Annotated in this window: 436 protein-coding genes, 8 tRNA genes and 18 pseudogenes (1 of these 462 cut by a window edge); 218 read left to right on the forward strand and 244 right to left on the reverse strand. The window is 68.9% G+C overall.

The window, feature by feature from the left end:
• Nucleotides 1–29 precede the first annotated feature (29 nt).
• Nucleotides 30–443: a hypothetical protein gene (locus WDJ58_RS00005; protein ID WP_338915611.1), complete on the forward strand. Its 414-nt coding sequence runs from the start codon at nt 30–32 to the stop codon at nt 441–443.
• A 33-nt stretch (nt 444–476) separates the two neighbouring features.
• Here the strand turns inward: WDJ58_RS00005 and WDJ58_RS00010 are convergent, their stop codons facing one another.
• Nucleotides 477–1145 (reverse strand): PIG-L deacetylase family protein, encoded by a 669-nt coding sequence (locus WDJ58_RS00010; protein WP_338915559.1) that lies wholly within the window; start codon nt 1143–1145, stop codon nt 477–479.
• The gene (gene neuB / locus WDJ58_RS00015) at nt 1145–2257 is read right to left on the reverse strand and encodes an N-acetylneuraminate synthase (RefSeq protein WP_338915560.1); all 1113 of its coding nucleotides are present in this window, start codon (nt 2255–2257) and stop codon (nt 1145–1147) included. The genes WDJ58_RS00010 and neuB overlap by 1 nt, the downstream gene beginning before the upstream one ends.
• 156 nt (nt 2258–2413) lie before the next feature.
• Between neuB and WDJ58_RS00020 the strand changes: the two genes are divergently transcribed.
• The 5 genes from WDJ58_RS00020 to WDJ58_RS00040 all read left to right on the forward strand — a co-directional run bounded on the left by WDJ58_RS00020 (nt 2414) and on the right by WDJ58_RS00040 (nt 8168).
• Nucleotides 2414–3100 carry an acylneuraminate cytidylyltransferase family protein gene (locus WDJ58_RS00020; RefSeq protein WP_338915561.1) on the forward strand — a complete coding sequence of 229 codons (687 nt, stop codon included), beginning with the start codon at nt 2414–2416 and terminating at the stop codon, nt 3098–3100.
• 156 nt (nt 3101–3256) lie between these two features.
• Entirely contained in the window at nt 3257–5038 is a 1782-nt protein-coding gene (locus tag WDJ58_RS00025; protein WP_338915612.1) for an ABC transporter ATP-binding protein, read from the forward strand.
• Between the two features lie 54 nt (nt 5039–5092).
• Nucleotides 5093–6040, forward strand: a complete 948-nt coding sequence (locus WDJ58_RS00030) for a glycosyltransferase family 10 domain-containing protein (protein WP_338915613.1) — start codon at nt 5093–5095, stop codon at nt 6038–6040.
• 664 nt (nt 6041–6704) lie between these two features.
• A complete protein-coding gene (locus WDJ58_RS00035) occupies nt 6705–7121 on the forward strand; it encodes a hypothetical protein (protein WP_338915614.1) in 417 nt (138 codons plus the stop codon).
• 90 nt (nt 7122–7211) lie between these two features.
• Nucleotides 7212–8168 (forward strand): glycosyltransferase family 2 protein, encoded by a 957-nt coding sequence (locus WDJ58_RS00040; protein WP_338915615.1) that lies wholly within the window; start codon nt 7212–7214, stop codon nt 8166–8168.
• Between the two features lie 46 nt (nt 8169–8214).
• Here WDJ58_RS00040 and WDJ58_RS00045 read toward each other — a convergent pair whose 3' ends face one another.
• From WDJ58_RS00045 to WDJ58_RS00065, 5 genes and pseudogenes are all read right to left on the reverse strand, one after another.
• Complete coding sequence (locus WDJ58_RS00045; RefSeq protein WP_338915566.1) at nt 8215–9531, reverse strand: alkaline phosphatase family protein; 1317 nt, start codon at nt 9529–9531, stop codon at nt 8215–8217.
• Nucleotides 9528–10064: an NAD-dependent epimerase/dehydratase family protein gene (locus WDJ58_RS00050; RefSeq protein ID WP_338915616.1), complete on the reverse strand. Its 537-nt coding sequence runs from the start codon at nt 10062–10064 to the stop codon at nt 9528–9530. The genes WDJ58_RS00045 and WDJ58_RS00050 overlap by 4 nt, the downstream gene beginning before the upstream one ends.
• A 101-nt stretch (nt 10065–10165) precedes the next feature.
• Nucleotides 10166–10549: pseudogene (locus tag WDJ58_RS00055) on the reverse strand (NAD-dependent epimerase/dehydratase family protein); the annotation flags it as partial.
• Nucleotides 10546–11607, reverse strand: coding sequence for a GDP-mannose 4,6-dehydratase (locus WDJ58_RS00060; protein ID WP_338915568.1), 1062 nt, complete (start codon nt 11605–11607; stop codon nt 10546–10548). The gene WDJ58_RS00060 and the pseudogene WDJ58_RS00055, both read right to left, overlap by 4 nt.
• Before the next feature lie 177 nt (nt 11608–11784).
• Nucleotides 11785–12945, reverse strand: a complete 1161-nt coding sequence (locus WDJ58_RS00065; protein ID WP_338915569.1) for a molybdopterin-dependent oxidoreductase — start codon at nt 12943–12945, stop codon at nt 11785–11787.
• A gap of 207 nt (nt 12946–13152) precedes the next feature.
• Here WDJ58_RS00065 and WDJ58_RS00070 point away from each other — a divergent pair.
• Nucleotides 13153–13431, forward strand: a pseudogene (locus WDJ58_RS00070) (CBS domain-containing protein); the annotation flags it as partial.
• Between the two features lie 86 nt (nt 13432–13517).
• Nucleotides 13518–14096 (forward strand): MaoC family dehydratase, encoded by a 579-nt coding sequence (locus WDJ58_RS00075; protein WP_338915617.1) that lies wholly within the window; start codon nt 13518–13520, stop codon nt 14094–14096.
• A gap of 23 nt (nt 14097–14119) precedes the next feature.
• Here WDJ58_RS00075 and WDJ58_RS00080 read toward each other — a convergent pair whose 3' ends face one another.
• Both WDJ58_RS00080 and thiL read right to left on the reverse strand, forming a co-directional pair.
• Nucleotides 14120–14407, reverse strand: a complete 288-nt coding sequence (locus WDJ58_RS00080; protein ID WP_338915571.1) for a hypothetical protein — start codon at nt 14405–14407, stop codon at nt 14120–14122.
• A 386-nt stretch (nt 14408–14793) separates the two neighbouring features.
• On the reverse strand, nt 14794–15675 hold the full coding sequence (gene thiL, locus WDJ58_RS00085; protein ID WP_338915572.1) for a thiamine-phosphate kinase: 882 nt from the start codon (nt 15673–15675) through the stop codon (nt 14794–14796).
• A gap of 211 nt (nt 15676–15886) precedes the next feature.
• On the opposite strand from thiL, the gene WDJ58_RS00090 reads away from it, so the two are divergent.
• The 7 genes and pseudogenes from WDJ58_RS00090 (at nt 15887) to WDJ58_RS00120 (ending at nt 22701) form a co-directional block, all read left to right on the forward strand.
• A complete protein-coding gene (locus tag WDJ58_RS00090) occupies nt 15887–16939 on the forward strand; it encodes a lysylphosphatidylglycerol synthase transmembrane domain-containing protein (RefSeq protein ID WP_338915573.1) in 1053 nt (350 codons plus the stop codon).
• A gap of 196 nt (nt 16940–17135) precedes the next feature.
• Nucleotides 17136–17587, forward strand: a pseudogene (locus WDJ58_RS00095) (30S ribosomal protein S19e).
• A gap of 62 nt (nt 17588–17649) precedes the next feature.
• On the forward strand, nt 17650–18006 hold the full coding sequence (locus WDJ58_RS00100; protein WP_338915575.1) for a DNA-binding protein: 357 nt from the start codon (nt 17650–17652) through the stop codon (nt 18004–18006).
• A gap of 10 nt (nt 18007–18016) precedes the next feature.
• On the forward strand, nt 18017–18649 hold the full coding sequence (locus WDJ58_RS00105) for a DUF7411 family protein (RefSeq protein ID WP_338915576.1): 633 nt from the start codon (nt 18017–18019) through the stop codon (nt 18647–18649).
• Nucleotides 18650–18707: 58 nt separating this feature from the next.
• Complete coding sequence (locus WDJ58_RS00110) at nt 18708–20330, forward strand: GTPBP1 family GTP-binding protein (RefSeq protein WP_338915577.1); 1623 nt, start codon at nt 18708–18710, stop codon at nt 20328–20330.
• A gap of 92 nt (nt 20331–20422) precedes the next feature.
• Nucleotides 20423–21403: a M48 family metallopeptidase gene (locus tag WDJ58_RS00115; protein WP_338915578.1), complete on the forward strand. Its 981-nt coding sequence runs from the start codon at nt 20423–20425 to the stop codon at nt 21401–21403.
• A gap of 326 nt (nt 21404–21729) precedes the next feature.
• The gene (locus WDJ58_RS00120; RefSeq protein ID WP_338915618.1) at nt 21730–22701 is read left to right on the forward strand and encodes a DUF7351 domain-containing protein; all 972 of its coding nucleotides are present in this window, start codon (nt 21730–21732) and stop codon (nt 22699–22701) included.
• Here WDJ58_RS00120 and WDJ58_RS00125 read toward each other — a convergent pair whose 3' ends face one another.
• The 6 genes and pseudogenes from WDJ58_RS00125 to WDJ58_RS00150 all read right to left on the reverse strand — a co-directional run bounded on the left by WDJ58_RS00125 (nt 22702) and on the right by WDJ58_RS00150 (nt 28050).
• Nucleotides 22702–23445 carry an HAD family hydrolase gene (locus WDJ58_RS00125; RefSeq protein ID WP_338915580.1) on the reverse strand — a complete coding sequence of 248 codons (744 nt, stop codon included), beginning with the start codon at nt 23443–23445 and terminating at the stop codon, nt 22702–22704. It lies immediately after the preceding gene.
• Entirely contained in the window at nt 23442–23924 is a 483-nt protein-coding gene (locus WDJ58_RS00130) for a hypothetical protein (protein WP_338915619.1), read from the reverse strand. The genes WDJ58_RS00125 and WDJ58_RS00130 overlap by 4 nt, the downstream gene beginning before the upstream one ends.
• Nucleotides 23925–23934: 10 nt before the next feature.
• Complete coding sequence (mch, locus tag WDJ58_RS00135; RefSeq protein ID WP_338915581.1) at nt 23935–24867, reverse strand: methenyltetrahydromethanopterin cyclohydrolase; 933 nt, start codon at nt 24865–24867, stop codon at nt 23935–23937.
• A gap of 210 nt (nt 24868–25077) precedes the next feature.
• Complete coding sequence (locus WDJ58_RS00140) at nt 25078–25968, reverse strand: dihydrodipicolinate synthase family protein (protein WP_338915582.1); 891 nt, start codon at nt 25966–25968, stop codon at nt 25078–25080.
• Nucleotides 25969–26236: 268 nt separating this feature from the next.
• Nucleotides 26237–26917 carry a potassium channel family protein gene (locus WDJ58_RS00145; RefSeq protein WP_338915583.1) on the reverse strand — a complete coding sequence of 227 codons (681 nt, stop codon included), beginning with the start codon at nt 26915–26917 and terminating at the stop codon, nt 26237–26239.
• A 162-nt stretch (nt 26918–27079) separates the two neighbouring features.
• A pseudogene (locus tag WDJ58_RS00150) lies at nt 27080–28050 on the reverse strand (transcriptional regulator).
• Between the two features lie 146 nt (nt 28051–28196).
• On the opposite strand from WDJ58_RS00150, the gene WDJ58_RS00155 reads away from it, so the two are divergent.
• The 4 genes and pseudogenes from WDJ58_RS00155 (at nt 28197) to WDJ58_RS00170 (ending at nt 32494) form a co-directional block, all read left to right on the forward strand.
• A complete protein-coding gene (locus tag WDJ58_RS00155) occupies nt 28197–29480 on the forward strand; it encodes a tRNA(Ile)(2)-agmatinylcytidine synthase (protein WP_338915585.1) in 1284 nt (427 codons plus the stop codon).
• A 101-nt stretch (nt 29481–29581) separates the two neighbouring features.
• Entirely contained in the window at nt 29582–30151 is a 570-nt protein-coding gene (gene pyrE / locus WDJ58_RS00160) for an orotate phosphoribosyltransferase (protein WP_338915620.1), read from the forward strand.
• Between the two features lie 102 nt (nt 30152–30253).
• Nucleotides 30254–30967, forward strand: coding sequence for a phosphoribosyltransferase family protein (locus tag WDJ58_RS00165; protein ID WP_338915586.1), 714 nt, complete (start codon nt 30254–30256; stop codon nt 30965–30967).
• A 112-nt stretch (nt 30968–31079) separates the two neighbouring features.
• A pseudogene (locus WDJ58_RS00170) lies at nt 31080–32494 on the forward strand (NCS2 family permease).
• Nucleotides 32495–32548: 54 nt separating this feature from the next.
• Here the strand turns inward: WDJ58_RS00170 and WDJ58_RS00175 are convergent.
• Nucleotides 32549–32986 carry a universal stress protein gene (locus WDJ58_RS00175; protein ID WP_338915588.1) on the reverse strand — a complete coding sequence of 146 codons (438 nt, stop codon included), beginning with the start codon at nt 32984–32986 and terminating at the stop codon, nt 32549–32551.
• A 133-nt stretch (nt 32987–33119) separates the two neighbouring features.
• Here WDJ58_RS00175 and WDJ58_RS00180 point away from each other — a divergent pair, with 133 nt between their 5' ends.
• The 4 genes from WDJ58_RS00180 to WDJ58_RS00195 all read left to right on the forward strand — a co-directional run bounded on the left by WDJ58_RS00180 (nt 33120) and on the right by WDJ58_RS00195 (nt 38401).
• On the forward strand, nt 33120–34442 hold the full coding sequence (locus tag WDJ58_RS00180) for an O-acetylhomoserine aminocarboxypropyltransferase/cysteine synthase family protein (RefSeq protein WP_338915589.1): 1323 nt from the start codon (nt 33120–33122) through the stop codon (nt 34440–34442).
• A complete protein-coding gene (gene metX / locus WDJ58_RS00185; RefSeq protein ID WP_338915590.1) occupies nt 34439–35653 on the forward strand; it encodes a homoserine O-acetyltransferase MetX in 1215 nt (404 codons plus the stop codon). Before WDJ58_RS00180 ends, metX begins: the two co-directional genes overlap by 4 nt.
• A 195-nt stretch (nt 35654–35848) precedes the next feature.
• Nucleotides 35849–37012 (forward strand): MFS transporter, encoded by a 1164-nt coding sequence (locus tag WDJ58_RS00190; protein ID WP_338915591.1) that lies wholly within the window; start codon nt 35849–35851, stop codon nt 37010–37012.
• A 96-nt stretch (nt 37013–37108) separates the two neighbouring features.
• Nucleotides 37109–38401: an O-acetylhomoserine aminocarboxypropyltransferase/cysteine synthase family protein gene (locus WDJ58_RS00195; protein ID WP_338915592.1), complete on the forward strand. Its 1293-nt coding sequence runs from the start codon at nt 37109–37111 to the stop codon at nt 38399–38401.
• 411 nt (nt 38402–38812) lie between these two features.
• On the opposite strand, the gene WDJ58_RS00200 is transcribed toward WDJ58_RS00195, so the two are convergent.
• Both WDJ58_RS00200 and serB read right to left on the reverse strand, forming a co-directional pair.
• Entirely contained in the window at nt 38813–39076 is a 264-nt protein-coding gene (locus WDJ58_RS00200; RefSeq protein WP_338915593.1) for a hypothetical protein, read from the reverse strand.
• Between the two features lie 69 nt (nt 39077–39145).
• Nucleotides 39146–39778, reverse strand: coding sequence for a phosphoserine phosphatase SerB (gene serB / locus WDJ58_RS00205; RefSeq protein ID WP_338915594.1), 633 nt, complete (start codon nt 39776–39778; stop codon nt 39146–39148).
• 107 nt (nt 39779–39885) lie between these two features.
• Between serB and WDJ58_RS00210 the strand changes: the two genes are divergently transcribed.
• From WDJ58_RS00210 to WDJ58_RS00245, 8 genes and pseudogenes are all read left to right on the forward strand, one after another.
• Complete coding sequence (locus WDJ58_RS00210; protein WP_380659948.1) at nt 39886–40296, forward strand: Rid family detoxifying hydrolase; 411 nt, start codon at nt 39886–39888, stop codon at nt 40294–40296.
• 54 nt (nt 40297–40350) lie between these two features.
• A complete protein-coding gene (locus WDJ58_RS00215) occupies nt 40351–40731 on the forward strand; it encodes a Rid family detoxifying hydrolase (RefSeq protein ID WP_338915596.1) in 381 nt (126 codons plus the stop codon).
• Between the two features lie 78 nt (nt 40732–40809).
• Nucleotides 40810–41016, forward strand: coding sequence for a hypothetical protein (locus WDJ58_RS00220; protein ID WP_338915621.1), 207 nt, complete (start codon nt 40810–40812; stop codon nt 41014–41016).
• 27 nt (nt 41017–41043) lie between these two features.
• Nucleotides 41044–41124: transfer RNA gene (locus WDJ58_RS00225), tRNA-Ser, on the forward strand.
• Between the two features lie 369 nt (nt 41125–41493).
• Entirely contained in the window at nt 41494–41895 is a 402-nt protein-coding gene (locus WDJ58_RS00230; RefSeq protein ID WP_338915597.1) for a DUF7383 domain-containing protein, read from the forward strand.
• 179 nt (nt 41896–42074) lie between these two features.
• Nucleotides 42075–43756, forward strand: a pseudogene (thsB, locus tag WDJ58_RS00235) (thermosome subunit beta).
• Nucleotides 43757–44025: 269 nt separating this feature from the next.
• The gene (locus WDJ58_RS00240) at nt 44026–44301 is read left to right on the forward strand and encodes a YgaP family membrane protein (RefSeq protein WP_338915598.1); all 276 of its coding nucleotides are present in this window, start codon (nt 44026–44028) and stop codon (nt 44299–44301) included.
• A gap of 89 nt (nt 44302–44390) precedes the next feature.
• Nucleotides 44391–44933, forward strand: a complete 543-nt coding sequence (locus tag WDJ58_RS00245; RefSeq protein ID WP_338915599.1) for a CDP-2,3-bis-(O-geranylgeranyl)-sn-glycerol synthase — start codon at nt 44391–44393, stop codon at nt 44931–44933.
• Between the two features lies 1 nt (nt 44934).
• On the opposite strand, the gene WDJ58_RS00250 is transcribed toward WDJ58_RS00245, so the two are convergent.
• Nucleotides 44935–46005 carry a pyridoxal-phosphate dependent enzyme gene (locus tag WDJ58_RS00250; RefSeq protein WP_338915600.1) on the reverse strand — a complete coding sequence of 357 codons (1071 nt, stop codon included), beginning with the start codon at nt 46003–46005 and terminating at the stop codon, nt 44935–44937.
• Nucleotides 46006–46148: 143 nt separating this feature from the next.
• Between WDJ58_RS00250 and WDJ58_RS00255 the strand changes: the two genes are divergently transcribed.
• Nucleotides 46149–47516 carry a TIGR00341 family protein gene (locus tag WDJ58_RS00255; protein WP_338915601.1) on the forward strand — a complete coding sequence of 456 codons (1368 nt, stop codon included), beginning with the start codon at nt 46149–46151 and terminating at the stop codon, nt 47514–47516.
• A 1138-nt stretch (nt 47517–48654) separates the two neighbouring features.
• Here the strand turns inward: WDJ58_RS00255 and WDJ58_RS00260 are convergent.
• Nucleotides 48655–49613, reverse strand: a pseudogene (locus WDJ58_RS00260) (succinylglutamate desuccinylase/aspartoacylase family protein).
• Between the two features lie 119 nt (nt 49614–49732).
• On the opposite strand from WDJ58_RS00260, the gene WDJ58_RS00265 reads away from it, so the two are divergent.
• On the forward strand, nt 49733–50053 hold the full coding sequence (locus tag WDJ58_RS00265) for a DUF7536 family protein (protein WP_338915603.1): 321 nt from the start codon (nt 49733–49735) through the stop codon (nt 50051–50053).
• Nucleotides 50054–50059: 6 nt separating this feature from the next.
• On the opposite strand, the gene WDJ58_RS00270 is transcribed toward WDJ58_RS00265, so the two are convergent.
• The gene (locus WDJ58_RS00270) at nt 50060–51274 is read right to left on the reverse strand and encodes a potassium channel family protein (protein ID WP_338915622.1); all 1215 of its coding nucleotides are present in this window, start codon (nt 51272–51274) and stop codon (nt 50060–50062) included.
• Between the two features lie 152 nt (nt 51275–51426).
• Between WDJ58_RS00270 and citZ the strand changes: the two genes are divergently transcribed.
• Entirely contained in the window at nt 51427–52587 is a 1161-nt protein-coding gene (gene citZ, locus WDJ58_RS00275; RefSeq protein WP_338915604.1) for a citrate synthase, read from the forward strand.
• 80 nt (nt 52588–52667) lie between these two features.
• Nucleotides 52668–53069 (forward strand): gamma-glutamylcyclotransferase family protein, encoded by a 402-nt coding sequence (locus tag WDJ58_RS00280; RefSeq protein WP_338915605.1) that lies wholly within the window; start codon nt 52668–52670, stop codon nt 53067–53069.
• Between the two features lie 110 nt (nt 53070–53179).
• Here the strand turns inward: WDJ58_RS00280 and WDJ58_RS00285 are convergent.
• Both WDJ58_RS00285 and WDJ58_RS00290 read right to left on the reverse strand, forming a co-directional pair.
• Nucleotides 53180–55115, reverse strand: a pseudogene (locus tag WDJ58_RS00285) (ABC transporter ATP-binding protein).
• Between the two features lie 107 nt (nt 55116–55222).
• Complete coding sequence (locus tag WDJ58_RS00290; protein WP_338915623.1) at nt 55223–55816, reverse strand: DUF192 domain-containing protein; 594 nt, start codon at nt 55814–55816, stop codon at nt 55223–55225.
• Between the two features lie 255 nt (nt 55817–56071).
• Here WDJ58_RS00290 and WDJ58_RS00295 point away from each other — a divergent pair, with 255 nt between their 5' ends.
• Together WDJ58_RS00295 and WDJ58_RS00300 are read left to right on the forward strand one after the other, a co-directional pair.
• Complete coding sequence (locus WDJ58_RS00295; RefSeq protein WP_338915624.1) at nt 56072–57322, forward strand: twin-arginine translocation signal domain-containing protein; 1251 nt, start codon at nt 56072–56074, stop codon at nt 57320–57322.
• Nucleotides 57323–57426: 104 nt separating this feature from the next.
• Complete coding sequence (locus WDJ58_RS00300) at nt 57427–58164, forward strand: hypothetical protein (RefSeq protein WP_338915625.1); 738 nt, start codon at nt 57427–57429, stop codon at nt 58162–58164.
• Nucleotides 58165–58469: 305 nt separating this feature from the next.
• Here WDJ58_RS00300 and WDJ58_RS00305 read toward each other — a convergent pair whose 3' ends face one another.
• Nucleotides 58470–59579, reverse strand: coding sequence for a tyrosine-type recombinase/integrase (locus WDJ58_RS00305; RefSeq protein ID WP_338915627.1), 1110 nt, complete (start codon nt 59577–59579; stop codon nt 58470–58472).
• A gap of 1186 nt (nt 59580–60765) precedes the next feature.
• Here WDJ58_RS00305 and WDJ58_RS00310 point away from each other — a divergent pair.
• On the forward strand, nt 60766–62475 hold the full coding sequence (locus WDJ58_RS00310) for a DUF2254 family protein (protein WP_338915628.1): 1710 nt from the start codon (nt 60766–60768) through the stop codon (nt 62473–62475).
• A gap of 126 nt (nt 62476–62601) precedes the next feature.
• Here the strand turns inward: WDJ58_RS00310 and WDJ58_RS00315 are convergent, their stop codons facing one another.
• The 6 genes from WDJ58_RS00315 to WDJ58_RS00340 all read right to left on the reverse strand — a co-directional run bounded on the left by WDJ58_RS00315 (nt 62602) and on the right by WDJ58_RS00340 (nt 72418).
• Nucleotides 62602–63252, reverse strand: a complete 651-nt coding sequence (locus tag WDJ58_RS00315) for a recombinase family protein (RefSeq protein WP_338915629.1) — start codon at nt 63250–63252, stop codon at nt 62602–62604.
• Between the two features lie 243 nt (nt 63253–63495).
• The gene (locus WDJ58_RS00320) at nt 63496–64623 is read right to left on the reverse strand and encodes a hypothetical protein (RefSeq protein WP_338915630.1); all 1128 of its coding nucleotides are present in this window, start codon (nt 64621–64623) and stop codon (nt 63496–63498) included.
• Nucleotides 64624–64727: 104 nt separating this feature from the next.
• Entirely contained in the window at nt 64728–68108 is a 3381-nt protein-coding gene (locus WDJ58_RS00325) for a hypothetical protein (protein WP_338915631.1), read from the reverse strand.
• 183 nt (nt 68109–68291) lie between these two features.
• Nucleotides 68292–68364 (reverse strand) — tRNA-Pro (locus WDJ58_RS00330).
• 53 nt (nt 68365–68417) lie between these two features.
• Nucleotides 68418–70223, reverse strand: a complete 1806-nt coding sequence (locus WDJ58_RS00335; protein WP_338917896.1) for an SLC13 family permease — start codon at nt 70221–70223, stop codon at nt 68418–68420.
• A gap of 113 nt (nt 70224–70336) precedes the next feature.
• On the reverse strand, nt 70337–72418 hold the full coding sequence (locus WDJ58_RS00340) for a DEAD/DEAH box helicase (RefSeq protein WP_338915632.1): 2082 nt from the start codon (nt 72416–72418) through the stop codon (nt 70337–70339).
• A gap of 120 nt (nt 72419–72538) precedes the next feature.
• Here WDJ58_RS00340 and WDJ58_RS00345 point away from each other — a divergent pair, with 120 nt between their 5' ends.
• From WDJ58_RS00345 to WDJ58_RS00360, 4 genes are all read left to right on the forward strand, one after another.
• The gene (locus WDJ58_RS00345; protein WP_338915633.1) at nt 72539–72976 is read left to right on the forward strand and encodes a cupin domain-containing protein; all 438 of its coding nucleotides are present in this window, start codon (nt 72539–72541) and stop codon (nt 72974–72976) included.
• 123 nt (nt 72977–73099) lie between these two features.
• A complete protein-coding gene (locus tag WDJ58_RS00350) occupies nt 73100–73291 on the forward strand; it encodes a DUF5786 family protein (RefSeq protein WP_338915634.1) in 192 nt (63 codons plus the stop codon).
• Nucleotides 73292–73301: 10 nt separating this feature from the next.
• Complete coding sequence (locus tag WDJ58_RS00355; RefSeq protein ID WP_338915635.1) at nt 73302–73943, forward strand: DUF99 family protein; 642 nt, start codon at nt 73302–73304, stop codon at nt 73941–73943.
• Nucleotides 73944–73966: 23 nt separating this feature from the next.
• Nucleotides 73967–74584, forward strand: a complete 618-nt coding sequence (locus WDJ58_RS00360; RefSeq protein ID WP_338915637.1) for a uracil-DNA glycosylase — start codon at nt 73967–73969, stop codon at nt 74582–74584.
• 48 nt (nt 74585–74632) lie between these two features.
• On the opposite strand, the gene WDJ58_RS00365 is transcribed toward WDJ58_RS00360, so the two are convergent.
• Both WDJ58_RS00365 and WDJ58_RS00370 read right to left on the reverse strand, forming a co-directional pair.
• Nucleotides 74633–75487: a DUF6920 family protein gene (locus WDJ58_RS00365; protein ID WP_338915638.1), complete on the reverse strand. Its 855-nt coding sequence runs from the start codon at nt 75485–75487 to the stop codon at nt 74633–74635.
• A gap of 255 nt (nt 75488–75742) precedes the next feature.
• The gene (locus WDJ58_RS00370; protein WP_338915639.1) at nt 75743–77965 is read right to left on the reverse strand and encodes a CDC48 family AAA ATPase; all 2223 of its coding nucleotides are present in this window, start codon (nt 77963–77965) and stop codon (nt 75743–75745) included.
• A 129-nt stretch (nt 77966–78094) separates the two neighbouring features.
• Between WDJ58_RS00370 and larC the strand changes: the two are divergent.
• The 4 genes and pseudogenes from larC to WDJ58_RS00390 form a co-directional block, all read left to right on the forward strand.
• Nucleotides 78095–79462 (forward strand): annotated as a pseudogene (gene larC / locus WDJ58_RS00375) (nickel pincer cofactor biosynthesis protein LarC); the annotation flags it as partial.
• 24 nt (nt 79463–79486) lie between these two features.
• Nucleotides 79487–79798: a DUF952 domain-containing protein gene (locus tag WDJ58_RS00380; RefSeq protein ID WP_338917897.1), complete on the forward strand. Its 312-nt coding sequence runs from the start codon at nt 79487–79489 to the stop codon at nt 79796–79798.
• 88 nt (nt 79799–79886) lie between these two features.
• On the forward strand, nt 79887–80345 hold the full coding sequence (locus WDJ58_RS00385) for a DUF4112 domain-containing protein (RefSeq protein ID WP_338915640.1): 459 nt from the start codon (nt 79887–79889) through the stop codon (nt 80343–80345).
• Between the two features lie 85 nt (nt 80346–80430).
• The gene (locus tag WDJ58_RS00390) at nt 80431–81153 is read left to right on the forward strand and encodes a helix-turn-helix domain-containing protein (protein WP_338915641.1); all 723 of its coding nucleotides are present in this window, start codon (nt 80431–80433) and stop codon (nt 81151–81153) included.
• Between the two features lie 55 nt (nt 81154–81208).
• Here the strand turns inward: WDJ58_RS00390 and WDJ58_RS00395 are convergent, their stop codons facing one another.
• The 3 genes from WDJ58_RS00395 to WDJ58_RS00405 form a co-directional block, all read right to left on the reverse strand.
• Complete coding sequence (locus WDJ58_RS00395; protein WP_338915642.1) at nt 81209–82111, reverse strand: alpha/beta fold hydrolase; 903 nt, start codon at nt 82109–82111, stop codon at nt 81209–81211.
• 181 nt (nt 82112–82292) lie between these two features.
• Nucleotides 82293–83027 carry a hypothetical protein gene (locus WDJ58_RS00400; RefSeq protein ID WP_338915643.1) on the reverse strand — a complete coding sequence of 245 codons (735 nt, stop codon included), beginning with the start codon at nt 83025–83027 and terminating at the stop codon, nt 82293–82295.
• A 121-nt stretch (nt 83028–83148) separates the two neighbouring features.
• Nucleotides 83149–83529 carry a DUF4429 domain-containing protein gene (locus WDJ58_RS00405; protein WP_338915644.1) on the reverse strand — a complete coding sequence of 127 codons (381 nt, stop codon included), beginning with the start codon at nt 83527–83529 and terminating at the stop codon, nt 83149–83151.
• 109 nt (nt 83530–83638) lie between these two features.
• On the opposite strand from WDJ58_RS00405, the gene radB reads away from it, so the two are divergent.
• Nucleotides 83639–84343 (forward strand): DNA repair and recombination protein RadB, encoded by a 705-nt coding sequence (gene radB, locus WDJ58_RS00410; RefSeq protein WP_338915645.1) that lies wholly within the window; start codon nt 83639–83641, stop codon nt 84341–84343.
• A 97-nt stretch (nt 84344–84440) separates the two neighbouring features.
• On the opposite strand, the gene WDJ58_RS00415 is transcribed toward radB, so the two are convergent.
• On the reverse strand, nt 84441–85583 hold the full coding sequence (locus WDJ58_RS00415; protein WP_338915646.1) for a CBS domain-containing protein: 1143 nt from the start codon (nt 85581–85583) through the stop codon (nt 84441–84443).
• A 616-nt stretch (nt 85584–86199) separates the two neighbouring features.
• Between WDJ58_RS00415 and WDJ58_RS00420 the strand changes: the two genes are divergently transcribed.
• A complete protein-coding gene (locus tag WDJ58_RS00420) occupies nt 86200–88014 on the forward strand; it encodes an asparagine synthase (protein ID WP_338917898.1) in 1815 nt (604 codons plus the stop codon).
• A gap of 632 nt (nt 88015–88646) precedes the next feature.
• Here the strand turns inward: WDJ58_RS00420 and WDJ58_RS00425 are convergent.
• Both WDJ58_RS00425 and WDJ58_RS00430 read right to left on the reverse strand, forming a co-directional pair.
• Entirely contained in the window at nt 88647–88814 is a 168-nt protein-coding gene (locus tag WDJ58_RS00425; RefSeq protein WP_338915647.1) for a hypothetical protein, read from the reverse strand.
• A 255-nt stretch (nt 88815–89069) separates the two neighbouring features.
• Entirely contained in the window at nt 89070–89729 is a 660-nt protein-coding gene (locus WDJ58_RS00430; RefSeq protein WP_338915648.1) for a ribbon-helix-helix protein, CopG family, read from the reverse strand.
• 483 nt (nt 89730–90212) lie between these two features.
• Here WDJ58_RS00430 and WDJ58_RS00435 point away from each other — a divergent pair, with 483 nt between their 5' ends.
• Nucleotides 90213–91928: a pentapeptide repeat-containing protein gene (locus WDJ58_RS00435; RefSeq protein ID WP_338915650.1), complete on the forward strand. Its 1716-nt coding sequence runs from the start codon at nt 90213–90215 to the stop codon at nt 91926–91928.
• 90 nt (nt 91929–92018) lie between these two features.
• On the opposite strand, the gene WDJ58_RS00440 is transcribed toward WDJ58_RS00435, so the two are convergent.
• From WDJ58_RS00440 to WDJ58_RS00455, 3 genes and pseudogenes are all read right to left on the reverse strand, one after another.
• Complete coding sequence (locus WDJ58_RS00440) at nt 92019–92861, reverse strand: hypothetical protein (RefSeq protein ID WP_338915651.1); 843 nt, start codon at nt 92859–92861, stop codon at nt 92019–92021.
• Nucleotides 92862–92986: 125 nt separating this feature from the next.
• A pseudogene (locus WDJ58_RS26290) lies at nt 92987–93632 on the reverse strand (tyrosine-type recombinase/integrase).
• A 444-nt stretch (nt 93633–94076) separates the two neighbouring features.
• Nucleotides 94077–94151 (reverse strand) — tRNA-Val (locus WDJ58_RS00455).
• Nucleotides 94152–94292: 141 nt separating this feature from the next.
• On the opposite strand from WDJ58_RS00455, the gene trpD reads away from it, so the two are divergent.
• The 4 genes from trpD to trpG are packed head-to-tail and all read left to right on the forward strand — an operon-like array spanning nt 94293 to nt 98219.
• Entirely contained in the window at nt 94293–95291 is a 999-nt protein-coding gene (trpD, locus tag WDJ58_RS00460; protein WP_338915654.1) for an anthranilate phosphoribosyltransferase, read from the forward strand.
• Nucleotides 95288–95965 carry a phosphoribosylanthranilate isomerase gene (locus WDJ58_RS00465; protein ID WP_338915655.1) on the forward strand — a complete coding sequence of 226 codons (678 nt, stop codon included), beginning with the start codon at nt 95288–95290 and terminating at the stop codon, nt 95963–95965. The genes trpD and WDJ58_RS00465 overlap by 4 nt, the downstream gene beginning before the upstream one ends.
• On the forward strand, nt 95962–97614 hold the full coding sequence (gene trpE / locus WDJ58_RS00470; RefSeq protein WP_338915656.1) for an anthranilate synthase component I: 1653 nt from the start codon (nt 95962–95964) through the stop codon (nt 97612–97614). Before WDJ58_RS00465 ends, trpE begins: the two co-directional genes overlap by 4 nt.
• Nucleotides 97611–98219, forward strand: a complete 609-nt coding sequence (gene trpG, locus WDJ58_RS00475; RefSeq protein WP_338915657.1) for an anthranilate synthase component II — start codon at nt 97611–97613, stop codon at nt 98217–98219. Before trpE ends, trpG begins: the two co-directional genes overlap by 4 nt.
• 247 nt (nt 98220–98466) lie before the next feature.
• Here trpG and pan2 read toward each other — a convergent pair whose 3' ends face one another.
• Together pan2 and pepF are read right to left on the reverse strand one after the other, a co-directional pair.
• Nucleotides 98467–99690 (reverse strand): proteasome-activating nucleotidase Pan2, encoded by a 1224-nt coding sequence (gene pan2, locus WDJ58_RS00480; protein WP_338915658.1) that lies wholly within the window; start codon nt 99688–99690, stop codon nt 98467–98469.
• Nucleotides 99691–99779: 89 nt separating this feature from the next.
• Nucleotides 99780–101576 carry an oligoendopeptidase F gene (gene pepF, locus WDJ58_RS00485; protein ID WP_338915659.1) on the reverse strand — a complete coding sequence of 599 codons (1797 nt, stop codon included), beginning with the start codon at nt 101574–101576 and terminating at the stop codon, nt 99780–99782.
• 122 nt (nt 101577–101698) lie between these two features.
• Between pepF and WDJ58_RS00490 the strand changes: the two genes are divergently transcribed.
• Nucleotides 101699–103063: a M28 family metallopeptidase gene (locus tag WDJ58_RS00490; protein WP_338915660.1), complete on the forward strand. Its 1365-nt coding sequence runs from the start codon at nt 101699–101701 to the stop codon at nt 103061–103063.
• 12 nt (nt 103064–103075) lie between these two features.
• Here the strand turns inward: WDJ58_RS00490 and truA are convergent, their stop codons facing one another.
• From truA to hisS, 3 genes and pseudogenes are all read right to left on the reverse strand, one after another.
• On the reverse strand, nt 103076–103873 hold the full coding sequence (gene truA / locus WDJ58_RS00495; RefSeq protein ID WP_338915661.1) for a tRNA pseudouridine(38-40) synthase TruA: 798 nt from the start codon (nt 103871–103873) through the stop codon (nt 103076–103078).
• A gap of 52 nt (nt 103874–103925) precedes the next feature.
• On the reverse strand, nt 103926–104549 hold the full coding sequence (locus WDJ58_RS00500) for a hypothetical protein (RefSeq protein ID WP_338915662.1): 624 nt from the start codon (nt 104547–104549) through the stop codon (nt 103926–103928).
• 76 nt (nt 104550–104625) lie between these two features.
• Nucleotides 104626–105946 (reverse strand): annotated as a pseudogene (hisS, locus tag WDJ58_RS00505) (histidine--tRNA ligase).
• A 384-nt stretch (nt 105947–106330) separates the two neighbouring features.
• On the opposite strand from hisS, the gene WDJ58_RS00510 reads away from it, so the two are divergent.
• Both WDJ58_RS00510 and larE read left to right on the forward strand, forming a co-directional pair.
• Complete coding sequence (locus WDJ58_RS00510) at nt 106331–106615, forward strand: hypothetical protein (RefSeq protein ID WP_338915663.1); 285 nt, start codon at nt 106331–106333, stop codon at nt 106613–106615.
• Nucleotides 106616–106825: 210 nt separating this feature from the next.
• On the forward strand, nt 106826–107746 hold the full coding sequence (gene larE, locus WDJ58_RS00515; RefSeq protein WP_338915664.1) for an ATP-dependent sacrificial sulfur transferase LarE: 921 nt from the start codon (nt 106826–106828) through the stop codon (nt 107744–107746).
• A 37-nt stretch (nt 107747–107783) separates the two neighbouring features.
• Here larE and WDJ58_RS00520 read toward each other — a convergent pair whose 3' ends face one another.
• Both WDJ58_RS00520 and WDJ58_RS00525 read right to left on the reverse strand, forming a co-directional pair.
• Nucleotides 107784–108422, reverse strand: a complete 639-nt coding sequence (locus WDJ58_RS00520) for a histidine phosphatase family protein (protein ID WP_338915665.1) — start codon at nt 108420–108422, stop codon at nt 107784–107786.
• Between the two features lie 85 nt (nt 108423–108507).
• On the reverse strand, nt 108508–110073 hold the full coding sequence (locus tag WDJ58_RS00525) for a twin-arginine translocase subunit TatC (protein WP_338915666.1): 1566 nt from the start codon (nt 110071–110073) through the stop codon (nt 108508–108510).
• Between the two features lie 182 nt (nt 110074–110255).
• Between WDJ58_RS00525 and tatC the strand changes: the two genes are divergently transcribed.
• The 6 genes from tatC to WDJ58_RS00555 all read left to right on the forward strand — a co-directional run bounded on the left by tatC (nt 110256) and on the right by WDJ58_RS00555 (nt 116632).
• Nucleotides 110256–113075, forward strand: coding sequence for a twin-arginine translocase subunit TatC (tatC, locus tag WDJ58_RS00530; RefSeq protein ID WP_338915667.1), 2820 nt, complete (start codon nt 110256–110258; stop codon nt 113073–113075).
• 385 nt (nt 113076–113460) lie between these two features.
• Nucleotides 113461–113637: a hypothetical protein gene (locus WDJ58_RS00535; protein ID WP_338915668.1), complete on the forward strand. Its 177-nt coding sequence runs from the start codon at nt 113461–113463 to the stop codon at nt 113635–113637.
• Between the two features lie 241 nt (nt 113638–113878).
• The gene (locus WDJ58_RS00540; RefSeq protein ID WP_338915669.1) at nt 113879–114064 is read left to right on the forward strand and encodes a ribbon-helix-helix domain-containing protein; all 186 of its coding nucleotides are present in this window, start codon (nt 113879–113881) and stop codon (nt 114062–114064) included.
• Entirely contained in the window at nt 114061–114774 is a 714-nt protein-coding gene (locus tag WDJ58_RS00545) for a queuosine precursor transporter (protein WP_338915670.1), read from the forward strand. The genes WDJ58_RS00540 and WDJ58_RS00545 overlap by 4 nt, the downstream gene beginning before the upstream one ends.
• A gap of 83 nt (nt 114775–114857) precedes the next feature.
• The gene (locus tag WDJ58_RS00550; RefSeq protein ID WP_338915671.1) at nt 114858–115613 is read left to right on the forward strand and encodes a class I SAM-dependent methyltransferase; all 756 of its coding nucleotides are present in this window, start codon (nt 114858–114860) and stop codon (nt 115611–115613) included.
• The gene (locus WDJ58_RS00555; protein WP_338915672.1) at nt 115610–116632 is read left to right on the forward strand and encodes a hypothetical protein; all 1023 of its coding nucleotides are present in this window, start codon (nt 115610–115612) and stop codon (nt 116630–116632) included. Before WDJ58_RS00550 ends, WDJ58_RS00555 begins: the two co-directional genes overlap by 4 nt.
• A gap of 156 nt (nt 116633–116788) precedes the next feature.
• Here the strand turns inward: WDJ58_RS00555 and WDJ58_RS00560 are convergent, their stop codons facing one another.
• The 5 genes from WDJ58_RS00560 to WDJ58_RS00580 all read right to left on the reverse strand — a co-directional run bounded on the left by WDJ58_RS00560 (nt 116789) and on the right by WDJ58_RS00580 (nt 120432).
• The gene (locus tag WDJ58_RS00560) at nt 116789–116926 is read right to left on the reverse strand and encodes a hypothetical protein (RefSeq protein ID WP_338915673.1); all 138 of its coding nucleotides are present in this window, start codon (nt 116924–116926) and stop codon (nt 116789–116791) included.
• A gap of 140 nt (nt 116927–117066) precedes the next feature.
• Nucleotides 117067–117831: an RlmE family RNA methyltransferase gene (locus WDJ58_RS00565; protein WP_338915674.1), complete on the reverse strand. Its 765-nt coding sequence runs from the start codon at nt 117829–117831 to the stop codon at nt 117067–117069.
• A gap of 171 nt (nt 117832–118002) precedes the next feature.
• Nucleotides 118003–118776: a nucleoside phosphorylase gene (locus tag WDJ58_RS00570; protein ID WP_338915676.1), complete on the reverse strand. Its 774-nt coding sequence runs from the start codon at nt 118774–118776 to the stop codon at nt 118003–118005.
• A 93-nt stretch (nt 118777–118869) separates the two neighbouring features.
• Entirely contained in the window at nt 118870–119484 is a 615-nt protein-coding gene (locus WDJ58_RS00575) for a hypothetical protein (RefSeq protein WP_338915677.1), read from the reverse strand.
• An 81-nt stretch (nt 119485–119565) separates the two neighbouring features.
• Entirely contained in the window at nt 119566–120432 is an 867-nt protein-coding gene (locus tag WDJ58_RS00580) for a class I SAM-dependent methyltransferase (protein ID WP_338915678.1), read from the reverse strand.
• A gap of 184 nt (nt 120433–120616) precedes the next feature.
• Here WDJ58_RS00580 and WDJ58_RS00585 point away from each other — a divergent pair, with 184 nt between their 5' ends.
• Nucleotides 120617–121129, forward strand: a complete 513-nt coding sequence (locus tag WDJ58_RS00585) for an HTH domain-containing protein (RefSeq protein WP_338915679.1) — start codon at nt 120617–120619, stop codon at nt 121127–121129.
• A gap of 95 nt (nt 121130–121224) precedes the next feature.
• Here the strand turns inward: WDJ58_RS00585 and WDJ58_RS00590 are convergent, their stop codons facing one another.
• Nucleotides 121225–122076, reverse strand: a complete 852-nt coding sequence (locus WDJ58_RS00590; RefSeq protein ID WP_338915680.1) for a carbohydrate kinase family protein — start codon at nt 122074–122076, stop codon at nt 121225–121227.
• Between the two features lie 205 nt (nt 122077–122281).
• Here WDJ58_RS00590 and WDJ58_RS00595 point away from each other — a divergent pair, with 205 nt between their 5' ends.
• Nucleotides 122282–124960, forward strand: a complete 2679-nt coding sequence (locus WDJ58_RS00595; RefSeq protein ID WP_338915681.1) for a PKD domain-containing protein — start codon at nt 122282–122284, stop codon at nt 124958–124960.
• 75 nt (nt 124961–125035) lie between these two features.
• Here WDJ58_RS00595 and WDJ58_RS00600 read toward each other — a convergent pair whose 3' ends face one another.
• From WDJ58_RS00600 to WDJ58_RS00620, 5 genes are all read right to left on the reverse strand, one after another.
• The gene (locus tag WDJ58_RS00600; RefSeq protein ID WP_338915682.1) at nt 125036–125260 is read right to left on the reverse strand and encodes a hypothetical protein; all 225 of its coding nucleotides are present in this window, start codon (nt 125258–125260) and stop codon (nt 125036–125038) included.
• A 393-nt stretch (nt 125261–125653) separates the two neighbouring features.
• Complete coding sequence (locus WDJ58_RS00605; RefSeq protein ID WP_338915683.1) at nt 125654–125971, reverse strand: HalOD1 output domain-containing protein; 318 nt, start codon at nt 125969–125971, stop codon at nt 125654–125656.
• Between the two features lie 230 nt (nt 125972–126201).
• On the reverse strand, nt 126202–126402 hold the full coding sequence (locus WDJ58_RS00610; protein ID WP_338915684.1) for a hypothetical protein: 201 nt from the start codon (nt 126400–126402) through the stop codon (nt 126202–126204).
• A gap of 113 nt (nt 126403–126515) precedes the next feature.
• A complete protein-coding gene (locus tag WDJ58_RS00615) occupies nt 126516–127295 on the reverse strand; it encodes a helix-turn-helix domain-containing protein (RefSeq protein WP_338915685.1) in 780 nt (259 codons plus the stop codon).
• Between the two features lie 680 nt (nt 127296–127975).
• Nucleotides 127976–128815 (reverse strand): DUF63 family protein, encoded by an 840-nt coding sequence (locus WDJ58_RS00620; RefSeq protein WP_338915686.1) that lies wholly within the window; start codon nt 128813–128815, stop codon nt 127976–127978.
• Nucleotides 128816–128926: 111 nt separating this feature from the next.
• Between WDJ58_RS00620 and WDJ58_RS00625 the strand changes: the two genes are divergently transcribed.
• Nucleotides 128927–129406 (forward strand): hypothetical protein, encoded by a 480-nt coding sequence (locus tag WDJ58_RS00625; protein ID WP_338915687.1) that lies wholly within the window; start codon nt 128927–128929, stop codon nt 129404–129406.
• Between the two features lie 34 nt (nt 129407–129440).
• On the opposite strand, the gene WDJ58_RS00630 is transcribed toward WDJ58_RS00625, so the two are convergent.
• The 4 genes from WDJ58_RS00630 to WDJ58_RS00645 all read right to left on the reverse strand — a co-directional run bounded on the left by WDJ58_RS00630 (nt 129441) and on the right by WDJ58_RS00645 (nt 132121).
• On the reverse strand, nt 129441–130037 hold the full coding sequence (locus tag WDJ58_RS00630; protein ID WP_338915688.1) for an NUDIX hydrolase: 597 nt from the start codon (nt 130035–130037) through the stop codon (nt 129441–129443).
• A gap of 57 nt (nt 130038–130094) precedes the next feature.
• Nucleotides 130095–130808, reverse strand: coding sequence for a DUF502 domain-containing protein (locus WDJ58_RS00635; RefSeq protein WP_338915689.1), 714 nt, complete (start codon nt 130806–130808; stop codon nt 130095–130097).
• A gap of 288 nt (nt 130809–131096) precedes the next feature.
• Entirely contained in the window at nt 131097–131264 is a 168-nt protein-coding gene (locus WDJ58_RS00640) for a hypothetical protein (protein WP_338915691.1), read from the reverse strand.
• A 134-nt stretch (nt 131265–131398) separates the two neighbouring features.
• Nucleotides 131399–132121, reverse strand: coding sequence for a hypothetical protein (locus WDJ58_RS00645; protein WP_338915692.1), 723 nt, complete (start codon nt 132119–132121; stop codon nt 131399–131401).
• Nucleotides 132122–132289: 168 nt separating this feature from the next.
• Between WDJ58_RS00645 and WDJ58_RS00650 the strand changes: the two genes are divergently transcribed.
• On the forward strand, nt 132290–132484 hold the full coding sequence (locus WDJ58_RS00650; protein WP_338915693.1) for a hypothetical protein: 195 nt from the start codon (nt 132290–132292) through the stop codon (nt 132482–132484).
• Between the two features lie 238 nt (nt 132485–132722).
• Here WDJ58_RS00650 and WDJ58_RS00655 read toward each other — a convergent pair.
• Nucleotides 132723–132795, reverse strand: a tRNA-Pro gene (locus tag WDJ58_RS00655).
• A gap of 48 nt (nt 132796–132843) precedes the next feature.
• A complete protein-coding gene (locus tag WDJ58_RS00660) occupies nt 132844–133314 on the reverse strand; it encodes a hypothetical protein (RefSeq protein ID WP_338915694.1) in 471 nt (156 codons plus the stop codon).
• A gap of 193 nt (nt 133315–133507) precedes the next feature.
• Here WDJ58_RS00660 and WDJ58_RS00665 point away from each other — a divergent pair, with 193 nt between their 5' ends.
• Nucleotides 133508–134167, forward strand: a complete 660-nt coding sequence (locus WDJ58_RS00665; RefSeq protein WP_338915695.1) for a hypothetical protein — start codon at nt 133508–133510, stop codon at nt 134165–134167.
• A gap of 72 nt (nt 134168–134239) precedes the next feature.
• Here WDJ58_RS00665 and trmY read toward each other — a convergent pair whose 3' ends face one another.
• The gene (gene trmY, locus WDJ58_RS00670; protein ID WP_338915696.1) at nt 134240–134827 is read right to left on the reverse strand and encodes a tRNA (pseudouridine(54)-N(1))-methyltransferase TrmY; all 588 of its coding nucleotides are present in this window, start codon (nt 134825–134827) and stop codon (nt 134240–134242) included.
• A gap of 190 nt (nt 134828–135017) precedes the next feature.
• Here trmY and WDJ58_RS00675 point away from each other — a divergent pair, with 190 nt between their 5' ends.
• The gene (locus WDJ58_RS00675; protein WP_338915697.1) at nt 135018–136493 is read left to right on the forward strand and encodes a sugar transferase; all 1476 of its coding nucleotides are present in this window, start codon (nt 135018–135020) and stop codon (nt 136491–136493) included.
• Here WDJ58_RS00675 and WDJ58_RS00680 read toward each other — a convergent pair.
• Together WDJ58_RS00680 and WDJ58_RS00685 are read right to left on the reverse strand one after the other, a co-directional pair.
• A complete protein-coding gene (locus WDJ58_RS00680; RefSeq protein ID WP_338915698.1) occupies nt 136457–137575 on the reverse strand; it encodes a glycosyltransferase in 1119 nt (372 codons plus the stop codon). The genes WDJ58_RS00675 and WDJ58_RS00680 overlap by 37 nt on opposite strands.
• 122 nt (nt 137576–137697) lie before the next feature.
• Nucleotides 137698–138654: an NAD-dependent epimerase/dehydratase family protein gene (locus WDJ58_RS00685; protein WP_338915699.1), complete on the reverse strand. Its 957-nt coding sequence runs from the start codon at nt 138652–138654 to the stop codon at nt 137698–137700.
• 359 nt (nt 138655–139013) lie between these two features.
• On the opposite strand from WDJ58_RS00685, the gene WDJ58_RS00690 reads away from it, so the two are divergent.
• The 3 genes from WDJ58_RS00690 to nucS all read left to right on the forward strand — a co-directional run bounded on the left by WDJ58_RS00690 (nt 139014) and on the right by nucS (nt 140864).
• A complete protein-coding gene (locus tag WDJ58_RS00690; protein WP_338915700.1) occupies nt 139014–139322 on the forward strand; it encodes a translation initiation factor in 309 nt (102 codons plus the stop codon).
• A 210-nt stretch (nt 139323–139532) separates the two neighbouring features.
• A complete protein-coding gene (locus WDJ58_RS00695) occupies nt 139533–140009 on the forward strand; it encodes a DUF6735 family protein (protein WP_338915701.1) in 477 nt (158 codons plus the stop codon).
• Between the two features lie 138 nt (nt 140010–140147).
• Nucleotides 140148–140864, forward strand: coding sequence for an endonuclease NucS (gene nucS / locus WDJ58_RS00700; protein ID WP_338917899.1), 717 nt, complete (start codon nt 140148–140150; stop codon nt 140862–140864).
• 19 nt (nt 140865–140883) lie between these two features.
• Here the strand turns inward: nucS and mutS are convergent, their stop codons facing one another.
• Nucleotides 140884–143619, reverse strand: coding sequence for a DNA mismatch repair protein MutS (gene mutS, locus WDJ58_RS00705; protein ID WP_338915702.1), 2736 nt, complete (start codon nt 143617–143619; stop codon nt 140884–140886).
• Between the two features lie 297 nt (nt 143620–143916).
• On the opposite strand from mutS, the gene ppk1 reads away from it, so the two are divergent.
• The 4 genes from ppk1 (at nt 143917) to WDJ58_RS00725 (ending at nt 149213) form a co-directional block, all read left to right on the forward strand.
• A complete protein-coding gene (gene ppk1 / locus WDJ58_RS00710) occupies nt 143917–146475 on the forward strand; it encodes a polyphosphate kinase 1 (protein WP_338915703.1) in 2559 nt (852 codons plus the stop codon).
• Nucleotides 146476–146560: 85 nt separating this feature from the next.
• Nucleotides 146561–146872: a hypothetical protein gene (locus tag WDJ58_RS00715; protein ID WP_338915704.1), complete on the forward strand. Its 312-nt coding sequence runs from the start codon at nt 146561–146563 to the stop codon at nt 146870–146872.
• Between the two features lie 72 nt (nt 146873–146944).
• Nucleotides 146945–147760 carry an ABC transporter ATP-binding protein gene (locus tag WDJ58_RS00720; RefSeq protein WP_338915705.1) on the forward strand — a complete coding sequence of 272 codons (816 nt, stop codon included), beginning with the start codon at nt 146945–146947 and terminating at the stop codon, nt 147758–147760.
• Between the two features lie 4 nt (nt 147761–147764).
• Entirely contained in the window at nt 147765–149213 is a 1449-nt protein-coding gene (locus WDJ58_RS00725; RefSeq protein ID WP_338915706.1) for a hypothetical protein, read from the forward strand.
• Between the two features lie 337 nt (nt 149214–149550).
• Here the strand turns inward: WDJ58_RS00725 and WDJ58_RS00730 are convergent, their stop codons facing one another.
• The 4 genes from WDJ58_RS00730 to WDJ58_RS00745 all read right to left on the reverse strand — a co-directional run bounded on the left by WDJ58_RS00730 (nt 149551) and on the right by WDJ58_RS00745 (nt 153533).
• A complete protein-coding gene (locus WDJ58_RS00730; protein ID WP_338915707.1) occupies nt 149551–150909 on the reverse strand; it encodes a PQQ-dependent sugar dehydrogenase in 1359 nt (452 codons plus the stop codon).
• Between the two features lie 176 nt (nt 150910–151085).
• On the reverse strand, nt 151086–151961 hold the full coding sequence (locus WDJ58_RS00735; protein WP_338915708.1) for an ABC transporter permease: 876 nt from the start codon (nt 151959–151961) through the stop codon (nt 151086–151088).
• Nucleotides 151958–153064, reverse strand: coding sequence for an ATP-binding cassette domain-containing protein (locus WDJ58_RS00740; RefSeq protein WP_338915709.1), 1107 nt, complete (start codon nt 153062–153064; stop codon nt 151958–151960). The genes WDJ58_RS00735 and WDJ58_RS00740 overlap by 4 nt, the downstream gene beginning before the upstream one ends.
• Nucleotides 153065–153101: 37 nt before the next feature.
• Entirely contained in the window at nt 153102–153533 is a 432-nt protein-coding gene (locus tag WDJ58_RS00745) for a winged helix-turn-helix transcriptional regulator (RefSeq protein WP_338915710.1), read from the reverse strand.
• Between the two features lie 129 nt (nt 153534–153662).
• On the opposite strand from WDJ58_RS00745, the gene WDJ58_RS00750 reads away from it, so the two are divergent.
• Genes WDJ58_RS00750 through WDJ58_RS00760 form a run of 3 tightly spaced genes read left to right on the forward strand, consistent with a single transcriptional unit; the run spans nt 153663 to nt 156521 of the window.
• A complete protein-coding gene (locus tag WDJ58_RS00750; protein ID WP_338915712.1) occupies nt 153663–154292 on the forward strand; it encodes an NAD(P)-dependent oxidoreductase in 630 nt (209 codons plus the stop codon).
• A complete protein-coding gene (locus tag WDJ58_RS00755; protein ID WP_338915713.1) occupies nt 154289–155206 on the forward strand; it encodes an NmrA/HSCARG family protein in 918 nt (305 codons plus the stop codon). Before WDJ58_RS00750 ends, WDJ58_RS00755 begins: the two co-directional genes overlap by 4 nt.
• Nucleotides 155199–156521: a nitroreductase/quinone reductase family protein gene (locus WDJ58_RS00760; protein ID WP_338915714.1), complete on the forward strand. Its 1323-nt coding sequence runs from the start codon at nt 155199–155201 to the stop codon at nt 156519–156521. The genes WDJ58_RS00755 and WDJ58_RS00760 overlap by 8 nt, the downstream gene beginning before the upstream one ends.
• Nucleotides 156522–156686: 165 nt before the next feature.
• Here WDJ58_RS00760 and WDJ58_RS00765 read toward each other — a convergent pair whose 3' ends face one another.
• The 4 genes from WDJ58_RS00765 to WDJ58_RS00780 form a co-directional block, all read right to left on the reverse strand.
• Complete coding sequence (locus tag WDJ58_RS00765; RefSeq protein ID WP_338915715.1) at nt 156687–157256, reverse strand: hypothetical protein; 570 nt, start codon at nt 157254–157256, stop codon at nt 156687–156689.
• Nucleotides 157257–157472: 216 nt separating this feature from the next.
• Nucleotides 157473–158123 (reverse strand): 30S ribosomal protein S7, encoded by a 651-nt coding sequence (locus WDJ58_RS00770; protein WP_338915716.1) that lies wholly within the window; start codon nt 158121–158123, stop codon nt 157473–157475.
• Nucleotides 158120–158548: a 30S ribosomal protein S12 gene (locus WDJ58_RS00775; protein WP_178289723.1), complete on the reverse strand. Its 429-nt coding sequence runs from the start codon at nt 158546–158548 to the stop codon at nt 158120–158122. Before WDJ58_RS00775 ends, WDJ58_RS00770 begins: the two co-directional genes overlap by 4 nt.
• Nucleotides 158549–159009: 461 nt before the next feature.
• Nucleotides 159010–159627 carry an HNH endonuclease gene (locus tag WDJ58_RS00780; RefSeq protein ID WP_338915717.1) on the reverse strand — a complete coding sequence of 206 codons (618 nt, stop codon included), beginning with the start codon at nt 159625–159627 and terminating at the stop codon, nt 159010–159012.
• Nucleotides 159628–159954: 327 nt separating this feature from the next.
• Between WDJ58_RS00780 and WDJ58_RS00785 the strand changes: the two genes are divergently transcribed.
• Nucleotides 159955–160194, forward strand: coding sequence for a hypothetical protein (locus WDJ58_RS00785; RefSeq protein WP_338915718.1), 240 nt, complete (start codon nt 159955–159957; stop codon nt 160192–160194).
• A 90-nt stretch (nt 160195–160284) separates the two neighbouring features.
• Here WDJ58_RS00785 and WDJ58_RS00790 read toward each other — a convergent pair whose 3' ends face one another.
• From WDJ58_RS00790 to WDJ58_RS00820, 7 genes are all read right to left on the reverse strand, one after another.
• Nucleotides 160285–160710: a NusA-like transcription termination signal-binding factor gene (locus WDJ58_RS00790; protein ID WP_338915719.1), complete on the reverse strand. Its 426-nt coding sequence runs from the start codon at nt 160708–160710 to the stop codon at nt 160285–160287.
• A gap of 25 nt (nt 160711–160735) precedes the next feature.
• Nucleotides 160736–161995, reverse strand: a complete 1260-nt coding sequence (gene rpoA2, locus WDJ58_RS00795; protein WP_338915720.1) for a DNA-directed RNA polymerase subunit A'' — start codon at nt 161993–161995, stop codon at nt 160736–160738.
• Nucleotides 161988–164975, reverse strand: a complete 2988-nt coding sequence (locus WDJ58_RS00800; RefSeq protein ID WP_338915721.1) for a DNA-directed RNA polymerase subunit A' — start codon at nt 164973–164975, stop codon at nt 161988–161990. The genes rpoA2 and WDJ58_RS00800 overlap by 8 nt, the downstream gene beginning before the upstream one ends.
• A gap of 2 nt (nt 164976–164977) precedes the next feature.
• Complete coding sequence (rpoB, locus tag WDJ58_RS00805) at nt 164978–166810, reverse strand: DNA-directed RNA polymerase subunit B (RefSeq protein WP_338915722.1); 1833 nt, start codon at nt 166808–166810, stop codon at nt 164978–164980.
• Between the two features lies 1 nt (nt 166811).
• Entirely contained in the window at nt 166812–168374 is a 1563-nt protein-coding gene (locus tag WDJ58_RS00810; RefSeq protein ID WP_338915723.1) for a DNA-directed RNA polymerase subunit B'', read from the reverse strand.
• Entirely contained in the window at nt 168374–168601 is a 228-nt protein-coding gene (locus tag WDJ58_RS00815; RefSeq protein WP_338915724.1) for a DNA-directed RNA polymerase subunit H, read from the reverse strand. The genes WDJ58_RS00810 and WDJ58_RS00815 overlap by 1 nt, the downstream gene beginning before the upstream one ends.
• Nucleotides 168602–168781: 180 nt before the next feature.
• Nucleotides 168782–169930 (reverse strand): DUF3179 domain-containing protein, encoded by a 1149-nt coding sequence (locus WDJ58_RS00820; RefSeq protein ID WP_338915725.1) that lies wholly within the window; start codon nt 169928–169930, stop codon nt 168782–168784.
• 121 nt (nt 169931–170051) lie between these two features.
• On the opposite strand from WDJ58_RS00820, the gene WDJ58_RS00825 reads away from it, so the two are divergent.
• From WDJ58_RS00825 to tcuA, 3 genes are all read left to right on the forward strand, one after another.
• Nucleotides 170052–170124, forward strand: a tRNA-Asp gene (locus WDJ58_RS00825).
• 292 nt (nt 170125–170416) lie between these two features.
• The gene (locus WDJ58_RS00830; RefSeq protein ID WP_338915726.1) at nt 170417–171715 is read left to right on the forward strand and encodes a glycosyltransferase; all 1299 of its coding nucleotides are present in this window, start codon (nt 170417–170419) and stop codon (nt 171713–171715) included.
• Nucleotides 171716–172028: 313 nt separating this feature from the next.
• Nucleotides 172029–173444, forward strand: a complete 1416-nt coding sequence (gene tcuA, locus WDJ58_RS00835) for an FAD-dependent tricarballylate dehydrogenase TcuA (protein ID WP_338915727.1) — start codon at nt 172029–172031, stop codon at nt 173442–173444.
• 80 nt (nt 173445–173524) lie between these two features.
• Here the strand turns inward: tcuA and WDJ58_RS00840 are convergent, their stop codons facing one another.
• A complete protein-coding gene (locus WDJ58_RS00840) occupies nt 173525–174340 on the reverse strand; it encodes a polysaccharide deacetylase family protein (RefSeq protein WP_338915728.1) in 816 nt (271 codons plus the stop codon).
• Between the two features lie 179 nt (nt 174341–174519).
• Between WDJ58_RS00840 and WDJ58_RS00845 the strand changes: the two genes are divergently transcribed.
• A complete protein-coding gene (locus tag WDJ58_RS00845; protein ID WP_338915729.1) occupies nt 174520–174678 on the forward strand; it encodes a hypothetical protein in 159 nt (52 codons plus the stop codon).
• Between the two features lie 90 nt (nt 174679–174768).
• Nucleotides 174769–175596: a hypothetical protein gene (locus tag WDJ58_RS00850; RefSeq protein WP_338915730.1), complete on the forward strand. Its 828-nt coding sequence runs from the start codon at nt 174769–174771 to the stop codon at nt 175594–175596.
• 249 nt (nt 175597–175845) lie between these two features.
• On the opposite strand, the gene WDJ58_RS00855 is transcribed toward WDJ58_RS00850, so the two are convergent.
• The 5 genes from WDJ58_RS00855 to WDJ58_RS00875 form a co-directional block, all read right to left on the reverse strand.
• On the reverse strand, nt 175846–176814 hold the full coding sequence (locus WDJ58_RS00855; RefSeq protein ID WP_338915731.1) for a DUF4097 family beta strand repeat-containing protein: 969 nt from the start codon (nt 176812–176814) through the stop codon (nt 175846–175848).
• 22 nt (nt 176815–176836) lie between these two features.
• Nucleotides 176837–177526 carry a sensor domain-containing protein gene (locus tag WDJ58_RS00860; protein WP_338915732.1) on the reverse strand — a complete coding sequence of 230 codons (690 nt, stop codon included), beginning with the start codon at nt 177524–177526 and terminating at the stop codon, nt 176837–176839.
• A gap of 77 nt (nt 177527–177603) precedes the next feature.
• On the reverse strand, nt 177604–177891 hold the full coding sequence (locus tag WDJ58_RS00865; RefSeq protein ID WP_338915734.1) for a DUF7521 family protein: 288 nt from the start codon (nt 177889–177891) through the stop codon (nt 177604–177606).
• Entirely contained in the window at nt 177888–178244 is a 357-nt protein-coding gene (locus WDJ58_RS00870; protein WP_338915735.1) for a hypothetical protein, read from the reverse strand. Before WDJ58_RS00870 ends, WDJ58_RS00865 begins: the two co-directional genes overlap by 4 nt.
• The gene (locus WDJ58_RS00875) at nt 178241–178600 is read right to left on the reverse strand and encodes a helix-turn-helix domain-containing protein (RefSeq protein ID WP_338915736.1); all 360 of its coding nucleotides are present in this window, start codon (nt 178598–178600) and stop codon (nt 178241–178243) included. Before WDJ58_RS00875 ends, WDJ58_RS00870 begins: the two co-directional genes overlap by 4 nt.
• 97 nt (nt 178601–178697) lie before the next feature.
• Between WDJ58_RS00875 and WDJ58_RS00880 the strand changes: the two genes are divergently transcribed.
• A complete protein-coding gene (locus WDJ58_RS00880; RefSeq protein WP_338915737.1) occupies nt 178698–179459 on the forward strand; it encodes a sensor domain-containing protein in 762 nt (253 codons plus the stop codon).
• A gap of 44 nt (nt 179460–179503) precedes the next feature.
• Here WDJ58_RS00880 and WDJ58_RS00885 read toward each other — a convergent pair whose 3' ends face one another.
• On the reverse strand, nt 179504–181099 hold the full coding sequence (locus tag WDJ58_RS00885; protein WP_338915738.1) for a HAMP domain-containing sensor histidine kinase: 1596 nt from the start codon (nt 181097–181099) through the stop codon (nt 179504–179506).
• A 187-nt stretch (nt 181100–181286) separates the two neighbouring features.
• Here WDJ58_RS00885 and WDJ58_RS00890 point away from each other — a divergent pair, with 187 nt between their 5' ends.
• Nucleotides 181287–181832 carry a hypothetical protein gene (locus WDJ58_RS00890; protein WP_338915739.1) on the forward strand — a complete coding sequence of 182 codons (546 nt, stop codon included), beginning with the start codon at nt 181287–181289 and terminating at the stop codon, nt 181830–181832.
• Between the two features lie 54 nt (nt 181833–181886).
• Here the strand turns inward: WDJ58_RS00890 and WDJ58_RS00895 are convergent, their stop codons facing one another.
• The 3 genes from WDJ58_RS00895 to WDJ58_RS00905 all read right to left on the reverse strand — a co-directional run bounded on the left by WDJ58_RS00895 (nt 181887) and on the right by WDJ58_RS00905 (nt 185389).
• Nucleotides 181887–182321 (reverse strand): rhodanese-like domain-containing protein, encoded by a 435-nt coding sequence (locus tag WDJ58_RS00895; protein WP_338915741.1) that lies wholly within the window; start codon nt 182319–182321, stop codon nt 181887–181889.
• Nucleotides 182322–182382: 61 nt separating this feature from the next.
• Complete coding sequence (locus tag WDJ58_RS00900; protein WP_338915742.1) at nt 182383–184059, reverse strand: amidohydrolase; 1677 nt, start codon at nt 184057–184059, stop codon at nt 182383–182385.
• A gap of 181 nt (nt 184060–184240) precedes the next feature.
• A complete protein-coding gene (locus WDJ58_RS00905; RefSeq protein ID WP_338915743.1) occupies nt 184241–185389 on the reverse strand; it encodes an NAD(P)/FAD-dependent oxidoreductase in 1149 nt (382 codons plus the stop codon).
• A 166-nt stretch (nt 185390–185555) separates the two neighbouring features.
• Between WDJ58_RS00905 and WDJ58_RS00910 the strand changes: the two genes are divergently transcribed.
• Nucleotides 185556–186659: a mandelate racemase/muconate lactonizing enzyme family protein gene (locus WDJ58_RS00910; RefSeq protein ID WP_338915744.1), complete on the forward strand. Its 1104-nt coding sequence runs from the start codon at nt 185556–185558 to the stop codon at nt 186657–186659.
• 145 nt (nt 186660–186804) lie between these two features.
• The gene (locus WDJ58_RS00915) at nt 186805–187863 is read left to right on the forward strand and encodes a proline racemase family protein (protein WP_338915745.1); all 1059 of its coding nucleotides are present in this window, start codon (nt 186805–186807) and stop codon (nt 187861–187863) included.
• Nucleotides 187864–188001: 138 nt separating this feature from the next.
• Here the strand turns inward: WDJ58_RS00915 and WDJ58_RS00920 are convergent, their stop codons facing one another.
• Nucleotides 188002–189243 (reverse strand): MFS transporter, encoded by a 1242-nt coding sequence (locus WDJ58_RS00920; protein WP_338915746.1) that lies wholly within the window; start codon nt 189241–189243, stop codon nt 188002–188004.
• A 136-nt stretch (nt 189244–189379) separates the two neighbouring features.
• Here WDJ58_RS00920 and WDJ58_RS00925 point away from each other — a divergent pair, with 136 nt between their 5' ends.
• The 3 genes from WDJ58_RS00925 (at nt 189380) to WDJ58_RS00935 (ending at nt 191464) form a co-directional block, all read left to right on the forward strand.
• Complete coding sequence (locus WDJ58_RS00925) at nt 189380–190501, forward strand: NAD(P)/FAD-dependent oxidoreductase (RefSeq protein ID WP_338915747.1); 1122 nt, start codon at nt 189380–189382, stop codon at nt 190499–190501.
• A 111-nt stretch (nt 190502–190612) separates the two neighbouring features.
• Nucleotides 190613–190843, forward strand: a complete 231-nt coding sequence (locus WDJ58_RS00930) for a hypothetical protein (RefSeq protein ID WP_338915748.1) — start codon at nt 190613–190615, stop codon at nt 190841–190843.
• 75 nt (nt 190844–190918) lie between these two features.
• A complete protein-coding gene (locus WDJ58_RS00935; protein WP_338915749.1) occupies nt 190919–191464 on the forward strand; it encodes a GIDE domain-containing protein in 546 nt (181 codons plus the stop codon).
• 34 nt (nt 191465–191498) lie between these two features.
• On the opposite strand, the gene WDJ58_RS00940 is transcribed toward WDJ58_RS00935, so the two are convergent.
• Nucleotides 191499–192281: an enoyl-CoA hydratase/isomerase family protein gene (locus WDJ58_RS00940; RefSeq protein WP_338915750.1), complete on the reverse strand. Its 783-nt coding sequence runs from the start codon at nt 192279–192281 to the stop codon at nt 191499–191501.
• A 99-nt stretch (nt 192282–192380) separates the two neighbouring features.
• Here WDJ58_RS00940 and WDJ58_RS00945 point away from each other — a divergent pair, with 99 nt between their 5' ends.
• The 5 genes from WDJ58_RS00945 to WDJ58_RS00965 all read left to right on the forward strand — a co-directional run bounded on the left by WDJ58_RS00945 (nt 192381) and on the right by WDJ58_RS00965 (nt 195646).
• Nucleotides 192381–193355: a C-terminal binding protein gene (locus WDJ58_RS00945; RefSeq protein WP_338915751.1), complete on the forward strand. Its 975-nt coding sequence runs from the start codon at nt 192381–192383 to the stop codon at nt 193353–193355.
• A 55-nt stretch (nt 193356–193410) separates the two neighbouring features.
• Complete coding sequence (locus tag WDJ58_RS00950; protein WP_338915752.1) at nt 193411–193782, forward strand: cyclophilin-like fold protein; 372 nt, start codon at nt 193411–193413, stop codon at nt 193780–193782.
• Nucleotides 193783–193880: 98 nt separating this feature from the next.
• Nucleotides 193881–194720: an aldo/keto reductase gene (locus WDJ58_RS00955; protein ID WP_338915753.1), complete on the forward strand. Its 840-nt coding sequence runs from the start codon at nt 193881–193883 to the stop codon at nt 194718–194720.
• Between the two features lie 158 nt (nt 194721–194878).
• Entirely contained in the window at nt 194879–195256 is a 378-nt protein-coding gene (locus tag WDJ58_RS00960) for a MarR family transcriptional regulator (RefSeq protein ID WP_338915754.1), read from the forward strand.
• Nucleotides 195257–195259: 3 nt separating this feature from the next.
• On the forward strand, nt 195260–195646 hold the full coding sequence (locus tag WDJ58_RS00965) for a PIN domain-containing protein (RefSeq protein ID WP_338915755.1): 387 nt from the start codon (nt 195260–195262) through the stop codon (nt 195644–195646).
• Nucleotides 195647–195673: 27 nt separating this feature from the next.
• Here WDJ58_RS00965 and WDJ58_RS00970 read toward each other — a convergent pair whose 3' ends face one another.
• Both WDJ58_RS00970 and WDJ58_RS00975 read right to left on the reverse strand, forming a co-directional pair.
• Nucleotides 195674–196354 (reverse strand): SOS response-associated peptidase, encoded by a 681-nt coding sequence (locus tag WDJ58_RS00970; RefSeq protein ID WP_338915757.1) that lies wholly within the window; start codon nt 196352–196354, stop codon nt 195674–195676.
• 105 nt (nt 196355–196459) lie between these two features.
• A complete protein-coding gene (locus WDJ58_RS00975) occupies nt 196460–196666 on the reverse strand; it encodes a hypothetical protein (protein ID WP_380660003.1) in 207 nt (68 codons plus the stop codon).
• A gap of 195 nt (nt 196667–196861) precedes the next feature.
• Between WDJ58_RS00975 and WDJ58_RS00980 the strand changes: the two genes are divergently transcribed.
• Complete coding sequence (locus tag WDJ58_RS00980) at nt 196862–197767, forward strand: transcription initiation factor IIB (RefSeq protein WP_338917900.1); 906 nt, start codon at nt 196862–196864, stop codon at nt 197765–197767.
• 95 nt (nt 197768–197862) lie between these two features.
• On the opposite strand, the gene WDJ58_RS00985 is transcribed toward WDJ58_RS00980, so the two are convergent.
• Together WDJ58_RS00985 and WDJ58_RS00990 are read right to left on the reverse strand one after the other, a co-directional pair.
• A complete protein-coding gene (locus WDJ58_RS00985) occupies nt 197863–198693 on the reverse strand; it encodes a hypothetical protein (protein ID WP_338915759.1) in 831 nt (276 codons plus the stop codon).
• On the reverse strand, nt 198690–199034 hold the full coding sequence (locus WDJ58_RS00990) for a hypothetical protein (protein ID WP_338915760.1): 345 nt from the start codon (nt 199032–199034) through the stop codon (nt 198690–198692). Before WDJ58_RS00990 ends, WDJ58_RS00985 begins: the two co-directional genes overlap by 4 nt.
• Nucleotides 199035–199213: 179 nt before the next feature.
• On the opposite strand from WDJ58_RS00990, the gene WDJ58_RS00995 reads away from it, so the two are divergent.
• The 3 genes and pseudogenes from WDJ58_RS00995 (at nt 199214) to WDJ58_RS26295 (ending at nt 202929) form a co-directional block, all read left to right on the forward strand.
• Nucleotides 199214–200185, forward strand: a complete 972-nt coding sequence (locus WDJ58_RS00995; protein WP_338915761.1) for a phosphoglycerate dehydrogenase — start codon at nt 199214–199216, stop codon at nt 200183–200185.
• A 47-nt stretch (nt 200186–200232) separates the two neighbouring features.
• Entirely contained in the window at nt 200233–201627 is a 1395-nt protein-coding gene (locus WDJ58_RS01000) for an MmgE/PrpD family protein (RefSeq protein ID WP_338915762.1), read from the forward strand.
• A gap of 78 nt (nt 201628–201705) precedes the next feature.
• Nucleotides 201706–202929 (forward strand): annotated as a pseudogene (locus WDJ58_RS26295) (acyl-CoA dehydrogenase family protein).
• Nucleotides 202930–202994: 65 nt separating this feature from the next.
• On the opposite strand, the gene WDJ58_RS01015 reads toward WDJ58_RS26295, so the two are convergent.
• Nucleotides 202995–203423: a cyclic nucleotide-binding/CBS domain-containing protein gene (locus WDJ58_RS01015; protein ID WP_338915765.1), complete on the reverse strand. Its 429-nt coding sequence runs from the start codon at nt 203421–203423 to the stop codon at nt 202995–202997.
• Nucleotides 203424–203614: 191 nt separating this feature from the next.
• On the reverse strand, nt 203615–204412 hold the full coding sequence (locus WDJ58_RS01020) for an SDR family NAD(P)-dependent oxidoreductase (protein ID WP_338915766.1): 798 nt from the start codon (nt 204410–204412) through the stop codon (nt 203615–203617).
• A gap of 91 nt (nt 204413–204503) precedes the next feature.
• Here WDJ58_RS01020 and WDJ58_RS01025 point away from each other — a divergent pair, with 91 nt between their 5' ends.
• Both WDJ58_RS01025 and WDJ58_RS01030 read left to right on the forward strand, forming a co-directional pair.
• Nucleotides 204504–205577: a glucose-1-phosphate thymidylyltransferase gene (locus tag WDJ58_RS01025; protein ID WP_338915767.1), complete on the forward strand. Its 1074-nt coding sequence runs from the start codon at nt 204504–204506 to the stop codon at nt 205575–205577.
• The gene (locus tag WDJ58_RS01030) at nt 205574–205753 is read left to right on the forward strand and encodes a hypothetical protein (RefSeq protein ID WP_338915768.1); all 180 of its coding nucleotides are present in this window, start codon (nt 205574–205576) and stop codon (nt 205751–205753) included. The genes WDJ58_RS01025 and WDJ58_RS01030 overlap by 4 nt, the downstream gene beginning before the upstream one ends.
• A gap of 100 nt (nt 205754–205853) precedes the next feature.
• On the opposite strand, the gene WDJ58_RS01035 is transcribed toward WDJ58_RS01030, so the two are convergent.
• The 5 genes from WDJ58_RS01035 to WDJ58_RS01055 form a co-directional block, all read right to left on the reverse strand.
• Nucleotides 205854–206921 (reverse strand): NAD-dependent epimerase/dehydratase family protein, encoded by a 1068-nt coding sequence (locus WDJ58_RS01035; RefSeq protein ID WP_338915769.1) that lies wholly within the window; start codon nt 206919–206921, stop codon nt 205854–205856.
• Complete coding sequence (locus WDJ58_RS01040) at nt 206914–208281, reverse strand: nucleotide sugar dehydrogenase (RefSeq protein WP_338915770.1); 1368 nt, start codon at nt 208279–208281, stop codon at nt 206914–206916. The genes WDJ58_RS01035 and WDJ58_RS01040 overlap by 8 nt, the downstream gene beginning before the upstream one ends.
• A gap of 333 nt (nt 208282–208614) precedes the next feature.
• Nucleotides 208615–209085 carry a dTDP-4-dehydrorhamnose 3,5-epimerase family protein gene (locus tag WDJ58_RS01045; RefSeq protein WP_338915771.1) on the reverse strand — a complete coding sequence of 157 codons (471 nt, stop codon included), beginning with the start codon at nt 209083–209085 and terminating at the stop codon, nt 208615–208617.
• Between the two features lie 149 nt (nt 209086–209234).
• A complete protein-coding gene (locus WDJ58_RS01050) occupies nt 209235–209387 on the reverse strand; it encodes a hypothetical protein (protein WP_338915772.1) in 153 nt (50 codons plus the stop codon).
• Between the two features lie 163 nt (nt 209388–209550).
• The gene (locus WDJ58_RS01055; protein WP_338915773.1) at nt 209551–210006 is read right to left on the reverse strand and encodes an NUDIX domain-containing protein; all 456 of its coding nucleotides are present in this window, start codon (nt 210004–210006) and stop codon (nt 209551–209553) included.
• A 208-nt stretch (nt 210007–210214) separates the two neighbouring features.
• Between WDJ58_RS01055 and WDJ58_RS01060 the strand changes: the two genes are divergently transcribed.
• The 7 genes from WDJ58_RS01060 to WDJ58_RS01090 all read left to right on the forward strand — a co-directional run bounded on the left by WDJ58_RS01060 (nt 210215) and on the right by WDJ58_RS01090 (nt 227823).
• Nucleotides 210215–211411, forward strand: coding sequence for a pyridoxal-phosphate-dependent aminotransferase family protein (locus WDJ58_RS01060; protein ID WP_338915774.1), 1197 nt, complete (start codon nt 210215–210217; stop codon nt 211409–211411).
• 342 nt (nt 211412–211753) lie between these two features.
• Nucleotides 211754–212944 carry a sugar phosphate nucleotidyltransferase gene (locus WDJ58_RS01065; protein ID WP_338915775.1) on the forward strand — a complete coding sequence of 397 codons (1191 nt, stop codon included), beginning with the start codon at nt 211754–211756 and terminating at the stop codon, nt 212942–212944.
• Nucleotides 212944–214743: a glutamine--fructose-6-phosphate transaminase (isomerizing) gene (gene glmS, locus WDJ58_RS01070; RefSeq protein ID WP_338915776.1), complete on the forward strand. Its 1800-nt coding sequence runs from the start codon at nt 212944–212946 to the stop codon at nt 214741–214743. Before WDJ58_RS01065 ends, glmS begins: the two co-directional genes overlap by 1 nt.
• A 136-nt stretch (nt 214744–214879) precedes the next feature.
• Nucleotides 214880–215014 carry a hypothetical protein gene (locus WDJ58_RS01075; protein WP_338915777.1) on the forward strand — a complete coding sequence of 45 codons (135 nt, stop codon included), beginning with the start codon at nt 214880–214882 and terminating at the stop codon, nt 215012–215014.
• Nucleotides 215015–215245: 231 nt separating this feature from the next.
• The gene (locus WDJ58_RS01080; RefSeq protein WP_338915778.1) at nt 215246–216424 is read left to right on the forward strand and encodes an NAD-dependent epimerase/dehydratase family protein; all 1179 of its coding nucleotides are present in this window, start codon (nt 215246–215248) and stop codon (nt 216422–216424) included.
• Between the two features lie 104 nt (nt 216425–216528).
• Nucleotides 216529–217488: an NAD-dependent epimerase/dehydratase family protein gene (locus WDJ58_RS01085; RefSeq protein ID WP_338915779.1), complete on the forward strand. Its 960-nt coding sequence runs from the start codon at nt 216529–216531 to the stop codon at nt 217486–217488.
• Nucleotides 217489–217719: 231 nt separating this feature from the next.
• On the forward strand, nt 217720–227823 hold the full coding sequence (locus WDJ58_RS01090; RefSeq protein ID WP_338915780.1) for a PKD domain-containing protein: 10104 nt from the start codon (nt 217720–217722) through the stop codon (nt 227821–227823).
• 315 nt (nt 227824–228138) lie between these two features.
• Here the strand turns inward: WDJ58_RS01090 and WDJ58_RS01095 are convergent, their stop codons facing one another.
• Nucleotides 228139–229071 carry a UDP-glucuronic acid decarboxylase family protein gene (locus WDJ58_RS01095; RefSeq protein ID WP_338915781.1) on the reverse strand — a complete coding sequence of 311 codons (933 nt, stop codon included), beginning with the start codon at nt 229069–229071 and terminating at the stop codon, nt 228139–228141.
• Nucleotides 229064–229933, reverse strand: coding sequence for a UTP--glucose-1-phosphate uridylyltransferase GalU (gene galU, locus WDJ58_RS01100; RefSeq protein WP_338915782.1), 870 nt, complete (start codon nt 229931–229933; stop codon nt 229064–229066). The genes WDJ58_RS01095 and galU overlap by 8 nt, the downstream gene beginning before the upstream one ends.
• Nucleotides 229934–230681: 748 nt before the next feature.
• Between galU and WDJ58_RS01105 the strand changes: the two genes are divergently transcribed.
• A complete protein-coding gene (locus WDJ58_RS01105; RefSeq protein WP_338915783.1) occupies nt 230682–231650 on the forward strand; it encodes a glycosyltransferase family 2 protein in 969 nt (322 codons plus the stop codon).
• A 189-nt stretch (nt 231651–231839) separates the two neighbouring features.
• Here WDJ58_RS01105 and WDJ58_RS01110 read toward each other — a convergent pair whose 3' ends face one another.
• On the reverse strand, nt 231840–232493 hold the full coding sequence (locus tag WDJ58_RS01110; protein WP_338915784.1) for a potassium channel family protein: 654 nt from the start codon (nt 232491–232493) through the stop codon (nt 231840–231842).
• Between the two features lie 4 nt (nt 232494–232497).
• Nucleotides 232498–233922 (reverse strand): APC family permease, encoded by a 1425-nt coding sequence (locus tag WDJ58_RS01115; protein WP_380661543.1) that lies wholly within the window; start codon nt 233920–233922, stop codon nt 232498–232500.
• A gap of 357 nt (nt 233923–234279) precedes the next feature.
• On the opposite strand from WDJ58_RS01115, the gene WDJ58_RS01120 reads away from it, so the two are divergent.
• Nucleotides 234280–234726 (forward strand): hypothetical protein, encoded by a 447-nt coding sequence (locus tag WDJ58_RS01120; protein WP_338915785.1) that lies wholly within the window; start codon nt 234280–234282, stop codon nt 234724–234726.
• Between the two features lie 137 nt (nt 234727–234863).
• Here WDJ58_RS01120 and WDJ58_RS01125 read toward each other — a convergent pair whose 3' ends face one another.
• Nucleotides 234864–235454: a 50S ribosomal protein L15e gene (locus WDJ58_RS01125; RefSeq protein ID WP_338915786.1), complete on the reverse strand. Its 591-nt coding sequence runs from the start codon at nt 235452–235454 to the stop codon at nt 234864–234866.
• Nucleotides 235455–235798: 344 nt separating this feature from the next.
• Here WDJ58_RS01125 and WDJ58_RS01130 point away from each other — a divergent pair, with 344 nt between their 5' ends.
• Nucleotides 235799–236050 (forward strand): hypothetical protein, encoded by a 252-nt coding sequence (locus tag WDJ58_RS01130; RefSeq protein WP_338915787.1) that lies wholly within the window; start codon nt 235799–235801, stop codon nt 236048–236050.
• Nucleotides 236051–236190: 140 nt separating this feature from the next.
• On the opposite strand, the pseudogene WDJ58_RS01135 reads toward WDJ58_RS01130, so the two are convergent.
• The 3 genes and pseudogenes from WDJ58_RS01135 to WDJ58_RS01140 all read right to left on the reverse strand — a co-directional run.
• Nucleotides 236191–237129 (reverse strand): annotated as a pseudogene (locus tag WDJ58_RS01135) (sulfatase); the annotation flags it as partial.
• A gap of 190 nt (nt 237130–237319) precedes the next feature.
• Nucleotides 237320–237589 (reverse strand): annotated as a pseudogene (locus tag WDJ58_RS26300) (sulfatase-like hydrolase/transferase); the annotation flags it as partial.
• Nucleotides 237590–237827: 238 nt separating this feature from the next.
• A complete protein-coding gene (locus WDJ58_RS01140; protein WP_338915788.1) occupies nt 237828–238325 on the reverse strand; it encodes an Lrp/AsnC family transcriptional regulator in 498 nt (165 codons plus the stop codon).
• A gap of 231 nt (nt 238326–238556) precedes the next feature.
• On the opposite strand from WDJ58_RS01140, the gene WDJ58_RS01145 reads away from it, so the two are divergent.
• Both WDJ58_RS01145 and WDJ58_RS01150 read left to right on the forward strand, forming a co-directional pair.
• A complete protein-coding gene (locus WDJ58_RS01145; protein WP_338915789.1) occupies nt 238557–238979 on the forward strand; it encodes a potassium channel family protein in 423 nt (140 codons plus the stop codon).
• On the forward strand, nt 238976–241153 hold the full coding sequence (locus WDJ58_RS01150; RefSeq protein WP_338915790.1) for an amino acid permease: 2178 nt from the start codon (nt 238976–238978) through the stop codon (nt 241151–241153). The genes WDJ58_RS01145 and WDJ58_RS01150 overlap by 4 nt, the downstream gene beginning before the upstream one ends.
• A 232-nt stretch (nt 241154–241385) precedes the next feature.
• Here WDJ58_RS01150 and WDJ58_RS01155 read toward each other — a convergent pair whose 3' ends face one another.
• The 3 genes and pseudogenes from WDJ58_RS01155 to WDJ58_RS26305 all read right to left on the reverse strand — a co-directional run.
• On the reverse strand, nt 241386–242294 hold the full coding sequence (locus tag WDJ58_RS01155; protein ID WP_338915791.1) for a serine/threonine-protein kinase RIO2: 909 nt from the start codon (nt 242292–242294) through the stop codon (nt 241386–241388).
• Between the two features lie 336 nt (nt 242295–242630).
• Nucleotides 242631–242867: a helix-turn-helix domain-containing protein gene (locus WDJ58_RS01160; protein WP_338915792.1), complete on the reverse strand. Its 237-nt coding sequence runs from the start codon at nt 242865–242867 to the stop codon at nt 242631–242633.
• Between the two features lie 29 nt (nt 242868–242896).
• Nucleotides 242897–243304: pseudogene (locus WDJ58_RS26305) on the reverse strand (bacterio-opsin activator domain-containing protein); the annotation flags it as partial.
• A gap of 251 nt (nt 243305–243555) precedes the next feature.
• Here WDJ58_RS26305 and WDJ58_RS01165 point away from each other — a divergent pair.
• Nucleotides 243556–244254 carry an SOUL family heme-binding protein gene (locus WDJ58_RS01165; RefSeq protein WP_338915793.1) on the forward strand — a complete coding sequence of 233 codons (699 nt, stop codon included), beginning with the start codon at nt 243556–243558 and terminating at the stop codon, nt 244252–244254.
• 23 nt (nt 244255–244277) lie between these two features.
• Here the strand turns inward: WDJ58_RS01165 and WDJ58_RS01170 are convergent, their stop codons facing one another.
• Nucleotides 244278–245261 (reverse strand): alpha/beta hydrolase, encoded by a 984-nt coding sequence (locus WDJ58_RS01170; protein WP_338915794.1) that lies wholly within the window; start codon nt 245259–245261, stop codon nt 244278–244280.
• A gap of 96 nt (nt 245262–245357) precedes the next feature.
• Between WDJ58_RS01170 and kynU the strand changes: the two genes are divergently transcribed.
• Nucleotides 245358–246647 (forward strand): kynureninase, encoded by a 1290-nt coding sequence (gene kynU / locus WDJ58_RS01175; protein WP_338915795.1) that lies wholly within the window; start codon nt 245358–245360, stop codon nt 246645–246647.
• 116 nt (nt 246648–246763) lie between these two features.
• On the opposite strand, the gene sugE is transcribed toward kynU, so the two are convergent.
• Nucleotides 246764–247087 carry a quaternary ammonium compound efflux SMR transporter SugE gene (gene sugE, locus WDJ58_RS01180; protein ID WP_338915796.1) on the reverse strand — a complete coding sequence of 108 codons (324 nt, stop codon included), beginning with the start codon at nt 247085–247087 and terminating at the stop codon, nt 246764–246766.
• A 228-nt stretch (nt 247088–247315) separates the two neighbouring features.
• On the opposite strand from sugE, the gene WDJ58_RS01185 reads away from it, so the two are divergent.
• The 4 genes from WDJ58_RS01185 (at nt 247316) to WDJ58_RS01200 (ending at nt 251558) form a co-directional block, all read left to right on the forward strand.
• Entirely contained in the window at nt 247316–248191 is an 876-nt protein-coding gene (locus WDJ58_RS01185; RefSeq protein WP_338915797.1) for a response regulator, read from the forward strand.
• Nucleotides 248188–249822 (forward strand): PAS domain S-box protein, encoded by a 1635-nt coding sequence (locus WDJ58_RS01190; protein WP_338915798.1) that lies wholly within the window; start codon nt 248188–248190, stop codon nt 249820–249822. Before WDJ58_RS01185 ends, WDJ58_RS01190 begins: the two co-directional genes overlap by 4 nt.
• Nucleotides 249823–250110: 288 nt before the next feature.
• Nucleotides 250111–250701, forward strand: a complete 591-nt coding sequence (locus tag WDJ58_RS01195) for a DJ-1/PfpI family protein (RefSeq protein WP_338915799.1) — start codon at nt 250111–250113, stop codon at nt 250699–250701.
• A 116-nt stretch (nt 250702–250817) separates the two neighbouring features.
• Complete coding sequence (locus tag WDJ58_RS01200; protein ID WP_338915800.1) at nt 250818–251558, forward strand: ribonuclease H-like domain-containing protein; 741 nt, start codon at nt 250818–250820, stop codon at nt 251556–251558.
• Nucleotides 251559–251565: 7 nt separating this feature from the next.
• Here WDJ58_RS01200 and WDJ58_RS01205 read toward each other — a convergent pair whose 3' ends face one another.
• Nucleotides 251566–252123 carry an ArsR/SmtB family transcription factor gene (locus WDJ58_RS01205; protein WP_338915801.1) on the reverse strand — a complete coding sequence of 186 codons (558 nt, stop codon included), beginning with the start codon at nt 252121–252123 and terminating at the stop codon, nt 251566–251568.
• Between the two features lie 116 nt (nt 252124–252239).
• Here WDJ58_RS01205 and WDJ58_RS01210 point away from each other — a divergent pair, with 116 nt between their 5' ends.
• A complete protein-coding gene (locus tag WDJ58_RS01210; RefSeq protein WP_338915802.1) occupies nt 252240–253058 on the forward strand; it encodes a lipoate--protein ligase family protein in 819 nt (272 codons plus the stop codon).
• A 70-nt stretch (nt 253059–253128) separates the two neighbouring features.
• On the opposite strand, the gene WDJ58_RS01215 is transcribed toward WDJ58_RS01210, so the two are convergent.
• On the reverse strand, nt 253129–254013 hold the full coding sequence (locus tag WDJ58_RS01215) for a DMT family transporter (RefSeq protein ID WP_338915803.1): 885 nt from the start codon (nt 254011–254013) through the stop codon (nt 253129–253131).
• 106 nt (nt 254014–254119) lie between these two features.
• Here WDJ58_RS01215 and WDJ58_RS01220 point away from each other — a divergent pair, with 106 nt between their 5' ends.
• Together WDJ58_RS01220 and WDJ58_RS01225 are read left to right on the forward strand one after the other, a co-directional pair.
• A complete protein-coding gene (locus WDJ58_RS01220) occupies nt 254120–254965 on the forward strand; it encodes a deoxyribonuclease IV (RefSeq protein ID WP_338915804.1) in 846 nt (281 codons plus the stop codon).
• Between the two features lie 197 nt (nt 254966–255162).
• The gene (locus tag WDJ58_RS01225; protein ID WP_338915805.1) at nt 255163–255954 is read left to right on the forward strand and encodes a class I SAM-dependent methyltransferase; all 792 of its coding nucleotides are present in this window, start codon (nt 255163–255165) and stop codon (nt 255952–255954) included.
• A gap of 67 nt (nt 255955–256021) precedes the next feature.
• On the opposite strand, the gene WDJ58_RS01230 is transcribed toward WDJ58_RS01225, so the two are convergent.
• Nucleotides 256022–256306, reverse strand: a complete 285-nt coding sequence (locus WDJ58_RS01230) for a hypothetical protein (protein ID WP_338915806.1) — start codon at nt 256304–256306, stop codon at nt 256022–256024.
• Between the two features lie 84 nt (nt 256307–256390).
• Nucleotides 256391–257053 (reverse strand): DUF7095 family protein, encoded by a 663-nt coding sequence (locus WDJ58_RS01235; RefSeq protein ID WP_338915807.1) that lies wholly within the window; start codon nt 257051–257053, stop codon nt 256391–256393.
• A 182-nt stretch (nt 257054–257235) separates the two neighbouring features.
• Here WDJ58_RS01235 and WDJ58_RS01240 point away from each other — a divergent pair, with 182 nt between their 5' ends.
• Together WDJ58_RS01240 and ncsA are read left to right on the forward strand one after the other, a co-directional pair.
• Nucleotides 257236–258159: an FkbM family methyltransferase gene (locus tag WDJ58_RS01240; RefSeq protein WP_338915808.1), complete on the forward strand. Its 924-nt coding sequence runs from the start codon at nt 257236–257238 to the stop codon at nt 258157–258159.
• A gap of 69 nt (nt 258160–258228) precedes the next feature.
• Nucleotides 258229–259299, forward strand: a complete 1071-nt coding sequence (ncsA, locus tag WDJ58_RS01245) for a tRNA 2-thiolation protein NcsA (protein ID WP_338915809.1) — start codon at nt 258229–258231, stop codon at nt 259297–259299.
• 312 nt (nt 259300–259611) lie between these two features.
• On the opposite strand, the gene ftsZ is transcribed toward ncsA, so the two are convergent.
• From ftsZ to WDJ58_RS01260, 3 genes are all read right to left on the reverse strand, one after another.
• Nucleotides 259612–260817, reverse strand: a complete 1206-nt coding sequence (gene ftsZ, locus WDJ58_RS01250; protein ID WP_338915810.1) for a cell division protein FtsZ — start codon at nt 260815–260817, stop codon at nt 259612–259614.
• Nucleotides 260818–260820: 3 nt separating this feature from the next.
• Entirely contained in the window at nt 260821–260997 is a 177-nt protein-coding gene (locus tag WDJ58_RS01255; RefSeq protein WP_338915811.1) for a ribbon-helix-helix domain-containing protein, read from the reverse strand.
• 369 nt (nt 260998–261366) lie between these two features.
• Nucleotides 261367–261918, reverse strand: a complete 552-nt coding sequence (locus WDJ58_RS01260; RefSeq protein WP_338915812.1) for a double zinc ribbon domain-containing protein — start codon at nt 261916–261918, stop codon at nt 261367–261369.
• Nucleotides 261919–262046: 128 nt separating this feature from the next.
• Here WDJ58_RS01260 and WDJ58_RS01265 point away from each other — a divergent pair.
• Nucleotides 262047–262120 (forward strand) — tRNA-Tyr (locus tag WDJ58_RS01265).
• 570 nt (nt 262121–262690) lie between these two features.
• Complete coding sequence (locus WDJ58_RS01270) at nt 262691–262996, forward strand: hypothetical protein (RefSeq protein WP_338915813.1); 306 nt, start codon at nt 262691–262693, stop codon at nt 262994–262996.
• Between the two features lie 101 nt (nt 262997–263097).
• Here the strand turns inward: WDJ58_RS01270 and WDJ58_RS01275 are convergent, their stop codons facing one another.
• The 3 genes from WDJ58_RS01275 to ilvD form a co-directional block, all read right to left on the reverse strand.
• The gene (locus WDJ58_RS01275; protein WP_338915814.1) at nt 263098–263649 is read right to left on the reverse strand and encodes a carboxymuconolactone decarboxylase family protein; all 552 of its coding nucleotides are present in this window, start codon (nt 263647–263649) and stop codon (nt 263098–263100) included.
• Between the two features lie 64 nt (nt 263650–263713).
• Nucleotides 263714–264460: an SDR family NAD(P)-dependent oxidoreductase gene (locus WDJ58_RS01280; RefSeq protein ID WP_338915815.1), complete on the reverse strand. Its 747-nt coding sequence runs from the start codon at nt 264458–264460 to the stop codon at nt 263714–263716.
• Between the two features lie 79 nt (nt 264461–264539).
• Nucleotides 264540–266303, reverse strand: a complete 1764-nt coding sequence (ilvD, locus tag WDJ58_RS01285) for a dihydroxy-acid dehydratase (protein WP_338915816.1) — start codon at nt 266301–266303, stop codon at nt 264540–264542.
• A 116-nt stretch (nt 266304–266419) separates the two neighbouring features.
• Between ilvD and WDJ58_RS01290 the strand changes: the two genes are divergently transcribed.
• Nucleotides 266420–267472 carry a beta-ribofuranosylaminobenzene 5'-phosphate synthase family protein gene (locus WDJ58_RS01290; protein ID WP_338915817.1) on the forward strand — a complete coding sequence of 351 codons (1053 nt, stop codon included), beginning with the start codon at nt 266420–266422 and terminating at the stop codon, nt 267470–267472.
• A gap of 50 nt (nt 267473–267522) precedes the next feature.
• Here the strand turns inward: WDJ58_RS01290 and WDJ58_RS01295 are convergent, their stop codons facing one another.
• Nucleotides 267523–267960 carry a rhodanese-like domain-containing protein gene (locus WDJ58_RS01295; RefSeq protein WP_338915818.1) on the reverse strand — a complete coding sequence of 146 codons (438 nt, stop codon included), beginning with the start codon at nt 267958–267960 and terminating at the stop codon, nt 267523–267525.
• Nucleotides 267961–268064: 104 nt separating this feature from the next.
• Here WDJ58_RS01295 and WDJ58_RS01300 point away from each other — a divergent pair, with 104 nt between their 5' ends.
• The 3 genes from WDJ58_RS01300 (at nt 268065) to WDJ58_RS01310 (ending at nt 274157) form a co-directional block, all read left to right on the forward strand.
• Nucleotides 268065–268418, forward strand: a complete 354-nt coding sequence (locus tag WDJ58_RS01300; protein WP_338915819.1) for a CHY zinc finger protein — start codon at nt 268065–268067, stop codon at nt 268416–268418.
• 127 nt (nt 268419–268545) lie between these two features.
• The gene (locus WDJ58_RS01305) at nt 268546–272019 is read left to right on the forward strand and encodes a PAS domain S-box protein (protein ID WP_338915820.1); all 3474 of its coding nucleotides are present in this window, start codon (nt 268546–268548) and stop codon (nt 272017–272019) included.
• Nucleotides 272020–272495: 476 nt separating this feature from the next.
• A complete protein-coding gene (locus WDJ58_RS01310) occupies nt 272496–274157 on the forward strand; it encodes an alpha-amylase family glycosyl hydrolase (RefSeq protein ID WP_338915821.1) in 1662 nt (553 codons plus the stop codon).
• A 17-nt stretch (nt 274158–274174) separates the two neighbouring features.
• Here the strand turns inward: WDJ58_RS01310 and WDJ58_RS01315 are convergent, their stop codons facing one another.
• The 28 genes and pseudogenes from WDJ58_RS01315 to WDJ58_RS01450 all read right to left on the reverse strand — a co-directional run bounded on the left by WDJ58_RS01315 (nt 274175) and on the right by WDJ58_RS01450 (nt 292472).
• Nucleotides 274175–275314 carry a site-2 protease family protein gene (locus tag WDJ58_RS01315; RefSeq protein ID WP_338915822.1) on the reverse strand — a complete coding sequence of 380 codons (1140 nt, stop codon included), beginning with the start codon at nt 275312–275314 and terminating at the stop codon, nt 274175–274177.
• A gap of 164 nt (nt 275315–275478) precedes the next feature.
• A complete protein-coding gene (locus tag WDJ58_RS01320) occupies nt 275479–276045 on the reverse strand; it encodes a hypothetical protein (RefSeq protein ID WP_338915823.1) in 567 nt (188 codons plus the stop codon).
• Between the two features lie 259 nt (nt 276046–276304).
• Nucleotides 276305–277354, reverse strand: coding sequence for a two-component system sensor histidine kinase NtrB (locus WDJ58_RS01325; RefSeq protein WP_338915824.1), 1050 nt, complete (start codon nt 277352–277354; stop codon nt 276305–276307).
• Between the two features lie 417 nt (nt 277355–277771).
• The gene (gene secY / locus WDJ58_RS01330) at nt 277772–279256 is read right to left on the reverse strand and encodes a preprotein translocase subunit SecY (RefSeq protein WP_338915825.1); all 1485 of its coding nucleotides are present in this window, start codon (nt 279254–279256) and stop codon (nt 277772–277774) included.
• Nucleotide 279257: 1 nt separating this feature from the next.
• Nucleotides 279258–279752 carry an uL15m family ribosomal protein gene (locus tag WDJ58_RS01335; RefSeq protein WP_338915826.1) on the reverse strand — a complete coding sequence of 165 codons (495 nt, stop codon included), beginning with the start codon at nt 279750–279752 and terminating at the stop codon, nt 279258–279260.
• Nucleotides 279749–280213 carry a 50S ribosomal protein L30 gene (locus WDJ58_RS01340; RefSeq protein ID WP_338917902.1) on the reverse strand — a complete coding sequence of 155 codons (465 nt, stop codon included), beginning with the start codon at nt 280211–280213 and terminating at the stop codon, nt 279749–279751. Before WDJ58_RS01340 ends, WDJ58_RS01335 begins: the two co-directional genes overlap by 4 nt.
• Nucleotides 280213–280854 carry a 30S ribosomal protein S5 gene (locus WDJ58_RS01345; RefSeq protein WP_338915827.1) on the reverse strand — a complete coding sequence of 214 codons (642 nt, stop codon included), beginning with the start codon at nt 280852–280854 and terminating at the stop codon, nt 280213–280215. Before WDJ58_RS01345 ends, WDJ58_RS01340 begins: the two co-directional genes overlap by 1 nt.
• A 1-nt stretch (nt 280855) precedes the next feature.
• Nucleotides 280856–281407, reverse strand: coding sequence for a 50S ribosomal protein L18 (locus tag WDJ58_RS01350; protein WP_338915828.1), 552 nt, complete (start codon nt 281405–281407; stop codon nt 280856–280858).
• Complete coding sequence (locus WDJ58_RS01355) at nt 281407–281865, reverse strand: 50S ribosomal protein L19e (RefSeq protein WP_338915829.1); 459 nt, start codon at nt 281863–281865, stop codon at nt 281407–281409. Before WDJ58_RS01355 ends, WDJ58_RS01350 begins: the two co-directional genes overlap by 1 nt.
• Nucleotides 281862–282695, reverse strand: a complete 834-nt coding sequence (locus tag WDJ58_RS01360) for a 50S ribosomal protein L32e (RefSeq protein WP_338915830.1) — start codon at nt 282693–282695, stop codon at nt 281862–281864. The genes WDJ58_RS01355 and WDJ58_RS01360 overlap by 4 nt, the downstream gene beginning before the upstream one ends.
• A complete protein-coding gene (locus WDJ58_RS01365) occupies nt 282695–283231 on the reverse strand; it encodes a 50S ribosomal protein L6 (protein ID WP_338915831.1) in 537 nt (178 codons plus the stop codon). Before WDJ58_RS01365 ends, WDJ58_RS01360 begins: the two co-directional genes overlap by 1 nt.
• Nucleotides 283231–283623 (reverse strand): 30S ribosomal protein S8, encoded by a 393-nt coding sequence (locus tag WDJ58_RS01370; RefSeq protein ID WP_338915832.1) that lies wholly within the window; start codon nt 283621–283623, stop codon nt 283231–283233. The genes WDJ58_RS01365 and WDJ58_RS01370 overlap by 1 nt, the downstream gene beginning before the upstream one ends.
• Nucleotides 283624–283625: 2 nt before the next feature.
• Nucleotides 283626–283802 carry a 30S ribosomal protein S14 gene (locus WDJ58_RS01375; RefSeq protein ID WP_338915833.1) on the reverse strand — a complete coding sequence of 59 codons (177 nt, stop codon included), beginning with the start codon at nt 283800–283802 and terminating at the stop codon, nt 283626–283628.
• Nucleotides 283802–284332, reverse strand: a complete 531-nt coding sequence (locus tag WDJ58_RS01380) for a 50S ribosomal protein L5 (protein ID WP_338915834.1) — start codon at nt 284330–284332, stop codon at nt 283802–283804. Before WDJ58_RS01380 ends, WDJ58_RS01375 begins: the two co-directional genes overlap by 1 nt.
• Before the next feature lie 206 nt (nt 284333–284538).
• A pseudogene (locus WDJ58_RS01385) lies at nt 284539–285234 on the reverse strand (30S ribosomal protein S4e); the annotation flags it as partial.
• A complete protein-coding gene (gene rplX / locus WDJ58_RS01390) occupies nt 285231–285596 on the reverse strand; it encodes a 50S ribosomal protein L24 (protein ID WP_338915836.1) in 366 nt (121 codons plus the stop codon). The pseudogene WDJ58_RS01385 and the gene rplX, both read right to left, overlap by 4 nt.
• Nucleotides 285593–285991, reverse strand: coding sequence for a 50S ribosomal protein L14 (locus WDJ58_RS01395; protein ID WP_338915837.1), 399 nt, complete (start codon nt 285989–285991; stop codon nt 285593–285595). Before WDJ58_RS01395 ends, rplX begins: the two co-directional genes overlap by 4 nt.
• Nucleotides 285991–286335, reverse strand: a complete 345-nt coding sequence (locus WDJ58_RS01400) for a 30S ribosomal protein S17 (RefSeq protein WP_338915838.1) — start codon at nt 286333–286335, stop codon at nt 285991–285993. The genes WDJ58_RS01395 and WDJ58_RS01400 overlap by 1 nt, the downstream gene beginning before the upstream one ends.
• Entirely contained in the window at nt 286326–286625 is a 300-nt protein-coding gene (locus tag WDJ58_RS01405) for a ribonuclease P protein component 1 (RefSeq protein ID WP_338915839.1), read from the reverse strand. Before WDJ58_RS01405 ends, WDJ58_RS01400 begins: the two co-directional genes overlap by 10 nt.
• A 1-nt stretch (nt 286626) precedes the next feature.
• A complete protein-coding gene (gene rpmC / locus WDJ58_RS01410) occupies nt 286627–286848 on the reverse strand; it encodes a 50S ribosomal protein L29 (RefSeq protein WP_338915840.1) in 222 nt (73 codons plus the stop codon).
• Entirely contained in the window at nt 286845–287900 is a 1056-nt protein-coding gene (locus WDJ58_RS01415) for a 30S ribosomal protein S3 (RefSeq protein ID WP_338915841.1), read from the reverse strand. The genes rpmC and WDJ58_RS01415 overlap by 4 nt, the downstream gene beginning before the upstream one ends.
• The gene (locus WDJ58_RS01420) at nt 287900–288367 is read right to left on the reverse strand and encodes a 50S ribosomal protein L22 (protein ID WP_338915842.1); all 468 of its coding nucleotides are present in this window, start codon (nt 288365–288367) and stop codon (nt 287900–287902) included. The genes WDJ58_RS01415 and WDJ58_RS01420 overlap by 1 nt, the downstream gene beginning before the upstream one ends.
• A 2-nt stretch (nt 288368–288369) precedes the next feature.
• Nucleotides 288370–288798, reverse strand: a complete 429-nt coding sequence (locus WDJ58_RS01425; protein ID WP_338915843.1) for a 30S ribosomal protein S19 — start codon at nt 288796–288798, stop codon at nt 288370–288372.
• Complete coding sequence (locus WDJ58_RS01430; RefSeq protein WP_338915844.1) at nt 288795–289547, reverse strand: 50S ribosomal protein L2; 753 nt, start codon at nt 289545–289547, stop codon at nt 288795–288797. Before WDJ58_RS01430 ends, WDJ58_RS01425 begins: the two co-directional genes overlap by 4 nt.
• A gap of 2 nt (nt 289548–289549) precedes the next feature.
• Nucleotides 289550–289807 carry a 50S ribosomal protein L23 gene (locus WDJ58_RS01435; protein WP_338915845.1) on the reverse strand — a complete coding sequence of 86 codons (258 nt, stop codon included), beginning with the start codon at nt 289805–289807 and terminating at the stop codon, nt 289550–289552.
• Nucleotides 289804–290556 (reverse strand): 50S ribosomal protein L4, encoded by a 753-nt coding sequence (gene rpl4p / locus WDJ58_RS01440; protein WP_338915846.1) that lies wholly within the window; start codon nt 290554–290556, stop codon nt 289804–289806. The genes WDJ58_RS01435 and rpl4p overlap by 4 nt, the downstream gene beginning before the upstream one ends.
• Nucleotides 290553–291563, reverse strand: a complete 1011-nt coding sequence (locus WDJ58_RS01445; protein WP_338915847.1) for a 50S ribosomal protein L3 — start codon at nt 291561–291563, stop codon at nt 290553–290555. The genes rpl4p and WDJ58_RS01445 overlap by 4 nt, the downstream gene beginning before the upstream one ends.
• A 3-nt stretch (nt 291564–291566) precedes the next feature.
• The gene (locus WDJ58_RS01450; protein WP_338915848.1) at nt 291567–292472 is read right to left on the reverse strand and encodes an RNA methyltransferase; all 906 of its coding nucleotides are present in this window, start codon (nt 292470–292472) and stop codon (nt 291567–291569) included.
• A gap of 65 nt (nt 292473–292537) precedes the next feature.
• On the opposite strand from WDJ58_RS01450, the gene WDJ58_RS01455 reads away from it, so the two are divergent.
• The 3 genes from WDJ58_RS01455 (at nt 292538) to WDJ58_RS01465 (ending at nt 294023) form a co-directional block, all read left to right on the forward strand.
• Nucleotides 292538–292726: a hypothetical protein gene (locus tag WDJ58_RS01455; RefSeq protein WP_338915849.1), complete on the forward strand. Its 189-nt coding sequence runs from the start codon at nt 292538–292540 to the stop codon at nt 292724–292726.
• 60 nt (nt 292727–292786) lie between these two features.
• Nucleotides 292787–293503 (forward strand): SDR family NAD(P)-dependent oxidoreductase, encoded by a 717-nt coding sequence (locus WDJ58_RS01460; RefSeq protein ID WP_338915850.1) that lies wholly within the window; start codon nt 292787–292789, stop codon nt 293501–293503.
• 124 nt (nt 293504–293627) lie between these two features.
• Nucleotides 293628–294023, forward strand: coding sequence for a RidA family protein (locus WDJ58_RS01465; protein WP_338915851.1), 396 nt, complete (start codon nt 293628–293630; stop codon nt 294021–294023).
• 143 nt (nt 294024–294166) lie between these two features.
• Here WDJ58_RS01465 and WDJ58_RS01470 read toward each other — a convergent pair whose 3' ends face one another.
• Nucleotides 294167–294478 carry an MTH1187 family thiamine-binding protein gene (locus WDJ58_RS01470; protein ID WP_338915852.1) on the reverse strand — a complete coding sequence of 104 codons (312 nt, stop codon included), beginning with the start codon at nt 294476–294478 and terminating at the stop codon, nt 294167–294169.
• 51 nt (nt 294479–294529) lie between these two features.
• Between WDJ58_RS01470 and WDJ58_RS01475 the strand changes: the two genes are divergently transcribed.
• Nucleotides 294530–295432: an alpha/beta fold hydrolase gene (locus tag WDJ58_RS01475; protein ID WP_338915853.1), complete on the forward strand. Its 903-nt coding sequence runs from the start codon at nt 294530–294532 to the stop codon at nt 295430–295432.
• 142 nt (nt 295433–295574) lie between these two features.
• Nucleotides 295575–296618 (forward strand): YihY/virulence factor BrkB family protein, encoded by a 1044-nt coding sequence (locus WDJ58_RS01480; RefSeq protein ID WP_338915854.1) that lies wholly within the window; start codon nt 295575–295577, stop codon nt 296616–296618.
• Nucleotides 296619–296788: 170 nt separating this feature from the next.
• Here the strand turns inward: WDJ58_RS01480 and WDJ58_RS01485 are convergent, their stop codons facing one another.
• The 4 genes from WDJ58_RS01485 to WDJ58_RS01500 all read right to left on the reverse strand — a co-directional run bounded on the left by WDJ58_RS01485 (nt 296789) and on the right by WDJ58_RS01500 (nt 298898).
• Complete coding sequence (locus tag WDJ58_RS01485) at nt 296789–296962, reverse strand: hypothetical protein (RefSeq protein ID WP_338915855.1); 174 nt, start codon at nt 296960–296962, stop codon at nt 296789–296791.
• Nucleotides 296963–297063: 101 nt separating this feature from the next.
• A complete protein-coding gene (locus WDJ58_RS01490) occupies nt 297064–297537 on the reverse strand; it encodes an MOSC domain-containing protein (protein WP_338915856.1) in 474 nt (157 codons plus the stop codon).
• Nucleotides 297538–298031: 494 nt separating this feature from the next.
• Nucleotides 298032–298102, reverse strand: a tRNA-Gly gene (locus WDJ58_RS01495).
• A gap of 79 nt (nt 298103–298181) precedes the next feature.
• Nucleotides 298182–298898: a TOBE domain-containing protein gene (locus WDJ58_RS01500; protein ID WP_338915857.1), complete on the reverse strand. Its 717-nt coding sequence runs from the start codon at nt 298896–298898 to the stop codon at nt 298182–298184.
• A 64-nt stretch (nt 298899–298962) separates the two neighbouring features.
• Here WDJ58_RS01500 and WDJ58_RS01505 point away from each other — a divergent pair, with 64 nt between their 5' ends.
• The 8 genes from WDJ58_RS01505 to WDJ58_RS01540 all read left to right on the forward strand — a co-directional run bounded on the left by WDJ58_RS01505 (nt 298963) and on the right by WDJ58_RS01540 (nt 305840).
• Nucleotides 298963–300072, forward strand: coding sequence for a substrate-binding domain-containing protein (locus WDJ58_RS01505; protein ID WP_338915858.1), 1110 nt, complete (start codon nt 298963–298965; stop codon nt 300070–300072).
• Nucleotides 300073–300095: 23 nt separating this feature from the next.
• Complete coding sequence (locus WDJ58_RS01510; protein WP_338915859.1) at nt 300096–300839, forward strand: ABC transporter permease; 744 nt, start codon at nt 300096–300098, stop codon at nt 300837–300839.
• Nucleotides 300836–301597, forward strand: coding sequence for a phosphate ABC transporter ATP-binding protein (locus WDJ58_RS01515; protein ID WP_338915860.1), 762 nt, complete (start codon nt 300836–300838; stop codon nt 301595–301597). Before WDJ58_RS01510 ends, WDJ58_RS01515 begins: the two co-directional genes overlap by 4 nt.
• A 346-nt stretch (nt 301598–301943) precedes the next feature.
• Nucleotides 301944–302924 carry an ABC transporter permease gene (locus tag WDJ58_RS01520; RefSeq protein WP_338915861.1) on the forward strand — a complete coding sequence of 327 codons (981 nt, stop codon included), beginning with the start codon at nt 301944–301946 and terminating at the stop codon, nt 302922–302924.
• On the forward strand, nt 302921–303898 hold the full coding sequence (locus WDJ58_RS01525) for an ABC transporter ATP-binding protein (protein ID WP_338915862.1): 978 nt from the start codon (nt 302921–302923) through the stop codon (nt 303896–303898). The genes WDJ58_RS01520 and WDJ58_RS01525 overlap by 4 nt, the downstream gene beginning before the upstream one ends.
• 140 nt (nt 303899–304038) lie before the next feature.
• Nucleotides 304039–305130 carry a putative sulfate/molybdate transporter gene (locus WDJ58_RS01530; RefSeq protein WP_338915863.1) on the forward strand — a complete coding sequence of 364 codons (1092 nt, stop codon included), beginning with the start codon at nt 304039–304041 and terminating at the stop codon, nt 305128–305130.
• A 49-nt stretch (nt 305131–305179) separates the two neighbouring features.
• The gene (locus tag WDJ58_RS01535; RefSeq protein WP_338915864.1) at nt 305180–305356 is read left to right on the forward strand and encodes a hypothetical protein; all 177 of its coding nucleotides are present in this window, start codon (nt 305180–305182) and stop codon (nt 305354–305356) included.
• On the forward strand, nt 305349–305840 hold the full coding sequence (locus tag WDJ58_RS01540) for a DUF7384 family protein (protein WP_338915865.1): 492 nt from the start codon (nt 305349–305351) through the stop codon (nt 305838–305840). The genes WDJ58_RS01535 and WDJ58_RS01540 overlap by 8 nt, the downstream gene beginning before the upstream one ends.
• Here WDJ58_RS01540 and WDJ58_RS01545 read toward each other — a convergent pair.
• From WDJ58_RS01545 to WDJ58_RS01585, 9 genes are all read right to left on the reverse strand, one after another.
• A complete protein-coding gene (locus tag WDJ58_RS01545; RefSeq protein ID WP_338915866.1) occupies nt 305837–306319 on the reverse strand; it encodes a GNAT family N-acetyltransferase in 483 nt (160 codons plus the stop codon). The two genes, WDJ58_RS01540 and WDJ58_RS01545, sit on opposite strands and share 4 nt — an antisense overlap.
• A 421-nt stretch (nt 306320–306740) precedes the next feature.
• On the reverse strand, nt 306741–307394 hold the full coding sequence (locus WDJ58_RS01550) for a non-canonical purine NTP pyrophosphatase (protein WP_338915867.1): 654 nt from the start codon (nt 307392–307394) through the stop codon (nt 306741–306743).
• A 45-nt stretch (nt 307395–307439) separates the two neighbouring features.
• A complete protein-coding gene (locus WDJ58_RS01555; protein ID WP_338915868.1) occupies nt 307440–307718 on the reverse strand; it encodes a DUF5808 domain-containing protein in 279 nt (92 codons plus the stop codon).
• 151 nt (nt 307719–307869) lie between these two features.
• Nucleotides 307870–309522 carry a bifunctional N(6)-L-threonylcarbamoyladenine synthase/serine/threonine protein kinase gene (locus WDJ58_RS01560; protein WP_338915869.1) on the reverse strand — a complete coding sequence of 551 codons (1653 nt, stop codon included), beginning with the start codon at nt 309520–309522 and terminating at the stop codon, nt 307870–307872.
• Between the two features lie 8 nt (nt 309523–309530).
• The gene (locus WDJ58_RS01565; RefSeq protein ID WP_338915870.1) at nt 309531–309677 is read right to left on the reverse strand and encodes a 30S ribosomal protein S27ae; all 147 of its coding nucleotides are present in this window, start codon (nt 309675–309677) and stop codon (nt 309531–309533) included.
• Nucleotides 309677–309991: a 30S ribosomal protein S24e gene (locus tag WDJ58_RS01570; RefSeq protein ID WP_338915871.1), complete on the reverse strand. Its 315-nt coding sequence runs from the start codon at nt 309989–309991 to the stop codon at nt 309677–309679. The genes WDJ58_RS01565 and WDJ58_RS01570 overlap by 1 nt, the downstream gene beginning before the upstream one ends.
• Nucleotides 309992–310132: 141 nt before the next feature.
• Nucleotides 310133–310822, reverse strand: a complete 690-nt coding sequence (locus WDJ58_RS01575) for a haloacid dehalogenase type II (RefSeq protein ID WP_338915872.1) — start codon at nt 310820–310822, stop codon at nt 310133–310135.
• 87 nt (nt 310823–310909) lie between these two features.
• Complete coding sequence (locus WDJ58_RS01580) at nt 310910–311212, reverse strand: hypothetical protein (RefSeq protein ID WP_338915873.1); 303 nt, start codon at nt 311210–311212, stop codon at nt 310910–310912.
• Nucleotides 311212–312240 carry a winged helix-turn-helix domain-containing protein gene (locus tag WDJ58_RS01585; RefSeq protein WP_338915874.1) on the reverse strand — a complete coding sequence of 343 codons (1029 nt, stop codon included), beginning with the start codon at nt 312238–312240 and terminating at the stop codon, nt 311212–311214. Before WDJ58_RS01585 ends, WDJ58_RS01580 begins: the two co-directional genes overlap by 1 nt.
• Nucleotides 312241–312544: 304 nt before the next feature.
• On the opposite strand from WDJ58_RS01585, the gene WDJ58_RS01590 reads away from it, so the two are divergent.
• The 8 genes from WDJ58_RS01590 (at nt 312545) to WDJ58_RS01625 (ending at nt 318789) form a co-directional block, all read left to right on the forward strand.
• Nucleotides 312545–313768: a translation initiation factor IF-2 subunit gamma gene (locus WDJ58_RS01590; protein WP_338915875.1), complete on the forward strand. Its 1224-nt coding sequence runs from the start codon at nt 312545–312547 to the stop codon at nt 313766–313768.
• 6 nt (nt 313769–313774) lie between these two features.
• Nucleotides 313775–314161 carry a twitching motility protein PilT gene (locus tag WDJ58_RS01595; RefSeq protein WP_338915876.1) on the forward strand — a complete coding sequence of 129 codons (387 nt, stop codon included), beginning with the start codon at nt 313775–313777 and terminating at the stop codon, nt 314159–314161.
• Nucleotides 314161–314730 carry a DNA-directed RNA polymerase gene (locus tag WDJ58_RS01600; protein ID WP_338915877.1) on the forward strand — a complete coding sequence of 190 codons (570 nt, stop codon included), beginning with the start codon at nt 314161–314163 and terminating at the stop codon, nt 314728–314730. Before WDJ58_RS01595 ends, WDJ58_RS01600 begins: the two co-directional genes overlap by 1 nt.
• Nucleotides 314731–314928 (forward strand): transcription elongation factor subunit Spt4, encoded by a 198-nt coding sequence (gene spt4, locus WDJ58_RS01605; protein ID WP_338915878.1) that lies wholly within the window; start codon nt 314731–314733, stop codon nt 314926–314928.
• 94 nt (nt 314929–315022) lie between these two features.
• A complete protein-coding gene (locus WDJ58_RS01610) occupies nt 315023–315589 on the forward strand; it encodes a GTP-dependent dephospho-CoA kinase family protein (protein ID WP_338917903.1) in 567 nt (188 codons plus the stop codon).
• Between the two features lie 97 nt (nt 315590–315686).
• The gene (locus tag WDJ58_RS01615; RefSeq protein ID WP_338915879.1) at nt 315687–316664 is read left to right on the forward strand and encodes a DUF5787 family protein; all 978 of its coding nucleotides are present in this window, start codon (nt 315687–315689) and stop codon (nt 316662–316664) included.
• A 58-nt stretch (nt 316665–316722) separates the two neighbouring features.
• Complete coding sequence (locus WDJ58_RS01620) at nt 316723–317310, forward strand: hypothetical protein (protein WP_338915880.1); 588 nt, start codon at nt 316723–316725, stop codon at nt 317308–317310.
• Between the two features lie 36 nt (nt 317311–317346).
• Nucleotides 317347–318789, forward strand: a complete 1443-nt coding sequence (locus tag WDJ58_RS01625) for a hypothetical protein (protein WP_338915881.1) — start codon at nt 317347–317349, stop codon at nt 318787–318789.
• A 26-nt stretch (nt 318790–318815) separates the two neighbouring features.
• Here the strand turns inward: WDJ58_RS01625 and WDJ58_RS01630 are convergent, their stop codons facing one another.
• The 3 genes from WDJ58_RS01630 to WDJ58_RS01640 all read right to left on the reverse strand — a co-directional run bounded on the left by WDJ58_RS01630 (nt 318816) and on the right by WDJ58_RS01640 (nt 321830).
• Nucleotides 318816–319640: an MBL fold metallo-hydrolase gene (locus WDJ58_RS01630; protein ID WP_338915882.1), complete on the reverse strand. Its 825-nt coding sequence runs from the start codon at nt 319638–319640 to the stop codon at nt 318816–318818.
• Between the two features lie 54 nt (nt 319641–319694).
• Complete coding sequence (locus WDJ58_RS01635) at nt 319695–320465, reverse strand: MOSC domain-containing protein (protein WP_338915883.1); 771 nt, start codon at nt 320463–320465, stop codon at nt 319695–319697.
• Nucleotides 320466–320816: 351 nt separating this feature from the next.
• Nucleotides 320817–321830: a 2-hydroxyacid dehydrogenase gene (locus WDJ58_RS01640; protein WP_338915884.1), complete on the reverse strand. Its 1014-nt coding sequence runs from the start codon at nt 321828–321830 to the stop codon at nt 320817–320819.
• A gap of 485 nt (nt 321831–322315) precedes the next feature.
• Here WDJ58_RS01640 and WDJ58_RS01645 point away from each other — a divergent pair, with 485 nt between their 5' ends.
• The 3 genes from WDJ58_RS01645 to WDJ58_RS01655 all read left to right on the forward strand — a co-directional run bounded on the left by WDJ58_RS01645 (nt 322316) and on the right by WDJ58_RS01655 (nt 325776).
• Complete coding sequence (locus WDJ58_RS01645) at nt 322316–323761, forward strand: dockerin type I domain-containing protein (RefSeq protein ID WP_338915885.1); 1446 nt, start codon at nt 322316–322318, stop codon at nt 323759–323761.
• A gap of 282 nt (nt 323762–324043) precedes the next feature.
• On the forward strand, nt 324044–324181 hold the full coding sequence (locus WDJ58_RS01650; RefSeq protein WP_338915886.1) for a hypothetical protein: 138 nt from the start codon (nt 324044–324046) through the stop codon (nt 324179–324181).
• A gap of 362 nt (nt 324182–324543) precedes the next feature.
• On the forward strand, nt 324544–325776 hold the full coding sequence (locus WDJ58_RS01655) for a hydroxyacid-oxoacid transhydrogenase (protein WP_338915887.1): 1233 nt from the start codon (nt 324544–324546) through the stop codon (nt 325774–325776).
• Between the two features lie 113 nt (nt 325777–325889).
• On the opposite strand, the gene WDJ58_RS01660 is transcribed toward WDJ58_RS01655, so the two are convergent.
• The 3 genes from WDJ58_RS01660 to WDJ58_RS01670 form a co-directional block, all read right to left on the reverse strand.
• Nucleotides 325890–327266: an ATP-binding protein gene (locus WDJ58_RS01660; RefSeq protein ID WP_338915888.1), complete on the reverse strand. Its 1377-nt coding sequence runs from the start codon at nt 327264–327266 to the stop codon at nt 325890–325892.
• 407 nt (nt 327267–327673) lie between these two features.
• The gene (locus WDJ58_RS01665; RefSeq protein WP_338915889.1) at nt 327674–328036 is read right to left on the reverse strand and encodes a helix-turn-helix transcriptional regulator; all 363 of its coding nucleotides are present in this window, start codon (nt 328034–328036) and stop codon (nt 327674–327676) included.
• 94 nt (nt 328037–328130) lie between these two features.
• The gene (locus tag WDJ58_RS01670) at nt 328131–328880 is read right to left on the reverse strand and encodes an NRDE family protein (protein WP_338915890.1); all 750 of its coding nucleotides are present in this window, start codon (nt 328878–328880) and stop codon (nt 328131–328133) included.
• A gap of 128 nt (nt 328881–329008) precedes the next feature.
• Between WDJ58_RS01670 and WDJ58_RS01675 the strand changes: the two genes are divergently transcribed.
• Nucleotides 329009–329932 carry a ketopantoate reductase family protein gene (locus WDJ58_RS01675; protein WP_338915891.1) on the forward strand — a complete coding sequence of 308 codons (924 nt, stop codon included), beginning with the start codon at nt 329009–329011 and terminating at the stop codon, nt 329930–329932.
• 181 nt (nt 329933–330113) lie between these two features.
• On the opposite strand, the pseudogene engB reads toward WDJ58_RS01675, so the two are convergent.
• Nucleotides 330114–330732: pseudogene (gene engB / locus WDJ58_RS01680) on the reverse strand (GTP-binding protein EngB).
• A gap of 135 nt (nt 330733–330867) precedes the next feature.
• On the opposite strand from engB, the gene WDJ58_RS01685 reads away from it, so the two are divergent.
• Entirely contained in the window at nt 330868–332238 is a 1371-nt protein-coding gene (locus tag WDJ58_RS01685; protein ID WP_338915892.1) for a TIGR00341 family protein, read from the forward strand.
• Nucleotides 332239–332279: 41 nt separating this feature from the next.
• Entirely contained in the window at nt 332280–333023 is a 744-nt protein-coding gene (locus WDJ58_RS01690; protein WP_338915893.1) for an SIMPL domain-containing protein, read from the forward strand.
• 43 nt (nt 333024–333066) lie between these two features.
• On the opposite strand, the gene epsC is transcribed toward WDJ58_RS01690, so the two are convergent.
• Together epsC and WDJ58_RS01700 are read right to left on the reverse strand one after the other, a co-directional pair.
• Entirely contained in the window at nt 333067–333933 is an 867-nt protein-coding gene (epsC, locus tag WDJ58_RS01695; RefSeq protein ID WP_338915894.1) for a serine O-acetyltransferase EpsC, read from the reverse strand.
• A 143-nt stretch (nt 333934–334076) separates the two neighbouring features.
• The gene (locus tag WDJ58_RS01700) at nt 334077–335054 is read right to left on the reverse strand and encodes an NOG1 family protein (protein ID WP_338915895.1); all 978 of its coding nucleotides are present in this window, start codon (nt 335052–335054) and stop codon (nt 334077–334079) included.
• Between the two features lie 171 nt (nt 335055–335225).
• On the opposite strand from WDJ58_RS01700, the gene WDJ58_RS01705 reads away from it, so the two are divergent.
• Together WDJ58_RS01705 and WDJ58_RS01710 are read left to right on the forward strand one after the other, a co-directional pair.
• A complete protein-coding gene (locus WDJ58_RS01705; protein WP_338915896.1) occupies nt 335226–335597 on the forward strand; it encodes a DUF5518 domain-containing protein in 372 nt (123 codons plus the stop codon).
• A gap of 199 nt (nt 335598–335796) precedes the next feature.
• Entirely contained in the window at nt 335797–336120 is a 324-nt protein-coding gene (locus tag WDJ58_RS01710; RefSeq protein WP_338915897.1) for an ASCH domain-containing protein, read from the forward strand.
• A gap of 24 nt (nt 336121–336144) precedes the next feature.
• On the opposite strand, the gene hisE is transcribed toward WDJ58_RS01710, so the two are convergent.
• From hisE to WDJ58_RS01730, 4 genes are all read right to left on the reverse strand, one after another.
• A complete protein-coding gene (gene hisE, locus WDJ58_RS01715) occupies nt 336145–336477 on the reverse strand; it encodes a phosphoribosyl-ATP diphosphatase (RefSeq protein ID WP_338915898.1) in 333 nt (110 codons plus the stop codon).
• Nucleotides 336474–336917: a bifunctional nuclease family protein gene (locus WDJ58_RS01720; RefSeq protein WP_338915899.1), complete on the reverse strand. Its 444-nt coding sequence runs from the start codon at nt 336915–336917 to the stop codon at nt 336474–336476. The genes hisE and WDJ58_RS01720 overlap by 4 nt, the downstream gene beginning before the upstream one ends.
• Before the next feature lie 105 nt (nt 336918–337022).
• The gene (pdxT, locus tag WDJ58_RS01725) at nt 337023–337628 is read right to left on the reverse strand and encodes a pyridoxal 5'-phosphate synthase glutaminase subunit PdxT (protein ID WP_338915900.1); all 606 of its coding nucleotides are present in this window, start codon (nt 337626–337628) and stop codon (nt 337023–337025) included.
• A 284-nt stretch (nt 337629–337912) separates the two neighbouring features.
• Nucleotides 337913–338071, reverse strand: a complete 159-nt coding sequence (locus tag WDJ58_RS01730) for a preprotein translocase subunit Sec61beta (protein WP_338915901.1) — start codon at nt 338069–338071, stop codon at nt 337913–337915.
• Nucleotides 338072–338207: 136 nt separating this feature from the next.
• Here WDJ58_RS01730 and WDJ58_RS01735 point away from each other — a divergent pair, with 136 nt between their 5' ends.
• Nucleotides 338208–338486, forward strand: a complete 279-nt coding sequence (locus WDJ58_RS01735) for a thioredoxin family protein (RefSeq protein ID WP_338915902.1) — start codon at nt 338208–338210, stop codon at nt 338484–338486.
• 239 nt (nt 338487–338725) lie between these two features.
• On the opposite strand, the gene npdG is transcribed toward WDJ58_RS01735, so the two are convergent.
• Genes npdG through WDJ58_RS01760 form a run of 5 tightly spaced genes read right to left on the reverse strand, consistent with a single transcriptional unit; the run spans nt 338726 to nt 341675 of the window.
• Complete coding sequence (gene npdG / locus WDJ58_RS01740) at nt 338726–339391, reverse strand: NADPH-dependent F420 reductase (protein ID WP_338915903.1); 666 nt, start codon at nt 339389–339391, stop codon at nt 338726–338728.
• Between the two features lie 25 nt (nt 339392–339416).
• Nucleotides 339417–339803 (reverse strand): DUF7534 family protein, encoded by a 387-nt coding sequence (locus WDJ58_RS01745; RefSeq protein WP_338915904.1) that lies wholly within the window; start codon nt 339801–339803, stop codon nt 339417–339419.
• A gap of 30 nt (nt 339804–339833) precedes the next feature.
• A complete protein-coding gene (locus tag WDJ58_RS01750) occupies nt 339834–340280 on the reverse strand; it encodes a hypothetical protein (protein WP_338915905.1) in 447 nt (148 codons plus the stop codon).
• A 40-nt stretch (nt 340281–340320) separates the two neighbouring features.
• Nucleotides 340321–341223, reverse strand: coding sequence for a TIGR01548 family HAD-type hydrolase (locus WDJ58_RS01755; RefSeq protein WP_338915906.1), 903 nt, complete (start codon nt 341221–341223; stop codon nt 340321–340323).
• Entirely contained in the window at nt 341220–341675 is a 456-nt protein-coding gene (locus WDJ58_RS01760) for a UPF0146 family protein (RefSeq protein WP_380661546.1), read from the reverse strand. The genes WDJ58_RS01755 and WDJ58_RS01760 overlap by 4 nt, the downstream gene beginning before the upstream one ends.
• Before the next feature lie 42 nt (nt 341676–341717).
• Here WDJ58_RS01760 and WDJ58_RS01765 point away from each other — a divergent pair, with 42 nt between their 5' ends.
• Nucleotides 341718–342239, forward strand: a complete 522-nt coding sequence (locus tag WDJ58_RS01765) for an archaemetzincin family Zn-dependent metalloprotease (protein WP_338915907.1) — start codon at nt 341718–341720, stop codon at nt 342237–342239.
• 94 nt (nt 342240–342333) lie between these two features.
• Here the strand turns inward: WDJ58_RS01765 and WDJ58_RS01770 are convergent, their stop codons facing one another.
• Nucleotides 342334–343098 carry a DUF3179 domain-containing (seleno)protein gene (locus WDJ58_RS01770; protein ID WP_338915908.1) on the reverse strand — a complete coding sequence of 255 codons (765 nt, stop codon included), beginning with the start codon at nt 343096–343098 and terminating at the stop codon, nt 342334–342336.
• 228 nt (nt 343099–343326) lie between these two features.
• Here WDJ58_RS01770 and WDJ58_RS01775 point away from each other — a divergent pair, with 228 nt between their 5' ends.
• Nucleotides 343327–344172 (forward strand): class I SAM-dependent methyltransferase, encoded by an 846-nt coding sequence (locus WDJ58_RS01775; RefSeq protein ID WP_338915909.1) that lies wholly within the window; start codon nt 343327–343329, stop codon nt 344170–344172.
• Between the two features lie 247 nt (nt 344173–344419).
• Here WDJ58_RS01775 and WDJ58_RS01780 read toward each other — a convergent pair whose 3' ends face one another.
• Entirely contained in the window at nt 344420–345877 is a 1458-nt protein-coding gene (locus WDJ58_RS01780; protein WP_338915910.1) for an NUDIX domain-containing protein, read from the reverse strand.
• A gap of 55 nt (nt 345878–345932) precedes the next feature.
• Here WDJ58_RS01780 and WDJ58_RS01785 point away from each other — a divergent pair, with 55 nt between their 5' ends.
• The 9 genes from WDJ58_RS01785 (at nt 345933) to ftsY (ending at nt 353333) form a co-directional block, all read left to right on the forward strand.
• A complete protein-coding gene (locus WDJ58_RS01785) occupies nt 345933–346424 on the forward strand; it encodes a metallophosphoesterase family protein (RefSeq protein ID WP_338915911.1) in 492 nt (163 codons plus the stop codon).
• Nucleotides 346425–346535: 111 nt separating this feature from the next.
• Nucleotides 346536–348512 (forward strand): aconitate hydratase, encoded by a 1977-nt coding sequence (locus tag WDJ58_RS01790; protein WP_338915912.1) that lies wholly within the window; start codon nt 346536–346538, stop codon nt 348510–348512.
• A gap of 386 nt (nt 348513–348898) precedes the next feature.
• Nucleotides 348899–349369, forward strand: coding sequence for a ribosomal protein S18-alanine N-acetyltransferase (rimI, locus tag WDJ58_RS01795; protein ID WP_338915913.1), 471 nt, complete (start codon nt 348899–348901; stop codon nt 349367–349369).
• Nucleotides 349370–349476: 107 nt separating this feature from the next.
• Nucleotides 349477–349752, forward strand: a complete 276-nt coding sequence (locus WDJ58_RS01800) for a helix-turn-helix domain-containing protein (protein ID WP_338915914.1) — start codon at nt 349477–349479, stop codon at nt 349750–349752.
• Between the two features lie 183 nt (nt 349753–349935).
• Nucleotides 349936–350008, forward strand: a tRNA-Val gene (locus WDJ58_RS01805).
• 601 nt (nt 350009–350609) lie between these two features.
• Nucleotides 350610–351353, forward strand: coding sequence for an MBL fold metallo-hydrolase (locus tag WDJ58_RS01810; RefSeq protein WP_338915915.1), 744 nt, complete (start codon nt 350610–350612; stop codon nt 351351–351353).
• Between the two features lie 202 nt (nt 351354–351555).
• Nucleotides 351556–351741, forward strand: a complete 186-nt coding sequence (gene rpl18a, locus WDJ58_RS01815; protein ID WP_338915916.1) for a 50S ribosomal protein L18Ae — start codon at nt 351556–351558, stop codon at nt 351739–351741.
• Complete coding sequence (gene pfdA, locus WDJ58_RS01820) at nt 351738–352208, forward strand: prefoldin subunit alpha (RefSeq protein ID WP_338915917.1); 471 nt, start codon at nt 351738–351740, stop codon at nt 352206–352208. The genes rpl18a and pfdA overlap by 4 nt, the downstream gene beginning before the upstream one ends.
• 12 nt (nt 352209–352220) lie before the next feature.
• Nucleotides 352221–353333, forward strand: a complete 1113-nt coding sequence (gene ftsY, locus WDJ58_RS01825) for a signal recognition particle-docking protein FtsY (RefSeq protein WP_338915918.1) — start codon at nt 352221–352223, stop codon at nt 353331–353333.
• Between the two features lie 59 nt (nt 353334–353392).
• On the opposite strand, the gene WDJ58_RS01830 is transcribed toward ftsY, so the two are convergent.
• The 14 genes from WDJ58_RS01830 to WDJ58_RS01895 form a co-directional block, all read right to left on the reverse strand.
• Nucleotides 353393–355009 (reverse strand): cobyric acid synthase, encoded by a 1617-nt coding sequence (locus tag WDJ58_RS01830; protein WP_338915919.1) that lies wholly within the window; start codon nt 355007–355009, stop codon nt 353393–353395.
• A 55-nt stretch (nt 355010–355064) separates the two neighbouring features.
• Nucleotides 355065–356366, reverse strand: coding sequence for a cobyrinic acid a,c-diamide synthase (locus tag WDJ58_RS01835; RefSeq protein WP_338915920.1), 1302 nt, complete (start codon nt 356364–356366; stop codon nt 355065–355067).
• 136 nt (nt 356367–356502) lie between these two features.
• Entirely contained in the window at nt 356503–357225 is a 723-nt protein-coding gene (locus WDJ58_RS01840) for an adenosylcobinamide amidohydrolase (protein WP_338915921.1), read from the reverse strand.
• A complete protein-coding gene (locus tag WDJ58_RS01845; RefSeq protein WP_338915922.1) occupies nt 357215–358234 on the reverse strand; it encodes an aminotransferase class I/II-fold pyridoxal phosphate-dependent enzyme in 1020 nt (339 codons plus the stop codon). Before WDJ58_RS01845 ends, WDJ58_RS01840 begins: the two co-directional genes overlap by 11 nt.
• Nucleotides 358224–359234, reverse strand: a complete 1011-nt coding sequence (gene cobT / locus WDJ58_RS01850; RefSeq protein ID WP_338915923.1) for a nicotinate mononucleotide-dependent phosphoribosyltransferase CobT — start codon at nt 359232–359234, stop codon at nt 358224–358226. The genes WDJ58_RS01845 and cobT overlap by 11 nt, the downstream gene beginning before the upstream one ends.
• The gene (locus WDJ58_RS01855; RefSeq protein WP_338917905.1) at nt 359231–359773 is read right to left on the reverse strand and encodes an NTP transferase domain-containing protein; all 543 of its coding nucleotides are present in this window, start codon (nt 359771–359773) and stop codon (nt 359231–359233) included. Before WDJ58_RS01855 ends, cobT begins: the two co-directional genes overlap by 4 nt.
• Before the next feature lie 22 nt (nt 359774–359795).
• On the reverse strand, nt 359796–360578 hold the full coding sequence (locus WDJ58_RS01860) for an SDR family NAD(P)-dependent oxidoreductase (RefSeq protein ID WP_338915924.1): 783 nt from the start codon (nt 360576–360578) through the stop codon (nt 359796–359798).
• A 179-nt stretch (nt 360579–360757) separates the two neighbouring features.
• Nucleotides 360758–361132, reverse strand: coding sequence for a VOC family protein (locus WDJ58_RS01865; RefSeq protein ID WP_338915925.1), 375 nt, complete (start codon nt 361130–361132; stop codon nt 360758–360760).
• Nucleotides 361133–361207: 75 nt separating this feature from the next.
• Nucleotides 361208–361534, reverse strand: coding sequence for a cupin domain-containing protein (locus WDJ58_RS01870; protein WP_338915926.1), 327 nt, complete (start codon nt 361532–361534; stop codon nt 361208–361210).
• A gap of 162 nt (nt 361535–361696) precedes the next feature.
• Nucleotides 361697–362464 carry a glutaredoxin family protein gene (locus WDJ58_RS01875; RefSeq protein WP_338915927.1) on the reverse strand — a complete coding sequence of 256 codons (768 nt, stop codon included), beginning with the start codon at nt 362462–362464 and terminating at the stop codon, nt 361697–361699.
• Between the two features lie 71 nt (nt 362465–362535).
• Complete coding sequence (gene cobS, locus WDJ58_RS01880) at nt 362536–363276, reverse strand: adenosylcobinamide-GDP ribazoletransferase (protein ID WP_338915928.1); 741 nt, start codon at nt 363274–363276, stop codon at nt 362536–362538.
• Nucleotides 363267–364193 (reverse strand): adenosylcobinamide-phosphate synthase CbiB, encoded by a 927-nt coding sequence (gene cbiB, locus WDJ58_RS01885; protein ID WP_338915929.1) that lies wholly within the window; start codon nt 364191–364193, stop codon nt 363267–363269. The genes cobS and cbiB overlap by 10 nt, the downstream gene beginning before the upstream one ends.
• Nucleotides 364190–364798: an HAD family hydrolase gene (locus tag WDJ58_RS01890; RefSeq protein ID WP_338915930.1), complete on the reverse strand. Its 609-nt coding sequence runs from the start codon at nt 364796–364798 to the stop codon at nt 364190–364192. Before WDJ58_RS01890 ends, cbiB begins: the two co-directional genes overlap by 4 nt.
• 93 nt (nt 364799–364891) lie before the next feature.
• The gene (locus tag WDJ58_RS01895; protein WP_338915931.1) at nt 364892–365359 is read right to left on the reverse strand and encodes a hypothetical protein; all 468 of its coding nucleotides are present in this window, start codon (nt 365357–365359) and stop codon (nt 364892–364894) included.
• A gap of 154 nt (nt 365360–365513) precedes the next feature.
• On the opposite strand from WDJ58_RS01895, the gene WDJ58_RS01900 reads away from it, so the two are divergent.
• From WDJ58_RS01900 to WDJ58_RS01925, 6 genes are all read left to right on the forward strand, one after another.
• The gene (locus WDJ58_RS01900; RefSeq protein WP_338915932.1) at nt 365514–365915 is read left to right on the forward strand and encodes a CBS domain-containing protein; all 402 of its coding nucleotides are present in this window, start codon (nt 365514–365516) and stop codon (nt 365913–365915) included.
• A gap of 61 nt (nt 365916–365976) precedes the next feature.
• Complete coding sequence (locus WDJ58_RS01905; protein WP_338915933.1) at nt 365977–366423, forward strand: universal stress protein; 447 nt, start codon at nt 365977–365979, stop codon at nt 366421–366423.
• A 79-nt stretch (nt 366424–366502) separates the two neighbouring features.
• Nucleotides 366503–367414 carry an NAD(P)-dependent oxidoreductase gene (locus tag WDJ58_RS01910; protein ID WP_338915934.1) on the forward strand — a complete coding sequence of 304 codons (912 nt, stop codon included), beginning with the start codon at nt 366503–366505 and terminating at the stop codon, nt 367412–367414.
• Between the two features lie 229 nt (nt 367415–367643).
• On the forward strand, nt 367644–368372 hold the full coding sequence (locus WDJ58_RS01915; protein ID WP_338915935.1) for an SDR family oxidoreductase: 729 nt from the start codon (nt 367644–367646) through the stop codon (nt 368370–368372).
• 143 nt (nt 368373–368515) lie between these two features.
• A complete protein-coding gene (locus WDJ58_RS01920; RefSeq protein WP_338915936.1) occupies nt 368516–368794 on the forward strand; it encodes a hypothetical protein in 279 nt (92 codons plus the stop codon).
• 99 nt (nt 368795–368893) lie between these two features.
• A complete protein-coding gene (locus WDJ58_RS01925; protein ID WP_338915937.1) occupies nt 368894–369946 on the forward strand; it encodes a phosphotransferase family protein in 1053 nt (350 codons plus the stop codon).
• Between the two features lie 115 nt (nt 369947–370061).
• On the opposite strand, the gene WDJ58_RS01930 is transcribed toward WDJ58_RS01925, so the two are convergent.
• Nucleotides 370062–370454, reverse strand: coding sequence for a RidA family protein (locus tag WDJ58_RS01930; RefSeq protein ID WP_338915938.1), 393 nt, complete (start codon nt 370452–370454; stop codon nt 370062–370064).
• 83 nt (nt 370455–370537) lie between these two features.
• Nucleotides 370538–371227: a YqjF family protein gene (locus WDJ58_RS01935; protein ID WP_338915939.1), complete on the reverse strand. Its 690-nt coding sequence runs from the start codon at nt 371225–371227 to the stop codon at nt 370538–370540.
• Between the two features lie 221 nt (nt 371228–371448).
• Between WDJ58_RS01935 and WDJ58_RS01940 the strand changes: the two genes are divergently transcribed.
• The gene (locus WDJ58_RS01940; protein ID WP_338915940.1) at nt 371449–373425 is read left to right on the forward strand and encodes a 3-hydroxyacyl-CoA dehydrogenase/enoyl-CoA hydratase family protein; all 1977 of its coding nucleotides are present in this window, start codon (nt 371449–371451) and stop codon (nt 373423–373425) included.
• A 165-nt stretch (nt 373426–373590) separates the two neighbouring features.
• Here WDJ58_RS01940 and WDJ58_RS01945 read toward each other — a convergent pair whose 3' ends face one another.
• Nucleotides 373591–374550, reverse strand: a complete 960-nt coding sequence (locus WDJ58_RS01945) for a winged helix-turn-helix domain-containing protein (RefSeq protein WP_338915941.1) — start codon at nt 374548–374550, stop codon at nt 373591–373593.
• A 267-nt stretch (nt 374551–374817) separates the two neighbouring features.
• Between WDJ58_RS01945 and WDJ58_RS01950 the strand changes: the two genes are divergently transcribed.
• A complete protein-coding gene (locus WDJ58_RS01950) occupies nt 374818–375873 on the forward strand; it encodes a hypothetical protein (protein ID WP_338915942.1) in 1056 nt (351 codons plus the stop codon).
• Nucleotides 375874–375933: 60 nt separating this feature from the next.
• On the opposite strand, the gene WDJ58_RS01955 is transcribed toward WDJ58_RS01950, so the two are convergent.
• Together WDJ58_RS01955 and WDJ58_RS01960 are read right to left on the reverse strand one after the other, a co-directional pair.
• Nucleotides 375934–376968, reverse strand: a complete 1035-nt coding sequence (locus WDJ58_RS01955; protein WP_338915943.1) for an alpha-ketoacid dehydrogenase subunit beta — start codon at nt 376966–376968, stop codon at nt 375934–375936.
• Complete coding sequence (locus tag WDJ58_RS01960) at nt 376965–378089, reverse strand: thiamine pyrophosphate-dependent enzyme (protein ID WP_338915944.1); 1125 nt, start codon at nt 378087–378089, stop codon at nt 376965–376967. The genes WDJ58_RS01955 and WDJ58_RS01960 overlap by 4 nt, the downstream gene beginning before the upstream one ends.
• 277 nt (nt 378090–378366) lie before the next feature.
• Between WDJ58_RS01960 and WDJ58_RS01965 the strand changes: the two genes are divergently transcribed.
• Nucleotides 378367–379329, forward strand: a complete 963-nt coding sequence (locus WDJ58_RS01965) for an AEC family transporter (RefSeq protein ID WP_338915945.1) — start codon at nt 378367–378369, stop codon at nt 379327–379329.
• An 84-nt stretch (nt 379330–379413) separates the two neighbouring features.
• Complete coding sequence (locus WDJ58_RS01970) at nt 379414–380163, forward strand: SDR family oxidoreductase (RefSeq protein ID WP_338915946.1); 750 nt, start codon at nt 379414–379416, stop codon at nt 380161–380163.
• A gap of 61 nt (nt 380164–380224) precedes the next feature.
• Here WDJ58_RS01970 and WDJ58_RS01975 read toward each other — a convergent pair whose 3' ends face one another.
• The 3 genes from WDJ58_RS01975 to WDJ58_RS01985 are packed head-to-tail and all read right to left on the reverse strand — an operon-like array spanning nt 380225 to nt 383755.
• Entirely contained in the window at nt 380225–381622 is a 1398-nt protein-coding gene (locus WDJ58_RS01975) for a dihydrolipoamide acetyltransferase family protein (protein ID WP_338915947.1), read from the reverse strand.
• Complete coding sequence (locus WDJ58_RS01980) at nt 381612–382622, reverse strand: alpha-ketoacid dehydrogenase subunit beta (protein WP_338915948.1); 1011 nt, start codon at nt 382620–382622, stop codon at nt 381612–381614. Before WDJ58_RS01980 ends, WDJ58_RS01975 begins: the two co-directional genes overlap by 11 nt.
• On the reverse strand, nt 382619–383755 hold the full coding sequence (locus WDJ58_RS01985) for a thiamine pyrophosphate-dependent dehydrogenase E1 component subunit alpha (protein ID WP_338915949.1): 1137 nt from the start codon (nt 383753–383755) through the stop codon (nt 382619–382621). The genes WDJ58_RS01980 and WDJ58_RS01985 overlap by 4 nt, the downstream gene beginning before the upstream one ends.
• 333 nt (nt 383756–384088) lie before the next feature.
• Here WDJ58_RS01985 and WDJ58_RS01990 point away from each other — a divergent pair, with 333 nt between their 5' ends.
• From WDJ58_RS01990 to WDJ58_RS02005, 4 genes are all read left to right on the forward strand, one after another.
• Nucleotides 384089–384646 (forward strand): LUD domain-containing protein, encoded by a 558-nt coding sequence (locus WDJ58_RS01990; protein ID WP_338915950.1) that lies wholly within the window; start codon nt 384089–384091, stop codon nt 384644–384646.
• A complete protein-coding gene (locus WDJ58_RS01995; RefSeq protein ID WP_338915951.1) occupies nt 384643–386862 on the forward strand; it encodes an LUD domain-containing protein in 2220 nt (739 codons plus the stop codon). Before WDJ58_RS01990 ends, WDJ58_RS01995 begins: the two co-directional genes overlap by 4 nt.
• A gap of 117 nt (nt 386863–386979) precedes the next feature.
• Nucleotides 386980–387741, forward strand: coding sequence for an SDR family NAD(P)-dependent oxidoreductase (locus tag WDJ58_RS02000; protein WP_338915952.1), 762 nt, complete (start codon nt 386980–386982; stop codon nt 387739–387741).
• Between the two features lie 229 nt (nt 387742–387970).
• Nucleotides 387971–389302 carry a hemolysin family protein gene (locus WDJ58_RS02005; RefSeq protein WP_338915953.1) on the forward strand — a complete coding sequence of 444 codons (1332 nt, stop codon included), beginning with the start codon at nt 387971–387973 and terminating at the stop codon, nt 389300–389302.
• A 292-nt stretch (nt 389303–389594) separates the two neighbouring features.
• On the opposite strand, the gene WDJ58_RS02010 is transcribed toward WDJ58_RS02005, so the two are convergent.
• Nucleotides 389595–390116 (reverse strand): DUF6653 family protein, encoded by a 522-nt coding sequence (locus WDJ58_RS02010; RefSeq protein WP_338915954.1) that lies wholly within the window; start codon nt 390114–390116, stop codon nt 389595–389597.
• A gap of 212 nt (nt 390117–390328) precedes the next feature.
• On the opposite strand from WDJ58_RS02010, the gene WDJ58_RS02015 reads away from it, so the two are divergent.
• The 3 genes from WDJ58_RS02015 to WDJ58_RS02025 all read left to right on the forward strand — a co-directional run bounded on the left by WDJ58_RS02015 (nt 390329) and on the right by WDJ58_RS02025 (nt 393279).
• Nucleotides 390329–391009 (forward strand): zinc ribbon domain-containing protein, encoded by a 681-nt coding sequence (locus WDJ58_RS02015; RefSeq protein ID WP_338915955.1) that lies wholly within the window; start codon nt 390329–390331, stop codon nt 391007–391009.
• 125 nt (nt 391010–391134) lie between these two features.
• Nucleotides 391135–391923 carry an SDR family NAD(P)-dependent oxidoreductase gene (locus tag WDJ58_RS02020; RefSeq protein WP_338915956.1) on the forward strand — a complete coding sequence of 263 codons (789 nt, stop codon included), beginning with the start codon at nt 391135–391137 and terminating at the stop codon, nt 391921–391923.
• Between the two features lie 120 nt (nt 391924–392043).
• Complete coding sequence (locus WDJ58_RS02025) at nt 392044–393279, forward strand: Zn-dependent hydrolase (protein ID WP_338915957.1); 1236 nt, start codon at nt 392044–392046, stop codon at nt 393277–393279.
• A gap of 25 nt (nt 393280–393304) precedes the next feature.
• Here the strand turns inward: WDJ58_RS02025 and WDJ58_RS02030 are convergent, their stop codons facing one another.
• The gene (locus WDJ58_RS02030) at nt 393305–394381 is read right to left on the reverse strand and encodes a DUF1616 domain-containing protein (RefSeq protein ID WP_338915958.1); all 1077 of its coding nucleotides are present in this window, start codon (nt 394379–394381) and stop codon (nt 393305–393307) included.
• A 42-nt stretch (nt 394382–394423) separates the two neighbouring features.
• Nucleotides 394424–396601 (reverse strand): hypothetical protein, encoded by a 2178-nt coding sequence (locus WDJ58_RS02035; protein ID WP_338915959.1) that lies wholly within the window; start codon nt 396599–396601, stop codon nt 394424–394426.
• Nucleotides 396602–396692: 91 nt separating this feature from the next.
• Between WDJ58_RS02035 and WDJ58_RS02040 the strand changes: the two genes are divergently transcribed.
• From WDJ58_RS02040 to WDJ58_RS02050, 3 genes are read left to right on the forward strand one after another with little or no spacing between them, the layout of a single operon-like run.
• Complete coding sequence (locus WDJ58_RS02040) at nt 396693–398183, forward strand: DUF58 domain-containing protein (RefSeq protein ID WP_338915960.1); 1491 nt, start codon at nt 396693–396695, stop codon at nt 398181–398183.
• Nucleotides 398180–398554 (forward strand): hypothetical protein, encoded by a 375-nt coding sequence (locus WDJ58_RS02045; RefSeq protein ID WP_338915961.1) that lies wholly within the window; start codon nt 398180–398182, stop codon nt 398552–398554. The genes WDJ58_RS02040 and WDJ58_RS02045 overlap by 4 nt, the downstream gene beginning before the upstream one ends.
• Nucleotides 398551–399417, forward strand: a complete 867-nt coding sequence (locus tag WDJ58_RS02050; protein WP_338915962.1) for a hypothetical protein — start codon at nt 398551–398553, stop codon at nt 399415–399417. Before WDJ58_RS02045 ends, WDJ58_RS02050 begins: the two co-directional genes overlap by 4 nt.
• 19 nt (nt 399418–399436) lie before the next feature.
• Here the strand turns inward: WDJ58_RS02050 and WDJ58_RS02055 are convergent, their stop codons facing one another.
• Genes WDJ58_RS02055 through WDJ58_RS02065 form a run of 3 tightly spaced genes read right to left on the reverse strand, consistent with a single transcriptional unit; the run spans nt 399437 to nt 401839 of the window.
• Nucleotides 399437–400450: an AAA family ATPase gene (locus WDJ58_RS02055; protein ID WP_338915963.1), complete on the reverse strand. Its 1014-nt coding sequence runs from the start codon at nt 400448–400450 to the stop codon at nt 399437–399439.
• Nucleotides 400443–401567 carry a DUF4350 domain-containing protein gene (locus WDJ58_RS02060; RefSeq protein WP_338915964.1) on the reverse strand — a complete coding sequence of 375 codons (1125 nt, stop codon included), beginning with the start codon at nt 401565–401567 and terminating at the stop codon, nt 400443–400445. The genes WDJ58_RS02055 and WDJ58_RS02060 overlap by 8 nt, the downstream gene beginning before the upstream one ends.
• Complete coding sequence (locus WDJ58_RS02065; RefSeq protein ID WP_338915965.1) at nt 401564–401839, reverse strand: hypothetical protein; 276 nt, start codon at nt 401837–401839, stop codon at nt 401564–401566. The genes WDJ58_RS02060 and WDJ58_RS02065 overlap by 4 nt, the downstream gene beginning before the upstream one ends.
• 99 nt (nt 401840–401938) lie before the next feature.
• On the opposite strand from WDJ58_RS02065, the gene WDJ58_RS02070 reads away from it, so the two are divergent.
• A complete protein-coding gene (locus WDJ58_RS02070) occupies nt 401939–402511 on the forward strand; it encodes a metal-dependent hydrolase (RefSeq protein ID WP_338915966.1) in 573 nt (190 codons plus the stop codon).
• Between the two features lie 9 nt (nt 402512–402520).
• Here the strand turns inward: WDJ58_RS02070 and WDJ58_RS02075 are convergent, their stop codons facing one another.
• Complete coding sequence (locus WDJ58_RS02075; RefSeq protein ID WP_338915967.1) at nt 402521–403246, reverse strand: ABC transporter ATP-binding protein; 726 nt, start codon at nt 403244–403246, stop codon at nt 402521–402523.
• A gap of 212 nt (nt 403247–403458) precedes the next feature.
• On the opposite strand from WDJ58_RS02075, the gene WDJ58_RS02080 reads away from it, so the two are divergent.
• Nucleotides 403459–404295, forward strand: a complete 837-nt coding sequence (locus WDJ58_RS02080) for an extracellular solute-binding protein (RefSeq protein WP_338915968.1) — start codon at nt 403459–403461, stop codon at nt 404293–404295.
• A 114-nt stretch (nt 404296–404409) separates the two neighbouring features.
• Here WDJ58_RS02080 and WDJ58_RS02085 read toward each other — a convergent pair whose 3' ends face one another.
• Together WDJ58_RS02085 and WDJ58_RS02090 are read right to left on the reverse strand one after the other, a co-directional pair.
• Nucleotides 404410–404571, reverse strand: coding sequence for a rubrerythrin-like domain-containing protein (locus WDJ58_RS02085; RefSeq protein ID WP_338915969.1), 162 nt, complete (start codon nt 404569–404571; stop codon nt 404410–404412).
• Nucleotides 404572–404621: 50 nt separating this feature from the next.
• Nucleotides 404622–405713 carry a THUMP domain-containing class I SAM-dependent RNA methyltransferase gene (locus tag WDJ58_RS02090; RefSeq protein WP_338915970.1) on the reverse strand — a complete coding sequence of 364 codons (1092 nt, stop codon included), beginning with the start codon at nt 405711–405713 and terminating at the stop codon, nt 404622–404624.
• A gap of 100 nt (nt 405714–405813) precedes the next feature.
• Between WDJ58_RS02090 and WDJ58_RS02095 the strand changes: the two genes are divergently transcribed.
• Together WDJ58_RS02095 and WDJ58_RS02100 are read left to right on the forward strand one after the other, a co-directional pair.
• Nucleotides 405814–406167: a DUF7577 domain-containing protein gene (locus tag WDJ58_RS02095; protein ID WP_338915971.1), complete on the forward strand. Its 354-nt coding sequence runs from the start codon at nt 405814–405816 to the stop codon at nt 406165–406167.
• Nucleotides 406168–406327: 160 nt separating this feature from the next.
• The gene (locus WDJ58_RS02100; RefSeq protein ID WP_338915972.1) at nt 406328–406621 is read left to right on the forward strand and encodes a hypothetical protein; all 294 of its coding nucleotides are present in this window, start codon (nt 406328–406330) and stop codon (nt 406619–406621) included.
• 355 nt (nt 406622–406976) lie between these two features.
• Here WDJ58_RS02100 and upp read toward each other — a convergent pair whose 3' ends face one another.
• Both upp and WDJ58_RS02110 read right to left on the reverse strand, forming a co-directional pair.
• The gene (gene upp / locus WDJ58_RS02105) at nt 406977–407651 is read right to left on the reverse strand and encodes a uracil phosphoribosyltransferase (RefSeq protein WP_338915973.1); all 675 of its coding nucleotides are present in this window, start codon (nt 407649–407651) and stop codon (nt 406977–406979) included.
• A 76-nt stretch (nt 407652–407727) separates the two neighbouring features.
• Nucleotides 407728–408420: a type 1 glutamine amidotransferase domain-containing protein gene (locus WDJ58_RS02110; protein WP_338915974.1), complete on the reverse strand. Its 693-nt coding sequence runs from the start codon at nt 408418–408420 to the stop codon at nt 407728–407730.
• Between the two features lie 221 nt (nt 408421–408641).
• Here WDJ58_RS02110 and WDJ58_RS02115 point away from each other — a divergent pair, with 221 nt between their 5' ends.
• The gene (locus tag WDJ58_RS02115) at nt 408642–410300 is read left to right on the forward strand and encodes a potassium channel family protein (RefSeq protein ID WP_338915975.1); all 1659 of its coding nucleotides are present in this window, start codon (nt 408642–408644) and stop codon (nt 410298–410300) included.
• A 194-nt stretch (nt 410301–410494) separates the two neighbouring features.
• Here the strand turns inward: WDJ58_RS02115 and WDJ58_RS02120 are convergent, their stop codons facing one another.
• The 3 genes from WDJ58_RS02120 to WDJ58_RS02130 all read right to left on the reverse strand — a co-directional run bounded on the left by WDJ58_RS02120 (nt 410495) and on the right by WDJ58_RS02130 (nt 413018).
• Nucleotides 410495–410677, reverse strand: a complete 183-nt coding sequence (locus WDJ58_RS02120) for a hypothetical protein (protein WP_338915976.1) — start codon at nt 410675–410677, stop codon at nt 410495–410497.
• 161 nt (nt 410678–410838) lie between these two features.
• Nucleotides 410839–412686: a ribosome biogenesis/translation initiation ATPase RLI gene (locus tag WDJ58_RS02125; protein WP_338915977.1), complete on the reverse strand. Its 1848-nt coding sequence runs from the start codon at nt 412684–412686 to the stop codon at nt 410839–410841.
• Nucleotides 412686–413018, reverse strand: a complete 333-nt coding sequence (locus WDJ58_RS02130) for a hypothetical protein (RefSeq protein WP_338915978.1) — start codon at nt 413016–413018, stop codon at nt 412686–412688. Before WDJ58_RS02130 ends, WDJ58_RS02125 begins: the two co-directional genes overlap by 1 nt.
• 312 nt (nt 413019–413330) lie before the next feature.
• Here WDJ58_RS02130 and WDJ58_RS02135 point away from each other — a divergent pair, with 312 nt between their 5' ends.
• From WDJ58_RS02135 to WDJ58_RS02145, 3 genes are all read left to right on the forward strand, one after another.
• Nucleotides 413331–414269, forward strand: coding sequence for a mechanosensitive ion channel family protein (locus WDJ58_RS02135; RefSeq protein WP_338915979.1), 939 nt, complete (start codon nt 413331–413333; stop codon nt 414267–414269).
• A gap of 73 nt (nt 414270–414342) precedes the next feature.
• Nucleotides 414343–414921, forward strand: coding sequence for a cysteine hydrolase family protein (locus tag WDJ58_RS02140; RefSeq protein ID WP_338915980.1), 579 nt, complete (start codon nt 414343–414345; stop codon nt 414919–414921).
• On the forward strand, nt 414918–415412 hold the full coding sequence (locus WDJ58_RS02145; RefSeq protein WP_338915981.1) for a GNAT family N-acetyltransferase: 495 nt from the start codon (nt 414918–414920) through the stop codon (nt 415410–415412). The genes WDJ58_RS02140 and WDJ58_RS02145 overlap by 4 nt, the downstream gene beginning before the upstream one ends.
• Nucleotides 415413–415416: 4 nt before the next feature.
• On the opposite strand, the gene WDJ58_RS02150 is transcribed toward WDJ58_RS02145, so the two are convergent.
• The 5 genes from WDJ58_RS02150 to WDJ58_RS02170 form a co-directional block, all read right to left on the reverse strand.
• A complete protein-coding gene (locus tag WDJ58_RS02150; protein ID WP_338915982.1) occupies nt 415417–415917 on the reverse strand; it encodes a PaaI family thioesterase in 501 nt (166 codons plus the stop codon).
• A 72-nt stretch (nt 415918–415989) separates the two neighbouring features.
• Nucleotides 415990–417426 carry a DUF402 domain-containing protein gene (locus WDJ58_RS02155; protein ID WP_338915983.1) on the reverse strand — a complete coding sequence of 479 codons (1437 nt, stop codon included), beginning with the start codon at nt 417424–417426 and terminating at the stop codon, nt 415990–415992.
• A complete protein-coding gene (locus tag WDJ58_RS02160; RefSeq protein ID WP_338915984.1) occupies nt 417423–417797 on the reverse strand; it encodes a DUF7532 family protein in 375 nt (124 codons plus the stop codon). Before WDJ58_RS02160 ends, WDJ58_RS02155 begins: the two co-directional genes overlap by 4 nt.
• Before the next feature lie 59 nt (nt 417798–417856).
• Complete coding sequence (locus WDJ58_RS02165; protein ID WP_338915985.1) at nt 417857–418474, reverse strand: NUDIX hydrolase; 618 nt, start codon at nt 418472–418474, stop codon at nt 417857–417859.
• A gap of 52 nt (nt 418475–418526) precedes the next feature.
• Nucleotides 418527–419285: an alpha/beta fold hydrolase gene (locus tag WDJ58_RS02170; protein ID WP_338915986.1), complete on the reverse strand. Its 759-nt coding sequence runs from the start codon at nt 419283–419285 to the stop codon at nt 418527–418529.
• A gap of 327 nt (nt 419286–419612) precedes the next feature.
• Between WDJ58_RS02170 and WDJ58_RS02175 the strand changes: the two genes are divergently transcribed.
• Nucleotides 419613–421607 carry a DUF460 domain-containing protein gene (locus tag WDJ58_RS02175; protein WP_338915987.1) on the forward strand — a complete coding sequence of 665 codons (1995 nt, stop codon included), beginning with the start codon at nt 419613–419615 and terminating at the stop codon, nt 421605–421607.
• Between the two features lie 19 nt (nt 421608–421626).
• Here the strand turns inward: WDJ58_RS02175 and WDJ58_RS02180 are convergent, their stop codons facing one another.
• Nucleotides 421627–421830 carry a DUF7470 family protein gene (locus WDJ58_RS02180; RefSeq protein ID WP_338915988.1) on the reverse strand — a complete coding sequence of 68 codons (204 nt, stop codon included), beginning with the start codon at nt 421828–421830 and terminating at the stop codon, nt 421627–421629.
• Between the two features lie 144 nt (nt 421831–421974).
• Here WDJ58_RS02180 and eif1A point away from each other — a divergent pair, with 144 nt between their 5' ends.
• Nucleotides 421975–422271: a translation initiation factor eIF-1A gene (eif1A, locus tag WDJ58_RS02185; protein WP_338915989.1), complete on the forward strand. Its 297-nt coding sequence runs from the start codon at nt 421975–421977 to the stop codon at nt 422269–422271.
• A 13-nt stretch (nt 422272–422284) separates the two neighbouring features.
• Entirely contained in the window at nt 422285–423172 is an 888-nt protein-coding gene (gene rio1 / locus WDJ58_RS02190; protein ID WP_338915990.1) for a serine/threonine-protein kinase Rio1, read from the forward strand.
• A gap of 30 nt (nt 423173–423202) precedes the next feature.
• On the opposite strand, the pseudogene WDJ58_RS02195 reads toward rio1, so the two are convergent.
• Together WDJ58_RS02195 and WDJ58_RS02200 are read right to left on the reverse strand one after the other, a co-directional pair.
• A pseudogene (locus WDJ58_RS02195) lies at nt 423203–424081 on the reverse strand (alpha/beta fold hydrolase).
• Between the two features lie 95 nt (nt 424082–424176).
• Nucleotides 424177–424449 (reverse strand): hypothetical protein, encoded by a 273-nt coding sequence (locus WDJ58_RS02200; RefSeq protein ID WP_338915991.1) that lies wholly within the window; start codon nt 424447–424449, stop codon nt 424177–424179.
• Between the two features lie 38 nt (nt 424450–424487).
• On the opposite strand from WDJ58_RS02200, the gene WDJ58_RS02205 reads away from it, so the two are divergent.
• From WDJ58_RS02205 to WDJ58_RS02225, 5 genes are all read left to right on the forward strand, one after another.
• The gene (locus WDJ58_RS02205) at nt 424488–425084 is read left to right on the forward strand and encodes a DUF7351 domain-containing protein (RefSeq protein ID WP_338915992.1); all 597 of its coding nucleotides are present in this window, start codon (nt 424488–424490) and stop codon (nt 425082–425084) included.
• Nucleotides 425085–425248: 164 nt separating this feature from the next.
• Entirely contained in the window at nt 425249–425734 is a 486-nt protein-coding gene (locus tag WDJ58_RS02210; RefSeq protein ID WP_338915993.1) for a GNAT family N-acetyltransferase, read from the forward strand.
• 57 nt (nt 425735–425791) lie between these two features.
• Complete coding sequence (locus tag WDJ58_RS02215; protein ID WP_338915994.1) at nt 425792–426373, forward strand: KH domain-containing protein; 582 nt, start codon at nt 425792–425794, stop codon at nt 426371–426373.
• A gap of 186 nt (nt 426374–426559) precedes the next feature.
• The gene (gene thsA, locus WDJ58_RS02220) at nt 426560–428248 is read left to right on the forward strand and encodes a thermosome subunit alpha (protein ID WP_338917906.1); all 1689 of its coding nucleotides are present in this window, start codon (nt 426560–426562) and stop codon (nt 428246–428248) included.
• A gap of 133 nt (nt 428249–428381) precedes the next feature.
• Nucleotides 428382–429332 carry a calcium/sodium antiporter gene (locus tag WDJ58_RS02225; protein WP_338915995.1) on the forward strand — a complete coding sequence of 317 codons (951 nt, stop codon included), beginning with the start codon at nt 428382–428384 and terminating at the stop codon, nt 429330–429332.
• Here WDJ58_RS02225 and WDJ58_RS02230 read toward each other — a convergent pair whose 3' ends face one another.
• Entirely contained in the window at nt 429333–430706 is a 1374-nt protein-coding gene (locus WDJ58_RS02230; RefSeq protein ID WP_338915996.1) for a hemolysin family protein, read from the reverse strand. It abuts the gene before it with no gap.
• Between the two features lie 441 nt (nt 430707–431147).
• Between WDJ58_RS02230 and WDJ58_RS02235 the strand changes: the two genes are divergently transcribed.
• Nucleotides 431148–431987 (forward strand): DUF6414 family protein, encoded by an 840-nt coding sequence (locus WDJ58_RS02235; protein WP_338915997.1) that lies wholly within the window; start codon nt 431148–431150, stop codon nt 431985–431987.
• 700 nt (nt 431988–432687) lie between these two features.
• Here WDJ58_RS02235 and lrp read toward each other — a convergent pair.
• Nucleotides 432688–433143 (reverse strand): HTH-type transcriptional regulator Lrp, encoded by a 456-nt coding sequence (lrp, locus tag WDJ58_RS02240; RefSeq protein ID WP_338915998.1) that lies wholly within the window; start codon nt 433141–433143, stop codon nt 432688–432690.
• 248 nt (nt 433144–433391) lie between these two features.
• On the opposite strand from lrp, the gene glnA reads away from it, so the two are divergent.
• Nucleotides 433392–434765, forward strand: coding sequence for a type I glutamate--ammonia ligase (glnA, locus tag WDJ58_RS02245; protein WP_338915999.1), 1374 nt, complete (start codon nt 433392–433394; stop codon nt 434763–434765).
• A gap of 517 nt (nt 434766–435282) precedes the next feature.
• On the opposite strand, the gene WDJ58_RS02250 is transcribed toward glnA, so the two are convergent.
• Nucleotides 435283–436638, reverse strand: coding sequence for a YihY/virulence factor BrkB family protein (locus WDJ58_RS02250; RefSeq protein ID WP_338916000.1), 1356 nt, complete (start codon nt 436636–436638; stop codon nt 435283–435285).
• A 149-nt stretch (nt 436639–436787) separates the two neighbouring features.
• Here WDJ58_RS02250 and WDJ58_RS02255 point away from each other — a divergent pair, with 149 nt between their 5' ends.
• Both WDJ58_RS02255 and WDJ58_RS02260 read left to right on the forward strand, forming a co-directional pair.
• Complete coding sequence (locus tag WDJ58_RS02255) at nt 436788–437015, forward strand: hypothetical protein (protein WP_338916001.1); 228 nt, start codon at nt 436788–436790, stop codon at nt 437013–437015.
• A gap of 72 nt (nt 437016–437087) precedes the next feature.
• Nucleotides 437088–437948 (forward strand): enoyl-CoA hydratase/isomerase family protein, encoded by an 861-nt coding sequence (locus WDJ58_RS02260; protein ID WP_338916002.1) that lies wholly within the window; start codon nt 437088–437090, stop codon nt 437946–437948.
• Nucleotides 437949–437977: 29 nt separating this feature from the next.
• Here the strand turns inward: WDJ58_RS02260 and WDJ58_RS02265 are convergent, their stop codons facing one another.
• On the reverse strand, nt 437978–438121 hold the full coding sequence (locus tag WDJ58_RS02265; protein ID WP_338916003.1) for a hypothetical protein: 144 nt from the start codon (nt 438119–438121) through the stop codon (nt 437978–437980).
• A gap of 139 nt (nt 438122–438260) precedes the next feature.
• On the opposite strand from WDJ58_RS02265, the gene WDJ58_RS02270 reads away from it, so the two are divergent.
• Nucleotides 438261–439184, forward strand: coding sequence for an ArsR/SmtB family transcription factor (locus WDJ58_RS02270; RefSeq protein ID WP_338916004.1), 924 nt, complete (start codon nt 438261–438263; stop codon nt 439182–439184).
• Nucleotides 439185–439295: 111 nt separating this feature from the next.
• Here the strand turns inward: WDJ58_RS02270 and WDJ58_RS02275 are convergent, their stop codons facing one another.
• Nucleotides 439296–439829, reverse strand: a complete 534-nt coding sequence (locus WDJ58_RS02275) for a metallophosphoesterase (RefSeq protein WP_338916005.1) — start codon at nt 439827–439829, stop codon at nt 439296–439298.
• 97 nt (nt 439830–439926) lie between these two features.
• Between WDJ58_RS02275 and WDJ58_RS02280 the strand changes: the two genes are divergently transcribed.
• From WDJ58_RS02280 to serA, 5 genes are all read left to right on the forward strand, one after another.
• Nucleotides 439927–440868, forward strand: coding sequence for a cation diffusion facilitator family transporter (locus WDJ58_RS02280; RefSeq protein ID WP_338916006.1), 942 nt, complete (start codon nt 439927–439929; stop codon nt 440866–440868).
• Nucleotides 440869–441068: 200 nt separating this feature from the next.
• The gene (locus tag WDJ58_RS02285) at nt 441069–443273 is read left to right on the forward strand and encodes an ATP-dependent DNA helicase (RefSeq protein WP_338916007.1); all 2205 of its coding nucleotides are present in this window, start codon (nt 441069–441071) and stop codon (nt 443271–443273) included.
• A gap of 97 nt (nt 443274–443370) precedes the next feature.
• Entirely contained in the window at nt 443371–443604 is a 234-nt protein-coding gene (locus WDJ58_RS02290; RefSeq protein WP_338916008.1) for a PRC-barrel domain containing protein, read from the forward strand.
• Nucleotides 443601–443876, forward strand: a complete 276-nt coding sequence (locus tag WDJ58_RS02295; protein WP_338916009.1) for a hypothetical protein — start codon at nt 443601–443603, stop codon at nt 443874–443876. The genes WDJ58_RS02290 and WDJ58_RS02295 overlap by 4 nt, the downstream gene beginning before the upstream one ends.
• Before the next feature lie 144 nt (nt 443877–444020).
• A complete protein-coding gene (gene serA / locus WDJ58_RS02300; protein ID WP_338916010.1) occupies nt 444021–445643 on the forward strand; it encodes a phosphoglycerate dehydrogenase in 1623 nt (540 codons plus the stop codon).
• Nucleotides 445644–445701: 58 nt separating this feature from the next.
• On the opposite strand, the gene WDJ58_RS02305 is transcribed toward serA, so the two are convergent.
• Nucleotides 445702–446091 (reverse strand): hypothetical protein, encoded by a 390-nt coding sequence (locus tag WDJ58_RS02305; protein ID WP_338916011.1) that lies wholly within the window; start codon nt 446089–446091, stop codon nt 445702–445704.
• A gap of 98 nt (nt 446092–446189) precedes the next feature.
• Nucleotides 446190–447421, reverse strand: partial view of a threonine synthase gene (gene thrC, locus WDJ58_RS02310; RefSeq protein ID WP_338916012.1) — the 3' portion only. The gene runs 73 nt beyond the window's last position; only the last 1232 of its 1305 coding nucleotides appear in the window; its start codon lies off the right edge, out of view; the stop codon is at nt 446190–446192.

A 447421-nucleotide genomic window follows, 5' to 3' on the forward strand; every position in this document is an offset into this window, starting at 1 on the left:
ATCGTCGAGGGCTCCCGGCGGGGGCGACGATGCACTACATGGACCCGGGTGTCGACACGGGTGAGATCATCGCGCGCCGGCGGGTGGAGACGACGTTCGCCGACACGGGTCGGTCGCTCTACCGGCGCATCGAACGGGCCTCCGTCGAGCTGTTTCGTGAGTCGTGGCCCGACATCGAGGCCGGCGAGGTCGAGACGACCGAGCAGACCGAGGCGGAGGCGACCTACCACTACAAATCCGACTTCCGGGAACTCTGCCGGATCGACCCCGAGGAACGCTACGAGACGAAGGAGCTCCTCGACGTCCTGCGCGCGCTTACCTTCCCGCCGTTCGACAACGCCTTCCTGGAGGTCGACGGCGAGCGGTACTACGTGGAGGTGGAGGTGACGCCGGCCGACGAGGCCGAGGACGTCGACCGGGTCGGGACGCTCTCGTCGTACTGACGGGACGCCGAACGGGGAGCGGGAGTAGCCGAATCAGCGGTACGCACGGAGGACGTCGAACGCCTCGGCGGCGTGCGCCCCGCAGGCGGCCCCGCGGGCCTTCGCGACCGCGCGCAGGGACTCCGCCGAGCGCGGGTGGGGGTACTCCCGCACCTCGGTCTCGTAGGCCTCGAACGCCTCGACCTTCGCGTCGAGGTGGCTCCCGATATCGACGAACAGGTCGGGTTCGAACCCCTCCATCCGGGGCGACCACTCGGTCGAGGAGGGCGTCTCGTAGGCCAGGACGGTCGCGACGCCCGATCCCGGTCGGGTGGCGACGAGCGTCGAGTCGTGGACCGCGACGTGGTCGCGGTTCACCTCCCGGCGGGAGTGGGTGTAGACGACGTCGGGGCTCACCTCGTCGACGACCGCCTCGATCACGGCGTTGACCTCGACGTGGGCCACGTCGTCGAGCCGCATGTCCGGCAGGTCGCCGAAGTGAACGTCGGTGACGCCGAGCCGGTCGGCGCACGCCCGTGCGTCCCGGCGCTTCTCCTCGATCAGGTCCTCGTCGTCGTACTGCTGTGTCGTCCCCTCGGTGACGACGAGGGTGTGGACCTCCTCGCCCGCGGCGGCGTGTCTCGCCATCGTCCCCCCCGCGCCGAGCACCTCGTCGTCGGGGTGCGCGCCGACCACGAGGACCGTGTCGTCGCCGTCGAACATCACTCGTCGGTCCCCTCATCCCGGTCGGTTACGTCCTCGACACCCTCGTCGACCCCGTCGGCGTCCAGGTCGACCGTCACGCTATCCCGCGTTATCGGGTCGCCGGCGGCGAGGTCGCGGGTCGTCCGCGCGCCGATGACGGCGTCGTGGTATCGCGGGGAGAGCCCCTCGACCGGCCGGAGGACGGCGAGATGACGGGCCTCGATGGTCGTCCCTCCCGCTACGTCCGTCGCGGCGTGGAGGCTCTTCCGGATGGTCGGGGCGTTCTCGCGTTCGACGGCGGTCGGGCGCTTCTCGGGGCGCCCGCGGGTCCGCGCGGCCGCCCGGGCGAGTTCGACCGCCCGGGCGAGTTCGTCCGGTTCGAGCGACGCCTCGTGGTCCGGCCCGGGGAGCGTCGAGTCGAGCGTGAAGTGTTTCTCGACGACGCACGCGCCCGCGGCGACGGCGAACCCCGGCGTCTCGGGGAGCGTCGTGTGGTCGGAGTAGCCCACCGGCTCGTCGAGCTCGGCCATCATGGTCCCCATCGCGCGGAGGTTCACGTCGTCGAGCGAGCAGGGGTACGCCGACGTGCAGTGGAGGAAGGCGGCTTCCGCATCCGGATCGACGCCGCGGATGGCCTCGCGGGCGGCGTGGACCTCCGCCATCGTTCCCATCCCCGTACTCACGACCATCGGGAGCCCGAACCCGGCGACGTGTTCGAGCAGCGGATGGTTGTCGAGTTCGCCCGAGCCGATCTTGATCGCCGGGAGCCCGAGGTCGGCGAGCGTGTCGGCGCTCTCGGGGTCGAACGGCGTCGAGAGGAACGTGATCCCGCGCTCGGCACAGCGGTCGATCAGCCGCTCGTGATCCGCCCGGTCGAGCTCGTACCGCTTCAGCATCTCGTACTGCGAGCCCTCGCCGGTGGTCTCGGTCTGGTACTCGGCCTTCGACGCCTCGCGCGTGACGAGCCGGTCGGCGCTGAACGTCTGGAACTTCACCGCGTCCGCCCCGGCGTCGGCCGCGGCGTCGACCAGCCGCTCGGCCATCCCCATGTCGCCGTTGTGGTTGACGCCCGCCTCGGCGATGAAGTACGGCGGGTCGTCCGGCCCGATCGGAGTGCCGTCGATGTGCACGGTCACACCTGCGGTGCCGGGGGCATAAGTGTGGACGCCGGCACGGACGGGGCGGCGTTCGAGGGACCTCCCTGGAACCGTCGTCGAATTCCGTCGCTGACACGCGGCGCCGGGCGAACCCTAACGTATTTTGCCGTCACGTCGTCGAGAGGGACCATGGCCCGGCTCGTCGCCCTCGTCCCGATGAAGGGACACAGCGAGCGCGTCCCGAACAAGAACCTCCGGTCGTTCAACGGCCGGCCGCTGTGTCACTGGGTCCTCAACACGCTGAACGCGGTGTCGGCGGTCGACGAGGTGGTCGTGAACACGGATTCGGCGGAGATCGCCGACGAGGCCCGGGAGCTCGGAGCGTCGGTGCTCGAACGACCCGAGCGGCTCCGGGGCGACCACGTCGAGATGAACGAGATCATCCTCCACGACGTCCGCCGGACGGAGGCCGACCGCTACCTCCAGACCCACTGTACGAACCCGCTGTTGCGCCCGGAGACGGTCGCGGACGCGGTCGCGGCGTTCGAGGAGCGCGACTGTGACTCGCTGTTCTCCGTGACGCCGCTCCAGACCCGGCTGTGGGACGCCGACGGCGAGCCCATCAACCACCGGCGCGACGAGCTCAAGCGCACTCAGGACCTCCCGCCGGTCTACGAGGAGAACTCCAACCTCTACCTGTTCACCGAGGCGTCGGTCGAGCGCCGGGAGAACCGCATCGGCGACGACCCGGAGATGTTCCCGATGGAGCCCTGGGAGGCGATCGACATCGACGAGACGGTCGACTTCCGTATCGCCGAGATGCTCCACCGGGACCGCTACGGCGAGGAGCCGACGCCGGAGGCGGTGGTGGAGTGATCCCGGGGGGAACCGCCGTCCCGATTCCGGGTCGGAAACCGACGGTTCCGAACTATTGATGAGCGGCGGTGTCGAATCCGCGGAAGAAGCACGGTCGTGAGTCCACAGCGTGAGAGACACCGAGTTCGATTCGACACGGAAGACGGGTGAGGACGGATGAGCAGCGAGAGCCGCCGTGCCCTCTGGAACATCGTGGGGTTCGCCCCGAAGCGGTCGGCCACGATACTGGCCCTGAGCGTGGTCGCCGCGGGGCTGGAGGGCCTGGGCCTGGGGTTCATCCTCCCCATCGTCGAACTCGCCCGGCCGGGCGGGACTCTCCCGGAGGAGGCGACGGGCCTGCTCGGCGCGTTCGTCCGGGTCTACGAGACCATCGGCCTCCCGTTCGTCCTCGAGTACGTGATCGTGGGGGTCGTCATCGCGATGGGTATGCGGTACCTGACGAGCTTCGCGGTGGCGTGGCTCCGGGTCGACCTCCAGACCGACTACACCCGCGCGCTGAAGACCGAGGCCTTCGACGCGGCGCTCGACGCACGGGTCAGGTACTTCGATCGTGAGGGGTCAGACGAGATACTGAACGCGATCATCACGCAGGCGACGTTCGCCGGTCGAACCATCACGCGTGCGGTCCAGCTCCTGGAGACCGCGATGATCGCCGCGATCTACCTCGCGGTCGCGCTCTACCTCGCCCCGCTCCTGACGGGGCTCACGCTGATTCTGCTCGGGGCGATCACCTACGTCGTCCGGTTCGTCATCGAGCCGGGCTACGTCGTCGGTGACAGGGTGGCCGAGGCGAACGAACGGGTCCAGGCCGCCGTCCAGGCCGGCACCCAGGGGATACGCGACGTGAAGGTGTTCGGCGTCGACGGGGAGCTGTTCGAGGACTTCCAGCGCTCCATCGACCAGCTGGTCAGGTCCACGGTCACGGTGAAGCGCAATCAGGCGGGGATCAACAACTTCTACCAGTTCACGAGCGCGGTCACGGTGTTCGTGCTGATCTACTTCGCGCTCACGGCCACGCCGCTCTCGTTCGGCGAACTCGGCGTCTTCCTGTTCGCGATGTTCCGGCTCGCCCCCCGGGTCAGCACGCTGAACGACCTCTACTACGCCCTCGAGAGCGACCTCCCCCATCTCACCCGGAACCAGCGGTTCGTCGACCGGCTCGCGCGAAACACGGAGCCCGAATCGGGCTCGGAGCCGGTTCCGGAGACGGTCGACCGCATCGAGTTCGACGGGGTGACGTTCGCCTACGAGGACGAACCGGTCCTGCACGACGTCTCACTCGAGGTGGAGCGGGGCGAGTTCGTCGCGTTCGTGGGCCAGTCCGGGGCGGGCAAGTCGACCGTCGTTTCGCTCATCCCCCGGCTGTACGAGCCCGACGAGGGGCGAATACTCGCCGACGGCCGACCCATCGACGGGTTCGACCTCGACGAGTGGCGCGAGCACGTCTCGGTGGTCCGACAGAGCCCGTTCATATTCAACGACACGCTGCGGTACAACGTGGGGCTCGCGGACCGGAACGCCTCCGAGGAGGAGATCGAGCGGGTCTGTGAGATCGCTCGCGTCACCGAGTTCCTCGACGAACTGCCGAACGGGTACGACACAATGCTCGGGGACGACGGGGTCCGGCTCTCGGGCGGCCAGCAGCAGCGCGTCGCACTCGCCCGAGCCCTCCTGAAGGACGCGGATATCCTCCTGCTCGACGAGGCGACGAGCGACCTCGACAGCAACATCGAGCGCGAGGTGCAGGCGGCCATCGAGTCGATGGAGCGGGACTACGCGCTGATAACCATCGCACACCGGCTCTCGACGGTGAAGAACGCGGACCGCATCTACACGGTCGAGGACGGACGGATCACGGACGTCGGCGGGCACGACGAACTCCTCGAGGACGACGGACTGTACGCGGAGCTGTACGCGACACAGCGTAGCGAGGCGTAGCGAGGTCGGGCGGGACGGGAAACCGTTAACACCGGCGTCGTCATCGGCCCGGACATGGCGTCAGTCCGTTTCGTCTGGGACCTCGGCCCCCCGGAGGAGCTGTACGAGCGGCTGCTCGAACGGACTCCCGGGGATTCGGGCACCTGGGAGACGACGACGCTCACGACGGACCCCGACGACGCGGACTACACGGCGATAATCAACCAGCCGCCGGAGGAGGCCCTCGCGGTCCCGCCCGAGGAGCGGCTCCTCTTCTGTCGCGAACCACCCCTGTTCGGGCGCTGTGACTGGTCGGACGTGGCGGCCGCACACAGGGAGTCGCCCGCCACGGGCCACCCGCTGGTCCAGGAGTGGTGGGTCGAGCGGTCCTACGACGAACTGACCGACATCGGCCCGGAGGACGTTCCCAAGACGGGATCGCTCTCGTGGGTCGTCACGGACAAGGGGCGGATCGGCAACCCGCTCGTGAACGTCGCCCGGCGGGCGATGCTGAGCGCCGGCATCCTGAAACACCGACCGAAGCCCGCGGGGATGCTGAAACCCCACGTCACGGACGGTCACATCCTCCGGATGGACTTCCTCGATAGGCTCGTCGAGCGGGGGGCATCACAGCTCGACCTGTACGGGAGGGGTGAGTTCTCCGGGAGCCACTACCGGGGCGAGATCGACGACAAGTGGGACGGTCTCGCGGAGTACCGGTACAGCCTCGCTATCGAGAACTACAAGGGACCACACTACTTCAGCGAGAAGGTCGTCGACCCGTTACTGGCGTGGTGTCTCCCGATCTACTGGGGGTGTACGAACCTGGACGACTACCTCCCCGAGGACTCGTACGTCCGGATAGACATCGAGGACCCCGACGCGCCGTCGCGGGTGCTGGAGATCGTCGAGAGCGATCTCAGGGAACGGAACCTCGACGCCATCGCCGAGGCGCGGCGTCGCATCCTCGAGGAGTACCAGTACCTCCCTCGTGCCCACCGCGCCATCCAGGGTCTGACGTGATCCGCCTCGGGAGGTCCGGGTCGACGGACCGGATCGGCCACGAGACTCGTCCCGGGGACCCGACGCCGACGGCCGGCACGCCAGGGTGTCGTTCCCGGAGCGATGACCGGCTTTATTATCGCACGTCCGAATACCCGCGCGAGAGGCCGATCGGAGGACCACGAGCACTGTGACATGAGACGGTATCTGCAAGCCGCTGTCGAGCTCGCGATGACGGACCCGGGGCTGGCCGCGAAGAAGGGCCTCCTGGAACTGAACTACGTCGGACGCCGGGCGAACCAGTTCGTCCACGGGCGCGGGACGAGACGGGAGGGCTACCGGCTGATGGAACGGGACTGGGACACCGCCATCGTCCTCGACGCCTGTCGGTACGACACGTTCCGCTCCGAGTACGACCTCGGCCTCGGGAACCTCTCGAAGGAGATCGCGCCGGGAAGCGAGAGCCGCGAGTTCTTCCGGCGGACGTTCGGGGGACGGAAGCACCACGACACGGTCTACGTGACGGGCAACCCCTACGTCACGACGCTGCCGTCGGACACCTTCCACGCCGTCTCCCTCGACGACGCCTGGAACGAGTCGGGGACCGAGGCCCCGCCGGAACGGATCACCGAGGCCGCCCTCGAGGCCCACGGAGTACCCCGAAAAGCGGATCGTGGTCCACTACATGACCCCACACCGACCGTTCATCGCCCCGGAGATGCGGCACGTCGAGGGGGAACTCGGTCACTGGCGGGGGATGATCTGGCCGGGGGAGACCACGGCCGAGGAGATCAGGCGTGCGTACGAGCGCAACCTCCAGCTGGTGCTGGAGGACGTGGCCGAGCTGCTCGAACACGTCGAGGGGCGGGTGATCGTGACCGCGGACCACGGTGAGCTCCTGGGCGAACGGCTCCGCCCGGTCCCGGTCCGGTGCTACGGTCACTTCCCCTCGCTGTACGTCCCCGAACTGGTCGAGGTGCCGTGGGTGGAGGTGCCGTCGGACGAGCGACGTCGGATCGTCTCCGAGCTACCCGCCGAGGAGTTCTCGGTGGACGAGGCGGAACGGACCGAGCGACTCCGTGCGCTCGGGTACGTCGGATGAGCGCGATCGTGTCGTCGCCGGGACCACCCCGACCCCGTTCGACCCGTCGGGGGTCGATCGGGGACGACGGCAGCGACGGGGACGGCGACCATGTCTGAGGAACGACCGACCGCGACGGTCGGCATCGTGACGTACGGGCGGCCGCAGTACATGGCGCGGCTCCTGGAGAGCCTCCTGGACCAGACGTACTTCCCGGACGAGATCGTGGTCGTCGACGACAGTCACGCGGGCCCGACGCGCGAGGCGGTCGAGGACCGGGCCTCGGCGTTCGAGCGGCGGGGGACCACCCTCCGATACCTCCCCCGGAGCGGTCCGGCCAGCATGCCCGGGGCGAGGAACACCGTGATCGACTGTTCGGAGTCGGACATCGTCTGCTTCCTCGACGACGACGTGGTCTGCGAACCGGAGTGGTTCGAGAGCATCCTCCAGGGGTTCGAGGAGAACCCCGGGATGGCGGCCGTCGGCGGTCCGGCGATCAGCGTCGACGAGGACCTCGAACCGCTCCGGGAGATCGTTCATCACCCCGAGAACCAGAACCACGTCGACGGCTACGGCGGGACGACCAGCCGAGTGAAGGACTGGATCCCCCCCGCTCCCGTCGAGACGGATCGACTCGGCGGGGCGAACATGGCGTTCAGGCGCGAGACCCTGGTGTCGATCGGGGGGTTCGATCTCGCGTACGATCGGGGACCGGCGAAGTTCGAGGAGACCGACGTGATGGCGCGTCTGACCCGTGAGGGACACCGACTCCTCTACCACCCCGGTGCGCTCGTCCACCACTTCGAGGCGCGGGCGGGTGGCTCGCGGACGGGGATGACCCGTGCGGATCTCGAGGGAGAGTACTGGTTCGCCCGGAACTACGTGCTCTTCCGCCGGAAGAACGCTATCGTCCCGTTCTGGCTGTCCGTCGTTCGTCTGATCGTCCTGGGGTTTTCCCCGGGACAGGTGTGCCACCTCGTCGGGGCGCTGCTCGACCGCGATCCGGGGCCGCTCTACCGGCTCCGCGGCTACGTCGACGGCATCGTGCTCGACTCGCTGCTCCGGTAGGCCCGTCCGGCGTCCGCCGTGGTCGACCGACCGGACCGGGATCGGGTCAGTCCTCGTCGACCATCTCGGCGTAGCCGAGGTTGTGGAGGCGCTCGGAGACGACCTCGCTGTCCTCGACCCGCGTGTCGCGCCGCACGTCGAGCGGTCGCTCCTCGATACGGGGAGTCGGGACCGCGTCCACGGCGGTCCCGACGTAGGTCGCCGGGACGGGTTCGTCGAGGAGCGACAGTATCGTCGGCGGGAGGTCCTCGAAGTCGACGCTCGACGGCTGACCGGCCCGGACGTCCGGGCCGGCGAGCGCCCAGACCGCCGGGTTCGAGTGCGTCCCCGTCGTCGACTCGACGGAGACGCCGTCCGCACCCGCCTCGATCGGCGAGCGCAGCACGGCGTCGTACGCGCGCTTGGCCGCGAGCGGGAGCGGGACCCGCTCGGAGACGGCCCGCGCCAGCCGGTGGACCCCCTCGGGCGGGTCGCCCTGTCGCGGGCCGAAGCCGTGGTCGGAGAAGACGAGCAGGTCCGCGTCGGTCTCCGCCCGGATCCACCCCACGAGGTCGTCGACCCGCCGGTAGGACTCGAGGATCGCGTCGCCGTAGGTGGGGTCGTCGGCGACCATGTGCGCCCAGAAGCAGTGCTGGACGACGTCGATCGACTTGAGCAGGCTGTAGAGGTAGTCGAGGTCGTGTTCGCGCACCGCGTGCTTCGTGAACCGGATGCGTGCGTCGAGCACGTCGAACATGTCCTCGTGGAGGGTCTCGAGGGTGACCTCCCCGAAGAGGTCGTCGTCGACGAACCCGTAGGGGCGGTCGCCGTAGCGGACGTCGATACGGTAGCCGAGTTCGTCGAGTTCCCCGGCCAGTTCGGGGGGGTACACCCGCCGATCGGTCGCCGGAGGGGTGAGCATCCCGGAGACACAGAAGCCGCCGTCGAGTTCCAGCGGCGGCCACAGCGGGAGCGGGTTGATCAGCCCGACCCGGACCCCGGACTCGGCGAGCAGTTCGGGGTAGGTCTTCACCCGGATGTCGGAGACGTTGATCAGTTCGCGGGCGTCGGGTGCGGGCTCGCCCGCCCGCCGCTTCCGGTCCCCCTTCAGGAACCCGGTGACGCCGTGGGTCTCCGGGGTGACGCCCGTGAAGTGGGTCGTCCACTGGTTGGCCGAGGAGAGCGACGAACAGTGGGCGGTCCCGTACGCGCCGTCCTCGCGGAGCGACCGGAGTTCGGGGAGTTCGCCGGCGTCGATCCACCGGTCGAGTAACGAGGGTTCCATCCCGTCGACCGCGAGCGCGACGACGCGCGGGCCGTCTCGTTCGTCGTGGTCGCCGCGGACGTCGCGTTCGGTCCGATCACCGGGGTCGGAGCCGGTCACGGCTCGGGCGTCGATCCCGACCCGACGATGCGCTCGCGGTTCGCCTCGTACCAGTCGATGGTCTCGCGAAGCCCCTCCTCGAACTCCGTCGAGGCCCCCCAGTCGAAGCGCTCCCTCGCGCGGGCGGTGTCGAGCCGTCGGCGGGGCTGGCCGTCGGGTTTGGAGGTGTCCCACTCGACCTCGCCCTCGAACCCCGTCAGATCCGCGATCAGCTCCACGAGGTCGCGGATGGAGATCTCCATCCCGCTCCCGAGGTTGACGGGCTCGGGCCCGTCGTAGCGCTCGGTCGCGTCGAGGATTCCCTCGGCGGCGTCCTTCACGTAGAGGAACTCCCGGGTGGGCTCGCCGGTCCCCCAGGCGGTGATCGAGTCGTCGCCGCGCTCGCGGGCCTCGACGCACTTCCGGACGATGGCAGGGATGACGTGGGAGGTCTCCAGGTCGAAGTCGTCGCGCGGGCCGTAGAGGTTGACGGGCATGAGGTAGATCCCATTAAAGCCGTACTGGTCGCGGTAGGCCTGCGACTGGGTGAGCAACGCCTTCTTCGCGATGCCGTAGGGGCGTTCGTCTCCTCGGGATACCCCTCGTAGAGGTCCTCCTCGCTGAACGGCACGGGGGTGTGCTTGGGGTACGAGCAGATCGTCCCGATGGTGGTGAACTTCTCGACGCCGACCCGGCGGGCGGCCTCGATGAGTTCGATGCCCATGATCGCGTTCTCGTAGAAGTAGGTCCCCGGATTGTCGCGGTTGGCACCGATGCCGCCGACCGTCGCCGCCAGGTGGATCACGACGTCGGCCGCCGAGTCCTCGAGCGCCCGGTCGATGTCGGAACGGTCGCGCAGGTCGTACTCGTCGCTCCGGGGGACGAACACGTCCACCCCGGGAGCGCGCGACCGGAGGTCCTCGACGAGGTGGCTCCCCAGAAAGCCCGATCCGCCGGTGACCATCACCGTGCGGCCGTCCCAGTAGTCGTGTCCGCACTCGCCGTCGTCACCGGCCTCGGTGGTGCTCTCGCCCGTCATCGCCAGTCGACCCGTCCGTACCACGCCTCGCGGTTCTGTGCGTACCAGTCGATGGTGCGGCGGATGCCCTCGCGCCAGTCGACGCGGGGCTCCCAGCCGGTCTCGGCGTTGAGCTTCTCGTAACCCACCAGGAGCTCCTCGACGTCCGAGTCGCCGGGGCGGAAGCGGTCCTCGTCCTGGATGATCTCGGGGTGCTCCCAGTGACCGTGTTCGGCACCCACCTCGAGGATGGTGTCAGCCCAGTCGCGCATCGAGATGTTCTTGCCGTGGCCGTAGACGTACTGCTCGCCGGGGGAGCCGCCGAGCGCGACGTGGAGGTGACCGCGGACCCCGTCGGAGACGTAACACATGTCCCGCTTGGACTGGAGGTTGCCCAGTTCGACGACGTCCCGCTCCAGAGCCTGGGTGATGATGGTCCCCGTGATGTAGCGCGGGTTCTGGCGCGGGCCATAGTTGTTGAACATCCGCGTGGTCACCGCGGGGAGCCCGTAGGCGTCGTGGTAGTTCATCGTGAGGAAGTCGGCGGCGAGTTTGGAGGTGGCGTAGACGCTCTTGGGGTTGACCGGCGAGCGCTCGGAGAGCAGGACCCGGCCGTCGTCCTCGAAGTCGTGGGCGTCCATCATCTCCTCCTTGACGTTACCGTACTCCTCACTCGTCCCGGCGGTGTCGAACTTCGCGACGTCCAGATCGAGGTCGACGACGGCCTGGAGGAGGTTGAGCGTCCCGAGGACGTTCGTGTCGACCGTATCGTAGGGCCGGGACCAGGACTCCCCGACGTGGGCCTGTGCCGCGAGGTGGAAGAGGAGGGTGTCGTCGTACGGCTGGAGCGCCGAGAGGGCGCGCCGAACGGAGTGAGGGTCGCGGAGGTCCCCGCGGTGGACCGTGACCTCCCCGGAGCGGTGGACGATGTTGTTCAGCTCGCCGCTGGAGGTCGCCCGGACGAACGCGTGGACGTCCGCGCCGTGGTCGACCAGCCAGTCGACGAGGTGCGAGCCGACGAACCCGTCCGCCCCGGTGACGAAGACGGGTCGTTCGGCGACCTGGTCCTCGATGTCCATGTCTGTCCGGACCCATCCCCCGCCCGGTCTTTACACTTTCCCACGCAGCAGTACCCGTAGTAACGAAGTGGCTCGACGCCGACCGCGATCGGCGTGGTCGGGTGTCCGTCGAACCGCCGCGTCCGGCCGATTGCACGGTCCCGGGGATCCGCCGCGTCCGCTCGGGGGATCCGTGTCTCACTCCTCGACGCCGGAGACGAAGACGGCCAGCCACTCGCTGCGGTCGCGCCGGCGGGTCACTCGAACCTCCTCGACCCACTTCACCCACTGGAAGCCGCGACGGCCGGGGGCGACGAGTCGGAGCGGGAACCCGTGACCGTGTGCGAGTCGGTCGCCGTCGACGTGGGTGGCGAGCGTCGCGTCGCGGGCCTCCGCCAGCGGGAGCGACCACCGGTAGCCGGTCACCGACCGGAACTGCACCCACGCGGCGTCCTCGTGGACGCCCACGGCGTCGAGCAGGTCACCCACACGGAGCCCCTGCCAGTCGTGTTCCGAGTACCACCCCGAGGTGCAGTCGAGGAGCGCGCGGTCCTCGTGGACCGCGAAGGAAGCGCGGTCCGTACGGACCGCGAGCGCGCGGTCCTCGTGAGCGGGCGAGACGGCGGCGTACGCCAGATCGGCCGGCGACCCGACCAGCCCTCGAACGGAGAGCGTCCAGTCGGATACCGAGACTGGGTCGGGATCGTCGGCCACCCACGCGGTGACCGGAAACGCGTTTCCGTCACCCGAGCCGGTCTCGCGAGAGCCGGTGAACCGCCGGGTCGCCCCGGCGGTGTCGAGCAGCCGGTTGGCCGACCCCTGGAGCCGCCAGGCGAGCGCGCCCGCGCCGACGAGGGCCGTGTACTGGAGCGCGGTGCGTCGGCCCTCGAAGTCGGTAGACGAGAGGGGACGGAACCGCCGGGTGAGGTGGTAGGCGAGCAGCGGGACGACGAGGAGGCCGAGCCCGACGTGGAGGTTCAACAGCCCCCACGGCCCGAGGTCGAGCGTCCCGCCGAACACCCACCAGACGCCGGTGGCGAGCGCGCCGACCGTGGCGAGGACCATGAGCACCGAGAGCGCCCGCGTGACCGTCAGCTCCGCGAGCCGGCCGCGGACCCGGCGGAGCTTGAAGTAGAGGAAGGCGACGAGCGAGATGCCGGCGACGCCGTGGGTGGCGAACACCCACGCCTCGTCGGGGCGTCCCGAGAGGAACCCGAGGACGCCGGTGAGGAGGACGACGAGGAGGAGGGCGAACAGCGACCAGTCGACGAGCCGCGGGTGTGGCGAGAGCAGCGTCCGAAGGCGGGCGAGCGCGGTCCGGACGCGTCCGCTCGTCCCCCGGTCGCCGGGAGTTCCCATACCTCCCCCAGGGTCCCGAGCGGTATAGGCCCCGCGGGAGCCGTGGGGAGGCCACGTGGGGAGATGCCTACACCGTCGGACAGAGGCTTCGATAGATTCCACCGGGGAAGCCCCCGACGGTTCCTATCAACCGTTCTGTCCGACGGTATATGTGCCCGGGCGGCCTCCGTCCACTCGATGCTCGTTTCGCTCCCCGTCAGGGACGTGATGACCGAGACGGTCGAGACTATCGGGACCGACGCGACCGCCGCGGAGGTGGCCGAACGGATCGCCGCGTCCGAACACACGTCGGTCGTGATCTGTGACGGCCGCCAGCCAGCGGGGATCGTCACCGAGTCGGACGTGGTTCGACTGTACGCCGAGGACACCCCCCGCGACACGCCGGTCACCGCGTTCATGTCCGCCGACCTGGTGGTGATCGGTCCGGACGAACCGATCGAACGTGCGGCAGAGGTGCTCGGCGAGCGCGACGTCCGGCGGCTCCCGGTCGTCGAGGACGGACGGATCGTCGGCATCGTCACGGTCTCGGACGTCGCGTACTACCTCCCGCACGTCCTCCGCGACCGGCGGGCGTGGGCCGAACGCACCAGGAGACGGGCGGCGGGCGGCAGCACCGCATACGAGGAGGAGGGTGGGAGTTCGAGTCACACGGGACCGACGACGGCCTCGACGTCGGCGACGTCGTCCGGTTCACGAAGACCGTCTCGGAGGCGGACGTCGAGGCGTTCGCGGACGCGACCGGCGACACGAACCGCCTCCACCTCGAAGAGGCGTTCGCCGCCCGGTCCCGGTTCGGCGAACGCATCGCCCACGGCGTCCTCGGATCGGGGGTCATCTCCGCGGCGCTCGCGCGCATCCCCGGGCTCACCATCTTCCTCTCCCAGGAGCTCTCCTACCTCGCGCCGGTCGAACTCGGTGAGACGGTCACGGCCGTCTGCGAGGTGGTCGAGGACCTGGGGAACCGAAGATACCGGCTCTCGACGGAGCTGTTCGACGGCGAGGGCGAGTGTGTCATCGACGGCGAGGCGGTCGTCCTGCTCGACGACCTCCCCGACGAGGCCGAGGGGGACGACGCGGACGGCGAGACCGAGGAAGAAGAAGGGGGAAAAGAGGAGGAGGACGCGCTGTCCGCCGACGCGACCTCACGATAGAAGCGGGTGACGAGCGCGTGCTCTCAGCGGGCGTCGGGGAGCGCGGCGTTCGCCTCGTCGATGCAGTTGTGGAGCCGTCGGGTACAGGTAGGATCGAACGCGAGCGGTGCGGCCGCCGAGGTGCGCTCGGAGGCGTCGGCGGTCGAGTCGGCCCAGCGGTCGGGGTGGCCCGTCCCGGTAGCGAGTCGGGGCGAACGGGGCGTACCGTGACGGGCGGTCCCGCCGGTCGCCGCGGTGTCCGAGCGGTCGGCGAGGTCCGCCCCCGGCCCGGTTCCGGTCCCGTCCTCGTCGGGAGGTGTGGTGGTGCTCATCTCAGTCGCCTCCGGCGGTAGTGGTTCGCTCCGTCCGAGTTCGGGTCGCTCCTCCCGTTCGGGGCGTCCGGGGGTCGGAGGACCTCCGGGGCCGGGCGTCCGGTTCGGGCGGTTTCGGTGGCGTTCGAAGCGTCTCGGGATTGGCGGTCGGTCGGCCGTGTCGGTGGTCGATGGGCATCTGGTGAGTGTGTCGAGGGGCAGTCGGAGGTCGTCGCTACGGTCGGCGGAGAAGGGTTCAGTGTACGCGTACGACGACGGGCATGTACGCCACCCTTCCGACCGATTGATCATAAACGTTCCTGTTGAATCCGCGCGGTCGCTCCACGTACCGGGGACCCTCCGAGTTCCGAGGGGATACTGTCGGGTGACGGTGGATTTCGCCGGTCTCACCCCGCGTCGCCGTGCGTCCATCCCTCGTCCGCGAGTGGCTCGCCGTCGAGGCGGACGTCGCCGTCGGTCGCCACGCCGAGACGAGTGAGATCGACCGGGCACGCCTCGCGCGCGACCGCCAAGCGGTCGGCGGGGACCGTACAGACCAGCTCGAAGTCCTCGCCGAACGTCGTCGCCAGCCGGAGCGCCTCGCGCTCGTCGTCGGCGACATCGCGTACGGCGGGGTCGACGGGGAGCGCCGAGGCGTCGACGTCGAACCCGCAGTCCGAGGCCTCGGCGAGCTGGTGGAGCGATCGGGCGAGGCCGTCGCTCGAGTCCATCATCGCCGTCGCCTCCGGGGCGAGCGCGACCCCGGCGGCCACGCGGGGCGTGAACCGGAACAGCTCGTTCGCCCGCTCGGTCTCGTCACTCCGAAAGAGTTCGAGGGCGGCCGCCGACCGCCCGAGCGTCCCCGTCACGCAGACGGTGTCACCCGGCTCGGCCCCCGAGCGCAGCACGGGGCTCCCGGTCTCGCCGAGCGCCGTCGTGGCGACGGTGAACTCCTCGTGACCGTCGAGGTCCCCCCCGACGTACTCCGCACCGACCACCTCGCACACCTCGCTCGTACCGTCGACGAACGCCCCGAGCTCGTCGGGGTCGAACGAGGGCGCGGCGTAGACGGCCACCGCGGCCGTCGCGCGGGCACCCATCGCCGCCACGTCCGAGAGGGAGGCACCGACCGACCGCCAGCCGGCGGTGTACCGGGTAGTGCCGTCGGGGAAGTCGGTCGTCTCGTGGAGCATGTCGGTCGTCACGACGGTCCCGTCGACGACCGCCGCGTCGTCGCCGGCCCGGTCGAGCCGGTCACCCAGCAGGCGGAGGGCGGCCCGTTCGTCCATGCCGGGTGGTGGGGAGGCGACCACTTCAACCGTCCGTGACGACCCGTGACGACCGGGTGAGCGCCGACGCCGTCCGAGGCCGCCCGCGGCGCTACCCCGCCGGTCGGACGCCGGGTGCGTGCCCCGGGTTCCGGTGGCACCCCACGATCCCGTCCCGTTCAGTCGGGGTGGGTTCGGAGGCTTCAAGCGGCGGCCCGCGCTCTTGCGGGACATGGACGTCGACTGGCGGACGACGCTCGTCGGGTTCGCCGCCGCGCTCGTCGTCCTCGGCCTCCTCGTCGGACTCGTCGGCGTCGGCCGCGTCGTCGACGCGCTCTCGAGGGCCGATCCGGTCGTCCTCGTCGGCGTCCTCGCGGTCGCCACCGTCTGGATGACCGCGTGGGGGCTCTCGCTCCGGACGGTGCTCGGCATACTCGGTTCGGCGATACCCGCCCGGGTCGCGGTCCTGGTGTTCACGGCGGCGACGTTCGCCAACAACGTCACGCCGTTCGGCCAGGCCGGCGGCGAGCCCGTCACGGCGCTGTTCATCTCGCGGACCGCCGACACGGAGTACGAGACCGGCCTGGCGGCCATCGCCAGCGTCGACTCGCTCAACTTCGTGCCCTCGATACTGCTCGCGCTCGTGGGCATCGGCTACTTCTCGGCGACGGTGGCGTTCGGCCGCCGCCTCCAGTACGCGGCCGTCGCCGTCGCCGGGCTCGCGGTCGGTATCCCGCTCGTCGGGATCTACGCCTGGAACAACCGCTATCGGGTCGAGGCGACGGTCGTCCGCCTGCTCACCCCGATCATCCGCTGGTTCGGCCGGGTGCTCCCGCGCCGGGACCCGCCCGACGTCCACGTCATCGAGGCGCGCATCGAGCGGTTCTTCCACGCCATCGAACGGGTGACCGGCGACCGCCGGCGGCTGGCGATGGCGCTCGGGTTCTCCGCGCTCGGGTGGCTCTGCCTCTCGGGGTCGCTCTGGCTCTCGCTCTACGCGCTGGGCTACCCCACCCCGTTCGCCGCGATGCTCGTCGTCGTCCCGATCGGGGCGATCGCGGGGATAACCCCGCTCCCCGGTGGTCTCGGCGGCGTCGAGGCGGTCCTCGTCGCCCTGCTCGTCCCGACGACGGGGGTGACCGTCGCCGCGGCCACCGCCGCCGTCGTCATCCACCGGACGGCCACCTACTGGCTCCCGGTGCTCGTCGGCGGCGGGACCGCCGCCGCCATCGGGGCCGGCGGGATACTGTCGACGCCGGACCGGAAGACCCGCGAGAACGACTGATAGGTGCCCGCCCTGACGACCGGGGACGACTGACGGGGGTCCCCGCCCCGACGACCGGGGGCGACCAAGGGTGTTCCCCCAGTGACGATCAGGGGTCGATCAGCCGGCATTCACGGGACGCCGGACGGGAACAGCCCCCACGCGCCCGACTGCGTACCAACAGCGTTAAACGCGGTCCGAGGGTACGCTGCGGGTAATGACGACGCTCTTCGACGTCCCCGCGGACGACCTCATCGAGGCCGTCGCGGCGGAGATCGGCGACGAGATCGAGGAACCGGAGTGGGCCGCCTACACCAAGACCGGCGTCGGGAGGGAACTCCCGCCCGAACAGGAGGACTTCTGGTCGATCCGTGCGGCCAGCCTCCTCCGGAAGGTCGCCGTCGACGGCCCCATCGGAGTCGGGCGACTGCGCGAGGCGTACGGCGACTCGAAGCAGGGGTCGACCCGCTACCGGACCCGCCCCGACGTGAAGAGCGAGGCCTCCGGGAAGGTCATCCGGACGATCCTCCAGCAGCTTGAGGAGGCCGGCTACGTCGTGAACCAGAGCGGCGGCCGCTCGCTCTCCGGCGAGGGCGCGCGCTGCTCGACCGCGTCGCGGGCGAGGTCATGGAGGAGCTCGACCGACCCGACCTGGAGCGCTACGCGTAACGAGCCCCGCTGGCCCAGCGATACCCGTAACCGTTTTCGACGGGGCGCCACAAGGGAGGGCCATGAGCGGAAACGAGGAAGACATCGAGGAACTGCGACAGAAGAAGATGGAGCAGCTCCAGGAGCAGGCCCAGGGGGGCGGCCAGGGCCAGGTCGACGAGGAGGAGATGCAGCGCCAGCAGGAGCAGGCCGAGGCGCAGAAACAGGCCGTTCTCCGCCAGAACCTCACCGACGGGGCGCGCAAGCGGCTCAACACGGTGAAGATGTCCAAGCCGGAGTTCGGCGAGCAAGTCGAACAGCAGGTCGTCGCGCTCGCCCAGTCCGGTCGGCTCGGCGACCGCATCGACGAGGAGCAGATGAAGTCGCTGCTGAAGGAGCTCCAGCCCGACGACGACGGGTACAACATCCGGCGACGGTAGCGTCGGAGCGGTGACGACCGTCCCGAGGGTGGCGGTGCTGTTCAGCGGTGGGAAGGACTCCGCGCTCGCGGCCGTCCTCCTCGAACCGTTCTACGAGGTCACGCTCGTCACCTGCGGGTTCGGCGTGACCGACGCGCCGGTGCACGCCCGCGAGGCCGCCCACGCCGTCGGGTTCGACCACGAGACCGTCGACCTGCCGCGCGATGTGGCCGAGTCGGCCGTCGACCGCCTGCTCTCCGACGGCTACCCCAACGAGGCCATCCAGTCGGTCCACGAGGCGGCCGTCGAACGGGTCGCTTCGGGGACGTGGGACGCCGTCGCCGACGGGACGCGGCGCGACGACCGGACGCCCGCGGTCTCGGCCTCCTTCGCCCAGTCCGTCGAGGATCGTCACAGCGTCGACCACCTCGCGCCGCTCGCGGGGCTCGGCCGCCGGGCGGTCGACGCGCTCGTCGAGCGCCACCTCCGCGTCGAGTCGGGGCCGAGCGACGAGGTGGCGAAGGGCGACTACGAGACGGCGCTCCGGGCGCTCCTCCGGGAGCGCGCGGGCGAGGGGGCCGTCGCCGCGGTGTTCCCCGAGCACGTCCAGTCGCGGGTGGTCGGGCGTCGGAACCGCGACGACGCGCCCCGCCGCCTCCCGTGACAAACGTTCGCTTTCGCGGGAACGCTTTTACCCGACCGATTGTTAGTCACACCCGTACATGAGTTCCGACCGGGCCGCCCTCGACCGCGCCATCGAGCGCGGGGAGGAGGAGGGCGGCAGCGTCGAGTTCAAGGAGCGGCTCACCAAGGACGTCCACCTCGCCGACGGTCGGCTGGAATCGCTCGCCGCACAGCTGCGTCACCGGGTGCTGTCGGGCGACGGCGAGGCGACGTACGTGGTGGGAGTCACCGACGACGGGGGGATCGCGGGGATCGGCCCCGAGGCGTTCACGGAGACGATGGACGTCCTCTCGCTGCTGTCGGAGGAGGCCGGCGCGCACATCGACGACGTCCAGACCTGGGCGGTGTCGCCCGGCGACGACGGGGCCGACCGGGGCGTGGTCGGCGTCGCCACCGTCCGGGAGGGGACCGTTCTGGACACGGACGACGAGCACATCGTGGTCGGGACGGCGGGCCACGTCGACCACGGGAAGTCGACGCTGGTGGGGTCGCTCGTCACCGGGCACGCCGACGACGGCCAGGGTGGCACCCGCGCGTTCCTCGACGTCCAGCCCCACGAGGTCGAGCGCGGCCTCTCGGCCGACCTCTCCTACGGCGTCTACGGGTTCGATGCCGGCGGGAGGCCAGTGAGAATGGACAACCCCGACCGGAAGTCCGACCGGGCGGAGGTCGTCCGCGAGTCCGACCGGCTGGTCTCGTTCGTCGACACGGTGGGTCACGAGCCGTGGCTCCGGACCACCATCCGCGGGCTGGTGGGTCAGAAGCTCGACTACGGCCTGCTCGTGGTCGCCGCCGACGACGGCCCGACCAAGACCACCCGCGAGCACCTCGGCATCCTCCTCGCCACCGAACTCCCGACCATCGTGGCCGTCACGAAGTGTGACGCGGTGGGAGACGAGCGGGTTCAGGAGGTCGAACGCGAGGTCGAACGGCTGCTCCGGGGAGCCGAGCGGACCCCGCTGTCGGTGGCGCGTCACGGCGTCGAGGCGGCCATCGAGGAGATCGACCGGACCGTCGTCCCGATGGTGCGGACGAGCGCGGTGACGATGGAGGGACTTCCCGTCCTCGACCGGCTGTTCGAGCGCCTCCCGAAGACCGGCGGCGACGACGGCGAGTTCGCCATGTACGTCGATAGAACGTACAACGTCACCGGCGTCGGGGCGGTCGCCTCCGGGACCGTCAAGTCAGGTACTGTGGAGGCCGGCGACGAGCTCCTGCTCGGCCCGATGAGCGACGGCTCGTTCCGCGAGGTCGAGGTCCGCTCGATCGAGATGCACTACCATCGCGTCGACGAGGCCCGCGCGGGTCGCATCGTCGGCATCGCGCTCAAGGGGGTGCGAGAAGCCGACGTCCGCCGGGGGATGGCGCTGCTCCCGCGGGACGCGGAGCCGCGGGCGGTCCGGGAGTTCGAGGCGGAGGTGATGGTGCTGAACCACCCGACCCGGATCGGCGACGGCTACGAGCCGGTCGTCCACCTGGAGACGGTGAGCGAGGCCGCCACGTTCCACCCCGAGGGCGGACAGCTCCTCCCCGGTGACACCGGACGGACCCGCGTCCGATTCAAGTTCCACCCCTACCTCGTCGAGGAGGGCCAGCGGTTCGTCTTCCGCGAGGGCCGCTCGAAGGGCGTCGGGACGGTGACGAGCATCGAACCCGAGTGACCGGGAGCGAACGTCCGTTCTCGACGGCCCGGGTCGCCTCGGAGACGTCGGCGATCGGAACCCGCTTGCGGCCGAGCGGCGTACCGACACGTATGGACCGGCCCGGTCCCGCTCCCCAGCCCGGTATCGGAGCACGCCTCCTGATGGTGGTCGTCGGCGTGACGCTGTTCGTCGTCTACGCGGCACTCGCGGCGGCGAGCTACCTCCTCATCGCGTCGTTCCTGCGGGGGCTCACCCGGACCGAGATCCTGACGACCGCCGTCCTCGTCGTGGGGCTGACGCTCGCCCTCGGCTACCTCTCCTACCAGTTCGGGACGGCGAGGCTGCTCGCCGGGCTCGACGCCCGGACGCTCACCCCCGAGCGGGCCCCCGCCCTCTACGACCGGCTCGAGACGCTCGCGGGGCGCGTCGGCGTGGAGACGCCCCGGATCGCCGTCGCGCGCATGGAGATGCCGAACGCGCTCGCGCTCGGCGGCGGGCGCGACGGGGTCGTCGTGCTCGACGGTCGGCTGTTCCGTCTGCTCGACGCCCGCGAACTGGAGGGGATCCTCGCCCACGAGCTGGCCCACATCGAGAGCCGCGACAGTCTCGTCCAGACGCTGGCCTACAGCCTCGTCCGCACCCTCGTGAGCGTGCTGACCGTCCCGCTGTTGCCGGTGGCGCTGTTGCTCGGTGGCCTCTCGCGATCGCTCGCGTGGACCCGGGGACGACCGGGGCAGGGGACGCCGGGGATCGATCTCCTGCGGGCGGCCGTGGGCCGTCTGGTGCTGTCGGTACTCGTCGTCCTCACGATAGTCGTCCGGGCGCACTCGCGACGGCGCGAGTTCGCCGCCGACGAGCGTGCCGCCCAGGTGACCGGACGACCGCTCGCGCTCGCTCGCGCCCTCCGGACCATCGAGCGGGCCTCACACCCGGCGGGTGGCCTCCTCGCTACCCTCTACATCCACGCCGAGGAGTCGGACCCGCTGAGCCGGATGCTCTCGACACACCCGTCGATGGACGAGCGCGTCGAGCGGCTGGTCGAGCTGTCCGGGCGACGGACGGAGCCCGGTGTCCGGATCCCGATCCGGTGAGGGGACCGGTCCGACCGCTTCGCTCGGGGTCGGTGGATCACGAGGAGTCGAGCGCCGTACTGTGAGTCGCGGTGCGTCGTAGAAAGCCAGACGAGGAGAACAGGTGTCAGAGGCTGTCTTCTCCCCCATCTCCGGCCTATAGCGGGACACGGATAGACTGGCAACCCCGGCAAGGGCGAGCCGTGCTCAGGCCGTGTCCACTACCGATCACTACGTCCAGGGATAAATCGGTTCGGAGCAGTCGGATTCACTACGACATCTGACACGACGCACACCCTGCACCCGACGACCCGACCATTTACACGGGGCGGGAGACATGAACACACGTGACTGGGGGAGGCGAGCTGACGTCGGCGTTCTCGCTACTGGGGAACGAGACACGGCTGCGGATCGTCCTCGAGCTCGGCGACGCAAGCGGGCCGGGAGGGGTGGATTCCATCGGGTTCTCCGATCTCCAGTCGCGGGTGGGGATCGGGGACAACGGGAACTTCAACTACCACCTCCGCCGGCTCACGGGGACGTTCGTCGAACGGGGGGACGACGGCTACCGGCTCATGCTCCCAGGCGTGTACGTCTACCGCGCGCTGAAGACGGGGCCGCTGGGTGAGAGGATCGACCGCGACCGCCTGGAGACGGACGTCCCCTGTCCGGGCTGTGAGGGTTCACAGGAGGTCGGAGTCGAGGACGGCAGGGGGGTCCTCGGCTGTCGGGACTGCGGGATACTCACCTACCGGTACCCCCTGCCCGCTGGCGGGCTCACACGGACGGACGGGACGGGGCTCGCCCGCGCGTTGCGGGAACGAGCCGTCAACGACACGGGCGCGATGCTACGGGGGTTCTGCCCCTACTGTTCGGGGACGGTCGACGCCGACGTCGGCGGGGACGTGGCGTCGCTCCCCGCGAGTAACGGGCGCGGGAGAGTCGGGGAGCGCGACGCGTTCGCGGTGTCGTTCGCCTGCGAGCACTGCCGCTGGTTCGTTCGAGTGAACACCGCGGGGATGCTCGACAGCCACCCACGGGTGAGCGCCTTCCTCTACGAACAGGGTATCGACAGCTACCGCCGGGACCCCTGGCGCGAGGCGGCGTTCACCGTCGACGTCCGCTCCGAGGACCCCTGGACGGCCCACGTCCACGTGGCAGCCGGAGGTGAGACGCTGTCGATCGAACTGGACGAACGCCTCGACGCACGCGAGCTCGAACGGGAGCTCACCCCGATGGCCGTCCGTAACCACGGAGAGGGTGGTGAGGAGGCGAACGGCGGCGGACCGGGTGTCACCGGACGTGGGTGGGGGATCTGATCACGCCCACCACGGCGGATCGAGGAGGTCGCCCATCGACGCCAGCGTGTACGTCGGAGCGGATGTGGTGTCGATCCCGGCACCCGCCGTCCGTTCGTCGGCGAGCCACGCCGCCCTGACGCCCGCGGCGTGAGCGCCGGCCACGTCCGACCCGATCGAGTTTCCGACGTGGACCGCCCGTTCGGGCCGGACCGAGAGCGAACGGAGCGCCCGACCGAACGGCTCGGGGTCGGGCTTGGGGGCCGAGTCGTAGCCGGCGAAGACGACGGCGTCGAACGCGTCGGCGAGCCCGAGCCCCTCGAGCTTGCGTCGCTGCATCGACGGCGCGCCGTTGGTGACGACGCCGAGCCGGTGGTCCCCGTCCAGCCGCTCGACGGCACAGAGTGCCCCGTCGAGCGGCCGGACGTCCCGGTGGTCGCGCTCGTCGGCGAACGCGGCCGCGACGCGCCGGCCGAGTGCGGGGTCCCGACCCCGCTCCTCGGCGAGGGCGGCGAAACACGCCCGCCGGAGCGAGTCGACGTCGTCGGTCGTCGCCGCAAACTCCGGGTAGCGCTCGTGGTAGTCCTCGACGCCGAAGAACGGGTCGACACCGACGAGGTCGAACGCGAGCGAGAGCAGCTCGGCACCGGATCGCCGGTAGCGACAGAGCGTGTCGTCGACGTCGAACAGCACGGCGTCGACGGGCGCGTCGGGGGGCGGGAGCGCCGGATCGGACGCCGACGGATGGGTAGGCGAGGACGTCATCGCCGGACGTACCTCGCTCCCTCTCGGTCGGCGAGGCCGAACAGGACCGCCCAGTCGAGGATCCGTTCGACTCGCTCACCCCACACCTGCTGCCAGTCGGCGTGACGCTGTCGCTCCCAGTCGGGGACCGAGTCGGCGAACCGCTCGAAGGCCTCGCCGGCGGAGATGGTTTGCTCAGTATCGAGGACCGAGAGCAGGTCCGCCGCCCCGTATACGCGCTCGCGGAACGCCCGCGCGAGCCGGTCGCGGCCCGCGGATTCGCGTGTGCGGTGGTAGCCGCGTTCGGCCTCGGAGACGAGCCCCAGCGCGCGCATGAACGTCAGCCACTCCTTGGCCTCGTCGCGGGCGGGGACGCCCACCCGGTCCATCACGCGGGCACAGCAGTCGTCCTCGCTCCGGGGGACGAGCGGGACCGCCCGGCGGGCCGCTTCGAGGGCGTCGAGCGAGTCGGGTGCCGGTGGGACGACCTTGTACTGCACCGTCCGCACCTCAGAGCCCGAACGACTCGGCGACCAGCGCCTCGTCGAGTTCGCCGACGACGCGCGTCTCCCCGCCGACGACGTCGAGGGTGACCTTCGCGGGGGCGAACACCCCGCGTGGGACCTCGGCGAAGTCCCAGTCGGCCTCCTCGAACACCTCGGCGAACGGGCGACCGTACTCCTCGCGGGCGGTCGAGGCGACCTCCTCGAATCGGTCGAACGGCTCGGCCAGCGTGAGATGGACCTCCGAACCGTAGGCGAGCGCGTCGTTCGTCCGGGCCATCGCCGCCTCCTCGTCGGCGGCGACGGGCGCGACGGGCGCGCGGCCGGTCACCGAGAGGAGGTCGAGCGGGTCGTAGCCGAGTTCGGCCAGCCGGAACGCCGCGAGTTCGGCCGCACGGGCCGCGAGCGTGACGCTCCCGGTGATCGATCCGGTGGCGAAGACGGGGAGGAACGTCGCCGCGGGGTCGACCCCGGCCATCCCCGCGACGTGCTCGGCGACCTTCGCGACCGGCAGGGTGTCCGTCTCGACGGCGAGGACGGCGAAGTCGGCCTCGTCGGCGAAGCCCGTCCGGGTGAACTCCTCCTCCTCGGCGACGAGCGCCCTCGCGGGGCCGGAGCCGAGGCCCTCGAACCCGTCCACCGAGAGTTCCCAGCCCGCCTTCTGCGCACAGAGCAGGCCGAGCGCCGGGTGGTCGGTCTGGAGTTCGACGTGGGTGAGCGGCGCGCCGGCGACCGAGTCCATCGCCGTCTGGACGGTGGCGAGCCCGCCGGTCTGTATCTCGGCGAGCAGTAGCCCCGCCTCGACACCACCGACGGTCTCGACGCCGAAGTCCACGACCGTCGCGCCGTTGTCCAGTTCCCAGACGTCGACCGCGAGCTCGTCAGCGAAGTCGATGGCCTCGTCGATCAGCTCGACGGCCATCACGTTGGGGCTCTCCATACCCCCGGTCGGACGGGCGCGACTAAACCTCCTCGTCTCCACACCGGACCCGTCGGTTCCGTCGCTGGTAGTCGTGGGGGGTCCAGGTCGTCGTGCCCCGTGCCGTCACGTGCACGGCGGAGCGTGCCGGAGCGCACGAGCGAAGATCGGAGGGATCCGATCGCCGTGCCGTGGCGGGCGGGAACGAGAACGGGCGGGAGACGGAGGGAGCTACGGCGTGGCTTCGAGGGGCATCAGCGCCTCCTCGACCATCTCGGCGAGTTCCTCGGCCACGTCGTCGTCGACGGGCCGGTGGGGACGGCGGAGTTCGCCCGCGGGAGCCCCGCGCGACTTCATCGCGGCCTTCAGCCCGGGGATGCTGTGGGTCGCCGTCACCGCGAAGTTCAGATCGCGTCCGGCGTCGTTGAGCGCGTGGGCACCCTCGCGGTCGCCGGAAGTGTGGCGCTCGTAGATGGCGCTCGCGAGGTCCGGCGCGACGTTCGCCAGCGCGAGTATCCCACCGGAAGCCCCGGCGTCGAGCGCCGGCGCGTACACGCCGCCCGAGCCGACGAACAGATCGAAGTCGGCGTCGCCGACGCGGTCGAGCGTCCGGTAGAACCGGTCGACGTTCCCCGAGGAGTCCTTCATCCCCCGGATGTTGGGGTGCTCGGCGAGTCGGCCGACGACCTCGGGGTCGATGGGCTTGTGCGTGTACGCCGGGACGCTGTAGAGGTAGATCGGGATCGAGGCCTCGTCGGCGAGGTCGCGGTAGTAGGCCTCGAGCGCCTCCTGGTCGTGGTCGTAGTAGAACGGGGTGACCACGAGCGCGCCCTCCGCTCCCGCGTCGGCGGCCCGCCCGGTCAGGTCGAGCGTGGGGCCGTAGCCGGGGGTTCCCGTCCCGGCCATCACGGGGATCGAGGCGGCCTCACAGACCGTCTCGACGACCGCGGCGTGCTCGTCGGTGCTCAGCATGGGTGCCTCGCTGTTCGAGCCCGCCGGGACGATGAAGTCGATACCCCGCGTCTCGACCCAGCTCACGAGGTCGGCGAGGCCGTCGTGGTCGACGTCGCCGTCGTCGTCGAACGGCGTCACGAGCGGGAGTCCGGTGCCGGTGATCGACATACCGGGCCTTCGGGACCGGTTCACCTATACGTTCTGAACGATCGCCGTTCCCGCGATGGCCGTCGAACGGGGAGCCGACGGCGCGTACGGCCGTCACGCGGGCGTCTGACGCGGATTTATGCCACCCCATGCCGCAGGCATCGGTGGGCGCGCGCAGGCGACCTCGACTAACCCCATCCTCCCGACGCGCGCCCGGCCCCTTTCCTTTCGAACGAGCACCGTACCGGTCCGCGACCGGGGGTCACACACCGGCGGCGTTCGACCGCGCTCAGGCCGCGCCCGCCTCCTCGGCGTCGGCACCGGTGAGCATCGCCTTGACCTCCGCGAGCGTGTCCTGTTCCGCCACGACGGCCACGCTGTCGCCGTCCTCGATCTCCGTCTGCGGGAGCGGGATCGTCATCGGCTCGTTCGCCCGTCCGTGCGCGTAGACCCGGGCGTTACCCGGGAGTTCGAGCGAGACGACCCGCCGGCCGACGTGTGGGGACTCCGCGGGGATGCGGACGCTCGCGGCCGTGAGCGTCTCCGTCAGGTCCGCGAGGACGTTCAGGTCGCCTCCGAGGAGGGCGGTCTTCGCGCCGGCGGCCCCGAGGCGCTCGGGGTAGACTACCTCGTCGACGTTCGCGGCGTACCCCTCGTAGATCTCCTCGCGGTAGTCCTCGTCGATGCGTATCACCGTCCGGCAGTCGTGGCTGCCGGCGATGGTGCAGGCGGCGTAGTTGACGTTCAGGTTCCCCGTCAGCCCGCCGACGGCGTCCGCGGTCTCGAGGCCGGCCTCCAGCAGGACCGACTCGTCGTCACCGCTCCCCACGACCACGTCGAACCCGTCGGCCTCGGCCATACTCGCCTTCTCCCCGTCCACCTCGACGATGGTGACGTTGTGGCCCTCCGACCGGAGTATCTCGGCCGTCCGCTTGCCGACGCGACCGTAGCCGACGATGAGGAACTGCATGTGACGCGGTACACCACGACACGGTAAAAAGGTGTACCCCCGCGGCGCACCGGAAGAACACAGCCGGGCAGGCCGTTTCGGACGCGTCGCTCCCGCCGTCGGCTCGGAGCCGGAGAGAGGGGATTCGACGGGAGGTGTGCGGCTGGAGGTTCGGATACGGCGTCAGGCCGACTCGGCGGCCCCGTCGCTCCGGTCCATGATGAGGTCACGCAGGTCGTCGGCGTCGCTGATGCGCGCTATCTCGTCGCGCTCGACCAGCGCGGTCCCGTCGACGTTGTCACGGGTGGCCCTGTCGACGACGTAGAGCGACCGGGTCCGCGTGACCTCGCCGACCGAGGACATGATCCGGGCGCGCTTCTCGGCGGTGCGGTTGAACTCCGAGTGGCCGGTCAGCACGGCGTCCTCGGTCCGGTCGCCGTCCTCGCTGACCGCTTTGAACGGCGCGCGGGACGTAGGGTGGACGTCGAAGCCGACGCGGGTGAGCGCGAAGATGACCGGTTCGTCGTCGGGATCCGCGTCGGGGTCCTCGGGGGTGGGCTCGCCCTCGTGGACGTCCTCGGCCCCTTCGAGCACCTCGACTGGGGAGGTGAGCGGCTTTTCGAACACCTCCTCGAGCCGGGCGGCCACCTCGACGCTCGCGTTCATCCCGTCCTCGTACTTCGAGACGGTCCGCCTGGAGACGCCGAGTTCGCTTGCGAGGCGGCCGAGTGACCAGTCGCGCTCCTCGCGGGCGTCCGCGAGGATGTCGGCGTCGATGTTGACGTACAGTCCCCCGGGGGCGGCGTAGATCAGCGGCGGGACCTCCTCGATGAAGAGGTCCATCGCGGTGTCCGGGGCGATCGCCGGTACGCCGTGGCGGAAGTAGACCACGCCCGGGTTGAGGTCCTCGTCGCGGGTCCGCAGGCCGATCACCATCGGCGTCGCGCCGAGGTAGGTACCGAGCCGGCGCATCTCGGCACCGGTCGCCCCGTCGAACGCGTCGACGTTGGCGAGTATCTTCAGCAGCAGGACGTCCTTCCTCGGCGGGCGGCGACGTCGAAGCTCTTCGGACGAATGGCACACCGGTCGCTGACCGAGAACCCCGCGTCCTCCAGCATCGCGGTCACGTTGCCGACCAGTGCCGACCGGGACATAGGGGTACATAGTACCTTCCTGATGTATATGTGTTTCCCTCGGTTGGGACGCCGCCCTCCGGCGGTTCCGTTTCCGATCGACGATACGTTGATATAGGAGAACCCGGACCGCAACGGGGTTAGGCGGGGACCTCGAACCCGGCGGCGTGACCGTCGTCGGCCTCGACGACACGGACTCGCGAGAGCGGGGGATGTGTACGACGTACGTGGCCGCGCGCCTCGCCGAGCGGCTGCGACACGAGGGGATCGTCGAGCGGCTCTGTCTCGTCAGGCTGAACCCCGCGGTGCCGTACAAGACACGCGGTAACGCCGCACTCGCGGTCCACACCGACGTCGCGCCCGACGAGGCGTTCGCCCTCGCCGCCGAGGCGGTCGGGGACGCCGCCGAGACGGCCGACCCCGACACGAACCCCGGCGTCGTGATCGCACCGGGGTCGCCCGACACGGTGCCGGCTCCGGTGGCCGAGTTCTCCCGTCGGGCGGTTCGCGAGGAGGTCGACCCTGCCGAGGCCCGCTCGCTGGCGGACACGTACGAGTACCGCCACGAGGGCTGGAAGCTCGGTCGGGGCGTCGTCGGCGCGCTCGCGGCCGTCGGCGCGTGGCGAGCGTGGGACGAGGACGGGACGTTCGACGGGCCGACCTACGAGGTCATCGCCTATCGGGAGTCGGACCGGTGGGGAACCCCCCGCGAGGTCGACCGCGACTCGGTCTTCGCGGCCGCCGAGGTCGAGTACCCGACCGTCTGGGACACCGTCGACCGGGTGGAGGGCGAAGCGGTCTGCGTGCCACACACGCCGGGACCGGTACTCCACGGGATCCGGGGTGACGACCCCTCGGCCTGCCGGCGGGTGAGCGAGGCTATCGAGGGCGAACCGGTCGAGCGCCGCGAGACCTTCGTCACCAACCAGGGGACCGACGCACACCTCCGGCCCGGCGAAGTGGCGGGAGTCGAGGAAGCCCGCGCGTACCGGCTCGACGGGACGGTCGCGTCGGGCCCCGAAACCCGTCGCGGCGGGCACGTCTTCTTCGACCTCGAGGACGCGGGAACGGACCTGCGGTGTGCGGCGTTCGAGCCCACCAAACGGTTCCGCGACCGGGTCCGCGCGCTCCGGATCGGCGACCGGCTCACCGTCTGCGGGGAGGTGAGCGAGGGGACGCTGAAACTGGAGAAGTTCGCCGTCCGCGAGCTCGTGACTACCGAGTCTGTGAACCCGACGTGCCCGGAGTGCGACCGGCGGATGTCCTCTGCGGGACGCGGGCAGGGTTACCGGTGTCGGGACTGCGGGACGAGTTCCGCGGGGAAGACCGAGCGACCGGTCGATCGAGACCTCGAAGTCGGGTGGTACGAGGTCCCGCCGGTCGCCCGTCGGCACGTCGCCGAGCCGCTCGTCCGGGGGGGGTTCGACGCGCCGACTCACCCCGAGCGGTAGGTTCGCCCGGCGAGTGCTCCGGGATACGCCCGGGAGGGGCGTGGACGGAGCGACGGATCGGTTCCACACCACTTACGACCGGTCCCCGCTCACCCGCGGGTATGACCGCCGGGAAGGAGGACGGCGAGGGCGGAGCGGACGAGGAACTGATCGGGGCGCTCCGGGAGGCGGAGGCCGTGAAGTTCGGCGAGTTCGAACTCTCCTCGGGGGGCACCTCGAACTACTACGTGGACAAGTACCTGTTCGAGACGGACCCGCGGTGTCTGCGGCTGATCGCCGAGCGGTTCGCCGAGCGGGTCGGCGACGCCAGGCTCGCGGGGGTCGCGCTCGGAGCGGTGCCCCTGGTCGCGGCGACGAGTTTGGTGGGTGAAAACGAGTACGTGATCGTCCGCAAGTCGGCCAAGGAGTACGGCACGGGCAACCGGATCGAGGGCCGGTTCGAGGAGGGAGAGGAGGTCGTCGTCCTGGAGGACATCGCGACCACGGGGGGGTCGGCCATCGACGCGGTCGAGGCGCTCCGCGAGGCGGGCGCGGTCGTCGAGCGGGTCCTCGTGGTGGTGGACCGCGAGGAGGGGGCCCGCGAGAACCTCGCCGAGGCGGGGGTGGAGATGGAGGCGCTGCTGACCGCCTCCGAACTGCTGGCCGACGCCGGTGTCGACCCCGGGGAGTGATCCCGTCCCCGCCTCGGGGGCCGCGGAGACCGCACGCTCGTGTATAGGTACCGTCGTCCGAACATCGAAATATACATTTCCGTGCAGGCACCCACGCTCGCCATGAACCGCGCGGAGAAGGCGGCCCTCCAGCTACGCGCCGTCCGGGTGCTGCGGACACGAAAGCGGACCCGGACGTACGACCAGCTGGCCGCAGAGACCGGCCTCCCGGCGGGCGACCTCAACAGGTACGTGAACGGGCACGTCCTCCCGGGGGTCGAGCGGGCGCGAGCGGTGGTGGCAGACGTCGGGCGGACGCTCCTGGAGGAGGAGCTGGCGGCCCGCATCGAGACCGACGAGGAGGGGTACGTCGACAACACGCGCGTGGTGTTCGACCAGGCACTCCTGGAGCTCGTTCCGCCGGTGGCGGCCGAGGTGTTCGGCTTCGAGCGACCCGACGTGGTGCTGACGGCGGCGACCGACGGCATCACGCTGGCGACGGCGATGGCGAGCCACTTCGACGCGGCCGTCGCGTACGCGAAGAAGACCCGCGAAACCGCCGTCGAGGAGTTCATCGAGTCCCGAAAGCGGCTCCAGTCGGGCATCGAACTCACCTACTACCTCCCCGCACACGCGGTGGGCCCCGGCGACTCGGCGCTCGTGGTCGACGACCTCATCAGGTCGGGCGAGACCCAGGAGCTCCTGCTCGACATCGCCGAGCGGGCCGGTGCCGACGTGACGGGCGTGTTCGCGCTCATCCGCGTCGGCGAGGACGGGATGGAACGGGCACGCGAGCGGGTGGACGCACCGGTGGAAGCGCTGACCGCCCTCGGCTGACTCGCGCGGCCGAAGGTGACTATAGTTGAGATGCCCACATACGTGTATAGAAATCCCCCACCGAGAGGAAAATACTTAAGTCTCGACTGGCCGCCGTGCTCGAACGTGCATCATGGCTGCAACTGACTCGCTGTCGGACTACTTCGGGTTCGACCGGCACGGCACGGACCTCCGGACGGAGGTGCTGGCCGGGCTGACCACGTTCCTGACGATGAGCTACATCGTCGTGGTCAACCCGAGCATCCTGGTGGGGATCGAGGGGGAGAAGCCGGGGATCATCGTCCCGGGGCTGTCGTACGGGGAGACGGTACAGGCGGTGGCCGTCGTCACCATCATCGCGGCGTTCGTGGCGACCGTGATCATGGCGCTCTATGCCAACCGGCCGTTCGCACAGGCGCCGGGACTCGGCCTGAACGCCTTCTTCGCGTTCACCGTCGTCGGCGCCCAGGCGTCGCGTGGCAGACGGCGCTCGCGGCCGTCGTCGTCGAGGGGGTCATCTTCATCCTCCTCACGGTCGCCGGCGCCCGGCGGTACATCATCGAGGCGTTCCCCGAACCGGTGAAGTTCGCCGTCGGGGCCGGCATCGGCGCGTTCCTCGCCATCATCGGTCTCGAGGAGATGCGTGTCGTCGTCGCGGACCCGGCGACGTATGTGACGCTCGGAGCCGTTGCCTCCGACCCGGTCGCCATCCTCTCCGTGGTGGGGCTGTTCTTCACGTTCGCCCTCTACGCCCGCGGGATTCGGGGGAGCATCCTCCTCGGCGTCCTCGCGACGACGGTCGCGGGCTACGCCGTCGCGGCGAGCGGTCTCGTGGGACCGGAGGCCGCGGAGGCGCTCCGAGGGAACCTCGGCGCGGGCGCGAACTACGACATCACGCCGCTGGCGGGGGCGTTCCTCGGTGGGCTCGGCTCCATCGAGGCGTTCTCGTTCGCGCTCGTCGTGTTCACGTTCTTCTTCGTCGACTTCTTCGACACCGCGGGAACGCTCACCGGCGTCTCGCAGGCGGGAGGTTTCCTCGACGAGAACGGCGACCTCCCGGAGATCGAGAAGCCGCTGATGGCCGACGCCGTCGGCACCACGGTAGGTGGAATCCTCGGCACCTCGACGGTGACGACGTACATCGAGTCCGCGACCGGCGTCGAGGAGGGCGGCCGGACCGGGATGACCGCGCTCGTGGTGGCGCTCCTGTTCCTCGCCGCGCTCGCGCTCGTCCCCCTCGCCGCCGCGATCCCCCTGTACGCCTCGCACATCGCGCTGGTGGTCGTCGCGGTCATCATGCTCCGAAACCTCGTCGATGTCGACTGGGACGACGTCACCCACGCCATCCCGGCGGGGATGACGGTCCTCATCATGCCGTTCACGTTCAACATCGGCTACGGCATCGCCGCGGGCATCATCTCCTACCCCATCGTGAAGGCCGCGACGGGCGAGGGGCGCGACGTCTCGATGGCCCAGTGGGGCCTCGCGCTCGCGTTCGTCGTCTACTTCGTCGTCCGCACGGGCGGGTTCCTCTCGGGCAACGTCTGAACCGTCGCGTCCGGGGGGGTTCGGGGACGCGGCTCCCCGCCCGACCACCCGCTCTCACTTGGTGACCGTCACCGGGACGGTCGCCTTGTCGACGACGCTCTTGGCGACGCTACCGACGGACGGTTCGCGCTCCTCGGAGAGGCCCCGGTGACCGACGTAGATTGCGTCGGCACCGACCTCCCGTGCGTACTCGACGATCGCATCGGCGGGCGACCCGGTCAACAGCTTCGTCTCGACGACGAGGTCGTCGTCGTGCCCGTCGGCGGCGTCGGCCGCGATCCGTCGTGCACCGCGAAGGGTTCGCTCGCCGAGTTCGAGAGCCTTCTCCCCGCCAGCCAGCACGATCTCGCCGTCGACCAGCCTCGTCTCGGGCGTCAGGACGTGCGCGAGTTCGAGGGTCGCCCCGAACGCACTCGCCTGCGTCGACGCGTGACGGACGGCCGCGTCGGCCTCCTCCGACCCGTCCGTGGCCACGATGTATCTGTATCGCATACCGACCCGTTCGATCGAACTGGAGAAGAATCCCTCAGTAGGTTCTCGGGCGCCGGGATTTGCGACCCACTCGCCCGGCAGGTATTGCCGTAACTCGTGGTTATAGGAACGTTCGAATATATGCACGAGACACATGAACGACGACGGGAAGCGGTGGCCGAGCCGCGGGTTCGGCACGCGCTGCGTCCACGCCGGCCGGGAACGTGACCCGGGCACCGGCGCGGCGGCCACGCCCATCCACCAGACCACCTCCTACGAGTTCGAGGACGCCGACACGGCGGCGGGCCTCTACGCGCTCGACGAGCTCGACCACGTCTACTCGCGCATCTCCAACCCGACGGTACGAGTACTCGAGAGGCGGCTCGCCGCGCTCCACGGCGCGCCGGACGCTCTCGCCACGAACTCGGGGATGGGCGCGTTCGATGCCGCGACGACCGTCCTCACCGAATCGGGCGACAACGTCGTCTCAGCCTCGTCGATTTACGGTGGCACCCACTCGTACCTCTCGAAGACGGCGAACCGCCGGGGGATCGAGGCCCGGTTCGTCGACACGCTCGACCCCGACGCCTACGAGGAGGCCATCGACGAGGACACGGCGTACGTCCACTGCGAGACGCTGGCGAACCCCTCGCTTGTCACGCCACCGCTCGCCGAGATCGCCGACGTCGCCCACGACCACGGCGTCCCCCTCCTGGTCGACAACACGTTCGCCACGCCCGCGCTCTGTCGACCCTTCGAGCACGGCGTCGACCTCGTCTGGGAATCCACCACGAAGTGGATACACGGCTCGGGGACCACCGTCGGCGGGGTGCTCCTCGAATCGGGAGCGTTCCCCTGGACCGACTACCCCGAGAAGTACCCCGAGGTCGGCGGGCCGAACCCGGCGTTCCACGGCGTGAACTTCGCCGAGCGCTTCGGCGAACGGGCGTTCACGCTCGCCGCCAGACACCGCGCGGCACGGGTGCTCGGCGACGGACAGAGCCCGTTCGACGCGTGGGCCACGATGCAAGGTACCGAAACGCTCCACCTCCGAATGGAGCGCCACTGCGAGAACGCCCACGCGGTGGCCGAGTTCCTCGCCGACCACCCCGACGTGGCGTGGGTCACCTACCCCGGGCTGGCCGACCACGAGACCCACGACGCGGCGAGCGAGTACCTCGACCGGTTCGGGGGGATGGTCGCGTTCGGGCTCGAAGGCGGATACGAGGCCTGCAAGCGGCTCTGCGAGGCGGTCGACCTGGCGTCGTTCCTCGCCAACATCGGCGACGCCCGGACCCTGATCATCCACCCCGCCTCGACGACGCACGCGCAGTTGGACGAGGCCGAACAGCGCGCCTCGGGGGTCTCGCCCGACCTGCTCCGCCTCTCGGTCGGCATCGAGGACGTCGACGACGTGATCGCCGACCTCGACTCGGCCATCGAGCGCGTGACAGGGGAGACGAGGGAGGGGGCATGACGGTCCCGCACGACCGCGCGACCGCCTCCCTCGGGGAGTTCCAGTTCGAGTGCGGGGAGTCGATCCCCGACCTGGAGATCGCCTACGAGACCTACGGGGAGTTCACCGGCGACAACGCCGTTCTCGTCTGTCACGCCCTCACCGGGAGCGCACACGTCGCCGGTCGGCGCCGGGGCGGGAACACCGCCGGCCAGGCCCGCGCCTGGTGGGAGGACATCGTCGGGCCGGGCAAGGCCATCGACACGACCGAGTACCACGTCGTCTGTGCGAACGTTCCCGGGTCCTGCTACGGCTCCTCGGGCCCCCCCACCGAGAACCCGGAGACGGGCGAGCCGTGGGGGACCGAGTTCCCCCCGGTCACGGTGGGGGACTGGACGGAGTCACAGCGCCGGCTGCTCGATCACCTGGGGATACCGCACCTCCACGCGGTCGTCGGGGGGAGCGTCGGCGGCATGAACGTGATCGACTGGGCCCGACGCCACCCCGATCACGTCGACCGGGTGGTGCCCATCGCGTGTGCGGGGCGGCTCGACCCGCAGTGTCTCGCGCTCGACGCCATCGCCAGGCGGTGTATCACCACGGATCCCAACTGGCAGGGCGGTGACTACTACGGCGAACCGACGGGCCCGACGAACGGGCTGGCGCTCGCCCGGCAGATCGGCCACGTGATGTACCTCTCGAAGGCCTCGATGGAGAAGAAGTTCGGCCGGCGCGCCGCGGGCCGCGAGGCCACCCGTGACACGTTCCCCGTCGACTCGGCGGGGGACTTCTTCCCCTACCGCGACGTGGAATCGTACCTCGACTACAACGGCGAACAGTTCGCCGAGCGGTTCGACGCGAACTCGTACCTCTACCTCACGCGGGCGATGGACAACTACGATCTGTCCTCCGGTTACGAGTCCGACGCGGCGGCGCTCGCGGCGTTCGACGGACAGGCACTCGTCCTCTCCTTCACCGGCGACTGGCACTTCACCGTCGAGGGGAACGAGGCGCTCGCCGAGGCGTTCCGGGAGGCCGGCACGCGGACGGCCCACCACGTCGTCGAGAGCGACCACGGCCACGACGCGTTCCTCGTCGAACCCGACCGGGTAGGTCCGCCCGTCGCGGACTTCCTCGCGGAGGGCGTGAGCGGGACAGCCGTCACGGACACCCGAGAGGACGACGGCGAGTCGGAGTTCGCGCCCGTCCACACCTCGCTGTTTTCGGACTAGGTGGGTCGCGTCCGGAATCCGGCCGGCCGCGGAGACTGCTCGAAAGACACTCCTCGTTCGACGGCCGCGACTCGCTCGCCGGACGAGCGACGCCTTTCAGTCCCATTCACCCGATTCCCTCGTCGTCGGTCGCTCGTCCGAACACCATCGAGACGTACCGTGAGGCATTTCTCTCCGGTCGCAGTCGACCCACCAGTGTCCTCCCAGGCGCACCCGCGTCCGTGGCTCGTCCTCGCCGGGTGCTTCCTCGTCTCGACCGGCTTCAACGCCTACCTGTTCGCGCCCGCGCCCCTGGTCCCGCTTCTGGTGGGCGAGTTCGGGATCGACAAGCCGGCCGCGGGGCTGGCGATCAGCGCCGTCTTCCTCGCCTGGGTGCTCCTCCAGCTCCCCGGCGGGCTCCTCATGGACCGCTACGACAACCGGCTGCTCGTCTGGGCCGGGGCGGCCCTGCTGTTCGTCGCGGCCGCGCTGGGCACCGTCGCGCCGAGCTACGGGACGTTCCTGCTCACCCGCTTTCTCGCCGGCGGCTCCGCGCTGTTCCTCTGGACGACGGGCGCGAACGTCGTCGACCGGTCGTTCCCGGCTTCGAGCCGGGCGATCGGCACGGGGATATTCATCGCGAGCGCCCCCGCCGGGGTCACCCTCGCGCAGTTCGCCGGCCCCCTGATCGCCGCGGCGTTCGGCTGGCGGGCCACCCTCGTCGCGTACCCCGCCGTGACCGCGGTCGGACTCCCCCTCCTCTACGTCCTCCTGCGCGAGCCGGTCCGGAACGAGAGCCGTCTCGGGCTCTCGACGTTCGCCGCGGCGCTCCGGGACCGGACGATCCTGCTGGTCTCGGTCAGTAGCTTCTGTGCGTACTCGCTGTTCGTCTTCTTCAACTCCTGGATGCCCACCTACGGGAAGGACGTCGTCTCGCTCGACCTCGCGACCGCCGGGGCGATGACGGCGCTCGTGCCGGCGATGGGCCTGCTCGCGCGCCCCGGCGGCGGCTGGCTCTCGGACCGGATCGGCGGGCGTCGTCGACCGGTCCTCGTCGCCACGTTCGTGCTCGTCCTGCCCGCGCTCGTCGGGGTCACGCTGGTTTCCTCGACGCTCGGGTTCGCCGCCGCGCTCGTCCTGGCCGGCGTAGGGTCACAGCTCGGTACCGGTGTCTTCTACGTCTACGTCGGCGAGCTCAGCGCCGAGGAGACCCGCGGGACGGGGCTGGCGGTGCTGACGACCCTCTCGATCTCGGGTGCGCTGACCGCACCGGTCCTCACGGGCTGGCTCATCGAGCGGTTCTCGTGGGACGCCGCCTTCGGCTTCGGCGGTCTCCTCGCGGTCGTGGGCGTCGTCGCCGTCGCGCTGGTCTCGGAGTAGTGCCCGTTCGCGGGGAGCTCCCGATGGGCGTCACAGACACGGGCAGCCCTTACCGCGGGTGGGAACGTTGAAACCTCCCGCGCGCGACGGCGGGGTATGGCAGACGATAGCGAACGGAGCTTCGAGACGAACGCGCTCCACGCCGGCCAGGAACCCGACCCGACGACGGGCGCACGCGCCCCGCCCATCTACCAGACCACGTCGTACGTCTTCGACGACGCCGACCACGCCGCGCGGCTGTTCGCCCTGGAGGAGGCGGGGAACATCTACTCGCGGCTGATGAACCCGACGAACGCGGTTCTCGAAGGGCGCATGGCGACCCTCGAAGGAGGGGTCGGTGCGCTCGCCACCGCGTCGGGGATGGCCGCGCTGAACCTGGCGACGTTCATGCTCGCCGAGGCCGGCGACAACGTCGTCACCGCGTCGTCGCTCTACGGCGGCACCTACACGTTCTACACGCACACCGCGCCGCGGCGTGGCGTCGAGGCGAAGTTCGTCGACACGCTCGACTACGAGGCCTACGAGGAGGCCATCGACGAGGACACGGCGTACGTCCACTGCGAGACCATCGGCAACCCCGCTCTGGACACGCCGGACTTCGAGCGGCTCGCGGACATCGCCCACGAGAACGGCGTTCCCCTCCTCGTGGACAACACGTTCGCCACGCCCGCACTCTGCTCGCCCATCGAGCACGGCGCGGACCTCACCTGGAGTTCGACCACGAAGTGGATACACGGCCACGGGACGACCATCGGCGGGATCCTCGTCGACGGCGGCTCGTTCCCCTGGGAGGACCACGCCGAGAAGTTCCCCGAGATCGCGAAGGAGAACCCCGCCTACCACGGGGTGAACTTCCGCGAGCGCTTCGGCGAGGCGGCGTTCACCTTCGCCGCGCTGGCACGCGGCCTGCGTGACCTCGGCAACCAGCAGGCCCCCTTCGACGCCTGGCAGACCGTCCAGGGACTGGAGTCGCTCCCGATGCGGATGGAACGCCACTGCGAGAACGCGATGGCCGTCGCCGAACATCTCGACGACCACCCCGACGTCTCGTGGGTCATCTACCCCGGCCTTTCGGACCACGAGACCCACGACAACGCGAGCAAGTACCTCGACGGCGGCTACGGCGGGATGATCGCCTTCGGGCTCGAGGCGGGCTACGACGCCGCCCGGAAGACCGTCGAGAGCACGGAGGTCGCGAGCCTGCTCGCGAACGTCGGCGACGCGAAGACGCTCGTCATCCACCCCGCATCGACGACCCACCAGCAGCTCACCGAGGAGGAGCAGCTGGCCGCGGGCGTCAGACCCGACATGGTCCGGCTCTCCGTCGGCACGGAGGGCGTCGAGGACATCAAGGCGGACCTGGATCAGGCCATCGAGAAGTCGTCCTGAAGGGAACGCACACCGGAGGGCGGGCCAGCCGCGCGGGTCCTCGTTCCCGGCCCCCGGGAGCCAGGATCCCGCGTTATCGCCGGGGGAGGACGACCGCTAGACGATCACCATGACCGAAACTCACCGACCCACTGTGGAGACACACGTCGGACTCTGGATGCTCGGACTCCTCGGTCTCCTCGCGTTCATTGGCTTCCAGGCGTTCGAGCGTCACGACCCGCTTTCCTGTTCTGGTTCGCGTTCGCCGGGTTCTTCTCGTTCCTCGGCTACCGGTGGGAGCGGCTGAAGTACCTGGGACTCCTCGGGGTTCTGGGCCTGCTCGTCGCGATCCTGGGCGTGTTCGGAGCCTTCCCGGTCTGATCCGGACACGGCCGACAGGGATCGGACGGGAGCGGGCGGGGCACCGTGTCCCTACCGCCGGAACAGCAGCGCGCTCACGCCCACGACGACCGCAGCGGGGTAGGCGGGGTGCTGGAGCGAGAACGCCACGAACCGGTCGACCATCGCCGGAGGGAGGTCGACCCCTCCCGCGCCGACCGTGACGCCGAGCGAGGAGAGGACGACGCTCGCCGCGAGGAGCGCGGCGATACCCCCGGCCGTCCGGAGCGGGTGGTCCGCGGCCCACCGGAGCACCGGACCGGCGAGGAGGAACAGCGCGCGAGCGACCAGTCCCATGGACGAAACGTGTCTCTCAGAGCACAAAAGCTTGCGCACGACATCCGTCCGACGGAAGAGGGGCCGGAATCAGAGCAGGCCGCGCGACTCGAGGAGGTCCCGGAGTTCGGCCATCGATTCGACGACGACCTCACAGTGGGGCTCGACCGCGGGCTTGGGCTCGTAGCCGACGGCGAGGCCCGCCACCTCCAGCATCGGGAGGTCGTTCGCGCCGTCGCCGACCGCGACCGTGTCGGCCATGTCGACCCCCAGGTCCTCGGCGAGGTCTTCGAGAGCAGTGTCTTTCGTCCCCTCCACCAGCGGCCCCTCGACCCGGCCGGTGAGGTGGCCCTTCCGGGAGACGAGGTGGTTGGCGACGATCGTATCGACCTGGACGCCGGTGGCGGAGAGGGCGGCCTCGACGCCGCGGTCGAACCCGCCGGTGAAGATGGCCACGTGGTGGCCGGCCTCCCTGAGCGCCGCGATCACGTCGGCCGCGCCGGGACGGAGTTCGACGCGCCCGAACGCCTCCTCCGCGGCCCCCTCGTCCAGCCGGAAGAGGAGGTCGGCCCGCTCGCGGAGGCTCTCGGCGTAGGAGAGCTCGTCGTTCATCGCCCGCTCGGTGATCTCGGCGATCTCGTCGGCGACCCCCTGCTCCTCGCCGAGCAGCACCATCATCTCCGAGTCCGAGAGCGTCCCGTCGAAGTCGAACGCAACGAGCATGACGGGCGTTCCCGGCCACGGGGCTTGAATGGTGCCGTTCGAGCGGTCGGCGTCCGGGATCGAGGACCGACCCGTGGCCGAGGCCGACCGGCGAACCCGCCGAACTTATGCCCGCGGGGGAGCCAGCCCGGGTCGTGAAGGAGATCGTCAGCACGAACGCGGCACCGGAAGCGGTCGGCGCGTACAGCCAAGCGACGACGAACGGCGAGCTGGTGTTCACCGCCGGACAGATACCTCTCACCCCCGATGGGGAGATGCTCGACGACGCCCCGATCGCCGAGCAGACCGAACAGGCGCTCGACAACGTCACCGCGGTCCTCGCGCAGGCCGGCGCGTCGATGGACAGCGTGCTGAAGGTGACCGTCTATCTCGACGACATCGAGGACTTCGAGGAGATGAACGAGACCTACGCCACCTACTTCGAGACCGAGCCGCCCGCCCGGTCGGCGATCGAGGTCGGCGCGCTCCCGAAGGGCGTCGGCGTGGAGGTCGAGGCGGTCGCCGTCGTCGAGGAGTGAACGCACGGGCGATCACCCCCTGCACTTATCCTCTCGGCGTCGTCCCATCGGGATATGAGGGAGATCGTCAACACGAACGCGGCACCGGCGGCCATCGGCGCGTACAGCCAGGGAACGACGAACGGCGAGCTGGTGTTCACCGCCGGACAGGGGCCGCTCGATCCCGACGGGGAGGTGCTGGAGGACGCCTCGATCGCCGAGCAGACCGAGCGGGTGCTGGACAACGTCGCCGCGATCCTCGAGGAGGCGGGGGCGTCGATGGACGACGTGATGAAAACGACGGTGTTCCTCGACGACATCGAGGACTTCGAGGAGATGAACGAGACCTACGCCACCTACTTCGAGACCGAGCCGCCCGCCCGGTCAGCGGTCGAAGTGGGTGCGCTCCCGCTCGGTATCGGCGTGGAGATCGAGGCGATCGCCCTGGTGGAGTGAGACGGTCGTGCGTGACGATTTACCGTCGATCACCCGGCCGAGGTCGGTCATCGCCGGTAGAGGACTACGCACGACCGTATGAAGCCGCGAACGAAGGCGAGCCTGCTGTGGGGTCTCATCGGCGCGCTCGTCTTCCTCGTCGGCCTGCAGGCCTTCCGGCTGGTGACCGGGGAGGGAGCCACGTTCGGCGTGACCGCCGGGGTGGCGCTGCTGGTCGGCGTCGTCGCGAGCGTGGCCGCGTACGTCGTCGAAGACCGGGCCCTCGGGGAAAAGGAACAGTCTTAAGCGGCGGAGCGGGCTAGCCTCGCCCGAGCCGGGATGGCCGAGTGGTAAGGCGCACGCCTGGAAAGCGTGTTCCCTCTGGGATCCAGGGTTCAAATCCCTGTCCCGGCGTGCTCTGACGCGAACTTCGGCGAGCACCGCGTGGCGTGTGTTCACCATTCGTGAGCGGCGACACGACCACGACAGGATTTGAGTACCGGTCGCAGCGTCCGAACGGAGTGAGGGCGACCGTCCGGTTTCGATTCAAATCCCCGTCCCGGCGTGTTCTCGGGCGAGCGATCAGGTGAGCCGTACGCCCCCCGTCGATGCGAGCGCGTGTCTCGTCCACGACAGGATCCGAACCCGGCCCTCTGGTTCGGATCCCCGGCCCGATGCTTCCGTAACGAGCGGCACGGTCGGAGCGATAGCGGCGGCCCCGGCTGGTCGGAGCCGTAGACCGCTAACGCCGGGTCTATACACCCACCCATCGATATCCCGCGCATGACCGACCGCCGGGCCAACTACGCGCTGGTGACGTTCATGGAGCACCTCGGGGAGATGGAGTCGCAGCTCGACGTCGAGTGGGCGGAGTTCGTCGGGGACCGGACCACGGAGCTGACGTTCGAGGTGTCGACCGACGATCCGAGCGACGCCTACCTCCAGCTGCAGGCCTACGACGTGGGGACGTACGGGCACGACGTCCTGCTCAACGGGCAGTCGCTCTCGGGGTTCGACATCCCCCCATCGCAGGGCTGGCAGTCCTGGATGGACGCGATCACCGGAGCCGCCCTCCAGGGTGGGGAGAACACGCTCCAGTTCGTCCGCGAGACGGACTCGAACGACTCGTTCGTCGTCGGGAACGTCGTCGTCAACTGGAGGGAACCGACGGGGAGTGGCGTATAAACCCCGCTCGAAACGGCCCGGACCCGGATAGCGTATCATGCGTGAACACGTCGCATAGACACCGGGTACTGGGTCGTAGTACCGCGATCCTGTCGGTTTATCGTCGTGCCGACCGATCGACCCGGTGAGCGCGAAACACGAAATTTTATATAGAACCGTGGACAACGAATCGTCTGAACATGTCTCAGCGAATGCAGGGTCAGCCGATGATCATTCTCGGCGAGGACTCCCAGCGAATGAAGGATCAGGACGCGCAGAGCCACAACATCAGCGCGGCTCGCGCGGTCGCGGAGTCCGTACGCACGACGCTCGGCCCGAAAGGGATGGACAAGATGCTCGTCTCCTCGATGGGCGACGTCACCATCACGAACGACGGCGTCACCATCCTCCAGGAGATGGACATCGACAACCCGACGGCCGAGATGATCGTCGAGGTCGCCGAGACACAGGAGGACGAGGCGGGCGACGGGACCACGACCGCCGTCGCGATCGCCGGCGAACTCCTCAAGAACGCCGAGGACCTCCTCGAACAGGACATCCACCCGACGGCGATCATCAAGGGGTTCCACCTGGCCTCCGCGAAGGCCCGCGAGGAGATCGACGACATCGCCGTCGACGTCGACACCGACGACGAGGAGGTCCTCCGGAAGGTCGCCGAGACCTCCATGACCGGCAAGGGCGCGGAGCTCAACAAGGAGCTCCTCGGTCAGCTCATCGTCGACGCCGTCCGGGCCGTGACCGTCGAGGCCGACGACGGCTCGAACGTGGTCGACCTCGACTACGTGAACATCGAGACCCAGACCGGCCGCTCGTCCGGCGAGAGTGAACTCCTCCGCGGTGCGGTCATCGACAAGGACCCCGTCCACCCGGACATGCCGGACACGTTCGAGGAGGCGAAGGCGCTCCTCATCGACGAGCCGATCGAGATCGAGGAGACCGACGTCGAAGCCGAACTCCAGGTCGACAGCCCCGACCAGCTCCAGCAGTTCCTCGACAGCGAGGAGCAGCAGCTCCGCCAGAAGGTCGAGCAGATCAAGGACGTCGGCGCGGACGTCGTCTTCTGCCAGAAGGGTATCGACGACCTCGCCCAGCACTTCCTCGCCAAGGAGGGCATCCTCGCCCTGCGGCGCGTGAAGAAGTCCGACATGAAATTCCTGCGGGAGGTACTCGGCGCGAGCATCGTCAGCGACCTCGACGCCGCCCAGCCCACGGATCTCGGGACGGCCTCGATCCGGCGCGACGAGGCCGACGAGCTGTTCTACGTCGAGAACGCCGACGACGACGTCGAACAGCACGGCGTCACGCTCCTGCTGCGGGGCTCGACCGAGCACGTCGTCGACGAGCTCAAGCGCGGCATCGGTGACGCGCTCGACGTCGTCTCCCAGACCGTCGCCGACGGGCGCGTGCTCGCGGGCGGCGGAGCCGTCGAGGTCGAACTCGCCCGCCGCGTGCGCGACTACGCCGACTCCGTCAGCGGCCGCGAGCAGATGGCCGTCGAGGCGTTCGCCGACGCGCTCGAACTCGTCCCGCGCGTGCTCGCCGAGAACTCCGGGCTCGACGCCATCGACACGCTGGTCGACCTCCGCGCGGCCCACGCCGACGACGACCCGCGCGCCGGGCTCGACGTCTTCACCGGCGACGTCGTCGACACCTACGAGGCCGGCGTTGTCGAACCCGCCCACGCCAAGGAACAGGCCCTCTCCTCGGCTACCGAGGCCGCGAACCTCGTCCTCAAGATCGACGACATCATCGCCGCGGGCGACCTCTCGACCTCCGGCGGCGAGGAGGAGGAGGTGCACCCGGCGGCGGCATGGGTGGCGGCATGGGCGGTATGGGCGGTGGCATGGGCGGCATGATGTAGGAGCCTCGGGCACACCCAACACACCAGCCCGCCGAACCGCCGTTCGACCGATTTTCTCCTGCGACGACTCGCGCAAGACCCGCACTCCCGACAGCCCACACGGCGGTCGACGGGCGCCGCTGTGAGTTCCGATACCGACCCGTTCAACGCCCACGGTGCGATAGGGGCCACCCGGTGGACACACCCGATCGGACCCACGTTCTCACCGGACGGGAAGCAGAGAGTAGTTTATAATAGTGCGGATAGTACACAACCATGGTGTACTCGACATGGAGAAGAACGTCGGTGGATACGACCGGATAGCGCGGTTCGTGGTCGGCCCGATCCTCGTGGTCGTCGGGTTCGCGGCGTTCGGTGGCCTGCTCACGCTCGCCGCCGGAACGGTCGGGCTCGCCCTCGCGGCGGTGGCCCTGCTCGTCGGTATCGTCTTCGTGACGACGGCGACGATCCAGAAGTGCCCGCTCAACGCCGCACTCGGGCTGAACACGTACCGTGAGAGAGAGGAGACCGAGTCGATCGACCCGGAGACGGGGCGCGCTGCCTGAGCCGATCGTCGACCACGATCCGGTCCGGATGCACCGTTCTCCCGGTCCGAAATCCGCGGAACTAAGCCCGGGGACGTGGACGCTTCCCCATGGTACTGGAGGCGGTCGGCGTCGCGTTCTGGACGATGCTCCCCGCGTACGTCCCGAACAACGCGGCGGTGCTGTTCGGCGGCGGCCCGCCTATCGACGGCGGGCGGACCCTCGGCGGCAGGCGGCTCCTCGGCGACGGGAAGACCTGGCGAGGGACGTTCGTCGGCACGGGAGCGGGAGCGCTGCTCGCGCTCGCCCTCGACATCCTCCAGCCGACGGTCGTCACCACCTCGGGACTCGCGCTCCCGACGTTTCCGCCGCTCGTCGCCCTCTCGCTCTCGGCCGGGGCGATGCTCGGCGACATCGCCGCGTCGTTCGCCAAGCGCCGAACCGGCCGCGAGCGCGGGGCCGCCTTCCCCGTCGTCGACCAGCTCGACTTCGTGGCCGGGGCGCTCGTCCTCACGCTGCTCGTCCGGCCGGGCTGGTTCCTCGAGACGTTCACGCCGGTCGTCCTGGCGGTCGTGGTCGTGATGACCCCGCTGCTCCACGTCGGGACGAACGCGGGCGCGTATCTGCTCGGACTGAAGGACGAGCCCTACTGAGTCAGGTCTTGAGCCCCGATCCCGAGAGGGCGACGACGACATCCGCGTCCGGGCCGAGGTCGCCACGATCACGGTACTCGCGGAGCGCCGCGGGCGCGACCCCACAGGTCGGCTCGGTGTAGAACCCCGCGGCGTGGAGGTGATCGAGTTCGCGCTCGGTCGTCTCCCGTCCGACCGCGATGGCGTCGCCGTCGGTGGCCTGGATGGCCTCGCGTATCTCCGCCATCCGGACCGGCTCGCGTATCTGTATGCCGTCGGCGAGATCGTTCTCCTCGTCCGAGGGACCGTGGAGCGCCTCGGCGATCGGGGCGTAGCCAGCCGCCTGCGCGCCGAGCAGCCGCGGGACGCGCTCGGTCCACCCCACGTCGCGGAGCGCGGTGAACCCCCGGTAGGCCCCGAGGAACATCGTCCCGTGGCCGAGCGGGAGGACGACGGCGTCGGGGACGGACCAGTCCCGCTGTGCGGCGATCTCGTAGGCCATCGTCGCCGTCCCGGCGAAGAACGCGGGGTTCCACGCGTGGCTGGCGTACCATCCCTCGCCCGCTTCCACCGCGGCCACACACGCCTCGGTGACGGCCTCCCGTTCGCCCTCGACCCGTTCGACCGCCGCACCGGTGCGCTCGATGGCCCGGAGCTTCGAGGCCTTCACCGAGGCGGGCACGTAGATCCGCGCGTCGATCCCCGCCCGGGCGGCGTAGGTGGCGACGGCCGCGCCCGCGTTGCCGGAGGAGTCCTCGATCACCCGATCGACGCCCAGTTCGGCCGCCCGCGAGAGCATCGTCGCCGCGCCGCGGTCCTTGAACGAGCCCGTCGGGAACGTGTAGTCGAGCTTGAACCCGCAGTCCCACCCGGGCGCGTCGACGAGCGGCGTCCACCCCTCGCCGAGCGTCACGAGGGGGTCGACTGGCAGGAACGGCTCGAACGCCCAGAGACCGTGGCGAGCGTCGGGCACCTCGGGCGGGGGCCCGTCGGGGAGCGGCCGCTCGGCGAATTCGAGGGGCTCGCCGCACTCGCACCGCCAGCGGTCGGGATAGGTGTTCCCGCAGGCGGGACAGCGGAGATCGGCTGGCATGGTTCGTGGTGTGTACGGACGGGTCGTGTAGGTGTCGATGGGGCCGGCGGGCGATCCGGGACCGATCGGCGCACGGGGGGCGGTTTCGGGCGCGGGGAGAGGGTCGACGGAACCACTTTCCGGATCCGGACGGTACCGGTCACGTGCGACTCATCCAGATCTCCGTCCCCGACGCTCAGCGGGAGACGGTCGTGGAGGTCCTCCGCGAACAGGGCGTCGGGTTCACGGAGGCCTCGGCCACCGGGGAGACGACCGATCACACGCTCGTCAACATCGCGGTCCCCGCGGACGCGGTCGAGCACGTTCTCAACGAGCTCTACGACGCCGGGGTGGACGAGCGGACGTACACGGTGTCGCTGGAGACGGAGTTCGCGATATTCGAGGGGATGGACGAACTCCAGGAGAAGTGGGCGAACACGCCGAACAGCATCGCGCCGCGAACGCTCCGCGCGAAGGCGAAGGGCCTCCAGCTGAACAACCGCTCGTACCTCTGGATGATGTTCCTCAGTACCGTGGTGGCGACCGCCGGGCTACTGCTGAACTCGCCAGCCATCGTGGTCGGCTCGATGGTGCTCGCGCCCCTCGTGAGCCCGATCCTGACGGCGAGCGTCGGCGGGGTCCGGAACGACCGGGAGATGGTTATCTCCAGCATCTTCCTCCAGGCGCTCGGGCTCGGGGTGGCGGTGGTCGGAGCGATCCTGCTGGCCGCGAGCATCCGCTACCTCGGAGTCGTTCCCGGGTCGTTCGGGATCCGAAACGTCGCGACGATCGGCGGTCGGATCGCCCCGAGCATCCTGGCCGCGGCGGTCGCCCTCGCCTCCGGGGCGGCGGCCGCGTTCGGCCTCGCCTCGAAGGGGGACGTGAGCATCGTCGGGGTCATGATCGCGGCCGCGCTCATCCCGAGCGCGGCTACGGCGGGTATCGGCATCGCGTGGGGCGAGTTCGTCGTGGGCGCGGGCGCGCTCCTCCTCCTGGCGCTCAACGTCGTCCTCGTCAACGTCAGCGGGTTCGCGACGCTCTGGTACCTCGGTTACCGACCCGACGACATCGACACCAGCGTCTTCGACGTCGGTACGCGCGAGGAGATGGTGACGGTCGGCACGACCGTCCTGGTCGTGGGACTCGTCGTCGTCGGTGTCGGCGTCGGGTTCGCCTTCCAGAGCTCGTTCGAACACACCGTCAACGGGGTCGTCGCCGAGACGCTGGCCGGCGAGGACTACCCCGGACTCGCGGTCGAAGGGACCACCGTGGAGTACACGGCCCCGGGGCCGCTCGAGGACGGGCCGGTCATGGTCACGCTCCAGGTCGCCCGGACCGCAGACCGGTCATACCCCGACCTCCCGAACGTGCTCGACCGGCGCATCTCGGAGCGGACCGGCCGGGAGGTGACCGTCGAGATAACCTACGTCGACTACCACCGGTCCGACGAGCGGCTGACTCGTACGCATGGGTACTCGACGCGCTCCCGATCGCTCGGCGAGTCACTCCCGGTGGGCCGGTCTCCGGCGTGATCCGCATCCACTACTGGTCGGGCGAGGAGAGCCGACCCCGAGTGAGCCGCGTCGGGTACGACGCGGCTCAGGACCGGACAGACTCCGGAAGTGCATCTGTCGACCCGGGGCACGACCGCGATGACCTCGTCGAAAGGGCACTCGCGTTCTGGCGGTCGCGGCGAGTTCGACTGCGTTTCTCTGATCCCCCACTCTGGAGTCTAATGCTCTCCAGAGAAGGATCCACAGAACACGGGACCGACAGACCTCGTTTAAGCCTTATCAGCGGATACGAACCGCCTGCTGAATAGAGGGTGTATATGCAGCACGACAGCACTGTTTGTTCGAAGAAATCCGACTAGACAGACGATGATGAATCAGCGGGCAGCACCGGAACCATCGCGTAGATCTCAATCGGCGCTACCGGGTTGAAGCACCCCTCTGCTCTGGGTGGTCAAAGCTGGCCCATCACGACGAGAATTGATCGTCGCCCCACACTCGGGACACTCGTAGTCAAGATGGTCGGTGTGCACTTCGATGATCCAGTCTCCATTGATTCGACTTGCGTGATTACAACTGGTACAGTAGAGTGTCGCCTTGTGAGATGACTGGCGCTCAGAGGCCGTATCGGAGGAAACCATTCTCCCATCTATTTTCCGACTGGTGATAAGGATATGCTTCACCTCAGTGCGTAGTTGGTACTAAATAGAGAGACTAGCAACTCCTCGATCGGAACAGAGGGAGAGGCCGATCAAACGGAGGATGGAGGTCTCAAACCGGAGATGGAGTCGATCTTAACAGGGTCGAGTGCAAGATACGCGATGTATTCAGCACGGCCGCTGAAACGGGTCACTTTCGGACTATTTCGACAGCGCCAACCGATCTGATACTGTCGGCATCCGCGCCGAGCGAAGCGAGGCGCGGTTCACCCGCTCCGAGCGGCGAAGCCGCGAGGAGCGCAGTTTTTCCCCACGTTTTTGCGAGCCGAGCGGGACGGCTCCGCCGTCCCGCTGGCCGTGCGAACGGGCGGCTTCGCCGCCCGTGAGCAGAGAGTGGTTCGCGAGCGGAGTCGTTCGAGAGAGCGAAGCTCTCTCGTGATGACGAAAGGCGCAGAGCGCCTTTCGAACCACGAGCGAACCCGACGAGTAAAAAGTGGGTTCTAGTAGTCGTCTACGTCCGTCCCGACGGAACAGACGTACTCGCCGGCGGCGACCTGCGGGAGCCGCCGTGCGCGCCAGAACACCCCCCGAGGAGTCGGCGGTGACCGTCGACTTGACGTTGCCGAACGCGTCGGTCACCTCGAAGAGGTCGTCGCCACGCGAGACCTCCTCGCCGAGGTCACGAAGCAGGGTGACGAGCCCCCCCGGCCGGCGAGCCGTACTGGTCGAAGCCGGTCGCCCGGACCTGCGGCTCGGCCGCGACGGTGCCGTCGAGGAAGCCGTAGTGGGTGAGGACGTTCATCACGCCGCGGACGCCGATCCGGATCGACTCCTCGTCCCAGCCGACGCTCCCGCCGAGTTCGGGGTCGATCGTGGGAATACCCTCGTCGGGGGCCGCTCGCGCGAGCTGGCCGTCGGGGCCCTTCTGGTCGAGGATGTAGCCGGTGCCGAACACCTTGGCGAGGTCGAGACAGTCGCGGTGGAGCCGATGTCGGGGGCCACACCGCACCCGCGCCTCGTTGATCATCCGCGAGGTCGAACCCTGGTGGAGGTCGAGGACGAGGTCGGCGCGGGTCGCTGCCTCGAAGGTGGCGTGGGAGATGCGCTCGCTGGCGGTGCCGTTCGCGTCGCCGGGATACGTTCGATTGAGCTTCGTGTCGTCGATGGGGTTGCGGTGTTCGGCGATCTGGAACCCGTAGTGGTTGACGATGCCGACGACGAGGACGGTCCCGGAGAGTTCGGCGGGATCGACCCGGGGGACGAACCGCTGGACGACGCCGAGGCCGTTGAGTTCGTCGCCGTCGGAGACCGCCTGGACGTAGAGGGTCTTGCCGTCCCGAGCGCCATTGATAACGCAGACCGGGAGGGCGACCTCGGAGCCGTCACGGGCCTCGCCGACCGGCAGGCGACCCACGGACACCTCGCCGGGGGATGCGTTCGCCGTGCCGAGGGTGGTCATTACTACTCCAGCGTAGGGCGATATCCTTAGACCGTTCGGTATCGGCACATGGCTCCACAGCAGAGGCGAGCGGGGCCGATGCCCGACAGTATATCCGTCCGGCTCCCCTCCGTCGACGTGTGAGCGATGCGAGGCCCCGGCCGGGGACCGATGCCACCGACGACCAGCCGGGACGACCGGGGACCGCCGCCTTCCTGGCGGCGCTGCGGGTGCGGCGGAACGCGAAGGTGGGGTTCGCCCTCGGGACCGTCCTCGCGCTGGCGCTCCTCACGCTCGTCGTGCGGGGAGCCGCGGCCGCACAGTATCCGGTCTACCTCTACGCGGCGCTGGCGTTCGTCCTCGCGGTCGGCGTCGGGCTCCTCCTGACCGCCGCTCTCACCGTCGGGGTGGCGGTCAGGCGAGCCCGCGAGATGGACGGGGAGACCGGACGTCCGGACTGACGGCGGCTACGCCCCGACGCCGGCCAGCGTCGACAGCCGCTCGGCACCGGCTCGCGTCCCCTTGGCGACGAAGACGTCGCCGGCGTGGAGTTCGGTGCCCGACCCGGGCGAGACCACCCAGTCGCCGAGACGGGTGGCCCCGGCCTGCCGGCCGCGCCGGACCGCGATGACGCGCATCCCCGTCTCCGTCTTGACCATCGCCTCGCCGAGCGTGGCCCCGTCGAGACGTGATCCGGGAGCCACTTCGAGGCGGACGATCACCTCGTCGGATTCGCGGACGGCCTCGGCGATGACGGGGTGGGTCCCGAGCCCCCGAAGGACGCCCTCGCTGATCTCGAGGGCGGCGTCGCTGATGACCTCCGTCGCGCCGGCGATGTGCATCAGTCCCCGTAGCTGGACCGGATCGTCCATCCCGGCGGCGGCCCGGAGTATCCACGCCTCGAAGCGGTCCTCGAGGGCGTCGACCTCCGCCTCGAGTTCGAGCACCTCCTCGGCGATCCCGTCCGAATCGAAGAGGACCGCGCCGTAGGCGAGGTCGACCGCGAGTTCGGACATGTTCTTCATCAGTACGACGCTGTCGACGGCGCGTTCGAGGTCCTCGACGGTGGGCTCGGGCGCCTCCGGCGGCTCGTAGGCGTCCCCGGAGAGGGACTCGTACACCTCGGAGACGCCCTCCTCGGGCCCCCTGAGGAGCGCGACGTCCCCCGCCCGGAGGACCGTCTCGTGATCCGGGTTGGTGAGCCAGTCGCCACCTCGACGGACGGCGATGACCCGTACTCCCGTACTCGTCTCGAGGTTCGCCTCGCCGAGCGAGCGCCCGACGAGCGGCGAGTCGGGCGTCACATCCACTCTGACGAGCGTCTCGACGGCCTCCGGGAGGGCGTTCCGCATCGCCTCGGGGAGGCCCACGTCCTCGAGGACGACCTTGGCGATGTCGCCGGCGGCGTCGCTGATCTTCTCGGCCGCGCCCACAACCCCGAGGACGGGCGCGAGTGCCTCCGCGTCCTCGGGGTTGCGGGCGGCCATGAGCAGGCTCATCCGGGCCTGCATCTGGAGGACGTCCATCCGCTCTTCGAGTTCGAGCACCTCCCCCGCCACCGCGTCGCTACCGAGCAGCACCGCCGAGTACGAGAGGTCGATGAGGAGTTCGGCGGTGTCCTTCATCTCCGCCAGCACCGCCTTCACCGAGACGGGCTCGTACTCGACGTCGTCGACGGCCATGCCCGTCGGTTCCGCGCGGTCGGGCAAAAGCGTTCCCGGTGCCGGTCGGGGACGCCGTTCGACGCCCACCTCCCCCCGTCAGGGCGAAGGAGTGCCGTGGGCATGTGGTCGCAACGACAACCCTTTTGCCACAAGCATAGGTAGCCTCCGGCATGGCCGACGAGGAACTAAGGAAGGGTCTCGAGGGCGTGCTGGTGGCCGAATCCGAGCTCTCGTATATCGACGGGGACGAGGGACGGCTGGTCTATCGGGGGTACGACATCGAGGACCTGGCTCGGGGGGCCAGCTACGAGGAGGTCGTCTACCTGCTCTGGCACGGCGAGCTCCCGACGCGGGAGGAGCTCGACTCGTTCACCGAGTCGATGACCGACGAGCAGTCGGTCGACCAGGAGGTCATCGAGGTGGCGCGCCGCCTCGCCGACGCCGGGGAGACCCCGATGGGGGCGCTCCGGACGCTCGTCTCGTATCTCTCCGCGGAGGACCCGGAGGCCGACTCCGAGCCGACCGACCTCGACGCCGCCGCCCGGAAGGGCCGCCGCATCACCGCGAAGATACCGACCGCGCTCGCGGCGTTCGACCGGCTCCGCCGCGACGAGGAGGTCGTCGAACCCGACGAGGAGCTCGGGCTCGCCGCGAACTTCCTCTACATGCTGACCGGCGAGGAGCCCGACGACGTGGCCGCGGAGACGTTCGACATGGCGCTGACCCTCCACGCCGACCACGGCCTGAACGCCTCGACGTTCACCGCGATGGTCGTCTCCTCGACGCTCGCGGACCTCTACTCCTCGGTCGTCGCCGGCGTGGGAGCACTCTCCGGACCGCTCCACGGCGGGGCCAACCAGGACGTGATGGAGCTGTTCTTCGAGATCGCCGAGGCCGGTGAGGACCCCGTCGAGTACGTGGCCCGCCTCCAGGACGAGCGCGAGGACTGGCGCGTCCCCGGGATGGGACACCGCGTATACAACGTGAAGGACCCGCGGGCGAAGATACTGGGCGCGAAGTCGAAGGAGCTCGCCGAGGAGACCGGCGAGCGGAAGTGGTACGACATGGCCGCCGAGATCGAGCGCTACTTCGACGAGGAGAAGGGGCTCACGAAGCGCGGCATCGCACCCAACGTCGACTTCTACTCCGGGACCGTCTACTACCAGCTCGGCATCCCGATCGACATGTACACGCCCATCTTCGCGATGAGCCGTGCCGGCGGATGGATCGGCCACGTCCTCGAGTACCAGGCCGAGAACCGCCTCATCCGGCCGCGCGCCCGCTACGTCGGCGAGAAGGACCGGGAGTTCGTCCCCGTCGACGAGCGGTAGGTCGGCTCCGGTCCTCCGCCGGTTCCCACGACCCCGCTACGAACCCTGTTACGACCTCGCTACGAACTCCGTTACGACCCATGGACGTGTTCGTCTACGGGACGCTCACGGATCTCGATCGAGCCGCCGCAGTGCTCGGAGCCGACAGGTTCAGGGACCGTGGCTCGACGCGCCTCTACGGCCTCCGACGCGTCGACGGCCGCTACCCGACGCTCGCACCCGGCGGGCACGTCGACGGCCGACTCCTCCGCACTGAGCGGATCGAGGCGCTCGACCGGTACGAGAGGGTAGCGACCGGACTCTACGTCCGAGTATCGGTGCCGGTTAACGGGGACGGAGAGGGGTGCGCGGCGGTGTACGTCGGCGATCCGAAGCGACTCGACACCGCCGAACCGGTCGAGTGGTCCGGCGAGGGGTCGTTCGTAAAGCGGGTCGAACACTACGTCCGTGAGAACCGGGTAGCGATCGAACGGCACGACTGACGGCTGGTTCGATCGGACTCCGGGGACTTCATACGGTCGTGCGTAACGATTTACCGGTGATCGTCCAGGCGGGTTCGGTGATCACCGGTAAAAGACTACGCACGACCGTATCAGTCGTCGGTCGCCTCGATCCGTGCCTGTCGCCTGGCGGCCCGCTCGACGAACTCGTCGGGGAGTTCGTCGATCTCGCCCGCCTGGACGCCCCAGAGATGGGCGTAGAGGCCGTCCTCGTCCAGGAGGTCCTCGTGGGAACCCCGCTCGACGATGCGGCCACCTTCGAGGACGACGATGGTGTCGGCGTCCTTGATGGTCGAGAGCCGGTGGGCGATGGCGAACGTCGTCCGGTCCTCGGTGAGTTCGTCGAGCGAGCGCTGGATGAGCATCTCCGTCTCCGTGTCCACGTCGCTGGTCGCCTCGTCGAGGACGAGGATCTCGGGGTCCTTGAGGATGGCCCGGGCGATGGAGATGCGCTGGCGCTGACCGCCCGAGAGTTTCACCCCGCGCTCGCCGACCTCCGTGTCGTAGCCCTCGGGGAGGTTCGAGATGAAGTCGTGGGCCTCTGCCATCTTCGCGGCCTCGACGATCTCCTCGCGGGTGGCGTCGAACGTCCCGTAGGTGATGTTCTCCGCGACGGTGCCGTAGAACAGGAACGTGTCCTGGGAGACGTAGCCGACTCGCTCGCGGAGGCTCGGGATCGTCACGTCCCGGAGGTCCTGGTCGTCGATGGCGATGCGCCCCTCGTCGACGTCGTACATCCGGAGGAGGAGTTTGAGGACCGTGGACTTGCCCGCCCCGGTCGGCCCGACGAGCGCCAGCGTCTCGCCGCCGTCGACCTCGAAGGAGACGTCCTCGACGATGGGCTCGTCCTCGTCGTAGCCGAACGTCACGTCGTCGTAGACGACACGACCGTCGCTCACGACGAGTTCGTCGGCGTCGGGGTCCTCCGCGATGCGGGACGGCTCGTCCATCAGCCCGAACAGCCGCGCCGAGGAGGCGTACGCCCGCTGATACATGTTGATTATCTGACCAAATTGGGCCATGGGCCAGATGAACCGCTGGGTGAAGAGGATGAACCCGACGAACTGGCCGGGGTGAGTTCGCCGCTGAAGAACAGCGGGGCGCTCCCGGTCGCCTGGTAGGTCAGCACCCAGGCTCCCCCGAGGACGAACGTGAGCACGAACCCGATGCCGGCCATCACCCGCAGGGCGGGGAAGAACTTGATCCGGGTGCCGATGGCGTCCCAGTTGGCGTCGAAGTAGCCCTGCGAGACGTCCTCGACGCGCTCGGACTCGAAGTCCTCCGTGTTCGAGGTCTTGATCACCTGCACGCCACCGAGGTTGTTCTCCAGTCGGGAGTTGACCTGCCCGACCGACGAGCGGACCTCGGCGTACTTGGGCTGGATCGTCTTGATGAACCGGTAGGTGAAGTACGCGATGAGCGGGACGACCCCGAGCGTGACGATCGCGAGCTGCCAGTTCCAGTAGAGCAGGATGGCGGCGATGCCGACCACCATCACACCCAGCCGGAACGCGGAGTTCATCCCGTCGTTCAGGAACCGCTCAGCCTGTTGACGTCGTTCGAGAGGATGGACATCATCTCGCCGGTCTGCTTGTCGGCGAAGAAGTCCATGTTCAGCCGCTGCATCTTGTCGTACGTGTCGGTCCGGATCGCGTGCTGGATGTGCTGGGCGAAGGAGTTCCACCCCCAGTTGCGGGTCCAGTGGAAGGCCGCCCCGCCGAAGAACGCGAACGCGATGAGCCCCGCCGAGAGGTAGAGCTGGCCGGTCCTCGTCGCCGGGAGCCACGCCTCGGGGACCAGCGGGATGCTAAACGGTCGCTCGTCGTAGAAGATCGAGTCGACCGCCAGCGCGAGCAGCACCGGCGGCATCAGGTCGAGCACCCGGGCGACCACGCTCGACAGCAGCCCGACGGCGAACGCGCGCCTGTTCTCCCCGCCGTACTCGACGAACAGCCGCCGCATCGGGTCCTCCGCGTTCTCCCGTTGTTCCTCGAACGGGTCGTCCTCGTCGGCCGTCGCTACATCCATCTACTCTAGTATCGGGGTTCGCCGCGCAAAAGGGTTCGCTTAACTCGATACAAGTTCACACGCCGACACGACGCGAGCGCCACGATGACACTCGCTCCGACGGTGACTCACTCTTCGCCCAGATCCTCGATGACGACCCTGTCCCCGGGCTCGACCCCGTGGCGGGTCGTCCACTCGTAGTTCACCTCCAGGACGTACTGGCCCTCGCCAGGGTAGCGGTAGTCCTCACCGTCCTCGCCCTCGGGCGGCTCGGGCGCATGGTGGATCGATTTGATCGTCCCGTTCGCGCCGACGTAGACGATGTCGATACCGAACGACATGTCCCGCATGACGTACGTGAGCTCCCGCTCGGAGTCGTAGGTGAACAGCATCCCCCGATCGGCGGGGAGCGACTCGGTCTTCGAGAGCCCGGTGTAGCGCTTCTCCGGCGTGTCGGCGACGGCCACCCGTACCGTGCCGAGTTCGGTCCCGTTCCCGTCGAGGACGGTCACCGTCGCGTGGTCGTAGCGTCCCTCCGTCGGCGAGGGGGTCGCACCCGCACTCGTACCCGTCCCCTCCGCCGTCCCGGTCGCGGGCGCGTCCGTGGCTGTCGGCTGGTAGCCCGGCCCCCCGACGAACGGCAGGTACGCGCCGCTGACGACGATGGCACCGCCGGCCAGCAGGATCAGGAGTGCCGTGAGGACGAGGCCGCTGCGGTTCACACCCGATGTGGGAGGGCGACGCGCCTAAGCGTTCCGCCAGCGTCCGGCAAGATCGACCCTCTCAGGCCTGTGCGGACGAGCGTGAATTCGTCCGTTTCCCACCCCGTCGGAGGCGAGGGGGAGTGATCTGGAGTCGATCGAGCGGCCGCATTAGTATTGTGAATTAGCCCGTTTTCTCCGAATCATTCTCGTAGCCTGGGAACGTGCTAGTATGTATATATCTGCCCGTACCGAGCCTATTAGAGGTGATCGGAAGTGACTATCACGAACCACGGAGAGGAGAGTAGAGATCGAACAGGACACGACGGCACCGGGTGCGGACGCCCGAGGCGGACGTTCCTGAAGGGGGTCGGACTCCTGGGTGCGGGCGCGGTGTTCGGACCGTCGCTGGCGTCGCCGGTCGGTGCCACCCCGGAGTCGTCGATACCGTCCCTGGCGGCGGCACTGGACACCCCGGCGTTGGGAACCGAGTTCGAGGTGACGTACGGTGGGGGAGGCGAGGATCGGTTCTCCGACGTCGTCCAGGCGAGCGATGGCGGCTACGTACTCACCGGAATCACCAGGTCCCCGAGGGGCGACCGCCGGGGGCTCGTGGTCAAGACTGACGACGAGGGGGCGATCGAGTGGGAGTGGGTGGACACCGACCGGAACCCGAGCATCCTCCGGACGGTCGTCGAACTCGACGACGGCTACATCTTCGGTGGGCAGGCCAACGGCACGAGTCTGGTCACGTATCGGTACTGGCTCCTGAAGACGGACTTCGACGGGAACGTCCTGTGGGAGCGGACGTACGGAGTCCCCGGCTACTATGCGAACGCGCGCGCCGCGATCCCGACCGCAGACGGCGGGTTCGCCATCGCTGGGGAGGCCGCGCCGTCCGGGAAGGGGATCGATTTCTACCTCGTCAAGACCGACGGCAACGGCGATCAGGAATGGGCGAGGAGCTACGGTTCTAGCGGGTACGAGAGCGCGGAGGCCCTCCTCCAGACGGCCGACGGCGGGTTCCTCCTCGGCGGCCGGGCGAACGACCAGTACCTCGTTCGGACGGACGCGGACGGAAACGAACAGTGGCGGAAACGGTTCAGACGATCGGGCATTCAACGGATTACGGCGCTCGCCGCGGCGTCCGACGGATACCTCCTCGCGGGGTGGACCACTCACGAGACGGCCGGCGGTGAGGACGTCTACCTCGTCAAGACGGACTTCGACGGGAACGTCCTGTGGGAGCGGACGTACGGGGGCACGGGTGACGATCGTGCGCTGGGTCTCACCACCACCGCCGACGGTGGGTTCGTACTGGTGGGAGAGACGAGGTCGTTCGGTGCCGGGAGCCGGGACGGATACCTGGTCAAAGTCGACGCGGACGGAACCGAACAGCTGACGGCGACGTTCGGGGGGGTCAACGACGACACGTTCAAGAGAGTCGTCGAGACGAGCGACTCCGGGTACGCCGTGGTCGGGCAGACGCGATCGGCGGGGGCGGGGATTTCGACGCCTGGCTGGTGAAGACTGAGCCCGTCTCGTCCGGCCCTTCCCCGCCCGATTCCATCCCGTTCACCGCCACTGTCGAGTGCGACACGGCACGCCCCGCACGCGTCACGGTCACGAACGTGAGCGACGTCACCTACGAACTCCGGGACATCGACTCGGCGGGGATCGACGCCCTCACCGGTCGACCCCTCCTCGAACCCGGTGAGACGTACACGATGGATCACCTCCCGAACGGGGTCGCCGTCTTCCGGGCGTTCGAGCCCGGGACGAACACGCCGATCGGTCCTCGACGGCGGGTCGAGATCGACTGTCCCCAGCCCCTCGAAGTGGCCGTTCGCGGGCGGAGGATCGACATCACGAACGGTGGCGGTCGGACCGTCCAGGTCCGCGACCTCGACGCCAGGGGCGGCAACCTCCTCACCGGTCGGCCCCGGCTGGACCCCGGTGAGGTACTGACGAAGCGTGGCGTCGCTCCCGACAGCTACTACGTCCAGGCGTGGGACGGCGGCGAGAATGCCCGGCTCGCGCCGCCGATCGAGGTGGTCGTCGAGGACGACGAGGCGTTCTTCGACGTCGAGTACGTCGCGACCGGTTCGAGCACCAACGCGGGCGACGAGTATCGGATAGACGTGGGTATCACGAACACCGGCACGGAGCCCGGAATGCGGCGGGTCGAGCTCAGATTCGACGACGAGGTCGTCGCGACGAGGGAACTAGAACTGGACGCGTCGGCCTCGACCGGGATCAGGTTCGTCCTCCCGGGCGAGCGGACCATCGAGTTCGAGCCCAACCGGTCCTACACCGTGACAGCCGACACCGGTGACGATACCGGGTCGACCGAGAAGTACGTCCTCTAGCCACGATCCCTGGCATCGCCGGCCGGTTCGTGATCCCCGAGCGGACCGAACCCGGATGGGAGTCGCTTGCTCCTCGCGTCCGCTCCTCGCATCGGGACCGGCCGGATTTTGAACCGGAGCCGTTCCGCTCCCTCCGTTCTCTCCACGGCAGGGTTCGAATCGGCCGGCCGTGCGGTTCGCTCGTTACGTCGGTTCACGGCTCCCTACGGTCGCCGTTCACACGAGGTTCTCGCTCTGCTCGAACCTCGCTGTTCCTCGCAGAACCGCTATGGGACCGCCCGGATTGAAGCCGAGTCGATTTCGGGTCACTGGTCCTCACCCCCCTCGTCGAAATCGAGCCGATCAAGGTACGGTCGCCGCCGCTTTTCCATCTCCTCAACGTACTCCGGTTTGTCGTAGTGCTTCTCAATCATGCTCACTGAGGTGTCCGCCCGCTCGGCGACGACGTCGGCCGGGATCTCCTGGTTCCGCATCCAAGTGATCGCGCCGGTGCGGACCTGATGTGGGCTCCGAGAGGACGGGCACTTACTGGCCGTCGAGTAGGTGAGGAACTCGCACGTCTCCCTGTCGTTTCCGTGCGGACAGTCAGAATGGAGACAGGGAACGGTGGCGAGGTACATCCACCCCCGGATTCCGCCGAGCGAGGGGCGGCCTCGTTGCCCGGTGAAGAGTGGTCGCCGGCCGTAGTCGTCTCGGATCTCGACGCGGTTCTCCTCGATGTAAGCATCGAGGACGGCACACGCCTCAGCTGGGAGGGCGACGGCTCGCTCCCCCTTGTAATTGTTCTTCAGCGGCGTTTCCTCGCTCGGCCGGTGATGATACTCAAGGTACTGCTCGTCGGAGTGGTAGTCCCTGAGATCGAGCCCCCGGATCGCCCCGTTCCGCGGAGGGCCACCGAACCACGTCAGTGTGAGGAGTGCGTGGGCTCGCGAGTGTCGCTCTCGCGGGTCGTTCTGATAGTAGGTGAACAGCCGTTTTGCGTCCTCCTCGTCGAGCTTAGTCTCGTCGACGTCAGCCTCAGGCGGTACCGTCGGTGGTTCGACCTTCTCCGGGAGACTCTCGTCGACGAGATCGCTCCGCGCACAATACTCGAAAAAGTTCTCGAGCGTCCCGAGCTCGTTGTTGAGAGTGACCACCTCGAGGCCCTCCGCGCGGCGGTAGGCCTCGTAGGATTTGAGATCCCAGCCGGTGATGTCGCGGATCGAGTCGAGCCCCTCGGCCTCGCACCACTCGATAAAGTGCTTAAGCCGATAGTGGTAGGCCGAGACCGTCGACTCGGCCATCGAAACGCGGAGTTTGTCGAGCCAGTATTCGCGGACCTCTCGCGGAGAGAGGTCGGGAATCCGATCCCCACCGTCGGCCGTCGGTGCGATTCTAATGCGGTAGCTCCCTGGATTGGTGCATGATTCACTCATTAGTCGTAGACCTCCTGCAGGTACTCCGCCCTATGGCGCGGACAGAGCGTTCTCGACTCTTTACCGGTATCCGGCTCTACTCTGGCGATAAGCTCCGATTCGTCACACGTCGCTACTTCGCATTCCGCGCTTTCGAGCGAGGTGATCGTCGCGATCGGATCAGGGGTGGGCATCAGGACGACACCCTCAGGTAATGCTTGCGATGGTACCGACAGAGCGGCACACTCTCCCCGTCGGCACCTTCTACACGGTGGACGTCCCTGCGTGAGTAGCAGTTCGGAGCGGCACAGAGGCTCGAGGAGACTCGATGCGGCTTATTGTCGATCTCTGGGTCGTCGTTTACGCTGGCAGACATTGCTAGCTTCTGGGACCCGGTTTGATTGGCACCGGAGAGCCCGGACCCACCAAGGAGGGTATGACAGACGGGGCGCTAACCGCCCCGAAATCTCTTTGAACCCAGATGCCCAACGCTCGGACACGGGATTCACCCCTCCAGGTGGTCCCTGGTTCGGCGATCGGGGCACGCGCTTTACTAGGCATGGTGCCCCGCGCCGTTCAGTTCTAATCACTGTCGAGTTGTACCTATCATGACCTGCTCTTATTCGTTAGTCTCGTAGTCGCTCACCATGTGTTCTAAGAGCTCTCCATAGGACTGTCCGCCCGTTTTGAGGCGGCGCAGCCGGTCACGAAGGGCAGGCCGTACAGCGATCGTCGTGTATCGGTTCTTGCCTTGTGACACAGAATCCCTCTATAGGGAGGGAGAATATAACTTATATGGAACTTCCTGTTTTATATCTACCTGTCATATCTTCTTGAGCAGGAAGAGAGTTACAGATCGAAAATGAGGAGAAGCGAGGGTCTCAGAGGAGACGGGGAACAGGGGGAAGGAGATAGCACGGGAAGCTACGTATCAAAAACAGTAGGAACCGGATCAAGTAGGTCACGGGAGTTTGCCTGAAGCGTAGGAAGCTCTTGTGCTACCCTCATTCCCCGCTACATCCTCGAGAGGTTATCGCACGTCCTATTTGATCATTACCGCTGTTGCGCCTTCTCTATCAGTTCCATATATCCGACTCATTGCATTCGATGTGCTGTATATAGAGGATATATTCAGCAAGCGGGAAAATAGAGCGAGGAAATCTAACCGGTAAATGTAATACATGAGGCACTATTGATATAAGAGGTAATGGTGGGGCTGGAGGATGATTGGCGGAAATGGGTCGTACTCGCCCTACTGCTGATTGGGTTAACCGGAGTCGCCTACTGTCTCGGTTACACAATCTCCGGCACTGAGGAATCGATTCTAAATACCTTGGCTAGGGCTCAGGCAGCGATTTTCGCTATTGTATTCTCTGTCCTCATCCTCGGTGTTCGATTATCCGCCTCCAGTTACTCACCACGGCTTGCCTCCGCGTTCAGTTCAGATCCAGCCTACAAATGGGCCGTTGGAATATTCGCTATCTCGATCGGCTTTGATGTCGCTGTCCTCTACCTCATCGATCTCGTTTCGGATTTCCGGTTAACTATTTTCGTTCACACAGCATTTTTCCTAGCTATTGGTTCGTTCTGGACTATGTACGAATTTGTCAATGAGACACTCGAGAAAACGACTCCAGAAGGAATTCTCGACCAAATAAGCGATAATCTAGCCCCAGAACACATTATCTCTGAATCAGAGGCTTCAGCTGAAGATCCGACTAACCGAGATCCCTTCCTCACCCTAATCTCAGTCATCCGGTCTTCAATAGAGCAATCTGACCGGGTCAGCGCCAAAATCGGATTAGACATACTCGCCGACCGAATCAACGACTTACTGGAAACAGGCTCAGAGGAGGTTTTCAGAGAAGAATCCCCTGTAGACAAATCGCTGGAAAACGTCTGCGTGGATCAGCTATCACACATTGTTGAAGACGCCGTAGATGAAGACTTGACCCAAACCGCGATAGAAGTCACGAATACAGCAGAGTCGATCGGTGAAACAGCGATTGAGGAGGAAGTAGAACGACCTCTTGAGCACGTTCTTGAAGGCCAAACCGATCTAGTCAACTTACTCGGATTTGCACAAAGTGAGGAACGTGTCCGGAGGGACGCTATCGACACGTCTCGAGGATTAATCTCGGATTCAATTGATGCCGAGTTGTGGTATCCGGCAGCAGTCGGAACTAGGAGATTGGGTTGGAGATCTGCTGCTTCAGTGATGAAGCGTGGTGGCGACCAGCGACAAGATGAACGGTACACTACCCTGTTGATTAATGGATTCCCGAAGTATTTGAGGGATCTACTCCAGTCCGACAAAGAACTCACTGAATACCAGACTACTGCATGGCACTATAGATCATTAGAAGATGTTGACCCAGCCGATTTGCTAAGCTGGGCGTGCTACAAATCGATGACCGAATTAACCTCTGCAGCTGTAAGGTACGAGATCAAAACTGAAAGACCATTTCTCAACTGGAAGCACGCGACCCACGGATGGGTGGAAGGTTTCGAAGAGCTTTACGAATCAGATCTAGAGACCCTGACTCGGATATGGATGGGTACAGTTCTCTACTTAGATTATCTTGAGTCAGAAACCGGCCCGGTTGTCTTGAATGACGTCGATCCCCACCGCCTATACATGAAGGATTATGGCTTTACAGTGGACACTATTGATTCTATTCTCGATGGTGACATTGACGCGAGAATACGGATGGATTCTTACCCAGGAGGACCTAATCCGATCGATTCTGGCGGCATTAATTATACTGTGCCGATTATCAGAGACCCCGATCAGACGTTCCAAGAGTTTCTTGAACATCAGAGATCAGTGTATGAGGCCGTAGATAGCTCCGCGGGAGGACGCGTTGGTGGTTTTTGGGACCTTGATATAGATGATCTGGACGACAATAAAGAGTGATTTGCAGAGAGGATATCAAGGATTATGGATTCAAATTATTGTGATATCCGTTTCCTTTTCTCGGAAATTGAAACCAAGCTTGTTAATCCGAACACTCGGTTCTCCAGCAGGTTATAATGCTCCTCATTAGAGGCCGTAGAGATCCGTCCGCTTCAGTGCGCGATCGACCGTCGGCCGGGACGTCCCGAGCTCCCGAGCGGCCTGTCGCTTGCTTATCTCCTCCTTTTGCACCATGTCGAGGACGGTCACCACATGGTCATAGTTCTCGCCCTCGAGGAGCCGACCGTCCTCCTTCTGAAAGCCGAGCGGCGGCCGGCCGTGGTGATAGTTCTCCTCCCGCTGTCGCGCCGCTATGCCCTCCCGAGTCCGCTGCTGGACCATCTCCGCCTCGAGTTCGGCGAACACGCCCAGCAGCCGAAAGAGCGCCTTCTGATATGGGTCGTTGTCGTCCGGCCTCATCGTCAGTCCCTCCGCGAGGATATGGAGCTCCGCCCTACCGTCCGCGACGCGCTCTGCGGTCCGATCGAGGTCTCGGATCGACCGGGAAATACGCGACACGCTGTTGACCACGACTGCGTCGATTGTGCCGGCGTCGACGTTGTTCATCAACTCCCGGTACCCTCGACGAGCGGTGTCGGTCCCAGTTGACCGGTCGCGGTAGACCTCGATGTCGGAGAGCGCAGCGCCGAGCCGAGTCTGAGCGTATTCCGTGGTCGCGTCGATCTGTCGCTCAAGGCTTTGATCATCGGTCGAGACGCGGCAGTAGCAGGCAATCATTCCGTGCCGGGGGTAGGGACTCTTAAACCTAGAGCGTTTCGTACAGGCTGTACGAAAACATCCGTTTTTGTTGTAACGATAATTGGGGAAAAAGCACCCCGATAACGCCGCCGGTCAGTTAAGTCGGGAAATTGATTCCTTCTAAGCAACTAATTATAGAATTTTTATCTGTCATAAATGACACCATCAGTGAGGGCACTAAGTAGATTCCAAGATGTGGTAAGTGAAATATATATTATATGATCAGTTGGACTTTGTGATTCTATTCTTTGTGATACTAATTATCGCTATGAGTAATTCACGGAGAAGTACTGCTGAAACTGTTACTGAATTAATGAGTAGCATTACTATGCTTTCGAAGAGTAGGAATCGGGGAATAAAGACAGGTAGATCGGTCGATAAGGACATGAAACCAATAAATAAAGTTGCGAGCATTAATATAAAAATTAGACCAATAGATCTATTTAAGAAAATGTTTAGATCATGTTTTTCGAGAAATGACGCGCTGATACCAGTGATTCCGATGAGAAGTGTGATTACTAAAACCATAATTTGCACGTATAGATCAGTCAGGAAATCAGGAGGAATCAAGAGGAAAGCTGCAAGCAGAGACGTGGTTAGAAAAATGCATGCATCAATTTTCGTGTATATTTTGATATACAAATAGACATTAGATATATTAACACTTTCAGATATTATGAAGGAAATTATAATAATCGTTAAGAATGAGGCTATCAGTGCTAGCAACGCGTTAGCAAGAACGATCGCCGGGAATGCAATGACAATGGAAACTATAAAATATATTACCCCGTTTCGGAGGGCTTGAAAAGACTTATTCAGATCTTCACGATGCTCTTCCAATGTCGAAAAGTTACATGCAATAACTTGAGAATAGTGTTTTATGCTTTCATCCGAGCTGTTAGAACCATTTTTCGGCAATCTATATCTGATTCCATTTCTTGATGTAGAGAAACCGGCCGCTTCTGGCGCGATAACTCTGAGTTGGAAGAAAGGAGCTAGTAGTAATATATGGACCACTGACAACAAAACAGCCACGACAAATACAACCATAATGCCTTCAGCTATAATTTGTGCCTGAATATCGTTCAAGAACCCAAACGAATTGTTGATATTTATTGATAAATCTTCGACCCGTTCCGGAGTCGCATACGAGCCGAAAACCGGATCTTGACCAAATACTGCAATAGATCCGATAGTAATAATAAGTCCGATAATACTAAGTTCAATCCTTAGAAAGGAGCGGGCAGTCTCGTCAAGGTGTCTTTTCGTTTCTAACTGTTGGCCAATAGTCCACTGAATACTCGACGAAGGAGAGGCCGAGGAGTTGTTTGGATCGCGTTTATTTGTCAAATCATTCAATGAATGATAGTTGAATGTTATTCAATCTTTCCAAAACGCTATACAGCTTGGAGCCAGCGCTACTAACCGAAGCACCCAACCCGAGAGAGGCATGATCACGACGGCGGTGGAGTACCCGGGAACATATCATCAGTATCATGGATGAGCTCTCCGTACTCATGGTCTGATGTTTCGCTAATAGTATCTCGGGGGTTAGTGACAAAGCTCCGGAAGTCCCACGTATAGGTACTTATACGAGAGACTTCCGCAACTGTCTCCTCATCCTCAACGACTCCGAGTTCCACTTCTCCATGGTCGCTCACCCGGTGTAGACCATCATCACGCCACACGTAACCACGCCCCTCAACTGTTCGGGCCAGGTATCCGCGGGCGGCCAGCGTGTTCAGATGCTCACGTACCTGCCGTTCGCCAATAGTGACGTGGGGATGATCGACAATATTCGCCGTCCGCCAACTGGTGAGACCGCTCGCGGCGTCGAGGACCTGGCGCATCCCGTCACTCCACACTTTCAGCACCCGTCCTTCACCGGCGGTCGGTACCCACTCGGGAAGGGTATCCGTATGAACATAGACGACGGCACCGTTCCCATCCCGACCGAATCGCATGGCCGCTTGGAGGGTATCGTGCTCTCGCATATGGGTGAGTACTCGGTCGCCGAAGGGCCCGTATGAGAGCTCCGCCCCTTTCCCGCCATTCCGTTCAACGGGCTCACCGGCGTAGGCCCCCCACTTCTTGATGTACCCGTCGCCGTAGTGATTCGACCCAATCACGGCACCAAGCCGGGTGTCGTCGAACTCGTTACTCCCGAGGACGTTCCCGTAGTGTTTCGTCTCCTCGACGAGGTCGAGAATCCCGGCTGCATCGTATTCGACCTCGGCCGCTGAAGTCGTAATTACCGACGGCCGCTCGCCGTGCTGCTCAGCAATGGCCTCGAGGAGCGCCGCGTCCTGCTCACCGTTGACGTGGTCGGCTGAGTTGTAGGGCTTGATCCACTCCGTCGTCCGAACGAGGTTCAGATTAAGGGCGTCACGGATATACTCGGCCCGTTCCTCCCCCTGAAGGACTTGCCGGTGATTGAGTCGCTCACCGAGGGTAAGTTCCCACATACGTTTTATTGGCGTCCCATCGAGAGCAACAACCCCACTCGCGTACTTGAGCGCCGGCGGCCGAAGGAGAGAAACCGAGCCCCGTGCCCGGTTGAATACCCCAACACCGGCGTCCTCGAGGTCGGCACGCTCAACCCCATTCTCGAGGTCGTCGCTCGCAAGGAGCGTAAAGACGGCGAGGGGCGCAGCGGCGTGGGCGCTCGCGTCGTCGAATACATCCGTCTCCTCAGAGTCAACGCCGTGCTCGTCGAACCACAGCAGGGCGTCGGCGCGTCGGCGCTCGTCGTCCCGGTTCTCCAGTAGATCGGTGTAGCTGTCGAATGGGACGTTGTCCGTCGTTTCGAGCCAGTAGGACACGGCTCCCTGGAGTTCTGGGCCAAGGAGCGTTTCATAGGCGTCGGGGAACTCGTCGAATACCACCGTCCGCCCGGTGGTCACCTTCGGCTTGTGCGCGTGAGAGTAGTGGCCGATCAGGACGTCGTACTCAGTGGGGTGAAAGTCCCATTTGCTCGCGTAAGGACACCGCTGTCCTTCATGCTCTTGACAGGGGAGCGGCCGATCGAGGACGTACTCGGCGCTTCGGTGGATCTCCTTTGGCGTTGCCCCTCGGTTGTACCAGCCACGAACGGTGTCAGCCCATTCCTCACCGTGCTCACCGTTCGCCGTGAGACAGTCGCGGGTGAAACTCGGGAGCGTGTAGTGACTCAGCCCGTGCTCGTCGCACCAGTCGCGAAACTGCTGATACTGCTCTTTATGCCCTCGGCCCGTGAGGACGGTCACCTGCTTGCCGGTGTCGGCGGCCGCTTCGATCGCGCCATAGGATTTGCCCATCGTCGGAAGCGCCTCAACGAGCACCCGGTCACCTCGCTCGTAGGCGCTCGCAATCGCCCTCACAGTCCGCTCGCGAGCGCTCTCGACGGTGAGAGCATCGTCGCCCTGTCGGGCGGCGTGTCGCCAGTCCCACCCGCTTGTAGCCGTGGTAAGGTCTCGAACAGCAGTCGGGAGGACAGCGACGTGCTCAGCATCCACCTCTTTCCCCCCGACGTACTCGGGGATCGGAGCACCAGCCTCGCGAGCGGCGTCGACAGCTGCCCACCACTCGTCACCGACGAGCCGGTCCCACGGCATCGAGAGAATGCCCTCCTCAGCCGCAAAGAGCGAGAGGACACCGAATCCCTCGCCGTGCTTGTGATCGTAGAACACCGCCTCGCCCGCTGGCCGATGGAGGCTATCGTTTCCACTCGAGGTCCGGTAACTGGAGGGGTCCCACTGCTCCCACCCGGTCCCGTCCTCGCCGACCTTCCTCGCTCGGAGAGGGAGGTCCGACGGCCGGAGGTGGTCGACGGCCTTCAGTACGTCTCGCATCTCCTCCGTAGTCTCGTCGATAGCCGTCACTGTCGGCTCGTACTCGGCGAGGTCCTCTCGGTCGCGATCGGTGTCGTGGTGGACTTCCGGCTCGGCTCGGAGTGCCTCGTACTCCTCGAGGACGGTCCGCAGCGCGTCGGCATCCCACTCGGCCACCTCGAGCGGTGTCCCCACAACGTGATCACCCGTCGCGACGTTCACGTGTTTGCCGGCGTAGATCTCGATCGTCGGTGGAGTGTCGTTCGCACCCCACGGTTCGGTATCGATGTCGAACACCGCTTGACTCATCCCGTTCGGGAGCTCCCCTCGGTAGTAGGCGTGCGCCCCCGTCCCGGACGTGCTGACGTCAGCGTAGGTGAAGCCGAACGCCTCGAGGAGACGGACGAACTCGGGATGTACCTCACCGGTCTCGGGACACCGGACGTCGTCGCCGTCGACGAACGCAAAGGGGTCAGATTCTAACTGGATGAACACCCGCCCGTCTAGTCGGGGATCGTCCTCAGCGAGTCTGACGGTCTCGCCGTCGGTGTAGTTCGCCTCAAGTCCCCACTTCCACCGGGCGTCCTTCTCCTCGTCGGCGTCGGGGTGATTACGGCTGCTCCATGGTGCGAAAGGGAGTTTCCCCCGTCGTCCCATCCACTGCTCGCGGATGAGTAGCGCTGGCGGGTAGGTATCCGGTTCGACCTCGGTGAAATCCGCGCTAGCAAAGCTCTCCGTTGTCAGCGAGGGTGTTCTCTGGGGATCAGGGGTGGGGTTCGACCCGATAGTTCCATCCTCCACCCCGAGCGTTTCGGGTGACTCCTCGGACGCGGCCGCTACTCCGGGGAACATCCCGCCCGTGTCCTTCCCGACGAGTTCACCAGCGTCGAGCGCCGCCTCCACGCGCTCGTAGGCCTGAGAGACGGATATGTCGGTAGCGTCGGCGTATGCTTCGGCTACCTGCCCAACAGCAGGCTCGTCGACGCCGAGGCTGTCGAGCAAGCGTCTCCACTCGACGCCCGTCACGGGTAACACCTCCCCTCGTCGAGGGCTGGACAGGGCTGCTCGTCCTCTCGAATGTAGCCGCCGCAGAACTCGCAGATGGGGGGCTCCAGTTCGACGGTCCGACTCACCGGAACCACCCCCTGCCGGAGGGGATTATACCCCCGGCTATGTGGCGCAGGATTTCCGAAAACCCACTTAAGGGGATGGGACCGCCCGGATTTGAACCGGGGTCAACGGCACCCAAGGCCGCAAGTATACCAGGCTAACCCACGGTCCCGTACCCGGTATCACGCACACCACGAACCAAAGCGTTTCGCTTACACCGCGAACTCACACGCCGTAGATGAACGCGATACCGAGCGTCGTCACGACGGCGAACAGCAGTTGCAGGGGCGTTCCCACTTTCACGTAGTCGGTGAAGCGGTAGCCGCCGGGGCCGTAGACGAACAGGTTGGTCTGGTAGCCCACGGGCGTCATGAACGCCGTGCTGGCGGCGAACGTCACCGCGAGGACGAACGCGAACGGGTCGCCGCCGACCTGCCTGGCCGTCTCGAACGCCACCGGAATCATCAGGACGACGCTCGCGTTGTTCGAGATGACGTTCGTGAGGAGTGCGGTCACGAGGTACATCAGCCCGAGCACGCCGAGCAGCGGGAGCGAGCCGGAGGTTCCGACGATCAGTTCGGCGACGAAGTCCGCGCCGCCGGTGCGTTCGAGCGCGATCCCCAGGGGGATGACCCCCGCCAGCAGGAAGATGATGTCCCACTGGACGGCGTCGTAGACCTCGGCGGGTTTGAGACAGCCGGTGACGACCATCAGCACCGCGCCGGCGAGCGCCGAGACGACGATGGGGAGGACGTTCAGGGCGGCAACGCCGACCACGCCCGCGACGATGCCCACCGCCAGGGGGACCTTCGAGCGCCGGAAGTCCGGGCGTTCTACCTCCTGGGCGACGATGAAGTTCCGGTTGGTGTTCAGCCGGTCGACGCTGTCGCCGGTCGCCTGGACGAGCAGCGTGTCGCCGACGCGCAGCCGGAGGTTGTCCATCCGCTGGCGGATGACGTCGCCGCCGCGGCGCAGCGCGAGGACGGTCGCGTCGTAGCGCTGGCGGAAGTTCGTCGACGCGAGCGTCTCCCCGGCGAGGAACGACCCGGGGGCGATCACCACCTCGACGAGGTTCTCCTGCTCCTCGGCCTGTTCGAGTTCGTCCTCGTCGACGGTGACGTCGGGCAGGAGGTCGAGCCCCTCGACGTCCAGCAGTTCGACCAGGGTGTCCCGGTCGGTCCGGACGGCGAAGACGTCGCCGGCCTGGATCACCTTCGGGGCGAGCGGTTCGAGGAACACCTGGTTGCCGCGGATGAGCTGAACGAGGTCGACGTCGAAGTCGGTCTCCTCGAGGCCGCTCTGGACCGTCTCGCCCACGAGCGGGGAGTCCTCGCGGACGACCACCTCGGTGAGGTACTCGGCCATCCCGAACTCCTCGGTCAGGTCGTCCTGTGCCCGGATGCGCTCGGGGAGGAGCCACCGACCGACCGTCAGCAGGTAGACGAATCCCGCGACGCTGACGACGAGACCGAGCGCGGTGAACTCGAACATCGAGAACGGTCGGCCCAGGTACTGCGGCCTGGCGACGATGTCGCTCGCGAGGATGTTCGTCGACGTGCCGATGAGCGTGAGCATCCCGCCGAACATCGAGGCGTACGAGAGCGGGATGAGGAGTTTGGAGGGCGAGGTCCCCCCCTCGTGGGCCAGGTCCGTGACCATCGGCAGGAGGATGGCGACCGCCGCGGTGTTGTTGATGAACCCCGAAATCGGCCCGACGAGGGTCATGGTCGCCCCGAGCTGACGGGAGAGCGAGTCACGGGTGAACCGGGCGATGCGTCGCCCGAGTATCTGGATGATGCCGGTCCGCTGGACGCCCGCCGAGAGAACGAACATCGCGAGCACCGTCAGCGTCGCCGAGGAGGCGAACCCCGAGGTACCCTCCGCCGCGGAGATCCCGGTGAAGTTCACCGGGCCGGACGACCCGAGGATCATCAGCGCGACCATGATCCCGATGGCCGTGATGTCGATAGGGACGGGTTCGAGCGCGAACAGCACCAGCGCGACGAGGATGATGCCGAAGACGACCAGCATCCCGGGCGTCACTGGTGGGAGTGCCACGTCGGAGGGACTCCTGGAGCGGCTAAAAAGGTCCCGACAGAGGCGGCGCGTCCCGCACCGTCCCGGTCGTCGTGTATTCGGTCGACTCAGTGCTCGTCCATCAGTTCGACCTCGGCCACCACGTCGTAGGGGTGTTTCCCCTGCCGGACGGCGTCGAGCATGACGAACGCCTCGTCCGGCGAGAGGAAGTGCCGGCAGACCGCCCGGCCGAGCGGCGTCGGGGAGAGCCCGTCGATGAAGCCGTACTCGATGAGTTTGGCGAGGGCGTGGCGCGTGGGCACCTCCCCGACCATCCGGTCGTTGAGTCTCTTGGCGTGCTTGCCGGCGACGACGAGGTTGGCGAGGGTCTCCTCGACGGCCGCCGCCTCGTCGTACCGGGTCTCGACCGACTCCATCTCGCCCTTCAGCAGTTTGAACGCCACCTCATCCTCGGTCATCTCCTGTGAGCCGTGGTAGGTACAGTCCGGCTCGACGAGGACGTACACCGTCCCTTCGTCGTGGTAGTCCGGTCGGCCCGCCCGCCCGAGCATCTGCTCGAACTCCTGGACGGTGAGCCACTCGATGCCCATCGCCAGCGAGTCGAAGATCACCTGCGAGGCGGGGAAGTCCACCCCGGCGGCCAGCGCCGCGGTGGTGACGACCGCGGCGATCTCCTGGTCGCCGAACATCCGTTCGACCTTCTTCCGCCGGCCGTAGTCGAGCCCGGCGTGGTACGGGGCGGAGTCGTACTCCAGCCGCCGGGAGATCTCGTGACATCGCCGGCGCGAGTTCGTGAAGACGATCGTCTGACCGCGGAAGCCCTTGCTCGACTTCGTGTCGAACGCCCGCCTGACGAGTTTGTTCTCGACCTCCTCCTTCTCGCGGCCGTCGCTCGTGAACGTGACGTGGCGCTCGATGGGGACCGGGCGCTCCTCGAACTCGATCAGGTTCGCTCTGAGCTTCCCCGCGAGCTCCTCGGGGTTGCCGACGGTCGCCGAGAGGTAGATCCACTGGGTGTCCATGTCCCGTGGCTCGCGGCTCCGCCGCTCGCCGTTCCGGGAGGACTGCGTCGTCCCGCGTTCCGTGTAGTACTTCAGCCGCGAGACGAGCCCGTCGAGCCGGTGGCCGCGCTCGTCCTCGCCGAGCGTGTGGATCTCGTCGATCACCACGCTGCCGATCTCCCCCAGATCCCGTCCCGTACGGAGCGCGTGGTCGATCCCCTCGTAGGTTCCGACGATGATGTCCGCGCCGGGGTCGAACCGGTTGCCGTCGTCGTTGATCCGCGAGGCTCCCACTCGGATGGAGACGTCGACGAGGTCGCCGTAGCGCTCCCGGAACGACTCGTACTTCTGGTTGGCGAGCGCGACCAGCGGCACCAGGAACAGCATCTTCCCCTCACCCTTCAGCACGCGGTCGATCCCGGCGAGCTCGCCGACGAGGGTCTTCCCGGTCGCCGTCGCGCTCACGACCAGCTGGTCGCGACCGTCGAGCGCGCCGTGCTCGACCGCGAGACTCTGGACTGGCAGGAGCGTGTCGAACCGCCCCGCGACCTTCGATTTCAGGTCGGGGTGAACGTCGAGCTCCGAGACCGGGACGAGGTCGACCTCGTCGGTGGTCGCGGAGATGGTGTCGAACCGCGTCAGGTCCGGGTCGAGGTCCCCCGAGAGGAGGTTCCGGATGCGTTCGAGGTCCCCGACCTCGAGGAGCAGATCCTCCAGCCGGTCCCGCGCGCCCGAGCGGAGCCCCCTGAATTCGGCCTCGCGTTCGAGTTCGCGCATCGCACAGTCCGGACAGACGTGTTCGTTCCCGTCGACGATGGCCGTCTCGGTGGTCAGCGGCGAGTAGCGTCCGGCGTTCGCACACAGCCGGCACGTCCGAACGACCTTCGCCTCGAGCTGGTAGCCGTCGAGCAGCTCGCGGAGCTCGTCGCGTCCCTCCCGCGAGGTCTGCTCGGAGATGCGTATCCGGCGGGCGCGCCGGGCGAGTTCGACGAACTGCTCGGGCCCGCGGAGGTCCTCGTCGTTGCCCGTCCTGACCCGCAGACGGGCGGGGCGGGGGCCGGCACCGGTCTGCTTCACCTCGAGGGCCCCCCGGAGCACCCGCTCGCCGTCCCGCTCGACCGCGACGAGGTAGGTCCCGTCGCGCTCGTGGAGGAGGAGCGTCTCCACCTCCGCGACCTGCTGTGACACGCGCTCGTGTAGGCGGCCGCGGTACTTCACTCGCCCGGAACGCTCCGACACCGAGTGGAGGAAGTCGAAGAGGGAGACCGACGGCGAAGAGTGTTTGGTAGGGGGGGTCGTACGGCGGGTATGGACGAGGAGACACCGACGACGGACGGCGGAGCCGACCAGCTGTCGAACCCGGCCGACACCCACGGTCTCGATCCGGTGGTCCGCCGGGCGGACGAGGTCGACTACGAATCGACCGACGCCGCGCCCGGCCTCCGGAAGGGCGTCCTCGTGGGCGAGGACGAGGGCGCGCGCAACCTCGCGATCCGCCGGTTCACGCTCGACGCCGGCGCGAGCGTCCCGAAGCACACCAACGAGATCGAACACGAGCAGTACGTCCTCGAAGGGGAGTACGTGGTGGGGATCGACGACGAGGAGTACGAGGTTTCGGCCGGCGACTCGCTGTTCATCCCCGCGGGCGTCGTCCACTGGTACCGCAACGAGGGCACGGAGCAGGGGGCGTTCATCTGCGCGGTGCCCGTCGGCGACGACAGCATCGAACTGCTCGACGAGGAGTAGCGGCCCGATAGGGAGGAGTTTCGCGGGGAGAGACTGGTCGCGGGGGTACGAGCGCGGACTCACCGTCGTCCCGCGCCGGCGGCGTCGGATTTAACACCGAGAATCCGTAAGGTACGAACGGACATGGGCTTCGGGAGCTACGACGAATCCGAACAGGAGAACCAGGCCGTAGACACCGACCTCGAGGACGAGGAGGCGGTGAACACCGCGGAGCACGACCACCAGGGATCCGTGGAGTACGACTTCGGCGACACGAGCAGCGACGACCTGCTGGACAAACTCGAGGAGATAAAGGGCGGCGAGGCCTCGGACTGAGGGACCGGGCGTGAAGTCGGGCGTCCGCGCGCTCGGGGTCGCCGAGTCCTACCCGGGGACGGCCCGCGCCGAGGGAGGCGGCAGGAGCACGCTCGCGGGCGCGGTGGTCCGCGCCGACCGCGTCGTCGACGGACTGGCCTTCGAGACGTGCACCGTCGGCGGACTCGACGCGACCGACGCTGTCGTCCGTCTCTGGACCGACCTCGACCGCCCGGACGTCCGCTATCTGCTTCTCGCGGGAGTCGCACCCGCCTGGTACAACCTCCTCGATCTCGAATCCCTGCACGAGCGAACCGACCGACCCATCGTCGCGGTGACGTTCGAGCCGAGCGACGAGCCGCTCGAGGAGGCGCTCACTCGCGCGTTCTCCGGTCGGGCGCTGGAACGCCGGCTCGAGCGGTTCGATCGGCTCCCACCCCGTTCGCGCCTCCCGATCAACGACGAGGCGGTGTTCCTCCGGTGGGTCGGATGTGAGCCGAGCGAGGCACGCGACGTCGTCCGTGCGTTCACGCCCGAGGGCGGCCGACCCGAGCCGCTGCGGATCGCCCGGATGGCTGCCCGCGCCGGTCGGGCGCTCCGCGAGGACGAGTTCGAAGGAGGGGACGAAGCCGAGACCGCCGGCGGGGATCGGGGCGGGGACGAACCCGTTTAGTGTGGCCCCGTCGAACCGCGGGCATGGACGACCCCGACGCGATGGACGGCCTCGAGGTGACCGGCTGCGAGCGGTGTCCCGCCCTCGTCGAGTCCCGCTCGCAGATCGTCAACGGCGTGGGGGAGCCGGACGCCGAACTCCTGTTCGTCGGCGAGGCCCCCGGCGCACAGGAGGACCGCGAGGGCGAGCCGTTCGTCGGGCGCTCCGGCGACGTCCTCACGGAGGCGCTGGGCGAGCGCGGGGTCGCCCGCGAGGAGATACGCATCACCAACTGCGTCCGCTGTCGGCCGCCCGAGAACCGCGACCCGCACGTCGAGGAACTGGAGAACTGCCGGCCGTACCTCGAGTGCGAGATCGACCGCGTCGACCCGGACCTGATCGTGACGCTCGGGAAGGTGCCGAGCGAGCACCTCCTGGATCGCTCGGTCGCGGTGACGAAGGAGGCCGGATCGGTCCACGACGTCCGCATCGCCGACACCTCCCGGCGGCTGCTCGTCTCCGTCCACCCGGCCGCGACGCTGTACGATCGGAGCCAGGAGGAGACGTTCGCGGCGGCGCTGGACGAGGCCGTCTCGCTCGCCGGCGTCCGGAGCGAAGGTGGCGGCGGAGGCGACGATCAGTCGCGCCTCGGCGAGTTCTGAACCCCCGAACCCCGTTTCGGGTCGAACGCCGGGAGAGAGCCGTCGCCGCTACGGTCGGTGCTCGATCCGCTCGATCCCCGCACGCCAGTAGGGACGGTCCTCCTCCGGGAGGTTCCACTCGACCTCGGCCTCCGTGGGAACGACCAGCCCGTTTCGCTCCTCGTAGGCGCTGAAGCGGCCGGTCCACGGTGCGTGGTCGTCGGCCTCCTGGCGATAGCGTTCGGTCGTCACCCGCTCGACGCGGTCGTTCTCGTCGAAGTGGAACACGGCCGAGGCGGTGTTCCCGCCGTCCTCGATGGTGGCCCGCGCCGAGGAGTCGTCGACGGCCTCCCACTCGACGCCCTCGGACGGGAGCAGTGCGGTGGGGAACCAGACCGCCTCGGCCAGGTAGCGCACGAGCTCGCCCTCGTTCATGTCCCGGTCGGGGCCGACGTCGGCGACCGTGACCGTCGAGAGGAGCCGCGCCCGCAGGACGCCCGAGCCGTGGTCGTAGGCGTCGAGGACCGTCACCGGGAGGAACGGGAGGACGCGGACGGTCGCGCTCCAGACGAACCCCGGCGGGTCGACGGTGTAGCGCTGAGTCGCCTCCATCGGCCGCCAGGTCCGCTCGGACTCGCGCAGTCTGAACTCCCCCGTCTGTTCCAGCCGGACGGTCCGGACGTACGGTCGACCCTCCTCGAGGACGGTCTCGAAGTAGCGACGGACGGGCTCGGGGAGCCCCTCGAAGTCCGCGCTCCTGACCGACCGCCCGGTGTCGGCGCTGGCCCCCGCGACGAGATCCGACGCGAGGCGGTCGTGGAGCCGGGCGACCCGCAGCGTGTTGAACAGGACGAGCCCGACTGCAGCGGCGACCAGCGCGGCGAGCGCCGGGAGCGCGGAGGGTGTGGGTGTTCTCTCGCTCATGTCCCCCCGTCCTCCCCGGGGGCGTATCAGCGTTCGTGTCTCTCCCTCCGGGCGTCGGGGAGCCGACCCGCTTCCGAGGGACCGCAGGACCCACATCGAACTGTGACAAGCGGTGCTGTGCGGTGCGGGGACACCAGCACGCTCACCCGCTCCGAGCGGCGAAGCCGCGAGGAGCGCAGTTTTTCCCCACGTTTTTGCAAGGAGTGGTTCGCGAGCGAAGCGAGCGAACCCGACGCAGCAAAAAGTGGTGGTGCTTTATTGGAACCCGATGCGGCCGCCGCCGGCACTCCGGGGCTCGGGCTGGCCGCCGCGGAAGTCCTCCTCGACGCGCTCGTAGTAGTCCCGGATGTCCTCGTTGATGGTCGGCCGCACGGATTCGAGGGCCTTCCGGAAGTGGCGCATCTCGACCTCGTCGGCCTCGTCGTCCTCGCGGAGCGCCATGATGGCCGCCTCGCGGCCGATCGACTCGAGGTCGCTCCCCACGTACCCCTCGGTGATCTCCGCGAGTTCACGAAGGCTCACGTCGGGCGCGAGCGGCGAGTCCTGCGTGTGGATCTTGAGGATCTGCTCGCGACCCTCGAGTTCGGGCTCGCCGATGTAGACGAGGCGGTCGAACCGCCCGCTACGGATGAGCGCGGGGTCGATCATGTCCGGGCGGTTGGTCGCGCCGATCACCATCACGTTCTCCATCTCCTCCAGCCCGTCGAGTTCGGTGAGGAGCTGGTTGACGACCCGTTCGGAGACGTTCGAGCCGATGTCGCCGCCCCGTCCGGGTGCGAGCGAATCGAGCTCGTCGAAGAAGATCACCGTCGGGGCGACCTGCCGAGCCTTGCGGAACGTCTGCCGGATGGCCTTCTCGCTCTCCCCGACCCACTTCGAGAGCAGCTGCGGGCCGCGGACGGAGATGAAGTTGGCGTTCGTCTCGTTGGCCACGGCCTTGGCCATCAGCGTCTTGCCCGTGCCGGGCGGGCCGTACAGGAGGACGCCCGAGGGCGGGTTGATCCCCATCCGCTCGAACTTCTCGGGGGAGTTCATCGGCCACTCGACGGACTCCTGGACCTGCTCCTTGGCGTCGGTGAGCCCGCCGACGTCGTCCCAGGTGATCTTCGGGAGTTCGACGAGCACCTCGCGCATCGCGCTCGGGTCGACCTCGGCGAGCGCGCCCCGGAAGTCGTTGCGCTTGATGATCATCCGGTCGATCAGGCTCGGCGGGATATCCTCCTCGTCGAGGTCGATCTCGGGGAGATACCGGCGAAGAGCCTTCATCGCGGCCTCTTTCGTGAGGCTCTCGATGTCCGCGCCGACGAAGCCGTGGGTCTCGTCGGCGAGGTGGTCGAGGTCGACGTCGTCGGAGAGGGGCATCCCGCGGGTGTGGATCTGGAGGATCTCCTTCCGACCCTTTTCGTCGGGGACACCGATCTCGATCTCGCGGTCGAACCGGCCCGGCCGCCTGAGCGCGGGATCGACCGAGTCGACGCGATTGGTCGCGGCGATGACGATGACCTGGCCGCGCGATTCGAGCCCGTCCATCATCGTCAGCAGCTGGGCGACGACCCGGCGCTCGACCTCGCCGGTGACGTCCTCGCGCTTGGGCGCGATGGAGTCGAGCTCGTCGATGAAGATGATCGAGGGCGACTCCTCGCTGGCGTCCTCGAATATCTCGCGTAGCTGCTGTTCGGACTCCCCGTAGTACTTCGAGATGATCTCGGGGCCGGCGATGGAGAAGAAACTCGCCGAGGTCTCGTTGGCGACCGCCTTCGCGAGCAGGGTCTTCCCCGTGCCCGGCGGGCCGTGCAACAGCACGCCCTGTGGGGGCTCGATCCCCAGTTTCTTGAAGATCTGCGGGTGTTTCATCGGGAGTTCGACCATCTCCCGGACCCGCTGAATCTCGCTTTCGAGGCCGCCGATGTCCTCGTAGGTGATGCCGCCGCCAGTCTTCTCGAACCCCGAGATCGGTTCCTCGCGCAGTTCGACCTCCGTGTCCTCGGTGACGAGGACGACACCCTCCGGCTCGGTCTCGACGGCGATGAGCGGGATCGCCTGGCCCGGCGAGCGCATGAACGGGTGGTTGGTCGAGGACATCACGGGGACGATGTCACGCCCGACTACCGGCCGCTTGAGTATCTGCCGTTTGACCATCCCGGCGGCGTCCGAGCCGAACTGGACGCTCGCCTCCTCCGGGGGTGCGAGTACCAGCCGGTCGGCCTTCGTCGCCTCGGCCTTGCGGATGGTGACCCGCTCGCCGATGCCCACGTCGGCGTTCTGCCGGGTGAACCCGTCGATCCGGACCGTGTCCGTGTTCCAGTCCTGCCGGTCCGCGCGCCACACCTTCGCCGCGGTCGTGTCCGCCCCCTCGATCTCGATGATGTCTCCCGGACTGAGCTTCAGGTGAAGCAGCGTGTCCGGGTCGAGGCGGGCGATGCCGCGTCCCGAGTCGTTCGGGTACGCCTTCGCCACCTCCAGTTGAACCTCGTTCATGATAGGCTGTAGTGTGTAAACGAACGGCCCGCGGCGTCCATATGTCTTCCGTTCACATAGCCGCGGTCCGACGGCCGTCGGACGCACCGACCCCGAACCGCTTTTGCCGACGGGTCGCCGCCTCCCGGTATGCGAACCCTCGCGTTCGACAGCCGTATGGGCGCTTCGGGCGACATGCTGCTCGCGGCGCTGCTCGCGGCCGGTGCCGACCGCGCGGCCCTCGCCCCCGTCGAGGACGCCGACCGCCTCGACGTCCGTTACGACGTCGGCGAGACGACGAAGAACGGTATCCATGCGACGACCGTGACCGTCCGTCTCGACGGGGACGATGACGGGAGCGCCGACGGAGAGGAGGGTGGGAGCGCCGACGGCGCAAACGCGGGTACGCGGGCCGAGCACGTCCACGAACACGACGACGACGACGATGGCGATACCGGTACCCCCGACCACTCCCCCGGGCACGCCGACCACCACGACCCCCACGGACACGACCACGCGGAGGGTGCCGGGCCGAATCGGAGCTACGCGGAGGTGCTCGACGTGGTGGCCTCGATGGATCTCGATCCCGGCGTCGAGGCGGACGCCCGGGCGACCTTCGAGCTGCTCGGCGAGGCCGAAGCGAGGGTCCACGGGACCGACCTCGACGAGACGCACTTCCACGAGGTCGGGGCCGACGACGCCATCGCGGACGTCGTCGGCGCGTGTCTCCTCCTCGACGACCTCGACGTCGAACGGGTGGTGACGACGCCCGTCGCCGCGGGCGGCGGCGAGGTCTCGATGAGCCACGGGACCTATCCGATACCTGCGCCGGCGGTGATGAACCTCGCCGCCGAGGCGTCGTGGGAGCTACGGGGTGGACCCGTCGAGGCGGAACTGCTCACGCCGACGGGCGCGGCCCTGCTCGCACAGTTCGCGGAGGGGGTCGAGGCGCTCCCCTCGCTCCGGGTCGAGCGGGTCGGCTACGGCGCTGGAGGCTACGATTTCACCGACCACCCGAACGTCCTCCGGGCGACCGTGGGCGAGTCCTCGGGATCGCTCGTCCGCGACGGGATACGGGTGCTGGAGACGAACCTCGACGACGCCACGCCGGAGATCCTGGGGAGCCTCCAGGGGACGCTCGCCGACGCCGGCGCGCGGGACGTCACGGTGGTCCCGACGACGATGAAGAAGTCCCGGCCGGGCCACCTCGTGAAGGTCGTGGTCAAACCCGAGGACGCCGAGCGAGTGGCCCGCAGACTGGCCGAGGAGACCGGGACGCTCGGGGTGCGCGACTCGGGGGCCGACCACCGCTGGATCGCGAACCGCCGGTTCGTGACGGCGACGCTCCTCGACGGCGACGAGCGCCACGAGGTGGCCGTGAAGATCGCGAGCGATACCCATGGAACGGTCTACGACGTGAGCGCCGAACACGACGACGCGCTGGCCGTCGCCCGCGAGACGGGGCTCGCGGTGCGGGAGGTCGCCCGCCGAGCCGAGCGGGCGGCCCGGGAGGGCGGGGCGACCGACGACCGACTGTTGCACGTGCTGGAGCGAAGGCGGTGGGAGGCGGTCGAGGACGCCTATCGCCCCGACTCGCTCGACGTGGACGGGTTCGTCCACCTCTCGACCGCGGACTCGATACTCGGCGTCGCGGCGTACAGCCACGCCGACGCCGAGGACCCGGTACTGCTGGTCGTCGACCCGGCGGCACTCGCCGCGGCGGTCAGGTACGAGGAGACGCCCTCGGGAGCGTTCCCGCACGCTTACGGGCCAATCGAGCGCGACGCCGTCGTCGAGGTGCTCCCGTTCCCGAGAGAGGACGGCCAGTACGTCCTCCCGGAGGCGCTGCGCTGAGCCGGTCGGCCTCCGGCCCCGGAGACTCCACGCTCGGCCCGGCACACGCCGGGGACGACCCTATTCGTCGTACGGCCCTCGTAGGGGTATGAACGGCGAGAGCGCGACCGGCGGACTCCCGGAGGAGACGACGGACGATCCGACGACCCTCGGCGACGAGGGGCTCTCGGAGCTCGATCGGCGGGCGGCTCGGGAGGGAGGCCCGACGGCCGACGAGGAGGCGACGGTCGAGCGGGTCCGGGCGTTCGGCTGGCTGCTGGACGACGCCATCCCCGTGCCCGGGACCGACTTCCGCGTCGGGCTCGACCCGATCCTGAGTATCGTCCCGGTCGTCGGCGACCTGCTCGGCGCGCTCCTCTCGCTGTACCCGGTCGTAGAGGCCTACCGGCTCGGAGTGGAGCGGAAGACCATCGCCAGGATGCTCGCGCTGATCGCCGTCGACGCGGGCGTCGGGTCCGTGCCGGTTCTCGGGACGCTGTTCGACGCGGTCTGGAAGGCCAACGAGTGGAACGTCCGGACGATAGAGCGCCACGTCGAGGGGGACTGACGGGGCGGCACGCGGCGGTCGGTCGACGTCGAGGACCGGAAGGAAAGCTACGGGTTCTTCTCCTCGGATAGCCTACTGGTCCGGCATGGCCACCATCGTCACCGGCACCATCCCGAGCCGGGAACTGGCGCTCGACTACACGCTCGAACGGCTCCCCGAGCTCGAGGTCGAGTGCGAGCGTATCGTCCAGAGCGGCGAGAAGAGCATAATGCCGCTGGTGTGGGTCCGCTACGACGACCGCGAAGCGTTCGAAGCCACGCTCGCGGAGGATCCGACCGTCGACGGCGTGGAACTCCTCTCCGAGTTCGACGAGGAGTTCCTCTATCGGATGGAGTGGACCGACCACGTCCGTCTCCTCCTCCACATGCTCACGAACTCGGAGGCGACGATCCTCGACGCCTACGGCCGGGACGAGGGCTGGCACCTCAGGGGGCTCTACCCGGATCGGGACCACCTCTCGCGAACCCACGAGTTCGCCGAGGAGCACGGGCTGACCTTCGACATCATCACGCTGCGCGAGATGGAGGGCGAGCCCGCGGGCCGCTACGGGCTGACCGACAGCCAGCACCGCGTGCTGGAGCTGGCGGCCAGGCGGGGGTACTTCGAGGTCCCGAGGGACGTGACGCTCCAGGGACTCGCGGACGAGATCGGTGTCTCACATCAGGCGCTCTCCGAACAGCTCCGACGGGGCACCGGTGCGCTCGTCGAGGACACCATCTGCATCGGGTCGTTCCCGGAGAAGGACGATCGGGACGGGGACGAGAAGGGGACGACCGAGGACGCCGAACGGGTCACCCGCGCCGGCTGAGGAGAGAGGGGCGGGGAGGGATTCGAGGCGAGGACGGGGACGACCCGATCGACGCTCACCCGAGATCGAGATCGGCGAGGAACGTCTCGACCGGATCGACGAGAGCAGGGCCCGTCTCCTCCGGCACGTAGTGACCGACTCCGCCGAACTCGACGGTCCGGGCGTCCCCGAACAGGGTCTCGAACCGCCGGAGGTCCCGCTCGCGGAACAGCGGGTCCTCCATCCCCCACGCGAGGAGCGTGGGATGGTGCTTGATGACCGGGACGCGCTCGCGCAGGTCGGCCAGCCACTCGCGCTCGGTCCGGAAAGCCCGTGGGAGGATCCAGGTCCCCCGCCGCCCGCCGGGCGGGAGCGGTCGACGGTACTGCTCGCGTATCGCGGGTGTGAGCTGTGAACGGTCGGCGTAGGCCAGCGGCATCGCGTACTCGACGAAGGCGTTCAGCCGCTCGCAGGCGATCCGACCGAGCGGACCGCCGGCCAGCCGGGAGAACGCCTCGAACCAGGGATCGCCCGAGACGGGCCAGCAGAGCGTGTTCGTGACGACCAGCCCGGGGACGTTCGTCGGGTGGTCGGCGGCGTACGAGAGCCCGACCGGCCCACCCCAGTCGTGGACGACCGGGACGACCCCGTCGAGCCCGAGCGTTCCGACGAACCCCTCGACGACCGCCGCGTGATCGCTCGGGAGGTACGAGAACCCCACCGGGTGCTCCGAGAGCCCGAAGCCGAGGTAGTCGAGCGCGACACAGCGGTAGTCGTCGCGGAGTCCCGCTATCAGGTGTCGGTAGAGGAACGACCACGTCGGGTTGCCGTGGAGGAAGAGGAGGGCCGCGTCGGGGTCAGCGGGCCCCTCGTCGACGTAGTGGACGGTCCCGTGCGGGAGGTCGAGGAACCGTGACTCGAAGGGGTAGGCCGCGCGGTCGACCCAGTCGGGATCACGGACGGGGGCTCCCCTGGCCATGGTCGAAGCACGCGGTACTCGGACAAAAGAGCCCCCAACAGACGCCCCCTCTGGGGTACGCCTCGCCGGTCGCGGATCGCTCCACTCGCCGTTCGGAGGGAGTGGTCCGCGCCCCGCCCGGGCCGAGGGCTCACCCCGTTCACGGCTCCCTGCGGTCGCCGTTCACGTTTCCGAGGCCTCGCTACTCCTCGCGGTGTTCGGCCATCGCCTCCTCCAGGGAGAGCTCGCCGAGGGCCACCCGTCGGGCGAGGCTGTCGGTGAGCTCGCGGTTCTCGGGCGAACGTTCCCGGGAGCGGTTCTTGACGACCTGGATCTCCCCCGCCGTCGGCTCGACGTCGCGGGAGGTCACCGGCTCCCCCTCCAGCCGGGCGATGTTCACGGCGGCGAGGACGTCCCCCACCCCCGTGCCGCAGGTCCCCTGCCCGAGGTAGGGGGTGGTCCCGGTCTCGTCGACCAGCTCCACCCGAACGTCGTCGAGCGCGTCGACGATGCGAGCGCCCTGGAGCCGCGCGCCGTCACCGACCCGGACCACGGGGTCGACGGCTCCGTCGAGTTCGCGCTCGATGGTCGCGACCGCGTCGGACAGCGGGACGGCGAACGCCGCGACCACCGTCTCGCCCGAGAGGACGGCGATACCGGGGCGCTCGCCGGGGTCGACGCCGACGACGGTCCGACCACCGCCCCCGCGGAGCGTCGCGAGCGCCTCCTCGACGGCCCGGCGAGACTCGCCTCCCGAGACACGCACGAGCGTCGCCTCGCCGGGATCGACCTCGTCGTCGGGGCCGGTCACGACGACGCGGGTGTGCTCGGGCAGATCCTCGCCGGGCTCGACCGTGGTGAACGTCACCCCGCGCTCGCGGAGTTCGCCCACGACGTCGTGGTAGACCTCGAAGTCGGCGGTGGCGACGACGATCACGTCCCCCGTTGGTGGAGGTCGAGTAAAGCGCTTGCCACCGAGGGGATGACCGCGGCACTGACGACCCACGGAACGCTGGGGAGGTTCGGATCGGCGGCGAGAGCGGCCCGATCCCCGTGTCTCACTCGTCCGCCCGGTCGAGCGCCGCCCGGTCGAGGACGGCGTCGCGGGCCCGCTCGGCACAGCCCCGGCGTAGACGGGGGAAGTAGAGCGTGTTCTCGTCGACGGGGTGTGACAGGAACCCGGCCTCGCCCGGCTCGACGCCCGCCTGCCGTATCTGGATGTGTCCGGTGAGGATGCCGGGGGAGAGGTCGACGCCCCGTATCTCCCCCATCGGGATCCGCTTGTCCTCGAACATCGAGGCCGAGGACCGCTCGATGGAGACGTGGTCGGCGTGGACCGAGAGCGTCCCGCCCTGCATCCGGCAGGAGACGAGCGGCTCGGCCACCTCGCCCTCCTCGCCGTCCCCCGTCCCTCCGGTACCGTCCGACGCCACGTTCATCGTTACCGTAGGACGACCCCGGGAACGAAAAGTCCACGGGCGAGGTGACCGGGGACTCGTGGGCGGGAATCGCGGAGGTTTATACCCGAACACGCAGAACTGGAAGGTAGTGAACGATCGGATACCGACGGGGTGTGCGCCCGTCGACGAACTGCTCGGCGGGGGGTTCGAGCGGAGCACGGTCACTCAGATCTACGGCCCGCCGGCGTCGGGGAAGACGAACCTCGCGCTCTCGGCGGCCGTCGAGGTGGCCGCCGCGGGCGGGACCGCCCTCTACATCGACACCGAGGGGCTGTCGGTCGACCGGCTCGAACAGGTGGCGAGCGCCCGCGCCGACGGGGACGTGAGCGTCGAGGGGATCGCCTCGCGGATCATCATCACGGACGCGCTCGACTTCGGCGAACAGGAGGAGGCCGTCCGCGACGCCGCGGAGTTCGCTGGACAGGTCGATCTCGTGGTGCTCGACTCGGCGACGGGGTTCTACCGGCTCGAACGCGACGACGGCGACGAGGGCGCGACGCTCCGCGCCGTGACGCGGCAGGTCACCCACCTGCTCTCGCTCGCCCGCAAGCACGACCTCGCGGTCGTCATCACGAACCAGGTGTTCTCGGATCCCGACAGCGACTCCGAGCGCACCCGCCCGCTGGGCGGACACACTCTCACCCACTGGTCGGGGACCGTCGTCCGCGTCGAGCGGTTCCGCGGGGGCAACCGTCGGGCGACCCTGGAGAAGCACCGCTCGATGGCCGCGGGCGAGACCGCGCGGTTCCGCATCACCGGATCGGGGCTCGAGGCGGTCGAGGAGCCCGTCTGAGCCGTCGCTCCGTCGATAGGTGACCGGTTCTTTCGTTCCCCTGTCCCGCTGGAGACCCCGCGAACGTGAGCGTGAACGGAGGGCTGCGGGTCGCCGCCTACAGCTCGCCGAGCTTCCGGAGGAGCTGGCCCTGGTACTCCTCGTCGGACTGCATCCCCTTCTTCTCGATGACGTTCCGTTCGAGCTTGTCGAGGGCGACCCGGAACGCGGACTCGGAACCGTATCCCTCACCGGTGCCGGCTACCTGCCCGACGTTGGTCCGCAGGCGGATCTGGGCGTAGATCAGGGGCGTCCCGCGGAGCTTCTCCTTGTGCTCGTTGAACCGGACGTGAGCGTGGTGGACCTGCATCTCGCTGTACTTGTCCGACACCTGCTCGATGCTCCGGACGATCTCCTCGCGGCTGATCGTGTCGAGAAGGTCGATGTTCGTGATCTGGACGTCCATATGCTCCTCCTCGGTGTAGGTGAGCGCGCGGAGCACGTCGGTCTTCGTGAGCACGCCGGCGACGAGCCGGTCGTCCTCCTCGGGCGTGACGACCAGCCCCCCGAGGTCGAGTTCGAGCATCCGATCGACGGCGTCGCGAACGCTCGCGCCGCGATCGACGGTCTCGACCGGGCTGCTCATGATGTCGTAGACGGGGAGGTCGAGCATCCGGTCGGAGTCGCCCACCCGGTCGCCCCGGGTGGTCCGCCCCTCGTCGCGGACGACGAAGTCGACGATGTCGTGGGTGGTGAGCATCCCCGAGAGGAGGCCGTCGTCGTCGACGACGGGGAGCCGCGAGATCCCGTTCTCGCGGAGGAGGTTGATCGCGCGGCCGACGCTGTCGGACTCGGGGATGGTGACGACCTCCTCCGTGTAGATCTGCTCGACCGTCAGCACGTCGAGGTTCTCGACCACCGCCTCGAGGATGGCGTCGACGGTGATGATCCCCCAGAGGCCGCCGGCCTCGAAGACGGGGGCGACCTTCACGCCGCCCTCGACGAGGATGCGCGCGACCTCGCGGACGTCGCCGGTCCGATCGACCCGCGGGGCGCTCTTCATCATCGCCGCGGCCTTCGTGTCGTCCTCCACGTGCGAGGAGAGGAGCTGTCGCTCGGTGATGATGCCGGCGTACTCGCCGTCCTCGAGGACGAGTATCCCCTTGGGGTTCTCCCGCTCGAACAGCGACTTGACCTTCCCGAGACGCTCGTCTGACTCGACTTCGATCTGCTCGCGGGTCGCGATATCTGCGATATCCATGGTCGATCCTGCCTCCCGTTCGCCGCCCGAAGTTATGAAATGTCGGTATCCGTCCCGGCCCTCGGCGGTGGCGTCCGGCGACCCCGGAGTGAGGCCGGAGGGTCAGAAGAGTCCGACCCCCGATAACGCGACCTGGTGTTGTTCCCGAAGCCGGGGTCCAGTCATCCCGCTCCCGCCAACGGAACTCGCGCGTGACCGCCGCTCTCGCCTCCCCCATGCGTTCCCGACTCGGCGACTCATCCGTCCTCGATCACGTCGATGGCATCGACGTCGGTCACCGTCTCTGGCGACGAGTAGTTCCGACGATCGCTATCGCCTTTGGGGGTCTGTACTGGATCGCTTCGCGGATCGTCCCGGGCGTAACCCGCTCCGCTCCCGTGGTTCCGATTCGTCCTCGTGTCCCACTGGGCGTCGTTCCCCCCTGGCGTTATCCCTTGGGTAGCGATACACGTTAGTCGGGTCCGTCGGCACGGAGGAAGGCATACGAGGACGAAGGGGGGCGGTGTCTGTGGGACCACCCCTACCAACACAAATAAATGATCCATGAGCATCAATGACACGTACGATGGTTGGAGGATGTGGGGTCATCGGTGGTGGGGGCTACCCGATCGACGATATGGCCGAGACCCTCGCCTGGACTGGTGAGGAGGACGAGTCCCGGTACGAGGACTCGTCGCTTCGTCTTCACGGGTTCACCCACCCGAGCCGAAACGACCAGGCCCCCGGTCGAGCCCCGGAGCGTGACGCCCTGGTCTGGGTCTGGGGCAACGTCGTCGGCTATCGGCGGAACGGATCCTATCGACCCCGAAGACCGGAGGACCGTCCCCCGTCGACATACTGTGCTCGTCGGTACGCGGATGACGGGTTGGACTTCGTTCGCCGGTTGAACGGCGACTTCGTCGGCGTCGTCTACGACCGCGAGCGGTCGAGGGTCTCCGTCTTCACGGACCGCCTCGGGACCTGGCCGCTCTACTTCACCGAGACCGACGACGACACGGTCGTGTTCTCGGCTCACGTCCAGTCGCTCGCGGAGTATCCATCGATCTCGCCCGCGTTCGACGAGGAGTACGTCGTGCAACACCTGTCCTGGAGAGGTGGTCCCTACGGGGTGAAGACCCCGTTACAGGGGATCGAAACGTTCCCCCCCGGGACGGTCACGACCTACGATCTCGAGGGGGGCTCGGTTTCCCGGGAAACCTACTGGCGGCCAAAGTTCTCCGACAGCGGGACGTTCGACAGCTACTCCGCGTACGTCGACGCGTTCGTCGACCGGTTCCAGGCGTCCGTGGCCGAACGAACTCGTGACCGTTCGAAGCGGTACGGGATACTGCTCAGCGGCGGAAGCGACGCGCGGCTGATACTCGGAGCGCTCGACGACGATGTCGACGTCACTGCCTATCACATGGCAGACTGGATGAGCAAGGAGGCGAGGACCGCCGAGCGGATCGCGATGAAAAAGGACGTCCCGTTCCGGTTTCTCCGTCGTGATCCGGGGTATCTCGGAAGGGTGCTGGAACGTTCGCCGAAGATGTGGAACTTCCAACAACTTTTCAACCAGGCCTGGGCGGAGGGGTTCATCGACGACATCAGGTCGGAGGTCGACGTGCTCCTCACTGGCCACTTTGCCGACACGATGTTCAAAGGGACGTTCGTACCGACCCGATACGTCGGTCTCGGCCCCCTGGGTCCCCACGACACCAGGGTCGAACTCCCGATAAACTCGATCGAGGAGTTCGATCGTGAATTCGGCCCTCGAAAGCCCGAGTTCGTCGACTCGGACGTGGAACTCCCGGACGTTCTCGCCCGAAACATCCGATGGATCGGGGATCACGTCGAGAGCTACGGGATCGAGTTCGACTCGTTCAGGGATTTCGTGCTCGGACGGCTCCACGTCCCCGCAACTACCGACCCGTTCTTCAGACAGAGCCTCCGGGAGAATCTCGAACTTCAGATGCCGATCTACGACGACCGGCTCTTGGATCTGTGGATGGCCACGCCGACGGCGTACAAGCTCAGGCGTAACGTCATCAATTCGGCCGTCAAGGCGATCGACCCCGAACTCGCCGACATCCCACACGCCGCCACCGGAGTCCCGGTCAGATGCTCGTACCCCGTCCATCGAATCGGTGATCTCCCGATGAACGCCCTCCGCCTGGCCTCCCCGTTCGAGGCGATCCCGGCGGAACATGTGGGTCACCACCCCTGGGGGAATCACCCGGAACTGATCCGCAAGGGATCGTACGTCAAGGACGCGCTCTACGACGCGGAGGATGTGATACGATCGCTCCCGTTTCTCGACTGGGATGCCGCTGTCGATTGCTACGAGGACCACCTCGCTGGCGAGGACAACGCCAAACTGCTCTACCGACTCGTCACCTTCCTCGAGGCACCGCTCACGAGGCGGATCGCGACAGCCGACGACCAGCCCTGAACGGGGGGCGAAGGTCCTCCCCCTCCTCCCCCTGGTGCCGCGCGACCGATCGGTCGCAGTCCCCGATCGAGTCCCTCGAGACGGAATCCATCCGGACGGGGACGCCGCCGGATCGAACCGACGAGTGATGCTCGGCGGACTCATCCCCGGTCCAGAAATCCGATACGTTACCCCTGAGATCGCTCGGTCCTACATCCCTTTTCCGTCGTCGTCGTTGTGCCCGGGCATGACTCTCACCTCCGCCCGCTGGATGGTTGTCTGAGAATATCAATCATACGGAATGGAAAACTATAACTGGTTCAGCAGGACGTATCCCGGACCCTCGACGACAGGGTCTCCAGGCTCTACCGCAGTTCGCGCGAAGACGCTCCGATCCCGTCCCCGGAGACGCCGCCCCACAACGCCCCGGATCGCTCGACGGTTCGTCCGTTCCACGGACCGGTTTCTTCTCGGCGGTCAGGGTCGAAGCCGCGTCGATCGACGACCGGGTCAGCCGCGAGACGACCCTGGCCGTCGTTCTCGAGCGACCGTGTCCCGCACCTATACGTAGATCGACAGGTCGTGAACTGCATCCCCACCGCTATCCAACGTAACTGTCTTAGGTGAGTGGGTTCGGGCTGACACCGCCCACGTCATGCGGAATCACCTCCTTCCTTGCCGTCCGATCCCCCCGGCTCGTCGTCGAGTCCGAGCCGACCGATGTGCTCACGGCGCCGCTTCTCGAGTTCCTCCCGTTGGGTGGGCTGGTCGTAGTGCTCCTCGATCACGCGAACCGACGAATTGACTAGCTTCGCGACCACCTCGATTGGGACGCCACGGTTCAACTGCCACGTGATCGACCCACGGCGAACCGGGTGGGGACTTCGGGAGGACGGACACTTGCTCGCCTGCGAGTAATCGACCCACTCACAGGTGTCGCGCTCCTTCCCGTGTGGGCACTCCATGTGGAGGACGAAGAGTAACCGGCTCCTCGCAAGCTGGGAATACTGTTCGACGCAATCACTGGGGAGACCGTTAGTGTCGGGAAGTAAACCGATCCCTCGGCCGGTACTCGACTATTGTCTGTGACCAACGACCAGCCCACAGTCTTCGCATTCTACAGCAGCGGGTCCACCCAGGTCGGTAAACGGCTCCTCTACCGTAAGCTCCTCACTGCAAGCAGGACAGGTACCTGACGAGGAAAGTTCCGATACTGCAGTGAGTGACTCGACACGAGGAACCATCTCGCGAACCGGGTTACTGGTCCACTCGACCCGCTCCTTGAGGTGGGCCAGGTCGTCGTACGATACCTTCGACACGGCATGGTCGTCGATGACTTCCCTCTCCGCAGCCAGTTCGTCGCGCAGGTATTCGATCTCCTGTTGCTGGCTCTCGATGACCGACTCCAGCTCGGCAGCGCGTGACCGGAGGTTCTGCGTGCTCGCGATATCGACTGTATCCGTCTCGTCTACAGGGGTGTCGTGTCCAGTTTGGACGGTTGCTCCACCATCTGTTATCTCCGTAGTCGGAGTATCATTCGGCTCGTGAGCCACCAGGTCGCCTTCCTCGAGTCGAATACGTATCGTTTCCGTACACGTGGGATACTCCAACGCCTCGTTTTCCGACTGGTGTAAGAGGGCAACGAGCCGGCGAAGTATCTCGGATCGGCTCACGCCAACCTCTTCTGCCGATTCGTCGACAATCTCCTGCGTTGCCTCGTCGACCTTGGTCGTCATCGGGAGGTTGCCTTGGCATGTCGCCATCGTATAACCCTATTATACCACCCGATGATATTATGCGTTGGGGGCGTTTCCGCGGTATACTCCCACAGACTGGACAGCAGCCCCTACACCCGAAGGAGCCGAATAGCAAGCTCCTCGGTGATATCGAAGTGGGTGTCGTAGAAATCGAGGGCGGCGATCACCAGTGTCAAACTGGCTGCGGTGAGCCCGTTATACCTCGTCAGGAGGAAAGGCCTCGAATACCTCAACAAGTAGCCGAATGCGGTGCTTGCCGGCAAACCTCCCTTTTCATTCCCAGTGGCAGGATATCCGGCTCTGCTGAACTCCCCGAGATGTGGTAATATACGTTTGCGAGATACAGAGCGTGAGTTTAGCACCACGTATACATTTGTCTCCGGTCATTCTAGTCAACGTATCTACTCATACCTAGAACTTAGTCTTGGTCACGAATATTTACTTACGTATCGATAGTTGTGGATGGCAATGAGTGGAGGCTGTTCGTATAAGTTCAATCCAGAATCGTCGGAGACGACGATATCTGGGCAGTGGACGTGTCCACACGAGTCGTATGAGGATGCAGCCTACTGTGTCTTCCACGTTACTCGATGTGATCCAGAGGTCCAGCCATCTACGATGGAGATTCGGACGGCGTTCCTCGAAGGACTCCAGTCGGACGACCCTCGGCGATCCCAATTTATTGGCATCAGTGTCGAAACGTTAGACCTCTCTGAAGCAGACCTCCACGTAGTGGGCGGCGACAGCATTGACCTTCGACACGCTTCACTCAACGTTCTCAATTTGACGAGTGCACGAGTTAATGATGTCCTCCGATGCGACGATGCCAATATTGAGAACCTTCTCGCGGATGTCTCCGAATTCTTGGATCGAGTCCGGCTCTGTGGCTGCCAGATTGAGTTAGCCAGGTTCGATCTAGCCACCTTTGAACGATATGCAAATTTCAATGGAACAGAATTTAAGGAGCTATACTGTAATACCGCGTTTTTCAATCGAGTCCGTTTTAATGAGAGCCAATTCTCAGATACAGCTAGTTTTCATAACACCACATTCAGGGATTGGACCGATTTTGGGGACACGCAATTCCATGGAACTGCCATCTTCTCTCGCGCCCGGTTCAATGATGACGTAACCTTCACCAGGTCAGCATTTACCGGAGAAAAGTGTAACTTCAAGGGTTGCCGTTTCCGCCGCAAGGCGACATTCGAGCACGTTCAGTTTACCATCTCACCAGACTTTGCTGAGATTGACTGCACTGGGAGCCACCACTTTCAATTCCACGCACCGGCCGCTGACATCATCGTTTCCTTCCGAGATGCCAACCTCACCCAAGGCCCTATAGAGCTGGTCATCGGCGAGAAACATGAAGACACCGACGAATGGAAATACGACCCGTCCGGTGAGATAGCAGTCGACTTCACAGACGCTTCTTTAGGCGAGGTCGATCTTCATAGCCAGATAATACACGAGGAAATCAAGGAGTTAGAAGAGTCAACATCCTATTTGGTCAATACATTAAATACTGTAGTTGATCTCGACACTATTCGCTTCCGGAGGACGACATTCGACGGTTTCGACTTTAGCAAGTACCACACGAACTTGCTGGAATCCAACTGGAATATCCATCATTTCAATACACCAGACGTTGACGGGCCTCCATCCCTGCAGTTCACTAAGGAGCCAACACCCACTGATCTGGAAGAAACTTATCTCAAAGCTAAGAACGGGGCCCGTGCATCAGGCGACAATCGTGCCGCAAGTGAATTTTTCCTTCGCGAAATGCGGCAGCGACGAGCCCAACATTACGCCACTGTCCGCTCCGACAAGTCGCCCCTCACCCGCCTCAAAGGAATCCTCTCCACAGCAGCAAACGACCTCCTCTACGTGACAGCCGGCTATGGAGAACGTCCTAGCTACGTAATCGGAATCTCATTCGGAATAATCCTCTTCGCTACATTCCTATTCCAGGGATTCCTCGCATCATACCGCGCCCCACCCAGCATCTGGATCGAATCCTTCCTCTTTAGCTTCCAGAGCTTCATTACATTCACCATAGGCTCACCCCCCTCCGGAAGTGAATCACCCTTCATCCGTATGTTAAGCGCATTTGAAGGGTTCCTCGGCGCCTTCCTGATCGCCCTCTTCGTATTCACACTCACTCGATCAGTCCACCGTTGAGTCACCCTCGCTTCCAGGACAATGCCACCGACCTCGTTTAGTCAGAGAATATATTGAGCGGATCCAACTATTGACAGGATCGGGCAGAGTTTAATAAGATGGCTCATCAAACATATTGGAATGTTCCACATCACATTTAATGTCATAAGTGATCAATATTTCACTTATTAATTCCGCGATCCAAGATGGTGAGGTCGGTGCGACGTAAATTTTTTCAATGAGTTTGTCCAGATCTACTGAAATATAAATTCCCTCTGGTTGCTCACTCCAATCAATTTTCCTCGCAGGTGCTTGTACCTCTTCGTCATATTCAATCTCACCTGTGTAGGGGAGCTGATCACATAACATCCTCAACTCCCGTTCGTGTTGAAAGCTCTTTCTTTTGGATAAGTATCGTCGTAGAGTATTGTCTTCTGGAATTGTCTCTTCATCATAATCCAGATATTGGACTTTCCCTATGTGAATGCGATAATCACAATTTTGAAGAGCAGATTTTAGTCGTCCAAAACGAGATTGAATAGCGATACCCTCATCAGATTTCAAATAAGTATTCCACATTGCTGCTGATTCATAATCATTCATATGCCAGCAATTCAAAAAGAACATACGGTCACTATCGAACTCATCTAACAAGGGACCTGACTTTAGAGCCTCTAGAACCTTTCCTATCGTCCCATCTTTCGGGTCCAATTCATCGTGCTTTTCAACAATTGATTCCCACCACTCCCGATATTTATTGACCAGCAACTTTCGGTCTTCGTAGTTGCCTTGCGGGTACTTTCCTTCGAAAGGATCCTCAAATTGATCGACTCTGGTGAAGTAAAGTGATGTCTTTTCCAATAGGGACATTAGCTGTGATAAATCCATATACCTCCAAACTTTTTTAGAATCATTCCTTGGTGAGATTGTAACTGGATGATCTTCGTACGGCATTCACATAGAGATAGTCTACCAAGGACTAAATATAGTGGTCTTTGCGGATTCATAGCTACCAGTGGTTCTGGGTCTCTTGATATGCAACATACGCGCCCTCTATTCAGCAGGCCGGATAGAATATATCACAAATAGATCAGTTGGCGAGGACGCGACACCTTGATCAGGTGGTCGTAGATACGCTCGGTCGTCTGTATCGACCGGTGCCGGAGTCTGTTCCGGACGTCGTATAGCGTGTTTCCGTCTTCGGCGTTCATCATCCGGTAGGCGACGCTGTGCCGGAGTGCGTGCGGCGTCACGTCTCCAGAGTCACCTCGAGAGCCATCGAGGCGGTAGGGGCGAAGGTCTGCTGTCTCGGCTACTTGTGGAGCATATTGCGAACACCCTGGGTGCTGATCCGCTCGGACGACCGCCCCGGAAACAGGGCCGATGATTCCTTCCACCGATTGGTGAGATAGGACGAGACGAGCCGGGTCACGTCTGCCGACAGCGCCATCGTCACCGGACCAGGGCTGTTGTCGTTCGGGTAGTCCTTCTGGATGTGGCCGGGGAGGTACAGCTCGCTGTTGCCCTCCCGTAGCATCTCGCCGTCGAGGTCGACGAGCTCTCCGACTCGGAGGCCGGTGTCGTAGGTGAGCGCGATGATGGTCTCGTTGCGCTGCTGGAGGTACGAAGTCCCGTGTCCTCGTAGCAGGCGGTACGGAGGGCATCGACCTGGTCGGGAGTGAGCCACACTTTCGCGCGAACTTTGGAATCTGCGTTTTCGGGCATTTCGGGAGGGACTCTTTAAATACGAACACGGGCCCATCCTACTTGAACTTCGGAGTCTACGCACAGACTCCAAAGCTCACCCCCAATGTGATGTCGGAATGGGAAGGGGTACCGAAGTAGATGATCTTGTTGAAACCCTCAATCCGTGGTAGGTTTCAACAGTCCTGCTGAATACAGAGCGCGTGCTCCGCGGACCCCTCTGCTGGGGTTGCGCCGTTGTGGCTCGGCTCACCGGCGCTTGGCTGCCCACTGTCAGTCATGGGTAGCAGCACCTCCCGTCGTCACACGCGGGACACGGTTGCTCCTCTTCGAGGATGTAGTCCCCGCAGTAGTCGCAGACTGGGGGTTCGAGCCATACTTCACGGCTCACTGCACCCACCTCCGTGGCGACAAGTGGCGGGTTTGAAGCCACCGGCTATGGCCGGTGAAACCGTAATAAGCGAGTGGGTTCGGGCGGATTTGAACCGCCGGCCTCCTCCATGTCAAGGAGGTGTCATAACCGGTCTAGACCACGAACCCTCGCACTCTACCGTACCCCGGAGAGGTGTTTGAAGGTTTCGGAACCGCCCCTCGGGGTCCCGGTACCGCCCCGATGGCGACACGCTTAAGCGGATGTACTGATATGAACATCACAAGACGAAGACGTACATCAGTGATACCATGAAGGACTACATCGAACGGGTGACCGAGGGCGAGGACCTCAGTCAGTCGGCGGCCCGAGAGGCCGCCCGACTGGTGTTCGAGGGAGCGACCGAGGCCCAGATCGGGGCGTTCCTGGCGGCGCTCCGGGCGAAGGGCGAGACGGAGGCCGAGATCGCCGGTCTCGCCGAGGGGATGCGCGAGGTCGCACGGACCATCCACCCCGACCGGACGCCGCTGGTCGACACCTGCGGGACGGGCGGCGACGACCACAGCACGATCAACGTCTCGACGACGAGCGCCATCGTCGTCGGCGGTGCGGGCGTCCCGGTCGCCAAGCACGGGAACTACTCGGTCTCCTCCTCCTCGGGGAGCGCCGATGTCCTCGAGGAGGTCGGGGTAAACGTCGACGCCGAGCCCGAGGCCGTCGAGCGAGCCATCGAGCGCGACGGGATCGGGTTCATGCTCGCGCCCGTGTTCCACCCCGCGATGAAGGCCGTCATCGGCCCGCGGAAGGAACTCGGGATGCGGACGGTGTTCAACGTCCTCGGCCCGCTCACCAACCCCGCGGGCGCGGACGCGCAGGTCGTCGGGGTGTACGACCCCGACCTGGTGCCGGTGATGGCCCGGGCGCTCGCCCGGATGGACGTCGAGCGCGCACTCGTCGTCCACGGCTCGGGGATGGACGAGATCGCCCTCCACGGCGAGACGACCGCCGCCGAGATGCGGGGCGAGGAGATCAGGGAGTTCACCCTCACGCCGGCCGATCTCGGGCTGGACTCGGCCCCGGTCGCCGACGTCGCAGGGGGCACACCGTCGGAGAACGCGGCCGACCTCCGGGGCATCGTCGGGGGCGACGTCCGGGGCGCGAAGCGGGATATCATCCTCGCCAACGCCGGCGCGGCCATCTACGTCTCCGACGAGGCCGACTCGCTCGAGGAGGGCGTCGAACGCGCCCGCGAGGCCATCGACTCCGGCGCGGCCGCTGCCAAACTCGACGAACTCCGATCGGGCGCATGAGCGGGGCGAGCGCCCTCCGCGTGAAGGTCTGCGGGCTGACCGACGAGACCGACCTCGGCGTCGCAGTCGAGGCGGGGGCCGACGCGGTCGGGATCGTCGCCGACGTCCCGGTCGATACCCCGCGGGAGGTCCCGGCCGCCCGTGCCCGCGAACTCGCCGACGCGGTCCCGCCGTTCGTCACGAGCGTCCTCGTGACGATGCCGGGATCGGTCGCCGAGTGTGCGGAACTCGCAAAGCGCGTCGGCACCGACGCCGTGCAGGTCCACGGCGACCTCACCCCCGCGGAGGTCGAGGCGCTCGGCGGGAGCTTCGACGGGGACGTCCTCGTCGCCACCGACCACCGGACCGCCGCCGAGTACGCCGCCGTCGCCGACGGCCTCGTCGTCGACTCGGTGGACGACTCCGGTGCCGGCGGCACCGGCGAGACCCACGACTGGGAGCGCACCCGCGAGGTCGTCCGGGACCTCGACGTCCCGGTCGTCCTGGCGGGCGGACTGATCCCGTCGAACGTCGCCGAGGCCGTCCGGACGGTTCGACCGTTCGCGGTCGACGTCGCCAGCGGCGTCGAGGGCGAGGTTCCAGGTCGAAAGGACCACGACGCGGTCCGGGGGTTCGTCCGCCGGGCGAAGCGTGCCGGCGAGCGGGCCGACGAGGGGGTGACGGCCGAACCGTGACCCGCGCCGTGGACACCGACCGCGAGACGTTCCGCGAGCACGCTACCGACGGCCCCGCCGTGATCCGTGTGGCCGTCGACCTCGACGTCGACGTCGAGCCGCTCGCGGCGTACGCCGCCCTCGTCGGCCGGACGAGCGACGCCGACCGCGCGCCGTACACGTTCCTCCTGGAGAGCGCGGAGAAGGTCGCCTCCAGCGACCCCGACGGGGCGTTCTCGGCGGATCGAGGTGCCGACAGACACGCCCGCTTCTCGTTCGTAGGCTACGACCCCTCGGCGGTCGTCACGGTCGGTCCTCGCGGGACCGACGTCGAGACGTTCGACCCCGGCTACGAGGGGCTCCTCACCCCCGATGCGGCGGAGGACGGTGACACCGTCGACACCCTCCGGGCGGCACTCCCCGACATACCCCGACGGAACTTCCCCGAGAGCGACCGACAGACGCTCGACGGCGGTCTCGTGGGATTCCTCACCTACGACGCCGTCTACGACCTCCACCTCGCGGAGGTCGGCCTCGAACGACCGGACTCGCGGCTCCCCGACGCACAGTTCGTCCTCACCACCCGAACGCTCGCGTTCGATGACGGTGCCGACACCGTCTCGCTCGTGTTCACCCCCGTCGTCCGTGAGGACGACGACCCCGACGAGATCTACGGCGAACTGCTCGCCGAGGCCGACCGGGTGGAGGAGCTGCTATCGGGGGCGACCGAGCCGGAAACCGGCGGGTTCGTCCGGAGAGGGGAGGACGCCGGCCCGCAGGACGAGTACGAGGACGCGGTCCGCCGGGCGAAGGAACACGTCCTCGACGGGGACATCTACCAGGGGGTCATCTCCCGCAAGCGCGAACTCCACGGGGAGGTCGACACGCTCGGGTTCTACCGCGCCCTGCGCGAGGTCAACCCCTCGCCGTACATGTACCTGCTCGCCCACGACGACCTGACCGTCGTGGGAGCCTCCCCCGAGACGCTCGTCTCCGTCCGGGGACAGGAGGTGATGGCGAACCCCATCGCCGGGACCTGCTCCCGGGGAGCCTCCCCCGTTGAGGACCGACGGCTCGCCGGCGAGATGCTCGCCGACGAGAAGGAGCGGGCGGAGCACACGATGCTCGTCGACCTCGCGCGAAACGACGTCCGGCGGGTGAGCGAGGCCGGGAGCGTCCGCGTCGAGGAGTTCATGAACGTCCTCAAGTACAGCCACGTCCAGCACATCGAGTCGACGGTGACCGGTCGACTCGCCCCCGAGCACGACGCGTTCGACGCCACCCGGGCCGCGTTCCCCGCCGGGACCCTCTCGGGCGCGCCGAAGATCCGCGCGATGGAGATCATCGACGCGCTCGAACGCGAGCCACGAGGGGTGTACGGCGGCGGTGTCGGCTACTACTCCTGGACGGGCGACGCCGACTTCGCCATCGTCATCCGCACCGCGACGGTGGAGGCGGGAGTCGGCAGCGGCGGTGAGGACCGTGACGGCTGTACGCCGTCCCGTCCCGAGGACCTGATCACCGTCCAGGCCGGTGCGGGTATCGTCGCCGACTCGGACCCGACCAGCGAGTACGAGGAGACCGAGAAGAAGATGGACGGGGTGCTCGCGGCGCTCGAACGCATCGAGGAGCCGCCCGAGCGCGAGCGCGAACGGGGGGTGTCCCGATGAGCGTCGCCGACAGTTCCGCGAAACGGGTGCTGTTCGTCGACAACTTCGACTCGTTCACGTACAACCTCGTCGAGTACGTGAGCCAGCTCCCGGGCACGGAACTGGCGGGCGTGCTTCGGAACACCGCGTCGGTCGACGAGATCCGAGCACAGGACCCCGACGCCATCGTCATCTCGCCGGGGCCGGGCCACCCGAAGAACGACCGCGACGTCGGCGTCACGATGGACGTCCTCCGGGAGCTCTCGCCGACCGTCCCGACGCTCGGCGTGTGTCTCGGGCTCGAGGCCGCCGTCTACGAGTACGGCGGGAGCGTGGGCCGTGCCCCCCGACCGATCCACGGCAAGGCGTTCCCCATCGACCACGACGGTCGGGGCGTCTTCGAGGGGCTCGATCAGGGGTTCACGGCCGGGCGTTACCACTCGCTGATCGCGACCGAGGTGCCGGACTGCTTCGAAGTCTCGGCCACCACGGCGGACTCGGGCGAGGACCTCGTCATGGGGGTGCGCCACCGGGAGTACCCCATCGAGTGCGTGCAGTTCCACCCCGAGTCGGTGCTGACGGGTGTGGGCCACGACGTCATCGAGAACTTCCTCGACGGCGTCTGAACGGTCGAGATCGCGGTTCCGTACCCCGTGTGACTGCTCGGCTGTAACGTAGCATACGCCGAGGGAGCGTCAGCGAGCGAGGCGTTTTGGTTCGAGAGACGCCTACGGCGTCTCTCGTCATCACGAAAGACCGCAGAGCGGTCTTTCGTACGACACCGCACCGAGCGTAGCGAGGTGCGGCCTTTTTCACCCATGTTTTTGCGGCGAGCGGTGCGCCGAAGGCGCACCCGAGCCGGAAAAAGATGGTTTAATAGAAGGCCACGGGCGTCCCGGGCGAGTCGTCGCGGGTGATCTTCTCCATCGCCTCCTCGAAGTCGGTCATGCGGATCTCGGTGCGCTCGTCGCGGATGGCGAACATCCCGGCCTCGGTGGCGAGCGACTCGAGCTCGGCCCCGGTGAAGCCGTCGGTCTCCTCGGCGAGCGCCTCCATGTCGACGTCGTCGTCGACGTTCATCTCCCGCGTGTGGATCGCGAGTATCTCGCGCCGGCCGTCGAGGTTCGGCTCGGGAACCTCGATGAGGCGGTCGAACCGCCCGGGCCGGAGGATGGCGCGGTCGAGCATGTCGAACCGGTTCGTGGCGGCGATGATGGAGATGTCACCGCGCTGGTCGAACCCGTCCATCTCCGAGAGCAGCTGCATCATCGTCCGCTGGACCTCCGCATCGCCGGAGGTCTTCGACTCCGTGCGTTTGGAGGCGATGGCGTCGATCTCGTCGATGAAGATGATGGCGGGGGCTCGCTCCTCGGCGAGCTCGAACAGGTCCCGGACGAGCCGGGCACCCTCGCCGATGAACTTCTGGACGAGTTCGGACCCGGCCATCTTTATAAACGTCGTGTCGGTCTGGTTGGCGACGGCCTTGGCGAGCATCGTCTTGCCCGTCCCCGGCGGGCCGTGGAGCAGCACGCCCGTGGGTGGCTCGATGCCGACCGTCTCGAACCGCTCGGGATCCATCAGCGGCGCTTCGACGGCCTCCCGGACCTCGCGGACCTGCTCCTCCAGCCCGCCGATGTCGGCGTACTCGACGCTGGGCGACTCCTCGACCTGCATCGCCTGGGCCCGGGCGTCGGTCTCGTTGTCGAGGAGGCTCTGGACCGCGAAGGAGTCGTTGATCGCGACGCGGTTGCCGGCTTCGAGGCGTTCGGAGAGGCGCGGGGAGACGTCCGTGAGGACCTCCTGGTTGTTGCCGTGCTGTTTGAGCACCACCTCGTCGTCGTCCGGCGAGACCTCCTCGACGGTGGCGAGGTAGAGCGAGGAGGTCTTGAGCGCCTCGTTCTCCCGCTGGAGCTGGTCGACCTCGTCTTGGAGGTCACCCCGTCGGCTCCGGGCGGCGTCTAGCTGGTCCGCGAGCTCGTCGTGGACCTGTACGATGTCGGCGAAGTGTGCTCGTAAAGCGTCCAGGCGCTCGTCCTCCGACATCTCGGGGTCGAGGTCGAGCGACGGTCTGTCTGGAAGCGACGGACTGCGGGACATCTGGTTGGCGTAGTTAGTCGCGCCTCCGTAGAAGTGCTTTTGGGTTGCCGTGGCAAGCGGGGGGTCGGTAGTCCTGGGGAGCCCCCAGTTCAGGTCAGCGACTCGAACTCCCCGACGAGATCGTCGTAGGCGTCGATGGCCGCCTCGACCGGGTCGGGGGAGGCCATGTCGACACCCGCCCGGCGGAGGAGGTCGAGCGGGTACTCCCGCGAGCCGAGCCGGAGGAACTCCCGGTAGCGCTCGGCGGCCGGGTCGCCCTCCTCCCGGATCCCCTTGACGATGGCGTTGGCCGCCGAGATGCCCGTCGCGTACTGATAAACGTAAAATCCGTAGTAGAAGTGCGGGACGCGCATCCACTCGCGGGTGATCCCCTCGTCGACGATGGCGGGCTCGTAGAACTCGCGCTTGAGGTCGCCGTAGAGCTCGTCGAGTTCGTCCGGGGTGAGCGCACCGCCCTCCTCGATGACCTCGTGGGTGCGGTGTTCGAAGTCGGCGAACATCGTCTGCCGGAAGAGCGTCGATCGGAACCGTTCGAGGTACTCGTCGAGGACGTGCCGTCGGAAGGCCTCGTCCTCGACGGTCTCCAGCAGGTGCTCGGTCAGGAGCGCCTCGTTGACCGTCGAGGCGACCTCCGCGGTGAAGATGTCGTAGTTCGAGTAGACGTAGGGCTGGTGTTCGCTGGTGAGCTCGGAGTGCATCGAGTGGCCCAGCTCGTGGGCCAGCGTGTACATCGAGGTGATGTCGTCCTGGTAGTTCATCAGGATGAACGGCTGGGAGTCGTACGTGCCGCCGGAGTACGCGCCGGAACGCTTGTTCGCCGTCTCGTAGACGTCGACCCACCGCGATTCGAGCCCCTCGGCGGCCCGCGACTGATACGACTCGCCGAGGGGTTCGATGGCGGCGACGACGTGCTCTTTGGCCTCCTCGTAGGACACCTCCGGGGAGTCGCTCTCGGTGAGCGGCGCGTGGAGGTCCCACATCCGGAGTTCGTCGACGCCCAGGCGATCCCGCTTGAGTTCGGCGTGCCGGTGGAGGACGGCGAGGTTCTCGCGAACGGTTTCGAGGAGGTTGTCGTACACCTCGATGGGGACGTTCGGGCCGTCGAGGCTCGCCTCCCGCGCGGTGTCGTAGCCGCGTATCCGCGCGATCTTCACGTCCGTCCGGACGCTGTTCTCGTGGGCGGTGGCGATCGAGTTACGGAACTCCCCCCACTCGTCGTAGAACGCCTCGTGGACCCGCCGCCTGAACACCCGGTCGCGGTTCTTCTGGAGCGTCGTGAAGTTCGACATCGTGATCCGCCGATCGTTCCCGTCGGGGTCCTCGACGGTCGGGAACTCCATGTCGGCGTTCGTCAGCAGCTGGTAGACGTCGCCGCCCCCGCCGAGCACTTCCGAAAGGTCGGCGAGCAGCTCCTCGACCTCCGCCGAGCGGGTGTGCTCCTTCGTCCGCATGACGTCGTCGAAGTAGTGCTCGTACTCATCGAGGTCGGGGGTCTCGTCGACGAGCTCGTCGATCTCCTCGCGGGTGAGCTCCTGGAGCTCGGGCTCGACGAACGACGACGCCGAGGACGCCTCGCTGGCGAGCGACGACGACCGGGCCCGGTAGGCCTGGTACTGCTGGTCGGTGGTGTCCTCGTCGCTTCGCATCCGGGCGTACGAGGCGACGTTGGCCACCTCCCGCATGACCGACTCGCGCGTCGAGAGCACTGCCCCGAGCGTCTCGGCCGACTCGGTCACCCGGCCCTCGTACTGCTCCAGTTCGGCGATCCGCTCCTGAACGTCCTCGAACGCGGCCTCCCAGGCCTCGTCGTCGGCGAACATCGAACCGAGCGACCACTTGTACGCGTCCTCCACCTCCCCTCGCTCGGGGACGTCGGTCGAACTCATACGCCCGGTAGGACGAGCCGACTCCTAAACGCATCGTACCGCCGATCGACGACCGGGGAGAGCGGGTCGTCCCTGACGGCGAGTCCCCGGGGCTTTACCCCCGGCCCGGCCCGGGTAGCGATATGGAGACGGGCAGCGATACGGACACGCGGACGCACGCGGACGCGGCCACGATGGGTCGGGCGGCGACCGACCCGTTCCCGGCCCGGTTCATCGAGCGGCTCACCGACGCGGGCAACCGGATGGGCGGGCACCCCGGCGAGCGCCGGGCGGCCGAACTCGTCGCCTCGGCGCTCGCCGACGTCGGCGCGGACCCCCGCGAGGTCACCTTTCCGATCACGCGGTGGACGCGGGGCGAGGCCGAACTCGTCGCCCCGGCAGGCTCGGGGGAAACGGGCCGGTCGTTCGAGACCGTCGGCCTCCCCTACACCCCCGCCGGCGACGTCCGCGCGCCGCTCGTCGACGCCGGGCAGGGCACGCCCGCCGAACTCGACGATGTCGACCCTGCGGGAAGTATCGTCCTCGCCCGGCAGGGATCGTCGGGCCCACGCCACGTCCACCGGATGGAGAAGTACGGTCACGCGGTCGCCGCGGGTGCCGAAGCGTTCGTCCTCGTCAACGACACGCCCGGCGGGCTCCCGGTCACGGGGACGCTCCGGTTCGGCGAACCCGCCGCCGTCCCGGCGGTGGGGGTGAGCCACGAGGCCGGCGAGCGGCTCGGCCGGTACGCCGCAGACGGCGCGTCCGCGCGGCTCCGCGTCGAGGCCGACACGGACGAGGCGAACTCGCGCAACGTCGTCGCCGAACTCGGTCCCGACACCGACGAGTGCGTGATCGTGCTCGCGCACATGGACGCCCACGACCTCGGGGAGGGGGCGCTCGACAACGGCTGCGGGCTGACTGTCGCCGTCGAGGCCGCCCGGCTCCTCGCCGACCGCTCGCTCGACCGGCGGGTGGTCGTCGCCGGCGTCTCCTGCGAGGAGACCGGCCTGCTCGGGAGCCGCGCGCTCGCCGACTCGCTCGACCTCGACTCGGTGTCCGCGGTCGTCAACGTCGACGGTGCGGGGAGAGCGAGGAACCTGAAGGCCTACACTCAGGGGAGCGAGGCGATCGAACGGCTCGCACGCGAGACGGTCGAAGGGGTCCAGCAACCGCTCGTCGTCGAGAATCGTCCCCACTCCTACAGCGACCACTGGCCGTTCCTCCGGGCGGGCGTCCCCTCGCTCCAGCTCCACAGCGTCCCCCCCGACGACGACGGCTCGTGGGGACCGCGCGGCCTCCCGGTCGCCCACACCCGAGCGGACACGCTCGACAAGGTCGAGATCCGGAACGTCCGCGAGCACGCGGGGCTGTGTGCGCTGCTCGTCGACGCGGTCGCACGGGCCGACCCGCCGCGGGTCGATACGACCAGGCTCGCCGACCGCCTCCGCGAGGACGACGCCGAGGCGGGGATGCGCGCCGCGGGCATCTGGCCGGAGGGCTGGTGAGGCGACGAGAGACTACACACCGTCGGCGAGCATCCCCATCGCCCGTGATCGGGCGCTCGCCGTCGCTCGCCGCGACCCGAAGACCTCGCGGGCGCTCGCCGCCGCCCGCTCGTCGACCGCGAACCCGATCCCGTAGGTGACCGACAGGAGTACCAGCGGTCCGGGGGGTGCGGCACCCACGCCGTCGGGACCCGCGAGCGGCTCCGGCGCGAGAACGCGGTCGACGAATTTCATGGAACGGTCGCCGGTCGCCACCGCCTCGATCAGTCGAACCGCCCGGCGGACGAACCCCCGGGGGAATCCGCCGGCCCGGAAGTGACAGGTGAGAAAGGAACCCTCGCGGGTCGCGCTCGCCCGGAGGTGTCGGCTGGTCCCGTCGTCGTCACTCGTGAGGTTGTGGAAGTCGTGCTCGCCCGAGAGCCGCTCGGCGACCGCCCGTGCGAGCCGCTCGGCGGCCTTCGGTGCGTGGAGGTGGTACGCGTAGGTCCGGCTCCGCGCGTCGTGGGTCGCGTGGAACTCGCGGGGGACCTCGGCGCTCGCCCACGCCCTGACGTCGGCGGGGAGTTCGCCGTTCAGCGCGCGGGGGGTCAGCCAGTCGGGGGCCTCGAACGCCACCGTCTGGGCGAGGGCGGAGACGCCGGCGTCGGTCCGGCCGGCCGCGGCGTACCCCGGCGGGGTGTCCTCGCCCGCTTCGAGAACGTCGAGCGAACGGAGCGCGTCGAGCAGCGCGTCCTCGACGGTCTCGCCGTGGGGCTGGCGCTGGAACCCCCGGTAGGCCGTCCCGTCGTATGCGATCCTGTACGCGCGCACGGCCGCCCGGACGACACGATGACACTTAGTTGGGACGCATCGGGTGGTCGCGTCAGCCGCTCCCGCCCGAAGTCCCACCTCCACCGCCACCGGCGCTCCCACCGCCCGTGTCGCCCCCGCTCCCGCCGGAGCCACCGGCGGGCACGCCGTCGGTCACGTTCCAGGCCCACGGTGCGTACCGGCTCTCGGGGACTAGCCCGTGACTCACGCCCGACCCGTCGGGATCGGCGAAGTACGCCGCGACGAGAACACCGTCGTACGTCACGAGGAGCGTGTATCGCTCGGTCACGTCGTCGGTGAGGTTGATCGTGGCGTTGTACCGCGTCTCGAGGTAGCAGTCGGGGACGCCGGAGCCGTTCGTCCGCTCGACCGCCAGTTCGAAGCGGTGGGGACCCAGTTCCTCGAACGAGGCCTCGAGTTCCGCGTGCCGCGATCGAACGGGGATAGTGGTGTTTATCGAGAGCTTCCGACCGCCGGGGACGGGCCTGCTGACCGACGAGCTGTTCGAGGACCGCGGCGTCCCGCAGGTCGGCTCCGTTACCTGGAGCGTGTCGAGACCGGACTCCTCGAACGCCGGGTCGGTCGATCCGAGACCCGGCACCGATCCGGCACAGCCGGCGATCAGGAGCGCGAGACAGAGCGCGAGAACCGGGACTACCCGTCGTGGGGCGGGCATGGAGGGCTCACGATCGATCTGCTCGCGACGAGCGGAAAGTGTCTTCCGATCCGGACGCCGGGAACGAGGGGACGAGCTACTCGTAGTCCTCGTAGGTCGGCCGTCCGGAGTCGGGCGGGAACTCCGCGAGCGGGACCTGCGTCTGGTCACCGCTCTCCATGTCCTTGACCGTGACCGCGTCGTCCGCGAGGTCCTGCTCGCCGACGATCACCACGGTTTCGGCGTTGATGCCGTCGGCGTAGGAGAGCTGCGAGCCGAACCCTCGCCCGGTCAGGTCGGTCTCGACGACGTGACCGAGGTCGCGGAGGTCCCGCGCGACGTCGGCGGCGACCTGCCGGACCTCGCGCGCGTCGCCCGCCCGGAGGACGTAGTAGTCGGTCGAGAGCTCCTCGGGGGGGAGGACGCCCGCCTCCTCCAGCAGGAGCGGGAGCGTCGAGTTCATCACGCCCGGAGCCACGCCCACGGCGGGCGTGGGCTGGCCGCCGAACGACTCGACGAGGTCGTCGTAGCGCCCGCCGCCGAAGATCGACCGCGAGATGCGCCCCTTCGCGTCGAAGCACTCGAAGACGACGCCGGTGTAGTAGTCGAGCCCCCGGGCCGTCTCCAGCGAGACGTCACAGAACTCCCGGACGCCGAAGTCCTCGGCGGCAGCGAGCACCTCCCGGAGGTTCGTCACCGCCGCCTCCACGCGGTCGGTGCCGGCGAACTCGACGAGTTCGTCGAGGTCCCCGTCTTCGAGCAGCGCGTCGAACTGCCGGGCATCGCTCTCCGAGAGGCCCGCCTCGCCGAGCAGGCGGTAGTACTCCTCGTCCTCGACCTTCTCGGACTTGTCGACCGCGCGGATCGCCGCTCGGGTGTCCACGTCGTCGGACATCGACTCGAACAGCCCCCCGAGGATGTCCCGGTGGGAGACCCGGAACTCGAACTCCTCGTCGTCGAGCCCGAGGTTCGTGAGCGCGTCCGCCGCGACGGCGAGTATCTCAGCGTCCGCCTCGGGTTCGCTCGTCCCGAAGATGTCGACGTTGGTCTGGTAGAACTCCCGGAAGCGCCCCTGCTGGACCTGCTCGTACCGCCAGAACGGCCGCGTCGAGAACCACTTGATCGGCTTCTGGAGTGCCTGCCCCTTGGCGACGACCATCCGCGCGACCGTCGGGGTGAGCTCCGGCGTGAGCGTGACGTGCCTGCCGCCGCGGTCCTCGAAGGCGTAGAGTTCGTCGACGATGTCGTCGCCGGACTTGTCGGTCCACATCGCCGCCCGTTCGAGCCGGGGGGGTGCCGACCTCCCGGAAGCCGTATCCCCGGGCCGTCTCCTCCATCGTGTCGATGACGGCCCGCCGGGCGGCCATCTCGGGGGGGTAGAAGTCGCGGAACCCCTTCAGCCCCTCGTAGGTTGTCATGGGACCGGGTTGTCGGCGGCGGGTAGGGAAGCTTACGATCCACCTTTTTGCTTTCAGCGAGAGAGCAAAGCTCTCTCGCGATGACGAAAGGGCGCGGAGCGCCTTTCGAACCACGTCGGGTGCGCTCGCTTCGCTCGCGCACATCTCCTCACAAAATCTGGATCAAAAAGGCCGCGACTCGCTTCGCTCGTCGCGGCACGGCCCGCTCGACGATGTTCCTGGGGATGGCTCTGCTGAATCTCTCGTGGCCGGATAGGAGTGGCGCGCCGAACGGAGCGGATGCGTTCAGCAATGCTCAGAGATCGCATCCACTCCGCATCCCCTGGAGCGTCCCGTTGGGTCCGAGTAGGAACCTTGAGGAAGTCGACAGGAGAGTGGAGAGTCATGAGTCCGACCGTCCACGAGGTTCGGAACGCGATTCGAGTGACGACGGGTCGCTTCGAACGGGAGTTCGAGGCGTCGTTCACGAAGGAGGAGCTGCAGGCGATCTGTGAGGCACTCGAAGTCGATGTCGACGAGGCGGGGCGGCCGTCGACAACGCGGATGCGCCGACTCATCCGGGCGCAGGTCGGCATTGCGGAGTCGCTGGAGGCGGCGGACGATTCCACGTTCCGGAAGGCCGACCTCCAAGCGATCGCCGATGGAGTCGGTGCGTCGCCCGAGCCGTAGTCGCCAGTCTCTCGATCAGTTTGCTTGCCCCGAGTCCCGATCCGACGACCCCGTGAGAGCGCCTTCTCCCGACCCACTCGCGCCCACTGTGTCTCACGGCTCCGGCTAACCCATCAACGACCGAGGATTTCGACAGAGCCTGCGAGATAAACACCGAGCGACCAGCCTGTGCCCGCACGGCTTTTCACCCCTGCCCCCCAGGAGCCGTGCATGACCGACCACGCGAACGAGGGGGTGACGCCGGACGCCGACACCGACGGCTCGCTCGACGCGAAGATCGAGGCCGCACGGGAGGACCTGGCGGCGTTCGACGGCGTCCTCGTCGCCTTCTCCGGCGGGGTGGACTCGAGCGTCGTCGCCGCGCTCGCCCACGACGCGCTCGGCGACGACGCCGTGGCCTGCACCGCCCGGAGCGAGACGCTCCCCGAGGCCGAACTCGAGGACGCGAAGCGGGTTGCCGACGAGATCGGCGTCCGCCACGAGACCGTGACCTTCTCCGAACTCGACGACCCGAACTTCGTCGTCAACGACGGCGACCGGTGCTATCACTGCCGGACGATGCGCCTCGGGAAGATGTTCGAGCGGGCCCGCGAACTCGACATCGGCGTGGTCTGTGACGGGACGAACGCTTCGGACCCGGGCGAGGGTCACCGCCCCGGTCTCCGCGCGGTCGCGGAGATGGACGCCTACTCCCCGCTGCTCGAACACGGGTTCACGAAGGAGGAGGTCCGCGAGACCGCCCGCCGGTACGACCTCTCGGTCGCCGACAAGCCCTCGATGGCGTGTCTCTCCTCGCGCATCCCGACGGGCCTCGAAGTCACGGAGGAGCGGCTCTCGCGCGTCGAGCGCGCCGAGAACCTCCTCCGGGGGTGGGGGTTCGAGCAGTTCCGCGTGCGCGACCACGACGGCCTCGCCCGCATCGAGGTCGGCCCCGAGGAGCTCGACCGCGCGCTCGACCCCGGCTTCGCCGAGGCCGCCAGCGACCACCTCTCGGAGATCGGGTTCGATCACGTGACGCTCGACCTCTCGGGCTACCGGACGGGGAGCGTGAGCCCGGCCGCCGAGAGCGAGAGCGACGAGCAGGCGGCCGCGGACGCGGTACTCGACGCCGACTACCCCATCGGGGAGTAGTCGGTCAGCCGGTCCCCCACGCGTCTCCCCTCCGTTCTCACTCGATCGAGTCCGCCCACCCGGTGTCGTTCTCCCGTGCCACCTCGACGGCGTCGCCGTCGAGACGGATTTCGTTCACCGCGCAGTTCGACTGCGCGTGCTCGCGCAACGCCGTCCGGGCGTCCATTCCCTTGACGTGACCCAGCAGGAGGTGGATGGGACCGCCGTGGGTCACGACCAGCGCCGTCTTCCACTCCCCGGTGGTCGCGGGACCGCCGTCGAGGAGGGCCTCCCACGCCTCGGCGACGCGCTCTCGCACGTCGAGCAGCGACTCGCCCGACTCGGGCACCCGATCGACGGCGTCGAACCCCGTCTCGCCGATGGCGAACGCGGGGAACCGCTCGACGACGTCGTCGTGGGGAAGTCCCTGGTAGATCCCGACGTGCCGCTCGCGCCACGCGGGGTCGTGTTCGGCGGACGCGTCGACGTGCGCCGCGATCCGGTCGGCCGTCTCGCGGGTTCGGTGGAGGTCCGACGCGACGAGACGGTCGACGTCGTACTCTCGGGCGAGGTACCGGCCGACGCGGTCGGCCTGGTCCCGCCCGGTGGCGTTCAGCGGGACGGGTGCCCACCCCTGCATCCGGCCGTGCAGGTTCCAGTCCGTCTCCCCGTGGCGAACGACCAGGACGCGCCTCATCGGCGACGCGTTGGTCAGCCCGCGACAAGACCGTTCGCCTACCCCTCCTTGCGAGCCGGTAGCCGGTAGCGTCGGCCCGTGCCGTTCAGCCGCCGGAGACCTGCTCGCGACCGCGATTGGTCCATTTGAGCAGGAACAGCGTCCCCTCGAACAGGACGACCATCGTCGCGGCGACGATGATCGGGGCCATCCCGGTCGGGTCCGGGCTGAACAGGAACGCCAGCCCGAGGAACGCCCCCCAGAAGTAGAGCCGGCGGTCGGCCATCCACTGGCGGGTCGTCAGGCCCATCATGATGGCGAGCATCACGAACAGGGGGATCTGGAAGATGAACGCGAACCCGCCCAGCATCAGGACCATCAGGTCGAACGTCTCGGTCAACCCGAACGCGATGACGGTCACCTCGTCGGAGTAGTAGAGGAAGTAGGTGAACAGCGCCGGCAGGACGAGGAAGTACGCGAACAGAACCCCGACGGTCGCGAGCACGAGGCTGGTCGGGACGCTCGCGAGATAGTAGCGCCGCTCGTGGGGGTAGAGCCCCGGCTTCATGAACTGGTAGGACTCGTAGACGAACACGGGGAGCGCGACGATGAACCCGGCGAGCGTCGCCACCTTCAGCCGCGCCAGGATGAGCGCGAGCGGGTGGTAGACCCGCGGCTGTGGCACGGGATCGGCCACCAGCACGCTGTACCAGAGGAAGTTGATGATGCGCTCGCCGAACGGGAAGACGATCCCCGAGACGATCGCCATCACGATCAGGACGACGCCGAGCCGGCGGATCATCTCCTCGATGTGGTCCGCGAGCGGCATCTCCTGGTCCGAGGCCGGCCCCTCGAACAGCTCCTCCTCGGTCGGCGTCTCGTACCCGCCGACCGCGCCCGTCCCGTCGGCGTACCCGCCGTCGGACTTCGCCGCCGAGGTCTCGTCGGCCGTCGCCGCGGGCACCGCGTCCTCGGCGACCCACTCCTCGGTCACCGAATCGGGATCCGTGGCCTGCCGGAACTCCGTGTCGATCTCGTCGCTCGACTCGCCCGTGTCCTCGTCGCTTGACTCGCCCGAATCGTCGTCGTCGGGGCCGGTGTACTGCTGGGCCCCGTAGTCGACGTCGACCGGCGGCTGCGCCGGGTCGTAGTCGTCGGGGATCTCGCTCGGGTCGGTCGTGCCGTCTTCCTCGTCGCCGCCGTCGGAACTCTCGCTCCCGACCTCTGTCGAATCGTCGCCGTCATCGTCCCCCCCGGAGCTCTCGCCGAACGACGTCATCACCGGGCTGGATTCGGCGGGAGTGTTCTCGTCCGGACGCTCGGACCCGGGGTCGTCGGGGTCGTCTGTACCCCCGGTATCCCCCCCGTCGTCGGCGTCGTGATCGTCGCCGCTCCCCCCGGCGTCGACGGTCCCGGCCGGGGCGGGCGCGTCGCCCTCGTCCGGGGCCTCCGGGTCGGAGGCCTCGGGCTGGTCTTCGCTCCCGATCGACTCCCAGTCGTCGGCCGACTCCCAGCCCGCCTCGGACGGTTCCCCGTCCCCGTTCTCGGTCTCGGTGCCCGCGTCGTCGCTCTCCGAGGGGTCGGCCGGCTCGTCCTCACGGGCCGGGGGCTCCTCGTCGGAGGCCGGGTCGGGTGCGTCGTCCGCCCCCTCGTCGGGCACCTCGTCTCCCATCGTCCCCGCTATCGGTCCCATGCGCTTGTAAGCCTTCTTCTTGTCTCGGAGCGGTCGCCGCGATCGACGTCCAGCGGTCGGATCCGGCGGGGCTCGCCGCGCGTCCTCGGCGGCACGAGCGCCCGGCCTCCGGAGGCGGGCGAAGCAAGAGATTGATAGGGAGCTACTCCGTACCGTCCCCCGTGTCTGGCGCTATCGACGAGGACGTCGTCCGGACCGTCGACAGCGGTCGGGAGACGCTGGGGGCGATGCTCTCGGCCGCCCAGAGCCACCTCCAGAAGGTGTTCGTGGTGTTCGTGGTCGGGCTCATGCTCACCATCTGGGCGCTCCGGGGGTTCGTCTGGACGCGGATGCAGTCCGACCTCCACACCAACCCGAACATCCAGGTGGTGGCGGTCACGCCGTTCGACGTCATCCTCCTCCAGGTGAAGATCGGCCTCGTCGTCGGGGGGCTCCTCGCGCTCCCGTTCCTGCTCTACTACGCCCGCGACGGCCTCCGCGAGCGCGACCTCTGGATCCCCGACCGGATCGACCTCTCGCGATGGAAGATCGCCGGGCTCGTGCTCGCGAGCGTCTTCCTGTTGCTCGTCGGCGCGTCCTACGCCTACTTCCTGTTCTTCCCCCTGATGCTCGACTTCCTCGCCTCGAACGCCGTCCAGGCGGGGTTCGAACCCACCTACAGCATCGTCCTCTGGGCGCAGTTCATCTTCCTGCTCACGATCTCGTTCGGCCTCGCCGCACAGCTCCCGCTCGTGATGTCCGGGCTGGCCTACGCCGAGATCGTCCCCTACGAGACGTTCCGCGACAAGTGGAAGTACGCCGTCCTCGGCATCTTCGCCTTCGGCGCGCTGTTCTCCCCCCCGGACCCGTTCACGCAGATCATGTGGGCGATCCCCCTCCTCTTTCTCTACGGGCTGTCGCTCTCGCTGGCGCGGTTCGTCGTCACCGCCCGCGTCTCCAGCGAGGTCATCGGCTTCCGCCGGCTCGCCCGCGAGCGCTGGAACGTCCTCGCCGGAGCGGCCATCGTCGCCGGGGGACTCGTCTACTACGTCGCCTCGGGGGCGTTCGCTGGGCGGTTCGACGCCACCCTCCAGCGGCTCCCCGATCCGGTCCGTCCGGGCCTGTTCGCCCGCGATGCGGTCCTGGGGATCCCGACGGAGTACGTGGTGGCCGCAGTGGCAGTCGCCGTCGCCCTGCTCGCCGCGCTGGTGGCGCTCCTCACCCTCCTGTTCCGCGGGCTGGAGGATCTCCCCTCCCCCGAGGAGCGGGCCCGCGGCGTCCGGGCCGACGACGCCGACCCCGCGAGCGCGGGCGACCCCGCCGACTTCCCGTTCGAGGGGCTGACCGCCTCCGCCGTCCGTGAGTCGGTCCCCTCGGAGGCGTTCGCCGAACTCGGCGAGGAGGAGGCGCTGGCGGAGGCCCGCCGGGCGCTCCACGAGGAGGACGACCCCGAGAAGGCACAGGCCATCCTCGACCGGTTCGACGAGGTCAAGGCGGAGACCGAAGCGGCCGCGGAGGACGAGGGAGGCGAGGCCGCGGGGAACGAGGCGACCGACGACGTGGCCGTCGGTGCCGTGACCGACGAGCGGACCGCCCCGGCGGGGACCTGGGCAGTCGACGCGAGCAGTCCCCTGGACGCCATCTCCGTCGGCCGCGGGCGGGTGAACTGGGCCGACCGATTCGGGCAGATCTGGAACGTCCTCGCCGGGCTGGTCGTGCTCGTGCTCCTGTCGGCGTACGTCGCGGTCACCGGCGGCTACCTCCCGGCGGGGTCGCTGTCCCCGCTCGCCGAGGCCACCGGGCTGTCGGCCGACTGGGCGGCGCTCCTCGTCGGCGGCGTCCTCGGGGTCGTCCTCGCGGGTCTGCTCGCGGCCGGCCTCGCCGTCGCGTGGGCGTACCGCGCCGGGACCGACCCGGCCGGCGTCGACCTCTCGACGCTCGACGCCGAGGAGATCCGGAGCGCCCCGGACCGGGCGTTCTACGGGATGGCCGAGGAGGACGCCAACGCGGTCGCGAGCCGGGCGATCGCTCGCGACGACCACGAGACCGCACGGGCCGTTCTCGACCGGTTCGACGAGGTACTCGAGTCCCGCGAGCGGGCCGAACAGCGCCGTCGGAGCGGCTCGGACGGCGAGAGCGAGGAGGGCGTGTTCAGTCGCACCGGCGCGGGCATGGCCAGCGCGTTCTCCGAGGAGGAGGTCGACGAGGAGGACATCGGCGGCTACTACTACGACTTCGCGTTCATCCTCGAGTCGCTCACCTCGAAGGCGTTCCGCCTCGTCGGACTGTTCATGCTCGTCCTCGCGGGGACGTTCGTCTTCCTCTACCAGGGCGGGATCGGCGCGCTGAAGAACACGTTCTACGACCAGCTCCCCGCGAGCGTCTCGCCGGAGTCGGTCAACCTGGTGACGCTCCACCCCGTCGAGGCGCTCATCTTCGAGATCAAGGTCAGTACCATCATCGCCGCCGTCGCCACCCTGCCGCTGATCCTCTACTACGCGTGGCCGGCGCTGAAGGAGCGCGGCTTCGCCCGCGGCGACCGGAACGTCCTCGTGACGTGGGCCGGGTCGCTGTTCCTGGGGCTGCTCGCCGGCTCGGTGCTCGGGTTCCTCGTCATCGCGCCGACGATCATCTCCTGGCTCGCGGCCGACGTCGTCCGCGCGGAGATGATCATCGCCTACCGGATCAACAACTTCGGCTGGCTCGTCTTCTTCACGACCGTCGGGGTCGGCCTCCTGCTCGACATCCCCGTCACCATGTTCCTGTTCCACCGCGGCGGGCTGGTCCCCTACCGGGCGATGCGGGACCGGTGGCGCGAGGTGACCATCGGCGTCCTCGCCGTCGCGGCGCTCGCTTCGCCCCGGGGCGTGTTCACGATGTTCCTCCTCGGCGTCCCGATCATGGTAGCCTACGGCCTCGGGCTCGGACTCGTCCGGGCATACGTCGCCCTCGGCGGGAAGGGCGGACGCCCGCCACTACTGGAGGGACAGGAGGCGGACTGAGAGGGGTTATCGTAGTTACTCGTACGATCTCTCCCCGGGCGTCCACCCTCACCCTGTGTCGGCGGGTCGAATCCTCCGGACGGCTACGATAACCCCTCTGAGCCCCCGATCCGGTCTTTCGCCGTCGGGACGGGGACGGTCGACGCCCTCTCGACGGGGCTTCGTCGCTCACCAGGCGAGCGGTGAACCCGCGCCCGTGAGGGGCCCGATATCGAACTTCGTGGTCTGAAGCCGGGAGGGACGATCGGGTTCGTCGCGTTGAAGTGGCCTGACGGGGCTCGCGACCGAATCGGAGGAGGCCCGCTGACGGCCGCGGACACGCGCTTCACGGCCTGAAGCGCTGGACGGGCTTATAACCGGATGGCGGCCCACGGTCCGAACCGAGATGTCCGTCATCGACACTGTCAAACAGAAGGTCGGCATCGAGGAACAGCCCCCCCAGTACGTGTGCGACGACTGCGGCGAGCGGTTCCGTTCGGCGGCCGACGAGGACTCCTACTGGTTCCAGTGTCCCGAGTGCGGTTCGGGCGACGTGGCGCGGGCCGAGTCGGGATCGATCTGAACGCCGCCGCTCGACGCCCGGTGGCGCGGAGTGGCGTGAACCTCGAATCCCGAGGGGAGTCGCTGTTCCTCGCGCGGTGACGAACGGCTCCGTCGTCGACGATCCCGACGTCCGGTAACCGATCCCTGCCGCCGAGGACGCGAGCTCTCGGGTAGCCGGACGGGCGTACGGATCGAGGCCTCCGCCTGCGGTTGCGGCGCGAGTCGCATCCTATTTAATAATACTCGACGCATACTCGGGTATGCCCAAGATAAGCGTCGAGATCCCCCGGGAGCTCCTCGAGGACCTCGACGAGCACGTCGGCGACGACGGGAAGTTCGTCAACCGGAGCGACGCGGTCCGGGCGTCGATACGGAAGACCCTCGACCTGCTCGACGAGATCGACGCGCGTCACGGTCGCCTCGGCGAGGGAGAGGACGAGGAATGACCCGGCGGGAGGTCCCTCCGGTCGGCGCGACGGTCCTCGCGGCGCTGTTCGTGACGGCGCTCGTGACCGCGCAGGTGACCGCCGCGAAGGTACTCCAGTTCCCCTCGCCCGTCCCGCTGCCGTTCACCGGCGAGTCGCTGCTCCTCCCGGGGGCGGCGCTGGCCTACGCGCTCACGTTCTTCGCTTCGGACTGCTACGCCGAACTCTACGGCAAGCGCGCCGCGCAGGTCGTCGTGAACGTCGCGTTCGCCATGAACTTCGTGCTGCTGGCGCTGGTCGCCTCGACCATCGCCGCCCCGGCGGCCCCGAACAGCGTCCCGCCGGAGCAGTTCGCGGCCGTCCTCGGCGCGTCGGGCAACATCGTCGCCGGATCGCTCGTCGCCTACCTCGTCAGCCAGAACTGGGACGTCTACGTCTTCCACCGGATCCGGGAGGCCACCGACGGCGAGCACCTCTGGCTGCGGAACGTCGGCTCGACGGCAACCAGCCAGGCCATCGACACCGTCCTCTTCGTCGGCATCGCGTTCTACCTCCTCCCCCGGTTCCTCGGTGTCGGCCCGCGACTCCCGATGGCGGCCGTGCTCGGGCTGATGGTCGGCCAGTACGCGCTCAAGCTCCTCATCGCCGTGGTCGACACGCCGTTCGTCTACCTCGTCGTCGGGGCCGTCCGTCGACGCGAACCCGGTCACGAGAGCTCTATCGTCGACTGAGCGGGCGGACGAGGTCGGGCCGGTGCGTGGGCCGGTACCGACCCTCACGAAGGCTTTCCACTCGACCCCGACACCCGCGGGATATGGCCGAGGAGACCGACCCCCGATCCGAGCCGCTGGACCCGTTCGGCCGCGCGATCCGTGACTTCGCACGGGGCGAGCAGGACGAGCCGCTCTACCAGTGCGGGGACGGGAGCGGACACGACCGCGAGCACCCCATCGAGGCGTTCTACTTCGGGGAGTTCGATCCCGACTCGGAGGCGAACGCCTGGCTCCTCGACCGCCTCGATCCCGACGGGTCCGTCCTCGACATGGGAGCCGGCGCGGGTCGGCACTCGCTGTACCTCCAGGACCGAGCCGGGACGGTGGCTATCGATCCGAGCGAGCACCTCGTGGCGACGATGCGCGAGCGCGGAGTGGTCGACGCCCGGGTGGGTGACATGTTCGCGCTCACCGCACGGTTCGAGCGCGACCGCTTCCGGTCGGCGCTCGCCATCGGCACCCAGGTAGGACTCGCGGGATCGATGGACGGCCTGCGGGCGTTCCTCTCCGATCTCGCGTACGTCACCCACCCCGACGGTCGGGCGGTGCTGGACTGTTACGACCCGGGGGCGGCGGGCGCGAGCGACCTGCTCGGGTTCCGCGAGGACCCGGCGCCGGGACTCGCCCATCGGGTGATGCACTTCGAATACGAGGGCGACGTCGGGCCGACGTTACACTTCCGGCTGTTCGCCCCCGACCGGCTCCGCGAGGCGTGTGTCGGTACTCGCTGGACGGTCACGGACGTCCGGTACGGCGAGGAGGGTGTCCACTACCGGGCGGCGTTCGAGAAGCGGTGATCTACGGGACCCGGCGCACGCTTATACTCGTCGGCGTCGTCACGTCGTTCACCCCGATGACCGACCACTCGACGACCGACGACTCGGCGGCCGAACTGCCGCGCGCCGAGGTCGTTCACCGCCGACCGCTCCGCGGTCGGCTGGCGGGCTGGCTCGCGGCGCTCCTCGGACCCTCGCCCGCGCACGAACGCCTCGCCGGTGAACTCGCCGTCTACGACATCGAGCGGAACTATCTGCTCCGAGGGGTAGAGGGCGAGGACGAGGAGTGGCGAGCGGACATCGAGCGGTGTCTCGAACGAGCCGAGGAGGCGCTCGAGCGTCACGAGACGGAGCTCGGCTGGCGCTTTCTCTACGCGGCCAGGCGCATCGAGCTGTTCGGGCTGGCCGCGCACGATCCGGACGCGTTCTGCGCCCGCGTTCGGGCGACCAAGCGGGAGGCCGCCCAGAAGCTCGGGGGCTGGCGACTGGAGGCCGTCGAGGACCTGCTCGGATCCGGTGAGGACCCCGCGGACGACGTCGACGTGACGGACGCGTATCTCGCGGCTCAGCTGCTACAGGAGCACTACGATACCTACTACCAGAAGGTCCAGATTCACCGTCGCCAGCTGTGGCGGCTCGTCGGAGTCGCTGGGCTCGCGGTCGGCCTGCTCGTCCTGCTCGCGGGCGTCGGCGGACCGATACTGGGGGACATCGGCGTCACGTCGTTCCGGATGCTCCCCGTCGTCGTACTGTTCGGAGTGCTGGGTGCGTCCGTCAGCGGCGTCCTGTCGCTGGCGCACGGGGGCGTCGACGGCCGGTTGAGCCAGCAGCTACTCGCCTCCTGGGTGACGTACGCCCGTCTGGTGATCGGAGCGGCGTCGGCGCTGGTCATGCTCGCGTTCCTCACCTCCGGCCTCGCCGCGATCGTCCTCCAGGACGTCGTGCTGACTCCCGGATCCGTCCTGTTCGTGGCCTTCGCGTCCGGCTTCTCGGAACGGCTCCTCGTTCGGGCGATCGAATCGGTGTCGGGCGGGACGTAGCCGTCCGCTGTTTCGCGGTGCCCTCGGGCCCGGTCGCCCGGAGCCGGCACTGGAATCCCAGCTCGCGAGGGCGTACAGCGTGGCGTGCTATGAGTCCGCGGCCCATCCGTAGAGAGTCTCTCTCTCCCGATAGAGGTCGGTTTCGTGCTCGGCCGGCTACGGGAGGAGCGCGGCGATAGTTCCCGAGATGTCGAACGCGTGCTCGCCGAGCGACAGCGCGGTCGCGATCGAGGCTCCGGAGAGCCACATCCCCACGTCCCGGACGGTCAACTGGATCGGAATCCCGTTCCCCATACCCGATAGCCGTGGACCGGACTATAAAACCTACCAGCGGTGTCGAGAGCCGTGTCGTGATCCTCGGCCGAGGCCCGGCGCGATCCGCGAAACGCGCGCTGTCGGGGGGATCGTCCCAGCGGACACGCCGTCCCGGAGCGCTACTCCACCCGCTCGGCGAAGCCGAACCGCGGTTTCACGTCCGTCACCGTCACGCGGACCTCCTCGCCCGGCTCGACTCCGGGGACGAACAGGGTGAATCCCTCGACCTTCGCGATGCCGTCGCCCTCGCTGCCCGTGTCCTCGATCTCGACGTCCAGTTCGTCGCCCGCCCGGACGGGAGCGGTGAGCCGTCCCTTCGCCACGAGGTAGAGCTCCGAGGAGGAGTCGCGCGAGGCGGGCGGGTGGACCGCCCGGACGTACTCGAACTCCCGCTCCATCTCCTCGCGCAGGTCCGCGACGTCGGGCCCCTCGAACACCTTCACCGCGAGGTCGCCGCCCGACGCGAGCAGGTCCAGGGCGGTCTCGAACGCCTGCCGTGCGAGGTAGACCGAGCGCGCGTGATCGAGCGTGTACTCGCCGGTCATGTTCGGTGCCATGTCCGAGAGGACGACGTCCGCACCCCCCTCGCCGACGAGCTCGCGCAGGTCGGCCTTCGTGTCGTCCTCGGTCATGTCCCCGCGGACCGTCCGGACTCCCTCGATGTCGTCGATGCGCTGGAGGTCGACCCCGACGACCGTCCCCGCGTCCGCCGTGAGCTCGCGGGCGACCTGGAGCCACCCGCCGGGGGCCGCCCCGAGGTCGACGACGGTGTCGCCCCGCGAGATCAGCCCCGCGGTCTCGTCGAGCTGCTTGAGCTTGTACGCCGACCGCGAGCGGTAGCCCTCCTGTTTCGCCCGGTTGTAGTACTCGTCCTTCCCCGTCATGGTCAGTTGACGGAGGTAGTCCACGGGTGTTGATACGCGCTTCGGGACGGGCGTGGCCCGCCCTCACTCGATCGACCACGGGATAACCCTGTCCCGCCCGTGGACGGTGTGCCGTACCCGTCGAAACGGGAGATACCGGACACGGTGTCTCGACGATTCAGCCGCCGAACTCTACAGCCCGGTCGCGGCGTCGAGCGAGATGCGGATGGCCCGCTCGACGTTGTCGCGGGCCTTCTCGGGGAGCTCCTCGTCGTCGGTCTCGCCCTTCTGGGTGCCCTCGACGAGGTTGCCGTCGACGGTGCAGATCGCCCCCGCGCGGAGCCCCTTCCGTCGGGCGAGCGTGAAGATGGCGGCGGCCTCCATCTCCACGGAGAGCAGGCCCGCGTCCTCCCAGTCCGCGACGTACTCGTCGCTCTCGGCGTAGAACGCGTCGTCGCTGGCGATCGGACCGACGTGGACCTGGCTCACGGCTCCGCCGTTCGCCCCCTCCGCGGCCTGGTCGGCCGCGCGCTCGTCGTTGGCCTCGGCGGAGCCGACGAGCGCCGAGAGCACCTCGTAGTCGGGCACCGCGGGGTAGGTGTCCGACTCGTACCGCTTCGTGGTGCCCTCGTCCTTGGCCGCGCCGGTGGCGACGACCATGTCGCCGATCTCGATCCCCCGCTGGAGGGCCCCGGTGGTGCCGACGCGGACGAACGTCTCGACGCCGACGTTCGCGAGCTCCTCGACGGCGATGGCCGCCGACGGACAGCCGATCCCCGTCGAACAGAGCGTGAGCTCCCGACCCTCGTAGGTCGCGTTGACGACCCGGTACTCGCGGTTCTCGGCGACGAGCTCCGAAGCGTCGCACATCGCGGCGATGCGGTCGACCCGGCCGGGGTCGCCCGGCACGAGCGCGAGGTCGTTCACGTCACCCGGTTCACAGAGGACGTGGGGCTGTTTCGCCATACTCCACGTCCAGGGTCGGGGACCAAAGTCACACCGCTTCGTGAGGTGAGTCGGGAGCCGGGATACGGGGCGGTCGAACCCCGAGGGGTCGGCTCAGGACAGCGCCGAGAGCCCGAGCCCCGCGTACAGCAGGACCACCGCGGCCAGCAGGGCGACCCCGTAGACGGTCGCCGAGATCAGCCAGTGGAACCGGACCCGCTCGCGCCGTTCGGGATCGTCGTAGAGCCGTCCCCCCCTGCGCGGGAAGACGACGTACGCGAAGAAAGCGTAGAGGAACCCGACGACGAGCAGGGTGGCGAGGAGGTCCGACAGCGTGAGGACGTTCCCGACGACGAGCGCGGTGGCGACCGTCGCGTCGCGGACCGTCTCGAGGGCGACGACGAGGAGTTCGAACAGGATCCCGGCGAGCGTGCCGGCGGCGTAGTGGGCCGCGTCGGCCTGCCGGCGCGAGACCTTCCCCGGGGTCTCGTCGAACAGCGCCGACGCGGCGACGTACGGCGGGACGTACCCCTCCGAGAGCAGCGACATGACGCCGGTCATGGCGAGCGTGGCGAGCAGGCCCGCGACGACCGCGACGGCGAGCCGGAGATCGAGCGGCGCGCCGATCGCGTGTGCGGGGACGAGCACGGGCGCGGCGTTCGCGGGAGCGAGCACGGGGACGGTGCCCGTTCGGAGCGCGACGAGCCACGGGACGACCGATGTCGGCATCGGAGATCGGTACGGCCCCCGTCCCCGAAACCGGTGTCGGTTCCCGTTCGTCGCCCGGATCACGATCGGGAGGACCGTCGGTCAGTACCGCTCGTCCGCCGGCACCGGGTCGGTCGCCGTCGCGAAGACGACCTGGTGAAGGTTCATCGGCCAGACGTCGAGCGGGTCGCGGGTCCCCTCCTCGACGAACGGCTCCTCGAGCACCCGGTGTCGTTCGCGGGTCTCGAACCCGCGCTCGGCCAGTCGCTCGTCGACGTCCGGCCGGGGGTGAAACCCCGGCATCGAGTCGAGGAGGTCGCGGACGTACACCCCCCCGGCGGTCAGACGAGCGACCTCGTCGAGCACCGGTTCGGCGAGGTCGTCGTCGAGTACCTCCAGCAGGCCGAGCGCGAGCGTGTAGTCGAAGTAGTCGTCCGGGTAGTCGAGCCCGGCGACGGCGTCGCCGGACTCGAACCGGAGGGTGATCGCCTCGTGGGGCGAGCGGGCGTGCCGGCGGGCGTTCTCGATACGGCTCTCGCTCAGGTCGACTCCCACGACCTCCATGGGGAAGCCGTCGTAGCCCGCGGCCCGCCACCGCCCGGCGACGAACTCCGCGATCCGCTCGGTCTGGTCGCCGTCGCCACAGCCGAGGTCGAGTATCCGCGAGACTCCCGGCGCGGCGAACCGTTCCCATCCCACGGGCGGGTGGAACCAGGCCTTGCGCCGCTTCAGGTAGTCCCACTTCGTCCGGTCGATGGGGCGCTCCATCGACCGATAGTACGCCTGCGTGTCGTCGAGGAACGCCTCCGAGACGCTCTCCTCCTGTTCGCGCCGCTTGCGGCGGTGGCGCTCGTTGTCCTCGCGCCGCTGTTCGTGTTCCGGCGAGAACGCCTCGACAGCGGCCATCGGCCGCTCGATCAGGCCCCACGTCTCCAGTTCACGGAAGTCGTCGGGGGTCGGAACCCGCATACTCGCCCCTCTCCGTCCGTGGTGTTACCTCTGTGGGCCGCTTCGGCGATCGCACGGCGGGGAGATCCCATCTCGTCCTGCCGGCCGACTTCTCGCGGTGCTCGTCGATCCGCCACCGCCGCTCCGCGACCGCCGAAGAACCGCATGATTTATTATTGTATACGTCGGACCATCGTCGCACCACATGAGCCCGTCCCGTCCACCGGTCACGGTCGAGTGCTACGCCCGGACAGCCCCGCAGGGGACGTCGATCGAGGATACCCTCGATACCTTGCGGGAGTACCGGGACCGAGGAGTGATCGAGGACGTCTCGTTCGAGGTCTGGCCCGACGAAGTCGCCCTGGAGGGGTACGCGGAGGAGACCCCCATCGTCGACCGGTACCGGCGCTTTCGATCCTGGGCCGAGGGGGTGGACGTCTCCCTCCGGCCGGCCTTCACGGTCCGCGAGCGGGGATCCCTGATCGACGATCGGACCGACGCGGCGCTCGTCCTCCCCGAGCGCTGTCTCGCCGTCCGTGTCGACGGGGAGCTGGCGACCGTGGCTCCCCACCGGGCGGACGGGACGACGTACACGGCCGAGGACGCGCTGGCCGACATCGAGAGGTCCGATCCGGAGTTCCGGGTTCGGGCCTCGGTCGCGGATTCGGTGACGGAGCCCACCACGACCGCGGCGTCGACGGCGGGACGGTCGGAGTAGCGGTCGGAACGGCGGCTCCAGGACGACGAACGGCGGGGGCGGGGTGGGCGCAAGTCTCTACGGAGCGCCGAGTGAGGGATGCTTCCGCCAGTCGATCACCCGTCGACCAGTTCCGAGACCCGTTCCCAGGAGAGATCCGGCCGCGGCCCGGTCACGGTGGCGGCGATGGCACCGCAGGCGTTCGCCGACGCGAGCGCTCGCTCGGTGTCGGCCCCGCGGAGCCTGGCGGCGTGGAACCCGGCGGCGAAGGCGTCTCCCGCCCCCGTCGTGTCCACGCTCTCCAGGTCGTACCCGGGGTGTTCGAACACCAGGTCGGGCCCTTCGAGGGTCGCCCCGTCGGCCCCGTGGGTGCGGACGACCCGACAGTCGGCCGGCAGCGCCGGGGCGTGGTCGGCCTCCCGGTCGTTCACGAACAGGACGTCGGTCAGTTCGAGCGTCGCGCCGTAGTCGCGCTCGCCGAAGCGCCGCCCGGGATCGAACGAGACCACGAGTCCCGCCTCGCTCGCCAGCTCGGCCAGCCGGGCCGCGGTGTCCGGCCGCTGACTCGTCAGGTGACAGACCGCCCCTCCATCGAACAGATCCGGGGGGAGGGCGTCGACCCGGAACGACTCGTTCACCCCGCCGTCGTCGACGACGGCGACCTCGCCACCCTCGCCGACGAGCAGGTACTTGACCGCCGTCCGGCCCTCGACGGTCTGGATCGGATCGGTGTCGACGCCCGCGGCCACCAGCTCCCGCCGTGCCAGTTCGCCGTGTTCGTCGGTGCCGACGCTCCCGACCAGCGAGGCGTCCACGTCGAGGTTCGCCAGCGCGGCGGCGACGTTCGCCGCCGAGCCGCCCCCGGACTCCCGCCGATCCGTGACGACCGACTCGCTGTCGGGGGTCGGCAGCGAGTCGACCCGCAGGGTCACGTCCCAGTTGACGTGTCCGGCACAGACGACGCGCATGGGGAGTCGTGGGAGAGCGGCGACAAAAGCGGTCGGGTGTGCGGTCCCGCCGACGCGACCGACGAATCCCCCACACGGCACCGGGGGGATCGACCTGAGTGCACACCATCCCGACCGCGGGAGGGCGGCGATCGATTCTCGATTTAGAATATAATTATTAATAGTAAAATATATCCGCGTCGCGAGCGTACGGAACTGGGTCCGTATGCTGCCGAGCGCCCTCACCCTCGCCGTGGTCGTACTGGCCGTCCTCGGGGCGGTAGTGGGGGGTGCGGGGGCGGCGGGGCCGGGAGGAGTTGGAGACGGCGGGGAGCGTGCGCCTGGGCCCGCGTCCGCCGCTCCGACGGAGGGATCGATGGGCCTCGCGGTCCCCGGAGTTCCGACGGTCGGTCCCCGTGCCGAGTCGGTCCACGGGGGGCTCGCGCTGGCCGCCCCGATAGCGACGCTCGACTTCGAGACGCTCCCCGGCGGCTCGCCGACGACCGACGGGACTCGGCTGGTCGACCAGTACGAACCGGCCGGGATCCGATTCGTCCCGCGGCGGACGTTCGCCGGGGCGACGGGGGCTATCGCGAGGGTGTGTGACGACGATCCCGACCGGGCCAAGGCGGTGGTCTGCTCCGACGCCAGCTCGGGCGTGACGGTCGCCACCACACCGCTCCGGGGATCGGACGAGTTCAACAGGCACGAACTCGGCGTCGAGTTCACCGAGCCCAAGCAGTCCGTCTCGGTGTCCGTCCACCACTACCGCTTCCACGAACTGCCGGCCGACTGGCCGGAGGCGGTCGGCGAACTCCTCGGATTCGACGCGACGGGTCAGGTGATCGCCCGTGACAGGGTCGCGTTCGGGCCATCGGAGGGCTGGCAGCGGCTCGCGGTGGACGACCCCGACGGTCGGATCGTCGGGATCCAGCTCTGGTCCGACCGCGGGAGCGCCCAGGAGAACTGGTTCGTCGCGGACGACCTGCACGCCGAGACGGCCGGCGCCCAGCCGACCGCGGCGTTCGACTACTCGCCGTCCGACCCGTGGCCGGGCGAGGCGGTCGCCTTCGACGGCTCCGGTTCCGAGGACTCCGACGGACGGATCGTGAGCTACGAGTGGCGGATCGCGAGCCGGGACCCGCCGCTACTGGTCGCGTTCGGCGGCGACGACAGCCCCACCTTCGACTACACGTTCGAGGCCGCCGGCGAGTACGAGGTCTCGCTGACGGTGACCGACGACGGCGAGATGCGGACCACGACGACCCGGACCGTCGTGGTCCGGGAGAACGCACCCCCGGTGGCCGCCTTCGAGTTCGCGCCGGCAGCTCCCGTCGCGGGCCAGCGAGCCGACCTCGATGGCTCGGACTCGTTCGACTCCGACGGTACCGTCGGATCCTACCGCTGGGCGGTCGACGGCGAGTTCGTCGGCGAGGGGGACACCCCGCGGTACCGGTACGAGTTCCCGGAGCCGGGCGAGTACGCCGTCACCCTGACGGTGACCGACGACCGCCGGGCGACTGATCGGGCGACCGAGCGGGTGGTCGTGAGCGATCCCAACCGACCGCCGACCGCCCGTATCTCGTTCGCCCCCGGGGTGCCACTCGCCGGCGACACCGTCGAGTTCGACGCGACCGGATCGACCGACGACGGGGAGATACTCGTCCACGAGTGGGACCTCGACGGCGACGGCGTCACCGACGCGACCGGCCGGGTCGTAGAACGGTCCTTCGAGACGCCCGGCGACCGGACTGTCCGGCTGACGGTCCGCGACGACGACGGGGTCGCCGACTCGGTGACTCGAACCGTTACCGTCCTGCCGCCGTCGACGGTTGAACCGACGCCCACGGTGACGCCGACCGAACCGACCCCGACTGCGACCGAGACGACCGGTCCGACCTCGACCGTCACCCCCACCCCGGCATCCGATCGGGGCGGCGACTGGCCGCTCCCGGGCTCGCCCCGCGACGCGGCGACGGTCGGCGGTGCCGCGGTGGCGGTGGGGCTGGCCGTCCTGTTCCGGGACGAGATCGCCGTGCTCCTCGGGAGCCTGCGCCTCCCCCGACCGGGACGGCGGACGACCCCACCCCGGGGGGGACGATCACCGGTGACCCGCCGGGTGCCCGATCCCGAGGAGACCGACGAGGACGAGCCGAACCGGCCGCCGACGGCGTCGGTACGCTACACCCCGGAAGAGCCGACGGTGGGACGACCGGTGCTGTTCGACGGCACGGGATCGGTCGATACCGACGGCCGTGTCACGGCCTACCGGTGGTCGGGCGACGGCCCCGAACGTACCGGTTCGACCGTCGTCCACACGTTCGACGAGGACGGCGAGTACGAGGTCACGCTCGTCGTCGAGGACGACGACGGCGCGACCGGCGAGCGGACCGTCACCGTCGAGGTCGGTTCACGGGACGGCGAGTTCGCGCTCCTCTCCGTCCACCCCGACTCGCCCGGCCGCGACCACGAGAGCCTCCACCTGGAGTACCTCACCTTCGGCAACGTCGGCGAGGGGCCGCTCGACGTCGGGGGGTGGACGGTCCACGACGCCGCCGAGGAGGAGTCGCGGGTGCGCGAGGGCGAGCACACCTACGCGTTCGAGGGGACGCTCGGACTCGACCCCGAGGCGACGGTGACGCTCTACACGGGCACCGAACCGACGGACGCCCCGATCCCCGACACCGAGGGGGCGTACCACCGGTACTGGGGTCGGACCTGGCCGGTCTGGAACAACGAGGGCGACGTCGTCGTCGTCAAGGACGCCGACGCGAACCCCGTTCTCGCGGTACGCTACACGAGGAGCGGCGAGGGCTACGCGGTCGAACCGCTCGATCACGGGCGCTTCGAGTACCTGTTCCCGGACGCCTCGACGAGAAGGGACGGCGACGAGGACCAGGAGTGAGGGGCGTTCCGGAGGCCACGGACGAGGAGACGAGGGGCGCTCCGAGCCACCTCCCTGCCGCTCGGACGGCGGACCTCAGGCCAGCGCGTAGACGGTCGTGAACAGAACGGTCGTGGTGGCGAACCCCGCGAAGATCACCGGCAGTAGTCCCTCGGTCCCGCTCACGACCACGAACACGACGACGGCGAGGAGGAGGGCGACGATGGCCGTGATGAGGCCCTTCCTGAGCGGTTCGGGGAGCGCGACGCCGGACGTCGACCCGGCCGGCTCGCCCGACAGGGCCTGCTCGTCGTTGGCCATGAGCGCACACGGTAGGGCGGGGTGAAAAGTATGCTCCTACATACTGTGTATTTTACGTATCCGTCGTCGAGGGCTGATCCGGACTCCCAGTAGTGGCACGCCTGTTCGTGGCGGTCGGGAGAGCGTGACCCGCCCGGGGGACGGCGACCGGTGACCGAACGATCGACCGGGCAGGCGATCGGGTACACCGTATCGTGTGGCAATCGTGAGTACTGTCGCGTACAGAGAGAGTCCAGTCACCTCGTCCGTCCGGTAGTTGGGCCAGTTCGTCTTCCCGAGCCCGCCCCGCCCGTCGTCGCGAGTGCGAGCAGAATTAGCGACGGAATCACACAGTCGGGTGTTACCCACGACGGTCGCCCCGGGTTCCAAACGACGACTACGTTCTCACTACCCTCACGCGGATACGTGTGCGACTTCGACCCAGCCGTCGGTGTGAACGGTGACCTCACAGGACTCGATCAGGAGTACGAGCTTGCCGCCTTCCCGGGGGGTGCCATCAGCCGTCGGCTCGAATGCGCGTTCGAGAGCGTCGGGATCGATGCTCCCCCGCAGTTCGGTCTCGATCCGCTGAAGGGGGGCGTCGGTGAGCTCTTCGACCGCGCTCGTGATCGGGAGATGGAGTTCCGTGTCGCCCGCCCAGTCGTGAAAGAAGACGATCACCTTCTCCTCCGTGCCGAGGTCTTCGATCCGTATGAACTCCGAGAAGGCCATTCGTTCGACCACTCGTATCGTACACTGCTCGCTCACCGCTTCCTGGTTTTGCTTGCCTCTGCCAAGAAAGTAATTGGAGGAGGGCTGGTTCGAATGATCTCTCTAGTGATTGCCCTGTTCGAAGCGTCGCTGAGAGCGGCTATGCGGATTTTGTGCGACCGCCGACTCCTCGTAGCGACAGCGTGGTCACGGCCCGCTCGGTTGATACACTGGAAGTCGAAGGGGGGATTTCACCCTACGTCGGTGACCTGGCCCGACTCGATATGCTTGAACGACATCCCCTCACAATCGGGGCAGGGAACGCGGCGCGGCTCGTAGACGCCAGCGTTCGATCTTGCGGGGACGAACTCCCCACAGGAGAGACACATCACCAGGTCCATCAGACAGTCACCGCCGTAGCGGGACCCAGCGTCGAGGACTCCACACCCCATATCACACTACTCCTCGCTACAGAGAAAAATCGGCTCGGCATAGAGGCGAGAGTTACGGCCAGTATATAGGCTGTACACTTCCATAGGAAAGATTTTTATCAGTAATCGAACATTTACTCGGGACCGGAGGACGACGACCTGAGCGTCGAGTCGAAGAGCTTCCTGCTGCCGCGACGGATCCGTTCGGAGAGTGCCTGTCTGGTGATGCCGAGTTCGTCGGCGAGTTCGTCGAGAGTCGTCCCTCGCGGAACATCGAAGTATCCGCGTTCGGTGGCGAGAACGAGCGCCTTGCGCTGGGCCTCCGTGAGGTCGAACTGATGACCGTGTTCACCCGACTCGGTGAGCGTATACGTCCGCTCGACATCGACGTGGAGACCGCGGTCGATGAGGTAGTCGTGAAACGCGGAGAGTCTCTGGTGATCGGGAAACCGCAGGCGGAACGACCAGCGTCCATCCCCCCGGGCCTCGAGTATCACCGCGTCGGTCCGCGCGATCCCTTCGAGCAGGTCCGTCGGCGCTTCCTCCCACTCGATGCGGTAGAGCGCGCTGTCCTCGATCCTGTCCAGCACCTGCAGTTCCTTGACCGAAGGATGAGTCCGCACCATCTCCTCGAATGCCGCTTGATTCTGGCCCGTAGCCCAAATGAAGGGCATGACCTGGTTTCCCGTAGGAACGATGCGTTCGAGTTCGAGACGCATGTCTGGTGGGCCCGATAACACCTCCCCGAGTTGGAACGCTCCCCCCTCGATGCTGAATTCGACGATAACGCTCACGTATCGAATACCCGTAAGAATTTCCGCTTCATAGGGTGGTTGCCTGCACTCGCAAGCATCCCCTTCCCGATATTCGAGTGCACGATCCCCCGTGGAACATCCGGCGGACTGGGCCGCCACCTCGGGGCACCGATAGAGATGTTGTACCCCGTGTCGAATTATATATTTATAACGCTATCAAATAGCATAATATCGACACGAATGTGGTCGGTGCTGTCGTGGTGATGGCCGGTGGTCACATAGCGTCCTTCCGGTAGCCACGCTGGACGGTTGACCGTAGTCAGTCAGTACACCCAGAATGTGGGGACTGTACGGACTCGGAGAAGGCGTCATTAATGCCGCACGTGACTCGATCGGAGGGACCGTCGTCGGGGCAACGGCAGTATGGATCGTCAGTGATCGGGAACCCATATCCTCGCTTATGGGTACGAGTACGTTATTCTACTGACACCTGTGGTGTACCTGTTCCAAGGTTACATCAAGGAGAGCACAGAGGAAGTAGACGACGAATCGTCCGACGGAGACATCAAAGAGACGGGGTGGCCCAGGACGTGCCTCGTGATGACCCCGATGGCTACCCCTGGGAGAAGACGACCGTGCTACCCCTGTCGCATCCCGTTGACGCCGATGTATCGGTCTCACGTCGATGTCCGAACGATGGAAACGCGGTCTCGGGACCCCATACCGGGGGCAAGTGAACCCCTCCCCTGTGGGAGCGTTAGGGACCTATCGGGCGGGGCGATCTCGACCGAGGGAGGTCAACGGGTGTGAACACACCGAGGGGTGTCCATACAGCGTCTTCAAGCGATCGTGAACAGCACGAGGTTGTGCGCGCCGGGACCGAGCCCCACGGCCGCGGTGAGTCCCACGAGCAGCGACCCCCAGCGCGGGTCCTCCTCCAGGTAGTCCGCGAGGACGACGAGCACGACCGCCGCGAGCGCGGTCTTCACGAGGACGAACAGCCACCCGCCGCCGAGCCCGGGGGTGAGCGCCGCGCCGGCCTCGATGAGGAGCCGGGAGAGCGGCGTCTGCTCGCCGAATCCGAGCAGGTCGGTACCGACGGCCGTCGAGACGCCGTCGAGGACGTGCCCGAAGACGAGGACGAACCCGGCGGTGCCGGCGACCCGGGTGACCGGCCGAACGCGCCGGACCCCGGCCCACACGGCGAGGCCGAGGACGACCGCGACGACCAGCCCGAGTCCGGGGAGCAGCGGTCGCAGCCGCCCCGCGGAGAGGAAGGCGAGGCCGGCGACCGCGAGCGCGACCGCGATACCGGAGACGAGCAGGAGCGAGGGGACCGAGGGGAACGACCACGAATCCGTCTGGACCCCGCTCGCACGGAGCGCCGCCCACACGAGTCCCCCGAGGACGAACGTCGAGAGGTAGACGGCGGGTGAGCCGAACAGCGGTGCCACTGGCGCGGGAACGCCGCCGACCTGGAACAGCGCGTAGCCAGCGCCCCCGGCGACCATCCACGGGGCGAACCCGGCGACGACCGCCGGGGTCACCTCGGGGTCGAGCCGGGAGAGGAGGCCCGCGACGCTCCCGACGGCCACCAGTAACCCGAGCAGGTAGGGTAACGGTGGGAGGGCGAACCCCGAGGGGAGCAACTGGAGGGCGACGAACGGTACCCCGAACATATCCCGACGGCGGTCCGGCCGGGCGAAAGCGTTCCGGTCCCGACCCGTCGAGCGCCTCCCGCATCGAGCGTATCCGGCCCGTTATGCCGCTCGAACGCGTAGCACCGAACGATGACGGAGAGCCCTCCCGACTACCGGCCGGGCGTCTGTAACATCGGCGGGCGCGAGCGACGACGCCGGTACCAGTACGCCGCCGTCTGCGGCCTCGCGGCGGTGGTGTACGCCGCCGTCGTCCTCGTGTGGTCGGGTCCGACCGCGCTGCTGCTCGGCCTGTTCGTCCCCTTCTCGCTCGGCGTCGAGTTCCTGCTGCAGGCCCGGCGGTCGTTCTGTGCGAGACTCGGCTTCCGCGGTCGGTTCGACCTCCGCGGCGGGGACGGGAGCGAGTCGGTCGCGGCCGACGGGAGCGGTCGCGCCGACGGGGACGTTCGGCCCGTCGCCCTCCCGGACGAGGTCTCCAGGGTGGGCCGCGTGACCGATCCGTCCGATCGGGCGGCCGACCGGCGGTACGCCCTCGGACTGACGGCGCTCGGCGTGCTCGGCGGTGCCGTCGGGACGACGCTCGTCTACGCCGCCGCGGTCGCGTTCGGCTGACCTCGGCCATCCGGCTCAGCCGCTCCACTCGTCCCTACTCGGTCCGGAGCGCGTACTGGAGGACGGCAAGCGCAGACCGGCCGTCCCGCAGTTCGCCCGCGACCGCCCGGTCACGGAGGTCGGTGAACGAGGCCGACCCGACGCGGATGGACTCGTTGTGATCGAGCGCCTGCTCGGCGGTCGGCTCACATCCCCGGGCGACGAAGTAGTGGAACGTCGAGTCGAGCAGGCCGTTCGCCGGCTCGTAGGTGCCGAGTTCCTCGAACGCGGCGGCCTCGTGGCCCGTCTCCTCGGCGAGTTCCCGCCGGGCCCCCTCGATGGGTGTCTCCTCGCCCTCGAGCCCCCCGGTGGGGAGCCCGAGGTTGACCCGGCCGACCGCCTGTCGCCACTCCTCGATCACCACGACGTCACCGTCCGGCGTGAAGGGCAACAGGACCACCGAGGGCGGCTCGGTGAGGTAGTGAAAGACCGTCTCGGTCCCGTCGGGGAGCGTGACGTCGTCGCGGCGGACGTCGAACCCCGGACAGCTGTACTCGATCTCGCCCCCACGGGTCTCCCAGGCGAGCGGATCACCCGTCCCGTTTCCGTCCCCGCCGTCGATCCCGTCGCGGGCGTCTCCCTCCTCGGTCATGTCCCGAATGGGCCCGGACGAGACATGAACGCGGTGGTTCGGACCCCACGAGAACGGCTACCGATCGTCTCCCGCCCGGGCGTCGGGTGTCGGGGGAGCGGCCCCACCCCCGCCGGCGACGATGGGGGCGTCGACCTCCTGCTGGAGCCGTTCGAGGTCGTCCGCGCTCTCGGCGACCCCCGTCGTCACCAGCATCCGGACCGCCCGGCGGACGGAGATGTCCGTCTCGTGGAGCGTCGACTCGGGAACGACGATGAGGTGGCCGACGGTCGGGTTCGGCGAGTGGGGAACGATGACCGTGCTCGTCGACTCGCCGGAGACGTCGTCGGCCACGTCGGGGCCGTCGCCGGTGACGAACCCGAGCGAGTAGACGCCGAGCCGCGGGTACTCGACGAGCACGACCCGCTGGAAGCGGGTGTCGCGCTCGGTGAGCGCGTCCGAGACCTGCCTGACGCCCGTGTAGACGACGCTCACGAGGGGGACGAGCGAGACGAGGCGGTCGAAGGCGTCGACCGCACGCTCACCGCCGGAGCGCTGGGCGAGGAAGCCGAGCAGCGTCACCACGACGACGATGATGAACACCGCGAGCACCTGTGCGAGCGGGTGGATGTTCGCCGTGAAGCTCGTGAGGCCCGCCTCCTCGACGATCGGATCCAGCACCCCCGAGAGCCGGGTGAACACGAACTGGAGGACGACCAGGGTCACTGCGAGCGGCGCGACGAGGATCAGCCCCGCGATGAAGCTGTTCCGAAACTCCGTCCGGATGTCCATGCCGCCCGGTAGCGGCGAACGGGGATATACTGTCGGTCGGGGACGATCAGGTCATCGTCGTGGATCGGGCCGGCCGGCGCGTGGTGTCGTGATCTCCTCCGGATCGTCCACACGGAGCCCGAACGGGAGCGATGAACCCGACGCTCGGAGGCCAGCCCCGGCTATAGTAGCGTTTGGAAGTCTGTACGCACGGACGGGGGGACGTCCCCGTCCGGAGTGTGTCATCGGTTCCAAACGCTACTACAGACACCCCGTATCCGTTCGCGAGTGACGGGTCCCGTCGACCGGTCAGGGCCCGACCACGAGCCCGAACGCGCACAGCACGACCACGAGGGCGTACAGGACCAGGAGCGTCGTCCGCTTCGGACACTCGACAGCCTTCCGCACCACTCGTCCCACCATCCCGTCCCGACCGACGGGACCCAGGAGCAAGTACGGGCGGTCGGTCTCGCTCACCGAGCCGACCGGAAGGGCGAAGTCCGGAACCGCTCGTCCGCGACGACCACCGGCCCGTACGGCCGGTCGTGACGACGCCACCGGTGGGAAGGCGAGGTCGAGAGATCACCCGCCGGGGAGTACGACCGACCGTATCAGGGTTCGTCGTAGGTGATCCCGGTCGCCTCCGCGGTCACCTCGGCGACGTGCTCGTTGAACGCCTCGACGAACGCGGGGAACGTCCCCGCGAGCTCGCGGGTGTCGGGGACCGAGGGGGGGCCGTACTGCGAGAGGAGGTAGGTCCCGCCGTCGCCGCCGACGCGGAGGTACGAGGCGCGATCGCCCTCCCACTTCAGCTCCCAGCGGGTCCCCTCGACCCGCTCGGCGAAGGTTCCGTAGTCCGTTCCATCGAAACGGTGGAGTTCGCCGGCCATCGCGTCGGCCGTCTCGCGGATCGCCGAGAGCACCCGGTCGCGCTCGGCCGCCACCTCGGCGGTCGAGGCCACCTCGGGGAAGTCGGTCGGTACGTCGTCGAGGACGCCCGAGAGCGACTCGACGTACTCGTCGAACGTCTCGACGAACGCCCCGTAGTCGGCCATCGCCGCCGCCAGCGCGTCCGGTTCGGGGTCCCGCTTGGTCGAGACCACGTACGTCTCGGTACCGTGTCCCTCGAACAGGAGGAACTCCAGCCCGCCGGCCTCGTACTTCACCGTCCAGGTGCCCGCGTCGGTCCGGAACGTCTCCCGGCCGTAGTCACCACCGCCGAGGACGGCGAGTTCCCGGGCGATACGGCCCGCGTGATCGCGGACCGCCTCCAGTACCTCCTCGCGGCGCTCGGTCACCGCGTCGGCGTCGGCCACGTCGAACTCCAGACCCATCGTCCGAACGAGGTGGTCGACGGGCATAACCCCACCGTCCGCGGGTTTCGGCTCGTCTCGCGATCCCGTATTCGACCGCAGTCGGTGCGGAACACCCCGGCTCGGAGCAAACGATAAGTACGCGCGGCGGTCGTCGACTGGTGGACGACGCGGCGCGAACACCCGACCATGACCACCTACGAGATAGAACGGCCCGACGGCCCCGAACGGGGTATCAGAGTGCGGTGTCCCGACCACGACGAGGAGACCGAGTTCCAGCCCGGACACCGGCGCGGAACGTTCTACTGCTCGATCTGCGGGTTCGAGATCGAGGTCGCGCTACACGACACCCTCGACTGGCGAGACATGGGGGAGCAGTGTTAGGACGATCTGAGTGAATCGAAGCGGTCGCGCTGTGAGTCACCATGCGCTCGGATCTCCGCTTCTGACACGTCGCCCGGACCACGCTACTCGTGGGTAGGTGGGCCGGCGCGGAGTTCGAACACAGACGGACGTGCTCACGTCGTTGCGCGTGTCCTCCCTGCTCAAACCTGCTTGGCGTTCATTTCCCACCCGCTACGGACGCCTGGCTGCCGCTCGTCGTCGCGAAGTGGGGTGAAAATGGGCCGGCGCAGATTTGAACTGCGGTTACGGCCACCCGAAGGCCGAAGGATGCCAAGCTACCCCACCGGCCCGCATCACCCACGAGGCTCCAGGTCCGTTTAATGGTTGCGGAACGACCCCTACCCGGCACAGGAGGCGACGACCTCCTCGGCGGACACCTCGCGGGGTTCGGGCTCCCGGTACCCTCTGAACTCGAACGAGGCCCGCTCGGCGTCCTCGTCGACCGTGATACCGAGCGGCGAGTCCGGGCCGTCGAGCCCGGCCGCACAGACCCCGGTCCGGATCGGGTCCGCGCTGTCCCCGAGCGCCGGTGACGAGAGCGACCCCGAGGCGTTCTCCGTTCCAATCCCCTCCAGGCCGACCGTCGTCTCGCCCGTTCGGGCCCGCGCGGAGACGCTCTCGTTGCTCATCCTGACCCGGACGTCGCCGCCGAACCCGACGATCGTGACCACCCCCTCCTCGACCGTCCGCGTCACGTCCGTCGCCGTCGACTCGACCGTGTCGGGTGCGACCGTCCCGGCCACGGCCACCCCCGACGTCCCCAGCGCGATCGCCCACAGCAGTATCCCCACCACCACCACCCGATTCATGCCTCGATATCGTCGACAGGTTCATATAGGTGTTCTGGCACCCCCGTCACCGGTCGGTGTCACCGTAGCTATCTGACCACACCGGTTCGGACACGAACGGCCGCCCGGCCCGGTCCGACCGCCGGGGCAGGGTCAACTCCGGATTTGAGTCACCGGAACTGACGAGAGGTCGACGGGACGATTCCCCGCTGTGATGCCCTCCACCGATACCCCCATCCACGCCGCCGTGGCCGCGGTGTCGGCCACGCTCGCTGCGGTCGCCGCGCGGGTTCGGCGACTGGTCGTGGGCCTCCGGTCGCTCGCCGCGGGCACCGCCGCCGGGATTCGCGACCTGCTCGGCGGCCCCGTCCGGCGGGCCCTCGTGGGCCCCGTCCGGACCGCCCTGCTCGGCCGCCGGGCGGAGGTGTCGCTCGCCGTGGCGCTGTCCGGCCTCGTGCTCGCCGTCGGGGCGGCCTGGTGGGTCGGCGACCTCGGCTTCGAGACGCTCCTCCGGTGGGTAGAGGGGACCTGGGCTGGTACCGATCCCCGCGCGTTCGTCCTGGCGGGGGCCGCGGCGCTCGTGGCACTCGCGGCTGTCAGCGCCGGGGTCAACTCCGGGCTCGTCCCGACGACGATGCTCGTCGCCGGACCCGTCTTCGGCGCGGCGGTCACCCGCTACGGGACGACCGTCGAGCGGGGGACCGGCACGGCCGTCGTGTCGCTCCCCGAGGCGGTCGGCGTCGCGGCGCTGTTCGCGGTGGCCGTCGGACTCCCGCTGGCCGCCGTCGGGTTCGTCCTCGGCGTGGCCGCCCGCCGGGTCGTCCACGTGTTCGCCGACGGCTCGGGCCGCCCCCCCGTACCGGAGCGGCTCTGACCGGTCCCGGTCCGTGCCGTTCACCAGTCGTCGTCAGCGGTCGAGCACGAGCACCACGGATCGATAGCCCGATCAGTATCGCGTGAACCCCTCGGTGTCGAGCCAGTTGTGCGCGACGGTGATCGCCTGGTCTGCGTGGAGCCGCTCGGGACCGAGCGTCACCCGCTCGTCGGCCCGCTCGGCGAGCAGTTCGGCCTCCTCGTCGGTGAAGTCCCGGTGGTCCGAGAGCACGAAGACCGCGTCGTCGGGCGGGTCGGCGTCGACGACCGGATCGCCGTCCTCGTGGAGTTCTACGACCGTCCCGTCGAGCCGGTCGAGCGTCGCCCCGAGCCCCCGTCGACCGACGTAGACCCCCGGGGAGGGTTCGGCCTCCATAGCCCCGATCGCCCCGTCCCTCGCGGCTAGCGCGTCGCGGATACGGGCTCCCGTCGACCGCTCGTCGGGGTTGAGCCGCCGTACCTCGCTTCCGTCGAACCGCACGGTGTACGAGCCGCCGAGCACGAGCGAGACGGTCGCGTCCTCGCGGATCCCGTGCGAGGTGAGGAGCGCGCTCGTCACGCACCGACAGAGCACGTCCAGTCGGCCGGCCCCGGGGAGGTCGTCGAGCGAGAACTCCGCGTCGAGGGGTGCCTCGTGGCCGACCACGACGAACCGCCTCACCGTGACACCCCCGCGGGCGGCCCGTTCGTGAGCGTCCCCGGTCCGGTCGGAGCCTGTGTCTCCATGTCCGTCCGGGCATCGGACGGCGGGGTACTTGGATCGGCCGTTGACCGACCGTGACCGGTAAGAGGGACGGTTCACGTCTCGATACCGTCCGGCCCTTCTCGACCGGATCGGTCCGAGGGGAACCGTGCAGACCGGCCGTCGATATCGCGCGGCAAGCGTCGCGGGGGTGGCCGTCACGACCGCGCTCGCAGTACGGGTGGGTAGCGCCCGGCCCGTCCAGTCGTTCGCCGTCGGCCTCCCCGTCGTCGGCCGCCTCCCGGTCGATCCCGCCGGATCGGAGTTCGCCCTCCAGGCCGCGACGACGCTCGCGGTCGTCCTCCTCGCGTTCCTGCCGCTGTACGTCCCCCGTCCCCGGCGGCCGCTCGATACGGTCGCGCTCGCCGGGCGACGTGTCCTGCTCGCGACGGTGGCGCTCGCCGCCGTCGGCTACTTCGACTACACCTACCGGCTCCCGCGGCTCACGCTGGTCCTCACCTCCGGGATACTCCTCGTGCTCGCGCCGGCGTGGTTCCTCTCGCTCCGGCGGTCGACCGACGGTACCGCCGAACGGGCGGTGATCGTCGGCGACGACCCGGGGGCCATCGGGGCGGTCGTCCGGACGACCGACGCCCCGATCCTCGGGTACGTCTCCCCGTCCGGGCCGGCACCCCGCGCGCCCGACCACGGACCGCTACCGGACGGCGGTGTCCAGGAGGGCGTGCTCGGGAACCGGGACGGGTCACCCGCCGGACCCGACGCCGTATCGCTGGACGGGGTAGCCTGCCTCGGCGGCCTCTCGCGCCTCGAGGAGGTGTTCGTCGAGTACGACGTCGACGTCGCGGTCCTCGCGTTCACCCGGCCGGACCGGGCGGAGTTCTTCGGGACGCTCGAAGCCTGCCACGCGAGCGGCGTCGTCGCGAAGGCCCACTCCGACCACGCCGACGCGGTCCTCACGGACGGACCCGCGGTCGGGTCGCTCGTCGACATCGACGTCGAGCCGTGGGACCCCGTGAATCGACTCCTGAAGCGGGCATTCGACGTGATCTTCGCCGCCGGCGTGCTCGTCGCACTCGCCCCCGTGATGCTCGCGGTCGCCCTCGCCGTGCGACTCGAGGACGGCGGACCCGTCCTCTACGGCCAGGAACGGACGGCCGCGTTCGGCGGAACCTTCCGGGTACGGAAGTTCCGGAGCATGGCCGTCGACGCCGAGGATCGGGGAGCGAAGCTGAGCGAGGAGGACGCCGGTGGGGTCGACCCCCGGGTGACGCGAGTCGGGCGGATCATCCGCCGGACCCACCTCGACGAACTTCCACAGCTCTGGTCGGTGCTCCGGGGGGAGATGAGCGTCGTCGGCCCCCGCCCCGAGCGCCCGGAGCTCGACACGGACATGGAGCGAGCGGCCCCGGACTGGCGGCGGCGCTGGTTCGTCAAGCCGGGCCTCACCGGGCTCGCGCAGGTCCGTGGCGTCACCGCGTTCGCCCCCGAAGTAAAACTCCGCTACGACGTCGAGTACATCCGACGGCAGTCGCTCGGGTTCGACCTCCGGATACTGCTCCGGCAGCTGTGGCAGGTCGCGGCCGACGCCTACCGGCTCCTCGTCGAGGACGCCACCGACCGGTAGAGTCCGTCGTAGTCGTCGAGCATCCGATCGCGCGTGAACAGGCGCTCGACACGATCGCGACCGTTCCCGCCGAGCCGACGCCGACGGTCGGGATCGGCGAGCAGCCCCGCCAGCGCGTCGGCGAGCGCCCCGGCGTCGCCCGGCGGGACGGTGACGCCGGTCTCGCCGTCGGGGCTGACCCACGGCACCCCCGAGGGGAGGTCGGTGTTCACGACGGGGAGTCGGTGGGCCATGGCCTCGATCTGGACGATGCCGAACGCCTCGCTGCGCTCGACCGAGGGGAGGACGAAGACGTCGGCGCGTCGGTACTCCTCGTGGAGCGTCCCGTCGTCGACGCTCCCCTCGAAGGAGATCCGGTCCGCGACACCCAGCTCACGGGTTCGACGTTCGAGCGCAGCCCGTCGGGGCCCGTCGCCGACGACGACGAGCCGTGCGGAGATCCCCCGGGCGTCGAGGTCGGCCATCGCGTCGACGAGGTGCTCGATCCCCTTGTAGTAGTTCAGCCGGCCGACCGCGAGCACCCTCGGTGGATCGTCGCCCCGATCGGGGTCGGGAGAACCCCCGTACGCAGGATCGTCGAGGTCGACCGAGAGCGGGACGACCGTCGTCTCGATCCCGGGATCGGTCAGGGTGTCCGAGTGGGTCAGCAGCCGCGGCGACGTGGCGACGACCCGCTCGGCTCCCCCGAGGAACCGACGCTGGAGCGGCCGATAGAGCCGCCCGGTCCGGGCCTGTCTGACGATGTCGCTGTGGTAGGTGACGACGTACGGGGTCGACGGGCGAACGAGCAGGTGAGCGATCACCCCCAGCGGGTTGGGCAGGTGGTAGTGGAGGAGGTCGACCCGCGGGGCCTCGCGCGCCAGCGCCGACGGGAAGCCGGGCGCGATCGGGACCGACAGCACCTCGCCGAACGATCGGACGCCGGTCACGTCGACCCCGTTCACCCGCCCGGAGCGACCGTCGGCCCTCGCCGCGAGCACCCCCATCCCGTGTCGGTCGCTCAGCCCCTCGGCGAGGGCGTGGACGACCGCCTCGACGCCACCCACGGCGTCGTAGAGCTTGTTCACCTGCAGGACGTCCATTCGACGGGAGGTCCGCGGTCGGAGGTCAAATCGTTTCCGTGAGGCTCGGTAGACGTTCGGCCCGCCGATCGCGGCGAGGACGGCCGGGCGACGGAGTGGGTGAACGGGCTACGTCGTCGGGCTCACGCCCGGAGAAGCTCCCGGATCGTCGCCTCGACCGATTCCCGTGGCTTCCAGCCGAGTTCCTCGCGGATACGCGACGTGTCGACGCCGAACTCCTCGACGAACGTCTCGCCCGCCCGCGGGTTCTCGACGAGCCTCATCTCGGGGTCGATCCCGCGCTCCTCGCGGGCGAGCCGCTGGACCGTCTCGGCGACCGCCATCACGCTCGGGTCCTCGTCGCTGGCCAGTTCGTACCGCACGGTACCGGTCTCGTCGGCCGCCCGGCGCTCGACCAGTTCCGCCGTCGCCCGGACGAACCCGCTGGCGACGTCCCTGACGTGGACGAAGTTGCGGGCCTGCGTCCCCGGCTCGTAGACCGTGAGCGGCTCGCCCGCGAGCGCCCGATTCACGAAGAAGTTGATGACCGTCCCCTTCGAGACGGTCCGGCCGTCGACCTCGTGTGAGCCGTAGAGGTTCGAGATCATGAACAGGGTGGCGGGGAACGCCCCCTCGGCCATCGTCTCGATGGCTCGCTCGCCGAGCACCTTCGTCCGACCGTACCAGTTCAGCGGGTCACGCTCCATCCCCACCGTGATGGGGAACGACGCCGGGTCGCCGAGGACGGCCATCGAGTAGGGGAACGCCATGGCCGCGCCGGTCTTCCGGCAGAACCAGGCCACGTTGTTCGTCCCGCAGACGTTCACCTCGTAGGAGAGGTCGGGGTGGTCCGCACAGTCGTCGACCCCGGAGATGGCCGCGAGGTGCAGGACGACGTCTACCCCCGAGAGCGCGTCCTCAAGCCGGTCGCGGTTCCGCACGTCCACGTGCTCGACGGTGACGTCGTCGATCTCGCGGACCGCCCCGAGGTAGAAGTTGTCGACGGCGGTCAGCTCCCAGTCGGGGTGTGCCTCCCGGAGCTCCCCCACGACGCGGCTCCCGATGTACCCCGCAGCCCCGGTGACCGCGACGTGGGTCACCCGCCCTCACCTCGCCCGGTGTGGCCGTACCCGTGCATACCCGCACGAACGGGGGCGGGGGCAAGTGCGTTCCGGAGTCCCCCGGACGGAGCGGCCGTCCGTCGGTGAGTCGACACGCACGGCGGGTGGAGCTCCCGCCGTGATCGACGATCCGCGGCAGGTGATCCGGACGTAGCCACCGCCCTCGGCCACCACCGACGGAAGTCACCGGTCGCCGTCGTCGACGAGCGAGAAGCCGGCTCCCGGTGGCCGTCGCCACCCGAGGACGCCGCTCGGAATCGCCGGATCAGTTTCGGATCGAATGCCGACCGGTATCAGTAACGGATACATCTTAAGTATCCTCGTCTCGTAGGTCGGGTGTGGCAAAGGACACACTCAGCGACATCGCAGGCCTGCCCGACGAACTGGGCATCGACGAGGACTTCGCGCGCAGCCAGCAGCGACTCAGCGTCCGGGTCGAGTCACGCCGATACGGCAAGCCCATGACGCTCGTCTCAGGGTTCGACCCCGACCTCACCGACAAGGGTGACCTGAAGGAACTGGCCTCCGACCTCAAGCGCGAGGTCGGTGCCGGTGGCACCGTCCGCGACGGGACCATCGAGGTGCAGGGCGACCACGCCGGCCGGATGCCCGGCCTTCTCCGCGAGCGCGGCTTCGACGTCGCCTGAGACCTACCCGATGAGACGTTCGACGCGTTCTCTACTCTGACGAGATCCCCCGTACGTTCAAGTAGGAGAGCGGGACCAGACCTGCCCGGCCATGTCCGAGACGCACCCGGCGGTTGAGCCCACCCCCCGACGGTCTGCTCGATTCGCCAGCCCCGCGGTCCGACCCTCCACTCCGCGTGAACGTCCGACAGTGACGGACGGTTCCGGCGCGTGAGCGACCGTGCGCTCGTCGCCTACGAGCGACCCGACGGCGACTACGACTGCCACGCGGCGCGGTGGACCGAGGGTCTGGGAGCGCGACTCACCGCGCGGACCCCGTTCGGCGGTCGGGGAACGCCGGTCGATCCCTCGCCCACGATACGGGGCGTCCCCCGCGAGGAACTCTCCGAGCGCGTCGAGTTCGGCCGGCACGAGGCGCTCGTCGTCGTCGACGCCTCGTACGGGACGACGACGTTCGTCGCCCTCCCGTTCGGGCTGCCGGACGCGACGGCCGCCGGCGGCGCGCTGATCGAATCTCGGGGGACCCTCGACGGGGTGTACCTTCACGGGTGGGTCCGGGGGTTCCGGGCGGCGCTCGCAGAGGCGATCGACCAGGGATTCGACGATGCGATCGGCGTCGACCGCCTCCGTGCGGAGGCCGAGGGGTTGGCCTCGGAGGGGCGGACCGTCCACGTCGTCGGTCGGTGACGGGGGGCTTTTGTCCACGCGCCGGCTACGCCTCCGACAGTGACAGACGCCGACACCGACGCGAACGCCCGGGACGCCGGAGACGAGCGCGCCGTCGACCCGCCGGAACCGGACGGGACGGCCCCTGGCGTCTCGACGCTGGTCGGCCCGGGCGTCGAGACGGCGCGGGCGTTCCTCGCCGACGCGCTGGCACGGGAGTCGCTCGTCACCGTCTTCGGCCGCTGTACGGTCGAGTACGACGGCCGCGCCGCCTCCACGCTCGGCCCGGGCGACCGCCACCTCATGGTCAAGCCCGACGGGAGCGTCCTCGTCCACACCGAGGAGGGCCAGCAACCCGTCAACTGGCAACCACCCGGTTGCACCCACGAGATTTCGGTGGGAGAGGGCCACCTCCGTCTCCGTTCGGAGCGGACGACCCCCAGCGAGGAACTCCTCGTCGAGTTCGAGTCGGTCGGTCACGTCGCCGCGTTCGACGCCCGTGACGAGGGGACGTTCGCCCTCTCGGGGACTGAAGCGGACCTCCGCGAGCGGATACTCGAGGACCCCGACCTCGTCGAGCCGGGGTTCACGCCGCTCGCCACCGAACGGGATACCGCCGCCGGCGCGGTCGACGTCTACGGCGAGGACGAGCGCGGCCGCGTGGTCGTCCTCGAACTGAAGCGCCGGCGGGTCGGGCCGGACGCGGTGGGCCAGCTCACCCGCTACGTCGAGGCGCTCCGACGCGAACTCCACGCCGACACCGAGGTTCGCGGGATACTCGTCTCGCCCTCCATGACCGACCGGGCCAGACGGCTCCTCGCCGAGCAGGGCCTGGAGTTCGTCGCGCTGGGGCCCGAGAGCGGGGTCGGGGAGTAGCGACGCGGTCGGTCGGCGCTCAGTCGTCCGTCTCCCCGGCCAGCCGCTTCAGTTCCGCGAGCGTGTTCAGCGCTTCGAGGGGTGTCGTGCTCCCGACGTCCACGCTCTCGATTGCTTCGAGGAGTTCTGTGGGGACCCGGCCTCGCTCTCCGTCGACGACGTCGGATCCGTTCGTGCCGTCCGCGTGGGTCTCACCATCCACACCGTTCGCCGGGGCCGCGTGCCCGTTCGTCCGCTCGTCGGGACCGTCCCCGATGAGATCCCGGGCCCGCTCGACGACGGGATCGGGGACGCCGGCCATCCGGGCGACGTCCACCCCGTAGGAGGCCGTGGCGGCCCCCTCGCGTACCTCGTGGTCGAAGGTCACGCCCTCCCCGTCGCGGGTCCCCTCGAAGTGCCAGTTCCGCGCCCGCGGGAGCGACTCGGCCACGGCCGTCAGGTCGTGGTGGTGGGTCGCGAACAGGGTGAACGCGCCCACCTCGTCGTGGAGGTGCTCCGTGACCGCGCGGGCGATGGCGAACCCGTCGGCCGTGGAGGTCCCCCGGCCGACCTCGTCGAGGAGGACGAGCGACTCGGACGTGGCTCCGGCGAGGATGTCCGCGAGTTCGGTCATCTCGACCATGAACGTCGAGCGCCCGCCCGCGATGTCGTCGCTCGCACCGACGCGGGTGAACACCCGGTCGATAACCGGCAGACGAGCGGACTCGGCGGGGACGAACGACCCGGCCTGGGCGAGAACACAGGAGAGCGCGACCTGGCGCATGTACGTCGACTTCCCGCTCATGTTTGGTCCCGTGATGACCGCGAGCGGCGCCTCTCTATCGAGGCTCGTATCGTTCGGGACGAACGACTCCTCCGTTCGCTCGACGACCGGGTGTCGCCCCCGGCGTATCTCGATGGCGTCCCCGCCCATCTCGGGTCGGCAGTAGCCGTGGCCCGCGGCGACCTCCGCGAACGAGACGAGCGCGTCGAGTTCGGCCACCGCACGCGCGACCCGCTGGATCCGCTCGGTCTCCTCCGCGACCGACGCGCGGACCTCGCGGAACAGCTCGTACTCCAGGTCGTCGGCCCGGCCCTCCGCGCGGACGATCTCGTCCTCGCGCTCCTTCAGCTCGGGCGTGACGAACCGCTCGGCGTTCTTCAGCGTCTGTCGGCGCTGGTACTCCTCCGGTACCGCGTCGAGGTTCGGGTCCGTCACCTCGATGTAGTAGCCGTGGACCTGGTTGTGGCCGACCTTCAGCGAGCCGACGCCGGTCCGCTCGCGCTCCTCGGCCTGGAGCGAGTCGATCCAGGCCTTCCCCTCCCGCTCGGTCGCGCGGAGTTCGTCCAGCCGTTCGTCGTACCCCTCGCGGAGTACGCCGCCCTCGGTGAGTTCGATGGGCGGGTCCTCGGCGACGGCCTCGTCGATGGCCTCGCGGACGTCGGCGAGGGGGTCGAGCCGTCCGTGGAGTTCGCGCAGGCGGTCGGATTCGGCCCCGTCGAGGGAGCTCCGGAGGTCCGGGAGGGTCGCGAGGGTGTCGTGGAGCGAGCGGAGGTCGCGGGCGTTCGCCCGGGCGCGGGAGACCCGCGCGACGAGCCGTTCGAGGTCGTAGACGTCGGCCAGCCGGTCGTGGAGATTCTCGCGGGCGGCGACACTGTGAACGAGTTCGTCGACGGCCTCGTGGCGGGTGGCCGCCTCCTCGGCGTCGAGCAGGGGACGCCGGAGCCAGTCGTGGAGTTTTCGGCGGCCCATCGCACACGCCGTCTCGTCGACCACGTCCACGAGCGCGGTGCCCGCGGCCCCGTGGACCGACCGCGGCTCGAACAGTTCGAGCGACCGCACCGCGACGGCGTCCAGCAGCATGTGCTCGCGAGGGTCGTACCGCGTCAGGTGGTTGAGGTAGTCGAGCCGCCCGGGGTCCTCGCCGTCCTCGTTCGCTTCTCGCGGGTCGCGTTGCTCCCCGCTCGAACGTCCCGCGGACCTCCGGTCCGCGCTGACCCCACGGGCGTACTCGGCGTAGGCGAGCAGCGCCCCGCAGGCCCGCACCTCCGCCGTCGAGGCGAGAAGCGTCCCCGGGGGTCCGAAGTACGACGCGACCGTCTCCTCGGCCCGCCCGGGCTCGAAGGCGTCGGGGTCGTAGGGGGTGACCATGCAGTCGGCGTCGAACACCTCGACGCCTTCGCCTACTTCGGGGCTCACCACGGCCTCGGCGGGGCCGAACCGCCCGACCTCGTCGCGGACCGCTTCGAGGTCTGGCAGGCCGGTGGCGTAGAAATCGCCGGTCGAGACGTCGAGCATCGCCAGCCCGTAGGCTCGCTCCTCGCGCTCGGCCGCGTCCGGCTCCCGCGCCAGTGCGGCAACGAAGTTGTTGTCCGCTCCACCCAGGAGTTCGACTTCGGTGAGCGTCCCCGGCGTGACCACCCTCGTTACCGCTCGCTCGACCGGCCCCGTCACCTCCTCGGGATCCTCGACCTGGTCGGCGACGGCCACCCGGTAGCCCGCGTCGAGCAGCGTCTCGATGTACGACTCGGCGCTGTCGACCGGCACCCCCGCCATGGGGTAGGTCCCCGTCGAGTCCTCGCGCTTCGTGAGCGTTATCTCACAGAGCCGGGCGACCAGTTTCGCAGCGTCGCAAAAGGCTTCGTAGAAATCCCCGACCTGAAACAGCACGAGCGAGTCGTCGTACCGCGCACAGAGGTCGCGGTACTGTCGCAGCATCGGCGTCAGCTCGCCGGCCATCGCCGCCGGCGGACCCAGCGCCGCGTCCCCGTCCATGCCTTCCGAGTGCGCCTCGGCGGGCAAATACCCCTCGGTCGCCGGGCGGTGACACCTCGTCCCCCGGGAAGTGTGCGCGGTTCGCTCACGTCTACCGACCTGCCGAAGTCGCTCTACGGACCGGACGGACGGGGACACGGTGGCTACCGAAACGGCCGTTCTTCTACTTATTCTACGGATCAGTACGTACCTCTATGATCGGAGATCCATCGTACAGGCAAAGCCGTTATTGTGCGGGGCCCGCTCTGACGTAGATACCGATGACGTACGTGACGAGGAAGGAGACGGAGCCCCCCGATGGGTAGCAGTGACGATCCGAGGGGCCTCGAACTCGACCCGCCCGCCACCGACGTGGACCTCTCGGACCCGACGTACTACCTGAACCGCGAACTCTCCGAACTCGCCTTCCAGGACCGGGTGCTCCACGAGGCGCTCGACGACCGGAACCCGCTGCTCGAACGGGTGCGTTTCCTCTCGATCTTCACGAAGAACATGGACGAGTTCTTCATGAAGCGCGTCGGCGGGCTGAAACAGCAGATAGAGGCCGACGTGACCGATCGGACGGCCGACGGCCGGACCCCCCGCGAGCAGTGGGAGGAGGTGCTCGGGACGGCCCGGCCGATGTTCGAGGCACAGACGGAGTGCTACCGGGAGAGAGTCCACGGCCTGCTCGACGACGCCGGAATCGAGGTGGTCGACGACGCGGCCGACCTCCGCGAGGACGAGCGCTCGCGGATGCGCGAGTACTTCGAGGAGTCGGTGTTGCCGACGCTGACGCCGCTCGCGTTCGATCCCGCCCACCCGTTCCCGTTCATCTCGAACCTCTCGCTCTCGCTGGCGGTGCTGACCCGCCAGCCCGGCGAGGAGGAGCCGACGTTCACCCGGGTGAAGATACCGCAGAACCGGCCACGGCTCGTGGAACTCGGGGAGTCGCGGTACGTCCTCATCGAGGAAGTCATCCGGGACAACCTCGACCTGCTGTTCCCGAACGTCGACGTCGTGAACACGTCGCTGTTCCGGCTCACCCGGAACGCCGAGGTCCGCCGGCACGAGGAGGTCGCCGAGGACCTCATCGACATGATCGAGGAGGTGCTCGAACAGCGCCGGTTCGCCACCGTCGTCCGGCTCGAGGTGACCGACGGGATGCCCGAGGCGGTCCTCTCGCTGCTGATGGACCAGCTCGAACTCGACGAGCGGGAGGTCTACCGGCGGGCGGGTCCGCTCGACTACCGGCCGTTCATGGAGCTGGCGGAACTCGACCACCCGGAGCTGAAGAACGACCCGTGGACGCCACAGCCCCACCCGCGTCTACGGCACGACGAGAGTGGGCCGATCGCCGGCGCGAGCGAGGAGGAGCCCCGCGACCTCTTCGAGGAGATACGCCGCGACGACGTCCTGCTCCACCACCCCTACCACTCGTTCGACGAGACCGTCCAGCGATTCCTCGACGAGGCCGCCGCCGACCCGGACGTGCTGGCGATCAAGGCGGCTATCTACCGCACGGCGAGCGACTCGACGGTCATCCAGTCGCTCATCGACGCCGCCGAGAACGGCAAGCAGGTGGCGGTGATGGTCGAGCTGAAGGCCCGCTTCGACGAGGAGAACAACCTCGACTGGGTGCGGACGCTGGAGGAGAACGGCATCCACGTCGCCTACGGGACCGTCGGCCTGAAGACCCACACCAAGACCGCCCTCGTGGTCCGGGACGAGCCCGACGGCGTACAGCTCTACTCGCACGTCGGCACCGGGAACTACCACTCCGAGACCGCGAAGGGGTACGTCGACCTCGGGCTGCTGACGGCCGACCGCGAGATCGGCCGCGACCTCACCCGCGTGTTCAACTACTTCACCGGGCCGTCGCTCGACGAGCAGTTCGGCAAACTGCTCATCTCGCCGGTGACGATGCGGCCCGAACTCACCCGGTTCGTCCGCCGGGAGGCCGAACACGCCCGGAACGACGAGCGCGCGCGCATCGTCGTGAAGGTCAACGGACTGGAGGATCCCGGCATGGTCGAGGAGCTCTACCGGGCGTCGATGGCCGGCGTCGAGATCGACCTGATCGTCCGGGACATCTGCCGGCTCCGACCCGGTCTGGAGGGCGTGAGCGAGAACGTCACCGTCCACAGCGTCGTCGGGCAGTTCCTCGAACACTCCCGGATCTTCTACTTCGAGAACGGCGGCGACCCCGAGTACTACCTGGGGAGCGCGGACTGGATGACGCGCAACCTCGACAACCGCGTCGAGGCCGTCGCGCCCGTCGAGGACCCATCGATCCGCGAACAGCTCCGGTTCAACCTCGAACTGATCCTCGCGGACAACCGGCGGCGCTGGGTGATGCACCCCGACGGGTCGTACACACAGCGGAGGCCCGGGGAGGGCGAATCGGTCGTCGACACCCAGGCGGTCCTGATGGACCGCACCCGGGAGGCGGTCGAGCGCGACGGCTGGCCGACCGGCATCGTCCCCGAACACCCCGCCGTGGGGCGGGAGCTACTCGTCGAATCCGTCGAGGAGCCGGCTCCGCCCCCGACCCCGTCGAACGGGGACTCCGATCCTGATCCCGGCGAGCGCGACGGCGACGGGGGGACGGTCCCGGCCCGGGGCGACGGCGAACCGACGACCGCGACCGACGGCGAGGGGGCCCCCGTCCGGACGGTGGACGAACGGGACGAACGGGACGAACGGGACGATTCGACCGACTGTGACCTCCCGGCGGCCTTCGGAACGCACCCCGACCGCTGGTACGTCCCCGACAGCGACCGGTACGAGTTCGCGGTCCGGACCCCCGACGGCGACCGGCGCTACTACGAGTCCGTCGCCGGCGCGGCCGACGCGCTCGAGGAGCTCTACGGCTGATCCGGGACCCGCGTGCGGCCACACCGGTTCGTGGGTATCTCCGGATCGCACAACGGTTATGCCCTCACACGGCCTCCCAGGGGCCGTGGATATCACGCTCTTCGAAATAAACCTGGACGGCGCGCAGTTCGGCCCGGCGACGATCGGTGAGCCGGTGCGAGGCAAGCGGGCGAAGGGGGAACGGATGACCGAGGGGACGACGGTCGTCACCGGAGCCGGCGATAGCGGGGCGAACGGGAACGGGACGAGTGGAGGCGGGCGGGCGGGCAGATTCGCCCGGTTCACTCCCGTCCTCGTCGTGGCCGGCGTCGCGGTCGGCTACGCCGCGTTCCGGCGGTTCCGGGACCGGAGCCCCCGGCTCGGCGTCGACGCCGAGCCCGTCGAGATCGAGACCTGAACGTCCGGACCCGCGTTTCGAGCGGTGTGCCGGGGTGAGTTTTCACGTCGGGGAGACGCGTCCCTCCCGGTCATGACAGCCGGACCGGCCGTCGAGACGAGCGAGTTGACCAAGCGATACGGCGAGGTCACCGCCCTCGACGCCCTCTCGCTCTCGGTCCCCCGCGGCGAACTCTACGGCTTCCTCGGCCCGAACGGGGCCGGCAAGTCGACCACGATAAACGTCCTCACGGGTCAGTTGAGACCCGACTCGGGGTCGGCCCGCGTCGCCGGTATCGATCCCGTGGCCGACCCGGTCGAGGCACGCGCCGCGGTCGGCATCCTCCCGGAGAACGGCCGTCCACCCTCTTTTCTGACGGTACGGGAGTACTTCGACTTCGTCGGGGTTACACGCGGGCTCCCCGACGACGTCGTGGAGACGGCCGTCGAGTCGTGGGCCGACCGCCTGGAGTTCCGGCCGAAGCTCGACACCCTCTGTACGGACCTCTCGCAGGGCGAGCGACAGAAGGTCCTCGTCACGCAGGCGTTCCTCCACGAACCCGACGTGGTGTTCATCGACGAACCGCTCACCAACCTCGACCCGATCATGCAGGAGCGGGTCAAGCGGTTCTTCCGGACCTACCGCGAGGCGGGCAACACGCTGTTCCTCTCGACGCACTTCATCGGCACCGCCGAGGAGATCTGTACCCGGGTGGGGATCGTCAACCGCGGACGGCTGCTCTCGGAGGTCGACCCCCGGACGCTCGGCTCGGGCGAGTCGCTGCTCGACCGGTTCTTCACCGCCGTCGACGCCGACACCGGTACGGGGATGGACGAGCGGGCGGCGACGGCCGCCGGGCTCGCGAGCGACCCCGCCGTGCCCGGTGCCGGCGGGAGCGGGGGGGACTGAGACGATGGGCACGGCGGCCCGGCGACTCCCCTACCGCTACCTGTTCGAACGGCTCGTCCGCGAGGAGTGGCGGCTCCACGCCAGCCGGTTCGGCGGCCGACGGTTCGCCGCCTTCCCGGGCTTCGTCGCGCTCGTCGCCGCCGGAACGACCGCGTTCTTCTCGCTCGGCGGCGCGGACACCTCCCTGCTGCTCTCGGGACTCCACCTCGTCGTCGCCGTCCTCGGTCTGCAGGTCGGCACCGTCGGACTCGTCGGACGCGACGCCGTGGAGGACTTCCTCGGGGACACGACGCTGCTCATCTACGCCGCGCGAACCCTCCCGATCACCCCCGAACGGCTCGTCGTCGCGTTCGTCCTCAAGGACGTCCTCTTCTACGCCGTCCTGTTCGTCCTCCCGCTCGTCGTCGGCGTCCTCCCGCTGGTCCACGTCGGTGCGGTGGCGCTCTCGCGGCTACCGCTCCTCCTTCTGACGACCGCCGGGATGTTCGCGCTCGGCGTCGGCGCGTCGCTCGCCCTCGTCGGCGTCTCCACCCGCTCGCGACCGGCGACGTTCGCTCTCGCGGGTGCGCTCGTGGCCGGACTCCTCCTCCGCGGGGACCTGCTGGTCTCCGTGACCCCCTACGGCCTCTGGGTCCGGCCCACGCTCCTCGCCGCCGCCGGGAGCCTCGTCCTCCCGATCGCGCTCGTCGCGTGCGGGACCGCCCTGTTCCAGTTCGACGGCCGGTCGGTCTCCCGGTCGGTCCCGGACCGGTTCGGGCCGCTCCACCGGCGACTGGGACGGCTCGACGGGGAGGGTGCGCTCTCGAAGTCGCTGCTCGACGTCTCGCGGTCCTCCGGCGGGATGTGGAAGCTCGCGTTCTCACAGGGGCTCGTCTTCGCCGTCCTCGCCGTCCTGCTCACCTACCTCCCCGAGGTCGTCCCCGTTCGCCCGGCCCCCGGGCTGACGATGGCGACGATACTCGCGCTCGGCACGTTCACCACCTACAACTGGCTGTTCCAGTTCGAGGACGAGCGGTTCTACCGGCGCTACCCGGTGGCGCTCGAAGACGTCTTCCGCGCGAAACTCGTCGCGTTCTGCCTGCTCGCGCTCCCCGTCGGCCTCGCCTACCTCGCGCTCGGCGGCTGGCTGTTCGGGCTCCGCTCGATGCTCGTCGGCGTCGCCGTCTTCGCCCCGCTCTCGCTCTACGTCTTCGGCGTCACGGGTTACGTCGCCGGGTTCTCGCCCACCGAACTCCTGTTCGACACGCCCACGTTCGCGCTGTTCACCGCCGCGACGATGGCCGTTCTCGTCCCGCTCGTGATACTCGCCATCGCGCTCCCGCTCGCACCCCTCCGCCTCTCCGTCGTGGCTGTCGCCGTCTCGGGAATCGCCGGGGCTATCGGAGTGCTGTTCTACCGCCGGGCCGGACCGCGGTGGGCCGCCGTCGCTCGCGAGGGCTCGGACGCGGACTGACCCGATTCCATCCACCCCGGGGGCGCGACCGCCGACCGTCGGCGACAGGCCGGCGGGCGACGTTCGCGTCGCTCGGGGAAGTAGACCGTGCCGGCAGAACGGAGGACATCGCGATGGCACCCGACCCACCCCGCCGCCGGCTATCCTGACCTGTTCCGGCGTCGGTATAAAAGGTGGCCACGTGACACGGATTGAGTCAGCGACAGACGACAGATAGAGCCCTCTGCGTCGGCAGGAGATGACGCGCCCAGCCCATCTATCCGTTCTGAGACCGTTTCGGTGGCCGGGAGACCGCCGGTCGCGCGTCGGACGCGACCCGAGTCGATCCGGGGCCGGATCAGTTCTGGACGAACCTGACGAGCACGTCGTCCTCCTCGCGGGGGAACGCCTCGCCTTCGGCACGTCCGTCGCGGTTCGAGGTGATCCCGTAGGCGTTCCCGTCCGGGCCCTGACCGATACAGCGCACCCGTCCGAGTTCGTTCCGGAACAGCTTGTGCGAGGTGGCGACGAACCGCGGGTCCAGCCAGTCGGCGTCGAACCGACGGGCATCCCCGCCGTCCATCGGCGGGAGGTCGGTTTCCGGCGGCGAGAGCGTCACCGCGTTGACGTGCTGTCCGCGCAGCGCCCCGATCATCAGACGGTTCCGCCAGGCCGGGACGGCGTCGCCGGTGTAGAACACGCAGCCGGTCGGTGCCCAGGTCCGGTTGCCCGTGTTGACGACCGGCCGGTGGAAGTCGGTCCCCCGGTACCCGTCGGCTCTCCGGGCGTCGGGCCACCCGTAGTTCGCCCCGGCCTCGAGGACGTTCACCTCGTCGCGACCCCCCGGGCCGTGTTCGGTGACGACGGGCGTCCCGTCGGGGAGCCACGTCACCCCCTGGGGGTTCCGGTGACCGATGGTGAACACGCGGGGGTCGCCCCCGTCCCACTCCGGGTTCTCGGGTGCGGCCTCGCCGCTCGGCTGTACCCTGAGCACCTTGCCGCCGAGAAACGAGGGGTCGGTCGACTTCTCCGGCTGGCCGCCGTCGCCGCAGGTCACCCAGAGGTAGTCGCGGGGGCCGAACGCGAGCCGCCCGCCGTTGTGGTACTGCTCGGCGGGGATCTCGTCGACGACGATCTCCTCCGTGCCGGCGACGTCCTCGGCGGTCACGTCGTAGCGGACGACGCGGTTGTACTGGCCCGCCGGTGCCTCCTCGTCCCGGTAGGTGTAGTAGGCGTAGACGTACGGCTGGTCGGGGTAGGCAGGGTGGACGGCGACCCCGAGCAGGCCGTCCTCGCCGCCGGTCGACCACCAGCCCCCCTCGTCGCCGGGGTCGATGGCCGAGGCGTCGACCACCGCCTCCGGCTCGGCGACGACGTCCGCCACCCCGTTCTCGACCCGGAGGATACGTCCGACCCGCTCGGTGACGAACAGGTCGTCGTTCGGCGCGAACGCGAAGTCCCACGGCACCTTCAGCTTCGTGACGATCGGCTCGAAGGAGACCCCCTGCAGCGGCGAGTCGGTCGGTGCCTCCCAGTCGGGGCCGTACCTCGACCACGACTCCAGTTCGTCGCTGGCCTCCGGCGTGGCCGTAGCCGTGGCCGTCGGCGTTCTCGTGTCGCCGCCGACGTACCCCGTACAGCCGGCGAGCCCGGTCGCGGTCGCACCCGTGCCGAGCGCGGCGAGGAGTTCGCGGCGCGTCGGGGAGGGCCCTCTCATGGCTCGTGTTCGGGACCCACCGGATGAAAACTTGGTGATACGCCCGTCGGCTTGCGGGAAACCCGCCCGGACTCTCGGCGGGGTCCGAACGATTGGGGTCGGCACGGGGTGCCCGACGTCGGCGGCCTCGTGCGTAACGGGAGAGGCGGTCCGTCCGCCGGGACGCGGGACCCCATTCACCTGACGGCCGAACTCGACGCCCGGGACAGCAGGTAGACCGCGACCCCGCCCAGCACGAGGTCGAGCGCGACGAGCACCGCCAGGGCGGGGACCAGCGTGTGCAGGACGCCCTCGACCCCGGGGACGTCGACGACCGTGATGACGTCCGTCCCGAGGATGAGGGCACGGGCGGCGTCGACGCCGTAGGTGACGGGGTTGACCGCCGCGAACGCCTGGATCCAGCCGGGGAGCCGCTCAAGTGGGATGAACGCGCTCGAGAGGAACAGGAGCGGGAACTGCAGCAGGTTCGCCCCGATGATGGTCGACTCCTGGTCGCGGGTCAGGAGCGCCAGCGCGTTCGAGAACGCCGCGAACCACACCGAGAACAGCACGCCGACGCCGACGATGCCGAGCGCGCCCACGAGCCCCGTGGCGATCTCGGCACCGAGCGCGACGCTCAGCGCGAGGACGATGGCGATCTGGACGGCGATCCGGGAGAGTTCCGCGAGCGTCTTCCCGAGGAAGACCGCCGCCCGGCTCATCGGGCTCACGAGCACCTTCTCGAACATCCCGTTCTCGATGTCGTTGACGAGGCCGACACCGGAGGTGACCGCGGCCGCGAGCGCGACCTGGATCGCGATGGCCGGCGCGAGGTAGGTCTCGTAGCTGAGTCCGGGCGCGCCGAGCGCCCCCTCGACCACCCCGCCGAACACCTGTGTGAACAGCACGAGGAAGATGACCGGCTGGACCAGCGACACCACGAGCACGAACGGGTTGCGGACCGCCTTCAGGTTCCACCGCTTGTAGTTCACCCAGACGTCGCCGAGGAACGAGTTCGACGAGCGGTCGGCCTCGTCGACCCTCACGTTGCCCGGTTCGGCGGGTGCGCTCACTCGGTCACCTCCATCCCGCCACTGACTCCATCGGACGCCGCCTCCGCGTCGAGGTCGACGTGCTCGCCGGTGATGGCGAGGAACACGTCGTCGAGCGTCGGCGCGCGGACGTTGAACCCGACCACCTCCAGGCCCGCGTCGCGGAGCGCGACGAGGAGGTCCGTCCCACGCTCGCGGGCCCGCCGTGAAGTGACGCTGATCCCCTCGGCGGTCGGCTCGACCGACGCCTCGGCCTCGAACAGTCCCGACTCGCGGGCGACCTCGACCGCCCGCTCGCTCGCATCCGCCCCGCCCGCGAGAGCGACCTCGAGGACCTCCCCCCCGACGCGTCGTTTCAGCTCCGCGGGCGAACCCGTCTCGACGATGCGCCCGTCGAGGATGACCGCGAGGCGGTCACAGAGCTGGTCGGCCTCCTCCAGGTACTGGGTCGTGAGGAACACCGTCGTCCCGGCGTCGTTTATCTCCCGGAAGTACTCCCAGAGCCGATTCCGGGCCTTCGGGTCCAGCCCGGTCGTCGGCTCGTCGAGGAACACCAGCGGCGGGTCGTGGACCAGCGCAGTCGCCGAGTCGAGCCGCTTTCGCATCCCACCGGAGAACCCCTCGGCGCGCTTGTCGGCGACGTCCGCCAGATCGACCAGATCGAGCAGTTCGGCGATGCGTTCGTCCCGGTCGGCGCGGGGGACGCCGTACGCCTCGCAGGCGAACCGGAGGTTCTCGCGGGCCGTCAGCTCCGGGTCGATGCTCGTCTCCTGGGCCATGTACCCGATGGTCCCCCGGACGGCTCGCGCCGCCGCGCCGACGTCGAACCCGTTGACGGTCACTCGGCCGCCCGTCGGCCGCAACAGCGTCGTCAGCGTCTTGATCGTCGTCGTCTTCCCCGCCCCGTTCGGGCCCAGAAACCCGAAGAACTCCCCGCGAGGGATCCGGAGGTCCACTCCCCGGACGGCCTCGGTCCCGTCGGCGTAGGTCACTTCGACGCCCTCGGCGTCGACGGCGTACGGCCCATCACCCCCGTCGTCCCCGTCACCCTCGACGCCTCCGGCACCGACGACGTCGCTTCCGTTCCGCGTCGCTCGCGCGTTCCGGTCCTGATTCTGACTCATGCTGTGGTCGTCGCCGTCACGCCGGCGGCCGGCGCGGTCACCGCTCGACCCCGGAGTCGAGGTCGTGGTCCTCGGCCCACCGGTAGAAGTGGCCGAAGGCGGGGAACAGCGCCCGCGCCTTCGGCGTCGTCTCGTACTCGACCCGGGGCGGGACCTCGTCGTAGGCCCGCCGGGTGAGCAACCCCGCCTCGGTCAGTTCCTTCAGTCGCTCGGAGAGCGTGTTCGGCGGCGTCCCCAGGCGCTCCTCGAGTTCGGAGAACCGCAGGGGCTCGCCCGCGAAGGCGAACTCCTTCAGCACCGCCATCGTGTGGGCGCGGCCCAGGAGCCCGAGCAGGTCCGAGACGGTCCGCTCGACCCGCTCGCGCTCGGTCGGCGAGAGCGCGTCACGCCGCGCCTTCGCCGCTTCCGGGCCGCAGTCCGACGGCGGGGCCTCCACGGCCGGCGGCCGGTCCCTCGACTCCCGTCTCACGACCGACTCTACGTGGCGAAGGATCTTATACTTGCAGAATCGAATCGTTGATTCAGAGGACTCGTTGACCCCGATGCTTCGATACTTCGAAGTAGATAGTATATGCACCGAGGGAGCGTACGGTCGGCCATGCGAATCACCGTCTTCGGGGCGACGGGCCGGACCGGCGTCCCGTTCGTCCGACTGGCGCTCGAAGCTGGCCACGAGGTCGTCGCACACCTCCGTTCACCGGAGAAGCTCCCGCTCGACGACCACGACCGCCTGACCGTCGTCGAAGGGGACGTGTACACCGACGAGGGCGTCGAGGAGGCCGTCGCGGGTGCCGACGCGGTCGTCAGTCTCCTCGGGCAGGGAGAGGGGAGCCCCGACGACCTGCTGACCGTCGCCGGCGAGCACGTCACGACGGCCATGGCCGGGCACGGCGTCGACCGGTACGTCACGCTCGTCGGCGCGGGCGTCAGGGAGGAGGGCGAGTCGCCATCGATCAGCGGCCGGGTGATGGGCGGTCTCCTCAAACTGCTCGCCCGGGAGGTGCTGGCCGACGCCGAGGAACACGTCCGACGGGTCCGGGTGACGGATCTCGACTGGACCGTCGTCCGGGCACCACGGCTCACCGAGGGCGAGCCGACGGGCTACCGCGCCGGCGACATCGACCTCGGCTTCGAGTCCGTCTCCCGGGCCGACGTGGCCGCGTTCTGTCTGGAGTGTATCGAGGAGGAGCTGTACGTCGGCGGGATGCCGAAGGTCGGTCCCGAATGAGAGTACTGGTCGTCGGGGCCACGGGTACCCAGGGCGGGAGCGTGATCGACGCGTTGCTCGACGGCGAGTACGGCGAGTTCGAGGTCCGGGGGCTGACCCGCGATGCGACCGGCGAACGGGCCCGGGCGCTCGCGGCCCGCGGGGTCGAACTCGTCGAGGGCGACCTCGCCGATCCGTCGGGCCTCGCCCGGAGTCTCGAGGGTGTCGGCGGCGTGTTCTACCCCAGTTTCGGCGGCGACCGGGAGGCGACGTACGGTCGGAACGTCGTCGACGCGGCACGCGGGGCCGGCGTCACCCACCTCGTCGTGAGCACGGGCGGGAACTGCGACGACCGTCCCGGCATCCCGCACGTCGACACGAAGGCGGACGTCGAGGACTACCTCCGGGAGTCGGGCGTGCCGGCGACGGTGCTCCGGCCGCACACCTTCACGTCGAACCTCCGGATGCAGGCCCCGGCGATACGGGAGGGCCGGTTCCCGTACCCGCTCGCCGGGGGCGCGCAGCTCGCGCTGGTCGATCCCCGCGACGTCGGTCGGCTGGCGGCCCGGGCGTTCGCCGACCCCGACCGGTTCGTCGGGGAGACGTTCGAACTCGCCGGGGACGCGCTCACGCTGGAGGAACTGGCCGCGGCGTTCGCGGACGTCCTCGGACGCGAGGTAGAACCGGTTCGGATCACTCCGGCGGCGTTCGTCGAACGACTCGGCGCGCCCGACTCGTTCCGGCGGTTCATCGAGTGGCAGAGCGAACCCCACCCGACGGACACGGACCGGCTCCGCGAGGCGTTCGACTTCCGTCCCGCGACGCTCCGCGAGTACCTCCAGCAGGAGTGGACCGCCGGGATCCCCGAATCGCCGACCAGGGCTGACGGTGCCACACGGCCCGGAGCGAGACGGGAAGCGACGGACCGTGACTGAGCGCGTCCTCGTCACCGGCGCGACGGGAACGACGGGCTCGGCGGTCGTCGAGGTGCTCTCGAACCACGACGTCAGGGTGCTCGCGGCGACCCGCGAGCCCGACGGCTACGGCGGGCCCGGGGAACCGGTCCGGTTCGACGCCACCGACCCCGGCTCGTACGGTGCGCTCGGCGAGGTCGACGCCGTCTACCTGATTCGTCCCCCCGCGATCGGGAACGTCGAGCGGGACCTCTTCCCGGTCGTCGACGCCGCCGAGGACCGCGGCGTTCAGCGGGTGGTCCTCCTCTCGGTGCTCGGTGCCGAACGCGCCCCGTTCCTCCCGCACCGTCGCGTCGAACGGCGGCTCGAACGGTCCGGACTCGACTGGACCTTCCTCCGGGCGGCGTACTTCGCGCAGAACCTCGAGACGGTCCACCGGGCGGAGATACGGCGGGGCGAACTCGCGGTCCCCGCCGGGAACGGACGACTGGGGGTGGTCGACGCCCGCGATGTCGCGGCGGTCGCCGCCGAGGCGCTCCTCGGCGGTCACGAGGGGTGTGCGTACGACCTCACCGGCCCGGAGGCGGTCTCGTTTCACGACGTCGCCGTCGTCCTCTCGGCGGGACTGGATCACGAGGTCCGCTACACCCGCCCCTCGCTCGTCCAGTACGCGTGGCGTCGCTACCGGGAGGGGGTAGCGCCGACTCGCGTCGCCGTCGAGGGCGGCCTCTACACCGCCGCCCGGCTCGGACTCTCCGACCGGGTGACGGACGACGTCCGTTCGGTGCTCGACCGCGAGTCCCGATCGATCGCCGAGTACGTCGAGGATCGACGGGTGATGTGGACTCGAGACGGTGGTGCTCGGGAGCCGGGAGTCGAACTCGTCGACCGTCCGCCCGAACGTCTGCTCCGGGTCGCGAACCCCCTCCTGGCGCGACTGCTCCGCTCGCCGCTCCACCCGGTCGTCTCCGGGTCGCTCCTGCTGCTGACGGTCACCGGCCGACGGACCGGGACCGAGTACACGTTCCCCGTCGGATACGAGCGCCGCGGTGACCGACTGTTCGTGACGACCCACCACACGAACTGGTGGCGGAACGTTCGGGAGGACGCGACCGTCGAGGTCGTCCTCCGGGGCGAACGCCGACGGGGGCGTGCCCGGGTCGTGACCGATCCCGACGAGGTGGCCGGGTACCTCGCGGACGCCATCGACCGGCACGGCCGCCGGTACGCGACCCGTCTCGGCGTCCGTCTCACCGACGAGGGCCTGCCGACCCACGACCGACTCCGTGACGTCGCGGCCGAGGAGATCAGGCTGGTGATGATCGACCTCGATTGACCCGGTGTGGGCCGGGGACGGTCGGCGTCCCCTCGGGGCGGCGCGGCCGACCGTCGGCTAGCCCGGAGAGCGGGACCCTCCCCCACAGGAGGCGCGAGATCGACGGGAGACGACGGATCGGGGAACGGCCTCTTCCCGGAGTGAAGGGGCTCGTCCGTCCGCCGTTCACTCCGGTCGTGCGTCGGGCTCGACGTCCGACTCCGGCGGGTAGACCTTCGCCCGGGGGTGCTGGTCGGCGTCCTCGGCGAGGGTTCCGTCCTCCCGGCACTCCTCCAGCGCGGCCTTCGCCTCCTCCCTCGTGAACCCCCCGACGGCCGAGGCGACGTCGAACAGGTCCCGTTCGGTCACCCCGTCGCCCGCACCGCCGGTTATCGGCTGATAGTTGCTCTCGTCGAGCAGGTACCGGACGATCTCGACGAGCGAGGTCGACCCCCCGATCGTCTCGTGCCAGGCCGGCGGGTAGGCGCTCAACCGGTCCCCTCCCACCTCGTAGACCGCCCGGTCGTCGACCCACGTCTCGGAGTCGGTGGTGACCTCGGCAAGGGAGGTGCGGAACGCTTCCTCGTCGTAGCCGCTCTCCTCCGTGAGAGCCTCGACGTGCGCGAGCAACCACTCGCGGGGGGCACCCGGCTCGTCACCCGGCGCGAACCGTTCGGCGATCGAGACGAAATCGTGCGGTCGGCCGTACTCGCTCTGGTCGCCCGCTTCCTCGAGCAGCGGCTCGGAGAGCTCCATGTACCACCTCGTACCGGCGGCTGGAAAAAGTACGACCCGGCGTCGGCAAGGGGTGCCGACGCCACGCTCGATCGTGTGTGGCCCGGCGGGCCCCTCGGTCGGTGGAGAGGGAGAAATCGGACGGGCCGGGGAGCAGACGGGAGACGAGAGGGGAGAGGGGAAAGGGGAGAGACGAGAAACGAGAAACGAGGCGTAGCGAGAGCGCGGGAGAGTCGACTACCGCGCGGCGGCGGCGACGCGCTCCTTCTCCTCCTTCTGGGAGATGGCGTACGTCTGGAGGTCGTAGTCGGCGGCACCGACGAGCTGGCGGGCGAGCGCCTCGGCCGCGGTGGTGGTCGTCTTGTGCGACGCCGAGCGGGTACCCTGGGCGAGGAACTTGAGCGCCTGGTCGACCCGGCGCTGTGGGGCGACGTCCACGGCCTTCGGGACGGAGATACCCCCGTACTTCAGCCGGACGGTCTCCTCGCGGGGACCGCTGTTCTCGACCGCGCGGACGAGCACCTGTACCGGGTTCTCCTCGGTCCGCTCGTGGACGATCTCGAAGGCGTCGCGGACGATGCGGGTCGCGAGCTGCTTCTTGCCCGTGTTCTCGTCGGTCTGCATCAGCCGGTTGATGAGCCGCTCGACGACGCTGATCTCGGACTTCTTGAACTGCTTGTCCGCGTGGCGGCCCATCGTGTGCGCGACCGGCGTGACGGTGATGTACCGCTTCGTGGAGGGGTCACGGTACTCGATGTCGGAGACGTCCCAGACCCCGAAGAGGAGCGCCCGCTCGGTCGCCTCCTCCTCGTCGACGGGGGCGTCCGGCTCGGGAGCCTCGGACTCGGGGTCCTGCTCGGGTTCGGATTCGGACTCGGACTCGCTCATCGGACTGGCTTCTCCGCGTTCCCGCGGACGAGTTCGATCAGGGAGACGCCGTTCACCTTCTCGACCTTGTAGTTGACACCGGAGAGGTCGCCCATCGCGCGGCCCTTCGCGCCGCCGATACCGGCGATGGTGACCTCGTCGTGTTCGTCGATGAACGAGATCGCGCCGTCGCCGGGGCAGAACGCCGTCACCTGCTTGCCGTTCTTGATGAGCTGGACCCGGACGCACTTCCGGATGGCCGAGTTCGGCTGTTTGGCCTCGATGCCGACCTTCTCCAGAACGATGCCACGACCCTGCGGGGCGCCCTCGAGCGGGTCGGACTTCTTGCCGAGCCCGCGGGCGCGTCGCGCGTAATCCGAGTCGGACCACCGGTGCTTTTGGCGGTCCTTCTTGAGTTTCCGCGCGGCGTACTTGCCGTTCGCCATAGTGTAGCCCTTTTCCCGACGGAGCTACTTAAGCGTCCCTTTTCGGCTCCCCCCGTCGGCCCCGTAACCGACCGTCACGGCGTCTCACGGTCGTCGAGGGTAGTGTCAGCCGTGGCTCTCGGGATCGTGCCGCATAGGAGCATCAAGAGCCAATACGTCGATTCTTCAAACAAAGCGCCCAGATCAGAGTTGATCCACGTCCCGATCGTGGCAGGGTCGTATGATGGCCCACTACAATTTTTGTTTAAAGACTTTGTAGAAGTCCGCTCGAAACGCCCGTTTTCAGGGATCTACGTCTCATTCAATGATAGGTGGGTACATAAAACCACCACGAGACATCCCGGAGGATATGTTGGATTGGATGAGCCGCCACGCTGGTTCTAACAATTACACAGACATGTTAGCAAAACATTTCTTAATTCTACTCTGGCCCAGTCTTGGGGAGGCTTCGTAAGTGGGTCTTACAACATTTGATACTCTAAAAATACAAGAAATACTGCGGCAGGATAGGTGAAGAGAGTGAGGATGAGTGTTATTGAATTTATTCCGATGAAAAAAGATAATACGCCGACCGTGAAGAACCAGAGGTATCCTGCGACGAGCATAATCACAAGGACGAATTTTATTTTTCTGTTCATACTTCGATTATCCCAGAAGAGCATTTGATACACACCGAATGAACTCACAAAAGGAATGCATAGCGGGAGAATCATCCAAATTCCCTGAATATCAATAGCTTGGAATATATGGGCTATGGGAATCGCTGTAGCACTGGATACCGAAAAAGAAACAAATAATCTTTCACCAATTTTGTCTCCTTCTTTCTCACTGGTGGATTGAGGATCACCAGTTGGTGCCACTGAGTTTCCATGAATGGCCTTATGACACCCGCTACATACCGTCTGTAGGTTGCTAATCTGATGAGTCCCGCCTTTACTTTTCGGCACTATGTGATGGGCGTGGAGTTCTGCATTTCCCCGCGAACCTCCTTTTTCCCCGCAATTTTGACAAGAATAATTGTCCCTCTGGTAAACTTTTTTCCTACGAGAACTCCAATCCGAGGGATATTCTTGTGACACGGTTGACCAAGGAATGACCTAATTCTCTAAAACGTACTTCTACAGGCAATTGGGGGTTCAAGATGTAAGAATAAATGTAGTAACTCAAGAACTGACCCGCCAGTCACGCAGCGGAGTCGCATCCACCACATGCCAGGTGGAGTATGGGACCCGCCCCGAATCTATCTTTGATGGGTGGGTCACAGTGTTTGACCGTAGCCACTTTCTATAACAACTTAGCCACTTGCTGGCACTGTTTTCTCCCCTCTAGAGACGATGGGATCACTAGAAGCACCCCTTTGGATGATGCCGTCAACCTTGATAAGCGTCCCACTGAAACGACGGTGTATGGCCGCGAACGAAGCCGGCGGCGGGGTCGAGATCACCGTCAGTAGTTTCGTCCTCAAGCTGGCGGCCGTCGCCGTCGGCCTCATCGTCCTGGGGTTCCTCGCCGCCCAGACGCTCGCCGAGACCTCCGTCACCGGCGTTCTGGTGGGGATGCTCTACAGCACCGGCGGGCTGATGCTGGTGGTCATCCTCCTCGGGGTGGCCGGCGACCTGCTCGCACAGCTCCGACAGCGACAGTAACCCCGGGCACGAGAACGTTAGAGCCGATCGAGAACCCGCCCGCCGTGATGGCTACGCCCCCACCGGTGGGGACCGACGGTGACGACGTCGTCAGGTCAGTTCGACGTCGTCGATGGCGAAGTGCCGTCGGGCGAGTTCGCGGGCCAGCCGGATGTTCCGGCCGTCGGCCCCGATGGCGACGCCGGTGTCCTCGCGGTCAACCTCGACGTACGCGACGGTCGTATCGTTCTCGCTTACGGTGACGTTGTACACCGCCGCGGGCGCGAGCGCGTTCGCCACGAAATTCTCGGGCCGGTCGGCGTCCTCGACGAGTTCGACCGACCGGCCGACCCGCTTTTCGAGTCGCTTCACGCGCCGACCTCCCGGGCCGATGGCCTGACCCATCTCCCCGGGGGGGACGAGGAAGACCACGCGATCGAACTCCTCGTCGACGATGCAGTCCCGGGCCGCGACGTCGGTGACGTCCTCGAACAGCGCGATGTACTGTCTGGCCTCGTCCGAGAGGGTGACGCGCATCTGATCTCCGTGTCTCCTGTCCCGCTCAGTCGTCGGCGCTCTCCGCCTCGGTCTCGGGCTTCGCCTCGCCGGGCTGGCGGCGCGCGCCCATCCGCAGGTCGACGTCGCCCGTCCCGAGCTTGATCGGCTTGCCGACGATGACGTTCTCCGCCACGCCGTTCAGGTCGTCCACCTCGCCGTGGATGGCGGCGTCGAGCAGGTGGTTCACCGTCACCTCGAACGCCGCGCGTGCGAGCACCGACTCCTTGTTCCCGGAGATACCGTGTCGGCCGATCGACTCGATCTCCCCGCGGTTGGTCATGATGTCCGCGACGAGCATCAGGTGCCGGACGTTCACGTCGTCCAGCCCCTGCTCTTCGAGGGTGTTCATCGTCTCCTCGATGATCCGCTCGCGGGCCGCCTCGATCCCGAGGTTACGGAGTATCTCGTGGATGTTGTTACACGTCGTCCGCGAGGCGTCGACGCCCTCGATGTCGAGCACCGCGCCGAAGTCGCTCCCCTCGGTGTAGAGCACGAACTCCTCGCCACGCTCGGTCTCCTCCTTGCGGATGACCACGCGGGAGACGTCGTCGATCCCCTTGAACACGATGTCCCGGAGCTCCTCGACCAGTTGGAGGAGGTCGCGGTAGGAGGGCTCGGGCGGGCCGAACTCGATGACCGTCGGCTCGGGCGTGACGGTGTCGACGCCGAGGTTCGACTCGACGGTCTCGGCGATCTCCGCGACGACCTCCGAGAGCGAGTCGACCGTCGGCCACCGCTCGCGCAGCGTCTCCTCGTTCAGGTCGACCCTGACGGTCATGTCCGCGACGTTCGTCGAGACGTTCCCGAGCGCGAGCACCCGCGTCGCCTCGATGTTCCAGACGACCTCGTGGGCGGCCATGCGCTCGGTGTACTCCTCGCCCTCCTCGCTCGTCCGCCGCTCGATGAACTCGTCGTCGATGTGGACGGTCATCATCGGCGTGTCCGGGGTCTTCCGGGCGTCGACCAGCTCGATGAGCCGGGGGAGCCCCTGCGTGACGTCGATCTCCGCGACGCCCGCGTAGTGGAACGTGTTCATCGTCATCTGGGTTCCCGGTTCGCCGATGGACTGCGCCGAGACGGTCCCGACGGGTTCGAGCGGGTCGACCCGCGTGTCGAGGTACTTCGACTCGACGGCCTTGGTGATGTCCGCGGCCAGCTCCGGGGTGACGCCGTCGCGCGCCGCGAGTGTCCCCTTGACCTCCTCCTTCAGCCGCCGTGGGAGGTCCGCGTCCTCGACGATGGCCTCGATCTCGGCGTCAGTCATCCGACTCAACCTCCTCGGGCCCGGTCCCGGTTCCGGTTCCGGTCGCCGCGGGCACCGACTTCCAGGAGTCCATGTGTTCGGAGAGGTTCGTCTCCAGTTCCTTGCGGTCGAGGAACGCCGCCCGCTCGCCCGCGTCCTCGAACTCCTCGTCGAGGATGCGGTCGGCGATGGCCTCGACGTCGACGGCTGGCTCCTCGGCCTTCGAGGAGACCTGCACCGGCGAGGTGCCGTCCTCGCCGAACTCGAACTGGACGATCGTGTCGGACGTGTCCCGGACGGTCCCGTCGTACTGCGTCTCCAGTTCCGAGAGCGCGTTGATGAGCCGGCGCTGGAGGTAGCCGGACTTCGAGGTCCGGACGGCCGTGTCCACCAGCCCCTCGCGGCCACCCATCGCGTGGAAGAAGAACTCCCGCGGGGTGAGCCCGTTACGGTAGGAGTTCTCGACGAACCCGTGGGCGTCCGCGCTCAGGTCGTTCGGCTTGTAGTGGCTGAGCGTGCGGTCCTCGTAGCCGCGGTTGATCCGCTCGCCGCGGACCGCCTGCTGGCCGACACAGCCGGCCATCTGCGTGAGGTTCAGCATCGATCCCCGGGCACCCGACTGGGCCATCACCACGGCCGGGTTGTCCTCCTCGAAGTGCTCCTCGGCGATATCGCCCGCGCTGTCGCGGGCCTTGCCGAGCTGCTGCATGATCTTCATCTCGAGGGTCTCGTCGACGGTCCGACCGGGCAGCGACTCCAGCTCGTCTGCCTCGTAGGACTGGATGAGCTTCTCGACCCGTTCGTAGGCCCCCTCGATGGCCCCGTCGATCTGCTCCTCGGCCTCGGGCTCGATCGACTCGTCGTCGATCCCGATCGAGAACCCGAAGTGCATGATCGAGCGCATCGCGAGCGTCGCCACCTCGTTGATGAACTGGCGGGCGCGCGTGTTCGAGTAGACCTTGCAGATGCTGTCGACGATCTCGCCGCCGAACGCGCCGACCGCACCCTCGTCGATGGTCCCCTCGACGAGCACGCCGTCCTCGATGAGGACCGTGTCGCCCGCCTCGGAGGTGAACTCCAGGTCCAGTCCATCGGGAAGGAGTTCGGAGAAGATGCTCCGGCCCTCCCAGTACTCCAGGCCGTCCTCGTCGACCCCGTCGGGCTCGGGCAGTTCGTCGATGCTCGTCGCCCGCAGGAGGTCGAGCGCCTGCGTCTCGTTGAACTGCGGGTTCTCGTGGGTCAGCAAGTAGGTCCCCGAGATGTGGTCCTGGATGGCCCCGATGATGTTCTCGCCGAACCGCGGCGAGAGGATCTGCTCCTGCACCCGCATCAGCACGCGGGCCTCCGCACGCGCCTCCTCGTTCTGGAGGGCGTGCATGTTCATCTCGTCGCCGTCGAAGTCGGCGTTGTACGGCGGGCAGACCACCGTGTTGAGCCGGAACGTCTTGTACGGCATCACGACCACCTCGTGGGCCATGATGGACATCCGGTGGAGCGAGGGCTGGCGGTTGAAGATCACGATGTCGCCGTCGACGAGGTGGCGGGCCACCTCCCAGCCGGGCTCGACCTTCTCCGCGAGCTCCTCGCAGTTCTTCTCGGTCACCTTCAGCCGGCGGCCGTCGGGCCGTCGGACGTAGTTCGCGCCGGGGTGGGTTTCGGGACCCGCGCTGACGTACCGGCGGGCGTTCTCCAGGTTCCGCTCGTTGACGATCATCGTCTGGGTCATCTCCGTCGCCACGCGCGAGGGGACCCCGACCTCGTTCAGCGAGAGGGTGGGGTCCGGGGAGATCACGGTACGAGCCGAGAAGTTCACGCGCTTGCCCGAGAGCGATCCCCGGAAGCGGCCCTCCTTGCCCTTCAGCCGCTGGGAGAGCGTTTTGAGGGGCCGGCCCGATCGGTGGCGGGCCGGCGGCGTGCCCGAGATCTCGTTGTCCATGAACGTCGTGACGTGGTACTGCAGCAGTTCCCAGAGGTCCTCGATGATCAGCTGTGGCGCGCCGGCCTCGCGGTTCTCCATGAACCGCTGGTTGATGCGGATGATGTCGACCAGCTTGTGGGTCAGGTCGTCCTCGGAGCGCTGGCCGTTGTCCAGCGTGATCGACGGTCGCGCGGTCACCGGCGGGACGGGGAGGACGGTGAGTATCATCCACTCCGGGCGGGACTTCTCCGAGCTGATACCCAGCGTCTCGATGTCCTCGTCCGGGATGTCCTCGAACCAGTCCCGGATGTCGCTCGGCATCAGCTTGTTCATGTCCTCCTCGGTCAGGTCGACGTCGAGGGCCTTCTCGATGGCCTGGCGGTCGTCCTTGGCTGGCCGGAAGTCACCGGCCATGATCTCCTGGATGCGCGGGAGGTCGATGCCGGTCTGCTCGGCGAGTTCGGAGGGCGCGACCGGCTCGCGGTCCTCGGCGTCCGCCTCGTCCTCGCCTTCGAGCGGCCGTCCCTCCATCGCCGCCACGATCATGTTCGAGTACTCGGCGGCGAGCACCTCCTGGACCTCGTAGTAGGTGGTGGGCTTCTCGTGGTTGATGTCGTACTGCTTCTCGCCGCAGTGAGGACACCGGTCGGCCTTGCGGGCCTGCCGGATGGCGGCCTTGGTCACGTCGTCGAGGTCCTCGCCGAGCTGGCGGGTCCGGGTGAGCCGGTCGCGGAACTCCATCTTCTCGTCCTCGGTGAGACAGAGCCGCGAGCACTCCCGGCACGTACCGCGGAGCAGTCGTCGGATGAGCTTCGCGAACCCGACGTGGATGACGGGCGCGGCGAGTTCGATGTGGCCGAAGTGACCGTTGCACGACCCCGAGTGCTTCCCGCAGGTCTTGCACTCCAGCCCCGGGTCGATCACGCCCAGCCGGGGGTCCATCAGTCCCATGTCGATGGGGAAGCCGTCGTCGTCGTAGGTGTCGGCCGTGATCACTTTCGTTGCCGACATCTCTCGGTACTCCTCGGGGTCCATCAGCCCGAAGCTGATGGCACCGATCTCCTTGGGTGATTGTCCTGCCATAGTTACACCGCGTCCTCGAGGTCGATCCTGGGGGCGATACCGAGCGCCTTCATCTCGTCGAGGAGGAGCTTGAACGCGTAGGACATCTCCACCTCGTGGACGTCCGTCTCCTCCCCGCAGTTCGGACAGTAGACGCGCCGTTGCTCGACGTTCTCGACGGCGGTCATCCCGCACTGCCCGCAGACGTGGATGAACTCGCGGTCGGACTCGTCGAGCAGCCGCTCTTTGAGCGCCATCGCCGCGCCGTGCCCGATGAGCACGTCGCGCTCCATCTCACCGACGCGCAGGCCGCCTTCGCGGGCGCGACCCTCGGTGGGCTGGCGCGTGAGCACCTGTACCGGACCCCGGGAGCGGGCGTGGATCTTGTTCGAGACCATGTGGTAGAGCTTCTGGTAGAAGATGGTCCCGACGAAGATCTCGGCGTCGACCTTCTCGCCGGTGATCCCGGAGTACATCGTCTCCTTGCCCGAATCCTTGAACCCGTGTTCCTCGAGCGCCGAGCGGAGGTTCTCCTCGTCCTCGCCGGTGAAGGCGGTGCCGTCGACGCGGCGGCCTTCCAGTGAGCCGACCTTGCCGCCGAGCATCTCGAGGACGTGGCCGACCGTCATCCGCGAGGGGAGCGCGTGCGGGTTGAGGATGAGGTCCGGCACGACGCCCTGCTCGGTGAACGGCATGTCCTCCTGGGGGGCGATGTGGCCGACGACCCCCTTCTGGCCGTGCCGGGAGGCGAACTTGTCGCCCAGTTCGGGGATGCGCTCGTCGCGCACGGAGACCTTCGAGAGCTTCGAGCCGTCCTCGCCCTCCATCAGGGTCACCGTGTCGACGACGCCCGATTCCCCGGAACGCATCGTCACGCTGGTCTCGCGTCGTTTCTGCGGGCTGAGACCGCCCATGTCGTCGGGCTCCTCCAGGAACCGCGGCGGGGAGGTCTTGCCCAGGAGCACGTCGTTCTCGCCGACCTGCGTCTCGGGGTTGACGAGGCCGTCCTCGTCGAGGTGGGTGTAGGCCTCCTCGCCGCGGGCACCGCGGACGTCCTCGTCCGGGATCTCGAAGCGATCCTCCTGCCCGCCGGGGTAGCGCCGCTCCTCGCCCTCGTAGGTCCGGAAGAAGTGCGAGCGGGCGAGCGCCCGGTCGACCGACCCCTTGTTGAGCACGAGCGCGTCCTCGATGTTGAACCCCTCGTAGGACATGACGGCGACGACGAAGTTCTGCGCCGCCGGCCGGTCGTCGTAGCCGATCTGCTCGGTGGTCTGGGTCTTGACCATCGAGAGCTGCGGGTAGTGGAGCAGGTGCTGTCGCGTGTCGGGGCGGATCCGGTAGTTCGCCGCCGGCAGCCCGAGCGACTGCTTGATCATCCCCGACCCCATCGTGATGCGCGGGCTCGCGTTGTGTTCCGGGTAGGGGATCATCCCGGCACCGATGCCGAAGATCAGCTGCGGGTCGATCTCCAGGTGGGTGTGATCGGGGGTGAGCTCCTCCTCGTCGACGGCGACGTAGATGTCCTCCTCCTCCTCGGCGTCGATGAACTCGATGTGACCCCGGTCGACGAGATCCTCGAACTGGAGGTCGCCGTTCTGGACGGCCTCGACCTCCTCGTCGGTCACGAGCGGCTCGCCGTCCTCGACGACCAGCAGGGGCCGCCGGGCGCGACCGGCGTCGGCGTTGACGATGACCTCGTTGGTCCGGTCCCTCACCGAGACGTTCACCATCTCGCTCACTTCGCCGCGGCGGCGGGCGGTACGGATGTCGTCGGCGAGCCGTTCGGGGTTCGGATGGGTCCCGACGAGGCTGCCGTTGACGTAGACTTTCGCTTCTCGCTGTTGTCCCTGACTCATGTTAGTCGTCCGCCGGCTGCTGCACGGTCTCGATCCCGGGGATGCCCTCGACGCCCATGTTCGCGAGCTCGCGCTTGAGCTCGCGGTCGTCCTCGACGTTCTGTGAGAGCTCCATCGCCTGCGCGAAGTTCTTCACCAGGCCACAGTTCGGCCCCTCCGGCGTCTCCGAGGGGCAGATTCGGCCCCACTGGGTCGCGTGGAGGTCGCGGGCCTCGAAGTGCGGCTGGCTCCGCGAGAGCGGCGAGCGGAGCCGGCGCAGGTGCGAGAGGACGCCCATGTAGTCCGTCCGGTCGACCAGCTGAGAGACGCCCGAACGACCCCCCACCCAGTTCCCGGTGGCGATGGGGTGTTCGAGGCGCTCGGTCAGCACGTCCGAGCGGACGACCGTGTTGACCGAGAGCTTGCGGTTGCGCATGTTCGCCCGCTCGAGCTGGTACTTCACGTCGCGGGAGAGCTTGTTCAGCGCCGTGCGGAACAGGTCCTTCATCAGGTCCCCGCTCACCTTCAGGCGCTTGTTGGCGTAGTGGTCCTTGTCGTCGGCCTCGCGCCGTCCGAGCGCGAGTTCGAAGCACGCCTCGGCCATCCGGCAGAGGTAGTACGCCTTGTTGATGCGGACCTCCTCCTCGTCGATCCCCTCCTCGTGGAGGTGGGGCAGGAGGTAGCGGTCGATGACGTAGTTCGCCCGCTTGAGCTGGTAGTTCTTCCCCTGGCCGCTCGCCACCCGCTTGCCGAGCGTCTCGATGGCCTCGTGGGTCGTCTGGACCTCCGCGGCCTCCAGGTTCTCCAGCATGAACTTCACGACCTCCGGGTCGTCGCTGACCCGGTGGACGATCTCCTCGTCGGACTCGAGCCCGAGGGCACGGACGAGCGTCACGAAGTTGATCGAGCCCGACACCGAGGGGAACGACACCTCGAGCAGGCCGTCGCGGGTCCGCTCACAGAGCACGAGCGCCCGGTAACCCCGCCGCTGGCTGAACGTCTTGGCGACCTGGATCTCGTCGCCGTACTTGGTGTCGTACTCCGCGAGGATCTTGTTCGGCGCGAGGTCCTCGCTGGTCATCAGCACCCGCTCGGAGCCGTTGACGATGAAGTACCCACCGGGGTCGGCGGGGTCCTCGCCGATCTCGATGAGCTCCTCGTCGGTGAAGTCGGCGATGTTGCACTTGTCCGAGCCGATCATGATCGGCATCCGGCCGACCTTCGTCTCGGACTGGTCGACGACGTGGACCTCCTCCTCCTCGCCGCCGCGCATGATGGTCATCTCCATGAACACCGGCGCGGAGTAGGTGATGTTCCTGAGCCGTGCCTCCTGGGGGAACAGCAGCTCCTCGGAGCCGTCGGCCTCCCGGACCCGGGGCGTGGTGATGCGGACGTCGCCGAGTTCGACCCACACCGGCTCCTGGCCCTCCTTGTCGCCGATGTCCGTGTCGATCGTCTCCTTCTCGTCGACGACCTCCTGCATCCCCCGCCCGAGGAACGCGTTGAACGACCGGAAGTGGTGTTCGGCGAGCCGTTCGCGCGAGAAGTACTGCCGCGAGATGGCGCGGCGATCCTCTCTGTTCATCAGTCGATCACCAGTCGATACACCACCGCTCGATCCGTGGTCCGGGAGTCACGGACGATCTTCACGACGTCACCCACCTCGGCTCCGTCGGGTGCCGCCGGGTCCCGCCGCTTGAGCTTGGGCAGGTCGGTACGCTCGATGTCGTACTCGGCGAGCACCTCCTCGACCTCGGCCTCGCCGAGGAGCGTGTGCTCGGGGACGAGTTCGTGTTGGCTTACGTCTACCATGTGTGTGTTGAAGAAACGGTCACGAGATACTACAGCCGTGTTATCGGGCGAACCGCATAAGGGTTACTAAATCCGGCGACGAACGCTACCGCTACCCGGCCCGTCCGGGCCACGACCGCCGGCACACCCGCTTCCAGGGCGTAGTACATAAAAAACGTGACGGCGATTCACAGGGCTACCCTACCCGGAGGGACGCCAGATCCGCGATTCGGGATGGAAGTCCTCCCACGCGCGTCTGAACAGCGGCGACCGGCTGTTCACCCGGGTCAGCCGCACCCCCTCGTGGGGGCCGTCGACTCCCCGTCCGGTCGTCCGCTCCCAGCGCGACCCGTCGGCGTGGAGATGACGCTCCTCCGCCTCCGAAAACCGGAGGGTTCGCCCCTCGACGGTACGGTCGTAAGCCACCAGCGACCCGCCGGGCGTCGTCGCGACGACCACCGGGAGGTCCCCCACGCGGTCGTTCACCACTCCCGCCTCCCGAACCGCAGGGAACGGGTAGGCAACGGCCTCCCCGCCGTGAACGACCCCGACGACGAGCGTGTAGCTCGCCGCCGCGTCGTAGCCGACGACCTGCGTCTCCCCCTCGTAATCGTACTTCGATTCGTCGTAGTCGACTCTCGACTCGCGCCCGGCGACCGTCACCGATCCGGGCGGAGGGAGGAGCACTCGCGTCCCGGGATGGACCTCGCGCCACTCGCCCCAGGTCGAAAGCGACGCCGGTACGAGTTCGAACGTCTCGCCCGTCGCTGGGCCCCGGATGGCCGTCGCGAGCAGCTGGGACCACAGCGATCCCGTCGCGTCGTCGTACAGGACGAGGTCGTTCCGCCAGAGCTTCCCCGAGACTCCGAAGACCGTCTCCTCGCCACGGACCTCTCGGACGGCGACCACCGCGCTCCCACAGAGCGGGCAGTAGGTGACCAGCAGCGGCCCGCCGAACGAGTCGTTGACCACCTCGTGGTGGTCCAGGATCCGCAGCGGGTACGCGCGGGCCTCGCCGTCGCGTTCTACCCCCACCACAGGGGCCTCGTCGACGAGCACGGGAGAGGAGTCGGGCCGGTGCGCCGCGGGAACGGCGGACCAGTCGCCCCAGTCCTCGCCGAACGCCGGGTCGGTGATCGCCGGGATGCCGTCCTTCGGGAGCCGCGTCTCGATCTCCGAGCCGTTCACCGGGAGGTCTACGTCGCCGAATCCGGTGGCCACCGACCGGGGCGTGGCGGTGGGGCTCGGGCTCGGGGAGTCGAGGGACGAGCCACCGATGGAGCCCAGACAGCCGGCCAACCCGCCGACTCCGACCGGCCCGAGGCTCGCGAGGAGATCCCTGCGTCGCACGGGGACGTATAGGCGGACCGTCCTCATAACGGGCGTCCGGTCGTGCACCACGGGAACACGCCCGCCGGCGTGGACTATGTGGAAAGTCTTAAGTCTCGAACCGGGATAGAAGGTGATGCGTGCCCGGGTGGTGTAGTGGCCCATCATACGACCCTGTCACGGTCGTGACGCGGGTTCAAATCCCGCCTCGGGCGCTTTCTGACGCGAACTGAACCGTGAGCACGGCGGCTCTGTCGTGTGTGCTCACGGCAGCGCAGCGCGAACAGCGAAATGCCAGCAAGGGATTCGAACCCTCTACGAGCGATTAGCGGGCGCGGGCACCGGACGACCGCCCACCGCTCCGAGAGTACGCCCGGAGTCGAACTACCACCCCCCGGAGAGCTTAATATAGTGCGTTAGTCCGTAACGCCATGGTGCCGAGCGAAACACCACCGGAGCGTCCGTCCGTGCGGGGGATCCGACCGCTGGCGGCTCCGAGGGGAGAATATGACCGGCGGTAAAACGATCGCGTTCTTCCCGGAGCAGGCGTACGGGCCCGCGCTCAACTCGGTCGGGATCGCCCAGGAGTGCGAGGAACTGGGCCACGAACCCGTGTTCATCACGGACCCCGCGATGGAGGGGTTGTTCGAGGACTACGGGTTCGAGGAGCGCTACGTAGACATGTCGGACCCGGAGATGACGGCCGAGGAGAAGGCCCGCTACTGGGACGACTTCATCAACGAGCACATCCCGAACTTCGACAGGCCGCCGCGGGAGCAGATTGACAACTACATCAGGGAGTGCTGGGAGTCCATCGTCGAGACCGCGAAGTGGTCCGAGGAGGGGCTCCCAGAGGTTCTGGAGGAGATCGATCCCGACCTGATCTGCGTCGACAACGTGGTGCTGTTCCCGGCCACCAAGCGGTACGGCGTCCCCTGGGTCCGGATCACCTCGTGTACGGAAAACGAGATCCCCGACCCGGCCATACCGCCGTACTGCTCGGGCTGTCGCGAGGACGACTACGAGGCCCACTGGCGGTTCGAGGAGCGGTTCAAGGAGGTCATCGAGCCCGTCCACGAGGAGTTCAACGAGTTTCTGGAGTCCTGCGGCGTCGACCCCTACCCGGTCGGCCAGTTCTTCGAGCCCTCGCCGTACCTGAACCTGCTGCTCTACCCCGAACCGCTCCAGTGGGACCGCTGGCTGGCGCTCGACCCCGACCGGTTCCAGTACCTCGAAGGCTGTGTCCGGGAGGAGGAGCCCTACGACGTGCCGGAGTTCGACGGGATGGACGACGCGCCGCTGCTGTACCTGAGCTTCGGGAGCCTCGGCGCGGGCGACACCGAGCTGATGAAGCGGCTCGTCGAGTTCCTGGGAGACCGACCCTACCGCTGTCTCGTGAACGTCGGCGAGTACGTCGACGCCCACGACGAGGACGAGGTCCCGGACAACGTCGAGATATCCGACTGGTTCCCCCAGCCCTCGGTCGTCTCGAAGGCCGACGTCGTCGTCCACCACGGCGGGAACAACACCACCAACGAGTGTCTCTACTACGGGACGCCGGCGGTCGTCATGCCGTACGCGTGGGACGGATTCGACAACGCGACCCGGGTCGAGGAGACGGGCCACGGCTTCACCCTCCACCGCTCGGACTGGACGGACGAGGAGCTCGCCTCGAAGCTGGAGGCCTGCCTGGACGATCCCGAGATACAGGGGAACGTGGCGGCCGCCTCGGAGCACATGCAGGCCGCAGACGGGGCGGCCAAGGCCGCGAGGCTCCTCGACGACCTGCTCGCCGAGCACGCCTGATACGGACGGTTGTAACGATGTACCGGCGATCGCCGGACGGGATCTGCGGTCACCGGTAAAAGACTACAACCGTCCGTATGAGCGATCGACGGCCACGGAGCCGTTCGACGACCGACTCGACGAGGGCGCCGGTAGCGTCGGGCCGCTGGTCGATGGAACGCCACCCCGGGGACGGTCGATGCCGGTGGGTCACGCGGTCGACGTGAGCGTCCCGCCGACGCCCGAGCACTAATAACGGTTCGACGACGATCACCCGAGACATGGACGCACCGACCCGATCACCGCCGAACCGCGTCAGCCGGGGGTCGGGCGAATGAGGCGACGGGCGCACGACCTCGTGGTCGTCGGCTGTGGCATCGCCGGGCTGTGTGCGGGCGTGCGGGCGACCGAACTCGGACTCTCCGTCGCGGTCCTGGAGAAGGCACCCGAGGAGCACCGCGGCGGCCACACCCGCTTCACCGAGTCGTTCCGCATCCCCACCGAGGACATCGATCTCGACGCCGAGTTCAACGTCGAGGACTACTCGACCGCCGACTTCTACTCGGACATCATGAAGGTGACCGACTTCCGGGCCGACGAGGACCTCGCCAAGCGGGTCGCGGAGGGGTCGGTCGAGACGTTCGAGTGGCTGACCGACGACCTCGGCCTCGAGTGGGAGTACCAGGCCCCCCATCCGGGGTACACGGCGGGGCGGGTCTGGCTCGACGGCGAGGAGATGGTCGCCGATCTCGTGTCGATCCTCGAAGCGGCGGGCGGCGAGGTCCACTACGACACCGAGGCCCGCGGCCTCCACCGCGACGACGAGGGGCGCGTGACGGCAGTCGACACCCGCGTCGAGGGTCGGAGAACGAGATTCGAGGGCGAGGCGGTGATCCTCGCTGCGGGTGACTACGGGTCGAGCAAGGAGCGCCGTACTCGCTACTACGGCCCGGGCTACGGCAACATGAAGGTCCGCGGGAGCCGCTACAACACGGGCGAGGCGATCGACGCCGCGATGGACGTCGGCGCGAAGTCCGACGGGGAGTGGGGCGACGCCCACATGGCGATCATCGACGCCCAGTCCCCCGACGTCGAGGGGGGGATCACCCGAATCGACGGCTACCAGTACGGCCTGATCCTCAACCACGACGGCGAGCGGTTCGTCGACGAGGGCGAGGACGCCCGCGCCCACACGTACGCGAAGTTCGGCCGGCGCATCTTCGAGCAGCCGTACCACGAGGCGTTCATCGTCGTCGACTCGAAGGTCGTCGACGACGTGGCCCACATGGGCCCGGGTCGGCCGATCACGGCCGACAGCATCGAGTCCCTCGTGCGTCGGCTCGACATCGAGCGGCCCGAGAGGGCCGTCGAGACGGTGGAGGCGTACAACGAGGCGTGCGACCCCGGCGAGTACGAGCCGAACGTCCTCGACGGGAACAGTGCGACGGGAATCGAACCACCCAAGTCGAACTGGGCGCTCCCGCTCGACGAGCCGCCGTTCACCGGCTACCCCGTCACGGGCGGGATGACGTTCGCGTTCGGCGGCGTCGCCATCACGCCCGACGCGGAGGTGCTCGACACGACCGATCGAACCATCCCGGGGCTGTTCGCGGCCGGAAACTCCACCGGAGGACTGTTCTACGAGAACTACCCCGGCGGGACGGGCCTGACGAACGCCGCCGTCTTCGGGCGGGTGGCCGCCGAGAGCGCCGCCGAGTACGTGGAGACCGAACGCGCACGCGCTGACTGAGGCGCTTTCTACTCGGACTCTCACCGCCTCTCGGACGGGCGTCTCACGGACCCTCGGTGCGCCTCCACGTCGCGCCGGTGCTACGCCTCCCGGAAGTCGGCGGCGACCTCGCTACAGCGTGCGAACTCGACGTCGGGCGTGTCGGCGACGTGTTCGACGAACGCTTCGAGCCGATTCAGCCGCCGAGCCTGACCGATCACCTGCGGGTGCGTCGTGAGGACGAACACGCCCGCCTCGCAGTTCCCGACCATCCAGTCGAAGCTCTCGCGCCAGGCCCGGAAGACGGCCGCTTCGTCGGCGAACCCCTTCCCCCGCCTGTAGCCGAGCGCCGGCCAGTCGTCGCGCTGCCAGGAGACGGGAATCTCGACCACGTCCAGCTCGCGGCCGCGGTCGTACGGCCCGTCCGGCGGCGTGTCGTCGACGTGGAGGCGATAGAGCTCGAACTCCCGGGCCATCGCGCTCGAATCCCACTCGAAACCGAGATCCGCGAGCAGGCCGGGGGTGTGCTCGGAGAAGTCCCACGACGGCGAGCGGTACCCCGTCGGGCGGCCCCCGGTGAGACGCTCGATGCTCTCGATCCCCCGCTCTACGTCCTCGCGCTCGGCCTCTCGCGAGTCGTAGTCGCCCGGTCGCGTGTGCGACCAGCCGTGGTGCTGGATCCCGTGGCCCTCCTCGTGGATGCGGGCCGATACCTCGGGAAAGCTGTCGAGCGTGTGCCCGGGGGTGAACCACGTGGTCGAGATGTCGTGGTCGGCGAGCAGGTCGAGCAGTCGGGGGGCGCCGACCTCCGCGCCGAACAGCCCGCGGGATCGGTTGACGGGCGTGTTCCCCCCGTCGTCGACGTGGATCCACGAGGAGACGGCGTCGAAGTCGAACGTCAGGCAGACCCGGTGCATGGCCGCCGGTCACCTCGGAGGGGAATAAACCCCGGCCCAGAGGGAAGGAACCGCGAGCGGCCCGATCGGGCGGCGTCCGGCCCGGCCGGGGACGGCACGCCCGACCCCCGCACCTCACGTCCACGGTCCGCACGGTCCGAAGACACATACCCACCGCGCCGCGAGACGGGACGAAACTCATGTCCTCCACCGCCGACGTCGCCGCCACGGCCCTCACCGCCCTGCTCGTCCTGTTCGTGGTCGGCTACGGACTCCTGATCGCACAGCAGATCCTGCTCTCGGTCCTCCTCGCCCTCCTCGTGGTACTCGCGTACGTCGCGTGGCGATACGTCCGCTGAGCCCGACGCCCGGCGGGGGGCAACGAGTCGCGGTTCCGCAGGTGTCGGACCGGCGACAGGCTCATGCGGTGCCGTCGACTACCCTCGCCGATGCCCTCCCGCGTCTCCTGGCGGTACGACCACACCACGGAGCCGTGGCTCCGATGGTGTCTGCTCGCCGGCGTGACTGCCCTCGCCGGAGCCTACCTCGGGATGGTCCTCACGGCCGCCGTCTCGCTGGCCCTCGTGCTGGTCGCCGGGGGCGTCGAGCTACGACTGCTCGTCGTCCTCCTCGCGCTCGTCGGCGGGCCGTTCTCGCTGCTCTACCTGCTGCCGATGATCCGCGACCCGGACCAGCGACCGACGCTCTACCCGGAGGGAGCGAAGCGACGGCTCCTGACCCGGGAGCGGCTCGTCGCGGGCGTCGCGGGCGCGGTGGTCCTCGCCGTGGCGTTTCGGGTCGAGCCGCTCCTCGCCGGCGGCCTGTTCGTCGCCGGGGCGCTCGCGGGGCTCGTCGCCGTGCTCTGCTCGACGCGGGGACGCATCGACCCCGAGGCAGGAACCGTCGAGACCGGCGAGCGCGAGTGGGGTCTCTCCCGTGTGACGGGTTACTCGGTTCGACGGATCGGCCCGCTCGCGGTCGTCTCGCTCGACGCGTCGGGGCCGGGGCGCTTCGGGACCGTCCCCTCCCGAATCGCCGTTCCCGTCCCCGTCCTCGACGACGCCACGGCGGCGCTCGACCGGGTCGTTGCCGAGGCCGACGGGACGAGCGGGCGCGAGCCGAACCCGACCGTTCGGGTCGTCGCGGCCGCCCTCGCGGTCCTGTTCGCGGGGGGCGGGGTCGCGGCCGCGGTGTTCGTCGACTCCTTCGACTGGTTCGTGGCCGCGTACGGCCTGCTGTTCGCCTCGCTGTTCGCCCTCGTCGCACGCGAGGGCTGACCCGGCCGGTCACACCCCGCGGGACGCCGCTGTCGTCGGCACGTTCCCGTTCGACGTCGATAGCGCACGTCGACCTGTGGGCCAGCGGATCGTCGGGGCGGACGGTGCATCGTCGGACCGGTAGGTGTCGTCGTCCGGCTACATCGAGAACGTCCGGTACCGTCCGGGGATGTCGGCTCCGCGAACACGGTTCGTCGGAGCCGTTACGTCGTCGTGATCGGAGGGTATCCGGTGACGGCGGCGTGACTGCTACGATAGCGAGGTGAGGGTCACGTCGCCGTCGTCGGTGTGTACCCGTAGCTCGTCCGTCCCCTCGCCGAGGGTCCCGGCGACGTGGGTGTCCGTCACGGTCTCGACAGTCCCGATGCCGGTGGCGGTGACGTTCCCGTCGCCGGTCGTCGCGTCGATCGTCGCGTCGAGCGCCTCGCCTATCTCGGCCGTCACGTCCCCGTCACGCGAGCGGACGGTGGCCGGCCCATCGACGACCGGGATCTCGGCGGTCACGTCCCCGTCACCGGTCCGCAGGTCGCCGATCGAACCCGGGGCACGAACCAGCACGTCCCCGTCGTCGGACCGGGCGGCGACGACGCCGGTCGTCCGCTCGACGGTCACGTCACCGTCCTCGGTAGCCGCGTCGAGGTCGCCCCTGACGTCGCTGGCGACGACGTCACCGTCGCCGGTCTCGACGGTCGGATCGCCGCTCACACCCCGGAGCGTGACCGAACCGTCGTCAGTCCGGACGCGGTCGACTGCGACCTCGCCGGGGACGAACACCGCGAGGTCGACGCTCCCGCCGCCGATTCCGACGACGGGCGGTTCGTGCGTGCCGAGGTAGAGAGCGCCGCCCTCGACGCGGGATCGGAGTTCGAGTTCGTCCACCTCCGTGCTCCCCCGGGCCCGCTTGTGGGCACGGACCCGAACCGTGTCGCCGTCGGTTCGCTCGAACGCCACGGCGGCGTCGGCGTCGCCGACGCGTATCCGGGAGACGTCGGCCGTGTCGAACTCGCGTTCGACCGTATCGGTGGTCGTACGTACCTGCACGAGCGGGGCGCTACAGCCGGCGAGACCCGCGGTTCCGGTCGCGGCGGCCGTACCCAGCAGGCGTCGGCGCGAGAGCGTCGTCGACTCGTCGGCGGGGGCCGTATCGCCGGTGCGGTCGGTGTCGCGAGCGTCGTGAGTGTTCGAGTCGCTGTCGGTGTCTCGGATGTCGGAGGGCATCGTCGTATGGGGAGTGACGGGCTCACGCGCCGTCGGACGGGGTATCGTCGAGGCCGTCGCCGAGCAGGACCACGGTGGTGAAACCGCCGAACCTGGCCAGCCCGTTCAGGACGTGGAGCGAGACCAACAGGGCCAGCACGCCCAGCACGCTACCGGCGAGCGCCTCGCCGAGCGTGTCCACGACGTACGGGCCGACAGTGTAGGTCACCGTACCCGCGTCATAGAACAGGGGCATGGTCAGGAAGGTTCCGGCGACGGAACCGGCGGTGACGAGCGCGACGAACGCGACAACGCCGAAGACGAGCTTCAGGAGGACGAGCAGGAGGCCCGTCCACGTCGTCGGTTCCGATAACAGCCGCCGGGTGGCCTCGACCAGCCCGTCGAGCGTCCGGAGATCCGCGGAGCCCAGGTCGTCGAGCGCCTCGGGTGGCGTCGTCTCCACGCCGAGCAGCCACGTCGCGAGCTTCGCCTCGAACCCGGCGAGGGCGGTCGTCGCGGCGACCGTGAGCACGAGCAGCGGGACGCCGATCAGCGTGACGAGGAGACCGAAACCCGTCGAGAGGCCCGTCGTGACTCCCACGAAGTACGCCAGGCCGAGCGGGAACGCCAGCGCCAGGTACGCGAGGTTGCGGTACGTCTGTTGACGGAACGGCACGCCGAAGAACTGCCGGAGGGCAGCACCGAAGCCGTCTGGGGACCGTGTCGTCGACATCGTTACGAGTACCGCTTCGTCCCGTAGCTCCGTATAAAGGGAGACCGGACTGCCGTCCCGGCGACTGGACACAAGAATTATGTACTGCTAGTCGAGCGGTAGATGGCCGCCAGCCCGACGGTGTGCGAGAGGGTCACGCCGAGAATGGTCTGGGCGTCGGTCAGCGAGAGCAGCGGCGCGACCGCGTAACTCACCGCGTAGGGAACGACGGCGACGAACAGGACCCCGACGGCCAGCACCCGCATCGTCTCGCTGTCGTTGCGGCGGTAGCCGCGGTACGCCAGGTGGCAGACGTAGAGTCCGAGGACGACGGTGACGGTTACGGTCAGCGCGGTGAGCGTCCCGAGGGGCGTTCCGAGGCTCATGAGCGGTGGACCACCGAGAGGATGACGAGCAGACCACACAGTTTGCTGACGGTCACGACGAACGTCCGCTCGGTCGCAGTGGCGACGGCGACGTTGCCGAGGACGAGCCGGACGAACATCGGCGCCGGCGCGAGCAGCAGGAGCCCGACCGTGAGGTGGAGGAGCGGTCGTCGTCTCGTCCGCAGGTAGCCGCGCGCGTATCGATAGGTGACGAGGACCGACAGCCCGAGGGCGACGAAGAACACGACGACGGCGGCGACGGCCGTCGGCGTCGATCCGCCGATGGTGTCCACCTGTGCGACGGCACCGCTCGCGACGGTCGCGAATTCCGTCCCGGTGGTGGATCGGGTCATCCCGATAGCTCCTCGTACAGTCGCGTGAACCGATCGGCGGCGTGCTCCTCCGCGTAGTCGACGTCGACGACCAGTCCGTCGTCGGTGAGTTCGACGGTCACCCGTTCGAGCCGCGCGGCGTACACCTCGTGGTGGTGACCTCCGGGGTCGAGCCGCTGGATCCCCTCGATGAGGTCGCGTTCGCGGAGGCGCTCGACCCGGCGGTAGATCGTCGACTCGGAGGCGTCGCAGGCGTCGCTGAGTGCCTCCGCCGAACGGGCGTCCCCGTACGTCTCGACGAGGATGCGTCGCGCGTACTCGTCGTCGAGGAGCGCGTAGAGTTCCTCGTCGTCGGTGCGCCCGTCGCTCTGCTCCATCGTGCCTTCGACCCGGTACTCCTCGTCGCATCGGAAAAGGGTGACCCCTCCCCCGGAGATTTATCCCCCGGCCGCCGCGTGCTACGGGTGACCCCGGATGTCCGGCGTCCTCGCCACCCTCCGCGCGTCGGTACCCCGACCCACGCTCCGGGCAGTCGCAACTGCACCGCTGCGCCCCCGTACCTACGGGAATCTCCTGTACCTGGCGCTGGCGTTCCCGCTCGGCCTGGCCTACTTCGTCTTCCTGGCCGTCGGGCTGTCCCTGAGCGTCGGACTGTCGTTCCTCCTGGTCGGCGTCCCCCTGTTCGTCGCGGTGCTGCTGGTCGCGCTACTGCTCGTGACGGTCGAGCGTTACCTCGTCGCGTGGCTGCTCGGCGTCGAGGTGGGGACGCCGGACTGGCCGTTTCTCGACCGGGAGGGGGCGGTCGCCCGGGGGCGAGCGCTGGTACTCGACCCCGCCGTCTGGACGGGCGTGGTCTTCCTCGCGACCAAGCTCGCGTTCGGGACCGCGTCGTTCGTTCTTCTTCTGACGCTCCTGCTCCCGGCGGGCGTCCTCGTCGCCACCCCGCTTTTCTATCGGACTCCGGGCGCGCGCGTCGGGCTGTTCCTCGGGGACGGTATCAGTCGGGAGCTCTCGCTGTACGTCCCCTGGGAGCAACTTCTCGTCGGCGTCTCGTTCGTCGTCCGGCTCACCTCCTGGGAGGTGGACACGCTCCCCGAAGCACTCGCGATGTCGACACTCGGCGTCATCGGGCTCGTCCTCGCGCTCAACGTGCTGAACGTGGTGGCGTGGCTCGGCGGGCAGTGGGCCCGCCTGCTACTCGGCCCCCGGATTCCGGCACTTCTCGGGCGCGTCTGAGGGGCGTCGGTCCCGACCACCGCGACGGCGGATGACGAGTCGAGTCAGTCCCGTCCGGTCCCGCGTCCCCATCGCCGGTCGAGCCGTGCCAGCCAGGGCGCGACGTGCTCGTACCCGAGCGCGGTGAGCGCGCCGAGCGAGCCGCCCCACACCAGGTGGGTCGCGAGGGTCATCGACGAGAGGCTCGGGAGCGGTGCCGGGATGCCGAGCAGTCGAAGCCAGACCGCGGAGATCACCCCCGCGGCGACGAACCAGAGGACGAGCCCCCAGCCGATCCCGATCCCCACGTGGGCGGGGATGGAGTCCCAGTATCGCCCGGGCGCTACCGAGACGAGGCCGGCGAAGACGAACCCGAAGACGACGCTGTGGAACTCGTGGGTGATCCAGCCGACGAGCGGGTCCTGGGCCCCGTAGAACACCCCGATGACACCCACGGAACCGCCGAGGAGTTCGGCGACCCCCCCGTACACCACGCCGGCGACCAGCGCCGCGCCCAGGGTGACGACCAGCTGTGGAGTAGCGGGCCTGACGCCGGTCAGCCCCGAGCGGATCGACCGCAGTCTCGGGCCGTCCGGGTCGGCCCGCGGCAGGACGACCGTCACCGTCGACCCGTCGGGGCCGACGTCGGTCTCGATCGATCCGTGGTAGCTCTCGACCAGGAGCCGGACGACGTTCAGCCCGTAGCCCGCCCGGGGATCGTCGTACCGGGTGACCTCGCCGGTCTCGAGGAGCCGCTGCTGACGCTCGGGGAGCCCCGGCCCGCCGTCGGTCACGCTCACGCGGACGGCGTTCGCCCGCGTCCTCACCGATACGTCCACCGTCGTCCCCCCTGCCTCCGCTCCGGAGTAGACGACCGCGTTCTCGATCAGGTGCGTGAGCACGCGTTCGAGCCGATCGTTCGCCCGCACCCGGGGTACCTCGGCCGGAGTGTCGACCGAGACGCTCGCCCCGGGGTGTGTCTCGTCGATCGTCTCGACGCTCCGGCCGAGACAGGCCGCGAGGTCGACCGCCCCCATGCGACCCTCGTTCAGCCTCGCGCTCCGGGTCAGGTACTTCACCTCCTCGATCGTCGCCTCGATGGCGTCGGAGTACTCCCGGATCACCGCTCGTGCCTCGGGGTTCCCGCCGTCGGCGAGCGTGGCGTACCCCCGGATGGCGGTCAGGGCGTTGAGCACCTCGTGGCGGAGCAGCCGGTTGAGCACCTCGAGCCGGTTGGCCTGGTGGCGGAGCTCGCCGCGCTGTCGGCGGTCGCGCGCGGCGTACAGCCCGGTGAGCGTCCCACCGACGCTCCCGCCGATGAGGAAGTTCGAGAGGTAGGCCCGCGACCGAACCGTCGCGAGGTCAGGGAGCTCCCCGGTCGTCGAACCCAGCAGCGTCAGGACGACGAGCACCAGCATCCCTCCCGTTCCGGCGAGACACCAGGCGGCCGTCGTCCGCACGAACGCGGATTCGACGTCGGCGACGGCGAGCGCGACGCCGAGCGCCGCGAGCCCGAGCCCGAGCGCCAGCGGGACGACGCCCGCGAGGTAGAACTGTGTCGGATCGTCGTAGACCGACAGCGTAACCGTGAACCGGGTCAGGAAGAAACCCACGCCGGCGATCACGAGCCCGCTGTAGTTCACCCGTCCCGACACAGTCATCTCGTCGTACCGTCCGCGCGTGCGAGCATAAACGCGCTCCGCGTTTCGAGTCGCGTGCCGCCGCGTTCCCCGCCACGGACGACCGCCCCAGGTAACGGTCCCGCGTCGGTGGGGCACGCCGTCGCAGACTCAAACGCGTGGGTGAGCCTGGACAACCGGCTTCAGGACCGGCGGCGAACCACGGGACATGGACACGAACCCCGCCACCGTCCGTCGTCACACATCGAGACGTGAGGTCCTCGGCGCGCTCGGAACCGGACTGTTCGCCACCGTCGCTGGGTGTTCCGGGGCGGGATCCCCGGGCCGGTCTGCGGAGAGGGAGGCGGAGCTGGTGAGCGAGACGCTCCGGGTACCCGCGGGGGCGTACGAGGTGCGGAGGTTCTCGCTCGACGGCGAGCGGTGGCTCACGGTCGGGGCGAACCTCTCGGACCGTTCGGTCGACGTCAAGCACGACGGACCGGCCGTGGACGTGTTCGTCATGCGGCCCCGGGCGGCCGCCCGATACCGGCGGGGCGAGCCGTTCGAGTATCTCGAGGAGGTGAGCATGCCCGACGTCGTCAACGGCGAGGTCGCCGCGACGGTCCCCGCCGGCGAGTACGAACTCGTCGTCGACAACACGAACAGGGGGCCGGGAGCGCCGGGCGAGTCGGAGGTCGACGCCGTGGTCGACACCGCCGTGACCGCGGCCTCCGAGCGCGACCGTGGAGGTGTGGCATCCGTCCCGATGGGCTGACCGGGCAGGCCCGCCGGCCCTGGTCGGGTGTCCGCCCCGCGAGTACGGGGTCGGCTACATCGTCGGACTGGGTTCCTCGACCGGCCCGCCCGCCTCCTTCCAGACGGTGAATCCGCCCTCGACGTTCACGACCGACGCGAGCCCCATCTCCCCGGCGCGATGTGCGGCGAGTGCGGAGCGGGCACCCGCGGCGCAGTGGAACGCGAACAGCCTGTCCTCGCCGAACACCTCGATGAAGTACGGGCTCTCCGGGTCGACGTGGAACTCGAGCATCCCGCGGGAGGCGTGAACGGCTCCGGGGATGCGCCCGTGCTCGACGAGTTCCTGGGCGTCCCGGACGTCGACGAACACCACGTCGTCGTCGCCGTACCGCTCGATAGCCTCCGCCGTCGACCACTCCTCGATCTCGTCGAGGGCCTCGGCGACGAACTGCTCGTACCCCTTCACGATCCGGCTCCCGGAGGCCGACCCGCCGCTCGTCGCTGTCATGACACACTCGAAACGATATCAGAGGACTTATACTTATCCGTGGGAGCCCGGGCGGCCGAGGTCAGTACCGCGTACCCGCTCCACGCTCGTACATCACGTCCCCGCCGACCACGGTGTACTCGACGTCGAGTTCGGTGAGTTCGGCGGGCGGGACCTCCCGCGGGTCGTCCGAGAGCACGGTGACGTCCCCGAGCTTGCCCGGGGTCAGGGTGCCCTTCTCGTCCTCGCCGAACTCCAGGTACGCCGCCTCGGGCCCGTAGAGCCGGAGCGTGTCCTCGATATCGATGCGCTGGTCCGGGCCGACGACCTCCCCGGTCACGGTTTCGCGGGTGACGGCCGTCCGGAGCGCGAGCCGGGGGTCGCCCGTCGCGACCGGCCAGTCGCCGTTCGCCGCCGTCGGGATACCGTACTCGAACAGCGAGCCGATGGCGTACGTCCAGTCCATCCGCTCTTCGCCCCAGTAGACCCAGTTGCGCGAGACGTCCGCGCCGAGGAAGTTGATCGACGAGGAGACGCAGACCCCCAGATCGGCGATGCGTTCGAGCTGTTCGGGCTTCGTGAGCCCCCCGTGCTCGATGCGGAGCCGGTGGTCCTCGTCGGGGTCTGCGGCCGCCTCGAACGCGTCGAGGATGTGGTCGATGCCGCGGTCGCCCTGGCCGTGGACGCAGACGCGTAGCCCCGCCTCGTGGGCGCGCTCGACCCGCTCGGCGAAGTAGTCCGGATCGATGTGGAGCAGGCCGTCGTACCGCGGGGAGTCCTCGGGGACCTCCTCGCCCTCGTAGGGGTCGTGCATCGCCGCGGTCCGGCCGGTGAACGCCCCGTCCATGAAGTACTTCACGCCGACCACGTAGAGCCGGTCGCCGCCGAACCCGGTCTCGATCCCCGAGGTCGCGAGCGCCTCCAGGACGTCCTCGCCCTCCGCTCCGAGCGACCCGTCGTCGTCGGCGTCCCCCTGGATCATCATCCCCAGACGGATGGGGAGCCGGTCCTCGCGTGCGAGCCCCTGGTAGATACGGAGGTCGCCGGGGGTCGTCTTGGCGTCGTGAGCCGTCGTGACACCCCACTCCAGGAGCTGATCGACGGCCCGGCGGACGGCCTCGCGTCGTTCTTCCCCGCTCTCGTCGGGCGTCGCCTCCAGCAGGGGGAGCTCGGCCTCCTCGCTGACCAGCCCCGAGGGCCGGCCCTCCTCGTCGCGCTCGATGACCGCCGGCGGCTCGGGATCCGGCGTGTCGCGGTCGATGCCCACGATTTCGAGCGCCGCCGAGTTGTAGATGCTCCCCGTGTGTCCGCCGACGCTGTTGATCTGGACGGGGTTGTCGGGTGCGGCCTCGTCGAGGTCCCACCGGTCGATGTGGCGGCCCTCGGCCTCCCAGACGAGGCCGAGGTTGTAGCCCGAACAGATGATCCACTCCCCGTCCGTCGTCGTCTCGGCGCGCTCGGCGATGCGCTCCTGGACGTCCTCGATGGATTCGTTCGGCGGCGACCGGCAGTTTACGTGGGTCATCCGCCGGCCCGCCAGCGGGACGTGGAGGTGGGTGTCGATGAACCCCGGGAGCGCCGTCCGGCCGTCGAGGTCGATCACCTCGGTGTCGTCGGTGACGTGTTCGAGCGCCTCGTCGGTCGATCCGACCGCCGCGATGCGACCGCCGCGGACGGCGAGCGCCTCGCCGTCGGGGACGTCGGGGTCGAGCGTCAGGACCCGGCCGTCGACGAGCGCGAGGTCGCCGCTATCGGGCATTTCCGATCCTCCGGACGGCGAGAAGGCTCGTCCTCGGGGCAGGTTCGTGCCGGCCGTCGGGGCCGTCGTGGTCGGGCGTCTCGGCCCGTCCGCGGAGCGTTGTCATGTGACGAACGCCTCTGCGACCCACGGGTCGTTAAACGTTGGGTCGATAGGGGACGTGCGGCGGCGATACCGGCGTTCAGGCGCTGAAGTACGTCTCGGAGAGCGCCTCGCCGCGCTCGAAGCGGTCGGCACGCAGCGCCGAGACGTCCACGGTGCGGGCCTCACCATCCAGAACGAGTTCGGCGACGACCTGCCCGGTCGCCGGCGACTGCATGAACCCGTGACCGGAGAATCCCGTCGCCACCACGAGTCCGGGGCGGGACTCCTCGATGATCGGGTGGTGGTCGGGCGTGACGGCGTAGAGCCCGGCCCACCCCCGGACGATCTCCGACGCCGGCCCGAAGTAGTCCGCGACGCCCGAGACCTCCTCGATCGCCTCGACCGTCCAGTCGAGATCCGTCGAGGTCCGGTAGCGGTCGGGATCCTGCTCGGGGTCGGCCTCGTCGAAGTGCCCGCCGACGAGCGCCTTGCCGTCTCGCTCGGGGCGGAAGTAACAGCCGGCGTCGAGGTCGGTCACGAGCGGGTTCGACTCGGGGACCGGCGACTCGGGGTCGACGACCATCGCCTGTCTTCGCCGGGGGGAGACGGGGAGGTCGACGCCGGCCATCCCGGCGACCTTGGGCGACCACGACCCCGCCGCGACGACGACGTACTCGGGGTCGTACGTACCGTCGGTCGTCCCGACGCTCACGCCCCCGTCCTCGGCTTCGAGGTCGGTCACCTCGACGCCGGTCCGGATCTCCGCGCCCACTCCCGTGGCGGCACGCGAGAACCCCTGGAGGCCGAGGTGCGGGTCGGCGAACCCGTCCGTCGGGCAGTAGGCCGTGCCGACGTACGAGTCGGTCCGGAGGCCGGGGACGTACTCGACCGCCTCCTCGGGCGAGAGGAACTCGCTCTCCACGCCGTGGTCGTTCTGGAAGGGGATCGCCTCGCGGAGGCGGTCGGCGGTCGACCCGGTACGGGCGACGTACATGTACCCCGGTCGGCGATACTCGATGTCAGTGTGGAAATCCTCCTCGAAGCGCTCCCAGACCTCGATGCTCCGCTTCGAGAGCTCGATGCTCACGGTCGTCGAGAACTGTGCGCGGATACCCCCGGCCGCCCGATCGGTGCTCCCCGACCCGAGCGAGGCCTTCTCGAGGAGGGTCACGTCGGCACCCCGCTCGGCGAGGTAGTACGCGCTCGACACCCCCACGATACCGCCGCCGACGACCACCACGTCCATACTCTCCCGTCGGGACTCCCCCGGGTAAAGGTCCTCGCCCCGGACGAGGACGGGATCCCACGTGCGACGGTACGGACGGGTCGTCGTTACCTATCCAGCAGGAACGATCGACCCGGCTCCGGCGGGTCGACAGTAGACTTACACCACGACGGGGAGGGCAGTCGGTATGGAGGTCACCGAGATCTCGGTCTACAGCGTCGATCTGCCGATCGCGGAGGGGAGCTACGACTGGTCGGGGGGGAACTCCTACGAGGCGTTCGAGGCGACCGTCGTCCGTCTGAGGACCGACGAGGGCGTGACGGGATGGGGCGAGGTCGCCACCCTCGGGTCGTCGTACCTCCCCGCCTACCCGCGGGGGGCTCGCGCCGGCATCGAGGAACTCGCAGGGACGGTGCTCGGCTCGGACCCGACACAGCCCGCGGTGCTCGCCGACCGGCTGGACCGCCGACTGGGGGGCCACCCCTACGCGAAGTCCGGGATCGACGTGGCCTGCTGGGACCTCACCGGGAAGGTCGCTGACGAACCCGTCGCGGACCTGCTCGGCGGCCGCTTCGGCGACGGCGCGCCGCTCTACCGGGCCATCTCGAAAGGCACGCCCGCGGAGATGGCCGAACGGGTCGCGTACTACCGCGACGAGGGTTACCAGAACTTCCAGCTCAAGGTCGGCGAGGACCCCGTGGTCGACGCGGAGCGCATCCGTGCCGCCCGCGCGGAACTCGACCCCGAGCATCTCCTCGACGCCGACTGCAACACCGGGTTGAGCCAGCACGAAGCCGTCCGTCTCGTCCGCGAGATCCGGGACGTCGACGTCTACGTCGAGCAGCCCTGCCCCACCTACGAGGAGTGCCGCGCCGTCCGCCAGAAGTGCGATCACCCGTTCGTCCTCGACGAGGTGATGGATGGCGTGGGGCCGATCGTCCGTGGGTACAACGAGGACGCGATGGACGCGGTGAACCTGAAGATCGCCAAGGTGGGCGGGCTCACCCGCGCCCGCGCCATCAGGGACCTCTGTACCGAACTGGGGCTGTCGATGATAATCGAGGACTCCTGGGGGAGCGAGATCGCCACGAGCGCCATCGCCCACCTCGCACACAGCACGCCGCCCGAGGCGGTCCTGGCGACCACCGATTTTCACGACTACAACGCGGTGACGACCGCCGACGGCGCACCCGAGACGTCCGGGGGGGTGATGGCCGCACCTTCGGGTGACGGTCTCGGTATCGAGCCCCACGAGGACGTCCTCGGCGACCCCGTGGCGACGTACTCGTGAGATCCCACTATCCGGGCGAACGGACTTGTGGCCGCCCTCCGTAGCGACGTCCGACGAGGTATGTCACGCGAGCACTCCGGGAGCGAACGATCCGCTACAGGTCGAACCACGCGACACACCACCAATCACACCAGGGAGGCCCACGGTGCTCGACGCGCCTGAGTGGCCGCCATCCGAGGAGTGGCCGCGTATCGAGACCGTCGAGTCCCACACCGGCGGGGAGCCGCTCCGGGTGGTCGTCGACGGCTTCCCCGAGGTCGAGGGCGGGACGATCCTGGAGAAGCGCCGCTACGCCGAGGAACACCTCGATCACCTCCGGACGGCGCTGATGTGGGAGCCCCGCGGACACGCGGACATGTACGGGGCCATCCCGGTCGAGCCCGAGCGCGAGGGCTCGGACGTCGGCGTCCTGTTCACCCACAACGAGGGATACAGCACGATGTGCGGGCACGGGGTCGTCGCGCTGGCGACGGTGTTCGTCGAGACGGGGATGCTCGATGTCGACGGGCGTTCGGGGACCGCGAGCGTCCGCTTCGACACCCCGGCCGGACCGGTCGCCGCGACCGCCACCCTCGACCGCACGGCGGATCGCACGCCCCCCCGCGTGGAGAGCGTCGCCTTCGAGAACGTCCCGTCGTTCGTCTACGCGCGCGACCGGACGGTCGACGTCCCGGGGATCGGCACCCTCGCCTACGACGTCGCGTACGGCGGGGCGTTCTACGTCTACTGCGAGGCGAGCGAGGCGGGTGTCGGTCTCGGTACCGGAGACGCCGAGGACCTCGTCCGGACGGGGAGGGCGGTGAAGGAGGCCGTCGCCGCCGACCTCGATATCGAACACCCGACGGAGGACGACCTGGGGTTCCTCTACGGGGTGGTCTTCACCGGATCCCCCGAGGACGACCGCGCGGACCTCCGGAACGTCTGCGTGTTCGCCGACGGGGAGATCGACCGCTCGCCGACCGGGACCGGCGTGAGCGGACACCTCGCGCTCGAATCCGACCGCGGCCGGCTCGCCCCGGGCGCGCCGTTCGTCGTCGAGAGCATCGTCGGCTCGCGGTTCACCGGTCGCGTCCTCGATCGGACCGAGTGTGGGGAGCACGACGCCGTCGTGCCGGAGATCGAGGGGAGCGCGAGCGTCGTCGGCCGGAGCGAGTTCGTCGTCGCTCCCGACGACCCGTTCGCCGAGGGGTTCCTCCTCCGGTAGGTCACGGGATCGGGGAGCCCACAGGATGCCATCGTCCGCCGTCTCGGCCTGCCGACTCATACGGTCGTGCGTAGTCTTTTACCGGCGATGACCGACCCTGGCCGGGTTATCGACGGTAAACCGTTACGAACGACCGTATCAATCGTCGGTGTCGCTTGGCTCGATGGTCGTGTCGGAGGCGGTCCGCTCGCCGACGACACCGGCCTTGAGGAGGGCGACCACGCCGGCGGCCACGAGGAAGGAGAGCGCGATGGCGGCGAACGCGGCGGCGGTCCCGGTCCGTTCGATGATCCCGCCGAGGAGGGTGGGGCTGACGAACGAGCCGACCGCGGCGGCGGTGAAGACGACGCCGAAGGTCGTGCCCACGTCGCCCGAGGAGGCCGCCGAGACCAGCCGATCGCGGGAGGGGAGCGGCAGGCCGTAACAGAGCCCGACGAACGCGAACAGCGGGAACGCGACGGTGGGTCCCGATCCCAGCAGGCCGGCGACGAGTGCCGCGAGCGCGGTGCTCCCGGCCGTCAGCGCCGTCACGGCGACGAGGTGGGGGTCGTACCGGTCGGCGACCACACCACCGGCGAGAACGCCGACCGCGCCCGCGGAGAAGAAGACGGTCAGGACGCTGTTGCCGGACGCTTCGGTCATGCCGAGCCGCTCGGCGACGAACAGCGGCGTGAACGTCCCGATCCCCTTCTGGCCCACCACCAGCCCGACGAAGAAGACGGCGAGCACGACGATGTTCGGCCGGAGGAGCGTGCGGGCGCGTTCGGCGAGCGCCGCTCTCTCAGTCGATCCGGCGTCGCTCGCGGCGCGCGGCCGGTGGACGGGGGCCATGACGACCCCCGCGAACGCGGCGTAGGCGAGGCCCGCGCCGCCGACCGCGAGGAGTGCGGCCCGCCAGTCGAACGTGGCCGCGAGCGCGCCGACGACGAGCGGCGCGGCGGCGAAGCCGACGTACCCGCCGAAGGTGTGGACGCCGAAGCTCTTGCCCTCGGCGCTCCGGTCGGTCGCGGCGTCGAGCAGGGTGTAGTCGGCGGGGTGAAACGCCGCCTGGCCGATCCCCGAGACGACCGTCGCAGCGAGCAAGACGGGGTACGAGCCGGCGAGGCCGGCGGCCGCGATCCCCCCGCTCGTGACGGCGACGCCGACGACGAACACCCGCTTCGCGCCGATCCGGCCGACCAGGCCCCCCGCGGGCACCTGCAGGAACATCCCGACGGCGACGACGGACATCACCAGGCCGAGGCCGACCGCGTCGAGGTCGAAGCTCTCCCGGAGCATCGGAAAGAGCGGCGGAAAGCTCAGCAGGTAGAAGTGCGAGAGGAAGTGCCCGCCGGTCACGATGCCGACGACGGCACGCGGATCGTCGGTCGAGACGCCCATGGACCGACCTCGGTCGAGCGGGTGGTTAAGCGTGCGGGTCGGACGCGTCGGGGTCGAGCACGGGGGACGCCCGCTCTCACACCCGTCGTCCCCGGAGCGCACCGGGCTTTATCCACCCCCGACGGCTCCTCAAGGTATGGATCCGGTCGTCGTCGTCGGGGGCGGTATCGTCGGGACGAGCGTCGCCCACCACCTCGCCGAGGCCGACGTACCGGTCGTCCTCTACGAGCGCGACGCGCTCGGGAGCGGGACGACCGCCGACTCGGTGGCGATGTTCATCTGGAAGCAGATCGAACCCTCCGAGACGGCCCACCGGCTCCGAGAACGGTCCTGGAGGACGTACGGTCGGCTGGTCGAGGCGGGGACGGTCGAATTCTCGCGCATCGGCGGCCTCTACCCCGCGGAGAGCGCCGAACAGCTCGAAAAGTTGCGAGAGGTCGCGGCGCGACTCGAAACACTCGGCGTCCGGGCCGAGCTCCTCGACCCCTCCGAACTGGAGCGGTTCGGGCTCGCTTCCGACGGGCTGGCCGGCGGACTCCACGTTCCCGAGGAGGGGTACCTCGATCCCGCCGAAGTCGTGCAGTTCTTCGCGGGAGAGGCGCGCGCCGCCGGGGCGCGCGTGGAGACGGGCTCGACGGTGACGGACGTGCTCGTCGACGAGGGGAACGGGGGATGCCGGGTAGCCGGAGTGGAGGTCGGCGGCGAGCGCGTCCCGGCGAGCGGGGTCGTGAACGCGGCGGGTCCGTGGGCGGCGTCGGTCGACGGCATGGCCGGCGTCTCGCTCCCGCTCCGACACAACGTCGGGCCGATACTCGTCCTGGACCACGACGCGGACCTCGAACTCCCGTTCGTCGAGTTCGAGGACGGGAGCTACGTCCGCGGCGAGGGGCGCCACCAGGCGTTCGCAGGCCGGTACGGGGTCGGCTACGACGACGCCGAGCGGCTCGACCCCGACGCCGCTCGCTCGACCGACGAGTCGTTCCGCCTGGCGGTCGGCGACCGGCTCGAAAGCTCCCTGCCGGGGCTGGCCGACGCTCGCGTGGCGACCGACTGGGTGGGGGTGCGGACCATCACACCCGACGGGGATCCGTTCGTCGGGGAGACGGACGTCGAAGGGTACTTCGTAGCGAGCGGGATGAGCGGGCTCGGGGTGACGCTCGCCCCCGCCGTCGGCGAGCACCTCGCCGCGGTCGTCGCGCCGGGTCGAGCGCCCGAGGATGACGTTCGGGAGCGCCTCTCGCCCGCGCGGCTCCGGTGATCGGTTCGCGCCTCCGCGGCGTCGGGAGCGGCTCTCTGGATTCCTGCGATCCCGGGCGCTCCCCGGGACGACGTCCCCCGACGTTATGCCCCCGCGAACCCTCCGCGGGATATGCCCTCCCCGTGGCTCCTCACGAACCTCTTCCTCCTGCTGTTCGTACCCGGCGTGGCGATCCTCGCCTACGGCCTCCGCGAGGGGCTCGTCGGCTACCGCCTCCACGCGACCGACCCCACCCCGGTCGGTGACCTGGCGAACGTCTCCGGGGCCGTGGAGGTCACGGGGACCGCCCGGAGCCACGACGGGACGCTCGAAGCGCCGCTCACGGGGACGCCCTGCCTGTAGTAGCGTTCGGAACCGATGACACACGCCGGACGGGAGCTCCCGCCCGTCCGTGAGTAAAGACTTCCGAACGCTACTATGGCCTTCGAGTGGGCGGTCACCGAGCGCCGCCGCGACAGCGACGGCGACACCACCTGGACGACCATCGCCTCCGGGAGTTCCGCCGTCCCGTTCCGCGTCGACGACGGGACCGCGAGCGTGCTCGTCGATCCCGCGAGGGCCGACCTCAGGCTCGCCGAGGCGAGGGAGATCCGCGTCGGGAGCGGGGAGCGCCCGCCCGAGGCGGTCCGGGCGTTCGTCGAGCGCGAACCGGACGTCGACGCCGAGTACCGCGAGTTCTCCGTGGGACCGTTCGACCTCTCCTCCGGGAACGCCCGGCAGTACACCGAGTCGCGTCTCGACCCCGGCGAACCCGTCTACGTCTACGGCGAGACCACGTACGCGCCCGGCGAGAGCCGCGAGGTCGGACAGGTCAACGCCCGAATCGAAGGGGGGCGGCCGTTCGTCGTCGCCGACGGGACCGGGTCCGAGGTGACCCGGCGCGTCCTCTTTCGGGCGCTGGGGTTCGTCGCCTTCGGTCTGCTCTGGCTCGGCTTCCTCGCCGTGTTCCTCCTGCTCGGATAGCCGGCCCCGGCAGAGGTTCCGACGCCGCTCGTCGTCACTTCCCCTCGAACTCGGGATCGCGCTTCGCGCCGAACGCCGAGACGCCCTCGGCGAAGTCCTCGGTTCGCGCGGTCCGGGCGATACTGTCGGTCTCGGCCGCGAGCTGCTCCTCGAGACGGGCGGAGGTGCTCTCGGTCATGAGCTTCATCGAACGGCCGAGCGCGACAGTGGGGCCGTCGGCGATCCGACCCGCGAGTTCGTCGAGGCGGTCGTCGAACTCACTCGCAGGGACGGCCTCGGTTGCGAGGCCGCTCTCGACGGCCGCCTCGGGATCGACCCGGTCGTTCAGGAGGGCCATGCGTTTTGCCTCCCGGAGCCCGACGACCCGCGGGAGGTAGTACGTCGAGGATCCGTCGCCGGTCGCGCCGATGCCCGAGTAGCCGTATTGAAAATAGGCGTCGGAGCTGGCGAGGACGTAGTCGCCGAGGATCGCGAGACTCAACCCGGCACCGACCGCCGCGCCGTTGACTCCGGTGACGACCGGGACCTCGGCCTCGTGGAGCTGGACGACGGCGTCGTGGAGCAGCGACGCACCACGGCGCATCCCCGCGGAGGCCGACTCGTCCACGAAGCCGCCGACGTCGCCGCCCGCACAGAACACCCCCTCCGAGCCCGTGAGAACGAAACACCGCACCTCCTCCTCGTGGAGCCGGATGGCGAGGTCGAGCAGTTCGTCGGTCATCGTCCGGTTGAGGGCGTTCATCTTGCTCGTCGAGCGTATCTCGGCGCGGAGGACGCCCCCCTCGACGGTCGTCTCGAAGTTCTCGTCGTCCGGCATGGCCGACGGTTCGAGGCCGGCGAGAAAACTCTTCGCTCGGCGGCCCCCCGGTCCGCTCGCGGGGGTACGCTCTTGGTCCACCCCTTCGCGTGCGGTGGTATGGAGCACACGATAGTCCTGTCGGATACGAAGACGATCGACCCGCGGACCCAGAGCGAGATCCTGGAGGGTGCGGGCGCGCGGGTGGAGGTACTGGACGAGAAGACCGAGGACGCCGTGATCGAGGCCGTGAGCGACGCCGACGGGCTGATCGTCGACTCGATCACGCCCGTCACCGCGCGCGTTCTCGAGTCGAGCGAGACGCTGAAGGTGGTCGGTCGAGCCGGGATCGGCGTCGACAACGTCGACCTCATCGCGGCGGCCGAGCAGGGGATCACGGTCGTCCACGTCCCGGACTACTGCCTCGACGAGGTCTCGACGCACGCGCTCTCGCTCCTGCTCGCCTGCGCACGGAACGTCCCGCTCCACGATCGCCGGGTCAAGGAAGGGACCTGGGACTGGCGGGAGGGTCGGCCGCTCCACCGGATGCGCGGGCGGACGCTCGGCCTCGCGGGGTTCGGCGGGATCGCACGACGACTCGCCGCGAAGGTCCGCGCCTACGGGATGGAGGTGATCGCGTACGACCCCCACGTGAAGGCGACCGAGATGGACCACTACGCCGTCGAGAAGGTCGGCTTCGAGGAGCTGCTCGACCGTCTCGACTATCTCTCCGTCCACACCCCTCTCTTCGAAGAGAGCCGGGGGATGTTCTCGACCGGGGAGTTCGAGCGGATGTCCGACGACGCCATCGTCGTCAACACCGCCCGGGGACCCGTCGTCGACCAGGACGCCCTGCTCGCGGCGCTCGAGGCGGGCGAGATCGCCCGGGCGGGCCTCGACGTCCTCGAATCCGAGCCGCCGGATCCCGAGGACCCGCTGCTGGCCCGCGAGGACGTCGTCGTCTCCCCCCACACCGCCTGGTACTCCGAGGAGAGCCGGCGCGACCTCTCGCGGAGCGTGGCGAGCGACGTCGCCGCGGTCGTCAACGGCGAGTCGCCGACGAACCCGGTCGACATCGAGCTACCCTGGGTCTGAGCGCGAAGGGGAGCCCACGGCGAGGCTTTTTCTCGCCTCGCCCGGACCACCGCCCATGACCGACCTCCGAGTCGTCGTCGACGGACACGAACTCACCGCCACCTGGACCGGCGAGAACACGGAGACCAGGGAGGCGATCACGGACGCGCTCCCCCTCGAAGGGGACGCCGCACGGTGGGGTGACGAGCTCTACTTCCGGACCGAGATCGACGTCCCCGCCGAGGACGCGCAGGCCGAGGTCCCGGTCGGGACGATCGCGTACTGGCCGCAGGGCAACGCCGTCTGCCTGTTCTGGGGACCGACGCCTGCGAGCAGGGGTGACGAGCCGCGGGCGGCATCGCCCGTCAACGTCGTCGCCCAGGTAGAGGACGTCTCGACGCTCTCGGCGGTCGACGGCGGCGCGACTATCCGTATCGAACACGCTTGAGCCGTCCGAACGGTCGCGGTTCCCCCGTAGCGGGGCGAGAGAGGGGAGTGGCGTCGGCGACGATTAACGCTTAACACCGCACCCCTCGACACCCGATCATGACCGTCCCGACGAAGACGCTCCCGAGCGGCGACGAGCTCCCGGCCGTGGGTCTCGGCACGTGGGAACTCCACGGCGAGACCGCCCGCGAATCGATCGACGCCGCGCTCGACGCCGGCTACGCGCACCTCGACACCGCGGAGGGGTACGGGAACGAGGCGGACGTCGGCGAGGCGCTCGCCCAGTACGACCGCGAGGACCTGTTCCTCACCTCGAAGGTGCTTCCGAAGAACCTCGCCTACGAGTCCGTCGTCCAGGCGTGCGAGGCCTCGCTCGACAGGCTGGGGACCGACTACCTCGACCTCTACCTCGTCCACTGGCCGAACCCGACGATCTCGCTGCGCGAGACGCTCGACGCGATGGCGCTGCTCCACGAACAGGGGAAAGTGCGCAATATCGGCGTCTCGAACTTCGACGCCTACCGGCTGAGCGCCGCACGGCACGTCTCGGACGTCCCAATCGCGGTCAATCAGATCGAGTGTCACCCCGGGTTCTACCGGCCCGACCTCGTGGAGTACTGCCAGGAGAACGACGTGGTCGTCGAGGCCGCCGCCCCGCTCGCCCGGATGGAGCTCTTCGAGAACGAGGTCGTCCAGGACCTCGCCGACTCGTACGACAAGACCCCCGCGCAGGTCATCCTCCGGTGGACGGTCGAGAAGGACGTCGTCGTCCTCCCCAGGTCCGGGTCGCCCGAACACGTCCGCGACAACGGTGACCTGTTCGACTGGGAGCTCGACGCCGCCGACCACGAGCGACTCGACGACATCGACCGCCACGAGCCCGTCTACGACACCCTCACCCGGGACTGGGCGGACGACACGTACGGCATCTCGCCGTAGGGTCGGGCCGTCTCGCGGGTCTCCGGCCCGGCCGCTGTCGAACGGCCGTCCTCGACGCCCGAGTCGTCGGGCGGATCATCGAAGGCGGTGTTCCACGAACCACATAGCTGTGCCACGAGGCAAACCGTTATGCGATCGGGGACGATAGGAGTAGCAGGATGGACCGAAAGCGAGGGGACGGCGGGGCGTTCGGCCAGCGGATCAGCGATAGCGACGTCCTCGATGCCCTCCACGAACAGCCCGACCCGGTCGCTACCGCGGGTGAACTCGCCGAGGTCCTCGACGTCTCCTCGGAGACGGTCCGTCGCCACCTCACCGAACTCCACGAACGGGGACTCGTCGACCGGAAGACCGTCGGTGCTCGCGCCGTCGTCTGGTGGGCGCTCGACGCCGACGGTTCGGCCGCGCCCGCCGCCCCGCTCCGCGGGATCGTCGGACTGCTCGACGGGGAAGTGGCCGACGCGGCGCGCGAGCGCTCGAAGGAGTGGCGCGAAGCGTTCGACGGCGAGGTCGACGAGCGACTGGAGGGACAGTAGCCCGTGCTTCTGGATTCGAGCTTCCTCCACGACCTCGTTCGCGCGGACTCCGCGGCCGTCGAGCGGCTGGACGGGCTGGTCGAGGAGCGGGTCGACGTCGCCGTCTCGACGCTGACCGTCTTCGAGGTCGGGATCGGCCTCCGCGGGGACGCCGAGCGGTATCGCGAGCCGTACTACGAGGCGCTCGACACCGTCGAGAGGGTCCCGCTCGGGAACCGGGAAGCCAGGACGGCCGTCCGTATTCAGCACGAACTCCTCGATCGAGGCGAGCGCATCGGCGCGGTCGACGTGCTGATCGCCGGAACGGCCGTCGCTCGGGACGTCCCCGTTCTCACCCGGAACGCCGACGAGTTCGAGCGCGTGGAAGGGCTCGCCGTCGAGACGTACTGATTCCGTCGAACGGGCTCCCGGACGCGCTCAGAACTGATCGAGTCCGGACTGCTCGTGACCGAGCGGCTCGATCACGCGCGGGTCGTCGTTCCCGGGGTCGTTGACCCGCGTCGAGATCTCGTAGGCGTCGAGGTCCGAGTCGGGATAGGGCCGACAGAGCTCCGCGCGCTCCTCGGGACCTCCCGCCAACCAGGCCGCCTCCTCGTTCCGCGGGAGGACCACCGGCATCCGGTCGTGGATGGGTTCCATCAGTTCGTTGGGCTCGGTCGTGAGGATCGTCACCGAGGGGATCGTCTGACCCTCGCCCTCCCAGACCTCCCAGAGGCCGGCGATGGCGAACGCGGGGGCGTCCTCGCGGTAGACCCGGTAGGGACGCTTCGGACCGCCGCCCGTCTCGCGCCACTCGCAGAACCCCGAGGAGAGGACGAGACACGGACGGGACTCCCAGGCGTCGGCGAACGAGCGTTTCTCGCCCGCGGTCTGCGCGCGGGCGTTGATGAGCCCCTCGTCGGTGTCGTCGGCCCAGGTAGGGAGGAGCCCCCAGTGGAACCGGTCGATCTCCCCGCGTGCGTGGTTGGTGATCACCTCCAGGGGCTCGCCGGGCGCGATGTTGTACCTCGGTTCGTATCCCCCGTCGGCGACGATACGGGCGTCGAAGGTCTCCTCTACATCCTCCCGGGCGGCGAAGAGCGAGGTCCGGCCACACATGGGTTCGGGTTGAACCCGGAGGTGGTTAAGGGTCTCTCCCGGCGGCGAACGCGCGATGCGGGTCACCTCCGCCTGGCGGCCGGATCGGTCGGGAGCGACGGGTCGCTACCAGCCCCGCGCTTTCGCTCTCGTCCGGTGGACGACCGCGTCGACGGTCTCTCGTTTCTCGCTGATCGTCGCGCCCAGGAGCGCCCCCACTCCCGCCCCGGTGCTCGCGGCCCGCCGGCTCACCAATCCGCCGATCGCGCCACCGACGGCCCCGCCGATGGCCGCGTACCTGGCACGGCGCAGTGTGCGTTCGAGACGTGACATCACACCATGACGTCCCGGCCCGGTGGTCATCAATCTGTCTCCGGGACGGTGGTAGGAGACCCATCGGGTGATCGGACCCTTCCGTGACGGAGTAGGACGTACCGGTGACCGGTACCTTCGACGAGGACGAACGGCCGTCTCGGACCCCGTTTCCCTACCTTTTTGAAAGGGAGTCGGGCCCCAGTTCGAAGTGTGATGAGTGGGGATGCGACGTGCTGTCCGGAGTGTGGTGGGGACGTAGCGAGCGAAGGAACCGAGACCGTCTGCACGGAGTGCGGGCTGGTCGTCGCGGAGGACGAGATCGACCGCGGGCCCGAGTGGCGCTCGTTCGCCGACGACGAGACGAACCCCGAGCGGACGGGCGCGCCGCTCACGAGGTCGCGTCACGATCGAGGGCTCTCGACGGAGATCGGCCGGAAGACCCGGCTGAAGGGCCGCAAGCGGAGACGGTTCGCCCGGATGCGTAGACAGCACACCCGGGCGCGGATATCGAGCAAGACCGATCGGAACAGGGTCTACTCGTTCACCGAGATCCGGCGGCTAACGGGCCAGCTCGAACTCCCCGAACACGTCCGCGACCGGGCGTGCGTGCTCTTCGAGTCCGCCCAGGAGGCGGACCTCCTCCGGGGTCGGTCGCTGGAGGGGTTCGCCGCCGCGGCCGTCTACGCCACCTGTCGGACGGCGTCGGTCTCGCGGACGCTCGGGGAGGTGGTCGAGTGCGCGAAGGCGACCGAGGACGAACTGCGCGCGGCCTACGACGCGCTGAACCGCGAACTCGGCCTCCCGACGGGACCGATCGACCCGACGGAGTACCTCCCGCGGTTCGCCACGCGTCTCGACCTCTCCCGGGGAGTCGAGCGACGGGCGCGCGAACTCGCGACCCGGGCCCACGAGTCCGGCGCGGTCGCCGGTCGCAATCCCGGTGGGGTGGCCGCGGCGTGTCTCTACGCCGCCGCGCAGGAAGCGGATGAGGACTGCACGCAGGCCGAGACCGCCGAGGTAGCCGACGTGACGCCCGTGACGCTGCGGAAGGCCTACTACACGGTCCGTGAGGAGGACGAGGGCGACTCCGAGGGGAGGGGGGAGACGACGGCCGCCTGAGGCGAGTAGTCCGGACGGACGGTTGTAACGATCTACCGGTGATCGCCGGACGGGATCTACGGTCACCGGTAGAGGACTGCAACCGTCCGTCTCGGTCAGATCCGGATAACGGGTGCGTCGAGCCACGCGGCCGCCGACTCGGCGCTCCCGAACCGGCGACGGACGACGACGACGACCGGGGCGCGGATGTCGGCGACTCGGGCGGCGGCCAGCCTCGCGGTCACGGGGTCGGCGTCGTCGAACCCGGTCGCTCGACTGCCGGGGGTAGCGACGACCGCGGCGTCGACACGCGGGCGGACGCGCCGGGCGAGTTCGCCCCGGGCCTCGCCCTCGAGGTTGTCGATGCGGTCCTGGAGGGAGAGTCGTCGTTCGCGGGCGTCGCGGGCCTCCCGTGCCTCGGTCCGGGTGCGTTCGAGCGCCTCCTCGGCGGCCAGCCGCTCGGTCTCGGCCTCCGAGAGCTCCCGGACGGCATCCGAGAGGCGGTCCCGCGCCTCGCGCTCGGCGGCCGGCTCGGCCACCTCGCGGGCGGCGCGGAGCCGACCCTGGAGGGTGGCGACGTGCTCGCGGCGTTCCTCGAGCCGTTCGAGCGCCCGTGCGACCCGCTCGCGGACGGGTGCGACCTCCGGCGTCGGTACCGTCGTCCCCTCGATTTCGGCGCGGAGTTCGGCGACTCGACGGTCCTGGGGCGTCCGCTCGCCGAGCGACCTGGCGACCGCGGCGAGGGTCGCCAGCGGCGGGACGCTCGACCCGTCGACGAGGCCGACTCGACCGTGGGCCACGCCCGAGTCGGGACAGACGACGCGGTCGTCGTCGGGGTCTCGCACGGCACGGACGATCGCCCGGGGATCGACGCCCAGACCGGCGAGGTCGACCGCCCGACCCGATCGTTCGATCCCGTCGAACCGGACCCGCACGTCGGGAATCACGACTCCAGGTCGCGCTCGCGCATCCGCTCGGGATCGGGATGGGCGGAACCGGCGGCGAACGCCGAGTAGGGCGTCGACGAGGCGTCCCTGGTCTCGTAGGCCCGCGCGGCCTCCCGGACGGCGTCGGGTGCGTCGGCGAACTCGTTGAACGGGCGGGTCCGCTCGATCTGGACGTCCCCGGGATGTTTCTCGCGGAGGCGCAGCGCGAGGAACGCCCCGTGGTAGGTCGGCTCGAACAGCGCGGCCCGACCGAACCGCCTGACGACGCTCGACTCGTGGGTCCGACAGACGTTCCGCAGGCTGTCCCGCGCCCCCCTCGAATACGTCACGACCAGCAGCACGCTCGTCGGTTCGAGCCCCGGGACTTGAACGTTCGCGACGGCTCACACTTCCGGACGAACTCCGGTGACGTTCGCCGCCGGCGGTCACGGGACGCCGTACGGCTCGCGGCGGAGCGCGTCGGCCCGGGCGGGTCGGACGAACCGAAGTTTCGTATCCCCCCCGGCTGGAGGAAACGGGTATGGTCGCGCCCGCCGACGAGCACGACTACCGCGTGCTCGTCTCCTGCCCGCTGATCCTCGACGCCATCGACGACTACGCCGACGTCCTCGCGGCGCACGGCGTCGCCTACGACGTCGCCGACGTCGACCAGCAGCTCGACGAACCCGAGCTCCTCGACCTGCTCCCGGGCTACGACGGCATCCTCGCCGGCGACGACGAGCTGACCGCCCGGGTCATCGAAGCGTGTCCGAGCCTGTCGGTCGTCGCCAAGTGGGGTATCGGGACGGACGGCATCGACTTCGACGCGGCGGAGGAACACGACGTCCGCGTGTTCAACACCCCCGGCGCGTTCGCCGACGAGGTGGCCGACACCGTCGTCGGCTACGCGATCATGCTCGCCCGGGAGCTCCACCACGTCGACCGCGAGGTGCGCGAGGGCAACTGGTACTGTCCTCGCGGAGTCTCGCTGGCCGGTCGGACGTTCGGCGTCGTCGGCGTCGGCAGCATCGGCTCGGCGGTTGCTCGCCGGGCCGACGCGCTCGGGATGGACGTCCTCGGCCACGACATCCGACCGATCTCCGAGGAGCTCCGCGAGGCGACCGGCATCGAACCCGTCGGGCGCGAGGAGCTGTTCGAGCGCTCGGACGTAGTGAGCCTCAACTGTACGCTCAACGAGGCCACGGCGCGGATGGTCGACGCCGACGCGCTCGACCGGCTCGGGCCCGAGGGGTACCTGATAAACACCTCCCGCGGCGGGCTCGTCGTCGAGGACGATCTCGTCGCGGCACTGGAGGAGGGGCGCATCGCGGGCGCGGCGCTCGACGTCTTCGAGACCGAACCGCTCCCCTCCGAGAGCCCGCTGATCGGGATGGAGGAGGCGATACTCGGATCTCACAACGCCCAGAACACCGAGGAGGCCGTCTCGCGGGTCCACGACCGCGCGGTGGCGAACCTGATCGAGGGGCTGACCGGGAAGCGACCCGAGCTGTAGCCTCCTCGCCCACCAACGGCTAAGTGGCTCTCTCCCGTCCACCGGGTATGACCCTCACCGAGAGACAGGCGTCGTTCGCGGCCGACCTCGCGTTCTCCGACCTCCCCGAGGACGTCGTCGACTACGCCAAGCGACTCCTGCTCGACACGGCGGGGATCGCCGTCGGAGCCGAGCCGCGCGCGGCCTCCTCGGACTCGTTCTTCGAGGGCGTTCGGGCGCTCGACTCCGGGTCGGGCGGGACGGTCCTCGCGACCGGCGAGTCGATGGGCCCCGAGTACGCCGCGCTGCTAAACGGGGCGATGGCACACAGCCTCGACTACGACGACACCCATCGCGGGAGTTCGCTCCATCCGGGAGCGCCCGTGTTGCCGGCGGCGCTCGCCGCCGCCGAGCGCGTCGACGCCTCCGGTGCGGACCTCCTCGCCGGCGTCGTCGCCGGCTACGAGGTCACGATCCGGCTGGGGATGGCCGTCGATCCCGAGTCCCACTACGGTCGCGGGTTCCACATGACCGCCACGTGCGGGACCTTCGGCGCGACGGCGGCCGCCGGGAGCGTCCTCGGTCTCGACGCGGACGTCATCGAGTCGGCGATGGGGATAAACGGGAGCCAGGCCGCGGGGTCGCTCCAGTTCCTGGAGAACGGCGGGTGGAACAAGCGGGCCCACCCCGGCTTCGCCGCCCACCGCGCGCTGGTGGCGCTCTCGCTCGCCGAGGCGGGCTTCGCCGCCGCGAACGAGCCGCTCGAAGGACCACGGGGGTTCCTCCGGGGCTACTCCGACGACCCCCACCCCGATCTCGCGGTCGCGGGGCTCGGCGAGGAGTGGGAGACGACCAGGACGGGGATCAAGCCGTACCCCTGCTGTCGGTACATGCACAACGCCCTCGACCAGCTCCTGGAGATCGCCGAATCCGAAGACGTCTCGCCTGGCGAGATCGAGTCCGTCGACGTCCTCATGCCCGAGGCGGGGGTGAGCCTGACCGGCGATCCGGCGAACACGTACCCCCAGTCGCTCGTCGACGGGCAGTTCAGTATGCCGTTCGGCGCGGGACTGGCGCTCACGCGGGGATCGGCCACGGTCGACGACTTCATCGAGGAGATCGAGGGCGGCGTGAGCGACGACGTGCGGCGGGTGATCGACCGGACGACTGTCGGATCGGGTGGCTGGGTCGCCGAGGCCTTCCCCGGGAAGTGGGCGGTGGAGGTGACCGTCGAGACCGCCGACGGCACCTACACGCGGGAGAGCGACTTCGCCCGCGGCGAGCCCGAGAACCCGATGACGTGGGAGGAAGTGGTCGAGAAGTACGAGTCGCTCACCGAACCCGTGCTCGGAGAGTCGAGTGCCCGTCACTTCCGCGAACGAATCGCCGACCTGGAGCGCGTGTCGGTGGCCGAGCTGCTCGAACCGGTGACCGGCGAGCGGGCGGTGACGGCCGACGACTGAGGCGTTCCGGAACTCGGGTCCGCCCGCACCGAGTCCGGGCTCGTCAAGGTTTATCACTACATTCCGCCTCCTCCGGTCATGCTAGAGTTCACGGAGGAACAGCGGCTCATCCGCTCGGAGATCGAGCGACTCTGTGCGGAGTTCGACGACGAGTACTGGCGCGAGCGGGATCGAAAGAAGGAGTACCCGATGGAGTTCGTCCGGACGCTCGGCGAGCACGGCTGGTTAGGTACCGTGATCCCCGAGGAGTACGGCGGCGCGGGGCTCGACACGCTCGAAGCGGCCATCGTGCTGGAGGAGATCACGGCCACCGGTGCGGGGTTCAACGGCGCGATGGCCTGCCACGGGGCGATGTTCATCCCCCGCTCGGTGCTCAACTACGGCTCCGAGTCGATGAAGGGCGAGATCCTCCCCGAGATCGCCTCCGGCGAGAAGCTCCTCCAGTGCTTCTCGCTCACCGAACCCGGCGCGGGGTTCGACTCGACCTCGATCAGCACGTTCGCCGAGCGCGTCGAGCGAAGCTCGACGAGTGACGTGTCGCCGGAGGCGACGCAGAACGACGGCGTGTACCGGGTGAACGGACAGAAGGTCTGAACCTCGCGATACCACGCCTCCGACGACATGGTGCTAGTCGCCCGCACGACTCCCCGCGGAGAGGTCGAGAGCAAGGTCGACGGGCTCTCGCTGTTCCTGGTGGACATCGACGACGCGGACGCGCAGGGAGCGGTCGACACCGAGGAGATCGAGAAGAACGTCCGGGCCGCGGTCCCGTCCTACGAGATCTGGTTCGAGGACCTGCAGATCCCCGCCGAGAACCCCATCGGCGAGGAAGGGAACGAGTTCAGGCAGGTGCTCGACGGGCTGAACGAGGAGCGTGTGGTCATCGCCGCCGAGTGTGTCGGCCTGGCGCGGGCGGCCATCGACCGCGCGGTCGGGTACGCGACCGAGCGGGAGGTGTTCGACCGTCCCATAGGTACGAACCAGGCCATCCAGCACCCGCTCGCGGACGCCTACGCGTGGATGACCTCCGCGCGGAACATCACCTACCAGGCCGCGAGGGCGTTCAAGGAGGGCCGGGACGTGGGCGAGGCGGCGAACGTCGCCGCGTACATGGCCCGCGAGGCGGCCTCCGAGGCGTGCGACGCGGCGGTCCAGACCCACGGCGGCTACGGCATCGCCGTCGAGTTCGACGTCGAGCGGCTCTGGCGCGAGACCCGGCTGACGCGTATCGCGCCCATCTCCGACGAGATGATACTCAACTGCATCGGCGAGCACGTCCTCGGCCTGCCGCGGAGCTACTGATGGGGCCGAGGTTCGCCCTCGACGGCGTGCGGGTCCTCGCGGTCGAGGGAGGCGCGTCGGGGCCGTTACTGTCCGGCGAACTCGTTCCGGGCTCGGAGGATATCGTTTCGCAAGCGGGGGATGTAGTGGACGAGGTTCGTCGTCGTCAGCATTCCCACGGGTTCACCGTCGTCCACGACGGGGAGCCGTCGGATCGAGTGGTCTCGCATCAGCGTGGCTGCGACGTGAATGGACTCCGTGCTGGTGGTAGTGACGACCGGACTGGTCATGAACGCGCCGACCGGAACGGAGCGTACGTCGGCGTCGACCGCGACCTGATGCATGATGTCCGATTCGGTGACGATCCCGACCATATCGCCCGTTTCGGGGTCGACGACGACCGCCGATCCGATCCCGTCCTCGCTGAACAGTCTGGCGACCGTGCTCGCCGTCGTCTCCTCGCCGACCGTCCGGACGAAGGGCGTCATCACGTCGGCGATGGTCTGGTCGATCATGCCAGCGGTTGGGTACCTGCGCGGTTAACCCTGCCGAGCGATCCGTGACGCCGCGTCCACGAGGGCTCCGCTCCACCCGAAACGGCACGGAGGGATCCTGACGAACTCCCCTCCGTCTCGCTCGGTCGGCTACCGACCGATGGACTGTCGTCACCGGGGTTCGAAACCTCCGGCGGGTCCCGTCTCGCGGATCACTCCTCCCTTCGTGCGGCGTAGTCCGGGAGCTGGTCGTCCTGCATCACCGCGGTCCGGCCGCCGTCGACCACGAGCGACGTCCCGGTGACGTAACCGGCTTCCTCGCTCGCCAGGTAGGCGACCGCCGCCGCGATGTCCTCGGGGTCGCCGAGCCGACCCACGGGGTGGATACCCGCGAGTTCCCGGCGGCGCTCCTCGCTCATCTCCTGTGTAGTGCGCTCGACGGCGATCCAGCCCGGTGCCACGGCGTTCGCCCTGACCCGGGGGCCGAAGTCGAGCGCCATCGCCCGTGTCATCCCCTCGACGCCCGCCTTGACCGCGTTGTAGGGGAACATCTCGGGCGTCGTCAGCCGGGCGTGGTTCGAGGCGACGTTGACGATAGCTCCACCTGCCTCCCCCTCGTCCATGTACCGGCTGGCCTCGCAGGCACAGAGCCAGTACCCCCGGAAGTCCGTCTCGACGACCCGGTCCCAGTCTTCGCGCGTCGCCTCGCCCGCTCCCGTGTACGTCTCGACGGCCGCGTTGTTGACGAGGACGTCGACCCTCCCGTAGGCGTCGACCGTCGCCTCGACCAGCGCCTCGACGGAGTCGGGATCGCGCATGTCGGCCCGGACGAACGACGCCTCGCCACCGTCCTCCCGGGTCCCCTCGACGACGGCCTCGCCCTCTTCGACGGTTCGGCCGCTGACGACGACGCTCGCGCCCTCCTCCGCGAATCGCCGAGCGATCGCCGCGCCGATGCCGCGTGTCGATCCGGTGACGATGGCCGTCCGCTCGTCGAATCGGTCGGGCATAACGGCGGTACGACCGTCCCCCGGAGAAGTTTTTTGTAGGGGCCTAGTGACAGGGGTATTGATTACGCGGGGCGTTTCGTAATACGAACGGATGAAAGGTATCATCCTCGGCGGTGGTCGCGGGACGCGACTCCGACCGCTGACACACACCGGCCCGAAACAGCTCATCCCGGTTGCGAACCGGCCGGTCATCGAGTACGCCGTCGAGGACCTTCGGGAGGCCGGGGTCACCGACATCGCGGTCGTCCTCGGGAACAAGGGACGCGAGGAGATACAGGACCACCTGGGCGACGGCTCCGACCTCGGGGTCGACATCACGTACGTCGTCCAGGGCAACCCCCTGGGGATCGCCCACGCGGTGGGCTGCTGTCGCGAGTTCGTCGGCGAGGACGACTGCGTGGTCTACCTCGGCGACAACGTCCTCAAGCAGGGGATCGAACGGCTCGTCGAGAGCTTCGAGGCGGGAGCGCACGTCGCCGGTATCGCGCTCCAGCACGTCGATAATCCGGGGCGGTTCGGGGTCGCCGACGTCGACGAGGTGGGACGGGTTCGTGCCCTCGTGGAGAAGCCCGAGGACCCGCCGAGCGACCTCGCGCTCGTCGGCGTCTACGTCTTCTCGACGGACGTGTTCGACGCCATCGACGCCATCGAGCCGTCCTGGCGCGACGAGCTCGAGATAACCGACGCCATCCAGTGGCTGCTGGAGAACCGCGGCACCATCGACTCCCACGTCGTCGAGGGGTGGTGGAAGGACACCGGCAAGCCCGAGGACATCCTCGACGCCAACCGCCTCCTGCTCGAGGACGTCGACCCCGGAGTGGCGGGGACGGTCGAGGACGGCGCGGAGGTGTCCGGTCGCGTCGATCTCCAGGAGGGCGCACGGATCGAGGCCGGTGCCGTCGTCAGGGGGCCGGCCTCGATCGCGAGCGACACGGTGATCGAGGCCGGGACGTACGTCGGGCCCTACACCTCCATCGGGCCGGACTCGCGGCTCGTCGGCGCGCACATCGAGAACTCGGTCGTCGTGGGCGAGAGCACCATCGCCACCGGCGAGCGGTTCGTCGACAGCCTCCTCGGTCGCGGAGCGACCGTCGAGAGCGCCGAGGGCCGGCTCCCGGACGGCAACCGCCTCGTGATCGGCGAGAACTCCCAGCTCGAACTATGAGGATATTCACGCTCACCTGCCCGGACTGCGGGACCGTCGTGGCCGCCAACGAACTCGAACGACGGCGCGTGATGCACTGTCCCGGCCTCGACTGCGAGACGACGCTCCGGTTCGCCGACCTGCCCGAGGGGGAACGATCCGCGTTCCTCGACAACCGCGAACTGTACCAGATATAGCGCGAGCGGTAGCGTCCCGGCGGTCTAGGGTACAGGACACCCGTTCACTCGATCGTGTCGAGATCCACGAGGAGGCCGCTCGCGTCGACCACGAGGGCGGTCACGTTCCGGACTCCTCCGTGGTCCCGGTCGTCCGCTCCCCCTCTTCGTCCACCTCCCCTTCCCCTCCTCCCTCTCGCTCGCGAGCCCGCCGCCACGAGAGGACCCGCTCGATACCCGTCTCGAGTTCGGTCGTCGCCTCCCAGCCGAGGACGTCCCGTGCCTTCGAGACGTCCGGGACGCGCCGGTCCAGATCCTCGTAGGAGTCGCCGTACACCTCCTCGCTGTCGACGAACTCGGGGTCGACGTCGACGCCGGCGGCCTCGATCACCAGGTCCGCGAGGTCGCGAATCCGCGTCTCGCGGGTGCTCCCGAGGTTGAACGCCTCGCCCGCGGCGTCGGGGTGAGTCGAGGCCCGGCACAGCCCCTCGACGAGGTCCGCGACGTAGGTGAAACACCGCGTCTGCTCGCCGCCGTCGAACACGGTCGGCGGCTCGCCCGAGACCGCGCGGTCCACGAACGCCGGGAGGACGAAGTCGGGGCGCTGGCCCGGGCCGTAGACGTTGAACGGCCTGACGATCGTCGCCTCGAACGGCCCATACGCCTTCGAGAGCCCGTGGAGCATGTGTTCGCAGGCGGCCTTCGAGGCCGAGTAGGACCACCGATCGACCGTCGGCGGCCCGAGGACCCGGTCGCTCTCCTCGGTCCACGGGACGTCGGGGTTGCGGCCGTACACCTCGGAGGTGCTGGTGAAGACGAATCGGACGTCCCAGTCCTCGATCGAGCGGAGGAGCCGCTCGGTCGCGACGACGTTCACCTCCGTCACCCGCAGCGGGTCCTCGACGTAAGCGTTCACACCGACGACCGCCGCGAGGTGGAACACCCGGTCGAACGGGTCGGTAAGTAGCTCCTCGCGGAACGAGCGGTCGGTGAGGTCACCCTGCACGTAGGAGAGCCGGTCGCCGTCGACCCGGTCGGCGTACCGTCCCGGGGGTTCGGGTTCGACGTCGGTGGCGACCATCTCGTGAGCCCCGTCGAGCAGGCGCGGGACGAGGTGGCGACCGACGAACCCCGCTGCGCCGGTGACGAGCACGCGGTCGTCGGGTGCGGGGTCCGGGGCGTCACTCACGGACACCACGCCCCACGCCGCGGTAGGTGATCCCCGTCCCGTCGAACGCGTCCCACGCGAAGACGTGACGGCCGTCGACGACCGCGAACGAGTCGCGGCCGACGCGCTCAAGGAGGCGCTCGGGGGTGAGCGTCCGGTAGGCGTCGTGACCCGTGACGACGACGACCGCGTCGATGCCCGAGAGCACCTCCGGGAGCCGTCCCGGCGTCAGTCCGAGCAGTCCCTCGATCTCGCCGGCCGGGACGTACGGGTCGGTGACGCGGACCGTCGCGCCGCCCTCGCGGAGCCCCTCGACGACGGGGACCGCCGGGGTGTTCCGCGTGTCGTCGGTTCCCGCCTTGAACGCGACGCCGAGCACCGCGACGGTCGCGCCCGCGAGGTCACCGTCGAGCGCCTCGCGGGTCAGGTCGACGACGTGGCCGGGCATCCGGTCGTTCACCCGTCGGGAGACCCGCGGCGTCTCCAGGTCGAGCCCGTACCGCTCGCCGAGGCTCGCGACGAACCGTGGGTCCTTGTGGAGACAACTCCCACCGACCCCCGCGCCGGGGTGGAGGATGTTGACGCTGTGCTGGCCCTTCGGGAGCGTGTTCGCCGCCGCGATTACCTCCGTCGCGTCCGTCCCGAGCTCCTCGGCCAGCAGCGCGAGCTCGTTCGCCAGCGCGATGTTGAGGTCGATCCACCAGTTGTCGGCGAGCTTGGCGAGTTCGGCGGCGGTCGGGTCCGAGACCGGCACCGTCTCCAGCCCGAGCGACGCCCAGAACGCCTCGGCGACCTCGCGCGAGGTCGCCGAGAGCCCCCCGACGACGACCGGCGTCGTCGTGAGGTCCTCGTAGGCCGAGCCCTCGGCCATCCGCTCGGGGCAGAACGCGAGGTGGAAGTCGTTCCCCGGATCGAGCCCGGAGCCCGCCGCGAGCAGCGGCGCGACCGTCCCCGTGGTGGCCCTCGCGGGGAGGGTGCTCCGGTAGACGACGAGGTCCTCCGGGTCGAGGTAGGGAGCGAGGGTCTCGGTCGCGGCCTCGACCGCCGAGAGGTCGGGATCGGCCTCGGCGAGCGGCGTCCCCACCGTGACGAGGACGGTGGGACAGTCCGCGAGAACGGAGGCGTCCGTGTTCGCGGTGATCCGCCCCTCGCTCGCGTACCGCTCGAACCGCCCGGTGATGCCGGCCTCCTCGATGGGACACTCACCCTGGGCCACGCGGTCGACGAGCGCCGGGTCGACGTCCACGCCACGGACGGCGTAGCCACCCTCGGCGAGCACCGCGGCGAGCGACGTCCCGACGTAGCCGAGCCCGACGACGGCGACCGGACTCCCGTGGCTCCCGCTGTCCGGGGCCCCCGGCCCGGTGGTTCTCTCGTCCATACGCCACCCGTTCCGTCGCCGACTTGAAAACCTATCCCCCGGGCGGCGGCGTCTTCCGGGGAGCCACCTGCGGTGGACCCGGACGGCGGCGAGTACGGCCCCCCTCCGCGAACGGGGCCGGGTTCGAGGAGGGAAACGGGACTACTCCCCCGCGTGATCCGATCGGATCGGCGAGTTCACACGCGGGCGGTCGTCGGGGGGAGGACCGAGCGTGACCGGGTGACCGAGCCTGGTACACCACCCGTCGATGTTCGGAACACCCGTTCGTCCCGATATGCTCTCCCGGAGGTCGGTGTCCGGACGGAAGCGGACACCGGGAGCGATCGGACTCCCCTACCGGTGGGGCGGAGCGTCCCAGTCGTGCGGTATCTCGTCGGTGTCGTACGGCAGCCGCTCCTCGTCGGGGTCGTCGTAGTCGTAGAGGCGGGTGGGGTAGTTGACGACCGTCGCCCGGCCGTCGCCGATCGCCTCGTAGCCGTGCCAGCAGTCGCCGGGGACGCGGAGGAGCTGCATGTTCCCCTCGCCGATGACGTACGTGTCGAGCTCCCCCCGCGTGGGCGAATCCTCGCGGTCGTCGTAGACGCCGACCTTGATGCGACCGTCGGGGACGGCGAAGTGGTCGATCTGTCCACGGAGGTGGCGGTGCCACGCCCGGACGACCCCCGGATAGGTCACCGACACGTACGACATGGCGGGCTCGTCCTCGCCATCGTAGAACGCCCAGTCCGAGCGCCAGACCTCCGTGAGCGAGCCGCGGTCGTCGGCGTTGACCTGCAACTCGCGCAGTTCGACGTCGTGTATCACGGCCGGGGGCAGAGGCGGGAGGGGCTTACCTGTTCGGTTCGGGTGGGGGTCGGACGTCCCCACCCCCGTTCGTGTCCGCGTCCACCCGGCCACGGCGACGGCACGACGGACCGACGGCGTCCGACCGTCGAAGAGAAGTGCGAAGCGGGCTACCCCGGAAGTTCGATCTGTACGACGTCCGTCGGCCCGCAGTACGGACAGTCATCCTCCTCGGAAGCGAGGTTCGCCCCGCACTCGCGGCACTCGTAGATCTCCCGTCGCCCGTCGCCGAACACCGTGGCGACCCAGTCGGCGAGTCCCATCCTGTCGGTACTCCCCGGGAACGGGAGGTAAACCTGAGGCCTGGGTTCAATATACAATCCATGAAATAAATCCAAATACCGGGAGGCACGGGGTATAAATAGGTAGGAGAAGCGACCGGGCCGAGGCGGACACGGCCCGGTCGGCCGTCGGGCGGTCTGCGGATCAGACCAGCTCCGCCGCCTCCAGATACGCCCGGACGTAGGGGTGGAGGTCCTCGGGGAACGTCTCGAAGAGGCGGGCCTCGCCGTGCTGGTCGTCGAGGTCGAACTCGGTCGCGTCGGTGGAGACGAGGAAGCCGTTGGCGAGGTAGTGCTTCCCGCCGGCCGCCTCGACCTCCGCGTCGTCGTAGAGGTGTTCGTAGGCCCCGAGGGGCTCGACGATATCGACCTCGACGCCGAGTTCCTCGCGGGCGACGCGGTGGACGGCCTCGACCAGCCGCTCCCCCTTTCTCACTCGGCCGCCGGGGACGAACCACTCCCCTCTCGCCGGCCGGTTCGCCCGCTCGACGAGCAACACCCCGCGGGGCGTCTCCACGAGCAGATCGACCGAGACGATGGGGACGTTCCGGACGATCGTGGCCCACTCCTCCTCGGGTATCCAGTCGACGCGGCCGGGCATGGGTCGACCCGACGCGACGAGCCTATATGTCGGTCACGGAACCGTCCGTCCCGCGAACCCAATGACCGGGTCACATAGAGGCTCGGATCGGATGGCCCGTCCCCGCCGACCCGGTCAGTCCTGCCCCAGCCCCGCCCGGCGTTACAGCGTTCGGGGACGCGCGGGGCCGGACGAGAGTCCTTTAGTCCCCCTCGGTCCTGGGTAGTGTATGGACGACGCACCTGACGTCGGCGAACTGGTTCCACCGGATCGGACGCTCATGGGCCCCGGCCCGAGCGACGTCCACCCGCGGGTGCTCCGCGCGATGGCGACCCCGCTCGTGGGCTACCTCGACGACTACTACGTCGACGTGATGGACGACGTACAGGAGCTCCTGCGGTACGTCTTCCGGACCGACAACGAGCACACCCTCGTGATCAGCGGGACGGGGTCGGCGGCGATGGAGACCTCGTTCACGAACCTCCTCGAACCGGGTGAGACGGTCCTCGTGCCGTCGAACGGCTACTTCGGCGACCGGATGGGACAGGTCGCGGCCCGCGCCGGCGCGGAGGTCGTCACCGTCGACGCGCCGTGGGGCGAGCCGCTCGACCCCGCCGACGTCGAACGGGCGTTCGACGAGCACCAGCCCACGGTGTTCGGGTTCGTCTACGGCGAGACCTCCACGGGAGTGAGACAGCCGGACGTCCCCGAACTCACGGGCATCGCCCACGACCACGACGCCTACGTCGTCGCGGACACCGTCCCGGCGCTCGGGGGGGTCGAGTTTCAGACCGACGAGTGGGACCTCGACGTGGTCTACACCGGCTCGCAGAAGTGTCTCTCCGCACCGCCAGGCGTCGCGCCGATCACGTTCAACGAGCGCGCGATGGAGAAGGTCCGTTCGCGCGACAGCGAGGTCCGGTCGTGGTACCTCGACCTCGAGGACATCTGGGAGTACTGGGGCGAGGAGCGCAACTACCACCACACCGGCCCGACCTCGAACACCTACGCCCTCCGGGAGGCGCTCCGGCTCATCGCCGAGGAGGGGATCGAGGAGACCTGGGCCCGACACCGCCGGGTCGGGGGCGCGCTCAAGGCCGGCGTCGAGGCGATGGGGCTCCCCCTCGCCGTCGAGGAGGACCACTGGCTCCCGACGCTCAACCCCGTTCCCGTCCCCGACGGCGTCGACGACGGTCGGGTCACCGAGCGGCTCATGGACGAGCACGGCATCGAGATCGTCGGCGGGCTCGGCCCGCTCGGCGGGGAGATCTTCCGGGTGGGCTGCATGGGTCACTCCGCCCGTCCGGCGAAGGTCGCCGGGCTGATCGACGCGTTCGGGGCCGTCCTCGCCGACGAGGGGGCCGACGTCGATCCCGAGGCCGGGGCCGCCGCGACGAGCCGCGCGCTCCGGGACGGCGGGGCCTGATCGACTCGCTCCGACGGCGGGACCGTCCCGATCGCGGGCGGGGGCGCTTCACCGTTCGGCCGGACGGCGGGTCGTAACCGACGCTCGATTCTCACGGCGAAGTCTTCGACCGGTCCGCGAGCGACTGCGACGGGCAGCCGGTGGGCACGACCGACCCGGCCCGCGCAAGATTTTTGTGCGAGTGGAGTTACTCATGAACTGAGTAACTATGAAACCGAGCGTACCCGACGGGACGACGTTCCCGACCCCGGGTGAGACGGACCCGCGCCGCCGTTGGGCGGGTCGAGCGCCGCCCGCCCGCGGGAGCGGAACACTCAGGCCCGACCGCGGGGACCGTAACCCATGACCATCGAGACGGGGGTCGTCCTCGCCGCCGGCGAGGGGACGCGGCTGCGCCCGATGACGCACAACCGCCCGAAGCCGATGCTCCCGGCGGCGAACCGACCCATCCTCGAACACGTCCTCGACGCCCTGGTCGACGCCGGCGTCTCCGAGCTAGTCCTCGTGGTGGGCTACAAGCGCGACCGGGTCCAGGACCACGTCGGCCCCACCTACCGGGGGCTCCCGGTCGAGTACGTCGGCCAGGGGAAGCAGCTCGGAAGCGGCCATGCCCTCCTGCAGGCCCGCGAGGCCGCCTCGGGGTCGATGCTCGTCGTCAACGGCGACCGCATCATCGACAGGGGGATGACCACCAGCGTCGTGGAAGCGTTCGACGGCGAGACGACCATCGGCGTGGTCCGCGAGCACAACCCTGGCCGGTACGGCTCCGTCGAGGTCGAGGGCGACCGCGTAGTCGGTCTGATCGAGAACCCGGACGAGCCGACGTTCGGGTTCGTCAACGCCGGCATCTACGCCTTCACCGCCGGGGTGTTCGACCGGCTGGAGGCCACGCCCCGCACCGACGGGGAGCTCCCCATCACCGACACGGTCCTCCGGGAGGCCGAGTCCGAGGAGGGATCGGTCCGGGCGGTCGAGGTCGAGGGGCTCTGGGCCGACGCCACCTACCCCTGGGACCTGCTCTACCTCACCCGGCGGCTCCTGGAGGAGGGCCGGGTGAGCGGCACCGAACAGCACCCCGGCGTGTACGTCTCGGCGTCGGCCCGCGTCCACGAGACGGCGACCCTCCAGTCGCCGGTCGTGGTCGGCGACGACTGCGAGGTGGGCGCGGGAGCGGTCGTCGGGCCGAACGTCGCGCTCGGCCGAAACGTCACGGTGGGCGCGAACGCCACCGTCGTCGACAGCGTGATCGACACGGACACGCGCGTGGGCGTGGCCTCGACGCTCGTCGGGACCGTCACCGGGGAGAACGTCGATCTCGGGGCGGGAACGGTCGTCCCCGGGGGACCGGGTGACGTGACCCTCGAGGACCGCGTGTTCCGCGACCGCGACCTGGGCGCGGTGTTCGCCGATCGGGTCCGGACTGGCGGACGGGTCGCCGCCGACCCCGGGGCGCTCGTCGGGCCCGGGGCGCACCTCCACACCGGCGTGACGGTCGGCGGCCGCGTCGGAGCCGGCGTCGAGGTGACGCGCTGATGTGCGGCATCATCGGCTGTACCGGACGGGGCGAGGCGACGCTCGAGACGCTCGTCGACGGGCTCCGGAAGCTCGACTACCGGGGGTACGACTCGGCGGGGGTCGCCCTCTCCGGCGCGACCGGCGTCGACGTCGTCAAGAAGGCGGGCAAGCTCGACGCGCTCGTCGAGGCGCTCTCCGGCGAGCGCGAACGTCTCGACGGCACCGTGGGAATCGGTCACACCCGGTGGAGCACGCACGGCGCGCCGACCGACGCCAACGCCCACCCACACACCGACGCCGACGGACGGGTCGCGGTGGTCCACAACGGCATCATCGAGAACTACCAGTCGCTCCGCGACGAACTGGCCGATGCGGGTTACAGCTTCGTGAGCGAGACGGACACGGAGGTCGTCCCGCACCTCGTCGCCCGCGCGCTCGACGGCGGAGCGGAACCCGAGGCGGCGGTCCGCGAGGCCGTCTCGCAGCTCGAAGGCAGCTACGCCCTCGGCGTGGTCGTCGCCGGCGTCGACGCCGTCTTCGCCGCCCGGCGTGACTCCCCCCTCGTCCTGGGGCTCGGCGACGGCGCGAACTACGTCGCCAGCGACGTCCCCGCGTTCCGCGAGCACACCGACCACGTCGTCTACCTCGAGGACGGCGAGTTCGCCCGCGTCGAGGCCGACTCCTGGGTCGTGACCGACGCAGACGGCGACCCCGTCGACCACGAGGTCCACGTCGTCGAGTGGGACCCCGAGGACACGGGCAAGTCGGGGTACGAGCACTTCATGCTCAAGGAGATCCACGAACAGCCCCGGGCGCTCCGACAGGGGCTCCAGGGCCGCGTCGACGAGATGCGCGGGGAGGTCACCCTGGAGGAGTTCCCGTCGCTCTCGCCGTCGCGCGTCCACCTCCTCGCCTGCGGTACCTCCTACCACGCCGCGGTGTACGGTGCCCACGTCCTCCACTCCCGGGGGGTACCAGCGCAGGCGTTCTACGCCCACGAGTACGCCAGCGCGACCCCGCCGACCGACGACGCGCTCGTCGTCGGCGTCTCCCAGAGCGGTGAGACCGCCGACACGCTCTCCGCGGTCCGGGCCGCGAGGCGTCGCGGGGCCGAGACGGTCGCGCTCACCAACACCGTCGAGTCGACGATGGCCCGCGAGTGCGACCACCGGCTCTACATCCGCTCGGGGCCGGAGATAGGCGTCGCGGCGACCAAGACGTTCGCGTCGCAACTGGTCGCGCTGAACCTGCTCGCGCTCGACGTCGCACCCGGCGGGGACGACCGCGAGGCCATCGCCGCGCTGCGTGACCTGCCCGGCGATGTCCAGACGGTCCTCGATAGCTCGCGGGCCGCCGAGGTCGCCAGGGAGTACGCCGACGCCGACGCCTACTTCTTCATCGGCCGCGGCCCGCACTACCCGGTGGCCCTGGAGGGGGCACTCAAGCTCAAGGAGATCAGCTACGAGCACGCGGAGGGGTTCGCCGCCGGGGAGCTGAAACACGGGCCGCTCGCGCTCGTCACCGAGCGGACGCCCGTGTTCGCGACGGTCACTGGCGAGGACCAGAGCGCGAGGAAGACCATCGGGAACGTGAAGGAGGTCGAAGCCCGCGACGCGCCCGTCGTCGCCGTCACCGACGGCCGGACGGAGGTCGAACGGTACGCCGATCACGTCCTCGAGATCCCCGAGACCCACCCGCACGTCGCGCCGCTGCTGGCGAACGTCCAGTTCCAGCTCGTCTCCTACTACGTGGCGAACGACCTCGGTCGGCCCATCGACAAGCCGCGCCACCTCGCCAAGTCCGTCACCGTGGAGTAGCGGGCTCGAAACGGATCGACCTCAGCGACTATTTATTCACGCTACTGTCTACGTTACAGGCCACGGAGTTTATGCCACTACGCCCGTACGGACGTATCATGTACGCACCGAGACGCCGCCGAGGGGAGGGAGAGCGATGAGCCGGTACCCCCGTACCGTCCGCGACTCCGCGATCAAGTGTATCTCGTGTAACGCGCCCGTCGCCCGTACGGTCGACGACCGCTACGTCTGCGTCGAGTGCGGCGGTGCGCCGGTCCGGGACGCCGACTGACCCGGACGGACCTCGTCCCTCCGGTTTCGAGACGCCGTCCAGCAGCCGCTCCGGCGGTCGCTCCCCGACCGTCGGCCCCGGCCGTTCTCGGCTTCCTCACTTCCGACTCGTGGGTCCGGGGTCCCCGCGCCCCCTCAGGTGCCGACCGGTTCCCCAACCGACCTCGCGGTGGGATCCCATCGCGACAAAAGATTTTTACGGTAGCAGAGTTACTCACGAACTGAGTAACCAATGAGCATCATCGTGACGGGGGGGGACGGCTACATCGGGTGGCCGACCGCCCTACGGGTCGCCGCACGGACGGACGAACGGGTCGTGATCGTGGACAACCTCGCGCGCCGGAAGTGGGTCGAGGAGGTCGGCTCCCGGAGCGCCGTCCCCGTCGCGGGCATCGACGAGCGCCTCGACGCCGCGCGGGAGGTCCACGGCCTCGGCAACCTCTCGTTCGTCGAGGGCGATCTGACGGAGCGGTCGTTCGTCGACGAGCTACTGCAGGTCCACGAACCCAGCACGATCCTGCACGTCGCCGCCCAGCCCTCCGCGCCGTACGCCAACATGAACGGCGAGCGGGCGAACTACACCCAGCACAACAACATGCAGGCGACGCGGAACCTCGCGTTCGGCCTCGCCGAGAACGACATGACCGACACCCACCTCGTCGAGACCACCACCACGGGCGTGTACGGCGCGCCCGAGTTCCCCATCCCCGAAGGGGGAGCGGTGATGGAGAACGAGGGGGAACGCGACGAGGTGCCGTTCCCCGCGATGGCGGGATCGTGGTACCACATGACCAAGAGCCACGACGCCGCGAACCTTCGGCTCGCACACGGGCAGTTCGACATCCCCATCTCGGACGTGCGAACGGCCATCACCTACGGGACCGAGACCGAGGAGACCCGCGTGGACGACCGGCTGAAGACCCGGGTCGACTTCGACTACTACTTCGGCGTCGTCGCCCACCGCTTCGCCGCCCAGGCCGTCGCCGGCTACCCGCTCACGGTCTACGGGAAGGGCCTCCAGCGCAAACCGTTCATCTCGCTCGAAGACGCCGTCGAGGGGCTCGCCCGGCTCGCGACGATGGACCCCGACGACCGGCCGGACGGCCACGTCGTCTACAACCAGGTCACGCGACCGATCGCCATCGTCGAACTCGCCGAGACGATCCAGGCCGCGGGCGAGGACCTGGACCTCGACGTCGAGGTGACCCACGTCGAGAACCCCCGCGACGAGGACGAGGAACACGAGATGGAGATCGAGAACGACCGGTACATGGAGCTCATCGGCGAGCAGGCGATGACGTGGCGCGAGGGCGCGAGCGACGTCCTCGAGTCGCTCACCCGCTACCGGGAGACCATCACCGACCACGAGGACCGCTTCCTCCCCGCGGCGCTCCAGGACGAGGCCGAGTAATCCCGGAGACGTCCGCACCCGCCCGCGGTCGGGTGCCGGAGGTTCTCGTCGTGATCGCCCGGGCCGGTCGTAACGCCTTAACGTCCCCTTATCGACGACGAACTATGAGCGACGACGCCGACCTCCTCGTCACCGGCGGCTGTGGCTACATCGGGAGCGTACTCGTCCGGCTGCTCCGCGATGACGACCGCGTCTCGACGGTGACGGTGATGGACTCGCTCTCCTCGGGCTCCCCGCGGACGCTGATGGGGACCCTCGGGGACGATGACGTCCGGTTTCGGCGGGGGGACGTGCGGGAGTACGGCGACGTCGAGTCGGCGATGCGCGGGGTCGACACGGTGGTCCACCTCGCGGCGATCACCGGCGCGGACTCGACGCACGACCGCCGCGAGGAGACGTTCGCGGTCAACCTCGACGGGACGGAGAACGTGCTCCGTGCGGCCGGCAAGCTGGGCGTCGAGAACGTCGTGTTCGCCTCCTCCTGTAACGTCTACGGCCGGGCGACCAGCACGGACATCGACGAGACCGTCGAGCCCGACCCGATCAACCCCTACGCCGAGACGAAGCTCGAGGGGGAATCCCTCCTCCGTTCGTTCCGCGAGGAGCACGGGACGGACGCGACGGCCCTGCGGATGGCGACGAACTACGGGGACGCCCCGGGGGTGCGCTTCAACCTCGTCGTGAACTACTTCGTCTTCCGGGCGATGACCGACCGGGCGCTCACCGTCTACGGCGACGGGTCGAACTGGCGGCCGTTCATCCACGTCGAGGACGCGGCCCGCGCCTACATGGCGGCGGCCCTGAGTCCCGAGGACTGGCCGGAGCTCGTCTACAACGTCGGCGCGGACGCGGAGAACTACCGCGTCGGCGAGATCGCCGAGGTCGTCCGCGAGGAGGTCGGCCCGGTCGACGTCACCTACCTCGAGGACGAACACCCGGGGCCGTCCTACCACGTCGACTTCCGGCGGGTCGGGAGGACGGGCTACGAGCCGCGGTGGACGCTCCGCGAGGGGATACGGGACCTCGCGGCGCGGTTCAGGGGCGAGACGACGCTCGATCACTGAGGCTCCGCTGTCCGAGAGGCCCGCGTCAGGTGTGGTGAGGCGGGGGGACGTTCGCCCCCGTCCGAACCCGGAACCACACGCGGAGGCCGACTCCGAGCCTCGATACGTCCACGCGGACCTCCGGCCGGAGACCGCGGATACGGCTTCCCATAACGGATCTTATTTCTCCCGGAGACTGGCAGTTTAATCAACAACTAAATAACTGCCCCTCTACTCACCATCCGAGCATAGATGAGGGGGAGCGAGGTCGCAGCGATCGTCGTCTCGATACTACTGGTTCTGTCTCCGGCGGTCGCCGGGGTTACAGTCACGTCCGCCGCCGCGGCCCAGGCGGACGAGGTCCCGGGGGGCAGCGGGGGTGAGAACGTCACCCGGAATTCGACCGACGCGTCCACACAGGAGGACAGCGGCGGTTCGCTGCGGCTCGTCGGGGACGGCAGTAGTTCGCCGCCGAGAGGGGGCCCACCGTCCGGCAAGAAAGGTGGTCCGCCGTCCGACGCGGGGGTAACGAAGGTCGATTCCTGCCGCGTCATCGATTCGCCGGGGCGATACCAGGTCACCGGACAGCTGAACGTGGAGGGCGACGTCAGCGAACCCTGCATCCGGGTTACCTCGAGCGACGTCCGACTGTACGGTGAGCGGCGCGCGATCACGGAGAACGCCGCTGCGAACGGGACGGCGAACCTGGTCGGCGGGGAGACCTCGGGCGGGGCGGAGAGCATCGGTGTGTACGTCGCTCCCGAATCGGGGGAGTCGTCGATCCGGAACGTGATCGTGAGTGACCTCGTCGTGGAGGACTGGACGACCGGGATCCTGTTCGAGAACGTCGAGAAGGGGGCCGTCCGGAACAACATCGTCACCGGCAACCACGTCGGCGTCCAGGTGTACGGACGCCAGGCGTCCGAGATCACGCTGGAGGGGAACGTGCTCACCGGCAACGGACGGGCCGTCGCCATGGAGTGGGCCACCGACAGCCGCGTGATCGACAACGAGATCTCCGGTAACCTCAACGGCGTCCAGATCGCCGAGTCCTCGGACGTTCGCGTGGAGAACAACAACATCGACGCGAACCGGGGGAAACCCATCGAACTGGCGCGGAACAGCAGAGGCAACACGATCCGACGGAACGCGCTGCGGGAGAACGCCAACGGGCAGATAACCACCGATAGTAGCAGTAGAGGCAACCGGATATCGGCCAACGCGATCAGCAAGAGTGGGCGGGATACCCCGGTGTTCGCCTCGAGCGGGCTGATGGGGACCGAGAACAATCGCGCCAGGGGCGCAGAGCGGGGCAACGCCTCCGGCGGGGCGAAAGGCAACGCACGGGGAGCCCCGGGGAACCTGGGCGTCCCCGCCGAGGGGACCCTCGGCCAGTTCTCGATGGCGAACCCCGGCACGAACGGTGATCTGGCCGCGGCGTTCGCCGATCCGGGCTTCAACGGAACCGGTCTCTCGGTCGATCTCCAGAACCCGACGTCGCTGCAGTTCGGGCCCGACGACCGGCTCTACGTCGCCCAGCAGAACGGGCTGATCCGCGCGCTCACCGTCAATCGGGTCAACCAGACGCACTACAACATCACGGACGTCGAGAACATCACCGCGATCCAGGACGACATCCCCAACCACGACGACGACGGGACGCTCAACACCAACGTCCAGGACCGGCTCATCACCGGGATCCTCGTCACCGGCACCGCCGAGAACCCGGTGATCTACGTGCCGTCGAGCGATCCGCGGATCGGCGGTGGAGGGAACAGCGAGGACACCGGCCTCGACACGAACTCGGGGACCCTCTCGAAGCTGCAGTGGGACGGGTCCGAGTGGGACCACACGCTTCTGATGCGCGGGCTCCCGCGTTCGGAGGAGAACCACCACCCCAACGGGATGGCGCTCGACGAGGCCAACGACACGCTCTACATCGCGACGGGCGGGAACACGAACAAGGGCGCGCCGTCGAACAACTTCGTCTACCTTCCGGAGTACGCCCTCTCGGCCGCGATACTCTCGATCGACCTGAACCAGATCGAGGGGATGTCGACCGAGCAGAACGCCAACGGCATTCCGGTGAAGTACGACATCCCGACGCTCCAGGGCACGGAGGACCCGTTCGGTGGGCAGGGCGGATCCAACCAGGCCACCCTCACCGAGAACGGACCCATCGACGTCTACGCGCCCGGCTTCCGGAACGCGTACGACGTCGTCCTCACGCAGGACAATCAGATGTACACGGTCGACAACGGGGCCAACAGCGACTGGGGCGGGCCGCCCGTCGGCGAGGGCACCGACGGCACGTGTACCAACGAACCGAACGAGGACAACAGCTTCACCGACAACGACGAGCTGCACTACGTCAGCGGCGAGGGGTACTACGGCGGTCACCCCAACCCGACGCGGGGCAACGAGAACGTCTACCCCGGTGCCGTCTACTCGACCTACGACCGCCCCATCGAGTGTGACTACCAGTCGGCCGAGTCCGACGACGACGTCCTCGCGACGTTCACGTCCTCGACGAACGGGCTCGACGAGTACACGTCAACCGCGTTCGGCGGGGCGATGCAGGGCGACCTGCTGGCGGCGGGGTTCGGCGGTAACATCTGGCGGCTGGAGCTGGACGAGAGCGGGAGCGCCGTCACCTCGAAGACGTCGCTGTTCTCGAACTTCGGCAGCAAGCCGCTCGACGTCACCGCGCAGGGTAACGACGGGCCGTTCAACGGCACGGTGTGGGCCACGACGTACGGGAGTTCCTCGATCACGGTCTTCACGCCGTCAACGAACGAGGCCTGTCTGGGGACCGACGATCCCTCGCTCGACGAGGACGGTGACGGGTTCTCGAACGCCGACGAGATCGACAACGGTGCCGATCCGTGTTCGGCCGCGTCAGTTCCCCCGGACAACGACGGGGACGACCTGTCCGACCTCAACGACTTCGACGACGACAACGACGGGGTCTCGGACCTGGCGGACCCGTTCGCGATCGACGCGAACGACGGCCAGCAGCTCCCGGTGAGCTTCCAGTTCGAACCGGGTTCCTACGCGGGGACGCTGCTCGAGATGGGGTTCACCGGCGTCATGTCCAACGGCGAGGACAACTACCGGGACCTCTACGACACGAGCCGGCTCACGGCGGGCGGTGCTGCGAACGTCCTGTCGGTCGACAGCATCCCGGAAGGCTCCGCGTACGAGGCGAACAACGACCAGCAGTACGGGTTCCAGGTCGGCGTCAAGCCCGAGGGGAAGCAGTTCACGGCCCGCACGACCCTGAAGTCGCCGCTCCCGGACACCCCGGTCGACAACCAGTCCCAGGGGTTCTACGTCGGGACCGGTGACCAGGACAACTACGTCAAGCTGGTCGCCTCCGCCAACGGCGGGGACGGCGGGATACAGTTCGCGAAGGAGGTCGACGGGACGTTCGAGGTCGTCGCGGAGCCGACCGTCACGGACGTGACTAGTGCACAGACTCTCGACCTCTACATGACGGTCGACCCGGCGAACGACACCATCACGGCCGCCTACTCGATCGACGGCGGCCAGAACGTCACCGTCGGGACGACGTCGTTCCCGGGGGAGTGGGCCGCCGACCCGGACCAGGGTCTCGCGCTCGGAGTCATATCCACGTCGCGCGGGCCCGGTGACCAGTTCTCGGGAACCTGGAGTCGGCTGGTGGCGTCGAGCGGAACGCTCGCGACGGGCAACCAGCCGCCCACGGCCGACTTCGACTACTCACCCGTCTCCCCGGAGGCGGGCGAGACGATCGCGTTCGACGCCTCGCCGTCCAGTGACGTCGACGGCTCGATCCAGTCCTACGAGTGGGACTTCGACGGCGATGGCAGTACTGACGCGACCGGCCCACAGGTCACGCACAGCTACTCCGGGACGGGCACCGAGTCGGTCACGCTGACCGTCACGGACGGCGCGGGCGCCACGGACAGCTACACCGAGGAGATCTACGTCGAACCGGCCGGGACGGAGGACCCGGTCACCGCCCAGATCGACTCCTGCGGCGTCATCGACCGTCCGGGGACCTACACGCTGACGACCGACATCCAGGACAGTTCGGACACGCCGTGTCTCCAGGTCACCACCAGCGACGTGGTGATCGACGGGGCGGGCCACACGATCGACGGTGATACGTCCGCCAACGGCTCGGCGCACGTGGGCGTGCTGGTCGAGCAGCCAGGCACCGAGCCGGAGACCGTCCGGAACGTCACGGTCGAGGATCTGACCCTCACGGAGTGGAACACTGGCATCGCCTACCGCCGTGTCGCCGACGGTCAGGTGCGGAACAACGTGGTCAGCGACAGTATCACCGGCATCCAGCTGTTCGGCACGACCGCCAACACCGGCCACACCGTCACCGACAACACGGTGTACGACACCCGGCGGGGCATCGCCATCGAGGGGACGACCGACAGCCTGTTCACGAACAACAACGTCTCGGGGAACTACGAGGGGCTCTACCTGCTCGGCGCGAGCGGGAACACGATCCGGAACCACGTGCTCGAATCGAACACCCGTCGGGCGATCCAGCTCGACGGTTCGGGCCCCGACAACACGTTCCAGAACGTCGATCTCGGCCGGACGAACCTGACCTTCCAGGGCCGGAACGTCTCGGTCGCGTCGGCCTCGAACTCCCCCGACGACCCCGACGGGCTGGACAACATCGACAACTACGTGCGGGGCGAGGCGGTCGGTCCCGACGCGTTCCTCGATCTCACCATCCAGTACGCGGGAGTCGACGTCGCGAGTGTGGACGAGTCGACGCTCTCGCTGTGGAGCTACGACGGGTCCTGGACGGAGGTGAGCGGGGCGACCCTCGACGCGGGCGCGAACCGCATCAGCGCGAACACGACGCAGCTGGGCATCCTCGCGCCGCTTGCCGACGAGCCACCGGTCGCCTACCGGGTCAACAACGGCGGGAGCGAACTCGCCGCGCTCGACAGTTCGATCGACTGGGAGGCCGACACCAGCAGCGACCCCGCACCGTACCGCAACGACGCGGCCACCAACACCTACTCGACCCAGAACAGCATCAGCCTGGACGGGTCGGTGCCGGACGACACGCCGGAGGCGCTGTTCCAGACCGAACGGTACGACCCCGCCAAGGGCGCGGAGATGCAGTGGGAGTTCCCCGTCAACGCGGGCGAAACCTACGAGGTCAGGCTGCACTTCGCGGAGATCTTCGCCACCCAGAGTGACCAGCGTGTCTTCGACGTCTCCGTCGAGAATCAGCTCGTCCTCGACGACTACGACATCTACGCGGACGTCGGCCACGACGTCGGCGTGACGAAGGCCTACCAGGTCACCCCCGACAGCACCCTCGACGTCGACTTCGGCCACGTCGTCGACAACCCGAAGATCTCCGGCATCGAGATCGTCAAGCTCACGGACAACAGCAACAACCAGGTCCCGACGGCGGATATCAGCTACTCGGCGGCCGGCGAGACCGTCAGCTTCGACGCCTCGGGGTCGAGTGACCCCGACGGGTCGATCCAGTCCTACGCCTGGGACTTCGACGGCGACGGCACCACCGACGCGACCGGCCCGACCCCGACCCACACCTACGCGAGCGGCGGGGAGAAGTCCGTCACGCTGACCGTCACCGACGAGGACGGGGCCGCGGCGCTCGTCTCCGAGACGGTGACCCTCACGTCGACCAACCAGGAGCCGGTCGCGGACTTCAGCTTCGTGCCGGTGGGGCCGACGGTCGACGAGTCGACGACGTTCGACGGCTCGGAGTCGAGCGACGTGGACGGATCGATCCAGTCCTACGAGTGGGACTTCGACGGCGACGGCACCACCGACGCGACCGGCCCGACCCCGACCCACACCTACACGTCCAGCGGGATCAAGACGCCCGAGCTGACGGTCACCGACGACGACGGCGACAGCGACACGGTCACGCAGTGTCTGGCCGTCGCGCCCGCGAACGGCGGGACGGGGACCGACGAGGCGTCGGTCTCGATACTGCCGAACACCGGCATAAACTCGAGCACCTACAGCTCGGGTTCGTTCGCGGTGTCGAACACCGGCCAGACGGACATCACGATCGTCGAGTTCGACCTGAGCACGGGCAAGATGCCCGACATGGTGTTCGACCCGAACGGCACGGCCGGCGACAAGGTGGCGAAGGACTTCTCGGTCGACACCGAGGGCGGGACCGGGTACTCGTGTCACTCGCTCGCCCAGCCGCACGACGATGACCCCGAGAACGGCTACGACGTGCTCCGGGTCGCGTTCACCGACTTCGAGCCCGGCGAGACGTTCGAGTTCTCGATCGACGTCGACCCGTCGAGCATCAAGGGTGACGAGGCCCCGGGTCCGGCCGAGTCGGGGAGCGTCTCCGGCCTCGAACTCACCCGTTCGACGGTCTCGACGGGCTTCGAGAGCGGTACGACACAGGACGCGACACCGTTCAGCGACGGTAGCCTGGGCGGTTCGCAGGCCGTCGTCAAGACGGACGTCGCCGCCGCGCCGACGATCGACGCGTCCGGTGTGTCACTGCAGTCGACCACCCTGTCCGACAACCACACCGCGGCGACGGTGGCCGGGGCCGACCAGACGATCCAGGTGTCCGGCCCGGCCGGGGCGACGGTGCGCCTGCTCCGGCTGGAGGCCGGACTGTTCACCGAGGGCGTCCCGGACGGCGGGTACGACCTCGAGGCGTACGAGGGTAACAGCGTCATCGGTGTCTCCGAACAGCCCGCCACGATCGGTTCCGACGGTACCGTCGACGTGGGCGTGACGCTGACCAACTCGACCGACGCGGCCGGCCTGAACTACATCACCGCCGTCGTCGAGGACGCCGACGGGGAGACCGGGCTGGTCTCCAACGTCATCGTCCTCCGGTACAACCCGGACGCGGCCACCACGCAGCCACCCAGTGCGGAGTTCAGCTACTCGCCGACCTCGCCGACGACCGGCGAAACCGTCAGCTTCGACGCTTCGGGATCGAGTGACTCCGACGGGTCGATCCAGTCCTACGAGTGGGACTTCGACGGTGACGGCACTATCGACGAAACCACCTCGAGCGCGACGACTAGCTACACCTACTCGACCACCGGTGACAAGAGCGTCACCCTGACCGTCACCGACGACGACGGCGCCACCGACCAGACCACCCAAACGGTGAGCGTCGGATCGTCCACCACTGAGGACACCGTCGTCTACCGGCTGAACAACGGTGGCAGCGAACTCACCGCGTCCGACGGGTCGATCGACTGGGGCGCAGACACCAGCAGCAACCCCTCGACCTATCTCAACTCCATCGAGGACAAAACCTACTCGACGAGCGATAGCATCTCACTCGACAGTTCGGTGCCGAGTTCGACACCCACGACGCTCTTCCAGTCCGAACGCTGGGACCTGCCCGCCGATCCGGAGATGCAGTGGGACTTCCCCGTCGACTCGGGCGCGACCTACGAGGTCAAACTCCACTTCGCCGAGATCTACTACACCCAGGACGGCCAGCGCGTCTTCGACGTCGCCGTCGAGAATCAGGTCGTCCTCGACAACTACGACATCCACGCCGACGTCGGCCACGATACGGGGGTCACGAAGACCTACCAGGTCACTTCCGACAGCACCCTCGATATCGACTTCGGGCACGTCACGGGCAATCCCAAAGTCTCCGGCATCGAGATCGTCAAACTCTCGAGTGGAACCAGCAACCAGGCCCCGGCGGCCGACTTCAGCTACTCGCCGAGCTCCCCGACGACCGGCGAAACCGTCAGCTTCGACGCTTCGGCGTCCAGTGACTCGGATGGGTCGATCCACTCCTACGAGTGGGACTTCGACGGTGACGGCACTATCGACGAAACCACCTCGAGTGCCACCACCACCTACACCTACTCGAGCACCGGCGACAAGGCGGTGACGCTGACCGTCACCGACGACGACGGCGCCACCGACCAGACCACCCAAACGGTGAGCGTCGGGGAGACCACCACCGAGGACACCGTCGTCTACAGACTGAACAACGGCGGCAGCGAACTCACCGCATCCGACGGATCGATCAACTGGGGCGCCGACACCAGCAGCAACCCCTCGACCTACCTCAACGACGCGGTCACCAACACCTACTCGACGAGCGACAGCATCAGCCTGGACGGCTCCGTCGCGAGTTCGACGCCCACGACGCTCTTCCAGACCGAACGCTGGGACCCCGCCAAGGGCGCGGAGATGCAGTGGGACTTCCCCGTCACCTCGGGTGAGACCTACGAGGTCCGCCTCTACTTCGCGGAGATCTATCATACCCAGGACGGCCAGCGCGTCTTCGACGTCGCCCTCGAGAACCAGGTCGTCCTCGACAACTACGACATCCACGCCGACGTCGGCCACGACACCGGCGTCATGAAAAGCTACCAGGTCACGCCCGATAGTAACCTGGACGTCGACTTCAACCACGTCACCGACAACCCGAAGATCGCCGGCATCGAGATCGTCAAGGTCTCGAGCGGCACCAGCAACCAGGCGCCCAGCGCGGAGTTCAGCTACTCACCGACTTCGCCGACGACCGGCGAGACCGTCAGCTTCGACGCTTCGGCGTCCACCGACTCGGACGGCTCGATCCAGTCCTACGCCTGGGACTTCGATGGCGACGGCACCGTCGACAACACCACCTCGAGTGCCACCACCACCTACACCTACTCGAGCACCGGCGACAAGAGCATCACCCTCACCGTCACCGACGACGACGGCGCCACCGACCAGACCGCACAGACCGTCAGTGTCGGGTCGAGTAACCAGGCTCCGGCGGCCGACTTCAGCTACTCGCCGAGCTCCCCGACGACCGGCGAAACCGTCAGCTTCGACGCTTCGGCGTCCACCGACTCGGATGGGTCGATCCACTCCTACGAGTGGGACTTCGACGGTGACGGCACTATCGACGAAACCACCTCGAGTGCCACCACCACCTACACCTACTCGAGCACCGGCGACAAGGCGGTGACGCTGACCGTCACCGACGACGACGGCGCCACCGACCAGACCGCACAGACCGTCAGCGTCAGCGACACGACTACCGAGGACACTGTCGTCTACCGGCTGAACAACGGCGGCAGCGAACTCACCGCATCCGACGGATCGATCAACTGGGGCGCCGACACCAGCAGCAACCCCTCGACCTACCTCAACGACGCGGTCACCAACACCTACTCGACGAGCGATAGCATCTCACTCGACAGTTCGGTACCGAGCTCGACGCCCACGACGCTCTTCCAGACCGAACGCTGGGACCCCGCCAAGGGCGCGGAGATGCAGTGGGACTTCCCCGTCACCTCGGGTGAGACCTACGAGGTCCGCCTCTACTTCGCGGAGATCTATCACACCCAGGACGGCCAGCGCGTCTTCGACGTCGCCCTCGAGAACCAGGTCGTCCTCGACAACTACGACATCCACGCCGACGTCGGCCACGACACCGGCGTCATGAAGACCTACCAGGTTACGCCGGACAGCACCCTCGACGTCGACTTCGACCACGTCACCGACAACCCGAAAGTCTCGGGGATCGAAATCGTCAAACTCTCGAGCGACACCAGCAATCAGGCACCGGCAGCCGACTTCAGCTACTCGCCGAGCTCCCCGACGACCGGCGAGACCGTCAGCTTCGACGCTTCGGCGTCCACCGACTCGGACGGCTCGATCCAGTCCTACGCCTGGGACTTCGATGGTGACGGCACTATCGACGAAACCACCTCGAGTGCCACCACCACCTACACCTACTCGAGCACCGGCGACAAGGCGGTGACGCTGACCGTCACCGACGACGACGGCGCCACCGACCAGACCACCCAAACGGTGAGCGTCGGGGAGACCACCACCGAGGACACCGTCGTCTACAGACTGAACAACGGCGGCAGCGAACTCACCGCATCCGACGGATCGATCAACTGGGGCGCCGACACCAGCAGCAACCCCTCGACCTACCTCAACGACGCGGTCACCAACACCTACTCGACGAGCGACAGCATCAGCCTGGACGGCTCCGTCGCGAGTTCGACGCCCACGACGCTCTTCCAGACCGAACGCTGGGACCCCGCCAAGGGCGCGGAGATGCAGTGGGACTTCCCCGTCACCTCGGGTGAGACCTACGAGGTCCGCCTCTACTTCGCGGAGATCTATCATACCCAGGACGGCCAGCGCGTCTTCGACGTCTCCGTCGAGAATCAGGTCGTCCTCGACAACTACGACATCCACGCCGACGTCGGCCACGACACCGGCGTCATGAAAAGCTACCAGGTCACGCCCGATAGTAACCTGGACGTCGACTTCAACCACGTCACCGACAACCCGAAGATCGCCGGCATCGAGATCGTCAACATAAATAGCACTGCGTAGACTCCCGACGACCGCTACGGCTGGTTGGACTCGGGTCCCTGCCGGGGACTCGATACTCGCGTAACGTGATCTTCGAAACGCCGTACTTCGACCTCGTTAGCGGTGCTATCGGTGCGACCGGAGCGACCGCGTACCAGGGCCACACGGGACCGATACCGACCCGGCACCACGGTCAGTGACTGGAGAGTCGTCGGGTTCCGGTCCGGCGGACGGCTACGCCGGTGGAACCCGATACCGATCCGGAGACGTGAGCGTACGCACTGTTCGCTGTAGTTCGTTCGTGACGAGGGATTCACGGACCGCACCGCATCGACGCTACATCACGGACTCGAAGTACTCGATGGAGCGTTCGAGCCCCTCCTCCAGCGGGACGGTCGGTTCCCAGCCGAGTTCGGACTTCGCCTTCCCGATGTCGGGTTTCCGTACCTGGGGGTCCTGCGGGGGGAGCGGCTCGTGGGTGATGTCGCTCTCGCTGTCGGTGAGGTCGATGACGAGTTCGGCGAGCGAGAGGATCGTCCGCTCGTCCGGGTTCCCGACGTTGACCGGCGTCTGGACGTCGGACTCCATGAGCCGGTCGAAACCGCCGATGAGGTCCGACACGTAGCAGAAGCTGCGGGTCTGTGACCCGTCGCCGTGGACGGTCAGGTCCTCCCCGTTGAGCGCCTGGCGGACGAACGTGGGGATGACGCGCCCGTCGTCGAGTCGCATCCGGGGACCGTACGTGTTGAAGATGCGCGCGATACGGACGTCGATGTCGTGTTCGTCCCGGTAGGCCCGTAGCAAGGACTCGCCGTACCGCTTCGATTCGTCGTAGCACGACCGCGGGCCGTACGAGTCCACGTTGCCCCGGTAGCTCTCGGGCTGGGGGTTGACCTCGGGGTCGCCGTACACCTCGCTCGTCGAGGCGAACAGGTAGCTCGCGTCCTTCTCCTTGGCCAGTCCGAGGGTCTTGTGTGTCCCGAGCGCGCCGACCTTGAGCGTCTTGATGGGGTAGTCGCTGTAGAACACCGGGGAGGCCAGGCTGGCGAGGTGGATGACCCAGTCCAGCTCGCCGGAGACGTGAACGAACTCGGTCACGTCGTGTTCGTGGAACGTGAACCGATCGTGGTAGAATATCTCGTCGAGGTTCCCCGCCCGACCGGTGACGAGGTTGTCCATCGCCAGAACCTCGTGTCCGCCCTCGATGAGCGCTTCACAGAGGTGTGACCCGACGAACCCCGCCGCACCGGTCACGAGGATCCTACTCATCTCTCTGTTCCCGTATCAGGTTCGCGACCGCCTCGTTCATCTCGCCGTCGTCGTGTGAGAGCGCCATCTGTATGTTCGCCCGCAGCCAGTCCGGGATGTTACCGATGTCGAATCGGTCGCCCTGGAGCTCGGCTCCCCGTACCGCGGAGAGCTTGCGGATCGCGTCGGTCAACTGCAGCTCGCCGCCGACACCCGAGTCGATCGTGTCGAGAAGCTCGAATATCCCCGGGGTGAGGACGTACCGACCCGTGATGGCCAGGTTCGAGGGAGCGTCGTCCCGCGACGGTTTCTCCACGAAATCGGAGACCGGGAACGAGTCGGTCGACTGGTCCGCCTCGTCGACGTCCGCGACACCGTACGCGGACACCCGCTCCCAGGGGACCCGTTCCAGCGACACGACCGACTCACCGTACTCCTCGGCGTGGTCGATCAGATTCTTCGTACACGGGACCTCGCTCTCGACGATGGTGTCGCCGAGGAGGAGCGCGAAGGGCTCGTCGCCGACGTGCTTCCGGGCGTAGAGGACGGCGTCGCCCAGCCCGTTGCGTTCCTGCTGTCGGATGTAGTGGATATCCGCGAGGTCCGCGATCTCTTGGACTCGGTCCAGCTCCTCCTCCTTGTTCGCCGCCTTCAGCTCCTGCTCGAGCTCGTAGGACTTGTCGAAGTGGCGCTCTATCGACTGCTTCCCCCGCCCCGTGATGATGAGAACGTCGTCGATTCCGGACTCGACCGCCTCCTCGACGACGTACTGAATAGTCGGCTTGTCCAACACCGGCATCATCTCCTTGGGCTGGGCCTTCGTCACCGGAAGAAAACGAGTGCCAAAGCCCGCGGCGGGGATGACGGCCTTCCTGACTTCCATAGATACTCGTTATATCCGCCTGCCACTACTTGTCGATTTCCCCATGTCTCTGATCGTGTCGCGCGATCGGTCCCGATCCCGATCGGGTCGGAGACACCGTACCGGGAGGAAGTCTCGAAGCCCGAATGGCCGGACAGTCGTTGGAGCGAGCACGAAGCCGCCTCGCTCCGGGTTCACTCGGCGGCCGAAGCGATGGGCTCTCCACGCTACGACGATCGGTAAATCCGACTCCCGAGCGGCCCGGCCATCGGGAGTCGCCGATCCCTGGATCGGAAGGGGTCGTTCGGGGCCGCTCGAACAGCTCCCGGACGTCGTGGGAGTCCCGGAATCGACGGTCGCAGAGGGGCGGGGCCGTGGACGCAGGCGTAGCGGCGTTCGTCCAATACGATACCGGGGGGAGAGCGCGAGTGAAGGGCCCGTATACCGAATCCGATACCGGGAGCGCCGCGACTGTGCGAGATCCGTTCGACGGAGGACGGGCCGGATTCGGGTCGGAGGTTCCGGGATCCGAGTTCCCCGGGCGGGTCGGAGGCCGCGTTCGGTTCGTCCGGGATAGGGGCCACCACGGGGCGAGGATGGGCCGCGACGGTGGGTGGGACGGATACCCACACGAGTCCGGCATCGGAAGGGGAGGACAGACAATTATTATAAGCCCTTCGTGATAAGGAACGTTACCGACGGACGTCACATCGCGTTCGGCCCGAGCGCGCTGCCGGTTTCACGAACGGACGTGACCGCACGATCCGCAATGATCAACAGGATACTCTCTATGATCGAGAACGCGATCACGCCACGAAGAGGGACGGTCTCGGTCGTAATTCCGACGTACTACCGGAACGACGCGCTCAGAGCGGCTATCGAGAGCGTGAGATCGCAGACGTACACGCCGATCGAGATCATCGTCGTCGACGATTCGGGGGAGAGATACGCCGAATCGGTCGCCCGGGAGTACGACGTGACGTATCTCGCCCACGAGGAGAACGCGGGGGCGAACGTCGCACGGAACACGGGGATCGAGGTTACGGAGGGCGAGTACGTCCAGTTGCTGGACGACGACGACCGACTGCACCCGACGAAGATCGAGAAGCAGGTCGAACTGTTCGAATCGAACCCGTCGGTCGGGGTCGTCTACTGCGGGATCCAGCAGGAGAACGGCAACCTGTATCTGCCCGCCGAGGAGAACAGGGGGGACGTACTGGAGCAGGCGCTCAAGTTCAGCGAACTACACCCGTGTCAGACCACGACGATGCTCCTCCGTGGAGACCTCATCCGATCGTTACACCCGCTGGGTGACTGGCAATCCGCCGACGACATCGGGTTGAAGGTCCGGGCGGCGGAACGGATGGAGTTCGACTACATCGACGAGATACTGGTCGAGAAGGGTAACGCCGGCGAGCACCGGGTCACGAAGGTCGAGTTCTCCGACGACCTGTTCGGCATGATCGAACAGTTCGAGCACCTGTACGACCGGTTCGACGAACAGGTTCGGAGGGACGCGCTGGCGACCGCCTACCAGAGCAGGGGGGTCCGACTGCTGAACGGGTCCCGCTGGTCGGCCGAAGCCGTGATCTGCTTCGGGAAAGCGCTCTACTACAGCCGGTCGCTGGAGCCGGGACTCGTGGGTTCGTTCCTCAGTTCCATCTTCGGACGGGAGATGTACAGGCTGTCACGGCGGGTGTACCACTCGTTCTCGTCCAACGCCGCTCCGACCAGGTGATCACGTCCACGACTTCGTCCTCCTCCCCCGACCCGAGGACGCCCTCCCCATCCGCCGGTCGGCGGATAACCGACGCACCTGGCCGTCACAGGAGGTCATAGCGGATCTACGGACCACCTACCGTCGTCGAGTGGTGTCCACGCGAGTGAACCCTGCGGTGGTGGCGTGGCACTGCTCTGGCCGACCCGCTCATCCCCGCAGGAGGTTCAGCACCTCGTCGGCGACGTCGGGTTCGACGGCGACGACGTAGCGGCGGCCGGGGGTGAGCGTCGTGTCCGGGCCGGCGATTCGCTCGCCGTCGTCGTCCGAGACCACCAGGGTTCCGGTGGGGAACCGGACGTCCGCCAGCCGCTTGCCGGCGGCCGGCGCACCGTCCGCGATCCGTATCTGCATGATGTCGAGCGTCCCGGTGACGTCCGCGAGCGTCCGGACGTCGCTGCCGAGTATCTCGTTGGCGGCCACGCGTGCGCCCGCCCGTTCGGGGAACAGCACCGCGTCGACGAACCGGGTGTACGCCTCGCCGGCGGCCCGGTCGATACGGGCCACGGTCCGGATACCGGGGGAGAGCTCCCTCGCGGCCAGGCAGACCGCGAGGTTCAGCCCCGTCTCGCCGGTCAGTGCGGCGACGACGTCCGCACTCCCGATGCCCGCCTGTTCGAGGATGTCGGGGTTCGTCGCGTCCCCCTCCACGACCGTCGCGACGTAGGCGTCCGCGATGGCCTCGCAGGTGTCCCCGTCGCGCTCGACGACCGTGACGTCGTGGTCCCGTCCCACGAGCAGTTCCGCCGTCTGGAAACCGACGCGCCCACCGCCCGCGATGACGACGTCTAATCTGGATGGCATGGTGTCAGTCCTCGTCCGCGATCGTCCCCCTCTCGGAGCCTGGTTCGCTTCCCGTCCGGTTCTCGGCCGCCTGCCCGCCTGCCTCCCCGGTCGTCCGGACGCGTCCGAGTCCCGCGTACGCGACCACGCCGAGGAGAATCCAGCCCGCACTGAGCGCGAGTGCGAGCGGATCCGTCCGGATCAGGAACCGGATCAGGACGACCGTCAGCACCAGGTTCAGGACGATACCCAACACCGGTGGCAGGGGGTAGTACGGCATCTCGTACGGCCGGGTCATGTTCGGGCGCTCCCGGCGGAGCTTGATCACCGCCCCGTTGACCACGACGAACGAGAGCAGGAAGAACAGGCTGGACACGTTTCCGGCGCTCTCGGTCGGCAGCGCGACCGAGCCGAGCATCACGACGGCGCTCGCGAGGATCGCGAGGAACGGCGTCCCGAACCGGTGGTGGATCTGGCCGAACCCCCGGAGCAGCTGTCCCTCCCGACCCATCGAGAACGCCACCCGCGAGGAGGCGATCACCACCGCGTTGAGCGCCGTGAGCGTCGAGAAGACCGCCCCGAAGACGATGACCGCGCCGCCGTTCCGGATCACGGGGAGGCCCGTCGGCATGAACTCGGTAGCTGCCTGTGCGATGCCGGCCTCGCCCGCCGCCGCGAGCCCCTCCGCGCCGAGCGTTCCCACCGCGACGGTGACCACGAGCAGGTAGACGACGACCGTGGCGGCGAGGCTGACGAAGATGGCCTTCGGGATGTTCTCCCGGGGGTTCTCGACCTCTTCGGTCACCGTCGTGATGAGGTCGTACCCCTCGAACGCGATGAACGTCAGCCCCATCGCCGGCAGGAGTGCGAGCGCGGTGCGGTCGCCCGGGAAGAGCGGCTGGAACTCCGCGCCGCTGAACGCGGGCGAGGCGAGGCCGAACCCCACGAAGACCAGGAGGATGGCGACCTTCGTGACGGTGAAGACCGTCTCGACGTTCCCGCTCGCCGCGGTCGAGACCGCGTTCACCGCCACCAGCCCGAGGACCGCCGTGAACGCGAGCGCGAACCCCGCGGGAACGTCGACGGGGAGAACCGGCAGTGCGATAGCCCCGACCTGGTCCGGCGGCGGCACCACGTCGTAGACGTGGAGGAGTTCGAGGAGGTTCGGTGCGAATCCGAGCGCGTACAGCGCGCCCGCGATCATGTAGGCGAACCAGAGCATCCAGCCCATCAGGAACGAGGAGAGGTCGGCGAACACCTCCCGGACGAAGGCGTAGCCACCTCCCGACTTCGGGATGGCCGAGGCGAGTTCGGCGTACGACAGGCCCGTGAACGCCGTGACGACCCCGTTGAGCACGAAGACGAGTATCGCGCCGGGACCGGCGATGTCGGCCGCCAGTCCGGTGAGGACGAAGATACCCGCCCCGATCATCGCACCCATGCCGATCATCGTCGCGTCGAGGAGGCCGAGTTCGGCCTCGGGCGCGCGTTCACCGTGGCTGCTCACGTCGCGTCCCTCCTCGTCGCCGCACGCCACCGGCGATCGACCCCCCGGATACCCGTCCCGGCTCCATCGTCACGGCCACAATTCCCGCACTCCCGGCACCGTCGAGGGACACCCGTCTCGCCCGGGTAGCGTTCCGACATGGCTCCGTGTACGCGTCGACGGCGTCGTTCGCGCGGCTTGAACGCCGGGGTCGATTCCTCCCCACCGGGAACCGCGACCGGGATTGAACACCCCCGTTCGCCGCGGATCGGAATTCACCCGGACGATCCTGTTTATCGCCGTCGGGGACGTAGTGGTCGCATGGCTACCAGTAACGATGCGGCCGTCGTCGCGGCCGGTTCCGACGGGACCTCGGTATCGAAGCTCCCGATCGGCGTGCTCGCCCGGCGGGGGCTGATGGCCGGCGTCGTCGTCCTGCTGTCGCTCGCGCTCGTCCGACTCGTCGCCGGGATGGTCGTCCCGCTCGCCGACGTCGGACCCGCGTCCTGGAACCCCGTTCTCGCGACGGGTGTCGTCGTCACGGTCGGCGCGACGGTCGTCTACGGCCTGCTGACGCGCCTGCTGGACCGTCCCGACCGCGCGTTCGTTGGCCTCGCGGCGGCAGTCCTCGTCGTCTCGATGATCCCCCTCGTGACCGTCGCGCCCGCGCTCCCCGGCGTCACCACTGCCGTCGTCGTCGTCCTCGCCGCGATGCACGCCGCCGCGGCCCTCGCGGCCGTCGCCGTGCTGACGGGGCGGTGGGGCTGATCGGCCTCGACGGGGCCTGCCGTGACTGACGGGCTGCGGGGTCTCCAGGCGGCCGAGGAGGAATAGCGGCGTGTCCGGCAGCCTCGTTCGGCGGTAGAACCGACTGACGATCGGGGGCCCGGGGGTCGGGCGTGCGGTTACTTCCCGCGGCGCGAGTCGCTGCGGAGGCTCGGGCGGGTGTGCTCGGTCCCCTTCCCGCGCTTGCCCATCCCGCGGCCGCGGACGCCGGCACCGGTCTTGCCGCGGAACGGTCGGCCGCGCTGGGAGTCGTCACAGATCCAGTTCAGATCGTCGTCGTTTTCGATGGCGGGGTGCTCGGGGTCGAGCATGATCACCTCGTGCCACTTGCGCGACCCGTCCTCGCCGACCCAGTAGGAGTTGAGCACGCGGAGGTTCGGGTACTTGCGCGAGGCCCGCTCCTCGGCGATGCGCTGGATGGACTTCCGGCGGGTGATCTTGTTGACGCCCTGCCGCTTCGAGCGCCGACCGGCCTTGAACCGCTGCTTGCGGGCGCTACCCTTTCGGACCGCCACGCGGGCGACGACGACGCCCTGTTTGGCCTTGTAGCCCTGCGAGCGGGCCTTGTCGAGCCGCGTGGGGCGCTCGATGCGCTCGACGGCACCCTCGTCGCGCCATTCCTGCTGTCGTTGCCACTGTAGTTCGGCGAGCTTGCCCTCCTTCGGGGTCTGCCACGCCTCGCGGATGTGCGAGTAGAAGCTTCGTGCCATGTGTGTCACCACGGGCGTTGATGGTTCAGTTCCGTCCCGTCGGGGCGGAACCACATCCCGTCCTGCCGTAGCAGGTGCCCGCTGGTGCCCGTACTCCAGCGAGTTATCCGGGGTTCGACGCGTTCGTACTTAGGGACTTCGAAGCGGCGTCGAGCCCTCCCGGAGGATGGACCGACGAACGCGACCCGCCTAATACGACACGGTCCGAGCGATCCATCGGGTCGGGCACGAATCCTGGGCGGGCCGCTCGTTCCGGGGAGGGACTCGGAGACCCGGAGTCCTCGCCCCGATCGTCGTGACCCGCCCCCCGAACGTCTTTACCGGTACGGCCGGAGGGGAGGGGTATGCCGAACGAGCGCCGCGTCGAGGTCGGATCCAGGGAGTACGGGTTCACGTGTGACTGTGGCTGGAGCGGGACCGAGACCGGGATCGAGCAGTGGGACGTCCAGCGGACTCGCGATCGGGTGATTCGGTGCTGTCCGGGGTGCGGCGAGGCCGTTCCCGAGTGGGGGACCTTCCGCCCGATCGACGGCCTGGCCCGGATCGCGAAGGGCGACCTCCGGGCGGAGCTCGAAGCGGCGGGCGTCTACGACTGACCGACCGGTGGTTCGGCGCCGCCGAGGTCACCGGCGATCCCCGTTCACGTCGACAGATCACGCTCGGCGGTCGGCGACTTCCGTCCCCGACGACCGGGCGGACGGCGCGACGTGGAGGCGTGGACGATACCCAGCGGGACTCAGCGTGCCTCGCCGAGGAACTCCTCGACCCAATCCCGCGCCCGATAGCTGCTCTCGATCCGCCACTCCCTGAGCGTCGCGAGGAGATCGCGTTTCGCCTCCGCGGCCTCGGGGTCGGCCCACAGGTCGAACAGCTGGCCGTAGGACTCGCCCAGGAAGTGGACGAGCTTCCAGTCGTCGCTCCGCACCATCGTCATGAAGCCCGCGCCCATGTCGTCGTCCATGAACCCGATGTCGAGCGGCTGTTCGGTGAACACGTACTCGCGACCGCCCCAGTCCTCGCCCCGGATCGCCGGGAGGAGCGACTCCGCTTCCATCGACTCGGGGACGTCTACGCCGGCGAGTTCCAGGATCGTGGGACCCAGGTCCATCAGCTGACAGAGGCCGTCGACGGTTCGGCCGCCCTCGAACCCCTCGAACCCGTCCGGTGCCCAGGCGATGACCGGAACTCGGGTCACCTCGTCGTACATCGCGAGCTTCTCGATGTGACCGTGGTCGCCGAGCCCCTCGTGGTCCGACGCGAAGATCACCATCGTGTTCTCGCCGTAGCCGTTCGTCTCGAGCGCGTCCATCAGCTGGCCCACCTTCTCGTCGATCATCGCCACGTTGGCGTAGTAGTACGCACGCATCCGGCGAACGTGCTCCTCCTCGGAGTCGAGCGGGTAGCCGATCGAGTCCGAGTCGATCTCGGCGTAGAACTCCCGCTTCGCTCTCAGTGGTGGCGGCTGGCTCTCGACGTCGGCCTCGTCGATCTCGGGCATCGGTATCTCGCGATCGGGGTACGCCTCGGCGTACCGCTCGACCGGGTCGAACGGGGGATGCGGTCCCGGAAACCCCACTTCGAGGAACAGCGGCCGGTCGAGCTTCGGCATCGTATCGAGCCACCACGTCGCCACGTCCCCGACGAACATGTCGGGGTGGGTGTCCTCGGGGAGTTTCCACTCGTGTGCGCCGAGATGCTCCTCGTAGTCCTCCCAGTGGCGGTAGAACTCCCGCTGCTGTTTGACGAGCCCGCGTGGGGCGAACGCCCGGTCCCACTCGTCGAAGTAGAACCGTTCGGGGGAGTTTGGGGACGCTCGCGAGGTAGCGGTCCTTGTTCTCGACGGGGTACCGCTCGTCGAACCCCGCGGGCGCGTCGTACGGGATGGTGTGCATCTTCCCCACGTTCACGGTGTAGTAGCCGTCGTCCTGGAGCCGCTCGACCCACGTGTGTTGCCAGGAGCTCTCGTTCGAGTAGATGCCCGTGGTGTGGGGGTAGTACCCGGTAAAGAGGCTGGCACGCGAGGGGACACAGAGCGGTGCGGTGACGTGACAGTCGGTGAACGTCACCCCCTCGTCCACGAGGCGGTCGATGTTCGGCGTGTTCCATGTGCGACGCGCCGAGGGCGTTGATCGTATCCATCCGCTGCTGGTCGGTCGTGACGAGGACGACGTTCGGGCGGTCGGCGCTCATGCGGGTGGTTCACACCCCCACGACGGACGTACAAAAGTGTAGTAGTCGGCGCGGTAACGCAGAGACACCCAGCGGGACGACCGGGGGGTGTGGTACGGGAGGCAGAGATCGGTGTTCCCGATACTCGGTGTGCGTCGGGACGGTGGGGCCAGCACGGGGCCGGTCGAGGCTGTCGGCTCTCGCTTACGTGTCGCTGTCCTCGTCGATCGGCTCCGAGTCCTCGTCCAGGAACCCGTGATACGGGCAGACGTACTCGTCGCGGATCAGCTGTTCGTCGACAATCCGGAGCCCGATCGCGTCCAGTTCCTTGCTGATCCGGTTGAGGTCGTCGTGGTCCCTCCCGATGGCGTTCACGTAGACGTTCCGTTCCCCGGTCATGATCTCGCGGACGGCCGTCACGCCCCGTATGTCCCGGGCCTCGTTCGCGAGTTCGTCCCGTTGCGGGACCGGCGCAGTGCAGATGATCTTGGTGTACAGGGGGTATCCGGCGAGGTCGTAGTCGATGTCGATGTGGTACCCCCGGATGACGCCGCTGTCCTCCAGTTTGTTGAGGCGGGTCCGGACCGTGCTGGACGACAGACCGAGCTTCTCCGCGATGTCGGTCGACGACGTCGCCCTCGCGTCCTGCTGCAGGTAGTACAGGATGTGCCGGTCGACCGCGTCCAGTTCGCCCTCCTTCATCGACGGTAGGTACGGATTCGCCACGTGAATAAATCCCCGCTCCGCGCCGCTCGACACCTCCACAACCACCGTCTCGTCGCCGCGACCGATTTTGATGACAGTAGACGGTATTTTCGACCTCTATATTGACAATCCGTCATCTGAATCGACTGATTTATCAATACCCGTCACCCACGTGATGTCGAACGCCGCGTGAGATCTGACCGACCAGTGAGACTCAGCACTACCATCATGACTCCGATACGAGCCAGGGGAAGCGAATCGTTCGGCGACGTCGAAGAGCCCGTCCGCTACGTGCTTGGTGGCGGTCACGTCGGTGCCGCCATCGCCGAACGGTTGCGGGCGGACGGTCACCGGGTCGTCATCGTCGACCGGTCGTACCGGCCGGGCGACGTTCCGGGCTTCGTCGGCGATCCGACGGACCTCGAGGTGCTCTCGGAGGCCGGGGTCGGGGGGGCGTCGACGGTCGTCGTCGCGATGCGTTCGGACCGTCGCAACCTGCTCGTCGCCCAGCTCGTCCGCTCCCGGTTCGACGTTCCCCGGATCATCGTGTTCGTGAACGACCCCGATCGGTGTCCGCTCTTCACGGAGGCGGGTCACGAACCGTTCTGTGCGACGACCGCGCTGTCCGAGGCGCTCGGCGAGGTCGTATGAAGGAGCTGGAACGCGACCTGGGTCTGCCGTCCGTACTCGCGATAAGCATCGGCGCGATGATCGGTAGCGGGATCTTCATCCTGCCGGCCCTCGCGCTCGAGATCGCGGGGCCGGCGGTGATCCTCGCCTACGCTCTCGCGGGACTGCTCGTCGTGCCGGCCGCCCTCTCGAAGTCCGAGATGGCGACCGCGATGCCCGAAGCCGGCGGGACGTACATCTACATCGAGCGGGGGATGGGCCCGCTGCTCGGGACCGTCGCCGGTGTCGGGACCTGGTTCTCCCTCTCGTTCAAGGGGGCGCTCGCGCTCGTCGGCGGCGTCCCGTATCTGATCCTCGTGTTCGATCTTCCGTTGAAACCGGTCGCGCTCGGGCTCGCGACGGTTCTGATCCTCGTCAACCTGTTCGGCGCGAAACAGACGGGGCGACTACAGGTCGCGATCGTCGTCGTCATGCTGGCTGCCCTCGGCTGGTTCGCCGCCGGGAGCGCACCCAGTGTCCGGTCGGCCAACTACATCGGCTTCTTCGACGCCGGGGTCGGCGGTCTCCTCGCCGCGACCGGACTGGTGTTCGTCTCCTACGCCGGTGTCACGAAGGTCGCGAGCGTCGCCGAGGAGGTCGAAGATCCGGGACGCAACATCCCGCTCGGCATCCTCGGGTCGCTCGTGTTCACCACGATACTGTACGTGGCGATCGTGGCGGTACTGGTCGGGGTGACGGAGCCGGGGAGCGTCGCCGGATCGCTGACCCCGGTCGCGGTCGCCGCGGAGTCGACCCTCGGTCAAGCCGGCGTCGTCGCCGTCATCTCCGCGGCCGTCCTCGCACTCGTGTCGACGGCCAACGCGGGCATCCTCTCCTCGTCCCGCTACCCGTTCGCCATGAGCCGGGATCGACTCGCGCCGGCGTCGCTCTCGGCGGTCAGCGACCGGTTCGGGACGCCGGTGACGTCGATCACCCTCACGGGTGCGGTGCTGCTGCTGTTCATCGCCTTCGTCCCGATTCTCGAGATCGCCAAACTCGCCAGCGCGTTCCAGATCCTGGTGTTCGGCCTCGTCAACCTGGCCGTGATCGCCTTCCGCGAGGGGAGCACGGAGTACGACCCCGAATTCACGTCCCCGCTGTACCCCTGGGTGCAGATCTTCGGCGTCGTCACCGGCGGGCTACTGCTGACCCAGATGGGGACGGTCGCGCTCCTCGGAGCCGTCCTCATCACCGTCGGGAGCGTCGGCTGGTACGCCGTCTACGTTCGGTCGCGGGTCGACCGGGAGGGCGCGGCGACCGACGCGGTCCGCCGGCGCGTCGGCAGGGACGTCCTCACGGAGACCGAATCCGTCGTGAGCGGGGGTCGCCACGAGGTCCTCGTCGCGCTCACGAAGAACCTGGACGAAACCCGCGAGCGGTCGCTGGTCGCCATCGCCGCCGACATCGTTCGGCCGCACGACGGCCGCGTGGTCGTCGTCCGGTTCGAGGAGGTGCCCGATCAGGCCCCCCTCACGGAGGATCTGACGGTACAGTCGGCGACGGATATCTCCTACGAGACGCGGATCGAGTCGCTCGCGACGGACCTGGACGTCGACGTCGAGGCCGACGAGGTCGTGAGCCACGACACGAAGCACGCGATCGTCAACGCCGCGGAGAGCCGGGGCGTGGACGCGATAGTGGCCGAGCACGAATCGCTGCGGCTCCGGTCCCGGCTGTTCGGCGACCCGATCGACTGGGTCGTTCGCCACGCGGGATGCGACGTCCTCCTCGTTGACAACCTCGGGTACGACCGGCCGGCGCGTGTTGCGCTCTCCACCGACGGGGGGCCCTACCCCCCACTGACGGTGGACGTCGCCGAGGCGATCGCCGTCGCGAACCGCGGGGACGTCTCGCTCTGGTACCCCGCCGATCGGAACGGGACGGACCCGTACAGGCGCACGATCGACGACTACCAGTCCGAGCTCTCGGAGATACTCTCCGTCCCGGTACGCTCGGAGTTCTTCAGAGCCGACGGTGGACAGCCAGCGAGTCCCGACGTGGTCGTGCGACGTGGGGCCGACGTGAGGCTCCGGAACGCGCTGCTCGACGACCGCCCGCTCTTCCCGAGCCCGGGCTGCACGACCATCACCGTCTACCCTCACGAGTCACGACGGCCACGGTTCACGCGCCGACTCCTCGAACGTCTCACCTTCTGATCGATCGAGCCACGACGGGCGATATTCGTTGTATCGCTCGTCATCGGCCCCCACGGGAGCCGTGCTCGCCGAAGCGATTCGAGGGCGTCGACGCACTGTAGGTCGCTATCGGATACCACCGGAAACAGAGGAGCATCATGGAGATTCGATATCGCGACATTCGGTTTATCTTAATACGGAGGTATCGATCGGCGCACTCCAGGGATCACCATGGAAGGGGCTCGGCGCGTCGTCAGAGCGAGTTTCGGACGCTCTCGAACGCACCGTCGGCGATCGCCCGAGCGATCACACCGGCGTCCAGGTCGTCCGGCACCTTCGAGGGGTGTTTCCGGCGGAAGTAGCTCAGGAGATTGGAGACGTCGCGTTCGAGGAGCTCCTCGGCGTTCTCGTGGGCGGTCGGCACCGCCTGCGGCCAGTCGAACACCGTCACCCCCTCGGAGCTCACCGAGACGTTGTACTCGGACATGTCGGCGTGGACGTACCCGCCCTCGTAGGCCCCCGCGACCTCCTCGAGGACGAGATCGAGTACGGGGATGACCTGCGCGGGATCGAGTTTCGCCCGGGAGAGTTCCACCCCTTCGAGCTTCTCCATGAGGATCGCGTGACGGTTCTGATCGACCGGGCGTGGAACCCGGACGTCGGGGTAGAGCGTCTCGAGGGCCTCGTACTCGCGTTCCGCGGCCTTTCGAGCGGTGTAGAACCAGGAGATGTGCTGGTTGTCGCTGGTGTAGTCCCGCTCCTTTCGCACCTCCCGGAAGTTCGTGTACCCCTCCCGGTGGAACTTCAGCGCGAGGGGTTTGTACGACCGGGCCTCGTAGACGTCGCTCTCCTTGCCCACCCCCAGCGGAGCGCCGACGCCGTCGATGCTGTCGCGCTCGGCGAACGTCCGCAGCGCCAGCGCGTCGTACCCCTCGAACGTGAGCCGGAACCCCGTGTACTGGATCGTCTTGCGCTCGATCAGCCCGCGGTCCTCACAGCGGTCGAGCCGGTAGCCGACCTCCTCGCCGTCGAGGCGCGAGAACTCGGGGAGTTTCCCCTCGGCAACCCACCGCGAGAAGCGCATCCCGTGTTCGAGTCCCGAGAGGAGGTAGAAGTCCTCCGGCTCGAGTTCCGCCATCTCCCCGGCGACGTTCCGGACCATTCAGCACCCGATAGCCAGCGGATACGTAAAAGCGGCGCGTGTCGGGTTCGTACCGTCGATAAACCACGGGGCGCGATATCGAATCGGTCTGGATCACCTCGGTCCCCCCGTCAGGGGTCGCCAGATACCTCCAGAGTACACGGAGCGGGACGACAGCTCGGGTCGTCGGCCGTCGCCTCCGAACCACGATCCATCGTGAGCCGTGAGGGATAGGCCTCGTGATCCGGTTTCATCGTTCGGCGATCCGTCCGGAAGATCCGTTCGCTCGACACGCGAGCGGATGGGCCGTCTGGGACCCGCGTCGGCGCTCGTCCGCGACGAGTAGTGTTAGTTGGATCAGTCCCGTGGCGGCCGGAACGATCGGGACGCCTCCGACGATCCGTGGATCACCGCGCCGACCACCTCCCGCATCGCCCGTCGCATCCGCCCGGAGGTCGCCTGTTTGCTCACGCCGAGTCGCTCCCCGAGTTCCGAGAGCGTCGCCTTCCGCGGCACCTCGAAGAACCCCATCTCGTAGGCCGTCGTGAGCGTCCGCCACTGGACGGCCGATAGCCGTTCTTCGACCGGCGGCACTCCGGGTCGTACACGCCGTTCAGCTCGAGTTCGAGCCCGCTCTCGTCACAGCGGTCGCCGAACCGTCGGAGACGCTCCCGGTCCGGGAAGCGCAGCCGGAACTCCCACGTCCCGTCGGCCCCGGACCCCTCCAGTACGCTGCCGTCGGCGTCGAGGAGCGCCGCGCCGAACCCGTCGACCTCCGACGTCCACCCGGCCCGGTAGAGATCCCGGCCCTCGACGTCCGCGAGCCGCTCCACCGACGCGACCGATGGCTGGGACTCGAGGGACTCCTCGACGCACTCGCGGGAGCCCCCCGAAACCCCGAAGTAGGGGTGTACGTGATCTCCGAGGAGGACCAGGCGTTCGACCTCGACGGAGACGCCGGAAGAACTCTCCAGAAGCCTCCCGAGGGGGAGGGCGCCACCGGCGACCGTCACGTCGGCTATCGTCGCCATAGTGGCTCTCTACGTGTGTACCGATCCCACGCTACGTAGGAATTCGGGCTGCATGTGAAAGCCGAAGCGTCGGAATATCGTCTCTATCGGCCGATAGCTCCCGCTCCGTGGACCCCCTGGTGAGGGGTCGATCGGGCCCCACGGCCGAACGACCGAAAGGCGACAGGTACGTTCATCCGTCGGTGAGTTCCGGGCTGTTCGCCCCATCGTGTGGGTCGCAGGGTTAAGCTCTCGAAGGGTCTACACGGACCATGGTCCGTACATCGAGACTCGCATTCGGAGCCCTCGGAGCTGCCGGAGCCGTCGCCGCTGTCGGTGCCTGGAACCTCTACCAGCGCTACACGACGCCCGGCGTCCCGTACACGGTGGTCGCCCGGGTCGGCGACGTCGAGCTACGTCGCTACCCGCCGGCCGTCCTGGTCGAGACGGTCGCCACCTCCGACGGGGACGCGTTCTCCCGGCTGTTCCGGTACATTACCGGTGCCAACGAAGGCGGCGACGATATCGCCATGACCGCGCCCGTGGAGGCCGATAGCCGGGGGGCATCCGTCCCGATGACTGCACCTGTCGAGGTCGGAGCCGAGGCCCGTGGCGGGTCGATCCCGATGACCGCACCCGTCGAGATCGACCCGGAGTTGGAAGGAATCAGGATGGCGTTCTACCTCCCCACCGACTACGACCTCGACTCGGCACCGACCCCGACCGACCCCGCGGTCGACCTCGTGGCGATCCCGGATCGGACGCTCGCAGTCCGGCGATTCTCCTGGCGGCCGACCGACCGGCGGATCGACCGCGAGACGGAGCGGCTGCTGGAGGCGCTCGGCCGGGCGGACGTACCCACCGCGGGCGAGCCGTTCTTCCTGGGATACGACGCCCCCTGGACGCTCCCCTTCGTCCGTCGGAACGAGGTGGCCGTCAAGGTCGAGGCCGACGTCCGGGGAGCACGGTAGTACCCGAGCCGAGTATCTCACGTCTACCCTCGGTCGCCCGCCGGCAGTCCCGGTCCCACCGAGTCCAACAGATCCCGGACGCTCGCCGCGACCTCGTCGAGCGCCTCGTCCGCGGCGGGCACGTCGTCGGTCAGCGAGCAGAAACCGTGGGCGAGCGACGGGTAGTGGTGAGCGACCGCGGTACCGTGTTCGTCGAGTCGATCCGCGTACGCCCGTCCCTCGTCCCGGAGCGGGTCGTGGCCGGCGGTCGCCACGACCCCGGGCGTCTCACCGAGGAGCTCGTCCGGGGCCTCCAGAACGACCGCGAGTGGGTGGAGTGCATCGGCCGGCGAGCGGAGATACCCCTCCCAGAACCACTCCACGTCCCGGCGAGTCAACAGGGGTCCGTCGGCGTTCTCCCGGTAGGAGTCGCCGGTGAACGAGCGATCGGTCATCGGGTAGAGGAGGAGCTGGCAGGCGAACGGCGGGCGGCCGTCGCTCTCGGCGTACAGGGCCGTAGCGGCCGCGAGGTTCCCCCCTGCGGAGGTCCCCGCGAGGCCGACCCGCGCGGGATCGCCGCCGAGGCTCCCGGCGTGGGCCCGGGCCCACTCGGCGGCCACGCTCGCGTCCTCGACGGCCGCGGGGAACGGATGTTCGGGCGCGAGACGGTAGTCGACGCTGACGACCACGCAGCCGACTCGCGCGGCGAGCGCCCTGCAGACGTCGTCGGCCGAGTCGAGCGTCCCCAGGACCCACCCGCCGCCGTGGTAGAAGACGAGCGTCGGGAGCCCCTCCTCGCGCGCCTCGATCTCCGGTCGGTACACTCGGAGGGGCAGGTCCCCGCCCGGTCCGTCGATGGCGAGGTCGCGGACCGCCGCCATCGCGGGGCCCTCGCCCGCGGAGAACAGCTCGTCCTCGAGTCGACGGGCGCTCTCGACGCTCAGGGCGTGCCACGGCGGGAGGCCCCGCTCCTCGAACTCCGTGACGACCCCCGCCAGGTCGGTATCGAGCGGTTCCGTGTCGGTCATACGCACGTCTCGAGACCCCGAGACCTCAACCTTCCCGTACTCGACGCCCGCCGCGCGCCCCGCAAGACACAACCTCACTCCGGCCTCCGGGGGCACATGGACAGCGATCCCCTCCCGGGGTTCGAGCCCACGCTCGCGTACGCCCGCGCTCGCGACGAGGAGGGGTTCGACCTCCGCGACCGGTTCTCCGTCCCCGACGAGGAGTACATGGACGGCAACTCCCTGGGGCCGCTCTCGGTGGACGCCGAGCGCACGCTCGATCGCGTGATCGAGGAGTGGCGCGAACTCGGTATCCGGGGGTGGACCGACGCCGACCCGCCGTGGTTCGGCTACGCGGAGTATCTGGGGGAGCAACTCGCCCCGGTGGTCGGTGCCCGCGAGGACGAGGTGGTCGTCGCCAACTCGACGACCGTCAACGTCCACACGCTGGTCGGGACCTTCCTGGACGCGGCGGACGTCGAGGGCCGGAAGGTCCTCGTGAACGAACTGGACTTCCCGACGGACCACTACGCGATCCGCGCCCAGCTCCGCGCGCGGGGGCTCGACCCCGACGAACACCTCGTCGTCGTCGAGTCGCGGGACGGAAGGATCATCGAGGAGGCGGACGTGGAGGCCTCGCTCGCCGACGATCCCGACATCGGCATCGTGTTCATGCCGAGTGTGCTCTACCGCTCGGGACAGCTCCTCGACGTCGGGCGGCTCACCCGTGCCGCACACGACCACGGCGCGCTCGCGGGGTTCGACCTCGCGCACTCGGTCGGCGCGGTGCCCCACGAACTCGCCGATCACCGCGTCGACTTCGCCGTCTGGTGTCACTACAAGCACCTCAACGCCGGGCCGGGGGCGATCGCGGGGCTCTACGTGAACCGCGAGCAGTTCGGGCGGACCCCCGCGCTCGCGGGGTGGTGGGGACACGAGAAGGCGACCCAGTTCGACATGAACCCGACGTTCACGCCCGCGGACTCGGCCGGGGCGTGGCAGATCGGTACCGTTCCCGTCCTCGCCGCGGCACCCCTGGAGGGTTCGCTCGACCTCCTCGCGGAGGTGGGTGTCGAGGCGATCCGGAAGCGATCGGTCGCGCTCACCGAGTTCCTGATACGCCTCGTCGACGAGCGACTTCCCGACTGTTCGGTGGGGACCCCACGGGAACCGGATCGCCGGGGTGCTCACGTCGCCGTCGAGCATCCCGACGCCTACCGGGTCTGCGAGGCGCTCCGGGACCGCGGGACGGTCGTGGACTTCCGGCCGCCGAACGTCGTCCGTGTCTGTCCCTCGCCGTACTACGGGAGCTTCGAGGAGGTCTGGAGGGTGGTGGAAAAAATCCGGGAGGTGCTCGATTCGGGGGCACACGAGGCCTACGACCCGCCGTCGGGCGGCGTCACCTGACGCAGTCAGAAACAGGTCGGGGATCCGATCCCGTCGGCTACGGTACCCGTCCGCCACTCGGCGGCGCAGCAGATGCCGGAAGCGAGGCGCCCGATGGTACACTCCCCGTCGACCGATCAGGCCCCGGTCGAGGTCGCGTGGAGGCCGACGATGCCGACGACGACGAGGCCGATGAACCCCGCGCGAGCGAGCGTCGCGGGTTCGTCGAACAGGACGACCCCGAGGGTCGCGGTCCCTACCGCGCCGATGCCGGTCCAGACCGCGTAGGCCGTCCCCACCGGGAGATCCTGCACCGCCCTCGCCAGCAGCACCATACTGATGATCACGGCGATCGCCGTAAAGAGCGTCGGCACTGGCCGCGAGAGCCCGTCCGAGTAGGCCAGGCCGATAGCCCACGCGATCTCGAACAACCCCGCGACGAACAGCACGTACCAGGACATACCGATCGGGAGGGCGGAGCGTGGCTATGGCTTTCGTTCCTCGACGAACCGTTCTCGCCGGAGCGCCGATACAGATATAAACCAGATACCGCTATATCGAATCCGTTCGGAGAGAGGGCGTCTCGTGTCACTGCCGCGAACTGGGAGCGAAAGCGGGTTGCTCTCGCGGGGGGAGGTTTTTCTCCCACCAATTTTGATTCAAGATGATGGGTGGTGCCCTGAATACAAATGGGAGGGGAGGGCCCAGAAGGACGACCGGCCCCCATTCGTATCCTCCACGTCGACGACGAGCCCTCCTTCGCGGACCTGACGACGGCACACCTCGAACGCGAGTACGACCAGTTCAGCGTCGAGACGGCGACGGGCGCTAGCGAGGCGCTTGAACGGCTCGCAGAGGACGAGTTCGACTGCGTCGTCTCCGACTACAGCATGCCGGGACGGAACGGGATCGACTTCCTCGAGGACGTCCGCCGGAGCCACCCCGAGTTGCCGTTCATCCTCTTCACCGGGAAGGGGAGCGAGGAGGTCGCGAGCGAGGCGATCTCGGCCGGCGTCACCGACTACCTCCAGAAGCAGCCCGGATCCGAGCAGTACGCCATCCTGGCCAACCGCATTCGGAACTCCGTCGACCGGGCGGTCGCTCGACGCGAGCGCCGACGCCAACTCGACGCCATCGAGACCGCCAGGGAGGGGATCAGCATCCTCGACGAGGACGAGCGGTTCGTCTACGTGAACCAGGCGTACGCGGACCTGTACGGGTACGACCCCGACGAGATGATCGGGGAACACTGGACCGTCAAGTACGACCCGGAGGGCATCCGGAAAGTAGAGGAGGAGATCCGGCCCGCCCTGGGGGAGGAGGGCTACTGGCAGGGTGAGACGGCAGCAGTTGACTCGGACGGTAACACCCTCGTGATCGATCAGGCGATCGCGGCCACCGACTACGGCGAGTACGTCTGTATCGGCAGGGACGTCACCGACCGGAAGGAGCGGGAGCGACGATACGAGGCCATCTTCAACAACACGTACACGTTCGTGGGGCTGCTCGAACCCGACGGGACGGTCCTCGAGGCCATGAGACGGCCCTCGAGTTCGGAGGGGTGATCCGCGAGGCGGTCGTCGGGAAGCCGGTCTGGGAGACCTACTGGTTCCGGGACAACGAAGATGCCCGAGCGACGATCCGCGAGGCGGTCGAGCGGGCACGGCACGGCGAACTCCACTGGGACCAGATCCGGGTACGGGGGAACGACTGCGAGGCGATCGTCGACTTCACCGTCCGGCCCGTCACCGACGAAGACGGGGAGGTGACGGCACTCATCCCCGAGGGACGCGACGTCACCGAGCAGAAGCAGCGGACCCAGCGGCTCGAAACACTCGTCGACAACTTGCCGGGGATGGTCTACTGGCGTGGTACGGGCCGCGAGTCGCAGGTCGAGACCGTCGGGGGGGAGGTCGAGGAGCTGACGGGATACTCAGAGCAGACCCTGGAGACACGGACGGGGATACTCCACGGCGAACTCGTCCACCCGGACGACCGGGAGAAGGTCCGGGATGCGGTCGAAGGGACCGTGGCGAACGGGAAACCGTTCGAGATCACGTACCGCCTGGTCACCGCCGACGGCTCAGAGAAGTGGGTGTGGGAACGAGGACAGCGCGTCGAGGCCGTCGGGAGCGGCACGGAATTGATAGAAGGATTCATCACCGACATTACGGACCAGCACGAGACGGCACAGGAGCTGCGGAGGGAACGTGAGTTCGTAGACCAGGCGCTCGACACCCTCGACGACCTCTTCTACGTCGTCGGGGCGGACGGCCAGATGATCCGCTGGAACAAGCGGCTGACGGAGGTTACCGGCTACACGGACGAGGAGATCGCGGACATGTACGCGATCGATTTCTTCCCGGAGGACGAACGCGGGCGGATCGGCGAGGCGATAGACGAGACGCTGACGGCGGGGAAGACGATCGTCGAAGCCGACATCCTCACGGCGGACGGCGAACGGGTCCCCTACGAGTTCACGGGAAGGCGACTGACCGCGGCCGAGACGGACATGGCTGGACTCGTCGGTGTCGGCCGCGACGTGCAGGAACGCGAACGGAGACAGCGGAACCTGGAGCAGAAGAACGAGCGACTCGACGAGTTCACCGGGATCATCTCACACGACCTCCGGAGTCCGCTGAGCGTCGCGAGCGGACGGATCGAGCTGGCCAAAGAGGAGTGCGACAGCGAACACCTCGCCCACGCGACCAGCGCACTGGAACGGAGTCAGGCGCTCATCGACGACCTGCTGATCCTCGCTCGAGAGGGCGACCGGGACGCGGTCGAGTCGTTCGAACTCGTGGACGTCATCGAGGCGTGCTGGCGGACCGTCGAGACTGAGAACGCGACGCTCGTCGTCGACGTCGATCGACGGATCCGAGCCGACCGGAGCCGACTCCAGCAGGTCCTCGCCAACCTCGTCCGGAACGCGGTCGAACACGGTGGGGAGGACGTGACCGTAACGTTCGGCGAGACGGAAGACGGGTTCTACGTCGCCGACGACGGACGGGGGATCCCGGAGGAGGAACGCGAGCGCGTGTTCGAGCCGGGCTACTCCACCGCGGCGGACGGTACGGGGTTCGGGTTGAGCATCGTCGAACAGATCATCGAGCAACACGGCTGTGAGATCCGAGTCGCCGAGAGCGACGCGGGTGGTGCACGCTTCGAGATAACTGGCGTGGAATTCGTCGACTGAACCGCCGAGGCGCTCGGCGCGTGTCGTGTCGACGTGGCCGCCCGGCGGACGGGAGCGGAACGTTACGGGCCATCCCGGGGCCCGTTCACCGGGGACGACGGTGGAACCGGGGTCCGGACCGGCCCGCGGTCAAGCCATCCGACCCCGGATTCTCGCTATCGTGCCGGACGTCGTGCGGACACCGGATCAGCACTGACCTGACCTCCCCCGATCGGATTCCGTATCGTGGCGAGTGGTTTATCACGTTCGCCGGGGGCCTTTTAATACTCGTCCCGCGTCTGCCGGGGTATGGAACTCAAGATACTGCTGTACGAGGGGTTCGACGAACTGGACGCGATCGGCCCGTACGAGGTGCTCCGGAACGGCGCACGGGCCGGCGCGGACCTCTCGACCCGGATGGTCACCCTCGACCCGAAGGAGACGGTAACCGCGAGTCACGGCCTCCGGGTGGGGGTCGACGGCACGCTCGGATCGCCGGACACCCTCCTCGTGCCCGGGGGTGGGTGGGGCGACCGCGCCGAGACCGGCGCGTGGGCCGAGTACGACCGGGGGGACATCCCGGAGGCGATCGCGAGCGCGCACGACCGGGGGGCGACCGTCGCCACGGTCTGTACGGGCGGGATGCTCGCCGCGGGCGCGGGCATCCTCGACGGCCGTCCGGCGACCACGCACCACGTCGCCCACGACGACCTCCGCGAGGTGGCCGAGTTCGTCGAGGCCCGCGTGGTCGACGACGGCGACGTCCTCACCTGTGGCGGGGTCACCTCCGGTATCGACCTCGCCTTCCACTTCCTCGCCCGCGAGTTCGGCGAGGAGATCCGTGACCGCGTGGCGAGACAGATCGAGTACGAGCCCTCCGGGGACGTTTACGTCGGTTGACTCGGGGGAGGGCCCCGTCTCTCCCCAGGAGGCAGTCGAACGATCCCACCCGATGGTTCGATCGGCCTTCCCCGTTGGCGAACGATTTTAGACCCGGAGGCACCCTTACCAGTCACGTGCGCATCGAGAACAGCTTCATCCCGGTCCGGGGCGTGGGAGAGAAGACCGAGCGGCGGCTCTGGCGCGAGGGGGCCACCCACTGGGACTCGTTCGACCCCTCGATGGTATCGGGGACGCTCGCCGACCGCATCGGGCGATTCATCGAGGACGCCCGCCCGCGTCTGGTCGACGGGGACGCCCGCTTTTTCGCCGACGCCCTGCCGAGCGGCGAGCGGTGGCGGCTCTACGAGAACTTTCGAGACGATACCGCGTTCTTCGACATCGAGACGACCGGGCTCTCCCAGGACCGCGACGACGTCACCACCGTGAGCGTCCACCGCAACGGCGAGACGACCACGCTCGTCCGCGGTCGGGACCTCACCCGCGACCGGCTACGCGAGGCGCTCGACGCGCCCCTGCTCGTCACTTACAACGGCGCGCGCTTCGACGTCCCGTTCCTGGAGGAGTCGTTCGACCTCTCGCTCGACGCGGCGCACCTCGATCTGCTCTACCCCTGCCGGTCGCTCGGGCTGACGGGCGGGCTGAAGACGGTCGAGCGCGACGTCGGCATCGAGCGCGATCGCCCCGATCTCGGCGGGCGGGACGCCGTCCGGCTCTGGCGGCGCTACGAGCGTCGCGGCGACGAGGGTGCCCTGGAGACGCTCGTCTCCTACAACCGCGAGGACACCGTCAACCTCCGGACCGTCGCCGATCGGGTCGCCGACCGGCTCCACCGCGAGCGGTTCGAGGACCCGTAGCCGTCCGTCACTCGGTCGAGTCCGCCTCGAAGCGTCCGGCCTCGGCGAGGTCGGTCAGCGCCCGGTCGACCAGCGCCCGGAGGACGAACGCCACCCGCTCGCGCTCGTCGGCGGCCCCCTCGATCTCGGTCCCCTCCAGTTCGTCGGCGACCGCCCGTATCTCCGGGCCGTGGTTCTCGAGCACCGCGTCGACGAGCGCCTTCGCCCCGCGGCGGGTCGTCGTCCGTGCCGCCGCGAGCTCTCCAGTCGCCCCCTCGGGCAACGAGTACGGCAACAGCCGGGTGTTCGCCCGGTAGTGCTTGCGCGTCCCGCCGCCGACCGACTCCAGACGTTCGACCTCGACGAGCCCCGCGGACTCGAGCTTTCGGACGTGGTGGCGGACGGTCGGCTCGGCCCGCTCCTCGCCCGCGGCCCGGAGATCTTCGGTGAGGCTCTCGATGGTCCCCGACTCCCCGGCGAGCCGGGCGAGGATCCGGGCCCGGAGGTCGTTGCCGACGGCCGCGGCGGTCTCGGTGTCGAGCGCGAGTTCGCGTTCGATCTCGACGTCGCGTTCGGCGAAGCTCATGCACCGGGGTTCGACGACGACCGACAAAAGCGTTGGTAGAATAGTTCTATCGGTTCGAACTTTCTCTAAGGAACCGTCGTCGCAACCGCTTTCCCCACCGAACCGGATCCAGGGGTATGGAACGCGACGTCGCCGACCGCGAGTGGCGGCTCGTCCGCGAGGAGGACCTAGACGGCGCGCGGGCGATGGCCTACGACGAGGTGGCCGCGGGGACGGCCGCCGCGGGCGGTCCACGCACGGTTCGAGTCTACCGGTGGGCCCCGAGCACGCTCTCGCTCGGCTACCGACAGCCCGCCGCCGACGTCGACTGGGAGTGGTGCGAACGGGAGGGCGTCGGCGTGGTCCGCCGACCCACCGGGGGCGGGGCCATCTACCACGACTCGTTCGGCGACATCTCCTACTCCATCGTCGCCCCCGCGGCGGAACTCCCGGGGGATCTGATGGAGACGTACGAACGCCTCTGCGAGCCGGTGCTGGAGGCGTTCCGGCGGATGGGCGTCGACGCCGATTTCGCCGACGAACCGAAGGAGTCGATCCTCTATCCCGCGTGTTACCTCCGGGACGTCAACCCCGCCCACGACGTGCTCGCCGGAGGTCGAAAGGTGAGCGGCAACGCCCAGTACCGGACGCGGGACGCGGTCATCCAGCACGGCTCGCTCTCCTTCTCGACCGACCCGGAGCGGCACCTCTCGTGTTTCGCCGACCACGGCATTCCCCCCGAGAGGTTCACGGAACGGGTCGCGGGGATCGACGAGTTCGCCGACGTCACGCGCGAAGAGTGCGTCGCGATCCTGGAGTCTACGCTCGCCGAGTGGGCCGGCGCGGAGCCCGGCACCTGGACCGGCGACGAGCGCGACCGGGTCGCGGAGATCGCCGACGGGAAGTACCGGACCGGGGCGTGGACCCGCGATCGGACCGACCCGCTCGCGGAGTAGTCGGATCGAAGCGCGTCGCGTCCCCGAGGGGTTTCGAAACGTCCCTCTCGGGTGTGGTCCCCCGACCCGTTCAGGCCAGCGTGATGACGACCGCCCCGACGACGACGAGGGCGGCCCCGGCGACGACGCCCCGCGTGATCCGTTCGAGGTCGTCGAGGAGGAAGTAGGCGAACGCCGCGGTGAACAGCGGCGTCGTCGCGATGAGCGAGGAGGCGATGGCGACCCGCCCGAGGTCGAGCGAGACGAAGAACATGAGCAGCGAGAGCGCGTTCAGGACGCCGCTCCCGACGAAGATCGCGTAGGTCCGGCGCGAGACCGCGTCCATCGCGTCCCGTCGTCGGGTGAGGACGTACGCGGCGAGCAGCAGCCCGCCGGCGGTCTCGTTTAGCGCGACGCCGTGGAGCGGGGTCGCGGCGGTCGTCGTCAGTCCCCACCGACGGAGCACGTCCGAGAGCGCGAACGCCCCGGCGGCCGAGAGCGGGAACAGCAGTTCGTACGCCTGCCACCCGCCGATGTCGCCCCCACGGGAGAGCGAGAGGACGACGAGTCCACCCACGAGCAGGAGTATCCCGCCGACGACCTGAGGGGAGACGGCCTCGTCGATGAGGACGAACGCGAGCGCGGTCGCGAACAGGGGTCGCGTGCTGATGCCCGCGCTGTTGACGCTCGCGCCCACCCTGTGTATACCGCTGAAGGAGGCGAAGCGCCCGAGCGCGGTCCCGATGACGCCGGCGAGCACGAACGCACCGAGACCGACGAGCGAGACGTCGGCGAACACGCCCACCTGACCGAGCACGAGGAGCAGTCCCCAGTAGACGGCGACGTCGGTGAACGCGACCACGAGCGAGGCCTGCAGGCTCGTCCCACCCTCCTCGAGGCCGAGCTTCAGCCCGACCATGCTCAGCGACCAGATCGCCGCGCTGAGCACCGCGATCAGGTAGGCCTCGGTCGCCATGTCACCCCCGTCCGGTCCGGGGGGTTTACATCCCCCGAATCGACCGGGATGGGGCCCGGGCGATCGGTTCCGAAGTCACTATCTCGCCCGGGGCCTATGGGCGAACATGAGCACGTCCGAACTCCGGGTGGGTGCACACACCTCCATCGCCGGTGGCGTCCACAACGCCGCCGACGCGCAGGTCGATCTGGGCGGCAACTGCGGGCAGATCTTCTCCCACAGCCCGCAGGTGTGGGCCGACCCCTCCATCGACGAGGCCGACGCCGAGCGGTTCCGCGACCTCGCCAGCGAGCACGACCTGGATCCGTGGGTCATCCACACCTCCTACCTAGTGAACCTCTGTACCCCCAAGGCGGACCTTCGGGAGAAGTCCGTCGCGTCGATGCGGACGGAGGTCGACGTCGCCCGGGAGCTGGGGATCGACTACGTGAACGTCCACCTCGGCGCGCACACGGGCGCGGGCGTCGAGGCCGGCCTGGAGAACGCGGTCGAGGCGCTCTCGGCGGTGGAGATACCCGAGGACGTGACGGTGCTCGTCGAGTCCGACGCCGGGAGCGGAACCAAGCTCGGCGGCGACTTCGAGCACCTGGCGTACGTACTCGAGGAAAGCAACCACGATTTAGAGGTCTGCGTCGACACCGCCCACGCCTGGGCCGCGGGCTACGACCTCTCGACGCCCGAGGCGGTCGAGGACACGCTCGCGGAGTTCGACGACGTGGTCGGCCTCGACCGGCTCGCCTGCATCCACCTCAACGACTCGAAGCACGGCCTCGGGACGAACAAGGACGAGCACGCCCACGTCGGCGACGGGGAGATCGGCGAGGACGGGATGCGCGCGATCGTCAACCACCCCGCTCTCGCGGACGTTCCGTTCGTCCTCGAGACGCCCACGGAGGACGGCCGCTCCTACGAGTGGAACATACGGAAGGTCAGGGAGCTGCGTGGTGCGTAGCACCACGGCGAGCGAACGGCCGAGCCGTGAGCCGCGCGGCGTGTAACGCCACGAGAAACGAGCGGCGAAAAAACGAGCTGTGCGACGTGTAGCGTCGCGGTGGGACTCGCGAGAGAACGGACGACATCGGCCGCGAACGGCCGTCACTGCGACGGGCGAACGCGACCCTTTTTCCCGGCGGACCCGAAGCGAGGTCGATGCGTCGGTTCAGCGAGGAGTATCTCACCCGAACCCGAACGGGGATGTGGACGGGCGACGCCAGGGAGGCGCTCGTCGACCTCGACCTCGGGTCGGCCGAGCGGCTGCTCGACGTGGGGTGCGGAACGGGCGAGTTCACGGCCGTCCTCCGCGAGGAGGCCCCCGACGAGGCGACTGTGGTCGGTGTCGACCGCGATCCGGACCTCCTCGGCCACGCTCCGGACCCGGTGGTCCGTGCGGACGCGCTCTCGCTCCCCTTCGCCGATTCGACGTTCGACGTCGTCGCGTCCCAGGCGCTGCTGGTGAACCTCCCCGACCCGGTCGCCGCGCTCCGGGAGTTCCGTCGGGTCTCGCGCGGGCGGGTCGCGGCGGTCGAACCGGACAACGCCGCCGTCAGCGTCGACTCGACCGTCGACGACGAGGCCGTGCTCGCCCGGTGTGCGCGTGAACGGTATCTCGACGGGGTCGGGACGGACGTCTCGCTCGGCGACGCCTCGGCGGCGTTCGAGCGGGCGGGGCTCGACGGCGTGACCGTGAGACGATACGACTTCGAGCGGGTGGTCGAACCGCCCTACTCGGAGGCGGCGGTCCGTGCGGCGACCCGGAAGGCGAGCGGTGCCGGCCTGCGCGAACGGCGGGAGGTCCTGTCCGACGGGACGAACGCGGAGGAGCTCGACGCGCTACGGGAGTCCTGGCGCGAGATGGGCCGGGAGGCCGTCCGACAGCTCCGCGACGGGGAGTACCGCCGACGCGAGACGGTCCCCTTCTACGTCACCGTCGGTCGCGTCTGAGGTCCGGTAATAACAGGGCGCTCCTCGGCGGGAGAGCGAACGGAGAACGGGCGGCGGCGGACGGTGATCACCGAACTGCCGGACCGCTGGCCGGGCGCGCGTCGCGTCGCTCGGGGCCGGCGCTCAGGTCGTCCTCGCCACCTTCTTCACCCTCTTCGCTTTCGCTCCCGTCCTCCCCTTCTCCGCCTTCCTCGCCCTCGTCCTCCTCTCCGTCTCCCTCTCCGTCTTCGTCGTCCTCGCCCGTCCCCGGACCGCTACAGCCTACCAGGAGGGCGAGACCGCCGACGCCGGCGGCGAGCAGTCGGCGTCTCGGCGCTCGGCGAACGTCGATCTCGGGTGTCTCGTCGTTCATCGTCCCCCGACTTGTCCCGGGCTGATCGTAGTCCTGCACCCTGCGCTCGCAGGTTTTCGACGCCCGCTCGTACGCGCCGGACGATCAGACGACGTCACCGCGGACCGTCACGCCCTCGCGGTCGTCGCGCTGGCGTTTCACGGCCGCGGCGGCCTCCTCCGCCTCCGGTTCGTCCAGTCCGAGCATCTCCAGCGCCCCCGAGAGGGTCGGGAAGACGAACTCGCCCGCACGGAGTTTCTCGAAGGCCGACTCGCTCCGGGTGCCGCCGTCCTCCCCGTCGACCCACAGGCAGGCCGCCCGGGGATCGAGGACCTGCGTCCAGTCCCCGCGGGCCTTCGCGCCCTTCAGCCGCTGGGTGACGTTGTTCTCGAACCCGGTGTTGCACACCTCCAGGTGGACCGGTTCGTCGGGGTCGAGGAGGTGCGCCGCGAGACAGCGTTCGGGAGCGACGTGGCCGTTCGCGTTCGCCCGGAGGTGCTCGGGGTGCTGTTCGGCCCAGTCGGCCGAGACGGTCTTGCCGACGCCGGCGACCCCGTGTGACTCGCGGAACCGCCCTTCGGCCTCGGGTCGGTCCTTGAACAGGAGGTCCTTCGTGAGGTAGACGTCGAGCCGTTCGACGGGGTCCAGCCCGAGGACGACGTCGCCGAAGACCCACACCTCCCGGACGGGGACGGGCATCGGTTCCGTCTCGACGGTCCGGACGAGGCGCTCGATCCGGTCGACGGCCTCGTCGCGTCCGAGGGTCATACCCCCCGTACGGAGCCCCCGGGAAAGAGTCGTTCGCTCCGCGGGCTCGGACCTGCCTCGACCGCGACACCCGTCCTGGCATACACCGCGGCGCTCGGGGACGGTCCCCGTGGTCCCGTCGACACGCGGCGTGGCCCGGGGACCCGAAAATTATTTGCTTTGTAGAACGACCGAAATATTTGATGAGTACCGATAGCGGGACCGGTCGCGACCGGCCGCTGCTTCACGAGTGGGAGTCGAGACTCTACGGCACCGTCCAGTCGCGGGACTACCCCGTCCCGGTCCAGTTCCTCAGCACGCTCCTCCGGGTCGGGACGACGCTCGACCGGGCCTACTGGGGGTCGATCGCCGACCTGTCGGCCGACATCACGGAGCGGCACGTCGGCGGGGTCAGCGGACGGTTCTACGTCAGGAGCTGGCTCGACGCCAAGTTCGTCCACCAGTTCGGCGGCGACGGAACACACATCGAGCTGTTACGGGACCTCCTCTCGAACGTCGACGAGTCGGACGTCTTCCTCGACGTCGGCGCGAACTTCGGGAAGTTCAGCTGCATGCTGGCTCACGCCCTCCCCCCCGGGAACGTCGTCGCCGTCGAACCCCACCCTGCCAACGCGGACCGACTGGACGAGAACCTGGCGCTGAACTGCGTCGACCGGGCCGCGATCCGCCGTGCGCTGTCGGACGAGAACGGGACCGCCGAGCTCACCGTCGGCACCGACGTCTCGGGGTTCCAGGGGGCGGCGTTCCGGTCGATCTCGTCGACCAGAACGCTCGACTGGCTCAAATCCCGACGGGAGATCACTCACGAAGTGCCGACGATCCGCGGTGACGACCTGATCGAGGAGGCGGACCTCCCACAGCCGACGGTGGTGAAGATCGACGTGGAGGGTGCGGAACTCCGGGTCATCGACGGGATGCGCGAGACACTCGAGAACGAGGCGTGTCGCCTCGTCTACTGCGAGGTCCACGCAAAGCGGCTCCGCGGGACCGGGGACGACCCGCGCCGCGTCGCGAGGGAACTCGAGGCGCTCGGGTTCGAGGTCGTCGAGGAGCCGGAGACCTACGGGGGGACCGAGCAGGTGAAGGCGGTCCGGTCGGACGGCTGAACGGCGGATCTAGGCCGACCGAACGCGGGAGCGAAACGGTCAACCCTTCGAGGCCGTACGTTCGACGCGATGGACTGTGACAAGTGCGGGGACGGGGCGGTGATGCACGCCGCCTACTCCGGGCTGCACCTCTGTGAGGACCACTTCTGCCGGTCGGTCGAGAAGCGCGTCCGTCGGCGTATCCGCGAGGACTCGCTGCTCCCCGCCGACGCCACCCCCAAGGACCCGGAGACGTGGGTGATCGGGCTCTCCGGGGGCAAGGACAGTGTCGTCCTCGCGAGCATCGTCCACGACGTCTTCGACCGGGACCCGCGAGTCGAACTCGTCGGGCTCACGATCCACGAGGGTATCGAGGGCTACCGCGACGCCTCGCTCGACGCGTGTCTGGATCTGACGGAGCGGATCGGTATCGACCACGAGGTCGTGAGCTACGAGGAGGAGTTCGACCTCCGAATGGACGACGTCGCGCGCGAGGACCCCGAGGGGATGGCCCCCTGTGCCTACTGTGGGGTGTTCCGCCGCGACCTGCTCGAACGCTACGCGGAGGAGCTCGGAGCCGACAAGCTCCTCACGGGGCACAACCTCGACGACGAGGCCCAGACCGCGCTGATGAACTTCCTCTCCGGGGACGTCCGGCAGGTCGCCAAGCACTTCGACGCCTCGCTCGGCCCGTTCGACGAGCGCGGGTCGGACGCGACCGGACCGGGAGGGGTGCGGCCCGACGACCACGACGAGCGGTTCGTCCCCCGCGCCAAGCCGCTCCGGGACGTCCCCGAGAAGGAGGTCGCACTCTACGCCCACCTCCGGGACCTCCCGGTCCACATGGCCGAGTGCCCCCACGCGAGCGAGGCCTACCGTGGGGAGATACGCGACCTCCTCCTCTCGCTCGAGGAGAACCACCCCGGGACGCGTCACTCGATCATCTCGGGCTACGAGGAACTCGCACGTCTGGCGAGCGAGGCTCGGGAGGAGGACGGTCCGGTGCTGGGCGAGTGCGAACGCTGTGGCGCGCCGACGACCAGGGACCTGTGTCGGAAGTGTGACCTCGTCGAGGCGGTCCACGAGGCCGGCGCTGGTGTGGACGGCGAGGCCGACCACAGGGAGGCCTCGACGACGAACGGACGGCCCGGCGACCCGTAAGCAGTGGGACGCACCGAGGAGGCGCGTTTCGGGAGCGGAGGCGTAGTGAGCCGCGAACGAAGGTGATACCGACAGAGATGGAGTTCGGTGGCGGACGCGAGCCGAGTGACCGACCGACGGTCCTGGTGGACGCTTCCGGATGTCCGTGCACCGACCGGTTCGGAGCGATACCCGACTCGACGGCCCGGTTGATCGAACCGTAATCCACGCCGAACGTCCGCCGTGCGTCGGTCGTATGTCAGACGATATTCGATTACGGCTACTGCTGTAAACGCACTACTGCACGACGATAAAATAGATAATCGATTCGACCTATCGGATTACGTCGAGGCCGTTGTTCTGCTCGACTTCCGATCGGCCGCCGTCCGTCTCGCCGAAGTTGGCGTTGCCGCCCCCGTTCCCGGAGAACGACTCCGAACCGGAGCTCTCGGACCCGGACCCCGACCCGGGAACTTCGCCCTCGATGGCGGCGCGGGAGGCGTCCGCCTGCTTCTGGGCCGTCGGTCCGAGGATCTGGGCGGACTGGACGCCGGTCATGATGGCCATCACGCGGACCTTGCCCTTGTACTCCTCCTGGATGCGAGCGCCCCAGATGACGTTCGCCGAGGCCTCGAGGCGCTCGGTGATGTTCTGGGCGATACCCTCGGCCTCCTTCAGCGTGAGGTCCGGGCCGCCGGTGATGTGGACCAGTCCGCCGGAAGCGCCGCGGTAGTCGACGTCCAGCAGCGGGTGGTTCATCGCGTCCTTGACCACCTCCTCGGTCTTGTTCTTGTCCTGGGTCTCCCCGACGAGCATCACGGCCACGCCGCCCTGGTTCATGATCGAGGTCATGTCCGCGTAGTCCAGGTTGATGAGGCTCGGCTGCGTGATCGTCTCGGAGATCCCCTTGACCGTCTCGGCGATGATCTGGTCCATCACCGAGAACGCCTTGCCGATCGGGAGGTTCGGGACGTAATCCAGGAGGCGGTTGTTGTCGAGGACGATGATCGAGTCGGCCTCGTTGCGGAGCTTCTCCAGGCCCTCCTCGGCCTTCACGGTGCGGGCACGCTCGACGTTAAACGGCGTCGAAACCATGCCGACGACGATCGCGCCCTGCTCCTTGGCGATCTTCGCACAGACGGGGGCAGCGCCGGTACCGGTGCCGCCGCCCATCCCGGCCGTAACGAAGACGAGGTCGGCATCGCCGATGACCTCCTTGATCGTCCCCTGTGCCATCTCCGTGGCACGCTCGCCCATCGACGGGTCGCCACCGGCGCCGAGCCCGTTGGTGAGGGATTTGCCGACCAAGATCTTCGTGTCGGCCTCGATCATCTTCAGGTGCTGCTTGTCCGTGTTGATGGCGATGGTCTCGGCCCCGTCGACGCCGATGTTGTAGAGACGGTTGACGGTGTTGTTACCTGCTCCGCCAGCGCCGATGATGACGATGCGCGGATCGCCGAAGTCCTCGCCGTCGTCCCCGGCGGCGTCGCGCTTCTCCTTCTCGGCGTTCTCCAGTGCGGAGTTGACGATGTCCTGCATCGTCTACACCTTCGCCCAGCCGCGGCGCTCGGGCTGGCGCTCGTCGTCGGCCTGTTCGTTGATCATCTCGCGGACGGCCGACCGGATCGCCTCGCTCCGGTTGGGGAACTTCCCCGTATCGACCATTCGCTCGACTTCCTCGATCTGCTGTTTCGGGATCCGTAGTGTCACACGCTCCATTGTTTTCCCCTTGTTGTCCGGTAAGACGGTGGCGGCACACACCCGCACGAACCGTCTTACAGCGCCGAACCGGCGGACGGAGGAGCGGTGTAACCCGCTCCAACCGTGCTGTAAGACGACCGTCTTACGCGGATGTATGCACAGACTACTCCATTATAAAGGTTTGCACGAGCGTAAGACAGAATAGTCCTACACCCGTTTACGGGCTCGAACGGCCCGAATTCCGCGTTTACCGTCTTGCGAGCGTCAGACGATCGCGGCGGAACCGGGGGATTCGTCCCCTTCCCGACCACGGAACCGGAACCGATTCGAGGTCTCGGAACGGCACGTGATGCGGATACATCGCCTCACGACACGTTTACCGGCCGTTTACGATCTGTCCAACACGTCTGCCGCGGGCGTCCGACGCCCGCACGACGGGCAGAACGCCCAGTCGGAGCGCATCTCGTCGCCGCATTCGCAGAAGACACGGTGACTGGCCTTCTCGCCGCAGTTCGAGCAGTAAACGGCAGAGGGCGACAGGGTCTCCCCGCACTGTTTGCACGCGCTCTCCCCCTCCTCGTCGGCGTTTGCGGACTCCACCGCATCTGTCTTACGTTCGCCCCCGCGTTCGACGCTCGCCCCGTCGGAATCGCCGTCCAGCGAGATGTTTACGTTGATATCCTGCGGGCTACTCCGCGCGCCGACGCGAGCGTCGAGTCGTTCCTCGATGAGCTCGTCGATGCGTTCGAGCAGGATATCGTCGAGCGTCCCCGCCTCCGCGCGCTCGCGCGTACCGTCCGTTCCATCCGTTCCGACGCCGACGGTCGGCTCCCCCAGGTACTCCCGGAGGGCCTCGCGCATGACCTCGCTCTTGGAGGCGTCGAACTCCTCCAGTTGCGCGATGAGGTCGTCGTCCGCGCGGAACGTGATCTTGCTCATCTACTCGTCGGACGTGTTGTCTCCCACTACACTTGAACCTTCGCGCGCCGTCGGACAGGCGTCATCCCCCGTCCCCTCGCGCCGTATGACAACCGTTAAGTCCGACAGTCGTCTCGATTCGAGTGCGACCGCCCTTAGCTCAGCCTGGTAGAGCAGCCGACTGTAGATCGGCTTGCCCCCCGTTCAAATCGGGGAGGGCGGACTGAACCTCAGCACCCGGGAGCGGAGCGACCGATGCTGAGTGTGAGGGACCACTCCCCGATTTGAGCCGACGAGTCGCACGCCCGCACAGCCGAGCGTAGCGAGGCGAGCAGGAACGTCTCGGCTCGTTCAGATCGGGGAGGGCGGACGCCTCTTCCCAGCGCTTCCGACCGTGTAGCGGCTGACCCCCTGGCGTACCGGTATCCGTGCCGGTTCGCCGGACCGGGGAACCCAGTAGCCTCCCCACCACCTGTCGTAGCATCGACGGTCGGAACCGGTCGGGCGAGCGTGAACCGTTGTCCCCACGGTGGGGACAGTCGACCTCGGGCATCTCGGTCGAAACCGGGGTAACGATCCCGTGTTCGCACACAGGACCTCGGCCCGGACGCTCCGCCGAGATCGCCGACTCACGTTCTGAGTCCCCAGTGGTCCTCAAGAGACGCGGGCACCGTCGACATAGACGAGATGAGCGGGATCAGGGGGCAGAACCTCCCGAGTCCCGGTGGGGTGTTCTCGCCGGACTCACACCGCCCGCGGGCCGGCCCGTCCGGGCGTGGAGGGGGTACAGACGATGAGTAGCCGTACGGTTATCTCGAAAGACGAGTGCCAACGGCTCCGCGCCGCCTACTCCGACGGACAGTCGGTCGGCCAGATCGCCGACGACTTCGAGTACACCTCCTCGGCCGTCCGACGACACGTCCACGACTACTGCGCACACTCGGTCCCCGCCGGCGGATGGGGATCGTCAGGTGGCGTCGAGTGTCCGTTCTGCGGGGAGTCCGTCCGACACCTCCCGGGCCACCTGCCGGGCTGTGCCGAGGCGGAAACGTCCGAGGAGGAACCCCAGCACCGGCCGACCGGCGACTGGGAGTGGTGAGTGCGTTCGATACGGCACGGTCCTCCGAGCACCTGTGATCCGTGATCCACCTCCTGCCTCCCGTCGCCCGTCCACCGGTGTCCGTCCGACGGTCGTCGGTCTTACGCCTCGGGAAGCCAGCCGGCGAACGGGTCGTCGAGCGGTACGGAGAGAGCGTCGAGAAACCGCGCGGTGAGCAGGTAGTGGCCGGCCAGCAGCGTCAGCCCGACCACGGTCTCCGTGTCGGTGACGGTCTCCGCGGCCTCGAACAGCGGCCCCGTGACCGTCCCGCTCGCGACGGCCGCGGCGTACCGCATGATCGCCTGCTCGCGCTCGGGGAACGGCGTGTCGTCGGCGCGCGCGATATGACGGAGTTCCTCCACGGAGATCCCGGCCTCCTGGCCGATGCGGACGTGCTGGTGCCACTCGTAGCGTGCCCGACAGGAGCGGGCGACGGCGAGGATGGCGAGTTCGCGCTCGCGCGTCGAGAGGTCACCGGCGTTCCACAGCGCGGTCCCGAACCGCATGTACGCCTGCATCGCCCGCGGGACGTGTCCCATCGCTCGAAAGAGGTTCAGCTTGCCGAGGACGTCCTCGTCGAAGAGGTACCGGTACTCCTCGGGCAGGTCGGACTGGTCGAGCAGCGGGACCCGTGCGGTCTCGTCGGTCTCCATACCCGGGTGGCGTCACGGAGCGTGAAAGCTTCTCACGTTCCCCGCCCCTCCTCGACAACCCCGGTCAGGCACAGGAGAACCCGCCGTCGACCACGAGCGCCTGGCCGGTCACCCAGGCGGCCTCGTCGCTGGCGAGGTAGAGCATCGCGTTCGCGACGTCCTCCGGCTGGCCGAGCCGACGGAGCGGGTAGTGCTCGGCCATCCGGGAGGAGAGCTCCTCCCACTCCTCCTCGGAGCGGTCGCGCTTGGGCATCGGCGTCTCGGTCACGCCCGGACAGACCGCGTTCACCCGGACGCCCTCGGGGCCGGCCTCCGCGGCCACCGCGCGGGTCAGGTTCACCACGGCACCCTTCGTGAGCGAGTAGCCCGAGAGCCTCGGCGAGCCGATGACGCCCGCCAGCGACGCCGTGTTCACGATCGCGCCCGATCCCTGCTCCTTGAGGTGGGGGAGCGCGGCCGCACAGCCGTTCCACACCCCGCGGACGTTGACGCCGATGAGCCGGTCGAGCTCCTCGTGTGCGAGGTCCTCCATCGCCGTCGGTTCGTGGCTCACGCCCGCGTTGTTCAGCACGATGTCGAGGCCGTGCTCCTCGGCCGTCGCGTCGATCGCGTCCCGGAACGCCTCGAAGTCGCGCACGTCGAGTTCGTGTGCGATCGCCCCCTCGACACCCTCGACGGTCTCGGTCGCGCCCTCGTGGTCGACGTCGGCGGCGACGACCGTCGCGCCCTCGGCCGCGAACCGCTCGACCGCGGCGCGACCCAGCCCGGAGCCTCCGCCAGTAACGAACGCCGTCTTGCCATCCAGTCGCATAGCTCGGCGTCGACGGGCCGATACATAAACGGAGGTGTCGCGAACGGTCCCGGAGGAACGCGGAGGAGACCCCGACCGACTACTCGTTCCGGGTCAGCCCGGGGTTGGTCACCGCGCCGTTCGCCGCCGACCCGAACGCCATGCCGTACTTGGCGAGGACGCCCGACGTGTAGTTCGGTTCCGGCGGTTCCCAGTCTTCGAGGCGCTCCTCGAGCTCCCCCTCGGAGAGGTCGACCGATATCTCCCGCTCTGGGATGTCGATAGTCACCGTATCGCCGTCCTCGACGGCGGCGATGGGACCGCCGACGAACGCCTCGGGGGCGGCGTGGCCGACCATCGGTCCCCGGGTGGCCCCCGAGAACCGCCCGTCGGTGATCATCGCCACGTCGTCCTCGTGGCCCGCGCCGACCACCGCGGCGGTGACGCCGAGCATCTCGCGCATACCCGGGCCACCCTGGGGCCCCTCGTTGCGGATCACGATGACGTCACCCGACTCGATCTCCCCTTCCTGAACGTACGCCATCGCGTCCTCCTCGTTCTCGAAGACGCGGGCGGGACCCTCGTGGTGGAAGTTGTCGTCGCCGGTCACTTTGAGGACCGCACCCTCGGGGGCGAGGTTCCCCGTCAGGATCTTGATCGCCCCCTCCTCGTGGAGCGGCTCCTCGACCGTGTAGAGGAAGTCCGCCTCGATCTCCTCGTCCGACGGGAGGTCGAGCGTCTCGAGCTCCTCGGCGATGGTCCGACCGGTGACGGTCATCGCGTCACCGTGGACGTACCCCCCTTCGAGCAGCCGGCGGATCACGACCGGGACCCCGCCGAGCTCGTGCAGGTCCTCCATCACTCGTGAGCCGCCGGGCTGGAGGTTCGCGATCTTCGGCGTCCGCCGGCTGATCTCGTTGAACTCCTCGATATCGAGGTCGATGCCCGCCTCGGCCGCCATCGCCAGCACGTGGAGGACGCCATTGGTCGAGCCTCCGAGGGCGACCTGGACCGCGATGGCGTTCTCGAAGGACTCCTTCGACAGGACGTCCGATGGCTTGCGGTCGTTCTTCACGCAGTCGAGGACGACCTCGCCCGCCTCGCGGGCCACGTCGTAGCGCTCCTCGTCCTCGGCGGGGGGGCTCGCGCTCCCGAGCGGCGCGAGCCCGATGGCTTCGGAGATGCTCGCCATCGTGTTGGCGGTGAACATCCCGCCACACGAACCCGCACCGGGGCAGGCGTGACGCTCCATCTCGTCCAGTTCCGCCTCACTCATATCGCCGTGTGCCACGGCTCCAACGCCCTCGAAGACGTTCTGGACGGTGATGTCCCGCCCATCGTGCTCGCCGGGCATAATCGAGCCACCGTAGAGGAACACGCTGGGGAGGTCCGTGCGGATCGCGGCCATCATCATCCCCGGCAGGTTCTTGTCACAGCCCGCGACCGTCACCAGCGCGTCCATCCGCTCGCCGAACGAGACGAGTTCGACCGAGTCCGCGATGAGTTCCCGGGAGATGAGCGACGTCTTCATCCCCTCGGTTCCCATCGAGATCGCGTCGGAGATCGTCACGGTGCCGAACTCGATCGGCATCCCGCCCGCCTCGTCGATCCCCTCGATCGCCGCCTGGGCCACGTCGTCGAGGTGGACGTTACACGGCGTGATGTCCGCCGCCGGGTTCGGGACCCCAACCATCGGCGAGGCGAGGTCCTCGTCGTCGAACCCCATCGCCCGGAACATCGCTCTGTGCGGTGCGCGCTCGTATCCCTCCGTCACCTCCCGCGAACGCAGGCCCTCCGCCTTCTCGGGTTTCCCGATCCCGTCCTGCTCGTCGTCCGATCCGGATCGCTCCTGCTGCTGGCTCATAGGCGGGCCCTCGTCGTGGGTGGGCTTAACTCCCGTGGAGTGACGCCCCCGACTGCCCGATCCGTCCGCCGTTTCCGGTCGAAAACCACAAGCGCGACCCCCACCCACCGCCTACCGTGCCGCGCGTCACCGTCACGACGGGTGCCCGGCTCCACGCCGGCTTCCGCAACCTCTCGCTGTCGCTCGGGCGGCTCTACGGCGGCGTCGGTCTCGCGCTCGCCGAGCCGCGCGCGGCGGTGACCGCGGAGACCGATTCGACCGTGACCGTCACCGACGCCGCCGACGCGACCGGCGCGCGGTCGGGGGACTCCGGCGACGCCGCGTCGACCGCCGACGAGATCGCCGGGGAAGTCGCCGAGTACGCCCGTCGGACGTGCGACCTGCTCGGTCTCCCGGGAGCCCGCGTCGAGGTCGCCGAACGTCTCCCCCGGCACGTCGGGCTCGGCAGCGGGACACAGCTCGCGCTCGCCACGTACACGGCAGTCGCGCGGGCGAACGGGGCCGATCCCCGGCCCCGCGAACACGCCCCCGTGCTCGGTCGCGGAGGACGCTCGGGCGTCGGCGTCGCGACCTTCGAGTCCGGGGGGTTCGTCGCCGACGCCGGCCACCCCACCGAGCGGTTCACGACCGCCCCGCCCGCCGACGGGGAGTGGACCGTCCCGGCCGTCCTCGCGCGCTACGACCTGCCCGAGGACTGGCGCGTCTGCCTGGTCCTGCCCGAGGCCGATCCGGGTCGTCACGGCGAGGACGAGGAGCGGAGCATCCGCGGCGTCGTCGAGCGGGCGGACCTGTCGCTCGCCGAGGAGCTTGCCTCGTTGCTCGTCGACCGGCTCCTCCCGGCGGCGGTCGAGGGACGGCTCGATCCGTTCGGCGCGGCGCTCGCGGAGTTCGGCCGGCTCAACGGCGCGTGGTACGCCGACGTCCAGGGCGGGGTCTACCGCCCACCGGCAGGGAAGATCGTCGAGGCCCTCTCGGGGTCGTCGGCCGTCGCGGGCGCGGGGCAGTCCTCCTGGGGTCCGGCGGTGTGGGCGCTGACGGACGCCGACCGCGCCGCGGACGCACGAACGGCCGCCGAAGCGGCCCTCGATACGGCCGATCGGAGCGGGCGAGTGATCCTCGCTCGCCCACGAAACGCGGGCGCGACGGTCGAGGTCGAACCGTCCGTATGAGGGCCGAGCCGTGCGCTCGCGACCCATAGCCACCTTCGCCGACGCGACGCTCAGCGACCCTTGTAGTCCTTCTGCGGGACGTCCACGGTAGGGGCGTCGGCCGCCTGCCAGGCCGTAAACCCCCCATCCAGGTGGGCGACGTCCGGGTAGCCCATCTCCCGGAGCGACTCAGCCGCCAGCGCCGACCGGCCACCCTCGTTGCAGTAGAGCACGTAGCGGTTCGCCGGGTCGAAGAACGGCTTGTAGTAGTCCGTCTCCGGGTCCGCCCAGAACTCGATCATCCCTCTCGGGGCGTGCTCGGCGTCCGGTATCGACCCCTCGATCCACACCTCGCGGATGTCCCGGATGTCCACCAGGACCGTCCGCTCGTCGTCGAGTTCGGCGCGGAGTTCGGCGACGGTCAATGATTCGACCGTCTCGTCGACCTCCGCGACCATCCCCCACGCGGTCCGGTCGAGGCGGAAGTCGGTGTTCTCGTCTCGGGTCACGGCTGATCGACGGGCGGAGGCCACCTAAGCGTTGACCGTCGGCGGAGGCCGGTGACGGTCGGGGGCGGAGCGTTCTTGTCTCCGGCCCGGTTACCGATCGACGAGTGACCGACGGGGAACCCACGGTGACGGTCGGTGATCACGAGGTCCACGGCGTCGGCCTCGACGCCGAGACGCGCTGTACTCACTACGCGAGCGAACGGGACGTCGTCGCGATCCGGTTCGGCTGCTGTGACACCTACTACCCGTGTTTCCGGTGTCACGCGGCCGTGGCCGACCACGACGCGACACCGATCCCCGAGGCGGAGTTCGACGACCCGGGCGTGCTCTGCGGGGTCTGCGGGACCGCCCTCACGGTCCGGTCGTACCTGGAGTGCGACCACGAGTGTCCGGCCTGCGGGGCCGCGTTCAACCCCGGATGCGTGGCCCACCACGACCGCTACTTCGATCGGGGCTGACCGGATCTCGACGTGCACCCCGACGGGCGTCGGAACCCTGTCCGGCGGCGTCGGTGGTCCCGGAACGATCGCGGCGACCTCCCGAACCGGGGAGGCAGGTTATACCCTCCGGCGGTGTAGCGTCGGTATGAGCCTCAGCGACGGGACCGGGACGGTCCTCCACGTCGGGGGGAACGGGACCTCCGAGCCGCTCGGCGCTCGCGGGGCGGAGAACGTGCTGAGCGCGGGGGACGCGGAGGGGGCGCTCGAAGCCATCGCGGAGGGGTCCGTGGACTGCGTGATCGTCGACGCCGGCCTGGCCGCGGTCGCCCGTCGCGTCCGCGAGCGCCACCCCGCGATACCGCTCGTGGTTCGGACCGACGCCGGCCCGGTGGCCATCGAAGACGGGGAGCTCCCGCCGCCGGTCGCGACGGGCTCCGAGAGCGCCCTCGAACGGTGCGTGGGCGCGGCCGACGGGACGACGAGCGACCCCCGTGCCGTCCTCGAGGCGCTCGGCGACGGCGTGTTCGCGCTCGATACCGACCTCCGAATCCGTGCCGTCAACGGCGCGCTCGCCGAACTGACGGGCTACGCCCGCGGGGAACTGCTCGGCGAGCCCGTCTCGCACCTGCTCGACGGGGCGATCGTCGGCGACGACGACGGCGACCGGCTGGCCGCCTTCGAGCAAGGCGAGCGTGCCGTCGACGGCCGCTTCGAGGTCGAACTGCGTCGAGCGGACGGCGAGCGCGTTCCCGTCGAGATCGACCTGTCGCCCGTCGAGTCGGGCGGTACCTCCACCGGGGTCGCCGGGGTGGTCCGCGACGCCACGGAGCGCCGGGAGCGTCGACGCGAACGCGAGCTGTGGCGAGCGATGGTCGACACGGTGACCGACGGGCTCTACGCCCTCGACGGCGATCGGAACGTCATCGCCGCCAGCGAGGGGTTCGCACGGCTCGCCGGCCGGGACCTGGAGTCGCTCCTCGGCGAGCACGTCTCGGTCTGCGTCGAGGAGTCGACCATCGCGGAGAACGTCGAGGTGCGCCGCGACATCATGGAGGGCGAGCGGGCCTACGGGGAGTGGGAGTTCGACGTCGTCAGACCGGACGGCGAGCGGGTCCCCGTCGAGAACCGATACACCGGGCTGCCGACCGAGGAGGGGCTCTACGGCACCGCCGGCGTCATGCGGGACATCAGGGATCGCCGCGAGCGCGAGCGCGAACTCGAACTCCGGCGGGCGATGGTCGACGCGGTGACCGACGGGCTCTACGCCCTCGACGCCGACCGGAACGTCCTCGCGGTCAACGAGGCGTTCGCCGAGATGACCGGTCGGGAGATCGAGTCGCTGCTCGGGGAACACATCTCGGTCTGTATGGACGAGTCGATCCTCGAGGAGACCGACGACGAGCGCGAGGCGATCCTCGCCGGGGACCTCCCCCACGGACAGCACGAGTTCGACCTGATAACCCCCGACGGCGATCGGACGCCGATCGAGCTCCGCTACGCCGCGCTCCCCGACTCCGACACGGAGGGACTCCGTGGCACGACCGGGGTGATGCGGGACATCACCGACCGGCGCGAACGCGAGCGCGAACTCCGGCTGAAGGACCGCGTGCTGGAGGCGGCCGACCTCTCGATCACCATCGCCGACGTGACCCGGGAGGGCGATCCGTTCGTCTACGTCAACCGCGGGTTCGAGCGGCTCACCGGATACGACCGCGAGCAGGTGCTCGGGGAGGGCTGGTGTCTCCTCTACGGCCCCGAGACGGATCCAGGGGCGGTCGAGACCGTTCGCCGGGCGGTCGACGCCCGCGAATCCGTCTCGGTCGATCTGCTGAACTACCGGGCCGACGGGACGCCGTTCTGGAACCAGCTGACGCTCACCCCCGTCGCGGACGACTCGGGGAGCGTCACCCACTTCATCGGCTTCCAGCAGGACGTGACCGAGCGGCGACGGCGGGAGCGCGCGCTCGCGAACCTCCACGACTGGACCCGTCGGATGATCCGGGCCGAGGGTGCCGAGGAGGTGGTCGCGGCGGCCACCGGAGCGATCGACGCGCTGTTCGACGAGCCGAACACGGGCGTCTACACCCTCGACGGCGAGCGCGGACACCTCGCGCTCGTCGGGGACGACGAGGACGGATCCCTCCCGACGACGCTGGCTGACGGCCCCGTCTGGGAGGCGTTCGTCTCCGGGACGGTGAGCGTCCGATCCGCGGACGACGGCGAGGGGACGGACCCGCTCGGCGCGGGGCTGGTCCACCCACTGGGCACACACGGGGTGGTCGTCGTCGGGTGGGGGCGCGAGGAGCCCGTCCCGCGGGACACGGCCGATCTGATGGGTCTCCTGGCGGCCAACGTCGAGACGGCGCTCGACCGCGCGGCCGTCGAGTCGGCGCTCCGCGACCGCGAGCGCCGACTGACCGCCCGCAACGAGGAGCTCGCGCGGCTCGACCGGACCAACGCCGTCATCCGCGGGGTCCACCGGGCGCTGGTCTCGGCGGGGAGCCGCGAGGCCGGCCGCGCCGCCGTCGCCGACTGGCTCGCCGAGGCCGATCCCTACGAACTGGCGTGGTTCGCCCGCGTGAGACCCGACGGGGACGTCCCCGTCGAGCCGGTCGTCGGTGGCGGGGACTCGGGCGAGGCGTACCTCGACGCCCTCCGCGACCGGCTCCCCGGCTCCCCGCTCGGGACGCTGGTGACCGAGGCGGCCGCGACCCGCGAGGTCCGAATCCAGGCGGACGTCCTCGACGCGCCGGACTGGCAGTCGCTTCGCCCCGACGCGCTCGCCCACGGCTACCGGTCGGTGGCGGCCATCCCGGTCACCGTCTCCGGCGGACTCGACGGCGTGCTCGTGGTCCACGGCACCGACGCGGGGACTTTCCCGCCGGCCGAGGCGGAGGTCCTCTCCGAGCTGGGCGGGCTCATCGGGCGGACGCTGCGGACCGTCCACCGGGCGGGGATCGGATCGCCCGACCACCGCACCGCCCTCGAACTGGAGATCCCCGGACCGCAGCTCGCCTTCAGTCGCGTCGCGGCCGACGTCGGCGCACCCCTCACCCAGGAGGGGAGCGTCCCGACCAGCGACGGGAGCGTGATCTCGTACGTCTCCTCGCCCGTCGACGGCGAGACGCTGGTCGAGGCGGTCCGCACGCGCGAGGGGATCTCGGGCGTATCGCTGATCACGGAGGACGACGACGGCGCGCTCGTCGAGCTCCGGAAGGCACACTGTCGGATCACGACCATCGCCAGCGACGCCGGCGGACGGCTGCGCTCGGTCGTCGCCGCGGCCGATCACGCGACGATCACCGTCGACATCCCGGCCGACGCCGAGGTCCGGACCGTCGTCGAGGCGGTCGACGCCGTCTACCCCGGGACGACGCTCCAGGCGCGCCGGGAGCGGGTCTCCCCCGACCTCCCGCGGACCGTCTCGGCGGCCCTGCGCGAGCGCTGCACCGACCGGCAGTACGAGGCGATCAGCGGGGCCTACTACTCGGGGTACTACGACTGGCCGCGACTGACCACCGTCGCCGGTCTGGCCGACCGGGCGGGGGTCAGCTCCCCGACGTTCCAGTACCACCTCCGTACCGGCGAGCGGAAGCTGCTCGACGTCGTGCTCGGATGACCGGGCGGCACCCCACACCTACTCACGTAGTGAGTGACGCTCACTAGCCCGACGTGGATAGGGAATCGACTGATTGCCCCCCGACCGTTAGCTCCGCACGGGCGGCCACGGACCGTCCGACGCGTCGGGACCGGCCGACACCGCCGTACCACCGCACTCTCCCCCATCGCGGTGCCCGACGCATCATGGGCTACACAGCCCACTCCCATTCTCGACGGTACGGGGTTCGTAGTTCACACGCCGGACGCGATCGCGGACGACCGTCGCCGAGCCGAGACCCACGGCGATCCCACGTCCACCGGACACCGACGATCCCCTCCTCCGTTCGCGAGTAGTTCGGCCCCGGCGCACGTGTCACCGCCGATACACGGTCGCCCCGCCAACGTCGCGGCGAGGACCGGTAGAGAGTGACAGTCACGCCCATCCTCCGCTCGTGGTTCGAAGGAGACTTGACGCCCGCGTAGTTGAGTTTCCGTATGACGAGTGCACTGGAGGAACGCCCGGAGTGGTACCGGGAGGCCGTCGTCTACACGCTCGACGTGAAGACGTTCGAGGACACCGACGGCGACGGCTGGGGGGACCTCGGGGGACTCGTCGATCGGCTCGACCACGTCGAGGAGGTCGGTGCCGACTGTATCTGGGTTCGGCCGTTCTACCCGAGCCCCCTCCGGGACAACGGCTACGACGTCGCGGACTACTACGACGTCGACGACCGCCTCGGCACCCTGGAGGAGTTCGTCGACTTCATCGACCGGGCCCACGACCGCGGGATCCGGATCATCACCGACCTCGTCCTCAACCACACCTCGACCGAGCACTACTGGTTCCAGCGCGCCCGCGAGGATCCCTCCTCGGAGTACCACGACTACTACCTCTGGACGAGCCACGTCGATTCGGCCTACCACACCGGGAACATCTTCCCCGAGTACGAGGACGGCGTCTGGAGCTACGACGAGGTCGCGGGCAAGCACTACTTCCACCAGTTCTACAGCCACCAGCCGGATCTCAACGTCGCCAACCCCGCGGTGCAGGAGGAGATGTTCTCGATCGTCGAGTTCTGGCTCGACCACGGCGTCGACGGGTTCCGCATCGACGCCGCCCACCCCATGATCCTCCCGAAGGGCCACGACGCGACCACGCTCGAGGACCCGCAGTGGCTGTTCAGGGAGATGAAGCGGCGCGCGCGGGCGGTCAAGGACGACGCCGTCCTGCTCGCGGAGGCCGACGACGAGCCCGAGCGCCTCGACTACTACTTCGCCGACGGCGAGGGGTTCGACGCGCTGTTCAACTTCGTCGGCAACTCCCACCTCGTCTACGGCGTCGGCGTCAAGGATACCTGGCCGATACACCGGATGTTCGAGGTGCTCCCCGAGCCCTCCGAGACGGTCTGGTGGGCGAACTTCCTCCGGAACCACGACGAGTGGAACCTCCTCAAACTGCCGTGGGAGGCCCTGGACTACGGCCGGGAGTACTTCCGCCAGGGCGAGGGCGAGACCGACTCCTGGATCTTCGGCCGCGGCCATCGACTCAGACTCGCCGATCTCTACGCCGGCGACCACGACCGGGTCGCGCTCGCACACGCCCTCCTGCTGTCGCTTCCCGGAACCCCGATCCTCCTCTCGGGCGACGAGATCGGGATGGGCGCGGACCTCTCGCTCCCCGAGCGGGCCGCCACGCGGACCCCGATGCAGTGGGCCGACGAGCCCAACGGCGGGTTCTCCGACGCCGACCCCGGGGACCTCTTCCTCCCGGTCAACGACGACCCCGAGTTCGGCTACGGGGCGATAAACGTCGCCGACCAGCGCGAGGACCCCGGCTCGCTCATGAACCGCGTCACGGCGGCCGTCGACGCCCGAAAACGCTGTCCGGGCATAACGCAGGGGGAGTTCTCCATCCTCGAGTCCGGCCACCGGGAGGTGTTCACCCACCGGTTCCACCACGGCGACACCGTCCTGCTGATGGCCCACAACACCGCCGATGGAGACCGCCGCGTGGTCGTCGAGTTCGACTCGACCGCCGAGGCGACCGAGCACGTCCTCGGTCCCGGAGAGTATCACGTCCAGGACGGTGACGCGACGCTATTTCTGGAGAACTGCGACTACGTCTGGCTCCGCGGGGACCGATCGGCCCGGGAGTGAGTTCGAACCGACCCGCCTCAGCCCGGGAGGCTGCTTCTGAACCCCCGCTGGAACGTCAGCGCCCGGGAGTAGTCGGACTGCGAGAGGACGCCGACGACCGCCCCGTCCTCCTCGACGAGCGCGCTCTGACTCCCGGACTGGTTCAGTACCGCCAGCGTGTCGAACGCGTCGGCGTCGACCCCAACGCGGGGAACCTCCCGCACGATCGCCTCGACGGTCCCCGGTCCACGGTCGCGCTTGCGGGCCGCCTGAAGGTCGTCGAGCGTTACCACCCCGACGACGCTTCCCCCCTCGCCAAGGACCATGTAGACCGTTCGCCGCTCGGCGAGCATCCGCGAGCCGAGCTCCTCGACGGTCGTCCCCGCCGGGACGGCCGTGACATCCCGCGTCGCGATGTCGCCGACCGTGATCCCCTCGAGGAGTTCGTCGAGGAGGACGGTCCGTGACTCGGTGGTGGCCGCCCCGTAGATGAAGAAGGCGAGCAGCAGGAGGATGATCTGGAAGGTGAACACGCCGACGATGGCGAACAGGAACGCGAAGATCACGCCGATCCGGCCGGCGATGCGGGTCGCGGTCCCGTAGGGCCGTCCCCGGGCGAGCAGCGCCCGGAGGATCCGCCCCCCGTCCATCGGGAACGCCGGAAGGAGGTTGAACACCGCGAGCGTGACGTTCGTGATTGCGAGCCAGCCGAAGAGGAACCGCGGGACCGCGAGCGAGGCGGGGACGACGAGCAGCCCCACGTAGCAGACGGCGGCGACGAGGAGGCTGGTTACCGGTCCGGCGATGGCGATCCAGAACTCGCGGTCCCACTCGCGCGGGATCGACGTGAGCGCGGCCATCCCCCCGAGGATCCACAGCGTGATCGACTCGATGGTCAGTCCGTATCGCAGCGCGACCCACGAGTGGCCGAGTTCGTGGATCGTCACGCTCACGAACAGACCGACCGCGGCCGTGACGCCGATGACCCACGGGGTCACTCCAGCCCGTAACGCCGTGAGGTCGAACCCCACGCCGGTTAACCCCGCGATCCACCCCGCGTACACCTCGATCTGTCCGCCGCTCCCGATGAGCCACGCCAGGACGGGCAGGAAGATCAGCAGCGACGTGTTGATCCGTATCGGTATGTCCCATATCTCGCCGACTGTGAAGCTCCGCATACCAGTACCGTCCGGCGACGTCGGGTTAACTCCAGCGCCCGCGAACGCTCCGTCGCCGCGCTATCGAGCTATCCGCTCCGGTCGGCCACCTGCAGATACAGCGCGTATAGTAGCGTTTGGAAGTCTTTACGCACGGACGGGGGGACCGCCCCGTCCGGCGTGTGTCATCGGTTCCAAACGCTACTACAGTTGTCCGTCGGCTCGCCCGTGTCGCGATCGTCGGTCTCCTGGAGGTTGATCTCGAGGCGCGTCCGGTGGTTCTCCATCCCCAGGAGCGGCCCGAACAGCCCGGCGACCGTCTCGACGAACTCCGGGTCACCCGTCACCGGACGTTCGAGACGTCCGCCGCGTATAGTAGCGTTTGGAACCGATAACACACGCCGGACGGGGACGTCCCCCTCGTCCGTGCGTAAAGACTTCCAAACGCTACTATGGGTGCTCCCCGAGAACCCCTGGGGCTTGGGAACGACGGCCCGTCGGAGCTCGCGAGGCGTGGGTTCGTCGAGCGACTCCAGCCACCGCGTCGCGTCCCGCTTTCGGACCGCACCGGAGCCCGTCGTCGGCAGGCGTTCGAGATCGGTAGTGGCGGTGACAGTGGTGGCCCCCCCGCCGCTACCGTCACCGCCCTCGCGTGCCGACGCTCGGTCGGTGAGGCTCCCCCCGCAGTCCACGCACCGCTCGCCCTCGTTCGCCGGCGAGAGGAGCGACTCGCGCTCGCTACAGAAGTTCATCGTCTATACATCTCGTTGACCTGTTGTCGGTATGAACGTTCGGATGGTTCACGAGCGGGGACCGTCGACCACCCCGGAGGTCCGGGGCGGGTCCGACGCCGCACGATCCACCGGGAGCCGTCACGCGACGGGACGCCACGTCCGAACCGTCACTGGCGCTCGTTCGCCGGGATCGAGCGAGCCCACGGGCGCTCCGAACCTCGGGGCCGGCCGCTCTAGTCGGTCCCGTGGTCGCGTCCGCGGACGGTCGGACCCTCCCTCAGTCCAGAACGCCGGCACCCGTTATCTCGAACCGCGCGCCCCCGGACGCCGACCCGGTCGCGGCGACGTCCCAGCCGTGGGCACCGACGATGGTCCGGACGACCGAGAGGCCGAACCCCGATCCCTCCTGGCGGGTCGTGAACCCGTGGTCGAACACCTCCGGCCGGATGGACTCGGGGATGCCGGGGCCGTCGTCCTCGACGAAGAAGCCGTCCTCCATCGGTCCCACGCGGATCACCACGTCCTCGCCGCCGTGTTCGACGGCGTTGCGGAAGAGGTTCTCGAACAGCTGGCAGAGCCGATCACCGTCGGCCATCAGCCTCGGGACGGGATCGTATCGGAGCGTCACCGTCGCGGGGATCGTCCCCCGCTCGGCGGTCCGGACGAGCGGCCCGATGTCGGTCGGTACGGGGTTCTGAACGACCGTCCCCTGGCGGGCGACCCGGAGCAGGTCCTCGATGAGCGTCTCCATCCGGTCGGTCGTGGCCTCGATGGTCGAGAGATGCGTCTCGTCGCCGGTGTCCCGGTACAGATCGAGCCGCCCGCCGACGACGCTGAGCGGCGCTCGAAGGTCGTGTGAGAGGATGTCGGTGAACTCCTTGAGCCGATCGTTCTGTCGTTCGAGCATCCGCTCGTACTGCTTCCTGGCGGTCGTGTCGTAGCTCACTACCGTGTAGCCGTGGCGTTCCCCTCGCGTGAGCGGCGAGAGCGCGCAGGTCGACCAGAACGCCGATCCGTCGGCGCAGACGTGCCACTGCTCGGTCTCGATGGGACCGTCCCCGGCCTCGTGGAGCAGTCCCTCGACGGTCTCCGGGGAGCCGTCGCGCTTTGCCCACAGCCGGTCGAACGGCTCGCCGAGGACCTCCTCGGCGTCGTACCCGTACAGTTCGCGCGCGGTGTCGGGCCACGAGTCGATGCGGCCCTCGCCCGAGAGCACGAAGATGGCGTACCCGCTCGTGGATTCGACCACCTGACGATAGCCGTCGGCCGGCGCTCCCGTCCGGATCGCCGTCCCTCCGTCCGTTATTTCACGAGAGGGCGGTTGCATGTATTTCCACTCCTCATCGGGTGTAATAAGCACGAACTTCGCCTCACGAATCGTACGGCCCCGGCCGACCGACCCGCGCCGGATCCGCCGTGACCGGGGTCCGGGATCACCCGGCGGGAACTATAGTAGCGTGCGGAACTGATGACACACTCCGGGCGGGGACGGTCCCCTCGTCCGTGAGTAAAGTCTTCCGAACGCTACTATGCCACTGCCACGACGTCCGCCCAGGCGGTGACAGCGACCCCCGGCCGGAGGTCGAGGGGCCCCGACCGACCAGGGTACCCGCATCGAGTCGGCCGCGCTCGTGTCCACTGTGCTCGGCCGCTTACGACCGCACGCGCCGCGCGGCCGTTCGGCAGCCGTGACGCTCGAACGCAAGCGAGCGGTCGGAGATCGGAGACGCGCAGATGTTCGGCGTCAGTCGCCGAAGACCTGGCGCATCATCGGGTGCATCTCCATGAGCTGCTCCTCGGCGATCTCCTCGTACAGCTTGTACGTGATGGAGACCGTCAGCAGCAGCCCCGTACCGGAGACCTGTCCGATGGTACCGAGCATGTTTGCACCGACGGCGAGCAGGCCGACGAGCGCGCCCCCGATGACGGTGACCTGTGGGATGTACCTCTCTAGAACCTTCTCGATGACGCCGGGCGACTGCCGGAACCCGGGGATCTGCATCCCGGAGTTCTGGATCTGTCTCGCCGTGGCCTCCGGGCCCATGTCGGTGGTCTCGACCCAGAAGATGGCGAATATACCGCCGCCGACGACCATGATGAACAGGTCGACGCTCACCCGAACGAGTATCTGCCAGGGCTCCTGGGTGGCGGCCGCGCCGCCGGCCCACCACATCCAGTCGCCCGGCGAGTAGATGGGTGCGAGGTAGTAGAACAGCCCGCCGATGGGCTCCGCGACCCCGCCGGCCGTGGTGTACTCGCCGAGCCAGCCGGGCATGCCGGCCCACTGGCTGTTCAGGATGCGCCCGAGGAACTGGATGTTGGCCTGCAGGGCGCGGACGAGGATCATCGGCAGGACGCTCGCGTAGATGAGCTTCACCGGGAAGCGCCCGCGTGCGCCCTTCACCCGGGCGTGGCTGAGCGGGATCTCCACGCGGACGGACTCGGCGTAGACGACGATGGCGAAGATGAGCACCGTCGTCACCAGTGCGAGTATCTGTCCGGGACCGATGAGTATGTCGGCGACCCCCTGGGGGGTAAGCGGGCTGTTCATCTGGACCGAGCCCGTGAAGATGCCGACCCAGGTCGGGAAGAACCCGGTGTAGTTCGTCCCGAGGGCCTCCCAGGCGAACAGGCCGCCGATGAGCCGCTGGCTCACGCCGGCGATGATGAACAGACCGATCCCGGAGCCGACGCCCCACTTCGAGATGACCTCGTCCATGAACAGGATGAGGAGACCGCCGACGAAGATCTGCCCGAACATCAGCCACTTGACCGTCGCGGTGCCGTACTGGTTGGCCAGCTCCGGGGCGACGGGCAGGAAGTTGCCCGCGAACACCATCGGCAGCCCGGTCAGGATCACCATCACGACCACCAGCACCTTCTGGAGACCCTGGTAGAGCGCCTGGTCACGGGGGTTCTGGGTGTCGAGACCGAGCAGGTCCGCCCCGCCGAGGAGCTGGAGCACGATCGACGCCGTGACGATCGGTCCGATGCCCAGCTGCAGGATGGTCCCCTGCCCGCCGGCGAGGATGGTCCGGAACTGCCCGAACGCGTCGCTCCCGGTCCCGCCCGTCGGCAGGCCGTAGAGGAAGACGTTCGTCAGGAAGAAGTACAGCACGAGGATGCCGGCGGTCCAGCCGAGCTTGCGCCGGAAGGGGACGTGCCCCTCCGGACGCTCGACCGCTGGCATCCGCGTGAGTACCGGTTCGGCGGTCTCCTTCCAGCTCATGTTACTGGGACTCTTCCGACTCCTCTGTTGTATCTGCTTCGGCGTTTCTCTCCTGGCCACGCTGCGAGAAGATCGCGTCACCGCCGGCCGATTCGAGCTGCTCGCGGGCGGTGTCGGAGAACGCGTCGGCGACGACCTCGAGGGCGTTGTGGACGCGCCCCGCGCCGAGCACCTTCACGACGTCGGCCTCGTGGCCGTCCTCGACGACGTCGCGGGCGTCGACCCGGTAGCCGTCGTCGGTCTCGTCGGCGAGACCCTCGGCGGCGAGGACGACCGCGTCCTCGTCGAGTTCGCGCACGTTGACCGTCAGGACGGTCTCCTGTGTCTTCTGCGGGCGCTTGAACCCGTACTTGCCGCGCGGCGGGTAGAGCGCCTTCTCGTGTTTGTCCCGACCGGCGCGACCGCGGCCGCCGCGGTGACCGGCCCCGCGGCGGTTCTTGTGGGTGCCGCCGCCGTGGGTCCGCGAGCCGCGCTGGCGTCGCTTCTTCGACGTCATCGCATCGCCTCCAGCAGGTCGTCGATCTCGCCGTCCGCGTGTTTTCCGAGCTGGCCGCCCTCCTTGACGGTCTTCTTCAGCCCGTCGTGACCGCCGCGGGGCGGGTGGAGCCGGAGCGTCGGGGAGAGCCCCTGCTCGCGCAGGGTCGTCTCCTCGTCCACGAGCGCCTCGGCGAGCGCACCGAACGAGTCGTAGTCGGTGTGCTCGGCTAGCCAGTCCTCGTCGACGGCGGCGTCGCCCTTGGCGGGCTCGGCGCGCTTCTCGAGGAGCAGCTCGACCGTCTCGACCGACGGCTCGCCGTGGGCCACCCAGTCGTTCACCTTCGTGATCATCCCGCGGTAGGTCTCCGTCTCGGGGACGAGCGTGCAGTGGTTCACCCTGTGGAGGTTGAGCATCCCGAGCGTGTCGCGCACGCCCTGGGACTGGTTGACCTCCCCGCGGAGCTGCACGAGCGCCTGCATCATTCGGACACCTCCTCGGCGGCGGCCTCCGAGCGCAGCGAGCGCGGGCCGCGGGCCTGCGAGGCGTTCTCCAGGGCGCGGTAGGTGGCCTTCGCCAGGTTGAGCGTCGTCCGCGTGTTGCCGAACGACTTCGTCCACGCGTTCTCGATGCCGGCAAGTTCGAGGACGTTCCGGACCGTCTCGCTCGCCGCGAGCCCCAGCCCGAGCGGGGCGGGGATGAGCTCGACGGTCACCGAGCCGGCCTTGCCCTTCGTCCGCCGGGCCAGCGAGTGGGGCTGGTCCGAGCGGTCCTCCCAGGAGCCCGAGCCGCGCTCGACCTTGATCATGTTGAGTTTCGCGATCTCGATGGCCTTCTGGATCGCGCCGCCGACCTGGTCGTCCCGGCCCTCGGCGTAGCCGACGAACCCGTCGCGGTTGCCGACCGCGACGACACACCGGAACTTCACCCGGCGGCCGGAGTCGGTCATCCGCTGGACCATGTTGATGTCGAGCACCTCGTCGTCCAGCCCCGGGAGGAGCTGGTCGACGATCTCGGGCTCCTTCAGCGGGAGCCCGGACTCGAGGGCCTGTTCCATGCTCGTGATCTCGCCCTCGGCCACCTGCCGGCCGAGGCGCGTCTTCGGTTCCCAGCCGTGGGACATGTTAGAGTTCCTCCATCAGTCGTTCGCGTACCTCGTCGAAGTGCTCGGGGAGCGTCGTCGCGTCGAAGTCGCCGGCGTAGAGCTCGTCCTGCGTCTCGGCGTACTCCGCGATGTGCTCGCCGCGGGTCCGCTCCCAGTCGGCGAACACCTCGTCGTTGTGCGGGACCTCGAGCCCCGCGTCGATGACGCCCTCCTGGACCGCGAACACCTTGTTCCCGGGTGTCGCGGTGTTCAGTCCGATGTCGAGGACCGCCTCCTCGAGACCCGCCTCGACCGCTCGCTTGCCGGCGAGCAGCCCCGTCAGGTACGCCGCCGGGAGGTTCCCCGTGGGGGCCTCCCAGCCGTACTCGGCGAGGTCCTCGGACGTCGCGCTCGTTACCGTCTCGTCGCCCTGCGCGCCCGTGAGTATCAGCTGCGCCCTGATGTGCCGGTTGCTCTTGCGAGCGACCAGGCGCGGCTTGCCGGATTTCAGCAGGCGCAACCTCTGGTGGTAGTTCGTTCGGGCCTCGCGGCGACGCCGCATCGGCACCTTGTATCGTGGTCCTGTCGCCATCACTCCTCACCTCCCGTGTCGTAGTTGTTCTGGATGTACCGCTCCAGGTCGGCGACGCTGTCGAACTCGCCGCCCGAGGCCTGGTTGTAGAGCTGGCGGTACGCCGACCGGTCGAGCCGGCCGGAGTCGCGGTGCTCCCGCAGCGTCCGCCGCTGGGCGCGGATGCGGCTCTGCCAGTCCTCCTTCGAGTTCTGGCGGCCGCCCTTCTTGCCCTGGCGCGAGCCGGCCCCCTTGCGGTGGCCGTACGCGCGCTTCTTCGCCCGCTCGCGAGCCCGGCCCCGGGAGTTGCCCCCGGCCGTCTTCGCGGTGATCGAGCCCGCCTCGATCAGCTCGCGGACGTCGTCCCTCGTGATCGCGTCGGCGATCTCGTCCTGTGCCTCCTGGTCGAACCTGACCCGGTTCTTGCCCACGTCGAGCACGTCCGCGGCCAGCCGTCGCTGTGCGCTCAGATCCGTCATTCGTTCACCTCCACCTCGACGTACGTCGGGTTGAGGACGCGGATGCCCTCCTCCTCGGCGACGTCCTCGATGCGCTCGCGCTTGCGGCCGCCGACCGTCGAGGCGATGCGAACCGCCTCGCGGTCCCCGTCGACGCCCTCGAGGTCGGCCACGTTGTGCACGCGGACCTCCTCGAATCCCGAGGGGTGACGGCCACGGACCGCCTTCGGCGTCCGGTAGCCGGACTCGACCTTCGGGCCCTTGCCCTTGACGCCGCGGCGCTGCTTCGAGAGGCCGCCGCGCGGGCGACGCCAGGACTTGGGCGTCCGCTTCTTCTTGTGGTAGTCCTGCCGCCTGAACGCCGGCTTGCCCTCCGCCCGCCGTCGGGCGACCAGGCGCGCCTCCTCCTCGCTCAGGTCGGGCGTCTTCTCGGCGTGGCCGCGGGGCCGGAGCTCCGTCTCGACCTCGCCCTCCTCGGGCGCTTCCGGCTCCTCGGTCTCGACCTCCGCCTCGGTCTCCTCCTCCTCGCGGAGTTCGAGCCCGCCCACGTCGGCCTTGATGCGGGCCGCCAGTGCGTTCCCGATGCCGGAGACTTCGGCGAGGTCGGACTGGGAGGCCCGGCGGACGTCCTCGACCGACCCGTAGCCGGCCTCGCGGAGCGAGTCGGCCTTCGCGGGACCGACCCCACTGATGTCCGTCAGGTCGTCGTACTCCTCGACCGATCCCTCCTCGGTGTCGCTCTCGGTCTCGGTTTCCGGCTCCGTCTCCCCGGTGGATTCGGTCTCCGTTTCCGGTTCCTGTTCCTCGGCCGTCTCCGAGGCCTCGTCCTCGCGTTCCTCGTCGTCGGGCATCAGGCCTCACCCCGCTGGGGCTTCTGCGTGATGTAGACCCCGTCCTGGAAGACGCGGGTGTCCTTGTCCTTCACGCGGGTCAGCTGTTCGACGTCCGCGGCCGTCTGTCCGACGTCCTCGATGTCCGGGCCGGAGAGGGTGATCTCCTCGCCGTCGATCCGAACCTCCGTGTCGCCGCGGATCGCTGCGCGGCGCGGGTGACGCTCACCCAGGAAGTTCGAGATGACGACCTCGCTCCCCTCGACGTCGACCTGCATCGGGAAGTGGGAGTAGAACACCTCCATGTGGTACTCCCAGCCCTCGGTGACGCCGTGGAACATGTTCCGGACGTGGCTCTCGAACGTCCCGACGGTCGAGACGGTCTTCGCGTCCTCGGCCTCGGCCGAGACGACGACCTCGCCGTCCTCGACCGACACCGTGATGTCGGGGTACCAGAGCCGCCGGCTCACGGAGCCGTTGGGCCCCTCGACGGTGATGTCGAGGTGGTCCATCTCCGCGGTGACGTCCTCGGGTATCTCGATTCGTGTCTCTGTCATTAGTATACGTATGCGAGCACCTGTCCGCCGATGCCGCGGTCGCGTGCCTCGTAGTGGCTCATGATGCCACTCGACGTCGTGACGACGAGGGTACCGTAGTCACGAGCGGGGAGGAACCGCTTCTCCCACTTCTCGTAGTCCTCGGCGCCCGCCGAGTAGCGGGGCTTGACCGCGCCACACCGGTTGATGGCGCCTTTCAGTTCGACCTCGAACCGGCCGGCCTTGCCGTCGTCGACGCGCTGGAACCCGTCGATGTACCCGCGGTCGTAGAAGACCTCGAGTACGCTGCCGATCTCGTTCGAGGCGGGCTGTACCCGCTGGTTCAGGTGGCCGACGCGCTCGGCGTTGTCGATGCCCGACAGCGCGCTGGCCAGTGGGTCGTTGTCCACCATGATTAGCTGTACTTCTTGAAGCCCATGCTCCGGGCGGTCTCGCGGAAGCACTGCCGGCAGAGCCAGATGTCGTACTTGCCGACCAGTCCCTGCTCGCGCCCGCAGCGCTGGCACTCGTGGATGTCACCGGTTCGCTTCTCCGCCTGCTCACCGGTCTCGATCTCCTCTGATTCGCTCATCACTGCACCTCCGCGTCGTAGTTCGACTCGAGGAACGCGATCGCGTCCTCGACGGTCAGCCGGTGGGCCGGCGGGATCGCCCGCGACACCTTGTCGCGCTTGCGCACCCGGTAGCCCGGCCGCACCAGGTTCACCGTCACGTCGAGCCCGTAGATGCCGATGTTCGGGTTGTACTCCTGGCTCGGGAAGTCCGTGTGCTCCTCGACGCCGAACGAGACGTTGCCGTTCTCGTCGAACTGCGACCGTTCGATCTCGACGAACGACAGCGCGGTGTCGAGGAACTCCTCGGCCCGATCCCCCCGGAGGGTGACCTTCGCGCCGATCGGGTCGCCCTCGCGGACGCCGAACTCGCCGACCGTGTTCTTCGCGACCGTCCGGACGGGCTCCTGGCCGGCGATCTCGCCGAGGATCTCCTCGGCGTTCGCCAGCTCGCGGCCGCCCTCGCCCACCGCCATGTGAACGACGACCTTCTCGACGCGCGGCTCGCGCATCTCGTGGAACTCGCCTTCGCCCTCGGATTCGGAGCTCATTCCTCGGTCACCTCCTCTTCGTCGCCGTCGTCAGCGTCGGCGTCGTCAGCGTCGGCCTCCGCTTCGATCTCGCCCACGTCGACGTCCTCCTCGGACGCGTCGGACTCCTCGGAGTCGTCGCCGACCACGTCACCGTCGACCGACTCGACGTCGGCTTCGGTGTCGGTCTCGTCCCCGGCGTCCGCCTCGGCCTCGCTCACGGGGACCGTCTCGTCGCCGACGAAGTTCTCGTCGATGACGACCACGTACCCCTCGACCGTCTCGAACCAGCCCTCGGGCTGCTCGATGCGGACGTTGTTGGGCGAGGAGCCGGGCGTGATCTGGATCTCCTCGAGTTCGCCGATCTCGCCGGCGTGTGCCCCGTCGACCGCGGTGACCAGCGCGCCCTCCTCGTAGGGGAAGTGCGCGACGACCTCGCTGGTCTCGTTGTCGAGCACGAGCGAGTCGTTCGGCGCGTACTCGCCCTCCTCGACCTGGATGGTCTGACCGTCGTGCATCGTCAGCTGGAACGCTCCACCCGAAACCTGCCGCTTGCCGACGACCTTCCCGAGCTTCGAGTCCGCGGCGTCCGCGTCGATGGGCGTCAGCGCCAGCCGACCACCCTGGTCGGGGAACACCCGGTAGTACTCCTCGCGCTCGACGAACGCGACGATGTCGAACATCCCGATGGGACGCCCCTCGTCGCTCACGGGCTGGCCGTTGACCAGCACCGAGTTCTGCCCGAGCGCGTAGCGGGCCTCCTTCCGGGAGTCGACGTAGCCGAGCACGTCCCGCAGCAGGACGAGCAGGGGAACGCCGGCCTCGCCGTGCGGACCCGCGTCCGCCTTCACCGTGAAGGTCTCCGTCTTGCGCTCGACCGGCCAGGACTTCGGCACCGAGAGCCGCTTCTGGTGTCGCGTCACTCCTCGTCACCTCCGAGCGCTTCGAGTCGTTCCTCGCGCAGGTCGTCCTCCAGGTTCAGGTCGGTCACGACGAGGTTCGACGCCTGCTGCGGGCGCGGGATCTCCTCGCCGTCGGCCTTCTCCTGGGTCACGTCTTCGACGTGGACGATCGCCTCCTTGAGGTCGACCGCGACCACCTCGCCGGTCGCCCCGGCGTGGTCGCCGCGCTGGACCTCGACGGTGTCGCCCTCGGCGACCCGGACGCTGCGCGTCCCGTACTCCCCCCGGAGGTCCTCCGAGAGGTGCGCGCGGACCTGCTTCTGCTTCTCGTGCAGGGACGCGCGCCGCTGTCGTGTCCGCTGTTTGCGTGGCTGCTTGCTCATACTATCATCGTCGCCGTCGAGGCGATGCTGCCGAACCGCTCGGCCACCTCGCGTGCGATCGGGCCCTTCAGTTCGGTCCCCCGTGGGTCGTCGTTGTCGTCGACGATGACCGCGGCGTTGTCCTCGAACTTCACCCGCGTGCCGTCCGGGCGACGGATGGGCTTTCGCTGCCGGATGATCACCGCAGGCAGGACCTGTCGGCGCATCTCCGGGGTGCCCTTCGTGACCGAGACGGTCACCTTGTCGCCCAGCCCGGCCTTGGGGTGGCGGTTGTGCGTCCCCGAGTATCCGGAGACGCTGATCACCTTCAGCTGGCGTGCGCCGGTGTTGTCGGCGCAGTTGATCAGCGACCCCTTCTCGAGACCGGGGGTGACGTCGGCGTTCAGCGCCTGCATCAGGCCCCACCTCCCGTGTCGGTCTCGGCTTCGGTCTTCTCGATCACGACGTGGCTCTTCGTCTTCGAGAGCGGTCGTGTCTCTGCGATACGTACCGTGTCACCGACGTCGAGTGCGAGGCACGGCGGGTGGTGTGCCGGAACGCGCGACCGGCGTTTCATGTACCGGTCGTACTTGGGCACCTTCACGTCGTACTCGCGCTCGACGACCACGGTCTTGTCCATGTCCGTGGAGGCCACGCGACCCTCGATCGTCTGTCCACGCACGCCGAGCGTGCCGTGGAACGGACAGTTGGGGTCGGCGCAGGCCTCCGCCGGCTCCGTGACGTTCAATCCTAGCGCCATTTCGAATCACCTGTGAGTTCGGTACGTCGGGCCGGACGGGCGACGAGTCGCTCGCCCTCGACGACGGCGTACGAGACGTCACCCGTCTCGCAGTCGTCGAGCGCGAACTCGAACGTCGCGCCGGCCTTCTGTACCTGCATCACCCCGGAGTCGTCCTCGACCAGGAGGGTGTTGGCGGTCTCGTCGACCACCCGACCCTCGACGCCGACGTAGCCCTCGTGGGCGGCGTCGACGACGCGGACCGACAGGCCCGCGAGTTCGTGTCGGACGAGCGTCTCCGGGGCGAGCATCTTACTCGGCCACCTCCTCTGCGAGGTCGCCTTCCTCGCGCTGGATCGTCTTGATCCGCGCGATCGCCTTCTTCATCTCGCTCACGCGACCGGGGTTCTCGGGCGCGCCGCCGGCGGCCTGGACGGCCTTGGCGTTCAGCAGCTCCGTCTCGAGATCCTCGAGCTCCGCCGAGCGCTCGGCGGGCGTCATGTCGCGGATCTCCGCTGCGTGGAGGATGGTCACTCCTCGTCCACCTCCTCGTCAGCGTCGTCTTCGGCGACGTCCGCGTCGGCCTCGTCAGCGTCGTCGGCGTCCTCGGCAGCGTCGGTCTCCTCGGACTCATCGGCATCGGCGTCCTCGGCCGCCTCGTCCGCGTCCTCCATCTCGTCCATCAGGTCGCCGGCCTCCGCGTCGGCATCGGCGTCGACCTCGGATTCGATGGCCTCGTCGACGGCGTCGAGGTCATCGGTTCCCTCCTCGTCCGCCGCGGCGTCGGCCTCCTCGGCCTCCTCGGCGACGTCGGGCTCCTCGATGACCTCCTCGTCGTCGAATTCGGGTTCGGGGACGTCCTCGAACTCCTCGGCGGCCTCCGAGACCTCCTCGGCGTCGACGTCGCCCTCGCCTTCCATCGCCGCGTCGGCGTCGGCGAGCAGTTCGTCGACATCGCCCGAGGGTTCCTCGATGAACTCCTCGACGTCGGCGTCCTCGTAGACCTCGAAGTCGTCGGGCAGTTCGGCGTTCGGCGGGATGATGCGCACCTGCACCCCGATGGTGCCGAGCTTCATCACCGCGACGCCCGTTCCACGGTCGACGATCGACTCGGCGGGCTCGCCGTTGTGCTTGATGTACCCGCGGTTGAACTTCTCCACGCGCGAGCGTGCGCCCGTGACCTTCCCGCTGAGGACGATCTCCGCGCCGAGCGCGCCGGCGTCCATGATGCGGTCGATGGTCGTGTGGCCGGCCTTCCGGAAGTACCAGCCCCGTTCGAGGGCGTTGGCCAGCCGGTCGGCGACGATCTGGGCGTTCAGGTCCGGTTCGTCGACCTCCTGGACGTCGATCTGCGGGTCGTCGAGGTCGAACCGCTCCTCCAGCTCGGAGGTGACCTTCCGGATGTTCTTCCCGCCCTTGCCGATGACCATCCCGGGCTTCTCGGCCTTGAGGACGATCTGGGTGCCCATCGGGGTCTTGGCGACGTCCATGCCGCCGTAGCCCGCGCGGGCCAGCTCGTCGTGGAAGAACTCGTCGATCTTCGTCCGCTGGATGCCGTCGTGGATGAACTGCTGTTCGTCGGCCATCAGTTGTCCTCCTCCTGCTCTTCGAGCACGAGTTCGACGTCCACCTGCGGGGTGTTCCACTCGCTGGCGCGGCCGAACGCCCGGGGCTTGCGGCCCGGGGACTCGCCGACCTTGTGGGCCGCGACGTGCATGATCCGCATGGCGTCGCCGTCGAATCCCTGGTGGTCGGCGTTCCCGACGGCGTTCTCGAGCAGGTCGAGGAACGCCTTCGAGGCCTTCTCCGGGTAACGCCCGGCGTCCCAGCCGTCGATGTCCTTCCGGTGACCGACGCCGGAGTTGTGGGACCTGAACGGGACCGAGCGCTCGCCGGCGATCACGCTCTCGAGGTACGCGACGGCCTCGGCAGCCGTCTTGCCCTTGATCTCGCGGGCGATGGCCTTGCTATGCTTGTGTGACATGTGCCGCTCCCGGAGCATGGCTTTCGCCGTCGTGTCCGGGTCGGCGTCGACCGAGTAGCTGATTCCCATGATTACTTGAGGGGCACGAACTTCGAGGACCGGGTCGCCCCGATGCCGGCCTGTCCGTGCTCGACCGACGTGCGCGTGAGCTGGAACTCGCCGAGGTAGTGCCCGATCATCTCGGGCTCGACCTCGACGCGCTCGAAGCTCTGACCCGTGTAGACGGCGAACGTCAGCCCGACGAACTCGGGCACGATGACCATGTTCCGCAGGTGTGTGCGGATCGGGTCGTTCGCCGTCCCCTCGGACGTGCGCTCGCGGGCCGTCTCGAGCAGCTTCTCCTGCTCTGTGGTCAGGCCGCGTGTGATGGTTCGCCGCTGTCGTGCGGGGAGCAGTTCCGCGACCTCGTCGAGCGACATCTCCTGCAGCTCGTCGAGCGTGTGACCGCGGTACGTGAACTCCTCGTCCTTGTCGCGGCCGATCTGGTACTCCGAACTCATGACTTGTTACGACCCCCTTTGCCGCCGCGGCCGGTCCGCTTCGAGGCGATGTCCCCCACCTTGCGTCCCGGGGGGGCGTTCCGGGAGATGCTCTTGGGTTTGCCGGGGTGCTGGCGGCCGCCGCCACCGAACGGGTGGTCGACGGCGTTCATCGCCACACCACGGACGCGCGGGTACTTCGTCCCGCGCGCCTTCATCTTGTGATGCTTGTTCCCGGCCTTGACGAACGGCTTCTCCGTCCGGCCGCCGCCGGCGACGACCCCGATGGTCGCCCGGCAGTCCGGGCTGAGACGTCGGATCTCGCCGCTCGGGAGCTGCACGACGGCGACCCGGCGGTCGTGGGTGAGCAGGTTCGCGCTCACGCCCGAGGCGCGGGCGAACTTCCCACCGTCGCCGGGCTGGCGCTCGACGTTACACACCGGGACGCCCTCGGGGATCTCCGCGAGCGGGAGCGTGTTCCCGGGGGCGATCTCGGCGGTGACGCCGATCTGTATCTCGTCGCCCACGGCGACGCCCTCCGGCGCGAGCACGAGCCGGCGGTCGCCGTCGTCGAACTGCACGTCGGCGATCGGTGCCGACCGCGCGGGGTCGTGCTCGATCCCGACGATCTCGCCGCGGACCAGTTCGTCGTCGTCCGGGCTCTCCTCCTCTACTTTCTTGTGGGACAGTTCGGCCTTGTAGCGGTGCGAGGGGGCCCTGAACGTCGGGCCGCCGCGACCACGCCGCTGTCCCTGGATTCGTCGTCCCATCTCTAGAACACCCCGATGCGCGAGGCGACGTCCTGTGCGTCGTCGTCCTCGTGGAGCGTGACGGTGGCCTTCTTGTTGCCGTTCATCGTCACCTGCGTGTTCACCTTCGTCACCCGGACCTCGAAGCGCTCCTCGACGTCCGATCGGATGTCGCCCTTGGTGGCGTCGGTGTCACAGACGAACTCGAGCTTGTTCTCGAAGTCCATCTTGTTCATCGCCTTCTCCGTGACGAGCGGGTACTGCACGACGCCCGGACTCATCGGTCGGCCACCTCCTCGACGGCGCTCTCGGTCCAGACGGTGAGTCGCCCGGGGTGACCCCCCGGCGCGAGGTCCTCAGCGCTAACGTTCGCCGCGGTGGCGACGTCCGCGCCCGCGAGGTTCCGGGCCGCCTTCGACGGGCCGGCCTCGCTCGAGGTGACGAACAGGAGCGATTTGGGCTCCTGGGTCTTGCGACCGCGGGTCGTCCCGCGACCGGCACGGACGCCGCGCCCCTCGTCGGCGCGCTCGACGTCCGCGTGGACGCCGACGGTCTCGAGGAACGAGACCACGTCGCGGGTCTTCACGAGGTCCTCGAACTCGTCGCTCACCACGAGCGGGAGCGAGAGATCCTCCTCGAACCGGTGGCCCCGGCCGCGGACGACCTCGGCATCGGTCGTGGCCGCGATGGCCGACCGCACGGCCAGCTTGCGCTCCTTGTCGTTCATCCCGCCGCCGCGGTCCTTCTCCGCCTTCGGCGGGTGGGCCGGGCGGCCCTTCACCGCCTGCGGGACGCGCCGGGCACGCCCGTCCTGTCGGGGGACGTGGGCCATGCCGCGGCCGGAGCCGAACGACTCGGCGGGCGTCCGTAGCCCGGCGTACTCGTCGCTCCCGTAGTCCTGTCGTCGGTTGGCCCGGGCGGCGTTGACCGCGCGGGAGATGAGGTCCGGCCGGTACTGCGTCTCGAAGACGTCCGGCAGGTCCACCTCGCCCGCGTCGTCGCCGTCCAGGTCGCGTACTGTGGCGTTCATCCTTGGTTCGATGCGGTGGAGACGTACCGCACCTCGGGGTCGAGGCGCGGCGTTTCGGTCGGTCGGACGGCCGGGCGGAAGCGCAGGACGCGCTTGTTCGGGCCCGGCAGCGACCCCTTGATCAGCGCGTAGGGGCCGTCGACCTCGCCGTAGTTGACGAAGCCACCGTCGGGCGTCGCGTCCGGCCCGTCGCCGAGCGCGATGAGCCGCTTGTTCAGCTCCGTGCGCTGGTGGTAGCCGGTCTGCCCCTGCTGGGGGACCGTCGAACGCACGCGCGAGGGGTTCCACGGGCCGAGGTTACCGATGCGGCGCCGCCACCCCTGGCGGGCGTGCTTGCCCTTGCGCTTCTGGACGCCCCAGCGCTTGACCGGGCCCTGGGTGCCCTTGCCCTTCGTGACGCCCGCGACGTCGAGGAACTCCCCGGCGCGGAACACGTCGGTCACCGTGTGCTCGCCTCCCTCCGAGAGGAGATCGAGGCCGTACTCGACGCGCTCGTCGACGCTCGACCCGCCGACGCGGGTCTCCATGACGTCGGGCTTGCGCTTGGGGACGCTCGTCTCGCCCGGGACGGTGTGGGTGACGAGTCGCACCTCGGCGACCCGACCCTCCTCCAGGGCCTCGCGTACGTCCGAATCGTCCATGCTGTACTCCCCGTTCGGCAGCGACAGCGCTCGACCGAGGTCCTCGTGGACGTTCTCGGTCCACACCTCGGTCAGTGGTCGCTTGCCGTACGGCGTCTGCTCGTAGACTCGAAGGGCCGCCGCCCGCATGGGCGGGGTCTCGACGACCGTCACCGGGACGGTCTCCTCCATCCCCTCGCGGGGGGAGTCGGGCTCGTCGTTGATCATCACGACGTGGGACATGCCGGCCTTGTAGCCGGCGAATCCCTGGAGCCCGGGCTGGCCGTCGTCGTCCGGCCAGGTCGAGATGCGGGGCACCTCGCTGGCCGCACGGCCGCGCGGGCTGTAGCCCATCGAGCCTTTTCGTGGTCTGCTCGGTTGTGGCATTGGTTATCGCTCCATCGTCAGTGGCGCGAGGGTCGTGAACATCGCCTCCTCCGTTCGGACGACCTCGCTGCCCTGGTTCGGAACCGTATTCAGCCAGAGGTCGAACCGGGCTCCATCCGGTTCGTGAGTGTCGCTGTCTTCGCCTGCCCCACGGGGCTCGGCGTCGTTCGCCTCCCGTGTGGCGTCGGTCCCTCCGACGGCCGCCGCGTCCACGTCGAGTATCTCGGGCAGCCCACGTTCGGGGCTGCCGAAGACGACGGTGAACCCGCCCGCCGCGTCGACGGACTCGACGGTCGAGTCCAGTCGGGACACGGTGAGTGGGGTGCCGAAACGGGAGGCCGCGACGCGGAGCCCGGCGTCTGCACGCCGTAGCTGTGCGTCGAGGCCCCCGCGTTCGACGACGAACCCCGGCGGGGGCTCGTCCACCAGCTTCGCGCGGAGTGGCCGCTCTGAAGAGACCCTGATGGTCACGCGTTCCCCCTCCCCGACCGCCATCGACGGCGGCACCGGGAGGGAGACCGGGTGTTGCATACCGCAATTGACCCGAACGCGCCCGTCAGGTCCGACCTCGGTCACGATTCCCTGTCTTAACGACCCCGAACCTTCCGATCCGGAGCCGGTCCGTGGCGAGACGCGGAGCGGCGGCAGCACGCCCACGGACTCCAGTTCGTCCCGCACGCCCCAGGCCTCCTTTCGGAGGTATGGCGGCGTGGCGGCGTAGGCCAGCACCGTGGCGACGAACCCGTCGCCGAACCGGCCGTCCTCTCCCGCCGAATCGGGGAAGACGACGAGCCGGTCGAGGCGGAACACCGCGGCCGCACGGGCGACGTATCCCAGCTTCCGGGTCGCCTCCCGTTTGTCCTCGGCCTCCCGCGCCAGCGACGACGGCACGAGTGCGCTGCGTGGCATACCGTGACGCTTCCGCGTCGGGCCACTAGACGGTAGCGATTCGTACCGTGAGCGGACGTAAAAGCGTGCCGCTTGAGAACGGCGTCTGTGGCCCTCTCGCACGGTATCGGCTGTCCCGGACGGTCGGCAGGCTCGCCATCTCACCGTGGTCGGTCACCGCCGTCCGTCCCCCGTTCTCGACCCGCTTCGACCCCACGGACGTCTCCCGGTTCCGGGTCGCCGCCCTCCGTCGCGTGACGGATGATCCGCGGTGAGCGGCGGAAGGTACCGGCCTGCGGCTGAGCGTTTATCACCGTGGCCTCTCACCGGGCCGCATGGACCGACCGACCGCGGTAGTCACCGGCGGGAGCGGCGGGATCGGACGCGCCTGCGTCGGGGAACTCGCGAGCGACCACGACGTCGCCGTCCACTACCACACCGACCGCGAGGGAGCCGAGGCGGCGGTCGAGGCCGTCGAGGACGACGACGCGGAGACGGGGATCTTCCGGGCCGACCTCGGTGACCGCTCGGAGGTTGAGGGGATGGTGGACGACGTCGTCGATCGGTTCGGCGGTGTCGACGTGCTCGTGAACAACGCGGGCGTGTTCTTCCAGACGGGGCTCCTCGAGATGACCCCCGAGGAGATCGAGACGACGCTCTCGGTGAACGTCACGGGGACGATCTACTGTACTCGTGCTGTGCTCCCGAGCATGCTCGAACGCGGCGGCGGCCGGATCGTGACGGTCGCCTCGCGGGCCGGGGTGAAGGGGAGTCCGACCGACCCCGTCTACGGCGCGTCCAAGGGCGGCGTGATCGCGTTCACACGGTCGCTCGCGCGGCAGTACACCGGTGACGGGGTGTTCGCGAACGCCGTCGCGCCGGGGGCGACCGACACGAAGATGTACGCCGAGGAGCGCCGGCCCGCCAAGCGCGAGGCCTCGCCGATAAGCCGGCTCGTGAAACCCGAGGAGGTCGCCGACGCCGTGCGCTTCTTCGTCGACACCGAGTCCGTCTCGGGGCGGGTGCTGGAGGTCGACGGCGGGCAGGACTGAGCCGGGGGCCGGTGTCCCCCGGTTCGCCGCCCCGTCCCCGTCGGCACAACGGACGTGCTCACCTGTCCGGTGGTGCCGCATCCGGCCCCATCGGAGCTTTACGATCGGTCTTCGTGGGTTCTCCATGGAACGACGACTCGTTTCCTCGGGGACGGAGTGGGAGCCGCGTGTCGGTTACTCGCGGGCGGTCCGGGTCGGTCCGCACGTCCACGTCTCCGGGACGACCGCGACGGACGGGGAGGGGAACGTCGTCGGCGTGGGCGACCCGTACGCCCAGACCGAGCGGGCGATCGACAACGTCGAAGCCGCACTGACCGAGGCGGGCGCGTCGCTCGCCGACGTGGTCAGGACGCGGCTGTTCGTGGTCGATATCGACCAGTGGGACGCCGTCGGCGACGCTCACGCGGAGGCGTTCGCCGACGTCCGGCCGGCGACGAGTATGGTCGAGGTCTCCCGACTCATCGATCCGGAGCTGCTCGTCGAGATCGAGGCGACCGCGATCGTCGACGACGGCGGCTGAGCAGGCCCGCCCGCGACCAGAGTCGGTCTCGGGCTCTCGGATCGGTGGAGGGGCACGCGCGCGGCGGACGATTCCGGGAAGGGCGTTCGTCCCTTACGGACCACCGGGACGTCTTCCTGATCGAGCCCGCCCCCTGCCTCGCGTCACCGTTCCTTGCGTGCCTCCCTGCCCAGTTCCTCCTCGACGCGATCGACCTTCGATCGCGCCGACTTCGTGGAAGTGCGCTTGTCGTCGACCTTCAGGAAGGTGCTCACGCGGTCGCCGTCGACGGCCTTGTGCGAGGCGGCGACCGCCTCGAGGAGCGTGTCGATGTCGTCGGCCTCGATCACGGTGCCCATCGGGTTGGTCTCGTAGCTCACGTCGAAGTCGTCGAGCGCGGCCACCGCTTTGGCCACCTCGGATGCCATGCTGTCCTCGGTGACTGGTGCGACGCTCAGGAGTGCCACGACGGTCATGAGCGCGGTAGGGTACCCCACGACTAAAACGGTCGGACGCGAGGGATGGGTATGTCCCCCGAGATGTCGACGATCGAGGCAAACGGCCTCGCCTTCGAGTGTCTGGAGGTCGGAGACGGCGACCGTCTCGCGCTCTGCCTGCACGGCTTCCCCGACGACGCCGGATCGATGGCCCCCATCCAGTCGCGGCTCGCGGAGGCGGGATACACCGCCGTCGCGCCGTACATGCGCGGGTACGAACCCACCGGCCCGGCCCCGGACGACGATTACTCCGCGCGTGCGCTCGGGGCGGATGCGGTCGCGCTCGCGGAGGCCTACGCCGAGCGCGACGGGTTCGAGGAGGCCGTGCTCGTCGGCCACGACTGGGGCGCGGTCGCGGGCTACGCGGCCGCGGTCCGGTCGCCCGGGACGTTCGACCGGATGGCGACGCTCGCCGTACCCCCGAGGTTCGACGCGCTGCTCGCCCGTCACCCCCGACAGATCGCCCGGTCGTGGTACGTCTGGCTGTTCCAGGTCCCGGACGTGGCCGAGCGGGCGGTCCGGTGGCAGGACTTCGCGCTCCTCGAGTCGCTATGGGGGCTCTGGTCGCCCTCGTGGGACTACCCCGGCGAGCGGATCGAGTCCGTGAAGACGACCTTCTCGGAGGACGAAACCGTCGAGAACGCCCTCGCGTACTACCGGCAGTTCGTCGGTCCCGCGGTCCGCCGTATCGTCGGTAGCGGGCGGCTCCCGTCGTTCGACGAGCGGCGGCGGATCGAGGTACCGACGCTCGTCCTCGCGGGGAACGAGGATGGAGCGATCGGCCCCGAACTCTTCGACCGGGCCGACCAGGCCTTCGACGCCCGCTGTCGGGTCGTGCGGGTGAACGGCGCGGGCCACTTCCTCCACCAGGAACGTCCCGACGTGGTCGGGGAGGAGGTCGTCGCGTTCCTCACGGGACGAGAGGGCCGGTGACCTCGTCCGTCGGCCCGAGAATCCCACGTCTACGAGCTAACGGCGACGACGTCGAGCCGTACGCGCTCGTCCCGTGGGTGATCCGCCGACCCCGCGGCACCTCGCTGCTGATTTATTAATCGGCTGGCCGTGGACTCGACCGATGCGATTCAGTCGCGCCCGTACGGAGACGATCCTTCGTGCGATCCTCCACGAGGTTCGGACGGAGAAGCTCACGTTCCTCGCCGGATCGATCGCGTACCACGCCTTCATCTCGATCCTGCCACTCCTGTTGCTGGTGCTCACGCTCGTCGAACGGACGCAGAACCTCACCCTCCGGACGTCCATCCTCGGGATCATGGAGACGGTGTTGACCCAGCAGGCGAGTGACGTCCTCCAGGAAGGTCTCGCTGACGCCGACTCCTCGGTCTCGATCCTCGGTGTCGTGCTCCTGATCTGGGGTGCGTTACGGATCTTCAGAGGGCTCGACACGGCGTTCTCAGATATCTACGAGACCGAGAGCGAGAACACGTTCCTCGACCAGATCAGCGACGGCCTGCTCCTGCTCGTGACGGTGGCGCTTGCGATCATCGCGGTCAGCCTGCTTCGGGGTGCCGTCACGGGAGTCACCGGTGGCACACCCGTGGCGGTCCTTCGAACGGTCGTCACTGCCGTCGGGCTGTTCGTCCTGTTGTACCCGATGTACTACGTCTTCCCGGACGCGGACGTCTCGTTCGTCGAGACCGTCCCGGGGACGGCGTTCGCGTCCGTCGGCCTGACCGTCGCGCACTTCCTCTTCACGACGTTCAAATCCGGCGGGACCGGCGGGAACCTCATCGCCAGCATCCTCGTGCTGCTGACGTGGCTTTATATAATAAGTTTGATAACTCTGCTCGGTGCCTCTATCAACGCCGTGCTGTCGAACCGATCCGCGGATGTCGATATCGACCCGGTCTTCGGCGGTGTTGCGATGGCGAGCGATCGTCGAGAAGACGTACGGATCGACCGGTCCCGGCTCCTCGCGAACCTCGAGGAGATGGTCACCACGTTCGATGATGGGGGAGACGAGATCACGATCCTCGCGGATGGCAAGCGCATCACCGTCCCTCGTCCCGGGGATGCAACCGTCGACCAGTCGCGAGCGGTGTACAGCTCGAAGGACTCCGTGGGGCTTCGGCTGACGTGGTGGCCCGACGGGGACGAGTAGTATCCCGGTCCCCCGGGTGACGATCGGCCGTGTTCGGCGTCGGACGACGGGGTTTCCCGATACGAGTGACGTTTCTCCCGCGATCGGTCCGCTGTGTACGTCCAGAGCGTCCATCAGACGCCCTCGGTCCGGTGTGACGATTCGGCGTGAGTCCTGCGGGCGTCACGAACTCAGCGGTGTATCGACAGCCCGGTCGCCACGTCCGTGCTCCCGCACTCGGGACACCGCGTCAGCGTCCCCATCGGAGGCGACTCGACGGAGTCCCACTCCGGACCGCCGGACTCGGCCCTGAATCCGCACCGCTGGCACCGCGACATCGGGCTGCTCTCGGCGTTCTGAGCCATACGTTAACGATTATTAGCACGGGACAAATATCTATCCCCGGGAAAGCCGCTCGGGTCACGCCCGCCACCGCACCCCGACTGCGGACCGCGTGACCGCCGGTTCAGAGCACCTCGATCCGGTCGTCGACCCGGAGGGTTCCGGACTCGACGACCGCGGCGTTCAGCCCCCCGCGGTGGACCAGCGCGCTCAGCACGCCGTCCTCGGTGATCGACTGGAGGTAGGAGCACGGCTCGCAGATCCTGACGCCCTCACAGACCACGTCGCCGATCCGGAACCGCTCGCCGAGCAGGTGGTCGACCGCGACCCCGCGCGTGGTGACGTTCCGCCGGTGGTCGGCGATCGAGAGGTCGAGCCCCTCGTCGCGTTCGAGGATCCCCAGCGTCTCGGCCTCGAACAGCGTGAGGTGTCGGGGGATGTCGTCGACGTCCGGGTCGTTCGACCACGTTCCCGAATCGTCGAAGTATCGATCACCGCGGAGCCCGCGCCCGGCGACCGCCTCCGCCTCCTCGACCCGCTCCATCTCCGCACCCGCCTCGGAGGCGATACAGATCGCCTCGACGTGTCCCTCGTCCATGACTCCCTGTGGGGTGTTCACACTCGAAGGTAGGTGTTGCGGTGGGGGTCCGACCGTTCTCCGAGGATCGACACGTGCTGAGTGCCGGGGCCCGATAGCCGTCGAGCGCGCTATCGGCGCGCCTCTGCAGGCAGGAACCTCATCCGATCGAACCCCTTCCGTCCCGATGGAGAGGGTCTCGCTCTCCCCCTCACAGACACCCTCTCCACATTTCCGTAGAGTGTGCTGGTGGGGATTTGAATCGGAGCCGTTCCGCTCTCTGCGGTCGCTCCACGGCAGGGCTCAAATCTTCGGGCGCATCCACAGCACAGGTGCGAGCGACACGGGCGTCGCTCGCACGTTGTTTCCGTAGGAGTGCGCTGGCGGGGATTTGAACCGGAGTCACTTCGCTCCCTGCGATCGCTCGTGACAGGGTTCAAACCCTTCCGCACACATCCGCTCAGGTGGTGGCGAGCACACGCTGCGCGGTGCTCGCCGGTGGTTCGCGGGAGAAGTGCGCTGGCGGGGATTTGAACCCCGGTTGTGACCATGGCAAGGTCACGTGATACCACTACACTACCAGCGCGCTTGCAAGAGAGTCTAACCGCGTTTCCGGATAAAAGGTTTCCGGAACCCCGACACCCGAGCGCCGCGCCCACACACCGCTACCGTGGAACGGCACGGGTGGCCGTCGCCTTGAACGTCACCACCACGGGATCACCGGGAGCGAGTTCGAGCCGTTCGACGCTCTCGACGGTCACGAGCGCGGCGAGCGACACGTTTCCGTCCCGACCGTCGATCCCGACGGTGACGGTCCCGACGGCCTCGCCGACCTCAACCGTCCCCACCACGCCTTCGAGCCGGTTCCGGGCGCTCGTCCCACCCGCCGGCGGGGCGTCCGCGGGCGCGTGGAGCGTGACCGCGTCCGCCCGGAGCGTGACCTGGACTGCCTCGGCGTCGGGCGGCGTGAGCGCGCGGAGCCGTCCGACGTCCGTCTCGACGACCGCGAGTTCGCCCGTCCGCTCGACTACGCGCCCCTCGACGACGGTCTCGGTCGCCTCGGCGACCCCGGTGAACTCCGCACGGAGCCGATCGTACCTCGCGAGGAGCGCGCGCGCGCCGTCGGTCAGACGCGATCCACCGCCGCCCGCACCCCCGCGGGTCCGCTCGACCAGCGGCCCGAACGCTTCTTCGAGTTCCCCGAGCCGTCCGTGCGCCCGGGAGTAGGACCGGCCGAGCGCCGACGCGGCGGCGTTGAGCGACCCCTCCGCGGCGACCGTGCGCAGGAGCACCGCGTCCCGGTCGTCGAACTCGACGCCCTCGGCGTGGAGGCGAGCCTCGAACGCCGGGGCGGGAACGTCCGAGTCCGCGTCACCGTCCATGCGTTCCCGTCGCGCCGTTCGTTTGATAACCGTTATGTGCGGTCGACGAATACGCGTTATATCCATGTCGGAACAACGATCCGAGACGGGGGACGCGAAGCCGAACACGACGCGACGTCGCCTGCTGCAGGCGGCGGGCGCCGGAACGGCGCTGTCCCTCGCCGGCTGTACGGGCCAGCAGGGGACGACACCGACCGCGGGCGACGGTGAGGATGGCGGTGACGGCGGCGACGGTGGCGACGACAGCGGCGGTGGCACCGCGGAGCCACAGGAAGCCCAGGAAGCCCAGGGAGGCGGCCAGGTCGGCGACGGCCAGCTGGTGCTGGCGACGACGACCAGCACGTACGACACCGGACTGCTCGACGCGCTCAACCCGATGTTCCAGGAGTCGTTCGGCATCCAAGTCCGGACCATCTCCCAGGGGACCGGCGCGGCCATCCGGACGGGTCGGAACGGGGACGCCGACGTCATCCTCGTTCACGCCCGGGGACCCGAGGACCAGTTCCTCCGCGACGGTGCGGGGGTCAACCGACGCGACGTGATGTTCAACGACTTCGTCATCGTCGGGCCGGAGGACGATCCCGCGGGAATCAACGGGATGTCGAGCGCGACGGAAGCGTTCGCGACCATCGCCGAGGAGGAGGCGACGTTCCTCTCCCGTGGTGACGACTCCGGGACCAACACGAAGGAGCTGAACATCTGGGAAGAGGCCGGTATCCAGCCGTCGGGCTCGTGGTACCAGGAGACCGGCCAGGGGATGGGTGACACGCTGGTACAGGCCAACCAGGCCGGCGGCTACACCCTCGCCGACCGGGGGACCTACCTCGCCACGCAGGACAACATCGGCCTGGTGATCCACGTCCAGGGGCCGATACGGGACGGCCCCGCGATCCTGCAGAACCCCTACGGCGTCATCCCGGTCAACCCTGCAGTCCACGACAACGTGAACTACCAGGCGGCGATGGCCTACGTCGGGTTCCTCACGAGCCCGGCCGGCCAGCAGGCCATCGCGGACTACACCGCGAACGGCTCCCAGCTGTTCTTCCCGAACGCGCTCGCCGAGGAGCCGGACTTCGCCCAGTACGTCCCGGAGGACTACGAGGGGCCTTCGATGTCGATGCAAGATCTCCGCTTCCAGCACTGGGTCGACCAGCAGGTCCCGGAGGGCTTTTAGGCGCCCTGCCGCCACTCACCGCCGTGCTCGCGCTCATTCCGGCCCAGGTGTTCGAGGAATTCTCGCTCGGCTACCTGGTGAGCATCGTCGAGGTCACCCTTCGTGTGAGCCTCACGGCAGTCGTGCTGGCGACCGTCGCCGGGATCGCGATCGCAGTCGCCGTCGGATTCACCGACTTCCCCGGGAAACGGATCGTGGAGGCAGTCATCAACACGGGGATGGGGTTTCCGAGCGTCGTCGTCGGGCTCACCGTGTTGATCCTCCTGTCGAACAGCGGGCCGGTCGGCGGCGGATTCGGCCTCGGCCCGCTCAGGTTCGGCGGGATCGAACTCCTGTTCACCCCGACCGCGATGATCATCTCGCAGTTCATCCTCGCGCTGCCGGTGATCGCCAGCGTCTCGCTGTCGGCCATCGAAGGGGTCGACCAGTCGCTCCGGGACGCGGCGTTCGCCGCCGGCGGAACGGGCCGCGACGTTCAGTTCGCCGTGATCCGCGAGGCCCGCTATGGCATCACCACCGCGATATTAGCGGGGTTCGGACGGGCGATAAGCGAGGTGGGGAGCGTCCTCATCGTCGGAGGGAACATCGCGCTGAACACGCCCAGCGGCGAGCAGCTCAGTTTCACCCGGACGCTGACGACCGCTATCACCCTCGAGGCCCGCAAGGGGAACATCGAGACAGGCATCGCGCTCGGGGTGGTGTTGCTGGCGCTCGCGCTGGGCGTGAACGCGCTCGGCAACTACGTCCGAGCACGGGGCCGGACATGATTGCCGCCGAGGACGTCAGCTACGGTTACAGCGATTCGGTCGTTGAGGAGGTCTCGCTCGCGGCCGATCCGGGCGAGGTCCTCGCGGTCATCGGCCCCTCGGGGACGGGCAAGACCACGCTGTTGCGCCTCCTCGCGCTATTCGATCCGCCCGACACAGGACGGATAACCGCGGAGGGACGCGACGTCTGGGAGCTCCCCGACCGGGAGCGGTTCGAGGTCCGCCAGCGCATCGGGTTCGTCTTCCAGGACCGCTCGCTGTTCTCGACGTCGGTCGCGCACAACGCCGCCTACGGGCTCTCCGTCCGTCGTTCGTGGCGCGAGCGGGCCCGCCGGTGGCTCTCAGGGATCGTGGGCGAACCGTCGGTTCCCCCGGAGGTGCTCGACGCACTGGAGACGGTCGGCCTCGAGGGCAAGGTCGATCGTCCCGCGCGGTCGCTCTCCGCGGGGGAGGCCCAGCGGGTCGCGTTCGCCCGCGCGCTCGCGATCGGTCCCGACGTGCTGTTGCTCGACGAGCCGACGTCGAACCTCGACCCGCGGAACACGGCCGTTATCGAGGACGCGGTGCTCGCCGCCCGCGACCGTGATATCGCCGTCGTCGTCGCCACTCACGACATGCAGCAGGCGGGACGGATCGCCGATCGGGTCGCCGTCCTCCTCGACGGCACGGTCATCGAACAGGGATCGGCCGACCGGGTGCTGGAGACGCCCGACGACGAGCGAGTCCGGGGGTTCGTCGCCGGCGAACTGGTCTACTGACCCCGACGGAGACCAGTAGCGTCGATGCCGGGATCCGGATCCGGACCGAAGATAGGGCCCCGAGCGGGGATGCGGAGAGCTTCGGTGGGGAAGGAATGAATCGACTGTCAGAGGCACCCCGCAACGCCGCCGCATCCGTATCGAAACGCCGAACCGACGGGCGTTCCCGGCGAACGGCGCGACGGCGATCGCGATCGGTCCGGCTGTACCGGTACCGGCAGGGACGCGGTGCCGGACCGCGTGATGGAGGTCGCCGAGGCACGGAGTAACCTCGGGCCACTGGAGCTGTAACTCGGCGACCGGATCACGGTACGTCTTATGCGAGAAGGACCCGGTACCACTCACGATGGCGACGGAGACTGACGCGCGGATCGAGAGCGGGGCGCTCGGACGGACGCCACTGATCGTGGCGTTCGTCGTCGTTCAGGCACTGGCGTTCGCCGCCGCCTACTCGCTCGGCCGGCCCACCTGGTACGCCTACTTCATCGTCGGGAGCACGGCCGTCACCGCCTACGCTCTGGGTGGATCGTCGTTCACCGTCGCGACGGCCACCGCGGGGAGCCTCCTCGTGGTCGCGCTCGGCCTGCCGCTGTTCATGTTCGTCGCCAGGCAGACCCCCTCGCTCGTCGTCGAGCGGGCGCTCGACCCGGACGTCCACCGCGTGCTCTACCTCGGGGTGTACGGCCCGCTGCTGGCGGCCCTGCTCAGCCTCGCGTTCGGCGTCCCGCTCGCCCACCTGCTCGCGAAGGGGTTCGCCGGCCAGCCGCTCGTCGAGAGCCTCGTCGACCTCCCGCTCGTGGTCCCCCACTCGGTCGCGGGGATCATCATCCTGTTCGGGTTCGGGAGGGGCGGGGCGTTCCCGGGAGTCTCGGTGCTCGGGACGATGGTCGGGATGGTGCTGGCGATGGCGTTCGTCTCCGCACCCTACGCCGTGAACGCGTCGCGCGAGGCGTTCGAGGCCATCGACGACCGGCTGGAGTACGCCTCGCGTATCCACGGGGCGAGCGAGTGGGAGACGTTCAGGCGCGTGACGGCACCGCTCGCCGTCCGCGGAATGGTAACGGGGGGCGTTCTCGCGTGGGCCCGGGCGGTCTCGGAGTTCGGCGCGGTCGCCGTCGTCGCCTACTCGGTGGAGTTCTTCTACCCGTTCGAGGGCGGGCAGGTCACCGCCCAGCACGCCCCCGTGTTCGTCTACAACACCTACCTCCAGGGCGGACTGGAGGAGAGCGGCGCGGTCGCGTTCCTCCTGCTCGCCGTCTCGGCGGTCATCTTCCTCATCGTCCGCTACCTCACCGACGACGGGTCGACCACCGGGGGTGTGGCGTGACGGGACTCCACGCCGACGTGCGGGCGACGTTCACCGCCGACGGGGCCGAGGCGTTCACCGTCGACGCCGCGTTCGACGTCGACCCGGACGAGAGCCTCGTGATACTCGGGCCGAGCGGAAGCGGCAAGACGCTCCTCCTGGAGACCGTCGCGGGATTCCACCCTCACGAGGGGGTCGTGACGGCAGACGACCGGCGATTGAGCGACCGCCCCCCGGAGAAGCGCGGATTCGGGTTCGTCTTCCAGGACTACGCGCTGTTCCCGCACATGACGGTGCGGAAGAACGTCGAGTACGGGACGCGCTACCACGAGGAGACGCGCGACGCCGGCGCGCTCCTCTCGGAGCTCGGCGTGGGCCACCTCGCCGAACGGTACCCGCCGACGCTCTCCGGCGGGGAGAAACAGCGGGTCGCGCTCGCCCGCGCGCTCGCCATCCGGCCGGAGGTGATGCTGCTCGACGAGCCGCTGGCCGCGCTCGACGTCCCCACCAGGCAGGCGCTCCGTGACGACCTCGCCGACGTCCTCGCCGACGTGACCGCGGTGTACGTCACGCACAACCGGACGACTGCACGGGCCATCGCCGACCGGATCGCCGTGATGCGCGACGGCGAGATCGTCCAGCAGGGGACCCCCGAGGCGGTGTTCGAGCGGCCGGCCTCGCCGATGGTCGCCGAGTTCACGGGCGCGAACGCGGTCGACCTGTCCGCGAGCCCGTCGCTCCGGGCCCTGCTCGACGGCGAGGGGGAGGTGGCGGAGGAGGGAGACCACGTCGCCGTCCGACCGGAGGCGGTCGCCATCGACGAGGCCGAGGGCGACGTCCGGGCGACGGTCGAGCGGGTCCTCCGGGAGGACGCCACCAGTCGCGTGGCGCTGTCGTTCGACGGCGTCACCGTCGACGCGTTCAGCAATCGCCCGCCGGACGTGGGAGACGAGGTCTGGGTGAGCTTCCCCCGCGGCGCCCTCCACCGATGCTGAGCATCCCGGACCCGTTCCGGGGCCTGGAAGCGGCTCGCTCCCCCGCGACACGTAACCTGAAATAATTACGCCCAGCATCAGCCGTGCCGGTATTCGGTTTCCGGAAAGAGTGAAGCGCGTTCGATCGAAACCGGCGTACGATGGGCGCCTCGTTCCCGACCGATCGCGAGCGTGGCGTCGAGTTCTCGCTCGGCGAGCTGACCGGCGCGGTGGGGGATTCGGTTACGGTCCTCCCCCTCGTGGTCGCGCTGTGTGCGCTCACCGACGCCTCGCTCGCGCACGTCTTCCTCGGGTTCGGCGCGTTCCAGATCGTCTGGGGGCTCCGGTACGGCCTCCCCGTCTCGGTCGAGCCGATGAAGGCGCTCGTGGGGCTCGCCATCGCCGGCACGCTCACCTACGGCGAGCTCGTCGCGGCGGGGCTGCTCGCCGGCGGCGTCCTCCTGTTCGCGGGCTCGACGGGGCTCGTCGGTCGAGTCCGGGCGGCCGTCGGCCGCCCGGTCGTCCGGGGCGTCCAGCTCGGCGTCGCGCTCCTGCTCGTCCGTGCGGGCGTCGACCTCGCCGCCGCCGACCCGGTCGTCGCCCTCGGCGGTCTGGGCGTCGCGCTCCTCGCCGCCCTCCTGGACCGTCGGCTCGCCGCGCTGGCCGTCCTCGTCGTCGGGACGGCCGTCGCCCTCCGCGTGGGGACGCCGACGCTTTCGGTTCCCACACTGTCGGTCCTCCCGGCCGGCAGCCCGGAGCTCACTCGCGGTGCGCTCTCCGGGCTCGTCGCACAGCTCGCCATGACCGTCGGCAACGCCGCCGTCGCCACGTCGCTCCTGCTCGACGACCTCTACGGCGCCGACGTGAGCGCCGACGAACTCGCGCGCTCGATGGGTGTGACGAACCTGCTCGCGGTCCCCTTCGGCGGCGCACCGATGTGTCACGGCTCGGGAGGACTCGCCGGCAAACACGCCTTCGGTGCCCGGACCGGCGGCGCGAACCTCGTCCTGGGGGCTGGCTACGTCGGCGCGGCGCTCGTCGCCGGGCTCTGGGCCGGATTCCCGACGGCCGCGCTCGGCGTGCTCCTGCTCGTCGTCGCCGCCGGCCTCGGGCGGGTCGCGCTCGGGGACGTCTCCGGGCGCGACCGTGTCCTCGTCCTCCTGGTCGGCGCGCTCTCGCTCCTCGTGAACGTCGGTGTCGCCTTCGTCGCCGGTGCGATCGCGTGGTGGGCCCTCGACCGGGGGCAGGAGTGAGCGTCGTCGAGAGCGCCGGTGTTAACCCCCCTCGAGTCCGTCGGCCGGTATGGACGAGGCGGACGCCACCCCGGACGGCGGACGGGACGCCGACGAGGGGGGAGCGAGCACGAACGGCGATACGCCTACGTGGGCGTCCCTGTTCGAGCGGGCGTCGACGTACGGGATCGAGGAGGCGGCCGTCCGCGAGACGCTCGCACGTCGTCGGGGGGAGGGGGATGACTGATCCCGAGCGGCCCGCGGGATCGCCCGATCCAGCCCGGGTGGTCGCCGACGCGGACGTGCTCGCCGCCGACCTGCTCTGTGGGGGTGCCGCCCGTGACGCGCTCGACCACTGCCGACGCCACTCCTGGGTCGAACTCGTCGCGACGGACGACCTGCTCGACGAGGCCGAGGCGGTCGTCGCCGGCCTGGCCGACGCCTCGCTGGCCGCCGACTGGCGCGGGAAGGTCGAGAGGTGGCGCGTCCGCGTCGAGCAGGAACCGGGGGACCACCCGGCGCTCGCCTCGGCCCACGCCGGCGAGGCCGCACACCTGCTCTCGTTCGACGAACGGCTCCGGAGTGCGAAGACCGGCGCGACGCTCCGGAAGTACGTCGACGTCAGCGTCAAGCACCCCCGGGCGTTCGCCCGCCTGTTCGACCCCGAGCGGCTCTATCCGACCGTGGGCGACGGCCAGTACCCCGGGCCGGATCACGATCCACGGGTTTAGAGCCCCTTCCGGAACACGACCACCTCTAGCCCCGTAGCACCGGTGTCATATATCTCCTCCCGGATCCGCTCGTAGCCGGCCCGCTCGTAGAACCCGACGGCGTTCAGTGACGCGGAGAGTTCGAGCGATCCGAGGCCGATCCCCCGGGCGTACCCCTCCAGTTCCGCGAGTAGTGTCGATCCGATCCCCCGACCGGCGTGGCGGGGGTGAACGTAGACCGCCCGGACCTCGCCGTCGGCATCGACGTCCGGGGAGTCGAACACGAGGTCGCCGAACCCCGACACCTCGCCCCGGCGCTCGGCGACCACGAAGTGGTGACCCGCTTCGTCGAGCGGGTAGCCCTCCGGGCCGTGGTCCTTGCGCGCCCACACTCGTACCTGATCGGGATCGTACCCCGCCGGCCCGAACTCCCGGATGGCGGCGACGTGGAGTGCGAAAGTCGCGAGGGCGTCGTCGGGGGTCGCGCGACGGACCTGCATACGCCTCCGTGTAGCGGGCACGGCCGTGTGCCTGACGATCGGGCAGGAGAATCCGCCGAACCGTCGTTTCGGGACCGATTCGGGTCCAGCGGCGGTCTCCACCGAGGCCTCAGTCGCTCGCTACGCTCGGCGAACCACCGATCGACTCGCTCCGGCTTACGGGTCGCTCGACTCGCGGGCCACTCCGTTCCCCGCTCGGTCTTCGGGACGCGACCGTCCGGTCGCGTCCCGCTCTCGCTCCCCGTTCGCCATCGAGATTTCCCTCCGGTCGACCTCTCTTCGCTCGATCATCGAGGACCCGGACGCTCGCGACTGGAACCGCCGTCGGACGCTCCACGCCCGACGAGGTTCGTCTCACTGACGTTCGGCGAACCACCGACAGACCCGTCGCTTCGCTCGGACCTGTCGAGGCATCAGATGCTCACTCCGTTCGCATCTGATACCACTCCGCGAACTTCGCGAGCGCCCGTCCCCGGTGTGAGATAGCGTTCTTCTCGGCGGGGCTCATCTCCGCGAGCGTCCGGTCGCCGTGTTCGAAGATCGGGTCGTAGCCGAAACCGCCGTCCCCGCGTGGCTCGACGATGGTCCCCGAGACGCTCCCGGCGAACAGTTTGACGGGGAGGTCGCCCCCGGCGACCGTGTCGTCGGTCGCCGCGGAGCCCCGGACCTCCGCCGAGAGGTCCTGACCGCGGCGGTCACCGCGGTCGACGGGCTCGGGGGTGGCCTCGAACGGCTCGCCGTCACAGTAGGCGATCACGCACCGGAACGCGGCGTCGGTCGCGCCCGCCTCGCGGGCGACCCGGCCCACGAGGTCGACCCCCAGCGTGTCCTCGACGTACGCGGAGTACGGGCCGGGGAAGCCGTCGAACGCCTCGATGAACAGGCCGGCGTCGTCGACGATGACGGGATCCTCGCTACCGGCGGCGAGGAACGCGTCGCGGGCACCGTGGGCGGCGACCGTCTCGAGGTCGTCGGCCTGGACCTCGGTGTAGTCGTGGTCGAGCGACTCGACGTCCTGAAGATACTCGCGGGCCTCCCGGACCTTCCCCTCGTTGGTCGTCACGTACCGGAGCATATCGGGAAGTCGGTCGAGGCCGACAAGAGCGCGTCGTTCCCCCCTTCAGTCGTCGACGACGACCTCGACCGGTTCGTCCGCCGGCTCCTCGTACTCCGCGGAGGACTCGGACGCGCTCTCCTGGTAGAGCAGGCCGCCGACCACGAGCAGCGCGACCCACGACCGCCAGTTGGCGAGGTTGAGGGTGTAGCCGATGCCGAACGGCTTCTCGACGATCATCCGCTCGCCCGGCTGCCAGTACGAGGAGAACATCCGACCGAGCGTCGGCCGTTCGAAGTTGTACGGGACGCCGAACAGCTCACCGGACTGGGGCTTGTCTGCCATAGCGGGGTGATAGTACGCGCTCGGTTAAGTTATTTCCCCACGCTCGCGCTCGGTCGCACGGGACCATCGTTGCGGCAGCGACCCGGACTCCGGGGACCGGGAGCGGAGCGTGAAGGAGTCCGGGAGTGCGCTCGCCAGTATCGGACCGGTCTCACCGGTACCGTCCGCGCCCCTCGATCTCGCGTAGCTGGTCGAGCACCCGGGCGTCCCCCGCTGCCTCGTAGGCCCCCTCGAACGCCCCGAGAAGCCGTTCGGCGTCGTCCGCCGTCCCGACGACCGCCTGCTCGAAGACGTGGAGGTCCATCGCGTAGTCCTCGCGGTCGTCGGTGTAGTAGCCGAGCCCGAAGTCGATCAGGTAGGTCCGGTCGGGTGCCGTCCGGGCGTTCCGGGGGGTCGGATCGCCGTGGACGAACCCCCCGCGGTGGAGCGCGGCGAGCTGCCGGCCCACGGCACGGACCCCCGACTCGCTCAGCGCGTCGCGCAGGTCCGCCGCCCCGACCGTCTCGAAGGTCAGCGTCGCCTCGACGTCGTCCACGTCGAGGACGACCGGGGTCGACACGCCCACCTTCCGGGCCTCGCTCGTCAGCCGTGCCTCGCTGCGGGTGCGCTCGCGCCGCAAGCGCCCGTCGAGTTCCGGGTGGCGGTAGGGTTTGGGGAGACGGCGCTTGAGGACCCGTTCGGACCCGACCTCGATGAGCGCCTCGGCCCCCCTTACCTCCTCGACCGTGCCCCCCTCGGCCCCGGCGCTGTCGTCTCCGCGATCCGCGATCCCTTCGATCGGATCGCCGCCGGGACCCGCGCCGTCCCGCCAGGTGACGGGTACCTCGTCCGGGCGGAAGTCCGGCCGGACCCGTGAGTCCTCGATCTCCAGCGTGTCGCCCGCGGCGCACATCTTCGCGCCGAGGACGGCGATCATCCCCGCGTTGTCCCGGAGAAACCGGGGCTCCGGGGCGTAGAACGACGCGCCGCGGGCGTCACACATCTCCGAGAGCATCTCCCGGAGGCGCGCGTTCTGTCCCACGCCACCGCCGAGGACGAGTTCGTCGGCGTCGGTGAGCGAGAGTGCTCGCTCGGACACCTCGGTGAGCATCGCGAAGACGGTCTCCTGAAGCGAGAAGCAGACGTCCTCGATCGGCGTACCGTCGTCGTAGGCCTCCTTCGCCGCGCTCGTGATCCCCGAAAAGGAGAAGTCCATCCCCTTCACGACGTACGGCAGCTCGACGTACTCGCCCTCTCTCGCCGCTTCCTCGACCTTCGGGCCGCCCGGATGCGACCAGCCGACGTGGCGGGTGAACTTGTCGATGGCGTTGCCGACGCCGGTGTCCATCGTCTCCCCCAGCACCCGGTACCGGCCGTTCCGGAACCCGAGCAGGTGGGCGTTCGCGCCGCTGGCGTTCAGACAGACGGGGGCGTCGAACCCCGACCGGTGCCGACCGATCTCGAGGTGGGCGACCATGTGGTTCACCCCGACGAGCGGAACGTCTAGAACGCCGGCGAGCGCGCGAGCGGCCGTCGCGGCGATCCGCAGACACGGACCGAGCCCCGGGCCCCGCGAGAAGGCGACGGCGTCGACCGGCGGGCCGTCGCCGTCGTGGTGTGCCCGGGCCTCGTCCATCGCGCGGTCGATCACCTCGGGGATGGCCCCGCGCATGTGCTCTGCGGCCTCGCGCGGGTGGATGCCGCCGCTCTCCGGTTCGTAGGCGTCGGTCTCGATGAAGACGTCGTCCGCGCAGGGGTCGCTATCGGCGTCGTGGACCGCGGCACTGGCCGCCCACGCGGTGCCCTCGATGCCGAGGACCCGCATCGCCTACCTCACTCGTCGTCGGTCTTCCACTCGGTGTAGGAACACCGTCCGCAGTGGAGCCGGTCGCCGTGGTCGCCGAGGAAGGTGTCGCCACAGCGGGGACACTGCTCCTTCGTGAGTTCGCCGTCCTCGTCGTAGTACTCGTGACGTGCCATCAGGCCTCGACCTCCTCGTCGGCCTCGCCGTCCTCGTCGCCGATCTTGTTCCGGTCGAGCATGTACTCCTGCTCGACGTCGGCGGCGGCCTCGGGGGTGTCGTACACCTTGGCGTAGCCGAGGCTCTTTCGCATCCCGAACTTCGTGTCGATCGAGTGGACGACGACCTCCTCGGCGTCCTTGTTCAGTTTCGCGGCCAGCGAGTCCCGGACCGACAGCCGCGAGGGGCTCGCCTCGTCGTGCGTGACCTGGAAGCGGACGTCCCGACGGTGTAGCATCGGGTTCTCCTCGTCGGAGACGACTTCGATGTCCATGTTACGTGTACGTGGCCCGGAGACCTGTAAAAGGATTTCGAGTCGCGAAGCCGTGCGAGCCGCGCTCTCCGCCGGGAGGCGACGCGGACCCCGGTCCACGTCCGTCCGAGACGGTAGCCGGGCGATCCCCGCCGCCGCCGCTCAGATCCCGAGTTCGTCGGCGAGCCCGTGGAACGAGTCGATCTCGAGGTTCGGCTCGGGACCGTAGGTGGGCCAGGGACCACCGTCCCGGTTCACCCAGACGCCCTGCATCCCCGCGTGGACGGCCCCCTGGACGTCGAACCAGCCCGCGGTGGTGTGGGCGATCTCGTCGATCGGCGTACCCGTCCGGGCGGCCGCGTGACGGTAGATCTCAGCGTCGGGCTTGTACGTCTCGACCTCCGCGGCGCTGATCGTGTCCGCGAGGACGTCGCCGATGCCGGCCGTCTCTACCATCGTCTCCAGCATCTCCGGGTTCCCGTTCGAGACGACGTAGAGGTCGTACGACTCGGCGAGCCGTTCCATACCCTCCCGGACGTCGTCGAAGGTCCGGAGGTCGTGGTAGATGCTCGTTATCTCGTCGCGGGTCTCCTCGTCGACGTCGGCACCGAACGCCTCCAGCGCGTAGGTCGCGGCGTGTCGGTTCAGTTCGTAGAACGTCTCGAACTCCCCGATGTGATTGGCGACCATCGTGTAGAACAGCGAGTGCGACCGCCAGAGGCTCGCCGCCGCACCCGGGTCGTCGACGTGTCCCTCGAGCGCCGCCTCGGCGGACGCGACGTCAACGACGGTGCTGTAGGAGTCGAACGTGATCGTCGTGACACGATCCGGGTCGAACTCGGAGGAGGCCATGTCCGCCAACCGGCGGCGGGAGTGATGAGTGTACCGGGAGTGAGTGCGGGGGACGCCTTCGCGCAGGCCGGCCCCGAGAGGGACCGGTCACCCCCCGAGCCGTTCGTAGGCGGCCGTCGCCATCCGCAGCACCAGCACCGGGAGGCTGACCGCGAAGGCGAACGCCGCGGTCCACCCGAGGACGAGCCCCGCGATCCCCCCGTTCGAGACGCCGGCGGCGAGCGTGTACGCGGCCGCGCCGACCACTGCTGCCACCAGCGTGAGGACCGCGAGCGCGACGAGCGCGTCCCGACCGAGGCCGGCGAGGTGGCGGCGGAACGCGCGGCGGCGCACTGCGAGGCCGGCGAGCCACGTCCGGAGGCGCGAGTGGACGCCCCCGGTACCGTCCATCAGGGCCCCTCCGTCCCGCCGCCGTCCGTCACCGTCTCCGAGGCGGTCGCCGGGTCGGGTCCCTCGGTACCGCCCGCCTCCCCGACGCCCCGGGCGTCCTGGGGGTCCCCGTCGGTCCCGGCCTCGCCCGTCGACCGGCGCTCCGTCCCGACGACCGCGAGGTCGCCGTCGAGCGTCGCGATCAGCGCCTCCCCGTCGAGTGCGATGGTCACCCGGAGCCGCCAGGGGTCCTCGCTCTCGACCCCCGTGTGCTCGTCGGTGACACACCAGTCGAGCGTCCAGAACGGGACGTCGTTCAGGTCGACGCCGTGGTCGCGGTAGAACGAGACGACCTCGGCGTCGTCGAGCAGCGCGAGCCCCGTCGAGGAGGACGTGGTGAGGTTACAGCGCGCGCACTCGTAGTCGACCCGGACGTCGAGGCCCATCGCGTCCCCCTCGGCGGCGTACCTGACGTGGGTCTCCATCCGGCCGTTGCACTCCGGGCAGACACCGTCCTTCGAGAGACAGGAGAGGTGCCGGGCGCGCTGGTTGAAGGCGTCGAGGGCCTCCTCGCGGGTGCGGTCCTCCAGCCCCCCGGGCGGGAACGGGTACACCCCGTGCGGGCGGCCACACGCCGGACACTCGATGTGGAAGTGCTCGTCCTCGTAGCGGGCCTGCAGGCCGCTCCCGCAGTCGACGCACGCCCCTTCGACGGGGAACGGGTCGAGTTCGGGACTCTGGTTGAGCGTCCCCGCGAGCACCGACCGGATGACCGCGCGGCCGGCCTGTCGGAACTCGTATCCGTCCTCGGTCTTGCGGACGAACTGGCCCACCAGTTTGTCGAGGTGGTAGTTGAACTGCGCGGAGTCGCGCATCCCGACTCGGCGGCGCAGGTCCGAGAACGCGGCCGGGCGGTCGGCCCGCCAGAGCGCCTCGAGTATCCGCAGGCGGGTCTCGTTGCCGACGACGGCGAACGCCTCGGCCGGGGAGAGACACTCCTCGCAGGCCAGGATGCTCTCCTCCTCGCCGGCCTCGCGTGCGTCGCTCATAGCCGAACTGTAGCGAACGAGAGGGCTAAAACCTTGGCTGAAACGAGTGTTTGAGCGATTCCCTGCGCCAAAGCCCGTCCGCCGGCGGGTTGGGGAGAGACGACGACCCCACGGATCGAGTAAGTACCGGCATCCGCGCGAACGAGCGGAGCGAGCGAGCGCGGTTCACCGGTCCGAGCGGAGCGAGGACCGGCCTTTTTCACCCATGTTTTTGCGCCGAGTGGTGCGCGAAGCGCACCCGAGGCGGAAAAAGATGGTTCGGTAGCCTTATACGCCGCAGGGGCCGATACCCACTACATTACTGATGTCGGGAACACATCGACAACCGGAGGTGAACATCGGACTGGTCGGCCACGTGGACCACGGGAAGACGACCCTGGTCCAGGCGCTCTCGGGCCAGTGGACCGACCAGCACTCCGAGGAGATGAAGCGGGGCATCTCCATTCGCCTCGGGTACGCGGACGCGACGTTCCGGCGGATACCGGGTGTGGACCCGCCGGAGTGTTTCACGGTCGAGGAGGAGGTCGACGGCGAGGAGACGGAGTTCATTCGTACGGTCTCGTTCGTCGACGCACCGGGCCACGAGACGCTGATGGCGACGATGCTCTCGGGGGCGGCCATCATGGACGGCGCGGTGCTGGTGATCGGCGCGAACGAGCCGGTGCCCCAGGCCCAGACCGAGGAGCACCTCATGGCCCTCGACATCATCGGCATCGACAACATCGTCATCGCGCAGAACAAGATCGACCTCGTCGCGGACGCCGAGGAGGCCCGCGAGAACAAGCGCGAGATCGAGGAGTTCATCGAGGGGACCGTCGCCGAGGGCGCGCCTATCGTCCCGGTGTCGGCCCAGCAGGAGGTCAACGTCGACCTGCTCATCGCCGCCATCGAGGAGGAGATCCCGACGCCCGAGCGCGACCCGGACGCCGACGCGCGGCTCCAGGTCGCCCGCTCGTTCGACATCAACCGCCCCGGCACCACCCAGGCCGATCTGCGGGGCGGGGTCGTCGGCGGATCGCTCAGCCGTGGGCGGCTGGAGGTCGACGACGAGATCGAGATACGGCCCGGCCGCCAGGAGGAGGACGACGGACCCTACGAGCCCGTCTCGACCACCGTGCGGTCGCTCCAGGCCGGGAGCCAGTCGGTCGACTCGGTCCGGCCGGGCGGGCTCGTCGGCGTCGGGACGGGTCTCGACCCCTCGGTGACGAAGGGCGACGCCCTCGCCGGGCAGATCGCCGGGCCGCCGGGGACGCTCCCCGAGGTCCTCGACTCGTTCACGATGTCGGTCGACCTGCTCGATCGCGTCGTCGGCGAGGGGGCCGACGAGGTCGAGGAGGTCACGACCGGCGAGCCGCTGATGCTCACGGTCGGCACCGCCACGACGGTCGGCGCGGTGACCTCCGCACGGTCCGGCGAGGCGGAGGTGAGGCTGAAGCGACCGGTGTGTGCGGACCCCGGCGCGAAGATCGCCATCAATCGTCGCGTGGGGTCGCGCTGGCGGCTCATCGGCGTCGGGACCCTGGAGTGACGTGAGGTGACACGCGTGGTGCTCGACACGAACGCGCTGATGATGCCGGTCGAACTCGGCGTGCGGACGTTCGACGAACTCGATCGCCTGCTGGGGCGCGGAGAGTACGAGGCCCTGGTCCCGGAGGCCGTGCTCGCGGAGCTCGACTCGCTCTCGGCAGGGGCGGGTGAGGAGGGCGTCGCCGCGAGCGTCGGGGCCGACCTGGCCCGCCGCCACGAGGTCGTCGCACACGAGGCCGGGTACGCCGACGACGCCGTGATCGAGGTCGCGACCACGCACGACTGTGACTACGCGGTGACGAACGACGGCCCCCTGCGGAGCCGGCTACAGGACGCGGCGGTCCCCGTAATCTGTTTACGCGGGCGAAACAAACTCGACGTAACTCGACCATAATGTACAAGCGTGCACGACTGCGTGACACCGTGGAGGTCCCCCCGGAGTACCTCGACAACGTCACCCCGGAACTGGTGAAACGGCTGCTACAGGAGAAACTGGAGGGGCGGATGGACGAGGAGGTCGGCTCCGTCGTCTCCGTCGCGGAGGTACACGACATCGGCGACGGCGCGGTCCTCCCCAATCGCCCCGGCGTCTACTACGAGGCGGAGTTCGACGCCATCACGTTCGACCCACAGATGCAGGAGGTCGTCGACGGCGAGGTCGTCGAGGTGGTGAACTTCGGCGCGTTCGTCGGCATCGGTCCCGTCGACGGCCTGCTCCACGTCTCGCAGATCTCCAACGAATACCTCGCGTTCGACGAGGAGAACCAGCGGCTCGCCTCGCGCGACTCGAACGACGCGCTCGGCGTCGGCGACTCCGTCCGGACGCGGATCGTCACCAAGAGCGTCGACGAGCGCAACCCGCGGGACTCGAAGATCGGCCTGACGGCGAAACAGCCCGGCCTCGGCAAGCACGAGTGGCTCGAGGCCGACCGACGACGCCGCGAGGCGCAGGCGGGGGATTAGATGGCGAACCGACTCGTCTGCCGGGAGTGCCACCGCGTCCTCGAGGTCAGCGAGGGCGACCAGTGTCCCGTCTGCGGATCGAACTCGCTGACCGAGGACTGGGCGGGATACGTCATCATCGCCCACCCCGAGGACAGCGAGATCGCCCGGGAGATGGAGGTCGACGAGCCCGGCAAGTACGCGCTGAAGGTCCGGTAGCGTGACTGGCGATACGGGATCAGGATCAGGATCGGGATCGCCGACGGACACGGAGGGCGATCCGGGCGCGGGATCGACCCCCGCGGACGCGGGGGTGGAGACCGACCCGGACGTCCTGCTCGCGCTCCCGCGGGCGCTCCGCGGGGAGCTGAAGGACCCCCTCGGGCCGATCTACACCGACGCGGACGAGCTGCTCGCGGACGCGGGCGGACCCGTCGTGACCGTCGGCGACGTCGTCACGTACCACCTCCTCCGGGCCGGCCGCCGCCCGGACGTCGCGCTCGTCGACGGGAAGACCAAGCGCGACCCCGTCGACGAGGCCGTCTGGGAGGCCATCGACGGGTTCGGCCACCGAGTGGAGGTGTCGAACCCCGCCGCCACACTCTCGGCGGCACTCCTCGACGCGCTCCGGGCGGCGCTCGATCGAGCCGGGGGCGGCGGCGCAGAGACGACCGTGATCGTCGTCGACGGCGAGGAGGACCTCGCGGCGCTGCCGGCGGTGCTCGCCGCCCCCGACGGCGCGAGCGTCGTCTACGGCCAGCCCGACGAGGGGATGGTCCTCGCGGCGGTGACCGACGAGCACCGGGCGACGGTCCGTGATCTACTGGAGCGGATGGACGGGGACGCGATGCGCGCGTTCGACGTCCTCGGCGTCGACTGATTCCTCGGCGTCGACTGAGACGGGATCGATCCGAACCGGTCGATCCCGGTCTATCTTCGGCGCGGGGCTTTTCTCGGCTCGCCGTCTACCCGACGTCGTGCGCGAGTTCCCGTTCGAGCTGGCCCTGTGTGCCCACCTCGAATCCGCGGAGGAGGCCGTCGTGGGCAGACAGCTCGGGGGGAGCGTCGGGGGGACGCGCGTCATCGACGTGGCGCTCGTCTACCCCGGACCGGCGTTCGAAGAGCGGGCGGCGATCACCGCCGAGACCATCCCTGCCGCCGCGATCGAGGCCGACGTCGGCGTGGGCGAGGCCCGTCCGCTGCGCGAGGCGTTCCCGGACACGAGCCGCGAGTGGGCCAGGAAGACCGTCGAGACGGCGGTCGGGGTGGGCTTCTTCGAGCACGAGCGCCGCGGCGGCCGCGAGTACGTCCGACAGACGGTCCGGTACCCCGACTGGTTCGACCGGATCGTCGGCGTGGAGAACAAGCCCGACCTCGATCGCCCGGGCGATCTCGAACTCCAGCTCCGCAAGGACGTCTCGCTGGGGCTGCTCGACGAGGTGGTGCTGGCGACGGCCTCGCACGTCACCGGTGCGCACCTGAACCGTATCCCGGAGGAGGTGGGGGTCTGGCGGTTCGACCCCGAGACGGGCGAGCGACGCGTGATCCGCGAGCCGACGGCACTCGACTCGACGGGACCGGGGATCGACGTGCTCGATACGTTCCCCGCACGGACGGACGTACGACCCGCTACGGGGGCAGAGAAGGCCCGGAAGCGCCGTCGTCTCGCCGAGCGGGCCTACGGGAAGGGGTGGCGGATCCCCGCCGAGTCGTTCCCGGGTTGTGCGCGGTGTACGGTCGGCGAGCGCTTCGATGCGGGGGCGCTCCCCGAGTGTACCTGGAAGGGTCGCCTGATCGACCCCGCCCGGGAGTGTGGCCCGTCGTGTCCGGAGTACGAGTCGGCCGACCCGCCGATCGCCGACGTCACCGGTGCCCGGGCGCGGGGTTCGATCTGGGAGGCCGACCCGGCCGGTCGCGTCCGTCGACAGTCCGGGCTCGGCCGCTTCCTCGAGTAGCGGACCGGGCGAGCGGAAGCGACGGAAGACGTATGTCGGACCGTATCGTCCCCCGACCGTGTCCCCTCTCTCCCTCCGTCCGACCCGCGGGCACGTCCTCCCCGCGCTCGTCGTCCTGTTCCCGGCCGAGTGGTTCGTCCTCCGATCGGTCGGGACGGCGGCGGTGCGCGACGGTCCGGTCCCGGTCGGTGAACTGGTCGTCGGCTCGCTTCTCGCCCTCGTCGCGGCGTACGTCGCGAGCGTCGTCGCGGTGAGCGTGGCCCGGACCCGGAACTCGGGCGGGGTCGTCGGTACGGCGCTCAACCCCTCCGACCGGACGCTCGCGGTGCTCGGCGTCGTTCTCGCCGGCGCTGGGAGCTACCTCCTCGCCTCGCTGTTCGTCACGGTGACCGGCCCCCTCGGGACGGGACTCGCGGCCGTCGGCCTCCTGTTCGGCCTGCCGCTCGTCCTCACGTACACCGCGAGCGTGGCCGTCACGAACGCCCTGGGCGTCGGCGGGATCGGCACGATCGCCGTCGTCGTCGGCCTCGCGGCGAGCGCGCTCTGGACGTTCGGACTGGCCGTCGTCGTCGGGGACCTCCTCGGTCGTCTCGGGGGGAGCGAGCGGGCCGACGCGGACGGCCGGCGGGACGGGCGAACGAGATAGGGAAGACTCATACGCGACGACCGGCGACGGGTGGACATGCGAGGAGAGGTCCGCCGGTTCGCCGCGGCCGTCTGCTGTCTCGCGCTCGCGCTCACCGGGAGTCTCGCCTACGCGGGTACGACGGGTGTCGCGGCGCAGTCGGGGGACGCGCCGAACCCCTGCGTCGGGACGATGGAGCAGCCCGCCGACGGCACCACGCTCGTCTCGATCCAGGGGGTGAGGTTCGTCGAGGGCGAGGGGTTCACCAAGCCACCGGGGATGATGGTCGCGTTCGGCCCCGAAGGCGAGTTCCAGTACGCCTTCAACGGCTCCGCCCGCGGGCGCTGGTGGGTGTACGACGTCGATCCGCTTCCGAACGGGAACATCCTGCTGGCCTCGACCGAGCCCGGCGTCTCCGTGGCTCAGGAGATCGATCCCAGCACCGGGGAGAACGTCTGGCTGAAGCGATTCGACGGGCACAACGGGGGCGAGTCCGGCTTCCACCCGGAGAACGTCACCGACGCCCACGACATCGACATCATCAACGACGAGGAGCTCCTGATCGCCGACAAGGGGACCGGTCACCACCGGCTCCTGATCTACAACCGCACGATCGAGTCGGTCACCTGGGAGTGGCGCTTCGCCAACCACACCGACGAGTTCCCGAAATCCGGCGGCGGCCCCTACGAGCAGGACTGGACGCACGTCAACGACGTGGACAAGGTGGGCCCCGGGAAGTACATGGCGTCGGTCCGGAACTTCGACCGGGTGGTCGTCGTCGACCGGGAGTCGAAGGCCATCGAGCTCTCGCTCGGGAGCGACGACGACTATCGGTTCATGAACGAGCAGCACAACCCGCAGTACCTGGAGACCGAGTCGGGCGAGCCGACGATACTCATCGCCGACTCGCTGAACGACCGGGTCGTCGAGTGGACGCGCCAGGACGGCGAGTGGGTCATGACCTGGGAACTGGTCGGCGGCGGCCTCGACGAGCCACGGGACGCCGACCGGCTGCCCAACGGAAACACGCTCGTCGTCGACCGGAAGGGCCACCGGACGATGGAGGTCGCTCCCAACGGCACGGTGGTGTGGGAGGTCTACACGCCGTGGCAGCCCTACGACGCCGAGCGCGCCCGGATCGGGGACGAGCCCGGCGGACCGACGAGCGTCGATATGGGGACGGACGAGTCGGTCGAGCTGACGAACTCGGCGGGCTACGACACCGAGCGTATCGAGGCGTGCGGGCAGGCGCTCCGGGAGTTCGCCCCCTCGGGGAGCGGCGGCGTGCTCGGGTTCCTCGGCGGGTCGGAGGAGGGCGGTGGCTTCGACTACCAGGGGCCGAACTCGACGGACGGCGGGAACGAGGACGACGGGTTCGACGGAACGGACACGAGCCCCACCGAGTCGTCGTCCGGCGTGCCGACCTCGCTGATGGTCGTCGGCCTGATCGTACTGCTCGTCGTCGTGGCCGGATCGGTCCTGCTCGTCCGGCGGGAGTAGGACGGCTGGCCCCCGCCCCGCGGCGGCTACAGTTCGTACCGCTCGCCGTCGACGGCCATGTCCTCCTGGAAGGACTCCTCGGCCGGTGGGAAGTGCGACAGGTGGACGATCCGGTGATCGGCCGCGTCGAGGTCAGCCGCGAGGTCGCGCGCGCCCTCGAACGTCATGTGTTTCGTCCCGAACGTCCTCGGTACGCCGTCCTCGCGTTCGTGTCTACCGCCGAGCGGGTGGTACTCACAGAGGTGTGCCGGGACGATGCCGTCGGCGAGGAGGAGGTCGGGATCGGAGAGTAGCCTGCGGGACTCCTCGGGGATGCCGTAGCTCGTATCGCCCGACAACGAGAGCACGCCCCCGGTGTCGGGATCCTCGATTCGAGCCCCGTAGCAGACGAGCGGCGGGTGGTCGACGGGGACGAGCGTCACCTCGAGGCCGGCGGCCTCGAACGGCTCGAACGGCGACTGTGAGACGGGCGTGACCGCGTCGAGGTAGTCGTACTTGCGGTCGATCGTCCCGCGGACCGACTCGCCGGTCTCGGGGTCGGTCTCGTCGGCGGCGTGTACCGAGACGTCCGAGAGCAGTCGATAGGCGTTTCCGAGGCCGTCGAGGTGATCGAAGTGGATGTGGGTGATCAGTATCTCGTCGGGGAGGTCGACCCCCTCGCGGAGGAACTGGTAGCGAAAGTCCGGGCTGGCGTCGACGAGCAGCGACTCGTCCGTCCGCTCGTTGCGGACGTGGACGGAGAAGCGAGTCCGCTCGACGCCGCGTTCGCGGGCCTCGGTACAGGTGTCACAGTCGCACCCGACCGTCGGCGTCCCGGTCGTGTCGCCGGTACCCAGCAGGGTGACCTCCATCGTGGTGGCTCTGGTGGGGCGGCCGCCTAAACCCCGCGGTCGCCGGCGGCCGGTTCACGCATCCGCAACCCGTACGGGGTCGCCGACGCCGAGCGTCCCGCCGCGGTCGGCCTCGACGACGCTGGCGATGATCGTCAGGGTGTAGTAGTGGTCGAACGCCCCCGGGTCGGCCCACTCGGGGAACGTCGCCTCCCGACGGCTGACGAACCGCTCTCGGAACTCCGGGGTCGGCTCGCCGGTATCGGGGTCGCGCTCGGGCACCACACACCGTCCACAGGGCGTGACGCCCTCGAATCGGAGGTCACCGGCGACGAACGACGGCGCGTCGGGACCGACGAAGCGGTCCTCCCAGAACGCGGGGACGCCACCGATCTCGACGTTCGTCCGGAGCCGTCGCCGCGCCCCCTCGACGGTCACGTCCTCGAACCACGAGGCGACGGCCTCGAGCGTCGCGGTGCTGACGACGGAGGGGCCCATCTCCCGACGGTCGACGAACCCCAGGGACCGATCCCGCTGCAGCGTCAGGTCGGCGTCGAAGAACCCGGCGAACCACTCGGCCGCCCGGTCGCGCTCGGCGTCGAGGTCGAACCGGCGTCGCTCCTCTCCGGCTTCGACCGTCAGTTCCCCCGTCGACGTCTCGTACCCCGTCCGCAGGTCGTGGACGCGGTCGGTCCGCTTCCCGTTCACGACCTCGCCCGCGGCGTCGAACAGCGCGAACTCCCGATCGTGCTCGACGGTCCCGCCATCGAGTATCCGCGCTCGCTCGAGGTCGATGCCGTCGAGTCCCTTCACCGGATACACGGTGATCCGTTCGACGTGTCCCATCGTGACGACTCCACACCCGGGCCGGGTATAGGTCTGTCCGCCCCGGGCGCTGCGTCGCCGGACGAGGGCATCCACCCGAAACGTTCGTGGTCGATCGAGGAGGGAACCGCCGTTCGCTATTCCGGGGTCTCACTGCGGTCGGCTTCGCTGCTCGCGGGTCGCTACTCACGGCTCACTCCGTTCGCCGTTCGTATTTTCGAGGTCCCGGTCGCTCAGGCGGACTCGCTACACGCGTCCGCCACGGCCCTCGTTCGCTAGCGCTCACGAGGACTCCGCTCCCTACGACCTCGCTGCTCGCGGGTCGCTCCGCTCCCCGCTCGCTATCCCGAGGCCTCCCTTCGGTCGGCCTCGCTACTCCTCCACTCCGGCGTTCTCGGTCGCCGAGTTGGGCATCGGCTCCCCCCGGAGCCCGGCGAGGATGTTGTCGGCGGTCATGACCGCCATCTCGGTCCGGGTCTCCACGGAGGCGCTCCCGATGTGGGGCGCGATAGTGAGCTTCTCGGGAGCGTAGTCGAGCAGCGAGTGGTCGGCGGGGAGCGGCTCGGGGTCGGTCACGTCGAGCGCGGCGTGGCGTATCCGGTCCTCCTCGAGCGCCGCTTCGAGCGCGTCGGTGTCCACCACCTCGCCGCGCGCGGTGTTGACGAGGACCGCATCCTCGCCCATCAGGTCGAGTTCGTGCTCGCCGATCAGCCCCGCCGTCTCGTCGTCGAGCGGGACGTGGAGCGAGACGTAGTCCGACCGTTCGAGCAGGTCGTCGAGTTCGCAGAACTCGGCGTCGATACCGTACTCGGCGAGTTCGGCCTCGCACTCCTCCTTCGGTTCCGTGGCCGTGTAGCAGACGTCCATGTCGAAGCCGGCGGCCCGGCGGGCGAACGCGGTACCGATGCTCCCGAGGCCGACGACCCCGAGGGTGGCGTCGAAGACGTCGCGGCCGAGCAGGATCTTCGGCCCCCAGGTCTCCCACTCGCCGTCGTGGACGTAGTGGTCGGCCTCGGTCACCCGGCGGGCGGCGGCCATCAGGAGCGCCCACCCGAAGTCGGCGGTCGTCTCCGAGAGGACGCCGGGAGTGTAGCCGACGGGGATGTCGCGCTCGGCGGCGGCTTCGAGGTCGACGTGGTCGTAGCCGACCGACATGGTCCCGACGACCTCGAGCGCGGGCGAGGCGTCGAGCACCTCGGCGTCGACGACGTCGGAGACGGTACAGAACAGCGCCGCCGCCTCGCACTCGGCCAGCTCCTCGACGAGCGTGTCGTGGGGCGGGGCGGTCTTCTCCTCCCAGACGACCACTTCGCACTCCTCCTCGAGCCGGTCGATCCCTTCCTGTGGTACGTCGCGGGTCAGGTAGACGGTCTGCCGACCTGTCATTCGTGGTCGGGTCGACGCTCGCCGTCAATACTCTTGTGGTCGTCGCTCGTCGTCGCTCGTCACCACTCGTCGTCCTCGTCGACACCTCACTCGGGACTGGGCTGCCGGTCGTGTTACGTAAAGCGTCGATTGTAGTGCCGCACGGCGGTTAGTGAGCCCACGCCCCGATCGACCATCGATCCCACCGATCCACCGAGCGCCCTCGATTCGGCGGGGTGAACGGACTGAGCCGGACAGTGACAGAATCGAGCGGGAAAACGGTACACCAGTAACTCCTGAAATTCGCCCCACTCCCGGCGGTTTCTGCTCCGATCGACACGATCCTGCACACCCGGAACAAGTACTAAGTGAGTCTGTAATCGTATTTAGTACGAAAAATGACACCGGGAGAAAATATTGGGCCCGTCGGGCGGAGGCGGATCCTCCGTACCCTCGGGAGAGCGGGTGCTGGTGTCGGCATCGCCAACACGGGAGCGGCGGATCGAGTGGGAGACGGCGACGCCGCAAGCGGCCTGTTCCACGCTCTCGGGATCGTGAGCACCGATGCGCGGGGCGTCGACGAGGAGGCAATAGACCAACACGGAGCGCGGAACGCCGACGGGCGGAGCGATCTCGGGAGCCAGCAGCAGTCGGGGTGGAACCACTTCTTCAGCAACGGGCTGGACGACCTGATTCCGGATACCGCGGCGAACGGCGGCGGCTACATGATGGTCTACCACGACGAGGAGCGCGTGAAGAGCGTAGACCCGGCGGGGGAGGAGAGATGGAAGAAATCGTACGAGACGGAACTGGGCGCTGTGCTCCCGATAAGCGAGACGAACGGTGGGGGATACCTGCTCGTCCCCGGCTCGGAACTCGTACGCCTGGGGCAAGATGGGTCGACACAGTGGCGGCGGTCATACGAGAGCGAGGACTGGGAACGAAATATCGACTCAATCATCGAGGCAGGATCGAACGGGTTCCTGGTCGGAGGCAACGCATACCCAGACGACCTTGTCGGCGTGACCTGGGTGGCGAAAATAAACGGAGACGGCGCGATAACGTGGGAACTCAAGGAGTACCTCGTCGATGAACCCCCAACGGAGGGGGCCGCTCCGTGGGCATACGATGTTCACAGGGCGGAGGGCGGCGGCTATCTGATAGAAGTCAGGGGAATCTCCGATCGTTCGTTGGTCAAGCTTGACGAAAGCGGAGCGATCGAGTGGAACCTCGGTTATCAGGAGATTAACAGCAGAATCTACGTGACGGACGAGGGCTCGATCATCGTGGTCGAGGGATCCAGTCTGATGAGAGTAACCGGCGAGGGCACGATACAGTGGACGAAGGAGGTCGATTTCGATAACTATCACAATCAGATCCTGGAGGGCGAAAACGGGTTCCTCGTCGCGGGGTGGCGTTCCTACGGGGAGGAGTACATCCTGGAGATGATCGGGGGCGAGGGGAGACAGCGGTGGTGGCGGAGCTACGACCAGCGCTACACGATCGGGCACGGGAAGCCGGACGGCTACGTCCTCTTCGGGGACGACACCGTACGGAAGATAAGCGCGGCCGGAGCGAACGAGTGGGAACGGCCGCTCTACACCCCCACCGACATCGAGCACCTCTCCCATCTGGACGGCGGGGGGTATCTCCTCGGTGGTGGCAGTGGACCGAGCTGGGTTGCGATGCGGGAGAACTTCGCCGGCGGCCTCGCGGTGCTGCCGGACGTCGACGGGGACGGCAACCCCTCCCAGGATCCGGACGGTGACGGCCGCTTCGAGGACGTCAACGGGGACGGGAGCACGGACGTCGGTGACGCCCAGGCATTGTACAACAACCGCAACACCATGGCGATCAAGATCAACCGCGAGCTGTACGACTTCAACGACGACGGGGCGGTGAACGTGGGGGACGCCCAGGCGCTGTTCGCCGAGGTCACCGAGGAGGACTGACCGATCGGCGGGCAGGATGGCCGAGAGGTCGTAAACCGGCCCCGTTCCCGTGGACCGGGATCCGCGACGCGAACCTACCCCAAAGGTGAGGCAGTAGCCCGGGGCACCGGCCGAGGGACCCGAAACGGCCGAGACGGTTCGTCGTGCTCGCGTTCCTCGACCGTGCGGGCGCAGGGCGGCGTTCCCGGGACCACCTATAGTAGCGTTTGGAACCGATGACACACTCCGGACGGGGACGGTCCCCATCCGTAAATAAAGACTTCCAAACGCTACTATAGCGGGGTGGAGAGTCCGTTCGAGCGGTACACGCTTCCCTCGTACCTGCACGTGCCGACCGTCGAGCGGATGGCGGCGAGCGCCTCGATGCGCTGGTGTGAGCGGCGAACGGCCGACCCCGAGCTCCGCTGGCGCCACTCGTGATCGGGGACCGGGGTCACGTCGAGGGTGTCTCCGGGGTGACTGTCGACGCGAGTCGGGACGCAACCCGAAGGGTCCGTCCGAGTGCGCACCGATCGTGTCTGGTCGAGCGCTGATCGGGCCGTACTCCGGCAGTTTGCGTGCCCGAGTTCCGAATGATCGATGCGCGTTCGAACCGCCGAACGCCGGCGATCCGGTGGGGTGAACGAACCAGCCCGACCGCTATTGGAGACGAGCCGAAAAGCGGCGAACCAGTACCCCCGGAGAGTTCGCTCTCCGCCCGGCGATCTCAGCTCAAGTTAACACCACCGGACTCCCGAGGCCAAAGTTTAACCGCCGGTTGAGCGCACCGGGGTACCAGGAACATGACCTACCAGCCCGAATCCGTCTGGGAGTTCAGCATCGCCGACAACGTCACCTTCGGGGTCGGTGCGGTCGAGGAGGTCTCGGACGTCGTCGCCGAGCGCGACGCGTCGTCCGTCCTCGTCGTCACCGACGCGGGCGTCGCCGACGCCGGCATCCTCGACACCGTCGTCGAGGCGCTCGGCGACGTCGAGTGTTCGGTCTTCGACGGGGTCGAACCCGACCCGTCGCTCCCCGTGTTCGAGGAGGCGGTCGAGGTCGCCGAGGAGGCCGACCCCGACGCCATCGTCGGTGTGGGGGGCGGCAGTTCGATGGACGTCGCGAAGACCACGAGCGTCGTCTGCGAGCACGGCGGGTCGGTCCTCGACTACGTGGCCCCGCCGACGGGCGGGGGTGAGCCGGTCCCGGGGCCCGGAATCCCGACGGTGTGTCTCCCGACGACGTCCGGGACGGGCTCCGAGACCTCGCCCGTGTCGGTCATCTCGCTCCCCGACGAGGATCTGAAGGTGGGGATCTCGAGCCCCCACCAGCGCCCCGACGTCGCGCTCGTCGACCCCGGGCTCACGGTGACCCTGCCGCCGGGCCCCACCGCCTCCTCGGGGATGGACGCCCTCTCGCACGCCATCGAGGCGTACACCACCCGGCGCTACGACGCGAAGCCGACCCCCGACTCCCGGGCGGAGCGGCCCGACTACAACGGCCGGTCGATCCTCACCGACCAGTTCGCCCACCGTGCGATCGAACTCGTCGGGAACAACCTCCGCGACGCCGTCGACAACGGGAACGACCTGGAGGCGCGCCGCCGGATGGCCCTCGGAAGCTTCATGGCGGGGGCGGCGTTCACCAACGCCGGCCTCGGGGCGACCCACGCCATCGCGATGGCCGCGGGGGCGATCCACCACACCCCGCACGGCGTGACGATCGCGCTCGCGCTCCCGGACGTGATGCGGTACAACGCGACGAGCGCGCCGGATCGGTACGCCGAGATCGCCCGGCTGCTCGGCGAGGACCTGACGGCCACGGGGAGACACGAGGCGGCCGAGGCCGCGGCCCGCGGCGTCGAGCGGCTCGCCGCCGACGTCGGCATCGACGGCGGTCTCGCCTCGCTCGGCCTCGAATCGGAAGACGTGGGGCACGTCGCCGAGCGGGCGAGCAAGCTCGAACGGCTGACCGTCGGCAACCCGCGACGGATCGGGCGGGAGGAGCTCGAGACGATCATTCGGGACGCGCTCTGAGGGACCTCGCTGGTGGGCAGGTAGTCTCGTCGATGCGGGTCGTCCGGAGACTGATGTCCGGAGAGTGACGGAGAGAGAGCGATCCGGCTACAGGGACGGGAGAAGGGACCGGACTACCCGTCCTGTGCCTTGGCCTCGACGCCCTCGGAGTCGCCGTGGTCGTGGTCGTGACCGTCGTGGTCGTGATCGTGGTCGTGACCGTCCCCGTCCGAACTCCCGGGGCTCCCGCGCCAGTTGTCGAAGTCCTCCATGTTCTTCAGGTTGTCACGCTCCTCGAACCCCTCGACGGCCCGCCGGAGGTCCTCCTGGGTGAGCGTCGTCCGCTCCTCGGTCAGCGCGTCGAGCACGGCCTCGCGGAGGACGAGCCGGAGGTCGCTCCCGGTGAGCCCCTCGGTGATGTCGGCGAGTTCCTGGGCGTCGAACCCGTCGATGGTCATCCGTCGGGTGACGACCTCGAGGATCTCGGCGCGCATCCCCGCGTCGGGCTTCGGGAAGTTGACGATCTCGTCGAACCGCCGCCAGGCCGCCGCGTCGAGCTGGTCGGGGTGGTTCGTCGCGCCGATCAGCAGCACCTCGTCCTGGATGAGCGAGATCTCGTCGATGGATTTGAGGAGGGTGTTCACCGCGCGCTTGATAGCGGCGTGCTCGTCGCTCGCACGGGTCTTCGCGACGAAGTCGAACTCGTCCATGAAGAGGATACAGGGGGAGAGCCGCTTGGCGACCTCGAACGTCTTGTCGACGTTCTTGGCCGTCTCGCCGAGGTACTGGCTGGTGATCATCGAGAGCTTGACCTCGACGAACGGGAGTTCGAGTTCGCGGGCGAGCGCCCGCGCGACGCTCGTCTTCCCCGTTCCGGGCGGGCCGACGAACAGGAGCTTGCCGATCTCGCGGAGGCCGATCTCCGCGAGGTAGTCGCGGTGCTCGATGGCCTTGACGACCTTCTGGATCTCCCCCTCCTGGTCGGCGGTGAGCACGAGGTCGTCCATCGTCATCTCGACCTCGCCGGGCGCGCGCACCTCGACGAGGTCGAGCATCTCCTCGTCGTCCTCGTCGAACATCTCCTCCAGCAGCGAGTCGATCCAGACGCGGTCGGCGTGGATTGGCCGGTTCGCCGCGCGGGCGCGCTCGTAGTCGACGTCGACCTCGTCGCCGAGCGCGAACGCGAGCGTCGGGTTCTCGAAGATCCGGTCGGCGTCGGCCCGCTGGAGGTACCACTGGACGGCCATCTCGCGGTCGGTGAGCTCGATGGTGCCGGAGAAGTCGTCACGGTCGGTGAACATGAGCCCCGAGACCGCCTCCCAGGGGCGGTCGATACCGGTCGCGGCGGCGGCCGTGTTCCCCGTCGTCGCCAGGGGTCGTTCGACCTCCCCGTCCGACCAGAAGACCCGGCGGTACTGCGGCGGGAGGTCACGCTCGTCAAGCTGCGTGTACTCTGAGTAGAACTCCGTCGTCAGGAGGAACTCGACGACGGTGAGCTCGGGACTGCTCATTCCCGGGGAGCTACGGGCGGCGGGGCGATAAGACCTTCGAGACGTCGGCCGGCGAATCGCGAGAGAACGGATCGAGAGTACGGCCGCGGTGGCGTCCACGAGCGGCGCGAGCGAGTGTCGTACAGCGGCCTGGCGGGGAGGTCGCGGTGCTGGAGTCGCTACGTGATTCTCCCGCGGCGAGGGATGCGAGGCTGACCGAAGGGAAGCCTCGACGGTGAACGGTGAGCGAGAGCGGAACGCGACCACAGGGAGCGTCCCGGACGGGCGATCGGGGAACGGAGTGACCCGCGAACAGAGCGAGCCGTGAACGACCACGCCGGCCGGACCGGCACGGGACCGAGCCGCGCTTTTTCCCATGTTTTTGTCCGACCGAGGGCCGTCAGGCCCGAGGGAGGTTCAAAAAGTGGTCAGCGGTCCTCGTAGGCGAGGTTCATGACCCACCCGGTGAACCGGTCGTTGTGCGGGTTCACCTCCTCGTCGCCGATGAAGGGGCTGAGCCTGTCGCCCGCCATCAGCAGCCCGAAGTCGAGGTCCATCGGGTCCAGCACCGGCTCGATGTAGTAGGTGTTGTGGCCCTCGTAGACGGTCTCCTCGCGCTCGATCAGCCCCTTCTCCGCCAGGGATTCGAGGATGCGGCTCCCCTTCCGGGAGTCGACCCCCAGCTCCTTCCAGAAGTCGCTCTGGTGGATGCCGTCCTGGCGACGGATGAGTTCCACTCCCGCGCGTTCGTCCTCCGAGAGGTCGTCGCCGGTGTCCTCGCCCGTGCTCATCACCCGGATGTGGGAGTGCGACCCGGATAAATCCCTCCCTCGACGGTCGACGTCCGACCGTGGCGTCCACCCTGCCTCGACGCCCGACGGCCGTTCAGAAGGGAGCTTCGACCGCTTCGAACGGCGTCTCGCAGGGCGGTCCCTCGGCGTGTTCGAACACGCCACCCTCGGGGCCGAGCCGGATCACCGAGGCCGACTTCGTGCCGAAGCCGTCGCCGTGGATGCACCGACCGTAGTCGTGGTCGGCAAGCACCGCCCTGGCGCGGTCGGTCCACGCCGTCGCCAACTCGCCGGGGTCCGGTCGGATGGCCTCCCGGACCCGTTCGGTATCCTCGGCCTGTTTTCGACCGATCTCGGGTCGGCGCTCGGGGACGAAGTACGACCCGTCCCAGCCGACGTTGACGACGGTGTGGACCCCGGGGGTGAGGTTCTCGAAGTGGACGGGGCCGTTCCCGACGCCGTTCCACGCGAGGAGGAGCGCGGCGTCCGCGTCGGCGATCAGGAGGTGGAACGGGCCGTACTCCCGTTCGACGAGTTCGCGCTCGACGAACCGGGCGGCGTCCTCGGCCGAGCGATGGTGGAGCGCGTCCCTGACGAGTAGCCCGCGGGAGCGCTCGCCGTCGGGCGACTCGATCCAGCGGTTCGTGATGGCGACGGTGACGCCGTCCTCGTTGTAACCGACCCACGTCCCCCCGGCCTCCTCGTCGCGGGGGGCGACGATCCTGATCTCGCTCGACTCGACCGCCGGCGAACGCGACTCGCGGGCGTACAGTTCGTCCCGGTTGGCGACCACGGCCACGGGCGTGTCCTCGAAGACCTGCCACGCCACGATGAGCGTACACACGACCGCCCGTAGGTGACGGATCCGTTTAAACCCGACTCGGTTCGACTCGACGACTCGTCCGGTCCGCCCGGCCCGGGGCGACCGCTCCCGTCACAAACTATATCCGCCCGACACCGGAGGTCCGGGGTATGACCTCCATCGCGGTGTACGGGGCCGGCGGCGTCGGCGCGTACTTCGGCGGTCGACTCGCCCGGGCGGGTGCGGACGTCTCGCTGATCGCCAGGGGTGAACACCTCGCGGCGCTCCGGGAGGAGGGCCTCCGCGTCGAGAGCGTCCACGGGGACTTCGCGGTCGACCTCGCGGCCACGGACGACCCGTCGGATATCGGTCACGTCGACTACGTGCTCGTCTGCGTGAAGTCGTTCGACACCGGGACACTGGATCTCGACCCACTCGTCGGCGAGGATACCTGTGTGATCTCGCTCCAGAACGGCGTCCGCAACGAGCGGCTACTCGCCGAGGCGGTCGGCGAGGACCGCGTCCTCGGCGGGCTCTGTTACATCCTCTCGACGATCAAGGAGCCGGGCGTCGTCGAACACACGGGCGGCCCGGCGCAGGTCGTCTTCGGCGAGCTCGACGGGGCGATCACCGAGCGCGCCGAGCGGTTCCGGGACCGCTGCGAGGAGGCCGGGATCGACGTCACCCTCTCCGCGGACGTCCGGGCCGACATGTGGGAGAAGTTCGCGTTCATCGTCGCCCACGCCGGGATGACCGCGGCGGTCCGGCTCCCGGTCGGCCCGATCCGCGAGTCCGAGGCCGCGTGGGCGATGTACGAGCGGATGCTACGCGAGGTGGTCGCGGTCGGGAACGCGGAGGGCGTGTCGCTCCCGGAGGGCGTCGTCGAGGAACGGCTCGACCGCGCGGCCGAACTCGACGCCGACGCCTACTCCTCGCTCCACTACGACCTGACCCACGGCAAGCGTATGGAGCTCGACGCGTTCCACGGGACGGTCGTCGACCTCGCCGAGGAACACGACATTGACGTCCCGGCCTGCGAGGCGGTCTACGCGATACTCGATCCGTGGGCCGAGCGGAACGCCCGGAGCGACTGAACGGTCTCTGCTGACCGTTCTGAACACGGCCGGTCCGCTGTCGCGGAGGCGGTCGCGGTAGGGCCAGGTACTGTACCGCGAGTGAGCGCCGCAGGCGCTCGCGAGCGGCCTTTTTTCACCCATGTTTTTGCGCCGAGTGGTGAGCGCCGAAGGCGCTCACCCGAGGCGGAAAAAGATGGTCTCAGAAAAATTTGAACAGGTCGTCCCGGCCGGCCTCGTGGAGGTGGTGTCGCGCGGCCTCGTTCAGCGCCTCGACGTTCCCCCGTTTCGCGGAGATGGGCGCGATCGTCTCGCGCCACTGCTGCCAGGGCGGGTAGAGCCCCAGTCGGTCACAGAGCGCGTCGAGGCGCTCGTCGCGGTCGTCGACCTTGTCCATCTTGTTGACGGCGACGACCGGCGGGATCCCCACCTCCTCGAGGAAGTGGAACATCTCGACGTCGTGGGGGATCTCCTCACCCCCCCGAATGACGGTCGATGATGTCGACGGCGGCCTTCCCGTCGACGACGAGCACGCCGACGAGGATCTGATCGGCGTGCTCCTCGACGTACCGGACGACGTCGGTCTTGATGCGCTCGCGGACGTCCTCGGGGACGCCGGACATGAAGCCGAACCCGGGAAGGTCGGTCAGGACGAAGCTCTCGGGGGCCCAGTCGTAGTGGTTGGGCTTGCGGGTCACCCCCGGCTTCTGCCCGGTCGGAACCTTGTGGCCAGTCACCTCGCGCATCAGGGTGGACTTCCCGACGTTCGATCGGCCGACGAGCACCACTTCGGCATCGCGGTCGGGACGGTCCTCGAACATACGCGAGGGAGGCGATCGGAGCGGTTAAGCCTCACGTCACGGCACGTCGTCGCGCCCGCGGGTTTGACCGCCCCACCGGGTCCGGCAGCATATGCAACCCGCCAGTTACTTGCCCCCGGGCGGCTGAGGGTGTCCGTGCGACTGGTCCAGGTGTCCATCCCAACTGGCAAACGGGGGGCCGTCGTCGGCGTCCTCGACGACGAGGGGATCGACTACGTGCTGAGCGAGGAGACGGGACGCCGGGGATACACGCACGTCGTCTCGTTTCCGCTGCCGACGAACGCCGTCGAACCGGTTCTCGACCGCCTGCAGGAGGCCGGGGTCGGCGAGGACGCCTACGCGGTCGTCACGGAGGCCAGTGCGGTCACCTCCAGGCAGTTCGACGAACTCAACGAGCGCTACAGCGAGGAGGACAGCCAGGAGTCCATCTCCAAGGAGGAGCTCGCGAGGACCGCCGAGGGGAACGTCTCCGATATGCGGACGTACGTGATCCTGACGGTGGTCAGCGCCGTCGTCGCCACCGCGGGGCTCCTGCTCGACTCGCCCGCGACCGTCGTGGGGTCGATGGTCATCGCGCCGCTCATCGGCCCGGCGATCTCCACCGCCGTCGGGTCGGTCATCAACGACGAGGAGATGTTCTCGAGGGGGCTGCGGATGCAGGTCATCGGGATGGTCCTCTCGGTGGTCGCCGCCGGCGTGTTCGCCTACCTCGTGCAGGTGGCGAACCTCGTCCCGCCGGGGCTCGATCCGGGCAGCGTCGGCCAGATAGAGGGGCGGCTCACGCCGGACTTCCTCTCGCTGGCCGTGGCGCTGGGTGCCGGCATCGCCGGCGCGCTTTCGCTCACCACCGGCGTCTCCGCGGCGCTCGTCGGCGTGATGATCGCCGTGGCGCTCGTGCCGCCGGCGGCGGCGGTCGGGATCGGCATCGCCTACGGCCTCCCCTCCGTTGCAATCCCCTCGGGGATCCTCGCAGTCGTGAACGGGCTGTCGATCAACTTCGCGGCGCTGATCGTCCTCTGGTATTCGGGCTACCGGCCCGACAACATCCTCCGCCGGGACGAAGCACGGTCGGCCACGCTCAAGCGGGTCGGGATACTCTTCGTCGCCATCGCCCTCCTCTCGCTGTTCCTCGGCGGCGTCACGCTCGACACGTACCAGTCGGCCCTGGCGGAGGAGGACATCCGCGCGACGATCAACTCGACCCTGAGTTCGGAGCCGTACGCCGAGGCCGACATGCTCTCCCTCGAGATCACGACCGAGCCGACGCAGTACAACCTCATCTTCACCCAGCCGTCCTCGATCGTCGTCACCGTCGGCGTTCCGCCGGGGTGGAGCCAGCAGAGCCTCGCCTCGACGCTCCAGGACCGACTCGCGGAAGGCGGCCGCGAGATCGACGTTCAGGTCCGATACGTGACGGTCGAGTCGACCGGCGGGTCGAACGCGACCAGCACGCGCGTCCCGGGGAGTGTCGGAGGCCCCTCGACGATGTCTCAAAGGGCGGTTTGACGCTCCGACGTGTTCATGCTCCGAGCCGACGTATCGGGGACATGACACCGAGAACGCTGGCCGCGGTCGCCGCGGCCGTGTTAGTCCTCCTCGCCAGCTGTGTGGGTGCCGGTTCGCCCTCCGTGGCTGCCCAGACCGGCGAGTCCGAATCGACGAACGGGAGCCCGAATCCGACCGTGACCGTCGGCGCGAGCGCGAGCGTCGAGGCCACCCCCGACCTCGCGGTCGTCCGCGTGGCCGTCGAGGCGACCGCCGAGAGCGCCGAGGAGGCGCGTGCGACCGTCGCCGCCGACGCCGAGCGGATGCGTGCGGCGCTTCGCGATGCGGGCGTCCCGAACGGAAACGTGAGCACCGAGGCGTTCAACGTCTACCCGCAGTACGACTACAGCGACGAGAGCCGCGAACTCGTCGGCTACCGGGCGGTCCACGCCTACCGCGTCGAGATCGCTCCCGACCGGGCCGGCGAGGTCATCGACGTCGCCATTGGGAACGGCGCGACCAGCGTCTACGGCGTCTCGTTCGAGCTCTCCGAGGAGGTCCGCCAGGACCTCCGCGAGCAGGCCCTGACCGCGGCCGTCGAGAACGCCCGCGCCGACGCGGAGACGGTCGCGACCGTCTCGGGCGCGAGCCTCGGTGACGTCCGGAGCATCTCGACGTCGGACGGCGGCGGGGGCGTACCCATCCCGTTCGCCGAGGACCGGGGCGCTGACGGGGGATCGACGGTCGTCGAGCCCGGAACCGTCCGCGTGACCGCGAGCGTGACCGTCGTCTACGACCTGGCGTAGCTCCGGCGCTGACGTAGCGCGGCACCGACGTACCACGAGGGCGTCAGTCCGTCCGCTGTCTCTGTTTGCGTTCCTGTGCGGGGTGTTCGGAGATGAAGACGCTCGTGTGATCCGGGACGCTCTCGGCGACCCACGAGTTCGCCCCGATGCTCACGTGGTCCCCGATGTCGACCGGTCCGAGGACCTTGGTCCCGGCACCGATCACCACGTGGTCGCCGATGTCGGGGTGGCGCTTGTAGCCCTTCTTCAGCGTGTGCTCCTCGTCCTCGTCCTCCTCGAAGTGGAGCGCACCGAGCGTGACGTCCTGGTAGATCCGGACCCACTCGCCGACCGTCGTGGTCTCCCCGATGACGACGCCGGTCCCGTGGTCGACGAAGAAGTAGTCGCCGATATCCGCCCCCGGGTGAATGTCGATCCCGGTCACCGACTTGGCCGACTCGGTGAGTTCCCGGGCGTACGCCCCGGCCCCGGCCTCGTAGAGCACGTGAGCGATACGCTGGATCATGATGGCGTGGAAGCCGGGGTACGACCGGATGATCTCGAGGTAGCTCCGCGCGGCCGGGTCGCCCCGGTAGGCGGCCTCGACGTCCATCTTCAGCCGCTCACGGATCGCCGGGAGCCGGTCGAGTACCTCGTCGACGGTCTCGGAGGGGTCGGTCTCCGAGTAGGGCCGGATCCCCGCACAGAAGAGGCCACCGAGTTCCTCGACCTGGTCGAGCACCGCCGACTCGTCGTCCAGCAGCGGATCGGCGTTCCAGCACCTGGGGAACAGGAGCCGTTTGATCACCCCCACCTCCTCCCACCCGTGGTCCCGGCGGGGGAAGTCCATCGACGTGCGCGTCGGGAAGGGTTCCTCGTCGTTGCGGTAAGACTCGAACAGCTCCAGATGTGCGTCCCCGGTGTACTCCATGCGGGGGTCTGCCACCGGACGCTATTAGGGGTGATGGACGTCCGGCCCCTCCCGATCCGAGCTTCGGCAGTGCCGGTGGCCCCGGCGGCTCCCCGGACGGCTCTCGCGTGGGGATCGTCCGTGGAGTCGGCGGTCGACTCCTGTCAGCGCTCCTCGAAGGGAAGGTCGGGCTCGTGATCGATCGCGCCGACGACTGCGTCGAGCACCTCGTCCACGTTCTCGCCGGTCTCGACGCTCATGAAGAAGTCGGCGTCGACGTCCACGGACCGGTCGCTCTTGTTGCAGACCGTCACTACGGAGACCTCCCGGAAGCGATCGCGGAGGTCGTCCCGGAGGTCGAGCTGGGCGTCGAGCGGGTAGCCACACTCCCCGCTCGCGTCCACCAGGAAGAGGACGGCGTCGGCGAGGTGGGTCAGCGCGGAGACGGCCTGTCGCTCGATGTCGTTTCGCTCCTCGGCCGGTCGGTCCAGCAGTCCAGGGGTGTCGATCAGCTGGTAGCGGACGTAGTCGCGTTCGAGGTGACCGACGTGGAGCTCGGTGGTCGTGAACGGGTAGCTCGCGATCTCGTTGCGGGCGTTCGTCACGCGGTTGATGAACGAGGTCTTCCCGACGTTCGGGTAGCCGGCGACCACGATCGCCGGTTCGTCGGGGCGGATGTCGGGGAGCGTCCGCAGTTCGTCGCGAGCCTCGCCGATGGCGAGGAGGTCCCCCTCGACCTCCTCGACGACGTCGGCGAAGCGGGCGAACGCCTGCTTGCGGAGCTTCTTGGCGGTCTCGGCGTCGGCTCGGCGCATCCGGCCCTGGTAGTCCTTCCGGAGGTCGCCGACCTGCCGGGAGGCCCAGTTGACCTCCGAGAGCTGCTGACGGAGGTCGTCGACGCCGACGACCGCGTCGGCGAGTTCGCGGTGGAACGGGGCCAGCGCGTCCATGTCCGGCCACGAGGTGACGACGTTCCGCATGTTGTCCGAGAGGATGTTCCCGGCAGTCAGGAGCATCGACTCCTGGGCCTCCTTCCCCGATTTCGCCCGGCCGGCGCGGGCCGCCCGCGAGAACGCCTTGTCGAGGAGTTCGTCGGCGCGGGGCGTGGTCGGGAGGCCCTCGAACGGGGCGGTCTCGGACATACCCCGTGGTTAGCCGGCGGGCGCGTATAAGAGCGTCCATGTCCGCTCGCTCGACCCCGAGAACGGGCTATAGGAGCGCTCCACGGGCTGTCGGGCGGTTCCCGGAGCCACCCTCACGGCCGACGGACGCGGCCCATCAAGCACATACCGCTCGACGGCCTACGGCCGCACATGACTGACTGGCGCGCGGTCGGTATCGGCTTCCTCGTCGGCGTCGTCGCCGGACTCATCGCGTTCGCCGTCCCCCTGATCGGCCACATCGGCGCGGGGCTGGTCGGCGGGTTCGCGGCCGGCTACGTCGCCTGTAGCGACGGTCGCGGCGGGATCGGCCGCGGAGCGTGGCACGGTCTTCTAGCGGGGGCCATCGGGGGCGTCGTCCTCGCGGTGCTGTTCGCCGTCCTCGTCCTGTTCGCCGGCGTGCTGATCGGCGGCCCCGCCGGCGTCCTCGGGGGCGCCACCGTGTTCGTTGGCGGCATCGTCATCGCGTTCGTCCTCGCGCTCGACAGCGCCATCGGCGGTGCCGTCGGGGCGCTGGTCGCCTGATAGGGATCATCGTCGTAGTTCGTAGATTTCTCGCCGAGACTCCACCCCGCGACCCAGGTCGAACGGTCGACTCCTCCGGCGGGCTACGATGATGCCTATGAAGTGCCGAACGCCGATCGGCCGACTCGCCTCCGTGTCGAGTACCGGGGGCGACCGCCGGGAACACACCGCTCTTTAGTCCCCGGATCGAGCGCCCGGTATGGAAGAGATCGACGCGGGAGCCCTGTTGCCGAACGATCGGGTGCAGTCGATGGCCCTCGACGGCGAGGTGACGCAGATACACCGCGGCGGGAGCGAGCGGTACGCCGAGGCGGGCGACACCTTCGAGATCGAGGGGACGACGTTCGAGGTGACGAGCGTCGAGGAGCGGACGCTCGGGGACGTGACCGACGCGGACGCCCGGCGCGAGGGCTCGGAATCGCTAGAAGCGTACAAGCGCCGGATGGAGCGCGTCCACGGCGGGAACTTCGAGTGGGACGACACGAGCGAAGTGGTCCGCTACCGATTCGAGAGGCGGGAGTAGAACGGGGGCGCCCGCCGTCCGCGCCTACCCTTCCGGTCGCCGCGCGCGCAGTTCCTCGCGCAGATCCGCGAGGTCCATCCCCTTCATCGAGAGGAGGACGAGCAGGTGGTAGACGATGTCGGCGGCCTCGTGGGCGAGCTCCTCGCGGTCGTCGTCCTTCGCGGCCAGGACGAGTTCGGTCGTCTCCTCGCCGAGCTTCTCCAGGACGGCGTTCTCCCCCTTCTCGTGGGTGAACAGCGACGCCGTGTAGGAGCCCTCCGGGAGCTCCTCCTTCCGTGATTCGACGACCGCGAACAGCTCGTCGAGGACGGCGTCGGTGTCCGGGCCGTCGCGCGTGCCCTCGTGGCCGCCGCTCATCCGAGCACCTCGCGGATGTCCTGGAGGTCGGCGAACTCCTCGGGGGCCTCGCGGCCCTCCTCGAAGACGATCTCGCTCACCTCGACCGGGGCGTTCGTCCGGGCGGCCATCGCCAGCGAGTCGCTCGGTCGGGCGTCGACGACCACGTCCTCGCGGGGGGTGTTGAGGTGGAGGTCGGCGATGTAGGTGCTCTCGCGCAGCTCCGAGACGACGACGCGGTCGACCCGTCCGCCGAGCTCCTCGATGATGTCCAGCGTGAGGTCGTGGGTCATCGGCCGGCCGATGTCGATGGCGTCGATGCCGTGGGCGATGCTCCGGGCCTCGTCGATGCCGACGAAGATGGGCAGGACGTCCGACTGTTCCTCGACGGAGAGGAGAACGACCGGGACGGGTCCGTCCGGCGTTCCGGCGACACGGACCGCGTCTATCTCTGCGCGCATGCCCCACCGAGGGGTGGGCGAGTGAAAAGCGAGGCGGTCCCACCGGACTCGCTGGACCCACCGGATTCGCCTGATTCCCCCGATTCACCTGACCCGACCGAGCCGTCAACGCTCGGGGAGCGTCGCCCCGGTCTCGAAGAACGCGAGGTCGTGGACCCGCGGATCGTCGGTGAGTTCGGGGTGGAAGGAGGTCCCGACGATGGGTCCGTCGCGGACGGCGACCGGGCGGCCCTCCCAGGAGGCGAGCACCTCGACACCCTCGCCGACTTCGTCGATGACGGGTGCGCGGATGAACACCGCCGGGAACGGCGAGTCCAGTCCCGTGACGTCGAGCGGGACCTCGAAGGAGTCGGCCTGCCGGCCGAACGCGTTCCGGTCGACGGTCACGTCGAGGAGACCGAGTTCGTCGACGCGGTCGTCCTTGGCGTCCCGCGCGGCGACGATGAGCCCCGCGCAGGTCGCGAGGACCGGCCTGTCGGCGGCGACGTGTTCACGAACCTCCTCGGCGATGCCCTCCCGTCGGAGGTGTCGGGAGATGGTCGTCGACTCCCCGCCGGGCATCAGCAGGAGGTCGGCGTCCGGGACGACACCCGAGGTCCTGACCTCCCGTATCTCGACCTCGTGACCGTGTGCCGAGGCCGCACGACGGACGGCCTCGGCGTGTTCGGAGACGTCGCCCTGGACGGCGACGACGGCCGCTGTCAGTTGCATGGCACCGCTTCGAACGGGAGGAGCAAGAACCCGCTGGAACGAGTCAAAAGTACCGGTCGTAGCGGATGAGCCAGAGGGATTAGGTGCGGTACCTCACATCCATTCAGATATCTACGCCGCTCCGGACACGGAACCGGTACTGTGCGGAGACGGTAAGACTAGTACACCCACCCGCGACGAGCGACCAACGGGAGCGAGTCGCGCCTTTTAGTCCAGTTTTTGCCGCGAGCGAGGCGCGAAGCGCCGAGCGAGCGTGCAAAAACTGGTGTGCGAAAAGTGGCCGATCAGGCCCCGACCGCGTTCAGTATCTGGACGAGCGCGCCGAAGAGGACGCCGAAGGCGACGACCGTCTTCGGGTCGATGGTCGGCGCGTTGCGGTCCTCGCTGTCGAAGTAGCGGACCAGTCCCGCGCTGGACATCAGTCCGCCGCCCTGACTGCTCATACCGGCTACTGGCACCTGCCCTTGCCTAAGCCTTTCGACCCAGTACGCTCGCGTGGCCCGGCCCGACGCCCGGTGTGCCGGGACCGCGGAACTGGGAAACCCTTATGCGCGACGATAGTGAAACGGTAGTAGAGTTATGACCGTCAGCCTCAAGGACTTCTACGCGGACTGGTGTGGACCCTGCAAGACACAGGACCCGATCCTGGAGGAGGTCGCGGCGGACTACCCGGACGTCGAGTTCGAGAAGGTGAACGTCGATGAGGAGCAGGACGTCGCCAACGAGTACCAGGTGCGCTCGCTCCCGACGGTCGTCGTCGAGAACGACGACGGCATCGTCGACCGGTTCGTCGGCGTCACCCAGCGCGACGACATCGAGGCCGCCCTGCAGAAGGCCGGCGCGGCGGCGGAGGCCTGATTCGGCCGGTTGTAGTCTTCTACCGGTGACCGCCGACCCCGTCCGGTCGAACACCGGTAAATCGTTACAACCGTCCGTATGAGTCGGTCGCGGCCCTCACGCCGGGGCGATCGACAGGACACCGTTTCTTCGACGGCTCCACGGACCAGCGGGGCCAGTCGTCATCGGTACGCCGACCCCGAGCGAGCGGCCGGGATGGGGTCGCCGGATCCGGATCGTCGGGCGGCGGACGGGAACGGTTACTCGAACCGCACGCCCAGGTCGTGGAACCCGTCGTTCTCCCGGGCGACGTTGATGAGCAGCGGGGTTACCGACTCCACCTCGGCGGCGTTGGCCAGTCCGCCCGCATCGAGCGCCCGTAGCCCTTCGATCCCCTCGGCGAGGTCGGCCACGATCCCCTTGGCGTCCTCGTCGTCGCCGACGAGGAGCGTGTCCCACTCGAAGCTCGCGTCGAGGTCGGCCAGCCGGCCGGCCGCGAGGTTGTGGAACGCGCCGACGACCGGCACGTCCTCGGGTGCGGCCTCGGCCGCGAGCGCGGTGACGCTCCCCGCACCGGGTCGGTTGTAGTGGAGGCCGTCGTCGTCCCGTTTCATCCCCACCGCGGGCGAGACGAGGACGGCGTCGCCGAGGCGGTCGGCGACCGCCTCGACGGTGTCGACGAGGTGGTAGGCGGGTACGGCGGCGACGACCACGGCGGCGCGGTCGGCCGCCATCTCGTTGGCGAACCCCTGGATCTCCGAGTCGACGCCGCGGCTGTCGAGTTCGGTCTCGTACTCTTCGGCCTTCTCTCGCGCCCGCTCGGGGTCGCGAGAGCCGATCAGTACCTCGTGGTTCGTGTCGTAGGCCCACCTGAGCGCGAGCCCCTGGCCGATGTCGCCGGTCCCGCCGAGGAGTGCGATCCGCATACCGCGACGGTCGGGCGTTCGACCGTTAAGCGTTCCGAGAGCGGAAACGGAGACGCTCGCGGCCCTCGCCCCACCCGAGCCACGCACCGACGGCGAGGCCGACGAGGAGGCCGGCCCCGTGGACGAGCGGGGCGGTCGGGTCGGGCACGAGCACGCCGACGAGCGTCGCGACGGTGAAGACGACGACCGCCGTCCAGACGTGATCCCCGGTGTCGGGCGACCACCCGAGGCGATCGAACCCCCCGCCGTAGGTGAGCGCGACGGCGAGACCGAGCGCCATGGGGATCGAAATGCCGAGGTACGACAGCTGCGTGTAGGGGTCCGGCGGCGTCAGGTACGCGCCGGCGAGCATCGAGACGAAGACCAGCACGAGCGCCGTCGGGAGGAGTTCGGGGGGGAGGCGAAGGGACACAGCCCCGGTGTGTCGTCCCTCGTGGGTAAATCACCCGGTCAGCGAGGTCAGCCGCTCGAACCCGTCGAGGTAGGCGAGCCACCCGGCGACGGCGAGGCCGACGAATCCGGCAACCAGGAACGGGATACCGCTCGCGGCGTCCGATCCGAGGGAGGTCCGGAGCGCGGCCACACCGATCGCCTGGAGACCGACGAACAGGACGAGGAACGTGGCGTGCTGGCGGGCCTCGCCGCCGGGCGACCAGTCCCAGTTCCCGAACAGCAGGTAGAGCACGCCCAGGAGGCCGAGGACGAGCGCGGCTCCGCCGAGGTACGGCGAGACGCGGCCGAGCAGGCCGGCCGAGGCGAGGAAGGCGACGACGGCAACCAGCGACAGGGCGATGCCGACGCTCGTCAGCCAGAGTACGTCACCCAGGCGACCCAGGCGCTCTTCGAGACCACCGTCGCTTCCGGCGTTCGAGTCCGTCGGGGAGGGCACACCGAATCGAGGTGACAGCGGGAGATAGGTTTTCGGGGGGTTACCGCGGTTCGAGCGCGTCGGGCAGGTCGTTCACGCTCTCAAGCACCGCGTCCGCCCCGACGCGCTCGTACTTCCGGCGGCCCTCCTCGCCGGTGAGCCCGCCGGTCAGAACGCCCACGCCGTAGAACTCCCGGCCATCGGGGTCCGTCTCGCGGGCGTTGACGGCAGTACGAATATCGTCGAGGGTGTCGCCGACGAACGCGAGCGCGTGGGCGTCGAACCGGTCGGCCAGCGCGAGGAGCGCGTCGGGTTCCGGCTTGCCGGGGTGGTCGCTGTCCATCGTGAACACCGACTCGGGGGGGAGGTCGAGACCGACGCGGTCGAGGGCGATCTCGGCTTCGGCCGCCGGGCGACCGGTGAGGACGCCGACGTCGAACCGCGATCGGAGTGCCTCGCGGGTGTCCGGGTCGAGCAGGGTCGGCTCGTCGTGGATGAACCCCCCCTCGTCGGGGTCGATACCGAGCGCATCCGGATCGTCCCCTTCCAGTTCGCGGTAGAGGTCCGGTCCGAGGTAGAGCCGCTGGAACGTCGCGTGGAGTCGCTCGCGGTCCCACTCGGCGAGGGCCCGCTCGCGGCAGTCCGGGTCGAGCGCGTCCGCGACGACCGTCTCGGCCCCTTCGAGTCCGCCGCCGGTGGCGGCGACGACGTCGGCGAACGAGTCGAGGTCGCGGTCGAGGCCCTCGCGGCGAGCGAGGACGTAGAGCGCGACGGCGTAGGTGAGATCCCAGTCGTTGTTGAACCCGCCGGCGTCCTTGAGCCGCTGGAGGTCCGTCTTCGGGACCGTATCGCCGTGGACCCGCTCGACCGATTCGACGACTGCTCGGCGATAGGAGTCGGCCACATCGACGAGCACACCGTCCACGTCGAGAACGACAGCGTCCACGCGAAGCGGGGTGTTCACGCCGGCCCCCCTCCGTCGACGGGTCGATCGGCGGCGTCGGTGGGTGTCCCACCGAGGCCGGGACCGTCGGTTCGGGCGCGGAACAGCGTCACCCCGTCGAGCCGGAGACGCTCGACGGGGACGACCGCCGGGTCGGTCCCGAGCGTGGTGAAGAAGCAGTCGGCGTCCCCGAGCCGGGCGGCGTCACGGAGGGGTCGCTGGAGTTCGGGGGGACACCGGAGCGCGTAGACGACGTCGGCCCGCTCGTACCGCGCCGGGTCGGGATCGGTGACGTCCTCGCGGACGAACGGGACGTCCGGCGGCAGCTCGCACCGATCGACGTCGGTGGCGACGACGTCAACGCCGCGCGCGGCGAGCCCCGCGGCGACCGCCGGACGCCGCCCGATCCCCACCTCGACGGCGTGGTCGTACCCTGCCAGCCGGGAGACGATGGCCGCGCACGAGTTGTGCAACACGTCGGGACGTTTATGAACTCGCCAATCTAATGCTTTCGCATGCACGTCGACATCGTGCCGGTGGGCGATGTCCCCGCTGTCGTCAAGCGGGAGGCCTCTGCGGGACTGCGGTCAGTCTACGACTGCGAGGTCACCATCCACGACCAGCAGGACGTCCCCGACGGCGCGTACGACCCCGGCCGCCAGCAGTACCGGGCCGAGGAGTTCATCGAACTCGCGTCCCGGGTGGGGTCGGGCGAGAAGAACATCGGCATCACGCCGAACGACCTCTACTACCGCCGACGGAACTACGTCTTCGGTCTCGCCTACCTATCGGGCAACGGCTCGGTCATCTCGACCTACCGCCTCCAGACCTCCTCCGACGGGGGGATCTCCACGAAGTCCGCCGGCGAGGTGTTCTCCGACCGCGTCCGCAAGGAGGTCGTCCACGAGATCGGCCACACGCTCGGGCTCGAACACTGCGACAACAACCGCTGTGTCATGAGCTTCTCGCCCACCGTCCGCGAGGTCGACGTCAAGGAGGAGAACCTCTGCGGTACCTGTCAGCGGTCCGTGCTCTAAACCGCCGGGATCCGCGTCCAGCGCCCGTCTCCGACTCCGGAGCTCGCGCCTCGATCGCTCGATAGCGTCCCGGTATCCCGGTCCGTCCCGCCCGTCAGCCCCCGGCGTGCTCGGTCGGATCGAGCGTTCCCGACAGCGGCGGCGGCAACAGGACCCCGGTGTCGGGGTGCGCCGCTCGCCACTCCGCCCAGGTCGCGACCGTCGAAGGGAGTATCTCGAGATCCTCGCCGGTCAGCGGACCGCAGATGGCCTCCGCGAGCAGCTGGCTCCAGTACGATCGGGTCCGTTCGTCGAACGTGACGAGGTTGGCCGAGTCCCGGACCCCCGCGTCGGGATCGCCCTCCTCGGCACCGAATGCCTTTCCGCTCGCCTCGCTGGCCGCCGCATAGGCGTCCGGGAGCTTCCAGAGCAGACCCGTGACCCCGAACATCACCGCCTCGCCGTCGAGTTCCCGGTTGGCGACCACCCCCGACCGACAGATCGGACAGTAGGTCACCAGTACCGGGACGTCGACCAGGTCGTTCACGACCTCGTGTCGTGCGAGCACCGAGAGCGGATACGCGCGGGCGATCCCCTCCCGGGCAATACCGATCACGACCCGGTCGCCGGTCAGGCCGCCACCCGTACGGTACTCCTCGGGGAGATCGACGCCGTCCCAGTCGGGGGCGAACGCGGGGTCGTCGATGGCGGGGATGGCGTCCGGACGGATCCCTTCCTCACAGATCGTCGATGGGAACCCGTACTCGGCGATGCCGGGGAACTCCGTGGACCCGGTCTCAGTCCCCCGATAGCCGACGAGACAGCCGGCGGTGGCGGCGACGCCGGCCGGGAGCCCCGCGAGAAACGCGCGTCGATTCACGGGGTCCGTTTCGCGTCGAGTGACGTAAGCACCTCGCGGCTGTGCGGCGCGAGCGCGAGGGACACATATTCGCCCACCGAAACGTTTTTCATCGACTCGACCCCCGGACCGACCGAATCGACCGGTGCTGGCTCTCCCGCTCCTCCGCGTGGTAGCGATGCAACTGTCCCCGGTCGACGGTCCGTACCGCCTACAGACTCGGTCCCGCACGTCCGGAGGTGAGCGCCGGTGAGGCCGCTCGCGCTCGACGACCTCCCGGAGCACTCGGCGTGGGCGCGGTATCTCCTCGATCCGGCGGGCGACCCGCCCGCCGATCCGGACGCCTACACGGACATCGGGACCTACGACGACATCTACTCGTACCTCCTCGGGGAGTTCCGTTCCGGGGACCGCTCCCCGGAGGCGTTCGTTCGCCGTATCTACGCGGAGGGACGCGAGGATCCCGGCCCGATCTCGATCCGGGACGACCTCTTCCTCGCCAGCCCGGCGGAGCTCCTCGAACTGGAGCGGTTCGCGGTCGCCGACGCGCTGGGAGGGGTCGCGGTCGAACCGGCGACGGTCCTCGACCTCGGCTGTGGGTGGGGATCCGCGCTCGGAACCGTCGCCGACGTGTTCCCGGACGCGACCGTCATCGGCGGGGAGTACAGCCGGCACGGCGTCGAACTGGCCAGGGCGCTCGGTGTGACAGAGGGACGAAACGGTCGCGTCTCCGTGCGGCAGTTCGATCTCCGGGACGAGGAGTGGGATCTCCTCGACGGGCGGAGCGAGGTGCTCGTGTTCACCCGGGGGACCCTGACGACGCTCCCGGACGTCGAGCGGGTCGTCGATCGCCTCGCTCGACTGGCGAGCGAGGGGAGGGTGGTCGGCGGCGTCCACCTCGAACAGGTCGATCGCCACCCCGGAACCACCCTCGGACTCCTCCGCCGTCACTACGGGCGGGTCAGGGGGTACGACGGGGCAGTGCTCGCCGAGCTCGAACGGCGTGGGGGGGTCGAGGTCGACCGGGTCGTATACGACCAGCTGGGACCGAACCCGCTTCACCCGCGGACGCTGGTCCGCTGGCGGCCAGCGTAGCGCGTAGCCGCACGTTCCGTGCCTCATCGTATCGCTCACGACCGACACCGGAACCCCGTCGCGTCGGGGCCAGGTCCGAGGCCGGCCGTCGCGAGTGGCGGTCGCTCCGGTCTCGCGTCGGATGGTGGCTCAGTCGAGAGGTCTCGTCAGAAGGGGCTCGGTGGGGGTAACCCTCATCATCGCCACCGGCGGAACGTCGAGCCCCCGAGGACAAAAACGTCGCGCACCGCGACGGCCCGGGGCGGCGTCACCGTGTGTCCCAGTCGGCCAGGGCGACGTGCTCGCGGGCGACCTCCCGCACGTCGTCGGTGTCGAGGACCCCCCGTTCCGTCCGGACGGCACTCACGAGGTCGGGCGGCGTGACGTCGAACGTCGGGTTCAGGACCTCGACGTCGGCGTCCCCGTCGTACACGGCCTCCCGGGAACCGGATTCGAGGTGCGCCTCCTCGTCCGGTGCGACCTTGTCGGCCGCACAGACCACGCAGAGCGGGACGCCCTCGCGGGCGGCCGCCAGCGCCGCCGCCCGGGTCCCGGTCTTGTTCACCACGGAGCCGTCGGCGAGCACGGCGTCGGCACCGACGATCAGGGCGTCTATCTCCCGTGTGGCGAGGACGTGTGCGACCGCGGCGTCCGTGTGGAGGGTCACCCGGACCTCGCCAGCGAGACGTTCGGCGACGCCGACTCCCTCGCGGTCGGGGCGGGACTCGGCGACGAACACCTCCCCGAGGTTCGGCGCGTCGAGGAGCGCCTCCTCCACCGTCCCGGATCGCGAGAGGGTGAGGACGCGCTTCCAGCCGGGGTCGGGGGTGGCGGCCGCGGCGTCGGCCTCCCGCGCTTCACGATGGACCTCGCTCGCGGCCCGCTCGACGGCGACGGGCGTCCGTGGCTCACGGGTCGCGTGACTCGCGGGTCGCTCCGCTCCCCGCTCGCTGTTCCGGGACACTCCCTCCGGTCGTGTCCCGCTCTCGCTCCCCGTTCGCCTTTTCGGGGCGCTCCCTTCGGTCGCGTCCCGCTCCCCCTCCCCGCTCGCCCGGTGCATCGCGCGGTTCACGCGGTTGGCGACGACGGCCATCGACGGTCGGGCGTCGAGCAGGTCGCGGGCGACCGAGACGGGGCCGTCCCAGTCGCCCGCGCGTTCGGCTGCGAGCGCCGCCTCGTCGCGGAGACACTCCAGCGCCCGCAGCGAGAGGTAGGCCGACCCGTGCTCGGTGTCGTCGGCGACTGTCCCCGGCGTGGGCCGGACGCGGTCGTAGGAGGTCCAGAGCTCGGGTACCGTTTCTCGACGGAGTATCTCGGCGGGGGAGACCCACTCGTACTCGGCGGTCTCGTAGTTCGGCTCCACCTCGCGGGTCGGACAGTCGAACAGGTAGGGGTAGACCCGCCAGACGTACTCGCCGTCCTCGAACTCGAAGGGATCTCCCCGTCGGACGAGTTCGAGGACCGAGGGGTCGATACCCGTCTCCTCGCGGACCTCCTCGCTGGCGGCCCCGTCCGGATCTCCTCGCTCGCGGGTCGATCCACGACCCGCTCGCCGTTCCGAGGCCTCGCTCCCCTCAGTCGCTACGGCCTCGCGCTCCGCGTGACCCGCGACGCCACCCCACCGCCCCGCGTACGAGCCCACCTCATCGCTCCGGCGCAGCAGGAGGACGTCGCCCGCGTTGCGGAGGAACACCGTGACGACGTCGGCCGGTTCGTCGTGGGCCATACTCCTCGGAGGGACCGGGCACAGATTAACGTGGGCCCCTGGCGCACCCATCGGTATGCGACTCGCCGTCATCAGCGACTCTCACGTCCCGTCGCGCGAACCGTCGATCCCCGAGTGGGTCCTCGACCAGTGTCGGGAGGCCGACCACGTGATCCACGCGGGCGACTTCGACGCCCCGGAGACGCTGGAGACCGTCCGGGAGGCGAGCCCGGAACTCACGGCCGTCCACGGGAACATCGACCCGGACCTGGGGCTCCCCTCGGTGGCGACGCTCGACGTCGAAGGGGTCCGTTTCGTCGTCACGCACGGTACCGGTGACATCGAGGGGTACGAGGAGTGCGTCGCGGGAACGGTCGCGGCGAACGCGGCCAGCGGGCCGACCGTCGGCGTCTCGGGGCACACCCACGAGGTGATGGACAGGGAGGTCGACGGCTACCGGCTCCTGAACCCCGGGTCGTGTACGGGTGCGAGCCCGGCCGACAGCACCACGATGATGGCCGCCAGCGTCGAGGACGGTTCGGTCGACGTGACGGTCCACGAGGGGTAGGGCGGCGGTCGTCCGGCGGGAGAGGCGATCCCGCCGAAGCGCCCCTCCGGATTCGCAATACGTGGTGAACACGCCGGATTTATATTCGAGGATTGCCGATGTTCGGGTGATATGGGACAGACGCTCACGGAAAAGATCCTGGCCGACCACCTCGTCGACGGGGAGCTCGAGGCGGGCGAGGAGATCGGCATCGAGATCGACCAGGTCCTCACGCAGGACACCACGGGGACGCTCGTCTGGCTGCAGTTCGAGGCCCTGGACTTAGACGAGGTACAGACGGAGGTCGCGGCGCAGTACTGCGACCACCAGACCTACCAGTTCGACTTCAAGAACACCGACGACCACCGCTTCCTCCGGTCGGCGGCGGGGACCTTCGGCGCGTACTTCTCCCGGCCGGGCAACGGCATCTGTCACAACGTCCACCGGGAGAACTTCGCCGCGCCGGGCAAGACCCTCCTCGGTTCGGACTCGCACACACCGACGCCGGGCGGGATCGGCCAGCTCGCCATCGGCGCCGGCGGGCTCGACGTCGCCGTCGCGATGGGTGGCGGCCCCTACTACATCGAGATGCCGGAGGTCGTGAACGTCCGGCTCGAGGGCGAGCTCCCCGAGTGGTCGACCGCGAAGGACGTCATCCTGGAGATGCTCCGCCGGCTCACCGTCAAGGGCGGCGTCGGGAAGATCTTCGAGTACACCGGACCGGGCGTCGAGAGCCTCTCCGCGCCCGAACGGATGACCATCACCAACATGGGAACGGAACTCGGCGCGACGTCGTCGCTGTTCCCGACCGACGAGCGGACCCGCGAATACCTCGCCAAACAGGACCGCGAGGACGAGTACGTCGACCTCCAGCCCGACGAGGACGCCGAGTACGCCGACGAGATCGTCATCGACCTCTCGGAGCTCGAGCCGCTCATCGCCCAGCCGTCGATGCCGGACAACGTCGTCCCGGTCCGGGAGGCCGCGGGCCAGTCCGTCGACCAGGTCATCATCGGCTCCTGTACGAACGGCGGCTACGAGGACATCCTCCCGACCGCGAAGATGCTCGAGGGCCGGAGCATCCAGCGACAGACGGAGATGATCGTCGCGCCCGGTTCGAAGAAGGCGAGCGAGATGCTCGCCCGGGGCGGGTGGACGGCGGAGCTGATGGCCGCCGGCGTGAACTTCTCCGAGGCCACGTGCGGGGCCTGCATCGGCATCGGACACGTCCCCGCGAGCGACTCGGTCTCGGTGCGGACGTTCAACCGTAACTTCGAGGGCCGCTCGGGTATCGAGGACGACAACGTCTACCTCGCCTCGCCGGAGGTCGCCGCTGCCGCGGCACTCAAGGGCGAGATCGTCGACCCGCGCGACCTCGCCGACGAACTGGGTGACCTCGAGGCGCCCGGGTTCGAACTCCCCGACGAGTACGAGGGCGCCGAGAACGACATCATCACGCCGGACGACCCGGTCGACGACGAGCTCATCAAGGGCCCGAACATCGGGGACGTCCCGCTGAAGGACGAGCTCGACGCCCATCTGGCGGGGCCGACCCTCCTGAAGATGGAGGACAACATCACGACCGACCACATCATCCCGGCCACCCAGGACATCCTGATGTACCGGTCGAACATCCCGAAGCTCTCGGAGTTCACCCTCTCGCGCGTGGACGACTCGTTCGCCCAGCGCGCGCTCGACTCCGACGGCGGGTTCCTCGTCGCCGGCGAGAACTACGGTCAGGGCTCCTCCCGCGAGCACGCGGCGCTCTGTCCGATGTTCCTCGGCGTCGAGGGCGTCTTCGCCCGGTCGTTCGCCCGCATCCACAAGGCGAACCTGTTCAACTTCGGGCTCATCCCGCTGACCATCGACGAGGAAACCTACGGGAAGATCGAACAGGGCGACGACCTCGAGATCGTCGACGACGTCGCCGAGGCGGTCCGCTCGGGGACGGAGGAGTTCACGGTGCGCGTGAACGACGACTGGGAGTTCACGGCCCACCTCGACGCCTCCGAGCGCGAGCGCGAGATCCTCGCCGACGGCGGCAAGCTATCCCACACGAAGAAGCTCGCCGAGTCCGGCGACGACTCCTCCGCGCCCGCCGACGACTGAGCGGCCCGTCGCGGAACCGGCCCGGATCGGAACTCGATTCTTTCGCGCGCGACCGCCGAGCAGTGACACTGGACGCGTCGAGAGAGGGGGCGAGAGCTACCGGGAGTCAACGTCTGGTGCCACGGTCTCACGCCGTCGCTGGCGCTCGCGGGTAGTGTCCCAAAAGCGGGGTGGGGGGTGGGGATGCACCCTTCGTTGGGTGCGTTTACTCTTTTCACACCGAGGCACATGAACTTTTGGGTTGCATCGTCGAGTGACACTATCGCAGCGTTCGGAAGTCGTTACTCACGGCCGGAGGGACGTCCCGTCCGGCGTGTGTTATCGGGTCCAGACGCTACTACAGATGCGGCGGAACCGATATGCATCTCGGGCCGGTACGTGGGGCCGTGACGACGACCACTCCCCGGGGGACGCCGGATCCGGAGCTACGTCACGCGGTCCGGGCAGACCTGCTGGACGTGTTCCGTATCGAGCAGGCGTCGTTCCCCCAGCCGTGGCCGTTCAGCGCGTTCGAGGGGTTCCTCGAGGCCCCGGGGTTCCTCGTCGCCCTCGACGACGACGGCGTGGTCGGCTACGTGGTCGCGGATACGGTACCCAACCACGGGCGTCCGCTCGGCCACGTGAAGGACATCGCCGTCCGTCCGGACCGCCGGGGGGAGGGGATCGGCGCGACGCTCCTCGAACGGGCGCTCTCGATACTGGCCGGCGAGGGCACCTCCCGCGTGAAACTCGAGGTCCGGGCGGGCAACAAGGAGGCGATCCGCCTCTACCGCGGGTTCGGCTTCTCACACCACCACACCGTCCCCCGATACTACGACGATGGCGAGGACGCACTCGTGATGCTCCGCGGGTTCTGAGCACCGGTCGACACCCTTTCCGGACCCCGGAAAATTCGGCCCTTGTTGCCGGTTTCGACGCCCGTGGTGAATCTTTATACAGTTGGCGTCCCTCTATACGGGTACCGATGGCAGATTCCAGTGCGGAGGCGATTTCGGACCTTCCGCCGAGCGCGAAGCTCGTCTACAAGGTGCTCGAGTACAACGGGGGTATGACCCAGAAGGGCATCGTGGAGGAGTCGATGCTCTCGGCCCGTACGGTGCGGTACGCGTTAGAGCGCCTGGAGGAGATCGACGCGATCTCCGAGGACGTGTACTTCGCCGACGCGAGGCAGAACCTCTACGAGATCACGCCGGAGGCGATGGCCGAGGCAGCAGCCGACGCCGCGGCGGCCGACGACTGACGGCGACTGACGAGGACCGCCGTAACGAACTCCCGACGATCGCTCGGGCCGGGCGATGGTCGCCGGTAGGAGACGACGGCCCTCGTGAGGCCACGCGTTCTCGCGGCGTCGGCTCCCGTCCACCGAGTCGTGCTGCTCACAGAGCGTAAGGGCTATCCGCCCACGCGGGGTCGTAGCGGATGCGGGGCCGTGGTCTAGTGGTTATGACGCGTCCCTTACAAGGACGAGGTCCGTGGTTCAAATCCGCGCGGCCCCACTACTCCTGCGAGCGACAGCGAGCAGTGAGTCGTGGGCGCGAGCGGATTTGAGCCCTGCCACGAGCGACCGGAGGGAGCGAAGTGGCTCCGGTTCAAATCCGCGCGGTCCCATGCGACCGCCGAGCGAAAGCGAAGCGTGTCGAATCACGGACGCCGGATTCTGAATCAGGGAGGGGAGCGAACGGAGAGAGTGGATCGACCATGGTTCAAATCCGCGCGGCCCCACTACTCCTGCGAGCGTCAGCGAGCAGTGAGTAGTGGATAAAGCGCGGCTTGGGCCCGACGAGACCGAACGAAGTGAGGTCTCGGCACGGTTCAAATCCGCGCGGCCCCACTGGAGGCTGTCGCGAGCGGACGCGAGCGACGCCGGAGGCGTCCGCGCGATTTGAACCCTGCAAGTCGCGCACAGCGAGCGAAGTGAGCGAGCACGTCTTGCTCCGGTTCAGAATCCGCGCGACCCCATGCGACCGCCGAACGGAAGCGAGGGGTGTCGAATCGGACGATCTGATTCTTACCGCGATCTCGTGGGCCGCGCCACGGAGCCGTCGCGAGTCACGGGCCGGACCACGCCTATTTGATGTCCGGTGCCGAGCCCCGCGTATGCTCGAAGTCACCTACTACGGGAACGCGACGTTCTCGATCGCCTCGCCGAGCACGACCGCCCTGATCGACCCCTACCTCACGGAGAACGAGGAGTGTCCGTGGGACGCGAGCGAGGTGTGCGACCGCGAGCGCCCCGACGTGATCTGCGTCACCCACGCGGCCCACGACCACGTGGGCGAGACGGCCGAGCTGGCACGCGAGGAAGGGATACCGGTCCTCACCGAACCCGCGACCGCGCGCTACCTCCGGTCGGAGGGCGTCCCCGAGGAGCGAGTCACGACGGTCATCTGGGGGATGGAGGCCGAGGTCGGCGATCTCTCGATACGGGTGCTCGAGACTCGACACGCCTCGATACGGGAGGTCGGCGACGAACTCGTCTCGGGCGTGCCGCTGTCGTTCCTGCTCCGCGAGGGAGGATCGAGCGTCTACCACATGGGGGACACCTCGATATTCCGGGATCTGGAGACCTACGGCGACCTCCACGACCCCGACGTCGTGCTGGTCGGCGTCGGGCAGGCCTACGACGCCGCGGCGGAGGTCGAGGGCCCGATCACACCCCGGATAAGCGAACTCACGACCGAGGAGGCCGTCCTGGCGACGCGGTGGCTCGGGGCCGATCGCACCGTTCCGATGCACTACATCGGCGACGAGCGCGACCGGTTTCTGGAGGCGATGGCCGACGCCGAGGGGGTGTCGGAGACGGTCCCGCTGGACCCGGGCGAGTCGATCCGTGTCGGGTAGTGCCCGGACGGTTCGACGGTGACGCCCGTGGGTCTGCCTTCCGATCCGTGCGGGTGCCGGTCGCGCCCGATCGTCGGGACTGACTGGGAAGCTCCGACGGGATCGAACACGGGAATGAGGGGAGCACGTGGAGCGGTCACCCCGTGTCGAGAGCGCTCTGTATGTAGGAAGATACTTCCGACTCGCTCTCCCCTCACCACACATGAGCGAGTTCACGGTGACGGGTCGGTATCGGGCCCGCGACGGGTGGCAGACGTTCACGAAGACGGTCGACGCACCGAACGAGGAGGTGGCCCGCGAGCACGTCCTCTCACAGGTCGGGTCCCAGCACGGCGTCAAGCGGACCGGAGTCGAGCTCGAGGGTGTCGAGGAGGTGGCCGCCGCATGAGCCTCGGTGGTGGCGGTGGCGGCGGCGCGATGCAGGAGATCCAGGAGCAGATGGAGGCACTCGAGCAGGAGAAGCGGGCCATCGAGGCCGAAATCGAGGGCGTCCAGGAGGAACAGTCGGAGATCGACGAGGCGGTCGAGGCCATCGAGACCCTCGAGACCGGCAGCACCGTCCAGGTCCCCATCGGCGGCGGCGCGTACGTCCGCGCCGAGGTCCAGGACATCGACGAGATCATCGTCGGGCTCGGCGGGGGCTACGCGGCCGAGCAGGACCAGGAGGGAGCCATCGACGCGCTCGAACGCAAGCGTGACGCCCTCGACGACCGGATCGAGGAGCTCCGCGAGGAGATCACCGAGGTCGAGAGCGAGACCGACCAGCTCGAACAGCGCGCCCAGCAGATGCAGCAACAGCAGATGCAGCAGATGATGCAGCAGCAACAGCAGCAGGAACAGGGCGACGACGAGTAAGGAGAACGATAGATGTTCGACGGACTGAAGGAGAAGCTGGGGCGGTTCCGCGAGGACGTCGAGGAGGAGGCCGAAGAGGTCGAGGAAGCGGAGGCCGATGCCGAGACCGGGGAAACCGCCGAGGGGAGGGGAGCGGAAGCCGGCGAAGCCGACGCGGGGACCCCGAGTGAGCCCGCCGAAACGGACGCCTCCGAGACGGCGGCCGCGGACGAATCCGAGGAGGGGAACAAACAGAGCCTCTCCCAGCGCGCGAAGCTGTTCGCGACCGGGAAGGCGATCATCGAGGAGGAGGAGCTCGAGGAACCCCTCGAACAGCTCGAACTCTCGCTGCTCCAGGGCGACGTCGAGATGAGCGTCGCGGGCGAGATCACCGAGCGGCTCCGCGAGGAGCTGGTCGGCCAGACCCGCGCACAGGTCCAGACCGGGGAGGTGATGGTCCAGCGAGCGATCGGCGACGCGCTCCGCGAGGTCATCGGCGTCGGCCAGTTCGACTTCGAGGAGCGCATCGCGCAGGCGGACAAGCCGGTCACGATCATCTTCACGGGCGTCAACGGCGTCGGCAAGACGACGACCATCGCGAAGATGTCCCGCTACCTCGAGGATCGGGGCTACTCGACGGTGCTCGCCAACGGCGATACGTACCGTGCGGGGGCGAACGAGCAGATCGAGGAGCACGCCGAGGCGCTCGACAAGAAGATCATCACCCACGAGCAGGGCGGGGACCCCGCCGCGGTGATCTACGACGCCGTCGAGTACGCGAAGGCCCACGACGTCGACGTCGTCCTCGGTGACACCGCCGGTCGGCTCCACACCTCGAAGGACCTGATGGCCCAGCTCGAGAAGATCGACCGCGTGGTCGACCCGGACATGACGCTGTTCGTCGACGAGGCCGTCGCCGGGCAGGACGCTACCAACCGGGCGAAGCAGTTCAACGATGCCGCGGAGATCGACGGCGTCGTGCTGACGAAGGCCGACGCCGACTCGCAGGGCGGGGCCGCCGTCTCCATCGCCCACGTCACGGGCAAACCGATCCTCTTCCTCGGCGTCGGCCAGGGTTACGAGGACCTCGAACGGTTCGATCCCGAGGAGATCGTCCGCCGGGTCGTCGGCGAGGACGCCGCGTAGCGGTCGCCCCCGGCCACGGGCGGTCACGGTCACCACCGAACCGCCGACCGCTGTGGAGTCTATCGCTCGACAGTCCGGTGCCCTCCGGTCGGCCACCCGGGGAGCGACAGGTCGAGGTGGGCCGTGACGAGGTCGGCCGCGGCATCGAGCGGCGAGACCGCGTCGGGTTCCGCGTCCGGCCGACGCTTCCCCGCGGCAGCGTAGACGGCGTCGACGAACGCCCCCCTCGCACTCTCGTTCTCGAACAGCCCGTGGAGGTACGTCCCGAGGACGCGATCGGTCGCGACGCTCCCAGGACCGAGCGGTCGAGCCACCTCCCCGAGCACCGTCGTCTCGCCGGCGTGTATCTCGTACCCCTCGACGGTGCCGGTCGCGCCGGCGAGCGGACCGACGCCCTCGACGTCCGTGGTCGCGCGCTCGACGGTCTTCTCGGGAGCGAAGCGCGTCTCGACCGGGAGCAGGCCGAACCCCCGGACCACCTCGTGGTCGCCGATCCCCTCCAGGGCGGCGTTCGTGACCCGTTCACCGAGGAGCTGGTAGCCGCCGCAGATCCCCACGACCGGCCCCTCGAACGTCCCCAGCCGCTCGTCGAGTCCCGCCTCCCGGCACGCCAGCAGGTCGTCGACGGTGTTCTTCGTCCCCGGGAGCACGACCGCGTCGGCGTCGTCGAGTCCGGCGTCGAGCGGACGGTAGGACACGCGGACGCCGGGCTCGCGTGCGAGCGGTTCGAGGTCGGTAAAGTTCGAGATGCGCGGGAACCGGGGGACGACGACCGTCACGGTCCGTGCTTCGGAGACGCCATCGTCCGTGCCGAGGAGCCGGCGCTCGTCCGCGGCGGGGAGCGAGACGCTGTCCTCCTCGGGGAGCCCCGGATCGTCGTAGGGGAGCACGCCGAGGACGGGGGTACCGGTGAGGTCCTCGAACTGGGCGAGGCCGGGTTCGAGGACCGACCGCTCGCCGCGGAACTTGTTCACCGCGACGCCGCTCACCTGCCGGCGAACCACGTCGGGTGCGAGTTCGAGCGAGCCGTAGAGGCTGGCGAAGACGCCGCCCCGCTCGATGTCGCCGACGAGGAGGACGTCGATAATGTCGTCCGCGTCGGGGGTGGCGTCGTCCGACCGCGGGAGGTCGTCCGCGCCACCGCTCTCGACCGGGTCCGAGCGAGCGCGTGCGGCGTCCTGGGCTATCCTGACGGTCTCGACGTTCGCCAGGTCGCGGTCCTGGAGGTTGATCTCCGCGACGCTCCCCGCTCCCTCGGCGACGATCACCTCGTGTGCGGCGGCGAGCCGACGGTAGGACTCCTCGACGGCGCGGCGTGCCCGGTCCCAGTGCTCGTCGTAGTACTCGCCCGCCCCGAAGTGCCCGACGGCCTCGCCGTGGATCACGAGCTGTGACTCGCCGTCGCCGCGGGGTTTCAGGAGGACGGGATTGTGGTCGGTCGTCGGCGTCACGCGTGCGGCGCGGGCCTGGACGTACTGGGAGACGCCGACCTCGCCGTCCTCGCCCCCCGGCGAGACGACCGAACGGGCGTTGTTCGACATGTTCTGGGCCTTGAACGGCGTGACGTCGACCCCCTGATCGGCGAGCGCGCGACAGACCCCCGCGACGAGCGTGCTCTTGCCGACGTGGCTCGCCGTCCCCGCGACCAGGAGGGTTCGGGTGGGCCGTTCGGTCATCGGCACCCTACCCCCCGGGTCGGGAGAGCGAGGCCGGACCCGATCCCGGTCCCACTCATAGCGAGTCGACGAACCGGTCGAACGCGCCGCTCTCGGCGTGGACGTGCGCGTAGGTTCCCAGCGTGCGGTACTCCGTGAGGCCGTCGTGGTCCCCGTCGATCCCCGACCCTCGTTCGACGTCGAAGGCGAACCGGGCGTCCCCTTCGACCGTCGCCGACGAGTAGTGGAACTCGTGACCGGGGAGGGCCGACCCCTCGGCGGCGGTCACCGTCCCGCGGCACGCCCGCAGCTCGACGTGGTCGAGCGCCCGGTAGCGGTCGTGCATCTCCACGTCCGCCGGGAGGACGCCCGCCATGGTGTGGGTGTCCCCCTCCGACGTGGTCAGCGACGCCGACAGCGCCATCATCCCCCCACACTCCCCGAGGACCGGCAGCCCGTCGCTCGCGCGGTCGGCGAGCGACCCGAGTGCCGGGCTCGCCGAGAGCCGCTCGGCGTGGAGTTCGGGGTACCCGCCTGGAAGGTAGACCCCGTCGCAGTCGGGGAGGTCGTCGCCCGCCGTCGGCGCGAACTCGACGACCGTCGCCCGCTCACGGAGGCGTTCGAGCGAAGCCGGGTAGACGAACCGGAACGCCTCGTCGCGGGCGACCGCTACCCGAACGCCGTGCCGTGGGCCGAAATCGACTCCCTCGGCGGGGGGCGGCGGCTCGCTGGCGACGTCGAGGAGCCGCTCGACGCGGACGTGCTCGGCAGCTTCGTCCAGTGCTGTCGGGTCGGCGGGCGACTCGTCACCCATGTGGAGCCCGAGGTGCCGGTCGGGGATCCCGAGCCCGTCGAGCGTCGGAACGCGGCCGAAGTACGCGAGTTCGTCGGGCAGCGCCTCGCGGATCCCCCGCTCGTGCCGGCCGCCGTGCGCCCGCGAGGCGAGCACCCCGACGACCTCCACGTCGTGACCGGCCCGGGCGGCGTACTCGCGGAACCCGAGCGCCGTGGCGGCGACGCTCTCCATCCCCCCGCTCGCGTCGACGACGAGCACTACGGGAAGCGAGAGCGCCTCGGCCACGTTCGCGGTGCTCGAGACGTCGCCGTCGTACATCCCCATCACCCCCTCGACGACGCAGACGTCGCCCTCGCCGCGGTGGTAGTTCCGGCGAGCACCCTCGGGTCCGGCGAGCCAGGTGTCGAGCGTGCGCGAGGGCCGTCCCGCGACTGCGGCGTGGTGGCTCGGGTCGATGAAGTCGGGACCGGCCTTGGCCGGCTGGACCGCGTGGCCCGCCCGTTCGAGGGCGCGTATCACGGCGAGCGTCGCCACCGTCTTCCCCACACCGGAAGCCGTCCCGGCGAGCACGAGGCCCTTCACGAGCGAGCCTCCGGGCGGTCACGACCCCCCGGACCGGCGCGAGTCGGCGGTGAGCCGGCGTCGGATCCCGAGCGGGTCGGAGGTGGTGACGCGTCCATCCGCTCGACAAACGCATTTGCACCAGATAAAGCCTGCTTTACTCGTGGCTCCGAACGGAGAACACCTCGACGGCGTGGTCGGTCGAGACGCCGTACTCGGCGTCCGCGACCGATTTCGGGATCTCGCCGTCGGGGTAGCGCGACCGGAGGCTCGCCCGGAGCGCGTCGCGGACACAGGCCCGCGCGGCCGCGCCGGTCGGGGTGGCGCTCCCGGCGAACGGGGCCGCTTCGCCCGAGGAGTCACAGCCGACGACGGCGGCGTCGGTCGTCGTCCCGGGAAAGCCCGTCTCGGCCAGCAGCGTCGCCGTCTTCGCCTCGATCGCGGTGGAGAGCAGCGAGGCCAGCGCCCCGTCGGAGAGCGCGCGGGTCGTCGAGAGCAGGACGTTCACCGTCCCGGGGTCGTACTCGCCGACGTCGGCCTCCAGGGTCGCCGTTTCGTCCCCGGTCGGAGGGAGCGCGGCCGGGTTCGAGACGCCCGCCGTGACGACGGCGGTCACCGATCCGCTCCGGGCGGCCCTGGCGTGTCGCATCTCGACGCCGGTCAGCAGCGCGGGCCCCTCGGCGTCGAACCCCGCCTCGCGCCGCCGCACCTCGATATACGCGTCGAGGTCGGTCCGGTCGAACCCCGTGGGGACCGAGACGTTGTACGCCGCGTCCGCGCCGACGAACCCGCCGTCCCAGCCGGTCGAGAGCCACCGCGCCCCGGGGTGGGCGAGCCGGAGGACCCCCGCCGAGGTGGTCAGCCCGGGCTCACGCGTCACCGAGGACCTCCAGTAGCCGGTCGTTCTCCCCGGGGAGGCGGACGGCGACCCGGACGTGGGAGTCGAGGCCGCGGAACGTCGTCGCGTCGCGGACGGCGATACCGTGCTCGCGTGCCCGCTCGACGATCTCGCTCGTGTCCCGCTCGCCCACGTCGAGCAACAGGAACGGCGAGTCCGAACGATGGACCTCGAATCGCTCGCCGAGCGTCTCGGCCATTCGCTCGCGCTCCGCCCGGACGCGCTCGCGTGTCTCGGCGACGAACGCCTCACAGCCCATGCAGTACGCGCCGACGGCGGCCGCGGGCGTCCCGAGCGCCCACGCCCGACGGGCGACATCGAGGCGAGCGCGGAGGTTGCCGGTCGCGACGACGAACCCCGCGCGGATGCCCGGGAGGCCGAACAGCTTCGTGAGCGACCGCGCGACGACGACGCCTTCGGTACCCGCGAGCGACGGCCGATCCGTGAACCCCAGGAACGCCTCGTCTACGAGCAGCGGGGTCCCCGCCGCCGCACAGCGGGCCGCGAACGCCTCCAGTTTCCCCTGGACATACGCCTCCCCGGTCGGGTTGTTCGGGTTGCAGACGACGGCGAGCGCGTGCTCGGCGAGTTCCGACGGGTCGACGTCGAACAGTTCGTCGTGCGGGACGGGCTCGACGCGTGCCCCCTGGAGGCGGACCTCGCGGGCGTACTCGCCGAAGCTTGGGTACGGGACGAGCACGGAGTCCCCGCGGTCGACCGTCACCTCGACGGCGAGCCGGATGGCCGCGAGCCCCCCGGGGGTCGCCACGACGTCCTCCCGGGCGCAGCCGACGTACTCGGCGGCCGCCTCGCGATACTCCGGGTAGTCGTCCGGCGGGTAGGTCCGAGCGGCGTCGAACGCCTCCCGGTAGACCGCCTCCGCGCCGTCGGGGACGAGCGGGTTCGTGTTCGCGCTGAAGTCGAGCAGGTCGGGGTCGTCGCTGCTCCCGTGGGGGACCCGCTCGCCGCACGCGACCGCCTCAGGGTCCATCGCGTCCCCCCGGTCGCGCGACCAGGCGTTCGTAGACGGCCTCGACGGAGCCGCGGACCTCGGCCATCGGGACGCCCCGCTCGCGGGCGAACGCGAGCGCGCCGCCCATCCCGACGCCCTCCTTGCCCTCGCCGGCGACGTACCGCGCCATGGCGACGTGGTCGGACCGATCGAACCCCGGGTCGGTGACGACGAGATCCAGGTCCAGGGCATCGGTCGCCTCGTCGAGCGCCGTCGTCCGGTCCCCGACGACGAACGAGGTGGTGGCGAGACGGAGGGGCGACTCGACTCCCAGACCACGCAGGACGGCCGCGGCCGCGAGCAGCTGCGTCCCGCCGGCGAGCGTCACCTCGGTGCCCGATTCGACCGCCCCGAGGACGGTGCCGGCGACCGCCGCGAGCACCGGATCGCCCATCGCCTCAACGGCACGGAGGGGCTCGTCTGCCGCCCCCCCCGAGACCAGATCGCTCGCCACGAGCCCCTCGTCGACCACCCGGCGTTTCAGGTCGAGCGGGTTCTCCGGGAGCGACGAGGAGACACCCCAGTCCTCGCCGAGCGCCGCGAGGACGCCCAGTGCGGTGGTCGTCCCCCCCGGTATCGTCTCGGCGACGAACACCCGGTCGTCCCCGAGTTCGGCACCGACCTCGCGGGCGGCCTCGAAGATCCGCCCGGCATCGGGGACGGCCACCGTCTCCCGGACGTCGTTTCCGGGTTCGGCCCCGAGCGGGACGGTCTCGATACCCGTCGGGTGTGAGAGACCCGCGTCGAGGACAGTCACGTCGAAATCGGCGACCTCCCGTACCGCCCGGGTGACGACCGCCGGGGTCGGACACCCCGAGGGGCTCACGGGGACGACCGGGCGCTCGATCGGTCGGCCCTCGACCAGTATCTCCGCGTCGGCACCCGGCGTGTGGACCATCAGGTCGGGGTCGGCACCGGCGGCGCTGATGCCGTCGATACGGGCCGTACGGGTCGTCCCCGCGGCGAGGACGAGCCTCACAGCCACGCCTCCGCCACGGCCGCGTCTCGCGTCCGGTTCACGTTGACCGCCAGTCGGCGGTCCTCGGTCACGTACGTTTCGTCTCGGTCCTCGCCGACGACGTTCACACCCGTCGGGGCGAGTTCCCGACCCTCGCGCTCGAACGTCGTGTCGACGCTCACGCCGAGGTCGCGCTTGAGCGAGGCGGGGACGCAGACGGCGAGCGAGCCGGCCTCGTGGACCCCGAGGACCGTGTTTACGACCCCTGGATCGAGCAACGGCAGGTCGGCGGCGACGGTCAATACGGGGGTCTCGACGCGGCCCTCCGCGAGCGCGAACTCGAGGTCCGCGACGTAACCCTCGCCCGGCGCGTCGATGTACGGTCGGTCGGCGAGGTGCTCGCGGGTGGCGGGAGCGTGCGGCGAGACGACCGGATGGACCGAGCCGACGCGACTCCCGTCGAGGGCGGCCAGCACGCGGTCGATCATGGCCACTCCGCCGACCTCGAACAGCGGCTTCTCGATCCCCGAATCGAGCCGCGTCCCCTTCCCGCCACACATGAGAAGCGCGTCCACGGCCGGCTCACGACCGCTCGCCGGAGACGAGGGTCGGCGTCGGGTACGTCCCGCCGTTGACGTGGAGCGTCTGGCCGGTGACGAACGACGCCCGGTCGGAGGCGAGGAAACAGCAGGCCTCGGCCACCTCGTCTATCTCCCCGACGCGGCGGAGCGGCGTCGACTCGATCACCTCGCGCTCGACGCGCGCCCAGTCCTCACCCGCGTCGCGTTCGGTGTCGATCAGTCCCGGCGAGACGGCGTTGACGCGGACGCCGTCGGGTCCGAGTTCGCTCGCTAGCTGGCGAGTCAGCCCCTCGATAGCCATCTTCGATCCGAACGAGTGGGCGTGGCCCGCGAGCCCGAGGTAGACCATCGCGCCGACGAAGTTGACGACCGACCCCGCCCCGCGCTCGATCATGTCCGGGACCACGTGCTGTGTGGTGAGGAACAGTCCCCGAAAGTTCACGTCCGCCACGCGGTCGAGGTCGTCCAGTTCGACCTCCAGAAACGGCGTGCTCGGCCGGTAGGTCGCGTTGTTCACCAGGGTGTCGACGGGACCGAGTTCCGCCCGAATCGACTCGACCATCGACTCGATCCCCGATGGGTCGGCGAGGTCACAGAGCGCGGTCGCCGAGTTCCCCCCGGCCGCCTCGACCCGTCGGGCCGTCTCCTCGACACCGTCCCGGTCGGTCCGGGCGACGACGCCCACGTCCGCGCCCCGTTCGGCCAGCTTCACCGCGATAGCCCGTCCGATGTTCCTGCTCGCGCCGGTCACGAGGGCGGTCCGCCCGTCGAAGTCCCGTTCCATGTGCTCGGAGAGCGCCCGCGGGTCAAATAACCCGGCCCGCCGCGAGGGCTCTCACCCGGTCGGGCGAGGCGAGCGCCGAGTGGCGGCGGTCGACCGCTCATACGGTCGTGCGTAGTCTTTTACCGTCGACGACCGACCTCGGCCGGGGGATCGACGGTAAATCGTTACGCACGACCGTATCAGTCGAGGTCCTCGACCAGTTCGACGACGTAGCCGTCGACCCCTTCGATGAAGGCGATACGCGCGTTCGCCACGTCGACCGTCCGGGGGCCATCGAGCACGGTCGCGCCGGTCGCGTCGACGATCCGTTCGAGTTCGGCGTCCACGTCGTCCACCGAGAGCGCCAGGTGATCGATCGACGACCGGTCGGGGTTCGGCTCGGGGTGGTTGGACTCGTACCGGAGCTGAATCTCGCCGTGCTCGCCGCCGAGCCAGACGTTCTCGACGCCGTCGAGCTCCGTCGCCCGGTGCTCCTCCAGCCCGATCCCGTCGAGGAAGAACTCGCGCGCCTCGTCCATGTCCGATACCCAGATGCACGTGTGGATGACGTCCATGGGGTGCGGTCGACCCGGGGGGACCTAAACGCTCGCGTGACGGACGGCGTCCGGCGGCTCTCCCCCCCTCCCGCCCTACTCCCCCCCGAACTCCGTCTGGTAGGCCGTCGCGTCGAGGCGGTCCTCCCGGAGCGGCCAGAACGCGAACAGCACGGCGTGCTCGCCGACCGACCGGGACGTGTGCTCGACGCCCGGCGGGATCGCCAGCGCGTCGTACGGTTCGAGGGAGACGCGCTCGCCGTCCACGAGGAAGTCGAGCCGTCCCTCCGCGAGGACGTTCACCTGCTCCCAGGGATGGGTGTGGGGTTCGGCGTCGGGCTTGTCCGGCTCGATGACCGTGAACCCGACCATCTGGTCCATCCCCCTGAACACCACCTGTCTGATCCCCTCCTCGTCGCGCACGGGGGGGAGCCTCCCGGAGGTCGTAGGTCGACGGGATCTCGTCTTCGACGTACTCTCGTACCATAGCGGGTCGACTCCTCGCCACGCCGTCATAAAGCCCTGACCCGAGGGGTCGCCCGCGCGACGTGCGGTTTCGGGACCCGGCGACCAGGGATATCCGTACTACGCGGCGTCCCAGACCTTCTCGGGCATGGGCAGACCCTCCCAGGTGGACGGATCGAGCGGCTCGGCGTCGACGGGGAACGTCTCGGCGAGCATCCACTCGAGCTGGCGCGCGTGCTGGCCCGCGTGCCACGTCGTCCGCTCGAAGAACTCGTGGACGGTCGGGTCCCCGTAGTAGACGCTCGCCGTCTCCGAGAAGTCCCGCTCCCGTCCGGGGCCCTCGTACCAGTCGCGCAGCCGCGTCCGCACGTGCTCCCCGTAGGTCGTCAGGGCGTCCGTCGACCGGTTCGTCCACGCCAGTTCCGGCTCGTAGCTGGTGAGCGGCACCCCGTCCTCGTGGTCGAGGAACGACGCCACGACGCTGAAGGTGTGATAGGAGAGTTCGCCGACGCTCCGTGGCCGGTTCGGGATGTCGACCGACAGGGCGTCCCCGGGGAGCAGGTCGACGTAGCGCCCGACGCCATCGAGGACGATCCCGAGACGGCGATAGAGTTCGTCCACCGGCAGGGGCGTGGCCTCGTGTTCGACGCCGGAGATGCGGGCCACCTCGTCGAGGCCCTGCGCGTCCGCCCAGTCGTCGCCGCGCCTGACGATCGGGACCTGTCGGGGCAGACCCCGCGCTTCCATCTCGTCGAGGAGGCCCCGTTCCTCGATCACGTTGTGCGAGGCGAACTGGACGTCGTTGCGCTCCAGGAACTCCTTGGCCCGCAGACAGCTGGTACAGCCGGTCGCCCAGTAGAGGTGTACCTGCGTGTCACTGCCACTCATGGATCGACTACCCGTCACGTCCTAATCAATCGTCCGGTCGTCGGGAGTCCGACAGGAGCGGTACGTCCGCCTCAGAGCGCGTACCAGACGACGATCCCGGCGTGAAGCGCGGCGAGCCGCGCGAGTTCGTTCGCCGCGCCGAGGGCGTCCCCGCCGAGCCCGCCGAGCCACCCCTGGACCCACCGGGCGAGGAGCCAGGCGGCCAGCAGTCCCACGAGGAGGCCGACCGCAGCGGCGGGCGACGGCCACGTCAGGACCAGGACAGGGAGGGAGACGATCGCGGGCGCGAGGACACGACGAGGGGGACCCTCTATGACCTGCGAGCCGAGGCCCTCGTGGGCGGCCGTGCCGACCGCCGCGAGGCCGGCCATCGAGAGCTTCGCGCTCACCTCCGCCGCGACGACCAGTCCCACAGCCGTCCGGAGCGGGAGTTCCGCGAGTCCCAGTCCCGCGAGCGCCAGCCCGACCAGCGACAGGACGACGGCGGCGGTCCCGCCGACGCCTACCTGCGAGTCCTTCATCGCCGCGCGCCGTCGCTCCGGATCGTGAACGACGGCCGCGTCACCGAGATCCGCGAGCCCGTCGAGGTGCGTGATCCCGGTGACGGCGAGCATCCAGCAGACGAACAGGAACGCGACGACCGGCTCCGGAACCGGCAGGACGACCGGGATCGCGAGGAGCGTACCGACGAAATAGCCCGCGAGCGGGAAGGCGACCGGCGTCCGTCGGAAGGCGTCCCACGAGGCCTCGTCGTGACCCACCGGAAGCCGGGTGAGGAACCCGAGCGCCCCGCGGAGCGCGCTCAGGACCACGCGAGCACCTCCGCGCCGACCCACGCGGTCGCTCCCGCGAGTGCGTAGGCGAGCAGGCCCGTCCGCCGGACGAGCGCGACCCCCCGTTCGACGGCCTCGTCACCGGGGAGTCGCCGGTCGGGGTTCAGAACGTAGACGTCGGGTTTCTCGAGACGCACGCCGAGCAGCGCGGCGAGCGTCGCCATCGGCCAGCCCGAGTTCGGCGACGGCGGCGCGTCCGCCCACTCGCGGGCGCGGACGAGCGCGCCCGGCGATCCCGCGACGACCCCGAGCAGGACCGCGCTCAACCGGGCGGGCACCCACATGACGAGGTCGTCCAGTCGGGCGCTCGCCCACCCGACCGGTTTCTCGCGGTAGCCGAGCATCGAGTCGAGCGTGTTGACCGCCTTCACCCACGCCGCCGCGCCGGCCGCGAGCGGGAGCGAGACGGGGGCGAGGATCGCGAACGCGAGCAGAGGGGCGACGAGGCCGTCGGCGAGGTTCTCGGCGGCGCTCTCGACCGCGGCGCTCCGAACCTCCCCCGCCGAGAGGGCGGCGGCGTCCCGGCCGGCGAGCGAACGCAGCGCCGTCCGCGCCTCGTCGAGATCCGTGTCGACGAGCCCGTTCACCCGCCCGACCTCCCCGAAGAGCATCCGTAGACTCGTGGTCGAGAACAGGACGAACCCGGCGAACGTGCCCGCGACGAGCGGGTGGATCGTCCCGGCGAGCCACACCACGCCACCGGTGACAGCGGCGGCGAGGAGCGGGAGGACGAGCGCGACGACGGTCCCGACGGCTCTCGGGGCGGTCCACGTGCGGTCGAACGGCGCGACTGCGCGGCCGAAGTAGACGACGGGGTGGAGACGGGCGGGCGGCTCGCCGACGAGGCGTTCGAGCCCCGCGGCCACGACGACGGCGAGCGGACCGGCGAGGGTCATCCGTCCAGATGGTCGGGGAGGTCGGCGAGCGGAACCGATCCGAGGAGGATGCTGCGCGCACCCGCTCCGCTCGCCCCGCCGTCGGTTCGCGGGTCGTCGCCGACGTGGAGGAGCTCCCCCACGTCTACCCCGAGCCGGTCGGCGGCAGCCTCGAACGCGCGAGGGTGGGGTTTCCGCCACCCGACGTCGACGCTGGAGACCACGGCGTCGAATCGTCGAGGATCGAGCGCCGAGCGGTCGAGCGTCCGCGCGACGAGGCCCGGCACCGAGCAGTTCGAGAGCACCCCCACGGGACCGCGCGCCGCGGCCGCGCTCACCGCGCGCCCCGCTCCCGTCCGGGTTCGCACGTCGGTCTCGAACGCCCGCAGGAGCGCCCGTTCGATCGTTCGTTCGTCGGTCTCCTCTCCAATTATCGCCCGGACGTGCGCCACGAGCGACACCTCGGCCCCGTCGGGGACGTCGACCTGCGGGGTCCGGTAGGCCGCGGTCCAGTCCTCGGGGAGCGCGACGCCCAGCGCGTCGAGTTCCCGGCCGACGGCCACCGCGGGGTCGGCCGGCCGGTCGACGGCGACGAGCGTCCCGAAGAGGTCGAAGGAGACTGCCACTGTCCCGTCCTCGTCGACGGGAGGCTTGAAGTTCGTGGTCGCGGTCGGGAGTGCGGGCGAGAGGGAAAGCGAGGAAGCGAGACCGGGAGCGGATCAGACGGGATCGGACTCGTCGGCACCACCAGATACGCGGTCCCCGGCCTCCCGCCGGAGGGGGCGGCGCAGGGAGAAGAGGTAGCCGTCACGGTTCGTGTACTCGGCGACGGATTCGCGGGTGATGCGCCCCGAGGAGTAGACCCGCTCGTCGTCGTAGGCGATGGCGTGACGCGGCCAGGGGTAGGGCCACTCCCAGCAGACCGCCAGCCCCACACCGGGGCGGTCGTTGGCGAGCGCCCACGAGGCGGCCACCAGCGCGTAGTCCTCACAGTCCCCCGTCCCGTCGGCGAGCGTTTCGTGGGGGCGCTTGGCGAGGTCGAGGAACCCGTTCCAGTCGTCCTCGACCCAGTCGTAGCCCCGCCGCGACCACTCCTCGATGTCGAACGCGGACCAGAGGTCGAGGTCGCGGCTCACGTACCGCTCCGGCCAGAGGACGGCGAGCGGCGTCCAGCGGTCGAGTCGCATGCGTACGTGTCGCACTGCGACGAGATAAACGCCGCTGCGGCCACGAGCGACCCGGGAGCCGCGGAAACGGGAGCGGGACTCGACGGCGGAGTCAACATCCCCGTCCGCGCCGGCCCGGCATCAGGTTTATCTCCGGCGAGTGGAAGCACACACCATGGACGACATGTTCGTTGGACGGGTGATGTCGACCGATCTCCGGACCGTGGGGCCGGACACGCTGGTCGAGGACGCCGCACAGCTGATGCTCGAGGAGGGGGTCGGGTCGGTGCTCGTCGTCGACGAGTCCAACGAGGTCGAGGGGATCCTCACCACGACCGACTTCGTGAGTATCGTCGCGAAGAGCCAGCCGAAGGCCCAGACGACCGTCACCAGGTACATGAGCACCGACGTCATCACGACGACGGCGGGGACGCCCATCCACGAAGTGGCGGAGGTAATGCTCGACGCAGGGATCCACCACGTCCCCGTCGTCGACGACGAGGAGGGCGTCATCGGGATCGTGACGACGACGGACCTCGCCGCCTACCTCTCGCACGTCGAACCGCCGAAAGCATAGGCCCGCGCGGACGGCACGCTCCGACCATAGCTCTATGTGCCATCGGGGTGAGGGGTTCGGTATGGCACTCGAGACAGTCATGCTGGCCGTGGGATCACAGGACAGGGACCGTGCCGGACGGCTCACGTCGACGGTCGTCGACATCGCCGAACCGGCCGGGGCGGAGGTAGTGCTCCTCCACGCCTTCACCGAGGAGGAGCTCGACGACGCGGTCGGTCGCCTCGACTACGAGTTCGGGGACCGGCCCGACGCCGACGAGGTCGCTCGCCGGCTGTCGGTCGTCCGTGACATCGCCGACGAACTCGAGGAGGCCGGCATCACCCTCACCGTCCGCGGGGCGGTGGGCGAACACGCCGAGTCCATCGTCGGCGTGGCCGAGAGTTCGGAGGCGGACCTCCTCGTCATCGGCGGTCGGCGACGGTCGCCGACGGGGAAGGTCGTCTTCGGTAGCACCGCACAGGAGGTCCTGCTCGACTCCCCCTGCCCGGTGACGTTCGTCCGGGACTAGCGGCTCCGGTCCGGATCCGAGGACGGAGGATACCCCCCGTTCCGGAACCGCTTTGGTACCGAACCGGTATCGGGATGGCATGCACGAGCGCGAGGATGGGACCGAGCGGACGGTCGGCTTCGTCGGCCTCGGGATCATGGGTCTGCCGGCGGCGAAGAACCTGATCGACGCGGGCTACGAGCTCGTCGTCAACGACGTCGTCGAGGAACGGGTCGCGGAGGCCGAGGCGTACGGCGCGGTCTCCCGGGAGACGCCGGCGGCGGTCGCCGAGGTCAGCGACGTGCTCATCACGTTCCTCCCGGAGGGCGAGCACGTTCGCGAGGTCACACTGGGCGAAGAGGGAGTGATCGAGGGCGCACACGACGGCCTCGTCGTCATCGACATGAGCACCATCGGCCCGGACGCGATACGGGAGGTGGCGGCCGAACTCGACGCCGTCGGCGTCCCCACGATAGATGCGCCGGTGAGCGGCGGCGAACCAGGTGCCGTCGCGGGGACGATGTCGATCATGATCGGCGGCGACGAGGCGCTCGTGGAGGCCCACCGCGACCTGTTCGAGGTGATGGGTGGGAAGGTCACGCGGGTGGGCGAGTCGGGTGCCGGACAGGCCGCGAAGGTGTGTAACAACATCGTCGTGGCGAGCGAGGCCATCGCGCTCTCGGAGGCGATGGTGTTCGCGGACCAGGCGGGCGTCGACCGGGCCTCGCTCGTCGAGGCCATGCGCGGGGGGGCCGCCCAGACCTGGGCGCTCGAACACCGTGCCGACGACATGGTCGACGGCGACCTCGACCCCGGATTCTTCGGGTCGTACATGTACAAGGACCTCCGTATCGCCATGGGGGACGCCGAGACCTACGGGGCCGCCCTCCCGAGCACGGCGGTCGCCCACGAGCTCTACAAGACGCTCGAACAGCAGGGCAAGGGCGACCTCGACTTCACGGCTGTCCTCACCGTCGTCGAGGAACTCTCGGGGCTGGAACCGACGGCGTAGGCAACGGGCGGCCCCGGCGACCGTGGCACCGAGGGGTCCGGGCGGGGGAACGCTTTTCGTGTGACTATCCGATTCGGCGACCGTTCATGCCACGCACGACACCGGACCGGACCGGCGAGCGGTTCGTCCGCATTCGGGAGGTCCGCGACCGGCACCGTGGGTTCGGACCCCACAGCGGACGATCGACCCGAGGCGGCCGCTCGGTCCTCGGCCTCCCGATAGACGAACGATGACCGCGACGAGTCTCGACGGAGATACCGCGGTCGTCACGGGCGGCGGGAGAGGGATCGGCCGGAGCGTCGCGCTCGGGCTCGCCGGGAGAGGCGTGCGGGTCGTCCTCGCCGCACGAAGCGAGGCGGAGATCGAGGCGGTCGCCGAGGAGATCCACGAGGGCGGCGGTGAGTCGCTCGCCGTCCCGACGGACGTCACGGACACCGGTGACGTCTCGGCGCTGTTCGAGCGGGCGCGCGAGCGGTTCGGGCGGGTCGACCTCCTCGTGAACAACGCGGGGACGAACGCGAACCGAAAGCTCTGGGAGCTGACCGACGAGGAGTGGGAGAAGGTGATCGACGTGAACCTCAACGGGACGTTTCGCTGTTCTCGCGAGGCGCTCGCCGGCGGGATGATAGATCGAGGGGAGGGAACCATCGTCAACATGGGGTCGCTCGCGGGGAAGGTCGGGTTCGCGGAGACGAGCGCCTACGGTGCGTCGAAACACGGTATCCAGGGGCTGACGAACACGCTCGCCAAGGAGCTGAAGGACACCGACGTGAGGGTGAGCGCCGTCTGCCCCGGGCAGGTAGAGACTGACCTGACGGACGACATCGCCGAGGTCGACCGACTCGAACCCGACGACGTCACCGAGATCGTCGTCTTCCTCGCCACGCGCCCGCCGAACGTCTACGTCCCGGAGGTGGTCGCGGTGCCGCCCGACAGCATCCCCGTGGTGTACCACTGAACGTCCACGGGGACCGATGGAGGACCCCGTCGGGAGAACGACACCCGGAACCGACGGATGCCCGCCAGGTTTCTATAGCGCGCGGGGAACGTTCGTCCATGGTCCCCGATCCGAACGACAGATCGACCGGCTCAGGACCGGGTGTGACCGCCCGGGAGACCGACGGCGGCTCCCCACCCGAACTCGACGAGGCGGCCCTCTACCGGGTCGTCAGGGCAGCCGTCGAGGACGCGCTCCTCGACGTGCTCGGGACGCTGCTGCTGGTCGGGGTCGCGTTCGTCCTGGTCGTGACCGGCGGACAGGCGGTCGTCGCCTCGGACTCCACCGCGGGAACGGCGCTCGGTCTCGTCGTCGCCGTCGGGGGTGTGTACCTCGCCGCCGCCACGCTCGAAGTGATCCCGCCCGTTCGCGACTGGCTGTAGCGGAACGGTGGGCAGACTGGTGGGCGACCAGGTGAACGGAATCGAGCCCGGCGGGTCGGGCGTCAACAGTTAAACGGTCGTGGGCCATCCGTTCGCGGGATGACCGGCGACAGCTACCTCGACCGGCTCGTCGACGAGGCGGCGCTCCGGGCGTACCTCGAATCCGAACTCGGGCCGGCCGAGGGGTTCGCGATCGAGCACCACGGGGAGGGCCACTCCAACGAGACGCTGTTCGTCACCTGGGGCGATCGGAAACTGGTGATGCGCCGGCCGCCGGCGGGCGAGACCGCCGAGAGCGCCCACGACGTCCTCCGGGAGTACCGCGTCATCTCCGCACTCTCGGGGACCGACGTCCCGGTCCCGACCGCGGTTCTCGCGTGTGAGGACACGGACGTCATCGGGGGGGAGTTCTACCTGATGGACCGACTGGAGGGCGACGTCGTCCGCGACGCGGAGCCGGAGCGGTTCGCCACTCCCGAGCACCGGCGGCGGATGGGCGAAGGGCTCGCGGACACGATGGCGGCCATCCACACGCTCGACTACGAGGCGGTCGGGCTCGGCGACCTCGGCCACCCGTCGGGATTCACCGAGCGGCAGGTCGAACGCTGGGGCAAGCAGTTCGAGTGGGCCGCCGAGACCACCCGCGAGTCACGGGAGGTCCCCCACGTCGACGAGATCGGCGACTGGCTCGAGGTGAACGTCCCCGACGAGTACGAGCACACGCTCGTCCACGGCGACTTCAAGCTCGACAACGTCATGTTCGCGCCGGGGACACCCCCCTGGATCAACGCCGTCATGGACTGGGAGATGGGGACGCTCGGGGACCCGCTCCGGGACGTCGGCTGGATGCTCGTCTACTGGGACACCGATCCCCTCATCCCGGATCTGATGCCGGGCTTCCTCGACCGGCCGGGCTACCCCACGCGGGAGGAGCTCATCGAGCAGTACGAGCGGGCGTCGGGCATCGAGTTCGTCCACAGGGAGTTCTACGTCGTGCTCGCGCTCTACATGCTCGCGGCGGTCTGTGAGATGTTCTACGCCCGCTACCTCAACGGAAACAGCGAGGACGACCTCTACCCGAAGATGGAGACGCTCGTCCCCGACATCGGGGGGCGAGCGAAGGAACTGATCGACGGCGACCGGACCGTCTGAGAGGGCAATCGCCCCGGCCGAGATTTCCCCTCAATAGAAGTGATATCGGCTTTACCTACTTGAAGACGGTGTATCACACCGACGAGGGGGACAGGACCCGGTGTCCCGTCGTGTTCTACTCGGGGATGACGGCCTCGACTTCGAGTTCCACGAGGAAGTCCTCGCTGGCGAGGTCGGCGACCCCGAGCATCGTGTGGCAGGGGAGGGGATCGTCGAAGAACTCGGCGAAGGCGGACTTGTAGCCGTCGTAGTCGTCGTGAATCGCGACGAGATAGCTCGTTACCTTGACGACGTCCCCGAAATCGGCCCCGACCGCGTCGAGTATCTCGCCGACGTTCTCGAACGCCTGCCGCGTCTGGGTCTCGACGTCGTCGCCGACGACCGTTCCGTCGCGGTCGGTCGCGACCTGCCCGGACATGTAGAGCGTGCCGTCCGCGACGACGGCGTGGACGTACTGGCGTTCGGTCGAGTCGTACAGCCCCTCCGGCATGACCTCGGTCCGTGTCATCTACGCCCGTACGCTTCACTCTGCTATAACCGTGCGGTAGGAGCGACCGCCGGGGGAGTACGAGGGCCGTCGCCCCGGTCCGTCTACGCCCGTCTGCTCCGCGATGCGACCACGTCGAGGCCGGGGCTGTAGTAGTAGACGGGATCGAGGTCCGGCCGCGCGAAGCCGTGGGACGAGAGCAGCGTGTCCGTCGTGATCTCGGCCGCGGCCGGGTAGAGCGTCCAGGGGTCGTGATCGACGACCGTGTACCGGAGCGAGCCGTCCTGGGCCTCCGTGTAGAACCGGTAGCGCTCGACGAGAAACGATCCGAACGGGTCGTCGGGTGCCGAGAACGGCTCGCCGGTCGGCCAGTACGTCCCCTCGTAGTGGGCGGGTCGAGCACCCGGGTGACAGCGGCGACTGCCGAACCGGACTCGGCCGTCCGCCCAGTCCAGCGAGATGCGCGCGTAGTAGTAGGGCAGGTGGTGGAAGAGGCGCGCGCCGACGACGCTCGAGACCCCCTGCGCGTCCAGGCTGAAGAAGTAGACGCTCGGAACGCCGTCGTAGGTGACGTACGTCCTGGCGTTGAGTTCGGGAAGCCGGATGCCGAACCGTTCGGGCAACCCCTTCGGTCGGACGGCGACGTTGGTGAACGGGACGACCGAGAGCCAGGCGGAGCCGTCGTACAGGTCGGGCTCCAGGTCGCCGGGGAGGTGGGCGGCCATCACGTCGGGATCGAACGGCCAGTTCTCGAAGAGGAGGTGTCGCCACCCCATCTCCAGCGGGACTACCATGGGTCTCATCCGCGTTGGGCACCGAAACCCCCTTCGCCTCGCGTGGCTACGATAGAGTGGGCGAGACGGCCGCCGTGACGGTACTCGGGAGGACGGAACGGACGGAACGAGCGGCGTCCGACGGGGAGCGGCGTCGGCGGAGAGCGGATCCGGCTGGAACGGGAGCGGCGGGGCCGGGGAAAGAGCTAACGCGGTCGGTGACGACTCCGGCCGTACCGTATATGAGTTCCCCAGGAGCGGTCGGGCGGGTGGCCGTCGTCGGCACGAGGGCAGCAGGTCGGGGGATCGCCCGGGCGTTCGCGGTCGCCGGCTACGAGGTGGCGCTGACCCATCCCGACGAGGAGACCCTCTCGGCCGCGCTGGAGGGGATCGAGGAGGACGTCAGCGCATCGAGTGGGGAGCACGGAACCGACGTGGAAGCGGTGCTCGGGCGCATCGAGGCGACGACCGACGCCGGGGATGCGTTCTCGGGGGTCGGACTCGTGGTCGAGGCCGGCCCGGGGGACGCCGCGTTCGCACGGGACGCGTTCGCCGCCGCGGACGGGGCCGCTCCCGAGGAGGCCGTCCTCGCGACGAACACCAGCACGATCCCGCTCGCCGATCTCGCGGCGGCGACCGACCGTCCGGATCGGGTGGTCGGGATGCGCTTCTCGGTTCCCGTCGAGACGACGGACGTCGTCGAGGTCGTCCGGGGCGAGCGGACCTCGGAGGCGACCGTCGAGACCATTCGACGGATCGCCGAGCGGCTCGGGAGGACCGCGATTACGGTCGAGCACGACGTCCCCGGATCCCCCCTCGATCGGCTCGCGCTCCGGTTCCGGCTGGAGGCCGTCCGGCAGGTCGACGCGGGAGAGGCGGACGTCGGGGCCGTCGACGCCGCGGCCCGGCGCGTGGGACTCCCGGCGGGGCCGTTCGAAGCGCTCGATATGGTCGGCCTCGATTTCGTGCTGGGGGTCGCCCGCTCGATTCGCGAACAGGGTGTGACCCTGCACGTCCCGGCGCTCCTCTCGGAGAAGATCGAGGCCGGCGATCACGGCGTCGAGACGGGACGCGGGTTCTACGACTACCCCGGACCGGGCGAGTACCGCCCTCCCGAGATCCCGCGCGAGCGCCGCTACGAGTTCGACCCGAAGGCGCTGTTCGCGCCGGCGGTGAACGAGGCCGCGTGGCTGCTCGACGAGGGCGTCTCCACCGTCGAGCGTATCGACGAGACGACCCGTGGCGGGATGGGTTGGCCCCGCGGACTCCTCACGTTCGCCGACGAGTACGGGATCGACCGTCTCGTCGGGACGCTCGACCGACTCCGCGAGCGGTCGGGGTGGGAGGAGTACGACCCCCATCCGCGGCTCCGTAGGATGGTCGAGGCCGACGAGGTGGGGCTCGCTTCCGGAATCGGGTTCCACGAACACGAGTACGAGCGCGATCGGTTCGAGACGGTCCGGTACGAGCGCCGCGAGGCGGTAGCCTGGATCACCCTCGACCGGCCCGAGCGGCTGAACGCGCTCGACTCGCCGAGCTGGGCGGGGCTCGAAGCGGCGTTCGAGCGGGCCGAAGCGGACGACAGCGTCCGGGCGACGATCCTGCAGGGCGAGGGCCGGGCGTTCTGCGCGGGCGACGACATCGCGGAGATACGGGGGTGGGAGACGGCGACGGAGGCCGACGAGGCGCTCCGCGGGACGCTCGGCTCGACGGTGGCGACGATGCGCGAGCACCCCAAGCCCGTGATCGCGGCCGTCGAGGGCGTGGCGAACGGCGGCGGGTGTGAACTCGTCCTGTTGAGCGACCTCGCGATCGCCTCCGAGGGGAGCGACTTCGCGCTCCCGGAGGCACGGATCGGGGCGCTCCCGCCCATCGCGCTGACCTACGGCCGGACGAGCCTCGGGAGGAAGGCGCTGATGGAACTGGCACTCACGGGCGAACAGTTCCCCGCGAATGAGGCCGCGGCGATGGGCGTCGTGAACCACGTCGTCGACCGCGAGCAGGTCGAGGACGTGGCGCGGGAGCTCGCCCGGTCGACGGCGGCGTCGGGGCCGGCGTCCGTCGCGGCGATCAAGGGGCTCTGGGCATCGATGGAGGACGACCTGCTCGACCGGTGGTTCGACGAGGCGATGGAGGCGCTTGCCGAGCGGGTCGCGTCCGAGGAGGCCGAGGAGGGGCTCTCGGCGTTCTTGGAGAAGCGGTCGGCCGGGTGGGAATAGCGAGGCCGACCACAGGGAGGCCTCGGAGACGCGAGCGGGGAGCGACCCGCGAGCGCGGAGAGCGAAACGGCAGCTCGCACGCCGCGGATCCACACCGAGGTAGCGGTTCCGTGAGAAACTCGAAGAGGTAGAACGATCGCGTGCCGACCAGAGAGGGTACGTTCGTCAGGCTGGCTCGGACGGAGAGCGTTTCGTCACGTCGACCACCGACAGGGTATCATCGACGGTCAACGTGATCGAATCGGCTTCGATGGTGAACGTGAATCGACCTTCGAACGGATCGACGGAGACGATCTCCTCCTCGAACTCCCATCCCCACTCGATAGCGCGGGAACTCGTGTTCAGTCCGTGTTCGCCGACGAATACGAGCAGTTCAGGAACGTCGAGAAACACCATTCCTGCCGAGCAGGTCTTGTCGTAGATGCAGTTCGTACAGCGGAAGTGAAACCAGACCGCCAATCGGGAACCACACGCTTCGCAGAGACCGCCGTCCGCGTCGTGGGATTCACAGACGCTCACCGAGTGATCGACCCGGGCCGAACAGCGGGGACAGATATCGCTGCTGAGCGCCATGGCGTCGAGGTGATTGGTCGTAGAGGCGGTTCGCAGGGCGTCCGCGGCGTCCCGTCCCTGTACTCCGGCCGGTGTGAACCACATGTTCGCGAGGTTCGCGGATGCGCTCTCGTTCTCCCGTTCTCGAACCGTCGACTCGTCGAAATCCCCGACGCACGCCGTACAGGACAGCCGGAGTTTTCCCCGACTGTAGCTCACCTCGAGGGGTCCTCCACAGTGGAGACAGGAGAAATCCACCTCCGCCGGTTCCAGGACCGGGTCGTCGGTTACCGCCCCCGAGAGAACCGACTGGATCACCCGACGCCCTGGTTCCCGGAGCGTGTACCCCTCACCGACCTTCTCCACGAAGTGCCCCACGAGCTTGTCGAGATGGTAGTTGAACTGTGCACCCTGGCGAATGCCGACCCGGTCACGAAGGTCGGTGAACGACAGCGACCGGTCGGCGTTCCCGAGCTCCTGCAGGATCTGCATCCGCGTCTCGTTCCCCAGTATGGAGAACGCCTCGTCCGGCGTTAGCGAATCGTGATCCACCGAGCCGACCGGTGATGACATACGATAACGTACGACACACAAACGGATAAATTCAGGCCCCCTTCGTCTCGGTTCCTGGTTCGAGGAACTATAGTTCGAATGACTGAACCGCGGTTCAGACGTTCGCGTGACTAAAATATCATTTAGATAATACTTTTCCCCGCCGACGTCGTTTCAGGTACTGTCGTGCCCGGCTGTTCGACGGTGAGACGGTGGCCGAGACGGAGGGCGGGCCAGCGCACGAAGCGTCGAAGCGAACGATCGAAACAGTTCGATGAGAACACGACGATGAACGGACCGAAACACGCGAACCGACGAACGGTACTGAGAACGACGGTCGCGACGCTGGTCGGCGGGGGGCTCGTGATGAAGAGAGGCGGTGCCACGCGGGAGCCCTCTCCGGGGAAGCCGCAGGGTCGCCGAAACGATGTCGGGATCGTCGCGGAACACGACCACGACGCGGACGAACACCGGTTCGAACTGGATAGGCGGGAGGTCGCCTCCGGGTGGACGACGTTCGAGTTCGACAACCGGACCGACCACACCCACTTGGCGTACCTACCGAGGCTCCCACAGCGGGCGCTGTCCGACGCCGAAAAGGAGGGGATGGACCCGCTGGAATTCTACGTCGAGACCGTGACCCGGCCGTTCCAGTTCCTCTGGGACTCGGAGGTCCCCGGAAAGACACCGGACTCGGCCGACGACACTGACGTCTACGACTCGGTGCTCCCGCCGTGGTTGGAGGACCTGGTCTTCTACGGGGGGCCGGGCCTGACGTCGGGACACGGGAGTTCGACGACGACGGTCGACCTCGACCCGGGGGAGTACATCGTCGAATGTTACGCGAAGGACGACACCAACGACTTCCACTCCTCTCTCGGGATGATCGACCAGGTTTCGGTGACGAGCGAGGAGTCCGACGCGCCGGAGCCCGACTCGACTCTCGATATCTCGCTCTCGACGGACGGCATCGACGCCCCGGCGGAGGTGCGACCCGGTCGATACGACGTGGGGGTCGAGTTCGAGAACCAGCAGCAGTACGGGCCCCTCGTCGGCCACGACCTACACCTGATCCGTCTCGAAGGCGGGACGGACGTCGAGGAGGTGGACGGCTGGATGAACTGGGCCGACCCCGACCAGTTCGTCTCGAACGGGGACGAGCCGACGACGTTCCTGGGCGGGGTCTCGGATATCTGGACCGCAGACCTGCCCAGGACCGGGTACCTCCACGTGGTTCTGGAACCGGGCGACTACGCCTGGGTCGCGGAGGTGCCCGACCCCGCCTCGAAAGGTCTGCTGGCGGAGTTCGGCGTTCACCGCGAACGCGGTCTCCCGGGTCAGTGAGGTCCTCCGCTTTCGACCGAGGAACCGTAACCCACTCCGTATCAGCCGGACGCCCCCAAATCAGCCGAACGCGAACGCCTCTCGGATCCCCTCACGGATCCGCGTTGCGTTCGGTAGCTGGTAATCCTCGAGCGCGTACAGCGGGTAGACGACGTCGTAGCCGGTGATCCGCTTCACGGGGGCCTCCTGGTAGAGCAGGGCCTCCTCCTGGACGATGCTGGTGATCTCGCCGGCGAGCCCCCCGGTCCGGGGTGCCTCGTGGACGACCGTCGCGCGACCGGTCTTCTTGAACGACTCGACGATCGTCTCGCGGTCGAGCGGCCACAGCGACCGGAGGTCGATCACCTCGACGTCGATCTCCCCCGCAAGCTCCTCGGCGGCGGCGAGCGTCGGGCGGGTCATCGCCCCCCAGGTGAACGCGGAGACGTCCGACCCCTCCCGACGGACGGCCGCTTCGCCCATCGGCACCTCGTAGGTCCCCGTCGGCACGGGTTCGGTGAACGCCCGGTAGATCCGCTTGGGTTCGAGGAACACGACCGGATCGGGATCGCGGATCGCCCCGATCAGCATCCCCTTCGTATCGTAGGGGGTGCTCGGGGCGAGTACCTTCAGCCCCGGGTGGTGGACGAAGAGCGCCTCCATCGACTCGCCGTGCATGTCCGGGGCGCGGATACCGCCGGTGTAGGGCACGCGGACGACCATCGAGCAGTTGTAGTGGCCCCGAGACCGGGCGTTCAGCCGCGCCGCCCGGGTGAACAGCTGCCCCATCGCGTCGTAGACGAACCCCATGAACTGGATCTCCGCGACGGGCCGCAGCCCGGACGCGGCGAGGCCGATGGCTGACCCGACGATGCCGACCTCGGCGAGCGGGGTGTCGACGACGCGGCGCTCGCCGAACGCCTCGAGGAGCCCCTCGGTCGCCCGGAAGACCCCGCCGGTCGTCCCGACGTCCTCGCCCAGCACGAGGACGTCCTCGTCCCGTGCCATCTCGTCGTGGAGACCACTTCGAACCGCTTCGACGACGTTCAGATCCTCGGTCTCCCCGGACTCGGCTCCCGTCTCGTCCGGCCGATCACCGCGGTCGCTCGCGGTCACTCGTCGAACGCCTCCTCGCCGAACCGGTCGTGGAATCGCCGGAAATCACGGTGCTGCGACTCGATCTCGGGAGGCGGGTTCGCGTACACCTCGTCGAAGACCTCGTCGGGAGTCCGCTGGTTCGCACGCTCGATGGCGCGGTCGGCCGCCTCGCGGGCCTCGGTCTCCGCCGCCTCGCGGACGTCCTCGGCGTACGCCTCCGTCCAGAGCCCCCGGTCGTCGAGGAACCGCTCGTAGCGCTCGACCGGGTCGCGCTCCTCCCACTCGGCCACCTCCGACTCGTCGCGGTAGAGCGAGGGGTCGTCGCTCGTCGAGTGGGCACCCCGCCGGTAGGTGAGCGCCTCGACCAGCGTCGGCTCGTTCCCCGATCGAGCCCGCTCGACGGCGTGCTTCGTCGCCCGATACGTGGCGAGCACGTCGTTGCCGTCGACGAGCACGCCGTCGAAGCCGTAGCCGGCCGCCCGGGCGGCGTACGTCTCCGCGCCCGTCTGGCGGTCGACGGGCACCGAGATGGCCCACTGGTTGTTCTCCAGCAGGAAGACGACGGGGAGATCCATGGTGCCCGCGAAGTTCATCCCCTCGTGGACGTCACCCTTGCTCGCAGCGCCGTCGCCGAACATCGCGAGCGTCACGTCGTCTGTCCCCTGGTACTTCCGGCCCCAGGCGTGGCCGACCGCCTGCGGAACGGTCGTCCCGACGGCGACGGTATGGGGGAGCCGGCGGAGATGCGCCGGCGGGCCGTCCGGACCGGATTCGCGCTCCGGCCACTCCTCGTACCCCCGCAGCCAGAAGAGGAAGATATCCTCCATCGTGCGGCCGCGGTGGAGATGCGTGCCGTACTGCCGCCAGTCGGTCTGTATCCAGTCGTTCGCCGCGAGCGCCGCCCCCGGACCGACGTGCGCGGCCTCCTCGCCGCGGCACTCCATCCAGATAGGGAGTTCGCCGCCCCGCTGGAGGGTCATCCCCCGTTCCTCGATGGCCCGCGAGCGGACCATCGTCTCGTACATGGACCGGAGCTCCTCGTCGTCGAGGTCCATCGCCGACACCGCCTCCCCGTCGTAGCTCCCGTCCGGCGCGAGCACCTGTTCGGTCGCCTCGTGGTCCTCGGGGTAGCGCACCACCGTTCAGCCCCCGTGCGGCGTCGCTTTGGCCCATCCCGCACGCCGCCTCGACGCCGCGGGAGGGGTGTCCGGGGCGAGCCTGTCGTGCCGTTCGCGAGGTCCGATCTCGGATCGTGTCATCCGCTATCGAGTGTCGATCCGCACGGGATAAAACCCCCGTCGGGAATCGCTCGACTCGTTGCCCTGATCCTTCGGTCGCATCCCGTGGAGGAGCCTGTTCCGCGACGCCCTCTCGCTTCACAACCACTATTACCCGACTCGGCGCATCCGGCGACGGATGCTGACCGACGTCTTCCTGACGGCCATCCTCCCGATCGTCTCGCTCGCCGGCGTGGGCTATCTCCTCGGTCGGTTCAGGACGGTCGACGTGGGCGGGCTCAACACGGTCACCATCTACGTGCTGGCACCGGCGCTGGTCTTTCACTCCCTCTCGACGACCCCCGTCGGCGGGGTGACGGCACTGAAGATCGCGGCCGGTATCGGGGCGTATCTGCTCATCATGGGTGTCGTCGCCGCGCTCGTCCACCGGGCGACGGACGCGACGACCCCGACGCTCGGCGCGCTCTTCCTCGTCAGCGCCTTCCCCAACGCCGGCAACTACGGGATCCCGCTCTCGGACTTCGCGTTCGGCCCCGTGGGACGATCGACCGCCGTCCTCTACCTCTCCATCCAGTCGATCTATATGTACACCGTCGGGGCGTACGTCGCGTCCCTGGGCGGCGACGCCGCCGACGGACGGACCGCGGTCACGAAGGTGCTCCGGCTCCCGCTGGTGTACGCCGTGGTCGCGGCGTTCCTGCTCGTCCGCCTGGACGCGGTTCCGCCCGTCGACGGGACGCTCATGCGGACGCTCGAGCTGACCGGCAACTCGACCATCCCGGTGATGCTCCTCCTGCTCGGCATCCAGCTCGCCAACGCCGACTACGCCAGCGCGCTCTCCCGGGTCGGGGTGGCAAACGTCCTCAAGCTCGGCGTCGCCCCGGCCGTCGGGCTCGGCCTGGCGCTGCTGCTGGGTTTCGGCGACCCGGTCGTCGCCCGGACGTTCGTCCTCGAGATCGCCACCCCCGCGGCTATCACGCCGCTGATGCTCGTCATCGAGTTCCGCGACCCGGACGCGGCCCCGACCGAAGGTATCACCGACGCCGAGTACATCAGTTCGGTCGTCCTCACGAGCACGCTCCTCTCGGTACCGGTCCTCACCGTCCTCATCGTGGTGCTCCAGTCGGGAGCGGTCATCTGATCCGGAGCGTAGACGAGGGGGGCAGAGGTAGGTGGAGGGGCGGAGCGGGAGAGACACTAAGTAGACCACCCCCGAGCGTCGGGTATGTTCGATCCACAACTGCTGGAGGGGGACACCGTACTGATCACCGGAGCCAGCGCCGGCATCGGCCGTGAGACCGCTCGGCTCGCCGCTTCGGCGGGTGCCGACGTCGCGCTCGCCGCCCGGCGCGAGGACCGGCTCGACGACCTGGCCGACGAACTCGAACGCGAACACGACTGCACCGCGCTCGCGCTCCCGACCGACGTCAGGGAGAGCGGGGCGGTCGCCGACCTCGTCTCGGCGACCGTCGAGGAACTCGGGACGCTCGACGTCGTCGTCGCCAACGCCGCCCTCGGCGTCGGCTCGGCGGTCGAGGAGCTCTCCGACGAGGACTACCACCTCATGATGGACGTCAACACCGACGGGATGTTCTTCACGGCACGCGAGGCGCTCCCGCACCTCCGCGAGTCGGCCGGTCACCTCGTCTTCGTCGGGAGCTTCGCCGCCGAGTACCCCCGACCGGGGAACCCGGTGTACGCCGCGAGCAAGGCCTGGGCGCGCTCGTTCGCCCACAGCCTCGAAGCGCAGGTCGGCGAGGACGATATCGCGATCTCGGTGGTCAACCCCTCGGAGGTCAGGACGGAGTTCGGCCACCAGGCCGACCGCGGGCCGGCGAAGGATCGACTCGAGCCCGGCGAGGCGACCGAGCCCGAGGCGGTCGCCGAGGCGATAATCTTCGCCGCCAGCCGCGACAGCCCCGACACCGCGAGCGAGATCGACCTCTACCGGCGGAACAAGTTCAGTCACTTCTGAACTCGAACTCCGCCCGGGACCGAGCGATTCCCGGCGGGGGGCGAGAGGGCGACCGGGAACCCTACAGCCGCGAGAGGAGCACGTCCGAGTCCTCGATGGCCTCGATCACGTACTCCATGAACTCGGTCGCCGTGACCCCGTCGATCAGCCGGTGGTCGTAGGACAGCGTGAGCGGGAGGACCTTCCGGACCTCCATCTCGGTGTCGCTCACCGCCACCGGCTCGTTCTGGATGCGTCCGACGCCCATGATGGCGCTCTCGGGGTGCCGGATGATCGGCGTCCCGAAGGTGCCGTGCTCGGAGTGACTCCCCGTGTTCGTGATGGTGAACGTCCCGCCCCGGAGTTCGCTCACCTCGACGTCACGCTCGCGGGTCCGCTCGACCAGGTCCGCGAGCTCGGTACCGAGTTCCTCGAGGGACTTCTCGTCGACGTTCTCGACTACCGGGACCATCAGCCCCTCCCCGGTGTGTGTGGCGACGCCGAGGTTGTAGTAGCGCTTCTCGACGATCTCCTCCGATTCGTCGTCGATGCTGGCGTTGAGCAACGGGAACTCCTCCAGGGCGGGGACGACCGCCTTCATCACGAGCGCGGTGTAGGTGATACGGGCGTCGAGCTTCTCGTCGAGGCGCTCCTTCAGCGCGACGAGGTCGCGTGCGTCCGCCTCGTACCCCGAGGTGACGTGCGGGATCGTCTGTTTGGAACGGACCATGTTCTCCGCGACGGTCTTGCGGAGTCCCCGCAGCGGCCGACGGACGACCTCGCCGGACTCGTCGATCTCGACGGTTTCGGCGCTCGCTCCGGTCGAGGCTGCCGTCGATCCGGCACTGCTGGTGGCCGCGCTCTCCTCCGTCGCGGCGGATTTCGCCTCCGCCGCCGACCCGCGCTCCGCGTAGGCGTCGACGTCCTCGCGGAGCACCCGCCCGCCGGGGCCGCTCCCCTCGATAGCGGTGAGATCTACCCCCTTCTCGCGGGCGTACCGGCGGGTGCTCGGGGCGGCGAACGCCCGCTCGCCGTCGGTCGAGCCGTTCTCGGCCGACTCGTCGGCCTCGGGGGTGACCCGCGTGACGGCCGACCGGGCCTCGCCGTCCGCCTCGTCAACCCCGTCGCCGCCGGGAGCCGCCGATCCGGATTCGCCCACGTTCGCGGGTTCGGACTCGGGTTCGGCTTGGCCGTCGTCGGTCGCCGCGCCCGCCCCGCGGGGCGGGTCGTCGGTCTCGAACACGGCGATGATCTCGCCGACCCGGACGACGTCGCCCGGCTCGGCCCGGAGCTCGACGACCAGCCCCGGACAGGGGATCGGTATCTCGACGAGGGCCTTGTCGGTCTCGACCTCGCACAGCGGGCCGTCGTCGTCCACCTCCTGTCCTTTCTCGACGAACCACTCGTCGATCTCCGCCTCGGTCAACCCCTCGCCGGGGTCCGGCAGGGGAAACTCGTAGCGCTGTCGCTCAGAACTCATAGTCCATCACCGCCTCTATCGCGTACTGCGCCCGATCGGGGTCGGGCAGGTAGTCGTCCTCGATCACGTTCTTCGGGAAGTGCACGTCGTAGCCGGTCGCCCGCCGGATGGGTGCGTGGAGCCGGTCGAACGCGTACTCGTTCACCAGCGCCGCGATCTCGGCCCCGAGCCCGAGCGTCCGCCGGGCCTCGTGGAACACCACGCACCGGCCGGTCTTCTTCACCGATTCGAGCACCGTCTCGACGTCGAGCGGTGCCAGCGTCCGGAGGTCGATCACCTCCACGTCGGCGTCCACTCGGTCCGCGGCGGTCTCCGCGTGGCGGACCATCGCCCCCCACGAGACGACCGTCACGTCCTCGCCCTCGCGGGCGATTCGCGCCTCGTCCAGCGGGAGGGTGTACTCCTCCTCGGGGACGGGTTCGCGGTGGGTCCGGTAGAGCTTCTTGTGCTCCATGAACACCACGGGGTCGTCGTGGCGGATGCTCGCCGCCAGGAGCCCCTTCGCCTCGGCGGGGCCGCTCGGGTAGACCACGCGAACGCCGGGCGTGTGGACGAGGAACGACTCCGTGGACTCGGAGTGGTACTCGCTGGCCTTCACACCGCCCCCACAGACCATCCGTATCGTCAGGGGGACGTCGAAACCCCCGCCCGAGCGCTCGTGCATCTTCACGAACGTGTACATGAACTGGCCGAAGGCGGGGTAGAAGAACCCCATGAACTGTATCTCGGGGACGACGCGCTCGCCGCGCATCGCCATCCCCACCGCGGTCCCCAGAATAGCGTTCTCCGAGAGCGGCGTGTCGATGACGCGGTCCTCGCCGAACTCCTCGACGAGACCGTCGGTGGTCCGGTAGACGCCGCCGATGGGGCCGATGTCGTAGCCCATCAGCCGCACCGAGTCGTCGTTGCGCATCTCCTGACCGAGCGTCCGGTTGATGGTCTCGACCAGGTTGCGCTCGGTGGCCTCGTCCGCGTCGCCGGCCACCTCCGGGTCGCTCACTGGAACCCCTCCCCCGTCCAGTCGGTGAACGGGTTCTCGCCGTCGAGTTCGCGCCGGAGTTCCGCACGCTGGTGGCGCTCGTTCCAGGACTCCCCGCGGAGGTGGTTCGAGAACATCTCCTCGGGCTCCGAATCGGGGACCGACCGGGCCGAGGCGACGGCCGCGTCGATCATCTCGTCGAGTTCCTCCTCCATCTCCGCGACGTCGGCGTCGTCGATGACCTCCTCCGAGCGGAGGTAGGTCTCGAAGCGGTCGATCGGGTCGCGGTCGAGCCAGTACTCGCGCTGCTCCTCGTCGCGGTAGACGCTCGGCTCGTCGGCGGTGTTGTGCTCGACGATGCGGTACGTGACACACTCGATGAACGTCGGCCCCTCGCCGGCGCGGGCGCGGTCGACCGCCCGCTTGCAGGCGTCGTAGACGGCGAAGATGTCGTTGCCGTCGACCCGTTCGTTCGGGATGCCGTAGGCGTCGCCCTTCTGGGCGAACGTCTCGCTCGCGGTCTGTCGGTGCGCGGGGACCGAGATGGCCCACTGGTTGTTCTGACAGACGAACACCGCTGGAACGTCGAAGACGCCGGCGAAGTTGAGCGCCTCGTGGAAGTCGCCCTCGCTCGTCGAGCCGTCGCCGACGAACGTCAGCGACACCGTGTCGCGGTCGTTGAGCTTGTCGGCCAGCGCCGAACCCACCGTATTGGGAAGGTTCGCCCCCAGCGGGACGTAGACCGGCGAGAAGTTCACCGCGGGCTCCTCGCCCTCCTCGACCGGGAGGTGTTCGTCGATCGTCTCGGGTTCGAGCCCCATCGAACTGGCGAGCGAGCGGTCCATCCGCGCGCCCCAGTAGAACAGCCCGGGCGTCTGTCGGTAGAGCGGGAAGCACCAGTCGCCGGGCGAGAGCGCCGCGCACGCGCCCAGCGGGGTCGCCTCCTCGCCGCGCGAGCGCGAGATGATGCTCACCTCGCCGCTGCGCTGGAGCCGGAGCGCCCGGTCCTCGTACTTTCGGGTCTGCTTCATCGTCCAGTAGAGCGCCCGGAGCTCGTCCTCCCCGAGGTCCGGCGGCTCTCCGACGAGGCTCCCGTCGGGTGCCAGCACCCGATGGAAGTCCTCCGACACTCCCTCTTCGGACCAGAGTACCATATCACAGGCCCACGAGAGGGGGTGACTTAATGATACGCCAGCGGCGCAGTCGCCCGCTTTCGCCCACTGCTCCGACCGACGCCGGCTCCGGACGATCACCGTTCGAGCGGACTCACGCTTCCCACCGGAACGCCGCCGGCCGACGCCGTTCCCCAAGGGTATTTGGGTGACGGCGGCCTCGCGTCGGGTAATGGTATCGAGGAACGCGCAGGGACCGGACCCGGGGTCCGGACGGACGCACGACGGTGACGGAGGGTGTGAGCAGGGCTCGCCAGTGAGAGACGGCCCCGGGAGGCGACTCCCGACCCGCGAGAATCCGGGCGTGATCCGGTGATGTCGGGGCTGGTCGAGACCTTCGAGGCGTCGCTCGACGACCTCGACGTGACCCGGACGCGGACCGACCCCGACGGGCTCGACGACGCCCTCCGGGACGCGGTGGTCGAACCGGTCGTCGGCGCGCCGCTCCCGTTCGAGGAGCAGGGACTCTCGCTCCCCGACTGGGTCCCGGTCCACCCGACGGCCGACGAGCTGAACGAGGCCCGGACGGGCGTCACCGGGGCCGGCGGAGGCATCGCCGAGTACGGGACGCTCATCGTCCAGTCCCGGCCGGGCGGGGACGAACCGGTGAGCCTCTACCCCGAGCGACACGTCGCCGTCGTCCGCGCTACCGATCTGGTCCCCGGCGTCACCGAGGCGCTCGAGTTCCTGGGCGAGGAGTTCGCCACGGGGCGCGACTCGGCCGTGTTCGCCACCGGGATGAGCGCCACGGGCGACATGGGCGAGCTGGTCCGGGGGGTCCACGGCCCCCGGGAGGTCCACGTCGTCGTCGTCGAGACCGACTCCGAGTCCGGCGTCGGGAACCGAGCGGAGACCGAGGAGGTGGAGTCGTGAGCCGTTCGACCAGGCGGAAGGCCGCCGAGATCCGTCACCTCATGGAGACCGAGGGCGACGCGATGTACCACAACACGCGCGTCCTCAACGAGGGTCGCTACGAGGGGATCGAGGCGTTCGACGAGTACGAGGATCTCCGCGCCGAGGCCCGCTCGATAAAGGAGGCGGCCATCGCCGACCTCCCGAACCTGATCGAGCAGGTCAGGGAGAGCGTCGAGGCCAACGGCGGGAACGTCTACCTCGCCGAGGACGCCGCGGACGCCAACGCCTACATCGAGGAGGTGTGCGAGGGCCGGGACGCGGAGTCGGTCGTGAAGTCCAAATCGATGACGACCGAAGAGATCGAACTCAACGGCCACCTCGAATCCCTGGGTATCGACGTCTACGAGACGGACCTCGGGGAGTTCGTCATCCAGCTGGCCGACGAGGCACCGAGCCACATCGTGGCTCCCGGCTTTCACAAGTCCCGCGAGGAGATCGCGACCCTGCTCAACGAGACGTACGACCTCGAGGACCCCCTGGAGACCTCCCAGGAGATGACGTGGTTCGTCCGCGACGTCCTCGGCGAGCACATCCGTGACGCGGACGTCGGCGTGACGGGGGCGAACTTCGTCCTCGCCGAGTCGGGTACCGTGACGCTCGTCACGAACGAGGGGAACGCCCGGAAGACGGCGGTCACGCCGGACACCCACGTCGCCGTCGCGGGCGTCGAGAAGCTCATCCCCTCCACGGAGGAGCTCTCGCCGTTCGTCGAACTCATCGCCCGGGCGGCCACCGGCCAGTCGATCGCCCAGTACGTCACGATGCTCTCGCCGCCCACCGATTCCCCGACGCTCGACTTCGACGCGCCCGACGAGCCGATCGAGGGCGGGAGCGAGGACCGCGAGTTCCACCTCGTCCTGCTGGACAACGGCCGGACGGCGATGCGCGAGGACGACGAGCTGCGCGAGACGCTCTACTGCATCCGGTGTGGGGCCTGCTCGAACTCGTGTGCCAACTTCCAGCACGTCGGCGGCCACGGCTTCGGCGGCGAGACCTACTCCGGAGGTATCGGGACGGGGTGGGAGGCGGGCGTCCACGGCCTCGACTCCGCGGCGGAGTTCAACGACCTCTGCACCGGGTGTTCGCGCTGCGTGAACGCTTGCCCGGTGAAGATCGACATCCCCTGGATCAACACGGTCGTCCGCGAGCGGGTGAAACGGGGGACCGACCCCGACACGTTCGACCACCTGGTCGACGGTCTCACCCCCGACCAGGAGGAACCGGGATTCGACCTGCGCAACCGGTTCTTCGGAAACTTCGAGACCGCCGCCAAGGCGGGGAGCGCGCTCGCGCCCCTCTCGAACTGGGTGGCGAACTCGGGACCCGTGCGCGGGGCGATGGACCGCTGGCTCGGCATCGACCGCCGTCGCGACCTCCCCGAGTTCCGGCGCGAGACGCTCCGGAAGTGGTTCGAGGACCGCGAGGGCCCGACCCGCACCCGGGCGGGGACGGGCGTCGACCGCGAGGTCGTCCTCTACCCGGACGTCTACACGAACCACGTCCAGGTCGAGCGCGGGAAGGCTGCGGTCCGGGTCCTCGAAGCCCTGGGGGTCGACGTGCGGATCCCCGACGTGGGCGAGAGCGGACGAGCGCCGCTCTCACAGGGGATGGTCTCGACCGCGGAGCGATCCGCGAGGGACGCCTACGCCGCGCTCTCCGGGCACCTCTACGCCGGGCGGGACGTCGTCGTGGTCGAGCCGTCCGACCTCGCCATGTTCCGCCGAGAGTACGAGAAGTTCCTCTCCGACGGGTCGTACGAGCGGCTCGCGGCGAACAGCTACGAGGTGATGGAGTACGTCTACGGCCTGCTGGAGAACGGGGCCGACGCCGACGCGCTCGCCGCGGGCGACGGCGAGCGGCTCGCCTACCACAGCCACTGCCAGCAGCGGACCCTCGGGCTCGAGACCTACACCGAGGCCGTGCTGGAGGGCCTCGACTACGACGTCACCACCTCTGACGCCGAGTGCTGCGGGATGGCCGGCTCGTTCGGCTACAAGTCCGAGTACTACGAGCTCTCGGCGAGCGTCGGCGAGTCGCTCCTCGCGGAGTTCGACACCCAGGGGCGGTGGGTCGTCGCCAGCGGGACCTCCTGTCTCGAACAGCTGGAGGGCCTGCTCGACCGCCCGACGGCACACCCGATCCAGGTCGTCGATCCCGTCCGGACGGGGCCGTAGGGTAGTCCGTGCCCCGGCCCGCGACCCCCACGCGGGGTTCGGGCTCACGCGCGTCTCGCCGAGCCGGAACCGGGGCGACCCCAAAGCGACATACCGGCCCGGGGAGAGGGGGCAGTCATGACCGAACTCGACGGCGAGGTGATCGTGGTGACGGGCGCGAACCGCGGGCTGGGCCGGGAGATGAGCCTGCGGTTCGCCCGGGAGGGCGCTCGGGTGGTGCTGGTCGGCCGCACGGAGTCCGAACTCGAAGCGGTGGCCGACGAGGCCGAGGAGGAGGCGGGGACGGGCGAAAGCGGGGGCGAGACGCTGGTCGTGCCCGCCGACGTGACCGAAAGTGCCGAGGTCGAGGGGGTCGTCGAATCGACGCTCGACGCCTTCGGTCGGCTCGACACGCTGGTGAACAACGCCGGGATCGGGCTGCTGAGCATCGAGGACGGCGGCCGGCCGACCCACGAGGTGCCCGAGGAGCGGTGGCGAGAGATCCTCGACGTGAACCTCACGGGCGTCTTCCTCTGCTCGCGGGCGGCCCTGCCGGCGATGCTCGACGCGGGTCGCGGGAACGTGATCAACATCTCCTCGGGACTCGGTCGGTACGCGGCACCGGGCTACGCCCCCTACAACGCCTCGAAGCACGGCCTCGAGGGGCTGACGAAGACGATGGCACTGGACTACGAGGACGAGGGCGTCAACGTGAACGCGCTCGACCCGGGCGGGCGCGTGGACACCGCGTTCTGGGACCACCTCCCGGACGAGGAGCGGGCGGAGATCCTCCAGCCCGACGTGATGAACGACGCCGCGGTCGTGCTCGCCGCGCAGGGTCCGGGGGGCGTGACGGGCGAGTCGATGAACGCCGCGGACTGGGAGGAACGGCTGGGTTGAACGGAACGACTCCGCCGAGATCCTCAGCGCCCGACGGATGGCCCCTGCTGCGTACAGAGCGCGAGTTCAGCAGGTGTCTGCGGGTCTCGATCAGGGGACCTGCGGGGCTGGTTCGACGATCACAACGGTCGGCTCGCCTCGCAGCTGTCTCGAATGGTTTAGTAGGTGGGACGAAATGCGGAGGTATGAACGCACGACAAACGAGCGGTTCCGGCTTCCAGCCCTCCAGATGGTAAACGTCGCGCTCTCGCTAGCGCAGGTGGCCGTTGCGCTGGCTCTCGTGGCACTCAACGGCTTCTTCGTCGCTGCGGAGTTCGCCTTCGTACGGATACGGGAGACGTCGGTCGAACAGCTCGCCGAGGAGGGACGCCCCGGCGCGGGAACGCTCCGAGAAGTAATGGTGAATCTCGACGACTATCTCGCGACGACGCAGCTCGGCATCACCATCGCCTCGCTCGGGTTGGGGTGGGTCGGCGAACCAGCCGTGGCGTCGCTCATCGAGCCCGTGCTGGCACCGATTCTCCCCGCCGGTCTCATCCATCTGGTCGCCTTCGCGATCGGGTTCAGTTTCATCACGTTCCTCCACGTCGTCTTCGGTGAACTCGCGCCGAAGACGCTCGCGATCGCCCGGACCGAGCGACTCTCCCTGTTCCTCGCCCCGCCGATGAAGGTCTTCTATTACGTCCTCTACCCGGGAATCGTCGTCTTCAACGGGGCTGCCAACGCATTCACGCGAGCACTCGGCGTGCCACCCGCTTCCGAAACGGACGAGACGCTCGGCGAGCGGGAGCTCCTTCGGGTACTGACTCGATCCGGCGAGAAAGGGGACATCGACGTTGCGGAAGTGACGATGATCGAGCGGGTCTTCGATCTCGACGACATCGTGGTGAGGGAGGTCATGGTTCCACGGCCGGACGTGGTGAGCGTGTCGGCGGACGCCTCGCTCTCCGACCTCCAGGCCACCGTCCTCGAGGCAGGTCACACGCGCTATCCGGTTCTCGATGCCGACGACGGCGACCAGATAGTCGGCTTCGTCGACGTCAAGGACGTTCTCCGAGCCGAGGTGGAGGGCGGGGACGCCGAGTCGGTCGGCGACATCGCCCGCGAGATCGTCATCGCCCCCGAGACGATGGCACTGAGCGATCTCCTGAGACAGTTCAGGGAGGACCAACAGCAAGTGGCCGCAGTTATCGACGAGTGGGGGGCGTTCGAGGGGATCGCAACGGTTGAAGACGTCGTCGAGGCGCTCGTCGGGGACCTCCGGGACGAGTTCGATGTGGACGAGCGCGAACCCTCGATTCGCCGGCGTGACGATGACGGGTACGACATCGACGGCGGCGTCCCGTTGTCGAAGATCAACGATACGATCGGGACGAACTTCACCAGTGAGGAGGTCGAGACGATCGGTGGGCTGGTGCTCGAACGACTCAACCGTGCGCCAGAACGCGGCGACAGCGTCGAGGTCGACGAGTACGTCGTCGAGGTAACGAGCGTCGAGGGGGCCCGAATTTCGACGGTCCGAGTCCACGAGCGCGGGATGGACGATCCGGTGGTGGACTGATACGGTCGTGCGTAACGATTTACCGGTGATCGTCCAGGCGGGTTCGGTGATCACCGGTAAAAGACTACGCACGACCGTATGAGTGGGAGTGCGGAGCTGCCGGGTGGGGTCCGCTTGAGTTCTCTCCGTCGTCGGACTGGTGTTTCGCGAGGGTTCGACTCGAAGTCGCTCGCACCCGAAGCCACAATCGACGAGTCCTGTTTCCAGCGGCAGAACGCCGTCTGCCGGGATATGTAGTGGACTCGGTGCCGGATACGCGCCCCCTGTTCAGCACGATACCCGAAACCCGTCACTACTCGGAGCTCTCGACGAGGTCAGCGGAGCGGGTCTCGCTACCCGGGAGACCACCGCCGGGGACCGCGCTCGCGTGCTCCTCGTAGAGCCGCACCATCCGGCCGAAGAAGAGGAACATGAGCGCCATCGAGGCCGCGGTCCCGACGGCCGTCCGGACCGGCTGTCGCCGCACGGCCGCCCGGACGGCGTAGAGGTGGACCGCCGCGCCGACGCCGATCAGTCCGAGGTCGCGCGGCGAGGACGTGAGCACGCGTTCGAGCCAGACCCGCTCGCCGAGGACGACCCGCGTCGCCCACGCGTCGTCGGTCTCCGGCGGGGAGACGACGAGCAGGTTCGTCACCACGGAGACGAGCACGCCGACCAGCAGCGGCCGGCTCCGACGGTAGACCGCCAGGATCAGCACCGGGTAGGCCGCGACGAGCGGCCAGACGCTCCTCGGACTGGCGTGGGGCTCCCAGAAGATCTCGCTCGCGAGAGTCCCGCTCCGCGCACTACCGGTGCCGTCGGGTTCGTCCGCCATCGTCCCCCTGGACGCCCGTCGAGATCATAAATCGGCACCCACCGGTCCGCGCCGTCGACAGATCCGTGTCCGGCGGGAACGCGGACGGATGCCCTCCCCTCCGGCCCTCTCCCCCCTGGACCTGGAGGCCCGTATCGAATCACACGCGTCGGGACGGCCGGTTCCGTCGCTCGAACGACAGGGTAGAGTGGCTCCGGTCACTACGGGGTGGTATGGCAGACAGCGGGGGGTCCTCGGAGCCGTCGCGGATGCGCTATGACGTGTGGCGCTGTCCGGAGTGCGGCCACGAGCACCCCAAGAACAACCCGCCCTGCGACCGCTGTGGCGCGATGCGACTCGAACGGGTGGAGGTCACCGAGGACGACTTCGAGTCCGAGCTCGAGACCCCGAGCTTCCTCGACCTCGTGGCCGAGAACCCCCTTCCGGTGGTCGCCGCCGCGCTCGTCCTGTCGGTCGCCGCCGTCGCCGTGCTCGCCGGATCCGGCGTGTTCGTCCTGAGCGACCCGTTCGGGCTGGGCTACCGCTACGGCGCGGTCGACGCGATCGAGCCGAACGACGACGGGACGTTCACCGCCGGGGAGTTCCGCGCCGCGGTGGCCGAGGACTACCGGGTCGAGACGGTCCGCTACAGCGGCCGACAGCTCGAACTCGTCTACGAGACCGACGCCACCTCCAACGAGGCGTTCACCGGGGAGGTGGCGACCGTCGCCGAACTCTACGCCCGGTACGCGGCCTCGGGCGGGGAGGCCGAGCGGCTGCGCATCGTGGCGACCTCGGACGGGAACCGGGTGGGACGGCTCACCGTCGAATCGTCGTGGGGCCGCGAGTTCGCCAGCGGCGACATCTCCCGCGAGGCGTACCTCTCGCGCATCGCCGAAACGGCCGGGCGCTGATACGGTCGTGCGTAACGATGTACCGTCGATTACCCGGGCGAGGTCGGGGATCGCCGGTAACGGACTACGCACGACCGTATGAGCGACGCGTCAAGCTTTAATCGCCGTCCCGACGACCCACGAACATGGGTTCTCTCCAGTTCGACTTCGGCGGCGAGACGGTCGTCGTCACGGGTGCCAGTTCGGGGATCGGCCGGGCGGCCGCCCTGGCGTTCGGCGAGGCGGGCGCGACGGTCGTGAACGCCGACGTCGACCCCGACCCGCACGGCGTCGACGAGAACGTGCCGACCCACGAACTGATCGAGCAAGCGGGTGGCACGGCGGCCTACGTCGAGACGGACGTCTCGGAGCACGCTCAGCTGAGAGACCTCGTCGCCGAGGCCCGCGAGTACGGCGGCGTCGACGTGATGGTCAACAACGCGGGGCTCACGCTCGGCGACTCGCTGCGCGAGGCCGACCCGACCGACCTCGACCGGATGTACGGGGTGAACGTCCGCGGGACGTTCTTCGGGACGCAGGCCGCCGCCAACGACATGATCGAGCGCGGGGTCGAGGGGTGTATCGTCAACACCGCCTCGATCAGCTCGAACGTCGCCCAGTTCGGCCAGGCCGGCTACGACACGACGAAAGGGGCGATACGGATGATCACCCGCGGATCGGCGCTCGAACTCGCGGAGTACGGCATCCGCGTCAACGCGGTCGCCCCGGGACAGATCGCCACCGAGTTCACCGAGGGGTGGACCGAGGAGGCCAACCGCAAGGCCGAGGAGGACGACTTTCTCAAGCCGCTCCCGATGGGGCGAGCGGGCGTCCCCGAGGACGTCGCCCCGGCGATGCTCTACCTCGCCAGCGAGGGTGCCGGCTACACCACGGGCGAACTGCTCGCCGTCGACGGCGGCTGGCAGGTGCTCTGACGGGGTTCGCGGGAGCCACCGTCGCTCGGGGGAGCGCAGGGTCCCGGGCCGGGCGAGATCGCGGACGGACGACCCGGCGAACGGACATAGATATATCCGGCCCCGCGAGCGGGTAGTCGTATGCCACTCGACATCGACGCCGACCGGTTCCGCGAGACGTTCGAGGCCTACTCCGAGATCGGGGCGACCGAGGCTGGCGGGCTCCACCGCCTCGCGCTCACCGACGCCGACCACGAGGCGCGTGACCTCCTCGTCGAACACATGGAAGCGCTCGACCTCGACGTCCGCGTCGACGAACTCGGGAACACGTTCGGCCGGCGCGAGGGACGCGACCCCGACGCCGCGCCGGTCCTGATCGGATCGCACCTCGACTCACAGCCCTACGGGGGGCGCTACGACGGCCAGCTCGGCGTGCTCACGGCCCTCGAGACGCTCCGGACGTTCGAGGACGAGGGCGTGGAGACGGCTCGACCGGTCGAACTCGTCAACTGGACCAACGAGGAGGGATCGCGGTTCGAGCAGGCGATGCTCGGATCGGGCGTGGCCGCGGGGGCCGTCGACGCCGATCACGCCCGCTCGCTCGCCGACTCGGAGGGGCGGACGCTCGGCGAGGAGCTCGAACGGATCGGCTACGACGGCGACGCACCCGCGGGGATCGACGACGTGTACGCCTACCTCGAACTCCACGTCGAGCAGGGGCCGACGCTGGAGCAGAGCGGCTCCAGTATCGGCGTCGTCGACGGAGTGTTCGGGCTCAACTGGATGGCGGCCACGCTAGAGGGGCAGGCCAACCACGCCGGCCCGACCGCGATGCACGACCGCCGGGACGCGCTGGCGGCCGCGGTCGACGCCGCGAGCGAGATCAACGACCTCCCGAACCGGCTCTCCGAGGACGCCGTCGCCACGGTCGGCCGGATGGACGTCACGCCGAACTCGATCAACGTCATCCCCAGCGAGGTGACGTTCACGGTCGACGTCCGCTCGTACGACCCGGACGTGATCTCGCGTGCACCCGAAGCGGTCGAGTTCGAGGTGGCGAGCGCCGCCGAGCGCCACGGCGTCGAGTACGAATTCGAACGGCTGTGGTCGATCGACCCGCTGGAGTTCTCGCCGGTCGTCCGCGAGGCCGTCGCCGCGGGTGCCGAGGCCGCGGACGTACCGTACCAGCACATCGTCAGCGGGGCCGGACACGACGCGAACCACATGGCGTCGATCACCGAGTCGGGGATGGTGTTCGTCCCGAGCGTCGACGGTCTCACCCACAACGAGTCGGAGTTCACCGAGTGGGCGGACTGCGTGGCCGGCGCGCTGGCGTACGCGAACGCGACGCTCGAACTGGCGACGACGGAGGCGTAGCCACCCGAGCGGCCCCGAACCGACGTCAGCTACTGGAGGCCCCGAGGCGACCGCCCGTTGCGGGGGTCGGGGTGAGAGCGCCCTCGCTCTCGTCTACTGCCGTCCCGTTCGCGGCAGAGACGTTCACCCAGGTGTAGGTGTGGACGTGGGCGTTCTCGACGGTCGGCTCGGCGGGCGGCGAGCCGCGATAGAGGAGGTAGGTGAGCCGGAGTCGTTCACCCGTCATCGTCGGGGTGAGGGTGTGATTGTGTCGCCAGGTCTCCCCGTCGGCCAGTCGGGGGGTGAACCGACGGATCTCCTCGCGCTCTCGCACCTCGACGCTGTCGTTGGTCACGGTGACGCGCTGGAGCCGGACGAGGACGGTGTAGGAGACGGTCTCGCCCTCCCGGTTCGTGATCTCGACGTACTGCGAGCGCGGCTCGCCCGCCGTGAACCGCGTCGGGTAGCCGGCGGCGACGAGGTCGCCGTCGGCGTCCTCGGCGAGGAGGCCGAACTCGGTGAACCGCTCCTGGTTGCCCGGAACCGCCGTCGCGTAGGCCGCCCCGCCGAGGGAGACGACCAGCGCGACGGCGAGAATCGCGTTCAGCGCCGCGCCACCGCGCGTCTCCGGATCGACCAGCGCAGTCCGCGCCGTCGAGGCCCAGGCCCGGACGGGAACCGCGAACCGCTCGTCCGGCGGGAGCGAGCGGCGGCGAACGGCGGCTGCGGCGATCAGGAGGACCGAGACGCCGGCCAGCGTCACCACCGCGCTCGTCTCGCCGAGGCCGACAGTGAGGCTCAGCACACCGCCGATCACCGCCGCCAGGACCACACTCGAGAGCACGCCGAGCGCCGTCCGGGCGACCCCGCCCGGGGCGTCCCGGTCCGTCGCCGCGCTATCGTTCTCGCGGTCTGCGGCCGCGCGACCGGGAAGCAGCGCGGCGACGAGCGCGTATCCGGGGACCAGGAGGACGAACGCGAATCCGAGGGCGGCCCGGAGCGGCGTCCCGGCGAGGAACGGGAGGAGTACCGTGGAGGTGGCCGCGACCGTCAGTGCGAGGGCGGCCACGAGGTCGGCGTCCGTCCCCACGCCGCCGCTCCCGGGGACCTGCGATTCGACCATCAGGAGCCCGCAGGGGAGTGACGGGTAAAAACCGGTCGGTCGCTACGAACCGCCGATGTCCGTCCCCGCGTCGGTCGCTCCACCCGCCACCCGATCGTCGCGGCCGCTATCGCCGCCCGCCTCGTTCCCGAGGACCGTCTCGACGTCGGCCAGCGACGCGGCCGCGACCGACTGCGAGGCCTCCTCCCCCGCGAACGCGACCCGCTCGAACCGCTCGGTCAGCCGCCGAACCGCGTCGAGGCGTTCGGGGTCCACCCCGTCGGTCGCACACGTGCCGTAGAACTCCCAGTGGGTCGCGTCGGGTCGGGCCCCGACCTGGCCGGCGAGCGCGCGCCTGACCGTCCGGTAGCCGGCCGTGGTCGCGAGGTCGTAGTCGCCGGACCCCATCGCCGCGCGGATCGTCGCCAGCGCCGCCGGGACGTCGACGGTCGGCTCCTCACCCCCGCCCGCCCCGTGTTCGCGGGGGGCGGGCCGGTCCTCGTCGACGCCCCGCCGCCGGACGAGGGCCACGGCACCCCCGGCGACCACGAAGAGGAGCACGGCGAGGGCGAGCGCGAGGAGAGGACCGTCGAAGGGGAGGTCGGGTCCCGCGTCGGCCGCCGCGAGCGTCACCGTCAGAACGGTCTCGGTCGAGCCGAGGTTCCGTCCCGATCCGTCGTAGACCAGCCCGAGATCCCGTTCACCCGTCCCCTCGGCCGGCAGGACCTCGGCCGGGACGGAGAGGTTCGCCTCGAACGACCCGTTCTCGTCAGAGCGGAGCAGTCCCAGCGAGCGTCCCGCGAGGGTGGCCCGGATCGGCTGGCGGGCGAGCGGGCGGCCGTCGGCGGTCGTGAGCGTCCCCTCGACCGTGATGCGCCCCTCCGTGGGCATCCGGGCGGTCGCGTCGATCGTCGTTTCCGTCTCTCGGACGTCGATTTCGACGATCTCGGTGGTCGGGGCGATGGCGCGGTCGACCGCCTCGAACCCGACGACGAGCTGCCGGTCGCCGGTCCGGACGGCCGCGGGGAGCCGGCCGTCGGGGACGGCCGTCCCGTCGCTCCCGGTCCGGCCCGAGCCGATCCGGAACTCGCCGATCCTGGTGGCGACCGGGAGGTTCGCGACGGTGACCCGTTCTCCGGTTTCGTTGGCGGCGGTGACCAGTACCCGCACGCGGAGCCGGTCACCGTAGGCCGTCTCCCCGGGTGCCGCAAGCACCGTCAGGTTCGCCGGGACCTGCTCGACCCGTGTCCTCACCGTCCCGTTCGAGGGGAGGTACGCGGACTCACCGTCCGGGAACAGCCGGACGACGAAGGGAACGGAGCCCACGGGGGTCGTCACCGGGCGGTAGCTGAGCCGGTAGTGGCCAGTGGCGTTCGTCCGCGTGCGGGTCCGGACGCGCTCCGTCGTGTTCCGGCCTCGAATCCTGGTGAGCCCGACGCTCGCGTTCGGGATGGCCGTCCCGTTCGCCGCCGTCACCCGCCCGGTCACCACCAGTGGGTCGAGGAACGACGCGGCGGAACCGTTCACCCTCGCGGTCGTTTCCGTCCCGACGAACAGGTCCCGCTCGATCCCCTCGACCGTCCGCGTCACGTTCGCCGTCGTCTCGTTCACCGCCCGGCTGGCAGGGGCGACGTCGGTGCCGGCCCGGGTCACGTTACCGAGCGACCGGGTGAGGTTTCCGCCGGTCCGGTCGGCCCGTTCGGACAGGGTCCGGAGTTCGCGGGCCGCCCGGCGGGCCCGCTCTGTGTCCCCGTTCGCCCGGGCCTCGCGGTACGTCTCGTAGGTCTCGCGGAACCGCCGGACGGTCCGGGCGTACTCCCGGCTCTCGTTGCGGGCGCGCCGGAACGAGCGGACGTTCGCGTCGTCGCGACCATCCTCCGTCTCGCGCGACAGTTCCGCGTACTTCGAGAGCGAGTCCCGGTAGCTCCCGTTCAGCCCCTCGCAGGGATCGAACCCGCCGACGCTGACCGCCCGCGAGCAGTCGACGATCACTCGACCCATCTCCCCGGCGAGGTGCGCCTGGACGGCCGCGATGTCGCCCGGCTCGTCGCCGGCCTCGGGGTTCCGGTGTCTGATCGTCGTGTTGTTCCCCGCCGAGACGACCCCGACGCTACCCACCACGAGGGTCGGGTCGGAGTCGCCGATCGCCTCGACGGTCCCCCCGGCGAGGACCGGCGAGGCCACCGCTCCGAGGAGGAGAATAGAGCAGGCGAGGACGACGGCGGACCGACGCGCGGACACGATTCGATCGAGAGTGCGCCGCGGCGGGCTAAAGCCTGTCCCTCCGGGGCGAACGAAAGCTTTGATTCCGGGGCGGGCGTTCGCGGGGTAGATGTATCCCACGCGCCGGGCCACGACGGTCGGCGGTGCGGCGGTCGCACTGGCCGGTCTCGCGCTCCTGCTCGCCCGGCCGCTCCTGCTCTACCCGGCGGCCGGCCTCCTCGCGTGGCTCATCGTCGCGAGCGCGACGGTCCTCCAGGAGACGCGGGCCGTGGAACGGACGGTGTCGGTCGACGAGCAGGTCGACCCCGCGACGGTCGTCACGGACGAGCCCGCGACGGTCACGCTCCGCGCGAGGCTCGTCGAGCCCTCGCGGCTCTCGCTACGTGTGGGTTCGACCCCGCCGGTCGCGGCGCGGGCCGAGGGGTCACGAACGGTCTCCGTCCCGGCGGGCGAGACGGCGGCGACCACGGCGTTCACGCTCCGGGTCGGCGTCGCCGGGCGTCACGGGTTCGGCCGCCCGACCGTCGAGGCGACGGGCCCGCGCGGGTGGTTCGGGACCGCTCGCTCGCTGGAGCCGGGGGCGACTCTGACGGCCGACCCCCGAACCCCACGGAACGTCCACGTGGGAACCGGCGGGGAGGAGGTGGCGACGGCGTTCGGCGAGCACGAGGCCGGTCGGCTCGGCTCGGGGCTCGACCCCGCCGAACTCCGCGAGTACCACCCCGGAGACGCCGCCGACCGCATCGACTGGAAGGCGACCGCCCGGCTCTCGGCACCCTACGTCCGTGAGTTCGAGGCCGAGACCGACCGCCGGACCGCGCTGGTAGTCGATCATCGTTCAACGATGGCGACCGGCCGCGAGGGCGAACGGAAGCTCGACTTCGCCCGCGAGGTCGCGCTGGCGTTCCTCGCCAGCGCGCGGGCGCTCAACGACCCGCTCGGCTGCTACGCCGTCGGCGACGGCGGGGCGACCGCCGTCCACCCCCCGGACACGACCGCCCGGACGTACAACGCCGTCCGGGGGACGCTGGAGGGGCTCGAGCCGACGTCCCCCGAGGACGGGAACGGGGACGGGGAGAGAGCCGATACCGAGTCCCCGGGAGGAAGCGGTCGCGTGGGTGGCCGCTCGCCGGCGGACGCGCGGCGGGCGGCGGCGGCGCTCGCCGACGACGACTCGGCGTTCGGCCGCCGGCTCGGGCCGCTGTTCGAGGCGGGCGATCCCTACGTCGATCGGGTCGTCGGCGACCCCGTGTTCGCGACGGCGCGGACGCGGCTCGCCCGCCTCCGCGGGACGACCTGGACCGTCCTCCTGACCGACGACACCCACCCGACCGAGACCCGCCAGACGGCGCGGCTCGCCAGCCGAGGGAGCGGCCGGTGTCTCGTCTTCCTCTGCCCGACCGTGCTGTTCGAGCCCGGGGGGCTCGCCGACCTGGAGGGGGCGTACGGTCGCTACCTCGAGTTCGAGGAGTTCCGGCGAGGGCTCGACGCGCTCGATCGCGTTCGCGCGTTCGAGGTGGCCCCCGGCGACCGCATCGGCGCGCTCCTGGCCGACCGTCGACGCCGCGGGACCGGCACCCGGGCGGGGGTGTCGCGGTGAGCGACGACACCCCGAGCGACGACGCGCGGGTGGGCGGCGGGCGGGCGCTCGGTGCCGGCCTCGTGGGGTTCGTCACCGTCCACCTCCTCGCGCTGCTCGTCGTCGGCGAGCCGTCGCTCCCGTCGTTACTCGGGATCGAGGCCGTCGCCGTCGGCCTGCTCCTGGTGGGTGACGCCCTGGCGACCGACGCGCGGGCGACGCTACCCGTCGCCGTCGGCGTCGGCGTCGCGCTCGGCGCGGTCAGGCTCGCGCTCGATCCGGCGGGGATGCCGCCGTGGGTCGTCGCCGTCGGGCTCCTGGTAGTCGCCGGCACCGTGCTCTACACCGTCCACCGCTACGATCGGTTCCTCGCCGGGGGTGAGCCCGCGTGAGCCGCGGGGCGGGGCGGGCCGACGGGGACGGGGAGGCAGTCGGCGAGACGAACGGGTCGACCGACCGGGAGGAGCTCGCGGCCCAGGTCGAACTGCTCCGCGAGGAGAACCGTCGCATCCGGGCCGAGTACGCCAGATCACGCCGATCGAGCTACCGGCGGACCGCGCTCGGGCTGGCCGTCGTCGGGCTGCTCGCGGGGGCCGGGGGCTGGCTCTTTCCCGGGAGCCGCGAGACGCTGTTCGTCCTCGCCGCAACCGGGCTCTTCGGGGCCGTCTTCACCTACTACCTCACGCCCGAGCGGTTCGTCGCGGCGGCCGTCGGCGAGGCGGCCGCCCGGACGCACGCCGACGGGCTCGCGGCCCTCGCCGAGGACGTCGGGCTGAGCGACGAGCGTATCTACGTTCGGGGAGCGGACGACCGGATCAGGCTGTTCGTCCCCCAGCGGTCGGCGTTCACGGTGCCGTCCGATCCGTCGCCCGGGTTCCTCGTGAGCGACGACCCCGCCGAGCGGGGGCTCGTCGTCGACGCGACGGGCGAGGCACTCTTCGGCGAGTTCGAGCGGACGCTCGACGGTCCGCTCGGCGAGGACCTCCCGACGGCGGGCGACCAGCTCGCGGCCGGGCTCGCCGACGGGTTCGAACTCGTCGACCGGGCGACGCCGGAGGTCGACGGCCGGGCGCTCAGGATGGGCGTCACGGGGAGCGCGCTCGGCCCCGTCGACGGGTTCGACCACCCGGTCGCCTCCTTCGTGGCGACGGGGGCCGCGCGGGTGCTCGACGAGCCGGTCTCCGTACGTGTCGTCTCGGGCGACGACCGACACGACGCCGTCGTCGTGATCGAGCCCGTCGGCGAGCGGGAGTGAGCGCGCCGGTCGCTCGCGATTACTCCTCGACCGGGTCGCCGCCGTCGCCGACCGCCTCGGCACCCGCTTCGGTACCGGTCTCGGGCTCCTCGCCGCCCGGCGGGGTGACCGAGCCGACGACCGACTGGACCACCTCCGAGGGGGTGACGTCCCCGAGCTCGGCGTCGGTGGAGAGGACGAGCCGGTGGGCGAGCACGGGCTCGGCGAGTAGCTTCACGTCGTCGGGGATGACGTACTGGCGCCCCTCGACGGCGGCGTGGGCCTTCGAGGCGTTCAGGAAGGCGATGCCCGCACGCGGGGACGCCCCGTGTTCGGTGTCGGGGGACTCGCGGGTCGCGGCCACGAGGTCGAGGATGTACCCCTTGACGGCGTCGCTGACGTAGGTCCCCCGGGCGGTCTCGCGGGCCGCGACGATCTCCTCGGGCGTGACGACCTGCTCGACGTCCTCCGGGCCGAGGTCGGGGTCGGCGTCGAAGCGGTTCAGTAGCTCCCACTCGGTGTCCCTGTCGGGCAGGCCGACGACGAACCGGAACTGGAAGCGGTCGCGCTGTGCCTCCGGGAGCTCGAAGGTGCCGTCCATCTCGATGGGGTTCTGCGTGGCGATGACCGCGAACGGATCGGGCAGCTCGTGGGTGTCTCCCTCGATAGTCACCCGGCGCTCCTGCATCGCCTCCAAGAGGGCGGACTGGGTCTTCGGCGTCGCCCGGTTGATCTCGTCGGCGACGACCACGTTCGAGAAGACGGGCCCCTTCTGGAGATCGAACTCGCCGGTCGCCTCGCGGTAGACGTGGGTCCCCGTCACGTCCGCGGGCAGCACGTCGGGGGTCATCTGGATGCGCTTGTAGTCGAGGCCGGTCGCCCGCGCGAACAGGTTCGCCATCGTGGTCTTCGCGACCCCGGGGACCCCCTCCAGGAGGACGTGGCTCCGCGTGAGCAGCGCGACGGTCAGCCCGTCGATCACGTCCTCGTTCCCGATAAGCACCTTCCCGATCTCCTCGCGCACGGCGCGTGCGACCGCCTCGGGATCACTCATCCTCTCGGCGTTCGGCACCGTCCGGTAAAACACCTTGCGCCACGCGGCGGACGCGGTCCTCCTCCCAGTCGGGGTGGCGTCGGCGGAGGTACGCGACCAGCGCGTCGACCGCGACGTCTCCGGAGGGAGCCGGGCGGTCGGCCCCGCGGCGGCCGCCCCACGGGAGGCTCCCGGGGACGAGCGATCGGAGGCGACGGGTCCACCCGGCCCCCCACGCGCCGACGAGCGAGAGGACGACGACCGCGAGGCCGAACCCCAGGAGCGGGGAGGATCGGACGGCGACGAGCGCGGCCGACAGCGGTGGTACCGTCGAGTGCGAGGCGTCGACGAGGACGCGCTCGCCGCTCCCGAGGAGGTTCAGCGCGAACCGGCGGTTCCCCTCGCGTTCGAGCATCGCGTTGAGGAAGACGCTGGCGTCGGAGACGGCGACAACCCGGCCCTCGCCGACGGGTTCGACCGCGACCACGGGACGGGCACCGAGCGACTCGTTGCCGCCGAGCGAACCGTCGCCGTCCGCGTCGAGGTAGGCGAACGGCGAACTCCTGACGAGCACGGTCGCGTTCGGCCCCGGTTCGAGCGCCGTGCCGTAGTTCAGCGTGAGCGCCGAGACCTCCTCCGTGTAGGGAGTCTCGCTCCGGTTCGTCACCCCCGTCGCGACCGGCATCGCCGGCGAGCGCCACTCCGAGCGCTCGTCGCGGAGGAGCGTCCCGTCGAAGCCGGTCCCCGCACCGACCGCGTCGAGGAACGGGTCGGCGTTCGACCCGAAGTCCTCGGCGACGACGAGCGTCCCGCCGTCCCTGACGAACGCGCGGACGCGGGCCGCCTCGCGATCCGTGTACGCCCGGTCCGGCGAGAGCACGACCGCGACCGTCGTCCCCGGGTCGACGGTCGCGTACCGGCTGGTGTTGACGGCGACCCCGTGTTCGGTGCCGGCCTCCTCGGCGAGTCCACGGAGCTCCGAGGTCCCCTCCCAGCCGGGGTTGAAGGCTCCGAACGCCGCCGCCGAGGTGGTGCCCGCGACGACCAGCCCGACGAGCACCGCGAGCGAGAGGCCGACGAGGAGGAGCCGTGGGTAGTCGAGGTCGAAGTCGGGGGCAGGGGTAGGAGAGGAGCTCACAGCAGCCCCCGCGGGAGGCTCCCCGCGAGTCGCCGGAGGACCACGACGGCGAAGACGACCAGCCCGGCGTACGCCAGCCACCGGAGCCGTCGCCGCCACCGGGGGGTGGTGGCCGCCGGCTCGGTCGCGGTCGCGAGGACGAGCAGTCCGACGAGCGACGCGAGGAAGAACAGGCCGTAGTCGAGCGCCCCGACGAGCGAGAGCAGGAGGGCGGCCCCGAGCATCCACGCGACCTGCACGCGGACGAACCGGAGACGCCGTTGGCCCGTCACGGGAACCCCCTCGGGAGGGACGTACATGTCTCTGACGGACGGCACTCCCCGACGACGGAACCAGTGGACCTATGCGTCGACTGGTAGTACCGGGAGGTAATGTGGCCGTGGGGACACGCCGCCCTGGGATACCTCCTGTACTCGGTGTTCGTCTGGCTCCGGACGCGAGAGCCGCCGACCGGCGTCGGCGTCGTCTCCCTCCTCGTCGGGACGCAGACGCCCGACCTGATCGACAAGCCGCTGGCGTGGTACGTCCACGTCCTCGAGTACGGGCGCTCGCTGGCCCACTCGGTGATCACCGGCGGGGTCATCCTCCTGGTCGTGGTCCTGTTCCTCCGGCGGCGCGGCCACCGGACGGCGGCGACGGCGTTCGCCGTCGGCTACCTCTCGCACCTGGTGGGTGACTCGTACACGTTCGCGCTGGCCGGCACCTGGCGGAGCCTCGCGTTCCTCGTCTGGCCGCTGCTCCCCATCCCGGGCGCGGAGTCCGAGCTCGAGGGGCTGTTCGCCCACCTCGCGCGGCTCGACGCCTCGGTGATCTACTCCGAGGGCGTGCTCCTAGCCGTGGGGATGCTCGCGCTCTGGCTCCTCCAAGGCGCGCCGGGACTGCGGACGGTGCTCGCGTGGGTGCGCCGGGCAGTCGACGGACGAGGGACCGAGGAGACGGTCTGACCGACTACACTACTCGTCGAGTCGACCGTCGACGAGCCGAACCCGAGCGCTGAACCGGTCGAGGAGCGATCGGTCGTGGCTGACGACGACCAGCGCAGTCCCCGTCGCCTCGCGGGCCTCGAACAGCAAGGAGAGCGTCCGCTCGGCGGTGTCGGGGTCGAGCTGTCCGGTCGGCTCGTCGGCCAGCACGACCGCCGGTCGGTTGGCGAGCGCGCGGGCGATGGCGACCCGCTGGCGCTCGCCCCCCGAGAGCGTCGCCGGGTACTGCCCCGCGAGGTCGGCGATGTCGAGCCGGTCGAACAGTTCGTCGAGCCAGTCGGGGTCGCGGTTCCCGCGGGCGTGCTCCTGGGGGAGCGCCGCGTTCTCGCGGGCGGTGAGGTCCGGTACGAGCTGGAAGTCCTGGAAGACGATGCCGACGGTCTCCCGGCGGACGGCCGCGCGCTCGCCCTCGCGGAGCGAGCCCGTGGGCCGACCTTCGACGTACACCTCGCCGGACGTGGGCGGTTCGAGCAGGCCGAGGACGCGGAACAGCGTCGTCTTCCCGGCCCCGCTCGGCCCGCGTATCAGGAGCCGGGCGTCCGCCGGGACGGACAACGACACGCCGTCGAGGACGCGCCGACCGCCGCGTTCGACCGTCACCGACTCCGCCCGCAGGACCGGGTCCGCGTTCGACCTCGAAGCCGGGGACTCCGATGCGGTCGAGTCCGGATCGGGGGTGTCAGCCGCTCGGTCCATCGGTTCGGCGTCGGGTTCCGCCGGTCGGGTCGTAAGGCTGTCGGGTCGGGAGCTGCTCGCGGCGACCGAACGACGAGCAGGGGCGGAGCAGACCGGAACCGGGGGTGTCAGGGGGCAGGCTTATACGATCGAGATACCATCGAGAGTTACGTATCCCGGTCTTCGAAACCGTCCGTAGCTAGCTCAGCGGGGGATCGGGTCCGATAACACGCATGCACCGACGCCGCCTGCTCGCCGGCTTCGGGACGCTCGCCGCCTTCGGCGGGTGTCTCGGGACCGGCAGACCGACCGACGAGCGAGCCACACTCCTCGTAGCCGGGAGCCTCCTGCCGCTCGCACAGGCCGTCCCGGGCGCGGTGGTGGAGGCACACGGGAGCCTGGCGGCCGCCCGACTCGTCGAGGACGGCCTGCGCGAGCCCGACGCGGTCGCGCTCGCGGACCCGGCGCTGGTTCGCGCTCTCGTGGGGTGGACGGCGACGTTCGCCACGAACGCGATGGCCGTCGCGTACGACCCCGAGTCGCCCGCCGCGTCGGCCATCGAGAGCGACTGGGTGACCGCGCTCGCCCGCGAGGACGTCACGGTGGGTCGGACCGACCCGCGGACCGACCCCCTGGGCTACCGGACGCTCCTCACCCTCGATCTCGCCCGACGCGCCGGTCTCCCGGTCGAGGGCATCGTCGAGAGCTCGAACGTGTTCCCCGAGACGCAGCTCGTCCGGACGCTCATCGACGGCCCGCTCGACGCCGCGTTCGTCTACCGGAACATGGCTGAGAACCACGGCGCCCCCCGAGTCGACCTCCCCCCGGAACTCGACCTCTCCGAGCCCGCGTACGCCGACCGGTACCGCGAGGCGACGGTGAGCGTCGACGGGACGACCCGCCGCGGCGAACTCATCCGGTACGGCGCGGCACCGTTCACGGAGCGCGGCCGGGCAGTCTGTGCCGACCTCGTCTACGGGGCCGAGCGGCTCCGACGGTTCGGCTTCAGCGTCCCACCGAGATACCCGGAGCTACCCGCGAGCAGGGATCTCCGGACGAACACCGGGTGATCGGCGTGATACGGACGGTTGTAGTCTTTTATCGGTGAGCGCCGATCCCGCCCGGGCGCTCACCGGTAAATCGTTACAACCGTCCGTGTGAAGCGATCCCGTCCAGCGGTCCGATCACTCCCGGGGGACGCCGAGATCGGCGAGGTGGGTTCCACAGTCGGGACAGCTGCCGGCCCCATCCGCCGCGGTAGTTCGATACCCACAGCGCGGGCACTCGTACGGTCGTCGCTCGCGCGGAGTGTACGGATCGGTTCGCGTCATGAGTGACACTCCCATCCACGGGCCCAAGTAACACCGATCCGGTTCCCAGCGGACGGGAACGGCGGCTACCGATCGAAGACGAGGACGGCCGCGTCGAGTCGACCGAGCGGGACGCCGAACCGCTCGTCGGGCTCCCAGGGGACGAGCCCCTCGCGGCCGGTGATGAGGACGAGACGCGACCAGGAGCCGCGGTCGAACGACCGGAACAGGTCGCGGTAGAGCGGTTCGGGGTCGTCGAGGCGCACCCCGTAGGGCGGGTTACAGACGACGCGGTCGGCTTCGGGCGGGGTGGTCGTGGCGTCGGCGACATCGAACCTCGTGTCGACGCCCGCCGATCGGGCGTTCTCGCGGGCACACTCGATCCACGACGGATCGGCGTCCCGGCCGATCACGGCGACCCCGTCCCCCGAGCCGCGCCGACCGTCGCGGCGGTCCCCGTCAGTAGCTCCCGAAGGGAGGAACCCGAGCCGCGAGAGCGCGTAGCCGCGGTCGGGCGAGTGGGGTATGCCACGGGCGTAGAGTGCGGCCTCGACCGGGATCGTCCCCGACCCGCAGGTCGGATCGAGCAGCGACTCCCCCGGAGAGAGCCCGGCGAGTCGGACGAGCGAGGCGGCCACAGTCGGGCGGATCGGCGCGTCGTGCTCGCAGACGCGCCACCCCCGGTCGTGGAGCGAGGTGCCGGTGGTGTCGACGGCGAGGCGGAAGCGGTCGTGACGGACGGTCGCGTGGAGCGCCACGTCCGGGTCGTCGAGGTCGACCGCGAGACGGTGGCCCGTCGCGTCGCGGTAGCCGTCGATCACTGCCTGCCCGACGACCTCGGCCACGTCGGGGCTCCCGAACGGGTGGTCGCCGTGGCGGGAAGCCCGGACCGCGAACGACTGCCTCTCGGCGAGGTAGCGTTCGAGGGGGAGCCGACGAACGGCCCGGGCCACGTCGTCGAGGTCCTCGAACCGGGTCTCGCGGAGGACACAGAGGACGCGGTGGAGCGTCCGCGAGCGGCGGTTGAGACGGGCGAAGTCGCCCGGCGCACACGCGAAACGGATCGCCCCGCGGTGATCCACGTCGGCGGTCGCGTCGCTCCCGAGGAGATCGACCACCTCGGCGGCGGCGACGCGTTCGAGTCCCGGATTCGTGGTCGCGACGGCGTCGAACGACACGGTCGGTGATCGCGGCCGGGAGGCATGAACCCCCCTCCCACAGGTCTTTTACCGATCGGACGGGTAGTTCGACCCGAAACGGAGGTGTCACCGCGCCGTGATGCTCCCGCTCTCTACCTTCGGCCCGCTCGCCGCATCGCCCGAACCGCCGACTGGGGCACTGCCGAGCCTCGCCCCGCTCTCCGGTCTCTCCCCGCTGTTGCTCGCCGCCGCCGTCGTCCTGCTGACCGCCGTCGCGGTGGCGATCGGGGCCTACCTCGGTCGCCGCCGGGCGACCGAACGTATCGAGGAGGGCGAACGACGGTTCCCGGGCGGGCCCGTCGACTGCCCGGCCTGTGATGCCGGCAACGAGCGGGGATACCACTACTGTCGTGAGTGCGGGGCCGAACTCCCCGACTCGGTCTACGACGGCTCCGTCGGGGGCGGCGGGACGGGCGACGCCGGGTTCGGGTGAGCACGGACCGATCGATACCGGGCACACCCCGTCCACCGGAGACACTTATCACCGGACGGGTGACCGTCCGTCGTGTGCGAGATGCGTCGAGCTCTCCTGCGGCATGGCGCGCTGTTCGCCGGCGTCGGCCTCGCGGCGTGTACGAGCGGGCTTCCCGACGGTGACATCCCCCGAGGAACCGCGAGCCTGCCGAGGCGGCTCTGGTTCGAACGGGTGTCCCCCCGCGTCCGGAGGGGACTCGGCCGATCCGATCGCCTTCGAGGACCTCCCGGAGGCCGAGCGCGAGATCGTCCGAACCGCGCTCAAGGAGGGGGAGTACGTGGTCGAATCCGATCGGGGGTCGCCGGCGTTCGAGAGCCTCCGCGACCGGATCGAGGGGTTGACGGGCGACGGGGAGACCCCGAGGGTGTACCTCCGTCGAGGGGAGACCTATAGTAGCGTTTGGAACCGATGACACACTCCGGACGGGGACGGTCCCCCGTCCGTGAGCAAAGACTTCCAAACGCTACTATACTACCGGGTCGGGTTCGCCGACGGCTACCACGTCGTCGCCCATCCCGACCAGTAATCGCGGGGACGGGTTCCGTCGGTCGAGAGCGGCGGGCACGGATCCGGCGGTTCCGGGGCGTTCGGGAGCGGTTCGGAACGGTCCGGAACGCTCCGGAGTCCCCCCGAGCGGTCGGGAGGCGGCCTCCGGACGTTCCGCTGGAGGTCGAAAACCGGTATCTCCGGCGGGTTCTCCAGTCGAAAGAAGGGGGTCTCGGGTGCGAGTCACACACCGCTCGGCGCCCCCCCGCCGGGAGGACAGCTCACTTCGTCCGGAAGGCGCGGTCGCCCGCGTCGCCGAGGCCGGGGACGATGTAGCCGTCGTCGTCGAGGCGCTCGTCGACGCTGACGGTCAGCACGTCCGCCTCCGGGACCGCCTCCCGGACGCTGACGAGGCCGGGCGGGGCCGACACCGCCGAGAGGGCCAGCAGCCGGTCGGGGGTCCCCTGTTCGAGCACCTCCTCCAGTACCGAGACCATCGTCGAGCCGGTGGCGAGCATCGGATCGGCGACGATGACCGTCTCCTCCGGGCCGATCTCGGGGAGCTTGATGTAGTCCATCGTGATGGGAAACGCTCCTGACGAATCCATCCCGGCGGACTCGTCGCGGGAGGCCGAGACGACCCCCTGCTTGGCCGTCGGGAACGCCTTCAGCAGCCCCTCGACGAACGGCGTCGCCGCCCGGAGCACGTTCACGACCGTCACCTGATCGAGCCCCTTCACCCGTTCGCCGGTCGTATCGGCCAGGGGGGTCGTGATTGAGACGAACTCGGTGTCCATCATCCCGTCGATGATCTCGTAGCCGCAGATGCGCCCGAGCTTCACGAGGCCCTTGCGGAACTCCACCTGCTCGGTCGACACCGACCGCAGGTCCGAGAGGGTGTGTTTCGCCAGTGCGTGCGTGACGACGAAGGCGTCGCCGCGGTCCTCGATGGGCATACCCGGAGGAGGGTCGGCCACCGGAATAAATGGGGGTGCCGGGCGGTCCGGCCCGGCGAGCGGGCTCGGCCTCCGTTCAGGCCGGGGTCTCGATGCCGAGTTCGTCGAGGAGGGTTCGCGCGGCGGCCGCCGAGGAGCCCGGACCGCGGGCAGTCACGAGGTCGCCGTCGACCCGCACCGACGAGTCGGCGTCGAGTTCGGCGTCCCAGTCCGCGCCCACGGCCCGGACCTCGTCCTCGACCCAGTACGGCAGTTTCCGGCCGTCGGGCATCAGGTCGTCCTCGTCGACGATGTCCTCCTCCCACGCGTTCGGGAAGCCGGTCACCGAGCGACCGTCGGCGAGGAACCCGCCCGACTCCTCGCGGGTGAACGCGAGGAGGCCCACCGCGTGGCAGACCACGAGCGCGGTCCCGTCGTCGCCCTCGACGGCTTCGCGCAGCAGCGTCCGGGCGTGGCGGTCCTGATTTATGTCCCACACGGTCCCGTGCCCGCCGGGGAAGACGACTGTATCGTAGTCCCCGGCGTCGACGCGGGCGATCTTCTCGGGGTTATTGAGTCGCGGGTCGGATTCGTCGGCCTCGCGGACCCGTTCGGCGGTGTCCTCGCCGACGTTCTCCGGATCGGCCGAGCGCTCGTCGATCTCCGGTGGGTTCCCGGTCGGCGTCGCCACCGTCACCTCGACGCCCGCGTCGCTCAGCGTCTCGAGCGGTTCGATACACTCCTCGCCCCAGTAGCCGTGTTCGCTGACCACGAACAGCGCGTCAGTCATGCGTCCGGACTACCGGCGCGCGCCGGAAGAGTTCCGCGATATCGTACGCCGAAGACGGGGGGATCGGGACCCCGAGGCGGACGAGCCCCGGTAGCCGTCGGGATACCGCTGGAGACGGGAGACCCCGGCATTGGTGCCTGGGGAGCGAGCAACGGTTCCGGGCGCAAGCCGGACGCTTAACCGGTCGGAACGGCTACTCGTATGACAACCGGACCGCTACGATGCGAGAGCTACGGAACCTCAGGGGGATACACCCGAAAGATCTCTCACGACGTCAACGGCTGCTGGTGGTCTTCGCCGTCTCGCTCGTCCTGGTCGTCCTCTTCTACACGGCCGTCTACAACTGGGGGATGCGGGCGCTCGAAGACCGACCCCAGTCCGTCTTCCGGTCGTTCCAGACGGTCGTCGAGACGATGACGACGACCGGATACGGGGCGGACTCGCCCTGGGCGACCCCGGCGATGAACGTGCTGATGGTGACGATCCAGGTCACCGGCGTCGTCGTCGGGTTCGTCACGCTGCGCGTTCTGGTCATCCCGCTGTTCGAACGAACGCCACTGAACCTCGACGACCGCCTCACGACCAAGGACGACCACGTCGTCGTCGCCGAGTACCGGCGCGACACCGACGTACTCCTCGAGGAACTCGAGGAACTCGACGTGGAGTACGTCCTGCTCGATCCCGACGAGACGGAGGCGAAGCGCCTCTCGGACGCCGGCTACCAGGTGATCAACGGCGACCCCGAGCAGCGAGACGACCTCGACCGCGCGTCGATCGAACGGGCGTCGCTGCTGATCACCGACGCCGGCGACAGGACGGCGAGCATCGTCCTGACCGCGCTGGAGGCCAACGAGGACCTGCGAGTGATCAGTTTCACGGAGTCGACGCGGCGCAAGTCTGCGCTCACCGAGGTCGGCGTCGACCGGAGCGTCGCGCCGCACGCGCTGATTGGCCAGCGGCTGGCGGAGAAAGCGACGACGCCGGTCAGGGTCGACGAACGGCCCGACAGCGACGAGGTCGACGTCCGCGAGATTCTCGTCCGACGGGATAGTCCGCTCCACGGCGTCCGGGTGCGGGACTCGCCGGTCGCGGACCACCCGAACCTGACACTGGTCGCCGGGTGGTTCGACGGCGAGCTACGCCTGCCGCCGTCACCCGACGACGTGCTCACCCCGAACACCGTCCTGGTCGTCGCCGGACCCGAGCGGGAGATCGACGAGATGACGAACGAGATCGCGGCCGTCCGCTCCCGGCGCATCACCGCCCCCTCGACGGTCGTCGTCGCCGGGGCGGGCGAGGGCGGATCCGCGGCCGTCGAGGCGCTCCCGGCGGACGTCTCGGCGACGACGATCGACGAACTGGCAGAGCGGGAGCCCGACGTCGTCGGCGACGTCACCGAACCCGAAACGCTCCGCGAGGCCGGTATCGACGACGCCTCGGCGCTGGTCGTCACCGTCGACGACGACTCGACCGCACTGCTGACCGTCGCCATGGCCCGGTCGCTCTCCGACGAGATCGAGATCCTCGTTCGTGTGACCGACGGTGAGAAGGCGAGAGCGGCGTTCAGAGCGGGGGCCGACTACGTCCTCTCCATCCAGCGAGTGTGCGCCCGACTGGTCGCCTCGGAGGTCCACGGCGAGCGAGTCGTCGACCCGATCAGCCAGATCCGCCTCGTCCGGGCCGACGCGACGCCGTTCGCCGGCGAATCGCTGGAGGACACCCGTCGCGACGTCGAGCGGGGGTGGACCGTGCTCGGTGTCGCGCGCGACGGCACCGTACACACGGACGAGCGGACGGTCATCGAGGGTGACGACGACGTGTTCGTCGCCGGGAGCGACGACGCGATCCAGCGGTTCGAGCGAACGGTCGACACCTCGTGAGCGGGTGGGGGTAGGAGGATCGAACCAGTGGAGAGCGTCGCCGGAACGGTCGGACTACCCGACGATCCGGCGAGCGCGCGACGAGTGAACGGACGGATAGCACCCCGGCGAGTCGGACGGACGACGCGTCACGCCGCCGGGACGGGCGAGGCTCCGCGAACGTCGCCGATGGCTCGCCCCCGGCCTTCGGCTGGCTACCCCCGCAACACGACGAGGTAGGTCAGGACCGCGAGACAGAGCGTCCCGACGGCGACGTTGGTGGCGGTGAACTCGACCACGCCGATGAAGTCGAGCCCCCAGACGACGACGCTCGCGAACACGAGCGAGAGCAGGAGGTCGAGCGCGAGCAGCACGCGGATGTCACCCTGGGAGGCCACACCTCAGTTCCCGGGCGTGGATGACTTGAATCCCGACGGTGAGAAACCCGACAGTGAGAGTCGGAACCGGGACGCGACGAGAGGACCACTGACGGTCGTGCCGTATCGGCCCGCTCAGAACGGTCGGCTCGGGTAGCACCGAAATCCGAACGAACCTCGCTCTACTCCTCGTCGTCCTCGGGCGTGTAGTAGTACTCGCCGGCCCGTTTCTGCTGGCGGTCCTTCTGTGATCCCGGCTTGTTGATCCGCGGACGGCCGGTGCGCTGATCCCGGCGGAACGTCACGTCGAGGTTGGCGAGGAACTCGTTCATCCCCTCACGCATCCCGACGGGCTTGCCGGCGCGGCCGTGCTCGGCCGGCGTGCCCTCGAACACCTGCAGGCGGTCGGCCAGCAGGTCGATCATGTAGATGTCGTGGTCGATGACCATCGCCGTCGCGCCGTGGTTCTCGGTGTACCGTCGGATGGCCCGCGTGGCGAGTACCCGCTGTTCGACGTCGAGGTGCGCGCTCGGCTCGTCGAGCAGGTAGAGGTCGGCCTCCCGGGAGAGACACGCCGCGATGGCGACCCGCTGGCGCTCGCCCCCCGAGAGGTCCGTGAGGTCCTGCTCCATGATCCGTTCTAACTGGAGCGGGCCGGCGATCTCGGTGTTCCAGTAGGAGGTGCCGAAGTCGTCGGTGATCGAGGCGAGGAACGCGTCGACACGCATCGGCTGGTCGATCTCGACGTACTGGGGCTTGTAGGAGATGTCGAGCGCGAAGTCGACGTTCCCTTCGGTCGGCTCCAGCCGACCGGCGAGCAGTTTCGCGAACGTGGACTTCCCGATGCCGTTGGGACCGACGATCCCGAGCACCTCGTTCCGGCGTATCTCCCCGGCGTCGATCTCGAGGGTGAACTCGCCCTCGCCGTAGGACTTGACGAGGTCGGGATACTCCACGAGCGTCTCGGCGTGGCCCGAGACGGTTCGGGGGGCGTGCTCCTCGAACTGGATCGCCTCCGGGCGGATGCGCATGTTCTCGTTCTCGAGGTAGCCCGAGAGGTACTCGTTGATGCCGTTGCGCGTCGACTTGGGGCTCGTGACGACGCCGAACGCCCCGGGGCGACCGTAGGCGACGTGGAGCGTGTCGGCGATGAGATCGAGGATCGCCAGGTCGTGTTCGACGACCATCATCGAGCGGTCCTCCTCCTCGGCGAGCTCCCGTATCAGCCGCGCGGCGGTGACGCGCTGGCCGATGTCGAGGTACGGCGTCACCTCGTCGAGGAAGTAGAAGTCGGCGTCGCGGACGAGCGTCGCCGCGATCGCGACCCGCTGGAGTTCACCCCCGGAGAGCGTGTCGATGTCCTGGTCGAGGACCGCCGCGATGTCGAGGCGCTCCGTGATCTCGTCGGCAGCGCCCCGCTCGTCGACACTCGAGAGCAACTGGTTCGTGTTCCCCGAGAACTGGTCGGGGATGCGGTCGACGTACTGTGGCTTGCGGGCGACGGTGAGGCCGCCCTCCTCCAGGTCCTCGAGGTAGTTCTGGAGCGCCGTCCCGCGGTACTGGTCGAGGACCTCGTCCCATTCCGGTGGATCGTCGTAGCGTCCGAGGTTCGGCTGGATCTCGCCGGCGAGCACCCGCACCGCGGTGGATTTCCCGATCCCGTTCGGCCCGAGCACGCCCGTCACCCGTCCCTCGCGGGGGGCCGGCAGGCCGTAGAGCCCGAAGGCGTTCTCGCCGTAGCGGTGGGCGGGGTCCTCCTCGAGTTCCTGGGGGAGGTTGATTATCTCGATGGCGTCGAACGGGCACTTCTCGACGCAGATGCCGCAGGTCTCGCCCAGGCAGATCTCCTCGGAGATGCTGATCTGGTCGGGCTTACCGTCGAACTCCTCGCCCTCCTCGTAGCGCTCGCCCCGGGTGACGATGCACTCCTTGCCGGTCCGGTTCGGGGGGCAGAAGTTCGCACACTCGTAGTTACAGCGGTCGGGCTGGCACCTGTCGAGGTCGACGACCGCGATGCTGTCCTCGGCCATCAGAAGGTCGTCCCCGCCGTGAGGAGCACCGTCCAGCCGACGAACCAGAGGGCGAAGGTCATGAAGAGCACGTAGAGGTAGTCCTTGGCCCCGAAGTCCTCGACGTCGACCGCCACGAGCCCCGTGCTGCCGAGCGCCTGCAGGATCGGGAACTGGACGACGATGGCCGCGACGAGCACGTAGAGCCCGGTCTGGGAGGTGGCCGGCTCGGCCGCCCCGGCGGTCACCACCGAGGAGCCGATGGCCGCCAGGAGGCCCGCGAGCGACGCGAGCGTCGTGACGGTCAGGCCCCGGATGTGCGAGGCCCGAGCGTCGACCGTTTCTGTCGCCATACCCGTCGTTCGGCGGGGCGCGGGCAAAAGCGGTTCGCTTACGGGACGAGACGGGGCACGGGACGAGAGGGGCCGTGTCGCGCGGACGGAGCAGTCGGGGGCGAAACCGGGGCCCGGTCGGCCGGGGCGGTACTGGCTTCGGCGCGAACTCGAACTCCGACCGACGGCGACCGGGAAACGAGCGGCGGTATCGCGAGCGTTCGGGCGGCCGTACGCGGACCCTGACGGTAGTTCGGAGTCGTTCGGCCCGGAAGGAGAAACGGGGGACGCGAACCCAGCGTATAAACTATCCCCGAGTTGAGGGTGGAATCGATGCTCGATTCGATGCGTCTCCCGGTCCTCCAGGCCGGAGGATCGGATCCGATCCCGGACTCGCTCTCCGAACTGGTCGCACAGTACACCGGGCTCCTGGGCCAGGTCGTGGCGTTCGTCGTCGCGTTCGTCCTCGTCTACGTCGTCGGACGGTTCCTCCTCGTCCGGCTAGTCGACGGCGCGCTCAGGGCCCGGGGGATGGACCGGACCATCCGCGGCGTCGCGCGGAAGACGACGCGGGCGGTCGTGTTCGTCGGTGCCATCGCCATCGGGCTGGCGGCCGCGGGCCTCCCGAGCTTCCTCACCGCGGCCGCGACGCTCGGCGGCGCGCTCGCGCTCGCCATCGGGTTCGCGGCACAGGACCTCATCGGCAACTTCGTCGCCGGGCTGTTCATCCTCAAGGACAAGCCCTTCGAGCAGGGCGACTGGATCGAGTGGGGGGACGGCGAGGGGATCGTCGAGGAGATCCGCCTGCGGGTCACCCGCGTGAAGACCTTCGACAACGAGCTCATCACGGTGCCGAACTCGACGCTCGCCAACAACGCCGTCACGAACCCCGTCGCCTACGACACGCTCCGACAGAAGTTCGTCTTCGGTATCGGCTACGAGGACGATATCGACGAGGCCACGGGGATCGTCGTCGAGGAGGCGGAGGCGCACGAGGCGATACTCGACGATCCCGAGCCCTCGGTCCGGGTGACGGAGCTGGGGGACAGCGCGGTCGGCCTGCAGTCGCGGTTCTGGATCGCCGACCCCTCGCGCTCGGACTTCGTGAAGGCCCGCTCGGAGTACGTCCAGGCGGTCAAGGAGCGCTTCGACGCGGCCGGGATCGACATGCCGTACCCGCACCGGCAGCTCCTCGGCGAGGTCGACGTCGCCGGTCGGGAGGAGGTCTCGCGGACGCGGTCGGACGGGGAGGGAGCCGCGGGAGACGACTGATCCCGTCGAACCACGGCAGGCGTTCGAGAAGGTTGGCCGAACGCTCTTGTCCGACGCATCCCAACCGCCGGATATGTCCCCCGAGTTCACATCCGACGACACCACTCTCGTCGTCGTGGACATGCAGAACGGGTTCTGCAAGCCCGACGGAGCGCTCTACGCCCCAGGGAGCGAGGAAGTCATCGATCCCGTCGTCTCGCTGGTCGACCGCGCCCACGACGCCGGCATTCGAGTAATCTTCACCCGCGACGTCCACCCGCCCGAACAGTTCGACGACGCACACCACTACGACGAGTTCGAGCAGTGGGGCGAGCACGTTCTCGAAGGGTCCTGGGAGGCCGAACTGGTCGAGGAGCTCGCGGTGGGCGAGAACGACCACGTCGTCGAGAAGCACACCTACGACGCCTTCTTCGAGACGGAGCTCGACGGCTGGCTCTCGGCACGAGGGATCGACGACCTCGTGATCTGCGGGACGCTCGCGAACGTCTGCGTGCTCCACACGGCGGGGTCGGCGGGGTTGCGCGACTACCGACCCGTGCTGGTCGAGGACTGCATCGGCGCGATCGAGGAGGACCACCGCGAGTACGCCCTCGACCACGCCGACTGGCTGTTCGGCGAGGTGATCGAGAGCGACGACGTGACGTTCGCGTGACCGAGGGGGCAGACCCCCGAGTCCGGCGCTACCGGCCGGGCGACGGCCCCGCCGTCCGGGCGGTCCACGAACGCGCGCTTCGGGAGGCGGGGACCGACCCCGACGACGTGCCGGGCAACGACGATCTCCGGCGAATCGAGCGCGCGTACCTCGATTCGGGCGGCGAGTTCCTCGTGGTCGATCTCGGTACCTCCGGGGCGTCGGAGGTAGTCGCCACGGGCGGGTACAAGCCCGCCGAGGGAGAGGGAGGGACCGAGACGGTCGAACTGTTCCGGATGGCGGTCGCGCCCGAACACCAGGGCGAGGGATACGGGGGGCGCGTGCTCTCGGCGCTGGAGCGACGGGCGAAGGAGAGCGGGTTCGAGCGCGCCGTCCTCTCGACGGCCGCCCGGCAGGGTTCGGCGGGGTTCTACGCCGCCCACGGCTACCGGGAGACGGGGAGGGAACGCTACGGGGCGTACGAACTCGTCCGGTTCGAGAAGCGGCTGTAACGGGCTACTCCTCCTCGTCGCCGCCGCGGAACAGCCGGTAGGCACCGGTGCCGTGTGCGACGGCCTCCTCTCTTTCCCGGTCGTCGGGGACGCCACCGGTCACGAGCACCTCCGAGACGCCGACGCTCCGACCCGCCCGGACGACCTCGGCCTCGGCCCGGAGGTCGCCCGCCGCCGGTCGGAGGTAGTTCACGTTGAGGTTGATCGTCGCCATGCCGTCCTCGAGCGGGTCGTCGAGGTACGGCCGGAGGGCGATGCCGCCGACCACGTCGACGAGCGTCGAGGCGATCCCGCCCTGTATCGGGTGGCGCGTATCCTCCTCGGCCCCCTGCCACGGGACGTTCGTCAGCTTCGACTGGTAGGGGATGGACATGACCGCCCGGCCCCCGCCGAGCTCCTCGACCTCGACGCCGAGCCACGAGAGGAACTCGTGCTGGGTGTCGAAGTAGTGCTGGAGCGCCTCGATGGCACCCTCGGGAACGTCGTGTGGGTCGCGGTCGGGCATATCCCGACGGTCGTCGGTCCCCGGCTTAGGGTTCCCGGAGGGGGACGGAACTGCCAGCGGGGTCCACCGGGATCACAGCGCGTCCTCGATACGACTCGCCACCTCGCGGGCGCGCTCGGCCAGCGATCCGGGAACGTTTCCGGTCTCGACCGCCGCGTCGAGTTCGTCGTCGTCGACCCGCTCGACGCGGCCGTCGGCGTGCTTGATCACGTCGACGTGCAGGTCGACGTACCGGACCGCCCCGGGGAGGAGTTCGAGCGGCGTGCAGACGTTGACGTACGTCCCGCGGATCCCCCCCTCCGAGTCCCGGTAGACCGTGGCGTACCACCACCGTCCCTCGACGAACTTCGTGGCGGCGACGTCGCCCGCCCGCCGTTCGACGCCGAGCGCGTCGTAGCTCCCCCCGGGTGTCATCTCCCGCTCGACCCGGATCGATCCCCCGGGGTCGTAGTCGACCACCTCGCCGCGACCGAGGGTGATGAGCCGTCCCTCGGGCTTGCCGTGTTCGATGGCGATCCGATCGCCCACGTGGGGACCGAACTGCCGGGTGACGGCGGCGAACGGGAACTCGCCCGAGGGCTCACAGACCGCCTCGGCGAAGTCGACGGCCGCGCTCGCCGCCTCGGTGGCGGCCTTCGTCCGGTGGTGACCCGGCATCGTCGTCGTCACCTCCCGACGGAGATCGTCGAGCGCGAACCGTGACTCGCGGCCGAACCAGACCCACCGGGTGTCGAGGGGAGCGACCAGCCGCGCCGGTGCCGTATCTGGATCCGAATCAGCGAGCGCCCGCGTCACGGCGTCGGCCCGCTCGTTGGCCCGTTCGAGCGACGCGCGGAGCGCGTCCATGTCGGCGTCGTCGGCCCACTGCGTCCACCGCGGCGACCACCCCTCGGGCGGGTCGACCGAGAGTAACGAGGCCATCCGCGCCGCCTCCGAGTCACCGCCTCCGCCCGCTCCACGGCGGAGTTCGACCAGTCCTCCGCCGTCGACCACGAGGTCCGCCGAGAGCGTCGGGCGATCACCGCCCCACGGCGGCGCGGGCTCTCGGACCTGTACCCTGCGGACGTCGCCCTCCTCGACGTACCCCTCGGCGTCGTCGTACGGGAGGTAGCCCTCGCCGTCGCCGAGGTCGACGACGGCACCACCGCCGAGCGTGTCCGTGACGACGCCCTCGAACACCGCCCCCGCCGGAATCTGATCGTCCCACGAGAGCGCGTCGATACCGACGCCGGCGAGTTCCGCGCCGAGTGCCCCGACCGCGTCGGGGTCGCCGACGACGCCCACACCCTGTCGGTCGTCGGTCGTCGACACCGTCGCGTCCGGCGGGCGGACGTCGAACCCGGCGTCGAACCGGTCGCGGATGGGCTCGGAGGCGAGCACGACCTCCGCACCGCCGCCGAACAGGCGGGTCAGCGCCGTCGTGTAGATACCCCGGACACGCACCCGGGTGGCAGCGTCGGCTCCCTCGCCCGAGGTGTCCGGTCCGTCCTCGTCCCCCTCGTCGCTCATAGGGCGTCGGGACTGGTGGCGAAGCGGACCCGCTCGTGGACGGTCGGTCCGAGCGTGAGTTCCACGAGGTCCTCGTCCAGGACGCGCCCGTCCTCGACGAACACCCCCCAGGTCTCGAACCGGAGCCACCCGCGGAGGTCCGCGGCGTGGGTGTAGAGATCGAGCGTCGCGTTCTCGTGGGTGGTGAATTCGCTCGAACTGTGGGCCATCGAGAGGTCCGAGTGGAGCGTCCCGTGGCGCTCGAAGAACGATTCGAGATCGGCGGCCGTCCCGTCGACGAGGTCGGCCACCCGGTCCGATGCGGCCGCGATCTCGTCGGTCGAGAGCCCGGCCTCGCGGAGCGCCCGCTGTTCGCGCTGGTCGAAGTGCATACCAGGGGTTCGACCGGTCGGCCCCCAAACGTTGCGGTCACGATCGGTGTCGTCGCGAGTCACTCCCCCCTGAACCGTTCCCCCTCGTCGAGCATGGGATGCCCGGGGAACCCGCCAGGGGGCTCCCAGGAGGAGACGATGGAGAGAAAGCGGGCGAGGACGAACCCGGTCAGCCCCCAGACGACCGCCCCGTCGACACGAAAGAAGGGGAGGCCGACGGTCTCGCCCTCCTGGTTCCGGCGTTCCTCGACGCTGTAGACCGCCGGGTCGGTGAGATCGGCCGCGGCGAGCACGACCACCTCGACGACCTCCCGCTCGTCGGGACGGTACTCGCGGTCGGGGACGCGCGCGGCGAACGGCCTGACGACGTGACCGTACGGCCCGGGGACGTCGTCGAGGCGACCGACGATCTCGGCCTCCTCGGGCCGGATGCCCACCTCCTCGTTGGCCTCGCGGAGGGCCGTCCCGGCGAGGTCGGCGTCCTCGGGTTCGTAGCCGCCGCCCGGGAACGCCATCTCCCCCGGGTGGGCCTCCAGATCGGGCGACCGCTCGGTGAACAGCAGGTGGTCGCCGTCCTCGCGCTCGATGACCGGCACGAGCACGGCCGCGGCCCGGGCCGAGGGCCGCTCCACCTCCCGGGGCCGGTAGTCGGCCAGCCGTGCGAGGTCCAGTTCCATCCGTGCCGTCTACGGAGGCCGGACGCTTGTAGCCGTTTCGTCCGCGGTACCGCTACTCCAGCGACCGCAGGAACGCGTCGATCCGGTCGTTCACTGCCACCGAGTGCTCGACGTGGGCGAGCCGTCGTCCCTCGACGGGCTCGAACTCGCAGTCGGGGAGCCCGTCGGCGAGCGCCTCCCCCGCCGGGATCGGCACCACGGGATCGTCGAGCGCGTGGAGGACGAGCGAAGGGAGTCCGAGTTCGTACAGCGGCCCGGCGTCGAACGACAGCGCGGCCGCGAGCTGTCCCTCGCGAACCTCCGCAGGGGGATCCTCCTCGCGTCGCCACCCGACGATCCGATCGAGGAGATCCGGCCGCGCCTCGCGGAACGCGGGGGTGAACAGCCCCGAGAGCGCGTCGGGGGACTCGAAGGGCGCCTCGAACGCCTCGCGATCCACCGCGCCGCCGCTCGCGGCCGTCCCGATCAGCGTCAGCGACCGGGCGCGGCCGTACTCGCGGGCGTGACGGAGACAGACCATCCCCCCGAGGCCGAACCCGAGGAGGTGAACCCGCCGCACCCCCGCGTCGGCGAGCACCGCATCGAGGTCGGCGGCCAGCGTCTCGATCCGGTACGGACCGGGAGCCGCGTCCGGTCCGGTTCCTCGAAGGGCGACCGACAGGGTCCGGAACGACCCGAATCGGCCGTGCTGCCAGCCCCACTGCCACGGGCCGAACCCGGCCTCGCCGACGAGCGCGACCGTCTCCCCGTCGGCCGGGCCGACCGAGGCGTAGCGCAGGGTCGTTCCGTCGGGGGCGTCGGTCGTGTGCACGCCGGCGGTTCGACTCGGAGGCGTATGAATCGACCGTCCGGAGGCGGCAGTCCCGGTCGTCGAGTCCGTGGGTTACGTCCCCGACGCCATCGCTCGGACGTGTAGCGGACAGGCGACGCCGACGGCCCGAGTTCACGAGTCGGCGGCGTCGCGCTCGGGGTACGGAGCGGCGAGAGCGTCCCGTCCCCGTCCGGGCGGTGTGATCACACCCGCGGACCGACCCGTGCCCTCCTCAGAGCACGGGGGGAGTGGTCCCGGTTCGGTACTTGAACCCCCGGACTCCGGACCGCCGTGGACGTTAAGTCCGGCCTCCACCTATCGGGGGCCGTGAGCACCCGCACGAGTGCCCTCGACGCGGTGGTGTTCGGGGTGGACGTCCAGAGCGGCGACGTCCGGGGGGACTCGCCCTCCTACGCCCTCGTCGCCTTCGACGGCGAGCACGTCGACCGGGACGTGGTCTCCCTGCGAAAGCTCCGCCGGCTCGTCGACCGGGAGGAGCCCGCCATCCTCGCCACCGACAACATGTACGAACTCGCCGCGGACAAGGACGACCTCGTCCGCTTTCTGGGATCCCTGCCCCCAGGAACGAAGCTCGTGCAGGTGACCGGCGCGGAGCGGCCCGAACCCCTCTCGCGGGTCGCCTCCCGGCACGGCGTCCCCTACGGGAAGGACCCGATGAAGGAGGCCGAGGCGGCGGCGAGGCTGGCCGCGATGAACGTCGGCCAGGAAGTCTCGGCGTTCACCGACAAAACATCGGTCAAGGTCTCACGAGGCCGCTCGACCGGAAAGGGCGGGTGGTCCGAGGACCGCTACACCCGGCGCATCCACGGGAACGTAAAGCGTGCGACGAGGGAGGTCGAGTCCGAGCTCCAGGGTGCGGGACTGGACTTCGAGAAGGAGGTGACCGAGAAGTACGGGGGCTACTCGCGGGCAGTGTTCGAGGTCGAGGGTACGCCCGACGACATCCCCGTCTCGGCGCGACGCTCGGGGGACGTCCGCGTGGAGGTCGAGCGCGAGCGCCGCGACGGCATCGAGTTCCGGCCGCTCGCCAAGCGCCGCGACCACGTCATCGTCGGCATCGACCCCGGGACGACCACCGCGGTCGCCGTCCTCGACCTCGACGGCAACGTACTGGACGTCCTCTCGACGCGCACGGCGGACATGGCGGCGGTCATCGAGTGGATCATCGAGCGCGGTCGGCCGATACTGGTGGCCGCGGACGTGACGCCGATGCCCGAGACCGTCGAGAAGATCCGCCGGTCGTTCGACGCCGCCGGGTGGACCCCGACCTCCGACCTGCCGGTCGACGGCAAGCAGCACCGGACTCGCGAGGAGGGGTACGAGAACGACCACGAGCGCGACGCGATGGCCGCCGCGCTCTACGCCTTCGACGACCACGAGGACCAGTTCCGCCGCATCGCCCGGAAGGTCCCCCCGCAGTTCGACCGCGGGGAGGTGACCGCGCGCGTCGTCGCGGGCGAGGAGTCCGTCGAGGCCGTCCTGACCGATCTGGAGGACGACGAGAGCGAGCCCGAGGAGGAGAGCGAGCACACCGCGCGCGAGCTGAGCGAGGAGGAGCGGAAGATAAAGCGGCTGAAGGCCCGCGTCGAGCGCCTCGAAGACCACGTCGAGGATCTCCGGGGGACCATCGCCACGAAGGACGAGCGCATCGAGGAGTACGAGGCCGAGCTATCGGAGGCCCGACGCGAGGAGCGTCGCGAAGCCCGCGAGCGCCGGGAGGTCTCGAGGCTCGAACGCGAGACCGATCGACTGGAGCGCGAGCTCGAGGAGGCCCACGAACGAAACGAGGAACTGGAGGGGAAGCTCGAACGGCTGAAGGCGCTCTGGCGGCTCGACCACTCGAACTTCGCCGACGTCGCCGAGGAGAAAGCCGGACTCGTCCCCGTCAAACCCGTCGAGCAGTTCACCAAGGCCGCCATCGAGGACGCCGAGCGACGGTTCGGGCTGGCGAGGGACGACGTGGTCTACCTGCGCGACGCCTCGGGGGCGGGACGGGAGACCGCCCGGCGGCTCGCCGAGGTCGAACCACGGGTCGTCCTCAGGAACGGTAACCTCTCCGAGCAGGCCGACGAGGTGCTGTTCGAGCACGGGATCCCCGTCGGCCCCGCGGAGAAGGTCACGATACAGGAGATCGACGAGCTAGCGGTCGCCCGCGAGGTCGAGGTGGAGGGCGTCGTCGAGGGGTGGGAGGAGCGCGCCGAGGACCGCCGGCGCGACCGGAACGCCGAGATGGTCGACCGGCTCATCAGCGAGCACCGGGCCGACCGCGACCTCGACGAGGTCCGGGGCGAGGGCGACTGATACGGATCCGGGCCACAGCTTACAGCGCCCCCTTCATCCCCGTCTTCTCGAGCGCCGTGTCGACCAGCCCGCCGGCGACCAGACCGACGCCGGCGAGGATCAGTACCGCCCCCGCGGCGGCCACCCGGTTCTCCCGGCCGACGACGAGGACGCCGAGCACGACCAGCGCCGCGCCGACCTGTCCCCGACCGCCGAGCAACTCGCGCGTCTCCTGGAGGTCCATAAGGGGGCGACTCGGGGGTCCGGTTTAATGCCTGGGTCGCCCGACAGCCGAGAGTCCGTCCCGTCGATCCGGCGGAGAGCGGTCCTGCCTGGATTCGGCCCGGGAGAGGGGAAGCTTAAACACCTGTCTCCCGAAGCGTCGGACATGAGCGAGAACGACAGTGGGCGCAAGAACCTCAGGATGCCCGAGGAGGGAGAAGTGTTCGCGGTCGTCACGGAGATGCTCGGTGCCAACCGGGTGAAGGTGCGCTGTATGGACGGCGTCGAGCGGACCGCGCGTATCCCCGGGCGGATGCAGAAGCGCATCTGGATACGCGAGGACGACGTGGTGCTCGTCGAGCCGTGGGACTGGCAGGACGAGAAGGGCGACATCGCCTGGCGATACGACAAGCAGGAGGCCGATCAGCTCCGGGAGGAGGGCCACATCACGGGCTCGGTATGACCGACCGATCGCCATGACCGACGCCGCCGAGGAGTTCGAGCTGATCGAACCCGAGGAGGGGGCGGGCGAGTCGTTCGGCGACGAGTGGGAGGAGATCGACGTCTCGGACGACGAGGCCGACCGCATCGCCCGCAAGCGCGACCGCGAGTTCCTGCAGTTCCGGGAGCGCATCAAGGACGCCGACCAGTTCAAGGTCGAGGACTCGGTGTTCGACGAGGCGACCCTCGGCGCGCTCTACAAGCTCGTCCAGGACGGCCACATCGACGCGTTCGGCGGGCCGCTCTCGACCGGGAAGGAGGCCAACGTCTACCTCGCCGCCGGAGCCGAGGGGGAGGTGGCGGTGAAGGTCTACCGGATCAACGCCTCCGATTTCAGGACGATGCGGGACTACCTCGACGGCGACCCGCGGTTCGAGGGGATCGGCTCGGACAAGAAGAAGGTGGTCGTCGCCTGGACGAAGAAGGAGTTCGCCAACCTCAACCGGGCCCGTGCCGCCGGGGTCAGGGTTCCCGAGCCCATCGCCGTCCAGCGGAACGTCCTCGTGATGGAGTTCCTGGGCCGGGACGGCGAGCGGGCCCACCGGCTCAACGAGGTCGACGTCGAGAACCCCCGAACGGCGTACGAGGTCGTGCGCGAGTACATGCGCCGGCTCTACGACGCCGGGCTGGTCCACGGCGACCTCTCGGAGTACAACCTGGTCGTCCACGAGGGCGAACTCACGGTGCTCGACCTCGGCCAGGCCGTCACCGTCCACCACCCGAACTACCGGGAGTTCCTCGAACGGGACTGCGAGAACGTCGCCAGCTTCTTCGCCCGGCAGGGCCTCGACGTCACGCCCGACGACCTGCTCTCGTTCGTGGCCAGCGAGGACGACGACGACGGGGACGACCCCGAGGACTGAGCGCGGGCGAGATCCCGCTCACGTCGGCGGTCACGCCAGATCGCCGAAGAACGACTCGATCGCCTCGTTCGCCAGACCGGGTCGCTCGTAGTGAACGAAGTGGCCGGCGTCGGGAACCGTCTCGAGCCGGTAGTCGGCGAAGTACTCGCCGAGCCGGTCGGCCCACTTGGACTTCACGACGGGGTCGAGCTCCCCCCACAGGATCCGCGTCGGGACCTCGATCGGGTCCATCGAGGGCACTCCCTCCCGCATCAGTCGTTTCCGGTCGGCCTCCGCGGCCACGTACCAGTTGAACCCGCCCTGGAGGTTCCCTGGCTCCGAGTAGGTGTCCACCCACGCCTCGCGGTCGGCCTCGTCGAAGGCCTCCGGATCGCCCGCCCAGTGGGTGAGGAAGTGCTCGACGTACGTCCGGCAGGTCTCCCGGGTCGCGCCGACGAGGTCCGCCGCCCAGGGCTGCTGGTTGAACGACTGGTACCAGATCTCGCTGATGTGATCCGGATCCCGCTACCGTTTCCCGATCCCCGGGTACGGACAGTCGAAGAAGAACAGCCCCCGGAGGAGTTCCGGGCGCTCGCGGGCGATCCGCTGGCCGACGTAGGCACCGAGATCGTGGCTGACGAGCCCGAACTCCTCGACGCCGAGTTCCGTCGCGAGCGCCGTGAGATCGGCGACGTGCTCCTCAACGCCGTACCCTTGCGTGGCCGGAATGTCGGGGTTCTCCGAGCCCCCGAACCCCGCCAGATCCGGCACGATCACATCGAACGAATCGGCGAGGGCCGGGACGTTCTTGCGCCAGACCCGCCAGTACTCCGGCCAGCCGTGGATCAGGAACAGCGGGGACCCCTCCCCCTCGCGGACGTAGCGGAACTCGGTCCCGTTGGCCCGAACGTACCTGTGGTCCCAGGACATCGATCGGTGTTCCCCGAGGACCCACTTGTAGCTTCGCCGGAACCACCCGTCACCGTCCGTCACTGTTCTCCCCGTGCTCCGGCTCTCGGTGTGTCCTAACGTCCCACGCGAACCTCTTTCCCGTCCGTGCCCTCGTGAGCCCCATGACCGACACCCCTCCGGAATCGCTCACGCCCGACGAGGCGTTCGCGCTCGTCGGTCACGAGACGCGCGTCGCGATCCTCCAGGCGGTGGTGGACGCCGCGCGGGAGGCCGACGATCCGTTCGCCTCGGTCGGGTTCTCCGAACTCCGAGAGCGCGTGGGAATGCGTGACTCCGGGGGGTTCAACTACCACCTCGGCAAGCTCGTCGGAACCTTCCTCGAACACGACGAGGAGGGGTCCGGCCCCGGTACACCACGCTGCTCGTGGTGGGAGCGATCCTCTCGGGCGTCTACACCGAGCAGGGCTCGGCCGAGCCGGTCGCCGTCGACACGCCCTGCCCGATCTGCGACGGCGTCATCGAGGCGACCTACGAGCGCGAGCGGGCGGTGGTCGCCTGTACCGACTGTGGGGAGACGTTCTACTCCTCGGCCGTCCCGCCGGGTGCGCTGGAGGGCTACGACACGTCCGAGTACCCCGAGGTGTTCGCCCGGTGGACGTCCCGACTGATGGCCGAGATGCGGTCGGGGTTCTGTCTGGCCTGTCTCGGTCGGGTCGACACCGAGGTCCGTCCGGAGGGGGGCAAGCCCGTCGTTCACTACCGGTGCCGGCGGTGTCCGGAGCGGTCGCGGACCTCCGTGGCCGCGGCGCTACTCGACCACCCCGCGATGGTGTCGTTCCACTGGGACCACGGCATCGACGTCCGCGAGGTCGTCGCCTGGGCCCTGCCGTGGCTCCACGGCGACACCACGCTCGTCTCGGAGGACCCCCTCCGGGCCGAGTGTACGGCCGAACTCGGCGGCGAGACGTTGACGCTCACCGTCGACGGGACGCTCTCCGTACTGGCCGTCGAGCGCTCCTGACCCGCCACGGACGGACGACCGTTTCCGCGAACCGTCAAGGAGGTGTTCTCGGAGTCAGTCTTCACGATCAGTTTCCCCCGTGGTAGCGACGCGTGCGCCGGAGTCCCGCGCTCCGTCGGCCGCCGGAACGGGAGGCTGATTAGGCCCGAGCGAGGAGGCCGAGCATGGAGATCCGCGAGGCGACGCCCGACGACGCGGCGGCGATGAGCGGCGTCGCGGAGGAGGCGTGGTGGGCGTCCTGTGCGGCGTTCCTCGACGGCGACACGTTGCGCGGGGTGCTCGCGGAGGGGTACTCCGAATCCCGGCTGTCCGGGGCCGTCGCGGACCCCGAACTCCACACGACGGTCGCAGTCGACGGTTCGGTGCTCGGGTTCGCAATCGCCGAGCGGACGTGGGCCGACACGGTCGACCTCCACGCGCTCTACGTCGACCCCGACCGCTGGGGGGAGGGTGCGGGGTCGGCGCTCCTCGAGTCGGTCCTCACGTACGCACGCGAAGAGGGGTGCGAGTACGTCCGCGCCACGGTGTTCGTGGACAACCCTGTCGCGCGGCCCTTCTTCGAGTCACAGGGGTTCGAGGAGGCCCGGGTGGTCGAGACGCCCGTGTTCGAGGAGGTCCACGAGGAGTCGGTCCTGGAGCGAGCCGTGTGATACGGACCGTTTTCGGCGGTCCGAAGGCTTGAAACCGGCGCGTATCGTAGCGCGCCTATGAGACACGTGACGATTCCGCAGGACCGCATCGGCGTCCTCATCGGCGAGGGCGGGGCGACGATGCGCGAGATCGAGTCGCGCGCGGAGGTCCGTCTCGACATCGACTCGGAGACGGGGTCGGTCCGCATCGAGTCGGTGGGCGACCCGGTCAAGGGGCTCGCCGGGCCGGACGTGGTGAAGGCCATCGGCCGGGGGTTCGCCCCCGAGGCGGCGCTCGAACTCGTCGACGACGACATGCGGATGCTGGAGATACTCGACCTCGACGCGGCCACCCGAAACCGGAACGACCTCCGGCGACAGAAGGGCCGACTCATCGGCGAGAACGGGAGGACGAGGGAACTGATGGAGGACCTCACCGGCGCGGACGTCGTCATCTACGGCTCGACGCTCGGCGTCATCGGCGGACCCGAACAGGTCGACGCGGTCCGCTCGGCCGCCGAGATGATACTCGATGGCGCGCCCCACGGCGCGGTCTACTCGTTCCTCGAGCGCCGCCACAACGAGATGAAATCGGAAGGCCTGGAGTACCACGAGTTCACTCCCGAGACGGCCCCCGAGGCCGGCGAGACGCCCGAGTGACGGCCCGCCCCGGTTCACGTTCCGGATCCGTCGGACCCCGCCCTCGCCGCATATCGACTACTTAAACCCCGCTCTGTTACGCACTCACATGCCGCCCGGTAGTGTCCCGTCGGCCACTTTCCCGACGGCTTCCGCCACACTTATATAGAATCACAAACAACGAATCCACCGACCATGGCACAACAGATGGGCGGTCAGCCCCTCATCGTCCTCTCCGAGGACAGTCAGCGCACCAGCGGGCGCGACGCACAGTCGATGAACATCACGGCCGGGAAGGCCGTCGCCGAGTCCGTACGGACGACGCTCGGCCCGAAAGGGATGGACAAGATGCTCGTCGACTCGACGGGCAACGTCGTCGTCACGAACGACGGCGTGACCATCCTCAAGGAAATGGACATCGAGCACCCGGCGGCTAACATGATCGTCGAGGTCGCCGAGACACAGGAGGACGAGACCGGCGACGGGACGACCACCAGCGTCGTCATCGCGGGCGAGCTCCTCGCGAAGGCCGAGGACCTCCTCGAACAGGACATCCACGCGACCATCCTCGCACAGGGGTACCGACAGGCCTCGGCGAAGGCCAAGGAGATCCTCGAGGAGAACGCCATCGAGGTCTCCGCGGATGACCGCGACTACCTCGAGAAGGTCGCCTCCACGGCGATGACCGGCAAGGGCGCGGAGAACGCCCGCGACCTCCTCGCGGAACTCGTCGTCGACGCCGTGCTCGCCGTGCGCGACGACGACGGCATCGACACGGACAACGTCAAGATCGAGAAGGTCGTCGGCGGGAGCGTCGACGGGTCCGAGCTCGTCGAGGGCGTCATCATCGACAAGGAGCGCGTCCACGACAACATGCCCTACGCGGTCGAGGACGCCAACATCGCGCTGCTGGACACCCCCATCGAGGTCAAGGAGACGGAGATCGACGCCGAGGTCAACGTCACCGACCCCGACCAGCTCCAGCAGTTCCTCGACCAGGAGGAGAAACAGCTCAAAGAGATGGTCGACACGCTGGCCGACGTCGGCGCGAACGTCGTCTTCTGCCAGAAGGGCATCGACGACATGGCCCAGCACTACCTCGCCCAGGAGGGCATCCTGGCGGTTCGCCGCGCGAAGAAGTCCGACATGAAGCGCCTGGCACGGGCCACCGGCGGCTCGGTCGTCTCCAACATCGACGACATCACCGCCGAGGACCTCGGCTTCGCCGGTAGCGTCGCCGAGAAGGACGTCGGCGGTGACGAGCGCATCTTCGTCGAGGACGTCGAGGAGGCCAAGTCCGTCACGCTGATCCTGCGGGGCGGGACCGACCACGTCGTCGACGAGGTCGAGCGCGCCGTCGAGGACTCGCTCGGCGTCGTCCGCGTCACCCTCGAGGACGGGAAGGTGCTCCCCGGCGGCGGCTCCCCCGAGACGGAGCTGTCGATGGGCCTGCGCGAGTACGCCGACAGCGTCGAGGGCCGCGAACAGCTCGCCGTCGAGGCGTTCGCCGACGCCATCGACGTCATCCCGCGCACGCTCGCTGAGAACGCGGGCCACGACCCGATCGACTCGCTGGTCGACCTGCGCTCGCGCCACGACGACGGCGAGACCTCCGCCGGGCTCGACGCCTACACCGGCGAGATCATCGACATGGAGGAGGAGGGCGTCGTCGAGCCCCTCCGCGTGAAGACCCAGGCCATCGAGTCCGCGACCGAGGCCGCGGTCATGATCCTCCGCATCGACGACGTCATCGCCGCGGGCGACCTGGTCGGCGGCAAGTCCGACGACGACGACGACGACGAGATGGGCGGCGGCCCCGGCGGCCCCGGCGGTATGGGCGGCGGCATGGGCGGCATGGGCGGCGGTATGGGTGGCGGCATGGGCGGCATGATGTAAGCTCGGCCCCGCGCCACTCACATCCACGCCACCCGCACCGACCCCGACCTCGTATCGCCCGACGACCGAACGCATTTCTTTCGGCCGCACACACCACCCGATAGATGCGCATGAACCACCGGAGGGTAACGAGGTGAGCCTCGCGACCGATCTCCTGCTGATCGTCGTCGGGGGTGGGGCGCTCTGGTACGGCGCCGACCGGTTCGTCGAGAGCGCCGTCGCCCTCGCCCGCCGGTTCGGCCTCTCGGACGTCGTCACCGGCGTCGTCGTCGTGGGGATCGGCACCTCCGCCCCGGAGGTGGCCGTCTCCGCGGACGCCGCCCTCAGGGGTTCTCCCGACATCGCCGTCGCCAACGTGGTCGGGTCGAACTTCTTCAACCTGGGGCTCATCCTCGGGACGGTCGCGCTCCTGGGGCGTGTCAGGGTCCGGGGACAGCTCCTCCGGCGGGACGGGGTGGCGCTCCTCCTGGCGACGCTCGCGGTCCTCGGGCTCCTGTTCGACCGCCGGCTCGGCCGACCCGAGGCGGTACTGCTTCTCGTGGGACTGGCCGTATACCTCGTGGTGCTCCTCCGGCGGAGCTCGCGGAGCACTCCGATCGCGGGCGGCGAGGCGGTCGAAGCGGGTCAGGGAGACCGGCCCCTGCTCGTCGCGCTCGGGCTCCTCGGCGGGCTCGCGCTCGTCCTCCTGGGTGCCGACGTGCTGGTCCAGGGGGCTTCCGCGCTGGCTCTCGACGCCGGCGTCTCGGAGTGGGCCGTCGGCATCACCGTCGTCGCGGCGGGGACCTCCAGCCCGGAGCTGGCGGCGGCGCTCGCGGCCGCACGGCAGGGCCGCCCCGGGCTCTCGGCGGGGAACGTCGTCGGGAGTTCGACGTTCAACCTGCTCGCCGTCCTCGGGGTGGCGGGCGTCATCGAACCGCTCTCAGTCGCCCCGAACGCGCCCGGCAGCCTCCTCTGGCTGTGCGGGCTCGTCGTCCTCGTCCTCGTCCTCTTCCGGTCGGGCCACGTCCTCACCCGGGTCGAAGGAGCGCTGCTCGTCCTCGCCGCGCTCGCGCGCTGGGCGGTCGACCTGCTCGGCGGCGCGTGACTACCCGGGCCGACCCGAGCCGGAACTGACTCCCCCGTTCCCTTCCCCGTCCGCGTTCCCGTCCCCGTTCCCGGGCGGTCGCTCGTCCGTCCGGACTTCGTTCCGGTCCGTTCCGCCACCGTCGGGCCCCTCGTGCTCGCCCGTCCGCCGTTCGACGACGACCCGTCGGACCCGGTTGTCCTCGACGGCCTCGATACTGACGAGCGTGCCGTCGAACTCGATCCGTTCACCCCGTTCCGGTGGCCGGCCGAGCGCGTCCACGAGCAGTCCGGCGATCGTCGCGGCAGGGTCACCCGGAAGCGCCGGCCCGTCGAGCGCGTCGTTGACGGCCCCGACGGTCGCGATCCCGCGGGCGCGGACCCCCCCGTCCGGCAGGGGGACGACCCGGCGGCGTTCCCCGACGTCGAGGATCTCGCCGACGAGCTCCTCGACGATGTCCTCGGCGGTGAGGAGCCCCTCGACGGCCCCGAACTCGTCGAAGACGACCGCGAGTTCGCCCTCCCCCGCCTGCATGGCCGCGAGCGTCTCGTCGACCCGGCGGGACTCGAAGGCGTGGATGATCGGCAGCAGGAACTCGTCGAGCGAGGCCGCGGGATTCGCGCGGGCCAGGTCGCGCACGTCGACGTAGCCGACCACCTCGTCGAGGCTCCCCCGGTACGCGGGGGCCCTGGTGATCCGGGCGTCGAGACACGTTTCGAGGGCCGCCCCGACCGTGCCGTCGGCGTCGACGGCCACCACGTCCGTCCGGGGGATCATCACGTCCGCGACGGTGGTCCCGGAGAACTCGAACACCCGCTCGATGAGCGTCTGCTCGTCGCCCTCGATGACGCCGAGGCGCTCGGCGGTCTCCACCATCGCCGTGATGTCCTCGCGGGTGACGTACGGCCGTTCGATGTCCCGACCGCCGCCGATGAGGGTGTTCATCGCACCGGTGACGGTATCGAAGACGGCGACGACGGGGTAGAGGAGCCGCTGGAGGAACACGACGGGGCCGGCGACCCGCCGGGACCACGACTCGGCGTTGGCGACCCCGTAGGACTTCGGGAGGATCTCGCCGAAGATCAGGACGACCGTCCCGACGACGAACGTCGAGACGAGCGCGGCGTCGGTCGCCGAGAGCGACCGGGTGAGCAGGGCCGTCGTCACGGCCGCGATGGCGGCGTTCACGAAGTTGTTCCCGACGAGGATCGTCACCAGCAGGCGGTGGGGGTCGTCCCGAAGTCGTCGGAGCGCCTCGATTCCGCGGCCCTCCATCGTCTCGACGCGGTGGTTCTCGAGCGAGAAGATCGATATCTCGGTCGAGGAGAAGAACGCGCTCACGGCGGTGAGCGCGACGAGGAGGAGCACACCCGCGGACGTGGACAGCGTGGCCATACCGGGTGTGGTAGTGCGCGAGTCAAGTAGGCGGGGGTCTGACGTCGGTTTCTGGACCGGGGGTCGTTGTTCTGTGGGTCACCGACCGAGGTGTTGGCTATGGTCGGACATGGAGGGTAGAGTCCTGTGATGCCCTTCGGACGCTCCGTGATGCCGGATCGTTTCCGAGGAACGACAATCCCTACGGCGTGCGATGGGGGCGGATCACGGCGTATCGTCGGGAAGAGATGGAGCCGACAGTCATCCCCGATTGGTGTAGTGTGTTTCAGCTGGTACTCGAAGAGCACTACAATCGGATGACTGAAGCGGGAGAAGATGGATCAGCGACGATCGTATCGGGATACCTCTTAGCTACTTATCCGCTTAGAACCCGGCCGAGATATCCGTTTCTCGTCTGTATCGTCAACAAATACAATAATCACGCCGGTCTCAACTTCGACTATGGGTGAGCTACGAGAGTTCGTATATATTGATGACGAGAGTCTGAATAGCAATCTATCCTCTCTGGGAAGAGGGGTTCCATCTGAAATTATTCAGTCAAGCGAAGGTGAAACAGAGAAGGCGGGTCAAGCTGGAGGCACAATTTGGGGTATTGGCGCGAAGGGAAAGTACGCAGGGATCGATCGAAATACTATCGAGACTACGCTCCAGATTACCGCCCCCTATCGATTTCAAGACTTACTGAATGCGCTGGAGGAGAACGATATCGAAATTCACCATAACCCCGATCCGCGGTCCGTAGCGAGGGGTGATGTCGTACGTATTGAAGGCCAAGCCAAGCCCATGTCTCTGTTCAAGTTTGAGGTGACGCTAAAGACGATTCGTGAACTGCTGAACCAACAAACTCAGCAATCATTAGAGGAATTAGATGATGCCGAAATCGAGGAAGACGTAGACCTTGCACAGTTAGACGTTATCCAAGAACTGATCGAGCATTTTACTGGTTCAACACTTCCGCTCAGAGTTGTGACTGACGATGCGAAGTACGGGGTGGCTCTGGATAGGGAAAAGATGAGGCTGTCCCCATCAAGAGCGTTCCTAAATGAGCAGGAATACACCCTATTTGGGCGTGTCGACCAGCGGATATTAGCTGATAGCTCGTGGGATCCTATTCTTGCCACGAAAATATTGAATCGATATCTGCCAGAAGATTCCTCAAGCGAGGAAATGAGAGAATCGCTCGAAGAAGTGGCTCGCGAAATAAACCTCTCTATGGAGGCCGAAGACTGGGAGTTGACAGGGCATACAGCGACGATCCACCCTATCGTGTTGTTCTGGTGACTTTTATAGTTAGTCGTTAACGCTTACTTCACGCCCTATTTGAGTGCCTTATTACAGCGATTGAATTCGTCTGTCCACTACTACCTCCATTGTGCGACGAGAAAATCGGTGCCTCGGAATATCCATACACCCTCGGGGGGACGTGTGGCGTTTTCAGATAAACGATTGCAGAGCGAGAATTCGATCAAGGCGGGAATGAAAGGGGCCGGTGGCTCGACGAACCCGGCCGATGGTGAGCTGAACCGAGTGAGGCGAACGTCGCTGGACTCGCTTCGCTCGTCCAGCGGAACAAGGACCGCAGGCTCGAGCGAAGCGAGGGACAAGGATCGTAGCGAGGCCTGGGAGTCGAGCCGTCGGGGGCTTTCCACCTATAGTCTCGGTACCTCCGTCCGCTGCCTTCGGCTCATCTGGACACCACCTTCAGATGCACCGATGACGAGGCCGTTGAAGATAGTGCTCGAATAAGTGTTCCCGCGCTGTTGCAGCTACCAAGAACGGATCGAAAGCCCCCGTCGGCTACGCTCCCGGGAACCACGCTGTGCTCCTCGCTCGCTACGCTCGCTGCGGTGCTTTCGGGTTCCGGGTTCGCGTACCCGGCGGCCCCTTTCAGTCCCACCCGATCCGGTCGGATGGGTCGCGGTCGCGTCTCCGAATCCCGCCCATTCGAACCACCGTGCGGAGCGGTTGGGTGAGAACGCCCCTACTCGACGTCGAGCGGGAACTGCTCGTTCTCGAGGACCGTGTTGAGGACGACGCTGGTGTTCGACTCCTTGATGTCGGGGTCGACCAGTAGCTCCTTGATCTGGTCGTTCATCGCGTCCGTGTCGCGGAACTTCCCGATGGCGATGACGTCGTGGTCGCCGGTCACCTCGTAGACGGAGACCATCTGCTGGTGACCCTGGAGCCGGTCGGTGATCTCGGGGAGGGCGCTCCCCTCGACCTTCAGCTGGATGACCGCGGTGACGTCGTAGCCGAGTTCGTCGTAGTCGACCTTCGGGGTGTAGCCCCTGATGACGCCGCGCTCCTCGAGGTCCGAGAGGTGGTTCGAGACGGTGGTGACGGAGACGTCGAGGCGTTCGGCGAGGCTCCGGAGCGATGCGCGGCCGTCGTCCAGCAGCGCGTTGATGAGTCGCTCGTCGAGGTTTTCGTAGGTCATGCACCCCGCTTGGGCGTCCCCCCCTTAGAACTTTACGAACATCCATTTCCGGTCGTCGGGGGGTGGGGCACCACCCACCCACTCACCGCGACACCCGGTTCGACCACGTCGGGTTCTACTCGATTGTTCCCCGCGAACGTCCGGAATAATCCGGGAAGACCCACACTATACCCCGCAGAGCCGGGGAATGAGTTGCGTGAATCAGTAGGGTTTTAGTCCCCGGAGTGTAGGGGTAGGCTGTCTGAGAAATGACGGATGACAACCTAGCTACCGACGGTGGCCTGTCGGCGGAGGCACAGCGGGTCCTCGACGAGATCGAGGAGAAGAACGTGGACTTCCTGCGGCTCCAGTTCACGGACATCCTCGGGACGGTCAAGAACGTGTCCATCCCGGCCAGCCAGGCCGAGAAGGCGTTCGACGAGGGGATCTACTTCGACGGCTCCTCGATCGAGGGATTCGTCCGCATTCAGGAGTCGGACATGCGGCTCAAGCCCGACCCGTCGACGTTCGCAGTGCTCCCGTGGCGGAAGAAGGAGGACAGCGCCGCGGCGCGGATGCTGTGTGACGTCATCGACACGTCGACCGGCGAGCCGTTCGCCGGTGACCCCCGCTACGTCCTGAAGCAGGCGATCGAGCGCGCCAACGACATGGGGTTCGAGGTCAACGCCGCGCCCGAGCCGGAGTTCTTCCTGTTCGAGGAGGACGAGGACGGCCGCGCGACGACCGTCACGGGCGACGCCGGCGGCTACTTCGACCTCGCGCCGAAGGACCTCGCGAGCGACGTCCGCCGCGACATCATCTACGGGCTCGAGGAGATGGGCTTCGAGGTCGAGGCCTCCCACCACGAGGTCGCCCAGGGTCAGCACGAGATCAACTTCACCTACGACGACGCGCTCACCACGGCCGACAACGTCGCGACGTTCCGCGCGGTCGTCCGGGCCATCGCCGCCGAGCACGACCTCCACGCGACGTTCATGCCCAAGCCGATCGCACGCATCAACGGCTCGGGCATGCACACCCACATGTCGCTGTTCACCGAGGACGGCGAGAACGCGTTCCACGACGGAGACGACGAGTTCGACCTGAGCGAGACGGCCAAGCAGTTCCTCGCCGGCATCCTCGAGCACGCCCCGGCGATCACCGCCGTCTCGAACCCGACGGTCAACAGCTACAAGCGCCTGGTGCCGGGCTACGAGGCACCGGTCTACGTCGCCTGGTCCGACCGGAACCGCTCGGCGCTCATCCGCAAGCCCGCCGCGCGCGTCCCGGCGGCCAGCCGTATCGAGGCCCGCTTCCCCGACCCGTCGTGTAACCCCTACCTCGCGTTCGCCGCGCTGATCACCGCAGGACTCGACGGCATCGAACAGGGCCTCGACTGCCCCGACCCGGTCCGCGAGAACATCTACGAGTTCGACGAGGAGAAGCGCGAGGAGTACGGCATCGACACCCTCCCGACGAACCTCGGCGAGGCCGTCGACGCGCTCGAGGAGGACGAGGTCATCAAGGGCGCGCTCGGCGACCACGTCTCCGAGAAGTTCGTCGAGGCCAAGAACGCCGAATTCTCCGAGTACATCGTCGAGGTCTCCGAGTGGGAGATCGACCGGTACCTCGAGACGTTCTAGCTCGATCCGACCCCCCACGATTCTTTCGCGCCACCGACCACGAGCGAGCAGCCGGTCCCGTCGTTGGGTAGCCCGCCCCAGTTCCACCCGTGTACCGCCGACGTATCACCATCGGCCATGTGGAGTCCCGCGCGGCCCGGTACGATGGGCGCAAACGACGGGGGCTCGGCTCCGCGTACAGCCGATACCCGGGCGGTTTCGGGTTCGGCGAGGCGACGGCGCGAGCGCCAGGCCCGAGGACGGTGCTGGACCCGCGTATCGCACCCGATACCGACCGGGGAGTGAGCCGCCCATCGATCCCGGAACGGGGACGCGAGTGCGCCCGCCCGTTCGTCGGCGTCGCCCCTATCCCCTGCGCCGAGAGATCGGGCTCGACCGCAGCACGCCCACTCGAAGCCGGACTCACCGAGAGGTTAGAGAGAACGCACGGGACGGACCCGGATACCGTGACGGAGCCGGGGAGCGACGGCACCAGCGGTCGGTCCGGGCGTCCGTCGGACGCCGCGAGGTCGGACGTTCAGTCCCGGAAGGCGCTGAAGCGGTCCTGTAGCCGGCCGGGGAGCCGGCCGGCACCGACGACGGCCCCGACGATGAGCATCAGGGCGTAGAGTCCGAGCGTCGAGAGCCAGATGACGATCATGGCGAAGATCGCCCACCCCCCTTCGAGGTAGGGCGTGTAGAAGGCTCCGAGCGTCATCACGGTCCCGTACAGGAGGACGAGGTAGGGCCCCCACCCGCGGGCCTTCCCGCGCCGAACCCGCGAGCGGACGTACTGCTTCAGGTCGCCCTCGATATCCTCGCGATGGACGGTCCGGTCCTCGACGCGACCCTCGAATCGGTCGAGCTCGTCGTAGATGCGTTCGAGCTCCTCGCGGACGTCGTCGATGTCGTCCACGTCGAACCCCGCGGCCGTCCGCGGCCCGCCCGGGCCGCCGGGGCCGTCCGGTCCCGACCCCAGCGGCCACTCGGCCTCGGGACCGCCGGGGGTCGGCTCGTCGCTCGCGCGCTGTGCTGCCGTGTCGTCGGTGGTGTCGTCCGTGTCGGTCATACCTTGTGTTCCGAACCCGTCCGCGCCGACCCGGCCCGCGAGGACCGCGTTCAGGACGACGCCGACGAGGAGGATGAGCCCGCCGAAGTAGAGGAAGGTCACCAGCAGGAGGACCGCGCCGAGGACGCCGTAGGCGTCGTAGCTGCCCGCACCGGCAGCGTAGACGCGGAATCCGGTCTCGAGGAGCGTCCATCCGCCGGCGGCGAAGACCGCGCCCGGCACCGCCTCGCGGATCTCGACCTCGCCGGGCAGGAAGTAGTAGAGCGGGAGGAAGGCGGCCGTGAGCCCGCCGAGGAGCAGCAGGGTGCCGACGACCCCGGCGAGATCGAAACCCGCGACGATCAGGTCCGGGTCGAGGACGGCGATGACCACGCCCACGAGTACGGTCGCCGTGATACCGACACCGACCGCCCCGAGGGTCACGACCGCGTCCCTGACCTGCCCGACGATGGAGTCGGGGAGCGGCGAGCCGTACACCGTCGAGAAGGCCACGTCCATCCCCCGGAAGAGCTTCAGCCCCGACCAGAGGAGGACGGCCGTCCCGACGAGGCCGGCACCGGCCTGCCCGGCGGTGTTTCGGAGCGTCTCCTGGACGAGGGTCCCGGCCTGTGGGCCGAACGCCTCCGCCGCCCGGTTCGCGAGCGCGAACGCGAGTTCCTCGCCGCCGAAGGCCGAGGCGGCGACCACCGCCAGCAGCATGAGCGGGACCAGCGAGACGAACGCGTAGTACGCGAGGCTGGCCGCGATGAACGTGATGCGGTCGTCGCGGACGCCCTGGACGGTCTGTCGCGTCACCCGTACGACGCCCCCGGCCTGTCGGTTCACGGACCCGGGTTCGGCCGAGGGGGGTAAAAATATAAAGCTTGTAAACCGGGCAGCGCCGCTCGGCGAGCGTCGCCCTGGAGGAGCCACGATCCGACTCGTCGCGTGCCCGTGTCGGTAGGTATTATCGCCCCCGGTCCGAAGCGCCGGCAATGCAGGACGCCTACAAGGAGCTCATGTTCCGTAGCTTCAAGGACGCCATGGACATCGTGGCGGATTACAACGAGTGGGTCGAGGACTCGTTCGACGCGCAGGTGCCGGTTCCGCCCCAGGCCGTCCCCCAGGTCGCGATGATGCTCTACCAGAGCCGCGTCCGCGAACACATGGGCGACAGCGGCGAGTTCGACTTCCCCGAATTCCAGAACCGAATGTACGAGTAACCGGCCGCGAGCGGGTCGCGTGAACCCGGCGGACCCAACCAGTTATACCGGTGCTTCTCGACGCCCTCGGGTATGGCCGACCACGACTACGAGACCATCGCCGTCGAACCACACCCGGACGACGACCGGATCAGTCGGATCCGTCTCGACGCGCCCGGGCGGAACAACACCATCGACCTCACCATGCTGGCCGACCTCCACGAGGCGTTCACGGCCGCGGACAGGGACCGGGACGTCCAGGGTATCCTCCTGGGAAGTACCTCCGACCCGTTCTGTGCCGGCGCGAACGTGGACGAACTCCGTGACCTGGGGTTCGAGGCCGGCACGCGCTGGATGCAGCTCTACTTCGACACGCTCGACGTCCTGCGGGACACGGGCAAGCCGGTCGTCGCCGCCGTCGACGGGACGTGTGTCGCCGGCGGGAACGAGCTGACGATGGCGTGTGACCTCGTCGTCGCGGGCGAGTCGGCACGGTTCGGCCAGCCGGAGGTCGGCGTCGGCTCCTCGGCGGCGGGCGGCGGCGTGCAGCTGCTCCCGCTGCTGGTCGGCGAGAAGCGGGCCCGCGAGATGCTCCTCCTCGGCGAACTGCTCTCGGCCGAGGAGGCCGAGCGCATCGGGCTCATCAACCGCGTCGTCGACGACGAGGAGGTCGAGGAGCGCGCGATGGGCTTGCTCACCCGTATCGTCGACACGAAGAGCCCGCAGGCCTACCGCGCGATCAAGGGAATCATGAAGACCTGGACGAACCTCGGGCTGCTGGCCGAACCGATGGCCCGGGACATGACCGCGAGCGTGTGGGCGAGCGAGGAGTTCGACGAACGCGTCTCGGCGTTCCTCTCCAGGCAGGAGCAGACCCCCCGGGAGTTCACCGGGACGCGACCCGACCCGTCCGCGGACAGCTCCGGGGACGCGGACGGGAGCGACGACGAGTAAACGGCGAGGAGCGACGAGGACGACCGGGGTCAGCGCTCCCGGCCCTCGCGGAGCCCGTCCGTGAAGCCCGTGACGATACGTCGGAGGAACAGGAAGACGAAGAAGACGACGAGCAGCAGGAAGAGGACGAGCACGACGAGGATCGGATCGATCCCACCGAGTTGCAGGAGCATATCCGGAGTCGGCCCGCCGGCAGGAAAGGGGTTTCGGGCCGGCCGGCGCATCCGGTCCGGGACGGACGGGCCGGGCGACGGCGCTCGTGAGCCTACGCCGTGGCAAAGTACTTGAGAGGCCGTCGGAAAGGCCAACGCGATGGGACTGCTGCCCTCCAAGCCGGACCTCTCCGCCGACGCCGACGCGGGTCCCCGAGTCGTCGGCGTCGACAGCGAGGACGCCGACGATCTCATGTCGGCGCTCACCTCCCGGACCGCCCGACGGATCCTCTCGGCTCTCCACGAGGAGCCCAACCCCCCCTCGAAGCTCGCCGATCGGGTCGATACGAGCCTCCAGAACGTCCAGTACCACCTCGAACGCCTCGAGGACGCCGGTGCGGTCGAGGTGGCCGGGACCGCCTACTCGGAGAAGGGCCGCGAGATGGACATCTACGCGCCCGCCGACGAGCCGTTGGTCATCTACGCCGGCCGCGAGGAGGAGGCCTCGGGGCTCAGGGCGGCCCTCTCGCGACTCCTCTCCGGGGTCTTCGCCCTCGCGATCGGGGCCCTCGCCGTCCAGGAGGTGTTCGGCGAGGGGATCCCCTTCCCGGTCGCACAGACGGGGAGCGGCGGGGGGGCTGACGGCGGCGATAGCGGTGGAGCGGGCGGAGCCGGCGGCGCGGACGGCGGCTCCGGGGGTGACGTGGGTATCGCCAGCGACGGCGGGGGGACCGGGACCCCGGATCCGACGCCGAGCCCGGATGGGCCGGGGATCGCCCAGACCACACCCTCGTCGACCCCGGCTCCGGAGGCGACGGGGGTCCCGACGGAGGCCGCCACGGGCACGCCCGCGGCCACCGGGACGCCCGCGCCCGTGGCGACCGAGGCGGCGACGACCACGCCGACCGCCGAGCCGACGCCGGCGGCGACGGCCGCCGACCTCGCCACGGAGACGGTCAGGACCGCGGCGGAAGCAGGGAGCGCGGGGGCGCTCGATCCGACCGGTCTTCCCCCGGGCGTGCTGTTCTTCCTCGGCGGCACGCTCGTGCTCGTCGCCGCCGTCGCCCTCACGTACGGGAACTGAACGAAGGGTCAAACGGCTCTTTGAACCTACGACGCCTATTTGCACTACTCACACCCAGTGGCAGGTACGCTTCGGCCCTCCACCGAGCGTGACGCGGCACGACCCCACGTTCTACAGCTCGAACGACGCCAGGAGCGTGCCGTCCGGCTCGACGATGCGCCCGCTGACGCTCGCCCCATCCGCTCCGTCCGCTCGCCCCTCCTCGCCCGTTCCCCGGAGTTCGGCGTGGGCCGGCCGGTGCCACCGCGGGTCGGCGTGGCTCCCCGGGTTCAGCACCGGTGGGTCGCGCTCGCCGTCGAACCCCGGTCTGTGGGAGTGACCGACCACGACCAAGTCGGCCATCGCCTGCCGGCCGAGCATCGCGAGCGCGGTGTCGGAGTGTTCGTGCCCGTGGACCACGACGATACGGAGACCGCCCCACTCGACGACCCGGTCGGCGGGGAGCCGTTCGCGGAGCTCGGTCGGGTCGTTGTTCCCGTAGACGGCTCTGAGTTCTCGGGCCTCCGACTCGAACGCCTCGAGGACGGACCGGGTGAGGAAGTCCCCGGCGTGGAGGACGAGGTCGGCCTCACGGACCGCCTCCAGGGTACGTCCCTCCAGGCGGTGGTCCGACCGACCGTGGGTGTCGGAGACGACGACGAGCATACGCGCTCTCGGGGGGCAGGCCACATGAACGGGTCGGGACGGAGCGGGACGGGTCGATGCCGGTAGGCCTTTGAGACGGCGGCCACTCGACGGGACAATGGCAGGCAGCAGGTCGGTGGTCATCGCCGCGCTCATCGCCAACGGGGCCATCGCGGTCATGAAGTTCTTCGGCTACCTCCTCACCGGGAGTCCCTCGATGCTGTCGGAGACCTACCACTCCATCTCCGACACCGGCAATCAGGTGTTCCTCCTCATCGGTATCCGCTACGGCGCGAGGGACGCCAGCAGACGGCACCCGTTCGGCTACGGCAAGGCGCAGTTCTTCTACGCGTTCCTCGTCTCGGTCCTGCTGTTCGGTATCGCGGGGTGGGAGTCGGCCAAGCACGGCTACCAGGCCTTCGTCGACCCCCACCCGGTCAGCGCCACCCCGGCGACGCTGCTCGGTTTCACGTTCCCCGGCGTGTGGGTCAACTACGTCGTCCTCGTCGGAGCCATCGCCTTCGAGGCGTGGGCGCTGAAGAAGGCGTACGCCGAGATGAAACGGCAGATGGACAGACACGGCTGGGCGACCCTCCGCGAGGCGTTCAGGAAGACGAGCGACGTGACCACGCTCACTGCGCTGACCGAGGACACCATCGCGATGGCGGGGGCCGGCCTCGCCCTCGTCGGCGTCTACCTCTCGCGAGTGACGCAGAACCCGCTGTACGACGCGTTCACGTCGATACTCATCGGCCTGATGCTGATGGGGTTCGCGCTGGCGCTCGCCTGGGAGAACAAGCGACTCCTCCTCGGCGAGTCCCTCCCCAGAGAGGACGAGCGACCCCTCCGCGAACTCATCCGCAACGCACCGGGGGTCACCCACGTCGACGCCCTGCAGACGGTCTACTTCGGCCCCGAGCGGGCGCTCCTCACCGCCGACGTGAGCTTCGACTCCGGGATGGACACCGAGGAGATCGACGACCGCATCACGTCCATCGAGGAGGAGATCATGTCCACCGCTCCGAGCATCAAGCGGGTCTACCTCGAACCCGAACTGTAGCGAGCAGGCGAGTCGGACGGCCGCGGCTCCGCACGGTGTGCGACTCGCGCTCCCGCGTGACGCCGTGCGGCCCTTCGGTCGGGCACGCGGGGTGGTGGTCCCGTCCTGTTACTTGAACCTCCGGTCACGCGAGTCCGACCGCGTTACACTTCCGCCGCGACCGGCGAACCCTTTTATCCGAGAGGGAGGTACCGACGAGTGTGTCGCGGCCCGCCGAGTCCGAGTCGGAACCCGAGTACCTGCGCTTCTTCCCCTACGAGGAGCCGTACGACCACCAGCACGAGGCCATGGGCCGCATCCACGACGCCCTCGGGGAGGGCCGGCACGTCCTCTTCGAGGGGGCCTGCGGGACGGGCAAGACGCTCGCCTCCCTGGTGCCGGCACTCGAGTACGCCCGCGAGCACGACAAGACGGTCGTGATCACGACGAACGTCCACCAGCAGATGCGCCAGTTCGTCCGTGACGCCCGCGCGATCACTCGACAGGAGCCGCTCCGGGCAGTGGTGTTCCGCGGGAAGGCCTCGATGTGTCACATCGACGTCGGCTACGAGGAGTGCCAGGCGCTGCGGGATACGACCCGCGAACTCGTCGATCGGGAGGAAGACCTCCACTCGCTGGAGTCCCGCGAGCGCGAACTGCTCGACGACGCCCAGTCCGGAAGCGAGGAGGCGGCCGACGCCCGCGGGGCCGTGATGGACGAACTCGAGAACGTGCAGGCGGAGATCGAGACGCTCCAGGAGGAACGAAACGTCTGCGAACGCTTCTACGAGAACCTCACCGGTGACACCGACGCGTTCTACGACTGGCTGTTCGAGGACGTCCGCACGCCCGACGACGTCTACGAGTGGGCCCACGAGCAGGGGTTCTGCGGCTACGAACTGCTGAAGGAGGGGATGGAGGGGGTCGATCTCGTGGTGGCGAACTACCACCACCTGCTCGACCCGTTCGTCCGCGAGCAGTTCTTCCGCTGGCTCGGGCGCGAGCCCGAGGACGTCGTCGCGGTGTTCGACGAGGCCCACAACATCGAGGAGGCCGCCCGGGACCACGCCACGCGAACGTGCGCCGAGATCACGTTCGACGGCGCGCTCGACGAACTCGACGACGTGGAGGACCACCGGGTCGACGCCGCACGGAACGTCATCGAGGCGTTCAGGGACGCGCTCGTCGGAACCTACGAGGACGCGCTGACGCCCCACGAGCGCGAGTCGGTCGACGAGGACTGGACCGACCTCACCGTCGAGAACCCCGACGGCCGCGACGACCTCACGGTGGCGTTCCTCGAACGCTACACCGGCCAGGGGTTCGACCGCGACCTCGAGATGGCGCTGGAGCTCGGGACGACGCTCGACAGGCGATACGAGCAGGCGTACAAGGACGGCGAGACGACCACGCGGAAGGAGTGTCGCGTGCTGGCGGCGGCGACGTTCGTCGACGCGTGGCTCGAGGAGGGGAAGAAGCCGGGGCAGTACCCCGTCGTGAGCGTCCGCCGGGACGGCACCGGAGGTGTCCGGGGTCGTGCGGAGCTGTACACCTGCATCCCCCGCGAAGTGACCGCGCCGCTGTTCGCCGACCTTCACGCCGCGGTGCTGATGAGCGCCACCCTCCGCCCGTTCGACGTCCTCTCGGACGTTCTCGGGGTCGAGGATCCGGTCACGATGGCCTACGGGGCGCAGTTCCCCGAGGAACGCCGCCGCACCTACGCGGTCGACGTTCCGCCCCTCTACGCCCGCAACCGCGACGACCCCGGCGTCCAGGGGAGCGTCACCGAGGTACTGGAGGACGCGATCGAGTTCACGCCGGGGAACACGCTCGCCTTCTTCCCCTCCTACGCCGAGGCCGAGCGCTACTACCACCGCGTCGAGACCGACGCGACGCCCTACCTCGACCGCCCGGGGGTCCGCGCCGAGGAGCTCCGCGAGGAGTTCGTCGCCGACGATCACGGCGTGCTGTTCACCTCGCTGTGGGGGACCCTGACGGAGGGGGTCTCCTACGACGGCGACGACGCCCGGACGGTCGTCGTCGTCGGGGTACCGTACCCGCACCTCGACGACCGGATGGACGCCGTCCAGCGGGCCTACGCCGGGGCGTTCGGGGGGGACGGTACACCCGCGGAACGAGAGGACGCGGGCTGGCGCTACGCCGTGGAGATCCCCACGGTCCGGAAGACCCGGCAGGCGCTCGGCCGCGTCGTCCGCTCGCCGGAGGATTTCGGCGCACGCGTGCTCGTCGACGAGCGCTACACGCTCTCCGGTCGATCGGAGCTCGGCGAGTACAGCGTCAACGGCACGTTCCCCGACGAGGAGCGCGCCGAGATGATCGACATCGGCCCCGGGAAGCTGAAGTACGCGATGCTGAACTTCTACGCGGACGTGGACGCGTGGGACGGCGATCCCCCGGTGCCGTGAGCGACCGTCGGATCGAAACTGGCGACCGACGAGGTCGAGGGGATGCTTGCGAATTCCGGCAACAGAGGTGTGTGCCAGGAGTCCCCGGACGGCGGGTATGGAGTTCACCGAGAACGACGAGGGGAAACCGGTCCTCGACTCCGACGGACACGAGCTAGGTGTCGTCGACGAGGTCCGACACGGCACCGCGTACGTCACGCCGATGGCGGACCTCGCATCGCCGGTCCGCGCCGAACTGGGCTGGGGCGGCGACGACCGTGACACGTACCGACTCGACGAGGCGCGGATCGAGACGGTGCGTTCGGGCGAGATCGAGCTCCGCGAACCATGAGTGCCATCATCGACGCCGACGACGACGTCGTCAGGGCCGCCTACGGGGTGCTCACGGGCGACAGTCCACAGGGGACGAACGGCGTGCGTCGGATCACGAACGAGGACGGAACCGACTCCGTCTACCGAATCGACCCCGACGCCGTCCCCGACGACGTCGATGCGGCGGAGGTGGCGGAGAGCGGCGAGTTCCCGGACAGCGAGGCCGTCCTCTGGCGGGCGGACCGCGACCTCGTCGAACGCGAGGCCGAACGGCGCGACCTCCTGGAGTGATCAGGGGACGCGGGCGACCGGCGTCGGCAACGAGAGCGGACGGCAGACGCCGATAGCGTGATCGAGTGCGTGGGTGGCTGACACGGGCTGTCAGGCCGCGCCGGGAAGGGAAGCGTTAATCCCGCCCCCCCGCTGGACCCGGACATGAAGGTGCTCGTCACGGACCCCATCGCGGAAGCCGGTATCGAGCGGCTCCGCGAGGCCGGCCACGAGGTCGAGACGGCCTACGACCTCGAGGGTGATGCGCTCCTCGACGCCGTCTCGGACGCGAACGCGCTCGTCGTCCGCTCCGGAACCGAGGTGACCGAGGCGGTGTTCGAGGCCGCCCCCGACCTCGTCATCGTCGGGCGAGCGGGCATCGGCGTCGACAACATCGATATCGACGCGGCGACCGAGCACGGCGTCATCGTCGCGAACGCGCCGGAGGGGAACGTCCGGGCCGCCGCGGAACACACCGTGGCGATGACGTTCGCCATCGCCCGCTCGATCCCGCAGGCCCACGCCCGGCTGAAGGCCGGCGAGTGGGCCAAAGGCGACTACCTGGGGACCGAGGTGAACAAGAAGACGCTGGGTATCGTCGGGCTCGGCCGCGTCGGCCAGGAGGTCGCGAAGCGGCTCAACGCACTCGGGATGAATCTGGTCGCCTACGACCCGTACATCGGCAAGGAGCGGGCCGAGAAGCTCGGGGCCGAACTCGCTCCCCTCGAGGAGGTGCTCGACCGGGCGGACTTCATAACGGTCCACACGCCGCTCACGCCCGAGACGGAGGGACTGATCGGGGAAGAAGAGCTCGCCCGGATCGAGGGTGGCTACGTCATCAACTGCGCCCGCGGCGGCGTCGTCGACGAGGCGGCGCTCGCCCGGGCCGTCGAGGACGGGGTCATCGCGGGGGCGGCGCTCGACGTCTTCGCCGAGGAACCCCTCCCGAGGGACTCGCCGCTGCTCGACGTCGAGGACGTCGTCGTCACGCCACACCTCGGGGCCTCGACGGAGGCCGCCCAGGAGAACGTCGCTACGAGCATCGCCGATCAGGTGCTCGCCGCGTTCGCCGAGGAGCCGGTGATGAACGCGCTCAACGCCCCCTCGATGGACGCGAACGCGTTCCCGCGGGTCAGGCCGTACATCGAGCTGGCCGAGACCGCGGGACGGGTCGCCGTCCAGCTGTTCGACGACCAGATCAGCGAGGTCGAGGTGGTCTACGCGGGCGACATCGCCGAGGAGGAGATCGATCTCGTCACCGCCTCGGCGCTCAAGGGGGTGTTCCGGCCGCTGGAGTGGCAGGTCAACGCCGTCAACGCCCCGCGGATCGCCGAGGACCGCGGCATCGACGTGAGCGAGACGAAACGCAGCCAGTCCGAGGACTTCCAGTCGCTCGTCACCGTGACGGTCCGGAACACCGACTCGGAGGTCTCCGTGTGTGGGACGCTGTTCGCCGGCGAGGACCCCCGCATCGTCCGCATCGACGGCTACCGCGTCGACGCCATCCCGGGCGGGCGGATGGTCGTCACCCGGAACACGGACGAGCCGGGCGTCATCGGCCTCATCGGCTCGGTCATGGGCGAGTACGGCATCAACATCGCGGGAATGTACAACGCCCGCGAGACCATCGGCGGGGAGGCGCTCACCGTCTACAACGTCGACGACCCGGTCCCCGACGAGGCCCGCGAGCGGCTGGAGGAGGACCCGCGGATCATCGAGACGCGCTACATCACCCTCTCGAACGACGAGGACGACATCGACCCGGTCCGAGCGTCGATCACCGAGTAGCGACCGGGATCCCGGTGCTCGCGCCGGCGGCCCCGGCCCGGAGACCAGTCACCACGGATCAGCCGAACAGTCCGCGAAGCCTGCCGAGTAGTCCACGGGATTCCAGCGATTCGACCCGCGATTCGAGCGTCTCGACGCGCTCGCGGTGTTCCCGGAGTTCGCGGTCGAGGAACGTCGCCCACTCGCGGGCGTCGTCACGCTCGCGGCGAGCCGTGTCGAGTTCGTCGGTCAGCTCCTCGACACGCGCCTTCCGAGCCTCCGAGACGGCCCTCGTCCGACGGAGTTCGCCCTCCAGTTCGGCGATCCGCTCGCGGAGGCGGCCGACCTCCTCCGAGGCGGCCACGTCGCCGGATCCCTCGCGTTCGTCCACCTCCTCCCGGGGCGGCCGCAGCCCCGTCGTCCGGACGAGCCGTGGCTCGGACCCGGACGAGACGTCACTCGATGACATACACGGACACAGGAGGGAACGGCACAATAGTCTACGTCAGACCTCCGTCGGCGGTGCGTCGGTCGCCGGTCGTGACAGTTGCCCCGGGCCTGCCGACCTCACAGCAGTCGGCGGAGCCGTCCGAGCAGGCCGCCGCCGACGCTCTTTCCGGCGAGATGCGCGAGGATGGCGTCCGTGTCGTTCGGGACGGGCTCCGGTTCCGATCCGGCCTCGGCGGCCGCTTCGGGGTCCTTCAGGAGGTGTCCCGTCGTCAGGCAGACGACGTCCTCGCCGTCGTCGACGACGCCGCGGTCGCGGAGTTCGCGGAGGCCAGCGACGCTCGCTGCGGAGGCCGGCTCGACGCCGACGCCCTCCTCGGCGAGGTCGCGCTGGGCGCGGGTGATGGCCTCGTCGCTCACCGCGACGGCCGTCCCGCCAGTCTCGCGGATACCCGGCAGGGCCTTCGGGGCGTTGACCGGGTTGCCGATGCGGATGGCGGTCGCGCGGGTCTCGACCTCCTCCCACCGGCGGGTGTCGTCGAGGTCCTCCTCGATGGCCTCGACCATCGGGGCCGCGCCCTCGGCCTGCACCCCCGTAAGTTTCGGGACGTCGCCCGGCGCGAGGTCACCCCCGCGGACGAGTTCCCGGAAACACTTGTAGAGCGCCGCCGTGTTGCCCGCGTTACCCACCGGGAGGACGACCCGGTCGGGGAACCGGCCCTCGTCCGCGTAGAACCCCTCGAGTATCTCGAAGCCGATGGTCTTCTGGCCCTCCAGCCGGAAGGGGTTGAGCGAGTTCAGCAGGTACGCCTCCCCGCGGTCGGCGAGGTCCTGCACGCGGTCGAGGCAGGCGTCGAAGTTACCGTCGACCTCGAGGATGCGCGCGCCGTGGAGCGCCGCCTGGGCGACCTTCCCGGCCGCGACCTTCCCGGCGGGGAGGAGCACCAGGGTTTCGAGGTCGGCACGACCGCCGTACGCGGCGAGCGCCGCCGAGGTGTTCCCCGTCGAAGCGCAGGCGAGCCGATCGACCCCCAGCTCCTGTGCGACGCGCACCCCGACGGTCATCCCGCGGTCCTTGAAGCTCCCCGTCGGGTTCATCCCCTCGTGTTTGATCCGGAGGTTCCGGACGCCGACGTCGGCCTCCAGACGGGGGACGCGGTGGAGGGGCGTGTCGCCCTCGGGGAGGCTGACCCCCTCGTCGAAGGGGAGGGCGGCGGCGTAGCGCCAGACGCCCCGGCCCGAGAAGTCGTCGAACGTCGGGTAGGAGTCGTACCGGACCTCCAGCAGCGAGTCGCAGTCCGGGCAGGTGTAGACGGGCCCCTCGTAGGGGGCGTGGACCGCGCCGCACTCGA

It is taken from the genome of Salinirubellus litoreus, assembly GCF_037335815.1.
Lineage (GTDB): Archaea > Halobacteriota > Halobacteria > Halobacteriales > Haloarculaceae > Salinirubellus > Salinirubellus litoreus.

Excerpts from the sequence above, each read along its gene's own strand:
- WDJ58_RS01075 (WP_338915777.1), top strand. The coding sequence starts at position 214,880 with ATGAGCCGGTACCCCCGTACCGTCCGCGACTCCGCGATCAAGTGTATC.
- WDJ58_RS00200 (WP_338915593.1), bottom strand. The coding sequence starts at position 39,076 with ATGGGACTGGTCGCTCGCGCGCTGTTCCTCCTCGCCGGTCCGGTGCTC.
- serB (WP_338915594.1), bottom strand. The coding sequence starts at position 39,778 with ATGCTCGTTGCGTTCGACTTCGACGGGACGCTCTCGGACTCGGAGATG.
- WDJ58_RS01255 (WP_338915811.1), bottom strand. The coding sequence starts at position 260,997 with ATGGAGCGTGTGACACTACGGATCCCGAAACAGCAGATCGAGGAAGTC.
- WDJ58_RS00635 (WP_338915689.1), bottom strand. The coding sequence starts at position 130,808 with ATGGACATCCGGACGGAGTTTCGGAACAGCTTCATCGCGGGGCTGATC.
- WDJ58_RS00570 (WP_338915676.1), bottom strand. The coding sequence starts at position 118,776 with ATGGCGAAACAGCCCCACGTCCTCTGTGAACCGGGTGACGTGAACGAC.
- WDJ58_RS00430 (WP_338915648.1), bottom strand. The coding sequence starts at position 89,729 with ATGACGACCAAGGTCGACGAGGCAACGCAGGAGATTGTCGACGAATCG.
- larE (WP_338915664.1), top strand. The coding sequence starts at position 106,826 with ATGACCGACCACGCGAACGAGGGGGTGACGCCGGACGCCGACACCGAC.
- WDJ58_RS02235 (WP_338915997.1), top strand. The coding sequence starts at position 431,148 with ATGGGTGAGCTACGAGAGTTCGTATATATTGATGACGAGAGTCTGAAT.
- WDJ58_RS01635 (WP_338915883.1), bottom strand. The coding sequence starts at position 320,465 with ATGGGACACGTCGAACGGATCACCGTGTATCCGGTGAAGGGACTCGAC.
- WDJ58_RS00090 (WP_338915573.1), top strand. The coding sequence starts at position 15,887 with ATGGACGTCGACTGGCGGACGACGCTCGTCGGGTTCGCCGCCGCGCTC.
- WDJ58_RS01810 (WP_338915915.1), top strand. The coding sequence starts at position 350,610 with ATGCTCGAAGTCACCTACTACGGGAACGCGACGTTCTCGATCGCCTCG.
- WDJ58_RS02160 (WP_338915984.1), bottom strand. The coding sequence starts at position 417,797 with ATGCACTTCGACCAGCGCGAACAGCGGGCGCTCCGCGAGGCCGGGCTC.
- WDJ58_RS02290 (WP_338916008.1), top strand. The coding sequence starts at position 443,371 with ATGGAGTTCACCGAGAACGACGAGGGGAAACCGGTCCTCGACTCCGAC.
- WDJ58_RS01325 (WP_338915824.1), bottom strand. The coding sequence starts at position 277,354 with ATGCAACCGCCCTCTCGTGAAATAACGGACGGAGGGACGGCGATCCGG.
- WDJ58_RS01895 (WP_338915931.1), bottom strand. The coding sequence starts at position 365,359 with ATGCGACTCGACCGCTGGACGCCGCTCGCCGTCCTCTGGCCGGAGCGG.
- WDJ58_RS01130 (WP_338915787.1), top strand. The coding sequence starts at position 235,799 with ATGCCGAACGAGCGCCGCGTCGAGGTCGGATCCAGGGAGTACGGGTTC.
- rpl4p (WP_338915846.1), bottom strand. The coding sequence starts at position 290,556 with ATGAACGCCACAGTACGCGACCTGGACGGCGACGACGCGGGCGAGGTG.
- WDJ58_RS00005 (WP_338915611.1), top strand. The coding sequence starts at position 30 with ATGCACTACATGGACCCGGGTGTCGACACGGGTGAGATCATCGCGCGC.
- WDJ58_RS00830 (WP_338915726.1), top strand. The coding sequence starts at position 170,417 with ATGACCGGCGGTAAAACGATCGCGTTCTTCCCGGAGCAGGCGTACGGG.
- WDJ58_RS00040 (WP_338915615.1), top strand. The coding sequence starts at position 7,212 with ATGTCTGAGGAACGACCGACCGCGACGGTCGGCATCGTGACGTACGGG.
- WDJ58_RS01910 (WP_338915934.1), top strand. The coding sequence starts at position 366,503 with ATGCACGAGCGCGAGGATGGGACCGAGCGGACGGTCGGCTTCGTCGGC.
- WDJ58_RS02055 (WP_338915963.1), bottom strand. The coding sequence starts at position 400,450 with ATGAGTGATCCCGAGGCGGTCGCACGCGCCGTGCGCGAGGAGATCGGG.
- WDJ58_RS00435 (WP_338915650.1), top strand. The coding sequence starts at position 90,213 with ATGGCAATGAGTGGAGGCTGTTCGTATAAGTTCAATCCAGAATCGTCG.
- WDJ58_RS00345 (WP_338915633.1), top strand. The coding sequence starts at position 72,539 with ATGGACGAGGAGACACCGACGACGGACGGCGGAGCCGACCAGCTGTCG.
- WDJ58_RS01065 (WP_338915775.1), top strand. The coding sequence starts at position 211,754 with ATGACCATCGAGACGGGGGTCGTCCTCGCCGCCGGCGAGGGGACGCGG.
- WDJ58_RS01095 (WP_338915781.1), bottom strand. The coding sequence starts at position 229,071 with ATGAGTAGGATCCTCGTGACCGGTGCGGCGGGGTTCGTCGGGTCACAC.
- WDJ58_RS02125 (WP_338915977.1), bottom strand. The coding sequence starts at position 412,686 with ATGGCCGAGGACAGCATCGCGGTCGTCGACCTCGACAGGTGCCAGCCC.
- WDJ58_RS01720 (WP_338915899.1), bottom strand. The coding sequence starts at position 336,917 with ATGCGCGCAGAGATAGACGCGGTCCGTGTCGCCGGAACGCCGGACGGA.
- WDJ58_RS02265 (WP_338916003.1), bottom strand. The coding sequence starts at position 438,121 with ATGCTCCTGCAACTCGGTGGGATCGATCCGATCCTCGTCGTGCTCGTC.
- WDJ58_RS01560 (WP_338915869.1), bottom strand. The coding sequence starts at position 309,522 with ATGCGGGTCCTCGGCATCGAGGGCACCGCGTGGGCGGCCAGTGCCGCG.
- metX (WP_338915590.1), top strand. The coding sequence starts at position 34,439 with ATGACGGTCCCGCACGACCGCGCGACCGCCTCCCTCGGGGAGTTCCAG.
- WDJ58_RS01655 (WP_338915887.1), top strand. The coding sequence starts at position 324,544 with ATGACCTACCAGCCCGAATCCGTCTGGGAGTTCAGCATCGCCGACAAC.
- WDJ58_RS00335 (WP_338917896.1), bottom strand. The coding sequence starts at position 70,223 with ATGCTGGTCGTCTTCGGCATCATCCTCGTCGCGCTGGTGCTGTTCGCG.
- WDJ58_RS01790 (WP_338915912.1), top strand. The coding sequence starts at position 346,536 with ATGGGACAGACGCTCACGGAAAAGATCCTGGCCGACCACCTCGTCGAC.
- WDJ58_RS00060 (WP_338915568.1), bottom strand. The coding sequence starts at position 11,607 with ATGGACATCGAGGACCAGGTCGCCGAACGACCCGTCTTCGTCACCGGG.
- WDJ58_RS01110 (WP_338915784.1), bottom strand. The coding sequence starts at position 232,493 with ATGCCATCCAGATTAGACGTCGTCATCGCGGGCGGTGGGCGCGTCGGT.
- pan2 (WP_338915658.1), bottom strand. The coding sequence starts at position 99,690 with ATGTCCCGCAGTCCGTCGCTTCCAGACAGACCGTCGCTCGACCTCGAC.
- WDJ58_RS01415 (WP_338915841.1), bottom strand. The coding sequence starts at position 287,900 with ATGGCCGACGAACAGCAGTTCATCCACGACGGCATCCAGCGGACGAAG.
- WDJ58_RS00280 (WP_338915605.1), top strand. The coding sequence starts at position 52,668 with ATGGACGTGTTCGTCTACGGGACGCTCACGGATCTCGATCGAGCCGCC.
- WDJ58_RS02005 (WP_338915953.1), top strand. The coding sequence starts at position 387,971 with ATGGTAAACGTCGCGCTCTCGCTAGCGCAGGTGGCCGTTGCGCTGGCT.
- WDJ58_RS00740 (WP_338915709.1), bottom strand. The coding sequence starts at position 153,064 with ATGAGTCAGAATCAGGACCGGAACGCGCGAGCGACGCGGAACGGAAGC.
- WDJ58_RS00620 (WP_338915686.1), bottom strand. The coding sequence starts at position 128,815 with ATGTTCGGGGTACCGTTCGTCGCCCTCCAGTTGCTCCCCTCGGGGTTC.
- glnA (WP_338915999.1), top strand. The coding sequence starts at position 433,392 with ATGACGGATGACAACCTAGCTACCGACGGTGGCCTGTCGGCGGAGGCA.
- WDJ58_RS01215 (WP_338915803.1), bottom strand. The coding sequence starts at position 254,013 with ATGGCGACCGAGGCCTACCTGATCGCGGTGCTCAGCGCGGCGATCTGG.
- WDJ58_RS01230 (WP_338915806.1), bottom strand. The coding sequence starts at position 256,306 with ATGAACGACGAGACACCCGAGATCGACGTTCGCCGAGCGCCGAGACGC.
- citZ (WP_338915604.1), top strand. The coding sequence starts at position 51,427 with ATGGCCGACGAGGAACTAAGGAAGGGTCTCGAGGGCGTGCTGGTGGCC.
- WDJ58_RS01270 (WP_338915813.1), top strand. The coding sequence starts at position 262,691 with ATGAGTAGCCGTACGGTTATCTCGAAAGACGAGTGCCAACGGCTCCGC.
- WDJ58_RS00980 (WP_338917900.1), top strand. The coding sequence starts at position 196,862 with ATGAGTGGGGATGCGACGTGCTGTCCGGAGTGTGGTGGGGACGTAGCG.
- trpD (WP_338915654.1), top strand. The coding sequence starts at position 94,293 with ATGAAGGACTACATCGAACGGGTGACCGAGGGCGAGGACCTCAGTCAG.
- WDJ58_RS01830 (WP_338915919.1), bottom strand. The coding sequence starts at position 355,009 with ATGACCGAACGGCCCACCCGAACCCTCCTGGTCGCGGGGACGGCGAGC.
- rpoB (WP_338915722.1), bottom strand. The coding sequence starts at position 166,810 with ATGAGTCAGGGACAACAGCGAGAAGCGAAAGTCTACGTCAACGGCAGC.
- WDJ58_RS02305 (WP_338916011.1), bottom strand. The coding sequence starts at position 446,091 with ATGTCATCGAGTGACGTCTCGTCCGGGTCCGAGCCACGGCTCGTCCGG.
- WDJ58_RS00125 (WP_338915580.1), bottom strand. The coding sequence starts at position 23,445 with ATGACGTCCTCGCCTACCCATCCGTCGGCGTCCGATCCGGCGCTCCCG.
- WDJ58_RS02270 (WP_338916004.1), top strand. The coding sequence starts at position 438,261 with ATGGGACTGCTGCCCTCCAAGCCGGACCTCTCCGCCGACGCCGACGCG.
- WDJ58_RS00925 (WP_338915747.1), top strand. The coding sequence starts at position 189,380 with ATGGATCCGGTCGTCGTCGTCGGGGGCGGTATCGTCGGGACGAGCGTC.
- WDJ58_RS00790 (WP_338915719.1), bottom strand. The coding sequence starts at position 160,710 with ATGCGCGTCACCCTCTCGGACGAGGCCAGACAGTACATCGCGCTGTTC.
- WDJ58_RS00560 (WP_338915673.1), bottom strand. The coding sequence starts at position 116,926 with ATGGGGAACGGGATTCCGATCCAGTTGACCGTCCGGGACGTGGGGATG.
- WDJ58_RS01545 (WP_338915866.1), bottom strand. The coding sequence starts at position 306,319 with ATGCAGGTCCGTCGCGCGACCCCCGACGACGCCCTCGCGACTTTCGCA.
- eif1A (WP_338915989.1), top strand. The coding sequence starts at position 421,975 with ATGAGCGAGAACGACAGTGGGCGCAAGAACCTCAGGATGCCCGAGGAG.
- WDJ58_RS01555 (WP_338915868.1), bottom strand. The coding sequence starts at position 307,718 with ATGGCAGACAAGCCCCAGTCCGGTGAGCTGTTCGGCGTCCCGTACAAC.
- WDJ58_RS01705 (WP_338915896.1), top strand. The coding sequence starts at position 335,226 with ATGACTGACTGGCGCGCGGTCGGTATCGGCTTCCTCGTCGGCGTCGTC.
- WDJ58_RS02095 (WP_338915971.1), top strand. The coding sequence starts at position 405,814 with ATGCTCCCGCTCTCTACCTTCGGCCCGCTCGCCGCATCGCCCGAACCG.
- WDJ58_RS00500 (WP_338915662.1), bottom strand. The coding sequence starts at position 104,549 with ATGCCCGCCCCACGACGGGTAGTCCCGGTTCTCGCGCTCTGTCTCGCG.
- sugE (WP_338915796.1), bottom strand. The coding sequence starts at position 247,087 with ATGTCCTGGTACGTGCTGTTCGTCGCGGGGTTGTTCGAGATCGCGTGG.
- WDJ58_RS00970 (WP_338915757.1), bottom strand. The coding sequence starts at position 196,354 with ATGTGTGGCCGGACCTCGCTCTTCGCCGCCCGGGAGGATGTAGAGGAG.
- WDJ58_RS01120 (WP_338915785.1), top strand. The coding sequence starts at position 234,280 with ATGGCTACCAGTAACGATGCGGCCGTCGTCGCGGCCGGTTCCGACGGG.
- WDJ58_RS02275 (WP_338916005.1), bottom strand. The coding sequence starts at position 439,829 with ATGCTCGTCGTCGTCTCCGACACCCACGGTCGGTCGGACCACCGCCTG.
- WDJ58_RS01515 (WP_338915860.1), top strand. The coding sequence starts at position 300,836 with ATGATTGCCGCCGAGGACGTCAGCTACGGTTACAGCGATTCGGTCGTT.
- WDJ58_RS00305 (WP_338915627.1), bottom strand. The coding sequence starts at position 59,579 with ATGAGTGAATCATGCACCAATCCAGGGAGCTACCGCATTAGAATCGCA.
- WDJ58_RS02110 (WP_338915974.1), bottom strand. The coding sequence starts at position 408,420 with ATGACTGACGCGCTGTTCGTGGTCAGCGAACACGGCTACTGGGGCGAG.
- WDJ58_RS01155 (WP_338915791.1), bottom strand. The coding sequence starts at position 242,294 with ATGGTCCGGAACGTCGCCGGGGAGATGGCGGAACTCGAGCCGGAGGAC.
- WDJ58_RS01710 (WP_338915897.1), top strand. The coding sequence starts at position 335,797 with ATGGAAGAGATCGACGCGGGAGCCCTGTTGCCGAACGATCGGGTGCAG.
- WDJ58_RS01550 (WP_338915867.1), bottom strand. The coding sequence starts at position 307,394 with ATGCTCCGGTACGTGACGACCAACGAGGGGAAGGTCCGGGAGGCCCGC.
- WDJ58_RS00065 (WP_338915569.1), bottom strand. The coding sequence starts at position 12,945 with ATGGGAACTCCCGGCGACCGGGGGACGAGCGGACGCGTCCGGACCGCG.
- rpoA2 (WP_338915720.1), bottom strand. The coding sequence starts at position 161,995 with ATGACTGACGCCGAGATCGAGGCCATCGTCGAGGACGCGGACCTCCCA.
- tcuA (WP_338915727.1), top strand. The coding sequence starts at position 172,029 with ATGAGGCGACGGGCGCACGACCTCGTGGTCGTCGGCTGTGGCATCGCC.
- WDJ58_RS01630 (WP_338915882.1), bottom strand. The coding sequence starts at position 319,640 with ATGGAGGTCACCCTGCTGGGTACCGGCGACACGACCGGGACGCCGACG.
- WDJ58_RS00930 (WP_338915748.1), top strand. The coding sequence starts at position 190,613 with ATGCCCTCCCCGTGGCTCCTCACGAACCTCTTCCTCCTGCTGTTCGTA.
- WDJ58_RS00865 (WP_338915734.1), bottom strand. The coding sequence starts at position 177,891 with ATGAGCCTCGGAACGCCCCTCGGGACGCTCACCGCGCTGACCGTAACC.
- WDJ58_RS01400 (WP_338915838.1), bottom strand. The coding sequence starts at position 286,335 with ATGGCGCTAGGATTGAACGTCACGGAGCCGGCGGAGGCCTGCGCCGAC.
- WDJ58_RS01585 (WP_338915874.1), bottom strand. The coding sequence starts at position 312,240 with ATGAGCGACGCACGCGAGGCCGGCGAGGAGGAGAGCATCCTGGCCTGC.
- WDJ58_RS00680 (WP_338915698.1), bottom strand. The coding sequence starts at position 137,575 with ATGGACGTCCTGCAGGTGAACAAGCTCTACGACGCCGTGGGTGGCGTC.
- WDJ58_RS01860 (WP_338915924.1), bottom strand. The coding sequence starts at position 360,578 with ATGGAACGGGACTTCGACGGGCGGACCGCCCTCGTGACCGGCGCGAGC.
- WDJ58_RS00245 (WP_338915599.1), top strand. The coding sequence starts at position 44,391 with ATGGTACTGGAGGCGGTCGGCGTCGCGTTCTGGACGATGCTCCCCGCG.
- WDJ58_RS01345 (WP_338915827.1), bottom strand. The coding sequence starts at position 280,854 with ATGTCCCACGGCTGGGAACCGAAGACGCGCCTCGGCCGGCAGGTGGCC.
- WDJ58_RS00270 (WP_338915622.1), bottom strand. The coding sequence starts at position 51,274 with ATGGCCGTCGACGACGTCGAGTACGAGCCCGTCTCGGTGAAGGCGGTG.
- WDJ58_RS01235 (WP_338915807.1), bottom strand. The coding sequence starts at position 257,053 with ATGACCCTCGGACGCGACGAGGCCGTCGACCGGATCGAGCGCCTCGTC.
- WDJ58_RS00250 (WP_338915600.1), bottom strand. The coding sequence starts at position 46,005 with ATGCCAGCCGATCTCCGCTGTCCCGCCTGCGGGAACACCTATCCCGAC.
- WDJ58_RS01565 (WP_338915870.1), bottom strand. The coding sequence starts at position 309,677 with ATGGCACGTCACGAGTACTACGACGAGGACGGCGAACTCACGAAGGAG.
- WDJ58_RS01320 (WP_338915823.1), bottom strand. The coding sequence starts at position 276,045 with ATGAACTTCTGTAGCGAGCGCGAGTCGCTCCTCTCGCCGGCGAACGAG.
- WDJ58_RS00365 (WP_338915638.1), bottom strand. The coding sequence starts at position 75,487 with ATGAGCGAGAGAACACCCACACCCTCCGCGCTCCCGGCGCTCGCCGCG.
- WDJ58_RS00115 (WP_338915578.1), top strand. The coding sequence starts at position 20,423 with ATGGACCGGCCCGGTCCCGCTCCCCAGCCCGGTATCGGAGCACGCCTC.
- WDJ58_RS01965 (WP_338915945.1), top strand. The coding sequence starts at position 378,367 with ATGCTGACCGACGTCTTCCTGACGGCCATCCTCCCGATCGTCTCGCTC.
- WDJ58_RS01125 (WP_338915786.1), bottom strand. The coding sequence starts at position 235,454 with ATGGCACGAAGCTTCTACTCGCACATCCGCGAGGCGTGGCAGACCCCG.
- WDJ58_RS02130 (WP_338915978.1), bottom strand. The coding sequence starts at position 413,018 with ATGGCGACAGAAACGGTCGACGCTCGGGCCTCGCACATCCGGGGCCTG.
- WDJ58_RS00310 (WP_338915628.1), top strand. The coding sequence starts at position 60,766 with ATGGTGGGGCTGGAGGATGATTGGCGGAAATGGGTCGTACTCGCCCTA.
- WDJ58_RS00525 (WP_338915666.1), bottom strand. The coding sequence starts at position 110,073 with ATGGGAGACGAGGTGCCCGACGAGGGGGCGGACGACGCACCCGACCCG.
- WDJ58_RS01520 (WP_338915861.1), top strand. The coding sequence starts at position 301,944 with ATGGCGACGGAGACTGACGCGCGGATCGAGAGCGGGGCGCTCGGACGG.
- WDJ58_RS01660 (WP_338915888.1), bottom strand. The coding sequence starts at position 327,266 with ATGAGCAGTCCCGAGCTCACCGTCGTCGAGTTCCTCCTGACGACGGAG.
- WDJ58_RS01905 (WP_338915933.1), top strand. The coding sequence starts at position 365,977 with ATGGCACTCGAGACAGTCATGCTGGCCGTGGGATCACAGGACAGGGAC.
- WDJ58_RS01845 (WP_338915922.1), bottom strand. The coding sequence starts at position 358,234 with ATGGACCCTGAGGCGGTCGCGTGCGGCGAGCGGGTCCCCCACGGGAGC.
- WDJ58_RS01000 (WP_338915762.1), top strand. The coding sequence starts at position 200,233 with ATGACCCTCACCGAGAGACAGGCGTCGTTCGCGGCCGACCTCGCGTTC.
- WDJ58_RS01275 (WP_338915814.1), bottom strand. The coding sequence starts at position 263,649 with ATGGAGACCGACGAGACCGCACGGGTCCCGCTGCTCGACCAGTCCGAC.
- WDJ58_RS00855 (WP_338915731.1), bottom strand. The coding sequence starts at position 176,814 with ATGCCCTCCGACATCCGAGACACCGACAGCGACTCGAACACTCACGAC.
- rio1 (WP_338915990.1), top strand. The coding sequence starts at position 422,285 with ATGACCGACGCCGCCGAGGAGTTCGAGCTGATCGAACCCGAGGAGGGG.
- hisE (WP_338915898.1), bottom strand. The coding sequence starts at position 336,477 with ATGAGCGGCGGCCACGAGGGCACGCGCGACGGCCCGGACACCGACGCC.
- WDJ58_RS01090 (WP_338915780.1), top strand. The coding sequence starts at position 217,720 with ATGAGGGGGAGCGAGGTCGCAGCGATCGTCGTCTCGATACTACTGGTT.
- WDJ58_RS01310 (WP_338915821.1), top strand. The coding sequence starts at position 272,496 with ATGACGAGTGCACTGGAGGAACGCCCGGAGTGGTACCGGGAGGCCGTC.
- WDJ58_RS01425 (WP_338915843.1), bottom strand. The coding sequence starts at position 288,798 with ATGAGTTCGGAGTACCAGATCGGCCGCGACAAGGACGAGGAGTTCACG.
- WDJ58_RS00350 (WP_338915634.1), top strand. The coding sequence starts at position 73,100 with ATGGGCTTCGGGAGCTACGACGAATCCGAACAGGAGAACCAGGCCGTA.
- WDJ58_RS02020 (WP_338915956.1), top strand. The coding sequence starts at position 391,135 with ATGGGTTCTCTCCAGTTCGACTTCGGCGGCGAGACGGTCGTCGTCACG.
- WDJ58_RS01900 (WP_338915932.1), top strand. The coding sequence starts at position 365,514 with ATGGACGACATGTTCGTTGGACGGGTGATGTCGACCGATCTCCGGACC.
- WDJ58_RS01950 (WP_338915942.1), top strand. The coding sequence starts at position 374,818 with ATGAACGGACCGAAACACGCGAACCGACGAACGGTACTGAGAACGACG.
- kynU (WP_338915795.1), top strand. The coding sequence starts at position 245,358 with ATGGACAGCGATCCCCTCCCGGGGTTCGAGCCCACGCTCGCGTACGCC.
- WDJ58_RS01060 (WP_338915774.1), top strand. The coding sequence starts at position 210,215 with ATGGACGACGCACCTGACGTCGGCGAACTGGTTCCACCGGATCGGACG.
- WDJ58_RS00800 (WP_338915721.1), bottom strand. The coding sequence starts at position 164,975 with ATGGCAGGACAATCACCCAAGGAGATCGGTGCCATCAGCTTCGGGCTG.
- WDJ58_RS01375 (WP_338915833.1), bottom strand. The coding sequence starts at position 283,802 with ATGAGCGAATCAGAGGAGATCGAGACCGGTGAGCAGGCGGAGAAGCGA.
- WDJ58_RS00720 (WP_338915705.1), top strand. The coding sequence starts at position 146,945 with ATGACAGCCGGACCGGCCGTCGAGACGAGCGAGTTGACCAAGCGATAC.
- WDJ58_RS01025 (WP_338915767.1), top strand. The coding sequence starts at position 204,504 with ATGAAAGGTATCATCCTCGGCGGTGGTCGCGGGACGCGACTCCGACCG.
- WDJ58_RS01050 (WP_338915772.1), bottom strand. The coding sequence starts at position 209,387 with ATGGGACTCGCCGACTGGGTCGCCACGGTGTTCGGCGACGGGCGACGG.
- WDJ58_RS01875 (WP_338915927.1), bottom strand. The coding sequence starts at position 362,464 with ATGAGTGGCAGTGACACGCAGGTACACCTCTACTGGGCGACCGGCTGT.
- WDJ58_RS00665 (WP_338915695.1), top strand. The coding sequence starts at position 133,508 with ATGCCCTCCACCGATACCCCCATCCACGCCGCCGTGGCCGCGGTGTCG.
- WDJ58_RS02155 (WP_338915983.1), bottom strand. The coding sequence starts at position 417,426 with ATGAGCGACGAGGGGGACGAGGACGGACCGGACACCTCGGGCGAGGGA.
- WDJ58_RS01370 (WP_338915832.1), bottom strand. The coding sequence starts at position 283,623 with ATGGTGGACAACGACCCACTGGCCAGCGCGCTGTCGGGCATCGACAAC.
- WDJ58_RS01085 (WP_338915779.1), top strand. The coding sequence starts at position 216,529 with ATGAGCGACGACGCCGACCTCCTCGTCACCGGCGGCTGTGGCTACATC.
- ftsY (WP_338915918.1), top strand. The coding sequence starts at position 352,221 with ATGTTCGACGGACTGAAGGAGAAGCTGGGGCGGTTCCGCGAGGACGTC.
- WDJ58_RS00180 (WP_338915589.1), top strand. The coding sequence starts at position 33,120 with ATGAACGACGACGGGAAGCGGTGGCCGAGCCGCGGGTTCGGCACGCGC.
- WDJ58_RS02085 (WP_338915969.1), bottom strand. The coding sequence starts at position 404,571 with ATGGGAGTGTCACTCATGACGCGAACCGATCCGTACACTCCGCGCGAG.
- WDJ58_RS02080 (WP_338915968.1), top strand. The coding sequence starts at position 403,459 with ATGCACCGACGCCGCCTGCTCGCCGGCTTCGGGACGCTCGCCGCCTTC.
- cbiB (WP_338915929.1), bottom strand. The coding sequence starts at position 364,193 with ATGACCCTCGCCGGTCCGCTCGCCGTCGTCGTGGCCGCGGGGCTCGAA.
- WDJ58_RS01115 (WP_380661543.1), bottom strand. The coding sequence starts at position 233,922 with ATGATCGGCATGGGTGCGATGATCGGGGCGGGTATCTTCGTCCTCACC.
- WDJ58_RS00140 (WP_338915582.1), bottom strand. The coding sequence starts at position 25,968 with ATGTCGATCACCGGCACCGGACTCCCGCTCGTGACGCCGTTCGACGAC.
- spt4 (WP_338915878.1), top strand. The coding sequence starts at position 314,731 with ATGGCGAACCGACTCGTCTGCCGGGAGTGCCACCGCGTCCTCGAGGTC.
- WDJ58_RS02040 (WP_338915960.1), top strand. The coding sequence starts at position 396,693 with ATGTATCCCACGCGCCGGGCCACGACGGTCGGCGGTGCGGCGGTCGCA.
- WDJ58_RS00920 (WP_338915746.1), bottom strand. The coding sequence starts at position 189,243 with ATGGGCGTCTCGACCGACGATCCGCGTGCCGTCGTCGGCATCGTGACC.
- WDJ58_RS01785 (WP_338915911.1), top strand. The coding sequence starts at position 345,933 with ATGCGACTCGCCGTCATCAGCGACTCTCACGTCCCGTCGCGCGAACCG.
- WDJ58_RS01380 (WP_338915834.1), bottom strand. The coding sequence starts at position 284,332 with ATGAGCTCCGAATCCGAGGGCGAAGGCGAGTTCCACGAGATGCGCGAG.
- WDJ58_RS02180 (WP_338915988.1), bottom strand. The coding sequence starts at position 421,830 with ATGGACCTCCAGGAGACGCGCGAGTTGCTCGGCGGTCGGGGACAGGTC.
- WDJ58_RS00600 (WP_338915682.1), bottom strand. The coding sequence starts at position 125,260 with ATGGCCAACGACGAGCAGGCCCTGTCGGGCGAGCCGGCCGGGTCGACG.
- WDJ58_RS02165 (WP_338915985.1), bottom strand. The coding sequence starts at position 418,474 with ATGGAACTGGACCTCGCACGGCTGGCCGACTACCGGCCCCGGGAGGTG.
- WDJ58_RS01145 (WP_338915789.1), top strand. The coding sequence starts at position 238,557 with ATGACTCCGATACGAGCCAGGGGAAGCGAATCGTTCGGCGACGTCGAA.
- WDJ58_RS01800 (WP_338915914.1), top strand. The coding sequence starts at position 349,477 with ATGGCAGATTCCAGTGCGGAGGCGATTTCGGACCTTCCGCCGAGCGCG.
- ncsA (WP_338915809.1), top strand. The coding sequence starts at position 258,229 with ATGGACTGTGACAAGTGCGGGGACGGGGCGGTGATGCACGCCGCCTAC.
- ftsZ (WP_338915810.1), bottom strand. The coding sequence starts at position 260,817 with ATGCAGGACATCGTCAACTCCGCACTGGAGAACGCCGAGAAGGAGAAG.
- WDJ58_RS00020 (WP_338915561.1), top strand. The coding sequence starts at position 2,414 with ATGGCCCGGCTCGTCGCCCTCGTCCCGATGAAGGGACACAGCGAGCGC.
- WDJ58_RS02295 (WP_338916009.1), top strand. The coding sequence starts at position 443,601 with ATGAGTGCCATCATCGACGCCGACGACGACGTCGTCAGGGCCGCCTAC.
- WDJ58_RS00810 (WP_338915723.1), bottom strand. The coding sequence starts at position 168,374 with ATGAACAGAGAGGATCGCCGCGCCATCTCGCGGCAGTACTTCTCGCGC.
- WDJ58_RS01055 (WP_338915773.1), bottom strand. The coding sequence starts at position 210,006 with ATGCCCGGCCGCGTCGACTGGATACCCGAGGAGGAGTGGGCCACGATC.
- WDJ58_RS02260 (WP_338916002.1), top strand. The coding sequence starts at position 437,088 with ATGGCCGACCACGACTACGAGACCATCGCCGTCGAACCACACCCGGAC.
- thsA (WP_338917906.1), top strand. The coding sequence starts at position 426,560 with ATGGGCGGTCAGCCCCTCATCGTCCTCTCCGAGGACAGTCAGCGCACC.
- WDJ58_RS00035 (WP_338915614.1), top strand. The coding sequence starts at position 6,705 with ATGACCCCACACCGACCGTTCATCGCCCCGGAGATGCGGCACGTCGAG.
- WDJ58_RS01675 (WP_338915891.1), top strand. The coding sequence starts at position 329,009 with ATGACCTCCATCGCGGTGTACGGGGCCGGCGGCGTCGGCGCGTACTTC.
- WDJ58_RS01435 (WP_338915845.1), bottom strand. The coding sequence starts at position 289,807 with ATGAGTCCGGGCGTCGTGCAGTACCCGCTCGTCACGGAGAAGGCGATG.
- upp (WP_338915973.1), bottom strand. The coding sequence starts at position 407,651 with ATGCCCATCGAGGACCGCGGCGACGCCTTCGTCGTCACGCACGCACTG.
- WDJ58_RS00900 (WP_338915742.1), bottom strand. The coding sequence starts at position 184,059 with ATGCCCGATAGCGGCGACCTCGCGCTCGTCGACGGCCGGGTCCTGACG.
- WDJ58_RS00940 (WP_338915750.1), bottom strand. The coding sequence starts at position 192,281 with ATGCCGGACGACGAGAACTTCGAGACGACCGTCGAGGGGGGCGTCCTC.
- WDJ58_RS00945 (WP_338915751.1), top strand. The coding sequence starts at position 192,381 with ATGGAGCACACGATAGTCCTGTCGGATACGAAGACGATCGACCCGCGG.
- WDJ58_RS00815 (WP_338915724.1), bottom strand. The coding sequence starts at position 168,601 with ATGGTAGACGTAAGCCAACACGAACTCGTCCCCGAGCACACGCTCCTC.
- WDJ58_RS00165 (WP_338915586.1), top strand. The coding sequence starts at position 30,254 with ATGAACCGCGCGGAGAAGGCGGCCCTCCAGCTACGCGCCGTCCGGGTG.
- WDJ58_RS00420 (WP_338917898.1), top strand. The coding sequence starts at position 86,200 with ATGGCCGAGACCCTCGCCTGGACTGGTGAGGAGGACGAGTCCCGGTAC.
- WDJ58_RS01105 (WP_338915783.1), top strand. The coding sequence starts at position 230,682 with ATGATCAACAGGATACTCTCTATGATCGAGAACGCGATCACGCCACGA.
- WDJ58_RS00535 (WP_338915668.1), top strand. The coding sequence starts at position 113,461 with ATGTCCGTCATCGACACTGTCAAACAGAAGGTCGGCATCGAGGAACAG.
- WDJ58_RS00630 (WP_338915688.1), bottom strand. The coding sequence starts at position 130,037 with ATGACCGAGGAGGGAGACGCCCGCGACGGGATCGACGGCGGGGACGGA.
- WDJ58_RS00080 (WP_338915571.1), bottom strand. The coding sequence starts at position 14,407 with ATGAGCACCACCACACCTCCCGACGAGGACGGGACCGGAACCGGGCCG.
- WDJ58_RS02150 (WP_338915982.1), bottom strand. The coding sequence starts at position 415,917 with ATGCCCGACCGCGACCCACACGACGTTCCCGAGGGTGCCATCGAGGCG.
- WDJ58_RS02025 (WP_338915957.1), top strand. The coding sequence starts at position 392,044 with ATGCCACTCGACATCGACGCCGACCGGTTCCGCGAGACGTTCGAGGCC.
- pfdA (WP_338915917.1), top strand. The coding sequence starts at position 351,738 with ATGAGCCTCGGTGGTGGCGGTGGCGGCGGCGCGATGCAGGAGATCCAG.
- WDJ58_RS00440 (WP_338915651.1), bottom strand. The coding sequence starts at position 92,861 with ATGCCGTACGAAGATCATCCAGTTACAATCTCACCAAGGAATGATTCT.
- WDJ58_RS02140 (WP_338915980.1), top strand. The coding sequence starts at position 414,343 with ATGTCCCCCGAGTTCACATCCGACGACACCACTCTCGTCGTCGTGGAC.
- WDJ58_RS01470 (WP_338915852.1), bottom strand. The coding sequence starts at position 294,478 with ATGACCGTCGTGGCACTCCTGAGCGTCGCACCAGTCACCGAGGACAGC.
- WDJ58_RS00610 (WP_338915684.1), bottom strand. The coding sequence starts at position 126,402 with ATGGGGTGTGGAGTCCTCGACGCTGGGTCCCGCTACGGCGGTGACTGT.
- WDJ58_RS00240 (WP_338915598.1), top strand. The coding sequence starts at position 44,026 with ATGGAGAAGAACGTCGGTGGATACGACCGGATAGCGCGGTTCGTGGTC.
- WDJ58_RS00625 (WP_338915687.1), top strand. The coding sequence starts at position 128,927 with ATGACGGAGAGCCCTCCCGACTACCGGCCGGGCGTCTGTAACATCGGC.
- WDJ58_RS01580 (WP_338915873.1), bottom strand. The coding sequence starts at position 311,212 with ATGGACGGTACCGGGGGCGTCCACTCGCGCCTCCGGACGTGGCTCGCC.
- thiL (WP_338915572.1), bottom strand. The coding sequence starts at position 15,675 with ATGGACGAACGGGCCGCCCTCCGCCTGCTGGGTGACCGGCTCGACCGG.
- WDJ58_RS02000 (WP_338915952.1), top strand. The coding sequence starts at position 386,980 with ATGACCGAACTCGACGGCGAGGTGATCGTGGTGACGGGCGCGAACCGC.
- WDJ58_RS01640 (WP_338915884.1), bottom strand. The coding sequence starts at position 321,830 with ATGACAGGTCGGCAGACCGTCTACCTGACCCGCGACGTACCACAGGAA.
- lrp (WP_338915998.1), bottom strand. The coding sequence starts at position 433,143 with ATGACCTACGAAAACCTCGACGAGCGACTCATCAACGCGCTGCTGGAC.
- WDJ58_RS01335 (WP_338915826.1), bottom strand. The coding sequence starts at position 279,752 with ATGACGTCGAAGAAGCGACGCCAGCGCGGCTCGCGGACCCACGGCGGC.
- rpl18a (WP_338915916.1), top strand. The coding sequence starts at position 351,556 with ATGAGCGAGTTCACGGTGACGGGTCGGTATCGGGCCCGCGACGGGTGG.
- WDJ58_RS01185 (WP_338915797.1), top strand. The coding sequence starts at position 247,316 with ATGGGAGGGGAGGGCCCAGAAGGACGACCGGCCCCCATTCGTATCCTC.
- WDJ58_RS00960 (WP_338915754.1), top strand. The coding sequence starts at position 194,879 with ATGGACCGAAAGCGAGGGGACGGCGGGGCGTTCGGCCAGCGGATCAGC.
- WDJ58_RS01935 (WP_338915939.1), bottom strand. The coding sequence starts at position 371,227 with ATGGTAGTCCCGCTGGAGATGGGGTGGCGACACCTCCTCTTCGAGAAC.
- WDJ58_RS01985 (WP_338915949.1), bottom strand. The coding sequence starts at position 383,755 with ATGGTACTCTGGTCCGAAGAGGGAGTGTCGGAGGACTTCCATCGGGTG.
- WDJ58_RS01975 (WP_338915947.1), bottom strand. The coding sequence starts at position 381,622 with ATGAGTTCTGAGCGACAGCGCTACGAGTTTCCCCTGCCGGACCCCGGC.
- WDJ58_RS02070 (WP_338915966.1), top strand. The coding sequence starts at position 401,939 with ATGTGGCCGTGGGGACACGCCGCCCTGGGATACCTCCTGTACTCGGTG.
- WDJ58_RS01315 (WP_338915822.1), bottom strand. The coding sequence starts at position 275,314 with ATGCGGAGCTTCACAGTCGGCGAGATATGGGACATACCGATACGGATC.
- WDJ58_RS00895 (WP_338915741.1), bottom strand. The coding sequence starts at position 182,321 with ATGACAGCGACGAGCGGCGGGTCGGCCTCCGGGAGCCGGATCGTGAAG.
- WDJ58_RS01280 (WP_338915815.1), bottom strand. The coding sequence starts at position 264,460 with ATGCGACTGGATGGCAAGACGGCGTTCGTTACTGGCGGAGGCTCCGGG.
- WDJ58_RS01210 (WP_338915802.1), top strand. The coding sequence starts at position 252,240 with ATGGAACGCGACGTCGCCGACCGCGAGTGGCGGCTCGTCCGCGAGGAG.
- WDJ58_RS00730 (WP_338915707.1), bottom strand. The coding sequence starts at position 150,909 with ATGAGAGGGCCCTCCCCGACGCGCCGCGAACTCCTCGCCGCGCTCGGC.
- WDJ58_RS00195 (WP_338915592.1), top strand. The coding sequence starts at position 37,109 with ATGGCAGACGATAGCGAACGGAGCTTCGAGACGAACGCGCTCCACGCC.
- WDJ58_RS00025 (WP_338915612.1), top strand. The coding sequence starts at position 3,257 with ATGAGCAGCGAGAGCCGCCGTGCCCTCTGGAACATCGTGGGGTTCGCC.
- WDJ58_RS01420 (WP_338915842.1), bottom strand. The coding sequence starts at position 288,367 with ATGGGAATCAGCTACTCGGTCGACGCCGACCCGGACACGACGGCGAAA.
- WDJ58_RS00030 (WP_338915613.1), top strand. The coding sequence starts at position 5,093 with ATGGCGTCAGTCCGTTTCGTCTGGGACCTCGGCCCCCCGGAGGAGCTG.
- WDJ58_RS00395 (WP_338915642.1), bottom strand. The coding sequence starts at position 82,111 with ATGGCCAGGGGAGCCCCCGTCCGTGATCCCGACTGGGTCGACCGCGCG.
- WDJ58_RS00860 (WP_338915732.1), bottom strand. The coding sequence starts at position 177,526 with ATGTCGACGACACGGTCCCCAGACGGCTTCGGTGCTGCCCTCCGGCAG.
- WDJ58_RS00840 (WP_338915728.1), bottom strand. The coding sequence starts at position 174,340 with ATGCACCGGGTCTGCCTGACGTTCGACTTCGACGCCGTCTCCTCGTGG.
- WDJ58_RS01485 (WP_338915855.1), bottom strand. The coding sequence starts at position 296,962 with ATGGCTCAGAACGCCGAGAGCAGCCCGATGTCGCGGTGCCAGCGGTGC.
- WDJ58_RS00220 (WP_338915621.1), top strand. The coding sequence starts at position 40,810 with ATGAAGCCGCGAACGAAGGCGAGCCTGCTGTGGGGTCTCATCGGCGCG.
- WDJ58_RS01690 (WP_338915893.1), top strand. The coding sequence starts at position 332,280 with ATGACACCGAGAACGCTGGCCGCGGTCGCCGCGGCCGTGTTAGTCCTC.
- WDJ58_RS01430 (WP_338915844.1), bottom strand. The coding sequence starts at position 289,547 with ATGGGACGACGAATCCAGGGACAGCGGCGTGGTCGCGGCGGCCCGACG.
- mch (WP_338915581.1), bottom strand. The coding sequence starts at position 24,867 with ATGGAGAGCCCCAACGTGATGGCCGTCGAGCTGATCGACGAGGCCATC.
- WDJ58_RS00545 (WP_338915670.1), top strand. The coding sequence starts at position 114,061 with ATGACCCGGCGGGAGGTCCCTCCGGTCGGCGCGACGGTCCTCGCGGCG.
- WDJ58_RS00755 (WP_338915713.1), top strand. The coding sequence starts at position 154,289 with ATGAGAGTACTGGTCGTCGGGGCCACGGGTACCCAGGGCGGGAGCGTG.
- WDJ58_RS01445 (WP_338915847.1), bottom strand. The coding sequence starts at position 291,563 with ATGCCACAACCGAGCAGACCACGAAAAGGCTCGATGGGCTACAGCCCG.
- WDJ58_RS00385 (WP_338915640.1), top strand. The coding sequence starts at position 79,887 with ATGAACGGCGAGAGCGCGACCGGCGGACTCCCGGAGGAGACGACGGAC.
- WDJ58_RS02030 (WP_338915958.1), bottom strand. The coding sequence starts at position 394,381 with ATGGTCGAATCGCAGGTCCCCGGGAGCGGCGGCGTGGGGACGGACGCC.
- WDJ58_RS01195 (WP_338915799.1), top strand. The coding sequence starts at position 250,111 with ATGGAACTCAAGATACTGCTGTACGAGGGGTTCGACGAACTGGACGCG.
- WDJ58_RS01305 (WP_338915820.1), top strand. The coding sequence starts at position 268,546 with ATGAGCCTCAGCGACGGGACCGGGACGGTCCTCCACGTCGGGGGGAAC.
- WDJ58_RS02255 (WP_338916001.1), top strand. The coding sequence starts at position 436,788 with ATGCAGGACGCCTACAAGGAGCTCATGTTCCGTAGCTTCAAGGACGCC.
- WDJ58_RS01700 (WP_338915895.1), bottom strand. The coding sequence starts at position 335,054 with ATGTCCGAGACCGCCCCGTTCGAGGGCCTCCCGACCACGCCCCGCGCC.
- WDJ58_RS00210 (WP_380659948.1), top strand. The coding sequence starts at position 39,886 with ATGCCCGCGGGGGAGCCAGCCCGGGTCGTGAAGGAGATCGTCAGCACG.
- WDJ58_RS01015 (WP_338915765.1), bottom strand. The coding sequence starts at position 203,423 with ATGATCGACCAGACCATCGCCGACGTGATGACGCCCTTCGTCCGGACG.
- WDJ58_RS00590 (WP_338915680.1), bottom strand. The coding sequence starts at position 122,076 with ATGCGCGTCGTCTGTGCCGGACACGTCAACTGGGACGTGACCCTGCGG.
- WDJ58_RS01600 (WP_338915877.1), top strand. The coding sequence starts at position 314,161 with ATGTACAAGCGTGCACGACTGCGTGACACCGTGGAGGTCCCCCCGGAG.
- WDJ58_RS00490 (WP_338915660.1), top strand. The coding sequence starts at position 101,699 with ATGGAGACGGGCAGCGATACGGACACGCGGACGCACGCGGACGCGGCC.
- WDJ58_RS01765 (WP_338915907.1), top strand. The coding sequence starts at position 341,718 with ATGCACGTCGACATCGTGCCGGTGGGCGATGTCCCCGCTGTCGTCAAG.
- WDJ58_RS01350 (WP_338915828.1), bottom strand. The coding sequence starts at position 281,407 with ATGGCGACAGGACCACGATACAAGGTGCCGATGCGGCGTCGCCGCGAG.
- WDJ58_RS00765 (WP_338915715.1), bottom strand. The coding sequence starts at position 157,256 with ATGGAGCTCTCCGAGCCGCTGCTCGAGGAAGCGGGCGACCAGAGCGAG.
- WDJ58_RS00010 (WP_338915559.1), bottom strand. The coding sequence starts at position 1,145 with ATGTTCGACGGCGACGACACGGTCCTCGTGGTCGGCGCGCACCCCGAC.
- WDJ58_RS01575 (WP_338915872.1), bottom strand. The coding sequence starts at position 310,822 with ATGGCCTCCTCCGAGTTCGACCCGGATCGTGTCACGACGATCACGTTC.
- trpG (WP_338915657.1), top strand. The coding sequence starts at position 97,611 with ATGAGCGTCGCCGACAGTTCCGCGAAACGGGTGCTGTTCGTCGACAAC.
- WDJ58_RS02215 (WP_338915994.1), top strand. The coding sequence starts at position 425,792 with ATGAGACACGTGACGATTCCGCAGGACCGCATCGGCGTCCTCATCGGC.
- WDJ58_RS00415 (WP_338915646.1), bottom strand. The coding sequence starts at position 85,583 with ATGGATATCGCAGATATCGCGACCCGCGAGCAGATCGAAGTCGAGTCA.
- WDJ58_RS00390 (WP_338915641.1), top strand. The coding sequence starts at position 80,431 with ATGGCCACCATCGTCACCGGCACCATCCCGAGCCGGGAACTGGCGCTC.
- WDJ58_RS01170 (WP_338915794.1), bottom strand. The coding sequence starts at position 245,261 with ATGACCGACACGGAACCGCTCGATACCGACCTGGCGGGGGTCGTCACG.
- WDJ58_RS00575 (WP_338915677.1), bottom strand. The coding sequence starts at position 119,484 with ATGCCGACATCGGTCGTCCCGTGGCTCGTCGCGCTCCGAACGGGCACC.
- WDJ58_RS01365 (WP_338915831.1), bottom strand. The coding sequence starts at position 283,231 with ATGACAGAGACACGAATCGAGATACCCGAGGACGTCACCGCGGAGATG.
- WDJ58_RS01945 (WP_338915941.1), bottom strand. The coding sequence starts at position 374,550 with ATGTCATCACCGGTCGGCTCGGTGGATCACGATTCGCTAACGCCGGAC.
- WDJ58_RS00890 (WP_338915739.1), top strand. The coding sequence starts at position 181,287 with ATGGACACGAACCCCGCCACCGTCCGTCGTCACACATCGAGACGTGAG.
- WDJ58_RS01450 (WP_338915848.1), bottom strand. The coding sequence starts at position 292,472 with ATGCCACGCAGCGCACTCGTGCCGTCGTCGCTGGCGCGGGAGGCCGAG.
- pdxT (WP_338915900.1), bottom strand. The coding sequence starts at position 337,628 with ATGCAACTGACAGCGGCCGTCGTCGCCGTCCAGGGCGACGTCTCCGAA.
- WDJ58_RS01040 (WP_338915770.1), bottom strand. The coding sequence starts at position 208,281 with ATGGACGAGAGAACCACCGGGCCGGGGGCCCCGGACAGCGGGAGCCAC.
- WDJ58_RS00870 (WP_338915735.1), bottom strand. The coding sequence starts at position 178,244 with ATGACCCGATCCACCACCGGGACGGAATTCGCGACCGTCGCGAGCGGT.
- ilvD (WP_338915816.1), bottom strand. The coding sequence starts at position 266,303 with ATGAGCCAGCAGCAGGAGCGATCCGGATCGGACGACGAGCAGGACGGG.
- WDJ58_RS00510 (WP_338915663.1), top strand. The coding sequence starts at position 106,331 with ATGAGTCCGACCGTCCACGAGGTTCGGAACGCGATTCGAGTGACGACG.
- WDJ58_RS02075 (WP_338915967.1), bottom strand. The coding sequence starts at position 403,246 with ATGGACCGAGCGGCTGACACCCCCGATCCGGACTCGACCGCATCGGAG.
- WDJ58_RS00775 (WP_178289723.1), bottom strand. The coding sequence starts at position 158,548 with ATGGCGAACGGCAAGTACGCCGCGCGGAAACTCAAGAAGGACCGCCAA.
- WDJ58_RS01500 (WP_338915857.1), bottom strand. The coding sequence starts at position 298,898 with ATGGACGGTGACGCGGACTCGGACGTTCCCGCCCCGGCGTTCGAGGCT.
- WDJ58_RS00995 (WP_338915761.1), top strand. The coding sequence starts at position 199,214 with ATGGTCGCGCCCGCCGACGAGCACGACTACCGCGTGCTCGTCTCCTGC.
- WDJ58_RS02015 (WP_338915955.1), top strand. The coding sequence starts at position 390,329 with ATGGCAGACAGCGGGGGGTCCTCGGAGCCGTCGCGGATGCGCTATGAC.
- ppk1 (WP_338915703.1), top strand. The coding sequence starts at position 143,917 with ATGGGTAGCAGTGACGATCCGAGGGGCCTCGAACTCGACCCGCCCGCC.
- WDJ58_RS00595 (WP_338915681.1), top strand. The coding sequence starts at position 122,282 with ATGCTGCCGAGCGCCCTCACCCTCGCCGTGGTCGTACTGGCCGTCCTC.
- WDJ58_RS02010 (WP_338915954.1), bottom strand. The coding sequence starts at position 390,116 with ATGGCGGACGAACCCGACGGCACCGGTAGTGCGCGGAGCGGGACTCTC.
- WDJ58_RS00660 (WP_338915694.1), bottom strand. The coding sequence starts at position 133,314 with ATGAATCGGGTGGTGGTGGTGGGGATACTGCTGTGGGCGATCGCGCTG.
- WDJ58_RS02135 (WP_338915979.1), top strand. The coding sequence starts at position 413,331 with ATGCTCGATTCGATGCGTCTCCCGGTCCTCCAGGCCGGAGGATCGGAT.
- WDJ58_RS01530 (WP_338915863.1), top strand. The coding sequence starts at position 304,039 with ATGGGCGCCTCGTTCCCGACCGATCGCGAGCGTGGCGTCGAGTTCTCG.
- WDJ58_RS00405 (WP_338915644.1), bottom strand. The coding sequence starts at position 83,529 with ATGAACGTGGCGTCGGACGGTACCGGAGGGACGGGGGACGGCGAGGAG.
- WDJ58_RS00645 (WP_338915692.1), bottom strand. The coding sequence starts at position 132,121 with ATGGGTCTGGAGTTCGACGTGGCCGACGCCGACGCGGTGACCGAGCGC.
- WDJ58_RS00850 (WP_338915730.1), top strand. The coding sequence starts at position 174,769 with ATGCCCTCCCGCGTCTCCTGGCGGTACGACCACACCACGGAGCCGTGG.
- WDJ58_RS00770 (WP_338915716.1), bottom strand. The coding sequence starts at position 158,123 with ATGAGCGAGTCCGAGTCCGAATCCGAACCCGAGCAGGACCCCGAGTCC.
- WDJ58_RS01205 (WP_338915801.1), bottom strand. The coding sequence starts at position 252,123 with ATGAGCTTCGCCGAACGCGACGTCGAGATCGAACGCGAACTCGCGCTC.
- WDJ58_RS01780 (WP_338915910.1), bottom strand. The coding sequence starts at position 345,877 with ATGGCCCACGACGAACCGGCCGACGTCGTCACGGTGTTCCTCCGCAAC.
- WDJ58_RS01490 (WP_338915856.1), bottom strand. The coding sequence starts at position 297,537 with ATGGACGAGGGACACGTCGAGGCGATCTGTATCGCCTCCGAGGCGGGT.
- WDJ58_RS02230 (WP_338915996.1), bottom strand. The coding sequence starts at position 430,706 with ATGGCCACGCTGTCCACGTCCGCGGGTGTGCTCCTCCTCGTCGCGCTC.
- WDJ58_RS01535 (WP_338915864.1), top strand. The coding sequence starts at position 305,180 with ATGGACGAGGCGGACGCCACCCCGGACGGCGGACGGGACGCCGACGAG.
- WDJ58_RS01990 (WP_338915950.1), top strand. The coding sequence starts at position 384,089 with ATGTCGGGGCTGGTCGAGACCTTCGAGGCGTCGCTCGACGACCTCGAC.
- WDJ58_RS00580 (WP_338915678.1), bottom strand. The coding sequence starts at position 120,432 with ATGCGGGTTCCGACCCCCGACGACTTCCGTGAACTGGAGACGTGGGGC.
- WDJ58_RS02280 (WP_338916006.1), top strand. The coding sequence starts at position 439,927 with ATGGCAGGCAGCAGGTCGGTGGTCATCGCCGCGCTCATCGCCAACGGG.
- WDJ58_RS01730 (WP_338915901.1), bottom strand. The coding sequence starts at position 338,071 with ATGAGCAGTCAGGGCGGCGGACTGATGTCCAGCGCGGGACTGGTCCGC.
- WDJ58_RS00910 (WP_338915744.1), top strand. The coding sequence starts at position 185,556 with ATGGAGGTCACCGAGATCTCGGTCTACAGCGTCGATCTGCCGATCGCG.
- mutS (WP_338915702.1), bottom strand. The coding sequence starts at position 143,619 with ATGGACGGGGACGCGGCGCTGGGTCCGCCGGCGGCGATGGCCGGCGAG.
- WDJ58_RS01505 (WP_338915858.1), top strand. The coding sequence starts at position 298,963 with ATGTCGGAACAACGATCCGAGACGGGGGACGCGAAGCCGAACACGACG.
- WDJ58_RS01030 (WP_338915768.1), top strand. The coding sequence starts at position 205,574 with ATGAGGATATTCACGCTCACCTGCCCGGACTGCGGGACCGTCGTGGCC.
- WDJ58_RS01140 (WP_338915788.1), bottom strand. The coding sequence starts at position 238,325 with ATGAAGGAGGGCGAACTGGACGCGGTCGACCGGCACATCCTGTACTAC.
- serA (WP_338916010.1), top strand. The coding sequence starts at position 444,021 with ATGAAGGTGCTCGTCACGGACCCCATCGCGGAAGCCGGTATCGAGCGG.
- WDJ58_RS00585 (WP_338915679.1), top strand. The coding sequence starts at position 120,617 with ATGAGCCCGTCCCGTCCACCGGTCACGGTCGAGTGCTACGCCCGGACA.
- WDJ58_RS00175 (WP_338915588.1), bottom strand. The coding sequence starts at position 32,986 with ATGCGATACAGATACATCGTGGCCACGGACGGGTCGGAGGAGGCCGAC.
- WDJ58_RS00785 (WP_338915718.1), top strand. The coding sequence starts at position 159,955 with ATGGCCGCGAACGAAGCCGGCGGCGGGGTCGAGATCACCGTCAGTAGT.
- WDJ58_RS01165 (WP_338915793.1), top strand. The coding sequence starts at position 243,556 with ATGGTCCGTACATCGAGACTCGCATTCGGAGCCCTCGGAGCTGCCGGA.
- glmS (WP_338915776.1), top strand. The coding sequence starts at position 212,944 with ATGTGCGGCATCATCGGCTGTACCGGACGGGGCGAGGCGACGCTCGAG.
- WDJ58_RS01625 (WP_338915881.1), top strand. The coding sequence starts at position 317,347 with ATGCGAGGAGAGGTCCGCCGGTTCGCCGCGGCCGTCTGCTGTCTCGCG.
- WDJ58_RS01590 (WP_338915875.1), top strand. The coding sequence starts at position 312,545 with ATGTCGGGAACACATCGACAACCGGAGGTGAACATCGGACTGGTCGGC.
- pyrE (WP_338915620.1), top strand. The coding sequence starts at position 29,582 with ATGACCGCCGGGAAGGAGGACGGCGAGGGCGGAGCGGACGAGGAACTG.
- WDJ58_RS01940 (WP_338915940.1), top strand. The coding sequence starts at position 371,449 with ATGAGTTCCCCAGGAGCGGTCGGGCGGGTGGCCGTCGTCGGCACGAGG.
- WDJ58_RS00315 (WP_338915629.1), bottom strand. The coding sequence starts at position 63,252 with ATGATTGCCTGCTACTGCCGCGTCTCGACCGATGATCAAAGCCTTGAG.
- WDJ58_RS01150 (WP_338915790.1), top strand. The coding sequence starts at position 238,976 with ATGAAGGAGCTGGAACGCGACCTGGGTCTGCCGTCCGTACTCGCGATA.
- WDJ58_RS01925 (WP_338915937.1), top strand. The coding sequence starts at position 368,894 with ATGACCGGCGACAGCTACCTCGACCGGCTCGTCGACGAGGCGGCGCTC.
- WDJ58_RS01540 (WP_338915865.1), top strand. The coding sequence starts at position 305,349 with ATGACTGATCCCGAGCGGCCCGCGGGATCGCCCGATCCAGCCCGGGTG.
- WDJ58_RS01915 (WP_338915935.1), top strand. The coding sequence starts at position 367,644 with ATGACCGCGACGAGTCTCGACGGAGATACCGCGGTCGTCACGGGCGGC.
- WDJ58_RS00520 (WP_338915665.1), bottom strand. The coding sequence starts at position 108,422 with ATGAGGCGCGTCCTGGTCGTTCGCCACGGGGAGACGGACTGGAACCTG.
- WDJ58_RS01020 (WP_338915766.1), bottom strand. The coding sequence starts at position 204,412 with ATGCCCGACCGATTCGACGAGCGGACGGCCATCGTCACCGGATCGACA.
- WDJ58_RS00550 (WP_338915671.1), top strand. The coding sequence starts at position 114,858 with ATGGCCGAGGAGACCGACCCCCGATCCGAGCCGCTGGACCCGTTCGGC.
- WDJ58_RS01865 (WP_338915925.1), bottom strand. The coding sequence starts at position 361,132 with ATGGACGTCATCCACACGTGCATCTGGGTATCGGACATGGACGAGGCG.
- WDJ58_RS00605 (WP_338915683.1), bottom strand. The coding sequence starts at position 125,971 with ATGGCCTTCTCGGAGTTCATACGGATCGAAGACCTCGGCACGGAGGAG.
- WDJ58_RS00725 (WP_338915706.1), top strand. The coding sequence starts at position 147,765 with ATGGGCACGGCGGCCCGGCGACTCCCCTACCGCTACCTGTTCGAACGG.
- WDJ58_RS01355 (WP_338915829.1), bottom strand. The coding sequence starts at position 281,865 with ATGACGGATCTGAGCGCACAGCGACGGCTGGCCGCGGACGTGCTCGAC.
- WDJ58_RS01460 (WP_338915850.1), top strand. The coding sequence starts at position 292,787 with ATGGACCGACCGACCGCGGTAGTCACCGGCGGGAGCGGCGGGATCGGA.
- WDJ58_RS01735 (WP_338915902.1), top strand. The coding sequence starts at position 338,208 with ATGACCGTCAGCCTCAAGGACTTCTACGCGGACTGGTGTGGACCCTGC.
- WDJ58_RS01465 (WP_338915851.1), top strand. The coding sequence starts at position 293,628 with ATGGAACGACGACTCGTTTCCTCGGGGACGGAGTGGGAGCCGCGTGTC.
- WDJ58_RS00650 (WP_338915693.1), top strand. The coding sequence starts at position 132,290 with ATGACCACCTACGAGATAGAACGGCCCGACGGCCCCGAACGGGGTATC.
- WDJ58_RS01360 (WP_338915830.1), bottom strand. The coding sequence starts at position 282,695 with ATGCCCGACGACGAGGAACGCGAGGACGAGGCCTCGGAGACGGCCGAG.
- WDJ58_RS00955 (WP_338915753.1), top strand. The coding sequence starts at position 193,881 with ATGACCGTCCCGACGAAGACGCTCCCGAGCGGCGACGAGCTCCCGGCC.
- WDJ58_RS01220 (WP_338915804.1), top strand. The coding sequence starts at position 254,120 with ATGAGCACGTCCGAACTCCGGGTGGGTGCACACACCTCCATCGCCGGT.
- WDJ58_RS00565 (WP_338915674.1), bottom strand. The coding sequence starts at position 117,831 with ATGACGGGGAAGGACGAGTACTACAACCGGGCGAAACAGGAGGGCTAC.
- WDJ58_RS00905 (WP_338915743.1), bottom strand. The coding sequence starts at position 185,389 with ATGGACGTGGTGGTCGTCGGCGGCGGTATCGTGGGGGTGTCGAGCGCG.
- WDJ58_RS02115 (WP_338915975.1), top strand. The coding sequence starts at position 408,642 with ATGCGAGAGCTACGGAACCTCAGGGGGATACACCCGAAAGATCTCTCA.
- WDJ58_RS00875 (WP_338915736.1), bottom strand. The coding sequence starts at position 178,600 with ATGGAGCAGAGCGACGGGCGCACCGACGACGAGGAACTCTACGCGCTC.
- WDJ58_RS00145 (WP_338915583.1), bottom strand. The coding sequence starts at position 26,917 with ATGCAGTTCCTCATCGTCGGCTACGGTCGCGTCGGCAAGCGGACGGCC.
- galU (WP_338915782.1), bottom strand. The coding sequence starts at position 229,933 with ATGGAAGTCAGGAAGGCCGTCATCCCCGCCGCGGGCTTTGGCACTCGT.
- WDJ58_RS00935 (WP_338915749.1), top strand. The coding sequence starts at position 190,919 with ATGGCCTTCGAGTGGGCGGTCACCGAGCGCCGCCGCGACAGCGACGGC.
- WDJ58_RS01340 (WP_338917902.1), bottom strand. The coding sequence starts at position 280,213 with ATGCAGGCGCTCGTGCAGCTCCGCGGGGAGGTCAACCAGTCCCAGGGC.
- WDJ58_RS01260 (WP_338915812.1), bottom strand. The coding sequence starts at position 261,918 with ATGAGCAAGATCACGTTCCGCGCGGACGACGACCTCATCGCGCAACTG.
- WDJ58_RS00750 (WP_338915712.1), top strand. The coding sequence starts at position 153,663 with ATGCGAATCACCGTCTTCGGGGCGACGGGCCGGACCGGCGTCCCGTTC.
- WDJ58_RS00100 (WP_338915575.1), top strand. The coding sequence starts at position 17,650 with ATGAGCGGAAACGAGGAAGACATCGAGGAACTGCGACAGAAGAAGATG.
- WDJ58_RS00230 (WP_338915597.1), top strand. The coding sequence starts at position 41,494 with ATGACCGACCGCCGGGCCAACTACGCGCTGGTGACGTTCATGGAGCAC.
- WDJ58_RS01665 (WP_338915889.1), bottom strand. The coding sequence starts at position 328,036 with ATGAGCACGGGCGAGGACACCGGCGACGACCTCTCGGAGGACGAACGC.
- WDJ58_RS00950 (WP_338915752.1), top strand. The coding sequence starts at position 193,411 with ATGACCGACCTCCGAGTCGTCGTCGACGGACACGAACTCACCGCCACC.
- WDJ58_RS00360 (WP_338915637.1), top strand. The coding sequence starts at position 73,967 with ATGGACGACCCCGACGCGATGGACGGCCTCGAGGTGACCGGCTGCGAG.
- WDJ58_RS00885 (WP_338915738.1), bottom strand. The coding sequence starts at position 181,099 with ATGACTGTGTCGGGACGGGTGAACTACAGCGGGCTCGTGATCGCCGGC.
- WDJ58_RS00880 (WP_338915737.1), top strand. The coding sequence starts at position 178,698 with ATGTCCGGCGTCCTCGCCACCCTCCGCGCGTCGGTACCCCGACCCACG.
- WDJ58_RS01405 (WP_338915839.1), bottom strand. The coding sequence starts at position 286,625 with ATGCTCGCCCCGGAGACGCTCGTCCGACACGAACTCGCGGGCCTGTCG.
- secY (WP_338915825.1), bottom strand. The coding sequence starts at position 279,256 with ATGAGCTGGAAGGAGACCGCCGAACCGGTACTCACGCGGATGCCAGCG.
- WDJ58_RS00110 (WP_338915577.1), top strand. The coding sequence starts at position 18,708 with ATGAGTTCCGACCGGGCCGCCCTCGACCGCGCCATCGAGCGCGGGGAG.
- WDJ58_RS01475 (WP_338915853.1), top strand. The coding sequence starts at position 294,530 with ATGTCCCCCGAGATGTCGACGATCGAGGCAAACGGCCTCGCCTTCGAG.
- WDJ58_RS01225 (WP_338915805.1), top strand. The coding sequence starts at position 255,163 with ATGCGTCGGTTCAGCGAGGAGTATCTCACCCGAACCCGAACGGGGATG.
- WDJ58_RS01570 (WP_338915871.1), bottom strand. The coding sequence starts at position 309,991 with ATGGACATCGAAGTCGTCTCCGACGAGGAGAACCCGATGCTACACCGT.
- WDJ58_RS01480 (WP_338915854.1), top strand. The coding sequence starts at position 295,575 with ATGCGATTCAGTCGCGCCCGTACGGAGACGATCCTTCGTGCGATCCTC.
- WDJ58_RS01970 (WP_338915946.1), top strand. The coding sequence starts at position 379,414 with ATGTTCGATCCACAACTGCTGGAGGGGGACACCGTACTGATCACCGGA.
- npdG (WP_338915903.1), bottom strand. The coding sequence starts at position 339,391 with ATGCGGATCGCACTCCTCGGCGGGACCGGCGACATCGGCCAGGGGCTC.
- WDJ58_RS00975 (WP_380660003.1), bottom strand. The coding sequence starts at position 196,666 with ATGTCACGTCTCGAACGCACACTGCGCCGTGCCAGGTACGCGGCCATC.
- WDJ58_RS01240 (WP_338915808.1), top strand. The coding sequence starts at position 257,236 with ATGAGTACCGATAGCGGGACCGGTCGCGACCGGCCGCTGCTTCACGAG.
- WDJ58_RS01855 (WP_338917905.1), bottom strand. The coding sequence starts at position 359,773 with ATGTGTGGCGGGAAGGGGACGCGGCTCGATTCGGGGATCGAGAAGCCG.
- WDJ58_RS01080 (WP_338915778.1), top strand. The coding sequence starts at position 215,246 with ATGAGCATCATCGTGACGGGGGGGGACGGCTACATCGGGTGGCCGACC.
- pepF (WP_338915659.1), bottom strand. The coding sequence starts at position 101,576 with ATGAGTTCGACCGACGTCCCCGAGCGAGGGGAGGTGGAGGACGCGTAC.
- WDJ58_RS00370 (WP_338915639.1), bottom strand. The coding sequence starts at position 77,965 with ATGAACGAGGTTCAACTGGAGGTGGCGAAGGCGTACCCGAACGACTCG.
- WDJ58_RS00845 (WP_338915729.1), top strand. The coding sequence starts at position 174,520 with ATGTCCTCCACCGCCGACGTCGCCGCCACGGCCCTCACCGCCCTGCTC.
- WDJ58_RS00465 (WP_338915655.1), top strand. The coding sequence starts at position 95,288 with ATGAGCGGGGCGAGCGCCCTCCGCGTGAAGGTCTGCGGGCTGACCGAC.
- WDJ58_RS02210 (WP_338915993.1), top strand. The coding sequence starts at position 425,249 with ATGGAGATCCGCGAGGCGACGCCCGACGACGCGGCGGCGATGAGCGGC.
- WDJ58_RS00540 (WP_338915669.1), top strand. The coding sequence starts at position 113,879 with ATGCCCAAGATAAGCGTCGAGATCCCCCGGGAGCTCCTCGAGGACCTC.
- epsC (WP_338915894.1), bottom strand. The coding sequence starts at position 333,933 with ATGGAGTACACCGGGGACGCACATCTGGAGCTGTTCGAGTCTTACCGC.
- rplX (WP_338915836.1), bottom strand. The coding sequence starts at position 285,596 with ATGAGCAAGCAGCCACGCAAACAGCGGACACGACAGCGGCGCGCGTCC.
- WDJ58_RS01395 (WP_338915837.1), bottom strand. The coding sequence starts at position 285,991 with ATGCAGGCGCTGAACGCCGACGTCACCCCCGGTCTCGAGAAGGGGTCG.
- WDJ58_RS01930 (WP_338915938.1), bottom strand. The coding sequence starts at position 370,454 with ATGACACGGACCGAGGTCATGCCGGAGGGGCTGTACGACTCGACCGAA.
- WDJ58_RS00215 (WP_338915596.1), top strand. The coding sequence starts at position 40,351 with ATGAGGGAGATCGTCAACACGAACGCGGCACCGGCGGCCATCGGCGCG.